At 42.8% G+C, this 461,373-nt stretch carries 401 protein-coding genes, 23 tRNA genes, 15 rRNA genes, 1 other RNA gene, 4 pseudogenes, 2 riboswitches and 4 other annotated features (1 of these 450 only partly in view); of the genes and pseudogenes, 357 read left to right on the forward strand and 87 right to left on the reverse strand.

The features are described 5' to 3' along the window. From dnaA to rrf (MHI35_RS00060), 12 genes are all read left to right on the forward strand, one after another. Entirely contained in the window at window positions 1–1,341 is a 1,341-nt protein-coding gene (gene dnaA / locus MHI35_RS00005; RefSeq protein ID WP_144486186.1) for a chromosomal replication initiator protein DnaA, read from the forward strand. Window positions 1,342–1,537: 196 nt separating this feature from the next. Continuing rightward, the gene (dnaN, locus tag MHI35_RS00010; protein ID WP_041815072.1) at window positions 1,538–2,674 is read left to right on the forward strand and encodes a DNA polymerase III subunit beta; all 1,137 of its coding nucleotides are present in this window, start codon (window positions 1,538–1,540) and stop codon (window positions 2,672–2,674) included. Window positions 2,675–2,824: 150 nt separating this feature from the next. Continuing rightward, window positions 2,825–3,040: a S4 domain-containing protein YaaA gene (yaaA, locus tag MHI35_RS00015; RefSeq protein ID WP_041815077.1), complete on the forward strand. Its 216-nt coding sequence runs from the start codon at window positions 2,825–2,827 to the stop codon at window positions 3,038–3,040. A 16-nt stretch (window positions 3,041–3,056) separates the two neighbouring features. Beyond that, the gene (recF, locus tag MHI35_RS00020) at window positions 3,057–4,169 is read left to right on the forward strand and encodes a DNA replication/repair protein RecF (RefSeq protein WP_211062815.1); all 1,113 of its coding nucleotides are present in this window, start codon (window positions 3,057–3,059) and stop codon (window positions 4,167–4,169) included. 17 nt (window positions 4,170–4,186) lie between these two features. Then, entirely contained in the window at window positions 4,187–4,432 is a 246-nt protein-coding gene (remB, locus tag MHI35_RS00025; protein ID WP_041815080.1) for an extracellular matrix regulator RemB, read from the forward strand. Between the two features lie 57 nt (window positions 4,433–4,489). After that, the gene (gene gyrB / locus MHI35_RS00030) at window positions 4,490–6,406 is read left to right on the forward strand and encodes a DNA topoisomerase (ATP-hydrolyzing) subunit B (protein WP_335349447.1); all 1,917 of its coding nucleotides are present in this window, start codon (window positions 4,490–4,492) and stop codon (window positions 6,404–6,406) included. A gap of 232 nt (window positions 6,407–6,638) precedes the next feature. After that, window positions 6,639–9,140, forward strand: a complete 2,502-nt coding sequence (gene gyrA / locus MHI35_RS00035; protein ID WP_211062816.1) for a DNA gyrase subunit A — start codon at window positions 6,639–6,641, stop codon at window positions 9,138–9,140. A 365-nt stretch (window positions 9,141–9,505) separates the two neighbouring features. Next, window positions 9,506–11,054 (forward strand): 16S ribosomal RNA (locus MHI35_RS00040). Window positions 11,055–11,149: 95 nt separating this feature from the next. Next, window positions 11,150–11,226 (forward strand) — tRNA-Ile (locus tag MHI35_RS00045). A 14-nt stretch (window positions 11,227–11,240) separates the two neighbouring features. Then, window positions 11,241–11,316, forward strand: a tRNA-Ala gene (locus MHI35_RS00050). A gap of 98 nt (window positions 11,317–11,414) precedes the next feature. Next, window positions 11,415–14,345 (forward strand): 23S ribosomal RNA (locus MHI35_RS00055). Between the two features lie 61 nt (window positions 14,346–14,406). Then, window positions 14,407–14,522: ribosomal RNA gene (rrf, locus tag MHI35_RS00060) — 5S ribosomal RNA — on the forward strand. Together the 16S, 23S and 5S rRNA genes with 2 tRNA genes alongside form the textbook arrangement of a ribosomal RNA operon. Before the next feature lie 11 nt (window positions 14,523–14,533). On the opposite strand, the gene MHI35_RS00065 is transcribed toward rrf (MHI35_RS00060), so the two are convergent. Beyond that, window positions 14,534–15,502: a YaaC family protein gene (locus MHI35_RS00065; protein WP_211064409.1), complete on the reverse strand. Its 969-nt coding sequence runs from the start codon at window positions 15,500–15,502 to the stop codon at window positions 14,534–14,536. 121 nt (window positions 15,503–15,623) lie between these two features. Here MHI35_RS00065 and guaB point away from each other — a divergent pair, with 121 nt between their 5' ends. Both guaB and MHI35_RS00075 read left to right on the forward strand, forming a co-directional pair. After that, complete coding sequence (gene guaB, locus MHI35_RS00070; RefSeq protein ID WP_012009055.1) at window positions 15,624–17,090, forward strand: IMP dehydrogenase; 1,467 nt, start codon at window positions 15,624–15,626, stop codon at window positions 17,088–17,090. A gap of 160 nt (window positions 17,091–17,250) precedes the next feature. After that, window positions 17,251–18,576, forward strand: a complete 1,326-nt coding sequence (locus MHI35_RS00075; RefSeq protein ID WP_211064410.1) for a D-alanyl-D-alanine carboxypeptidase family protein — start codon at window positions 17,251–17,253, stop codon at window positions 18,574–18,576. Window positions 18,577–18,617: 41 nt separating this feature from the next. Here MHI35_RS00075 and pdxR read toward each other — a convergent pair whose 3' ends face one another. Continuing rightward, complete coding sequence (gene pdxR / locus MHI35_RS00080; RefSeq protein ID WP_211064411.1) at window positions 18,618–20,096, reverse strand: MocR-like pyridoxine biosynthesis transcription factor PdxR; 1,479 nt, start codon at window positions 20,094–20,096, stop codon at window positions 18,618–18,620. A 245-nt stretch (window positions 20,097–20,341) separates the two neighbouring features. Between pdxR and pdxS the strand changes: the two genes are divergently transcribed. The 5 genes and pseudogenes from pdxS to MHI35_RS00105 all read left to right on the forward strand — a co-directional run bounded on the left by pdxS (window position 20,342) and on the right by MHI35_RS00105 (window position 24,585). Further along, the gene (pdxS, locus tag MHI35_RS00085; protein ID WP_034666107.1) at window positions 20,342–21,226 is read left to right on the forward strand and encodes a pyridoxal 5'-phosphate synthase lyase subunit PdxS; all 885 of its coding nucleotides are present in this window, start codon (window positions 20,342–20,344) and stop codon (window positions 21,224–21,226) included. Window positions 21,227–21,246: 20 nt separating this feature from the next. Then, window positions 21,247–21,837, forward strand: coding sequence for a pyridoxal 5'-phosphate synthase glutaminase subunit PdxT (gene pdxT, locus MHI35_RS00090; RefSeq protein ID WP_211064412.1), 591 nt, complete (start codon window positions 21,247–21,249; stop codon window positions 21,835–21,837). A gap of 53 nt (window positions 21,838–21,890) precedes the next feature. Next, window positions 21,891–22,107 (forward strand) — a binding site (T-box leader). A gap of 49 nt (window positions 22,108–22,156) precedes the next feature. Then, on the forward strand, window positions 22,157–23,431 hold the full coding sequence (gene serS, locus MHI35_RS00095) for a serine--tRNA ligase (RefSeq protein ID WP_012009060.1): 1,275 nt from the start codon (window positions 22,157–22,159) through the stop codon (window positions 23,429–23,431). Window positions 23,432–24,028: 597 nt separating this feature from the next. Beyond that, window positions 24,029–24,364 (forward strand): annotated as a pseudogene (locus MHI35_RS18855) (methyl-accepting chemotaxis protein); the annotation flags it as partial. Between the two features lie 128 nt (window positions 24,365–24,492). Then, window positions 24,493–24,585: transfer RNA gene (locus MHI35_RS00105), tRNA-Ser, on the forward strand. A gap of 89 nt (window positions 24,586–24,674) precedes the next feature. Here the strand turns inward: MHI35_RS00105 and MHI35_RS00110 are convergent. The 4 genes from MHI35_RS00110 to MHI35_RS00125 all read right to left on the reverse strand — a co-directional run bounded on the left by MHI35_RS00110 (window position 24,675) and on the right by MHI35_RS00125 (window position 27,935). Further along, window positions 24,675–25,334, reverse strand: coding sequence for a deoxynucleoside kinase (locus MHI35_RS00110; protein WP_003218104.1), 660 nt, complete (start codon window positions 25,332–25,334; stop codon window positions 24,675–24,677). Then, a complete protein-coding gene (locus MHI35_RS00115; protein ID WP_335349770.1) occupies window positions 25,331–25,954 on the reverse strand; it encodes a deoxynucleoside kinase in 624 nt (207 codons plus the stop codon). The genes MHI35_RS00110 and MHI35_RS00115 overlap by 4 nt, the downstream gene beginning before the upstream one ends. Window positions 25,955–26,033: 79 nt before the next feature. After that, on the reverse strand, window positions 26,034–27,281 hold the full coding sequence (locus tag MHI35_RS00120) for a glycosyl hydrolase family 18 protein (RefSeq protein WP_417894692.1): 1,248 nt from the start codon (window positions 27,279–27,281) through the stop codon (window positions 26,034–26,036). 99 nt (window positions 27,282–27,380) lie between these two features. Beyond that, on the reverse strand, window positions 27,381–27,935 hold the full coding sequence (locus tag MHI35_RS00125) for an isochorismatase family cysteine hydrolase (protein WP_211064414.1): 555 nt from the start codon (window positions 27,933–27,935) through the stop codon (window positions 27,381–27,383). A 79-nt stretch (window positions 27,936–28,014) separates the two neighbouring features. On the opposite strand from MHI35_RS00125, the gene tadA reads away from it, so the two are divergent. The 25 genes from tadA to rsmI all read left to right on the forward strand — a co-directional run bounded on the left by tadA (window position 28,015) and on the right by rsmI (window position 47,007). Beyond that, window positions 28,015–28,491, forward strand: a complete 477-nt coding sequence (gene tadA, locus MHI35_RS00130) for a tRNA adenosine(34) deaminase TadA (protein WP_211064415.1) — start codon at window positions 28,015–28,017, stop codon at window positions 28,489–28,491. Window positions 28,492–28,567: 76 nt separating this feature from the next. Beyond that, window positions 28,568–28,832, forward strand: an RNA gene (gene ffs / locus MHI35_RS00135) — signal recognition particle sRNA large type. A 329-nt stretch (window positions 28,833–29,161) separates the two neighbouring features. After that, window positions 29,162–30,874 carry a DNA polymerase III subunit gamma/tau gene (gene dnaX / locus MHI35_RS00140; protein ID WP_211064416.1) on the forward strand — a complete coding sequence of 571 codons (1,713 nt, stop codon included), beginning with the start codon at window positions 29,162–29,164 and terminating at the stop codon, window positions 30,872–30,874. A gap of 26 nt (window positions 30,875–30,900) precedes the next feature. Beyond that, complete coding sequence (locus MHI35_RS00145; protein ID WP_008342011.1) at window positions 30,901–31,224, forward strand: YbaB/EbfC family nucleoid-associated protein; 324 nt, start codon at window positions 30,901–30,903, stop codon at window positions 31,222–31,224. A gap of 15 nt (window positions 31,225–31,239) precedes the next feature. Next, window positions 31,240–31,836 carry a recombination protein RecR gene (gene recR / locus MHI35_RS00150; protein WP_003218094.1) on the forward strand — a complete coding sequence of 199 codons (597 nt, stop codon included), beginning with the start codon at window positions 31,240–31,242 and terminating at the stop codon, window positions 31,834–31,836. An 18-nt stretch (window positions 31,837–31,854) separates the two neighbouring features. Then, the gene (locus MHI35_RS00155; RefSeq protein WP_003218088.1) at window positions 31,855–32,079 is read left to right on the forward strand and encodes a YaaL family protein; all 225 of its coding nucleotides are present in this window, start codon (window positions 31,855–31,857) and stop codon (window positions 32,077–32,079) included. Between the two features lie 66 nt (window positions 32,080–32,145). Beyond that, the gene (locus tag MHI35_RS00160) at window positions 32,146–32,409 is read left to right on the forward strand and encodes a pro-sigmaK processing inhibitor BofA family protein (RefSeq protein ID WP_144523646.1); all 264 of its coding nucleotides are present in this window, start codon (window positions 32,146–32,148) and stop codon (window positions 32,407–32,409) included. A gap of 275 nt (window positions 32,410–32,684) precedes the next feature. Beyond that, window positions 32,685–34,233: ribosomal RNA gene (locus MHI35_RS00165) — 16S ribosomal RNA — on the forward strand. Between the two features lie 95 nt (window positions 34,234–34,328). Continuing rightward, window positions 34,329–34,405: transfer RNA gene (locus MHI35_RS00170), tRNA-Ile, on the forward strand. A gap of 14 nt (window positions 34,406–34,419) precedes the next feature. Further along, window positions 34,420–34,495, forward strand: a tRNA-Ala gene (locus MHI35_RS00175). Between the two features lie 98 nt (window positions 34,496–34,593). Further along, window positions 34,594–37,524: ribosomal RNA gene (locus tag MHI35_RS00180) — 23S ribosomal RNA — on the forward strand. A 61-nt stretch (window positions 37,525–37,585) separates the two neighbouring features. Further along, window positions 37,586–37,701: ribosomal RNA gene (gene rrf, locus MHI35_RS00185) — 5S ribosomal RNA — on the forward strand. A gap of 171 nt (window positions 37,702–37,872) precedes the next feature. Then, window positions 37,873–38,064 carry a sigma factor G inhibitor Gin gene (locus tag MHI35_RS00190; protein ID WP_012008635.1) on the forward strand — a complete coding sequence of 64 codons (192 nt, stop codon included), beginning with the start codon at window positions 37,873–37,875 and terminating at the stop codon, window positions 38,062–38,064. 129 nt (window positions 38,065–38,193) lie between these two features. Then, window positions 38,194–38,808 carry a 5-bromo-4-chloroindolyl phosphate hydrolysis family protein gene (locus MHI35_RS00195; protein ID WP_144523265.1) on the forward strand — a complete coding sequence of 205 codons (615 nt, stop codon included), beginning with the start codon at window positions 38,194–38,196 and terminating at the stop codon, window positions 38,806–38,808. 19 nt (window positions 38,809–38,827) lie between these two features. Beyond that, on the forward strand, window positions 38,828–39,886 hold the full coding sequence (locus MHI35_RS00200; RefSeq protein WP_211064372.1) for a toxic anion resistance protein: 1,059 nt from the start codon (window positions 38,828–38,830) through the stop codon (window positions 39,884–39,886). A 77-nt stretch (window positions 39,887–39,963) separates the two neighbouring features. Next, a complete protein-coding gene (locus MHI35_RS00205) occupies window positions 39,964–41,373 on the forward strand; it encodes an aminotransferase class I/II-fold pyridoxal phosphate-dependent enzyme (RefSeq protein WP_211064373.1) in 1,410 nt (469 codons plus the stop codon). Then, window positions 41,370–42,008 carry a dTMP kinase gene (gene tmk / locus MHI35_RS00210; protein WP_058015826.1) on the forward strand — a complete coding sequence of 213 codons (639 nt, stop codon included), beginning with the start codon at window positions 41,370–41,372 and terminating at the stop codon, window positions 42,006–42,008. The genes MHI35_RS00205 and tmk overlap by 4 nt, the downstream gene beginning before the upstream one ends. A 79-nt stretch (window positions 42,009–42,087) precedes the next feature. Then, window positions 42,088–42,417, forward strand: coding sequence for a cyclic-di-AMP receptor (locus MHI35_RS00215; protein WP_012008640.1), 330 nt, complete (start codon window positions 42,088–42,090; stop codon window positions 42,415–42,417). Between the two features lie 12 nt (window positions 42,418–42,429). Then, window positions 42,430–42,870 (forward strand): YaaR family protein, encoded by a 441-nt coding sequence (locus MHI35_RS00220; protein ID WP_211064374.1) that lies wholly within the window; start codon window positions 42,430–42,432, stop codon window positions 42,868–42,870. Window positions 42,871–42,881: 11 nt separating this feature from the next. Then, window positions 42,882–43,871, forward strand: a complete 990-nt coding sequence (holB, locus tag MHI35_RS00225; RefSeq protein WP_211064375.1) for a DNA polymerase III subunit delta' — start codon at window positions 42,882–42,884, stop codon at window positions 43,869–43,871. Between the two features lie 2 nt (window positions 43,872–43,873). Next, window positions 43,874–44,701, forward strand: a complete 828-nt coding sequence (locus MHI35_RS00230; RefSeq protein WP_012008643.1) for a PSP1 domain-containing protein — start codon at window positions 43,874–43,876, stop codon at window positions 44,699–44,701. Between the two features lie 14 nt (window positions 44,702–44,715). Further along, window positions 44,716–45,069, forward strand: a complete 354-nt coding sequence (gene yabA / locus MHI35_RS00235; protein WP_003217957.1) for a DNA replication initiation control protein YabA — start codon at window positions 44,716–44,718, stop codon at window positions 45,067–45,069. 55 nt (window positions 45,070–45,124) lie between these two features. Next, a complete protein-coding gene (locus tag MHI35_RS00240) occupies window positions 45,125–45,868 on the forward strand; it encodes a tRNA1(Val) (adenine(37)-N6)-methyltransferase (protein ID WP_012008644.1) in 744 nt (247 codons plus the stop codon). After that, on the forward strand, window positions 45,855–46,151 hold the full coding sequence (locus tag MHI35_RS00245; RefSeq protein WP_211064376.1) for a GIY-YIG nuclease family protein: 297 nt from the start codon (window positions 45,855–45,857) through the stop codon (window positions 46,149–46,151). The genes MHI35_RS00240 and MHI35_RS00245 overlap by 14 nt, the downstream gene beginning before the upstream one ends. Continuing rightward, the gene (rsmI, locus tag MHI35_RS00250; RefSeq protein ID WP_211064377.1) at window positions 46,129–47,007 is read left to right on the forward strand and encodes a 16S rRNA (cytidine(1402)-2'-O)-methyltransferase; all 879 of its coding nucleotides are present in this window, start codon (window positions 46,129–46,131) and stop codon (window positions 47,005–47,007) included. Before MHI35_RS00245 ends, rsmI begins: the two co-directional genes overlap by 23 nt. Before the next feature lie 45 nt (window positions 47,008–47,052). On the opposite strand, the gene MHI35_RS00255 is transcribed toward rsmI, so the two are convergent. After that, on the reverse strand, window positions 47,053–47,343 hold the full coding sequence (locus tag MHI35_RS00255; RefSeq protein WP_087975202.1) for an AbrB/MazE/SpoVT family DNA-binding domain-containing protein: 291 nt from the start codon (window positions 47,341–47,343) through the stop codon (window positions 47,053–47,055). A gap of 520 nt (window positions 47,344–47,863) precedes the next feature. Between MHI35_RS00255 and metG the strand changes: the two genes are divergently transcribed. The 136 genes and pseudogenes from metG to MHI35_RS00935 all read left to right on the forward strand — a co-directional run bounded on the left by metG (window position 47,864) and on the right by MHI35_RS00935 (window position 162,806). Continuing rightward, on the forward strand, window positions 47,864–49,864 hold the full coding sequence (metG, locus tag MHI35_RS00260) for a methionine--tRNA ligase (RefSeq protein WP_088000683.1): 2,001 nt from the start codon (window positions 47,864–47,866) through the stop codon (window positions 49,862–49,864). Between the two features lie 81 nt (window positions 49,865–49,945). Next, window positions 49,946–50,713 (forward strand): TatD family hydrolase, encoded by a 768-nt coding sequence (locus tag MHI35_RS00265; protein ID WP_211064378.1) that lies wholly within the window; start codon window positions 49,946–49,948, stop codon window positions 50,711–50,713. A gap of 244 nt (window positions 50,714–50,957) precedes the next feature. After that, window positions 50,958–52,160: a G5 and 3D domain-containing protein gene (locus MHI35_RS00270; RefSeq protein WP_211064379.1), complete on the forward strand. Its 1,203-nt coding sequence runs from the start codon at window positions 50,958–50,960 to the stop codon at window positions 52,158–52,160. A 160-nt stretch (window positions 52,161–52,320) separates the two neighbouring features. Then, window positions 52,321–52,881, forward strand: a complete 561-nt coding sequence (gene rnmV, locus MHI35_RS00275) for a ribonuclease M5 (RefSeq protein WP_144523258.1) — start codon at window positions 52,321–52,323, stop codon at window positions 52,879–52,881. Then, a complete protein-coding gene (gene rsmA / locus MHI35_RS00280; protein WP_144523257.1) occupies window positions 52,874–53,752 on the forward strand; it encodes a 16S rRNA (adenine(1518)-N(6)/adenine(1519)-N(6))-dimethyltransferase RsmA in 879 nt (292 codons plus the stop codon). The genes rnmV and rsmA overlap by 8 nt, the downstream gene beginning before the upstream one ends. 130 nt (window positions 53,753–53,882) lie before the next feature. Further along, a complete protein-coding gene (gene yabG / locus MHI35_RS00285; protein WP_012008652.1) occupies window positions 53,883–54,767 on the forward strand; it encodes a sporulation peptidase YabG in 885 nt (294 codons plus the stop codon). Between the two features lie 213 nt (window positions 54,768–54,980). Then, the gene (veg, locus tag MHI35_RS00290; protein WP_003217979.1) at window positions 54,981–55,238 is read left to right on the forward strand and encodes a biofilm formation stimulator Veg; all 258 of its coding nucleotides are present in this window, start codon (window positions 54,981–54,983) and stop codon (window positions 55,236–55,238) included. Window positions 55,239–55,401: 163 nt separating this feature from the next. Further along, window positions 55,402–55,587, forward strand: coding sequence for a small, acid-soluble spore protein, alpha/beta type (locus MHI35_RS00295; protein WP_012008653.1), 186 nt, complete (start codon window positions 55,402–55,404; stop codon window positions 55,585–55,587). Window positions 55,588–55,733: 146 nt separating this feature from the next. After that, a complete protein-coding gene (ispE, locus tag MHI35_RS00300) occupies window positions 55,734–56,603 on the forward strand; it encodes a 4-(cytidine 5'-diphospho)-2-C-methyl-D-erythritol kinase (RefSeq protein WP_144523266.1) in 870 nt (289 codons plus the stop codon). A 55-nt stretch (window positions 56,604–56,658) separates the two neighbouring features. Beyond that, window positions 56,659–57,492, forward strand: a complete 834-nt coding sequence (purR, locus tag MHI35_RS00305) for a pur operon repressor (protein WP_003217919.1) — start codon at window positions 56,659–56,661, stop codon at window positions 57,490–57,492. A gap of 36 nt (window positions 57,493–57,528) precedes the next feature. Next, window positions 57,529–57,906, forward strand: coding sequence for a 2-iminobutanoate/2-iminopropanoate deaminase (ridA, locus tag MHI35_RS00310; protein WP_144523256.1), 378 nt, complete (start codon window positions 57,529–57,531; stop codon window positions 57,904–57,906). A 225-nt stretch (window positions 57,907–58,131) separates the two neighbouring features. Continuing rightward, on the forward strand, window positions 58,132–58,428 hold the full coding sequence (spoVG, locus tag MHI35_RS00315) for a septation regulator SpoVG (RefSeq protein WP_008357439.1): 297 nt from the start codon (window positions 58,132–58,134) through the stop codon (window positions 58,426–58,428). 198 nt (window positions 58,429–58,626) lie between these two features. After that, window positions 58,627–59,997 (forward strand): bifunctional UDP-N-acetylglucosamine diphosphorylase/glucosamine-1-phosphate N-acetyltransferase GlmU, encoded by a 1,371-nt coding sequence (gene glmU / locus MHI35_RS00320; protein ID WP_119124314.1) that lies wholly within the window; start codon window positions 58,627–58,629, stop codon window positions 59,995–59,997. A gap of 22 nt (window positions 59,998–60,019) precedes the next feature. Further along, window positions 60,020–60,973, forward strand: a complete 954-nt coding sequence (locus tag MHI35_RS00325; protein WP_144487636.1) for a ribose-phosphate diphosphokinase — start codon at window positions 60,020–60,022, stop codon at window positions 60,971–60,973. A 137-nt stretch (window positions 60,974–61,110) separates the two neighbouring features. After that, window positions 61,111–61,737, forward strand: a complete 627-nt coding sequence (locus MHI35_RS00330; RefSeq protein WP_012008657.1) for a 50S ribosomal protein L25/general stress protein Ctc — start codon at window positions 61,111–61,113, stop codon at window positions 61,735–61,737. A 139-nt stretch (window positions 61,738–61,876) separates the two neighbouring features. Then, window positions 61,877–62,443, forward strand: coding sequence for an aminoacyl-tRNA hydrolase (pth, locus tag MHI35_RS00335; protein WP_211064380.1), 567 nt, complete (start codon window positions 61,877–61,879; stop codon window positions 62,441–62,443). Window positions 62,444–62,498: 55 nt separating this feature from the next. Beyond that, the gene (locus tag MHI35_RS00340; protein WP_003217967.1) at window positions 62,499–62,729 is read left to right on the forward strand and encodes an anti-sigma-F factor Fin family protein; all 231 of its coding nucleotides are present in this window, start codon (window positions 62,499–62,501) and stop codon (window positions 62,727–62,729) included. A gap of 67 nt (window positions 62,730–62,796) precedes the next feature. After that, entirely contained in the window at window positions 62,797–66,330 is a 3,534-nt protein-coding gene (gene mfd, locus MHI35_RS00345) for a transcription-repair coupling factor (RefSeq protein WP_211064381.1), read from the forward strand. A gap of 139 nt (window positions 66,331–66,469) precedes the next feature. After that, entirely contained in the window at window positions 66,470–67,006 is a 537-nt protein-coding gene (gene spoVT / locus MHI35_RS00350) for a stage V sporulation protein T (protein ID WP_119124316.1), read from the forward strand. Between the two features lie 193 nt (window positions 67,007–67,199). After that, window positions 67,200–68,804: a putative polysaccharide biosynthesis protein gene (locus MHI35_RS00355; protein ID WP_211064382.1), complete on the forward strand. Its 1,605-nt coding sequence runs from the start codon at window positions 67,200–67,202 to the stop codon at window positions 68,802–68,804. Then, the gene (gene mazG / locus MHI35_RS00360; RefSeq protein ID WP_211064383.1) at window positions 68,794–70,278 is read left to right on the forward strand and encodes a nucleoside triphosphate pyrophosphohydrolase; all 1,485 of its coding nucleotides are present in this window, start codon (window positions 68,794–68,796) and stop codon (window positions 70,276–70,278) included. The genes MHI35_RS00355 and mazG overlap by 11 nt, the downstream gene beginning before the upstream one ends. Then, complete coding sequence (locus MHI35_RS00365; RefSeq protein WP_003217975.1) at window positions 70,275–70,535, forward strand: RNA-binding S4 domain-containing protein; 261 nt, start codon at window positions 70,275–70,277, stop codon at window positions 70,533–70,535. Before mazG ends, MHI35_RS00365 begins: the two co-directional genes overlap by 4 nt. Before the next feature lie 74 nt (window positions 70,536–70,609). After that, window positions 70,610–70,918 carry a sporulation protein YabP gene (gene yabP / locus MHI35_RS00370; protein ID WP_003217974.1) on the forward strand — a complete coding sequence of 103 codons (309 nt, stop codon included), beginning with the start codon at window positions 70,610–70,612 and terminating at the stop codon, window positions 70,916–70,918. After that, entirely contained in the window at window positions 70,915–71,553 is a 639-nt protein-coding gene (gene yabQ / locus MHI35_RS00375) for a spore cortex biosynthesis protein YabQ (RefSeq protein ID WP_144523251.1), read from the forward strand. Before yabP ends, yabQ begins: the two co-directional genes overlap by 4 nt. Window positions 71,554–71,571: 18 nt before the next feature. Then, window positions 71,572–71,946 carry an FtsB family cell division protein gene (locus tag MHI35_RS00380; protein WP_070326886.1) on the forward strand — a complete coding sequence of 125 codons (375 nt, stop codon included), beginning with the start codon at window positions 71,572–71,574 and terminating at the stop codon, window positions 71,944–71,946. Between the two features lie 82 nt (window positions 71,947–72,028). After that, on the forward strand, window positions 72,029–72,427 hold the full coding sequence (locus tag MHI35_RS00385) for a S1 domain-containing RNA-binding protein (protein WP_003217901.1): 399 nt from the start codon (window positions 72,029–72,031) through the stop codon (window positions 72,425–72,427). 177 nt (window positions 72,428–72,604) lie between these two features. Continuing rightward, window positions 72,605–72,678, forward strand: a tRNA-Met gene (locus tag MHI35_RS00390). Between the two features lie 26 nt (window positions 72,679–72,704). Further along, window positions 72,705–72,776, forward strand: a tRNA-Glu gene (locus MHI35_RS00395). A 204-nt stretch (window positions 72,777–72,980) separates the two neighbouring features. Continuing rightward, window positions 72,981–75,464, forward strand: coding sequence for a stage II sporulation protein E (gene spoIIE, locus MHI35_RS00400; protein WP_211064384.1), 2,484 nt, complete (start codon window positions 72,981–72,983; stop codon window positions 75,462–75,464). 76 nt (window positions 75,465–75,540) lie between these two features. Then, window positions 75,541–76,275, forward strand: a complete 735-nt coding sequence (locus tag MHI35_RS00405) for a vWA domain-containing protein (RefSeq protein ID WP_144523249.1) — start codon at window positions 75,541–75,543, stop codon at window positions 76,273–76,275. Further along, entirely contained in the window at window positions 76,259–77,266 is a 1,008-nt protein-coding gene (locus MHI35_RS00410) for a protein kinase domain-containing protein (RefSeq protein ID WP_144523248.1), read from the forward strand. The genes MHI35_RS00405 and MHI35_RS00410 overlap by 17 nt, the downstream gene beginning before the upstream one ends. Window positions 77,267–77,362: 96 nt before the next feature. Next, window positions 77,363–78,785, forward strand: a pseudogene (tilS, locus tag MHI35_RS00415) (tRNA lysidine(34) synthetase TilS). Beyond that, entirely contained in the window at window positions 78,782–79,321 is a 540-nt protein-coding gene (hpt, locus tag MHI35_RS00420; RefSeq protein WP_003217950.1) for a hypoxanthine phosphoribosyltransferase, read from the forward strand. Before tilS ends, hpt begins: the two are co-directional and overlap by 4 nt. Before the next feature lie 95 nt (window positions 79,322–79,416). Continuing rightward, entirely contained in the window at window positions 79,417–81,321 is a 1,905-nt protein-coding gene (gene ftsH, locus MHI35_RS00425; RefSeq protein WP_012008669.1) for an ATP-dependent zinc metalloprotease FtsH, read from the forward strand. Between the two features lie 164 nt (window positions 81,322–81,485). Further along, on the forward strand, window positions 81,486–82,262 hold the full coding sequence (locus tag MHI35_RS00430) for a type III pantothenate kinase (protein WP_008341820.1): 777 nt from the start codon (window positions 81,486–81,488) through the stop codon (window positions 82,260–82,262). 15 nt (window positions 82,263–82,277) lie between these two features. Next, window positions 82,278–83,153, forward strand: coding sequence for an Hsp33 family molecular chaperone HslO (gene hslO, locus MHI35_RS00435; protein WP_012008671.1), 876 nt, complete (start codon window positions 82,278–82,280; stop codon window positions 83,151–83,153). A gap of 52 nt (window positions 83,154–83,205) precedes the next feature. After that, complete coding sequence (locus MHI35_RS00440) at window positions 83,206–84,108, forward strand: peptidyl-prolyl cis-trans isomerase (protein ID WP_224925996.1); 903 nt, start codon at window positions 83,206–83,208, stop codon at window positions 84,106–84,108. A gap of 77 nt (window positions 84,109–84,185) precedes the next feature. Continuing rightward, the gene (cysK, locus tag MHI35_RS00445; protein ID WP_003217917.1) at window positions 84,186–85,109 is read left to right on the forward strand and encodes a cysteine synthase A; all 924 of its coding nucleotides are present in this window, start codon (window positions 84,186–84,188) and stop codon (window positions 85,107–85,109) included. Between the two features lie 124 nt (window positions 85,110–85,233). Then, a complete protein-coding gene (locus MHI35_RS00450; protein ID WP_335349085.1) occupies window positions 85,234–86,652 on the forward strand; it encodes an anthranilate synthase component I family protein in 1,419 nt (472 codons plus the stop codon). 13 nt (window positions 86,653–86,665) lie between these two features. Continuing rightward, window positions 86,666–87,259: an aminodeoxychorismate/anthranilate synthase component II gene (gene pabA, locus MHI35_RS00455; RefSeq protein WP_144523244.1), complete on the forward strand. Its 594-nt coding sequence runs from the start codon at window positions 86,666–86,668 to the stop codon at window positions 87,257–87,259. Beyond that, window positions 87,256–88,104, forward strand: a complete 849-nt coding sequence (gene pabC, locus MHI35_RS00460) for an aminodeoxychorismate lyase (RefSeq protein ID WP_335349086.1) — start codon at window positions 87,256–87,258, stop codon at window positions 88,102–88,104. Before pabA ends, pabC begins: the two co-directional genes overlap by 4 nt. 9 nt (window positions 88,105–88,113) lie before the next feature. Next, complete coding sequence (gene folP, locus MHI35_RS00465) at window positions 88,114–88,971, forward strand: dihydropteroate synthase (protein ID WP_335349087.1); 858 nt, start codon at window positions 88,114–88,116, stop codon at window positions 88,969–88,971. Continuing rightward, entirely contained in the window at window positions 88,964–89,326 is a 363-nt protein-coding gene (gene folB, locus MHI35_RS00470; protein WP_106052285.1) for a dihydroneopterin aldolase, read from the forward strand. The genes folP and folB overlap by 8 nt, the downstream gene beginning before the upstream one ends. Beyond that, entirely contained in the window at window positions 89,323–89,826 is a 504-nt protein-coding gene (gene folK, locus MHI35_RS00475) for a 2-amino-4-hydroxy-6-hydroxymethyldihydropteridine diphosphokinase (RefSeq protein ID WP_012008679.1), read from the forward strand. Before folB ends, folK begins: the two co-directional genes overlap by 4 nt. Further along, on the forward strand, window positions 89,778–90,011 hold the full coding sequence (locus tag MHI35_RS00480) for a helix-turn-helix domain-containing protein (protein WP_012008680.1): 234 nt from the start codon (window positions 89,778–89,780) through the stop codon (window positions 90,009–90,011). Before folK ends, MHI35_RS00480 begins: the two co-directional genes overlap by 49 nt. Beyond that, the gene (dusB, locus tag MHI35_RS00485; protein ID WP_335349088.1) at window positions 90,004–91,005 is read left to right on the forward strand and encodes a tRNA dihydrouridine synthase DusB; all 1,002 of its coding nucleotides are present in this window, start codon (window positions 90,004–90,006) and stop codon (window positions 91,003–91,005) included. The genes MHI35_RS00480 and dusB overlap by 8 nt, the downstream gene beginning before the upstream one ends. 90 nt (window positions 91,006–91,095) lie before the next feature. Next, complete coding sequence (lysS, locus tag MHI35_RS00490) at window positions 91,096–92,595, forward strand: lysine--tRNA ligase (RefSeq protein ID WP_144523238.1); 1,500 nt, start codon at window positions 91,096–91,098, stop codon at window positions 92,593–92,595. A gap of 389 nt (window positions 92,596–92,984) precedes the next feature. Next, window positions 92,985–94,533 (forward strand): 16S ribosomal RNA (locus tag MHI35_RS00495). 182 nt (window positions 94,534–94,715) lie between these two features. Beyond that, window positions 94,716–97,646, forward strand: a 23S ribosomal RNA gene (locus MHI35_RS00500). 61 nt (window positions 97,647–97,707) lie between these two features. Continuing rightward, window positions 97,708–97,823 (forward strand): 5S ribosomal RNA (gene rrf / locus MHI35_RS00505). Window positions 97,824–98,597: 774 nt separating this feature from the next. Next, window positions 98,598–98,673 (forward strand) — tRNA-Val (locus tag MHI35_RS00510). 33 nt (window positions 98,674–98,706) lie between these two features. Continuing rightward, a tRNA-Thr gene (locus MHI35_RS00515) sits at window positions 98,707–98,782 on the forward strand. A 37-nt stretch (window positions 98,783–98,819) separates the two neighbouring features. Beyond that, window positions 98,820–98,895, forward strand: a tRNA-Lys gene (locus MHI35_RS00520). Between the two features lie 8 nt (window positions 98,896–98,903). Then, window positions 98,904–98,986, forward strand: a tRNA-Leu gene (locus tag MHI35_RS00525). Window positions 98,987–99,016: 30 nt separating this feature from the next. Then, window positions 99,017–99,088: transfer RNA gene (locus tag MHI35_RS00530), tRNA-Gly, on the forward strand. Between the two features lie 12 nt (window positions 99,089–99,100). Beyond that, window positions 99,101–99,186, forward strand: a tRNA-Leu gene (locus tag MHI35_RS00535). Window positions 99,187–99,197: 11 nt separating this feature from the next. Then, window positions 99,198–99,274, forward strand: a tRNA-Arg gene (locus MHI35_RS00540). 7 nt (window positions 99,275–99,281) lie between these two features. Beyond that, a tRNA-Pro gene (locus MHI35_RS00545) sits at window positions 99,282–99,358 on the forward strand. Window positions 99,359–99,366: 8 nt separating this feature from the next. Next, a tRNA-Ala gene (locus MHI35_RS00550) sits at window positions 99,367–99,442 on the forward strand. A gap of 127 nt (window positions 99,443–99,569) precedes the next feature. Next, window positions 99,570–101,118 (forward strand): 16S ribosomal RNA (locus tag MHI35_RS00555). 182 nt (window positions 101,119–101,300) lie between these two features. Beyond that, window positions 101,301–104,231 (forward strand): 23S ribosomal RNA (locus tag MHI35_RS00560). A gap of 61 nt (window positions 104,232–104,292) precedes the next feature. Next, a 5S ribosomal RNA gene (rrf, locus tag MHI35_RS00565) occupies window positions 104,293–104,408 on the forward strand. A 177-nt stretch (window positions 104,409–104,585) separates the two neighbouring features. Then, window positions 104,586–105,050 carry a CtsR family transcriptional regulator gene (locus MHI35_RS00570; RefSeq protein ID WP_060697832.1) on the forward strand — a complete coding sequence of 155 codons (465 nt, stop codon included), beginning with the start codon at window positions 104,586–104,588 and terminating at the stop codon, window positions 105,048–105,050. Window positions 105,051–105,064: 14 nt separating this feature from the next. Continuing rightward, window positions 105,065–105,622 carry a UvrB/UvrC motif-containing protein gene (locus tag MHI35_RS00575; RefSeq protein WP_034665655.1) on the forward strand — a complete coding sequence of 186 codons (558 nt, stop codon included), beginning with the start codon at window positions 105,065–105,067 and terminating at the stop codon, window positions 105,620–105,622. Window positions 105,623–105,626: 4 nt separating this feature from the next. Then, window positions 105,627–106,718 carry a protein arginine kinase gene (locus MHI35_RS00580; RefSeq protein ID WP_003217181.1) on the forward strand — a complete coding sequence of 364 codons (1,092 nt, stop codon included), beginning with the start codon at window positions 105,627–105,629 and terminating at the stop codon, window positions 106,716–106,718. Next, window positions 106,715–109,150, forward strand: a complete 2,436-nt coding sequence (clpC, locus tag MHI35_RS00585) for an ATP-dependent protease ATP-binding subunit ClpC (protein ID WP_003216969.1) — start codon at window positions 106,715–106,717, stop codon at window positions 109,148–109,150. Before MHI35_RS00580 ends, clpC begins: the two co-directional genes overlap by 4 nt. A gap of 93 nt (window positions 109,151–109,243) precedes the next feature. Next, window positions 109,244–110,623, forward strand: a complete 1,380-nt coding sequence (gene radA / locus MHI35_RS00590) for a DNA repair protein RadA (protein ID WP_034620767.1) — start codon at window positions 109,244–109,246, stop codon at window positions 110,621–110,623. 2 nt (window positions 110,624–110,625) lie between these two features. Further along, window positions 110,626–111,705, forward strand: a complete 1,080-nt coding sequence (gene disA, locus MHI35_RS00595; RefSeq protein ID WP_211064370.1) for a DNA integrity scanning diadenylate cyclase DisA — start codon at window positions 110,626–110,628, stop codon at window positions 111,703–111,705. Between the two features lie 152 nt (window positions 111,706–111,857). Next, a complete protein-coding gene (locus MHI35_RS00600) occupies window positions 111,858–112,958 on the forward strand; it encodes a PIN/TRAM domain-containing protein (protein ID WP_211064369.1) in 1,101 nt (366 codons plus the stop codon). 13 nt (window positions 112,959–112,971) lie between these two features. After that, window positions 112,972–113,661 (forward strand): 2-C-methyl-D-erythritol 4-phosphate cytidylyltransferase, encoded by a 690-nt coding sequence (ispD, locus tag MHI35_RS00605; RefSeq protein ID WP_003217158.1) that lies wholly within the window; start codon window positions 112,972–112,974, stop codon window positions 113,659–113,661. 3 nt (window positions 113,662–113,664) lie between these two features. After that, on the forward strand, window positions 113,665–114,141 hold the full coding sequence (gene ispF / locus MHI35_RS00610) for a 2-C-methyl-D-erythritol 2,4-cyclodiphosphate synthase (protein ID WP_012008689.1): 477 nt from the start codon (window positions 113,665–113,667) through the stop codon (window positions 114,139–114,141). A gap of 94 nt (window positions 114,142–114,235) precedes the next feature. Then, window positions 114,236–115,687 (forward strand): glutamate--tRNA ligase, encoded by a 1,452-nt coding sequence (gene gltX / locus MHI35_RS00615; RefSeq protein ID WP_088002413.1) that lies wholly within the window; start codon window positions 114,236–114,238, stop codon window positions 115,685–115,687. Continuing rightward, window positions 115,687–115,918, forward strand: a binding site (T-box leader). Its footprint overlaps the gene before it by 1 nt. 80 nt (window positions 115,919–115,998) lie before the next feature. Beyond that, complete coding sequence (gene cysE / locus MHI35_RS00620) at window positions 115,999–116,652, forward strand: serine O-acetyltransferase (RefSeq protein ID WP_144523148.1); 654 nt, start codon at window positions 115,999–116,001, stop codon at window positions 116,650–116,652. Continuing rightward, window positions 116,649–118,049, forward strand: coding sequence for a cysteine--tRNA ligase (gene cysS, locus MHI35_RS00625; protein ID WP_335349241.1), 1,401 nt, complete (start codon window positions 116,649–116,651; stop codon window positions 118,047–118,049). The genes cysE and cysS overlap by 4 nt, the downstream gene beginning before the upstream one ends. A gap of 3 nt (window positions 118,050–118,052) precedes the next feature. Further along, window positions 118,053–118,484 carry a Mini-ribonuclease 3 gene (locus MHI35_RS00630; protein WP_003217007.1) on the forward strand — a complete coding sequence of 144 codons (432 nt, stop codon included), beginning with the start codon at window positions 118,053–118,055 and terminating at the stop codon, window positions 118,482–118,484. Next, the gene (gene rlmB, locus MHI35_RS00635; protein WP_144523146.1) at window positions 118,468–119,217 is read left to right on the forward strand and encodes a 23S rRNA (guanosine(2251)-2'-O)-methyltransferase RlmB; all 750 of its coding nucleotides are present in this window, start codon (window positions 118,468–118,470) and stop codon (window positions 119,215–119,217) included. The genes MHI35_RS00630 and rlmB overlap by 17 nt, the downstream gene beginning before the upstream one ends. 2 nt (window positions 119,218–119,219) lie before the next feature. Continuing rightward, on the forward strand, window positions 119,220–119,732 hold the full coding sequence (gene rae1, locus MHI35_RS00640) for a ribosome-dependent mRNA decay endonuclease Rae1/YacP (protein WP_003216949.1): 513 nt from the start codon (window positions 119,220–119,222) through the stop codon (window positions 119,730–119,732). 63 nt (window positions 119,733–119,795) lie between these two features. Beyond that, a complete protein-coding gene (gene sigH, locus MHI35_RS00645) occupies window positions 119,796–120,452 on the forward strand; it encodes an RNA polymerase sporulation sigma factor SigH (RefSeq protein WP_003217132.1) in 657 nt (218 codons plus the stop codon). 76 nt (window positions 120,453–120,528) lie between these two features. Then, a complete protein-coding gene (rpmG, locus tag MHI35_RS00650) occupies window positions 120,529–120,678 on the forward strand; it encodes a 50S ribosomal protein L33 (protein ID WP_012008694.1) in 150 nt (49 codons plus the stop codon). A gap of 35 nt (window positions 120,679–120,713) precedes the next feature. After that, window positions 120,714–120,890 carry a preprotein translocase subunit SecE gene (secE, locus tag MHI35_RS00655; RefSeq protein WP_003216942.1) on the forward strand — a complete coding sequence of 59 codons (177 nt, stop codon included), beginning with the start codon at window positions 120,714–120,716 and terminating at the stop codon, window positions 120,888–120,890. Window positions 120,891–121,060: 170 nt separating this feature from the next. Next, window positions 121,061–121,594, forward strand: a complete 534-nt coding sequence (gene nusG, locus MHI35_RS00660) for a transcription termination/antitermination protein NusG (protein ID WP_003217197.1) — start codon at window positions 121,061–121,063, stop codon at window positions 121,592–121,594. A 171-nt stretch (window positions 121,595–121,765) separates the two neighbouring features. After that, a complete protein-coding gene (gene rplK / locus MHI35_RS00665; protein WP_003216956.1) occupies window positions 121,766–122,191 on the forward strand; it encodes a 50S ribosomal protein L11 in 426 nt (141 codons plus the stop codon). A 99-nt stretch (window positions 122,192–122,290) separates the two neighbouring features. Next, window positions 122,291–122,989 carry a 50S ribosomal protein L1 gene (gene rplA, locus MHI35_RS00670; RefSeq protein ID WP_144523145.1) on the forward strand — a complete coding sequence of 233 codons (699 nt, stop codon included), beginning with the start codon at window positions 122,291–122,293 and terminating at the stop codon, window positions 122,987–122,989. A 48-nt stretch (window positions 122,990–123,037) separates the two neighbouring features. Beyond that, window positions 123,038–123,178 (forward strand) — a sequence feature (ribosomal protein L10 leader region). A gap of 69 nt (window positions 123,179–123,247) precedes the next feature. Beyond that, entirely contained in the window at window positions 123,248–123,748 is a 501-nt protein-coding gene (gene rplJ / locus MHI35_RS00675; protein WP_003217048.1) for a 50S ribosomal protein L10, read from the forward strand. A 42-nt stretch (window positions 123,749–123,790) separates the two neighbouring features. Continuing rightward, complete coding sequence (rplL, locus tag MHI35_RS00680; protein WP_003216952.1) at window positions 123,791–124,156, forward strand: 50S ribosomal protein L7/L12; 366 nt, start codon at window positions 123,791–123,793, stop codon at window positions 124,154–124,156. A 97-nt stretch (window positions 124,157–124,253) separates the two neighbouring features. Then, window positions 124,254–124,859, forward strand: a complete 606-nt coding sequence (locus MHI35_RS00685; protein WP_144523144.1) for a class I SAM-dependent methyltransferase — start codon at window positions 124,254–124,256, stop codon at window positions 124,857–124,859. A 255-nt stretch (window positions 124,860–125,114) separates the two neighbouring features. Then, window positions 125,115–128,696: a DNA-directed RNA polymerase subunit beta gene (gene rpoB / locus MHI35_RS00690; RefSeq protein ID WP_041815109.1), complete on the forward strand. Its 3,582-nt coding sequence runs from the start codon at window positions 125,115–125,117 to the stop codon at window positions 128,694–128,696. 61 nt (window positions 128,697–128,757) lie between these two features. Then, window positions 128,758–132,357, forward strand: a complete 3,600-nt coding sequence (gene rpoC, locus MHI35_RS00695) for a DNA-directed RNA polymerase subunit beta' (RefSeq protein WP_012008699.1) — start codon at window positions 128,758–128,760, stop codon at window positions 132,355–132,357. A 145-nt stretch (window positions 132,358–132,502) separates the two neighbouring features. Continuing rightward, window positions 132,503–132,751 (forward strand): 50S ribosomal protein L7ae-like protein, encoded by a 249-nt coding sequence (locus MHI35_RS00700; RefSeq protein WP_003216985.1) that lies wholly within the window; start codon window positions 132,503–132,505, stop codon window positions 132,749–132,751. A 112-nt stretch (window positions 132,752–132,863) separates the two neighbouring features. After that, complete coding sequence (gene rpsL / locus MHI35_RS00705; protein WP_003216962.1) at window positions 132,864–133,283, forward strand: 30S ribosomal protein S12; 420 nt, start codon at window positions 132,864–132,866, stop codon at window positions 133,281–133,283. A gap of 120 nt (window positions 133,284–133,403) precedes the next feature. Then, a complete protein-coding gene (gene rpsG / locus MHI35_RS00710) occupies window positions 133,404–133,874 on the forward strand; it encodes a 30S ribosomal protein S7 (RefSeq protein WP_003216884.1) in 471 nt (156 codons plus the stop codon). A 54-nt stretch (window positions 133,875–133,928) separates the two neighbouring features. Further along, window positions 133,929–136,007, forward strand: coding sequence for an elongation factor G (gene fusA, locus MHI35_RS00715; protein WP_044139654.1), 2,079 nt, complete (start codon window positions 133,929–133,931; stop codon window positions 136,005–136,007). 118 nt (window positions 136,008–136,125) lie between these two features. Continuing rightward, on the forward strand, window positions 136,126–137,316 hold the full coding sequence (gene tuf / locus MHI35_RS00720) for an elongation factor Tu (RefSeq protein ID WP_012008701.1): 1,191 nt from the start codon (window positions 136,126–136,128) through the stop codon (window positions 137,314–137,316). Between the two features lie 110 nt (window positions 137,317–137,426). Next, the gene (locus tag MHI35_RS00725) at window positions 137,427–138,386 is read left to right on the forward strand and encodes an alpha/beta fold hydrolase (RefSeq protein WP_144523141.1); all 960 of its coding nucleotides are present in this window, start codon (window positions 137,427–137,429) and stop codon (window positions 138,384–138,386) included. Between the two features lie 218 nt (window positions 138,387–138,604). Continuing rightward, window positions 138,605–138,913: a 30S ribosomal protein S10 gene (gene rpsJ / locus MHI35_RS00730; RefSeq protein WP_003156464.1), complete on the forward strand. Its 309-nt coding sequence runs from the start codon at window positions 138,605–138,607 to the stop codon at window positions 138,911–138,913. Window positions 138,914–138,950: 37 nt separating this feature from the next. Next, complete coding sequence (rplC, locus tag MHI35_RS00735) at window positions 138,951–139,580, forward strand: 50S ribosomal protein L3 (RefSeq protein WP_012008703.1); 630 nt, start codon at window positions 138,951–138,953, stop codon at window positions 139,578–139,580. Window positions 139,581–139,607: 27 nt separating this feature from the next. Beyond that, window positions 139,608–140,231, forward strand: coding sequence for a 50S ribosomal protein L4 (gene rplD / locus MHI35_RS00740; RefSeq protein WP_003217216.1), 624 nt, complete (start codon window positions 139,608–139,610; stop codon window positions 140,229–140,231). Then, on the forward strand, window positions 140,231–140,518 hold the full coding sequence (gene rplW / locus MHI35_RS00745) for a 50S ribosomal protein L23 (RefSeq protein WP_003217016.1): 288 nt from the start codon (window positions 140,231–140,233) through the stop codon (window positions 140,516–140,518). The genes rplD and rplW overlap by 1 nt, the downstream gene beginning before the upstream one ends. A 28-nt stretch (window positions 140,519–140,546) precedes the next feature. Then, the gene (gene rplB, locus MHI35_RS00750) at window positions 140,547–141,380 is read left to right on the forward strand and encodes a 50S ribosomal protein L2 (protein WP_007496314.1); all 834 of its coding nucleotides are present in this window, start codon (window positions 140,547–140,549) and stop codon (window positions 141,378–141,380) included. Between the two features lie 57 nt (window positions 141,381–141,437). Then, window positions 141,438–141,716 carry a 30S ribosomal protein S19 gene (gene rpsS, locus MHI35_RS00755; RefSeq protein ID WP_003216920.1) on the forward strand — a complete coding sequence of 93 codons (279 nt, stop codon included), beginning with the start codon at window positions 141,438–141,440 and terminating at the stop codon, window positions 141,714–141,716. A 17-nt stretch (window positions 141,717–141,733) separates the two neighbouring features. After that, the gene (gene rplV / locus MHI35_RS00760) at window positions 141,734–142,075 is read left to right on the forward strand and encodes a 50S ribosomal protein L22 (RefSeq protein WP_007496316.1); all 342 of its coding nucleotides are present in this window, start codon (window positions 141,734–141,736) and stop codon (window positions 142,073–142,075) included. A gap of 3 nt (window positions 142,076–142,078) precedes the next feature. Further along, window positions 142,079–142,735: a 30S ribosomal protein S3 gene (rpsC, locus tag MHI35_RS00765; protein ID WP_003217241.1), complete on the forward strand. Its 657-nt coding sequence runs from the start codon at window positions 142,079–142,081 to the stop codon at window positions 142,733–142,735. Between the two features lies 1 nt (window position 142,736). Beyond that, a complete protein-coding gene (gene rplP / locus MHI35_RS00770) occupies window positions 142,737–143,171 on the forward strand; it encodes a 50S ribosomal protein L16 (RefSeq protein WP_003156478.1) in 435 nt (144 codons plus the stop codon). After that, the gene (rpmC, locus tag MHI35_RS00775) at window positions 143,161–143,361 is read left to right on the forward strand and encodes a 50S ribosomal protein L29 (protein WP_003217155.1); all 201 of its coding nucleotides are present in this window, start codon (window positions 143,161–143,163) and stop codon (window positions 143,359–143,361) included. Before rplP ends, rpmC begins: the two co-directional genes overlap by 11 nt. A 25-nt stretch (window positions 143,362–143,386) precedes the next feature. Further along, complete coding sequence (rpsQ, locus tag MHI35_RS00780; protein ID WP_012008705.1) at window positions 143,387–143,650, forward strand: 30S ribosomal protein S17; 264 nt, start codon at window positions 143,387–143,389, stop codon at window positions 143,648–143,650. Window positions 143,651–143,689: 39 nt separating this feature from the next. Further along, the gene (rplN, locus tag MHI35_RS00785) at window positions 143,690–144,058 is read left to right on the forward strand and encodes a 50S ribosomal protein L14 (RefSeq protein WP_012008706.1); all 369 of its coding nucleotides are present in this window, start codon (window positions 143,690–143,692) and stop codon (window positions 144,056–144,058) included. A 35-nt stretch (window positions 144,059–144,093) separates the two neighbouring features. After that, window positions 144,094–144,405, forward strand: a complete 312-nt coding sequence (rplX, locus tag MHI35_RS00790) for a 50S ribosomal protein L24 (RefSeq protein ID WP_003217151.1) — start codon at window positions 144,094–144,096, stop codon at window positions 144,403–144,405. Window positions 144,406–144,430: 25 nt separating this feature from the next. Further along, complete coding sequence (gene rplE, locus MHI35_RS00795; protein ID WP_003217159.1) at window positions 144,431–144,970, forward strand: 50S ribosomal protein L5; 540 nt, start codon at window positions 144,431–144,433, stop codon at window positions 144,968–144,970. 22 nt (window positions 144,971–144,992) lie between these two features. After that, window positions 144,993–145,178, forward strand: coding sequence for a 30S ribosomal protein S14 (rpsN, locus tag MHI35_RS00800; protein WP_008356542.1), 186 nt, complete (start codon window positions 144,993–144,995; stop codon window positions 145,176–145,178). A gap of 31 nt (window positions 145,179–145,209) precedes the next feature. Beyond that, entirely contained in the window at window positions 145,210–145,608 is a 399-nt protein-coding gene (gene rpsH, locus MHI35_RS00805) for a 30S ribosomal protein S8 (protein WP_003217040.1), read from the forward strand. A 31-nt stretch (window positions 145,609–145,639) separates the two neighbouring features. Further along, the gene (gene rplF, locus MHI35_RS00810; protein WP_003217186.1) at window positions 145,640–146,176 is read left to right on the forward strand and encodes a 50S ribosomal protein L6; all 537 of its coding nucleotides are present in this window, start codon (window positions 145,640–145,642) and stop codon (window positions 146,174–146,176) included. A gap of 32 nt (window positions 146,177–146,208) precedes the next feature. Beyond that, on the forward strand, window positions 146,209–146,571 hold the full coding sequence (rplR, locus tag MHI35_RS00815) for a 50S ribosomal protein L18 (RefSeq protein WP_012008708.1): 363 nt from the start codon (window positions 146,209–146,211) through the stop codon (window positions 146,569–146,571). A gap of 24 nt (window positions 146,572–146,595) precedes the next feature. Then, window positions 146,596–147,096: a 30S ribosomal protein S5 gene (gene rpsE / locus MHI35_RS00820; protein ID WP_003217179.1), complete on the forward strand. Its 501-nt coding sequence runs from the start codon at window positions 146,596–146,598 to the stop codon at window positions 147,094–147,096. A 13-nt stretch (window positions 147,097–147,109) separates the two neighbouring features. Beyond that, window positions 147,110–147,292 carry a 50S ribosomal protein L30 gene (gene rpmD / locus MHI35_RS00825; RefSeq protein WP_144523139.1) on the forward strand — a complete coding sequence of 61 codons (183 nt, stop codon included), beginning with the start codon at window positions 147,110–147,112 and terminating at the stop codon, window positions 147,290–147,292. A 30-nt stretch (window positions 147,293–147,322) separates the two neighbouring features. Beyond that, the gene (gene rplO, locus MHI35_RS00830; RefSeq protein WP_012008709.1) at window positions 147,323–147,763 is read left to right on the forward strand and encodes a 50S ribosomal protein L15; all 441 of its coding nucleotides are present in this window, start codon (window positions 147,323–147,325) and stop codon (window positions 147,761–147,763) included. A 1-nt stretch (window position 147,764) separates the two neighbouring features. Next, on the forward strand, window positions 147,765–149,057 hold the full coding sequence (gene secY, locus MHI35_RS00835; RefSeq protein WP_012008710.1) for a preprotein translocase subunit SecY: 1,293 nt from the start codon (window positions 147,765–147,767) through the stop codon (window positions 149,055–149,057). Between the two features lie 55 nt (window positions 149,058–149,112). Continuing rightward, window positions 149,113–149,766, forward strand: coding sequence for an adenylate kinase (locus MHI35_RS00840; RefSeq protein ID WP_211064366.1), 654 nt, complete (start codon window positions 149,113–149,115; stop codon window positions 149,764–149,766). Further along, entirely contained in the window at window positions 149,763–150,509 is a 747-nt protein-coding gene (map, locus tag MHI35_RS00845) for a type I methionyl aminopeptidase (RefSeq protein WP_003217210.1), read from the forward strand. Before MHI35_RS00840 ends, map begins: the two co-directional genes overlap by 4 nt. Window positions 150,510–150,536: 27 nt before the next feature. After that, window positions 150,537–150,844, forward strand: a pseudogene (locus tag MHI35_RS00850) (KOW domain-containing RNA-binding protein). Continuing rightward, window positions 150,822–151,040 (forward strand): translation initiation factor IF-1, encoded by a 219-nt coding sequence (gene infA / locus MHI35_RS00855; protein WP_003217190.1) that lies wholly within the window; start codon window positions 150,822–150,824, stop codon window positions 151,038–151,040. Before MHI35_RS00850 ends, infA begins: the two are co-directional and overlap by 23 nt. A gap of 31 nt (window positions 151,041–151,071) precedes the next feature. Next, window positions 151,072–151,185: a 50S ribosomal protein L36 gene (gene rpmJ, locus MHI35_RS00860; protein WP_003156543.1), complete on the forward strand. Its 114-nt coding sequence runs from the start codon at window positions 151,072–151,074 to the stop codon at window positions 151,183–151,185. Window positions 151,186–151,206: 21 nt separating this feature from the next. Further along, on the forward strand, window positions 151,207–151,572 hold the full coding sequence (gene rpsM, locus MHI35_RS00865; protein ID WP_003217023.1) for a 30S ribosomal protein S13: 366 nt from the start codon (window positions 151,207–151,209) through the stop codon (window positions 151,570–151,572). Between the two features lie 20 nt (window positions 151,573–151,592). Further along, on the forward strand, window positions 151,593–151,988 hold the full coding sequence (rpsK, locus tag MHI35_RS00870; protein WP_003217231.1) for a 30S ribosomal protein S11: 396 nt from the start codon (window positions 151,593–151,595) through the stop codon (window positions 151,986–151,988). A 175-nt stretch (window positions 151,989–152,163) separates the two neighbouring features. Next, window positions 152,164–153,108 (forward strand): DNA-directed RNA polymerase subunit alpha, encoded by a 945-nt coding sequence (locus tag MHI35_RS00875; RefSeq protein ID WP_003217009.1) that lies wholly within the window; start codon window positions 152,164–152,166, stop codon window positions 153,106–153,108. A gap of 76 nt (window positions 153,109–153,184) precedes the next feature. Next, window positions 153,185–153,547, forward strand: coding sequence for a 50S ribosomal protein L17 (gene rplQ, locus MHI35_RS00880; RefSeq protein ID WP_003216944.1), 363 nt, complete (start codon window positions 153,185–153,187; stop codon window positions 153,545–153,547). A 124-nt stretch (window positions 153,548–153,671) separates the two neighbouring features. After that, on the forward strand, window positions 153,672–154,514 hold the full coding sequence (locus MHI35_RS00885; protein WP_012008713.1) for an energy-coupling factor ABC transporter ATP-binding protein: 843 nt from the start codon (window positions 153,672–153,674) through the stop codon (window positions 154,512–154,514). Continuing rightward, window positions 154,490–155,359 (forward strand): energy-coupling factor ABC transporter ATP-binding protein, encoded by an 870-nt coding sequence (locus MHI35_RS00890; protein WP_044139648.1) that lies wholly within the window; start codon window positions 154,490–154,492, stop codon window positions 155,357–155,359. Before MHI35_RS00885 ends, MHI35_RS00890 begins: the two co-directional genes overlap by 25 nt. Next, complete coding sequence (locus tag MHI35_RS00895; protein WP_144487607.1) at window positions 155,356–156,153, forward strand: energy-coupling factor transporter transmembrane component T family protein; 798 nt, start codon at window positions 155,356–155,358, stop codon at window positions 156,151–156,153. The genes MHI35_RS00890 and MHI35_RS00895 overlap by 4 nt, the downstream gene beginning before the upstream one ends. An 11-nt stretch (window positions 156,154–156,164) precedes the next feature. Next, the gene (truA, locus tag MHI35_RS00900) at window positions 156,165–156,908 is read left to right on the forward strand and encodes a tRNA pseudouridine(38-40) synthase TruA (RefSeq protein WP_335349242.1); all 744 of its coding nucleotides are present in this window, start codon (window positions 156,165–156,167) and stop codon (window positions 156,906–156,908) included. A 166-nt stretch (window positions 156,909–157,074) separates the two neighbouring features. After that, window positions 157,075–157,512, forward strand: a complete 438-nt coding sequence (rplM, locus tag MHI35_RS00905) for a 50S ribosomal protein L13 (protein ID WP_003217042.1) — start codon at window positions 157,075–157,077, stop codon at window positions 157,510–157,512. Window positions 157,513–157,532: 20 nt separating this feature from the next. Then, window positions 157,533–157,925 (forward strand): 30S ribosomal protein S9, encoded by a 393-nt coding sequence (gene rpsI / locus MHI35_RS00910; protein WP_003217273.1) that lies wholly within the window; start codon window positions 157,533–157,535, stop codon window positions 157,923–157,925. A gap of 654 nt (window positions 157,926–158,579) precedes the next feature. Beyond that, the gene (locus tag MHI35_RS00915) at window positions 158,580–159,227 is read left to right on the forward strand and encodes a hypothetical protein (RefSeq protein WP_335349243.1); all 648 of its coding nucleotides are present in this window, start codon (window positions 158,580–158,582) and stop codon (window positions 159,225–159,227) included. 540 nt (window positions 159,228–159,767) lie between these two features. Further along, the gene (locus tag MHI35_RS00920) at window positions 159,768–160,283 is read left to right on the forward strand and encodes a GNAT family N-acetyltransferase (protein ID WP_144523137.1); all 516 of its coding nucleotides are present in this window, start codon (window positions 159,768–159,770) and stop codon (window positions 160,281–160,283) included. A gap of 97 nt (window positions 160,284–160,380) precedes the next feature. Next, window positions 160,381–161,127, forward strand: coding sequence for an amidohydrolase family protein (locus tag MHI35_RS00925; protein WP_335349244.1), 747 nt, complete (start codon window positions 160,381–160,383; stop codon window positions 161,125–161,127). 19 nt (window positions 161,128–161,146) lie between these two features. After that, window positions 161,147–161,620, forward strand: a complete 474-nt coding sequence (locus tag MHI35_RS00930; RefSeq protein WP_144523135.1) for a GNAT family N-acetyltransferase — start codon at window positions 161,147–161,149, stop codon at window positions 161,618–161,620. Window positions 161,621–161,726: 106 nt separating this feature from the next. Further along, a complete protein-coding gene (locus MHI35_RS00935) occupies window positions 161,727–162,806 on the forward strand; it encodes a serine hydrolase (protein ID WP_249407497.1) in 1,080 nt (359 codons plus the stop codon). Window positions 162,807–162,843: 37 nt separating this feature from the next. On the opposite strand, the gene MHI35_RS00940 is transcribed toward MHI35_RS00935, so the two are convergent. Then, window positions 162,844–163,413 carry a DUF4825 domain-containing protein gene (locus tag MHI35_RS00940; RefSeq protein ID WP_211064362.1) on the reverse strand — a complete coding sequence of 190 codons (570 nt, stop codon included), beginning with the start codon at window positions 163,411–163,413 and terminating at the stop codon, window positions 162,844–162,846. Between the two features lie 146 nt (window positions 163,414–163,559). On the opposite strand from MHI35_RS00940, the gene MHI35_RS00945 reads away from it, so the two are divergent. The 3 genes from MHI35_RS00945 to MHI35_RS00955 all read left to right on the forward strand — a co-directional run bounded on the left by MHI35_RS00945 (window position 163,560) and on the right by MHI35_RS00955 (window position 165,937). Then, window positions 163,560–164,003, forward strand: a complete 444-nt coding sequence (locus tag MHI35_RS00945) for a YbaK family protein (protein ID WP_144523133.1) — start codon at window positions 163,560–163,562, stop codon at window positions 164,001–164,003. Between the two features lie 58 nt (window positions 164,004–164,061). Next, on the forward strand, window positions 164,062–164,775 hold the full coding sequence (gene cwlD / locus MHI35_RS00950; RefSeq protein ID WP_144523132.1) for an N-acetylmuramoyl-L-alanine amidase CwlD: 714 nt from the start codon (window positions 164,062–164,064) through the stop codon (window positions 164,773–164,775). A 103-nt stretch (window positions 164,776–164,878) separates the two neighbouring features. Continuing rightward, the gene (locus MHI35_RS00955) at window positions 164,879–165,937 is read left to right on the forward strand and encodes an Mrp/NBP35 family ATP-binding protein (RefSeq protein ID WP_058015818.1); all 1,059 of its coding nucleotides are present in this window, start codon (window positions 164,879–164,881) and stop codon (window positions 165,935–165,937) included. A 38-nt stretch (window positions 165,938–165,975) separates the two neighbouring features. On the opposite strand, the gene gerD is transcribed toward MHI35_RS00955, so the two are convergent. After that, window positions 165,976–166,560 carry a spore germination lipoprotein GerD gene (gerD, locus tag MHI35_RS00960; RefSeq protein ID WP_144523131.1) on the reverse strand — a complete coding sequence of 195 codons (585 nt, stop codon included), beginning with the start codon at window positions 166,558–166,560 and terminating at the stop codon, window positions 165,976–165,978. A 90-nt stretch (window positions 166,561–166,650) separates the two neighbouring features. Here gerD and kbaA point away from each other — a divergent pair, with 90 nt between their 5' ends. Continuing rightward, window positions 166,651–167,253 (forward strand): KinB-signaling pathway activation protein, encoded by a 603-nt coding sequence (gene kbaA, locus MHI35_RS00965; protein WP_144523130.1) that lies wholly within the window; start codon window positions 166,651–166,653, stop codon window positions 167,251–167,253. Here kbaA and pdaB read toward each other — a convergent pair. Further along, window positions 167,246–168,010 carry a polysaccharide deacetylase family sporulation protein PdaB gene (pdaB, locus tag MHI35_RS00970; RefSeq protein ID WP_144523129.1) on the reverse strand — a complete coding sequence of 255 codons (765 nt, stop codon included), beginning with the start codon at window positions 168,008–168,010 and terminating at the stop codon, window positions 167,246–167,248. The two genes, kbaA and pdaB, sit on opposite strands and share 8 nt — an antisense overlap. A 379-nt stretch (window positions 168,011–168,389) precedes the next feature. On the opposite strand from pdaB, the gene MHI35_RS00975 reads away from it, so the two are divergent. The 8 genes from MHI35_RS00975 to MHI35_RS01010 all read left to right on the forward strand — a co-directional run bounded on the left by MHI35_RS00975 (window position 168,390) and on the right by MHI35_RS01010 (window position 176,561). Beyond that, window positions 168,390–169,938: ribosomal RNA gene (locus MHI35_RS00975) — 16S ribosomal RNA — on the forward strand. 182 nt (window positions 169,939–170,120) lie between these two features. Next, a 23S ribosomal RNA gene (locus MHI35_RS00980) occupies window positions 170,121–173,051 on the forward strand. A 61-nt stretch (window positions 173,052–173,112) separates the two neighbouring features. Beyond that, a 5S ribosomal RNA gene (gene rrf / locus MHI35_RS00985) occupies window positions 173,113–173,228 on the forward strand. 42 nt (window positions 173,229–173,270) lie between these two features. Then, window positions 173,271–173,345 (forward strand) — tRNA-Asn (locus tag MHI35_RS00990). Window position 173,346: 1 nt separating this feature from the next. Continuing rightward, window positions 173,347–173,419: transfer RNA gene (locus tag MHI35_RS00995), tRNA-Thr, on the forward strand. An 803-nt stretch (window positions 173,420–174,222) separates the two neighbouring features. Further along, window positions 174,223–174,399, forward strand: a complete 177-nt coding sequence (locus tag MHI35_RS01000) for a hypothetical protein (protein WP_186325059.1) — start codon at window positions 174,223–174,225, stop codon at window positions 174,397–174,399. Then, window positions 174,396–175,364: a flagellin Hag gene (hag, locus tag MHI35_RS01005; RefSeq protein WP_144522534.1), complete on the forward strand. Its 969-nt coding sequence runs from the start codon at window positions 174,396–174,398 to the stop codon at window positions 175,362–175,364. The genes MHI35_RS01000 and hag overlap by 4 nt, the downstream gene beginning before the upstream one ends. A 231-nt stretch (window positions 175,365–175,595) precedes the next feature. Beyond that, entirely contained in the window at window positions 175,596–176,561 is a 966-nt protein-coding gene (locus tag MHI35_RS01010; RefSeq protein WP_249407391.1) for a bile acid:sodium symporter family protein, read from the forward strand. Window positions 176,562–176,600: 39 nt separating this feature from the next. On the opposite strand, the gene MHI35_RS01015 is transcribed toward MHI35_RS01010, so the two are convergent. Genes MHI35_RS01015 through murQ form a run of 6 tightly spaced genes read right to left on the reverse strand, consistent with a single transcriptional unit; the run spans window position 176,601 to window position 184,333 of the window. Further along, a complete protein-coding gene (locus MHI35_RS01015; RefSeq protein ID WP_211063456.1) occupies window positions 176,601–177,848 on the reverse strand; it encodes an exo-beta-N-acetylmuramidase NamZ family protein in 1,248 nt (415 codons plus the stop codon). A gap of 11 nt (window positions 177,849–177,859) precedes the next feature. Next, window positions 177,860–179,779 (reverse strand): glycoside hydrolase family 3 protein, encoded by a 1,920-nt coding sequence (locus MHI35_RS01020; protein ID WP_335349347.1) that lies wholly within the window; start codon window positions 179,777–179,779, stop codon window positions 177,860–177,862. A gap of 13 nt (window positions 179,780–179,792) precedes the next feature. Then, the gene (gene pbp4b / locus MHI35_RS01025; protein ID WP_211063454.1) at window positions 179,793–181,148 is read right to left on the reverse strand and encodes a penicillin binding protein PBP4B; all 1,356 of its coding nucleotides are present in this window, start codon (window positions 181,146–181,148) and stop codon (window positions 179,793–179,795) included. Between the two features lie 19 nt (window positions 181,149–181,167). Next, window positions 181,168–182,541 (reverse strand): PTS transporter subunit EIIC, encoded by a 1,374-nt coding sequence (locus tag MHI35_RS01030; RefSeq protein WP_211063453.1) that lies wholly within the window; start codon window positions 182,539–182,541, stop codon window positions 181,168–181,170. Then, window positions 182,538–183,407 carry a MurR/RpiR family transcriptional regulator gene (locus tag MHI35_RS01035; protein ID WP_012008736.1) on the reverse strand — a complete coding sequence of 290 codons (870 nt, stop codon included), beginning with the start codon at window positions 183,405–183,407 and terminating at the stop codon, window positions 182,538–182,540. The genes MHI35_RS01030 and MHI35_RS01035 overlap by 4 nt, the downstream gene beginning before the upstream one ends. 14 nt (window positions 183,408–183,421) lie before the next feature. Continuing rightward, entirely contained in the window at window positions 183,422–184,333 is a 912-nt protein-coding gene (gene murQ, locus MHI35_RS01040) for an N-acetylmuramic acid 6-phosphate etherase (RefSeq protein ID WP_211063452.1), read from the reverse strand. A gap of 221 nt (window positions 184,334–184,554) precedes the next feature. Between murQ and MHI35_RS01045 the strand changes: the two genes are divergently transcribed. From MHI35_RS01045 to MHI35_RS01175, 27 genes are all read left to right on the forward strand, one after another. After that, a tRNA-Glu gene (locus MHI35_RS01045) sits at window positions 184,555–184,629 on the forward strand. A 6-nt stretch (window positions 184,630–184,635) separates the two neighbouring features. Continuing rightward, a tRNA-Val gene (locus MHI35_RS01050) sits at window positions 184,636–184,711 on the forward strand. A gap of 3 nt (window positions 184,712–184,714) precedes the next feature. Further along, a tRNA-Thr gene (locus MHI35_RS01055) sits at window positions 184,715–184,787 on the forward strand. A 28-nt stretch (window positions 184,788–184,815) separates the two neighbouring features. Further along, window positions 184,816–184,900, forward strand: a tRNA-Tyr gene (locus tag MHI35_RS01060). A gap of 4 nt (window positions 184,901–184,904) precedes the next feature. Further along, a tRNA-Gln gene (locus tag MHI35_RS01065) sits at window positions 184,905–184,976 on the forward strand. 136 nt (window positions 184,977–185,112) lie between these two features. After that, window positions 185,113–186,024: an arginase gene (gene rocF, locus MHI35_RS01070; protein ID WP_211063451.1), complete on the forward strand. Its 912-nt coding sequence runs from the start codon at window positions 185,113–185,115 to the stop codon at window positions 186,022–186,024. A gap of 183 nt (window positions 186,025–186,207) precedes the next feature. Continuing rightward, complete coding sequence (gene sigW / locus MHI35_RS01075; protein ID WP_144522526.1) at window positions 186,208–186,771, forward strand: RNA polymerase sigma factor SigW; 564 nt, start codon at window positions 186,208–186,210, stop codon at window positions 186,769–186,771. A 14-nt stretch (window positions 186,772–186,785) separates the two neighbouring features. Continuing rightward, entirely contained in the window at window positions 186,786–187,412 is a 627-nt protein-coding gene (rsiW, locus tag MHI35_RS01080; RefSeq protein ID WP_144459611.1) for an anti-sigma-W factor RsiW, read from the forward strand. Window positions 187,413–187,628: 216 nt separating this feature from the next. Beyond that, window positions 187,629–188,450, forward strand: a complete 822-nt coding sequence (gene cdaA, locus MHI35_RS01085; protein ID WP_012008741.1) for a diadenylate cyclase CdaA — start codon at window positions 187,629–187,631, stop codon at window positions 188,448–188,450. After that, on the forward strand, window positions 188,443–189,852 hold the full coding sequence (locus MHI35_RS01090; protein WP_211063450.1) for a CdaR family protein: 1,410 nt from the start codon (window positions 188,443–188,445) through the stop codon (window positions 189,850–189,852). Before cdaA ends, MHI35_RS01090 begins: the two co-directional genes overlap by 8 nt. Window positions 189,853–189,877: 25 nt before the next feature. Then, window positions 189,878–191,224 (forward strand): phosphoglucosamine mutase, encoded by a 1,347-nt coding sequence (gene glmM / locus MHI35_RS01095; RefSeq protein WP_044139154.1) that lies wholly within the window; start codon window positions 189,878–189,880, stop codon window positions 191,222–191,224. 576 nt (window positions 191,225–191,800) lie between these two features. Then, window positions 191,801–193,603, forward strand: coding sequence for a glutamine--fructose-6-phosphate transaminase (isomerizing) (gene glmS / locus MHI35_RS01100; protein WP_335349346.1), 1,803 nt, complete (start codon window positions 191,801–191,803; stop codon window positions 193,601–193,603). A gap of 134 nt (window positions 193,604–193,737) precedes the next feature. Continuing rightward, window positions 193,738–194,025 (forward strand): hypothetical protein, encoded by a 288-nt coding sequence (locus MHI35_RS01105; RefSeq protein WP_335349345.1) that lies wholly within the window; start codon window positions 193,738–193,740, stop codon window positions 194,023–194,025. Further along, complete coding sequence (locus tag MHI35_RS01110; protein WP_335349344.1) at window positions 194,012–194,368, forward strand: DUF2200 domain-containing protein; 357 nt, start codon at window positions 194,012–194,014, stop codon at window positions 194,366–194,368. The genes MHI35_RS01105 and MHI35_RS01110 overlap by 14 nt, the downstream gene beginning before the upstream one ends. 159 nt (window positions 194,369–194,527) lie before the next feature. Then, window positions 194,528–194,719 carry a PLD nuclease N-terminal domain-containing protein gene (locus tag MHI35_RS01115; RefSeq protein WP_003217265.1) on the forward strand — a complete coding sequence of 64 codons (192 nt, stop codon included), beginning with the start codon at window positions 194,528–194,530 and terminating at the stop codon, window positions 194,717–194,719. 14 nt (window positions 194,720–194,733) lie between these two features. Continuing rightward, window positions 194,734–195,651, forward strand: coding sequence for an ABC transporter ATP-binding protein (locus tag MHI35_RS01120; RefSeq protein ID WP_335349343.1), 918 nt, complete (start codon window positions 194,734–194,736; stop codon window positions 195,649–195,651). Next, a complete protein-coding gene (locus MHI35_RS01125) occupies window positions 195,648–196,412 on the forward strand; it encodes an ABC transporter permease (protein ID WP_335349342.1) in 765 nt (254 codons plus the stop codon). The genes MHI35_RS01120 and MHI35_RS01125 overlap by 4 nt, the downstream gene beginning before the upstream one ends. A 116-nt stretch (window positions 196,413–196,528) precedes the next feature. After that, window positions 196,529–196,918 (forward strand): RidA family protein, encoded by a 390-nt coding sequence (locus MHI35_RS01130; RefSeq protein WP_335349341.1) that lies wholly within the window; start codon window positions 196,529–196,531, stop codon window positions 196,916–196,918. 206 nt (window positions 196,919–197,124) lie between these two features. Further along, window positions 197,125–197,325, forward strand: coding sequence for a hypothetical protein (locus MHI35_RS01135; protein WP_211063434.1), 201 nt, complete (start codon window positions 197,125–197,127; stop codon window positions 197,323–197,325). A 137-nt stretch (window positions 197,326–197,462) separates the two neighbouring features. Further along, window positions 197,463–198,590, forward strand: a complete 1,128-nt coding sequence (locus tag MHI35_RS01140) for a DUF418 domain-containing protein (protein WP_335349340.1) — start codon at window positions 197,463–197,465, stop codon at window positions 198,588–198,590. A 161-nt stretch (window positions 198,591–198,751) separates the two neighbouring features. After that, window positions 198,752–199,123 (forward strand): GntR family transcriptional regulator, encoded by a 372-nt coding sequence (locus MHI35_RS01145; protein WP_003217079.1) that lies wholly within the window; start codon window positions 198,752–198,754, stop codon window positions 199,121–199,123. Between the two features lie 5 nt (window positions 199,124–199,128). Continuing rightward, window positions 199,129–200,004 carry an ABC transporter ATP-binding protein gene (locus tag MHI35_RS01150; protein WP_335349339.1) on the forward strand — a complete coding sequence of 292 codons (876 nt, stop codon included), beginning with the start codon at window positions 199,129–199,131 and terminating at the stop codon, window positions 200,002–200,004. Next, on the forward strand, window positions 199,988–200,593 hold the full coding sequence (locus MHI35_RS01155; RefSeq protein ID WP_144522514.1) for an ABC-2 transporter permease: 606 nt from the start codon (window positions 199,988–199,990) through the stop codon (window positions 200,591–200,593). Before MHI35_RS01150 ends, MHI35_RS01155 begins: the two co-directional genes overlap by 17 nt. A gap of 188 nt (window positions 200,594–200,781) precedes the next feature. After that, a complete protein-coding gene (locus MHI35_RS01160; protein WP_012008754.1) occupies window positions 200,782–200,997 on the forward strand; it encodes a helix-turn-helix transcriptional regulator in 216 nt (71 codons plus the stop codon). Next, window positions 200,994–201,293, forward strand: a complete 300-nt coding sequence (locus MHI35_RS01165) for a hypothetical protein (RefSeq protein WP_211063431.1) — start codon at window positions 200,994–200,996, stop codon at window positions 201,291–201,293. Before MHI35_RS01160 ends, MHI35_RS01165 begins: the two co-directional genes overlap by 4 nt. A 49-nt stretch (window positions 201,294–201,342) precedes the next feature. Next, entirely contained in the window at window positions 201,343–202,290 is a 948-nt protein-coding gene (locus tag MHI35_RS01170; RefSeq protein WP_144522511.1) for an alpha/beta fold hydrolase, read from the forward strand. A 229-nt stretch (window positions 202,291–202,519) separates the two neighbouring features. Then, the gene (locus MHI35_RS01175) at window positions 202,520–203,908 is read left to right on the forward strand and encodes an amino acid permease (protein WP_012008757.1); all 1,389 of its coding nucleotides are present in this window, start codon (window positions 202,520–202,522) and stop codon (window positions 203,906–203,908) included. Between the two features lie 40 nt (window positions 203,909–203,948). Here MHI35_RS01175 and MHI35_RS01180 read toward each other — a convergent pair whose 3' ends face one another. The 6 genes and pseudogenes from MHI35_RS01180 to MHI35_RS01205 all read right to left on the reverse strand — a co-directional run bounded on the left by MHI35_RS01180 (window position 203,949) and on the right by MHI35_RS01205 (window position 210,022). Next, window positions 203,949–204,830: a glycerophosphodiester phosphodiesterase gene (locus MHI35_RS01180; RefSeq protein WP_335349338.1), complete on the reverse strand. Its 882-nt coding sequence runs from the start codon at window positions 204,828–204,830 to the stop codon at window positions 203,949–203,951. 92 nt (window positions 204,831–204,922) lie between these two features. Next, window positions 204,923–206,257 (reverse strand): glycerol-3-phosphate transporter, encoded by a 1,335-nt coding sequence (gene glpT, locus MHI35_RS01185; RefSeq protein WP_088003721.1) that lies wholly within the window; start codon window positions 206,255–206,257, stop codon window positions 204,923–204,925. 224 nt (window positions 206,258–206,481) lie between these two features. Beyond that, window positions 206,482–207,252: a SurA N-terminal domain-containing protein gene (locus MHI35_RS01190; RefSeq protein ID WP_211063428.1), complete on the reverse strand. Its 771-nt coding sequence runs from the start codon at window positions 207,250–207,252 to the stop codon at window positions 206,482–206,484. 141 nt (window positions 207,253–207,393) lie between these two features. Then, complete coding sequence (locus MHI35_RS01195; RefSeq protein ID WP_335379101.1) at window positions 207,394–208,881, reverse strand: thioredoxin domain-containing protein; 1,488 nt, start codon at window positions 208,879–208,881, stop codon at window positions 207,394–207,396. Between the two features lie 84 nt (window positions 208,882–208,965). Next, window positions 208,966–209,457 (reverse strand): annotated as a pseudogene (locus MHI35_RS01200) (thioredoxin domain-containing protein); the annotation flags it as partial. Window positions 209,458–209,515: 58 nt separating this feature from the next. Then, window positions 209,516–210,022, reverse strand: a complete 507-nt coding sequence (locus MHI35_RS01205) for a hypothetical protein (RefSeq protein WP_335349337.1) — start codon at window positions 210,020–210,022, stop codon at window positions 209,516–209,518. A 173-nt stretch (window positions 210,023–210,195) separates the two neighbouring features. Here MHI35_RS01205 and MHI35_RS01210 point away from each other — a divergent pair, with 173 nt between their 5' ends. From MHI35_RS01210 to MHI35_RS01240, 7 genes are all read left to right on the forward strand, one after another. Next, window positions 210,196–210,456, forward strand: coding sequence for a metal-sensitive transcriptional regulator (locus tag MHI35_RS01210; protein ID WP_003217059.1), 261 nt, complete (start codon window positions 210,196–210,198; stop codon window positions 210,454–210,456). 124 nt (window positions 210,457–210,580) lie between these two features. Beyond that, a complete protein-coding gene (locus MHI35_RS01215; protein WP_012008766.1) occupies window positions 210,581–211,063 on the forward strand; it encodes a DsrE/DsrF/DrsH-like family protein in 483 nt (160 codons plus the stop codon). Window positions 211,064–211,077: 14 nt separating this feature from the next. After that, window positions 211,078–211,431 (forward strand): rhodanese-like domain-containing protein, encoded by a 354-nt coding sequence (locus tag MHI35_RS01220; protein ID WP_144522506.1) that lies wholly within the window; start codon window positions 211,078–211,080, stop codon window positions 211,429–211,431. A gap of 47 nt (window positions 211,432–211,478) precedes the next feature. After that, window positions 211,479–212,039: a sulfurtransferase TusA family protein gene (locus tag MHI35_RS01225; RefSeq protein WP_211063420.1), complete on the forward strand. Its 561-nt coding sequence runs from the start codon at window positions 211,479–211,481 to the stop codon at window positions 212,037–212,039. Window positions 212,040–212,053: 14 nt separating this feature from the next. Further along, a complete protein-coding gene (locus MHI35_RS01230; protein WP_211063419.1) occupies window positions 212,054–213,181 on the forward strand; it encodes an MBL fold metallo-hydrolase in 1,128 nt (375 codons plus the stop codon). Window positions 213,182–213,214: 33 nt separating this feature from the next. After that, window positions 213,215–213,445: a sulfurtransferase TusA family protein gene (locus MHI35_RS01235; protein WP_012008770.1), complete on the forward strand. Its 231-nt coding sequence runs from the start codon at window positions 213,215–213,217 to the stop codon at window positions 213,443–213,445. Window positions 213,446–213,503: 58 nt separating this feature from the next. Continuing rightward, complete coding sequence (locus tag MHI35_RS01240) at window positions 213,504–214,280, forward strand: sulfite exporter TauE/SafE family protein (protein ID WP_211063418.1); 777 nt, start codon at window positions 213,504–213,506, stop codon at window positions 214,278–214,280. Window positions 214,281–214,315: 35 nt separating this feature from the next. Here the strand turns inward: MHI35_RS01240 and MHI35_RS01245 are convergent, their stop codons facing one another. Together MHI35_RS01245 and proS are read right to left on the reverse strand one after the other, a co-directional pair. After that, window positions 214,316–214,492: a hypothetical protein gene (locus MHI35_RS01245; protein WP_012008772.1), complete on the reverse strand. Its 177-nt coding sequence runs from the start codon at window positions 214,490–214,492 to the stop codon at window positions 214,316–214,318. Window positions 214,493–214,636: 144 nt separating this feature from the next. Further along, window positions 214,637–216,070, reverse strand: a complete 1,434-nt coding sequence (gene proS / locus MHI35_RS01250) for a proline--tRNA ligase (protein ID WP_144472500.1) — start codon at window positions 216,068–216,070, stop codon at window positions 214,637–214,639. A gap of 42 nt (window positions 216,071–216,112) precedes the next feature. Next, window positions 216,113–216,308: a binding site (T-box leader), on the reverse strand. Window positions 216,309–216,465: 157 nt separating this feature from the next. Continuing rightward, a riboswitch (purine riboswitch) is annotated at window positions 216,466–216,565 on the forward strand. Window positions 216,566–216,642: 77 nt separating this feature from the next. Here proS and MHI35_RS01255 point away from each other — a divergent pair. Next, window positions 216,643–217,830, forward strand: coding sequence for an MFS transporter (locus MHI35_RS01255; RefSeq protein WP_144522501.1), 1,188 nt, complete (start codon window positions 216,643–216,645; stop codon window positions 217,828–217,830). 69 nt (window positions 217,831–217,899) lie between these two features. Here the strand turns inward: MHI35_RS01255 and MHI35_RS01260 are convergent, their stop codons facing one another. Further along, complete coding sequence (locus MHI35_RS01260; protein ID WP_144522500.1) at window positions 217,900–218,667, reverse strand: GNAT family N-acetyltransferase; 768 nt, start codon at window positions 218,665–218,667, stop codon at window positions 217,900–217,902. Window positions 218,668–218,884: 217 nt separating this feature from the next. On the opposite strand from MHI35_RS01260, the gene MHI35_RS01265 reads away from it, so the two are divergent. The 5 genes from MHI35_RS01265 (at window position 218,885) to MHI35_RS01285 (ending at window position 221,423) form a co-directional block, all read left to right on the forward strand. Beyond that, a complete protein-coding gene (locus MHI35_RS01265) occupies window positions 218,885–219,343 on the forward strand; it encodes a MarR family transcriptional regulator (RefSeq protein WP_003216997.1) in 459 nt (152 codons plus the stop codon). Between the two features lie 111 nt (window positions 219,344–219,454). Further along, window positions 219,455–219,700 carry a hypothetical protein gene (locus MHI35_RS01270; RefSeq protein ID WP_144522499.1) on the forward strand — a complete coding sequence of 82 codons (246 nt, stop codon included), beginning with the start codon at window positions 219,455–219,457 and terminating at the stop codon, window positions 219,698–219,700. Continuing rightward, window positions 219,697–220,158 carry a DUF523 domain-containing protein gene (locus MHI35_RS01275; RefSeq protein ID WP_211063417.1) on the forward strand — a complete coding sequence of 154 codons (462 nt, stop codon included), beginning with the start codon at window positions 219,697–219,699 and terminating at the stop codon, window positions 220,156–220,158. The genes MHI35_RS01270 and MHI35_RS01275 overlap by 4 nt, the downstream gene beginning before the upstream one ends. Next, complete coding sequence (locus MHI35_RS01280) at window positions 220,137–220,514, forward strand: hypothetical protein (RefSeq protein WP_249407390.1); 378 nt, start codon at window positions 220,137–220,139, stop codon at window positions 220,512–220,514. The genes MHI35_RS01275 and MHI35_RS01280 overlap by 22 nt, the downstream gene beginning before the upstream one ends. Window positions 220,515–220,595: 81 nt before the next feature. Further along, on the forward strand, window positions 220,596–221,423 hold the full coding sequence (locus MHI35_RS01285; RefSeq protein ID WP_144522497.1) for an aldo/keto reductase: 828 nt from the start codon (window positions 220,596–220,598) through the stop codon (window positions 221,421–221,423). A gap of 39 nt (window positions 221,424–221,462) precedes the next feature. Here MHI35_RS01285 and MHI35_RS01290 read toward each other — a convergent pair whose 3' ends face one another. Then, a complete protein-coding gene (locus MHI35_RS01290) occupies window positions 221,463–222,545 on the reverse strand; it encodes an iron-containing alcohol dehydrogenase family protein (protein ID WP_211063462.1) in 1,083 nt (360 codons plus the stop codon). A 189-nt stretch (window positions 222,546–222,734) separates the two neighbouring features. Between MHI35_RS01290 and trhO the strand changes: the two genes are divergently transcribed. Together trhO and MHI35_RS01300 are read left to right on the forward strand one after the other, a co-directional pair. Further along, window positions 222,735–223,703, forward strand: a complete 969-nt coding sequence (trhO, locus tag MHI35_RS01295) for an oxygen-dependent tRNA uridine(34) hydroxylase TrhO (protein WP_211063416.1) — start codon at window positions 222,735–222,737, stop codon at window positions 223,701–223,703. Between the two features lie 327 nt (window positions 223,704–224,030). Then, the gene (locus MHI35_RS01300) at window positions 224,031–225,650 is read left to right on the forward strand and encodes an APC family permease (protein ID WP_144522495.1); all 1,620 of its coding nucleotides are present in this window, start codon (window positions 224,031–224,033) and stop codon (window positions 225,648–225,650) included. Window positions 225,651–225,684: 34 nt separating this feature from the next. On the opposite strand, the gene MHI35_RS01305 is transcribed toward MHI35_RS01300, so the two are convergent. Further along, window positions 225,685–225,885, reverse strand: coding sequence for a hypothetical protein (locus tag MHI35_RS01305; RefSeq protein ID WP_088003784.1), 201 nt, complete (start codon window positions 225,883–225,885; stop codon window positions 225,685–225,687). A gap of 187 nt (window positions 225,886–226,072) precedes the next feature. Here MHI35_RS01305 and licT point away from each other — a divergent pair, with 187 nt between their 5' ends. From licT to MHI35_RS01325, 4 genes are all read left to right on the forward strand, one after another. Next, window positions 226,073–226,909: a BglG family transcription antiterminator LicT gene (gene licT, locus MHI35_RS01310; RefSeq protein ID WP_211063415.1), complete on the forward strand. Its 837-nt coding sequence runs from the start codon at window positions 226,073–226,075 to the stop codon at window positions 226,907–226,909. 235 nt (window positions 226,910–227,144) lie between these two features. Then, window positions 227,145–229,004 carry a beta-glucoside-specific PTS transporter subunit IIABC gene (locus MHI35_RS01315; RefSeq protein WP_211063414.1) on the forward strand — a complete coding sequence of 620 codons (1,860 nt, stop codon included), beginning with the start codon at window positions 227,145–227,147 and terminating at the stop codon, window positions 229,002–229,004. Window positions 229,005–229,023: 19 nt separating this feature from the next. Further along, complete coding sequence (locus tag MHI35_RS01320) at window positions 229,024–230,445, forward strand: glycoside hydrolase family 1 protein (RefSeq protein ID WP_211063413.1); 1,422 nt, start codon at window positions 229,024–229,026, stop codon at window positions 230,443–230,445. Window positions 230,446–231,036: 591 nt separating this feature from the next. Further along, entirely contained in the window at window positions 231,037–231,774 is a 738-nt protein-coding gene (locus tag MHI35_RS01325; RefSeq protein WP_335349336.1) for a hypothetical protein, read from the forward strand. A gap of 7 nt (window positions 231,775–231,781) precedes the next feature. Here MHI35_RS01325 and MHI35_RS01330 read toward each other — a convergent pair whose 3' ends face one another. Both MHI35_RS01330 and MHI35_RS18860 read right to left on the reverse strand, forming a co-directional pair. Further along, a complete protein-coding gene (locus MHI35_RS01330; protein ID WP_012008787.1) occupies window positions 231,782–232,099 on the reverse strand; it encodes a hypothetical protein in 318 nt (105 codons plus the stop codon). A 27-nt stretch (window positions 232,100–232,126) separates the two neighbouring features. After that, window positions 232,127–232,282 carry a DUF3967 domain-containing protein gene (locus tag MHI35_RS18860; RefSeq protein WP_366560600.1) on the reverse strand — a complete coding sequence of 52 codons (156 nt, stop codon included), beginning with the start codon at window positions 232,280–232,282 and terminating at the stop codon, window positions 232,127–232,129. Between the two features lie 120 nt (window positions 232,283–232,402). Here MHI35_RS18860 and arr point away from each other — a divergent pair, with 120 nt between their 5' ends. Next, window positions 232,403–232,819, forward strand: a complete 417-nt coding sequence (gene arr / locus MHI35_RS01335; protein ID WP_335349335.1) for an NAD(+)--rifampin ADP-ribosyltransferase — start codon at window positions 232,403–232,405, stop codon at window positions 232,817–232,819. Between the two features lie 58 nt (window positions 232,820–232,877). Here arr and MHI35_RS01340 read toward each other — a convergent pair whose 3' ends face one another. The 6 genes from MHI35_RS01340 to MHI35_RS01365 are packed head-to-tail and all read right to left on the reverse strand — an operon-like array spanning window position 232,878 to window position 240,367. Continuing rightward, entirely contained in the window at window positions 232,878–234,797 is a 1,920-nt protein-coding gene (locus tag MHI35_RS01340; protein WP_335349334.1) for a BglG family transcription antiterminator, read from the reverse strand. Further along, window positions 234,794–235,678 (reverse strand): ROK family protein, encoded by an 885-nt coding sequence (locus MHI35_RS01345; protein WP_144522489.1) that lies wholly within the window; start codon window positions 235,676–235,678, stop codon window positions 234,794–234,796. Before MHI35_RS01345 ends, MHI35_RS01340 begins: the two co-directional genes overlap by 4 nt. A gap of 57 nt (window positions 235,679–235,735) precedes the next feature. After that, window positions 235,736–238,399: a mannosylglycerate hydrolase gene (gene mngB, locus MHI35_RS01350; protein WP_211063409.1), complete on the reverse strand. Its 2,664-nt coding sequence runs from the start codon at window positions 238,397–238,399 to the stop codon at window positions 235,736–235,738. Between the two features lie 28 nt (window positions 238,400–238,427). Then, window positions 238,428–239,546, reverse strand: a complete 1,119-nt coding sequence (locus MHI35_RS01355) for a PTS fructose transporter subunit IIC (RefSeq protein ID WP_034664325.1) — start codon at window positions 239,544–239,546, stop codon at window positions 238,428–238,430. Window positions 239,547–239,585: 39 nt separating this feature from the next. Further along, window positions 239,586–239,912, reverse strand: a complete 327-nt coding sequence (locus MHI35_RS01360) for a PTS fructose transporter subunit IIB (protein ID WP_012008793.1) — start codon at window positions 239,910–239,912, stop codon at window positions 239,586–239,588. Beyond that, a complete protein-coding gene (locus tag MHI35_RS01365) occupies window positions 239,909–240,367 on the reverse strand; it encodes a PTS sugar transporter subunit IIA (protein WP_144522487.1) in 459 nt (152 codons plus the stop codon). The genes MHI35_RS01360 and MHI35_RS01365 overlap by 4 nt, the downstream gene beginning before the upstream one ends. A gap of 241 nt (window positions 240,368–240,608) precedes the next feature. On the opposite strand from MHI35_RS01365, the gene MHI35_RS01370 reads away from it, so the two are divergent. Continuing rightward, window positions 240,609–243,278: a S8 family peptidase gene (locus MHI35_RS01370; RefSeq protein WP_335349333.1), complete on the forward strand. Its 2,670-nt coding sequence runs from the start codon at window positions 240,609–240,611 to the stop codon at window positions 243,276–243,278. A 130-nt stretch (window positions 243,279–243,408) separates the two neighbouring features. Then, window positions 243,409–243,891 (forward strand): hypothetical protein, encoded by a 483-nt coding sequence (locus tag MHI35_RS01375; RefSeq protein WP_211063407.1) that lies wholly within the window; start codon window positions 243,409–243,411, stop codon window positions 243,889–243,891. A gap of 166 nt (window positions 243,892–244,057) precedes the next feature. On the opposite strand, the gene MHI35_RS01380 is transcribed toward MHI35_RS01375, so the two are convergent. From MHI35_RS01380 to mmuM, 4 genes are all read right to left on the reverse strand, one after another. Next, window positions 244,058–245,410, reverse strand: a complete 1,353-nt coding sequence (locus tag MHI35_RS01380) for an IS1182 family transposase (protein ID WP_172692994.1) — start codon at window positions 245,408–245,410, stop codon at window positions 244,058–244,060. A gap of 392 nt (window positions 245,411–245,802) precedes the next feature. Then, a complete protein-coding gene (locus tag MHI35_RS01385; protein ID WP_144468833.1) occupies window positions 245,803–246,423 on the reverse strand; it encodes a hypothetical protein in 621 nt (206 codons plus the stop codon). 121 nt (window positions 246,424–246,544) lie between these two features. Continuing rightward, complete coding sequence (mmuP, locus tag MHI35_RS01390; protein WP_335349840.1) at window positions 246,545–247,948, reverse strand: S-methylmethionine permease; 1,404 nt, start codon at window positions 247,946–247,948, stop codon at window positions 246,545–246,547. 46 nt (window positions 247,949–247,994) lie between these two features. After that, window positions 247,995–248,933 (reverse strand): homocysteine S-methyltransferase, encoded by a 939-nt coding sequence (mmuM, locus tag MHI35_RS01395; protein ID WP_211063405.1) that lies wholly within the window; start codon window positions 248,931–248,933, stop codon window positions 247,995–247,997. A gap of 334 nt (window positions 248,934–249,267) precedes the next feature. On the opposite strand from mmuM, the gene MHI35_RS01400 reads away from it, so the two are divergent. From MHI35_RS01400 to MHI35_RS01425, 6 genes are all read left to right on the forward strand, one after another. Then, the gene (locus MHI35_RS01400; RefSeq protein ID WP_249407387.1) at window positions 249,268–250,098 is read left to right on the forward strand and encodes a YitT family protein; all 831 of its coding nucleotides are present in this window, start codon (window positions 249,268–249,270) and stop codon (window positions 250,096–250,098) included. Window positions 250,099–250,197: 99 nt separating this feature from the next. Then, the gene (locus tag MHI35_RS01405; protein WP_284553666.1) at window positions 250,198–251,553 is read left to right on the forward strand and encodes an IS1182-like element ISBpu1 family transposase; all 1,356 of its coding nucleotides are present in this window, start codon (window positions 250,198–250,200) and stop codon (window positions 251,551–251,553) included. A 167-nt stretch (window positions 251,554–251,720) separates the two neighbouring features. Continuing rightward, entirely contained in the window at window positions 251,721–252,038 is a 318-nt protein-coding gene (locus MHI35_RS01410; protein WP_012008800.1) for a PadR family transcriptional regulator, read from the forward strand. Further along, window positions 252,031–252,618, forward strand: coding sequence for a DUF1700 domain-containing protein (locus MHI35_RS01415; protein WP_180309649.1), 588 nt, complete (start codon window positions 252,031–252,033; stop codon window positions 252,616–252,618). The genes MHI35_RS01410 and MHI35_RS01415 overlap by 8 nt, the downstream gene beginning before the upstream one ends. Beyond that, window positions 252,615–252,785: a hypothetical protein gene (locus tag MHI35_RS01420; RefSeq protein ID WP_167550604.1), complete on the forward strand. Its 171-nt coding sequence runs from the start codon at window positions 252,615–252,617 to the stop codon at window positions 252,783–252,785. Before MHI35_RS01415 ends, MHI35_RS01420 begins: the two co-directional genes overlap by 4 nt. A gap of 322 nt (window positions 252,786–253,107) precedes the next feature. Beyond that, window positions 253,108–254,460, forward strand: coding sequence for an IS1182 family transposase (locus MHI35_RS01425; protein ID WP_172692994.1), 1,353 nt, complete (start codon window positions 253,108–253,110; stop codon window positions 254,458–254,460). A gap of 102 nt (window positions 254,461–254,562) precedes the next feature. Here the strand turns inward: MHI35_RS01425 and MHI35_RS01430 are convergent, their stop codons facing one another. Next, on the reverse strand, window positions 254,563–255,780 hold the full coding sequence (locus MHI35_RS01430) for a multidrug effflux MFS transporter (protein WP_335349622.1): 1,218 nt from the start codon (window positions 255,778–255,780) through the stop codon (window positions 254,563–254,565). 211 nt (window positions 255,781–255,991) lie between these two features. Here MHI35_RS01430 and MHI35_RS01435 point away from each other — a divergent pair, with 211 nt between their 5' ends. Next, window positions 255,992–256,540 (forward strand): GNAT family N-acetyltransferase, encoded by a 549-nt coding sequence (locus tag MHI35_RS01435; RefSeq protein WP_335349621.1) that lies wholly within the window; start codon window positions 255,992–255,994, stop codon window positions 256,538–256,540. Between the two features lie 46 nt (window positions 256,541–256,586). Here the strand turns inward: MHI35_RS01435 and MHI35_RS01440 are convergent, their stop codons facing one another. Next, on the reverse strand, window positions 256,587–256,790 hold the full coding sequence (locus tag MHI35_RS01440) for a hypothetical protein (RefSeq protein WP_012008805.1): 204 nt from the start codon (window positions 256,788–256,790) through the stop codon (window positions 256,587–256,589). 114 nt (window positions 256,791–256,904) lie between these two features. On the opposite strand from MHI35_RS01440, the gene MHI35_RS01445 reads away from it, so the two are divergent. After that, complete coding sequence (locus MHI35_RS01445) at window positions 256,905–257,444, forward strand: DUF402 domain-containing protein (protein ID WP_335349620.1); 540 nt, start codon at window positions 256,905–256,907, stop codon at window positions 257,442–257,444. A gap of 38 nt (window positions 257,445–257,482) precedes the next feature. Here the strand turns inward: MHI35_RS01445 and MHI35_RS01450 are convergent, their stop codons facing one another. Continuing rightward, the gene (locus MHI35_RS01450) at window positions 257,483–259,096 is read right to left on the reverse strand and encodes a S8 family peptidase (protein WP_335349619.1); all 1,614 of its coding nucleotides are present in this window, start codon (window positions 259,094–259,096) and stop codon (window positions 257,483–257,485) included. A 186-nt stretch (window positions 259,097–259,282) separates the two neighbouring features. Between MHI35_RS01450 and MHI35_RS01455 the strand changes: the two genes are divergently transcribed. The 4 genes from MHI35_RS01455 (at window position 259,283) to MHI35_RS01470 (ending at window position 263,752) form a co-directional block, all read left to right on the forward strand. Further along, complete coding sequence (locus tag MHI35_RS01455) at window positions 259,283–260,764, forward strand: amidase (RefSeq protein WP_211063400.1); 1,482 nt, start codon at window positions 259,283–259,285, stop codon at window positions 260,762–260,764. A gap of 37 nt (window positions 260,765–260,801) precedes the next feature. Next, complete coding sequence (locus tag MHI35_RS01460; protein ID WP_088003844.1) at window positions 260,802–261,365, forward strand: TetR/AcrR family transcriptional regulator; 564 nt, start codon at window positions 260,802–260,804, stop codon at window positions 261,363–261,365. Window positions 261,366–261,445: 80 nt separating this feature from the next. After that, complete coding sequence (locus MHI35_RS01465; RefSeq protein WP_335349618.1) at window positions 261,446–262,468, forward strand: quercetin 2,3-dioxygenase; 1,023 nt, start codon at window positions 261,446–261,448, stop codon at window positions 262,466–262,468. 150 nt (window positions 262,469–262,618) lie between these two features. Continuing rightward, window positions 262,619–263,752, forward strand: coding sequence for a zinc-dependent alcohol dehydrogenase (locus MHI35_RS01470; protein ID WP_058015216.1), 1,134 nt, complete (start codon window positions 262,619–262,621; stop codon window positions 263,750–263,752). Between the two features lie 22 nt (window positions 263,753–263,774). On the opposite strand, the gene MHI35_RS01475 is transcribed toward MHI35_RS01470, so the two are convergent. After that, window positions 263,775–264,212, reverse strand: a complete 438-nt coding sequence (locus MHI35_RS01475) for a MarR family winged helix-turn-helix transcriptional regulator (RefSeq protein WP_144522476.1) — start codon at window positions 264,210–264,212, stop codon at window positions 263,775–263,777. Between the two features lie 261 nt (window positions 264,213–264,473). Between MHI35_RS01475 and MHI35_RS01480 the strand changes: the two genes are divergently transcribed. From MHI35_RS01480 to MHI35_RS01495, 4 genes are all read left to right on the forward strand, one after another. Then, window positions 264,474–265,982 (forward strand): class I adenylate-forming enzyme family protein, encoded by a 1,509-nt coding sequence (locus tag MHI35_RS01480; RefSeq protein WP_335349617.1) that lies wholly within the window; start codon window positions 264,474–264,476, stop codon window positions 265,980–265,982. Window positions 265,983–266,048: 66 nt separating this feature from the next. Next, a complete protein-coding gene (locus MHI35_RS01485) occupies window positions 266,049–267,431 on the forward strand; it encodes an amino acid permease (RefSeq protein ID WP_144522474.1) in 1,383 nt (460 codons plus the stop codon). Window positions 267,432–267,530: 99 nt separating this feature from the next. Beyond that, entirely contained in the window at window positions 267,531–267,896 is a 366-nt protein-coding gene (locus MHI35_RS01490) for a VOC family protein (protein ID WP_058015219.1), read from the forward strand. 308 nt (window positions 267,897–268,204) lie between these two features. Further along, on the forward strand, window positions 268,205–269,065 hold the full coding sequence (locus MHI35_RS01495) for an alpha/beta fold hydrolase (protein WP_211063395.1): 861 nt from the start codon (window positions 268,205–268,207) through the stop codon (window positions 269,063–269,065). A 38-nt stretch (window positions 269,066–269,103) separates the two neighbouring features. Here MHI35_RS01495 and MHI35_RS01500 read toward each other — a convergent pair whose 3' ends face one another. Then, entirely contained in the window at window positions 269,104–270,531 is a 1,428-nt protein-coding gene (locus tag MHI35_RS01500; protein ID WP_144522472.1) for an alanine/glycine:cation symporter family protein, read from the reverse strand. A gap of 33 nt (window positions 270,532–270,564) precedes the next feature. Then, window positions 270,565–271,545: a glutaminase gene (locus MHI35_RS01505; RefSeq protein WP_144522471.1), complete on the reverse strand. Its 981-nt coding sequence runs from the start codon at window positions 271,543–271,545 to the stop codon at window positions 270,565–270,567. Window positions 271,546–272,062: 517 nt separating this feature from the next. Here MHI35_RS01505 and MHI35_RS01510 point away from each other — a divergent pair. The 3 genes from MHI35_RS01510 (at window position 272,063) to MHI35_RS01520 (ending at window position 275,572) form a co-directional block, all read left to right on the forward strand. Beyond that, window positions 272,063–273,349 (forward strand): ATP-binding protein, encoded by a 1,287-nt coding sequence (locus MHI35_RS01510; RefSeq protein WP_144522470.1) that lies wholly within the window; start codon window positions 272,063–272,065, stop codon window positions 273,347–273,349. Between the two features lie 4 nt (window positions 273,350–273,353). Continuing rightward, entirely contained in the window at window positions 273,354–274,295 is a 942-nt protein-coding gene (locus tag MHI35_RS01515) for a response regulator (protein ID WP_211063394.1), read from the forward strand. A 191-nt stretch (window positions 274,296–274,486) separates the two neighbouring features. Then, a complete protein-coding gene (locus MHI35_RS01520; RefSeq protein WP_144522468.1) occupies window positions 274,487–275,572 on the forward strand; it encodes an SEC-C metal-binding domain-containing protein in 1,086 nt (361 codons plus the stop codon). Between the two features lie 54 nt (window positions 275,573–275,626). On the opposite strand, the gene MHI35_RS01525 is transcribed toward MHI35_RS01520, so the two are convergent. Beyond that, complete coding sequence (locus MHI35_RS01525) at window positions 275,627–276,667, reverse strand: DUF4352 domain-containing protein (protein WP_335349616.1); 1,041 nt, start codon at window positions 276,665–276,667, stop codon at window positions 275,627–275,629. Between the two features lie 395 nt (window positions 276,668–277,062). On the opposite strand from MHI35_RS01525, the gene MHI35_RS01530 reads away from it, so the two are divergent. Continuing rightward, the gene (locus tag MHI35_RS01530) at window positions 277,063–277,992 is read left to right on the forward strand and encodes an aldo/keto reductase (RefSeq protein WP_144522466.1); all 930 of its coding nucleotides are present in this window, start codon (window positions 277,063–277,065) and stop codon (window positions 277,990–277,992) included. Window positions 277,993–278,020: 28 nt separating this feature from the next. Here MHI35_RS01530 and MHI35_RS01535 read toward each other — a convergent pair whose 3' ends face one another. Continuing rightward, window positions 278,021–278,710, reverse strand: a complete 690-nt coding sequence (locus MHI35_RS01535; RefSeq protein ID WP_335349623.1) for a sensor histidine kinase — start codon at window positions 278,708–278,710, stop codon at window positions 278,021–278,023. A 284-nt stretch (window positions 278,711–278,994) separates the two neighbouring features. Next, window positions 278,995–279,696: a LytR/AlgR family response regulator transcription factor gene (locus MHI35_RS01540; RefSeq protein ID WP_012008825.1), complete on the reverse strand. Its 702-nt coding sequence runs from the start codon at window positions 279,694–279,696 to the stop codon at window positions 278,995–278,997. Window positions 279,697–279,857: 161 nt separating this feature from the next. Between MHI35_RS01540 and MHI35_RS01545 the strand changes: the two genes are divergently transcribed. The 3 genes from MHI35_RS01545 to MHI35_RS01555 all read left to right on the forward strand — a co-directional run bounded on the left by MHI35_RS01545 (window position 279,858) and on the right by MHI35_RS01555 (window position 282,259). Further along, window positions 279,858–280,598: an ATP-binding cassette domain-containing protein gene (locus MHI35_RS01545; RefSeq protein ID WP_044139233.1), complete on the forward strand. Its 741-nt coding sequence runs from the start codon at window positions 279,858–279,860 to the stop codon at window positions 280,596–280,598. Further along, window positions 280,598–281,773 carry an ABC transporter permease gene (locus MHI35_RS01550; protein WP_144457194.1) on the forward strand — a complete coding sequence of 392 codons (1,176 nt, stop codon included), beginning with the start codon at window positions 280,598–280,600 and terminating at the stop codon, window positions 281,771–281,773. Before MHI35_RS01545 ends, MHI35_RS01550 begins: the two co-directional genes overlap by 1 nt. Before the next feature lie 147 nt (window positions 281,774–281,920). Then, window positions 281,921–282,259 carry a hypothetical protein gene (locus MHI35_RS01555; protein WP_144523449.1) on the forward strand — a complete coding sequence of 113 codons (339 nt, stop codon included), beginning with the start codon at window positions 281,921–281,923 and terminating at the stop codon, window positions 282,257–282,259. A gap of 44 nt (window positions 282,260–282,303) precedes the next feature. Here MHI35_RS01555 and MHI35_RS01560 read toward each other — a convergent pair whose 3' ends face one another. Next, complete coding sequence (locus tag MHI35_RS01560) at window positions 282,304–283,362, reverse strand: DUF4352 domain-containing protein (RefSeq protein WP_335349615.1); 1,059 nt, start codon at window positions 283,360–283,362, stop codon at window positions 282,304–282,306. A 537-nt stretch (window positions 283,363–283,899) separates the two neighbouring features. On the opposite strand from MHI35_RS01560, the gene MHI35_RS01565 reads away from it, so the two are divergent. After that, window positions 283,900–284,328 (forward strand): cell wall hydrolase, encoded by a 429-nt coding sequence (locus MHI35_RS01565; protein WP_003217242.1) that lies wholly within the window; start codon window positions 283,900–283,902, stop codon window positions 284,326–284,328. A gap of 119 nt (window positions 284,329–284,447) precedes the next feature. Beyond that, window positions 284,448–285,227, forward strand: a complete 780-nt coding sequence (locus MHI35_RS01570) for a glucose 1-dehydrogenase (protein ID WP_335349614.1) — start codon at window positions 284,448–284,450, stop codon at window positions 285,225–285,227. A gap of 21 nt (window positions 285,228–285,248) precedes the next feature. On the opposite strand, the gene MHI35_RS01575 is transcribed toward MHI35_RS01570, so the two are convergent. After that, on the reverse strand, window positions 285,249–286,289 hold the full coding sequence (locus MHI35_RS01575; RefSeq protein WP_211063392.1) for an acyltransferase family protein: 1,041 nt from the start codon (window positions 286,287–286,289) through the stop codon (window positions 285,249–285,251). A 208-nt stretch (window positions 286,290–286,497) separates the two neighbouring features. After that, the gene (locus tag MHI35_RS01580) at window positions 286,498–287,490 is read right to left on the reverse strand and encodes an LLM class flavin-dependent oxidoreductase (RefSeq protein ID WP_144523447.1); all 993 of its coding nucleotides are present in this window, start codon (window positions 287,488–287,490) and stop codon (window positions 286,498–286,500) included. A gap of 412 nt (window positions 287,491–287,902) precedes the next feature. Here MHI35_RS01580 and MHI35_RS01585 point away from each other — a divergent pair, with 412 nt between their 5' ends. The 15 genes from MHI35_RS01585 (at window position 287,903) to MHI35_RS01655 (ending at window position 303,077) form a co-directional block, all read left to right on the forward strand. Further along, window positions 287,903–288,505 (forward strand): TerD family protein, encoded by a 603-nt coding sequence (locus MHI35_RS01585; protein WP_034320581.1) that lies wholly within the window; start codon window positions 287,903–287,905, stop codon window positions 288,503–288,505. A gap of 20 nt (window positions 288,506–288,525) precedes the next feature. Then, on the forward strand, window positions 288,526–289,107 hold the full coding sequence (locus MHI35_RS01590; protein WP_008342133.1) for a TerD family protein: 582 nt from the start codon (window positions 288,526–288,528) through the stop codon (window positions 289,105–289,107). Between the two features lie 41 nt (window positions 289,108–289,148). Further along, complete coding sequence (locus MHI35_RS01595) at window positions 289,149–289,727, forward strand: TerD family protein (protein WP_007498343.1); 579 nt, start codon at window positions 289,149–289,151, stop codon at window positions 289,725–289,727. A gap of 139 nt (window positions 289,728–289,866) precedes the next feature. Then, a complete protein-coding gene (locus tag MHI35_RS01600; protein WP_111912406.1) occupies window positions 289,867–290,646 on the forward strand; it encodes a TerC family protein in 780 nt (259 codons plus the stop codon). Window positions 290,647–290,740: 94 nt separating this feature from the next. Further along, the gene (locus MHI35_RS01605) at window positions 290,741–291,931 is read left to right on the forward strand and encodes an HpcH/HpaI aldolase/citrate lyase family protein (RefSeq protein WP_335349613.1); all 1,191 of its coding nucleotides are present in this window, start codon (window positions 290,741–290,743) and stop codon (window positions 291,929–291,931) included. Beyond that, window positions 291,921–293,252 (forward strand): phosphoribosyltransferase family protein, encoded by a 1,332-nt coding sequence (locus MHI35_RS01610; RefSeq protein WP_211063461.1) that lies wholly within the window; start codon window positions 291,921–291,923, stop codon window positions 293,250–293,252. Before MHI35_RS01605 ends, MHI35_RS01610 begins: the two co-directional genes overlap by 11 nt. Next, window positions 293,245–294,354 (forward strand): cysteine protease StiP family protein, encoded by a 1,110-nt coding sequence (locus MHI35_RS01615; protein ID WP_335349612.1) that lies wholly within the window; start codon window positions 293,245–293,247, stop codon window positions 294,352–294,354. Before MHI35_RS01610 ends, MHI35_RS01615 begins: the two co-directional genes overlap by 8 nt. Continuing rightward, window positions 294,351–295,166, forward strand: a complete 816-nt coding sequence (locus MHI35_RS01620) for an HAD family hydrolase (RefSeq protein WP_144523444.1) — start codon at window positions 294,351–294,353, stop codon at window positions 295,164–295,166. Before MHI35_RS01615 ends, MHI35_RS01620 begins: the two co-directional genes overlap by 4 nt. 70 nt (window positions 295,167–295,236) lie before the next feature. After that, window positions 295,237–296,853 carry a YceG family protein gene (locus MHI35_RS01625; protein ID WP_335349611.1) on the forward strand — a complete coding sequence of 539 codons (1,617 nt, stop codon included), beginning with the start codon at window positions 295,237–295,239 and terminating at the stop codon, window positions 296,851–296,853. Window positions 296,854–296,866: 13 nt separating this feature from the next. Further along, entirely contained in the window at window positions 296,867–297,961 is a 1,095-nt protein-coding gene (locus MHI35_RS01630) for a toxic anion resistance protein (protein WP_003217200.1), read from the forward strand. Between the two features lie 402 nt (window positions 297,962–298,363). Next, on the forward strand, window positions 298,364–299,632 hold the full coding sequence (gene opuAA, locus MHI35_RS01635; protein ID WP_144457180.1) for a glycine/proline betaine ABC transporter ATP-binding protein OpuAA: 1,269 nt from the start codon (window positions 298,364–298,366) through the stop codon (window positions 299,630–299,632). A 10-nt stretch (window positions 299,633–299,642) separates the two neighbouring features. Next, window positions 299,643–300,488, forward strand: coding sequence for a glycine/proline betaine ABC transporter permease subunit OpuAB (gene opuAB / locus MHI35_RS01640; protein WP_119125669.1), 846 nt, complete (start codon window positions 299,643–299,645; stop codon window positions 300,486–300,488). After that, complete coding sequence (locus MHI35_RS01645) at window positions 300,488–301,369, forward strand: glycine betaine ABC transporter substrate-binding protein (RefSeq protein ID WP_335349610.1); 882 nt, start codon at window positions 300,488–300,490, stop codon at window positions 301,367–301,369. Before opuAB ends, MHI35_RS01645 begins: the two co-directional genes overlap by 1 nt. 106 nt (window positions 301,370–301,475) lie before the next feature. Beyond that, window positions 301,476–302,231, forward strand: a complete 756-nt coding sequence (locus tag MHI35_RS01650) for an alpha/beta fold hydrolase (protein WP_335349609.1) — start codon at window positions 301,476–301,478, stop codon at window positions 302,229–302,231. 123 nt (window positions 302,232–302,354) lie between these two features. Then, entirely contained in the window at window positions 302,355–303,077 is a 723-nt protein-coding gene (locus MHI35_RS01655; RefSeq protein ID WP_335349608.1) for an SDR family NAD(P)-dependent oxidoreductase, read from the forward strand. Window positions 303,078–303,320: 243 nt separating this feature from the next. Here the strand turns inward: MHI35_RS01655 and MHI35_RS01660 are convergent, their stop codons facing one another. Then, window positions 303,321–304,448 carry a M20 peptidase aminoacylase family protein gene (locus tag MHI35_RS01660; RefSeq protein WP_144523440.1) on the reverse strand — a complete coding sequence of 376 codons (1,128 nt, stop codon included), beginning with the start codon at window positions 304,446–304,448 and terminating at the stop codon, window positions 303,321–303,323. A gap of 153 nt (window positions 304,449–304,601) precedes the next feature. Between MHI35_RS01660 and MHI35_RS01665 the strand changes: the two genes are divergently transcribed. From MHI35_RS01665 to MHI35_RS01675, 3 genes are all read left to right on the forward strand, one after another. Next, a complete protein-coding gene (locus tag MHI35_RS01665) occupies window positions 304,602–306,032 on the forward strand; it encodes a YfcC family protein (protein ID WP_012008846.1) in 1,431 nt (476 codons plus the stop codon). Between the two features lie 216 nt (window positions 306,033–306,248). Continuing rightward, entirely contained in the window at window positions 306,249–307,196 is a 948-nt protein-coding gene (locus MHI35_RS01670) for an L-lactate dehydrogenase (RefSeq protein WP_003217251.1), read from the forward strand. A gap of 39 nt (window positions 307,197–307,235) precedes the next feature. After that, a complete protein-coding gene (locus MHI35_RS01675; RefSeq protein WP_211063383.1) occupies window positions 307,236–308,858 on the forward strand; it encodes an L-lactate permease in 1,623 nt (540 codons plus the stop codon). A gap of 44 nt (window positions 308,859–308,902) precedes the next feature. Here MHI35_RS01675 and MHI35_RS01680 read toward each other — a convergent pair whose 3' ends face one another. Beyond that, window positions 308,903–309,892, reverse strand: a complete 990-nt coding sequence (locus MHI35_RS01680) for a LacI family DNA-binding transcriptional regulator (protein ID WP_335349607.1) — start codon at window positions 309,890–309,892, stop codon at window positions 308,903–308,905. 109 nt (window positions 309,893–310,001) lie between these two features. Between MHI35_RS01680 and MHI35_RS01685 the strand changes: the two genes are divergently transcribed. From MHI35_RS01685 to MHI35_RS01715, 7 genes are all read left to right on the forward strand, one after another. Next, entirely contained in the window at window positions 310,002–311,327 is a 1,326-nt protein-coding gene (locus tag MHI35_RS01685; protein WP_335349606.1) for a DegT/DnrJ/EryC1/StrS family aminotransferase, read from the forward strand. Further along, window positions 311,302–312,168 (forward strand): HAD-IIB family hydrolase, encoded by an 867-nt coding sequence (locus tag MHI35_RS01690; RefSeq protein ID WP_335349605.1) that lies wholly within the window; start codon window positions 311,302–311,304, stop codon window positions 312,166–312,168. The genes MHI35_RS01685 and MHI35_RS01690 overlap by 26 nt, the downstream gene beginning before the upstream one ends. Continuing rightward, window positions 312,165–313,211, forward strand: coding sequence for a Gfo/Idh/MocA family protein (locus MHI35_RS01695; protein WP_335349604.1), 1,047 nt, complete (start codon window positions 312,165–312,167; stop codon window positions 313,209–313,211). The genes MHI35_RS01690 and MHI35_RS01695 overlap by 4 nt, the downstream gene beginning before the upstream one ends. Before the next feature lie 54 nt (window positions 313,212–313,265). Continuing rightward, complete coding sequence (locus MHI35_RS01700) at window positions 313,266–314,453, forward strand: MFS transporter (RefSeq protein ID WP_335349603.1); 1,188 nt, start codon at window positions 313,266–313,268, stop codon at window positions 314,451–314,453. Window positions 314,454–314,565: 112 nt separating this feature from the next. Next, window positions 314,566–315,195: a LysE family translocator gene (locus MHI35_RS01705; protein ID WP_335349602.1), complete on the forward strand. Its 630-nt coding sequence runs from the start codon at window positions 314,566–314,568 to the stop codon at window positions 315,193–315,195. A 101-nt stretch (window positions 315,196–315,296) separates the two neighbouring features. After that, complete coding sequence (locus MHI35_RS01710; RefSeq protein WP_335349601.1) at window positions 315,297–315,662, forward strand: UPF0715 family protein; 366 nt, start codon at window positions 315,297–315,299, stop codon at window positions 315,660–315,662. A gap of 197 nt (window positions 315,663–315,859) precedes the next feature. Next, on the forward strand, window positions 315,860–316,618 hold the full coding sequence (locus MHI35_RS01715) for a YqcI/YcgG family protein (RefSeq protein ID WP_335349600.1): 759 nt from the start codon (window positions 315,860–315,862) through the stop codon (window positions 316,616–316,618). Here the strand turns inward: MHI35_RS01715 and MHI35_RS01720 are convergent. Beyond that, entirely contained in the window at window positions 316,613–317,965 is a 1,353-nt protein-coding gene (locus MHI35_RS01720) for an amino acid permease (RefSeq protein WP_335349599.1), read from the reverse strand. The genes MHI35_RS01715 and MHI35_RS01720 overlap by 6 nt on opposite strands. Window positions 317,966–318,044: 79 nt before the next feature. Here MHI35_RS01720 and MHI35_RS01725 point away from each other — a divergent pair, with 79 nt between their 5' ends. From MHI35_RS01725 to MHI35_RS01750, 6 genes are all read left to right on the forward strand, one after another. Further along, window positions 318,045–318,641 carry an urea carboxylase-associated family protein gene (locus tag MHI35_RS01725; RefSeq protein ID WP_335349598.1) on the forward strand — a complete coding sequence of 199 codons (597 nt, stop codon included), beginning with the start codon at window positions 318,045–318,047 and terminating at the stop codon, window positions 318,639–318,641. Between the two features lie 198 nt (window positions 318,642–318,839). Beyond that, a complete protein-coding gene (nadE, locus tag MHI35_RS01730; protein ID WP_044139266.1) occupies window positions 318,840–319,661 on the forward strand; it encodes an ammonia-dependent NAD(+) synthetase in 822 nt (273 codons plus the stop codon). A 135-nt stretch (window positions 319,662–319,796) separates the two neighbouring features. Continuing rightward, the gene (locus MHI35_RS01735) at window positions 319,797–320,354 is read left to right on the forward strand and encodes a shikimate kinase (RefSeq protein WP_211063373.1); all 558 of its coding nucleotides are present in this window, start codon (window positions 319,797–319,799) and stop codon (window positions 320,352–320,354) included. Between the two features lie 312 nt (window positions 320,355–320,666). Then, window positions 320,667–321,614, forward strand: coding sequence for a dihydrodipicolinate synthase family protein (locus MHI35_RS01740; protein ID WP_003213849.1), 948 nt, complete (start codon window positions 320,667–320,669; stop codon window positions 321,612–321,614). A 77-nt stretch (window positions 321,615–321,691) separates the two neighbouring features. Next, window positions 321,692–322,699, forward strand: a complete 1,008-nt coding sequence (locus MHI35_RS01745; RefSeq protein ID WP_144523333.1) for a LacI family DNA-binding transcriptional regulator — start codon at window positions 321,692–321,694, stop codon at window positions 322,697–322,699. A 120-nt stretch (window positions 322,700–322,819) separates the two neighbouring features. Beyond that, window positions 322,820–324,196, forward strand: coding sequence for an MFS transporter (locus MHI35_RS01750; protein WP_144523334.1), 1,377 nt, complete (start codon window positions 322,820–322,822; stop codon window positions 324,194–324,196). Window positions 324,197–324,412: 216 nt separating this feature from the next. On the opposite strand, the gene MHI35_RS01755 is transcribed toward MHI35_RS01750, so the two are convergent. Continuing rightward, a complete protein-coding gene (locus MHI35_RS01755; protein WP_144523335.1) occupies window positions 324,413–325,186 on the reverse strand; it encodes a class I SAM-dependent methyltransferase in 774 nt (257 codons plus the stop codon). Between the two features lie 118 nt (window positions 325,187–325,304). Between MHI35_RS01755 and MHI35_RS01760 the strand changes: the two genes are divergently transcribed. Beyond that, complete coding sequence (locus MHI35_RS01760) at window positions 325,305–326,201, forward strand: LysR family transcriptional regulator (protein ID WP_335349597.1); 897 nt, start codon at window positions 325,305–325,307, stop codon at window positions 326,199–326,201. Between the two features lie 45 nt (window positions 326,202–326,246). On the opposite strand, the gene MHI35_RS01765 is transcribed toward MHI35_RS01760, so the two are convergent. Then, window positions 326,247–327,032 carry a carbon-nitrogen family hydrolase gene (locus tag MHI35_RS01765; protein ID WP_211063370.1) on the reverse strand — a complete coding sequence of 262 codons (786 nt, stop codon included), beginning with the start codon at window positions 327,030–327,032 and terminating at the stop codon, window positions 326,247–326,249. 236 nt (window positions 327,033–327,268) lie between these two features. Here MHI35_RS01765 and MHI35_RS01770 point away from each other — a divergent pair, with 236 nt between their 5' ends. Then, entirely contained in the window at window positions 327,269–328,225 is a 957-nt protein-coding gene (locus MHI35_RS01770) for an acetylxylan esterase (protein WP_335349596.1), read from the forward strand. A gap of 35 nt (window positions 328,226–328,260) precedes the next feature. Here the strand turns inward: MHI35_RS01770 and MHI35_RS01775 are convergent, their stop codons facing one another. Next, window positions 328,261–328,575, reverse strand: a complete 315-nt coding sequence (locus MHI35_RS01775; protein WP_012008865.1) for a hypothetical protein — start codon at window positions 328,573–328,575, stop codon at window positions 328,261–328,263. 60 nt (window positions 328,576–328,635) lie between these two features. Here MHI35_RS01775 and MHI35_RS01780 point away from each other — a divergent pair, with 60 nt between their 5' ends. The 5 genes from MHI35_RS01780 (at window position 328,636) to MHI35_RS01800 (ending at window position 334,866) form a co-directional block, all read left to right on the forward strand. After that, a complete protein-coding gene (locus MHI35_RS01780; RefSeq protein ID WP_335349595.1) occupies window positions 328,636–329,439 on the forward strand; it encodes a nucleotidyltransferase domain-containing protein in 804 nt (267 codons plus the stop codon). A 160-nt stretch (window positions 329,440–329,599) separates the two neighbouring features. Then, window positions 329,600–330,517, forward strand: coding sequence for a proline dehydrogenase family protein (locus MHI35_RS01785; RefSeq protein WP_144523339.1), 918 nt, complete (start codon window positions 329,600–329,602; stop codon window positions 330,515–330,517). 23 nt (window positions 330,518–330,540) lie between these two features. Then, window positions 330,541–332,088, forward strand: coding sequence for an L-glutamate gamma-semialdehyde dehydrogenase (pruA, locus tag MHI35_RS01790; protein ID WP_144468847.1), 1,548 nt, complete (start codon window positions 330,541–330,543; stop codon window positions 332,086–332,088). A gap of 125 nt (window positions 332,089–332,213) precedes the next feature. Continuing rightward, window positions 332,214–333,446: a PucR family transcriptional regulator gene (locus tag MHI35_RS01795; RefSeq protein ID WP_012008869.1), complete on the forward strand. Its 1,233-nt coding sequence runs from the start codon at window positions 332,214–332,216 to the stop codon at window positions 333,444–333,446. A gap of 121 nt (window positions 333,447–333,567) precedes the next feature. Continuing rightward, a complete protein-coding gene (locus tag MHI35_RS01800) occupies window positions 333,568–334,866 on the forward strand; it encodes an arsenic transporter (RefSeq protein WP_211063368.1) in 1,299 nt (432 codons plus the stop codon). Between the two features lie 46 nt (window positions 334,867–334,912). Here the strand turns inward: MHI35_RS01800 and MHI35_RS01805 are convergent, their stop codons facing one another. Both MHI35_RS01805 and MHI35_RS01810 read right to left on the reverse strand, forming a co-directional pair. Next, window positions 334,913–335,590, reverse strand: a complete 678-nt coding sequence (locus MHI35_RS01805; protein WP_088000543.1) for an amino acid ABC transporter permease — start codon at window positions 335,588–335,590, stop codon at window positions 334,913–334,915. Window positions 335,591–335,602: 12 nt separating this feature from the next. After that, entirely contained in the window at window positions 335,603–336,475 is an 873-nt protein-coding gene (locus tag MHI35_RS01810) for a transporter substrate-binding domain-containing protein (protein ID WP_211063367.1), read from the reverse strand. Window positions 336,476–336,655: 180 nt separating this feature from the next. Between MHI35_RS01810 and MHI35_RS01815 the strand changes: the two genes are divergently transcribed. Then, window positions 336,656–336,985 carry a YckD family protein gene (locus MHI35_RS01815; RefSeq protein ID WP_144523356.1) on the forward strand — a complete coding sequence of 110 codons (330 nt, stop codon included), beginning with the start codon at window positions 336,656–336,658 and terminating at the stop codon, window positions 336,983–336,985. 47 nt (window positions 336,986–337,032) lie between these two features. Here MHI35_RS01815 and MHI35_RS01820 read toward each other — a convergent pair whose 3' ends face one another. Then, a complete protein-coding gene (locus MHI35_RS01820) occupies window positions 337,033–337,797 on the reverse strand; it encodes an MBL fold metallo-hydrolase (RefSeq protein ID WP_335349594.1) in 765 nt (254 codons plus the stop codon). A gap of 115 nt (window positions 337,798–337,912) precedes the next feature. Between MHI35_RS01820 and MHI35_RS01825 the strand changes: the two genes are divergently transcribed. Together MHI35_RS01825 and MHI35_RS01830 are read left to right on the forward strand one after the other, a co-directional pair. After that, window positions 337,913–338,329, forward strand: coding sequence for an Lrp/AsnC family transcriptional regulator (locus MHI35_RS01825; protein WP_186325098.1), 417 nt, complete (start codon window positions 337,913–337,915; stop codon window positions 338,327–338,329). Between the two features lie 29 nt (window positions 338,330–338,358). Beyond that, window positions 338,359–339,165, forward strand: a complete 807-nt coding sequence (locus MHI35_RS01830) for an aminoglycoside N(3)-acetyltransferase (RefSeq protein WP_335349593.1) — start codon at window positions 338,359–338,361, stop codon at window positions 339,163–339,165. A gap of 1 nt (window position 339,166) precedes the next feature. Here the strand turns inward: MHI35_RS01830 and MHI35_RS01835 are convergent, their stop codons facing one another. The 3 genes from MHI35_RS01835 to MHI35_RS01845 all read right to left on the reverse strand — a co-directional run bounded on the left by MHI35_RS01835 (window position 339,167) and on the right by MHI35_RS01845 (window position 341,927). Beyond that, window positions 339,167–339,553 carry a competence protein ComJ gene (locus MHI35_RS01835; RefSeq protein WP_224925624.1) on the reverse strand — a complete coding sequence of 129 codons (387 nt, stop codon included), beginning with the start codon at window positions 339,551–339,553 and terminating at the stop codon, window positions 339,167–339,169. Window positions 339,554–339,673: 120 nt separating this feature from the next. After that, on the reverse strand, window positions 339,674–341,371 hold the full coding sequence (locus MHI35_RS01840; protein ID WP_335349592.1) for a methyl-accepting chemotaxis protein: 1,698 nt from the start codon (window positions 341,369–341,371) through the stop codon (window positions 339,674–339,676). A gap of 127 nt (window positions 341,372–341,498) precedes the next feature. After that, entirely contained in the window at window positions 341,499–341,927 is a 429-nt protein-coding gene (locus MHI35_RS01845; RefSeq protein WP_335349591.1) for a NucA/NucB deoxyribonuclease domain-containing protein, read from the reverse strand. A 367-nt stretch (window positions 341,928–342,294) separates the two neighbouring features. Between MHI35_RS01845 and MHI35_RS01850 the strand changes: the two genes are divergently transcribed. The 12 genes from MHI35_RS01850 (at window position 342,295) to MHI35_RS01905 (ending at window position 395,243) form a co-directional block, all read left to right on the forward strand. Next, window positions 342,295–344,364, forward strand: coding sequence for a hydantoinase/oxoprolinase family protein (locus MHI35_RS01850; RefSeq protein ID WP_335349590.1), 2,070 nt, complete (start codon window positions 342,295–342,297; stop codon window positions 344,362–344,364). Then, complete coding sequence (locus MHI35_RS01855) at window positions 344,354–346,339, forward strand: hydantoinase B/oxoprolinase family protein (RefSeq protein WP_211063361.1); 1,986 nt, start codon at window positions 344,354–344,356, stop codon at window positions 346,337–346,339. The genes MHI35_RS01850 and MHI35_RS01855 overlap by 11 nt, the downstream gene beginning before the upstream one ends. Further along, the gene (locus tag MHI35_RS01860) at window positions 346,336–347,421 is read left to right on the forward strand and encodes an ABC transporter substrate-binding protein (protein WP_335349589.1); all 1,086 of its coding nucleotides are present in this window, start codon (window positions 346,336–346,338) and stop codon (window positions 347,419–347,421) included. The genes MHI35_RS01855 and MHI35_RS01860 overlap by 4 nt, the downstream gene beginning before the upstream one ends. 8 nt (window positions 347,422–347,429) lie before the next feature. After that, the gene (locus MHI35_RS01865) at window positions 347,430–348,521 is read left to right on the forward strand and encodes an ABC transporter ATP-binding protein (protein ID WP_335349588.1); all 1,092 of its coding nucleotides are present in this window, start codon (window positions 347,430–347,432) and stop codon (window positions 348,519–348,521) included. After that, a complete protein-coding gene (locus tag MHI35_RS01870; RefSeq protein WP_060595513.1) occupies window positions 348,521–349,390 on the forward strand; it encodes an ABC transporter permease in 870 nt (289 codons plus the stop codon). The genes MHI35_RS01865 and MHI35_RS01870 overlap by 1 nt, the downstream gene beginning before the upstream one ends. Next, window positions 349,383–350,186, forward strand: coding sequence for an ABC transporter permease (locus tag MHI35_RS01875; protein ID WP_335349587.1), 804 nt, complete (start codon window positions 349,383–349,385; stop codon window positions 350,184–350,186). The genes MHI35_RS01870 and MHI35_RS01875 overlap by 8 nt, the downstream gene beginning before the upstream one ends. A 369-nt stretch (window positions 350,187–350,555) precedes the next feature. Beyond that, window positions 350,556–350,648: riboswitch (cyclic di-GMP riboswitch) on the forward strand. 146 nt (window positions 350,649–350,794) lie between these two features. Then, entirely contained in the window at window positions 350,795–361,501 is a 10,707-nt protein-coding gene (locus tag MHI35_RS01880) for a non-ribosomal peptide synthetase (RefSeq protein ID WP_340990791.1), read from the forward strand. A gap of 20 nt (window positions 361,502–361,521) precedes the next feature. Beyond that, window positions 361,522–372,216, forward strand: coding sequence for a non-ribosomal peptide synthetase (locus MHI35_RS01885; protein ID WP_340990793.1), 10,695 nt, complete (start codon window positions 361,522–361,524; stop codon window positions 372,214–372,216). Between the two features lie 44 nt (window positions 372,217–372,260). Next, the gene (locus tag MHI35_RS01890) at window positions 372,261–376,094 is read left to right on the forward strand and encodes a non-ribosomal peptide synthetase (protein ID WP_335348873.1); all 3,834 of its coding nucleotides are present in this window, start codon (window positions 372,261–372,263) and stop codon (window positions 376,092–376,094) included. Window positions 376,095–376,156: 62 nt separating this feature from the next. Then, the gene (locus MHI35_RS01895; RefSeq protein WP_335348872.1) at window positions 376,157–386,287 is read left to right on the forward strand and encodes a non-ribosomal peptide synthetase; all 10,131 of its coding nucleotides are present in this window, start codon (window positions 376,157–376,159) and stop codon (window positions 386,285–386,287) included. A 13-nt stretch (window positions 386,288–386,300) separates the two neighbouring features. Then, on the forward strand, window positions 386,301–394,496 hold the full coding sequence (locus tag MHI35_RS01900) for an amino acid adenylation domain-containing protein (RefSeq protein WP_335348871.1): 8,196 nt from the start codon (window positions 386,301–386,303) through the stop codon (window positions 394,494–394,496). A gap of 6 nt (window positions 394,497–394,502) precedes the next feature. Beyond that, entirely contained in the window at window positions 394,503–395,243 is a 741-nt protein-coding gene (locus tag MHI35_RS01905) for a thioesterase II family protein (RefSeq protein WP_144523425.1), read from the forward strand. A gap of 35 nt (window positions 395,244–395,278) precedes the next feature. Here the strand turns inward: MHI35_RS01905 and MHI35_RS01910 are convergent, their stop codons facing one another. After that, a complete protein-coding gene (locus MHI35_RS01910) occupies window positions 395,279–396,220 on the reverse strand; it encodes a DMT family transporter (protein ID WP_213019679.1) in 942 nt (313 codons plus the stop codon). Window positions 396,221–396,323: 103 nt separating this feature from the next. Here MHI35_RS01910 and MHI35_RS01915 point away from each other — a divergent pair, with 103 nt between their 5' ends. Next, on the forward strand, window positions 396,324–397,661 hold the full coding sequence (locus MHI35_RS01915) for an aminotransferase-like domain-containing protein (RefSeq protein WP_211063351.1): 1,338 nt from the start codon (window positions 396,324–396,326) through the stop codon (window positions 397,659–397,661). On the opposite strand, the gene MHI35_RS01920 is transcribed toward MHI35_RS01915, so the two are convergent. From MHI35_RS01920 to MHI35_RS01930, 3 genes are all read right to left on the reverse strand, one after another. After that, window positions 397,658–398,350 (reverse strand): 4'-phosphopantetheinyl transferase family protein, encoded by a 693-nt coding sequence (locus tag MHI35_RS01920; RefSeq protein ID WP_211063350.1) that lies wholly within the window; start codon window positions 398,348–398,350, stop codon window positions 397,658–397,660. The two genes, MHI35_RS01915 and MHI35_RS01920, sit on opposite strands and share 4 nt — an antisense overlap. 74 nt (window positions 398,351–398,424) lie before the next feature. After that, complete coding sequence (locus MHI35_RS01925) at window positions 398,425–399,015, reverse strand: hypothetical protein (protein WP_144523429.1); 591 nt, start codon at window positions 399,013–399,015, stop codon at window positions 398,425–398,427. Between the two features lie 83 nt (window positions 399,016–399,098). Beyond that, entirely contained in the window at window positions 399,099–399,743 is a 645-nt protein-coding gene (locus MHI35_RS01930; protein ID WP_211063349.1) for a YczE/YyaS/YitT family protein, read from the reverse strand. A 543-nt stretch (window positions 399,744–400,286) separates the two neighbouring features. Here MHI35_RS01930 and MHI35_RS01935 point away from each other — a divergent pair. The 3 genes from MHI35_RS01935 to MHI35_RS01945 all read left to right on the forward strand — a co-directional run bounded on the left by MHI35_RS01935 (window position 400,287) and on the right by MHI35_RS01945 (window position 405,722). Next, entirely contained in the window at window positions 400,287–404,765 is a 4,479-nt protein-coding gene (locus tag MHI35_RS01935; protein WP_335379103.1) for an isopeptide-forming domain-containing fimbrial protein, read from the forward strand. A gap of 6 nt (window positions 404,766–404,771) precedes the next feature. Next, on the forward strand, window positions 404,772–405,332 hold the full coding sequence (locus MHI35_RS01940) for a class D sortase (protein WP_144523432.1): 561 nt from the start codon (window positions 404,772–404,774) through the stop codon (window positions 405,330–405,332). 105 nt (window positions 405,333–405,437) lie between these two features. Beyond that, complete coding sequence (locus MHI35_RS01945) at window positions 405,438–405,722, forward strand: AbrB/MazE/SpoVT family DNA-binding domain-containing protein (protein WP_041815153.1); 285 nt, start codon at window positions 405,438–405,440, stop codon at window positions 405,720–405,722. 40 nt (window positions 405,723–405,762) lie between these two features. On the opposite strand, the gene MHI35_RS01950 is transcribed toward MHI35_RS01945, so the two are convergent. From MHI35_RS01950 to tcyA, 3 genes are read right to left on the reverse strand one after another with little or no spacing between them, the layout of a single operon-like run. Further along, window positions 405,763–406,506 (reverse strand): amino acid ABC transporter ATP-binding protein, encoded by a 744-nt coding sequence (locus tag MHI35_RS01950; protein ID WP_012008904.1) that lies wholly within the window; start codon window positions 406,504–406,506, stop codon window positions 405,763–405,765. 12 nt (window positions 406,507–406,518) lie between these two features. Next, complete coding sequence (locus MHI35_RS01955) at window positions 406,519–407,211, reverse strand: amino acid ABC transporter permease (RefSeq protein WP_012008905.1); 693 nt, start codon at window positions 407,209–407,211, stop codon at window positions 406,519–406,521. Further along, the gene (tcyA, locus tag MHI35_RS01960; protein WP_335348868.1) at window positions 407,198–408,013 is read right to left on the reverse strand and encodes a cystine ABC transporter substrate-binding lipoprotein TcyA; all 816 of its coding nucleotides are present in this window, start codon (window positions 408,011–408,013) and stop codon (window positions 407,198–407,200) included. Before tcyA ends, MHI35_RS01955 begins: the two co-directional genes overlap by 14 nt. Window positions 408,014–408,408: 395 nt before the next feature. Here tcyA and MHI35_RS01965 point away from each other — a divergent pair, with 395 nt between their 5' ends. Beyond that, window positions 408,409–408,993 (forward strand): dienelactone hydrolase family protein, encoded by a 585-nt coding sequence (locus MHI35_RS01965; protein ID WP_417894672.1) that lies wholly within the window; start codon window positions 408,409–408,411, stop codon window positions 408,991–408,993. A 311-nt stretch (window positions 408,994–409,304) separates the two neighbouring features. Beyond that, window positions 409,305–410,738 carry an amino acid permease gene (locus MHI35_RS01970; protein WP_088000602.1) on the forward strand — a complete coding sequence of 478 codons (1,434 nt, stop codon included), beginning with the start codon at window positions 409,305–409,307 and terminating at the stop codon, window positions 410,736–410,738. Window positions 410,739–410,783: 45 nt separating this feature from the next. On the opposite strand, the gene MHI35_RS01975 is transcribed toward MHI35_RS01970, so the two are convergent. Next, entirely contained in the window at window positions 410,784–412,277 is a 1,494-nt protein-coding gene (locus MHI35_RS01975; RefSeq protein WP_144522196.1) for a peptide MFS transporter, read from the reverse strand. Between the two features lie 263 nt (window positions 412,278–412,540). On the opposite strand from MHI35_RS01975, the gene MHI35_RS01980 reads away from it, so the two are divergent. The 8 genes from MHI35_RS01980 to MHI35_RS02015 all read left to right on the forward strand — a co-directional run bounded on the left by MHI35_RS01980 (window position 412,541) and on the right by MHI35_RS02015 (window position 421,187). Continuing rightward, entirely contained in the window at window positions 412,541–414,325 is a 1,785-nt protein-coding gene (locus MHI35_RS01980) for a right-handed parallel beta-helix repeat-containing protein (RefSeq protein ID WP_211063346.1), read from the forward strand. Window positions 414,326–414,525: 200 nt separating this feature from the next. Further along, window positions 414,526–415,851, forward strand: coding sequence for an LLM class flavin-dependent oxidoreductase (locus MHI35_RS01985; RefSeq protein ID WP_335348866.1), 1,326 nt, complete (start codon window positions 414,526–414,528; stop codon window positions 415,849–415,851). Window positions 415,852–415,868: 17 nt separating this feature from the next. Continuing rightward, complete coding sequence (locus MHI35_RS01990; RefSeq protein ID WP_144522199.1) at window positions 415,869–416,372, forward strand: GNAT family N-acetyltransferase; 504 nt, start codon at window positions 415,869–415,871, stop codon at window positions 416,370–416,372. Between the two features lie 22 nt (window positions 416,373–416,394). After that, the gene (locus MHI35_RS01995) at window positions 416,395–417,189 is read left to right on the forward strand and encodes an amino acid ABC transporter substrate-binding protein (protein WP_113768556.1); all 795 of its coding nucleotides are present in this window, start codon (window positions 416,395–416,397) and stop codon (window positions 417,187–417,189) included. A gap of 24 nt (window positions 417,190–417,213) precedes the next feature. Further along, window positions 417,214–417,888, forward strand: a complete 675-nt coding sequence (locus MHI35_RS02000; RefSeq protein WP_335348865.1) for an amino acid ABC transporter permease — start codon at window positions 417,214–417,216, stop codon at window positions 417,886–417,888. Between the two features lie 12 nt (window positions 417,889–417,900). Then, window positions 417,901–418,647, forward strand: a complete 747-nt coding sequence (locus MHI35_RS02005) for an amino acid ABC transporter ATP-binding protein (protein ID WP_144522201.1) — start codon at window positions 417,901–417,903, stop codon at window positions 418,645–418,647. 33 nt (window positions 418,648–418,680) lie between these two features. Next, window positions 418,681–419,838, forward strand: coding sequence for an amidohydrolase (locus tag MHI35_RS02010; protein ID WP_335348864.1), 1,158 nt, complete (start codon window positions 418,681–418,683; stop codon window positions 419,836–419,838). Further along, window positions 419,829–421,187 carry an MmgE/PrpD family protein gene (locus MHI35_RS02015; protein ID WP_335348863.1) on the forward strand — a complete coding sequence of 453 codons (1,359 nt, stop codon included), beginning with the start codon at window positions 419,829–419,831 and terminating at the stop codon, window positions 421,185–421,187. Before MHI35_RS02010 ends, MHI35_RS02015 begins: the two co-directional genes overlap by 10 nt. A 28-nt stretch (window positions 421,188–421,215) precedes the next feature. Here MHI35_RS02015 and MHI35_RS02020 read toward each other — a convergent pair whose 3' ends face one another. From MHI35_RS02020 to MHI35_RS02040, 5 genes are all read right to left on the reverse strand, one after another. Further along, window positions 421,216–422,061, reverse strand: a complete 846-nt coding sequence (locus MHI35_RS02020) for a GAF domain-containing protein (protein WP_211063341.1) — start codon at window positions 422,059–422,061, stop codon at window positions 421,216–421,218. A 164-nt stretch (window positions 422,062–422,225) separates the two neighbouring features. Continuing rightward, window positions 422,226–423,602, reverse strand: coding sequence for an aspartate kinase (locus MHI35_RS02025; RefSeq protein ID WP_211063340.1), 1,377 nt, complete (start codon window positions 423,600–423,602; stop codon window positions 422,226–422,228). Between the two features lie 172 nt (window positions 423,603–423,774). Then, window positions 423,775–425,208, reverse strand: coding sequence for an MDR family MFS transporter (locus MHI35_RS02030; RefSeq protein ID WP_012008920.1), 1,434 nt, complete (start codon window positions 425,206–425,208; stop codon window positions 423,775–423,777). Window positions 425,209–425,224: 16 nt separating this feature from the next. Further along, on the reverse strand, window positions 425,225–426,091 hold the full coding sequence (locus MHI35_RS02035) for a TetR/AcrR family transcriptional regulator (protein WP_225970050.1): 867 nt from the start codon (window positions 426,089–426,091) through the stop codon (window positions 425,225–425,227). A 138-nt stretch (window positions 426,092–426,229) separates the two neighbouring features. After that, window positions 426,230–426,604, reverse strand: a complete 375-nt coding sequence (locus tag MHI35_RS02040; RefSeq protein ID WP_012008922.1) for a hypothetical protein — start codon at window positions 426,602–426,604, stop codon at window positions 426,230–426,232. A 122-nt stretch (window positions 426,605–426,726) separates the two neighbouring features. On the opposite strand from MHI35_RS02040, the gene MHI35_RS02045 reads away from it, so the two are divergent. Continuing rightward, window positions 426,727–427,038 carry an ArsR/SmtB family transcription factor gene (locus MHI35_RS02045; RefSeq protein ID WP_144522208.1) on the forward strand — a complete coding sequence of 104 codons (312 nt, stop codon included), beginning with the start codon at window positions 426,727–426,729 and terminating at the stop codon, window positions 427,036–427,038. 30 nt (window positions 427,039–427,068) lie between these two features. Here MHI35_RS02045 and gabR read toward each other — a convergent pair whose 3' ends face one another. Further along, window positions 427,069–428,493 (reverse strand): MocR-like transcriptional regulator GabR, encoded by a 1,425-nt coding sequence (gabR, locus tag MHI35_RS02050; protein WP_335348862.1) that lies wholly within the window; start codon window positions 428,491–428,493, stop codon window positions 427,069–427,071. Window positions 428,494–428,601: 108 nt separating this feature from the next. Between gabR and gabT the strand changes: the two genes are divergently transcribed. Genes gabT through MHI35_RS02065 form a run of 3 tightly spaced genes read left to right on the forward strand, consistent with a single transcriptional unit; the run spans window position 428,602 to window position 432,697 of the window. Next, window positions 428,602–429,918, forward strand: coding sequence for a 4-aminobutyrate--2-oxoglutarate transaminase (gene gabT / locus MHI35_RS02055; RefSeq protein ID WP_211063338.1), 1,317 nt, complete (start codon window positions 428,602–428,604; stop codon window positions 429,916–429,918). Between the two features lie 21 nt (window positions 429,919–429,939). Further along, complete coding sequence (locus MHI35_RS02060; RefSeq protein WP_335348861.1) at window positions 429,940–431,328, forward strand: APC family permease; 1,389 nt, start codon at window positions 429,940–429,942, stop codon at window positions 431,326–431,328. Further along, window positions 431,303–432,697 carry an NAD-dependent succinate-semialdehyde dehydrogenase gene (locus MHI35_RS02065; RefSeq protein WP_088004212.1) on the forward strand — a complete coding sequence of 465 codons (1,395 nt, stop codon included), beginning with the start codon at window positions 431,303–431,305 and terminating at the stop codon, window positions 432,695–432,697. Before MHI35_RS02060 ends, MHI35_RS02065 begins: the two co-directional genes overlap by 26 nt. A gap of 212 nt (window positions 432,698–432,909) precedes the next feature. Here MHI35_RS02065 and MHI35_RS02070 read toward each other — a convergent pair whose 3' ends face one another. The 3 genes from MHI35_RS02070 to MHI35_RS02080 all read right to left on the reverse strand — a co-directional run bounded on the left by MHI35_RS02070 (window position 432,910) and on the right by MHI35_RS02080 (window position 435,930). Continuing rightward, window positions 432,910–433,506: an NAD(P)H-dependent oxidoreductase gene (locus MHI35_RS02070; RefSeq protein WP_335348860.1), complete on the reverse strand. Its 597-nt coding sequence runs from the start codon at window positions 433,504–433,506 to the stop codon at window positions 432,910–432,912. A 158-nt stretch (window positions 433,507–433,664) separates the two neighbouring features. Further along, window positions 433,665–434,279, reverse strand: coding sequence for a YcnI family copper-binding membrane protein (locus MHI35_RS02075; RefSeq protein WP_144522213.1), 615 nt, complete (start codon window positions 434,277–434,279; stop codon window positions 433,665–433,667). 16 nt (window positions 434,280–434,295) lie between these two features. After that, entirely contained in the window at window positions 434,296–435,930 is a 1,635-nt protein-coding gene (locus MHI35_RS02080) for a copper resistance CopC/CopD family protein (RefSeq protein ID WP_211063335.1), read from the reverse strand. A gap of 506 nt (window positions 435,931–436,436) precedes the next feature. Between MHI35_RS02080 and MHI35_RS02085 the strand changes: the two genes are divergently transcribed. From MHI35_RS02085 to MHI35_RS02105, 5 genes are all read left to right on the forward strand, one after another. Then, complete coding sequence (locus MHI35_RS02085; RefSeq protein ID WP_249407382.1) at window positions 436,437–437,879, forward strand: PTS mannitol transporter subunit IICB; 1,443 nt, start codon at window positions 436,437–436,439, stop codon at window positions 437,877–437,879. 96 nt (window positions 437,880–437,975) lie between these two features. After that, on the forward strand, window positions 437,976–438,410 hold the full coding sequence (locus MHI35_RS02090) for a PTS sugar transporter subunit IIA (protein WP_012008933.1): 435 nt from the start codon (window positions 437,976–437,978) through the stop codon (window positions 438,408–438,410). A 1-nt stretch (window position 438,411) separates the two neighbouring features. Further along, window positions 438,412–439,533: a mannitol-1-phosphate 5-dehydrogenase gene (locus MHI35_RS02095; RefSeq protein WP_335348859.1), complete on the forward strand. Its 1,122-nt coding sequence runs from the start codon at window positions 438,412–438,414 to the stop codon at window positions 439,531–439,533. Window positions 439,534–439,632: 99 nt separating this feature from the next. After that, window positions 439,633–441,381 carry a methyl-accepting chemotaxis protein gene (locus MHI35_RS02100; RefSeq protein WP_211063333.1) on the forward strand — a complete coding sequence of 583 codons (1,749 nt, stop codon included), beginning with the start codon at window positions 439,633–439,635 and terminating at the stop codon, window positions 441,379–441,381. A 225-nt stretch (window positions 441,382–441,606) separates the two neighbouring features. Then, on the forward strand, window positions 441,607–441,999 hold the full coding sequence (locus MHI35_RS02105) for a RidA family protein (RefSeq protein ID WP_119124415.1): 393 nt from the start codon (window positions 441,607–441,609) through the stop codon (window positions 441,997–441,999). A gap of 227 nt (window positions 442,000–442,226) precedes the next feature. Here the strand turns inward: MHI35_RS02105 and MHI35_RS02110 are convergent, their stop codons facing one another. Genes MHI35_RS02110 through MHI35_RS02120 form a run of 3 tightly spaced genes read right to left on the reverse strand, consistent with a single transcriptional unit; the run spans window position 442,227 to window position 443,187 of the window. Next, window positions 442,227–442,466: a DUF2651 family protein gene (locus MHI35_RS02110; protein WP_335348858.1), complete on the reverse strand. Its 240-nt coding sequence runs from the start codon at window positions 442,464–442,466 to the stop codon at window positions 442,227–442,229. Between the two features lie 25 nt (window positions 442,467–442,491). After that, window positions 442,492–442,785: a DUF5316 family protein gene (locus MHI35_RS02115; protein ID WP_335348857.1), complete on the reverse strand. Its 294-nt coding sequence runs from the start codon at window positions 442,783–442,785 to the stop codon at window positions 442,492–442,494. 24 nt (window positions 442,786–442,809) lie between these two features. After that, window positions 442,810–443,187, reverse strand: a complete 378-nt coding sequence (locus MHI35_RS02120; RefSeq protein WP_335348856.1) for a VOC family protein — start codon at window positions 443,185–443,187, stop codon at window positions 442,810–442,812. Between the two features lie 184 nt (window positions 443,188–443,371). Here MHI35_RS02120 and MHI35_RS02125 point away from each other — a divergent pair, with 184 nt between their 5' ends. From MHI35_RS02125 to MHI35_RS02160, 8 genes are all read left to right on the forward strand, one after another. Then, a complete protein-coding gene (locus MHI35_RS02125) occupies window positions 443,372–443,638 on the forward strand; it encodes an excalibur calcium-binding domain-containing protein (RefSeq protein ID WP_169057619.1) in 267 nt (88 codons plus the stop codon). Window positions 443,639–443,741: 103 nt separating this feature from the next. After that, complete coding sequence (locus tag MHI35_RS02130) at window positions 443,742–444,521, forward strand: Cof-type HAD-IIB family hydrolase (protein WP_372585407.1); 780 nt, start codon at window positions 443,742–443,744, stop codon at window positions 444,519–444,521. 167 nt (window positions 444,522–444,688) lie between these two features. After that, entirely contained in the window at window positions 444,689–445,447 is a 759-nt protein-coding gene (locus MHI35_RS02135; RefSeq protein ID WP_335348855.1) for a LamB/YcsF family protein, read from the forward strand. 26 nt (window positions 445,448–445,473) lie between these two features. Next, entirely contained in the window at window positions 445,474–446,691 is a 1,218-nt protein-coding gene (locus MHI35_RS02140) for an NRAMP family divalent metal transporter (protein WP_335348854.1), read from the forward strand. A gap of 5 nt (window positions 446,692–446,696) precedes the next feature. Further along, the gene (locus MHI35_RS02145; protein ID WP_211063327.1) at window positions 446,697–447,488 is read left to right on the forward strand and encodes a putative hydro-lyase; all 792 of its coding nucleotides are present in this window, start codon (window positions 446,697–446,699) and stop codon (window positions 447,486–447,488) included. A gap of 18 nt (window positions 447,489–447,506) precedes the next feature. Further along, complete coding sequence (pxpB, locus tag MHI35_RS02150; RefSeq protein WP_335348853.1) at window positions 447,507–448,253, forward strand: 5-oxoprolinase subunit PxpB; 747 nt, start codon at window positions 447,507–447,509, stop codon at window positions 448,251–448,253. Beyond that, complete coding sequence (locus tag MHI35_RS02155) at window positions 448,250–449,263, forward strand: 5-oxoprolinase subunit C family protein (protein WP_335348852.1); 1,014 nt, start codon at window positions 448,250–448,252, stop codon at window positions 449,261–449,263. The genes pxpB and MHI35_RS02155 overlap by 4 nt, the downstream gene beginning before the upstream one ends. A 14-nt stretch (window positions 449,264–449,277) precedes the next feature. Then, complete coding sequence (locus tag MHI35_RS02160; protein ID WP_144522227.1) at window positions 449,278–450,039, forward strand: IclR family transcriptional regulator; 762 nt, start codon at window positions 449,278–449,280, stop codon at window positions 450,037–450,039. A 45-nt stretch (window positions 450,040–450,084) separates the two neighbouring features. On the opposite strand, the gene MHI35_RS02165 is transcribed toward MHI35_RS02160, so the two are convergent. Next, window positions 450,085–450,720 carry an FMN-dependent NADH-azoreductase gene (locus MHI35_RS02165; RefSeq protein ID WP_003214444.1) on the reverse strand — a complete coding sequence of 212 codons (636 nt, stop codon included), beginning with the start codon at window positions 450,718–450,720 and terminating at the stop codon, window positions 450,085–450,087. Window positions 450,721–451,123: 403 nt separating this feature from the next. On the opposite strand from MHI35_RS02165, the gene MHI35_RS02170 reads away from it, so the two are divergent. The 3 genes from MHI35_RS02170 (at window position 451,124) to MHI35_RS02180 (ending at window position 455,146) form a co-directional block, all read left to right on the forward strand. Further along, window positions 451,124–451,756, forward strand: a complete 633-nt coding sequence (locus MHI35_RS02170; RefSeq protein ID WP_211063324.1) for a GDSL-type esterase/lipase family protein — start codon at window positions 451,124–451,126, stop codon at window positions 451,754–451,756. Window positions 451,757–451,845: 89 nt separating this feature from the next. After that, window positions 451,846–452,928 carry a C45 family autoproteolytic acyltransferase/hydolase gene (locus tag MHI35_RS02175; protein ID WP_211063323.1) on the forward strand — a complete coding sequence of 361 codons (1,083 nt, stop codon included), beginning with the start codon at window positions 451,846–451,848 and terminating at the stop codon, window positions 452,926–452,928. A gap of 130 nt (window positions 452,929–453,058) precedes the next feature. After that, window positions 453,059–455,146: a BglG family transcription antiterminator gene (locus MHI35_RS02180; RefSeq protein ID WP_144522230.1), complete on the forward strand. Its 2,088-nt coding sequence runs from the start codon at window positions 453,059–453,061 to the stop codon at window positions 455,144–455,146. 17 nt (window positions 455,147–455,163) lie between these two features. Here the strand turns inward: MHI35_RS02180 and MHI35_RS02185 are convergent, their stop codons facing one another. Beyond that, entirely contained in the window at window positions 455,164–455,775 is a 612-nt protein-coding gene (locus MHI35_RS02185) for a class I SAM-dependent methyltransferase (RefSeq protein ID WP_211063321.1), read from the reverse strand. 155 nt (window positions 455,776–455,930) lie between these two features. On the opposite strand from MHI35_RS02185, the gene MHI35_RS02190 reads away from it, so the two are divergent. From MHI35_RS02190 to MHI35_RS02200, 3 genes are all read left to right on the forward strand, one after another. Next, the gene (locus MHI35_RS02190; RefSeq protein WP_211063320.1) at window positions 455,931–456,800 is read left to right on the forward strand and encodes an SDR family oxidoreductase; all 870 of its coding nucleotides are present in this window, start codon (window positions 455,931–455,933) and stop codon (window positions 456,798–456,800) included. A 288-nt stretch (window positions 456,801–457,088) separates the two neighbouring features. After that, the gene (locus tag MHI35_RS02195; protein ID WP_012008953.1) at window positions 457,089–457,511 is read left to right on the forward strand and encodes a pyridoxamine 5'-phosphate oxidase family protein; all 423 of its coding nucleotides are present in this window, start codon (window positions 457,089–457,091) and stop codon (window positions 457,509–457,511) included. Between the two features lie 399 nt (window positions 457,512–457,910). Beyond that, window positions 457,911–458,174, forward strand: a complete 264-nt coding sequence (locus MHI35_RS02200) for a hypothetical protein (RefSeq protein WP_186325048.1) — start codon at window positions 457,911–457,913, stop codon at window positions 458,172–458,174. Window positions 458,175–458,323: 149 nt separating this feature from the next. Here MHI35_RS02200 and MHI35_RS02205 read toward each other — a convergent pair whose 3' ends face one another. Then, window positions 458,324–458,542: a hypothetical protein gene (locus MHI35_RS02205; RefSeq protein WP_144522232.1), complete on the reverse strand. Its 219-nt coding sequence runs from the start codon at window positions 458,540–458,542 to the stop codon at window positions 458,324–458,326. Window positions 458,543–458,702: 160 nt separating this feature from the next. Here MHI35_RS02205 and MHI35_RS02210 point away from each other — a divergent pair, with 160 nt between their 5' ends. Continuing rightward, window positions 458,703–460,952 (forward strand): hypothetical protein, encoded by a 2,250-nt coding sequence (locus MHI35_RS02210; protein ID WP_335348851.1) that lies wholly within the window; start codon window positions 458,703–458,705, stop codon window positions 460,950–460,952. A 177-nt stretch (window positions 460,953–461,129) separates the two neighbouring features. Here MHI35_RS02210 and MHI35_RS02215 read toward each other — a convergent pair whose 3' ends face one another. Further along, window positions 461,130–461,373, reverse strand: partial view of a DUF3817 domain-containing protein gene (locus MHI35_RS02215; RefSeq protein ID WP_008347156.1) — the 3' portion only. The gene runs 53 nt beyond the window's last position; only the last 244 of its 297 coding nucleotides appear in the window; its start codon lies off the right edge, out of view; it ends in the stop codon at window positions 461,130–461,132.

Raw genomic sequence — 461,373 nt, forward strand, 5'->3', positions numbered from 1 at the left:
ATGGAAAATATTTTGGATCTGTGGAATAAAGCACTTCAAAAAATAGAGACAAAGCTGAGCAAACCCAGTTTTGAGACATGGATGAAATCGACAAAAGCCCATTCTCTTCAAGGTGATACGCTCACAATTACGGCACCTAATGAATTTGCTAGAGATTGGTTGGAATCAAGATATCTTCACTTAATTGCTGATACCATCTACGAACTGACAGGTGAAGAGCTCAGCATTAAATTTATTATTCCTCAAAATCAGGATGAAGTGGAAGCTATGCCAAAGTCTCCAATTAAGAAAATGTCTAAAGAAGATCCCGTCGATATTCCACAAAATATGCTGAATCCAAAATATACATTTGATACTTTTGTTATTGGTTCAGGCAACCGATTTGCGCATGCTGCTTCACTTGCAGTTGCGGAAGCACCAGCAAAAGCATATAATCCGCTCTTTATTTATGGGGGCGTGGGTTTAGGAAAGACTCACTTAATGCATGCGATTGGTCATTATGTCATCGACCATAATCCATCAGCCAAAGTGGTCTATCTATCATCTGAAAAATTTACAAATGAATTTATCAACTCAATCCGAGACAACAAAGCTGTCGATTTCCGTAATCGCTATCGGAATGTCGATGTGCTTTTGATAGATGATATTCAATTTTTAGCAGGAAAAGAACAAACACAAGAAGAGTTTTTCCATACATTCAACACACTTCACGAAGAAAGTAAGCAAATCGTCATTTCTAGTGACCGGCCGCCGAAAGAAATTCCGACACTTGAAGACAGATTACGCTCTCGATTCGAATGGGGCCTAATCACAGACATTACCCCGCCAGATTTAGAAACGCGTATTGCGATTTTACGAAAAAAGGCAAAAGCAGAGGGATTAGACATTCCGAATGAAGTTATGCTCTATATTGCCAATCAAATCGACAGCAATATTCGTGAACTGGAGGGTGCTTTGATTCGTGTCGTGGCTTACTCTTCTTTAATTAATAAAGACATCAATGCGGATCTAGCAGCTGAGGCGTTAAAGGACATCATTCCTTCGTCGAAGCCAAGGGTCATTACAATTAAAGATATTCAAAGAATTGTAGGGCAGCAATTTAATATTCGATTAGAGGATTTCAAAGCGAAGAAACGTACGAAGTCAGTTGCTTATCCAAGACAAATTGCCATGTATCTCTCTAGGGAAATGACCGATTCCTCTCTGCCTAAAATAGGGGAAGAATTTGGAGGTCGTGATCATACGACTGTCATTCATGCTCATGAGAAGATTTCGAAATTAATCGTTGAAGATGAACAGCTTCAGCAGCATGTGAAAGAAATAAAAGAACAATTAAAATAACCTAGCTGATATAATAAGTACGGGAAAATGTGAATAACTAGAGCATAGTCATACACAGTCTGTCCACATGTGGATAGGCTGTCTTTCCTTTCTTTTCACTGACTTATCCACATATTCACAAGCCCTACTATTACTTCTACGATTTTTATTAATAAAATATATATACATGTCATTAAGAAAATTTAGGAGGACCACTATGAAATTCACGATTCAAAAAGATCGTCTTGTCGAAAGTGTCCAAGATGTATTAAAGGCCGTATCCTCTAGAACAACGATACCTATTTTGACAGGGATAAAAATTGTTGCATCTGATGAGGGGGTTTCTCTCACAGGAAGCGACTCTGATATCTCAATTGAATCCTTTATTCCTCAAAGAGACGGAGATTTAGAAGTAATCACGATTGATCGTCCAGGGAGTATTGTGCTTCAGGCTCGCTTCTTTAGTGAAATTGTGAAGAAATTGCCTATGGCTACAGTCGAAATTGAAGTAGAACAAAATCACCTCACCATCATCCGTTCTGGTTCAGCGGAATTTAACTTAAATGGTTTAGATGCTGAAGAATATCCGCATCTTCCGCAAATTGAAGAGCATCATGCATTTCAAATTCCGACAGATCTGCTAAAAAACTTAATTCGTCAAACTGTTTTTGCAGTGTCCACCTCAGAAACACGACCTATCTTGACAGGTGTAAACTGGAAGGTGGAAAAAGGTGAATTAATATGCACAGCGACGGATAGCCACCGTCTTGCTTTAAGAAAAGCGAAGTTGGATATTGACGAGGAAAGCTCATACAATGTCGTCATTCCAGGGAAAAGTTTAACAGAGCTAAGTAGAATCCTTGATGATGGACAAGATCTAGTGAGCATCGTGATTACAGAAACACAAGTTCTCTTTAAAGCGCAAAACGTGTTGTTCTTCTCAAGATTGCTGGATGGTAATTATCCAGATACAGCTCGCCTGATCCCGCAGGAAAGTAAAACGGATGTCGTGGTCAACACAAAGGAATTCCTTCAAGCCATTGATCGTGCATCACTTTTGGCAAGAGAAGGACGCAATAATGTCGTAAAGTTGTCAGCTGATCCTGAACAAAGCCTTGAGATTTCTTCTAATTCACCTGAAATCGGTAAAGTAGTCGAAACGGTTCAAGCAGATGACATTAAAGGAGAGGACCTCAAAATCTCCTTTAGTCCAAAATATATGCTAGATGCGTTAAAAGTATTAGAGGGAACAGAAATTCATGTAAGCTTTACTGGTGCCATGAGACCGTTTCTCTTGCGTACGCCAAATGATGATTCAATCTTGCAGTTGATTCTTCCAGTCAGAACATATTAATTCAATCTAAAATAGCTGCTGTGTGAGTGCACAGCAGCTTTTCTTCTCGTTTACCATGCTTTCTTTCATCCCAGTTCGCTTTCCCCCTTTCCTTCTTGTCTTGTTTTTTAGTACAATTAGATATTAGTGATATTGAAAGAGGTCGATACAATGCCTAATCCTATAACCATTGAGAAAGAAATGATTACATTAGGGCAATTTTTGAAATTAGCCGAAGTCATCCAATCTGGCGGTATGGCGAAATGGTTTTTAAGTGAACATGAGGTGTTCATTAATCAAGAGCCAGATAATAGACGGGGACGCAAACTATACCCAGGAGATGTTGTCGAGATAGAAGGTTATGGCACATTTCAAGTTGTGAATTAGAAACGGGTGACAATACATGTACATTCAAAGTCTGGCGTTAACTTCATACCGAAACTATGAACACACCGAGCTTCAATTCGACAACAAGGTGAATGTCATGATCGGTGAGAATGCCCAAGGTAAAACGAACTTGATGGAAGCGATCTATGTATTGTCGATGGCAAAGTCGCATCGTACGTCAAATGATAAAGAACTTATCCGATGGGACCAAGACTATGCTAAAATAGAAGGTAGAGTCATCAAAAAAAATGGTCCACTCCCAATGCAGCTCGTGATCTCAAAAAAAGGGAAAAAGGGCAAGGTCAATCACATTGAACAACAGAAGCTCAGTCATTATGTTGGTGCGCTAAACACCATCATGTTTGCACCAGAGGACTTAAGTCTTGTAAAGGGCAGCCCGCAAATCCGCAGAAGATTCCTCGATATGGAGATTGGACAAGTTTCTGCTGTCTACTTGCATGATTTATCGCTCTATCAAAAAATTCTCTCTCAGCGGAATCACTACTTGAAACAATTGCAGACTAGAAAGCAAACGGATCAAGCGATGCTGGAGGTTTTAACAGAGCAGTTGATTGATGCGGCAGCGAAGGTTGTCAAAAGACGACTGACTTTTACGAAACAGCTCGAAAAATGGGCACAGCCGTTGCATTTGGGTATTTCTAGAGAGCTGGAAACACTCACGCTCCAATACCACACGGCGATAGAGGTATCAGAAGCGTCAGACTTGTCGAAAATAAAGAATAGCTATGAAGAATCGTTTCAGAAACTAAGAGACAGAGAAATAGACCGAGGAGTGACGCTGTGGGGGCCTCACAGAGATGACCTTCTTTTCTTTGTGAATGGTCGGGATGTTCAGACATATGGCTCTCAAGGGCAGCAAAGAACAACAGCTCTTTCACTAAAGCTGGCAGAAATCGACTTGATACACGAAGAAATCGGAGAATATCCCATTCTTCTACTCGATGATGTTTTATCTGAACTTGATGATTACAGACAGTCTCATTTGCTCCATACCATTCAGGGACGTGTACAGACCTTCGTCACCACAACAAGTGTTGAAGGTATCGATCACGCCACCTTGAAAGAAGCGGAAATTTTCAGAGTAGCCAGTGGAAAAGTAATTGACTGATAAATGAGGTGTGGGTCTTGTATATTCATTTAGGTGATGATTGTGTTGTTTCTACACGAGAGATTGTCGCAATTGTTGATTACAAAATGAGGTCGTCTTCTGTTGTAGAAGAGTTTCTTCAAAAACAAGAAGGACAAATCATTTCGTTATCACAAGGGACACCCAAATCCATCGTCGTCACAACTAAATCTGTTTATTACTCTCCTCTTTCCTCAAGCACGCTCAAAAAACGTGCTTCATTTGTGATTGAAATTGAAGTCTAAAAGCTCAATTCATATAAATATATCGTTTAAGAAAAGTGTAGGTGAATGTACGTGGCAATGGAACAGCAACATAATAGTTATGATGAGAATCAGATACAGGTGCTTGAAGGACTAGAAGCTGTTAGAAAACGTCCAGGAATGTACATTGGGTCAACCAGTGCAAAAGGACTTCACCATCTTGTATGGGAAATTGTCGACAACAGTATTGATGAGGCTTTAGCTGGATATTGCACAGATATTACGGTGCAAATTGAAAAGGATAATAGCATTACAGTGAAAGATAATGGTCGCGGAATTCCTGTTGGGATTCATGAGAAAATGGGACGTCCTGCTGTAGAGGTTATTATGACTGTTCTTCACGCTGGCGGTAAATTTGACGGCAGCGGTTATAAAGTATCTGGCGGTCTGCATGGCGTAGGGGCATCTGTTGTTAATGCGTTATCTACGACCTTAGACGTGACCGTTTATCGTGATGGGAAAATTCATTATCAACAATTCAAACGCGGTGTTCCAGTTGGAGATTTAGAGATCATTGGTGAAACAGATGTTACAGGGACAACCACTCATTTTGTGCCAGATCAAGAAATTTTTACTGAAACCATTGAATTTGATTACGACACACTTGCTAACCGTGTACGTGAGTTAGCTTTCTTAACAAAAGGTGTTAACATCATTATTGAAGACTTACGCGAAGGTAAAGAACGACGAAATGAATACTGCTACGAAGGCGGTATTAAGAGCTATGTAGAACATTTAAATCGCTCAAAAGAAGTTGTTCATGAAGAACCTGTTTACATCGAAGGTGAAAAAGACGGAATTACGGTTGAAGTGGCATTACAATATAACGATTCCTATACAAGCAACATCTATTCCTTCGCCAACAATATCAACACGTATGAAGGTGGAACACACGAAGCAGGCTTTAAAACAGGTCTGACGCGTGTGATCAATGATTATGCTCGTAAAAATGGCGTATTCAAAGATGGAGACTCGAATTTGAGCGGTGAAGATGTGCGAGAAGGCTTAACAGCCATCATCTCTATCAAACATCCAGATCCTCAATTCGAAGGACAAACGAAGACAAAGCTTGGGAACTCAGAAGCAAGAACCATTACTGACTCCCTTTTCTCTGAAGCACTTGAGAAATTTCTCTTAGAGAACCCTGATTCAGCAAAGAAAATTGTGGAGAAAGGCGTGATGGCAGCTCGTGCAAGAATGGCTGCCAAAAAGGCACGTGAGCTGACAAGACGTAAAAGTGCACTAGAAGTCTCCAGTTTACCGGGGAAACTAGCGGACTGTTCTTCTAAAGACCCATCCATCTCTGAACTTTATATCGTAGAGGGAGATTCAGCGGGCGGATCTGCTAAGCAAGGTCGTGATCGTCACTTCCAAGCCATTTTACCGTTAAGAGGGAAGATCCTAAACGTTGAAAAAGCGCGACTAGATAAAATTCTATCGAACAACGAGGTTCGTTCAATGATTACAGCATTAGGAACTGGAATCGGAGAAGACTTCAATTTAGAGAAGGCTCGTTATCACAAAGTTGTGATTATGACCGATGCCGATGTGGATGGAGCGCACATTCGAACGCTTCTTCTAACATTCTTCTATCGCTACATGCGTGAAATCATTGAAAACGGTTATGTGTATATTGCACAGCCACCTTTATATAAAGTGCAACAAGGAAAACGTGTTGAGTACGTGTATAACGATAAACAGCTAGACGAGCTGTTGAAATCACTTTCTCAAACACCAAAACCTGGACTTCAGCGTTATAAAGGTCTTGGAGAAATGAATGCTGCTCAGCTTTGGGAAACAACAATGGATCCTGATGCGAGAACACTTCTTCAAGTGACACTTGAGGATGCAATCGATGCTGATGAGACATTTGAAATGCTCATGGGAGATAAAGTAGAGCCGAGAAGAAACTTTATCGAAGAAAATGCGCAATACGTGAAAAACCTCGATATTTAGATAGCTCCCTACTGAGAACAACCTTATTTCTTGTTTGGAATAAGGTTGTTTTTCAAGAAATAGGAGCGTGTAACCAATGTCCTGTTTTTCCGTGTTTTCGTTGATTTTCTAGTAAATAAATGTGTATAAAGACGAGATTATTGATATAATGGAGAATAGTCTTGTGAAGATAAATACATATTTTACTCCCACATAATTTATTTCATGTGATACGTAAAGGGAGGTTCTTATAGTGAGTGAACAACATACACCAAATGTACGCGAAGTGAATATTAGTCATGAAATGCGTACGTCTTTTTTAGATTATGCAATGAGTGTGATTGTGTCGCGTGCATTACCAGATGTGCGTGACGGATTAAAGCCTGTGCATCGAAGAATTTTGTATGCGATGAATGACCTAGGTATGACAAGTGATAAACCATTTAAGAAATCTGCACGTATCGTCGGTGAAGTTATCGGTAAATATCACCCTCATGGTGACAGTGCTGTATACGAAGCAATGGTTCGTATGGCGCAAGACTTCAACTATCGTTATATGTTAGTAGATGGTCATGGAAACTTTGGTTCAGTCGATGGAGACGGAGCAGCAGCAATGCGTTATACCGAGGCACGTCTATCGAAGATTTCTATGGAAATCCTCCGTGATATCACTAAGGATACCATCGATTATCAGGATAACTATGATGGCAGTGAAAGAGAGCCAATGGTGATGCCTGCAAGATTCCCTAACTTGTTGGTCAACGGAGCGACAGGAATTGCTGTAGGAATGGCGACCAATATTCCGCCGCACCAACTAGGTGAAGTGATTGATGGGGTATTGGCTATCAGTCAAAATCCAGAAATGACTACACAGGAGCTTATGGACATCATCCCAGGCCCAGATTTCCCAACAGCAGGTCAAATCATTGGCCGAAGTGGTATTCGGAAGGCGTATGAAACAGGACGCGGCTCTATTACTTTAAGAGCAAAATCGAATATTGAGGAAACATCTAGCGGTAAACAGCGCATTGTTATCAATGAGATTCCTTACCAAGTCAACAAAGCCCGTTTAATTGAAAAAATTGCTGATCTTGTGCGTGATAAAAAGATTGATGGCATTACAGATTTGCGTGATGAATCAGATCGTAATGGTATGCGTATTGTCATTGAACTGCGTAGAGACGCAAACGTCCATGTTCTATTAAACAATCTTTATAAACAAACGACACTTCAAACGTCATTTGGTATCAACTTATTAGCACTTGTTGATGGACAGCCGAAAGTCTTGTCCCTCAAACAATGTCTTGAGTATTATCTAGAGCATCAAAAGGTGATCATTCGCAGAAGAACAGCGTATGAGCTGCGTAAAGCAGAAGCAAGAGCACACATTTTAGAAGGTCTGAGAATTGCACTTGATCACTTAGATGAAGTCATTGCTTTAATTAGAGGCTCTCAAACTGCGGAAATTGCGAGAAATGGTTTGATGGAAAACTATAGCTTGTCTGAAAAACAGGCACAGGCCATTCTTGATATGCGACTTCAGCGTTTGACTGGTCTAGAACGAGAAAAGATAGAAGATGAATATAAAGGACTTGTTGAATTGATTGCTGAATTAAAAGCCATTTTAGCAGACAATGAGAAAGTACTTGAAATCATTAGAGAAGAATTAACAGAAATTAAAGAACGCTTCAATGATACGCGCCGTACTGAAATTGTGACAGCGGGTATTGAAACAATTGAAGACGAAGATTTGATTCCTGTTGAAAACATCGTGATTACGCTCACGCATAATGGTTATATCAAGCGTCTCCCAGCTTCTACATACCGCAGTCAAAAAAGAGGCGGTAAAGGTGTCCAAGGAATGGGAACCAACGAAGATGATTTCGTTGAACAGTTGATTTCAACATCGACCCACGATACGATTCTTTTCTTCTCTAATAAAGGGAAGGTTTATCGTGCGAAAGGGTATGAGATTCCTGAATTCGGACGGACAGCGAAAGGGATTCCGATCATTAACCTTCTTGAAGTAGAAAAGGGAGAATGGATTAACGCCATTATTCCTGTAAGCGAATTTGATGAAAATTCGTATCTCTTCTTTACAACAAGACACGGTGTATCAAAACGGACGACATTGTCTCAGTTCGCTAATATTCGAAACAACGGTCTTATTGCACTTAGCCTTCGTGACGAGGATGAACTGATGGCTGTTCGTTTAACTAATGGAGAAAAACAAATCATCATTGGAACGAAAAAGGGAATGCTGATCCGTTTTGACGAGACAGATGTTCGTGAAATGGGACGTACGGCAGCTGGAGTGAAAGGGATCACACTTTCCGAAGATGACATTGTTGTAGGTATGGAAATCCTTGAGCCAGATGCAAACGTATTGATTGTAACTGAAAAAGGATACGGCAAACTAACCCCTGAAAAAGAATACCGTGTTCAAAGTCGTGGCGGTAAAGGTCTTAAAACGTGCAAAATCACTGACAATAACGGCCCACTTGTCGCTGTGAAAGCAACGAATGCTGAAGCCGAAGAAGACCTGATGATTATTACAGGAAGCGGTGTAATCATTCGGATGGCCGTTTCTGACATTTCGACAACAGGTCGAGTCACTCAAGGTGTTCGCCTAATCCGTCTCGGTGATGAGGAACATGTCGCAACAGTGGCATTAGTTGAACAATCACCAGAAGACGATGAAGAAAATGAAGAGAACGTAGAAAATATAGAGACAGATCAAGAGCAATCTGAGTAAAAGTAAAGCCGGTTCTTCACCGGCTTTATTTTTTTTGAAAAAACATCACTTTTTTTGAAATTTATAATGCTTTTTTCATAGATATGTGTTAATCTTTCAAAGGAGCAAAAAGAGGCTCTATTTTTTATCTCATTCCCCAGTAAAAACTTCTTACAAAAACAAAATGTTTTTCAAGAAAAATGTTGACTGTTGATAGAGATATATGATATATTTAAGTGGTCGCTTTAAGAGAGTGACACACAAGTTCTTTGAAAACTAAACAAGACAAAACGTACCTGTTAATTCGAGTTTTTATAAAAAATCCTATGATGTTTCATAGGTAGTCAGTCAAACGCTGACGAAAAACAAAACTTCGGTTTTGTACTTTTTCGGAGAGTTTGATCCTGGCTCAGGACGAACGCTGGCGGCGTGCCTAATACATGCAAGTCGAGCGAACAGAAGGGAGCTTGCTCCCGGATGTTAGCGGCGGACGGGTGAGTAACACGTGGGTAACCTGCCTGTAAGACTGGGATAACTCCGGGAAACCGGAGCTAATACCGGATAGTTCCTTGAACCGCATGGTTCAAGGATGAAAGACGGTTTCGGCTGTCACTTACAGATGGACCCGCGGCGCATTAGCTAGTTGGTGGGGTAATGGCTCACCAAGGCGACGATGCGTAGCCGACCTGAGAGGGTGATCGGCCACACTGGGACTGAGACACGGCCCAGACTCCTACGGGAGGCAGCAGTAGGGAATCTTCCGCAATGGACGAAAGTCTGACGGAGCAACGCCGCGTGAGTGATGAAGGTTTTCGGATCGTAAAGCTCTGTTGTTAGGGAAGAACAAGTGCGAGAGTAACTGCTCGCACCTTGACGGTACCTAACCAGAAAGCCACGGCTAACTACGTGCCAGCAGCCGCGGTAATACGTAGGTGGCAAGCGTTGTCCGGAATTATTGGGCGTAAAGGGCTCGCAGGCGGTTTCTTAAGTCTGATGTGAAAGCCCCCGGCTCAACCGGGGAGGGTCATTGGAAACTGGGAAACTTGAGTGCAGAAGAGGAGAGTGGAATTCCACGTGTAGCGGTGAAATGCGTAGAGATGTGGAGGAACACCAGTGGCGAAGGCGACTCTCTGGTCTGTAACTGACGCTGAGGAGCGAAAGCGTGGGGAGCGAACAGGATTAGATACCCTGGTAGTCCACGCCGTAAACGATGAGTGCTAAGTGTTAGGGGGTTTCCGCCCCTTAGTGCTGCAGCTAACGCATTAAGCACTCCGCCTGGGGAGTACGGTCGCAAGACTGAAACTCAAAGGAATTGACGGGGGCCCGCACAAGCGGTGGAGCATGTGGTTTAATTCGAAGCAACGCGAAGAACCTTACCAGGTCTTGACATCCTCTGACAACCCTAGAGATAGGGCTTTCCCTTCGGGGACAGAGTGACAGGTGGTGCATGGTTGTCGTCAGCTCGTGTCGTGAGATGTTGGGTTAAGTCCCGCAACGAGCGCAACCCTTGATCTTAGTTGCCAGCATTTAGTTGGGCACTCTAAGGTGACTGCCGGTGACAAACCGGAGGAAGGTGGGGATGACGTCAAATCATCATGCCCCTTATGACCTGGGCTACACACGTGCTACAATGGACAGAACAAAGGGCTGCGAGACCGCAAGGTTTAGCCAATCCCATAAATCTGTTCTCAGTTCGGATCGCAGTCTGCAACTCGACTGCGTGAAGCTGGAATCGCTAGTAATCGCGGATCAGCATGCCGCGGTGAATACGTTCCCGGGCCTTGTACACACCGCCCGTCACACCACGAGAGTTTGTAACACCCGAAGTCGGTGAGGTAACCTTTATGGAGCCAGCCGCCGAAGGTGGGACAGATGATTGGGGTGAAGTCGTAACAAGGTAGCCGTATCGGAAGGTGCGGCTGGATCACCTCCTTTCTAAGGATATATGGAGCAGCGTGCGTTTTCGTCTTGTTTAGTTTTGAAGGAACTTGCAAAAGATCCTACAACATCATATCTTCGATATGAAAGATGGGCCTGTAGCTCAGCTGGTTAGAGCGCACGCCTGATAAGCGTGAGGTCGGTGGTTCGAGTCCACTCAGGCCCACCATCTTCTATTAAATCGGGGCCTTAGCTCAGCTGGGAGAGCGCCTGCCTTGCACGCAGGAGGTCAGCGGTTCGATCCCGCTAGGCTCCACCAACGTGTTCTTTGAAAACTAGATAACAATAAGTAATACATTCACATTGAATGCAATGCAAAGTTCATCACACATAGTGATTCTTTCTAAAGTAAGAAATGGTTAAGTTAGAAAGGGCGCACGGTGGATGCCTTGGCACTAGGAGCCGATGAAGGACGGGACGAACACCGATATGCTTCGGGGAGCTGTAAGCAAGCTTTGATCCGGAGATTTCCGAATGGGGAAACCCACTGCTCGTAATGGAGTAGTATCCATACTTGAATACATAGAGTATGAGAAGGCATACCCGGGGAACTGAAACATCTAAGTACCCGGAGGAAGAGAAAGCAAATGCGATTCCCTGAGTAGCGGCGAGCGAAACGGGAACAGCCCAAACCAAGAGGCTTGCCTCTTGGGGTTGTAGGACACTCTATACGGAGTTACAAAGGAACGATATAAGCGAAGAGGTCTGGAAAGGCCCGCCAAAGAAGGTAACAGCCCTGTAACTGAAATGTTGTTCTCTCCAGAGTGGATCCTGAGTACGGCGGAACACGTGAAATTCCGTCGGAATCCGGGAGGACCATCTCCCAAGGCTAAATACTCCCTAGTGACCGATAGTGAACCAGTACCGTGAGGGAAAGGTGAAAAGCACCCCGGAAGGGGAGTGAAATAGATCCTGAAACCGTGTGCCTACAAGTAGTCAGAGCCCGTTAAAGGGTGATGGCGTGCCTTTTGTAGAATGAACCGGCGAGTTACGATCCCGTGCAAGGTTAAGCAGAAGATGCGGAGCCGCAGCGAAAGCGAGTCTGAATAGGGCGCATGAGTACGTGGTCGTAGACCCGAAACCAGGTGATCTACCCATGTCCAGGGTGAAGTTCAGGTAACACTGAATGGAGGCCCGAACCCACGCACGTTGAAAAGTGCGGGGATGAGGTGTGGGTAGGGGTGAAATGCCAATCGAACCTGGAGATAGCTGGTTCTCTCCGAAATAGCTTTAGGGCTAGCCTCAAGGTAAGAGTCTCGGAGGTAGAGCACTGATTGGACTAGGGGCCCCTACCGGGTTACCGAATTCAGTCAAACTCCGAATGCCGATGACTTATCCTTGGGAGTCAGACTGCGAGTGATAAGATCCGTAGTCGAAAGGGAAACAGCCCAGACCGCCAGCTAAGGTCCCAAAGTATACGTTAAGTGGAAAAGGATGTGGAGTTGCTTAGACAACCAGGATGTTGGCTTAGAAGCAGCCACCATTTAAAGAGTGCGTAATAGCTCACTGGTCGAGTGACTCTGCGCCGAAAATGTACCGGGGCTAAACGTATCACCGAAGCTGCGGACTGTTCTAACGAACAGTGGTAGGAGAGCGTTCTAAGTGCTGTGAAGTCAGACCGGAAGGACTGGTGGAGCGCTTAGAAGTGAGAATGCCGGTATGAGTAGCGAAAGACGGGTGAGAATCCCGTCCACCGAATGCCTAAGGTTTCCTGAGGAAGGCTCGTCCGCTCAGGGTTAGTCGGGACCTAAGCCGAGGCCGAAAGGCGTAGGCGATGGACAACAGGTTGATATTCCTGTACCACCTCCTCACCATTTGAGCAATGGGGGGACGCAGGAGGATAGGGTAAGCGCGGTATTGGATATCCGCGTCCAAGCAGTTAGGCTGGGAAATAGGCAAATCCGTTTCCCGTGAAGGCTGAGCTGTGATGGCGAGCGAAATTTAGTAGCGAAGTTCCTGATTCCACACTGCCAAGAAAAGCCTCTAGCGAGGTGAGAGGTGCCCGTACCGCAAACCGACACAGGTAGGCGAGGAGAGAATCCTAAGGTGATCGAGAGAACTCTCGTTAAGGAACTCGGCAAAATGACCCCGTAACTTCGGGAGAAGGGGTGCTTCTTAGGGTGTTAAAGCCCCGAGAAGCCGCAGTGAATAGGCCCAGGCGACTGTTTAGCAAAAACACAGGTCTCTGCGAAGCCGTAAGGCGAAGTATAGGGGCTGACGCCTGCCCGGTGCTGGAAGGTTAAGAGGAGCGCTTAGCGTAAGCGAAGGTGCGAATTGAAGCCCCAGTAAACGGCGGCCGTAACTATAACGGTCCTAAGGTAGCGAAATTCCTTGTCGGGTAAGTTCCGACCCGCACGAAAGGCGCAACGATCTGGGCACTGTCTCAACGAGAGACTCGGTGAAATTATAGTACCTGTGAAGATGCAGGTTACCCGCGACAGGACGGAAAGACCCCGTGGAGCTTTACTGCAGCCTGATATTGAATGTTGGTACAGCTTGTACAGGATAGGTAGGAGCCTTGGAAACCGGAGCGCTAGCTTCGGTGGAGGCATCGGTGGGATACTACCCTGGCTGTATTGACCTTCTAACCCGCTGCCCTTATCGGGCAGGGAGACAGTGTCAGGTGGGCAGTTTGACTGGGGCGGTCGCCTCCTAAAATGTAACGGAGGCGCCCAAAGGTTCCCTCAGAATGGTTGGAAATCATTCGCAGAGTGTAAAGGCACAAGGGAGCTTGACTGCGAGACCTACAAGTCGAGCAGGGACGAAAGTCGGGCTTAGTGATCCGGTGGTTCCGCATGGAAGGGCCATCGCTCAACGGATAAAAGCTACCCCGGGGATAACAGGCTTATCTCCCCCAAGAGTCCACATCGACGGGGAGGTTTGGCACCTCGATGTCGGCTCATCGCATCCTGGGGCTGTAGTCGGTCCCAAGGGTTGGGCTGTTCGCCCATTAAAGCGGTACGCGAGCTGGGTTCAGAACGTCGTGAGACAGTTCGGTCCCTATCCGTCGCGGGCGCAGGAAATTTGAGAGGAGCTGTCCTTAGTACGAGAGGACCGGGATGGACGCACCGCTGGTGTACCAGTTGTTCTGCCAAGGGCATCGCTGGGTAGCTATGTGCGGACGGGATAAGTGCTGAAAGCATCTAAGCATGAAGCCCCCCTCAAGATGAGATTTCCCATTCCGCAAGGAAGTAAGATCCCTGAAAGATGATCAGGTTGATAGGTCTGAGGTGGAAGCGTGGTGACACGTGGAGCTGACAGATACTAATAGATCGAGGACTTAACCTATATTCTATTGTGAAGTTTGAACATTGTTATCTAGTTTTGAGAGAACATTCTCTCCATCAGGTTTGGTGGCGATAGCGAAGAGGTCACACCCGTTCCCATACCGAACACGGAAGTTAAGCTCTTCAGCGCCGATGGTAGTTGGGGGTCTCCCCCTGTGAGAGTAGGACGCCGCCAAGCTTCTATAAGGATCAGTTCCATTTGGAACTGGTCTTTTTTGTTTTTTCTTCTAATAGCATCATGATATAAGCTGGGAACTTCTCTTCGGCAATCTCCATGTAACGCTCAATCATGACGTAATCATCACTAATGTATTGAGACAGTAGCTCGTACCACCATTCCGTTTCATAGCGGGCAATCATACTAAGGTTATACATCAATAAGTAATGGCTGATGATCTCAGGAATCCCCAAAAATGAATCACGTGTTGACGGAATATACCATTGATTCATTTCTAAATCATAATGAAGATGAGTAGCGAACGCTGGATTTTCTTCTAGAGATACATCGAACGCCAGTTTTTTCGCTTCTCTCTGTTTGAGTTTCCAGCTTGTGTGGAACTCAAAATATTCAATAAAACGTTCAGCAGACATGTTATAAAGCAATGGAATATGATCTTGAATCATCATTCCATTGGCCTTTTCTACTTTAACTAATGTCGAAGGCTGCTTTTGAAACTCCAGAATATGACTCATTTCAGGTATCTTTGACAGGAGATGATTCATCGTAAATCGCTCATCTTCAAATCCGTTTAAATGAAATAGATGCTTTAACACATGCATGCATAGTCCATTTCGCTGAATTTTCACTTCATCTTCACTAAAACGGTAGTGCTGCTTCTTTCTCTTTCTCGATGTTACACCGTGTGCCAAAACAGAAGTTTGAGAAGGATAGTAAGGATCAACTGTCAGTAAACATGCTTTTAGCAACTGAGCCATTCCATAAAACAGTAAAATGGGCTTTAGTTCGAGTGGAGCGATAGCTGCTTGTTCATAGAACGTATGGCCATGCTTTAAAAAGTAAATAAACCGTTCACAGTTTTTATAGGCTTGCTGGTTTGCATCTTGAATGCTCCGTTTCTCATATTGTTGATATAGAAACTTTTGGGAAGTTTCGAGTGAGTAAAAACGTTTTAAATCCTTCCATCCTGAACTTTTCATCTTCTTCCTCAACTCTCTTTATATTTTCTAAAAATTGCAACTGTTTGTTGCTTCCTTGACATGCTGTTTGCTAGTTGATAATCTACATATAATATTTTGCCGAAAAGAGGGGGATTTACTAATGTGGGAAAGTAAATTTTCAAAAGAAGGTTTGACGTTTGACGATGTTTTGCTTGTTCCAGCTAAGTCTGAAGTACTTCCGCGTGATGTCGATTTATCAGTTGAGTTAACAAGCACATTAAAACTAAACATTCCAGTGATCAGTGCAGGAATGGACACGGTGACAGAGTCACAAATGGCGATTGCAATGGCACGTCAAGGTGGTCTCGGTATCATTCATAAGAACATGTCTATCGAGCAACAAGCAGAGCAAGTGGATAAAGTAAAACGTTCAGAGCGCGGCGTTATTACAAATCCATTCTTCTTAACACCTGAGCATCAAGTATTTGATGCAGAGCACCTAATGGGTAAATACCGTATTTCAGGTGTACCGATTGTAAATAACATAGAAGATCAAAAGCTTGTTGGTATTATTACGAACCGTGACCTTCGTTTTATTTCGGATTATTCAATGAAGATCAGCGATGTGATGACAAAAGAGGAACTCGTGACAGCTTCGGTAGGTACAACGTTAGAAGAAGCTGAAAAAATTCTACAGCAATATAAAATTGAAAAATTACCTCTTTTAGATGACGAAGGAACGTTAAAAGGTCTCATCACCATCAAAGATATTGAAAAAGTGATCGAATTCCCTAACTCCTCTAAAGATGCACATGGTCGTTTAATTGTTGGTGCTGCTGTTGGTGTCACTGGCGATACAATGACTCGTGTGAGAAAATTAGTCGAAGCCAATGTGGATGTCGTAGTCATTGATACGGCACATGGTCATTCACAAGGTGTTCTAAACACTGTATCGAAAATCCGTGAAACGTATCCTTCTCTTAATATCATTGCTGGAAATGTTGCAACAGCTGAAGCAACTAAAGCATTGTTTGAAGCAGGAGCAGATATTGTGAAAGTTGGTATCGGACCAGGATCTATTTGTACAACACGTGTTGTTGCAGGTGTTGGTGTACCACAAATCACAGCGATCTATGACTGTGCAACAGAAGCAAGAAAACATGGTAAAGCTATTATTGCAGATGGTGGAATTAAATATTCAGGTGATATCGTAAAAGCTCTAGCATCTGGTGGACATGCTGTTATGCTTGGAAGCCTTCTAGCTGGTACATCTGAAAGCCCAGGAGACACAGAAATTTTCCAAGGTAGACGATTCAAAGTTTATCGCGGTATGGGTTCAGTGGCTGCAATGGAAAAAGGAAGTAAAGATCGTTACTTCCAAGAAGATAATAAAAAATTCGTTCCAGAAGGTATTGAAGGCCGTACACCATACAAAGGACCAGTCGTTGATACAGTGTATCAACTAGTTGGCGGTATCCGTTCAGGTATGGGCTATTGTGGAACACAAGATTTACGCTCTCTTAGAGAAGAAGCACAGTTCATTCGAATGACTGGTGCAGGACTTCGTGAGAGTCATCCACATGATGTACAAATTACAAAAGAATCACCAAACTACACAATTTCTTGATAAATTGTGACAATCAAATTACATTTGACAGGGTCTATGACTCTGTCTATTTTTTTTGTCTTTATTGTGATAAAATTTATACTGTTGTGTTGAAATAAGCCCTTGTGGATTAAATATATATGAAATATGTCGAAAAAAGATGATAACGGAGGTATGACGATTGAACAGCAAGATATTGAAACAGCTTATGGTCTCTATCCTTGCACTGGCATTGATTGTGACAGCATTTACACCAATGTCCAAAGCAAAAGCAGCTGAAGATCCATTCAATGTGAATGCGAAAGCAGCGATCCTAATTGAAGCTTCTACAGGTAAGATTCTTTATAGTAAAAACGCAGAACAAAGACTGCCTATTGCAAGTATGGCAAAGATGATGACAGAGTATCTATTACTAGAGGCGATTGCTGAAGGCAAAGTGAAATGGGATCAAACGTATACGCCAGATGATTATGTATACGAAATTTCTCAGGACCGCAGTTTATCAAACGTTCCTTTGAGAAAAGATGGCTCGTATACAGTGAAAGAACTTTATCAAGCAACGGCTATTTATTCGGCAAATGCAGCAGCAATTGGCTTAGCAGAAGTGATTGCTGGATCAGAATCGAAGTTCGTTGAAAAAATGAACGCCAAAGCAAAACAACTAGGTTTAACAAACTACAAATTCGTGAATGCAACTGGTTTAGAAAATAAAGACTTACATGGCAAACAGCCAAAAGGTACAGGTCCTGATGAAGAAAGTGAAGTATCTGCGAAAGATATGGCATTGCTTGCACAGCATCTCATCAAAGACCATCCAGAAATTCTTGAAACATCAAGTATTGCGAAAACAAAGTTCAGAGAAGGCACAGACGATGAAATGGACATGCCTAACTGGAACTTCATGCTTAAAGGACTTGTGAAGGAATATGAAGGTGTAGACGGTCTAAAAACAGGTTCTACAGATTCAGCTGGTTCTAGCTTCACAGGTACGGCTAAACAAGGTGACATGCGCGTCATCGCAGTGATCTTGAATGCGAAAGGTAATCTTCATACAGCACGTTTCGACGTGGCGAAAAAACTGTTCGACTATGCGTTTAAAAACTTCACGATGAAAGAAATGTACAAAAAAGGTCAACAGATCAAAGGACATGAAAACATCGAAGTCGACAAAGGCAAAGACAAAGAAGTACCCGTCGTTACGAAAGAAGCATTCTCTGTGCCAGTCAAAAATGGCGACGAAAAGAGCTTTAAAGCAAAAGTAAATATCGAGAAAACGAAACTCGAAGCCCCTATTAAAAAAGGAACGAAGGTTGGCATGCTGACGACTTCTTACTCAGGTGATGAGAAGGACTACGGCTATTTGAATAAAGATCAATCAGGTGTTGAGCTTATAACGAAAACAGGCGATGAAAAAGCAAACTGGTTCATCCTTGCAATGCGTAGCGTAGGTGGATTCTTCGCTGGCATTTGGGGCGGAATCGTTGACACAGTAAAAGGTTGGTTCTAATAAAAAACTGCTCTCTATACATGAGAGCAGTTTTTTTATCGTTAAAAAAAAAGAGATTGTTTGTGATTTTGAGGAGTGGACAAGGCTTGCTGAAAAATACCACATAATTTTTCCACGCCCTCTGTCAGCGCCTTTTCATTCACATAAGAAAAGCTAAGGCGGATATAGTTTTGCTTCGGCTCTCCAGGGTAGCACACAGAGCCAGGCAGAAAGGTGATTTGCTGTTTGCGTGCCTCATGCAGAAGTGCACGTGTATCGACCCAGGAAGGAAAGCTAAGCCATAAATTGAGTCCACCCTGAGGAATTTGCCACGTCACATCTTTTGGTGCATGCTTCGATAATACATCTATCATTAAATCACGCCTCACCATCAAGGCGGTTCTCAGCTTTTTCGTATGATCAATCATCTTCTTTGAAGTCAGAAATGGCAAAATGGCTTTTTGTGTGAGAAGAGGGCTGCCTAAATCATTATTGGCCTTTGCAGCTAATAAACGATTAAATATCGAGCCTGAAGCAGTGATAATCCCAATTCTGCATCCTGGAGCAAGTGTTTTACTTAAACCTCGTAAATAAATGACGTGTCCATCATGATCCAGACTTTTAATAGGTGCTGGCGGCTTCTTTTCGAAATATAGCTCACGATAAGGATCATCCTCTACAATGAGACAATCAATACTTTGAGCCAGTGAGAGAAGTTGTTTTCTGCGTTTCATTGACATACTGGCGCCTGTCGGACTGTGAAAAGTAGGAATCGTGTAGATGAGCTTTGGTTTATACTTATCACAAATGCTTTGAAGCTGCTTCATGTTCATTCCTTCATGATCAACAGGGACTGTAATAATTCTTGCCCCTCTGCCCATAAAGACATCAATGGCGCCTGGATAGGTTGGTGCTTCCATGACAACTACATCATCAGGACCAATAAACGCACGTGCAACCAAATCAAGCCCTTGTTGAGAACCACTAGTTACTAGGATGTTCTCAGGAGTAGAAGGCACATCTAGCTTGTCTAAAAAAGACTGAATGACTTGTCGAAGCTGAAGATCCCCTTGAATTTCTCCATACTTTGACATGATTTGAGGATGTCTGGCTAGGACATGCTGCATTTCTTTTTCTAAATACCGGTTTGGCAAAAGCCCTGGATCGATCATAGAGGAAGAAAGGTTGATCGCTTCTTCGACATAGTGATACTGAGCAAATTGAGACCGTGGTAAATAATCCGGAATGGATAACTGCCAATCAAAAGAGGTAGATGACGGAACCGGAATTTCTGACTGCTTTTGCAGCTCATCCACAAACGTTCCTTTTCCTTGCACAGTCGTTAAATATCCGTCGTCCTTCAGCCGAGTGTATGCCTTTGCTGCCGTGACAAGACTGACATTCAACTGTTTTGCTAAATCACGTACAGTTGGCAGCTTATCTCCCTGTTGAAGCAAACCCGATTGGATATGATCAATGATTGAAAAGTAAATCTGATTTGAAAGCGATGTATCAGAATGTCGATGGATATCAATATGCATGAGAAACCTCCATTGCGTGCAAAATTGTTATACATGAATTTAAATTGTTATAGTTGCATTATAGCATGTAAATGACACTTCAAAGAAAGAATAACATATTTATAGCAGGTAATCGTTTATATACAAGGGTTTAAGCCTTTTTGTCGGCTGGTCGAATTGTTATACTATTCTCTTTGTTGTTATACTGTCTTGCTTGTATGATAAAGGGGTAAATCAATCGAATTGACAAATGGGAGGAAACTATTGTGAGTAATAAGGGAACTGAACGAGTGAAACGTGGAATGGCAGAAATGCAAAAAGGTGGCGTCATTATGGATGTCGTCAACGCTGAACAGGCAAAGATCGCAGAAGAAGCAGGTGCGGTGGCAGTTATGGCACTAGAACGAGTTCCAGCTGATATTCGTGCAGCCGGCGGTGTTGCCCGTATGGCAGACCCAAGAATCGTAGAAGAAGTACAAAATGCAGTAACGATTCCAGTCATGGCAAAAGCACGTATCGGCCATATCGTCGAGGCTCGTGTCCTTGAAGCACTTGGTGTTGATTATATCGATGAGAGTGAAGTGCTGACGCCCGCAGATGAGGAATTCCATTTAAATAAAAATGAATACACAGTACCTTTTGTCTGTGGTTGCCGTGATTTAGGTGAAGCAACCCGTCGTATCGCAGAAGGCGCTTCTATGCTTCGTACAAAAGGAGAGCCTGGAACAGGCAACATTGTAGAAGCTGTCCGTCATATGAGAAAGGTCAATGCTCAGATTCGTAAAGTAGCAGCAATGAGTGAAGATGAACTGATGACAGAAGCGAAGAACCTAGGAGCACCGTATGAATTATTGCTTCAAATCAAAAAAGACGGCAAACTCCCAGTTGTGAACTTTGCAGCGGGAGGCGTTGCGACACCAGCAGATGCTGCGTTAATGATGCAGCTTGGAGCAGACGGTGTATTTGTTGGATCTGGTATATTTAAATCAGACAATCCAGCGAAATTTGCAAAAGCAATTGTTGAAGCAACGACTCACTTCACAGATTACCGTCTCATTGCAGAGCTTTCAAAAGAGCTTGGAACAGCCATGAAAGGAATTGAAATCTCAAATCTACTGCCAGAAGAGCGTATGCAAGAGCGTGGCTGGTAATTAAGGGAGCGCAAACGAACATGCTAACAATTGGTGTACTAGGGCTTCAAGGAGCTGTGAGAGAGCATATTCAATCGATTGAAGCCTGTGGCGCAGAAGGGAAAATCATCAAACGAGCAGAAGAGCTAGCATCTGTTGACGGTCTTATTATCCCTGGTGGAGAAAGCACGACGATGAGAAGACTCATGGATACGTATCAATTCATTGAACCGATCAAAGCGTTCGCTGCAAAAGGGAAACCGATTTTCGGGACTTGTGCCGGTTTGATTATGCTGGCAAAGCATATAGAAGATCGAGATGATGCTCATCTTGGACTGTTAAATGTATCTGTTGCACGGAATTCATTTGGCAGACAGGTAGACAGCTTTGAAGCAGATTTAGAAGTCAAAGGACTGGATGCCCCGTTTACAGGAGTGTTCATCCGTGCGCCTCATATCATCAGTGCAGATGAGAGCGTAGAGGTCATGGCTGAATATGATGGTAGGATTGTGATGGCGAAAGAAAACAATATCTTAGGCTGTTCTTTTCATCCAGAGCTGACAGACGACCACCGGTTAACACAACTGTTTGTTGAAATGGTGACGACCTATAAAACGAAGCTCGCTGTATAAAACGGTTGAAAAGAGATAAAACTTATAGTACATTAAAATCACAATCAAAGATCGAAAAAGCGTTGACGGGAAATAGTAAGAAGCCCCTCTTTCTCAGAGAGCCGATGGTTGGTGCGAATCGGTGAAAGATGCAGTCTGAATCCATCCTTGAGCGAAATGCTGAAACACGAGAAGTAAGCATTTACGGTGATACCGTTACAGAGGAAAGAGGAAAGCGTGCTTCTGCATGTTTTCAATCAGGGTGGCAACGCGAGAGCTCTCGTCCCTTTCATGGGATGAGGGCTCTTTTTATTTTTCGATAAAAAAAGGAGTGTTACACATGCTGGATATTAAACAACTGCGCACGGACTTTGATCAAATCAAAGAAAAACTAGCACACCGAGGCGAAGATTTAGCTGATTTTGATAAGTTTGGTGAGCTGGATCAAAAAAGAAGAGAACTAATCGGAAAAACAGAAGTATTAAAGAGCCGAAGAAATGAAGTATCACAGCAAGTGGCTGTTTTAAAAAGAGAAAAGAAAGACGCTGATCACATTATTCAAGAAATGCGTGAGGTAGGAGATGAGATTAAGAAGCTGGATGATGAGCTACGAACAGTAGAAGAAAGTTTGCAGCATATCCTATTCTCTATACCGAATATCCCTCATGACACTGTCCCAGTTGGGGAAACAGAAGATGACAACGTGGAAGTGAGAAAATGGGGCGAGCAGCCGGCATTCTCATTTGAGCCAAAGCCACATTGGGACGTAGCGGATGAGCTAAACATTCTCGATTTTGAACGCGCAGGCAAAGTCACAGGAAGCCGTTTTGTTTTTTATAAAGGGCTTGGCGCACGCTTAGAGCGGGCACTATATAACTTTATGCTCGATTTACACGTAGATGAGTTTGGTTTTACTGAAGTGCTCCCACCTTACATGGTCAATAGAGCAAGCATGACAGGGACTGGGCAGCTTCCAAAATTCGAAGAAGATGCCTTTAAAATCCGTGAAGAGGATTATTTCCTCATTCCAACAGCTGAAGTACCTATTACCAACATGCACCGTGATGAAATAATTGAAGGCGAGCAACTGCCAATCAATTATGCAGCATTCAGTGCATGCTTTAGATCAGAGGCTGGATCTGCCGGCAGAGATACACGTGGACTCATCCGTCAGCATCAATTTAATAAAGTAGAGCTTGTGAAATTTGTTAGACCTGAAGATTCTTATGAAGAATTAGAGAAACTAACAAATCAAGCAGAAAAAGTCCTACAACTACTAAACCTACCATACCGTGTCATGAGCATGTGTACCGGAGATTTAGGCTTCACAGCTGCGAAAAAATACGACATCGAAGTATGGATTCCGAGCCAAGATACGTATCGTGAAATTTCTTCTTGCAGTAACTTCGAAGCGTTCCAAGCAAGACGCGCAAACATTCGATTCCGTCCAGAGCCTAAAGCCAAGCCAGAGCATGTGCACACATTAAATGGATCTGGTTTAGCAGTAGGAAGAACCGTGGCGGCTATTTTAGAAAACTATCAACAAGAGGACGGCACTGTGATCATTCCTGAAGTACTGCGTCCTTATATGGGAAATAAAGAAGTAATGAAATAAGATGCCGCTATGGCATCTTATTTCTTTTTACCAAAAGTCCTACAGTTTTCCTAAATTTAGCCGATAGAAATACTAAAAGCTTCTAGGAAAGAAGGAATAACCTTGAATAGGCTTGACTATTATGTTGAAATGGCACAATTAGTTAGAAAAGTTCTAGATGAAAGTATTCTTTTCGGCATCACTGATACAGAAAAGGTGCTTTGCTACTATCCGTCTAACACAATAGATTTTGGCATGAAGGTTGGGGACCCATTGAACCCAGAAGACCAAAATGTGGCGACGACATTAAGAGGACAAGAATATGACGGTCATTTACCAGAGTCTTTATATGGTTATGAAATTGCAGTAAAAGGTTACCCGATTTTCGATGAAAATAGAAAAGTAATTGGCTCCTTTTTAGTGGCATTTTCACATCATCGTGAAAAGAAATTAAGCGGTTATATGGAGCATATCAATGATGTTGCGAAAGAACTTCAAAGTGGAATCGAGCAAATTGCTGCGCATTCACAAGAGCTAGCTGCCACAAGTTTAGAAATAAGTGAACAGGCAGGAAGAGCGGAAGAGAAATCAGCAAACATTGAAGAAGTCGTCAAAACCATTGGCGGGATAGCTAGACAAACCAACTTGCTAGGGCTAAATGCTGCAATTGAAGCAGCAAGGGCAGGAGAGAATGGAAAAGGGTTTGCTGTCGTGGCTGATGAAGTTCGTAAATTATCAGATGGCTCAAAGGAAGCGGCTGAAACCATTAATACCTTTTTAAAAGAGATCCAAGACAGTATTGGTACATTGTCTGAAAATATCTCACAAATCAGCAGCTCAACAAATGAACAAGCCAAACAAGTGACAGACTTTACGAAAATTATCGAATCATTAAATGAGTTTAAAGAAGAGATGAATCATTTTATTGAAGAGATTAGACAGGATACAAAATAGATCAAGAGCAGCCGTCGATGGCTGCTTTTTTATGCTCAGATTTCATGCCAAAATAACTTATTGAAATTTTTTTCGAAAAGATGTTGACTTGAAAGAAAACGATATGGTATATTAATTCTTGTCGATACGGAGGAATACCCAAGTCCGGCTGAAGGGATCGGTCTTGAAAACCGACAGGGGTGTCAAAGCCCGCGGGGGTTCGAATCCCTCTTCCTCCGCCATATTGATTTTTTACCTTAGTTGAATTGCAACGCAAGCATAAAAATTGGAATTGTCAACCCGCTGCATTCGCGAAATGCAGCGGGTTTTTTTATTTCGTTTTAGAACGATTTTTTTGAATAACAGAAGCAATTTCATGAAGAATGGGATCAAGTGAGCTTTCATCATGAAGTAAGTCGTAATCTTCAATGTTAATTTTAATCACTGGACATAAATCGAATTGTTCGATCCATTCCGTGTATCGAGTGTACATTTCTTCCCAATAGGCTCGGTCCGTTTGAGTTTCCATCTCTCTGCCGCGTTCCTCAATACGATGTAAAATATGATCTAAATCCCCGTGTAAATAGATGAGAACATCAGGGTGAGGGAAGTAAGGTGTCATCACCATCGCCTCGAATAGACTCGTATACGTTTCATAATCTACTTCAGACATCGTACCTTTGTCCGCATGCATTTTTGCGAATATGCCCGTGTCCTCATAAATTGAACGATCTTGCACATATCCTCCACCAGATTCAAAAATCCGCTTTTGCTCCTTAAAACGCTCCGCAAGGAAATAGACCTGTAAATGAAAGCTCCATCTTTGGAAATCTGAATAAAAGGGCTCTAAGTATGGGTTATCATCTACCTTTTCAAGAGAGGTTTGAAAGCCTAGCTTGTCCGCTATCGTTTTAGTCATAGTTGATTTTCCGACACCAACAGTCCCGGCGATTGTGATCACTGCATCTTTTGGTATTTCGATATTGTTCATAGCACTTGCTCCTTTATGTTCTGTACAATTTGCTGGTAATCTTGCTGTGAGGAAACGAAGTCTGTATGATCTCCTTCAATTGTAATGATAGGAAGCCCTTGGTCAGTCTGTTTTAAATGTTCAATGGCCAGCTCATAATCTTCAATGAGTGTTTTTAAATAAGCCGGGTCAATGTCTTCTTCAAAAGAGCGTCCTCTCATTTGTATTCTTTCAAGTAAGGTAGGAAGACTGGCTTTTATATAGATGATGGCATTTGGTTTAGGAAGATCATCTGTTAACAAGTGATAGATCTTTCTGTATTTGTCCATGTGCTTTTTTGATAATGTTCTTTCTGCAAATATCATATTTTTATAGACATGATAATCAGTGACAATCGGCTGCTGTTGATTCACATAGTTTTCTTGAATAGATTCTAACTGTTTGAACCGATTGCATAAAAAGAACATCTCAAGCTGAAAGCTCCATTGTTCCATATCTTCATAAAATTTATTCAAGAATGGATTTTCTTCTACAATCTCTTTTACTAAAGGAAATTGAAATTCCTTCGCAAGCATTGTAGCCAAAGTTGTTTTTCCGGCTCCAATTGGGCCTTCCACTGCAATAAAAGGGGCAGGATACATAGGCGTTCTCCTCTATCTATAAAGTTGTCAAACCAATGTATATTGTACCATACCCTTTCCGAGAGATAGAGCGAACGGATTACGATGTCGTTCTTTTTTCAATATTAAATTGATCTGATAATAAGAGCCAATTTTGAGGGAAGGATAGACCTAATTTCCAATAAGCAATTCCGTTCAAGTTTAACTCTTTGATGAGGTTGAACTTTGCTTGAATCGATCTAGCATCTTCGAACCATACCTCGTGCTCTTTATTATTGGCATCTGTATAACGAAAATAAGGTGCTTGAGCTGTTTCGTCATATAGAATGGAGGCATTATTATTTCTAGCAATTGCAATCGCTTGTTGGGGACTGACAGCTTTAGCGATAGGCCCGCCTTGAACGTAAGGAAGCGTCCAATCATAGCCGTATAAGTTCTGGCCCATAACAATTTTATTGGCTGGCATAACGGTGAGTGCATATTCAATGACTTGGCGGACAGGTCCAATGGGAGAGACTGCTTGCGCAGGGCCGCCGCTGTATCCCCATTCGTAGGTCATTAATACAACATGATCGACGATCTTCCCAATGGCTTCATAGTCATGAGCCTCATACCATTTTCCCTTTTGCTGACTACTTGTTTTAGGGGCAAGTGCAACAGATATTGTCCATCCTTCTTGATGGAATCGGGTCGTTGCCTCTCTTAAAAATTGAATGTAAGCATCTTTATCAGCGGGACGTAAATATTCAAAATCAAAATGGATTTCTTTAAATTGATACTTTTTTGCAACACGAACGATTTCATTTAAAAATGTGGCTTTGACAGATTGGTTATTCAAAAGAATTCGCCCAAGTTCATCACTGAATTTATCATTCTCTAGGTTAGTCACCACCATGGATAAAACGGTTCTGCTCTGAGCGGCTATTTGAGGTAGCTGATCTAACGGTGGTTCTTTCAGTGCTCCATCTCTTTGCGCTTGGAAACTAAATGCGCCTAAATGCGTTAAATATGGAGAAGCCTCTCTAGCTGCTTGTTTTAAATTTTCACTCACTTGATTTCCCCGTGGTTCAATGTAAGCATTCGAATTAATGTTCCTTTTAGGTCTTTGAGGAATATAGAGCAAGAAGCGAATAGGAAGTATCGCTTCAGGCTGTATTCTATTCACACGTGCCAGCTCTTCCACTGAAATTCGAAAGCGTCTTCCAATTTGATAAAGTGTGTCATTTTGTTTGACCTCATAAAATTGTCCTCTAATTGGAATGACAATTGTTTGTCCAATGACGAGTTGATTTGGTGTTTCAATATCGTTGGTCCGGATGATTTCATTGACTGTTGTTTTAAAACGCATGGCAATTTCATTTAAAGTGTCTCCTCTTTTGACAACATAAATTTGAATAGTCAACGCCCCCTTTGTTATTGCTAACAATTTATGAGGGTTATGGATAAATCATGTTTGATTTTCATTCGTGATCTCTTTAGCAGTGGTGATTTTTGCAAGTAGAACGTTTTCCATCATCGTTAAAGCATATTCGTTGTCTCTGTCGTCATTTGATGCGATACAATCTTTAGGTACAATTAAGTTGTATTCTCGCATGTATGCGTCATTTGCAGTGAATAGAACGCAAATGTTTCCTGCAATTCCGGTCAATATGATGTCTTGTACACCTAATTCATTTAAGAGTGTCTCTAATGCAGTACCATAGAAGGCAGAATGCTTCGGTTTAATTAAGAAATAATCATCTTTTGATGGTGCCATTTTCTCTAAAATAGCGGCGCTTCTTTCGTTTTTGCATGTTTCCATCACAGCTTGAATATCAGCCTTCCAGAGACCATAGTGGTCGTTGATATAGATGATCGGCCAATTTTCCTTGAAAGCATGATCTTTAAGAGCTAAAATCTTATTGGTCATTTGCTCTGTTTTATAAGCGAGTACATGTCCCATTTCAAAGTCAAAATTATTAATCATGTCAATAATCAGCAGTGCCTTTTGGTGCTTTTGCAAAGTAAGACCCCCTTTAAAAGATTGTGCTAATATGTTAACCTCAATATCCTTTTAAAAAACATGAAAAGAGAGCCGTGCTATGACGAGAGATGAACAGTTTATGCAAGAAGCTATTTCTGAAGCCTTAAAAGCAGAACAAATAGGAGAAGTACCAATCGGTGCCATCATCGTTGTTAATGACCAAATTGTGAGCCGCGCTCATAATTTAAGGGAAACAGAGCAACGTTCAATTGCGCATGCAGAATTACTTGCTATTGATGAAGCGTGTAAAACGACTGGAAGCTGGCGTTTAGAAGATGCTGTACTTTATGTCACACTTGAACCATGTCCTATGTGCGCGGGAGCGATTGTCCTTTCTAGAGTGAAAAAGGTCGTTTTCGGCGCATACGATCCAAAAGGTGGATGTGCAGGTACTTTAATGAATTTACTGGATGACGAACGATTCAATCATCAGTCTGAAGTCATCGGTGGTGTACTTGAAAAAGAGTGTGGTGAGCTGCTAAGTCAGTTCTTTCGAAATCTCCGTCAACGAAAGAAACAAGCCAAAAGTAAATGAATGGATGTCGTTTGCAATTTCGACTATAAGAAGGTATACTTATGTCTGCGTCACTAACAATTTAATATTCATTTTGCCGTGCTAAGCGGGGAGGTAGCGGTGCCCTGTACTCGCAATCCGCTCTAGCGAGGCCGAATCCCTTCTCAAGGTTCGTTTACTTCAAGGTCTGCCTTAAATAAGTGGTGTTGACGTCTGGGTCCTGCGCAATGGGAATTCATGAACCATGTCAGGTCCGGAAGGAAGCAGCATTAAGTGAAACCTCTCATGTGCCGCAGGGTTGCCTGGGCCGAGCTAACTGTTTAAGTAACGCTTGGGGTAGCGAATCGACAGAAGGTGCACGGTAAATCAATATTAAATGTAACTCATCTAGTTAATCTAGGTGAGTTTTTTGTTGCTGTTTAAAGAATAGTTCAGCTGCTTTTTTTATACAAATAGCCAAAATAACATTTTAGAGTACTTTTTGTTTTTTATTTTCGGAATGGGAACGAGTGTTCTCGTTGGTTTTGTAGATCAATTCGAACATCTAAAAAACAGGTTTTTGATTCATAGAAAGTAGAAAACCTATAGTTGAAATCATCAATTTCGGTTATTAGAAAATAAAGGTGTGCTTTTGAATTGATCGGTGCATCATGTATAATAAAAAAGATGATAAATGGAGGAGGGCGTATTTGTGAGTTATCAAGCTTTGTATCGAGTGTTCAGACCTCAAGTTTTTGAGGATGTTGTTGGACAAGAACACATCACAAAAACGTTGCAAAATGCCCTTTTGCAGAAGAAGTTTTCTCATGCTTACTTATTTTCAGGTCCTAGAGGAACAGGTAAAACAAGTGCTGCTAAAATCTTTGCGAAGGCAGTGAACTGTGAAAAGTCACCTGTGAGTGAACCTTGTAATGAATGTGATGCCTGTAAAGGGATTACAAACGGCTCAATTTCAGATGTGATCGAAATAGATGCTGCCTCAAACAACGGGGTAGATGAAATCCGCGATATACGTGATAAAGTGAAATTTGCTCCTTCGGCTGTTACATATAAGGTTTATATTATAGATGAAGTACATATGCTCTCTATCGGGGCGTTTAATGCCCTTCTTAAAACGTTAGAGGAGCCGCCTGCTCATTGTATCTTTATTTTGGCTACCACAGAGCCTCATAAGATTCCTCTTACGATCATATCTCGTTGTCAGAGATTTGATTTTAAACGAATCACGACAAAAGATATTGTTGGAAGAATGCAGAAAATTGTAGATGCAGAAAGCCTAAATGTACAAGAGGGCTCGCTCGAGATTATCGCTAGTGCAGCTGATGGCGGTATGCGTGATGCATTAAGCCTCTTAGATCAAGCCATTTCGTTTAGTGGTGGGCAACTGACAATTGATGATGCGCTGCTCATTACAGGAGCTGTTTCTCAGCAATTCATTAGTCAGCTAGCAGAAGCCATTTTTGATCAAAATATTGCCGTGGCGTTAGATACCTTAAATGAATTACTTCAGCAGGGGAAAGATGCTGCTAAATTAATAGAGGACATGATTTTTTATTTTAGAGATATGCTGCTTTATAAAACAGCACCAGATTTGGAAGGGGTCCTCGAAAAGGTAAAGGTCGATGAAAATTTCGTGACGCTTTCGGATCGTGTGACACCTCAATTTCTATATGAAACAATTGAAGTGCTGAATAAAAGTCACCAAGAAATGAAGTGGACGAATCATCCAAGGATTTTCTTTGAGGTAGCTGTTGTCAAGCTATGTCAGTCAACGGCTGGAACACCACAAGCTCATGCTAACGCTGATTTAACGACGCTAACGGATAAAATAGACAGGTTGGAACAGGAGCTATCTAGGATAAAAGCTGAGGGTGTGCCAATGTCTCATTCTCAACATCCTCAAGAAAAAAAGGAAGCACCTCGACCACAAACGAGTAACAAAAATGGATATCGTGCACCTGTCGGCCGAATTCACGAGATTCTAAAAGAAGCAAAACGTCCAGAGTTAGAAAAAATTAAAGGCAAATGGGGAGAACTCCTGGCCCACTTGAAACAGCAGAATAAGGTGTCTCACGCTGCACTATTAACTGATAGTGAACCAGTTGCTGCGGCTACTCATGCCTTTGTTTTAAAATTCAAGTTTGAAATACATTGTAAAATGGTTGCTGAAGATAAAAGTGGTGTTCGAACTAACCTTGAGCAGCTACTAGAGTCTATGTTAGGGAAAAGAGTGGAATTAGTTGGCGTTCCTGACGCTCAATGGGGTAAAATAAGAGAAGAATTTTTAAGAGATCATCAGCCAGATGAACAGGCAGATGGTCAGGGGACTTCTGCTGAAGAGGATCCATTGATTGCAGAAGCAAAGAAGTTAGTAGGAAACGATTTAATTGAAATTAAAGATTAATAAAAATGAAAGAGAGTGGTGTTCATATGCGCGGTGGAATGGGAAATATGCAAAAAATGATGAAACAAATGCAAAAAATGCAAAAGGATATGGCTAAGGCTCAAGAAGAGCTTGCAGAAAAAGTCCTTGAAGGTACAGCTGGTGGCGGTATGGTCACTGTAAAAGTAAATGGACAAAAAGAAGTTGTCGATGTAGCAATCAATGAAGAAGTTGTTGATCCAGAAGATATCGATATGCTTCAAGATCTTGTACTTGCAGCGACAAACGATGCATTGAAAAAAGTTGATGAATTAACAAATGAAACAATGGGTCAATTCACAAAAGGAATGAACATGCCAGGTTTATTCTAGGGGGAATAACTGAAGATGCAATATCCTGAACCAATATCAAAGCTGATAGACAGCTTTATGAAATTGCCAGGAATCGGACCGAAAACTGCGGTTCGTCTGGCTTTTTTTGTTCTTAGTATGCAGGAAGATGTCGTACTAGATTTCGCGAAGGCGCTTGTTAATGCAAAGCGTAATTTAACTTATTGCTCGGTATGCGGCCATATCACAGATCAAGATCCTTGCTATATTTGTGAAGATACAAGAAGAGATCAATCTGTTATCTGTGTAGTACAAGATCCAAAAGATGTGATCGCAATGGAAAAGATGAAAGAATACAACGGCTTATATCATGTGCTTCATGGTGCTATTTCGCCAATGGATGGCATTGGTCCAGAGGATATTAAAATTCCTGATCTGTTAAAAAGATTGCAAGACGATCAAGTGACAGAGGTAATCCTTGCAACCAATCCAAACATTGAAGGAGAGGCTACAGCCATGTATATCTCTAGATTGTTGAAACCATCAGGAATTAAACTCTCTCGTATTGCTCACGGACTACCAGTAGGTGGAGACTTAGAGTATGCGGATGAAGTCACACTGTCTAAAGCTCTAGAGGGCAGACGTGAGATGTAGGAAGGAGAAGTACGGTACATGGGTTTTCTTCGCAGAAAATCAATTCGAAAAGAATTCGATGAGAAATTAATTCAACAGCTTTTTAAGCAAAAGGAAGAATGGAACAGACAAAAAAAGCTTGTCGCAAATAGCGTTGAGCCTTCACCGGACATTCTATTCGAATTAAAGCTTGCTCAAGCGAAGTACTTTTTCTATCTAAGAGAAGCGAAAAAGAGGAATTTACGTTTAAACAACTGGAGATAGCAGGTCTATTTTACATAGTCCTCTCATATGCTTGTACTATTCATATGAAGAGGAGATGAGAGGATTATGGAACCTGTTATTGTGATCGGGTCAATTTTGCTAGCTGTACTATTGTTGTTTATGTCAGGTGTTCAAGCGAACCCCTTCAAATGGTTAGGGCTAATTGGAATAAAGTTTGTGGCAGGTGCTCTTTTTTTATTTTGCCTCAATCTATTTGGTGAGAGTCTAGGATTACATGTCTCTATTAACCCTGTAACAAGTGGCATCAGTGGTTTATTGGGCGTACCAGGCGTAGCAGCTTTAGTTGTAATTGAAAAATTTATTATTTAATGAGAATTATTGTTGACTTTGATTCTGTATGGTGGTAAATTAATATACGTCGCTGATGACGAAGAAACGAAAAAACATGATAGCAAAAAAGTTGTTGACATCAACAATTTAAATATGGTATGATGTTCTAGTCGCTTCTGAAGCGGTAAACAAGTTCTTTGAAAACTAAACAAGACAAAACGTACCTGTTAATTCGAGTTTTTATAAAAAATCCTATGATGTTTCATAGGTAGTCAGTCAAACGCTGACGAAAAACAAAACTTCGGTTTTGTACTTTTTCGGAGAGTTTGATCCTGGCTCAGGACGAACGCTGGCGGCGTGCCTAATACATGCAAGTCGAGCGAACAGAAGGGAGCTTGCTCCCGGATGTTAGCGGCGGACGGGTGAGTAACACGTGGGTAACCTGCCTGTAAGACTGGGATAACTCCGGGAAACCGGAGCTAATACCGGATAGTTCCTTGAACCGCATGGTTCAAGGATGAAAGACGGTTTCGGCTGTCACTTACAGATGGACCCGCGGCGCATTAGCTAGTTGGTGGGGTAATGGCTCACCAAGGCGACGATGCGTAGCCGACCTGAGAGGGTGATCGGCCACACTGGGACTGAGACACGGCCCAGACTCCTACGGGAGGCAGCAGTAGGGAATCTTCCGCAATGGACGAAAGTCTGACGGAGCAACGCCGCGTGAGTGATGAAGGTTTTCGGATCGTAAAGCTCTGTTGTTAGGGAAGAACAAGTGCGAGAGTAACTGCTCGCACCTTGACGGTACCTAACCAGAAAGCCACGGCTAACTACGTGCCAGCAGCCGCGGTAATACGTAGGTGGCAAGCGTTGTCCGGAATTATTGGGCGTAAAGGGCTCGCAGGCGGTTTCTTAAGTCTGATGTGAAAGCCCCCGGCTCAACCGGGGAGGGTCATTGGAAACTGGGAAACTTGAGTGCAGAAGAGGAGAGTGGAATTCCACGTGTAGCGGTGAAATGCGTAGAGATGTGGAGGAACACCAGTGGCGAAGGCGACTCTCTGGTCTGTAACTGACGCTGAGGAGCGAAAGCGTGGGGAGCGAACAGGATTAGATACCCTGGTAGTCCACGCCGTAAACGATGAGTGCTAAGTGTTAGGGGGTTTCCGCCCCTTAGTGCTGCAGCTAACGCATTAAGCACTCCGCCTGGGGAGTACGGTCGCAAGACTGAAACTCAAAGGAATTGACGGGGGCCCGCACAAGCGGTGGAGCATGTGGTTTAATTCGAAGCAACGCGAAGAACCTTACCAGGTCTTGACATCCTCTGACAACCCTAGAGATAGGGCTTTCCCTTCGGGGACAGAGTGACAGGTGGTGCATGGTTGTCGTCAGCTCGTGTCGTGAGATGTTGGGTTAAGTCCCGCAACGAGCGCAACCCTTGATCTTAGTTGCCAGCATTTAGTTGGGCACTCTAAGGTGACTGCCGGTGACAAACCGGAGGAAGGTGGGGATGACGTCAAATCATCATGCCCCTTATGACCTGGGCTACACACGTGCTACAATGGACAGAACAAAGGGCTGCGAGACCGCAAGGTTTAGCCAATCCCATAAATCTGTTCTCAGTTCGGATCGCAGTCTGCAACTCGACTGCGTGAAGCTGGAATCGCTAGTAATCGCGGATCAGCATGCCGCGGTGAATACGTTCCCGGGCCTTGTACACACCGCCCGTCACACCACGAGAGTTTGTAACACCCGAAGTCGGTGAGGTAACCTTTATGGAGCCAGCCGCCGAAGGTGGGACAGATGATTGGGGTGAAGTCGTAACAAGGTAGCCGTATCGGAAGGTGCGGCTGGATCACCTCCTTTCTAAGGATATATGGAGCAGCGTGCGTTTTCGTCTTGTTTAGTTTTGAAGGAACTTGCAAAAGATCCTACAACATCATATCTTCGATATGAAAGATGGGCCTGTAGCTCAGCTGGTTAGAGCGCACGCCTGATAAGCGTGAGGTCGGTGGTTCGAGTCCACTCAGGCCCACCATCTTCTATTAAATTGGGGCCTTAGCTCAGCTGGGAGAGCGCCTGCCTTGCACGCAGGAGGTCAGCGGTTCGATCCCGCTAGGCTCCACCAACGTGTTCTTTGAAAACTAGATAACAATAAGTAATACATTCACATTGAATGCAATGCAAAGTTCATCACACATAGTGATTCTTTCTAAAGTAAGAAATGGTTAAGTTAGAAAGGGCGCACGGTGGATGCCTTGGCACTAGGAGCCGATGAAGGACGGGACGAACACCGATATGCTTCGGGGAGCTGTAAGCAAGCTTTGATCCGGAGATTTCCGAATGGGGAAACCCACTGCTCGTAATGGAGTAGTATCCATACTTGAATACATAGAGTATGAGAAGGCATACCCGGGGAACTGAAACATCTAAGTACCCGGAGGAAGAGAAAGCAAATGCGATTCCCTGAGTAGCGGCGAGCGAAACGGGAACAGCCCAAACCAAGAGGCTTGCCTCTTGGGGTTGTAGGACACTCTATACGGAGTTACAAAGGAACGATATAAGCGAAGAGGTCTGGAAAGGCCCGCCAAAGAAGGTAACAGCCCTGTAACTGAAATGTTGTTCTCTCCAGAGTGGATCCTGAGTACGGCGGAACACGTGAAATTCCGTCGGAATCCGGGAGGACCATCTCCCAAGGCTAAATACTCCCTAGTGACCGATAGTGAACCAGTACCGTGAGGGAAAGGTGAAAAGCACCCCGGAAGGGGAGTGAAATAGATCCTGAAACCGTGTGCCTACAAGTAGTCAGAGCCCGTTAAAGGGTGATGGCGTGCCTTTTGTAGAATGAACCGGCGAGTTACGATCCCGTGCAAGGTTAAGCAGAAGATGCGGAGCCGCAGCGAAAGCGAGTCTGAATAGGGCGCATGAGTACGTGGTCGTAGACCCGAAACCAGGTGATCTACCCATGTCCAGGGTGAAGTTCAGGTAACACTGAATGGAGGCCCGAACCCACGCACGTTGAAAAGTGCGGGGATGAGGTGTGGGTAGGGGTGAAATGCCAATCGAACCTGGAGATAGCTGGTTCTCTCCGAAATAGCTTTAGGGCTAGCCTCAAGGTAAGAGTCTCGGAGGTAGAGCACTGATTGGACTAGGGGCCCCTACCGGGTTACCGAATTCAGTCAAACTCCGAATGCCGATGACTTATCCTTGGGAGTCAGACTGCGAGTGATAAGATCCGTAGTCGAAAGGGAAACAGCCCAGACCGCCAGCTAAGGTCCCAAAGTATACGTTAAGTGGAAAAGGATGTGGAGTTGCTTAGACAACCAGGATGTTGGCTTAGAAGCAGCCACCATTTAAAGAGTGCGTAATAGCTCACTGGTCGAGTGACTCTGCGCCGAAAATGTACCGGGGCTAAACGTATCACCGAAGCTGCGGACTGTTCTAACGAACAGTGGTAGGAGAGCGTTCTAAGTGCTGTGAAGTCAGACCGGAAGGACTGGTGGAGCGCTTAGAAGTGAGAATGCCGGTATGAGTAGCGAAAGACGGGTGAGAATCCCGTCCACCGAATGCCTAAGGTTTCCTGAGGAAGGCTCGTCCGCTCAGGGTTAGTCGGGACCTAAGCCGAGGCCGAAAGGCGTAGGCGATGGACAACAGGTTGATATTCCTGTACCACCTCCTCACCATTTGAGCAATGGGGGGACGCAGGAGGATAGGGTAAGCGCGGTATTGGATATCCGCGTCCAAGCAGTTAGGCTGGGAAATAGGCAAATCCGTTTCCCGTGAAGGCTGAGCTGTGATGGCGAGCGAAATTTAGTAGCGAAGTTCCTGATTCCACACTGCCAAGAAAAGCCTCTAGCGAGGTGAGAGGTGCCCGTACCGCAAACCGACACAGGTAGGCGAGGAGAGAATCCTAAGGTGATCGAGAGAACTCTCGTTAAGGAACTCGGCAAAATGACCCCGTAACTTCGGGAGAAGGGGTGCTTCTTAGGGTGTTAAAGCCCCGAGAAGCCGCAGTGAATAGGCCCAGGCGACTGTTTAGCAAAAACACAGGTCTCTGCGAAGCCGTAAGGCGAAGTATAGGGGCTGACGCCTGCCCGGTGCTGGAAGGTTAAGAGGAGCGCTTAGCGTAAGCGAAGGTGCGAATTGAAGCCCCAGTAAACGGCGGCCGTAACTATAACGGTCCTAAGGTAGCGAAATTCCTTGTCGGGTAAGTTCCGACCCGCACGAAAGGCGCAACGATCTGGGCACTGTCTCAACGAGAGACTCGGTGAAATTATAGTACCTGTGAAGATGCAGGTTACCCGCGACAGGACGGAAAGACCCCGTGGAGCTTTACTGCAGCCTGATATTGAATGTTGGTACAGCTTGTACAGGATAGGTAGGAGCCTTGGAAACCGGAGCGCTAGCTTCGGTGGAGGCATCGGTGGGATACTACCCTGGCTGTATTGACCTTCTAACCCGCTGCCCTTATCGGGCAGGGAGACAGTGTCAGGTGGGCAGTTTGACTGGGGCGGTCGCCTCCTAAAATGTAACGGAGGCGCCCAAAGGTTCCCTCAGAATGGTTGGAAATCATTCGCAGAGTGTAAAGGCACAAGGGAGCTTGACTGCGAGACCTACAAGTCGAGCAGGGACGAAAGTCGGGCTTAGTGATCCGGTGGTTCCGCATGGAAGGGCCATCGCTCAACGGATAAAAGCTACCCCGGGGATAACAGGCTTATCTCCCCCAAGAGTCCACATCGACGGGGAGGTTTGGCACCTCGATGTCGGCTCATCGCATCCTGGGGCTGTAGTCGGTCCCAAGGGTTGGGCTGTTCGCCCATTAAAGCGGTACGCGAGCTGGGTTCAGAACGTCGTGAGACAGTTCGGTCCCTATCCGTCGCGGGCGCAGGAAATTTGAGAGGAGCTGTCCTTAGTACGAGAGGACCGGGATGGACGCACCGCTGGTGTACCAGTTGTTCTGCCAAGGGCATCGCTGGGTAGCTATGTGCGGACGGGATAAGTGCTGAAAGCATCTAAGCATGAAGCCCCCCTCAAGATGAGATTTCCCATTCCGCAAGGAAGTAAGATCCCTGAAAGATGATCAGGTTGATAGGTCTGAGGTGGAAGCGTGGTGACACGTGGAGCTGACAGATACTAATAGATCGAGGACTTAACCTATATTCTATTGTGAAGTTTGAACATTGTTATCTAGTTTTGAGAGAACATTCTCTCCATCAGGTTTGGTGGCGATAGCGAAGAGGTCACACCCGTTCCCATACCGAACACGGAAGTTAAGCTCTTCAGCGCCGATGGTAGTTGGGGGTCTCCCCCTGTGAGAGTAGGACGCCGCCAAGCTTGTATAAGGATCAGTTCCATTTGGAACTGGTCTTTTTTGTGTTTTAAGAAAAGGAACAAACACCCGATCTGACATGGATACATATACTAAACTACCATCTAAAACATTCTTAATTTTGTATACAATTGAAAGCGCTAGGGCATACTGAAGCTATAAGTGGAGGTGTCACAATGGACAAAAAAGAGCGAGAAGCGATTTGTTTGATTTGTGAAGAGAAAAAGACAAAAGGAATTTATTTATATCATCAGTTTTTGTGCCGAGACTGTGAGCGAAAGTTAATATCTACATCGACCTCGGATCCTAGCTATTCCGACTATGTGAGAAAGCTTAAAAATCTTCATACGCCGCCTTTGTATTCATAGACCACTAGATGGTCTTTTTTTATGAGCTATGAAGGATTGGGCCTGTTTTTTTGGAACTTAGTTTGGACATCATCCGTAATTCATAATAAGATAAACAGAGAGCCTGATTATTCATAGGAGTCGATAAACATGAAATCAATCTTTTATACTTTTATATGGGCCATCCTCTCTACTTTTTTTTCGCTTATGATTTTAACCGTCAGTATAGGGGTTTTCCATCATCATGCTGGATTATCGATACTGTATGCGATGATTGGGTGGGGTGTGATGTTTGCGGGGAGCAGATGGACTGCTTTCCAATTGTTTTTAAAGAAACACGGACTGTCTCGAAGTGATTATGTATATATCAAACAGCATTTAAAAGAAGCAGGGCAAAAGCTTGTGCGTTTAAAAAAAGCTTTATTTGCTGTGAAAAACGTACAAACGATCAAACATAATTATGAAGTTTTTCGGCTTGCACGGCGAATCTATACAATAACAAAAAAAGAGCCAAATCGATTTTATGATGCACAGCGCTTTTATTTCGAAAGTTTGGATTCCGTCGTTGAACTAACTGAGAAATATGCACTATTATATAATCAGCCTAATCGTAGCCATGAGCTGGAAATGACATTAAGCCAAACCCGAGTGACATTGACAGAGCTGCAAAAGCAATTGACGAATGATTTGCAACAAGTGTTAGGAAGAGATATAGAAGCTCTTCATATTGAACTTGAAGTAGCAGATAAAATGATGAAGAAATAGATGAAAGGAGTCAAACACGATGAAATCGGAAGGTCGCGCCACAACATCACCTGCCTCCACTACTGATCTTCAGTTTCGGGTGTTTGATACCTTATCTGATGAAGAGAAAAAGGAAGCCATTCAGCGTGCTAATCAGATCCCTGACAATCCGCAAAAGCTCCTTTTCTATGGTACACGTATGCAGGAACGATTATTGGAACAATCACAAAAGATGATGAAATATGTTGAGAAAAAAGATATCGATCAAATAGGAGACGTGCTTGAGGCCTTTTTGCAGCAGTTACATGTAGTGGAACCAGAGGATTTGGTGCCAAAGAAACAGGGCTTTTTTTTGAAATGGTTTCAACGCGATAAGCGATCTACTCAGGAGACCATATCACGTTTTCAACATGCAAAATCACAGATCGAGAGATTGTCAGCAAGGCTTCAATATGCAAGAGGCGTATTAATCTCGGACCATATGTTATTAGAGCGTTTATTTGAAGAAAATCAAACGTATTTCCAAGAGATGACGTTGCAGGTTGCAGCAGTTGAATCAAAAATAACCATGTTAGAGCAGCAGCCTCTTTCAGAAACGCAACTTTCTGTTGAACGGACGATAGAGGAGCAATTGATGAGTCAAGAAGTCAATGAAGAAGAGTATGTGGAGAGACTAAAGGAACGAAAGTATGATTTGCTGTTAAGCCGGCAGATTGCATTGCAATGTAATGCTCAAATTCGGATGATCCAACATACGAATCATACATTGGCCAATCACATTCAATCAACAGTTTCAGCCTCTATTCCTCTATGGATCAACCAAATGTCGATTGCATTAACGCATATACAGCAGCGGGCCAATTCAGCTCTTGAGAACCGAATTCAAAAAACATATGAAAATGTATCAAAGCAGCAGGGGCAGATTCTTGAAGAGGCATCTTTAGCTCCTATAGATACACTGAAAAAGGTTCAACATCAATTAGCTGAAACATTACAGGAAACGTTACAGGTGAAAGAGCATGGAAGCCAAGAGCGGGTTCAATTGAAAAACAGTATGTATGAGGCGGAGCAGCAGTTGGCAAATCCAATAAAGGAATGAGAAACCATCTTTCGGTTCACTTATTTGAACGTTATAATAGACATAAGATATCGTTAAAGTGAAAAGGATCGATTTGTTTGAAAACACCTTTATATACAGCGTTAGCAAAACATGCGGAAAAGAAGCCCTATTCTTTTCACGTTCCAGGACATCACAATGGAGATGTCTTTTTTGATGAGGCACGGTCTCACTATGCTTCAATCCTACAGCTGGATGTGACAGAGCTTGAAGGTCTTGATGATCTTCATCACCCGACTGGGGTCATCCAAGAGGCAGAACATTTATTAACTAAGCTATATGGTACAGATCAAAGCTTCTTCCTTGTGAATGGCACAACAGTCGGAAACTTGGCAATGGTGATGACAGCATGCAGCACGGGAGACAAGATTTTTGTCCAGCGAAATTGCCATAAGTCTGTCTTCCATGCGATCGAGCTTGCAGGTGCAACACCTATTCTAATAGACGCTGAGATAGACCCACACTTGCACGTTCCAACACATGTGACCGAAGATACAGTGAGAAAAGCCATAGCAAAACATCCTCATTGCAGGGCAATCATTTTGACTTATCCGAACTACTACGGACATGCAGCTGATTTATCAAAGCTGATTCACAGATGCCATGAAGCAGGTATGATTGTGTTGGTTGATGAGGCACATGGTGCGCATTTTGTATTAGGCGGCGGCTTTCCTCCATCGGCTCTTTCCTATGGAGCGGACGTGGTGGTACAATCAGCACATAAAACCCTTCCGGCAATGACGATGGGTTCCTATCTTCATCTTCAAGGGGACCGAATCGATGCGAAACGTTTGAAAACCTTGCTCACCATGCTTCAAAGTAGCTCGCCCTCTTATCCCATTATGGCCTCATTAGATGTAGCAAGAGCTTATGTCGAGGAGATCAAAGAAAAAGGGACATTGGATGTAATCATGAAAGAACTGACAGAGCTGAAAGATCAGTTCAACCGTCTGACTCACCTTGAAGTGGTTGAGCCTGAATCACTACATTCCGATCCTTTAAAATGTGTCATTCGATCAACAAAAGGACTGACAGGTTACGAACTAAAGCAGGTACTTGAATCAGTCGATGTTCATCCAGAGCTTGCGGACGAACACCAGGTTTTACTTGTGCTTAGCTTAGAACAGAGGAAGGACGTCCCTTTCAAGCAGATCGAGCAGGCTCTTAAGCAAAGTGATTCATTGCTCAAAGGGAAAAAAGATAACCAAAATGATACTGTACCTATTGAGACTGATATACTAAACCAAGACATAGAGGCTGTCCCATTTGAACATGCAGCAGGCAGGGTGAGTGCAGAATCCATTATTCCCTATCCACCTGGAATTCCTTTGATGATTAAGGGAGAGCGCATTGAAAAAGAACAAATTGAGGCGTTAAGCCGTTTGCTTGGTCACGAGGTTCATATTCAAGCAAGTCAGGTCATTCATCAGAGAAAATTATATGTTTATATAGAAGAGGAGACACTATGAGCGGTATGTTTATTACGTTTGAAGGACCAGAGGGTGCCGGAAAAACGACAGTGATACGAAAAGTGTACGAAGAAATGGAACGTCAAGGATATGCAGTGATGGCGACACGCGAGCCAGGCGGCATTGACATTGCTGAGCAGATTCGTGAAGTCATTTTAAATGAAAAAAATACAAAAATGGATGCGAAAACAGAGGCATTGTTGTATGCAGCAGCAAGAAGGCAGCATTTGGCTGAAAAGGTAGAACCGGCATTGCAGCGCGGAGAGACTGTCTTATGTGATCGTTTTGTTGATAGCTCTCTTGCTTATCAAGGCTATGCGAGAGGGCTTGGAATTGACCAAGTCAGATCAATAAATGACTTTGCTATTGATGGCACGATGCCGCAAATGACCATTTACTTTTCCATTACACCTGAGGAAGGGCTCAAGCGAATTCACGCCAATCAAGGAAGAGAAAAGAACCGATTAGACATGGAGACACTGAATTTTCACCAGTTGGTTAGAGAAGGTTATGAACTACTTATTGCGCAATCACCAGAACGATTCCGCGTTGTAGATGCTTCTCAGCCGATGCAGGATGTCTATGAAGAAGTACTTCGAGTGATTCAAGACACATTAAAGAAAAATCAAATATGACCTCATTCCCAATCGTTGTTATAATATAGAGGAAGACATCGGCATGTCACCTGTGCCTAAAACAAAGGAGGCCAATCAAATGAAATTAATTGTTGCCGTTGTACAGGACCAAGATAGTAGCAAGTTGTTGAAAATATTGACTGAACATCAATTCGGCGTGACAAAATTAGCTTCAACTGGTGGGTTTTTAAAGTCTGGGAATACGACTTTTATCATTGGTTGTGATGATGTCCGAGTGGATAAAGCATTACAGCTTATAAAAGAAAATTGCCGCAAACGTGATCAAATGATTGCACCTGTATCTCCAATGGGTGGTAACGCAGATTCATATGTACCATACCCTGTTGAGGTTGAAGTTGGTGGAGCTACTGTCTTTATTCTGCCAGTTGAACAATTTCATCAATTCTAAGGATGGGTTGCTGTGAAAATTAATCAAGATATGCGGTTGCTTTTAGAAAAGCGGGAACTCCAAGGCATTAAGGGAAGCCAAACATCTGCCTCCTTTAAAGCTTCGATGGAGACGCAAAGTGGCAAATTGCGCTTAGAGCAGCTGACGGTTATGCTGAGTGATATCGAAGTGTTCGGTAAAAAGCTGGCAAAGTCACGAAATTTAAAGGACTTGGCTAGGTTTAAAGGACTTGTGAAACGCTTTGTGAAAGAGACAGTCGATAATGGATTAAATATAGAAACATCAAGAAGCTTTGATATTTATGGCAACACGCGTACACTCGCTTTAGTCAAAGCATTAGATGAAAAGTTGATTGAATTAACAGAGGATATGATGGATCAAGAGAAACCATCTATCGATTTGCTTGAACGTATTGGAGAAATAAAAGGTTTATTGATTAACCTTTACACATAGAGAGTGATAACATGGCAATTAGCTGGGATGACATGAATGATTTGCAGCCGCGCGTCATGCGGCTGATTTTTAATAGTATTGATAAAGACCGACTTGCGCATGCCTACTTATTTGAAGGAAAAAAAGGGACCGGTAAGCAAGATGCTGCGATGCTACTAGCAAAGAGCTTTTTTTGCTTGGAATCAGGAGTGAAACCGTGTGAATCCTGCCAAAATTGTAAGAGGATTGAGTCAGGAAACCATCCCGATTTACATCTCATGCAGCCTGATGGTCTATCAATTAAGAAAGCGCAAGTACAGGCATTGCAAGAGGAGTTTACAAAAGCAGGTGTGGAATCTCACCGAAAAATGTATATCATTCTTCATGCGGACAAAATGACGGTTAACGCTGCGAACAGTTTATTGAAGTTCCTAGAGGAGCCTAACCGGGAAACGATGGCAATTTTAATTACTGAGCAATCGCATAAAATGCTGGATACGATCATTTCAAGATGTCAGATGCTTAGCTTTCAGCCACTGCAGCCTCAATCCTTGGAGCAGCAGCTATTACAAGAAGGCGTATCTCAGCATCTTGCAAGGCTTTTGTCGAATTTAACCAACAATTTAGCAGAAGCACTCGAATTAAGTCGAAATGATCAGTTTGCAGAGTCTAGAGCGAAAGTGATAAAATTGTATGAAGTCTTACACCAGCGAAAAGAACATGCATTTTTTTATATACAGGATCAATGGATGCCTTTTTTCAAAGAGAAAGACCTTCAAGAAACAGGTCTGGATATGCTTTTATTTATATATCGTGATGTATTGTCGATTCAAATAGGAAATGAAGATAAAGTCATTTATCAAGACTTATTCCAGACAATGAAGCAGCATGCGCTGCATTCCACACAGCAGATGGTGACGAACCAGATCCTTGCTGTATTAGAAGCGAAAAAGAGACTTCAATCCAACGTGAATGCCCAAGGGCTGATGGAGCAATTGGTGTTGATGTTGCAGGAGGGATAAGCTTGTACAACGTAATTGGTGTTCGCTTTAAAAAAGCGGGCAAAATCTATTATTTCGATCCTAATGGATTTCATATAGAAAATGATAGTTGTGTCATTGTAGAGACGGTCAGAGGAGTTGAGTACGGGCAAGTGGTCATTGCTAATAAAAAAGTAGATGAACATGATGTCGTTCTTCCTCTGCGTAAGGTGATTCGTGTAGCAGATGAAAGAGATCGGCTCATCGTTGAGGAAAACAAAGAAGCAGCGATGACAGCCTTTGATACATGTCTTCAGAAGGTAAGTGAACACGGTCTTGAAATGAAGCTAGTTGATGTTGAATTTACATTTGACCGAAACAAGGTCATCTTCTACTTCACAGCAGATGGCAGAGTGGATTTCCGCGAGCTAGTGAAGGATCTTGCATCGATCTTCAAAACAAGAATTGAACTTCGCCAGATTGGTGTAAGGGACGAGGCGAAAATGCTGGGTGGCATAGGACCTTGCGGGCGAATGCTTTGTTGTTCGACATTCTTAGGAGACTTTGAACCAGTATCCATTAAGATGGCAAAAGATCAAAACCTGTCGCTAAATCCTACAAAAATTTCAGGGCTTTGCGGCCGTTTGATGTGTTGCTTGAAATATGAGAACGATGAGTATGAAACGGCGAAAGAACAATTGCCGGATATCGGTGAAACGATTCAGACATCTAGTGGCTCTGCAAAGGTAGTAGGGCTCAACATTTTAGAACGAATTTTGCAAGTTGAATTAACCGGGCAAGAAAAAGTGATAGAATATACTTGGGAAGAATTATTACAAGAAGGCGTTGTATCTGCACAAACAACTGAGTAACGAGGTGTGCCACCTTGGATAAAAAGGAACTATTTGATACGGTAATCAATTTAGAAGAACAAATCGGTTCTCTTTATCGCCAGTTAGGTGATTTGAAAAATCATATCGGTGAAGTGATTGAAGAAAATCATCAACTGCAGATGGAGAATCAGCACTTGCGTGAACGTCTAGATCAGTCCGATCGGGACAAATCGTCTGAGACAGAGAATGATTCTGCTCAGAAACCAGGTCATTCTGATATAGGAGAAGGTCATGATAACCTGGCTCGGTTATATCAGGAGGGCTTCCATATTTGCAATGTACATTATGGGAGCATACGTAAAGAGGGAGACTGTTTGTTCTGTCTGTCATTTTTAAATAAAAAATGAGAAAAGGCTTCCGCTGAATCGGAAGCCTTTTTCACAGGAAAAGAAAGGATACATCATGGTTTCGTTAAGAGAAGATGAACGATTAGATTATTTGCTCGCCGAAGATATGAAGATTATTCAAAGTAAAACGGTTTTCGCTTTTTCATTGGACGCAGTCTTATTAGCAAAATTCGCGTATGTGCCCATTCAAAAAGGAGAGATCATTGATCTTTGTACAGGAAATGGCATTGTGCCATTGCTGCTTTCGACTCGATCTAAGGCTTCCATTACTGGAGTTGAAATTCAAGATCGGCTGTTTGATATGGCAAAAAGAAGTGTGGCGTATAATCAACTTGAAAAGCAGATAGAACTGATTCATGGTGATCTGAATGATATGCCAGCACGCTACGGCAATCACAAAGTAGATGTCATCACATGTAATCCGCCATATTTTAAGACACCTTCTAAGGAAGAGATTAATGAGAATGAATACTTGGCCATTGCTCGGCATGAAATTCATTGTACATTAGAAGATGTCATTCGCGTTTCTTCTACGCTTCTGAAGCAAGGAGGGAAACTAGCGATGGTTCATCGACCGGGCCGGCTGCTTGAGATTGTGGAATTGATGAAGAAGTACCGAATTGAGCCAAAAAGAATTCAATTTGTTTATCCCAAACAGGGGAAAGAAGCCAATACCATCTTAGTAGAGGGGATAAAAGATGGAAAACCGGATCTGAAAATTCTCCCGCCTCTTTTTGTTTATGGAGATGATCAAGAGTATACAGAGGAAATCAGGACGATACTGTATGGAGAAGCATAATCATTATTTCTATGTATTGAAATGTGCAGACGGCAGCCTATATGCAGGTTATACAAATGATTTACAAAAAAGACTGACGACCCACAATAGTGGAAAGGGAGCAAAGTATACAAGAGCCAGACGGCCGGTTGAACTGTATTATCATGAATGTTTTGCAACCAAAAAAGAAGCCATGCAGCAAGAATATCGATTCAAAACGTGGACACGGAAAAAGAAAGATCTTTATATAGAAGAAATGCGTATTGAAAAGGAGGCGACACATGAACACACAAAAAAGCTTTGATGGTCAATCAGATATGGGGATTCTATATCTCGTCCCAACTCCCATTGGCAATTTAGAAGATATGACGTTTCGAGCCATACAAACATTAAAAGATGTAGACTATATTGCCGCAGAGGATACAAGACAAACGAAAAAACTTTGCCATGTCTATGAAATTGATACGCCATTAACGAGTTATCATGAGCATAACAAAGACAGCAGCGGTCACAAGTTGATCGAATGGTTAAAAGAAGGAAAAAACATCGCACTCGTGAGCGATGCTGGTTTACCGACGATTTCTGATCCAGGTGCTGAAGTGGTCCGAGACTTTACTAATATCGGCGGTTATGTCGTTCCATTACCTGGAGCAAATGCTGCACTTACAGCACTCATTGCATCGGGGATTACGCCGCAGCCATTTTTCTTTTATGGATTTCTTGATCGACAAAAAAAGGAAAAGAAAAAACAGCTTGAAGCTTTGAAGAAACGTCAAGAAACCATCATTTTCTATGAAGCGCCTCATCGGTTAAAAGAAACGCTGACTTTGATGAAGGAAGTGTGGGGTAACCGGAATATCGCCATTACGAGAGAACTAACGAAAAAATTTGAAGAGTTTATTCGTGGAGATTTAGAGTCTGTGCTGACATGGGCGACAGAAAATCAAATCCGAGGTGAATTCTGTCTTGTCTTACAAGGGAACGATCAAGATGAAGAAGAGCTAAATGAAGAAGTTTGGTGGAAGTCCTTATCAGAAAAAGAACACGTGATCCATTACATAGAAGAAGGATTAACGTCGAAGGAAGCCATTAAGCGTACAGCCGTCGAACGTGGTGTACCCAAACGTACCATATACGATGCTTATCATATTGAACAATAAAGAAAGGTTCTTGCAAACGGTGCAAGAACCTTTTTTATATCAAACTTATTTTTGTGATTGAAGTTGGTTTTGGATTTCGTTAATGATTTGCTCTGCACCTTCACGGCTAAGAACTAATTTACCATTAGCAAGTTTAAGGTTATCGTCTGATACTTCACCTGTAACTTGGCAAGTCATGTTTGGTTTATATTTTTTTAGGATAATTTTTTCATCATCAACATAAATTTCCAAAGCGTCTTTTTCAGCAATTCCTAGAGTACGGCGAAGTTCGATTGGAATCACCACGCGCCCTAATTCGTCAACTTTACGTACAATACCTGTAGATTTCATCTTCATTCTCCTCCCAAAGAGTTCTTATTCTTAATATAATATTATCTTCGTCATTATTCGACAAATTCCTTACATTCATAGCATAACAAGGTTTCCATAAATCGTCAATCATTTTGTTTACTATTGTTTGTAAAATATGACTCTTAAAGTCAAAAGACCTTGAAACTACTGATTTATAAGGATTTTGAAGCTGTTTTCTAAGAAAATATAAGAAATGACGAACTCAGATTAACAAGACTTTTGCCCTAAATTAGACAATTGTAAATCTGGAAATAGATTTCATACGACAATATTCGACAAAATGTCGACAGGTTTGTCGTTTTTTTCGAAAAACTCATCTTTTTCGATCATTTCAACTTGTTCTATGTATATATGCTTGATCTTAAAGGCTAAGATGGTATCATAGAGAAAGCACAAGTGCAAAACTTAATAAATGGATCTAACACATTTTCATGTAACGATAATAACCGCTCTCGTCCATTGGGCGGGAGTTTTTGACATTTACACACACGCAGGAGGTCCCAACATGCCGGAAAAGAAAAAAACGTTCTATCTGACAACACCTATTTACTATCCGAGCGGAAAATTACATATTGGACATGCTTATACGACAGTAGCAGGGGATGCTATGGCTCGTTATAAACGTCTTCAAGGCTATGATGTGATGTATTTAACGGGTACAGATGAGCACGGTCAAAAAATTCAGCAAAAAGCTGAAGAACAAAACATCACACCGATCGAGTATTTAGATCCGGTCGTAGCAGACATTCAATCACTATGGAAGAAACTCGACATTTCCAATGATGATTTCATCCGTACAACAGAAAAAAGACATACGAAAATCATTGAGCAAGTGTTTCAAAAGCTACTTGATCAAGGTGATATTTATTTAGATCAATATGAAGGCTGGTACAGTATTCCGGATGAGACATTCTATACGGAAACACAGCTTGTGGATGTTGAGCGCAATGAAAAAGGAGAAGTCACTGGTGGGAAAAGCCCTGACAGCGGACATCCTGTCGAATTAATTAAAGAGGAATCATATTTCTTCCGTATGAGTAAGTATGCGGATCGTTTACTAGACTATTACGAAAAGAATCCAACGTTCATTCAGCCTGAATCAAGAAAGAATGAAATGATCAATAACTTCATCAAACCAGGTTTAGAGGATTTGGCTGTATCAAGAACAACCTTTGATTGGGGAATTAAAGTTCCAAACAATCCAAAGCACGTCATCTATGTATGGATTGATGCGTTGTTCAACTATTTAACTGCGATTGGTTACGGAACTGATCAGGATGAAAAATATAAAAAATATTGGCCTGCCAACGTGCATCTCGTAGGGAAAGAAATTGTGCGTTTCCATACGATTTATTGGCCAATTATGCTGATGGCACTCGATCTGCCGTTGCCGAAACAAATTTTCGCACACGGCTGGCTACTGATGAAAGATGGCAAGATGTCTAAATCAAAAGGGAACGTAGTAGATCCGGTCACATTAATAGATCGCTACGGTCTTGATGCCCTTCGTTATTACCTCCTTCGTGAAGTACCATTTGGTGCGGATGGTGTGTTTACACCAGAAGGATTCGTGGAACGTGTAAACTATGACCTTGCCAATGATTTAGGTAACTTGCTTAACCGTACAGTTGCGATGGTTCAAAAATATTTTGACGGGACATTAAGCAGCTATAAGGGTCCAGTTAATGAGTTTGATGAGGAGCTGAAAGCAGTAGCTGAGCAAACAGTCAAAGCCTATGAAGAAGCGATGGAAAACCTTGAATTCTCGGTGGCTCTTTCAAATGTTTGGACATTAATCAGCAGAACCAATAAATATATTGACCAGACAGCTCCTTGGGTGCTGGCAAAGGACGAATCAAAACGAAAAGAGCTGCATTCTGTCATGTATCATTTAGCAGAATCATTGCGCATCACGGCAGTGCTTTTAACGCCTTTCCTAACGAAAACACCTGAGAAAATCTTCTTCCAGCTTGGCATTGAAGAAGAAAAGCTTAAAAGCTGGGATAGCATTCTATCTTTCGGTGCGATTCAACAAGCGACGGTACAAAAGGGAGAGCCTTTGTTCCCGCGTTTAGAGGTTGAAGAAGAAGTAGCATATATTAAAGAGAAAATGCAGGGAAGTGCACCAAAGGTAGAAGAAGAGAAAATAGAAATAGAAGAAACAGAATTACCTGAGCTGGGAGAAGAAATTGCTTTTGATGATTTCTCAAAAGTTGACCTTCGAGTCGCACAGGTGCTGGAAGCAGCCCCAGTGAAAAAAGCAGATCGTCTCTTAAAGCTGCAGCTTGATTTTGGATTTGAAAAGAGACAAATTGTTTCAGGGATAGCCAAGCATTATCAACCTGAGGAGTTAGTAGGGAAGAAGCTCGTCTGTGTAGCGAATCTCACACCAGTTAAACTCAGAGGGGAAATTTCCCAGGGAATGATTTTGACTGGAGAGACTGGTGGGAAATTGCAGGTTCTTGAAGTGGATCAATCTCTAGCAAATGGAACAAAAATTTTATAAATCAACAAAGGTGTTCCACGTGTAACATTTCGTCGAACACCTTTTGTTTTTTAGAAGAATTGTCGAAAGGAGAAATCAACGATGTTATTTGATACACATGCCCACTTAAATGCGGAACAATATAATGAAGACTTAGAGCAGGTGATCGAAAGAGCGAAGAGTGAAAAAGTCGAAAAAATCGTGGTGGTAGGGTTTGACCGCCCGACAATTACGAGAGCGATGGAATTAATTGAAGAGTATGATTTCATTTATGCAGCCATTGGCTGGCACCCAGTCGACGCCGTTGATATGACAGATGAAGATTTGCTATGGATCAAAGAATTATCTCAACATGAAAAAGTCGTTGCGATTGGAGAAATGGGTCTCGATTACTATTGGGACAAGTCGCCAAAAGATGTGCAAAAAGAGGTCTTTAGACGCCAAATTGCTCTTGCGAAGGAAGTGAATCTTCCAATCATTATTCATAATCGTGACGCAACGGAAGATGTCGTGACGATCTTAAGGGAAGAGGGAGCAGCTGAAGTTGGAGGGATTATGCATTGCTTTACTGGTAGTCTGGAAATCGCAAAAGCGTGCATGGATATGAACTTTTATATTTCATTCGGTGGACCTGTGACATTTAAAAATGCAAAAAAACCGAAGGAAGTTGTTAAGGACATACCAAGTGACCGGCTTTTAATTGAAACAGACTGCCCATACTTAACGCCAGCGCCATTTAGAGGGAAACGTAACGAGCCGAGTTATGTGAAATATATTGCAGAACAGATTGCGGAGTTACGAGAAATAAGCTTTGAAGAGCTTGCTGAATTGACCACAAAAAATGCAAAAAAAGTTTTCGGTATAAACTGACAGTATATGATGTCAATCCTTGTTTAAGCTTGTCCATTTGTGAAACATAACGAAAATGTTCTACACGTTTACGCCTCTTCATAGGATAAGTTGTCGATAAGTCTTTCTTCCCTTCCTTCCATTAAACTCCCATAATAGGGGTACAATCGAGCATTTTTGTACAGTGGGTGGAAGGGTTGACAGGTTTTGAGATACTCTATATAATCTCTCCGAGGAGAAGGAGGCGTTTTTCATCGTACAAAAAATGAAAAATCTGTTTTCTGTAAAGCTAGGAAAAGGCAAGGTTTTATTACTAGTTGTTTGCTTGCTTTTAGCTGGAACTGGGACGGCTTACGGTGCGCATGAGCTCACTAAGCAGTCTATTACCATTTCAATCAATGGTAAAGAGAAGACAATTCGTACACATGAAGAGACAGTAGCACAGCTGCTTTCAGACCTTGGAATAAAGACCAAGGCGGAGGATCATATCTCTCCAAGTCTAAATACAAAGATTGAAGACAACATGAACATTGTGTATGATGCGGCTATACCGGTTCATCTGACCCTAGATGGGAAAGAGAAAACGATATGGACAACAGATCAGACGGTTGGAGCATTATTGAAGAATGAGAAGATAGATATTGGGAAGCACGATCAAGTAACTCCAGGAAAGAATGACAAGATTAAAAAAGATATGGATCTTGTGGTTGAGCAGGCCTTCCGGGTCAGCGTAAATGATGGAGGAAAAGAGAAAAAAGTGTGGACCACTTCGACTACGGTCGCTGACTTTTTAAAGCAACAAGAGCTGAAGCTCAAGAAGCACGATAAGATCAAACCTGCGTTACATAGTCATATAACTAAAAAAAGCGCAGATATCCAGATCACTCGGGTGGAAAAAGTCACCGATGTAGTGGAAGAGAAAATTGCTTTTGATACCAAACATAAAAAGGATCGTTCTCTTGAAAAAGGAAAAGAGAAGGTGCTTAAAAAAGGTGAAGAAGGTAAATTGAAGAAGCACTATGCCATTGTGAAAGAAAACGGCAAAGTGGTGTCTAAAGAATTGATTAAAGAAGTGACTGAAAAAGATAGCAAGGATCGTTTAGTGGCCATTGGTACACAAGAGTCCCAAAAAGAGCCTAAAGCGACACCTGCCGTTTCAAGAAACAATGAATCGTCAGGAAAAGAATTTTATGTGACGTCGACAGCTTATACAGCGAGCTGTGCTGGATGTACCGGCAGAACGTCAACAGGATATAATTTAAAATCAAATCCAAGTGCAAAGGTCATAGCAGTTGATCCGAGTGTCATTCCGCTAGGCTCTAAAGTGTATGTGGAAGGCTATGGATATGCCGTTGCATCAGACACTGGATCTGCTATAAAAGGGAATAAAATTGATGTGTTCGTCCCAAATAAGTCGGCAGCTTATCAATGGGGAAATAAACGAGTGAAAATTAGAGTACTCAAATAAACACATCAAATCATTTATATGAACAGAGGGCTTTGCGCACCCTCTGTTTTTTTGGTTATAATAGAAGCACTGTTTTCTAATTAATTAGACGCAAAAACAACATAAAAGGTTTCGTTTTTTAACCAAAAATTGTTTATTGTTTTTGCAAGCGGAGGAATACATGAAAATCAAAGAAATCATTGTGGTGGAAGGTCGTGACGACACTGCGAGAGTGAAGATGGCAGTTGATGCAGATACGATCGAAACAAACGGATCAGCCATTGGCGATACAGTTATTCAACAAGTGCGTCTTGCTCAGGAGACGAGAGGGGTCATTATTTTAACTGATCCTGATTTCCCTGGGGAGAAGATCCGGAAAACCATCGCAGAAGCGGTTCCTGGCTGTAAGCACGCATTTTTGCCAAAACATCTTGCGAAGGCGAAGCGGGACAAAGGAATTGGCGTCGAGCATGCTTCCTTGGATAGTATTCGGGAATGCCTTGCCCATGTCCATGAGGAAATGGAAGTAACGGAAAGTGACATTACAATAGATGACTTATTTGACGCAGGCCTTATCGGAGGCGAATCATCGAAACGTCGCCGCGAGCGACTAGGTTTGCTTTTAAATATAGGATATACCAATGCGAAGCAGCTGCATAAGCGCCTTCACATGTTCCAAATAACCAAACATGATTTTATTGCGGCCTTAAAGACCGTCATGCAGGAGGAAGCCGATGAATAAAGATATAGCGACACCCATCAGAACGAAGGAAATACTGAAGAAATACGGTTTCTCTTTTAAAAAGAGCTTAGGGCAGAACTTTTTAATTGATACAAATATACTTGATCGTATTGTCGATCACGCAGAGGTGACGGATGAGACCGGTGTGATTGAGATTGGACCTGGTATCGGTGCATTGACCGAGCAGCTCGCTAAGCGTGCAAAGAAGGTCACCGCTTTTGAAATCGATCAGCGGTTATTGCCCATTTTAAACGATACGCTTTCTCCATATGATAATGTGACGATCATTCATCAAGACGTACTAAAGGCAGATGTGGGAAAGGTCATTGAGGAAAATTTCGCTGACTGTAAAGAAGTGATGGTTGTCGCGAACCTTCCATATTACGTGACGACACCGATTATTATGAAGCTGCTTGAAGAAAACCTTCCATTGAAAGGGATAGTGGTCATGCTGCAAAAAGAAGTAGCAGATCGTATGGCCGCTGTTCCGTCATCAAAGGAATACAATTCGCTTTCTATCGCAGTTCAATACTATACAGAAGCGAAAACAGTGATGGTTGTGCCTAAAACGGTTTTCGTTCCACAGCCAAATGTCGATTCAGCTGTGATCAAGCTGACTGTTCGTGAAACGCCCGCTGTATCAGTAGAAAATGATGAATTTTTCTTTCAATTGATTCGTGCGAGCTTTGGTCAGCGCAGAAAAACGTTGATGAATAATCTCATGAACAATTTACCTGATGGAAAGCAACATAAAGCGATCATTGAAGAAGCACTTCAAACAGCAGACATTGATGGAAAGCGCCGCGGCGAGTCATTATCCATTGAGGAATTTGCCCGTTTGTCGAATGTTCTACAAAAAGCCCTGTCTTAAGGGCTTTTTTTGTTTTTCACCACTTCGCTTGTTCGGGCATAGGCTAGAAAGAACAGCATATATGAAAGACGAACATATTTAGCGCAAGACGATACCAACAGGATATGAGCCTGATTGTGGAGTGAAAAGCATGCAATTTCAAATAGGAGATATGGTGACAAGGGCATCCTATCAAATGGATATTTTGTTTCGAATCATTCGAATTGATGAGACCGATCAGCACGAAGCCACCGCCATATTGCATGGGAATGAAGTGAGGCTGATTGCTGATGCCAAGTTGTCAGATCTCGTCAAGGTTCAAAAAGAGGAACAGCTGACTAGAGAGAAAAATGACGAACGAAAAATCAATGAATCGCTGGACTTATTAAGACAGGATTATCAGTTGCTGCGGGAAAAACAAGAGTATTATACGTCAGGACAATATCAGCATCAGGAGCAGTATTTTCACATGCCTGGAAAGGTCCTTCATTTAGATGGAGATGCTTCATACTTAAAGAAATGCTTAGATGTATATGAACGAATTGGTGTACCTGTGTATGGGGTGCATTGCCATGAGAAGAAAATGCCAAGCATGATTGACTCGTTAATTGATCAATATCGACCAGATATATTGGTTATCACAGGACATGATGCGTATTCCAAGCAAAAGGGCGGTGTACATGATATCGGTGCCTATCGTCATTCTCGTCATTTTGTTGAAACGGTTCAAAAAGCCAGACGAAAAATCCCTCATTTAGATCAGCTTGTGATCTTTGCTGGTGCCTGTCAATCTCATTTCGAATCATTGATCCAAGCAGGTGCTAATTTTGCGAGCTCGCCTTCCCGTGTGAATATCCATGCGCTCGACCCCGTTTATATTGTTGCGAAGATCAGCTTCACTCCATTTGTAGATCGAATCAACGTGTGGGATGTGCTCCGTAATACATTAACAAGAGAAAAAGGCCTCGGAGGCATCGAGACGAAGGGTGTTCTAAGGGTAGGTATGCCATATAAAAGGGACCATGAATCGACATAACCCGACTGATTTCAGTCTGGTTTTTTTTATGTTCAAAAAGAAATTGCAAAAGGATACATAATTCACCGGAATTTGAGAAAAATAGGGAGAAGAAAAGGTAGAAGTTTGTCAAAATTATTTTGTTGACAATGGCTCGTGTTGGTTGATATAATTTAATTTTTATTTGACAAAAACGGGCCGTTGTTGTATAATTATCTCAGTGAGGTGGATGCAATGGCGAAGACTTTGTCCGACATCAAAAGATCGCTTGATGGTAACTTAGGTAAACGTTTGACGTTAAAGGCTAACGGGGGCCGCCGTAAAACAATTGAGCGTTCGGGCATTTTAGCTGAAACGTACCCTTCTGTATTTGTGATTCAATTAGATCAAGATGAGAATTCGTTTGAAAGAGTTTCTTATAGTTATGCAGATATACTGACTGAGACGGTCGAATTAACATTCGATGATACCGCTAGCTCAGTCGCCTATTAATGGGCAGTGAACTTTTTGTTTACTGCTTTTTGTTTTGCCTTTTTTTCTGAATGGGAGTCTGTCCATTTTTTGAAAGGGGTAAAAGAAAGGATTCGATACAAAATAAGAAAGCCACCCAAGCGGTGGCACTGATTCGAATTCTCGACTAAAGGGGCTGTTTCGTTTGGGTAGACGCCGAGGCATTATGTCAGATGAGTTCAAATACGAGCTGGCGAAGGATCTTGGATTTTATGATACCGTCAAAAATGGAGGCTGGGGAGAGATTCGTGCGCGTGACGCAGGGAATATGGTCAAACGTGCCATTGAATTAGCTCAACAGCACATGGCTCAGGATGAGAATCAACGATAGAAAAACGGTCAGGGATACCTCAGGTGTCTCTGGCCTTTTTTGATGAAAAAGTCAGTGTGCTCGGTGTAAAAGCCTATATTCATCAGATCCATCAAATGTGATACAATATTGATACTTATGTTTAGATGGAGAAGTAGGTGAAATGTTTGCGTATTTTAGAAAAAGCACCGGCAAAAATTAATCTCTCACTTGATGTTCATGGAAAAAGACCGGATGGATATCACGAAGTGGAGATGGTGATGACAACAATAGACCTTGCAGATCGACTAGAGCTGACGGAGCTGGACAAGGATGAAATCCGTGTATCATCTCATAATCGATTCGTGCCAGATGATCAGCGTAATTTGGCATATCAGGCGGCTAAATTACTTAAAACAAGGTATGGTATTCAAAAAGGTGTATCCATTGTCATCACAAAAACAATTCCAGTTGCAGCAGGTTTGGCTGGAGGCAGCAGTGATGCAGCAGCAGCACTTCGCGGCTTAAATCGTTTGTGGAAGTTGAACCTCACGTTAGATGAACTAGCTGAGCTTGGAGCGGAGATCGGCTCAGATGTGTCCTTTTGTGTACACGGAGGCACAGCACTAGCGACAGGACGTGGAGAAAAGCTGAAGCATATTGCGACACCGCCGCATTGCTGGGTGATTTTAGCGAAGCCGGTGATTGGGGTATCTACAGCTGAAGTCTATAGACAATATGACGCAAGCAAAGTAGATCACCCGAATGTAAAGCGTATGATTGAAGCGATTGAAGCGAAAGATTATAAAGAGATGTGCGGCTCGCTCGGAAACGTTTTAGAGTCTGTGACATTAAAGATGTATCCAGAAGTAGATATGATCAAAAGACAGATGAAGCGTTTCGGTGCTGACGCTGTTTTAATGAGTGGGAGCGGCCCTACAGTATTTGGCTTGATTCAATATGAATCGAAGGTACAAAGAATATATAACGGACTGAGAGGATTTTGTGATCAAGTATACGCTGTCCGCATGATCGGCGAACAAAATGCCCTTGATTAAATCCGTATATTAAGTTATATTTATCATAAATTATTCGGGTTCTGGGGGTAAGTTCATGAAGTTTCGTCGAAGCGGCAGATTGGTGGACTTAACAAATTACTTGTTAGCCCACCCGCACGTACTAGTACCGTTAACTTTTTTTGCAGAAAGATATCAATCTGCGAAGTCCTCCATTAGTGAAGACTTAACGATTATCAAACAGACCTTCGAACAGCAGGGGATAGGCACATTGCTTACTGTACCTGGTGCTGCTGGCGGAGTGAAATATATTCCGAAGATTCACCTAAAAGAAGCAGACGACGTAGTAAACGATATCGGAGAAGCTCTATCAACTCCTGAACGTGTGCTTCCTGGCGGTTATTTATATTTAACCGATGTTTTAGGTAATCCATCAATCCTTGCGAAAATCGGTAAGCTATTTGCGACCATCTTTGCAGACCGTGCGATTGATGTCGTCATGACTGTTGCGACAAAGGGTATTCCTATTGCCTATTCTGTTGCGGGTTATTTAAATGTGCCGGTTGTGATCGTTAGAAAAGATAACAAGGTAACTGAAGGATCAACAGTAAGTATTAACTACGCGTCAGGTTCGTCTAATCGCATACAAACCATGTCACTTGCAAAGCGGAGCTTAGATAAAGGGTCCAATGTCCTGATCATTGATGACTTTATGAAAGCTGGCGGAACCATTAACGGCATGGTGAATTTGCTTGAGGAATTTAATGCAAATGTTGCAGGGATCGGTGTTCTTTTAGAAGATGAAGGCGTAGATGAACGTCTCGTTGATGAATATGTATCGCTTTTAAAGCTTTCAACTATTGATATGAAGCAGAAGATCATTGAGATCAATGAAGGCAATTTCCACGAGTTTTTTCATTCGAAAGCTTAAGAATTGAAAACATGTAGTTGAATGGGAGAGATTGATATGACAAAAGTTGTTCAAACCAAACATGCACCAGCAGCCATTGGACCTTACTCTCAAGGAATTATTGTCAATAACATGTTTTACAGCTCCGGGCAGATTCCATTAACGGCAGATGGAGACTTTGTAAATGGAGATATTAAAGAACAAACTCATCAAGTGTTCCGTAATCTTAAGGCTGTACTTGAAGCAGCAGGTGCTTCCTTTGAGACAGTCGTGAAAGCAACAGTTTTTATCAAAGATATGGAACAATTCGCAGAAGTAAATGAAGTGTACGGTGAGTATTTCCATACACATAAGCCAGCTCGTTCTTGTGTGGAAGTAGCAAGACTTCCTAAGGATGCACTCATAGAAATTGAAGTGATTGCATTAGTTAAGTAAACAGGCAATCTTAACGAAAGCCGTTTGGTTTTATCATATGCAGGAAAAGACATCATCATGATGTCTTTTTTTCACGAAGAGAATGTAAGCGCCGTCACTAAAATGACAAAAAATGTATAAATATCCCGATATTTCAAAAAAAGTTTAAAAAAAGAGCAGGAGAATCACCACAATCGTTGAATACCTAAGTAATGCTTTTATATTGGGAAAAGGTGGTGAACTACTGTGGAAGTTACTGACGTAAGATTACGCCGCGTGAATACCGATGGTCGCATGAGGGCGATTGCATCCATCACGCTGGACCACGAATTTGTTGTTCATGATATTCGTGTGATTGATGGAAACAATGGCTTGTTTGTTGCAATGCCTAGCAAACGCACGCCTGATGGAGAGTTTCGCGACATTGCACATCCAATTAATTCAAGCACTCGGGGTAAAATCCAAGATGCTGTTTTAAATGAGTATCATCGCTTAGGTGAAGAGGAAGAGACAATTGAATATGAAGAAGCTGGAGCTTCTTAAAGATATGTGAACCTAAAAAGACAGCTTTAAGAGAAAATGAATGTTTTCTTTTAAATGCTGTCTTTTTTGCGTTTTTTCTCTTGTTCCTTATGTCTCTCATTCATTAGAAAATTAATGCACTTCCTCTTGTATCCTTGAAATCAGTCCTTATTTAGGATATATTTTTCTATGGATAATAGGGATATTGGAGGCCAATCAATGGATAAGCGGTTCGCAGTGATTTTAGCAGCGGGAAAAGGAACGAGAATGAAGTCAAAGCTATACAAAGTACTTCATCCAGTTTGCGGAAAACCAATGGTCGAGCATGTGGCAGACGAAGCGTTAAAGCTTTCTTTAGCCAAGCTAGTGACAATTGTCGGTCATGGAGCAGAGGACGTCAAAGAGCAGCTTGGAGACAGAAGTGAGTATGCACTTCAAGAAGAACAGCTGGGAACAGCACATGCCGTCAAACAAGCAAAGTCGTTCCTTGCGCAGGAAAAGGGAACAACCATTGTCATTTGTGGTGATACGCCATTATTGACAGCGGAAACAATGGAAGCTATGTTGAGCGAGCATCAAAAACATCAAGCGAAAGTCACTATTTTAACAGCACGTGCGGAAGACCCGACAGGTTATGGTCGTATTATTCGTGATGAAACCGGTGCTGTTGTGAAAATTGTGGAGCATAAAGATGCGAATGATGCGGAACGTCAAGTGAATGAAATTAATACAGGGACCTATTGCTTTTCAAATGAAGATCTCTTCCGTGTGATTGAGCAAGTATCGAATGAAAATGCTCAAGGTGAATACTATTTGCCAGACGTCATTGAAATTTTAAAGAATGAAGGGCAAACAGTTGCAGCGTATCAAACTCCGCAATTTGAGGAAACACTTGGAGTCAATGATCGTATCGCTCTATCACAAGCAGAGCAATTCATGAAGCGACGTATTAATCATCAGCATATGAAAAATGGTGTGACCTTGATTGATCCTGAGAACACGTATATTTCACCTGATGCAGTGATCGGTGAAGATACAATGATTTATCCTGGGACGGTCATCAAAGGGAATGTGAAAATCGGTGCAGACGCCATTATTGGGCCAAACACTGAAATTGTTGACAGCATCATCGGAGACCGCACAGTGATTAAGCAATCTGTCGTCTGCGATAGTGAGGTTGGAGTCGATGTGACAATTGGACCGTTTGCTCATATTCGCCCGTTGTCGAAAATTGGCGATGAAGTGAAAATCGGGAATTTTGTCGAAATCAAGAAAACGGTTTTCGGTGATCGCAGCAAAGCATCTCATCTTAGCTATATTGGAGATGCAGAGGTTGGAACTGATGTAAACCTTGGCTGTGGATCGATTACAGTCAACTATGATGGGAAGAACAAATTCTTAACGAAGATTGAAGACGGCGCATTTATTGGCTGTAATTCAAATCTCGTGGCACCAGTCACTGTCGGAAAAGGGGCATATGTTGCAGCTGGTTCAACGGTTACAGAAGATGTACCGCAGGATGCATTGTCTATTGCTAGAGCAAGACAAGTCAATAAAGAAGATTATGTGAAAAATATTCATAAAAAATAATCCAAATACCCGGAGGTTTACCATGTCTAATCGTTATGCTGATGCGAATTTAAAGATCTTCTCTTTGAATTCAAACCCTGAACTTGCTAAAGAAATTGCCGATCGTATCGGAGTTGATGTAGGAAAGAGCTCTGTTAAACGCTTTAGTGACGGTGAAGTCCAAATCAATATTGAAGAAAGTATCCGCGGCTGTGATTGTTATGTCATTCAATCCACTAGTGCGCCAGTGAATGAGCACATTATGGAACTACTCATTATGGTAGATGCACTAAAACGCGCTTCTGCGAAAACGGTTAATATTGTGATCCCTTATTACGGATATGCACGTCAAGATCGTAAGGCAAAACCTCGTGAGCCAATCACTGCGAAGCTTTTTGCGAACTTACTTGAAACAGCAGGTGCTACACGTGTCATTGCACTTGATCTTCATGCGCCGCAAATCCAAGGTTTCTTTGATATTCCAATCGATAACTTAATGGCTGTGCCAATCTTAACAAACTATTTCGAAGAGAAAAACTTGAATGATATCGTCGTTGTGTCTCCTGACCACGGTGGTGTGACACGTGCGCGTAAAATGGCAGATCGCCTGAAAGCACCAATCGCCATTATCGACAAACGTCGTCCAAAGCCAAACGTTGCTGAAGTCATGAACATCATTGGTAACATTGAAGGCAAAACGGCGATTCTCATCGATGATATTATTGATACAGCTGGTACTATTACACTTGCTGCAAATGCACTTGTGGAGAATGGAGCGGCTGAAGTCTATGCTTGCTGTACTCACCCAGTATTATCTGGACCAGCAGTAGAACGTATCACAAACTCTAAAATTAAAGAACTAGTTGTGACAAACAGTATTCACTTAACAGATGACAAGAAAGTTGGAAAATTCATTCCGCTTTCAGTTGGGCCTTTGCTTGCAGAAGCCATCATCCGTGTACATGAAGAAGAATCTGTGAGCTACCTTTTTAGCTAATTTTCTGTTTGAAAAAGGCCCTAGGCATCCGCTTAGGGTCTTTTTGCTATCATCATTCACGGTAAATAGGTTTAAAATGATTCGGTTATGGGTAATTATGAGAGTAGTGACAAAAAAGAAATAGGATGGTGCTGAATATGGCAACTTTAAAAGCAAATAAAAGAACTGATTTCAAACGTTCCACACTGCAAAAAATCCGTCATTCAGGACACGTTCCTGGTGTCATATACGGAAAAAATACAGACAACCTGGCTGTTTCACTAGACAGCATCGATTTATTAAAGACCTTACGTGATGAAGGGAAAAATACAATTATCACACTAGACGTGAACGGTGAAACAAAATCCGTGATGGTCACAGAATTACAAACAGACCCGCTGAAAAATGAGCTTGTCCATGCAGATTTCCAAGTAGTCGACTTACAGCGTGAAATTGAAGCGGATGTACCTGTTCAGCTGATTGGCGAATCTAAAGGAGTTAAAGATGGCGGTGTGCTTCAGCAGCCACTATTTGAACTATCCATTACAGCGAAACCAAAAGATATCCCTCAGCATATAGAAGCAGATATTACAAACTTAGAAGTGAATGATGTCCTAACAGTCGCTGATTTGCCTGTTCAGTCATCATATCAAGTGAATAACGATCCAGAAGAAGTCGTGGCATCCATTTTACCGCCTCAGCAATCAGAGGTTCCTGAACCAGATAGCGAAGAGGAACCAAAAGAACCTGAGGCCATTAAAGAAAAGGATAACGATGGAGAATAACTGGTCATTTAGAGACGTAACCCTCCCGCGGTTGCGTCTTTTGTGCTAGAATGAAAAGAATTCATACGTTTTACATGAGGCAATCCTATTGGCTCATTTTTTAGGCGTGTGCTTTGTGACAAAGGAGGTTTTTGGTTTCATGATTGCATTTGTTGGATTAGGTAATCCAGGAAAAGAATATGAAAAAACAAGACATAATGTCGGGTTTATGACAATAGATGAATTATCGAAAAAATGGGACATCCCTTTAAATCAATCAAAGTTCCATGGACAATTTGGAACAGGGTTTGTTTCAGGGCAAAAGGTTCTACTTGTAAAGCCGCTTACATATATGAACTTATCAGGAGAATGCGTGCGTCCGCTAATGGATTACTATGATATTCCCCTTGAACATTTGAAAGTCATCTATGATGATCTTGATTTGCCAACTGGCCGAATTCGTTTGCGTACAAAAGGAAGTGCAGGCGGACATAATGGAATCAAATCGTTGATTCAGCATTTAGGGACACCAGAGTTTGACCGATTCCGTATCGGTATAGGACGTCCTCAAAATGGCATGAAGGTCGTCGATTACGTGCTAGGACGCTTTTCTGAAGAGGAGCAGCCAGATATCGCATCAGTCATTCAGGCGTCTGTCGAAGCTTGTGAGGCGGCTTTAACAAAGCCATTTTTAGAAGTGATGAATGATTTTAACAAAAAGGTATAAGAATGATAAGCAAAGCACATACTGATCATAAAATCTCAGCATGGGAGGATCACGTATGGCTTTGCATTATTACTGCCGGCACTGTGGTGTAAAGGTTGGCAGTCTAGATGAATCTGCTGTTCAAAGTGAAGCACTCGGATTTCATCACTTAACAAATGAGGAAAGAAACGATATGATTTCTTATAGGGAAAATGGTGATTTACATGTACAAACCATTTGTGAGGATTGCCAAGAGGCGCTCGAAAGAAATCCTGATTACCATCAGTATCATACCTTTATTCAATAAAAAGCTTTGGTGTAGATAATAGACCAAAGCGTTTTTCTGTTTTAAACAAGCAGAGAGGAGGAGCCAAATGAAAAATATACAATCATTTATCAAACAAAGTGATGATTTTCAGTCCATTTTTAATGGGCTAAAGGAAGGTTTAAAAGAACAATTGCTCGCTGGACTATCAGGCTCCGTCAGATCATTATTTACAGCCGCTATATCAGACGAACTTAAGCGGCCGATGTTTATTGTGACTCACAACTTGTATCAAGCTCAGAAGGTAACAGATGATCTTGCCAGTGTGATGTCAGATCGCTCGGTCCTTCTTTATCCTGTGAATGAACTTATTGCTTCAGAAATTGCCGTTGCGAGTCCTGAGCTCAGAGCACAGCGTCTAGATGTGCTGAACCGGCTGGCGAATGGAGAGAACCCCATTATCGTCACCCCGGCTGCTGCGGTGCGCAGAATGCTTCCGCCAGTTGAGCTCTGGAAGGAGAGTCAGATCCATTTAAAGCTAGGTGAAGAAATTGATTTGGAGGCGTTTTCAAAACAGCTTGTACAAATCGGTTATGACCGGACGTCGATGGTTGCTGCGCCCGGAGATTTTAGTGTGCGCGGAGGAATCATTGATATTTATTCGTTAACGGAAGAACATCCGATCCGTATTGAGCTGTTTGATACAGAAGTAGACTCAATTCGAACGTTCCATTCGGACACACAGCGTTCATTAGAAACACTTCAAGAAATTAAAATCGGTCCCGCAAAAGAGCTTATTGTCAGAGGCCCTGAACGAGTGAGAGCCATTGAACAGCTTGATCAAGGACTTGCGAATAGCTTGAAAAAATTCAATTCAGACCAGCAAAAAGAATTGCTGCATCAACATATTACTGCTGATCGAGAGAAGTTACTAGAAGGTATCGTGACACAGGAAATGACGAAGTACCTGTCCTATTTCTATGAAAAACCTGCTAGTTTGCTAGATTACACTTCACAGGATACGATTATTATTTTAGATGAAATAAGCAGAATTCAGGAGATGGAAGAACAGCTTGAGCAGGAAGAAGCGGATTGGACCATTAGCCTGCTTGAAGAAGGCAACATTCTTCATGATTTATCCCTTTCTTTCCCGTTCCAACAATTGATCAATCAGCAATCGCGTTCAATTCTGTACTACTCCTTGTTCCTGAGACATGTCCAGCAGACAAATCCGCAAAATATCGTCAATGTATCTAGTAAGCAAATGCAGAATTTCCACGGGCAGATGAATGTGCTTGCAAGTGAAATAGAACGCTACAAAAAACAACAATACACAGTTGTTTTCTTAGGTGCGGATGAGGAACGGACAGACAAATTATCTTCTGTCTTACATGATTATGACATTGAAGCCGCTCTTGCTAAGCCTGAAGCGGAGCTTGTAAGCGGACAGGTGTATATTTTACAAGGTGAGCTGCAAACAGGCTTTGAACTACCGTTATCGAAAATTGCTGTGATTACAGAAGGCGAGCTCTTCAAAAAACGTGTGAAGAAGCAGGCACGTAAGCAAAAACTGACCAATGCAGAGCGAATTAAGAGCTATTCAGAGCTTCAAGTCGGCGATTATGTGGTGCATATTAACCACGGGATCGGTAAGTATTTAGGAATTGAAACGCTTGAAATCGGCGGCATTCATAAAGATTATTTAAATATTCATTATCAAGGAAGCGACAAGCTTTATGTACCGGTTGAACAAATTGATCAGGTGCAGAAGTATGTTGGATCAGAAGGTAAAGAACCAAAGCTGTACAAACTAGGCGGCAGCGATTGGAAACGTGTGAAGAAAAAAGTGGAGTCCTCTGTACAGGACATCGCAGATGATCTCATTAAGCTGTACGCAGAACGTGAGGCAAGCAAAGGGTATGCCTTCTCGCCTGATCATGAGATGCAGCGCCAGTTTGAATCAGCTTTCCCTTATCAGGAAACAGATGATCAGATCCGTTCGATTCATGAAATCAAACAAGATATGGAGCGGGAACGTCCTATGGACCGCCTGCTTTGTGGAGATGTGGGATACGGAAAAACAGAAGTGGCGATTCGAGCCGCCTTCAAAGCAATTGCTGACGGAAAGCAGGTTGCGCTACTTGTGCCGACAACCATCCTAGCACAGCAGCATTTTGACACGATTATGGACCGATTCCAAGACTATCCGGTCAAAATTGCCCAGCTGAGCCGTTTCCGTACAAGAAAAGAAACAACGGAAACGTTAAAAGGGTTGAAAAATGGAACGATTGATATGGTGATTGGTACACACCGTTTGCTTTCGAAAGATATTGTCTATAAAGACTTAGGTCTGTTGATTATTGATGAAGAGCAGCGTTTTGGTGTAACACATAAAGAGAAAATTAAACAGATGAAAGCCAATATCGATGTTCTGACATTAACGGCTACGCCAATTCCGCGTACGCTACATATGTCTATGCTTGGTGTACGGGATTTATCGGTTATTGAGACACCGCCTGAAAACCGTTTCCCTGTTCAAACCTATGTGGTCGAATACAATGGCGCTTTAGTCAGAGAAGCGATTGAGCGAGAGTTAGCTCGGGGTGGTCAAGTGTACTTCCTTTACAACCGTGTTGAGGATATTGAACGTAAAGCAGATGAAATATCTATGCTCGTCCCAGATGCGAAAGTCAGCTATGCACATGGGAAAATGAGTGAGAACGAACTGGAATCAGTGATGATCAATTTCCTTGAAGGTGAATCAGATGTATTGGTCAGTACCACCATCATTGAAACGGGAGTCGACATTCCGAATGTGAACACGCTCATCGTCCATGATGCGGATAAAATGGGGCTTTCTCAGCTGTACCAGCTAAGAGGACGAGTAGGTCGTTCGAATCGTGTCGCATATGCTTATTTCACGTATCGAAAAGATAAAGTTCTGTCTGAAGTAGCAGAGAAGAGACTTCAAGCGATTAAAGAATTCACAGAGCTCGGATCAGGATTTAAAATTGCGATGCGTGATTTAACGATTCGAGGAGCAGGCAATTTACTTGGTGCACAACAGCATGGATTCATTGATTCTGTTGGATTCGATCTCTATTCTCAAATGCTGAAAGAAGCCATTGAAGAAAGAAGAGGCGATACGACGGCTCAAGATAAATTTGAACCGGAAATCGATCTGCAAATCGATGCCTATATCCCAGACACTTACATTTCGGATGGAAAGCAAAAGATTGAGATGTATAAACAATTCAGAGCGATTGGATCCATTGAAGAGCGAAAAGAGCTTCAAGATGAAATGATCGATCGATTCGGTGAATATCCGCAAGAAGTGGCGGATTTGTTCACGATTGCGACAATGAAAGTATACGCAGTGCAGGAACGTGTCGAATTAATCAAGATGGAGAAAGGCATTGTCAGACTCACCCTTGAAGAGCAAGCAAGTGGTGAAATCGACGGTCAAAAATTATTTGCGCTCGGCAGTAAATATGGCCGTGATATTGGCTTAGGAATGGAAGGCAGTAAGCTAATTATTTCTGTACAGACGAAAGGCAAGAAGACGGAGGAATGGCTTGAAATCGTTCTGAATATGCTTCGAGGTCTTCAAGATGTGAAAAAAGAAACCATTCCATCTTCATAAAAATTTGTTTGTCTCTCGTGTATATTACGTTTGATGTGAAGGATACTAATCTCAGGGTCAAGTGGTGAATGTTGCATAAAGTGGACGCTTTTGTTCCATTCACCCAACACATCATCAAACGAAAGAGAGGCAGCAGTGAATGAAAGCAACTGGAATTGTACGCCGCATCGATGATCTAGGTAGAGTGGTTATTCCGAAGGAGATTCGCAGAACATTGCGCATCCGGGAAGGAGATCCGCTTGAGATTTTCGTCGACCGCGATGGAGAAGTAATTTTGAAGAAGTATTCGCCGATTAGTGAGCTAGGAGACTTTGCAAAGGAATATGCTGATGCATTATTCGACAGTTTGGGTCATTCCATCCTGATTTGTGATCGAGATACGTATATTGCTGTATCCGGCAGTTCGAAAAAAGAGTACTTAAATAAATCCATCAGTGATTTACTTGAACGAACAATAGACCAGCGTAATTCTGTATTAGAAGAAAGTAAAAAAGAAATTCAACTTGTCGATGGTATTGATGATGACGTATCTGCTTATACCATTGCACCTATTGTTGCAAACGGAGATCCGATTGGCGCCGTCGTCTTATTTTCTAAAGAGCGTTCAATGGGGGAAGTGGAGCATAAAGCGGCAGAAACGGCAGCTGGCTTCTTAGCCCGTCAAATGGAACACTAGGTCTAATAATTCTATATCATTTTGATAAAACGAAAGAATGCCGATGAAATCATTTGATTTTGTCGGCGTTTTTTATATGGGATGAAACAAAACGGGGAATGTGTCGTCTACTCCTTAGAAAGAAACGGCTTTTCATTCACGTATGATATAATGAGTGCGTTTAACTGTAGATCTATTTTTAAAGGAGTCATCCATGAAAAATACTGTGAATCAGCCGCATTGGCTTTTCCAGGGTGCGGTGATTTTGACCATCGCAGGCTTGTTATCAAAGGTACTAAGTGCCGTTTATCGTGTTCCGTTCCAGAACATTGTAGGAGACACTGGGTTTTATATTTATCAGCAAGTGTACCCTTTCCTTGGTATTGCGATCATGCTTGGCACCACAGGGTTTCCTGTCATGGTGTCCAAGCTTTTGAGTGAGCATGGGGAAGAGAATCGACGGATCATTACAAGGGTATCCTTGGTCTATATCACTTTACTGAGCCTGGTCTTGTTTCTTTGTCTTTACATAGGAGCAGGCAGAATTGCGAGCCTTATGGCGGACAGTCAATTAATTCTGCTCATTCAAATGAGTGCTTTCGTATTTTTATTCCTGCCGCTTACCGTGATGCTGAGAGGCGTTTTTCAGAGTGACGGTATGATGCTTCCAACGGCTGTTTCTCAATTGGTGGAGCAGCTTATTAGGGTAGGCGTCTTGCTTGTTTTATCCTTCTATTTCGTCAGGCACGGCTATTCGCTTTATGAAACAGGAGCGGGCGCGGTCTTCTCCTCCATAGCCGGAAGCGCGGCCTCGCTTATCCTGCTTCTTTTTCTTTGGTTCACTTACCGAAAACAGTCTTCTGCAAATATGACAGTTAAGCAGGCAACACTCCGGAAAAAGGATGTTTTGAAGAGTTTGGTGCTATATACATTCACGATTTGTGTCAGCGGACTGCTCATTTTATGGATGCAAATGATTGATGCCTTTCATCTGTATGCGTTGCTACGCAGTGAGGGTCTGAGTGAAGCCGCGGCAAAGGCGGCAAAAGGTGTGTATGACCGAGGGCAGCCGTTTTTACAGCTGGGGACGGTGTTTGCCATTAGCATCGGAACCTCTCTTGTGCCATTTTTATCTGCGGCCATGAGGAATGGAGAGCATGAAGCGATCAGGCAAAAAGTACGGACATCGTTTAAAACCACGTCGGTTTTAGGGATTGGTTCCGCAGTTGGGCTGATGTGTATTCTTTCATCAGTCAACATCATGCTTTTTCGTAATGACTTAGGTACCGATGCGCTGCAAATTTTCTGTATTTCCATCGCATTTACATCGATTACGATTACGCAAGCAGCTTTACTTCAAGGTCTCGGACATACTGTGTATCCGGCTGTGGTGGTGCTTCTTAGTGTGCTGGTGAAATGGATACTCACTTTTGCACTTGTGCCGCTTTTAGGGATCTACGGTGCGGCATGGTCAACCGTGTGCGGTTTCCTCGCTGCCGCTCTACTCAATGCCGTTTATTTGAGGCACAAAGGATGGATTTCGTTGAGAGAGCTGTTCCCAGTGAAAATTCTTTTATCGGCTACTTTCATGGGCATCGTCTTAATAGGGTATCAGGCACTGTTTTCTTGGATCATTCCCTTTGAAAAACGCCCTTTTTCCGTTTTAGAGAGCCTGACGTCAGTTTTTATTGGTGGTTTCGCCTTTTTATATAGTATTCTTAAGCTAGAAGTATTTACGGACGAGGAATGGAGACTCATTCCATTAGGAGAAAAGATTTTATATTTTAAACAGATGAGAGGGAATCAAAATGGCAGGTAAGATTACCGTCGTTGGTCTTGGGGCAGGCGACATGGATCAGCTGACGCTCGGTGTATACAAGCAGCTGAAGCAGGCGAAAGAAGTATTTATGAGAACGCAGGACCACCCGCTTACCGCAGAGTTGATGCAGGAGGTCCCATCACTGACTTTTTTTGATGAGATTTATGAAAAGCATGATCAGTTTGATTCGGTTTATCAGGAAATCACAGAAATTTTATTTAAAGAGGCAGCGGAAAAGGAGATTGTGTACGCAGTACCAGGTCACCCATTTGTCGCAGAAAAGACTGTTCAGCTATTAGTTTCTCAGCAGCAAGAGCGCGGGATTGAGGTGTCTGTTGCTGGTGGACAAAGCTTTTTGGATGCGACGTTTAACTCCTTGCAAATCGACCCAATCGAGGGATTGCAATTCGTTGATGCAGGAGATATGAGAGCGGACGATCTGAAATTGACCCAGCATGTCCTCATTTGTCAGGTGTATGATCAGCTCACCGCTTCGAATGTGAAACTCACGCTGATGGAAAAGCTTCCTGATGATTATGAAGTCTATATTGTGACTGCGGCTGGAAGCAGTTTGGAACAGATTACTGCCGTTCCTTTATTTGAACTTGATCGAGATGTGTCGATAAATAACTTAACGAGTGTTTATGTACCTCCGATTCAAGAAGAAAAGCTGCTTTACAAACAATTTGACACCTTCCGTGACGTCATCCGTACATTAAGAGGTCCGGGCGGCTGTCCATGGGATCAAAAACAAACCAATGAGTCACTTAAACCCTATTTAATTGAAGAATGCTATGAACTGCTTGAAGCGATAGATGAAGGTGATCCAGACCATATGGTGGAAGAGCTCGGAGATGTGATGCTGCAGGTGTTACTTCATGCTCAAATTGGTGAAGATGACGGATTTTTCTCCATTGATGATGTCATCCAGCATGTCACAGAAAAAATGATTCGTAGACATCCCCATGTGTTTGGTGACACAAATGTGTCTGAAGCAGAAGAAGTGGTTGTCAACTGGGAAAAAATCAAGCAGTTGGAGAAGCCGGAGCGGGCAGCCTCTATGTTGCAATCTATCCCGGCGACGCTTCCAGCATTAACGAAGGCATATAAGCTCCAAAAGAAAGCCGCAAAAGTAGGCTTTGATTGGACAGATGTGAACGATATTTGGAACAAATACGAAGAAGAAAAGCAGGAATTTCTCGTTGAAGTGGCAGAGAAGCCGGACGAAAGTGCAACGAAGCAGATGAAAGATGAATTTGGAGATCTTTTGTTTGTTCTCGTCAACATTGGAAGGTTCTATCAGCTAGAGCCTGAAACGGCGCTCGCTTCCGCCAACACAAAATTCATGCGACGCTTTCAGCATATTGAACAAAAAGCAAAGGACATGGGACGTTCATTAGAGGATTTAACGCTAGAGGAAATGGACGATCTATGGAACGATGCCAAACGTATAGAAAGAGGTGAGCATACATGAGATTAGATAAATTTTTAAAAGTATCCCGTTTAATTAAAAGAAGAACATTGGCGAAAGAAGTAGCTGATCAAGGCAGAATTTCTATTAACGGCACACAGGCGAAAGCCAGCTCTGACGTGAAAGAAGGAGACGAGCTTAAAATCCGGTTTGGTCAAAAGCTCGTGACGGTTCAAGTCAACGAGTTAAAGGACACAACGAAAAAAGAAGAAGCTGCTGGCATGTATACTGTGCTAAAAGAAGAAAAAACAGCAGAATAGGGCTTGTTCTAAATGATCCTCCTGTCACATACAATGCAGTAACAATGCAAGTATGAGATATGGGGGATGTATAAATGAATCAATATTATAATCAACCTCAAGGCACGAAGCTGTCATCAGAAGCGGAACACAATATCACAATGCGAAACAGAAAGCATTTAGATATTACCGGTGTCAAACAGGTGGAAAGCTTTGATAATGAAGAATTTCTGCTTGAGACGGTCATGGGGATTCTCGCGATCCGTGGAGAAAATCTGCAAATGAAAAATCTAGATGTCGAAAAAGGCGTTGTGTCGATTAAAGGACGTGTCTTTGACTTAATTTATGTAGATGAGCAGCACGGGGAGAAAGCTAAAGGATTTTTTAGCAAGCTGTTTAAATGACGCTGACAGTCCAGTTTTATACGATGCTTTCGATGGTAGCGATGGGCATCTGGCTGGGCGCATCGCTTGATACGTACAAGCTGTTTGTGAATCGGGAAAAGACAGCAAAATGGCTTTTGATCATACACGATCTCCTTTTTTGGCTCGTACAGGGTCTCTTATTCTTTTATGTTCTGCTGCTGACAAATGAAGGAGAATTCAGGATTTATATCTTTCTAGCCGTTGCACTAGGTTTCTCGATGTATCAGGCATTGATGAAACAGCTGTATATGAACATTCTCAAGTTTCTGGTAATGTGTGTGTATCAGGCCGCTCTCATTCTGAAACGGCTGGTCATGTCCATCGTCTTCCAGCCAATTCGCTGGCTGATTTCCTTCATCATAAGTGCTATTATGTTCTTGCTCCACTTGCTCTTACGTCTTGTTCATTTTACGTTTCGGCTCGTGTGGAAGGTGCTGTCCATTGTCTGTTATCCGCTCATCTGGTTACTCAATGTGACCATTATTCATCGGATTCCCGAAAAATGGCGAACATCAATGAGATTGTTTTTCTCTAAAGGAGCAGGAATTTTACAAAGGACCAAGAAATTATCTGGTACCATCAAAACGAAATGGAAACAATTTTGGACAAAGTAAGAGAGGAGGCCTTCAATCTTGAACAAGAGAAAAAGAAATATCGCACAAATTCAAAATGATTACCAAAAACAAATGGAACAGCAAGCACAGCGCTTAAAACGCAAACGCCGTGGACTCCTTAGAAGGCTGACCGTGTTTGGTGTGATCGCGCTCATGTTTGCTGTCTTGGTGACAAGTGCCCTCTGGTCGCAATCGTCCTCATTAAAGGAAAAAGAAGAGAAGAAGGTTGCGCTCGAAAAAGAATTGAAGCAATTACAAACAAAGCAGGAAGATATTTCTGATGAAATTAAAAAGCTGAAAAGCAAAGAATACGTACTCGAACTGGCACGACGGGACTATTATATGTCCAAAAAAGGCGAAAAAATCTTTGATGTGGGCAATAAGAGCGATTAGCCTTGTTGACACTTAAAATTCAGTTTATGTATAATTGAACAAATGAGATTTTTTTATAAGTCTAAGGAGGAGCACTTTTTTTATGTCGATTGAAGTTGGCAGCAAGTTACAAGGGAAAGTTACGGGCATTACAAATTTTGGAGCTTTTGTGGAGTTGCCAGGCGGTTCAACTGGTCTCGTTCATATCAGTGAGGTAGCCGATAACTATGTAAAAGATATTAATGAGCATTTAAAAGTCGGTGAACAAGTTGAAGTGAAAGTGATTAACGTTGAAAAAGACGGTAAAATCGGCTTGTCCATTAAAAAAGCAAAAGATCGTCCTCAACAACAACAATCAAGACCGAGCAGAAATGATTTCCGTCCGAAGGAATCGTTTGAGCAAAAAATGAACAAATTCTTAAAAGATAGTGAAGACCGCTTAACATCTTTAAAACGTAACACGGAATCAAAACGTGGGGGACGCGGAGCAAGAAGAGGTTAACTTGTTGCTGCTTTCTATATATCTTTCACAACAAAGCACCTGCTGTCCGCAGGTGCTTTTTTTCTTGACCCACACGACATTTTTTGAGATTTCGTCATTTAATTTAAAACTTCCTATTGACGGACAAGCGATTCCTTTGTATTATAGATCTTGTGCTTCTTAGCGCATTTTTATTATGGCGGTGTAGCTCAGCTGGCTAGAGCGTACGGTTCATACCCGTGAGGTCGGGGGTTCGATCCCCTCCGCCGCTATCCTTTTGATTAGAACATAAAAGCAAGGCCCGTTGGTCAAGCGGTTAAGACACCGCCCTTTCACGGCGGTAACACGGGTTCGAATCCCGTACGGGTCATCTTCGAAAACAGCTTTCTTTAGGAAAGCTGTTTTTTTGTGTCTTCGTAATATTCTGATGAAAGACATCGACTTTCAAGAAAGTATGCCTCTTTGACGAATAAAGCGTCGAACGTTTTATGGAAACGACAACTTCTTTTGACAAAATTTCTTTTTCACCTTCGCTATAATGACAAGCAACGAATATCAGGTGGGGGATGAAAAGATGGAAAAAATAGAAAGAAGAACTGATTTAACAGGAGCGGGGTTTGAAAGAATCAGTGCAGGGTTAAAGAAAATGAAAAACCTGTTTCTTCATCATACGCATTCTCTTTTTTTCTATAAAGGGTTTATTTATGTCGTTCTTGGTTTTTTATTAGGACGAGCCTTTATATTATCTGAAATCATGCCGTTTGCTCTGCCTTTCTTTGGATCCATGCTGCTTATCAAAAGAGACAAGTCCATGCTTGCTTGTCTCGCTTTACTTGCTGGGGCCATGACGATATCACCTCAAAATGCATTGTTTGTGTTTGCGTCGCTGATCGTATTTCTCCTTATGTCCAAGGTGGTTTCTTTCATCATCAAAGACCCAGTGAAAACATTGCCGGTTGTCATTGTGCTGTCAATGCTGATCACTAGAGGAGCATTTGTTTACCTAGAGCAAGGTGCTGTGCAAAGCTACGATTACGTCATGGCGGGAGTAGAAGCAGGACTTGCCTTCATTTTGACACTGATTTTCCTTCAAAGCTTGCCGATTTTTACAGTCAGGAAAATCAAACACTCCTTAAAGGTTGAAGAAATTATTTGTTTTATGATTTTGATTGCCTCAGTTTTAACAGGTCTGGCTGGGATCACATTTCAAGGAATGCAGGCTGAACATATTTTGTCACGATATGTAGTGTTGAGCTTTGCCTTTATTGGGGGAGCGAGTATTGGTTGTACAGTTGGTGTCGTGACTGGATTGATTCTCGGTCTCGCTAACATCGGAAACCTTTACCAGATGAGTCTTCTTGCCTTTTCAGGTTTATTAGGGGGATTGCTGAAGGAGGGGAAGAAAGCAGGCGCAGCCATTGGCTTAATTGTGGGTTCCTTACTGATTTCATTGTACGGAGAAGGATCAGCAGGACTCATGACCACGCTATATGAATCACTGATTGCGGTTGCGCTCTTCCTGCTCACGCCACAATCCGTAACCTCTAAGGTAGCGAAATATATCCCTGGTACGGTAGAGCATGTACAGGAACAGCAGCAATACGCCCGGAAAGTACGAGATGTGACAGCAAAAAAGGTAGACCAATTTTCTAATGTATTTCATGCGCTGTCTGAGAGTTTTGCGACATTTTACGAATCCATTCCTGAAGAAAAGAAACAGGAAGAGGATGTAGATCTTTTTTTAAGTACGATCACAGAACGATCCTGTCAAACGTGCTATAAGAAAAATAAATGCTGGGTGCAGAACTTTGATACAACCTATGAACTGATGAAACAAGTTATGCATGAATCTGATGAAAAAACCTACGAGCAAAACCGGAAATTGAAGAAGAAATTTAGCCAGCACTGCTCAAAATCAAAACATGTTGAGGAATTGATTGAAGAGGAGATCGCTTACTATAAAGCCAACCAGACCTTGAAGAAAAAGGTGCAAGACAGCAGACGACTTGTAGCTGAACAGCTGATGGGTGTCTCACAAGTGATGGAGGATTTTTCCCGGGAAATAAAACGGGAAAGAGAACAGCATTTTATTCAAGAAGAGCAGATGATAGAAGCACTTCAGCACTTTGGAATTGAAATTCAACAAGTAGAAATTTATAGCTTGGAGCAGGGGAATGTCGATATTGAAATGAGAATCCCATATTGCCAAGGACATGGTGAATGTGAAAAAATCATCGCCCCTATGCTCTCAGATATTTTAGAAGAACAGATTTTAGTCAAGGCAGAGCAGTGTGCAGAGCACCCAACAGGCTATTGCCACGTAGTATTTGGCTCTGCAAAGTCATATCGAGTGGCTACAGGCGTAGCACATGCAGCGAAAGGCGGAGGATTAGTGTCTGGAGACAGCTACAGCATGATGGAATTGGGTGCGGGGAAATATGCTGCGGCTATTAGTGATGGAATGGGCAATGGAGCAAGGGCTCACTTTGAAAGCAATGAAACGATTAAGCTGTTAGAAAAAATATTGGCGTCAGGTATCAATGAAAAAGTAGCGATTAAAACCATTAATAGTATTTTATCTTTACGAACGACAGATGAAATCTATTCAACATTAGATTTATCCATTATTGATTTACAGGATGCGAGCTGTAAGTTCCTCAAGATCGGTTCAACACCCAGCTTTATTAAACGTGGTGATCAGGTGTTGAAGGTACAAGCGAGCAATTTACCAATTGGGATTATTGATGAATTTGAAGTGGAGGTTGTGAGTGAACAGATGAAGGCAGGAGATCTGCTGATTATGATGAGTGATGGTATCTTTGAAGGGCCAAAGCATATTGAAAATCATGATCTCTGGGTAAAGCGTAAAATGAAAAGCTTTAAAACAGAAGATCCGCAGGAGATTGCTGATTTATTAATGGAAGAGGTCATTCGAACAAGGTCGGGTCAAATTGACGACGATATGACGGTTGTTGTCATCAGGCTTGATCACAATACGCCTAAGTGGGCATCTATTCCGACGGGTACATTCTATCTTGAGAAACAAGAGATTTCTTGAAATATCGTATAATATGAATTTCTTCTGGCGATGATGGGGATATAAAGCATTCAGTACGATCCCAGGAGGAATGAAGATGCGAAAAGGTCACGTAAACCAAATCTTATTGATTACAGATGGCTGCTCAAATCACGGGGAAGATCCACTTGCGATTGCCTCATTGGCAAAGGAACAAGGGATTACAGTCAATGTTATTGGCATTATGGAGGAAAACAGACACGACCATGAAGCAATGAAAGAAGTTGAAGGGATTGCTCTCGCAGGTGGAGGCATCCATCAAGTTGTCTACGTCCAGCAGTTATCTCAAACCGTACAAATGGTTACAAAAAAAGCGATGACACAAACCTTGCAAGGTGTTGTGAATAAAGAATTGCAGCAAATACTTGGCAAGGACACTGAAATTGAAGAGCTGCCACCTGATAAACGCGGGGAAGTGATGGAAGTAGTCGATGAGTTAGGAGAGACGGTTCATCTTCAAGTGCTTGTGCTTGTTGATACAAGTGCAAGTATGAAGCCGAAGCTTCCGACCGTTAAAGAAGCACTCATTGACCTCTCCATTAGTTTAAATTCAAGAATTGGTGAAAATCAGTTTGGAATGTGTATATTTCCCGGGAAAAACTCAGATGCTGAAATTGTGTTGAATTGGACGCCTCGATTCGATTCACTATCATCTATTTTCCCGAAACTGACCACGGGGGGAATCACCCCAACTGGACCAGCGCTTCGAGAAGCACTCCAGCATTTCAAATCAGTTCGTTCGCGTAAAGGGCTGCTTGAAGCAAAGGAAGAGTATGATGAATTCGGCTTCTAACATTCCGTTAGGCACGGTGATTCAAGGAAAATGGCATCACCATCATTACCGCATTGTAAAAGAGCTGGGAAAAGGGGCGAACGGTATTGTCTATTTAGCCGAATCGCCAAATGGTCAAGTAGCCCTTAAAGTGAGTGATGACAGTATGCTCATTGCATCTGAAGTCAATGTATTAAAATCCTTTTCTAAGGCTCCTGTGAAAACCATGGGGCCTTCTTTTTATGATATGGATGATGCGATTTATCCCGGCATGCTTCAAAAGCGTTCCTTTTATGTGATGGAATATGTCAGAGGCCCATTACTGCTTGATTTTGTCAAACAAAAAGGTGATGAATGGATCGTCGTTTTAATGGTTCAGCTTTTATCCAACCTAGCTCATTTACATCAAGAAGGCTGGATTTTTGGTGACTTGAAGCCAGATAATCTCATCGTGTCAGGTCCTCCGGCTGCGATTCGGTGCATTGATGTAGGGGGAACGACAAAAGCAGGCAGGGCAATCAAGGAATATACAGAGTTTTTTGATCGAGGCTATTGGGGATTCGGTACAAGAAAGGCAGAGCCATCCTATGATCTATTTGCCTTAAGCATGGTGATGGTGAATTGTGCGTATAAGAAAGAATTCAAAAAAGGAGCAGAACCGGAAAAGCAGCTTTACAGAGCCATTGAAGGACATCCTTTATTAAAGCGATATGAAAGGGTGTTAAAGGCTGCTCTACAAGGTAAATATCAATCAGCGGCGGCAATGAAGAGTGCGATGCTGAAAGAAGGACAGGTAATCGCTTCAAGAAAAGCGAGTCAAAAGCAGCAACAGAAAAAAAACGGGCAAAAGCCTGCTGTTCAAAAAAATCAACAGGTGACTTCACGATCGAGAGTTGCAACAGCAAAAAGAACACAAGTACGCAAAAAATCAGGTGGGCTTTTTGAAACGATTCTTATTGTGTGCAGTGTACTTGCTCTATACTGTGCATATGTCGTTTTGTTCCTGCTATAGACCTGTAAAAAAGCAGGCTTCATCTTTGCTTGGAGCTACTGAAAGTGATAGGATATGTATATCTTTAAATTACCTGCTCTTTGTGAGGAGGAAGTTGTGAATAGAATTGAATCATTTTTGAAAAAACATGATGTTTACCTTGAAAATACGACAGTCATTGTCGGGGTTTCTGGCGGACCAGATTCCATGCTCTTACTGCACGAACTCAACAAACGCCGAAAAGGTTCCTTTCAGCTGATTGCAGCCCATGTAGATCACATGTTCAGAGGAGAAGAGTCCTTTGCTGATTTGGCATTTGTTGAGGCTTACTGCAAGGAGCGAGGAATTCCTTTTGAATCGGCCCGCATCCAAGTTGCCCAATATGCAAAAGAAAACCACTTAAACAAACAGGCAGCTGCAAGAGAGTGCAGATATGCTTTCTTTCGTCAATTGATGGAGCAATACAACGCTCAATTTATAGCGCTTGCACATCATGGAGACGACCAAGTAGAAACAATGATGATGAGGCTTGTGAGAGGGACTGTTGGAATAGGACTTGCCGGTATCCAAGCAAAACGTCCTTATCAAGATGGATGGCTGATTCGGCCGCTCATTGGATATTCTAAAGATGACGTGCTGACCGCTTGTGAAAAAGCACATATTCCCTATGTCATTGATCAAAGCAATCACACAGATGACTACTTGAGAAACCGGATAAGAAGACACATTCTTCCTGTGTTAAAAGAAGAGGCACCTCATGTACATGAAAGCTTTCAGTTTGTAAGTGACATGCTGACTGAAGATGAGCAATACTTGCAGGCATTAACAAAGGAACAAATGAACCAAGTCATAACGAATCAATCGCCTAAGCAAATTAAGATTAAAACGAAGCCTTTGCTTGACCTGCCTTTGCCTTTACAAAGAAGAGGCATTCAACTAATATTAAACTATCTTTATGAAAACACTCAATCAGCGTTTTCAAACCAGCATATTCTAGGGACTTTGGACTGGTTATCTCATACCGAACAACCGTCTGGATCATTAGATTTGCCAAAAGGTTTACAAGCTGTCAAGTCTTATGATTACTGTATGTTTACCTTTGAACGATCGCTTGTACTAGATCAGTCTTATGCTCTTCACTTAAAGGGTGAGGTTGGAGAGGAGCTTTTCCTTCCAAATGGGCAGTCTATCGTGGTATCAAATCATGTTCCGAAGGGTGCACGGAACGGAAACCATTTTTTCTTGCTTAAAAAAGATCGTGTTCGTTTCCCTTTGATCATTCGCTCACGAAAAAATGGTGATCGAATCAAACTTAAAGGGATGAATGGATCAAAAAAGGTGAAGGATATATTTATTGATAAAAAAGTGCCTCTTGCAGAAAGAGACAGCTGGCCGATCGTCACTGACTCGGATCATCAAATCATCTGGATCCCAGGTCTGAAAAAATCCGTTTTTGAAGAAATTGATATGACAAACAGCGATCTCATTGTATTACAATATAGACAGCATGAAAATTTGTAGGGGGCAAGCAAAAGCATGAAACAAGATATTGAAAAGGTTTTGATCTCAGAAGAAGAGATCCAGCAAAAAGTGAAGGAACTGGGTGCAACATTAACCAGCGATTATGATGGTAAATTTCCCCTGGCTATTGGTGTTTTGAAAGGGGCTCTTCCATTCATGGCAGACCTGATCAAACACATTGATACATATTTAGAACTTGATTTTATGGATGTATCTAGCTACGGAAAATCTACCGTATCTTCAGGAGAAGTAAAGATCATTAAAGATCTAGATACTTCTGTTGAAGGAAGAGATATTTTAATTATGGAAGATATCATCGACAGTGGGTTAACTTTGAGCTATCTGGTAGAGCTTTTCCGATACCGTAAAGCAAACTCCATAAAAATTGTGACATTGCTTGATAAACCAAGCGGTCGTAAAGCAGACATCAAGGCAGATTATGTTGGATTTGAAGTACCAGATGCATTTGTTGTCGGCTATGGATTGGATTTCGCTGAACGTTACCGAAACCTCCCGTATATTGGAGTGTTAAAACCATCTGTTTACGAAGGCTAATCAGCATACGTATACATGAGGTTATTGGTTGTATTGGAATGATTTTCTATGATACTATTGAACATAGTTGTGCTTACTGTGGGAGGAGGTAAGGAATGAATCGGGTTTTTCGTAATACGATTTTTTATATACTTATTTTATTACTTGTGATAGGGGTTGTCAGTTGGTTAGGATCCCCTAATCAAAAGCCTGAGAACATGTCTTACAGCAAATTTTCGCAAAATCTAAGTGCGGGAAAAGTGGAGAGTATCTCCATTCAGCCTGTAAGAGGGGTTTATGAAATTCGTGGTCAATTAGATGGCGCGAAGAAAGATGAATACTTCATTACCCATGTTCCAGATGGTCAAGGTGTTGACCAGATATACAGTGCGCTGAAGAATACAGATGTAAAAGTAGAACCAGCACCTGAAACAAATGGATGGTTGCAAGTACTGACAACCATCATTCCGTTTATCATCATCTTTATTCTGTTCTTCTTCTTATTGAATCAAGCTCAGGGCGGTGGAAGCCGTGTCATGAACTTTGGTAAGAGTAAGGCGAAGCTTTACACAGAAGAAAAGAAACGTGTGAAATTTAAAGATGTTGCCGGTGCAGATGAAGAAAAGCAAGAGCTTGTAGAAGTGGTTGAATTCCTGAAGGATCCACGTAAATTCGCGGAGCTTGGCGCAAGAATTCCTAAAGGGGTTTTACTAGTAGGACCTCCAGGTACAGGTAAAACATTGCTTGCGAGAGCATCTGCTGGAGAAGCAGGCGTTCCTTTCTTTAGCATCAGTGGTTCTGACTTCGTCGAGATGTTCGTCGGTGTCGGTGCATCACGTGTACGTGATTTATTCGAAAATGCGAAAAAGAATGCACCATGCTTAATCTTTATTGATGAGATTGATGCAGTGGGTCGTCAGCGTGGAGCCGGTCTTGGCGGTGGTCATGACGAGCGTGAACAAACGCTTAACCAGCTTCTTGTTGAAATGGATGGTTTTAGTGCGAACGAAGGTATTATTATCATCGCTGCGACGAACCGTGCAGATATCCTAGATCCTGCATTGCTGCGTCCGGGACGTTTTGACCGTCAAATTACGGTTGACCGCCCAGATGTCATTGGCCGTGAAGAAGTACTGAAGGTTCATGCGAAAAACAAACCGCTTGATGACACAGTGAACTTGAAAGCCATTGCAAGCAGAACACCTGGGTTCTCTGGAGCAGATCTTGAGAACTTACTAAACGAAGCAGCACTTGTTGCTGCCCGTCATAACAAAAAGAAAATTGATATGCGTGATATCGACGAAGCGACTGACCGTGTCATCGCTGGACCGGCGAAGAAAAGCCGCGTCATTTCGAAGAAAGAACGTAATATCGTGGCGTACCATGAAGCAGGTCATACCGTCATTGGTCTTATCCTAGACGAAGCGGACATGGTGCATAAAGTAACGATCGTTCCTCGTGGTCAGGCAGGCGGATATGCGGTCATGCTTCCAAGAGAAGACCGTTATTTCCAAACGAAGCCAGAGCTTCTTGATAAAATTGTCGGCTTGCTCGGCGGTCGTGTTGCAGAGGAAATTACGTTTGGCGAAGTAAGTACAGGCGCTCACAACGACTTCCAACGTGCAACTGGCATTGCAAGAAGAATGGTCACAGAGTTCGGTATGTCTGATAAACTTGGTCCACTACAATTCGGTCAAGCACAAGGAGGTCAAGTATTCCTTGGCCGTGATTTCAACAACGAGCCGAATTATAGTGAAGCGATCGCTTACGAAATTGACCAAGAAGTTCAGCGTTTCATCAAGGAAAGCTACGAACGTGCGAAACAAATTCTCACTGAGAATAAAGATAAGTTAGAAATTATCGCACAAGCTCTTCTAGAAGTTGAAACGTTAGATGCTGAGCAAATTAAATCTCTTTACGAAACTGGAAAGCTTCCAGAGCGTGTATACGCAGATGACGAAGAGAAAAATGATGATGTGAAAGTGAACATCAAGAAAAAAGAAGAAGACGAGGAGATCTAATCTCCTTATGTGAAAGCTGCTGGGATCACCGGCAGCTTTTTTTTTATTTCAATTCCTGAATGGATCGGTTTCGAATTGTTTACAAATGGAACTCAATTCGTGTATGGTATGATAGAAAGTCGAAAAATGCTCTTTTTGAGAAACTATTCAAAGTGGTGATGAAGTTGTTACTCGTGATAGATGTAGGGAACACAAATACCGTTTTAGGTGTTTATCATAATGGCGATCTAAACTACCATTGGCGAATTGAAACAAGCCGTCATAAAACAGAAGATGAATTTGGTATGGCCATCAGGTCTTTATTTGATTATGTCGGGCTGATGTTTGATCAAATAGAAGGAATTATCATCTCGTCTGTTGTCCCGCCAATGATGTTTGCATTAGAAAGAATGTGCGAGAAGTACTTTCACATAACTCCCCAAATTGTAGGGCCTGGAATGAAGACTGGATTAAACATTATGTGTGACAATCCAAAGGAAGTCGGGGCTGATCGAATTGTGAATGCAGTAGCGGCGATTCACCTTTATGGGGCACCTCTCATTGTCGTAGACTTTGGTACAGCGACAACCTATTGCTATATCAATGAACAAAAACAGTACATGGGTGGAGCGATTGCACCTGGTATTACCATCTCAACAGAGGCTTTATATACAAGAGCGGCAAAACTGCCAAGAATTGAAATTGTCCGTCCAGATCACATTGTTGGAAAAAATACCATCAGTGCGATGCAATCCGGCATCCTTTATGGATATGTTGGGCAAGTCGAGGGAATAGTGAAACGGATGAAGCAACAAGCGAAACAAACACCGAAAGTCATTGCAACAGGCGGTTTGTCGACATTGATTGGAAATGAATCAGACTGCATTGATATTGTCGATCCGTTCTTAACATTAAAAGGACTTCAACTCATTTATGAACGTAATCGTGTCGGTGTACTATAGGAGGTTTAAAATCGAATGGATTACTTAGTTAAAGCGTTAGCATATGACGGAAAAGTTCGAGCATATGCTGCAAACACAACAGATACAATCAACGAAGCACAAAGAAGACACCATACATGGCCAACAGCATCAGCAGCGATTGGCAGAACAATGACTGCCACAGTCATGATGGGTGCTATGCTGAAAGGTGAAAATAAGCTAACGGTCAAAATTGAAGGCGGTGGACCAATCGGTGCCATCATTGCTGATGGAAACGCAAAGGGCCAGGTGCGCGGATATGTCTCAAACCCACAAGTACACTTTGACCTAAATGAACATGGCAAACTGGATGTTAGACGTGCAGTCGGGACATCTGGAACGTTAAGTGTTGTGAAAGATATCGGATTGAAAGATCACTTTACAGGACAAACGGAGATTGTTTCAGGTGAAATTGGAGATGACTTCACTTATTATCTTGTCTCTTCTGAGCAAGTGCCTTCCTCTGTAGGTGTAGGAGTTCTTGTTAATCCAGATAACTCGATTCTCGCAGCTGGCGGTTTCATCATTCAATTGCTGCCTGGAACAGAAGATGCTGTCATTGAAAGATTAGAAAAGCGTCTCTCAACCATTGAACCCATTTCTAAACTTATTGAAAAAGGAATGACACCAGAAGAAATTTTAGAAGAAGTACTCGGAGAAAAACCTCAAATTTTAGAAACTGTACCTGTCGAATTCTCTTGTAACTGCTCAAAGGAACGTTTTGCTAATGGCATTATCAGCCTAGGAAAAGCCGAAATTGACGATATGATTGAACAAGACGGACAAGCAGAAGCTCAATGCCATTTTTGTAACGAAACGTATGTATTTACAAAAGAAGAGCTAGAAGAGCTACGTGAAGAAATAACCCGCTAAGCTCTAAGCAGCGGGTTTTCTTTTTAGAATGGAAAGGAGACGAAAGATGAGACTGAAAGCAAGAGTGGTATGGACGTTTATTCTCGTGTTGCTTATGATCAATGCCGTTGTTATTGCATATGTATTAACAAAGTCGCAAATGTCGCAGGCTTCTTCAAACGGGAAGAGCGGTGAAGAAATTGCGTCGATTGGAAAAGAAAAGGTGACACGTCAAGAATGGTTAAAGAAGATGGAAGACCGCTATGGAAAGGCAACACTTGAGCAAATGATTAATCAGAAGGTGGTTAATCAGCTTGCGAAAGAAAACAAGCTTGAGGTGTCCTCAAAAGAAATCAATCGTGAATTGTTGATGCTTAAAGCAGTATCTAATAATTTCTACGAAGATGGACATACGAGTGAGAAAGACTGGACAGAACAGATTCGTTATCAAATTTTATTGGAGCAGCTTTTAACGAGAGATGCTGTTGTTTCTGAAAAAGAAGCGAAATCCTTTTATGAAAAAAACAAGGACTTATATCAATATGATGATTCATACCGTATTCGTCATATCGTCGTGAAGACAAAAGGCGAAGCTGAAAATGTATTGAAGGATCTGAAAGGCGGATCAAGCTTCGAAGCGGTGGCAGCTGAACGCTCCATTGACCGCTACACCTCTCCATATGGCGGAGATCTTGGATTTGTGACAGAAGAGCAAGAAAGCATCCCAGCCCTATACATACAGGAAGCTCAAAAACTTCAGCCAGATGAATGGACAAAAGAACCGATTGAGACCAAAAACGGGTATGCCATTATTCAATTGAAAGAAAAATTAGATGGCCGCTCCTTCTCGTATGAAGAAGTCAAAAATCAGATCAAAAGGCAGATTGCCATGGAAGATCTAGGTGAAAAGGCGAATGTCAAAACCCTGTGGAAAGAAGCAAAAGTCACATGGTTTTACGATGGCGAGCAGGACTAAAAGCATTGACAAAATTTTTCGAAATTGATAATTTAATATTAATACAATAAAATTACTCGGAGATAGAGGTGTTAGTGATGGCTCGTATTGCAAATTCAGTTTTTGAACTAATAGGAAATACACCAGTCGTTAAATTAAACCGTTTAGTAGATGAAGACAGTGCGGATGTCTACTTGAAACTTGAATATATGAACCCGGGCAGCAGTGTAAAAGATCGTATTGCGTTAGCGATGATCGAAGATGCTGAAGCGAAAGGTACTTTAAAAGCCGGCGACACGCTCATCGAACCAACAAGCGGAAACACAGGGATCGGTCTTGCAATGGTAGCGGCAGCTAAAGGAATTAACGCCATTCTAGTGATGCCAGACACAATGAGCCAGGAGCGCCGCAACCTTTTACGCGCTTATGGTGCAGAGCTTGTATTAACACCAGGTGCAGAAGGAATGAAAGGTGCCATCAAAAAGGCAGAAGAATTGGCAGAAGAGCACGGTTACTTCATGCCTCAGCAATTTAACAACGAAGCCAATGCGGAGATTCACCGTCGTACGACAGGAAAAGAAATTCTTGAACAGTTTGACGGCGAGCTTGATGCATTTATTGCAGGTGTAGGTACGGGCGGCACAATCACGGGTGCTGGTGAAGTCCTAAAAGAAGCCATACCATCGATTCAGCTTTATGCGGTAGAGCCTACTGATTCTCCTGTATTATCAGGCGGAAAACCAGGCCCGCATAAAATTCAAGGGATTGGAGCGGGTTTTATCCCTTCCATCTTGAACACGGAAGTATATGATGGCATTATCCAAGTGAAAAACGAAGATGCATTTGAGCTTGCAAGAAAAGCAGCGAAAGAGGAAGGAATCCTTGGCGGTATTTCTTCAGGAGCAGCCATTTATGCAGCACTTCAAACCGCGAAGAAACTTGGTAAAGGGAAAAAGGTTCTCGCAATCATCCCAAGTAATGGAGAGCGTTACCTCAGCACACCTCTTTATCAATTTGATTAAACCAATTACCCCAGCATTTGCTGGGGTTTTTTTATGAAATTTGTAGATGGAAAGCAAATACTATTTTCTAAATAAATTGGATTGCATTACAATAAGATTAATGAAAATGAAAAAGGATGATAACATGACACAACGCAGGCCGATGGGCATCAAAATTCCTTTTACGAAAGATGCATTCTTGAAAAGATACGAACAATTGACTGCTGGCGAAACGCACCATGTTCTGCTTGAAAGTGCTCGCGGTGGTTCCTACAGCATTGCTGGTATTCACCCAATTGCTAAAGCGAAGGGTAAAGACGGGATGACAACCATCCATTATCAAGATGAGGTGCTGTTCAAAGAAGGTGATCCATTCAGAGCGTTTACGGATTGGTTCCAAACCCTTCAAACCGAAACGAATGAGGAATACCCCGATTTTCAAGGCGGGGCGATTGGATTTTTAAGCTATGATTATGCTAGATATATTGAGCATTTTAAGATGTTGTCCATTGATGACCTGAAAACACCGGATCTTTATTTTCTCGTGTTTAATGATGTTGCGGTCTTTGATCATGAAGAAAACATGCTGTGGCTGATTACTCACACAGAGGGAGCGGAACCTGTGAGTGACACTCATCAAAGACTCGAAGATTTGAAGCAAAAGTGGACAAGCTCTGCAAATGAATCAGCGCAATCACCTGTTCATGAACCTTCTGTAGAATTTGTACCAGCAGCGCCTTTTACCGAGGAAACCTTTGGAGAAGCAGTAGAGAAGATTAAGCAATATATCGCAAGCGGTGATGTGTTCCAAGTGAATTTGTCCATCAGACAAGATGAACAGCTCCACACACATCCGTATGAATTATACAAAACGTTACGTCAAGTCAATCCATCCCCTTATATGTCTTATTTGCACACGCCTGATTTCCAGATTGTTTGTGGATCTCCAGAGCTGCTGATTAAGAAAAAGGGAACTCAACTAGAAACAAGACCGATTGCGGGTACAAGATCAAGAGGCAAAGACGAGGCTGAGGATCACGCGCTGGCAAAAGAGCTCATTGAAAATGAAAAAGAACGCGCGGAGCATGTGATGCTCGTGGATCTTGAGCGGAATGACCTTGGACGCGTGTCCACTTATGGCTCAGTAAGAGTGAACGAATTTATGGCGATTGAGAAATATTCACACGTGATGCACATTGTATCCAACGTACAAGGGGAACTGCGTGATGATTGTGATGCAGTAGATGTCATGAGAGCTGTATTCCCAGGAGGCACAATTACAGGTGCTCCAAAGGTGAGAACAATGGAAATCATAGAAGAGCTTGAGCCAACAAGGCGTGGGCTTTATACTGGATCTATAGGCTGGTTTGGATTCAATCAAGATATGCACTTTAACATCGTCATTCGTACGGCGTACTGCACTGAAGGCAAAGCCTTTATGCAGTCGGGTGCTGGGATCGTCATCGATTCTGTCCCAAAACACGAATACAAAGAATCGATTAAAAAAGCCTATGCAGTGAAAAAAGCATTACAGTTGAGCAAAGAAGAGACTATTTTGAGTTAGAGGTGAGCAGAGCATGATATTAATGATTGATAATTATGATTCATTTACGTACAACCTGGTCCAGTATTTAGGTGAGCTTGGAGAAGAATTGATCGTGAAACGGAATGATCAAGTAACCATTCAAGAAATCGAAGAACTCAAGCCAGATTTTCTCATGATTTCTCCAGGGCCATGCAGTCCTGATGAAGCGGGAATTAGTATGGAGGCAATCAAGCATTTTGCGGGAAGTATTCCGATCTTCGGTGTATGTCTAGGGCATCAATCCATTGCGCAAGTCTTTGGAGGGGATGTCGTTCGTGCTGAGCGCTTAATGCATGGTAAAACGTCAGAGATTCAACATGACGGAAAAGGTGTCTTCACTGGACTCCAAAATCCGCTTGTCGCAACGAGATATCATTCATTAATTGTCAAAAACGAGACGCTACCGGATTGCTTTGACGCAACAGCCAGCACAAAAGAAGGCGAGCTCATGGCCATTCGCCATAAAGAGCTACCAATTGAAAGTGTACAGTTTCATCCTGAATCGATTATGACGTCCTTCGGAAAAGAAATGCTTAAAAATTTCATTGAAACCTATCGTAAAAAGGGGCATGAAGTAAACGCATGATCATTTATCTGAACGGTCAGTATATAGAGGAGAAAGACGCGACTCTTTCTCCTTTTGATCATGGTTTTCTATATGGCATCGGTGTATTCGAAACATTTACCAGCCTGGCAGGACAAGTCTTTCTGTTAGATTGGCACCTTGAAAGGCTCAATCAATCATTGCGTGACCTTTGCATCGAATCCACAATAGAGAAACCATTTGTACTCGACATCATTCATACCTTACTAAATAAAAACGACATAGCCGGTGGACACGCGAGAATTCGCTTCAATGTATCTGCGGGCAGAGGCAATGGATTTTCTGCCGATCCTTATGAAGAGCCTGTCGTGTTTGTCATGATCTCTCCATTCCGGCCCGAATCTGTGTTAGATGAGAAACAGGGAGTCATTCTTCAAACGAGGAGAAATACCCCAGAAGGTCCGAGGCGTCTCAAGTCTCACCATTATATGAACAACCTGCTAGCAAAAAGAGAAGTGGGAAATGATCCGAAGTTAGAAGGTATCTTTTTAACAAAAGAAAATGATGTGGCAGAAGGAATTACCTCCAATATATTTTGGCGAAAAGGCGATGTGATGTATACACCGTCACTTGATACAGGCATTTTAAATGGGGTCACTCGTCGATATTGTATCGAAGCACTCCAAGCGATGGAGGCTTCACTAGAAGTAGGGCGATATCCAATCTCCCATTTGCTATCGGCTGATGAGGCATGGATGACCAATTCTGTTCAAGGGATTGTGCCTTTCAGAAGTATAGGAGAAATCTCCTTTACCCATAACAGCCGAATCTTCTCAACAAAATTGAGAACACAATATACAAAAGAACGTCTAGATTATAAAGAGTAGGTGGACACAATGACACAACAAGTGATAAAGCAACCTAAGGTCATACAAGCCAAGCACCACACCCTTAGTTATGAAGAAAAGACATTGGTCATGGGCATTTTAAATGTTACACCTGACTCTTTTTCAGATGGAGGAAAGTTTAATCAAGTGGATAAAGCGCGGGCTCATGCAGCACAGCTGATAGAAGACGGGGCACATATCATTGATATAGGCGGAGAATCGACTCGCCCAGGAGCTGCATTTGTTTCAGAACAAGAGGAGCTTTCAAGAGTCATTCCCGTCATCGAAAAGATCACAAAAGAATTGGATGTTCCGATTTCCATTGATACGTATAAAGCCCATGTGGCAGATGAAGCAGTGAAAGCCGGAGCTTCCATTATTAATGATGTATGGGGAGCGAAGGCAGATCCTCAAATGGCGGATGTAGCAGCGAAGCACAATGTGCCGATTATTTTAATGCACAATCGACCAGAGCGAAACTACACACATCTAATTTCAGATATGATCGCAGATTTGAATGAAAGTGTTCAAATTGCAAAACAAGCGGGTGTCCGTGATGACATGATCATATTAGACCCAGGTGTAGGGTTTGCGAAAAATAAAGAGGACAACCTGATGGTCATGAATGAGCTTGAACATTTTTGTCAGCTCGGGTATCCACTGCTCTTAGCTACATCTCGAAAACGATTCATCGGAGCTGTCTTAGACCTGCCACCGGAAGAGCGTACTGAAGGAACGGGGGCGACGGTCTGCCTTGGAATTCAAAAAGGCAGTGCGATGGTTCGGGTACATGATGTAAAAGAAATCGCAAGAATGGCAAAAATGATGGATGCCATGCTGAATAAGGGAGGCGCTTATTATCGATAAAGTATATGTAAATGGAATGGAATTTTACGGCTACCATGGCGTATTTGCAGAAGAAAATAAATTAGGACAGCGGTTCCGCGTGGATTTAACAGCTTCACTTGATTTAAGTAAAGCCGGACAAACTGATGACCTCAATGAGACCATTAATTATGCGGAGCTCTACCAAATCTGCAAAAGCATTGTAGAGGGTGAATCAGTCAACCTCGTTGAAACACTAACAGAAAGAATTGCAAGCCAAGTGTTAAAGGACTTTCCGACAGTTCAAGAATGTACTGTGAAGGTGATTAAACCAGATCCGCCAATTCCAGGACACTATCAGTCCGTTGCCATTGAAATGACGAGATCGCGCGCATGAACAATACCGCATACATTGCTTTAGGTTCGAACATAGGGAAAAAGGAAACTTATTTAAAAGAAGCCGTCAAAAAACTGCACGAACATCCAGAGGTTCAAGTAGAATCGATCTCATCTATATATGAAACAACACCTGTAGGTTACGAAAACCAAGATGACTTTTTAAATATGGCTGTGAAAATTTCCACCTCGCTTCGTCCAAATGAATTACTGGCACTTACTCAGAAAATCGAGCAAGAGTTAGGCAGAACAAGAGAAGTGAGATGGGGACCACGAACGGCTGACCTTGACATTTTACTTTATAATCGTGAAAATATTGAAACAGAACAGCTCGTAGTGCCACATCCTAGAATGTACGAACGTTTATTCGTTCTCGTTCCGATGAGTGAGATTTGCCCGGAAATCGGCGAAGTACAAATCAATGCCGTAACAGACCAAGAAGGTGTAAGCATATGGAAAAAGACGTGTGGGGTAGAAGAATTCGTGCATACCGAAAGCTAAAAGGGTATACTCAGGAAGGGTTCGCGAAAAGACTGGGCATCTCTGTCTCTGTCTTAGGAGAAATTGAGCGAGGCAATCGATTACCAACAAACCAATTGGTTGGTCAAATAGCAGATGCTTTAAATATAACGGTGGAAGAACTTTCACCAAATCTTGAAGAAGAAAGGAGGGGAAATGATGTTTAAAATCGGAGATATCGACATTAAAAACAAAGTGGTGCTCGCACCTATGGCTGGTGTGTGCAACTCTGCCTTCAGACTGACAGTGAAAGAATTTGGAGCAGGTTTAGTCTGCGCTGAGATGGTCAGTGACAAGGCAATCCTGATCAACAATGCAAGAACAATGGGTATGCTATACATTGATGAACGTGAAAAGCCTTTGAGCCTTCAGATATTTGGAGGAGAAAAAGACACTCTCGTTGAAGCGGCAAAGTTTGTAGACCAGAATACCACAGCGGACATTATTGATATCAACATGGGCTGTCCTGTACCGAAGATTACGAAATGTGATGCAGGAGCGAAATGGCTGCTTGATCCAAACAAAATTTATGAAATGGTCTCTGCTGTTGTAGATGCTGTAGATAAACCTGTTACGGTGAAAATGAGAATGGGCTGGGACGAAGATCATATCTTCGCTATCGACAATGCCCGTGCTGTTGAACGAGCAGGTGGACAAGCGGTGGCACTTCACGGACGGACACGTGTGCAGATGTACGAAGGAACAGCAAATTGGGATATTATAAAAGAGGTCAAACAATCTGTGTCCATTCCTGTCATCGGCAATGGAGATGTCAAAACCCCTCAGGATGCAAAACGTCTGCTTGATGAAACAGGTGCTGATGCTGTCATGATCGGAAGAGCCGCACTAGGAAACCCGTGGATGATCTATCGAACAGTTCATTATTTAGAAACGGGTGAACTGAAAGAAGAGCCAAACGTACGTGAGAAGATGTCAGTGTGTAAGCTTCACTTAGACAGACTTATTGATCTAAAAGGGGAGCATGTGGCTGTCAGAGAAATGAGAAAGCACGCAGCGTGGTACTTAAAAGGTGTCCGAGGCAATGCGGACGTGAGAAATCAAATCAATCAAAGTGAAACGAGAGCGGAGCTTGTACAAGTTCTTGATGACTTTACGATCGAAGCCGAGGCAAAAGAGCTTCAAAGTATAAAAGTAGGATAAGACTATCTTTCTTTTTGTAGCTCACTGCTAGTGCATGTACTGGCAGTTTTTCTGCTTTTCTCTGCAAAATACATTATTGGAGTGATATAAATGAGTAATGAAGGGCTTAATAACGAAGAATTAAATGACCAATTCCAAGTCAGACGTGACAAAATGAATAAAATGAGAGAAGAAGGTATCGATCCGTTCGGTGAACGATATGACCGTTCTCATCAATCTGCACAAATTATTGCTGAATACGATGAGTTTTCTAAAGAAGACTTAGAAGAAAAGTCTGCCCAAGTGACAATCGCTGGACGTATGATGACAAAGCGTGGAAAAGGAAAAGCTGGCTTTGCGCATATCCAAGACTTAGAAGGACAAATTCAAATCTACGTTCGTAAAGATAGTGTAGGAGAAGAAGCTTACGAATTATTCAAAAGCTCAGACCTAGGCGATATCGTCGGTGTAACAGGAACAGTATTTAAAACGAATGTAGGCGAACTTTCTATTAAAGCGACTAGCTTTGAGGTTCTCACAAAAGCACTTCGCCCGCTTCCTGACAAATATCATGGACTCAAAGATGTTGAACAACGTTATCGTCAGCGTTACCTTGACCTGATTGTAAATCCAGAAAGTAAGCAGACGTTCATCATGCGAAGCAAGATCATCCAATCTATGAGAAGATACTTAGATTCTAAAGGATACCTAGAAGTTGAAACACCAACAATGCACAGCATCCCTGGTGGTGCATCAGCACGTCCTTTCATTACTCATCACAATGCACTGGATATGCCACTTTATATGCGTATTGCGATTGAACTGCACTTAAAACGCCTTATTGTCGGTGGTCTAGAGAAGGTATACGAGATTGGTCGTGTATTCCGTAACGAAGGTGTATCAACTCGTCATAACCCAGAATTCACTATGATCGAGCTTTACGAAGCGTACGCAGATTACAAAGACATCATGAATCTAACTGAAAACCTGATTGCTCATATTGCCGAAGAGGTACTAGGAACAACCACTATTCAATATGGAGAAGATGAAATTGATCTGAAGCCTGAATGGAAGAGACTCCATATGGTTGAAGCAGTCAAAGAAGCAACTGGTGTAGACTTCTGGCAGGAGATGACTGTAGAAGAAGCACAACAGCATGCAGCTGATCACGGAATTGAAATTACGAAAAACATGACGGTAGGTCATATCATCAATGAGTTCTTCGAGCAAAAAGTGGAGGAAACATTGGTGCAGCCTACATTTATTTACGGACATCCAGTAGAGATCTCCCCATTAGCTAAGAAAAATCCTGAAGACCCTCGCTTCACAGATCGCTTTGAGCTATTTATCGTACGCCGTGAACATGCTAATGCATTCACAGAACTAAACGATCCAATCGATCAAAGAGAACGATTCGAAGCTCAATTAAAAGAACGTGAAGAAGGAAATGACGAAGCGCATCTAATGGATGACGATTTTGTTGAAGCATTAGAATATGGTATGCCTCCAACAGGCGGACTAGGAATCGGTATCGACCGGTTAATCATGCTATTAACAAATTCTCCATCAATCAGAGATGTACTGCTTTTCCCACAAATGAGAAACCGCTAATACACCAAGTAAAGCGCCATTTTAACTATGGCGCTTTTTATTTTTCATGAAATGAAACTTTTTTTAAAAAAACTATTGCAAGGAAAGATTCAAGATGGTATATTATTATTCGTTGCCGCAAAACAGCAACGAGGTTAAAAAAAGAAATTGAAAAAACTTCTTGACTTTAACCGATACGAAATGTTAAGATATTAAAGTCGCTTACGAGCGATAACGAAAATGATCTTTGAAAACTAAACAAGACAAAACGTACCTGTTAATTCGAGTTTTTATAAAAAAATCCTATGATGTTTCATAGGTAGTCAGTCAAACGCTGACGAGGCAGGAAATGATCACATGCTAAGTTCGCTACATCGTGTAGCAACGCATGTGTGATATGCATCCTGCATACCTCGGAGAGTTTGATCCTGGCTCAGGACGAACGCTGGCGGCGTGCCTAATACATGCAAGTCGAGCGAACAGAAGGGAGCTTGCTCCCGGATGTTAGCGGCGGACGGGTGAGTAACACGTGGGTAACCTGCCTGTAAGACTGGGATAACTCCGGGAAACCGGAGCTAATACCGGATAGTTCCTTGAACCGCATGGTTCAAGGATGAAAGACGGTTTCGGCTGTCACTTACAGATGGACCCGCGGCGCATTAGCTAGTTGGTGGGGTAATGGCTCACCAAGGCGACGATGCGTAGCCGACCTGAGAGGGTGATCGGCCACACTGGGACTGAGACACGGCCCAGACTCCTACGGGAGGCAGCAGTAGGGAATCTTCCGCAATGGACGAAAGTCTGACGGAGCAACGCCGCGTGAGTGATGAAGGTTTTCGGATCGTAAAGCTCTGTTGTTAGGGAAGAACAAGTGCGAGAGTAACTGCTCGCACCTTGACGGTACCTAACCAGAAAGCCACGGCTAACTACGTGCCAGCAGCCGCGGTAATACGTAGGTGGCAAGCGTTGTCCGGAATTATTGGGCGTAAAGGGCTCGCAGGCGGTTTCTTAAGTCTGATGTGAAAGCCCCCGGCTCAACCGGGGAGGGTCATTGGAAACTGGGAAACTTGAGTGCAGAAGAGGAGAGTGGAATTCCACGTGTAGCGGTGAAATGCGTAGAGATGTGGAGGAACACCAGTGGCGAAGGCGACTCTCTGGTCTGTAACTGACGCTGAGGAGCGAAAGCGTGGGGAGCGAACAGGATTAGATACCCTGGTAGTCCACGCCGTAAACGATGAGTGCTAAGTGTTAGGGGGTTTCCGCCCCTTAGTGCTGCAGCTAACGCATTAAGCACTCCGCCTGGGGAGTACGGTCGCAAGACTGAAACTCAAAGGAATTGACGGGGGCCCGCACAAGCGGTGGAGCATGTGGTTTAATTCGAAGCAACGCGAAGAACCTTACCAGGTCTTGACATCCTCTGACAACCCTAGAGATAGGGCTTTCCCTTCGGGGACAGAGTGACAGGTGGTGCATGGTTGTCGTCAGCTCGTGTCGTGAGATGTTGGGTTAAGTCCCGCAACGAGCGCAACCCTTGATCTTAGTTGCCAGCATTTAGTTGGGCACTCTAAGGTGACTGCCGGTGACAAACCGGAGGAAGGTGGGGATGACGTCAAATCATCATGCCCCTTATGACCTGGGCTACACACGTGCTACAATGGACAGAACAAAGGGCTGCGAGACCGCAAGGTTTAGCCAATCCCATAAATCTGTTCTCAGTTCGGATCGCAGTCTGCAACTCGACTGCGTGAAGCTGGAATCGCTAGTAATCGCGGATCAGCATGCCGCGGTGAATACGTTCCCGGGCCTTGTACACACCGCCCGTCACACCACGAGAGTTTGTAACACCCGAAGTCGGTGAGGTAACCTTTATGGAGCCAGCCGCCGAAGGTGGGACAGATGATTGGGGTGAAGTCGTAACAAGGTAGCCGTATCGGAAGGTGCGGCTGGATCACCTCCTTTCTAAGGATATATGGAGCAGCGTGCGTTTTGGTCTTGTTTAGTTTTGAAGGATCATTCCTTCAAAACATGTCTCTAGCGAGACAGGATTGTTCTTTGAAAACTAGATAACAATAAGTAATACATTCACATTGAATGCAATGCAAAGTTCATCACACATAGTGATTCTTTCTAAAGTAAGAAATGGTTAAGTTAGAAAGGGCGCACGGTGGATGCCTTGGCACTAGGAGCCGATGAAGGACGGGACGAACACCGATATGCTTCGGGGAGCTGTAAGCAAGCTTTGATCCGGAGATTTCCGAATGGGGAAACCCACTGCTCGTAATGGAGTAGTATCCATACTTGAATACATAGAGTATGAGAAGGCATACCCGGGGAACTGAAACATCTAAGTACCCGGAGGAAGAGAAAGCAAATGCGATTCCCTGAGTAGCGGCGAGCGAAACGGGAACAGCCCAAACCAAGAGGCTTGCCTCTTGGGGTTGTAGGACACTCTATACGGAGTTACAAAGGAACGATATAAGCGAAGAGGTCTGGAAAGGCCCGCCAAAGAAGGTAACAGCCCTGTAACTGAAATGTTGTTCTCTCCAGAGTGGATCCTGAGTACGGCGGAACACGTGAAATTCCGTCGGAATCCGGGAGGACCATCTCCCAAGGCTAAATACTCCCTAGTGACCGATAGTGAACCAGTACCGTGAGGGAAAGGTGAAAAGCACCCCGGAAGGGGAGTGAAATAGATCCTGAAACCGTGTGCCTACAAGTAGTCAGAGCCCGTTAAAGGGTGATGGCGTGCCTTTTGTAGAATGAACCGGCGAGTTACGATCCCGTGCAAGGTTAAGCAGAAGATGCGGAGCCGCAGCGAAAGCGAGTCTGAATAGGGCGCATGAGTACGTGGTCGTAGACCCGAAACCAGGTGATCTACCCATGTCCAGGGTGAAGTTCAGGTAACACTGAATGGAGGCCCGAACCCACGCACGTTGAAAAGTGCGGGGATGAGGTGTGGGTAGGGGTGAAATGCCAATCGAACCTGGAGATAGCTGGTTCTCTCCGAAATAGCTTTAGGGCTAGCCTCAAGGTAAGAGTCTCGGAGGTAGAGCACTGATTGGACTAGGGGCCCCTACCGGGTTACCGAATTCAGTCAAACTCCGAATGCCGATGACTTATCCTTGGGAGTCAGACTGCGAGTGATAAGATCCGTAGTCGAAAGGGAAACAGCCCAGACCGCCAGCTAAGGTCCCAAAGTATACGTTAAGTGGAAAAGGATGTGGAGTTGCTTAGACAACCAGGATGTTGGCTTAGAAGCAGCCACCATTTAAAGAGTGCGTAATAGCTCACTGGTCGAGTGACTCTGCGCCGAAAATGTACCGGGGCTAAACGTATCACCGAAGCTGCGGACTGTTCTAACGAACAGTGGTAGGAGAGCGTTCTAAGTGCTGTGAAGTCAGACCGGAAGGACTGGTGGAGCGCTTAGAAGTGAGAATGCCGGTATGAGTAGCGAAAGACGGGTGAGAATCCCGTCCACCGAATGCCTAAGGTTTCCTGAGGAAGGCTCGTCCGCTCAGGGTTAGTCGGGACCTAAGCCGAGGCCGAAAGGCGTAGGCGATGGACAACAGGTTGATATTCCTGTACCACCTCCTCACCATTTGAGCAATGGGGGGACGCAGGAGGATAGGGTAAGCGCGGTATTGGATATCCGCGTCCAAGCAGTTAGGCTGGGAAATAGGCAAATCCGTTTCCCGTGAAGGCTGAGCTGTGATGGCGAGCGAAATTTAGTAGCGAAGTTCCTGATTCCACACTGCCAAGAAAAGCCTCTAGCGAGGTGAGAGGTGCCCGTACCGCAAACCGACACAGGTAGGCGAGGAGAGAATCCTAAGGTGATCGAGAGAACTCTCGTTAAGGAACTCGGCAAAATGACCCCGTAACTTCGGGAGAAGGGGTGCTTCTTAGGGTGTTAAAGCCCCGAGAAGCCGCAGTGAATAGGCCCAGGCGACTGTTTAGCAAAAACACAGGTCTCTGCGAAGCCGTAAGGCGAAGTATAGGGGCTGACGCCTGCCCGGTGCTGGAAGGTTAAGAGGAGCGCTTAGCGTAAGCGAAGGTGCGAATTGAAGCCCCAGTAAACGGCGGCCGTAACTATAACGGTCCTAAGGTAGCGAAATTCCTTGTCGGGTAAGTTCCGACCCGCACGAAAGGCGCAACGATCTGGGCACTGTCTCAACGAGAGACTCGGTGAAATTATAGTACCTGTGAAGATGCAGGTTACCCGCGACAGGACGGAAAGACCCCGTGGAGCTTTACTGCAGCCTGATATTGAATGTTGGTACAGCTTGTACAGGATAGGTAGGAGCCTTGGAAACCGGAGCGCTAGCTTCGGTGGAGGCATCGGTGGGATACTACCCTGGCTGTATTGACCTTCTAACCCGCTGCCCTTATCGGGCAGGGAGACAGTGTCAGGTGGGCAGTTTGACTGGGGCGGTCGCCTCCTAAAATGTAACGGAGGCGCCCAAAGGTTCCCTCAGAATGGTTGGAAATCATTCGCAGAGTGTAAAGGCACAAGGGAGCTTGACTGCGAGACCTACAAGTCGAGCAGGGACGAAAGTCGGGCTTAGTGATCCGGTGGTTCCGCATGGAAGGGCCATCGCTCAACGGATAAAAGCTACCCCGGGGATAACAGGCTTATCTCCCCCAAGAGTCCACATCGACGGGGAGGTTTGGCACCTCGATGTCGGCTCATCGCATCCTGGGGCTGTAGTCGGTCCCAAGGGTTGGGCTGTTCGCCCATTAAAGCGGTACGCGAGCTGGGTTCAGAACGTCGTGAGACAGTTCGGTCCCTATCCGTCGCGGGCGCAGGAAATTTGAGAGGAGCTGTCCTTAGTACGAGAGGACCGGGATGGACGCACCGCTGGTGTACCAGTTGTTCTGCCAAGGGCATCGCTGGGTAGCTATGTGCGGACGGGATAAGTGCTGAAAGCATCTAAGCATGAAGCCCCCCTCAAGATGAGATTTCCCATTCCGCAAGGAAGTAAGATCCCTGAAAGATGATCAGGTTGATAGGTCTGAGGTGGAAGCGTGGTGACACGTGGAGCTGACAGATACTAATAGATCGAGGACTTAACCTATATTCTATTGTGAAGTTTGAACATTGTTATCTAGTTTTGAGAGAACATTCTCTCCATCAGGTTTGGTGGCGATAGCGAAGAGGTCACACCCGTTCCCATACCGAACACGGAAGTTAAGCTCTTCAGCGCCGATGGTAGTTGGGGGTCTCCCCCTGTGAGAGTAGGACGCCGCCAAGCTTGTATAAGGATCAGTTCCATTTGGAACTGATCCTTTTTGTGTTTTGAAAAATCACTTCTATATTAAATGGCTGTGTAAAATGAGAAGTGATGATGTAGTAAGACTCATTGATCAGCTAATCCTTCTGTTGGTCTCTCTTTCATGTATTTTAAATGAACAACGCAGGTGTTGTGTGGGTGGATCGTTCAATTGGTTTAAGATGAAGACAATAGAAAGCAGCCAATAAAAATTTCTTTGTCAGTCAGATAAAGAGGACTGTTTAGAGACACACTAGATAACTGAGTATCGCCAAAGAGCATAGAGCATCTCCAGTTAATTTTTACGCCCGCTCTAAGTAAGAGCAAGAAAGAATCAAGTTACCCTAATAAACTTTAATATTTAAGAGAGTAAAGAACAGCATCATTTACGTACGTTTTTACACGAAAATGATTTCTCAGAAAAATAAAATAATAAAAGGCTGCCTTCTCAAAATGATTTGTATGAGAAGATATATTGAAGAAAACAAGCATTTAAAAAGTATAAAAAGGGTGATTTCACACCAATAAAGCTTAATTAGAGAGCTTTTTAACAAAAAAACATAAAAAAATGAAAAAAAGACTTTTAAAATGATGAGACAAGTGGTAAACTTCTTTAGGTGCCTTAACGAAAAGATGAAAAAAATAACGTTAAAATAAATTCAAAAATTATTTTAAAAAAGTCTTTACAAACAATATCTTATCGTTATATAATACTATTTGTCGGATCGAGAGACATTCGAAATGACAACACAATATGGAGGATTAGCTCAGCTGGGAGAGCATCTGCCTTACAAGCAGAGGGTCGGCGGTTCGAGCCCGTCATCCTCCACCATATTTATTCTTACATAATGTTAGGATAGATAAAGCCGGTGTAGCTCAACTGGTAGAGCAACTGACTTGTAATCAGTAGGTTGGGGGTTCAAGTCCTCTTGCCGGCACCAGTTTCATATGGTAAGATAGACGAGTCGCTTTTAAAGCGAGCCATTAGCTCAGTTGGTAGAGCATCTGACTTTTAATCAGAGGGTCGAAGGTTCGAGTCCTTCATGGCTCACCATGTTTCATGCGGGTGTGGCGGAATTGGCAGACGCGCTAGACTTAGGATCTAGTGTCTTTATGACGTGGGGGTTCAAGTCCCTTCACCCGCATTGCCAAATAAAATAAAGAAATCCTGTAATGCGGAAGTAGTTCAGTGGTAGAACACCACCTTGCCAAGGTGGGGGTCGCGGGTTCGAATCCCGTCTTCCGCTTATACCATCCACGCCGGGGTGGTGGAATTGGCAGACACACAGGACTTAAAATCCTGCGGTAGGTGACTACCGTGCCGGTTCAAGTCCGGCCCTCGGCATTATAAAATAAGCGCCCGTAGCTCAATTGGATAGAGCGTTTGACTACGGATCAAAAGGTTAGGGGTTCGACTCCTCTCGGGCGCGCCATTAAGATCGGGAAGTAGCTCAGCTTGGTAGAGCACTTGGTTTGGGACCAAGGGGTCGCAGGTTCGAATCCTGTCTTCCCGACCATCTTTTATGGGGCCTTAGCTCAGCTGGGAGAGCGCCTGCCTTGCACGCAGGAGGTCAGCGGTTCGATCCCGCTAGGCTCCACCAATATGATCTTTGAAAACTAAACAAGACAAAACGTACCTGTTAATTCGAGTTTTTATAAAAAAATCCTATGATGTTTCATAGGTAGTCAGTCAAACGCTGACGAAAAACAAAACTTCGGTTTTGTACTTTTTCGGAGAGTTTGATCCTGGCTCAGGACGAACGCTGGCGGCGTGCCTAATACATGCAAGTCGAGCGAACAGAAGGGAGCTTGCTCCCGGATGTTAGCGGCGGACGGGTGAGTAACACGTGGGTAACCTGCCTGTAAGACTGGGATAACTCCGGGAAACCGGAGCTAATACCGGATAGTTCCTTGAACCGCATGGTTCAAGGATGAAAGACGGTTTCGGCTGTCACTTACAGATGGACCCGCGGCGCATTAGCTAGTTGGTGGGGTAATGGCTCACCAAGGCGACGATGCGTAGCCGACCTGAGAGGGTGATCGGCCACACTGGGACTGAGACACGGCCCAGACTCCTACGGGAGGCAGCAGTAGGGAATCTTCCGCAATGGACGAAAGTCTGACGGAGCAACGCCGCGTGAGTGATGAAGGTTTTCGGATCGTAAAGCTCTGTTGTTAGGGAAGAACAAGTGCGAGAGTAACTGCTCGCACCTTGACGGTACCTAACCAGAAAGCCACGGCTAACTACGTGCCAGCAGCCGCGGTAATACGTAGGTGGCAAGCGTTGTCCGGAATTATTGGGCGTAAAGGGCTCGCAGGCGGTTTCTTAAGTCTGATGTGAAAGCCCCCGGCTCAACCGGGGAGGGTCATTGGAAACTGGGAAACTTGAGTGCAGAAGAGGAGAGTGGAATTCCACGTGTAGCGGTGAAATGCGTAGAGATGTGGAGGAACACCAGTGGCGAAGGCGACTCTCTGGTCTGTAACTGACGCTGAGGAGCGAAAGCGTGGGGAGCGAACAGGATTAGATACCCTGGTAGTCCACGCCGTAAACGATGAGTGCTAAGTGTTAGGGGGTTTCCGCCCCTTAGTGCTGCAGCTAACGCATTAAGCACTCCGCCTGGGGAGTACGGTCGCAAGACTGAAACTCAAAGGAATTGACGGGGGCCCGCACAAGCGGTGGAGCATGTGGTTTAATTCGAAGCAACGCGAAGAACCTTACCAGGTCTTGACATCCTCTGACAACCCTAGAGATAGGGCTTTCCCTTCGGGGACAGAGTGACAGGTGGTGCATGGTTGTCGTCAGCTCGTGTCGTGAGATGTTGGGTTAAGTCCCGCAACGAGCGCAACCCTTGATCTTAGTTGCCAGCATTTAGTTGGGCACTCTAAGGTGACTGCCGGTGACAAACCGGAGGAAGGTGGGGATGACGTCAAATCATCATGCCCCTTATGACCTGGGCTACACACGTGCTACAATGGACAGAACAAAGGGCTGCGAGACCGCAAGGTTTAGCCAATCCCATAAATCTGTTCTCAGTTCGGATCGCAGTCTGCAACTCGACTGCGTGAAGCTGGAATCGCTAGTAATCGCGGATCAGCATGCCGCGGTGAATACGTTCCCGGGCCTTGTACACACCGCCCGTCACACCACGAGAGTTTGTAACACCCGAAGTCGGTGAGGTAACCTTTATGGAGCCAGCCGCCGAAGGTGGGACAGATGATTGGGGTGAAGTCGTAACAAGGTAGCCGTATCGGAAGGTGCGGCTGGATCACCTCCTTTCTAAGGATATATGGAGCAGCGTGCGTTTTGGTCTTGTTTAGTTTTGAAGGATCATTCCTTCAAAACATGTCTCTAGCGAGACAGGATTGTTCTTTGAAAACTAGATAACAATAAGTAATACATTCACATTGAATGCAATGCAAAGTTCATCACACATAGTGATTCTTTCTAAAGTAAGAAATGGTTAAGTTAGAAAGGGCGCACGGTGGATGCCTTGGCACTAGGAGCCGATGAAGGACGGGACGAACACCGATATGCTTCGGGGAGCTGTAAGCAAGCTTTGATCCGGAGATTTCCGAATGGGGAAACCCACTGCTCGTAATGGAGTAGTATCCATACTTGAATACATAGAGTATGAGAAGGCATACCCGGGGAACTGAAACATCTAAGTACCCGGAGGAAGAGAAAGCAAATGCGATTCCCTGAGTAGCGGCGAGCGAAACGGGAACAGCCCAAACCAAGAGGCTTGCCTCTTGGGGTTGTAGGACACTCTATACGGAGTTACAAAGGAACGATATAAGCGAAGAGGTCTGGAAAGGCCCGCCAAAGAAGGTAACAGCCCTGTAACTGAAATGTTGTTCTCTCCAGAGTGGATCCTGAGTACGGCGGAACACGTGAAATTCCGTCGGAATCCGGGAGGACCATCTCCCAAGGCTAAATACTCCCTAGTGACCGATAGTGAACCAGTACCGTGAGGGAAAGGTGAAAAGCACCCCGGAAGGGGAGTGAAATAGATCCTGAAACCGTGTGCCTACAAGTAGTCAGAGCCCGTTAAAGGGTGATGGCGTGCCTTTTGTAGAATGAACCGGCGAGTTACGATCCCGTGCAAGGTTAAGCAGAAGATGCGGAGCCGCAGCGAAAGCGAGTCTGAATAGGGCGCATGAGTACGTGGTCGTAGACCCGAAACCAGGTGATCTACCCATGTCCAGGGTGAAGTTCAGGTAACACTGAATGGAGGCCCGAACCCACGCACGTTGAAAAGTGCGGGGATGAGGTGTGGGTAGGGGTGAAATGCCAATCGAACCTGGAGATAGCTGGTTCTCTCCGAAATAGCTTTAGGGCTAGCCTCAAGGTAAGAGTCTCGGAGGTAGAGCACTGATTGGACTAGGGGCCCCTACCGGGTTACCGAATTCAGTCAAACTCCGAATGCCGATGACTTATCCTTGGGAGTCAGACTGCGAGTGATAAGATCCGTAGTCGAAAGGGAAACAGCCCAGACCGCCAGCTAAGGTCCCAAAGTATACGTTAAGTGGAAAAGGATGTGGAGTTGCTTAGACAACCAGGATGTTGGCTTAGAAGCAGCCACCATTTAAAGAGTGCGTAATAGCTCACTGGTCGAGTGACTCTGCGCCGAAAATGTACCGGGGCTAAACGTATCACCGAAGCTGCGGACTGTTCTAACGAACAGTGGTAGGAGAGCGTTCTAAGTGCTGTGAAGTCAGACCGGAAGGACTGGTGGAGCGCTTAGAAGTGAGAATGCCGGTATGAGTAGCGAAAGACGGGTGAGAATCCCGTCCACCGAATGCCTAAGGTTTCCTGAGGAAGGCTCGTCCGCTCAGGGTTAGTCGGGACCTAAGCCGAGGCCGAAAGGCGTAGGCGATGGACAACAGGTTGATATTCCTGTACCACCTCCTCACCATTTGAGCAATGGGGGGACGCAGGAGGATAGGGTAAGCGCGGTATTGGATATCCGCGTCCAAGCAGTTAGGCTGGGAAATAGGCAAATCCGTTTCCCGTGAAGGCTGAGCTGTGATGGCGAGCGAAATTTAGTAGCGAAGTTCCTGATTCCACACTGCCAAGAAAAGCCTCTAGCGAGGTGAGAGGTGCCCGTACCGCAAACCGACACAGGTAGGCGAGGAGAGAATCCTAAGGTGATCGAGAGAACTCTCGTTAAGGAACTCGGCAAAATGACCCCGTAACTTCGGGAGAAGGGGTGCTTCTTAGGGTGTTAAAGCCCCGAGAAGCCGCAGTGAATAGGCCCAGGCGACTGTTTAGCAAAAACACAGGTCTCTGCGAAGCCGTAAGGCGAAGTATAGGGGCTGACGCCTGCCCGGTGCTGGAAGGTTAAGAGGAGCGCTTAGCGTAAGCGAAGGTGCGAATTGAAGCCCCAGTAAACGGCGGCCGTAACTATAACGGTCCTAAGGTAGCGAAATTCCTTGTCGGGTAAGTTCCGACCCGCACGAAAGGCGCAACGATCTGGGCACTGTCTCAACGAGAGACTCGGTGAAATTATAGTACCTGTGAAGATGCAGGTTACCCGCGACAGGACGGAAAGACCCCGTGGAGCTTTACTGCAGCCTGATATTGAATGTTGGTACAGCTTGTACAGGATAGGTAGGAGCCTTGGAAACCGGAGCGCTAGCTTCGGTGGAGGCATCGGTGGGATACTACCCTGGCTGTATTGACCTTCTAACCCGCTGCCCTTATCGGGCAGGGAGACAGTGTCAGGTGGGCAGTTTGACTGGGGCGGTCGCCTCCTAAAATGTAACGGAGGCGCCCAAAGGTTCCCTCAGAATGGTTGGAAATCATTCGCAGAGTGTAAAGGCACAAGGGAGCTTGACTGCGAGACCTACAAGTCGAGCAGGGACGAAAGTCGGGCTTAGTGATCCGGTGGTTCCGCATGGAAGGGCCATCGCTCAACGGATAAAAGCTACCCCGGGGATAACAGGCTTATCTCCCCCAAGAGTCCACATCGACGGGGAGGTTTGGCACCTCGATGTCGGCTCATCGCATCCTGGGGCTGTAGTCGGTCCCAAGGGTTGGGCTGTTCGCCCATTAAAGCGGTACGCGAGCTGGGTTCAGAACGTCGTGAGACAGTTCGGTCCCTATCCGTCGCGGGCGCAGGAAATTTGAGAGGAGCTGTCCTTAGTACGAGAGGACCGGGATGGACGCACCGCTGGTGTACCAGTTGTTCTGCCAAGGGCATCGCTGGGTAGCTATGTGCGGACGGGATAAGTGCTGAAAGCATCTAAGCATGAAGCCCCCCTCAAGATGAGATTTCCCATTCCGCAAGGAAGTAAGATCCCTGAAAGATGATCAGGTTGATAGGTCTGAGGTGGAAGCGTGGTGACACGTGGAGCTGACAGATACTAATAGATCGAGGACTTAACCTATATTCTATTGTGAAGTTTGAACATTGTTATCTAGTTTTGAGAGAACATTCTCTCCATCAGGTTTGGTGGCGATAGCGAAGAGGTCACACCCGTTCCCATACCGAACACGGAAGTTAAGCTCTTCAGCGCCGATGGTAGTTGGGGGTCTCCCCCTGTGAGAGTAGGACGCCGCCAAGCTTGTACAAGGATCAGTTCCATTTGGAACTGGTCTTTTTTGTGTTTTTGAGAGGTTTGACACCATATAAATGTGGAAATAATATTCTTAGTTGAGCGATTATCTTGAAAAATCGACCGAAAAAATTTATAGTAAGATTAAAGTCAAATATAGTCAAAGTCAATGGAGGAGGAGGCGGAGTGGCACAAAATATTTCTGATATCATCGAGCAGTATTTGAAAGAAGTCTTGGATCAGAACGGTCGAGAAATATTAGAAATTAAACGCAATGAAATTGCAGATAAGTTTCAATGCGTACCTTCACAAATTAACTATGTAATCAATACGCGCTTTACGAGCGAGAGAGGCTATATCGTTGAAAGTAAGCGTGGCGGCGGTGGCTATATCCGCATCATTAAAGTCAAAATGAATGATGAAGTCGACTTATTGAATAACATTATTTCCCAAATATATCATCGTTTATCACAGGCTGCCTCTGATCATATCATTATGCGTCTTGTCGAAAATAACATTTTATCTGAAAGAGAAGCAAAGATGATGATCAGTGTCATGGACCGTTCTGTTTTGCACATTGATTTACCTGAACGTGATGAATTGCGAGCTCGGATGATGATAGCGATGTTAAATGCTTTGAAATTAAAGTAAAGCGGGTGAAAAGATTGATTTGTCAAGAATGCAATGAGAGACCAGCCACTTTTCACTTTACGAAAGTTATAAATGGAGAAAAACAAGAAATGCACATATGTGAACAATGTGCAAAAGAAAACAGTGATTCATATGCTATGAGTGGAAACCAAGGTTTCTCGATTCACAACTTATTATCGGGTTTATTGAATATTGATCCTAGCTTTACCACAAGTGCAAATAAGGGATCATCTATTTTTCAAGAAGCAAGAGAAGTGGATCAATGTCCTAAGTGTGGCTTAACCTTTCAACAATTCAGAAAAACAGGCCGTTTTGGCTGTGCAGAATGCTATCGTTCATTTGATCAGTATTTGAACCCTGTTTTACGGAAAGTCCATAGTGGAAATACAGTCCATAATGGAAAGGTGCCTAAACGGATTGCCGGCAGTCTTCATGTACGCCGGAAACTTGAGTTGATGCAGCAAGAACTGAAGCAGTTAATTGAACAAGAAGAGTTCGAAAAAGCAGCGGAAGTTCGAGATCAAATTCGTGCATTAGAGCATGAGCAATCTCAGCAGAGGGAGGGAGATTAACAACATGTCGCTCCAGCATTTTATTCAAGACGCTTTAAGTCAATGGATGAAACAAAAAGGACCCGAAAGTGACATTGTTCTAAGCAGTCGAATCAGGCTAGCACGAAACCTAGAGCATGTTCGTTTCCCAACTCAGTTTTCTCAGGAAGAGGCTGAAGCTGTTCTCCAGCAATTCGAGCAAAAGTTTGCTAGCCAGGAAGTGAAGGACATCGGAAACTTTGTTCTAATTCGAATGAATGAAACGCAGCCTTTAGCAAAGAGGGTACTTGTTGAAAAGCATTTGATCAGCCCAAACTTAGCAGAATCAAGATTTGGCGGTTGTTTGCTTTCTGAAAATGAGGAAATCAGTGTAATGCTGAATGAAGAAGACCATATTCGGATCCAATGCTTATTCCCAGGATTCCAACTAGCCAATGCATTAAAAGCAGCTAACCAGATAGATGACTGGATTGAGGAGCAAGTGGATTATGCGTTTTCTGAAAAGCGAGGATACTTAACAAGCTGTCCAACGAATGTAGGTACAGGTATTAGGGCATCGGTCATGATGCATTTACCCGCTTTAGCCCTCACAAGACAAATGAATCGGATTATACCGGCAATTAATCAATTAGGTCTTGTAGTCAGAGGAATTTATGGTGAAGGTAGCGAAGCAATAGGGAACATCTTTCAAATTTCAAATCAAATGACACTTGGTCAATCAGAAGAAGACATTGTAGATGATTTAAATAGTGTGACCGCGCAGCTCATTGAACAAGAGCGATCTGCACGAAAAGCGTTATATCAAACATCTAAAATTGAACTTGAGGACAGAGTGTACCGGTCCTTAGGGATTTTGTCCAATTGTCGTATGATTGAATCAAAGGAAACAGCAAAGTGTTTGTCAGATGTGCGTCTTGGAATTGATTTAGGTATCATTAAGGGGCTTTCAAGTAATATACTGAATGAACTCATGATTTTGACACAGCCTGGCTTTCTTCAACAATATTCTGGAGGAGCTTTGGAGCCAAATGAACGAGATATAAAACGAGCAGCGATTATTAGAGAAAGGCTGCGTTTAGAAATGCATAGGAATGGACAGGAGGATGAAACGATATGATGTTTGGAAGATTCACTGAAAGAGCTCAAAAGGTATTAGCACTTGCACAAGAAGAAGCCATTCGCCTAGGCCATAAGAACATTGGTACTGAACACATTTTACTTGGTCTAGTACGTGAGGGTGAGGGCATCGCTGCAAAAGCGTTAGAAGCACTGGGCCTTGTTTCAGATAAAATCCAAAAAGAAGTCGAAAGCTTGATTGGAAGAGGGCAAGAGGTGTCTCAAGCTATTCCTCATTATACGCCTAGAGCGAAGAAGGTCACTGAGCTTTCAATGGATGAAGCAAGAAAGCTAGGTCATTCCTATGTAGGGACAGAACATATTCTATTAGGTCTTATTCGCGAGGGAGAGGGTGTAGCTGCCCGCGTTCTAAATAACCTCGGAGTGAGCTTAAATAAAGCACGTCAGCAAGTCCTGCAGCTTCTTGGCAGCAATGAAACGGGTGCATCTGCCGCTGGCTCTAACAGCAATGCAAATACCCCAACATTAGATAGCTTGGCAAGAGATTTAACAGCGATTGCGAAAGAAGACAGCTTGGACCCTGTCATTGGACGAAGCAAAGAAATTCAGCGTGTCATTGAGGTCCTAAGCAGAAGAACAAAAAACAACCCTGTGCTGATTGGTGAGCCTGGTGTTGGTAAAACAGCCATCGCTGAAGGTCTGGCACAGCAAATTATTCATAATGAAGTGCCTGAAATTCTGCGTGATAAACGAGTGATGACGCTTGATATGGGAACCGTTGTAGCGGGAACGAAATATCGTGGTGAATTTGAGGATCGTTTGAAAAAAGTCATGGACGAAATTCGCCAGGCAGGTAATATCATTCTCTTCATTGATGAGCTTCATACACTGATTGGTGCTGGTGGAGCTGAGGGTGCGATTGACGCATCTAATATTCTAAAACCATCCTTAGCACGTGGAGAGCTTCAATGTATCGGGGCGACAACATTAGATGAGTACCGTAAATATATTGAAAAGGATGCTGCGCTTGAACGACGTTTCCAGCCAATTCAAGTAGATCAGCCATCAGTTGATGAGAGTATTCAAATCTTAAGAGGACTTAGAGATCGTTATGAGGCACATCACCGAGTGTCCATTACAGATGAAGCGATTGAGGCGGCGGTGAAGCTGTCTGACCGTTATATTTCTGATCGTTTCCTTCCAGATAAGGCGATTGATTTAATCGATGAGGCAGGTTCGAAAGTCCGTTTACGTTCTTTCACAACACCGCCTAACCTAAAAGAACTAGAGCAAAAGCTGGATGAAGTACGCAAGGAAAAAGATGCGGCTGTCCAAAGTCAGGAATTTGAAAAAGCAGCTTCTCTTCGCGATACAGAGCAGCGTCTACGTGAAAAAGTAGAAGTGACAAAGAAATCTTGGAAAGAAAAGCAAGGACAGGAGAATTCAGAGGTATCAGTAGATGATATCGCTATGGTTGTCTCTAGCTGGACGGGAGTGCCTGTTTCAAAAATTGCCCAAACCGAAACAGATAAGCTTTTAAATATGGAACAATTACTCCATTCTCGTGTAATTGGGCAGGATGAAGCGGTTGTCGCTGTAGCAAAAGCTGTGAGACGTGCACGTGCTGGTCTAAAAGATCCAAAACGTCCAATCGGCTCATTTATCTTCTTAGGCCCAACAGGGGTTGGTAAAACGGAGCTTGCAAGAGCACTCGCAGAGTCTATTTTCGGTGATGAAGAAGCGATGATCCGTATTGATATGTCAGAATACATGGAGAAACACTCTACATCTAGACTTGTTGGGTCACCTCCAGGATATGTTGGCTATGAAGAAGGCGGACAATTGACTGAAAAAGTGAGAAGAAAACCTTATTCTGTTGTGCTTTTAGACGAGATTGAAAAGGCGCATCCAGATGTATTCAACATCTTACTTCAAGTATTAGAAGATGGTCGTCTAACTGATTCTAAAGGGCGTACCGTTGACTTTAGAAATACGATTTTGATCATGACATCCAACGTTGGAGCTAGTGAACTGAAGCGAAATAAATATGTTGGTTTTAACGTGCAGGATGAAGGTCAAAATTACAAGGATATGAAAGGCAAAGTGATGGGCGAGTTGAAACGTGCGTTCAGACCAGAATTCATCAACCGTATTGATGAAATCATTGTCTTCCATTCACTTGAAAAGAAACATCTAAAAGAGATCGTGTCTCTCATGTCTGATCAATTGACGAAACGATTAAAAGAACAAGACCTTTCAATTGAATTGACAGAAGCAGCAAAAGCGAAGATAGCCGACGAAGGTGTAGACCTTGAGTACGGTGCGCGTCCGTTAAGAAGAGCGATTCAAAAGCATGTGGAGGATCGACTTTCTGAGGAGCTTCTGAAGGGTAATATTGAAAAAGGTCAACAAATCGTATTAGATGTGGAAGATGGAGAAATTGTCGTAAAAACGACGGCTGCTACGAACTAATATAGTAAGAAAAAAGTGTGAGGCATACCAGTAAGCTGTATGCCTCCCTTTACTTATTTTCTGACCAGTATAAGGAGTTGTATTCTTCAATCTATGGCTAAGACAAAATCAAAATTTATTTGCCAATCGTGCGGTTATGAGTCAGCCAAATGGATGGGGAAATGTCCAGGCTGCGGCACGTGGAACAGTATGACAGAAGAGGTCGTTCGTAAAGAGCCAGCAAACCGTCGAAGCGCTTTTAACCATTCTGTTCAAACCATTCAAAAACCTTCACCTATATCTGCAATTGAAACATCAGATGAACCCCGAATCAAAACGAATTTAGAAGAATTTAACCGAGTATTAGGAAGTGGAATTGTCAAAGGCTCTCTTGTTCTCATTGGCGGAGATCCTGGGATTGGGAAGTCCACATTATTATTACAAGTATCAGCACAGCTCTCAGATAAAAATCAGAATGTATTATACATATCTGGTGAGGAGTCCATTAAACAAACGAAGCTAAGAGCGGACCGCCTCGGCATAAAAAGCACCTCTTTACATGTTTTGGCTGAAACCGATATGGAGTATATAACGTCTGCTATACAAGAGATGAAACCCGCTTTTGTCGTGGTGGATTCGATTCAAACCGTTTATCAAAGTGATATAACGTCAGCTCCTGGGTCTGTATCTCAAGTGAGAGAATGTACAGCACAGCTGATGAAGATTGCCAAGACAAATGGGATTCCAATTTTTATCGTTGGTCACGTGACCAAAGAAGGCTCGATCGCAGGCCCACGTCTTTTAGAGCATATGGTGGACACGGTTCTTTATTTTGAAGGTGAGCGCCATCATACGTTTCGTATCTTACGTGCAGTCAAAAACCGATTTGGCTCGACGAATGAACTTGGGATTTTTGAAATGAGAGAGGAAGGGCTCACGGAAGTATTAAACCCATCCGAAATTTTTTTAGAAGAACGTTCGGCAGGTGTATCTGGTTCGTGTGTCGTTGCCTCAATGGAAGGAACAAGACCTGTTCTAGTCGAGATACAAGCATTAATTTCACCGACAAGCTTCGGAAATCCGCGTAGAATGGCCACCGGTCTTGATCATAATCGAGTGTCACTACTCATGGCGGTTTTAGAAAAACGTGTCGGACTGCTGCTGCAAAACCAGGATGCTTATTTAAAGGTCGCAGGTGGTGTGAAGCTTGACGAACCAGCAATTGACTTGGCTATTGCTGTCAGTATTGCATCAAGCTTTAAAGACGCAGCGCCGCATCAAGCGGATTGCTTTATAGGAGAGGTCGGTCTGACAGGAGAAGTCAGAAGAGTATCAAGAATTGAACAGCGTGTGCAGGAAGCTGCGAAACTAGGATTTAAGCGAATGTTTATTCCTCAGGCGAATATAGATGGATGGAAAAAGCCGAGAGGGATTGAGTTAGTCGGTGTAGAAAATGTAGCGGAGGCACTTCGAATTTCACTAGGGGGATCATAGAAATGGAAAAAGAGAAAAAAGGAGCGAGAGAACTCGATCTCTTAGATATCGTACAGTTTGTGGCACCAGGGACACCTCTTCGGGCTGGGATCGAAAACGTCCTGAGGGCCAATACTGGCGGACTTATTGTTGTTGGTTATAATGACAAAGTGAAGAGTGTTGTCGATGGGGGATTTCACATTAATTCTGCCTTCTCCCCAGCACACTTATATGAATTGGCGAAGATGGATGGAGCCATCATTTTAAGCGATTCTGGTCAAAAGATCTTGTATGCGAATACACAGCTCATGCCAGATGCAACCATCCATTCATCGGAAACGGGCATGAGGCACCGTACTGCTGAACGTGTAGCGAAGCAGACTGGCTGTTTAATCATTGCGATTTCTGAACGGAGGAACGTCATTACCTTATACCAAGGAAATCGTCGTTACACGCTGAAAGATATTGGCTTTATTTTAACGAAGGCCAACCAAGCCATCCAAACACTTGAGAAATATAAAACCATTCTAGATCACGCCATTTCTACGTTAAGCGCCCTAGAATTTGAAGAGCTTGTGACCTTTGGTGATGTATTATCTGTGCTGCATCGTTACGAGATGGTGCTTAGAATCAAAAATGAAATCAATATGTATATCAAAGAGCTTGGAACAGAAGGACATTTGATCCGTCTACAGGTCAATGAACTGATTACAGATATGGAGCAGGAAGCGGCTTTATTTATTAAAGATTACGTGAAAGAAAAGATTAAAGATCCATATGTTCTGCTAAAACAGCTCCAAGATATGTCTAGCTTTGAGCTTTTAGATGATTCCATTCTGTACAAGTTACTTGGTTATCCAGCTTCTACAAATATTGACGAATATGTGTACACAAGAGGTTACAGACTGCTTCACAAAATCCCTAGACTGCCTATGCCAATCGTCGAAAACGTGGTTGAAGCGTTCGGTGTGTTAGATCGAATTATGGAAGCAGATGTACAAGATTTGGATGAAGTAGAAGGAATTGGAGAAGTAAGAGCGAAAAAGATAAAAAAAGGATTAAAAAGGTTGCAAGAAAAACATTATATCGACCGACAGCTGTAAAAGAGAATTTTTCTTTAAATACGGTTAAAAATGGATGAATATGGGTATATTAATGATGGTTTTGTTTTCTATTGATCATGATAGGAAACTTAAACATATATCAATGTCAGGTGAGGGTGGATTGACAGATGAATAATAAAGGAGGTGAAGGTATGTTAAAAAGAATCGTTCAGGCGTTTTTTATCATTTTTGGTGCAGTTGTAGGGATTTTTATCATTCCAGAGGTATTTCTGCTGTTAAATGTAAAGGACATACCTTTCATAACAAATGCTTACTCTTCAGCACTAATAGGAGCCGCTGTATTCTTTATCATCGGCAAATGGTGCACAGGCTATGTGGTTAATTGGGTGAAATGGATCGAGGATTCTCTATTAAAGGCGCCTCTTCCTGATCTTATTTCTGGAAGTTTCGGATTAGTATTTGGACTTATTCTAGCATATCTTATTGTAAACGTGATTCCGCTAAACAATATCCCATATCATATTTTTGGTACCATTATTCCGATTTTCCTGGCTTTCTTTTTAGGATACCTTGGATTTCAGGTAGGGTTTAAGAAGAAGGATGAAATGATGGGGCTGTTCTCCCGATCTGCAAAGGTCACCAAGAAAAAAGGAGCAGCTGATGATGAACCTGAAATAGAAGATAAAAAGCTGAAAATTTTAGACACAAGTGTTATCATTGATGGAAGAATCGCAGATATTTGTCAAACTGGATTCTTAGAAGGCGTTATGGTCATTCCTCAATTTGTGCTCGAGGAATTACAGCATATTGCAGACTCTTCTGATGTATTAAAGAGAAATAGAGGCCGAAGAGGTCTTGATATTTTAAATCGTATTCAAAAAGAATTAGATATCAAAGTTGAAATTTATGAAGGTGACTTTGAAGACATTCAAGAGGTTGATAGCAAGCTTGTGAAGCTCGCTAAATTAACTTCAGGTGTTGTTGTGACAAATGATTTTAATTTAAATAAAGTATGCGAACTTCAAAAAGTAGCAGTGCTAAACATCAATGATCTAGCCAATGCGGTGAAACCGGTTGTGCTACCTGGGGAAGAAATGAAGGTACAGGTCATTAAAGATGGGAAAGAGCATAACCAAGGTGTTGCTTACTTAGATGACGGTACGATGATTGTGGTCGAAGAAGGACGCAATTACATTGGAAAAGACATCGATGTGCTCGTCACAAGTGTGCTGCAGACTGCTGCTGGAAGAATGATTTTTGCGAAGCCAAAACTTCTGGAGAAGGCGCTCTAAAGGGAGAACGAACATGTATTATGAAGTAGTTATTCCGGCTGCGGGGCAGGGGAAACGAATGAAGGCCGGCCGCAATAAGCTTTTTATTGAGCTGAAAAGAATGCCGGTCATTATTCATACACTAAAGGTGTTTGACGCTCATGCTCAGTGCAAGCGCATGATCCTAGCGATTAATGAAGAGGAGCGTCAAGACTTTGAAAGGCTACTCAAGGTACACGCTTTTCAAACGCCTGTTTCACTTGTCACTGGCGGTGAGGAACGTCAACAAAGTGTATACGAAGGGTTAAAGGCTGTGAAAGATGCAGACATCGTACTTGTTCATGATGGAGCAAGGCCTTTTATTAAGCATACTCAGATTGACTTGCTCGTTAAAGCAGCGATTGAAAAGGGCTCCGCGGTTGTAGCGGTACCAGTGAAAGACACAATCAAACGCGTTCAAGAAGGCAAAGTGGAACAAACCATTGAACGTCAGAGCTTGTGGGCAGTCCAGACCCCACAAGCTTTTCGTCATTCTATTTTAAAAGAGGCGCATGAATATGCAGAGCGGACCGGTTTCCTTGGAACAGACGACGCCAGTCTTGTGGAACAATTACATGGTGAAAACGTGTATATTGTCCAAGGGGATTACACCAATATTAAGCTGACGACACCGGATGATTTATTGGTTGCCAAGGCAATTATGGATGCGGAAAGAGGGTACTAGATCATGTTGAGAATAGGACAAGGCTTTGATGTACATCAATTAACAGAGGGGAGACCTTTGATTATCGGCGGGGTCACCATCCCTTATGAAAAGGGGCTGCTTGGGCACTCAGACGCTGATGTACTGCTTCACACAGTGGCAGATGCCTGCCTAGGTGCGATTGCTGAAGGAGATATCGGCAGACATTTCCCGGACACAGACCCTGAGTTTAAGGATGCGGATTCTTTTCAATTACTGCAGCATGTGTGGGCACTAGTAAAGGAAAAAGGCTACACACTTGTGAATATTGATTGCACCATCATGGCGCAAAAGCCGAAAATGGCTCCTTATATTCAACCGATGTGTGAGAAGATTGCAGAAGCGCTTGAGGCAGATGTCACACAGGTGAATGTGAAAGCTACGACGACGGAGAAACTCGGATTTACAGGAAGAGGCGAAGGAATTGCCTCTCAAGCAACGGTGCTTCTTCAGAAAAAGTAAAACTCATTTTGATGAGAATTGGATTTGATGATAAAATACGTTTATAAAAAATTGGTGTCAGGCAACATGATGCAGATGAAAGGAAGTTAAACTCATGGGAAATGAAGTGCGTGTTCGTTATGCACCGAGTCCAACTGGTCATTTACATATTGGGAATGCTAGAACGGCTCTTTTCAACTATTTGTTCGCACGCAGTCAAGGCGGCAAATTTATTATTCGAATCGAAGATACGGATCAAAAGCGTAATGTAGAAGGCGGAGAAGAAAGCCAGCTTCGCCACCTGCAATGGCTCGGTATTGATTGGGATGAGAGCATTGATAAAGATGGTGGCTACGGTCCTTACAGACAGTCAGAGCGTAATGATATTTATAAAAAGTATTATGATGAGCTGCTAGAGAAGGACTTGGCGTATAAGTGCTATTGTACGGCTGAAGAGCTAGAGGAAGAGCGTGAGGCACAAATCGCCCGCAGTGAAATGCCTCGATATTCTGGTAAATGCAGTCATTTATCAAAAGAAGAAGAGGACAAGCTGATTGCTGAAGGAAGAGAGCCAAGCATCCGCTTCCGAGTGCCAAAAGGAGAAATCATCAAATTTGACGACATGGTCAAAGGCGAAATTTCATTTGAGACAGACGGCATCGGTGACTTTGTCATTGTGAAGAAAGATGGTACACCAACTTATAACTTCGCTGTAGCAGTGGATGATCATTTGATGAAGATGACTCACATTCTCCGCGGAGAGGATCACATTTCGAATACGCCTAAACAAATCATGATCTTCAATGCATTTGGCTGGGATGTTCCGCTATTTGGACATATGACGCTGATTGTGAATGAGAACCGCAAGAAATTAAGCAAGCGTGATGAATCCATTATTCAATTCATCGAGCAATATAAAAACTTGGGCTATTTACCAGAAGCCCTGTTCAACTTCATTGCACTACTTGGATGGTCTCCAGTGGGCGAAGAAGAACTGTTTACTAAAGAGCAATTCATCGACATTTTCGATGTAAACCGACTTTCTAAGTCACCAGCTCTATTCGATATGCATAAACTAAAATGGGTAAATAACCAATACGTGAAAGCACTTGATCTTGATCAGGTTGTTGCGCTAACACTTCCACATCTTCAAAAAGCAGGCAAAGTAAGTGAGCAGCTGTCAGATGAAGAAAACACGTGGGTGCGCAAGCTGATTGCTCTATATCATGAACAATTAAGCTATGGAGCAGAAATTGTTGAGTTAACAGAGTTGTTCTTTAAGGAGCAAATTGAGTATAATCAAGAGGCAAAGGAAGTTCTAGCAGAGGAGCAAGTACCAGAAGTTATGGCATCATTTGCTGGTCAGCTTGAACGACTTGAATCTTTCACACCTGATGAAATCAAGGCTGCCATTAAAGCGGTACAAAAAGAAACAGGGCATAAAGGCAAGAAACTATTCATGCCAATTCGTGTGGCTGTCACAGGACAAACGCATGGTCCAGAACTTCCGCAAAGTATTGAACTACTAGGTAAAGAAACGGTATTAAACCGCATTAAACAAATATAAGGAAATCGTTGCGAGGGAGAAGTACAATGTTTTCGTCCATCACAGAAAGAGTCTTCATCGGCTGAAAGAGACTTATGGGCAGACGTTGGAAATGCACCCTCAAGACCCTTGAGGAACACAAGTACGTAAGTATGCAAGGGCGGTACCCTCCGTTATGGGATGAAGTTGAGAAGGCTGCGAAATGAGGGCTTTCTAAACAGAGTGGAACCGCGTTTTCAAAACGTCTCTGTCATATGGCAGAGGCGTTTTTTATTTGTCCAAAAAAGAGAGCAAGTCCGAAGAGAGATTGATGGGGAGAACGGGGGGAGCATGTGTTTTTCAAAATGCTGAAAGAAGATATTGATACTGTGTTTGATCAAGATCCTGCTGCTAGAAGCTATATTGAAGTAGTGCTAACCTATTCAGGGCTTCATGCGATTTGGGCCCATCGTATCGCGCATGCATTTTATAAGCGGAAGCTGTACTTTCTTGCGCGGATCATTTCTCAGGTCAGCCGGTTTTTCACAGGGGTGGAAATTCATCCTGCGGCAACCATTGGCAGGCGTTTCTTCATTGACCACGGCATGGGAGTGGTGATCGGGGAAACATGTGAAATTGGAGACAACGTCACTGTTTTCCAAGGCGTGACATTAGGGGGAACAGGGAAAGAAAAGGGAAAGCGGCACCCGACCATTTTAGACGATGCGCTCATTGCGACAGGTGCAAAGGTGCTTGGTTCCATTACAGTTGGAAAAGGAGCCAAGATTGGAGCGGGATCGGTCGTCTTAAAGGACGTACCTGACCATTCCACCGTTGTCGGTATACCTGGGCGAGTCGTCGTTCAAAATGGTAAGAAAATCAATCGTGATCTCAATCATCAAGATTTGCCAGATCCAATTTCCGATCGTTTCAAAGAATTGGAACGAAAAATGGAAAAGCTAAAAGGTGAGCTGGCTTCATTGAGCAGAAAGGAAGAACAATCATGACAATCAATATTTATAATACATTGACACGTAAGAAAGAAGAATTCGTCCCGCTTGAGACAGGAAAGGTCAAGATGTATGTGTGCGGACCAACCGTTTATAACTACATCCATATCGGGAATGCAAGACCTGCTATTGTTTATGATACTGTACGTAAGTATTTAGAATACAGCGGCTATGATGTGAACTTTGTCTCAAACTTTACAGATGTGGATGATAAACTCATCAAAGCAGCCAATGAACTTGGAGAAGATGTTCCGACGATTGCTGACCGCTTTATCCAAGCATACTTTGAAGACGTCAGTGCACTAGGCTGCAAAAAAGCTGATCTTCACCCGCGCGTGACGGAAAATATGGATGATATCATTGCATTTATTGCGACATTAATTGAAAAGGGCTACGCCTATGAAGCAGATGGCGACGTGTATTACAGCACACGCTCATTTGAAGGCTACGGGAAGCTTTCTCACCAGTCGATTGATGAACTGAAGACAGGTGCTCGTATTCGTGTAGGTGAGAAGAAACGAGATGCGCTGGACTTTGCTTTATGGAAGGCTGCAAAGGATCAAGAAATCTCATGGGATAGCCCGTGGGGCGAAGGACGCCCAGGCTGGCATATCGAATGCTCGGCCATGGTTAAAAAATATTTAGGTGATACGATCGATATTCATGCAGGCGGACAGGATTTAACCTTCCCTCACCATGAAAATGAAATCGCTCAATCTGAGGCTTTAACAGGCAAACCTTTTGCAAAGTATTGGATGCATAACGGATATATTAATATTGAGAATGAAAAAATGTCAAAATCACTTGGCAACTTTGTGCTTGTGCATGACATTGTAAAAGAACAAGATCCTGATGTGCTTCGTTTCTTTATGTTGTCGGTTCACTACCGTCATCCAATTAACTATTCAATGGATTTACTAGAGAGCACAAAGAGTGCGTTTAACCGACTCAAAACGTCATATGCTAATTTACATCATCGCCTCGAAAGCAGCACGAATATCACAGAAGACAATGCTGAATGGCTGGCGAAGGTTGAAGAGCAGCGAGCGACATTTATTTCTGAAATGAATGATGACTTCAATACGGCAAATGCGATCTCTGTTTTATTCGAACTTGCGAAACAGGCGAATTATTATATGGAAAATGATCATACTTCGGAGGAAGTGATCAAGGCATTTATCGGCTTGTTCCAAGAAATCACGTCTGTCCTTGGCTTCTCATTAGAAGAAAAGCATACGCTTGACGAAGAAGTAGAAGCGTTAATTGAAAAACGCAATGAGGCTAGAAGAAATCGTGATTTTGCACTATCTGATCAAATTCGTGACCAGTTAAAAAGCATGAATATTGTATTGGAAGATACTCCTCAAGGTACTCGCTGGAAAAGAGGAGAATAGGTTATGTTGAATTTTGAAAAGCTGAAAGACGGTAAACAGTTAAACGGACTTGCGCTTGCTTATATGGGTGATGCCATTTTTGAAGTCTACGTGAGGCATCACCTCCTCCAAACGGGGGCGACAAAACCAAATGAGCTGCACAAACGAGCAAGCAAAATTGTTTCAGCTAAATCTCAGGCAGCTATTTTATTTACGCTTCAGCAGCAAGGCTTTTTCACTGAAGCAGAAGAAGCGGTACTGAAAAGAGGAAGAAATGCAAAATCAGGCACAGTGCCTAAAAACACAGACGTTCAAACGTATCGTTATAGTACGGCGTTTGAAGCGCTCATGGGTTATTTATTTATTGAAAAGCAGGACGAACGCTTAGAAGAGCTGATTAGTCAGGCGATTGAAATCGGAACGTCAGGGAGGAAGACAAATGAGTCAGCAACATGATTATGTGATTGGGAAAAATGCAGTGATTGAAACACTGAAGTCAGATCGGGAGTTATACAAGCTCTGGATGGCAGAAAACACTGTAAAAGGACAAGCCCAGCAGGTCATTGAACTCGCAAAACAACAAAATATCACCATTCAGTATGTTCCGAGGAAAAAGCTTGATCAAATGGTCACAGGTCAGCACCAGGGAATCGTTGCACAAGTAGCAGCATATGAATATGCAGAATTGGACGATTTATATCAAATCGCTGAACAGCGGAATGAACAGCCATTTTTTCTTATCTTAGATGAAATTGAAGACCCGCATAATTTAGGTTCCATTATGCGTACAGCAGATGCTGTAGGTGCACACGGGATTGTGATTCCGAAAAGGAGAGCGGTCGGCTTAACGACAACTGTTGCCAAAGCATCTACTGGAGCAATTGAACATATTCCTGTTGCCAAAGTCACCAATCTTTCAAGAGCTCTTGATGAGATGAAAGAAAGAGGAATCTGGGTCGCAGGAACAGATGCGTCCGCCAAACAGGATTACAGACAATTTGATGGCACGATGCCGCTTGCTCTCGTGATTGGCAGTGAAGGAAAAGGGATTGGCCGATTGATCAAAGAAAAGTGTGATTTTCTGATTAAGCTGCCAATGGCCGGAAAGGTCACTTCGTTAAACGCGTCAGTTGCTGCTAGTCTATTGATGTATGAAGTGTATCGAAAACGTTATCCGTTAGGAGAATAGAGATGGACATCCTCTTAGTCGATGGATACAACATGATAGGTGCATGGCCACGGCTGCAGCACTTAAAGGAAAACAGCTTTGAAGAAGCCAGAGACATACTGATTCAAAATTTAGCTGAATATCAAGCCTACACAGGGTATCGAGTCATTGTCGTATTCGATGCCCATATGGTCAAAGGAATTGAAAAAAAGCGAATCAATCACCGAGTAGAGGTCATCTTTACGAGAGAGAATGAAACGGCTGATGAGCGGATTGAAAAGCTTGCCCAGGATTTGAATAATATTCGGACGCAGATTCATGTGGCGACCTCAGACTTTACAGAACAATGGGCAATCTTTGGACAAGGAGCTCTTCGGAAGTCGGCTCGAGAGCTTTTAAGAGAGATTGAAGTGATCGAACGAAAGATTGAAACGAGAGTTAAAAAGATTACTTCTGATAAACCAGCATCCAAGATAGAATTGTCAGAAGATGTATTGAAAACGTTTGAAAAATGGCGGCGTGGGAATCTAGAATAGCTTGACGATATTTCAACCATTAATGTATAATATTTCTATCTAGGTGCGGTCGGGGGGATCGAAGTGAATCTAAACAACAGCAAGGATAAATCCATCAGAGAGCAATTTTGCCAGTTGGAAGATGAACAAGTCATTGAAAGGGTTCATGTCGGAGATAGTGATGCGCTAGATTACTTAATAACGAAATACCGAAATTTTGTACGTGCAAAAGCAAGATCCTATTTCTTGATTGGAGCGGATCGAGAGGACATTGTCCAAGAGGGGATGATCGGACTTTATAAGTCTATTCGCGATTTCAGAGAGGACAAGCTTACTTCATTTAAGGCTTTTGCAGAATTATGTATTACCCGCCAAATTATCACCGCAATTAAAACAGCTACTCGCCAAAAACATATCCCGTTAAATTCCTATGTATCATTAGATAAGCCAATATATGATGAAGAATCAGACAGAACTTTGTTGGATGTCATTTCCGGTGCTAAAGCGCTTAACCCAGAAGATTTAATCATTAGCAAAGAAGAATTTGATGATATCGAAATGAAGATGGGTGAACTATTAAGCGAGCTGGAAAGAAAGGTTCTTGTGCTTTACCTTGATGGCAGATCCTATCAAGAGATTTCTGAAGATTTAAACCGTCATGTGAAATCAATTGATAACGCACTCCAAAGAGTAAAGAGAAAATTAGAGAAATATTTAGAGCTTCGCGAGATTAGTCTCTAATCAAACCTATATTGACAGCTTTTTCGACACTGTGATAAGGTACTAAGGAAATGATGTCGAGAAAATAGGTGTAAATATGAGGAAAAAGATTACTCTAGCCTGTAAAGACTGCGGAAGCCGCAATTATACGACAATGAAAAGTGATGCTTCAGCAGCTGAAAGATTAGAAGTTAAGAAATATTGCAAGACTTGTAATTCACATAAAACACATTTAGAAACGAAGTAAGATTTGCGTTCTTTAATCTGTGGAGGTCTTTTACAATGCGTATTATCAGTTTCTTAAAAAGTGTCGGGAAAGAAATGAAGAAGGTCAGCTGGCCAAAGAAAAACGAAATGATTCGTTACACAATCACTGTTATTTTAACAGTCGTATTCTTTGCAATCTTTTTCTCTTTTCTTGATATAGGAATCTCACAATTAATCGAATTAATTCATTAATACTTGAATAATGGTCTGCTGAACGTGCTATAATAGATCATAATATGACTTGCCAAAAAACCCGTTTTACGGGTTTTTTCAATTGCTTGAAAATATTTACCGGTACTCGAGATTCGTCAAATAGACATTACGAAATGTGGGGAGGGAAGGACTGAATAGTCCTGAACGAAATGGAAAAGAATTGGTATGTTGTGCATACGTACTCTGGCTATGAAAATAAAGTAAAAGCGAACTTGGAAAAGCGTGTTGAATCAATGGGCATGCAAGATAAGATCTTCCGCGTTGTCGTACCAGAAGAAGAAGAAACAGATATTAAAAATGGTAAGAAAAAAGTTGTCAAAAAGAAAGTATTCCCTGGCTATGTCCTAGTGGAAATCGTGATGACTGACGACTCTTGGTATGTTGTTCGTAATACACCAGGTGTCACAGGGTTCGTTGGATCAGCTGGATCAGGCTCAAAGCCGACAGCGCTGCTACCAGGCGAAGCTGAAACCATTCTGAAGAGAATGGGTCTTGAAGAACGCAAAACAGAAATCGACTTTGAATTGAAAGAAACAGTTAAGGTCATCGACGGACCATTTGCTAACTTCACAGGCTCTATCGAAGAGATTGATTACGATAAAAGCAAAGTCAAAGTATTCGTTAATATGTTTGGTAGAGAAACACCCGTGGAACTTGAGTTCACGCAGATCGATAAATTGTAATTCAAAAGAGCTTGAAATGAGTGTATAGAAGTGGTAATATAGCAAAGGTACGTCTTGAGTTCGCTCAAGATCGCTAGCTAGTTATTTCGTCATTCATATAAAGAATGAAGTTGTTGAGTGGGAGGGGGATTCCCCTATTACCACATCACGGACTTTAAGGAGGTGTGTCTCGTGGCTAAAAAAGTAGTTAAAGTTGTTAAATTGCAAATTCCTGCTGGAAAAGCTAACCCAGCTCCACCAGTTGGACCTGCACTAGGTCAAGCCGGTGTTAATATCATGGGATTCTGTAAGGAGTTTAATGCTCGTACAGCTGACCAAGCTGGTCTTATCATTCCTGTTGAAATTTCGGTTTTTGAAGACCGTTCATTTACATTTATTACTAAAACTCCACCTGCTGCAGTTTTACTTAAAAAAGCAGCTGGTATTGAGTCTGGTTCTGGTGAACCTAACCGTAATAAAGTGGCAACTGTTAAGCGTGATAAAGTACGCGAAATCGCGGAAACAAAAATGCCTGACTTAAACGCTGCTAGCGTTGAATCAGCTATGCGCATGGTTGAAGGTACTGCACGCAGTATGGGTATTGTCATCGAAGATTAATTTATTGTCTTGTTGGGTTGCGAGTTTGGTTTTGACAAGTTCGCAACCCTTATTCGTGGGAGGTTATTCCGCTAAAACCACATAAGGAGGATTTTTATAATGGCTAAAAAAGGTAAAAAGTATGTAGAAGCTGCTAAGCTAATCGAACGTACTAAAGCGTATGATGTAGCTGAAGCTGTTTCTCTTACAAAAAAAGCAAATACAGCGAAATTTGATGCGACTGTAGAAGTTGCTTTTCGTTTGGGCGTAGACCCTCGTAAAAACGATCAACAAATCCGCGGTGCAGTTGTACTTCCTAACGGAACTGGTAAAACTCAACGCGTTCTTGTGTTCGCTAAAGGCGAAAAAGCAAAAGAAGCAGAAGCTGCTGGAGCAGACTACGTTGGAGATTCTGATTACATCACTAAAATCCAACAAGGCTGGTTCGAATTCGACGTAATCGTTGCAACACCTGACATGATGGGTGAAGTTGGTAAGATCGGTCGTGTACTTGGACCAAAAGGTCTTATGCCAAACCCTAAAACAGGAACTGTTACATTCGAAGTAGAAAAAGCAATCAATGAAATCAAAGCTGGTAAAGTAGAATACCGCGTTGATAAAGCTGGTAACATCCACGCGCCAATCGGAAAGGTTTCTTTCGAGGACGAAAAGCTTGTTGAGAACTTTGCAACAATCTATGACACAATCCTTAAAGCAAAACCTGCAGCGGCTAAAGGTGTATACGTGAAAAACGTTTCTGTTACATCTACTATGGGCCCTGGTGTGAAAGTGGATCCATCTTCTTTCTCTGTAAAATAAATCTTGACTTATCACAATCATTTTGATAATATCAAAATGTTGTAAAATAGAATATGTCCATTTATACCGTAGACAGCAGGGGCCTTATGGCTTAATTAACCCGCCGAGGTGTATATGTCACAGTCTTACGTTAACGTATGCTTGTATATACAGCCTCCATGTCTTAATGGAGGCTTTTTATATGAAGAACCGTTCGTTAGGAACGTGATGGCCTGATCGGTATAAGTGTTACACAAACAATGTACAGGAGGTGTAACCATGAGCAATGCAATCGATACAAAAAAAGTTGTCGTTGATGAAATTACTTCTAAATTTAAAGATAGCATGTCTACTGTCATTGTAGATTACCGCGGTCTTTCAGTTTCTGAAGTGACTGAACTTCGTAAACAACTTCGTGACGCTGGCGTAGAATTCAAAGTTTACAAAAACACTTTGACTCGCCGTGCAGTTGAACAAGTTGAACTAACAGGTTTAAACGATTTCTTAACAGGTCCAAACGCTATCGCATTCAGTAACGAAGATGTTATCGCACCTGCGAAAATCATCAACGAATTTGCGAAAAGCCACGAAGCTTTAGAAATCAAAGCTGGTGTCATCGAAGGAAACGTAGCGACTGTAGAAGAAGTGAAGGCTCTTGCGGAACTTCCGTCTCGCGAAGGCTTACTATCTATGTTGCTTAGCGTTCTTCAAGCTCCAGTTCGTAACCTTGCTCTTGCTACTAAAGCAGTTGCAGATCAAAAAGAAGAACAAGGCGCTTAATGCGTACTTGACGTAAATAAACTTAAAATGGAGGAATTACAAATGGCTTTAAATATCGAAGAAATCATTGCTTCAGTTAAAGAAGCAACTGTACTTGAGTTAAACGACTTAGTAAAAGCAATCGAAGAAGAATTTGGCGTAACTGCTGCTGCTCCTGTAGCTGTAGCTGCTGCTGGCGGTGCTGCTGCTGAAGAAAAAACTGATTTTGATCTAGTACTTGCTGGTGCTGGAGACCAAAAAATCAAAGTTATCAAAGTGGTTCGTGAAATCACTGGTCTTGGCTTGAAAGAAGCTAAAGAACTTGTTGACAACACTCCAAAACCACTTAAAGAAGGTATTGCTAAAGAAGAAGCTGAAGAACTTAAAGCTAAGCTTGAAGAAGTTGGCGCTTCTGTAGAAGTTAAGTAATCTTCGCCTAATCTTTTGGGAAAGCTCGCTTTTACTGGCGGGCTTTTTCTTTTCTATTCTCCTGAAACGATTGAATCAAGAGGAGGTCCAATTCACCATGAGTGACCACTATTATACGGAAAAGCCATCAGTGAAAAGCAATAAACAGACATGGGACTTCACCTTGAGAAACCGTACCTTTACTTTTACAAGTGACAGTGGAGTGTTTTCTAAGAAAGAAGTCGACTTTGGTTCGAGGCTTTTAATTGAAGCTTTTGAAGAACCTGACGTGGATGGCGATGTCTTAGATGTCGGTTGCGGTTATGGACCGATTGGCTTATCGTTAGCAAACGAAATGACGAGCCGCACCATTCATATGATTGATGTGAACGAAAGAGCAGTCGAACTTTCAAAGGAAAACGCTAAACATAATCGCATTGATAATGTCCGCATCTATCAAAGTGATTTGTTCTCGAATGTTCATTCATCAGCTGCTTTTGCCTCTATACTGACCAATCCCCCAATACGGGCAGGGAAGAAAGTTGTACATGCGATCTTTGAAAAAAGTGCTGATCATTTATTGCCAGAAGGTGAGTTGTGGGTGGTTATTCAGAAAAAGCAGGGTGGACCATCTGCGATTGAGAAATTAGAACAGCTTTTTGGAGAAGTCGAAGTTGTATTGAAAAAAAGGGGCTACAATATTATCAAAGCTAAAAAAGTTTGACGCAGTTTCCTAGCTGTGTTAACATTATAAAATGCCAATGTGTATATTTTGCTTGATAGGCTTAAAAAACAACTATTTTGTATAAATTATGCATACTTGGGAAAACTAATAAAATCGGTATTTGTTTTTGGATGTGGTTTTCTTATTTTAGAAACCCTTTTTTCTTTTGTCTTGTAAAAGTATTTCTTTACTGACATTTGAAAGGCTGAAATACTTTTTACACATATAATACGCATGATTTGAGGGGTGAATCAGTTGACAGGTCAACTAGTTCAGTATGGACGACACCGCCAGCGCAGAAGCTACGCACGCATAAGCGAAGTGTTAGAATTACCAAATCTCATTGAAATTCAAACCTCTTCTTATCAGTGGTTTCTTGATGAGGGTCTTAGAGAGATGTTTCAAGATATATCCCCAATTGAGGATTTTACTGGTAACCTTTCTCTTGAATTCATTGATTACAGTCTAGGGGATCCTAAGTATCCTGTAGCAGAATCAAAAGAACGTGATGTAACTTACTCTGCTCCACTAAGAGTAAAAGTTCGTTTAATTAACAAAGAAACTGGAGAAGTAAAAGACCAAGATGTGTTCATGGGAGATTTCCCAATCATGACAGACACAGGTACTTTTATCATTAACGGTGCGGAACGTGTAATCGTTTCTCAGTTAGTACGTTCTCCAAGTGTATATTTCAGTGGTAAAGTAGACAAAAACGGTAAAAAAGGTTTTACTGCGACTGTCATTCCAAACCGTGGCGCATGGTTAGAATACGAAACTGATGCGAAGGATGTAGTCTATGTACGCATCGATCGCACACGTAAGTTGCCGGTTACGGTTCTTTTGCGTGCTCTCGGCTTCAGCTCTGATCAAGAGATTCTTGACCTCATTGGCGAGAATGAATACTTACGCAACACGCTGGAAAAAGACAATACAGAGAATGCGGATAAAGCACTTCTCGAAATCTACGAGCGCCTCCGTCCTGGAGAGCCACCAACTGTTGAAAATGCGAAAAGCCTGCTAGACTCTCGCTTCTTCGATCCGAAGAGATATGACCTGGCAAATGTTGGACGCTACAAGATTAATAAAAAGCTTCATATTAAAAATAGACTGTTCAATCAAAAATTGGCTGAAACGTTAGTTGACCCTGAAACAGGTGAAATTCTAGCAGAAAAAGGTCAGATTTTAGACAGAAGAGTTCTTGATAAAGTTCTTCCATACTTAGAAAACGGCATCGGATTTAGAAAGCTATATCCAAATGGTGGCGTAGTAGAAGATGAAGTAGAACTTCAATCTATTAAGATTTATGCACCGTCTGATCAAGAAGGCGAGCAAGTGATCAACGTGATCGGGAATGCATACGTAGAGGAAGCTGTGAAAAACATCACGCCTTCTGACATCATTGCATCGATCAGTTACTTCTTCAACCTTCTTCATGGTGTAGGTGATACAGATGATATCGATCACCTTGGTAACCGTCGCCTGCGTTCTGTAGGTGAGCTTCTGCAAAACCAATTCCGTATTGGATTAAGCAGAATGGAGCGTGTTGTTCGTGAAAGAATGTCTATTCAAGACACAAACACGATCACACCTCAGCAACTGATCAACATCCGTCCTGTGATCGCTTCTATTAAAGAGTTCTTTGGTAGCTCTCAGCTTTCTCAGTTCATGGATCAAACAAACCCGCTTGCTGAATTGACGCACAAACGTCGTCTATCAGCGCTTGGGCCTGGTGGTTTGACACGTGAGCGTGCAGGAATGGAAGTTCGTGACGTTCACTACTCTCACTATGGCCGTATGTGTCCGATTGAAACACCAGAGGGTCCAAACATTGGTTTGATCAACTCTTTATCTTCATTTGCAAAAGTGAATCGTTTCGGCTTTATTGAAACACCTTACCGTCGGGTTGATCCTGAAACAGGTAAAGTGACGCCGAGAATCGACTACTTAACTGCTGATGAAGAAGATAACTACGTAGTAGCACAAGCGAACGCTCTTCTAGCTGATGATGGTTCGTTTATCGATGATAATATCATTGCTCGTTTTAGAGGGGAAAACACCGTTGTTCCTCGAAACCGCGTTGACTACATGGACGTTTCGCCAAAGCAGGTTGTTTCTGCAGCGACAGCATGTATCCCATTCTTAGAAAACGATGACTCTAACCGTGCTTTAATGGGAGCGAACATGCAACGTCAGGCTGTGCCTTTGATGCAGCCGGAATCACCGATTGTTGGTACAGGTATGGAGTATGTATCAGGTAAAGACTCTGGTGCTGCTGTCATCTGCCGCTACCCAGGTGTTGTAGAACGTGTTGAAGCAAAAAATATTTGGGTTCGCCGCTATGAAGATGTCGACGGACAACAAGTCAAAGGAAACCTAGACAAATACAGCTTGCTGAAATTTGTCCGCTCTAACCAAGGGACTTGCTACAACCAACGTCCAATCGTAAGTGTTGGAGATGAAGTCGTAAAAGGAGAAATCCTTGCAGACGGTCCTTCAATGGAAAAAGGTGAATTGGCTCTAGGACGTAACGTCATGGTCGGCTTCATGACTTGGGACGGTTATAACTACGAGGATGCGATCATCATGAGTGAGCGCCTTGTAAAAGATGACGTCTACACGTCTATTCATATTGAAGAATATGAATCAGAAGCTCGTGATACAAAGCTTGGACCAGAAGAAATCACTCGTGATATTCCAAACGTTGGGGAAGATGCTTTACGCAACCTTGACGAGCGTGGAATCATCCGTATCGGTGCAGAAGTAAAAGACGGAGACCTTCTTGTAGGGAAAGTAACGCCTAAAGGTGTAACAGAACTAACAGCTGAAGAACGTCTATTACATGCAATCTTCGGCGAAAAGGCTCGTGAAGTACGTGATACGTCTCTACGTGTTCCACACGGCGGCGGCGGAATTATCCACGACGTTAAAGTCTTTAACCGTGAAGATGGAGATGAATTACCTCCGGGTGTGAACCAGTTAGTCCGCGTATACATCGTTCAGAAGCGTAAAATTTCTGAAGGTGATAAAATGGCCGGACGACATGGTAACAAAGGGGTTATCTCTAAAATCCTTCCAGAAGAAGATATGCCGTATCTTCCAGATGGAACGCCGATTGATATCATGTTAAACCCTCTAGGGGTACCATCTCGTATGAACATCGGTCAGGTACTTGAGCTTCATATGGGTATGGCTGCACGTTACCTTGGCATCCACATTGCGTCACCAGTATTTGATGGTGCACGAGAGGAAGATGTTTGGGAAACGCTTGAAGAAGCAGGTATGTCTCGTGATGCGAAAACAGTCCTTTATGACGGTCGAACTGGTGAACCATTCGATAACCGTGTATCAGTCGGAATCATGTACATGATCAAACTGGCTCACATGGTTGACGATAAACTTCACGCTCGTTCAACTGGACCATACTCACTTGTTACGCAGCAGCCACTTGGCGGTAAAGCACAGTTTGGTGGTCAGCGTTTCGGAGAGATGGAAGTATGGGCACTTGAAGCTTACGGTGCAGCATACACACTTCAAGAGATCTTAACAGTTAAATCGGATGACGTGGTGGGTCGTGTGAAAACATACGAAGCCATCGTCAAAGGGGATAACGTCCCTGAACCAGGTGTCCCTGAATCATTCAAAGTGTTAATTAAAGAACTTCAAAGTTTAGGTATGGATGTCAAAATCCTATCTGGCGATGAAGAAGAGATAGAAATGAGAGATTTAGAAGACGATGAGGAAACGAAGAAAGCAGACGGATTAGCGTTATCTAATGACGAAGATGCTGCAGACCTCGCTCCTGTCGATCTTGAACGTGACGCAGTCACAAAAGAATAGCAGAAACGATTAGAGCAAGTGACTAGGGTATAACCCGAAGATTAAAAGGGAGGTAGGCCCCTTGCTAGATGTGAACAATTTTGAGTATATGAACATCGGTCTCGCATCACCTGATAAAATCCGTTCTTGGTCTTTTGGTGAAGTGAAAAAGCCTGAAACGATTAACTATCGTACACTGAAACCTGAAAAAGATGGTCTCTTTTGTGAACGTATCTTCGGACCGCAAAAAGACTGGGAATGTCATTGTGGAAAGTATAAACGCGTTCGTTATAAGGGTGTTGTATGTGACCGTTGTGGTGTAGAAGTAACACGGGCAAAAGTCCGTCGTGAGAGAATGGGGCATATCGAACTGGCTGCCCCAGTTTCCCACATTTGGTATTTCAAAGGTATCCCAAGCCGTATGGGTCTTGTTCTTGATATGTCACCACGTGCGTTAGAAGAAGTGATTTACTTCGCTTCTTACGTTGTGACAGATCCGGGCAACACACCGCTTGAGAAGAAACAACTTCTTTCTGAGAAGGAATTCCGTGCTTATTTAGATAAATACGGTAATACATTCTCAGCAGCTATGGGTGCAGAAGCAATCAATAAACTTCTTCAAGATATCGATCTTGTCAAAGAAGTAGATACACTGAAAGAAGAGCTGAAAACAGCTCAAGGACAGCGTCGTACACGTGCGATTAAACGCCTTGAAGTGCTAGAAGCCTTCCGTAACTCAGGAAACAAACCATCATGGATGATTCTTGATGTACTTCCGGTTATTCCGCCAGAATTACGTCCAATGGTTCAGCTTGATGGTGGACGTTTTGCTACTTCTGACTTAAACGACCTTTATCGTCGTGTCATCAACCGTAACAATCGTCTGAAACGTTTATTAGATCTTGGCGCGCCAAGCATCATCGTTCAGAACGAGAAGCGTATGCTTCAAGAAGCTGTCGATGCCTTGATTGATAATGGGCGTAGAGGCCGACCAGTAACAGGACCAGGAAACAGACCATTGAAATCTCTTTCTCATATGCTGAAAGGGAAACAAGGACGTTTCCGTCAAAACTTGCTTGGTAAACGTGTTGACTATTCTGGACGTTCCGTTATCGTCGTAGGACCACATTTGAAAATGTATCAGTGTGGGCTTCCGAAAGAAATGGCTCTTGAATTATTCAAACCATTCGTGATGAAGGAGCTTGTTGAAAAAGGTTTAGCTCACAACATCAAGAGTGCGAAGCGTAAAATTGAGCGCGTGCAGCCGGAAGTATGGGATGTTTTAGAATCAGTAATTCGTGAGCATCCAGTTTTACTAAACCGTGCACCGACTCTTCACAGACTTGGTATTCAAGCGTTTGAACCTACACTTGTGGAAGGACGCGCAATTCGTTTGCATCCACTTGTATGTACTGCCTACAACGCTGACTTTGACGGTGACCAAATGGCGGTTCACGTACCATTATCTGCTGAGGCTCAAGCTGAAGCTCGTATCTTAATGCTTGCTGCTCAAAACATTTTGAACCCGAAAGATGGAAAACCTGTTGTTACGCCATCTCAGGATATGGTGCTTGGTAACTACTACCTTACACTTGAGCGTAAAGGTGCTATCGGAGAAGGTATGGTCTTCAAAGATACTAACGAAGCCCTTCTAGCTTATCAAAATGGGTATGTACATCTTCATACACGTGTAGCTGTTGCAGCTAATTCGTTGAAGAATGTGACATTTACTGATGAACAGCGTTCTAAATTGTTGATTACAACAGTTGGAAAACTGATCTTTAACGAAATCTTACCGGAATCATTCCCTTACATGAATGAACCGACAAAGAGCAATATTGAAGAAAAAACGCCTGACCGCTTCTTCCTTGAAAAAGGTGAAGATGTCAAAGCTACGATCGAGAAACAAGAAATCAATGCGCCGTTCAAAAAAGGTATTTTAGGTAAAATCATTGCAGAAATCTTTAAGAGATTCCATATCACTGAGACATCTAAAATGCTTGACCGCATGAAAAATCTTGGTTTCAAATACTCTACTAAAGCGGGTATTACGGTTGGGGTGTCTGATATCGTTGTATTAGATGATAAACAGAAGATCCTCGAAGAAGCGCAAGCAAAAGTAGATAACGTCATGAAGCAATTCAGACGTGGTTTGATTACTGAAGAAGAGCGTTACGAGAGAGTTATTTCGATCTGGAGTTCTTCTAAAGATGTCATCCAAGGTAAACTGATGAAGTCCCTTGATGAAGTCAACCCAATCTACATGATGAGTGACTCTGGAGCGCGTGGTAACGCATCTAACTTCACTCAGCTAGCTGGTATGCGTGGTCTGATGGCCAACCCGGCTGGACGTATCATTGAACTTCCGATCAAATCTAGTTTCCGTGAAGGTTTAACCGTATTGGAATACTTTATTTCCACTCACGGAGCGCGTAAAGGTCTTGCCGATACAGCCCTTAAAACAGCTGACTCAGGTTACCTCACGCGTCGTCTCGTCGACGTTGCACAGGATGTTATCATCCGTGAAACAGATTGCGGTACAGACCGTGGTATCTTGGCGAAGTCCATTAGAGAAGGCAATGAAATTATTGAGAAACTTGAAGAACGTCTCATTGGACGTTTTGCAAGAAAACCAATTGTTCATCCTGAAACGGGCGAAGTCATTGTTGGCGAAAACGAACTAATTGATGAAGATAAAGCACTTGAAGTAGTTGAAGCAGGAATTGAGGAAGTATGGATCCGTTCTGCATTTACATGTAATACGCCTCATGGTGTATGTAAACGATGCTACGGCCGTAACCTTGCAACTGGTACTGACGTTGAAGTCGGTGAAGCAGTTGGAATCATCGCTGCTCAATCAATCGGTGAGCCAGGAACACAGCTTACAATGCGTACGTTCCACACAGGTGGGGTAGCAGGAGACGATATCACACAAGGTTTACCTCGTATCCAAGAGCTATTTGAAGCGCGTAATCCGAAAGGGCAAGCGACCATTTCTGAAATTGATGGTGTCGTTGCTGAAATTAACGATGTTCGTGATAAGCAGCAGGAAATTGTGGTTCAAGGCGATGTTGAAACTCGTTCTTACACAGCTCCTTACAATGCACGTCTGAAAGTTGTTGAAGGTGACAAAGTCACTCGTGGTCAAGTACTGACAGAAGGTTCGATCGATCCGAAAGAACTTCTTAAAGTGACTGACATGACAGCTGTTCAAGAATATCTGCTTCATGAAGTACAAAAAGTATACCGTATGCAAGGGGTAGAAATCGGAGATAAGCACGTTGAGGTAATGGTTCGCCAAATGCTTCGTAAAGTGCGTGTCGCTGATGCAGGGGATACAGATGTATTACCAGGCACACTTCTTGATGTACATCAATTCACTGAAGCGAACAAAAAAGTACTATTCGAAGGCAAGCGCCCTGCAACAGGCCGCCCAGTTCTTCTTGGTATCACAAAAGCATCGCTTGAAACAGACTCATTCTTGTCTGCAGCATCCTTCCAAGAAACGACTCGTGTCCTAACAGATGCGGCGATCAAAGGAAAACGTGATGAACTGCTTGGCTTGAAAGAGAATGTGATCATCGGTAAACTTGTTCCAGCTGGAACAGGAATGCCAAACTACCGTAAAGTTAAGCCGGTTTCACAAGTGCAACCGTCTGATGATATGGTGCCTGTAGAGTAATCTTTCTCGTGAGATTCCTATAAAATCATCAAAAAATGGTGAAGGATGTCAAGATAATCTGTCATATGATATTGACATCCTTCTGCCATGATGATAATATAACCAAGGTGCTCAAAATAAAACCTGTTACTTTGGAGGATATTCGATGTCTTATGATAAAGTATCACAGGCTCAATCCATTATTATTGGTACGAAGCAAACAGTAAAAGCTCTGAAACGAGATTCAGTAAAGGAAATCGTCGTAGCGAAAGATGCTGATCCTGCTTTAACAGCTAGTGTAACAAAACTAGCGCAAGAGAAGGGTGTAGACATTTTAGTGGTAGATTCCATGAAAAAGCTCGGCAAAGCCTGCGGAATTGAAGTTGGGGCAGCAGCTGTTGCCATTATGTTATAGCGTACTTGTTTTGTTTTTGCATGTGTAAATGCAAAAGCATTGTTTTTTGCCTTTTAATGAACCACCTGGGTATGTGGGTTATAAAAAAAGCAACGAAGGGAGGAATAACAACATGCCTACAATTAATCAGCTAATACGCAAAGGACGCGTGAGTAAAGTTGAAAACTCAAAGTCTCCTGCACTTAACAAAGGATACAACAGTTTCAAAAAAGAGCACACTAACGTAACATCTCCACAGAAGCGCGGGGTTTGTACTCGTGTCGGCACAATGACACCGAAAAAACCAAACTCAGCACTACGTAAATATGCTCGTGTACGTTTGTCTAACCTGATTGAGGTAACAGCTTACATTCCTGGTATCGGACATAATCTACAAGAGCACAGTGTAGTACTTATCCGTGGCGGACGTGTAAAAGACTTACCGGGTGTACGTTACCACATCGTTCGTGGTGCGCTTGATACTGCCGGAGTTGACGGTCGTATGCAAGGACGTTCTAAATACGGAACAAAACGCCCTAAACAAAGCAAATAATACAAACAAACATAAGGGTTTTTAGAAGTTGATATCAGATCAGTGGAGTCAGGCAACTGACAATGATATTGAGATGAGAGACAGATAGAAATCCTTTTAAATGAGAAGGGAGGCTATCAGATGCCACGTAAAGGTCCTGTAGCAAAAAGAGACGTATTGCCAGATCCAATTTACAATTCTAAACTTGTATCTCGTTTGATCAACAAAATGATGATCGACGGTAAAAGAGGAAAGTCACAAACTATTCTCTACAAGTCATTTGATATCATCAAAGAACGTACTGGTAATGAAGCGATGGAGGTTTTCGAACAAGCCTTGAAAAACATCATGCCAGTTCTTGAAGTTAAAGCACGTCGTGTAGGTGGAGCTAACTACCAAGTTCCTGTAGAAGTTCGCCCAGACCGTCGTACTACTTTAGGTCTTCGCTGGTTAGTAAACTACGCTCGTCTTCGTGGAGAAAAAACGATGGAAGAGCGTCTTGCTAACGAAATCCTTGACGCAGCTAACAACACTGGTGCTGCTGTTAAGAAACGTGAAGATACACACAAAATGGCAGAAGCGAACAAAGCATTCGCTCACTACCGCTGGTAGGATTTATACCAAACTAAAAAAACTATTCCCTAATAAGGAAGGAGAAATTACCCAATGGCAAGAGAGTTCTCCTTAGACAAAACTCGTAATATTGGTATCATGGCTCACATCGATGCCGGTAAAACGACAACGACTGAGCGTATCTTATACTACACTGGTCGTATCCATAAAATTGGTGAAACTCACGAAGGAGCTTCCCAAATGGACTGGATGGAGCAGGAGCAAGAACGTGGTATTACAATCACTTCTGCTGCTACTACAGCACAATGGAAAGGTTACCGTGTAAACATCATTGATACACCAGGACACGTAGACTTCACTGTTGAAGTTGAACGTTCTTTACGTGTACTTGATGGTGCGGTAGCAGTTCTTGATGCACAATCAGGTGTAGAGCCACAAACTGAAACAGTTTGGCGCCAAGCAACAACTTACGGAGTACCTCGTATCGTATTCGTTAACAAAATGGATAAAACCGGTGCGGACTTCCTTTACTCTGTAAGCACATTAAGAGATCGTCTTCAAGCGAACGCTCATGCAATTCAATTACCGATCGGCGCTGAAGATCAATTCGAAGGAATCATCGACCTTGTAGATAACGTAGCATACTTCTACGAAGATGACCTTGGAACTCGCTCTGATGCACAAGAAATCCCTGCTGAGTATAAAGACAAAGCTGAAGAGCTTCGCAACAGCCTTATTGAAGCTGTCGCTGAGCTTGATGAAGAGCTTATGGAAAAATACCTTGAGGGTGAAGAAATTACAATTCCTGAATTGAAAGCTGCAATCCGTAAAGGAACGTTGAATGTTGAATTCTACCCAGTTCTTGTTGGATCTGCTTTCAAAAACAAAGGTGTTCAGCTTGTGCTTGATGCTGTGCTTGATTACCTTCCTGCACCAACTGATGTTGCTGCAATCAAAGGTATCCTGCCAGATTCAAATGAAGAGGTTGTTCGTGAGTCTACTGATGACGCACCATTCTCAGCTCTTGCATTTAAAGTTATGACTGACCCTTATGTTGGGAAACTAACTTTCTTCCGCGTATACTCTGGAACACTTGCTTCAGGTTCATACGTGAAGAACTCTTCTAAGAACAAGCGTGAGCGTGTTGGACGTATCCTTCAAATGCACGCAAACAGCCGTGAAGAAATCTCTACTGTATATGCAGGGGATATCGCAGCAGCTGTTGGTCTTAAAGATACATCTACTGGTGACACTCTTTGTGACGAGAAAGATACTGTTATCCTTGAGTCTATGGAATTCCCAGAGCCAGTTATCGATGTAGCCATCGAGCCTAAATCAAAGGCTGACCAAGATAAAATGGGTATCGCTTTAGCTAAACTAGCTGAAGAGGATCCAACATTCCGTACACAAACAAACCCTGAAACTGGTCAAACGATCATCTCTGGTATGGGTGAGCTTCACCTTGATATCATTGTTGACCGTATGAAGCGTGAGTTCAAGGTTGAAGCTAACGTAGGAGCTCCTCAAGTTGCGTACCGTGAAACATTCCGTTCTGGTGCAAAAGTTGAAGGTAAATTCGTACGTCAGTCTGGTGGACGTGGTCAGTTCGGACACGTTTGGATCGAATTCGAACCAAACGAAGAAGGCGCAGGCTTCGAATTCCAAAATGCAATCGTCGGTGGGGTTGTTCCACGTGAATACATTCCAGCAATTCAAGCAGGTCTTGAAGATTCACTTGAAAATGGTGTATTAGCTGGATTCCCATTAATCGACATCAAAGCAAAATTATTTGATGGATCTTACCACGATGTTGACTCAAACGAAATGGCGTTTAAAATTGCTGCATCTATGGCATTGAAAAATGCTGTCAGCAAATGTAACCCAGTTCTACTTGAGCCAATGATGAAAGTGGAAGTCGTTATCCCTGAAGAATACATGGGAGACATCATGGGTGATATCACATCTCGTCGTGGACGTGTAGAAGGTATGGAAGCTCGCGGTAACGCTCAAGTTGTTCGCGCAATGGTTCCACTTTCTGAAATGTTCGGATATGCAACTTCACTCCGTTCTAACACACAAGGACGCGGTACTTTCACTATGCACATGGATCACTACGAAGAAGTGCCTAAGAGCATCAGTGAAGAAATCATCAAAAAAAATAAAGGTGAATAATTGATTTTGCCTTTAAACTAAAGTATAACTACTATTGAAGATCAGAAAGTGACAGGTAACTCTTCACTTTCTATCACTCTATACCAAATACAATGAACCTTTAAGGAGGATTTTTAGAATGGCTAAAGAAAAATTCGACCGTTCCAAATCGCATGCTAACATTGGTACAATTGGACACGTTGACCATGGTAAAACAACTCTAACTGCTGCTATCTCAACAGTTCTTCATAAGAAATCTGGTAAAGGTACGGCTATGGCTTATGACCAAATCGATGGTGCTCCAGAAGAGCGCGAGCGTGGAATCACAATCTCAACTGCACACGTTGAGTATGAAACTGAAACTCGTCACTATGCACACGTAGACTGCCCAGGACACGCTGACTATGTTAAAAACATGATCACTGGTGCTGCTCAAATGGACGGCGCGATCTTAGTAGTATCTGCTGCTGATGGTCCAATGCCACAAACACGTGAGCACATCCTACTTTCTCGTAACGTAGGTGTACCATACATCGTAGTATTCCTTAACAAATGTGACATGGTTGACGATGAAGAGTTACTTGAACTTGTTGAAATGGAAGTTCGTGACCTTCTTTCTGACTATGACTTCCCTGGTGACGATGTTCCAGTTATCAAAGGTTCTGCTCTTAAAGCTCTTGAAGGAGATGCTGATTACGAAGCAAAAATCTTTGAACTTATGGACGCGGTTGATGAGTACATCCCAACTCCAGAACGTGACACTGAGAAGCCATTCATGATGCCAGTTGAGGACGTATTCTCAATCACTGGTCGTGGAACAGTTGCTACTGGTCGTGTTGAGCGTGGACAAGTTAAAGTCGGTGACGAAGTTGAAATCATCGGTCTTCAAGAAGAAAACGGTAAAACAACTGTTACAGGTGTTGAAATGTTCCGTAAGCTTCTTGACTATGCTGAAGCTGGTGACAATATCGGTGCACTACTTCGTGGTGTATCTCGTGAAGATATCCAACGTGGTCAAGTACTTGCTAAACCAGGTACAATCACTCCACATAGCCGTTTCAAAGCTGAAGTTTATGTACTTTCTAAAGAAGAGGGTGGACGTCATACTCCATTCTTCGCTAACTACCGTCCGCAGTTCTACTTCCGTACAACTGACGTAACTGGTATCGTACATCTTCCAGAAGGTACTGAAATGGTTATGCCTGGCGATAACACTGAGATGGAAGTTGAACTTATCTCTACTATCGCTATCGAAGAAGGAACTCGTTTCTCTATCCGTGAGGGTGGACGTACTGTAGGTTCTGGCGTCGTTTCATCTATCATTAAGTAATAAAACATATAAAAGAGACTCCTTGCAAAAGGGTCTCTTTTTTTGCTTTTCCAGATCAGAACGGCTACTATAAGCTATAGAATCTAAATGGAACCGAGAGGATCACTGGAATGGCGAAGACATATTTGAAGAAATGGTTAATCGGCGGAGTTGACCAATGGATTATGATCAAAAAAGATCACGCAAGTGAAACGAAGCCTGTTCTATTATTTGTACACGGGGGGCCGGGCTCTGCTCAAATCAGTTATATTAATTCGTTTCATGAGGAGCTTCATCGAGATTTTACAGTGGTTCATTGGGATCAACGAGGCGCGGGACTTTCCTATCAAAAGAATCTCCCCAAGACGTCCATGACCATTCAGCAATTTATTGAAGATACGATTGAACTGACAGAGAAAGTCCTTTCATATCTAGGTCAATCAAAGTTGTACATCGCCGGATATTCATGGGGGTCATTAATCGCCATACAAGCAGTACATAAGCGCCCAGATCTATATCATGCTTATTATGGAATTAGTCAGGTAGTAGATGTATTAAAAGAAGATATTGTGTCGTACGAGCTTCTTTTGAAGAAATACGATCGAAATCAGTTGTTTACTTGGTGTCTGCGAATACTGACGCCTCCTCCGTGGAAACGAATTTCAGCACATGCTCTGTTCTCTTTATATAAAGAGCTCGGAAGCGTAGGTCTCACACATAAGTGGAAGCCGCTCATTCAAATGCTGCGTGGGTTTCTTTTTAGTAAGGAATATCAGCTCAAAGATAAGTGGAAGTTCCTGAAAGGACAGAAAATTAGTCAGGACATGCTATGGGATGAATTGATGAATGAGAGCATTGAATACCGAGTTTCTACTATATTAATACCTTGTTACTTTATCATTGGTGAATATGACATGATTACACCAGCTGCTGTATCAAAACCATATGTTGAGCAATTAACAGCACCAATCAAAGAATGGTTCACCTTTAAAGAATCTGCACATTCCCCGCATCTAGAAGAACCAGAAGAATTTATTCGTACCATCAAAAAGACGGCTGTACATCATCTTCAGGGAAAGCTTGATTTATAGGCTCAACCCCTGTATAATATGAAAAGTGTGCAAATCATAAATTTATCCGATTTATTATTGCAACACGCAGACCAATTTGGTACAATAGTGCATGTTGGTCTTTGACTGCGATGAAGTGAGAGGTTGCTGACACACCCGGCCGCTTTGCCATGGCAAGGTGATCAGGTTTTTCTCACGGAGAACTGTCTAACGTAAGTAGGCGAAAAGGAGGGAAAATAATGGCAAAACAAAAAATTCGTATTCGTTTAAAAGCATATGATCATAGAATTCTTGATCAATCTGCTGAGAAGATTGTTGAAACGGCTAAGCGTTCTGGTGCTAGTGTATCTGGTCCAATCCCGCTTCCAACTGAAAAATCAGTTTACACAATCCTTCGTGCGGTGCATAAGTACAAAGATTCTCGTGAGCAATTTGAGATGCGTACTCACAAACGTCTAATCGACATCGTGAATCCAACTCCACAAACAGTTGATGCACTTATGCGTTTAGATTTACCATCTGGTGTAGATATCGAAATCAAACTTTAATTCAAATAGAAAACACATATTATAGGAGGTGTGACTAATGACCAAAGGAATCTTAGGTAGAAAAATTGGTATGACGCAAGTATTCGCAGAAAACGGTGATCTTATCCCTGTAACTGTTGTTGAGGCTGCTGCTAACGTTGTTCTTCAGAAGAAGACTACTGACACGGATGGCTATGAAGCAATCCAAATCGGTTTTGACGACAAACGTGAAAAGCTTTCTAACAAACCAGAGAAGGGCCACGTTGCTAAAGCGGAAACTGCTCCTAAGCGCTTCGTAAAAGAATTACGCGGTGCGGAGTTAGATGCGTATGAAGTTGGTCAGGAAGTCAAAGTTGATATTTTCGCAAATGGAGATATCGTAGATGTAACAGGAACATCAAAAGGTAAAGGATTCCAAGGGGCTATCAAGCGCCACGGACAATCACGCGGACCAATGACTCACGGTTCACGTTATCACCGTCGTCCTGGTTCAATGGGACCTGTTGATCCAAACCGAGTATTCAAAGGTAAACTTCTTCCGGGTCGTATGGGCGGAGAGCAAATCACTGTCCAAAACCTTGAGATCGTTAAAGTTGATGCAGAACGCAATCTTCTATTGATCAAAGGAAATGTGCCAGGAGCTAAAAAATCTCTAGTAACTGTAAAGAGTGCAGTTAAATCTAAATAACTCTCTTAGGAAAGGAGGAAACAAGTCATGCCAAAAGTAGCATTATTTAACCAAAACGGTTCTACTAACGGTGAAATCGAATTAAACGCTTCTGTGTTTGGAATTGAGCCAAACGAAAGCGTAGTATTCGATGCTATTCTTATGCAAAGAGCTTCCTTACGTCAAGGAACTCACAAAGTAAAAACTCGTTCTGAAGTACGTGGCGGAGGTCGTAAGCCTTGGAGACAGAAGGGTACTGGTCGTGCTCGTCAAGGTTCTATCCGTTCACCACAATGGCGCGGAGGCGGTATCGTATTCGGTCCAACACCACGCAGCTATTCTTATAAATTACCTAAAAAAGTTCGCCGCTTGGCTATCAAGTCAGTATTGTCTTCTAAAGTAATCGACAACAACATCATCGTTCTTGAAGATCTGACTCTTGATGCAGTGAAAACGAAAGAATTCGCAGGCATCCTTAAAGGATTATCTGTCGAGAAGAAAGCGTTGATCGTCACTGCGGATGCAAACGAAACAGTTGCTTTATCTGCTCGTAACATCCCTGGAGTAACAGTTGTTGAAGCTAACGGTATCAACGTTCTTGACGTTGTCAACCACGAGAAACTTCTGATCACTAAAGCAGCGGTTGAAAAAGTAGAGGAGGGACTTGCATAATGAAAGATCCTCGTGATGTTCTAAAGCGCCCTATCATTACTGAACGTTCTGCTGATCTAATGACAGAGAAGAAGTACACGTTCGAAGTTGATGTCAGAGCTAACAAAACAGAAGTGAAAGACGCTGTTGAAGAAATCTTTGGAGTGAAAGTTGAGAAAGTCAACGTTCAAAACTACAAAGGAAAATCTAAACGCGTTGGACGCTACACTGGTATGACTAGCCGTCGCAGAAAAGCGATCGTGAAATTAACTGCTGACAGCAAAGAAATCGAAATTTTTGAAGCGTAAATCTTAAAAAGAAGGAGGGAAATTCAAAATGGCGATTAAAAAGTATAAACCAACCAGTAATGGTCGTCGTGGCATGACTACTTCAGATTTTGCTGAAATCACGACTGACAAACCAGAAAAATCGTTGCTTGCGCCGCTTCACAGAAAAGGCGGACGTAACAACCAAGGTAGATTGACTGTTCGTCATCAAGGTGGCGGTCATAAACGTCAATACCGTATCATCGACTTTAAGCGTGATAAAGACGGTATACCTGGACGCGTTGCTACAATCGAGTATGATCCAAACCGTTCAGCGAACATCGCTCTTGTAAACTATGCAGATGGTGAGAAACGTTACATTCTTGCTCCGAAAGGAATCCAAGTTGGTACTGAAGTTACTTCTGGACCAGAAGCTGACATCAAGCCAGGTAACGCACTTCCACTTATCAACATCCCAGTTGGTACAGTTGTGCATAACATTGAATTAAAACCAGGTAAAGGTGGACAATTAGTTCGTTCTGCTGGTACTTCTGCTCAAGTTCTTGGTAAAGAAGGTAAATACGTTCTTGTACGTTTGAACTCAGGAGAAGTTCGTATGATTCTTTCTGCTTGCCGTGCGACTATCGGTCAAGTTGGAAACGAGCAACACGAATTAATTAACATCGGTAAAGCTGGACGTTCACGCTGGAAAGGCGTACGCCCAACAGTTCGTGGTTCTGTAATGAACCCTAACGATCACCCACACGGTGGTGGTGAAGGACGCGCTCCAATCGGACGTAAATCACCAATGTCTCCATGGGGCAAACCGACTCTTGGATTCAAGACTCGTAAGAAAACCAACAAGTCTGATAAATTCATTGTACGTCGTCGTAAAAACAAGTAACGGGGTTGTCTACGGTTCATCTAGGACCGTAGTTCAATCACGAAGGGAGGTTCCACAATGGCTCGCAGCTTAAAAAAAGGACCATTTGTTGATGATCATTTGATGGCTAAAGTCGAGAAATTGAATGAAACTGACAAAAAGCAAGTCGTAAAAACTTGGTCTCGTCGTTCTACAATTTTCCCACAATTCATCGGTCACACAATCGCTGTCTATGACGGACGCAAACATGTACCTGTTTTCATTTCTGAAGATATGGTAGGTCACAAATTGGGCGAATTCGCACCAAGCCGTACTTACAAAGGTCATGCTAGTGACGATAAAAAAACAAGACGCTAATGAGAGGAGGCTTTTAAATGCAAGCTAAAGCTGTTGCAAGAACAGTCCGTATTGCTCCTCGTAAAGCACGTCTAGTAATGGACCTGATCCGAGGTAAGCAAGTAGGAGAAGCAGTTTCTATCTTAAACCTTACACCTAAGGCTGCTTCACCAATTATCGAAAAAGTATTAAAATCTGCTATCGCAAACGCTGAGCACAACTACGAGTTGGACGCTAATAGCCTAGTGATTACTCAAGCATTCGTTGACGAAGGTCCAACACTTAAGAGATTCCGTCCACGTGCTATGGGTCGTGCGAGCGCAATTAACAAACGTACTAGCCACATTACAATCGTTGTATCAGAAAAGAAGGAGGGATAATCCGTGGGTCAAAAGGTAAATCCAGTAGGTCTTCGTATTGGCGTCATTCGTGATTGGGAATCTAAATGGTTCGCAGGAAAAGATTACGCTGACTTCTTACATGAAGACTTGAAAATCCGTGAATTCATCAGCAAGCGTTTGTCTGACGCGTCTGTTTCTAAAGTAGAAATCGAACGTGCTGCAAACCGCGTTAATATCACAATCCACACGGCTAAACCAGGTATGGTAATTGGTAAAGGCGGATCTGAAGTTGAAGCACTTCGTAAAGCTCTTAACAGCCTAACTGGCAAACGTGTACACATCAACATCCTTGAAATCAAAAGAGCAGATCTTGATGCTCAGCTAGTTGCTGAAAACATCGCTCGTCAACTTGAAAATCGTATTTCATTCCGTCGTGCACAAAAACAAACAATCCAACGCACAATGCGTGCTGGAGCACAAGGAATCAAAACAATGGTTTCTGGTCGTCTTGGCGGTGCAGATATTGCTCGTTCTGAATATTACAGTGAAGGTACTGTTCCGTTGCACACACTTCGTGCTGACATCGACTATGCTACTGCTGAAGCTGACACTACTTATGGTAAGCTTGGCGTAAAAGTATGGATCTATCGTGGAGAAGTCCTTCCAACTAAGAAGAATACTGCGGAAGGAGGAAAATAATATGTTATTGCCAAAACGCGTGAAGTATCGCAGAGAACATCGTGGAAAAATGCGTGGTCGTGCAAAAGGTGGTACTGAAGTACATTTCGGTGAGTACGGTATCCAAGCTCTAGAAGCTTCATGGATTACAAACCGTCAAATCGAAGCTGCTCGTATTGCTATGACTCGTTACATGAAACGTGGCGGTAAAGTTTGGATTAAAATTTTCCCTTCTAAGCCATACACAGCAAAACCTCTAGAGGTCCGCATGGGTTCCGGTAAAGGTGCTCCAGAAGGATGGGTAGCTGTAGTAAAACCGGGCAAAGTTTTATTTGAAATTTCTGGTGTGTCTGAAGAAGTTGCTCGTGAAGCTCTTCGTCTTGCATCTCACAAATTGCCAATTAAAACGAAGTTCGTAAAACGTGAAGAAATTGGTGGTGAATCAAATGAAAGCTAATGAAATTCGTGACCTTACCACTGCTGAAATTGAACAAAAAGTAAAGTCTCTTAAAGAAGAACTTTTCAATCTTCGTTTCCAATTAGCGACTGGGCAGCTTGAAAACACTGCTCGCATTCGTGAAGTGCGTAAATCAATCGCACGCATGAAAACTGTGATTCGTCAAAGAGAAATCGCTGCTAATAAATAATAATTAGAGGGGAGGCCCCGCAAACATGAGCGAACGTAACCAACGTAAAGTGTATCAAGGTCGTGTTGTTTCTGACAAAATGGATAAAACCATCACTGTTGTAGTTGAAACATACAAAAAGCATTCACTTTATGGCAAACGTGTAAGATACTCTAAAAAGTTAAAAGCACATGATGAAAACAACCAAGCAAAAATCGGAGACATCGTAAAGGTGATGGAAACTCGTCCTTTATCTGCGACTAAACGCTTTCGTCTAGTTGAAGTTGTCGAAGAAGCCGTTATTATCTAATAAAGTTCGGATTTCTTTTTCCGAAAGGAGGTAACATTAATGATTCAACAGGAGACTCGTTTAAAAGTAGCTGACAACTCTGGCGCACGCGAAGTACTAACGATTAAAGTTCTTGGTGGCTCTGGACGTAAGACGGCTAACATCGGTGATGTCATTGTTTGTACGGTTAAACAAGCAACACCAGGAGGCGTTGTCAAAAAAGGTGAAGTTGTGAAAGCAGTTATCGTTCGTACAAAGAGCGGAGCTCGCAGAAACGATGGATCTTACATCAGTTTCGATGAAAATGCATGTGTCATTATCCGTGACGACAAGAGCCCACGTGGAACTCGTATCTTCGGACCAGTAGCACGTGAACTTCGTGACAATAACTATATGAAAATTGTTTCTCTAGCACCAGAAGTACTTTAATGAATACAATCCGCGACTCAAGGAGGTGCGATTAAATGCATGTTAAAAAGGGCGATAAAGTAGTGGTTATCTCTGGTAAAGATAAAGGTAAACAAGGAGTCATCCTTGCTGCTTTCCCTAAGAATGACCGTGTTTTAGTAGAAGGTATTAACCTTGTGAAAAAACACTCTAAACCAACCCAAGCTAACCCTCAGGGCGGAATTTCTGAACAAGAAGCGCCGATCCACGTATCAAACGTAATGCCGCTTGATCCTAAAACGGGTGAAGTGACACGTGTTGGGTATAAAGTTGAGGACGGAAAGAAAGTCCGTGTAGCGAAAAAATCTGGGCAAGTTCTAGATAAATAGTAAATAAGGAAGGGAGGTCTTTCTCATGAACCGCCTTAAAGAAAAGTATGTAAAAGAAATTACACCTGCATTAGTTTCTAAGTTTGAATACAAATCAGTAATGCAAGTGCCAAAAATCGAAAAAATCGTGATCAACATGGGTGTTGGTGACGCCGTTCAAAACGCTAAAGCAATCGATACTGCTGTTGAAGAATTAACGTTTATCGCTGGTCAAAAACCTGTCGTTACTCGTGCGAAGAAGTCTATTGCTGGATTCCGTCTACGTGAAGGAATGCCAATCGGTGCGAAAGTAACACTTCGCGGAGAGCGCATGTACGATTTCCTTGATAAACTTATTTCTGTATCTTTACCACGTGTACGTGACTTCCGCGGGATTTCTAAGAAATCTTTCGACGGTCGTGGAAACTACACGCTTGGTATTAAAGAACAGTTAATCTTCCCAGAAATTGATTACGATAAAGTAACAAAAGTCCGCGGTATGGATATCGTTATCGTTACGACTGCCAATACGGACGAAGAAGCACGTGAGTTATTAACTCAAGTAGGTATGCCGTTCCAGAAATAATCAATGAAAGGGAGGCGAAATCGTGGCTAAAAAGTCTATGATTGCGAAACAACAACGCAAACAAAAGTTTAAAGTTCAAGAGTATACGCGCTGCGAACGTTGTGGACGTCCACATTCAGTAATTCGCAAGTTTAAACTTTGCCGTATTTGTTTCCGCGAACTTGCATATAAAGGACAAATTCCTGGCGTTAAAAAAGCCAGCTGGTAATCCCCATAAATGGGAAGGAGGTTATTAAATAATGGTTATGACAGATCCGATTGCAGATTTGCTGACTCGTATTCGCAATGCGAACATGGTACGTCATGAGAAGCTAGAAGTACCGGCTTCAAAAATCAAAAGAGAAATTGCTGAAATCTTAAAGCGTGAAGGTTTTATCCGTGACGTTGAATATGTTGAAGACAGCAAACAAGGAATTATCCGTATGTTCCTTAAATATGGCCAAAACAACGAACGTGTTATCACTGGTCTAAAAAGAATCAGTAAACCTGGTTTACGTGTATATGCGAAATCAAATGAAGTACCACGTGTACTTAACGGACTTGGAATCGCAATTATTTCTACATCACAAGGTGTTTTATCGGACAAAGAAGCCCGTGCTAAACAAGCTGGTGGAGAAGTACTTGCTTACGTATGGTAAAAAAAGTTTAAGATGAATGGAGGTGCTTGGTATGTCTCGTATAGGTAAAAAACTAATCGAGATCCCTTCAGGAGTTACTGTGACAAACAACGATAACACAGTGACAGTAAAGGGACCAAAAGGTGAACTAACTCGTACATTTCACCCTGATATGGAAATTAAAATTGAGGACAGCGTCTTAACTGTAAGCCGTCCGTCTGATCATAAAGAACACCGTGCTTTACATGGTACAACACGTAGCTTAATTGCAAACATGGTTGAAGGTGTATCTAAAGGTTTCGAAAGAGGTTTAGAACTTATCGGTGTCGGTTACCGTGCAGCTAAATCTGGAAACAAACTTGTTCTTAACGTTGGATACTCTCATCCAGTTGAAATCGTTCCTGAGGCTGGAGTAGAAGTTGAAGTTCCATCTCAAACGAAAGTAGTCATTAAAGGTATCGATAAAGAGCGTGTGGGAGCTCTAGCTTCTAACATCCGCGCTGTCCGTTCTCCAGAGCCTTACAAAGGTAAAGGAATTCGTTACGAAGGTGAATTCGTTCGCCGTAAAGAAGGAAAAACTGGTAAGTAAGATCGCTTAATGTGAAGAAAGGAGTGACTCGGATGATTACGAAAACTAGCAAAAACGCTACTCGTCTTAAAAGACACGCTCGTGTTCGTGCGAAACTTTCAGGTACTGCTGAAAGACCTCGCCTTAACGTTTTCCGTTCTAACAAGAACATCTATGCTCAAGTAATTGATGATGTTAACGGTGTAACACTTGTAAGTGCTTCTACTCTTGATAAAGATTTAAAGATCGAGAATAGTTCTGACGCTGCAGCTGCTACTAAAGTTGGCGAACTTGTTGCAAAACGTGCTGTTGAAAAAGGAATCTCTAACGTGGTATTTGACCGCGGAGGATACTTATATCATGGACGTGTAAAAGCTCTAGCTGAAGCTGCTCGTGAGGCTGGACTTAAATTTTAATAAAAGAAGGAGGGACACATCCGAATGAGTCGTATTGACCAAAGCAAATTAGAGTTAGAAGAACGCTTAGTTACGGTTAACCGCGTAGCGAAAGTTGTTAAAGGTGGACGTCGTTTCCGTTTTGCAGCTTTAGTTGTTGTCGGTGACAAAAACGGTCATGTAGGTTTCGGTACTGGTAAAGCACAAGAAGTACCAGAAGCGATCCGCAAAGCTGTTGAAGATGCGAAAAAGAATTTAATTGAAGTACCAATGGTTGGAACTACAATTCCACATGAAATCATCGGTCGATTCGGTGCAGGAAACGTTCTATTGAAGCCTGCTTCAGAAGGTACAGGAGTTATCGCTGGAGGCCCAGTGCGTGCGGTTCTTGAGCTTGCTGGTCTAGCTGATATCCTTTCTAAATCTCTAGGTTCTAATACACCGATCAACATGATCCGCGCAACACTTCAAGGTTTAAGTGAACTTAAACGTGCTGAAGACGTTGCGAAGCTTCGTGGAAAATCTGTAGAAGACCTGTTAGGATAAGGAGGGAACAATAATGGCAAATAAAGTAGAAATTACCCTCAAACGCAGTGTAATCGGTCGCCCAGAAGATCAGCGTGTCACTGTTCGTACTCTTGGTCTAAAGAAAACAAACCAAACAGTCGTACATGAAGACAATGCAGCGATCCGCGGCATGATTAACAAGGTGTCTCATTTAGTTTCTGTTAAAGAACAATAAAACATTTTTAATCGATAAGGAGGTGCCCAAATGAAACTTCATGAATTGAAGCCTTCAGAAGGTTCACGTAAAGAACGCAACCGTGTTGGTCGTGGTATTGGATCAGGTAACGGTAAAACTTCTGGTAAAGGTCATAAAGGTCAAAACGCTCGTTCTGGCGGCGGTGTACGCCCTGGTTTCGAAGGTGGTCAGATGCCTTTATTCCAACGTCTTCCAAAACGTGGTTTTACAAACATCAACCGTAAAGATTATGCGGTTATCAACTTAGACAGATTAAACAGTTTTGACGAAGGAACGGAAGTAACTCCTGAACTTCTTCTAGAGACTGGTGCAATAAGCAAGTTAAAAGCAGGAGTAAAAATTCTTGGCAACGGTAAATTAGAAAAAAAATTAACTGTAAAAGCCAATAAATTCTCTGCTTCTGCTAAAGAAGCGATTGAAGCTGCTGGCGGTACAGCCGAGGTGATCTAACTTGTTTAAGACAATCTCCAATTTTATGCGCGTGAAAGATATACGGAATAAGATTATATTCACTCTTTTAATGTTAATCGTCTTTCGTATAGGTGCTTTCATCCCTGTGCCTAATGTGAACGCCGAAGTTCTCCAGGCACAGGATCAAATGAGTGTTTTCGGGATCCTCAACACGTTTGGGGGCGGGGCACTTTTCCAATTCTCCATTCTTGCAATGGGGATTATGCCGTATATCACTGCTTCGATCATCATTCAGCTCTTGCAGATGGATGTTGTTCCGAAGTTCACTGAGTGGTCAAAGCAAGGAGAGGTTGGCCGCCGAAAATTAGCACAATTCACAAGGTATTTTACAATTGTTCTAGGTTTTATCCAGGCGTTAGGAATGTCATATGGATTCAACAATATGGCAGGAGGCATGCTGATTGAAAACCCAGGTGTTTCAACGTACCTCTTAATTGCGGTCGTACTCACTGCGGGAACAGCATTTTTAATGTGGCTGGGAGAGCAGATTACTGCTCACGGTGTTGGTAACGGTATTTCGATTATTATCTTTGCCGGTATCATCGCAGGTATCCCTCAAACATTAAAACAAGTGTACGCTCAACAATTTGTAGGTGGAGATGGACAGTTGTTCATGCAAATCCTGAAAATTGCCCTTATTGTTATTGCTATTCTTGTCATTGTTATTGGTGTTATTTACATTCAAATGGCAGTGAGAAAGATTGCGATTCAATATTCAAAAGGAACTGGCCGTGCACAAATGTCTGCTAGTCAAGCAACGCACCTTCCATTGAAAGTGAATCCAGCAGGGGTGATTCCAGTCATCTTTGCCGTTTCGTTCATTATTACTCCGCAGACGGTCGCATCGTTCTTCGGAACCAATAATGTGACAACTTGGATAACCAACAACTTTGACTATACTAAGCCAATCGGTATGACGATTTATGTAGCACTGATTGTTGCTTTCACATATTTTTATGCCTTTGTCCAAGTGAATCCTGAACAAATGGCTGAAAATCTGCAAAAGCAGGGTGGCTATATCCCGGGAGTTCGTCCAGGGAAAATGACTCAAGATAGAATTACGAGCATTTTGTACCGACTCACGTTTGTGGGCGCCATTTTCTTAGCCGTGATTTCAATACTTCCTATCTTTTTCATTCAATTCGCTGGATTACCTTCCGCTGCACAAATTGGCGGCACAAGTCTTCTCATTGTTGTAGGTGTTGCACTTGAAACAATGAAACAGCTTGAAAGCCAATTAGTGAAACGAAACTACCGTGGATTTATGAAATAAAACAGAGGGCTGGGCTCCTGCCCAACCTCTCTAAGTAAGGAAGGGGAAATCCGAAATGAACTTAGTCTTAATGGGGCTTCCGGGTGCTGGTAAAGGCACTCAGGCAGAACGAATTGTTGATGATTATGGGATCCCTCATATCTCAACAGGAGATATGTTCCGCGCTGCTATGAAAGAGGAGACACAACTTGGGCTCGAAGCAAAATCCTTTATCGATAAAGGAGAGCTTGTTCCTGATGAGGTCACAATCGGTATTGTTAGAGAAAGACTTGGCAAAAATGATTGTGAACAAGGTTTTCTTCTGGACGGATTTCCGCGAACAGTCGCTCAGGCTGAAGCTTTAGAAGACATTCTAAAGGACCTTGGCAGAACGATTGATTATGTCATTAATATTAAAGTCGATAAAGATGCTTTGATGGAGCGTCTGACTGGCCGAAGAATTTGCAAAAATTGCGGAGCAACATATCATTTAGTATTCAATCCACCTGCGAAAGGAAATGTTTGCGATAAGTGTGGAGGCGAGCTTTATCAACGTGCAGATGATAATGCAGAAACCGTTTCGACTAGACTTGAAGTAAACTTAAAGCAGACTGAACCTTTACTGAACTTCTACTCAGAAAAAGGATATCTTGCAAACATTGATGGTGCAAAACACATTAACGATGTATATGCAGATATCAAGGACCTGCTTGGGGGATTAAATAAATGATTATCTGTAAAACTCCTCGCGAGCTTGAGATTATGAGAGAAGCTGGACGCATTGTCGCACTGACTCATGAAGAGCTGAAGAAACATATAAAACCAGGTATTTCGACAAAAGAATTGGATCAAATTGCCGAACGTTTTATTACAAAGCAGGGTGCAATCCCATCTTTTAAAGGGTATAATGGTTTTCGCGGGAGCATTTGCGTTTCGGTGAATGAAGAACTCGTTCACGGTATTCCTGGTAAACGGGTTTTACGTGATGGTGACATCATTAGTATCGATATTGGCGCAAAGTTAAATGGCTATCATGGTGACTCTGCTTGGACTTATCCAGTTGGGGTAATCAGTGATGAAGACCGCAAACTACTGGAAGTCACAGAGGAATCTCTATATAAAGGCTTACAGGAAGCAAAGCCAGGCGAACGTCTGTCGAACATTTCCCATGCCATACAAACGTATGTAGAAAACGAGAATTTCTCAGTTGTTAGAGAATATGTTGGACATGGGGTCGGACAGGATCTTCATGAGGACCCTCAAATTCCTCATTATGGTCCGCCCAACAAAGGCCCGCGGCTAAAACCTGGAATGGTGTTGGCCATCGAACCGATGGTGAACGCAGGCAGCCGATATGTGAAAACATTGGCTGATAACTGGACGGTTGTAACGGTTGATGGGAAAAAGTGTGCTCACTTTGAGCATACGATTGCGATTACAGATACAGGTTTTGATATACTGACTAAGATTTAGGTCTTCACTGAAGCCTTTCAGGCCCAAATCGGGCAGGTTGTCTGTATAGTCCAAAGGTAAGAACAAGATCAGTATACAGGTGTCATCGGCATGTTCGGTGGCTGCCATGTACTAATCGCAGACGGAGAAAAGCGTAAATTTCATTCTCCTAAGAAAAAATATCAATCATATAACCTTTTATGGTTGCGTATCTCCGGAAGTTCAGAACAGTATATTCAAAACAGGTCGGGTGATGGATGGACAATTGAGATAAACTCATTTGGACATTTGTCAGAGAGCAAGTTACTGATTTGAAGAAGGGAGAACACTTGAATGGCGAAAGACGATGTAATTGAAGTGGAAGGTACTGTAGCAGAAACTTTGCCAAATGCAATGTTCAAAGTTGAACTAGAGAATGGCCATACAGTTTTGGCTCATGTATCAGGAAAAATCCGTATGCACTTCATTCGCATTTTACCTGGAGACAAAGTTACGGTAGAATTATCTCCATATGACTTAACTCGTGGTAGAATTACGTACCGTTACAAATAAAGCAACTCCGGAAGAAGGAGGTTGGAAACACATGAAAGTGAGACCATCTGTTAAACCTATCTGTGAAAAATGTAAAGTTATTCGCAGAAAAGGAAAAGTAATGGTGATCTGTGAAAACCCAAAACATAAACAAAAACAAGGCTAATAACAAGGAGGTGCCCAAATCATGGCTCGTATTGCTGGTGTAGATATTCCACGTGATAAACGTGTTGTCATTTCTTTAACATATGTTTTTGGAATTGGTCGTACGACTGCGCAACAAGTCCTTAAAGAAGCAGGTGTTTCTGAAGACACTCGCGTTCGCGATCTAACTGAAGACGAACTTGGTAAAATCCGTGATATCATTGACAAACTTAAAGTAGAAGGTGACCTTCGTCGTGAAGTTTCACTTAACATTAAGCGTCTAATTGAAATCGGAAGCTACCGCGGAATCCGTCATCGTAGAGGACTTCCTGTTCGTGGACAAAACACAAAAAACAACGCGCGTACTCGTAAAGGTCCGCGTCGTACTGTAGCTAACAAGAAAAAATAAGTAAAGGAGGTAGTTAAAGAATGGCTGCTGCTCGTAAACAAAATACGCGTAAACGTCGCGTGAAAAAGAATATTGAAGCTGGAATCGCTCATATCCGTTCCACTTTCAACAACACGATTGTAACGATTACTGATGTTCATGGAAACGCAATTTCTTGGTCAAGTGCTGGTGCATTAGGATTCAGAGGTTCTCGTAAATCTACTCCTTTCGCTGCACAAATGGCTGCTGAAACTGCTGCTAAAGGTTCTATCGAACATGGTCTTAAAACACTTGAAGTAACTGTTAAAGGTCCTGGTTCTGGTCGTGAAGCTGCAATTCGTGCACTTCAAGCTGCAGGTCTTGAAGTTACTGCAATCAGAGACGTAACTCCAGTTCCTCATAACGGATGCCGTCCACCAAAACGTCGCCGCGTGTAATTTGTTTGTATAGATTTTGTGTCCCTGTCAATAATGGGTTATGATACAGTTATTTATGAGACGAATACACGACTCGTTGCCTGAGCACATACGGGACTAAACAATGAGGAATTTCGGATGGAATCTCATATGATTCTATTCGAGGTTTCGACGTTTTGAAGGAGGGTTTTATTAGATGATCGAAATTGAAAAACCAAAAATCGAAACGGTTGAAATCAGCGACGATGCCAAGTATGGCAAGTTTGTCGTAGAGCCACTTGAGCGTGGATATGGTACCACTTTAGGGAACTCCCTTCGTCGTATCCTTTTATCCTCACTTCCTGGTGCAGCTGTAACATCGATCCAGATAGATGGTGTCTTACACGAATTCTCAACGATCGAAGGCGTGGTTGAAGATGTTACAACGATTATCTTAAACATTAAAAAGCTTGCACTCAAAATCTACTCTGAAGAAGAGAAGACGCTTGAAATTGATGTACAAGATGAAGGTACTGTAACAGCTGCTGATATTACACACGACAGCGATATTGAAATCTTAAATCCAGATCTCCACATCGCAACTCTTGGCAAGAATGCGAGCTTCCGTGTTCGCTTAACTGCACAAAGAGGTCGCGGGTATAATCCAGCTGATGCAAACAAAAGAGACGATCAGCCAATCGGTGTGATTCCGATCGACTCAATCTATACACCTGTATCTCGTGTGACTTATCAAGTGGAGAACACCCGTGTTGGGCAAATCACAAACTATGATAAATTAACACTAGATGTATGGACTGATGGAAGCACAGGACCGAAAGAAGCGATCGCTCTAGGTTCTAAGATTTTAACTGAACACCTGAATATTTTCGTTGGGTTAACTGACGAAGCTCAGCATGCTGAAATTATGGTTGAGAAAGAAGAAGACCAAAAAGAAAAAGTGCTTGAAATGACAATTGAAGAGCTTGATCTTTCTGTTCGTTCTTACAACTGTTTGAAGCGTGCGGGTATTAATACTGTTCAAGAGCTTGCTAACAAGACAGAAGAGGATATGATGAAAGTTCGTAACCTTGGACGTAAATCTCTTGAAGAAGTGAAAGCGAAACTAGAAGAACTTGGACTGGGTCTTCGTAAAGACGATTGACTAGTTTCATTGTGAACTAGGATTTTCGTGTGTTTTTTATTCATACAGCATTCTCTAACTAAGGAGGGAACATCACATGGCATACAGAAAGCTAGGACGTACTAGTGCACAACGTAAAGCAATGCTTCGTGACCTAACGACTGATTTGATCATCAACGAACGCATCGAAACAACTGAAACACGTGCGAAAGAACTTCGCTCTGTAGTTGAAAAAATGATCACTCTTGGCAAACGCGGAGATCTTCATGCTCGCCGTCAAGCTGCAGCTTACATTCGTAATGAAGTAGCTAACGCTGAAACAAACCAAGATGCACTTCAAAAATTATTCGCTGACGTTGCAACTCGCTACGAAGATCGCCAAGGTGGATACACTCGTATCATGAAGCTTGGACCTCGTCGCGGCGATGGCGCACCAATGGCTGTCATTGAATTAGTTTAATCACATAGCGTGTATCTAAGAAAGGGCGGGACAGTTCATAACTGGATCTATGCCCTTTTTTAGATACTACGGCTTTTTAGCAAGAAGCAAAGAAGAGGTTGAGCTGAGAGGAGGTCCGGTAGAGTTGGGGAAGACATTAATTGACGTAAAGGACATTGTATTTCGTTATCACAAGGATGCGGAGAAGCCCGCTTTAGATCAAGTGTCATTGCATGTGAATCAAAATGAATGGCTCGCCATTGTTGGTCATAACGGTTCAGGTAAATCCACACTTGCCCGTGTACTGAATGGGCTCATTTTACCGGATGCTGGAACGGTCAAGGTTGGAGAGATTGAGCTGAAAGAAGAGAGTGTCTGGGATATTCGCAAAAAGGTCGGAATGGTCTTTCAAAACCCAGATAACCAATTCGTTGGCTCAACGGTTCGTGATGATGTGGCTTTTGGTTTAGAAAATAACGGGGTTGAGCGGGAATTGATGATAGAACGTGTAGATTGGGCTGTGAAACAGGTCAATATGCAGGAGTTTCTTGATCAAGAGCCGCACCATCTATCAGGCGGGCAAAAGCAGAGAGTCGCCATTGCAGGTGTACTAGCCGCAAGCCCTGACATCATGATCTTGGATGAAGCAACATCAATGCTTGATCCGATTGGCCGTGAAGAAGTGTTAGAGACTGTTAGACTACTGAAGGAACAAGGAACGGTCACAGTCATTTCCATCACACATGATTTAGACGAAGCCGCCAAGGCAGACCGGGTCATTGTCATGAATGGCGGGAAAAAATTTGCCGAGGGAACCCCAGAGGAAGTTTTTGAATTAGACGAGCAGCTAGTTCAAATTGGACTTGATCTGCCATTCTCCTATCGGTTGAGCAAACAATTGAAGCAGCAAGGTGTACCGCTTGCAAATGCCCATTTGACACAAGAAGGATTGGTGAAAGAGCTATGGACATTACGATCAAAGAATTAGAGCATCGTTATCAAATGAAAACGCCGTTTGAGCGTCTCGCTTTGTATGATGTCAATGCTTCCATCCAAGAGGGCAGCTATGTCGCTGTCATTGGTCATACAGGCTCTGGCAAGTCCACGTTGCTGCAGCATTTAAATGGCTTGCTCAAACCAACGAAGGGGAGCATTGCGCTTGGGGATACCGTCTTACAAGCCAATAAAAAGCAGAAGGATTTAAAGTCTCTTCGGAAAAAAGTAGGCATCGTGTTTCAGTTTCCTGAGCATCAGCTCTTTGAAGAAACGATCCTTAAGGATATCTGCTTTGGTCCGATGAATTTCGGTGTTCCTCAAGAGAAGGCAGAAGCGAAGGCGAAAGAAATGCTGAAACTAGTTGGTCTTCCTGAATCCTTATTATCTCGATCTCCTTTTGAACTAAGCGGCGGTCAAATGAGACGTGTGGCGATTGCAGGTGTTCTAGCGATGGAGCCAGAAGTGCTTGTGCTGGATGAGCCGACTGCAGGGTTAGATCCACGCGGACGGAAGGAAATCATGGACATGTTCTATGAGCTTCATCAAAAGGCAAACCTCACCACGATTCTGGTTACACACAGTATGGAGGACGCCGCTCATTATGCGGATCAAATGATTGTGATGCATAAAGGAACGGTAAAGGCGACAGGTACGCCGAGAGAATTGTTTGCCAATCGTACAGACATGTCTTCATTTGGTCTCGACCTCCCAGAAACGATTAAATTCCAGCAGACTGTAGAAGAAAAACTGGGCATTACGTTTCCAAGGCCGCTTCTGACCATGGATGAAATGGCAGAAGCCTTAACAGCTCTTTATCAGGAGGATACGACATCATGATGGATAGTATGATTATCGGCAAATATGTGCCAGGTTCATCCTTTGTCCATCGTCTTGATCCAAGGACAAAGCTGTTATCAATTTTCTTTTTTGTCTTTATTGTCTTTTTTGCTAATAATTACATCACTTACGGGCTTTTAGGTATCTTTACCCTTCTTGTGGTGATGGTTTCTCAGGTGCCACTATACTTTATTCTCAAAGGAATGAAGCCGATCCTATGGATTGTCCTGTTTACCTTCATTCTGCATATTTTTATGACAAAGGATGGCGCCTTGCTATTTCACTTTGGTTTTTTAAATATTTATGAAGAAGGTCTAAAGCAGGGGATTTTCATTTCACTCCGTTTTGTCTATCTCATCATGATGACGACACTGTTGACGTTAACTACAACGCCAATAGAAGTGACAGACGGTATGGAAAAGCTGCTTCACCCATTCCGTAAAATCAAGCTGCCCGTTCATGAGCTTGCTCTCATGATGTCCATCTCTCTTCGGTTTATTCCAACCTTACTAGAAGAGACAGACAAAATCATGAAGGCACAAATGGCGAGAGGTGTTGATTTTACAAGCGGACCTCTTAAAGATCGCATGAAAGCCATCGTTCCCTTACTTGTCCCGCTTTTCGTCAGTGCGTTTAAGCGTGCAGAGGAACTAGCGACTGCTATGGAAGCGAGAGGCTATCGCGGAGGAGAAGGACGGACGAAATACCGTCAGCTTGTCTGGGGCATGAAAGATACGTTCACACTGCTCCTATTCATCCTGTTAACAGCACTCCTTGTGCTTCTGAGAAATTAGGTGAATCCTAGATGAAGGTTAAATGTACCGTATCCTACGATGGAACAAATTTTAAAGGCTATCAGGTGCAGCCTGGGCAGCGGACAGTTCAGACGGAGATCGAGTCTGCTCTTGCAAGAATGCACAAACAGGATGAACTGATTCCGATTGTGGCTTCTGGCCGGACGGACAGCGGCGTCCATGCGAAGGGGCAGGTCATCCATTTCGACACGCCGCTCTCGATTCCGATGGAAAGATGGCCTTTTGCCCTCAACAGTCTCCTGCCGGATGACATCAGGGTTCTAAAGGTTGAGGAAGTGGCTGAGTCGTTTCATGCACGTTTTAGTGTCGTTTCGAAGGAGTACCGTTATAAGGTCTCAACGGAAACGCACCAAAATGTGTTCACGAGACAGTATGCCTGCCACTTTCCTTACCGGCTGGATGCAGACAAAATGAGAGAAGCTGCTGGGCACCTCATTGGCACACACGATTTCACAAGCTTTTGTGCAGCCAATACAGAGGTTCAGGACAAGGTGAGGGAGATTTACACCCTCGAATGGAAAAACGTCTCAGACGGGCTTGAAATGCGCGTGAGAGGAAATGGCTTTTTATACAATATGGTGCGAATTATCGCTGGAACGTTACTTGAAGTCGGATCTGGTAAATTCCACCCTGATGAGATAAAAGCCATGCTTGCCGCCCGAAATCGCGAAGCGGCAGGCAAGACTGCGCCTAGTCACGGACTGTATTTATGGGAAGTTTTCTATGACAACTAAACCAGGTGTAACATGTTCTTGACACAGGAAGCAGAAAGTTATAAGATATCATATGGTATGTATTTCAACCCCACAAATAAGCCCCGGAAGACTTATCTTGTGTTTTGAAATAGAACGTAGCATTTGATTCAAGGAAAAATTATTGATTTATTTAGGAGGGAAATTCATGCGTACAACACCAATGGCGAACGCAAGCACAATTGAGCGCAAATGGCTAGTTGTTGATGCGGCAGGCAAGACTCTAGGTCGTCTTTCTACTGAAGTAGCATCACTTTTGCGCGGTAAGCACAAACCAACTTATACACCACACGTTGATACAGGTGATCATGTGATCATCATCAATGCTGAGAAAATCGAACTAACAGGTAAGAAATTGACGGACAAAATTTACTACCGTCATACAATGCACCCAGGTGGTTTGAAACAAAGAACTGCTCTTGAGATGCGTACAAACTACCCTGAAAAAATGTTGGAGCTTGCTATCAAAGGTATGCTTCCAAAGGGTCCATTAGGCCGTCAAATGTTCAAAAAATTAAATGTGTACCGTGGTTCTGAGCATCCACATCAAGCACAACAACCTGAAGTTTACGAACTTCGCGGTTAATTATAAGGGAGGTTAACAATTTGGCACAGGTTCAATATTACGGTACAGGTCGTCGTAAAAGTTCTGTAGCGCGCGTTCGCTTAGTTCCAGGTGAAGGCCGTATCGTCGTTAATAATCGTGAAATTACTGAATACATTCCATTCGCTGCTTTAATCGAAGACGTGAAACAACCTTTGAACATCACAGAAACAGCTAACAGCTACGATGTTCTTGTAACTGTTCACGGTGGTGGATTCTCTGGTCAAGCTGGAGCAATTCGTCACGGTATCTCTCGTGCTCTTCTAGAAGTAGATCCTGAGTACCGTACATCACTTAAACGTGCTGGACTTCTTACTCGTGACCCACGTATGAAAGAGCGTAAGAAATACGGTCTTAAAGGCGCACGTAGAGCTCCTCAGTTCTCGAAGCGTTAATATTACTTTGCATAAATCCTCTTTGCTCTCATGGAGCAAGGAGGTTTTTTTATGTCAAATTTAGTATTGAATACCCTTAACATAAGTTTCATGTACTTCTGGATCATAACGGCCGTTTTCTCTTTCACTTCATCGACCACATGAGTATAAATATCCACCGTGATTTTGATATCTGTATGACCGAGTCGAACTTGTACATCTTTTATAGAAACCTTGGATGCAAACAACAAACCGTCATGTTAAAGGCATAAGGTGTGATCTGTGGAAGTTCTGAATTCTTTAAATAAATACTCTTTAGCGTTTCATTTTTTATTTTTAAAGCTATTTCTACAAAGGTACTGATTTTTTTAAGAAGTAACATTTCTTTTAAGCCTATTAAGCTGATATTCATGTTTAAAATATTTTTTTCTTCGTCTACTCGGTAATTTACTGTAAGACCATTTTAAGGTTGTTTAATAACCTCATAATTGACCACATTTAATCACCCCACCAATATAATTTCATATTAATATTTAAAATCTAATAATAAAATAATGTCGAGGTTTACTACAGAAGTCTAAAAAACAATAATATTACGTTTAACATTAGAATATAGGTATTGAGTTTATATATATATTTTGAAATAATTGGATTAAAAAAGAAGGTGATTTATTAATGGAGAACAAACAAGCAACGATTGATCAATACTTAATTTCAAATTGTTTATTTATTATCGATGAATTTAATGAAAGATTTAATCAAGTTAAAGATAAAAGTGAATTGAAAATTATTGCAGACTCTGGATTTAGTGAAGCTGATTTAACTGTTCGATTAGGTTATCCATTTAGACAGATGGCAAAATTTAATATGCAAGGACCTGATACTAGAGATATTGTTGTTGACTCAAAGGAATTCTTAATTGAAGTAAAGTTTCTCCGTAATTTTCAAAGCGGTGGGGGGAAAGCAAATAAAATAACGTGGAAGGAAATAAAAAAAGACTTTGATTGGTTATATACTGAGATACGCAAAGGTTATAAAGGAAAACGAGCATTTATTATAGGTTGGTTTAATGCTGTCGATAGGTTAAGTCAAATAGTTCAGTTAGGAAAAGGTAAAGGTATGTATCCAGATATAGATGAAGAGAAAATGAAGCATTTCCCTTTTTTAAACAGAACTGGACTGAAGACAAAAGATATTTTCTATATGTACCCTTACGCTTATGAACCAATACCTATACAAATACCTGGGTATGCAGGTAAGGGTGCAAATTGTATGTTTTTTGGCAAGGAAGAAGATAAATTTCACATGGCTCTATACTGGTAAACACACTGTATTTATGCAGGATAACAATATTATAAAATGGATACGAATTGAATAAACGGAGGAGCTACTATGGAAGAACCTAAAAGACTGGCGCCAAAAAAAGACGTACTACGTGATTTATACCTTAAAAGAGATAATTGAAAATATGAGATTCTCACTGTTAGATTAATAAATTGACCTCTTTTAATGAACTAAGGGGGCTTTTTTATAGCTTGCAATCATATTTTTTAAATCCTTTTTAAATACCTTTACGAAAAACCAGTTGCAACCCCTCGAAATAAAAATGAATAAATCATTTGATTTTATAAGGGGCATCCTGCATAACGGTGATAACTCCATCTCTGAAAAAGCTTTAGAAATACGGTCTTAAAGATACAAAGGTTTGTTACAGACAAATCATATAACAAAAGCATTAGCATTTGCTGGTGCTTTTATATTTATGCCTTTTTATGTAGATAAATCATGACTGGTCTCTTCCTCTTGAATACGTATAAAATATGAGTATAGAAGTTTTCTGTTAAAAAAGATGGAGGTTTTCCTATGAATCTAACGACAGAAAGATGTCTCATTCGACCATTTACTGAGGATGATTGGCAGGATGTCTATGCCTATACATCTGATCCGGTCGTGATGAAGTATATTCCAGAAGATGTATTTTCTAAAGAAGATGCGCAGAATTTTGTCAAAGATAATCGTCATGAAGATGCTAAGTATGTCGCAGTTCTATTAAAAAAAGATCATACATGCATCGGGCATATCGCATTTCATCCTTACTTTGGTGATCACACGTATGAAATTGGCTGGGTCTTCAATCTTGCATATCAAAACAAAGGTTATGCATCTGAAGCGGCTTATGCTGTCCTACATCATGGTTTTCGCACACTGAATTTACATCGGGTCATTGCCACTTGTCAGCCTGAAAATGTGCCATCGTGGAGAGTGATGGAGAAAATGGGGATGAGAAGAGAGGGTTATTTTAAAAAGTGTATACCACAGGAAAATGAGTGGTGGGATGAGTTTTACTATGCCATCTTACGAGAGGAATGGAAAGCTTGATAAGTATTCATGATATGAAGTAATTCGTCATTCCAAATATCCCTCGACTTTCTCTATTGATATAATCAGATCAAATAAGCAGAAGAGGGGCGCGCGCATGAAGATCTTTGATGCACATTTTCATATCATTGATTTTAATTTTCCCATTCAAGAAAACCAAGGGTATATACCGCCTAGTTATGATGTGAATGATTATAAGAGAGAGACGGCTGATCTAGGGATTGTAGGTGGAGCCATCGTCTCTGGGTCATTTCAAGGCTTTGATCAAGGCTATTTGTTGAAAGCGCTAGATGAGTTGGGTCCCGCTTATTGCGGCGTGACTCAATTACCTTTTACAGCAACTGACGATGAAATTGTTCATTTGGATAAACATGGGGTAAAGGCCTTACGTTTTAATGTGAAGCGGGGCGGTTCAGAGGATATTTCGATGCTCGATTATTTTGCGAGAAGAGTGTATGAGCTGGCTGGGTGGCATAGTGAGCTTTACATAGATGCTAAGCACCTCCCTGAAATATCATCAATTCTTGAAAAACTGCCTGCTATTTCAATTGATCATTTAGGCTTATCGGAAGAAGGCTTGCCGCATTTGCTCAAGCTGGTTGATAAAGGGGTTCGAGTGAAAGCAACAGGTTTTGGACGCGTTGATTTAAACGTTGAACATGCATTGACGTCCATTTATCAAACGAATCCTGATGCATTGATGTTTGGTACAGACCTTCCATCCACAAGAGCAAAGCGTCCATTTGAATACGGTGATGTTGAGTTGATTCAACAGCTTTTTGATAAAAAAGCTGCTGATCACATCTTATATAAGAACGCACATCAATGGTATTTTGGTCAATAATTCATAGGAGGTGTGTTCAATGGGATTCAGTCAACTGACGTTCAGAGAAGCCAAGCTGGATGATCTCGACAAAATCGTCTTCATGCTCGCGGATGACATGTTAGGTCAAAAAAGAGAGCGTTACACTCAACCATTATTAGAAAGCTATATCAAAGTCTTTCATTCAATAGATAGTGATCCAAATATTGAACTCATTGTTGCGTGTGATCAGGAAGAAACTGTCGGTGTTCTCCAATTAACCATGACGCCATTTCTTACACATCAAGGAGGATGGAGAGCTTCAATAGAAGGAGTTCGTACGGCCTCGACTCATAGAGGAAAAGGAATTGGCACGATGTTGATAAAAAAGGCTATTCAACACGCAAGCGACCGTGGCTGTCATATGGTTCAGCTAACAACAGACAAACAGAGACCAGATGCACGCCGTTTTTACGAAAAGTTGGGCTTTGAAGCTACGCATGATGGGATGAAGCTGCAACTGCCTCATGAATAAAATCATCAAACGGAGGGGATTCACAAACCCCTTCTTTTTTGTGTCTTTATTTCAAATATTTGTTATATTAAATATATAAATCCTCTGTTATTTGGAAAGGAGAAACATGTTACTCAAAATCGGTCTAGTAGTCATAGGTGTGGTCATACTTTACGTTGTGGTTCAAGTCTTGCTGTATAAAAGAGATATGAAGAAAACGAAGGAAGACCTTTTGACATTTGTTACAAAAAACAAAAAGGACGTATCAGTGACAATCATTGAAAATGATGATGTGGTGTTAGAATGGAATGCTGATCAAAAAACACCACTTGCAAGTACGGTTAAATTAGTGGTTTTATTTCATTTTGTTAAGGTTGTATCCAGCGGGGGCATCAAGCTAGAGGAGAAAGTGGCATTGCCTGATATAGAGCGGTTTTACATTGATAGAACAGACGGTGGTGCGCACGTGTACTGGCTGGAGGTCAATGATTTTTCTGAGCATGCGACTTTATTAGATGTTGCCAAAGGGATGATGCAATTCAGTTCGAATGCTTGTACAGATTATTTGATTGACCGGCTGGGCTTAGAAAAGATCAAGGATCAGATGAAACAAGCAGGTCTTACAGAACATGATGAACTCATACCGCTGACTCCAATGCTTTTGTGGTCCGCTTATGTATCTGATCGTCGGCAGGATGCATACAAGAAAATGAGCGGTGTATCCGAAGAACAATACAAATCTCTAATGAATGAGATTTTTAATATCATGAAAAATGACCCAGAGCATAAAAAGGCGTTAGAAGAAAAAATGAAAAAAAAGAACTTATTAAGCTGGCGTATACAATCATTACTGACGCAAAAAATGACAAAGTCTACAACCAATGAATATACACATTTTATGAAACGTCTTCATGACGAGCTGTTAACAACAGAAGAAAAGAGTCTTTTTAGCCAAATCATACTGGGAGAAACATTGAAAAAGGAAACAGATCAATATTTTTGGTATAAAGGCGGAGCAACATTGTTTGTTTTCACAGGTGCTTTATATCGAAAAACAGATACATCATCTATATCCATTTCTTTTTTTATCAATGATCCGAAAGCGAATCATTCTCACTGGGTAGGAGAAGTATTCAATGAATTTATGCTTACTGTAGCAGTGGATCAAAACTTTCGACAACAATTAATTCAAGCTTTTACTAAATAATCATCAAAAAAACAGAGGGAGACACCCCTCTGTTTTATTATTTCTGCATGGGAAACACTCTATATACATCTTGCCGTTTCTCTTTTGACTTCACAACTCCATCAACCAGTTCCTTCTGCCAAAGCTCTACATTGTCTTGGTACTCTTTAAAGGAGTGAGGGAGCTTTTTTTCTAGCTCTTGTCTTTTAAATGTGACGGATTGTTTGTCGTTAGAGTTTATCTTGAGTGTCACTTGTTCAGCATTATTGATAAGAATAAAAAGTGCCAATGCATTATATAAGTAGTTTTTTTCAATGTTATCCTTCTTGTCAAACCAAAATGTATCAAATTGTTCTTCTATATCATTGGCATCTTTTTTCAAGCCATACGTCACTTTTAGCTCTTTTTCATCTACGATTTCATACTCACGAATCACGTTACCTGGAAGATCTGATAAAATAGCGCCAATTGCTCCGTTGTCTCCAATATAAGAATTTTTGTGTTTGGAGAGCTGTTTTAATGATATGTCTTCTATTCCTTTTATGTCGCTCTTCTGCTCTGTCGCTTGACTGCCGCATCCAGATAAGACGACTGTTAGTAGCAATAGGATATATATCCACTTCTTCATGAATTTTGCCCCTTTTCTATTCTTTCTATATATAAATGTTCATTTTATCACAATTTTCCAATCCGTTAGCTCATTGATTTCCATTTACTGAACTGCATGTTTTGTTCAAACCAACGAACAATACAAAGAAAAAAGGAGTTCAGTCCATGGCAGAGGTTCTTTCATTTTATCAATTGAAAACAAAACGAGATGTCACGCTTGAAAAGAAGCTGTTGCGTACATTGTCTCTTCAACAGGTGACGGATGCTTCCGAGAAATTCACGAAGAAGCTGTTCCCTTTTGCAGATGATCCAGCTGGGATTATGAGTGATGGCTGTATTGATTTCGCCATTGAGGCTTTTTTAGCAGGTGGGAGATACGGTGAGTCGAGTAAGTATGGTGAATCATTCGATGATATAAAGAAGCGGTCAGTTTATGAAGAAGATGAACTAGTTGAGGAGCTAGCAGGGTGTTTGCAGTCGTGGGGGAATATGTTCCGAATGGAGCGGAAGATGTCGTGCCTGTATCCATTTGCGAAGGATTTTTTAAGCATGTGGTGGCAGGAAGGCTTTCGAGAATCAGAAAAAAGGCATAAGCTTCGGCTGCACTAAGCATATTTCCAGCCCTTGTCCCATATCTATAAAATAATGGTGTATGGGAGGGACAGGGATGAAAAGAAAGCTGAAATGGACAGGGTTTTTAATCGGGTTTATTGTCCTCTTATTCTTATTCAGGTTTCAATTTCTAAATGATGATTCGTGGAAATCGTGGAATTTGCCTTTGAGCGGCAAGATCATCTATTTAGATCCGGGTCATGGCGGTCCAGATGGCGGGGCTGTAGGAGGAGAGTTGCTTGAAAAAGAGATTGCGCTGGATGTATCCATGAAGATACGTGACTATTTACAGGAGCAGGGAGCACTTGTTCTTATGACCCGCGAGGATGATTCTGATTTATCATCAAAGAACACAAAGGGATATGCGCGGAAGAAAGCGGAGGATTTAAGAAACCGTGTAAAAGCTATCAATGAGTCTGAAGCGGATTTCTATCTAAGTATTCATTTAAATGCGATCCCATCGAACAAATGGAGCGGCGCACAGACGTTTTTTTACGGGAAATATGAAGAGAATGAAAAGGCAGCGAAGTTCATTCAAGATGAATTGCGCAATAATCTTGAAAACACAGATCGAAAGGCGAAGCGGATCAATGGCATTTATTTAATGCAAAATGTGACGAAGCCAGGAGCTCTAGTGGAGATTGGATTTCTCTCCAATCCGAGAGAGGCCAGTCAGCTAGCAACACCTAAATATCAAGATCAAATTGCTGCCTCCATTTATAAAGGCATTTTAAGATATTTGACAGAGCAAAAAGAGCCACCTGAATAAGGGGCTTTTTCCTTTTGAACGCAGGCAAACAGGACAGACATTGTAAGGATATGTATGATATACTTGGATTGTAAACGAATTCAATAAAGGGTGAGGTTCTGCTATGATCGGACAAGATGATGTGAGAAAACTAGTTGGGAAGATGGACGAACCTTTCCTTCATATACCGCTTGGTGAGCTGGATGCCATCAAGGAAATCAGCCTAAAGCCTGAAAAAGAACATGTGAGCTTAAAGGTGGCTATTGCCAAAACGGGCACTGCTGAGCAGATGAAGCTGCAGCAAGACATCGTACAAGCCTTGAAAGCAGAGGGTGCTAACACAGTAGGACTTCGTTTTGAAGAACTGCCTCAGGAAACTCTTGAAAGGTTTATGCCGTCACAAGATGAGGAAGAAAACCTACTCAATTCTAAAAATCCGCCTGAATTCCTTGCGATTGCGAGTGGAAAGGGAGGCGTTGGGAAATCCACCGTGTCTGTGAACCTTGCTGTAGCACTGGCTCGTCTAGGAAAAAAAGTCGGACTGATTGATGCAGATATTTATGGCTTTAGTGTACCGGATATGATGGGAATCACCGTCAGACCAACGGTTAAAGGGGAAAAAATTATTCCTGTGGAACGCTTTGGTGTCAAAGTGATTTCAATGGGCTTTTTTGTTGAAGAAAATGCACCGGTCATTTGGAGAGGACCGATGCTTGGTAAAATGCTAAATAACTTCTTCCACGAAGTAGAGTGGGGAGAATTAGATTACTTACTATTAGACCTTCCGCCTGGAACGGGAGATGTGGCGCTTGATATTCATACAATGCTTCCAAGCTGTAAAGAAATCATTGTCACAACACCGCATCCTACAGCTGCCTTCGTTGCTGCTAGAGCAGGCGCAATGGCACTTCAAACAGATCACGAAGTGCTAGGGGTCGTTGAGAATATGAGCTATTATGAAAGCAAAAAAACAGGTGAAAAAGAATATGTCTTTGGAAAAGGGGGCGGGGACAAGCTAGCGGAAGAACTGCGAGTATCGGTCCTTGGTCAAATTCCTTTAAGGCAGCCTGACTGGAATGAAGATGATTTTGCTCCATCTGTCTATGATGCGAGTCATCCGACGGGAGAAGTGTATCAACACATTGCGAATAAAGTTATTGAACAATTAGCAGTAAAAGCATAATGAAAGCCCGAGCGGATGTATGTCCACTCGGGCAATGTTTAACTGCCGCTTTCTTCGCTGCCTTTTGATCCGGAATCATTGCTTTCAGATGCTGCTTTTTTAAGCTCATCTTCGAATTTCTTCTTATAAAGAGGACTGCTTAATGTTTCCGTAATCACTTTTTCTAAATGCTTTCTGAACTCTTTACTTTTTATCAGTTCACCGTATTTCTTTTCCATTTCAGGATCCTTGAGAATATCCATCATCAATTGCTGATAGTCAGGGTCCTTCATTAACTGTTTTAACATCTTTTCATGCTGTTGCTGCATGGATTTTGCGAAAGTCTCGGCAAATTTAGAATCCTCAAAGACCTTCTTCCAGAACTCTTTGCCTTTATCAGAAGTCAGTGTTTTCTCTATCGTTTTTTTCACAGTTTGTTCATCCATTACCAAAGCTTCATTCATTGCCTCGTCATTTAATAACTGTTGAATGGCCTTTTTACCGTCATCTGTCTTCAATATATCGACGACCATTTTCTTTGTTTCGTCATAGTCCATATTAGATGAGGATTGGGTTTTGGGAGCACAAGCTGTTAGAGATAAAAGGAGAAAACAGCTCATTATACGCAAGATGCCTTTTGACATACTGTGGCTCCTTTCGTTACATGTCTTACTTTTAATATGAATGTTTCACGTAAATTTATACATAACAAAAATAGGGGTTGGATCAATTCAATGAAAAGTCGGGATTTAGTTCGTTTTTTCTTCTCTGTGCTAGCTGTTGGAGCGGTCATTACAAGCGTGGTAGGCTTTGCGCTGGAGTGGGGAAAATATCAGAAGCTTTTTATATCGTTTGAAATACTAGAAATCGCATCTGTGTTGTTTTGGTTCATTGGTGTGGGGATGATTTTTAGTGTCATTAGCCAGATGGGGTTTGTTGTCTTTTTGACGGTGCACCGATTTGCCCTAGAGATATTCCGGTCACATTCTTTATGGAATACCATTCAACTGTTTCTGGTGATCTTTGTGCTGTTTGATTTAGCTTACTTGCGATTTTTGTTTTTCGGGGAGAATGAATCATTTCTTCCGTATGTATGGCTGCCTGTCTTTATCGGAGTGTTCGCATTGATCGTGGCTTACTTTAAACAGCAGCAGTCCTCTAAGAAAACATTTGTTTCCGCAATGTTTCTCATGGTTGTCATCACGTCGCTAGAATGGTTCCCAGCGCTCAGAGTCAATGAAGAGGACTGGCTGTATTTAATGCTATTCCCGTTATTAGGCTGTAATGCGTTTCAGTTATTAGCTATGCCTCGGTTTTCAAAGGCGAAAGCTACTTAACTTCCGATGACCTTGTTTTGGTATTGGAGATCAATTCGCCAACCGTTACATTTTTTAAATTCTTCTCTTTGATTTGTTTCAAAATAGCTGGTAAGGCTTGAGCGGTTTGGGTTGCTGAATCTGAGGCATGTAGGAGAACAATGTCTCCGCTTTTCATTCGATCATTTACATTTTGAACAATCTGATCGACGCCTGGATTCAGCCAATCCTGTGAATTGACGCTGTAATGGACAACGGTATATCCGTATTGTGTGGCAATTTTCAATGCTTTTTCGTTAAATTGCCCAGTTGGTGGTCTTAATAGTTGAATGTCATCTAGCCCAAGCTTTTGAAATGAATTTTGTGCCCGGACAAGATCTTGCTTGATTTCACTATCTTCAAGCTGGCTATAATTTTTATAAGCATAGCCAAGGCTGCCAATTTGGTGGCCGTCCTCTCTAATTTGTTTGACGATATCCGGATGACGCTCAGCCCAAGAAGCAGACAGAAAAAAAGTAGCGTTCTTTATATCGTACTCTCGAAGGACATTTAAAATAGGCACAGCCTTCTCATCTCCCCAGCCGATATTAAAAGTGAGGGAGACATGTTTTGAGGAAGTCTCGCCTTTATAAATGGCTCGGGGTCCGTGTTCTGTTTTAAATACCGACAGCGGCGGCGCCTTTTGTACATAAAAAAAGGTTGCAGCTGCTAGGGCTGCTACAAGAATAACGACAACTTGCTTCAGCCGTTTAATAGGCAACACATATAATCGACTCAATTCAAACACTCCTGCCTTGTCCGAGATTGTTAATTGATTGTATGCAGGACAAGGGTTTGAGATGCACAATAAAACTATTTCAAAAAAAGTTTTGAAAAGGCGTTGACCAATAGAATGTTTTCGTGATATATTATTAATCGTCGCTGACACACAGTGACAAACACAAAAACGCTTCGGGAAATAAACTTGAAAAAAGTTGTTGACATAAGATGAAGCGAAATGTTATATTATTAAAGCCGCTAAGAACGGCGAAGATGATCTTTGAAAACTAAACAAGACAAAACGTACCTGTTAATTCGAGTTTTTATAAAAAAATCCTATGATGTTTCATAGGTAGTCAGTCAAACGCTGACGAAAAACAAAACTTCGGTTTTGTACTTTTTCGGAGAGTTTGATCCTGGCTCAGGACGAACGCTGGCGGCGTGCCTAATACATGCAAGTCGAGCGAACAGAAGGGAGCTTGCTCCCGGATGTTAGCGGCGGACGGGTGAGTAACACGTGGGTAACCTGCCTGTAAGACTGGGATAACTCCGGGAAACCGGAGCTAATACCGGATAGTTCCTTGAACCGCATGGTTCAAGGATGAAAGACGGTTTCGGCTGTCACTTACAGATGGACCCGCGGCGCATTAGCTAGTTGGTGGGGTAATGGCTCACCAAGGCGACGATGCGTAGCCGACCTGAGAGGGTGATCGGCCACACTGGGACTGAGACACGGCCCAGACTCCTACGGGAGGCAGCAGTAGGGAATCTTCCGCAATGGACGAAAGTCTGACGGAGCAACGCCGCGTGAGTGATGAAGGTTTTCGGATCGTAAAGCTCTGTTGTTAGGGAAGAACAAGTGCGAGAGTAACTGCTCGCACCTTGACGGTACCTAACCAGAAAGCCACGGCTAACTACGTGCCAGCAGCCGCGGTAATACGTAGGTGGCAAGCGTTGTCCGGAATTATTGGGCGTAAAGGGCTCGCAGGCGGTTTCTTAAGTCTGATGTGAAAGCCCCCGGCTCAACCGGGGAGGGTCATTGGAAACTGGGAAACTTGAGTGCAGAAGAGGAGAGTGGAATTCCACGTGTAGCGGTGAAATGCGTAGAGATGTGGAGGAACACCAGTGGCGAAGGCGACTCTCTGGTCTGTAACTGACGCTGAGGAGCGAAAGCGTGGGGAGCGAACAGGATTAGATACCCTGGTAGTCCACGCCGTAAACGATGAGTGCTAAGTGTTAGGGGGTTTCCGCCCCTTAGTGCTGCAGCTAACGCATTAAGCACTCCGCCTGGGGAGTACGGTCGCAAGACTGAAACTCAAAGGAATTGACGGGGGCCCGCACAAGCGGTGGAGCATGTGGTTTAATTCGAAGCAACGCGAAGAACCTTACCAGGTCTTGACATCCTCTGACAACCCTAGAGATAGGGCTTTCCCTTCGGGGACAGAGTGACAGGTGGTGCATGGTTGTCGTCAGCTCGTGTCGTGAGATGTTGGGTTAAGTCCCGCAACGAGCGCAACCCTTGATCTTAGTTGCCAGCATTTAGTTGGGCACTCTAAGGTGACTGCCGGTGACAAACCGGAGGAAGGTGGGGATGACGTCAAATCATCATGCCCCTTATGACCTGGGCTACACACGTGCTACAATGGACAGAACAAAGGGCTGCGAGACCGCAAGGTTTAGCCAATCCCATAAATCTGTTCTCAGTTCGGATCGCAGTCTGCAACTCGACTGCGTGAAGCTGGAATCGCTAGTAATCGCGGATCAGCATGCCGCGGTGAATACGTTCCCGGGCCTTGTACACACCGCCCGTCACACCACGAGAGTTTGTAACACCCGAAGTCGGTGAGGTAACCTTTATGGAGCCAGCCGCCGAAGGTGGGACAGATGATTGGGGTGAAGTCGTAACAAGGTAGCCGTATCGGAAGGTGCGGCTGGATCACCTCCTTTCTAAGGATATATGGAGCAGCGTGCGTTTTGGTCTTGTTTAGTTTTGAAGGATCATTCCTTCAAAACATGTCTCTAGCGAGACAGGATTGTTCTTTGAAAACTAGATAACAATAAGTAATACATTCACATTGAATGCAATGCAAAGTTCATCACACATAGTGATTCTTTCTAAAGTAAGAAATGGTTAAGTTAGAAAGGGCGCACGGTGGATGCCTTGGCACTAGGAGCCGATGAAGGACGGGACGAACACCGATATGCTTCGGGGAGCTGTAAGCAAGCTTTGATCCGGAGATTTCCGAATGGGGAAACCCACTGCTCGTAATGGAGTAGTATCCATACTTGAATACATAGAGTATGAGAAGGCATACCCGGGGAACTGAAACATCTAAGTACCCGGAGGAAGAGAAAGCAAATGCGATTCCCTGAGTAGCGGCGAGCGAAACGGGAACAGCCCAAACCAAGAGGCTTGCCTCTTGGGGTTGTAGGACACTCTATACGGAGTTACAAAGGAACGATATAAGCGAAGAGGTCTGGAAAGGCCCGCCAAAGAAGGTAACAGCCCTGTAACTGAAATGTTGTTCTCTCCAGAGTGGATCCTGAGTACGGCGGAACACGTGAAATTCCGTCGGAATCCGGGAGGACCATCTCCCAAGGCTAAATACTCCCTAGTGACCGATAGTGAACCAGTACCGTGAGGGAAAGGTGAAAAGCACCCCGGAAGGGGAGTGAAATAGATCCTGAAACCGTGTGCCTACAAGTAGTCAGAGCCCGTTAAAGGGTGATGGCGTGCCTTTTGTAGAATGAACCGGCGAGTTACGATCCCGTGCAAGGTTAAGCAGAAGATGCGGAGCCGCAGCGAAAGCGAGTCTGAATAGGGCGCATGAGTACGTGGTCGTAGACCCGAAACCAGGTGATCTACCCATGTCCAGGGTGAAGTTCAGGTAACACTGAATGGAGGCCCGAACCCACGCACGTTGAAAAGTGCGGGGATGAGGTGTGGGTAGGGGTGAAATGCCAATCGAACCTGGAGATAGCTGGTTCTCTCCGAAATAGCTTTAGGGCTAGCCTCAAGGTAAGAGTCTCGGAGGTAGAGCACTGATTGGACTAGGGGCCCCTACCGGGTTACCGAATTCAGTCAAACTCCGAATGCCGATGACTTATCCTTGGGAGTCAGACTGCGAGTGATAAGATCCGTAGTCGAAAGGGAAACAGCCCAGACCGCCAGCTAAGGTCCCAAAGTATACGTTAAGTGGAAAAGGATGTGGAGTTGCTTAGACAACCAGGATGTTGGCTTAGAAGCAGCCACCATTTAAAGAGTGCGTAATAGCTCACTGGTCGAGTGACTCTGCGCCGAAAATGTACCGGGGCTAAACGTATCACCGAAGCTGCGGACTGTTCTAACGAACAGTGGTAGGAGAGCGTTCTAAGTGCTGTGAAGTCAGACCGGAAGGACTGGTGGAGCGCTTAGAAGTGAGAATGCCGGTATGAGTAGCGAAAGACGGGTGAGAATCCCGTCCACCGAATGCCTAAGGTTTCCTGAGGAAGGCTCGTCCGCTCAGGGTTAGTCGGGACCTAAGCCGAGGCCGAAAGGCGTAGGCGATGGACAACAGGTTGATATTCCTGTACCACCTCCTCACCATTTGAGCAATGGGGGGACGCAGGAGGATAGGGTAAGCGCGGTATTGGATATCCGCGTCCAAGCAGTTAGGCTGGGAAATAGGCAAATCCGTTTCCCGTGAAGGCTGAGCTGTGATGGCGAGCGAAATTTAGTAGCGAAGTTCCTGATTCCACACTGCCAAGAAAAGCCTCTAGCGAGGTGAGAGGTGCCCGTACCGCAAACCGACACAGGTAGGCGAGGAGAGAATCCTAAGGTGATCGAGAGAACTCTCGTTAAGGAACTCGGCAAAATGACCCCGTAACTTCGGGAGAAGGGGTGCTTCTTAGGGTGTTAAAGCCCCGAGAAGCCGCAGTGAATAGGCCCAGGCGACTGTTTAGCAAAAACACAGGTCTCTGCGAAGCCGTAAGGCGAAGTATAGGGGCTGACGCCTGCCCGGTGCTGGAAGGTTAAGAGGAGCGCTTAGCGTAAGCGAAGGTGCGAATTGAAGCCCCAGTAAACGGCGGCCGTAACTATAACGGTCCTAAGGTAGCGAAATTCCTTGTCGGGTAAGTTCCGACCCGCACGAAAGGCGCAACGATCTGGGCACTGTCTCAACGAGAGACTCGGTGAAATTATAGTACCTGTGAAGATGCAGGTTACCCGCGACAGGACGGAAAGACCCCGTGGAGCTTTACTGCAGCCTGATATTGAATGTTGGTACAGCTTGTACAGGATAGGTAGGAGCCTTGGAAACCGGAGCGCTAGCTTCGGTGGAGGCATCGGTGGGATACTACCCTGGCTGTATTGACCTTCTAACCCGCTGCCCTTATCGGGCAGGGAGACAGTGTCAGGTGGGCAGTTTGACTGGGGCGGTCGCCTCCTAAAATGTAACGGAGGCGCCCAAAGGTTCCCTCAGAATGGTTGGAAATCATTCGCAGAGTGTAAAGGCACAAGGGAGCTTGACTGCGAGACCTACAAGTCGAGCAGGGACGAAAGTCGGGCTTAGTGATCCGGTGGTTCCGCATGGAAGGGCCATCGCTCAACGGATAAAAGCTACCCCGGGGATAACAGGCTTATCTCCCCCAAGAGTCCACATCGACGGGGAGGTTTGGCACCTCGATGTCGGCTCATCGCATCCTGGGGCTGTAGTCGGTCCCAAGGGTTGGGCTGTTCGCCCATTAAAGCGGTACGCGAGCTGGGTTCAGAACGTCGTGAGACAGTTCGGTCCCTATCCGTCGCGGGCGCAGGAAATTTGAGAGGAGCTGTCCTTAGTACGAGAGGACCGGGATGGACGCACCGCTGGTGTACCAGTTGTTCTGCCAAGGGCATCGCTGGGTAGCTATGTGCGGACGGGATAAGTGCTGAAAGCATCTAAGCATGAAGCCCCCCTCAAGATGAGATTTCCCATTCCGCAAGGAAGTAAGATCCCTGAAAGATGATCAGGTTGATAGGTCTGAGGTGGAAGCGTGGTGACACGTGGAGCTGACAGATACTAATAGATCGAGGACTTAACCTATATTCTATTGTGAAGTTTGAACATTGTTATCTAGTTTTGAGAGAACATTCTCTCCATCAGGTTTGGTGGCGATAGCGAAGAGGTCACACCCGTTCCCATACCGAACACGGAAGTTAAGCTCTTCAGCGCCGATGGTAGTTGGGGGTCTCCCCCTGTGAGAGTAGGACGCCGCCAAGCTTTTTGTTTATATCCTTCCAATGGAAGAAGTTACTTTATCATTCCGCAGTAGCTCAGTGGTAGAGCTATCGGCTGTTAACCGATCGGTCGTAGGTTCGAGTCCTACCTGCGGAGCCATGCTTCCATAGCTCAGTAGGTAGAGCACTTCCATGGTAAGGAAGAGGTCAGCGGTTCGAGCCCGCTTGGAAGCTTTCCTCTAAATGTTGATCTGACAGGGTTTCTCGATGATGAGAAGGCTTTTTTTTATGCCTTTTTTTATTTGCTTTGAGACCACTAAAGTATTTGCTTCTCTGATCGTATGTTTAAACGGATTAAGAGTTGTTTTAACATCTGCATGACCTGAACGCTGAGAGATAGCCAGGTATATGCCGATTTGATTTATTAGCATAGTAGTATGAGTAAGACGCATATCATGCAAATGAATTTTCTTAATATCGTGCCTTTTTTCGAATCAATCCACCATGTATTTAAATTTGAAAAGGCAGTTGAGAACGTACAATGCTAATTCGTCAGCTGATCAATTAGCAAGGAATTCCAGTGGCCAACGTTGTGCCACATAAGAGATTGAATGGAACGAAGACAAAAGAAAAGCATTGAAAAATTGAAAGAAAGCCCCTGACCATAGAGAACAGGGGCTTTTTGATGTTTATTTTTCAACGTGTGAAAATCTGTGAAGCTGCAATTCTTTTGCAGTCGCAACTTTCATTATTCTTCTTTTCTCTGTTACTTTATCGAGTGATTCTAGGGTATACGAAAAGTGTTGTTTCCACACGGTTTTACACTAATCATGTTTCTCATCCTGTTTTCGTAATATGTCATTTTTACTTTACTCCATCAAACGCAGTGTATTGAATTTTATCTTCCTTATATGCTTGTTAAATGTGTCTAATTTGTGAAATCAACAAATTCCACAAACTAAAATATGTGGTAAGCCTGTCTATAGTAGGTAACACAATACTCTTTGTTATGGTGAGCATTAATAGAAGGAGATTTCATGATTATTGCCATAACTGGTGTTACATATGGTAGTGAAGTTAGAGAGCCAAAAGGTGCTCTGCATTACTACTATACACATGCCTTAGAAATCGGAAATTCTAAGGAAGAGCTTTTCATCCAAATGGACTTACAGATAAGCTCTCGAAAAAAATTACATGGAGGTAATAGGAAATGAGAATTAACCACAATATCGCAGCACTTAACACTTTAAACCGTTTGTCTGCAAACAACGGTGCGAGCCAAAAGAACATGGAGAAGCTTTCTTCTGGTCTTAAGATCAACCGTGCAGGAGATGACGCAGCAGGTCTTGCAATCTCTGAAAAAATGCGTGGACAAATCCGCGGATTAGAAATGGCATCTAAAAACGCACAGGACGGTATCTCTCTTATCCAAACAGCTGAAGGTGCATTGACTGAAACTCACTCAATCCTTCAACGTGTTCGTGAACTAGTCGTTCAAGCAGGAAATACTGGTACACAGGATAAAGAGTCTGACCTTCAATCTATTCAAGATGAGATTAAAGCTCTACAAGAAGAAGTAGACGGTATCTCAAACCGTACAGAGTTTAACGGTAAGAAATTATTAGATGGTACATTTAAAGCAGGAACTCCGGGAACTCCAGCAATTCCACCGACAGATCCAGATGATCCTGATACAGGTACACCTGCAGTCCCGGCAACTGGTGAAGATTTGGTATTCCAAATCGGTGCTAATGCAACTCAACAAATTTCAGTTAATATTGAAAAAATGAGCACAGATGCATTAGGAGTGAAAGACGCTGATGGAATTGTTGCAAATCAATCTTTGAAAGACATCGATGTTAGAAAATTTGCTGATAATGCAGCAGATGCTACTGATGTTGGTTTTGATACTCAACTAAGTATTATTGATGCAGCTATTAACCAAGTATCTGCTCAACGTGGAAAACTTGGTGCAGTGCAAAACCGTCTAGAGCACACTATTAACAACTTGGGTGCATCTGCTGAAAACTTAACTGCTGCTGAGTCTCGTATTCGTGACGTTGACATGGCGAAAGAAATGAGTGAGTTCACGAAGAACAACATTCTTTCTCAAGCGTCTCAAGCAATGCTTGCACAAGCGAATCAACAGCCACAAAACGTACTTCAATTATTACGTTAATAAACCAAAAGCCCCTTTATGTAGGGGCTTTTTTTGTTTGTCTTTATTCGGTTCGATGTCCAGTGATAGAACGTGTAAAGGAAAAGTATCATGCAGCTGGCGTACAAGTAGACATAGTTGGAATGGATACACAAAGTCGAAATCTTGTGAAACAGGTGAATGGTTCTTCATAAGTTCTTTCTGTTTGTTACAATAGAAAAGGTAAGAAAGTGAAGGATGGAGGTGGCCGGCATGCTTGTGCGTTTGAACCAAGTGCTCGGCCGTATGATGCCATTTATTACGCCTATTAGTGTATTACTTGGTGTTTTATTGGCGGCTTATTTAAAGGATTTTACGTTTATGGTACCTTGGGTATTTGCCATTATGACATTTTCAGGGAGCTTGTCGTCTACTTTTTCAGCTTTAAAACATACGGTGATGCATCCATTGCCTTTGATTTTATCGTTTATGATTTTGCATGTGTTGATGCCTCTGTATGCTTGGTCAGCGGGGCATTTGATATTTGCGGGTGATTCTATGACGATTACCGGTTTGACGCTTGCGATGGTGATTCCGACAGGTGTGTCTAGTTTAATATGGGCGGCAATGTATAAAGGAAATGTTGGATTAACGTTATCTATCATTTTAATAGATACATTGCTTTCGCCATTGATTGTGCCAGTAAGTTTGTCACTCTTCGTCGGTACACAGGTCCATATGGACATGGTGGCAATCATGAAAGGGCTTTTCGGTATGGTGGTGCTGCCCTCTATTTTAGGGATGCTCGTTCGTCAGTATGCAAAGCCATCGGTGACAAGAGCAATGAGCCAGACCTTGGCTCCTTTTTCAAAATTAGGCTTGTTTGTTGTCGTATCGATTAACAGTTCTGTTGTCGCACCCTATTTGCGTGAATTGGATGCTGCATTTTTTAGCAAAGCAGCGACTGTGTTTTTCATTGCGATGAGTGGGTATGCATTTGCGTGGTGGATTGGAAAGGTGATGAAATGTACTCAAGGGGAGATTGTCGCCATTGTGTATACGGGCGGCATGAGAAATATTAGTGCCGGAGCTGTACTTGCTATTAGCTTTTTCCCGCCTGCTGTTGCTGTCCCTGTTGTGATTGGTATGCTGTTTCAGCAAGTACTTGCTGCCTTGTTTGGTTACTTACTCAATCGTTTTGAGCTGAAAGCACCAGCTGTGACTAAATCTTTAACATGAAAAGACCTCCATTCTATGAGATGGAGGTCTTTTTGCGAATTAATAGATTAGATATTTCTTCCGTTTCTTTTCGAACGATTTGAGGTCGTGATGATAGCGCTTCATGATGTGTTTGACGGAAGTACCTTGATTGATTTCTTCTTTGATCCAACCATTCCCGATGAGTTTATCAAAGCTTCCTGTTTGAAGGAATTCAAAGTCTTTTGGATATAAATCATGTATGGCTTTGATGATGGATAAACCTGTTTTTACCGCTTCGAATGAAGAGCGGTCTGTGACGTATAGCTGCACACCGTGTGATAGTTTCCCTGCATGTTTAGAAAAAGTGGGGGTGAATGATACGGGTCTAAATTTCACACCCTTTAGTTTTAATTGATTTAAATGATCTGCTAGTTCATTGCTATTGATATATGGAGCGCCAATGAGCTCGAACGGTTTTGTTGTTCCTCTGCCTTCAGAGACATTTGTCCCTTCAATTAATCCTGTGGCGGGATATACAAAGGTACTATCCACTGTCGGCATGTTAGGCGAAGGAAGGACGAACGGCAGCTTCGTGTCATCAAACGTCATGGAACGCTTCCAATGTTTCATTTTGATGACTGTGACATCAGCATTGATATGAAACTCTTTGTTAAAGAATTTTGCTAGTTCACCAGTTGTCATCCCATGTCTTAATGGTATTGGATAGAGTCCCACAAATGAAGCGTGTTCAGGTTCTAAGACAGGACCTTCTACTTTTAGTCCGCCGATAGGATTTGGACGGTCTAGGACAACAAATGGAATGTTGTTTTCTTTAGCTGCCTCCATTGCATAGGCCATCGTGTAAATATAGGTGTAATAACGAGCGCCGACATCTTGGATATCAAACAGCAAGACGTCTACATTTTTGAGCATGTCAGGCGTTGGTTTTCTTGTTTTTCCATAGAGAGAGTAAACAGGAAGACCTGTTTTTTCATCGGTATAGGATTCGACCCCTTCTCCTGCTTGTGCATCGCCGCGCACACCATGTTCAGGCCCATAAAGAGCAGTAAGTTTGATATTTGGATGCTCAAATAGAAGATCGACACTGCTTTTCATATTTGCATCAATACCAGTTGGATTCGTAATGAGGCCGACCCTTTTCCCTTTTAACCATGAAAGGCTGCCTGAGAGTAGTGTTTCGATCCCTGTTTTGACTGTCGCTTTTTTTCCTTTTGTATCTGTTCGTTCTTGGTTTGCGGGGGAGGCGGCGGTCAATGTGCTCATCATGAGAATGCTTGCGAGTATCAAGCTTGCTGTTTTTTTCAAGAGAATCCCTCCTATTTGAACTGTTTCCCTTTCAAGTTAAGTCCATAGCCGAATGGATACAGGATTTGATTTTGATGAGTGACAGATGGGATATCTACAGGCAGTTTGCCTTTAGGTGATGCAGTGCCAAATATGACTTCTAATCCAGCAGGTATATTTGGCTGGTTGAATTGTCCGTTTGAGTAGCCTTTAAAACCGTAAACAGCTAGTAAGGCATCTGCCTCCTCAAAATTTGCTGCATCGTAAGGATTTCTTAGGCTCATGACGACCATTTTTTTGTTTTGTGCTGCAGCTTCTTTCATGACAGCACGTGGGAAAGCAGTCGCCCATTTTTTCGGGTCCTGTACGTTGTCATCAATCACACCATCATTCACAGCTGGGTCATTTTGTACAACGTAAGACCCTGTAATCACATAGTCAGCGTCTTGTATGAGTTTGGCTGTTTCTTTGTTGAAGAACTTATCCGCAAAAGCATATGATTGGATACGTACAGGCTTGATCTTTTTTTGTTTAATCAGAGAGTCAATTGTGACAGACATGGCTTTTGTCTGATCTTCGTAAGGTGCCATGACCAAGATCTTGTCATTCTTTTTAGGTTTGAAGGGTAGGGTCTTATTGTTGTTTTTAAGCAGGGTGATCCCTTCACGTGCCATTTTTTGTTCTGCTTTCCGGTGCGATTTTTTCCCAACGACTTGAGTGGCTTTTTTGATTTTTTTCTCAAGGGTCATAGGTTTTTTTGAAGAGATGATGTCACGTTTGATCTTCAATTGAAGAATTTTTTCAACAGATTCGTTGATTTGAGACATCGGGATTTCTTTTTTTACAATTGCCTGTTTTACCGCATTGAACACATTCTCAAGATTTTTCTCTGTTTTAAGAGAGGTGACTGGTGCTGGCATGAGGGCGATGTCGACGCCAGCCTTAATGGCCATCACTACAGCTTCCTCCTGTCCGAAGTTATCTGCAATCGCTTTCATGTTTAGGGCGTCTGTTACGACAACTCCTTGAAAGCCCATCTCTTCTTTTAATAAATTTGTGATGACTTTTTTCGATAAGGTTGCTGGAACCATAATGTCCTCGCCATCTTTTTTGCTTTTATACGTTGTATCATCAATAGCAGGAAATTGAACATGAGCGGTCATGACCATATCCGCACCAGCGTTGATCGCTTGATGAAACGGATACAGCTCCACTTTTTTTAGACGATCTAGATCATGTTCCACGAGCGGCAAGCCGTAGTGACTATCGACTGCTGTATCACCATGTCCCGGGAAATGCTTGAGTGTCGAAATCGTCTTCTCCTTTTGAAGTCCCTTCATGGTTTGAAGACCAAGCCTTGTGACAAGAGTAGGATCAGAGCTAAAGGAACGGACACCAATGACAGGGTTGTTTGGGTTATTATTCACATCTAGCACAGGAGAGAAGTTTGTATTGATCCCTAGTGCGTTTAATTCTTTACCGATGATTTTCCCTGTGTCGTATGCATTTTTCTTGCTTCTAGAGGCACCAATCGACATATTTCCTGGGAAATGTGTTCCCTTTTGTAATCTTGTGACGATTCCACCTTCTTGATCAATTGAAATGAGTAATGGAATCTTTGGTGATGCTTTTTGAAATTCATGGGTTAGTTTGACGGTTTGTTTCGTATCAACAACATTCTCAGCAAATAAAATGACACCGCCTAGATGATATTTTTCTACAAGGTGTGATACTTCTTTATTCATCTTAGTGAAGCCTGTAGGTGCGGATTCATCTTTTGTTTGCCAATTACGAAAGTCTGGCATGAGCATTTGGCCTATCTTTTCATCCAAAGACATGTTTTGTACCATTTGTTTTGCAGTTGGAAGAGGGGCAGAGCTTACCTTCTCCGTTGGAATAGAAGAGGTGAGCAGTGCTAAAACCAAAGCAGCGGGGAACAGTGCTTTTAACATCGAATTCCTCCTTTTACTTAAAAGATTCATAGATGGCTGTCATAATGCTTCCATAAGTGCCAGTTGGGAAAAGGTCACCTTCAAATTGATTTGGGTTGGTTTCAGGTGAAACGACAGGCGAATGTTTCTTATTTGTCAGTAAGACGATACCTAGATTATGTTTTGGATCAATCAATGTCATGGTTCCGGTCCAGCCAGTATGGCCATAGGCTTCGTTACTTGCATATTTTCCAAACATCCATTCCATGTCAGTATGACCGTTTTTACGCCAGCCTAGCCCGTATGTTGGGTTTGTATCAGATGAGGCTGTAAATAGATCAATAGAAGCTTGATCAAAGATGGTGGTTTTTCCATAGCCTCCTTTGTTCAGCATAAGCTGAAGTAGCACGGCCATATCGGATATGTTAGAGAAAAGTCCAGCATGACCAGAGACTCCTGCCATTGAGTAATATGCTTTCTCATCGTGTACTTCGCCTAGTAGGGTGTATCTGCGAATGTTTTCAAAATCAATGACACCATCTCGCGAATTACCTAAACGTTCGGTTGCGGCAAAATGCTTCGGTTTAAAACCTTTTTGTAGCGGATTGAACATGGTGTGTTTGAGACCTAGTGGTTGGTAGATTGTCGACTCTACATATTGATCAAGAGGCATTCCTGTTTTTTTCTCAATGATCATGCCTAACAGCATGTAATCAATGTCACTATAAATGTGCTGGGTGCCTGGTTTGTATTGCAAAGGGACCTTCGGTAGCCATTTCATCGTTGTTTTTCTATCTTGAGAGTAATAGGTGCCGGCTGCTTCTTTGCTATAAAACAAGACACTGGAAGGGAGTCCGGCTGAATGGGTCAGTAGATCTTTTACACGGAGTTGATCTTTGCCGATTACCTTTGCATCTGGTTCATCTTTAAAATCTGGCAGGATGGCTTGTATTTTTTCGTTCACATTCAGTTTTTTCTCGTAGACAAGCTTTTGCAAGGCATAGTTGGTCGCATACATTTTGGTGTTGGATGCTAAGTCGAACAGTGTATTCTTTTTCATTTTCTTATAGGATTTGAGTTCGGTTGTTCCTTCGTATTTTTGCCTGTAGCCATAGGCTTTTTGATGGACGATTTTTCCGTCTTTGATAATGATGAGTGCGGCTCCAGGAAATCCTGCTTTGATGTCCTTTTGAATCATATGATCAACCTTCCTAAGCTGCCTAGAAGAAAAACCAACTTGTTCCGGTCGTTTTGCCTTTTTTAAGACGGGATATTCTTCAGGTGCTGTTTTAGACAAAGACGATGCAGGATGGGAGCTAGTTGCAAATGTTTGAGCTGGTAATCCAAGGAGCATGAGCAGACTTGTTATTAAGAGAAAGTATTTCTTCAAGAGTTAGCCCTCCTATTGCTTATTTTTCCTCAAATTCAACAGCCATATCATCATGGAAACCAAATAAGTATGTGAAAATAAATCCAGCGACATAAGCAATAAAGAGTCCAATTAAGTAAAGAAGCATTTGATGTGTGTGAACAATAAAGGTTAATGGGAGACCTGATACACCAATCGCCTTCGTTGCAATTTGGAAGTATGCTTGAAATGCACCGCCAATTCCAGCGCCAAGACAAGCGGTGAGAAATGGTCGCCCCAGCGGGAGTGTGACACCGAAAATGAGTGGTTCACCAATGCCAAGCATCCCTGAAGGAAGTCCACCTGCGATGGCTCTTTTGAGTTTTTTCTTTTTTGTTTTCATATAAATGGCGATTGCCGCACCTACCTGTCCTGCACCGCCCATAGCGAGAATCGGCAAGAGCGGGTCATCTCCTATGGAATTGATGAGTTCCATATGAATCGGTGTCAGTCCTTGATGAAGTCCTGTTACAACAAGCGGAAGGAAGGTCGCACCAAGAACAAATCCAGCGAAGATGCCGCCCATATTTAATAGATAAGTTAATCCTGAGGTAATGGCATCCGATATAAATCCGCCGACTGGCATGAAGACAACGTACGTAAAAATGCCTGTAATAAGTAGTGTGATGGTTGGTGTGACGATGATATCAAGTGATTGCGGGACAAAGCGTCTGATTCTTGTTTCCACAAGTGCCATGAAGATAGCAGCTAGGAGAACACCAATAAGTCCGCCTCTGCCTGGTAGAATATTTGTGCCAAATAACATAATATCTGCGGAGGCTGGGTTAATAATGAGGATCCCAGCTAATGCGCCTAATGCAGGAGAGCCCCCGAACTCCTTTGCGGCGTTTGTTCCGACTAATATACCGAGATATGCGAACAACCCTGAACCAATAACGGTTAAAATAATCGCTGCTTGAGATTTTTCATCAAGCCAGCCTGCTTGCACGATTGCTTTTGTAATCCCTGTAATAAGACCTGATGCAACGAGTGCTGGAATGATAGGAATGAAAATGCTGGCAATTCGTCGTAAGAACAGCTTGAACGGTGTACGGTTCTTTTGTGAAATGGCTTGCTTGTTTTTTTGTGCTTCGTTGTTTAAATCATAAGTGCCAGAGGCATTTAGCAGTTGTTCAAATGCACTTGATACTTGGTTGACAACACCAGTACCTAAGATGATTTGCAGCGTTTCTGCCTCAACGACTCCAATAACGCCATCGAGTTCTTTGATTGCATTGATGTCAACTTGTTCATTGTCAATCGATGTAATTCGGAGACGCGTCATACAATGTGTATGGGAAGAGATGTTTTCAGAACCACCACAGAGAGAAAGGATGTCTTTCGCCAACTGTTGATATTTCGTTTGATGACTCATGTTGAATCCCCCTTTGATTTTCGTTTCATGGAGCGGATGGCATGTCTTGTCTTATCAATATATTGCGCTGTCTCTTCATATTGACGGGAAGCTAAGCTGAGGAACAAGACATCAATTAAGTATAGCTGTGCCATTCTAGAGGAAGTGGCTGCACTGCGAAAAGGTGCTTCGTTGGAACCGGACGTCGATAGGTGAACGTCACATAAGGCAGAAACGCTTGTATGGCCTGGGTGCGTCAAGGCAATGGTTTTCACTCCATTGTCTTTTGCGAGCTGTAGGGCTTGAATGATGTCTAACGTTTCTCCTGAAAAAGATATACCGAACACGATGTCATTCTCTCCTGCATTTGCGATGACCGTTGATGCGATGTGCATGTCAGTAAAGGCAGTCGCTGCATAATTGATTCTGAGAAATTTCTGCTGGGCATCCGCTGCGACGATGCCAGATGCACCGACGCCGATAAAATGGATTTGGTTTGCATGAAGCAGTAATTGAACAGCTTTTTCTAATGCATCTGCATTTAAGATAGAAGCAGTATCTTTAATTGATTGAATCGAGTTTCCTGCTGTTTTTTGAATAATCGATTGAATTGGTTCATCTTGTTCGATATCACGGTAGCCCTGTTTATCGCTGTGCATCAAGTCTCCAGCGATTCGCATTTTTAAATCGTGGTAGCCATCTAGACCGAGAGATTTACAAAGGCGAATGACTGCAGAACTGCTTGCACCGGCTGCCTGACTAATCTCGTGTACTGTGCTTTTAATGACTTTGTCAGGATGGGCAAGGATATAGTCTGCAATGATTTTTTCAGATTGGGGGAGCTTTGCTTTCATTGTGTGAAGTAGGGTGAGTCCACCTGCTGACATGAGCTCTGCCTCCTTTAGGATTGATGATGTGAGATGGCTTTGTCGATATGACCATTTGCTTTGTTGAGTAAATCCTTGGCTGTTTTCTTGTCTGTGTTTGTTTGAAGCATGACGATGGCTGTTTTGACTTCTAAGTCTGCCGCTTCAAGCGTTTTCACGGCTTGTTCGTAGGAAGCGTTTGTCACATGTTGAATGATAGTGATGGCGCGTTCTTTTAATTTATGATTGCTGACTTTCACATCAACCATCAAGTTTTCATATACTTTTCCTTGTCTGATCATGACAGAGGTGGAAAGCATATTTAAAATCATTTTATGAGCGGATGCGGCTTTCATTCGTGTTGATCCAGTAATGGCTTCTGGTCCTACAATGACTTCAATGGCGCAGTCTGCCAGTTCGCTGATTTTTGATTGTTCATTACAGCTGAGGGCTACTGTTTTTGCGCCGATGGATTTAGCGTAGTTTAAAGCACCGATGATGTAGGGTGTCCTGCCGCTGGCGGCGATACCGACGACTGTATCTTTTGATGTTAGGTGAATGTGTACTAAATCCTGTTTGCCGGCTTCTTCACTGTCTTCCACATCTTCAGCAGCATGTGAAAAAGCAGAGTCTCCGCCTGCCATGATGCCGACAATCACATCAGGTGAGACGCTATAGGTAGGGGGACATTCGACAGCATCCATCACGCCAAGTCTGCCGCTTGTCCCGGCCCCTAAATAAATGAGTCTGCCCCCATTTGAAATGGATTCATAAGCGAAGTCACTTGCGGTTTTGACATGTGGTAGGACGCGGTTTACTGCTTGAGCGACTTTCATATCTTCTTCATTGATCAGCTGGAGTATTTCAAGCGGATCAGCTTGTGATATTCCCATTGTGTTAGGGTTTCTTGATTCTGTTGTCAAAGAACGCAATTGAGATGGCTGCATGCGACATTCCTCCTTATTTCTTCATTTTCAGTATATTCAGTATGATATGAAATTTCAACATTATATTTAAATACTGAAATTATATTTCAATCAAAAAGTGGTGCTAATTGAAGGTAAATAGTTAGAAAATAAAAAAAATAAAAATCCCCTTTACAAAAGGGGGACAACCTGTATATAATAACTTTTGTCAGCTTCAAGGAAACAGTCAAACTTGACAAATTGGCCCGTTGGTCAAGCGGTTAAGACACCGCCCTTTCACGGCGGTAACACGGGTTCGAATCCCGTACGGGTCACCATAATGTGGAGGATTAGCTCAGCTGGGAGAGCATCTGCCTTACAAGCAGAGGGTCGGCGGTTCGAGCCCGTCATCCTCCACCATATGCCGGTGTAGCTCAACTGGTAGAGCAACTGACTTGTAATCAGTAGGTTGGGGGTTCAAGTCCTCTTGCCGGCACTGTTTTTTCTTTATCAATTCCATATGTGGAGGGGTAGCGAAGTGGCTAAACGCGGCGGACTGTAAATCCGCTCCCTCCGGGTTCGGCGGTTCGAATCCGCCCCCCTCCACCATTTTTGGGCTATAGCCAAGCGGTAAGGCAACGGACTTTGACTCCGTCATGCGTTGGTTCGAATCCAGCTAGCCCAGTTAAGACACCTTTTTCAAAAAGGTGTCTTTTTTTATGTGGTGAGGCAGAGTGTATAACTATTCAAAATATTGTTGAGTTGAGTCAGAAGGTATCCAGAAAGTAAACTATAAGCATGAACGGAAAGGGGATGTACATATGGGAGAGCAAAAGAAAGTCACGCTTGTCGGGGTTCCAATGGATTTGGGTCAAATGAGAAGGGGCGTCGACATGGGACCGAGTGCGATTCGATGTGCAGGCGTAAAAGAAAAATTGGAATCGCTTTCATTCGATGTGGAGGATCTCGGAGATATTCCGGTTGAACAAAGAGATGATGAAAAGGGTTTATATACAAGTGAAAAGCTAAAAAATTTAACGGAGAATGCTGGTGCGAATCAGCTGCTGGCTGAGAAGGTTGACAGTATTGTGCAATCAGGCTCATTCCCGCTCATTTTAGGTGGTGATCACAGCATTGCCATTGGCACACTTGCGGGAGTAGCCAAGCATTATGAAAACTTAGGTGTCATTTGGTATGATGCACACGGTGATTTAAATACAGAGGAGACCTCTCCTTCTGGAAATATACATGGTATGCCGCTTGCAGTCAGTCTCGGCCTTGGTCATGCTGATTTGACGAACATTGGTGGTTATTCACCAAAATTGAAGCCTGAGAATGTTGTTTTAATTGGTGCTCGATCTTTAGATGAGGGAGAGAGGGCATTGATTAGAGAGAAAGGCATTAAAGTGTATACGATGCATGAAATAGATCGTTTAGGGATGACAAGGGTGATGGAGGAAGCCATTTCTTATTTAAAGGAAAGAACGGATGGTGTTCACCTTTCGCTTGATTTAGATGGATTAGATCCAGCCGAGTGTCCAGGTGTTGGAACTCCTGTAGCAGGAGGCATCAGTTACCGGGAGAGTCATCTAGCCATGGAGCTTTTAGAGGAAGCGGGTATTTTGACTTCAGCTGAATTTGTTGAGGTGAATCCGGTTTTGGATGAAAAAAATAAAACAGCCGAAGCAGCTGTTGCGTTGATTGGTTCGTTAATGGGCGAAAAGCTATTGTAGAGCGGGACTTGTTCCCGTTCTTTTTTGTTTTGGATAAATTTAAGGATATATTAAGGTTTTTACTGGTGGATATGCGTAACACGCTGTCAAAAATTTGTTACACTATTTTTTAGAGGAGAATGAAACCTTTTGGAAAGAGGTTCGTATACATAAAGACCGGTGAAGGCAGAGGTTGAATATACTATGGACACAATGATTAAAAAGAGAATTAAGCAATTGAAAAAAGGCGACCAGAACGCATTTGCAGACATCGTAGACCTGTATAAAGACAAAATTTATCAGCTGTGCTACCGTATGCTTGGGAATGCACACGAAGCAGAGGATATCGCACAGGAGGCGTTTATTCGTGCCTATGTGAATATTGAAAGCTTTGATGTGAATCGTAAGTTTTCTACGTGGCTGTACCGCATTGCAACCAACCTGACCATCGATCGTATTCGCAAAAAAAAGCCGGATTATTATTTAGATGCAGAGGTGGCAGGAACAGAAGGATTGAATATGTATTCTCAAATTGCTGCTGATGGCATTTTGCCAGAGGATGAGGTGGTGTCTCTTGAATTATCGAGTACCATTCAGCAAAAAATTCTAAGATTACCCGATAAATATCGTTCGGTCATCGTATTAAAGTATATTGATGAACTCTCGTTAAAAGAAATTAGTGAGATCCTAAATATACCAGTTGGTACGGTGAAAACGAGAATACACAGGGGTAGAGAGGCTCTCCGGAAACAGTTGAGAGACCTTTGAGTGAGGTGATTTTGATGAGCTGTCAGGAAAAAATCGTCCTGCTTATGCATCAGTATTTAGACGGGGACATTGAGCCCCAAGACGAAAAAGAATTAAAAAGCCATCTGCAATCGTGTGAGGAGTGCCGTACTCATTATCAACAAATTGAGAAATCCATCGCGCTTGTGCAGAGTACATCTCATATAGAAGCACCAACTGATTTCACTGCAAAGGTGATGGCAGGTCTTCCTAAGGAAAAAAAGCGTGTGTCGATTCAAAGATGGATCAAAGCTCATCCGCTGATGGTGGCCGCTGCCCTCTTTCTCATTTTGATGGGAGGTAGTCTGTTTACAAGCTGGAATACCGATCATAATTTCAGTGTGTCAAAACAGCCGAATCTCGTCGTTGTAAATGATACAGTGACCGTACCTAAAGGGGAAACCGTAAAAGGTGATGTCACTGTCAAAAATGGCAAGCTGATTGTAGAAGGCAAGGTTGATGGAAATGTCACCGTCGTCAATGGGGAACAGCTGACTGCTTCTGCCGGACAAGTCACTGGTCAAATTAATGAAATTAACGAAGTGTTTGATTGGATTTGGTACAAAATGAAATCTACAGCACAAAATGTGATGCGGGTCATTGGACCAGAGGAGCAAAAGTAATCATACGGGTCGAGAGCAGTCTCTTTAGGGGCTGCTCTTTTTCTATATTATAGGTCAGAATGTAAGCGCAATAGCACGCCAGCCATATATGGCAACTGTTTTCCTTGCTGAAACAAAATGTGGTATAATAGCCACGCTATGTATTTACACATAGGTTCTTTTTTTATTAAAAATGCATCAAACGAAGAATAACTGAAAACTCTGGAGGACGAGGAAATGGCTTTAGGGGATATTCCTTTTTTGCAGTACCTCGGTAATGCTGTTGATATTCTCGTTGTTTGGTATGTGATATATAAATTAATGATGGTCATCCGCGGAACAAAAGCGGTTCAGCTTTTAAAGGGAATTGTGGTCATTGTTCTCGTCAGGATGGGAAGTGCGTATCTCGGTCTTAACACACTTCAATGGCTGATGGATCAAGCGATTACGTGGGGATTCCTTGCGATCATTATTATTTTTCAGCCAGAGCTAAGGAGAGCGCTTGAGCAGCTTGGGCGCGGCCGTTTCTTCTCAAGAAGCGGGACACCTGTAGAGGAACAGCAGCAGAAAACGATCGAGGCAATTACAAAAGCAATTAACTATATGGCAAAACGTAGAATCGGCGCGCTGCTGACAATAGAGCGTGATACTGGGATGAATGATTACATAGAGACTGGAATTCCTTTGAATGCAAAGGTGAGTTCAGAGCTGCTCATTAATATTTTCATTCCAAATACACCGCTTCATGATGGTGCTGTCATTATGAAGCGTGATGAGATTGCAGCTGCAGCTTGTTATTTACCGCTGTCAGAAAGTCCTTTTATCTCTAAGGAACTTGGGACGCGTCACAGGGCGGCAGTCGGAATTAGCGAAGTGACAGACAGCTTGACCGTCATCGTTTCTGAGGAGACAGGCGGCATTTCTGTCGCAAGAAATGGTGATCTCCACCGAGAATTGACAGAAGAAGCGCTTCAAGAAATGCTGATTGCTGAATTTAGTAAGAACAGCAAAGATGCTTCCTCGACCAAATGGTATTGGAGGGGCAAGAAAAATGGATAAGATTTTGAATAATCGCTGGGCCGTAAAGCTTCTTGCATTGGTCTTCGCTTTATTGCTGTATGGTGCAGTCAATTCAGCGCAAGCGCCCACGCCGAAAAAAATCGGTGAATCCTTTTTCCCAACATCGACGACAGATGAAGCAACCCTAACTGACATTCCTGTTAAAGCGTATTATGATGACGAGAAGTACGTCGTTACTGGTGTGCCGCAAACAGTCAATGTGACAATTAAAGGGTCAACGAGTGCTGTGAAAACAGCAAGACAAACAAAGAACTTTGAAATATATGCAGATATGCAGAATTTATCCACAGGTACTCATAAAGTGGAGCTGAAAGCAAGAGATGTATCAAAAGGACTCACACTATCGATCAATCCATCTGTGACGACGGTGACGATACAAGAAAAAACAACAGCAGAATTTCCTGTTGAAACTGAATTTTATAATCAAAATAAAATCAAAGACGGCTATTCACCTGAACAGCCTATTGTGAATCCAAAAAAAGTCACAGTTACAGGTTCTAAAGACGTGATCGACAAAATTTCTGTCATTAAAGCATTTGTGAACCTAGAGGATGTCGATCAGCAAATTGAAAAGGAAGCGAAGCTCACTGTGTATGATAGCAGCGGGAATGAGCTGCCAGTCGAATTGAGTCCGTCTGTGGTGAATATTACAGTTCCCATCTCAAGTCCAAGCAAAAAGGTTCCGTTTAAAATAGAGCGGACTGGCAGTTTGCCGGATGGGATCAGTATCTCAAGTATTGAGACAAGCCCGAGTGAGGTCACAGTATACGGCTCTCAAAAAGTGCTGGATTCGCTTGATTTTATTGATGGCGTCAAGCTGGACCTAAGCAAGATCAAAGATGATACGGAAATTGATGCCGACATTCCTCTGCCAGATGGTGTGAAAAAGGTATCGCCCGAAACGGTGAAGATCAAAGTGAAGGTTGCAACAGCGCAAGAAAAAAAGATCGATAATGTACCCATCTCTGTCGTAGGTCTGAGCAAGGATCTTACCTCTGATTTTGTGAGCCCAACTTCTGGACGGCTCACGTTAACAGCAAAGGGATCAAAGAGTGCGATTGATAAACTAAAGGCTTCAGATGTTGAAGCCTATATCAATGTCGGGGACTTGAACGAAGGAACACATGAGGTCACAGTTCAAGTGAACGGTCCTCAAAATGTGACGTGGACATTATCGAGATCAAAGGTCAAAGTGAAACTGACTTCTACTGAGGCAGAAGATCAGCCAGCGTCTACAAATGATCAGAAGAAGCCATCTTCTGATGACGATGAGCAGGAAGAGAAGAGTAAAGAAGAAACCACGCAAGATAAAGCAAAGAAAGAATCAAGTCAAAGACAGCGGATCAAAGAAGATAAAAAAGAGGACGAATCGTCCTCTTGAATGGTAAAAAAGGAGCGATTGAAACATGGGCAAGTACTTTGGAACTGATGGTGTAAGGGGTGTGGCGAATAGCGAATTAACGCCAGAGCTCGCATTTAAAATTGGGAGATTTGGCGGCTATGTGCTCACGAAGGATAAAGAACGTCCAAAGGTACTCGTTGGACGAGACACACGTGTATCTGGTCATATGCTAGAAGGAGCGCTCGTTGCAGGCTTACTTTCAATTGGGGCTGAAGTGATGCGTCTAGGTGTGATCTCAACACCTGGAGTGTCTTATTTAACGAAAGCAATGGACGCAGAAGCGGGTGTCATGATCTCTGCTTCTCACAACCCAGTTCAAGACAACGGAATTAAATTCTTTGGCGGTGACGGCTTTAAGCTGTCTGATGAACAGGAGAATGAAATTGAGCAGCTGATGGATCAGCCGGTCGATCAATTGCCACGCCCAGTTGGAGCGGATCTTGGCACGGTAAATGACTACTTTGAAGGCGGCCAGAAATACTTGCAATTCTTGAAGCAGACAGCAGACGAGGATTTCACAGGTATCCACGTGGCGCTTGACTGTGCACACGGCGCAACCTCTTCTCTAGCGACACATTTATTTGCAGATTTAGATGCAGATGTGTCCACAATGGGAACATCACCAAATGGATTGAATATCAATGATGGTGTAGGCTCAACTCATCCAGAGGCACTTTCTGCTTTTATGAAAGAGAAGGGTGCAGATATTGGTCTTGCGTTTGATGGTGACGGTGACCGTCTGATTGCTGTCGATGAAAAAGGTGATATTGTAGACGGCGATCAAATTATGTACATATGTGCACGTTATTTGAAGGGCGAAGGCCGATTAAAGGATGACACTGTCGTATCCACGGTCATGAGTAACCTAGGTTTCTATAAAGCGCTCGAGAAACAAGGCATTAAGAGCATCCAAACCGCTGTTGGTGATCGCTATGTGGTTGAAGCGATGAAAAAGGATGGGTATAATGTCGGCGGTGAGCAATCAGGCCACTTGATTTTCCTTGATTATAATACGACAGGTGATGGCATGCTTTCTGCAATCATGCTTGTCAACACACTCAAAGCAACAGGGAAAACATTGTCAGAGCTTGCAGCTGAAATGGAGAAATTCCCGCAGCTTCTAGTGAATGTGAAAGTGTCTGATAAATATAAAGTAGAAGAAAATGAAAAAGTAAAAGCAGTCATTCAAGAGGTTGAAAAAGAGATGAACGGTGACGGCCGTATTCTTGTTCGTCCATCTGGAACAGAGCCGCTTGTCCGTGTCATGGCAGAGGCGAAAACAAAAGAACTATGTGATGAATATGTGACTCGAATTACCGCTGTTGTGAAGGAAGAAATGGGTATTGAGTAATAGATGAAAGCAAATCGCTAGTAGCGGTTTGCTTTTTTTTCGAATAAACGTCATAAATGGATGGATTTGTACGAATCTTATACGCGAGGGCAATTTACTGTTGCCTTCATACATAGGAGAGCACATCAAAGGTAGAACGTGACAAGCCTCATCGCATATAGTGTATGGAGGTCTTACTTTCTCAAATGAAGGGGATCACCCCGCTACATTGTGATTGACGGAGGTCAGACCTTATAGTACAATCATCCTTGTGTTACTGGCTTTTTATTCTATCAGGAAAGGCAGGGTAGATGTTCAGCAACTCTCTTATAATTATAGCGCCCGAACTAAGCGATCGGACGAAAGATGCTTAGTTGACGAGGATGGAGGTTATCGAAATTTCGGCGGATGCCTCCCGGCTGATCAAAAAAGAGATCACAGCCGTAAGTGTTTCTTTAAAGCAAAGAGGTGACTCTTTGTACAAAGGGAATACACATGATCTCCCAAATTAAACATGTAGAGAGGGACGAAGAAATGTCCCTTCTATTGTAGTAGGCTTTCTTTGTCCCTTTCACATGATCGGGAGGAAGAATATTTATGTGTGGAATCGTAGGTTATATTGGTCAGAATGATGCGAAGGAAATCTTATTAAAAGGTTTAGAGAAGCTTGAGTACCGCGGGTATGACTCAGCAGGTATCGCTGTGGCAAACGAAGAAGGCGTGCATGTGTTCAAAGAAAAAGGACGTATCGCTGAGCTTCGTGAAGTTGTTGATGCAAACGTAGCATCTTCAGCTGGAATCGGACATACACGCTGGGCAACACACGGTGTACCAAGCCATCTAAATGCGCATCCGCATCAAAGTGCTTCTGGCCGTTTTACGCTTGTTCATAACGGTGTCATCGAGAACTATGTACAATTGACACGCGAATATTTACAAGACGTCACACTAAAAAGCGACACAGATACAGAGGTTGTTGTTCAAGTCATCGAACAATTTGTCAGCAGAGGTCTTGATACAGAGGAAGCTTTCCGTCAAACGCTTCTTCAACTAAAAGGCTCTTATGCAATTGCTCTTTTCGATAACGAAAACAAAGAAACAATCTATGTGGCGAAAAACAAAAGCCCATTATTGGTTGGTTTCGGAGAAGATTTCAACGTTGTAGCTTCTGACGCAATGGCGATGCTTCAAGTAACAAACGAATATGCGGAATTAATGGATAAAGAAATGGTCATTGTCACAAAAGACGAGGTTATTATTAAAAACCTTGACGGTGATATCATGACACGTCCTTCTTATATCGCTGAGCTAGATGCAAGCGACATCGAGAAAGGCACATATCCTCACTACATGTTAAAAGAAACGGATGAGCAGCCGCTTGTTATGCGCAAAATCATCCAAGAATATCAAGACGAAAACGGCAAACTGTCAGTCGCTGGCGATATCGCAAGCGCAGTAGCAGAAGCAGACCGCATTTACATCGTGGCTTGTGGAACGAGCTACCATGCAGGGCTTGTTGGTAAACAATATATTGAAGACTGGGCAAAAGTACCTGTAGAAGTCCATGTAGCAAGTGAATTCTCTTACAACATGCCGCTTCTATCGAAAAAGCCGTTGTTCATCTTCCTTTCTCAATCTGGGGAGACTGCGGACAGCCGTGCTGTACTTGTTCAAGTCAAAGAGCTTGGTCATAAAGCATTAACGATCACAAACGTACCAGGATCTACGCTTTCTCGTGAAGCGGACTTCACATTGCTTCTTCATGCAGGACCAGAAATTGCAGTGGCTTCAACAAAAGCCTACACAGCACAAATCGCTGTTCTTGCGATCCTTGCATCTGTTGCAGCTGAATTAAATGGTCAATCTCTTGACTTCGACCTTGTGAAAGAGCTTGGAATTGTAGCAAACGCAATGGAAGCCCTTGTCGATCAAAAGGATGAAATGGAACAAATCGCTCGTGACTTCTTCACAGTGACACGTAACGCATTCTTTATCGGAAGAGGACTTGACTACTATGTGTGCCTTGAAGGTTCACTCAAACTAAAAGAGATCTCTTACATTCAAGCAGAAGGATTTGCTGGCGGAGAACTCAAACACGGCACGATTGCTTTAATTGAAGAAGGCACACCGGTCATTGCCCTTGCAACGCAAGAGCACGTGAACCTCAGCATTCGCGGTAACGTCAAAGAAGTTGTTGCACGCGGAGCAAACCCATGTGTCATCTCACTAAAAGGCCTAGAAGACGAAGGCGACCGTTTCATCCTTCCAGCTGTACACCCAGCACTTGCACCACTTGCATCTGTTGTCCCATTACAGCTAATCGCTTACTACGCAGCCCTTCACCGCGGGTGTGATGTGGATAAACCACGTAACCTTGCGAAGAGTGTGACGGTGGAGTAGTAATTAAATAAAATCGGATTTTTGATACCCCTTTAGATATAATTGTCTAAAGGGGTATTTTTGAGTCTAAAGAGCTGAATAAAATGAAAGATAGATTCGATAAGATCGTTTATTTTCAAAGGAGCGGGATCATGATGAGTGATTATTTAAAACAAGAAAAACGGGGAATTATTTTTTTCTTCATCGTTTATATCGCATTGTTTATAAGCTCTTATTTGTTGATTGGCGGTCCTGCTACCGTCGAAGGACCGATTTGTGTATTTCTAGGATTCTGTTTCGTTCAATTTCATAAATATAGATCTTTCAAAAAAGATGCAGGTAATAAAAAGAGAATAGGCATACTAAGAGAGCAGCATATAGAGAAGGCCATACAGCTTGAATATTTTATAAAGAAAGAGAGAAAAACACATGACCAAACATAAAATTTACACAATGAGTTTTGCAAAAGTATATCCTCTCTATATCGCAAAGGCGGAGAGAAAGGGAAAAACGAAGGCTGAAGTCGATACGATTATTTGTTGGTTAACAGGGTACAGTCCAGAAGAGCTGCAGGAACAGGTAGATAAACAGATAGACATTGAAACCTTCTTTGCTGAGGCCCCTGAGTTTCATCCTTCCCGCAGCTTAATCAAAGGAGTCATCTGTGGTGTTCGAGTAGAGGACATTGAGGAAGAAACCATGAAAAATATTCGGTATCTAGATAAGCTGATTGATGAGTTAGCTAAGGGAAAGAAAATGGAAAAGATTTTGCGAGATTCGTCATGATCATCACAAGCAAGCCCAGTGAATAACCTTCACTGGGCTTTTTTATATTTATAGACCATTCGACCAATAAAAATAAAATCCATTTGAACGAATTCTCTCTTCATGTCGTCAAAAGAAGTAATACCAAAACAAATTGGCGTTTGAAAGGGAGTGGCGTGGATGGATATGAAGATGATTTTACCTCTTATTTTGCTGCAAGCGATTTTAATGGTGATTGGATTGTTTGATTTGCTGAAAAGAGATCCATCGAGGATCAGAGGAGAGGTGAAGTGGGTTTGGGCTTTGGTGATTGTGTTTGTGGCGAGTGCGGGTCCTATTGCGTATTTCATTTTTGGTCGTAAACAATCTTAGTAGGGGGGATTCGCTTGAATATGTTGGAGTGTCACGGGCTGACGAAATCGTATGGACGGCATGAAGTGTTAAAAGATGTTTCTTTTTCTGTTGGGGAGGTTGGATGTGTTGGCTTTTTAGGAGCCAATGGAGCGGGGAAGACAACGACGATTCGGATTTTGACGGGGCTTGCTCGTCCTACGTCTGGTGTCGTGAAGGTGGCGGGTATGGATGTGACAAAGGACATGGATGACATTAGTCATGTGATCGGCTATTGTCCGCAACATCCTGCATTTTATCAGGATATGACGGGGCAGGAGTGGATGCATTGTGTTGGCGGATTATTTCATTTAGAGAAAAACATTATTCGATCCAAAACAGAGGAGCTATTGAAGCTTTGCCGTGTGTATGAGGCGAAGGATCGTGCCATTGGCAGCTATAGTGGAGGCATGAAGCAGAGGCTTGCCATTGCACAGGCGCTTATCAATAGCCCGAAGGTTCTTATTCTAGATGAACCTGTGTCGGCACTTGATCCTATGGGGAGAAAAGACGTCCTGACTTTGATTGAGCGTCTAAAGCATGAGATGCTGATCTTTATGTCGACCCATATTTTAGATGACATTGAACGTGTGGCGGATCATATTATCATGATCAACAGCGGCAAAATTGAGATGTCCTCTTCGATGAAACAGATCAAAGAAGACTATATCCAGCCAGTGATTGAATTTCAATTAGAACAACAGAATACGACATTAGTGGCTTTGTTAAAAGAGCGGGATTGGATGGAGGAATGCATGGAGACAGGAAGCGTTTATCAGGTGCGAGTGAACGATCAACAAATAGCATTGAAGGAGCTGCCTCGTCTCATCACTGAATCTGGCGGTGTTCTCCTCCATTATCGACTATCTAAGCTGACGCTTGAAGATATTTTCATGAAGGTTGTGAGTGCATGATGATGTTGAAAAAGGAATTTAGGGAGTTAGTCACTAGTTATAAAATGTTGTTTGTACCAATCATTTTTACGATTTTAATGATCACACAGCCTATTACACTCAAAATGCTGCCAGATCTTTTGTCGAAATCAGCTAATTTACCTGAAGGATCTACATTTTATATACCAGAGCCTAGTGCAGGAGAGGCTTTGGCGAGTGCATTGAGTAAATTTGATTCGCTAGGCGTGTTTATCCTGATTATGATCGTGATGGGGACGATCGCTGGAGAGCGTGCCTCTGGTGTGACGGCCATGATTATGGTGAAGCCGATCAGTCGAATGAGTTATTATGCCTCAAAAATATGTGCCTATGCCTGTTTAACTTTGTTTAGTTTGGTGGTGGCAGTGCTTGCCTCCGTTTATTATGTGGACATCCAATTTGGGCATGTGGATTGGGTCAATGTGGTTAAAGGCACGCTTCTTTATTATCCAAACTTATTGCTGATTGTCGTGTCGACCATTTGTGCTTCGGCATTCTTTACGCGTTCCGTCACAGCTGGCGGTGTATCGCTTTTGATCAACCTTATTTTATTTACCGTTCCTTCATTTTATGAGGAAACATTAGGGAAGTTTGCACCTAAAGGCGTAACAAGTGCAGCTGAGGAGATGATTCATAGAGGGACTTATTCGGATCAGGCGCTTACAAGCTTGCTAGGTGTATCGGTATTGATTGGTTTCTTTTTTCTCATTGGATGGTTTCTTTTTAGAAGACAAGAATTATAGGTTGCAATTGCGATTGTTTCTTCAGGTTTACTATGGGCATAAAACTCTGATTACGGTAGATAGTTTGATATGATGGATAAAAATTGACTGTATTTTCAGAAAAGGGGTTTTTATTCATGAGAACATCACGTAATCCTGAGACCATTCACCCGCCAGTTGCACCCTATGCTCATCAAATAGAAACAACAGGACCACAACGGTGGTTAACCCTATCAGGTCAAGTGGGAATGGAGGTAGACGGGACAATTCCGGAGAGCCCGCTTGAGCAGCTCGAATTAGCGTTAGAGAATGTGAAACGAAATGTAGAAGCGGCAGATATGACGGTGGAGGACATCACAAAACTAGTATTTTATCTCGTAGGAGAGTTCGATGCGGAGAGCAGAAAGCGAATCATGGGGCAGTTTTTAGGCGATCATCTGCCTTGTATGACGATGATTTATGTAGTGGCTTTGGCTTCACCTTCTCTTAAGATAGAAGTGGATGCTTGGGCTTGTCAGGAGATTTAATGGGTAAAAGATTGAGTGGTTAGTTGATGCTCAATCTTTTTTGTTTTGTGAGATGTTAGGGGTTCTTGTTGAATAAATTATCTTCAACTTGAACTTCTTTATACGGTAATATAATATCAGGGCGAGCATCGAGCCGATCTTATTACATTTACATGTTATCGTAAAAAACATTCAATTAGTTAGTAAGTATCAGGGAGGAGAGCGTGTTGTTTTTATCAAATAAACGATTAAAAAGAAACGCCATTTTTTTCGCAGGTGTGGGGGCTGTTTTGCTCATTCTCATGATGCTGAAATGGCTGCCGATTTCTTCAGACTTGGAGTTGCCGTTGATTTTTTTCGGGTTAGGAATTTTGTTTTATTTGAAACGTGTATACGGAAAGAAGAAGAAAATCATCATTTATCAGTAAGATACCTAGAATGTATATTCTAGGTTTTTTTATTAAATTTACCTTAAAACGTATGTTTTTACATGGGTTTGGAGACCAATTTTTTGAAAGTATGGTAGGATAAATATGCTTTTATATTTTCCGAAGGAGCTGTCGTGTTGAAGGGATCTAGGGTTGAGTTAATTGATAGTTTGCGTGGTTTTAGTTTATTAGGTATTTTGATCGTGAATATGCTTAATTTTCAATATGATTATGATTTTGAGAAAATGTTTGATTCGAGCTTTTGGGGGCAGGAATTTGGCGTTTATGTAACGGAAATTTTGTTCCAGGGGTCGTTTTATCCGATTTTCTCCTTTTTGTTTGGTTATTCTTTTATCAAGCTGATTGAATCTACAAAAGCTAAGGGACTCAATACGAATGCCATTGTCGTTCGCCGAGGCTTTGGTCTGATTGTGCTTGGAATGCTGCATTATATCTTTATTTGGAATGGCGACATTCTTCTTTATTATGGAGCATGTACGTTTTTCTTGATGATGTTTTTGAGCAGCCGGATCAAAACAATGCTGATTTGGTCTGGTGTGTTAGGGGCGTTGTCATTAGTTGTTGTGCCATATATGATGAAACTTGTTTATGGGACTGATGAATTAATAACCGATGTGTATGCGAAAGGTGCTTATGGGGATATTTTACTCAGCCGGATTACGGTTGAAGACGATATGTTGATTGTGACCATTATTCTGGCGATCGTGAGCATTACGCTTATGCCAATATTAGGTTTTCTTTTCGGTACGATCTCGGTTGGTCCGTTTGCACTGCTTGGCATGGCGATCGGGAAAAAGGGTCATCTGACAGAAGAAGATCGAGGAATGGCCTATCGAAAAGGCTGGGTCTGGATGATTGTCGTTGGGCTTGCACTAAAATGTGCGACGTTTATTGATGCCCCTTGGAGTGAATTAGTGATTACGCTTGGTGCTTATGTGCTGGCGATCGGGTATATTCAAGCTTTTATTGTGTTTTACTATTCGAAGGCAGCCGAAGGCCTCAAACGTTTGCTTGCAGGGCTTGGCCGTTTATCTCTATCAAACTATTTGGCGCAGTCGATCATTTGTACAACAATTTTCTATTCTTATGGACTTGGTCTATTTGGACAGATGGGGTCAATGTTTGGGCTGCTACTCGCTGTCGGACTGTACACAGCACAGCTGTTCATCAGTTATCTCTATTTGAAAAAATGGAGAAGAGGTCCGGTGGAGTGGATGATGGGAAAATGGGTGTATTGGAGATAAATTTTTTTGGGAAGGCCGCATAGCTGAAGAGCTGTGCGGTTTTTTTAGTTGAGTTGCAATCAAAAAATGGTTGATTATTCTTTCAGTGTGTATATAATGTATATATAGTGTATATACAATATTTTGTTTCAAACACCAGTACAGAAAAAAGAGGTTTTTATATGCAAATTACGATTTCAAACCACTCTAAGGAGCCCATCTATGAGCAAATTACGAATCAAATCAAATCGATGATTTTAACGGGTGAGCTGGCGGAAGGCGCTGCGCTGCCGTCTATTCGAAAGCTGGCGAAGGATTTACAAATCAGCGTCATTACCACAAAGCGAGCATATGAAGAGTTAGAGAAGGCAGGATTTATTTATTCGATTGTCGGTAAGGGATCATTTGTTGCAGAGCAAAATCTAGAGGTCATGAGAGAGAAAAAATTGAAGGTGATTGAGGAACAGCTTGGAGCGGTTGTTACAAACGGCAAGGAATTAGGCTTATCTTTTGATGAATTGCAGCAGTTATTAAAGTTCTTGTATGAGGAGTGAGATGAGTGGAGCATGTAATTGAATTCAAAGGAGTATCAAAACGATTCAAGGACTTTTCTGTTCAGAATCTTGATTTACAGGTCAAAAAAGGCTTTGTTACTGGGTTTATTGGAGAAAATGGCGCTGGTAAGTCGACCACTATTAAAATGATCATGAATTTGTTAAAACCAGATTCGGGTGAGGTTAAAATTTTCGGATTAGATTATCACACCCATGAAAAAGAGATTAAGGAACGAATCGGCTTTGTTTATGATGCCAACGTTTTTTTCCCAGGATTGAATTTAAAAGATATCAAACGAATTGTGGCACCTGCCTATAAACGTTGGGATGACGAGCTTTTTTATCAATATATTGAACAGTTTGGTCTGCCGCTAAATAAAGCGATCAAAACATTTTCAAAAGGGATGCAGATGAAGGCATCACTTGCGATTGCACTGTCGCATCATGCCGAGCTGATTATCATGGATGAACCAACTGCTGGGTTGGATCCGGTCTTTAGAAGAGAGCTACTCGGCACGTTACAAGAATTGATGATTGATGGGAATCGAACGATCTTTTTCTCCACGCATATGACGACTGATTTAGACCGGATCGCGGATTATATTGCGTTTATACAAAATGGAAGACTGGTCTTTCAACAATCGATTCACGAGGTAGCAGAGAATTATGCGCTTGTGAAGGGGAGCCTGGATTTGTTGGATCGAGACACAGAAAAGTCATTTATCCATATTCAGCGTACGGCAGCCGGATTTGAAGCATTAACAGATCGAATTGATGAGGTGAAACTTATTTTTGGGAATGCTGTTGTGATTGAACCGGCGTCGCTTGAGGATATCATGTTTTATTTGAAAGGCGGGGTTGCGCATGTTTCATTTAATTAAGCGTGATGTGATTTTGCAAAAGAAGCAGTTACTTATTTTTATTCCGTTCATCCTATTTTTCATTTTCATGGATGTCCATCCAGTATTGACGTTTCTAGTCGCTAGTGTCTTCATACCATTTAACACATATGCTTATGATGAGAAGGCAGAAACGAATATTCTATTAAATTCCTTGCCCTATACACGTAAAGAAATTATCGCATCACGTTATCTTGGCGCCATTTTCTATATGAGTATTGCGATTGTGCTGACAAGTGCTGCATTATTTGTGTTTGGGAAGCTGTTTTCGCTGTCAGATATTGCGATTGGCAGCGGGTTGTTTTTATTGTTCGCAGCATGTACGTTTCCATTATTTTATATCTTAAAGCCTGGTTATATCACAACGGCAGTGATCATTGGATTTATCGTATTATCTGCTATGGGGCCGCCTGTTGTTCTTTATTTAGCAGAGCAATTCAGTGGGATCACTGATTTTATCATGAATTTATCGATCTCGATTGTATATACGGGGTCAACTGTACTGATTATGCTTATCTACTTGCTGTCTTGGGGACTTTCTACTGCAATTTACCAGAGAAAAGTGTTTTAATTCAGATGATCACATTATTTCTAGAGAATCATTCATTTTGAGGTTGGACTTTCAAAATGGATGATTCTTATTTTTTTGCATCCGATGAAATTGACATGCAGAAGAAAAGAGGTTATTATTACATAACATAATGTTAATTATTTTTAACATATTGTTAAATAAATCATCCTTTAAGAAAGGAATTTGAAATGGAGATTAAAAATAGAATTAAAGTATTACGGGCAGAAAGAGACTGGACACAAAAGGATTTGGCAGAGAAGTTAGGTGTGACTCGTCAAACTGTGGCAGCGATTGAAAATGGTAAATATTCTTTGTCTTTAAAATTAGCCTTTCAAATTGCTAGGACATTTGAAGTTGATTTGTATGACGTATTTCAAGAGGTCGACAAGGAGGAACAACAATGATAACGACGATCATACTTTATTCTCTGATTACCCTTTCTGTTTTAAGCACGGCCTTTCAATTTAAGAAAAACCGTGAATATAAACATGATGAACGAGGACAATTTATTTTAGCGAAAGCAGGAAGTTTTTCCATTATAGGTGTGGCTTTAGCCTATATATTGGTTGCTGTCGTTCAATCTTTGGTCCAACAATTCTCATCTCCAACAGAGTGGTTTTATATAGCGATTACTTTTATGTATGTATCAAGTGTTTGCGCAAATACAATTGGCATCATCTATTGTGAAAGGAAATATTAAATGCTCATCGAAAGCTAGAATTCTTCATCATGAAGGGAAGAGAAAACCATTGAAAAAAATATTGAAAATCATGCTGATATCTATATGTACAATTATCACGGTCATGGTTGTTTTTCTAGCTACTGTTTATTTTGTAAACCTCATTAGTAATGAACGGGAGAAGGGGAAAATAGAAGCTTATGGGCAAAAGGTCATGGTGGATGGGAAGCAAATGAATGTGCTCATTCAAGGCGATGGGAAAGAAACGATTGTCCTTCTCCCAGGCTATGGAACTGCTTCGCCAGTGCTAGATTTTAAGCCTCTAGTAAAAGAATTATCACCTTATTATAGAGTCGTAGTGATTGAACCATTTGGTTATGGTTTAAGTGACGATACAGATAAAGTACGGACAAGTCAAAACATTGTAGATGAGATTCATGAATGTTTGCAAAAGCTTAATATTAAAAAGTATACGTTGATGGGGCATTCCATTTCTGGCATTTACGGACTAGAATATGTGAATCAATATGAGAAAGAAGTTCAAGCTTTTGTTGGAATTGATAGTAGTTTTCCTAAGCAGGAGGACGCAGATGAATTGCCGGTTTCCAGCTTACAGCTGCTTCATCAATCCGGCTTTTACAGATTGATAGTGAAAATGAATCCAGATCAACTGGTGATGCCTAAAGTAGATGATCAAACGAAAGCTCAGATTAAAATGTTGACCTTCCGAAATTTCATGGATGAAAGCCAAGCTAGTGAGGCAGATAACTTTAGAAACAATTTTAAAAATGCTCAACGTCTACATTTTCCTCAGAAGCTCCCTGTTGTTTTCTATTTAGCAGATCAAACGGAGAAAGAAACACCAAACTGGAAACCAATGCATGAAGAGCTACTGAAAAATGTAGATCACGGCAAAGTAGTTACTTTCAAAGGCGGCCATTATTTGCATCATACGAAATCAAAGGAAATTGCAGCTGATTTTAGAGAGTTCCTTTCTGAAATTGAAAGTAACCGGTAGAGCGGTCAGTTTCTAAGTTTCACTCTTGATTTCAATATATCAATATAAAACAATTTGAGCATCTTTTTATGTCGGAATATTTTGATAATAGTGTTTCCCTCAAAAAAACAATTGTTTTTTAAGGGTAGATTTATTATGATAATATACATCGAAAGATTGATGTTTCTCAATCAGAATGATCATTCTGATTTTTATTTTTTATGTTGTTTGTTGATGAGGGGGAAGAAAAGTGGCTCAAAAGGAATTAAAAAGAGGGTTAAGTGCCCGCCATATTCAAATGATCGCACTCGGCGGCACGATTGGTGTTGGCTTATTTATGGGGTCAGCCAAGGCCATTCAATGGACAGGTCCATCGGTTCTTCTCGCATACGCAGTATGTGGTATCTTTATCTTTTTTATTATGCGTGCGATGGGAGAAATGTTATACGTTGAACCGAGTACAGGTTCATTTGCTACATTCGGTCATCAATATATTCATCCGCTTGCGGGGTATATGACAGCTTGGAGTAACTGGTTCCAGTGGGTCATTGTCGGGATGTCGGAAATTATTGCCGTAGGCGCTTATATGAAATATTGGTTCCCAGAGCTACCAGCGTGGATACCAGGATTAATTGCGATGATTATTTTGGGAGCGGCCAACTTGATTTCGGTTAAATCGTTCGGTGAGTTCGAATTTTGGTTTGCCATGATCAAGATTGTGACGATTATTTTGATGATCATTGCAGGTCTAGGCATTATTTTCTTTGGTTTTGGAAATGGCGGAACGCCTATTGGATTGTCTAATCTGTGGGCGCACGGCGGATTCTTTACAGGTGGATTTACCGGATTCTTGTTTGCATTGTCGCTGGTCATTGCTGCCTATCAGGGTGTAGAGCTGATTGGGATTACAGCAGGTGAAGCGCAAAATCCAGAAAAAACGCTAACCAATGCCATCAAAAGTATCATCTGGCGGATTTTGATTTTCTATATCGGTGCGATCTTTGTCATTGTGACAGTGTATCCTTGGGATCAGCTCAATACCCTTGGCAGTCCATTTGTGGCGACGTTTGCGAAAATTGGAATTACAGCCGCCGCTGGTATTATTAACTTTGTTGTCATTACAGCTGCGATGTCCGGCTGTAATAGTGGGATTTTCAGTGCGGGTCGTATGCTTTATACATTAGGTGTGAACGGGCAGGCGCCTGCTTTCTTCACCAAAATTTCGAAGAATGGTGTGCCGTATTTTGGAACATTCGCTGTGCTGATTGGTTTAGCAATAGGGGTTGTCCTCAATTATGTTGCGCCACCAAACATTTTCGTCTATGTGTATAGTGCGAGTGTACTTCCTGGTATGGTGCCGTGGTTTGTGATTTTGATTAGTCATATCGGTTTTAGAAAGGCGAAGGGAGCTGCGCTTGATCAGCATCCATTTAAGATGCCACTAGCTCCGTTTTCTAATTATCTGACAATCGGTTTCTTACTGATGGTGCTGGTATTTATGCTCATTAATCAGGATACGCGTATTTCTCTGATTGTGGCAATTGGGTTCTTAATTGTAGTAGCGCTTAGCTTCTATGTCTTTGGAATCGGGAAACGGAAACCGATTGAAACAGCTTCTTCTGATCAAACGGTAAAATAATCAAAGACCTTGCGGGATGGACCGCAAGGCTTTTTTTTGTTTAGATAGAAGCTTTTACACGGTTGAAGACATCTGGAAAGTTGGTGAAAAGTCCGGTGACGCCGTATTGCAGTAATCGGGTCATGTCTGCTTCGTTGTTGACCGTATATGGGTGTAGGAGGAGTCCATGGCTTCTGACCTGTTGCACGTTTTCAAGTGTCAATGCTCTAAAATTCGGTCCGACCCCCACTGCATAAGATTTGATGAAATCGAGCTGATCATCTGTGATGGACGTCATTTGGGTTCTGTCTAAAAGCTGTACTTTTGGAAGGCGCGGAGCTAATTTCTGTAGCTTTAGCAGGCTGTCTTGGCTAAAGGATTGAATGATGACCTGCCCTTTTCTTGTGTGTTTCCCGAGAAGATGATGTTTTTTTAGAGTCGCCAATAGCTTTTCTTCCATTTGCGGATAGATGTCTGGTTTTTTTGTTTCAATATAATAATTTTCTCGTTTGCCGAAATAGCGTAGCACTTCATCTAATGTGAGGACTCGCTGTCCGATATAGTTGGCATTTTGTCTGTCGGGATTGGCTTCGTTAAACCAAGTACCAGCATCAAGCTGTTTGATTTCAGCAAGTGTGAGGTCTTTGACCGAGCCCGTTCCGTTTGTGGTACGGTCTACGGTTTCATCGTGCATGACGATGAGGTGTCCATCCTTTGTCATTTGAAGGTCGAGTTCGAGGTAATCGGCATTCATCTTTGTGGCGAGTTTGTAAGAAGCCAGGGTATGCTCTGGTGCATACCCTGATGCTCCGCGATGTGCAACGGTTAGAATACGATCTGGAGATAAAAGATGTTCATGTGCCGATACGGTGGCCGGCACCCACGCAATAGACAGTAAAGCAAAAGAGAGCAACACGAAAGCAAGTAATCTACTTTTCTTCATATTTTATCCTCCTTTTACGGTAACTGCCTTCATCATAAGAAATAGATGTAAAGGGCATGTTGGGTGGATATGAATCTTTTATGTGATTTTCATTAAGCTTGCTCTACGCGCTTTCCTGTATTCCAAGTCATCGCTAGGAAGACAATCGCAAGCACACAAGAACCAACCAATAAAATAAATCCTCCTGTCCAGTCGTAATGATCGACGACAACGCCCATCATCGCATTGGCGAAGGCAGAGCCGCCAATATAGCCGAAAAAGCCGGTGAGTCCGGCCGCAGTGCCAGCTGCTTTTTTAGGAGCGAGGTCAATGGCTTGAAGTCCAATGAGCATGACAGGTCCGTAAATTAAAAAGCCGATGCTGATGAGGGCGATGTTATCGACCATTGGATTGCCAGCAGGGTTTAACCAGTAAACAAGCACCGCAATTAACACCCCAGCCATAAAGAGGACGCCTGCTGGTGCGCGGCGGCTTCTAAAGAATCGGTCACTAATCCACCCGCACAATAATGTGCCGGGAATGCCTGCATATTCATAAAGAAAGTATGACCAGCGGGAATGCTCTGGTGAAAAGCCCTTTGCTTCTGTTAAGTAGGTCGGCGCCCAGTCCACGACACCGTAACGGACGAAGTACACAAAGACGTTGGCAATCGCGATATACCAAAGGAATTTATTGTTGAGTACATACTTAAATAAAATCTCTTTCACTGTTAATTCTTTTTCTTGATCTTCATACTGCTGTGCCGGATAGTCATTGCGATATTCCTCGATTGGCGGAAGACCAGTGGATTGCGGTGTATCCCGGACGAGAAGAATGATCACGAAGGAGACGATAATGGCAATGATGGCAGGGAAGAAAAAGATACTTTTCCATGTTGCAAACAGCACGATCCCTAAGGTGATGAGCGGTGCCAGAATTCCCCCGCCGATATTGTGAGCGACGTTCCAAATGGACATTTTCGTTCCACGTTCACTAACTGAAAACCAATGCGCCATCGTCCGTCCACATGGCGGCCACCCCATGCCTTGGAACCAGCCGTTTAAAAACATGAATAAGAACATGATCCATACACTTGACGTCACCCATGGAAATGAGACAAATAGGATATTGATAAGGGCTGATAAAAAGAGTCCGGTGGCTAAAAAATATCTTGGGTTACAGCGGTCTGAGATCATCCCCATGATGAATTTACTAAAGCCATAAGCGATGGAGACAGCTGCGAGTACAAAGCCTAATTCACTTTTCGTGAAGCCTTCTTCTTGTAGATAAGGAATAGCAAATGCAAAATTTTTGCGCAGCAAATAGTAGCCCGCATATCCGATAAAGATGCCTAAAAAGACTTGCAGCCGCAGCCTCTTATAGGTCTCATCTGTCTTGGCATCATCGAGCCTGTCGATATGCGGAGCCGGTTTAAACCATTTGAACATAAAGATCCTCCTCTTGTCGTTGTCTGATTGACTGAAGCAAAAGTACGAGATCGGCGTTTGATCTTGTACTTTTTAAGAGACAAAAGAATTGATAACGCTTTCTTTTGTACTCCCATCATATCGGAAGGAAGAGATGTTTATGATGAGGCTTTTGTCATTATTTTGGAAAAATAGTTCATCAAGTAACGAAAAAAAATCCGCACAATGGCGGATTTAATTAGCTGTTATAGAGACACGTTAATTTTCGCAGATTTCTTTAGTTTTTCAATTTCTTTTTGAACTTCTTTCTGCTTTTCTTGAGATTCTAGCTGTTTTTTAATTTGTGATTTAACCTCTTTGTACTCTGGTGCTTTTTGCTTTTGTTTTTTCATTTCATCAGCGTATTGATCATAGTACGCTTTGACATCCTTTTCAGAGACGGACGCTGATTTGATTTCTTTGTCGACATACTGACTGTATTTGATACTATCGGCAATGTCACTTTTCAGCTGATCCATGGTGAGTCCGCTTTTCTTAAGGGCTTCTTCAAATTGAGCATTGTCTTTGAATTGTTTCTTTTCTTCTTTTAACTGTTTATCTACCTCTTTGTCAGAGGCTTTGATGCCCTTCTTCTCAGCATCTTGCAGGATGAGCTCTTGACCTACGAGCGCATCAATGGTTTGTTTCTTAACTGCTTTTGCGCCTTCTTTAGATGTTGGGTCTTGCCCAGATTGCTGAAGCTGTCCTTGAATGGTTGATAGAGCGCTATTATATTCATTACCTGTGATTTTGTCTTGGTTGACGGTCGCAACGACCTTTTGATCATCGATTTTTTGTGCGTCTAATTTCTTTTGCATCTCTTCCATTTGCTTTTGCTGCTTTTTTTGGTCAGCCTGTGTAGTTTCCTTGTTTTTGGCTGAATCGTTTTGCTTATCTTGTTTGGCATCGTTTGACGAGCAGGCTGCAAGCCCAACAGATAACAAACAAGCGATGATTGTGTATGATACCTTATTCATCATTTTCTCTCCCTTCGGTATGAGAACATCTAGTGCGCATTCTAACCCTTTTTTAGGAAAAATAAAACCGTACAGACAATTTGTTAGCGGATTGACATGTTTTTTATCTGTTTGTCCTCATTTTGTCTTCTCATAGTCATCTCATGACATACTCAATCGTGCCATTGCTTCGTCGATATCGGTGATTGGCTGGCGGCAACTGTAGTTTTCACAAATATACACGGTGGTTTTGCCATCAATTGTTTTGTAATCTTTTGTAAAGGGCGCGAGTTTTGCTAATTTCTGTCCTGTTTCGGCAGTCAATATGATATCAAATGGCATGAAGCGTTTTTGAAGCGCCTGTAAAAGCTGTTCTTTTTGAGGGTCGCCATTTTTTCCGAGAATGATGATTTCTCTTTTCGTTGCATATTGAGCGAGAAGCCCTTGCAGAAATGCTGTATGACCGCTTGGATAGGAAGAAATATCGACATAAAAGGCTTGGAACATCTGCTCTAATGTGTCCAACCAATCCTGACGTCCTGTCAGTCTGCTTAGCATGAGAAGGTACTTGAGTGCGGTGCTGTTGCCAGAAGGCATGGCACCGTCGTACACTTCTTTTTCTCGAACGATGAGCGCTTCCGCATCTGATCCTGAGAAGAAAAAGCCCCCTTTTTCCTTGTCCCAAAACAGTTCAAACATGTTCTCGGCAATGACTGTTGCCTTTTCCAGCCATGCTAATTCAAAGGTCGCTTCATATAAAGACATATACGCTTTTAGCATATGCGCATAATCCTCGATAAAGCCTAGATGCTTGACGTCACCTTCTCTATATCGGACCATGACACGATCATGTTGGACGAGGTGTGTTTCTAGAAAAGACATCGCCTGTTTTGCCATACGGATGGCTTCCTCTGCATCAAAGACCCTTCCTGCTTTGGCTAGAGCTGCGATCATCAGCGCATTCCAAGACGTGAGCACCTTGTCATCGACAAGCGGCGCGGGTCGCTGCTGTCTGACAGATTGTAAAATGTGCCGGGCTTCTTGCAGCTTAGACTGGAGCGTTTGGTCATCAATTGAAAAAGAGGCTTTGATGTCATCAAAAGAGATGGAAATGGTATGAGGGATGTTCTCCCCTTCAAAGTTCCCCTCATTTGTGATGTGGTAGACAGCGCAGAATAATGCGCCGAGGTCCTCGCCTAAATGAGTCATGATCTCATCTTTTGACCAGACATAATATTGTCCTTCTTTCCCCTCAGAATCTGCATCTATCGCTGAATAAAAGGAGCCATCCGGATTCATCATATCTCGCTTGATAAAGTGAATCAGGCGGTGGACAAGCTTTTCATATGTAGATTGTTGAGTGAGCTGATACGCTTCTGTGTAAGCCTCCATGAGCAAGGCGTTATCATACAGCATCTTTTCAAAATGTGGCACAAGCCATTTTTCGTCTGTTGAATAACGAGAAAAACCTGAACCGACATGGTCGTATATACCGCCATTTGCGATTCCATCTAACGTTTTCGTGACTGCATATAGCGCATTTTCCTGCCCAGTCCATTCGTAATAGCGCATCAAGAATGAAAGCATATGAGGTGCAGGAAATTTTGGCGCAGAGCCGAACCCGCCGTGCAGCGTATCAAAACTGCTCATGAGCTGATAATAGGCTTTGTGGATCGCCTCCTGGGTGAGCGTATTCTCTGTCTGCCCTGCTGCTTTGATCCGCAGATTATTTGTCGCCTTCTCTGCCAATGATTCGATATGATCGCGATCGTTGTGATATGCGTCTAGCAGTTGTGTCAGAGCTTCGATAAAGCCAGGACGTCCGTAAGCACTTCTTTTTGGAAAATACGTCCCCGCATAAAAAGGCTTTTGATCAGGCGTGACAAACACGTTCAACGGCCAGCCGCCTTGCCCTGTCATCATCTGACAAACAGACATATACATCGAGTCGATATCTGGACGCTCCTCACGATCGACTTTGATTGAAATGAAATGCTCGTTTAGGATGTCAGCGACTTGCTGATCTTCAAAGCTTTCGTGTGCCATGACGTGGCACCAGTGACAAGTGGCGTAACCGATGCTGACAAGCACAGGTTTATTTTCACGTTTCGCTTTGTCGAATGCTTCTTGCCCCCACGGATACCAGTGTACTGGGTTGTGGGCGTGTTGAAGGAGGTATGGTGATTTTTCTTTGATGAGTGGATTGGGTGTTTGGTTATTTGGCATGGGTCACCTGCTTTTTTCTTTTTTATAAGATCCCTCATTTGGAAGGAATTTATCATCTTTACTTCTTCACCAATACATATTGTAAGTTTTCTAATTCAAACATATCAATCAGTTCATCGATCCCTTTAAAATCGATATGTTTCCCAAACTGTTTTTTGCTTAGGTCAATTTCTACATCCAATTGATCATTCTTTTCTTTCGTTTCGAGTTCATTTAGACAAGAATAGATTTCGATGGTTTCTCCTGTTGACAGCTCTTTTTCAATGAATTGAAAAAGTGCACGAAGAGAATGAATGATGTCCAATTCATAAACAAAAGGATGCGTAAATTTGTTTCTTACCGTTTCATAGAAAGGATCTAAATAATCAATGTGAATGCCTTCGAAATCCTCTTCTGTTTCGAATACTTCTATCAAAGGATCTTCTTTTTGATAGGTTTTGTGCTTTTTTTGTTTTTGATCAAACAATTTGATATTGAGTTCAGAGAGTGGTTTATAGGTAGGATTTTGACCAATGGTCCCAAGCGGCAGTTCTTTGTTTGATCCAATATAATGCTGTAAAGTCATGGGTTGCCCTCTTTTCTTCAATGATTTCTCGTTCGTTGGTTATTTACTTTTTATCAATAAATGGTGGAATGTGCAATTCTTTTCACATTCGTTTTCTACAAAAGAAAAGGGCAAGTCGTTTGACTAAATACCTCTTAGGGTATACTATCTGTCATAGAAAGGAGTGCTTATTCATGGAATATAATCAACAGATGAAGAATCGTCTTCGCCGGATTGAGGGGCAGATTAAAGGGGTTCTTGCGATGATGGAGCAGGGAAAGGATTGCCGCGAGGTGGTGACGCAGCTGTCTGCATCACGCAATGCCATTGATCGGGCAATGGGTGTGATTGTGAGTACAAATCTTGAGCAATGTGTTCGTGAAAGTCTTGAACAAGGCAAGGATACGGAAGGTCTTGTGAAAGAGGCAGTTGAGCTATTGGTGAAAAGCCGGTAAGAAATTCCTCAGCCTTTGGAGGTTGACGGATTTTTTTACTTGATGTAATATACCCTTACCGGTATATGTATATATTTTTTAGTTTCTATATACCCCCATAGGTAATTGTTGAAGGAGGAGCAGAATGGAAGAACAGAAAAAACGCACGACGATTGTGTTATTTAGTGGAGATTATGATAAAGCGATGGCAGCTTACATTATTGCCAATGGTGCAGCAGCCTATGATCATGAGGTGACCATTTTCCATACATTTTGGGGGCTGAATGCCTTGCGTAAGGATGAGATGGTACCGATGAAAAAAGGATTTTTAGAAAAAATGTTCGGCAAGATGATGCCGCGCGGGGCTGATCGCATGGGGATTTCCAAGATGAATTTTGCGGGAATGGGGCCGAAAATGATCAAACATGTGATCAAAAAGCACAATGCCATGACCTTGCCGCAGCTCATTGAGATGGCGAAGGAGCAGGATATTAACCTCGTGGCATGTACAATGACGATGGATCTTTTAGGGCTGCAGGAGAAAGAATTATTGGATGACATTCAATATGCTGGTGTAGCGGCATATTTAGCAGAGGCTGAAATCGGACGTGTGAATTTATTTATCTAGTGAGGTGAAGCAAGATGGTGCAGACGATTTTACTCATCATCGTAATTGGATTACTCGTGAGCCGTTTTTTGCCGGTACGAGGTGTGAAGCAAATGGATGCAGTTCATATGAAAAAAAAGCTGAAAAGCAAAGGTCAACAGCTCATTGATGTGCGATCTCCTAGTGAATTTCAAACAAATCATATCAAAGGTTTTCAAAACATCCCGTTGTCTCATTTGAAGAAACGAGCTTCTCAGCTTTCTAAAGACAAAGAGGTCTATGTGATATGTCAAAGCGGAATGAGAAGTATGCAGGCAGCGAAAATATTGAAGAAGCAGGGATTTACTCAGATTACAAACATCAAGGGTGGCATGAATGCTTGGCATTAAATGCGCAACAAAATATACCCCCACCCCTATATTGAGGAGGACATGACATGCAGCAACCAACTGTCATTTTAGATGCAAAAGGACTGGCATGCCCAATGCCGATTGTAAAAACAAAAAAACAAATGAATGAGCTTTTACCAGGAGATGTACTGGAAGTGCAAGCTACCGATAAAGGATCAACAGCGGATCTAGCGGCATGGTCAAAAAGTGCCGGCCACGAATTTTTAGGAACAACAGTAGAAGGCCAGGTGCTCCATCATTTGATTCGTAAAGGCGGAGAACAACAGAAAGAAGGGAAGTCCATGATTTCGGAAATGTCTTTGGAGACTTTTCAACAGAAAGTAAAAGAAGATCCATCTTTGGTGATTTTAGATGTGCGAGAGCTAGATGAATACGAGGCGGGGCATATTCCAGGAGCTGTTCATATTCCTCTTGGTGAGGTGGATCAACGTGCGGAGGAATTGAGCCGGGAGACGGACATTTACCTGATCTGTCATTCAGGCAGAAGAAGTGAATTAGCTGCGCAAAAGTTAAAAGAAAAAGGATTTCATCAATTGACAAATATTGTGCCAGGCATGAATAGCTGGACAGGAGCGATTGAAAAATAGGAGCTGAATGAAACATGACGGTAAAAGCGATGACTGCAGAGCAGTTAACAAAAAAGATCGTGAACAAGGAACCGCTCTTTTTGCTAGATGTGCGAAATCAAGCGGATGTACAGGACTGGAAGATCGAAGGGGAAGCAATCGTTCATATGAATGTGCCTTATTTTGATCTCCTTGAAGGAGTAGAGAGCATTCTGCATGACATTCCTCTTGATCGTGAAGTATTGGTGGTTTGTGCCAAAGAAGGCTCCTCTATCATGGTTGCGGAGATGCTGTCAGAGGCGGGCAGAACGGTCCATTATTTAGAAGGCGGCATGAAGGCGTGGAGTGAGCATCTGGAGCCAGTGAAGATTGGTGATTTAAGCGGCGGTGGAGAGCTCTATCAATTTGTACGGATGGGCAAAGGATGCCTGTCTTATATGATCATGTCGAATGGAGAGTCCGCAATTGTAGATGCCGCTAGAATGACAGATGTCTATATCCGTTTTGCCAAAAAGCACCATGTCTCTATAACACAAGTGTTGGATACTCATCTTCATGCAGATCATATTTCTGGTGGGAAGAAACTGGCTGAACAGACGGGTGCTAGCTACTGGCTGCCGCCAAAAGATGCAGAAGAAGTGATCTTTGAATATAACCGTCTTGAAGAAGGAGAGCGCATCGCGATAGGAGCGGCTACCATTGATATTCATCCCCTTTACTCACCGGGGCATACGATAGGGTCAACATCTTTTATCGTGGATGATCAATATCTTCTTTCAGGTGATATTTTGTTCGTGGATTCGATTGGAAGACCCGACCTCGCTGGAATGGCGGAGGACTGGGTAGGTGATTTGAGAGAAACCCTATATGACCGATATGGCGCACTTTCGAAAGAATTGATTGTGTTGCCAGCGCATTTCATGATCATGGATGAAGTCAATGAAGACGGAAGCGTTTGGAAGGAGCTAGGCGTTCTTTTTGAAGAAAATCATGGGCTGAATATTGAAGATGAAGTCGTATTTAGAGAAATGGTCACGAAAAATCTACCCGCACAGCCAAACGCCTATCAAGACATTCGTCAAACCAATATGGGGAAGCTGAGCCCAGACGATGAAGCGCAGCGTGAAATGGAAATTGGTCCAAACCGTTGTGCGATTCGGTAATGTCCAATAAAATAAGAGGAGAGGAACAACGAAATGACATCAGATCAAATGTTAGACGTCACAGGGCTTGCATGCCCAATGCCGATTATTCGAACAAAGAAAAAAATGAACGACTTGGCGGAAGGTCAAGTGTTAGAAATACATGCAACAGATAAAGGAGCTAAAGCTGACTTAGCAGCATGGGCGAAGTCAAGCGGACATGAATTGATCACGCAGACGGAAGAAGGACATGTGCTGAAGTTCTGGGTGAGAAAAGGGTCCTAAAGGATGTAGGGGTATCTGCTGAAGATCCCCTTTTCCTTTTGCAAAGGAGGAGACCAGCGTGGATTTTGCGTTTTTGATTACACTTTTTATCATCGGATGTATTGGTTCCTTCTTATCAGGAATGGTGGGGATCGGGGGATCTGTGATCAACTATCCTATGCTGCTTTATATTCCGCCACTTGTCGGTGTGATGGCACTATCGGCGCACGAAGTATCAGGCATTGGCGCCATTCAAGTCCTTTTTTCGACGCTCGGTGGGGTATTAGCCTATCGTAAAAGCGGATTTTTACATCGGTCGTTGATTTTATATATGGGGAGCAGTATATTGGCGGGCAGCTTATTAGGCAGTTATGTATCTCACTTTATGCCAGAGAATGGGATGAATCTCGTCTATGGATTGCTTGCAATTGTAGCTGTGGTTCTCATGCTGATTCCAAAAAAGGGACAGCGTGCAGATGCAGAGGAAGAAGTCACTTTTCATAAAGGACTTGCGGCAGGTATTGCCTTTGTGATTGGTAGTGTTTCCGGGGTGCTAGGCGCGGGTGGAGCATTTATATTGGTACCGGTGATGCTGTCTATTTTAAAAATTCCTGTCAGGATGACAATTGCGTCCTCACTTGCGATTACGTTTCTTTCTGCGATCGGTGCATCGACTGGAAAGGTATTGACGGGTCAAGTCATGCTTCTTCCTGCGGTTGTGCTGATGCTGGCAAGTTTAATCGCCGCTCCGATTGGTGCTAAGGTCGGTCAGAAAATCAACGCCGTCTACTTACAATGGGTACTTGCTGCGATGATTACGGCGACAGCGGTCAAAATTTGGCTGGATTTATTATAAAGAAGAGACCAACAAAGCAAACGTGTTGGTCTTTTTTATTTGATGTCATCGTGCTCGATATATGTTTCAAGGGCTGGGTGATACTCTTTTTGATAATGAAGGTTGGGGCATGTTTTCACGACTTTGCCTTGCAGGGCATTGGACTTAGAGACTTCTAATGCTGTTTTACATTTAGGGCAGCGTTCAGCAAACAGTGAGGGCCAGCGCTTCATATATCACCACTCCATTTAAAGTCTTAAAAACCGATTATATTAATATGAATTATAGGGGATCGTGCTGATGAGGTCAATGGGTGTTTGGGTCTTTTTAACAAAAAAAGAAGCATCGTAAAGGATGCTTCTCTTTTGTTTCGATTCTCAATAAGATTTTGCCCAAAAGACCATATCAGATGCAGGCTTGCCGCAGCAGACACATGTTTCCGAAATGGTTTCCTGTTCAAATGGGATACAGCGTGAGGTCGCCCCTGTTCTTTCTTTGATGTCGTTCTCACAGGCTTCGTCACCACACCACATAGCTTTAATCAATCGGTTTTCTTCTGAAAGAATGTGCTCAATGTCTTCGATGGTGTGAGCTGTTGATGTTTTTTCATGTAATCGTTCTTTCGCCTTTTTGTACATCGTCCGTTGAATATCTTCAAGTGTGGATGTAATGGTTTGTTCAAGTGCATCTAAGGTGACAGCTTGCTTTTCTCCAGTGTCTCGTCTAGCGAGCATCACTTGTCCTTTTTCGATGTCCTTAGGTCCTACTTCGACACGTAGAGGAATGCCCTGCATTTCACATTCGTTGAATTTCCAGCCTGGCTGTTTATCGCTTGCATCGATGTCAGCACGTGCGATGCGGGTGAGTCGATCTTTTAATTCGTAGGCATGATCGAGCACACCTTCCTTGTGAGAGGCGATTGGCACAATTCGTACTTGGGTTGGTGCAATGTTTGGCGGAAGGACGAGTCCTCTGTCATCGCCGTGCACCATGATCATGGCACCGATGATTCTTGTCGTAAAGCCCCAAGAGGTTTGCTGGACATGCTCTAGCTTTCCTTCGCGGTTTAAGAATTCGATGCCAAATGCTTTGGCAAATCCGTTTCCGAAGAAGTGAGAAGTGGCTGTTTGCAGCGCTTTTCCATCATGCATCAGGCTTTCAACCGTATAGGTGAAGCGGGCACCAGCGAATTTTTCCTTCTCTGTTTTTCGCCCCTTAATGACAGGAATGGCAAGGAGCTCTTCGCAAAGAGAAGCGTAGATGTGAAGCATTCTTTCTGTTTCTTCAATCGCTTCTTGCTCTGTCTCATGACATGTGTGTCCTTCCTGCCAGAGGAATTCAAGCGTTCTAAGGAATGGACGTGTGGTCTTTTCCCAGCGGACGACATTCGCCCATTGGTTATAAAGCTTTGGTAAATCACGGTAAGAATGAATGATGTTTTTGTAATGCTCAGCGAATAGTACTTCAGAGGTTGGTCTGACGCAGAGCCTTTCCTGTAATTCGGATTCACCGCCATGTGTGACCCACGCCACTTCAGGAGCGAACCCTTCGATATGGTCTTTTTCCTGCTGCAGTAGACTTTCTGGGATAAAGAGCGGCATATACACATTCTCATGCCCTGTTTCTTTAATTTGGCGGTCAAGTTCGTCGCGAATATTCTCCCAGATTTTAAAGCCGTATGGCTGAATGATCATACTGCCTCTGACGCTTGAATAATCAACGAGACGCGCCTTTGTGACAACATCTGTATACCACTGGGCAAAGTCGTCTTCCATGCTTGTAATTTTTTCAACAAATTGTTTCTTTGACATTGCATATTCCTCCTTTTAAAAAACAAAAAAGCTGTGCTTTAAGTTAGGGACCATTCCTGGTGGTACCACCCTAATTTAAAGCACAGCTTTACACTCGATCATGATAACGGTATGAACCGCTGTATGAAACAGAACTAAATCGGCAGGTTCACTTGAAGATGTCAGTAGGAACTTCTCAGCACCGTTCCCTCTCTGTTAAAGATCGATTCAAGCTACTATTCCAGATCTACGTTGATGATGTTCGTTGATTTTTCATCAGTTTACCTGTAAATGGGGGAGAAAGCAAGTTGTACTGGGGTTTCTTTTCATGCTGTTCTGAGTGCTTTGTTTGATCGTGAATTTGCAGTCATTTCCTATTTTTACAGCTTGCCAGTTATGTAAGCATATGCTACTATATTTGAAGAAAAAAATAGACTTGTATAACCTCAATAATATGGTTTGAGGGTTTCTACCAGGATCCGATAAATCCTGATTACAAAAGCGTGCTTTCCTTTTTTGTAATCAGGGTTTTTTTGTTTGTCTTCACCCTGTATCAAAAGTGAAAGCGATGATATAGAGAAGGGATGTTAGACATGAACTGGAGAGTATATTTATTAGCCGTTTCTACTTTTGCAGTAGGATTAGTTGAGCTTGTGGTCGGGGGCATTTTGCCAAGCCTTGCAGAGGATTTGAATGTATCACTTGCGACAGCTGGGCAGCTTATCACCGTATTTGCCATTGTGTATGCCATTTCAGCACCTGTGCTGCTGACTGCCACAGCTAAAATTGAACGAAAGCGTCTTTATTTAATCGCTTTATTGGTGTTTACAATAGGGAATGTCTTCACATATTTTAGTTCGACCTTTGCCCTTGTCATGATCTCTAGGGTATTGATCGCGATGAGTACAGCGCTAGTGGTGGTGTTGTCACTGACGATCACTGCTAAATTAGTGGAACCAGCGCATCGTGCGAAGGCATTAGGGCTGATTTTTATTGGGATTAGTTCTTCACTTGTTCTCGGTGTACCGATCGGTATTTTTATTACAGAGAGCTTTGGCTGGAGAGTGATGTTTTTAGGAATCAGTATTTTATCAGCGATATCGATGGTGCTGATCTATTTCCTATTAGAGAAAATGCCTGTTGAAAAAGTGACACCCCTCAGAGAGCAAATTCGCTCTTTAGGGCATCCGAAAATTTTTAGTGCACACTTGATCAGTTTGTTTATGCTTGCAGGTCATTATATGCTGTATTCTTATTTCACTCCGTTTTTAATGGAAGTTCTGCATATGACCCCGTTCTGGATTAGTATTTGTTATTTGGTCTTCGGGCTTGCCTCTATTGGCGGGAATGGATTTGGCGGCTGGCTCAGTGACAAGCTAGGTTCAGGGAAAGCTATCTTGCTGGTGACAATCGCGTTTGCCGTTGTGATGTTTATCATTCCTTATACAGCGGGTGTGTTTGTTCTCTTTATGATCATGGTTGTCCTATGGGGAGCGCTTAGCTGGGCATTAACGCCTGCCTTGCAGAGTTATTTGATTCAAACAGATCCTGTCACGTCTGATATTCAGCAAAGCTTAAATACATCGGCCTTGCAAATTGGTATCTCAATTGGATCAGCGGTTGGTGGTGTCCTGTTTACGATGACCGGTTCATCTGTTGATCTGGCGAAATTCGGTGCAGTGTTTGTGTTGATTGCCTTTAGCTGTGCGGTGATTTCGTTGAAGAGACCACCACTTTATATGGATCGTCAGCATCGTGCTGAAATGAAGACAAAGGGCTAAAATAAAAATCATTTTAGCCCTTTGTCAACAATCTGTAGCTGCCTCATGATAGGCAGCTTTTTTTATGTTCTATTCAAAAACAACCATTTCGCCGATTGGTTGGAAGCCGGCGCGTTGGTAAATATTTTTGCCGTCAGCTGATGCTTGTAATAGAACGCACTTTTGTTTATTTTCTGTCTGGGTCAGAAGATAATGAAACATGTCGCTGCCAAGTCCCTTTCCGCGGTGCTCTGCCCTTGTGATGACATCATAAATTCCGTAGCTATCAGTGGCTTCGAGTAATAAGCCTGTTGTGACCGGCTTGTGGTCTACATATCCGACGAACATGCGAGCACGTGATTGTATAGCTTCAAGCGAAAAACGCTGGAAATAGATCTCTAAGGCGATGGCCTCCGGCGACTCTTTGAATAGTTCGATAAAGATATTTTTGTAATCAAGCAGTGTCCGCTGATCAAGTACTTCTTTGATTGTAAGCGGTGAAGATGTAGCTGGGTCAATGCCCTCTGTCTGCTCAAGTATCATGATCGTATTTCGTTCAACCTCTTCAAGCTGGTATTCCTTTAGTAAATTGGCCCAATCAGGATGAAGCAAACGATGATCTACCCACGTACTGAATGATTGTTTCTGAGATTGCAAGTGTTCGAGGGTTGTTTTCACTTTTTGCGGATCTTGAATGTGCGCTGATGTCGGTAATAGCAAATTGAATGTGTCTGTCGATATATGAGTATTAGATAGAACGAAATCGTCCGTTGTGAGGAAGGATCCGTTCACAGCTGAAGAAAACAGGTGGATCTTTTCTTCTAACTGACGAATGGCGATTTGTTGTTCGATTTTCATTAGCTCACCTTTTTCATCAAAAATTGGATGACATCCCCCATGAATTATAGCAAATAAAAGAAAGAGGAGCTGTGACATTATAGGTCATCTAGTAGAAAAGTACACACATCATTTTCAGGTCTGATGGCCTGTTCTTTTTATTACACTGACATTTCTTTTGACTCCTATCTTAATTATTAGTACCATTTTATTAACCAGTTAAGAGTGGAGGTATCAGATGGAGACTAAAGAGCAGATTGTATTAAAAGCGATTCAAGATCTGATAATTCATAGGGAAAAGAGAAGGAATGATCCAACAGATCCACTGATTACCACGACTGATACACTCAAGCAAGATTGGACACTCACACAGCTACACATTTTATCGATGATTCAAGCCAATCCAAACGAATCAAATAATACTTTTCTTTCTCAACAACTGAAACTATCAAAGCCCGCTATTACAAAGGCTGTGAAAAAACTAATTGATAAAGGCATGGTGGACTATTGCCACCGGCAAGGTGATAAGAAGTCGGTCTACTATTCATTGACAGAGAAAGGCACGCAATTGGCGGCACTGCATGATGAATTACATGAGAAAGCTGTCGCGTCCTACTTAGAATTTCTCCAGCAGTTTCATGAAGATGAATTACAAGTCATTGAGCGCTTTTTGAAGGCTTGGAAAGAAAAAATATAGATTGAAACAACCGAAACCATCGTAGAAAAAGAGATGATTTCGGTTTTTTATATGGTAAAATTAACATATATTGACGTTATTTGTGATCATGTGAAAAGGGAGGGAGCTTCTTTGGGGAAAGAAATGATGGAGAATTTTAAAAAGTCAGCAACCATCATGCCGTTCGTGGGATTGTTTGTCAGCTTGCTATTATTTGTTTACTTTTTTGGCATCACAGGAGTTGAAGAACCTGTTTGGGCGGCTGTTTTGTATTGTGCCCTGCCCTTTTTAGGGTACACGATCTTCTATCTGCCTGTATATATTTATTATAAAGTCAGTAAAAAACGCTCAATCCATAAAAATGAGGAACAGACGTGATTGTGGTCAGCGCTTGTCTTGCTGGATTGAAGATTCGGTATAATGGTAGCCATCGATTAGATCAGCGAATTGAAGAGTTTGTGCAGGAAGGAAAGGCTGTGACAGTTTGTCCTGAACTGCTTGGTGGCTTCTCTACGCCTAGACCACCGGCAGAGATCATTGGGGGAGATGGACATGATGTTTTACGGGGACAGGCTACTGTTGTCGATGTTCATGAAAGTGATGTCACAGAGATGTATGTGAAAGGTGCAAAAGCCACGCTGGAACAGGTTCAGTCTCTGAAAGCAACAGCGGTTGTGCTAAAAGAGTATAGCCCTTCATGCGGGAGCCGGATGATTTATCAGGGAGAGTTTAATGGGAAGACAAAAGCGGGAGATGGTGTGACGTCCGCTTTGCTGAAACAGCATGGGATTCAAGTGTTCTCTGAAGAGGATGATTGGATTTCGTTGTTTCAATAGGAATTGGTATTTATTTTATGAACAATGCTACATTCGATGATGTGGTCTCGATTGATCAAAATAAGGTGACTAAAATTCAAATTGAGCATGATCATAAACGTGTTGTTTTGGACAAGAAAGAAGACATTCAAAAGCTGTTGAAGGAACTTTTAGATGTGACATTAAAGAAAACCAAGGAAGCCACAAAAGAGTCTTATTGGATCAGAGTGTACGAGAATGAACAGGAAACTTATTGTCTGACTTTTTATGACCAAAGCTTTTTAGAGACATATAATTTTTCTAAAAAGAAAGATCAAACAAGCGAATACCAAATCGTTGACGCCAATCAGGTCGATATAGGACAATATATCAAATAACACCAACGAACATTCATGCATGATCAATAGAAAATTCGGGTATAGTGCTTGGTAAGCAAAAATGAAGCGGAGGTTTGTTTGATGAGTGGATTAACAGATACAGTCACATTAGCAAACGGAGTAAGAATGCCGAAGCTAGGCTTCGGCGTATGGCAGGTAAAAGATGGGGATGAGGCTGTAAATGCAGTCACAGACGCTCTTGAAGCGGGCTACCGTAGCATCGATACAGCAGCAGCCTATCAAAATGAAGAAGGGGTAGGCAAAGCCATTCAGCAATCAGGCATCTCTCGCGATGATCTGTTTATTACGACAAAGGTGTGGAATCGTGATCAAGGTTATGAATCAACACTTGAAGCCTTTGAAACAAGTATGAACAAACTTGGGCTAGATGTATTAGACCTTTATTTAATTCATTGGCCGGTTGAAGGTAAATATAAAGAAACTTGGAAAGCACTAGAGAAGCTGTATAAGGATGGACGTGTTCGTGCTATCGGTGTGTGTAACTTCCATCAGCACCATCTAGACGATCTATTAGAAGAAGCAGAAGTTGTGCCAATGGTCAACCAAATCGAGCTACATCCTAAGCTAACGCAGGAGCCTTTACGAGACTACTGCAAGGAGAAAGGGATTCATGTAGAAGCGTGGTCACCATTAGGCAGCGGGAAGTTGCTGAACCATCCTGTTCTTCAGGATATTGCGAAAAAACATGACAAATCCGTGGCACAAGTTATTCTTCGCTGGGACTTGCAGCATGGTATTATCACCATTCCAAAATCTGTGACGAAGAGCCGAATCATTGAAAACACACAAGTCTTCGATTTCGAGCTGTCCGCACATGAGATGGGCGTCATTGATCAGCTTAATGAAGATGAGCGCACAGGCCCAGATCCAGATAACTTTGATTTTTAATCGAAAGAAAAGCACAGGTGGCATGCCTGTGCTTTTTATTTAACGATTTTTTGAGGCTGATACGTTTTCAATGACTTGAATGGCGTCGACAATTTGCTCTTTGGAATAGTCACCAATTAAGCAAAAAGTTTCGCCTGCTCGTGCAGCATGGCTTGCCACTGTTTTTGCGGCTTCTTCCAGCTGAGCTGTGATGCCAAGCTCACGCATATTTCTAGGTAATCCGAGTGTTTCATAAAGTTCAAGTAGCTCTTCTACTTCACTCATTCGATTTTCCGCGGCAAGCTGAACAAGAATGCCATAGGCCACTTTTTGACCATGCAATACGTGATGTGTTTCTTCAATAAATGTCAATCCGTTATGGATGGCGTGAGCTCCTGCCATTCTGCCGTAGCGTCCCCCGTACCCGCCGACCGTGCCGGCTAATGTAATAATAGTATCCGTTACATCTGCAAATGCTTGCGAAAGCTGACCCATTTGCAAGCTGTGGACAGCTTCTTCACTATGGGAAACAAGAATATCCCTCACGTATACCGCCTGTTTTAGTGCAGCATGCACCATGAGCGGCAAGGAATTCTTTGCATTTCGAATAATGGCTTCTGCTTCATACCATTTAGCCAGCGTATCTCCAATTCCACTTTGAAGGTAGGAAAGAGGAGAAGAGAGCAAAAAAGTATGATCAATGAGGGTGAGGTAGCTGGACCGCTTATGGTAATCAACTCTCATGAAATTCCCCTTGTCATCATAAATAACGCTAAGCGGTGTAGATGCAGCACATGTCCCCGGGATGGTTGGAACCATGATGACTTCAATTTGAAGAGCCTCTGCTACTGACTTGGCGGTGTCTAAAATTGTGCCACCTCCAATCCCAATGATTACATCTGCCTCTTGCAGTTCTTCTGCAATTCGAGTGATGGCATTGGGTGAACTGTATCCTTTGTGCTGGACAACAGGCCAATGAGACGGAAGCTTTGTGTACTGTGAAAAAGCATGAAATGAATCATATCCTGTCACGACAGCGGGCGACTGGAAGGATGAAGAAACAAGTGAATCGAGTTCATGATAAATGCCTTTTTGAGAAATAAATTGGTTTGGACCGCTTCTGACGATATCTTCTGGCTGGATCATTGCGTTCTACTCCTTTACAACATCATATTTCATAGATCATCTCATTTTACAGAAAGTTCTGTCAAATATGAGAAGAAAGACCCTTCCGTTTTATGGAATTGAGCCGCTGTCATTGCCTTTAGGTATGTATTTCCTGTATGATAAAGAACGGTATGTTTTGATTAAATTTAAGAGGTGTTTATATATATGGAAAAACAATATCGTGTCTTACTTTACTATCAATATGTCCCCATCGAGGACCCAGAGACGTTTACAGCAGAGCATCTAGCATTCTGTAAGGAACTTGGTTTGTTAGGCCGTATCCTTATCTCAGCAGAAGGCATAAATGGAACGGTTTCTGGTACCATTGAGCAAACGGACAAGTACATGGAAGCATTAAAAGAAGATCCGCGCTTTGCGTCTATGCCGATCAAAATTGACGAAGCAGACGGTCATGCGTTTAAAAAAATGCACGTCCGCCATCGAAATGAACTAGTGAATCTGAGCCTTGAAGATGATGTGAACCCGTTAGAATTAACAGGTAAACATCTTAGCCCGGTTGAATTTTACGAGCAAATGCAATCACCTGATACTGTTGTGATTGACGCGCGTAATGATTACGAATTTGATGTTGGCCACTTTAGAGGGGCTGTTCGTCCTGATATTGAGACATTCCGCGAATTACCGGAGTGGATTCGTGACAATAAAGAGATTCTTGAAGGAAAAAAAATCCTGACGTATTGCACAGGCGGCGTACGCTGTGAGAAATTCTCAGGCTGGTTAAAGCGTGAAGGCTTTGAAGATGTCTCTCAGCTTGACGGCGGAATTGTCACGTACGGAAAAGACCCAGAAGTTCAAGGGAAGCTCTGGGATGGTCAATGCTACGTGTTTGATACTCGCTTAACAGTGCCTGTGAATCAAACAGAGCATGTGGTTGTCGGAAAAGATTTCTTCACTGGTGAGCCTTGCGAGCGTTATGTGAACTGTGCAAACCCTGCATGTAACCGCAAAATGATTGCAACAGAAGAAAGCGAGCATAAATATATGCGCAGCTGTAGCCATGAATGTCGTACGAGTGAACGTAACCTATATGTGAAACAGCACAACCTGTCTGAAGAAGAAGTGAAAGAAAGACTAGCTGTGATTGAACAAGAACAAGCAATCTCACAAGGATAGAGGACTCCTCTATCCTTTTTTCTATACAGAAGAAAGAGGGATTCATTTCCTCTTTCTTTTTTGTTTTGTTTTTTTCAAAATAAGGGTAAAGGTAGTTATTCAGTCTAATAGATTGAATCATTGAAAAAACGCTTTCTTGAGAAATAAGCATGTTCGACTATTTCAGAAAATGGAGAATTGAGAGATAATAAAACAGGCGAAAAAATGAACAAGGGTAAAGATTTAGTTTAAGAAATATTTGTCAATTGAATAAAAAGTGAACTGCAACGAAAGAAAGGTGCTTTCTTGGGCACATGCTTTGTAATTTAATCGAAAGGTGTTATGAACATGAATCAATTGCATCGTAGAATGGGAACTTTCGCTTTAATGATGGTAGGTCTTGGCTCAATCATTGGTTCAGGATGGCTATTCGGTGCTTGGCGTGCCGCTCAAATTGCCGGCCCTGCGGCTATTTTATCCTGGTTGATTGGGATGGTTGTGATTTTATTTATCGCTTTGTCTTATAGTGAACTTGGATCGATGTTTCCAGAGGCAGGCGGAATGGTGAAATATACGCAATATTCACATGGCTCATTTATCGGATTTATTGCCGCTTGGGCAAACTGGATCGCCATTGTCTCCGTCATTCCGGTTGAGGCGGTGGCTTCTGTCCAGTATATGAGTTCTTGGCCTTGGGAATGGGCAAAATGGACAACCCATTTGGTCACAAAAGGGGTGTTGACGACAGAAGGACTCATGGTCGCCAGTGTGCTTCTTGTGATTTACTTTCTACTTAATTACTGGACAGTAGGGTTATTTTCAAAAGCGAATACATTCATTACCGTGTTTAAAATTGTCATTCCAGGGTTAACCATTGGTGCGCTCTTATTCGTAGGTTTTCATAGTGAGAATTTTACTTCTGGAACCAGTATTGCTCCTAACGGCTGGGCGAGTGTGTTGACAGCTGTTGCGACATCAGGAATTGTGTTTGCCTTCAATGGCTTCCAAAGTCCGATTAATATGGCGGGTGAGGCGAAAAATCCAGGGAGATCAATTCCGATTGCGATTGTTGGATCCATTTTGATTGCGACTGTGATTTATGTGCTTTTACAAATCGCCTTTATCGGTGCTGTCGATCCGTCCATGATTGTGAATGGATGGGGTCATTTGAATTTCAACTCCCCATTTGCTGACCTTGCCATTGCGCTTGGGATTAACTGGCTTGTTCTGATTTTATATGCAGATGCGTTTGTATCCCCTTCTGGTACAGGGATTACGTATACGGCGACGACGTCTCGCATGATTTATGGAATGGAAAAAAATAAGTATATGCCAAGTGTGCTTGGTCGTCTGCATCCTATTTATGGCGTGCCTCGTCCAGCGATGTTTTTTAACTTAGCTGTCTCGTTTATCTTTCTATTTTTATTTAGAGGCTGGGGTGTACTTGCGGAAATCATATCTGTTGCGACACTTATTTCTTATCTGACAGGACCAGTAACGGTCATGACGCTGAGAAAGACAGGGACAGATTTATATCGTCCCCTTCGAATAAAAGGACTTAGCATCATCGCTCCTCTCGGTTTTGTCTTTGCGTCATTGACGCTTTATTGGGCGAGATGGCCGTTAACAGGTCAGGTGCTATTCATTATTCTCATCGGTCTTCCAATCTATTTTTACTATCAAGCAAAATCGAAGTGGAAAGGCTTCGGCCGCAACTTCAAAGCGGGTGCTTGGATGGTCGTGTACTTACTTGTGATGATGACCATTTCCTGCCTTGGTAGTGACAAATTCGGCGGTTATAATGTCATTCATTATGGTTGGGATATGGCTCTTATTACAGTGGTTTCCTTGCTATTTTATATGTGGGCACTCAAAAGTGGATTTGAAACAGAATTTCTAGAGGATGCGAAAAAAATCAATGATGAGCTGCGTACTTCTTCGCAAGAAGCCGCATCATCCAAAGAATAAAGGAACGGCTGCCTGAATATTACGGGCAGCCGTTTTATTTTGATAAATGATGCATCACATGCTGCCTGAGCCAAGTGGTCACACCGCGCAAAACAGCTGCTGTGACAAATGAGATGAGCACATACTTCCAAAGTAGATTCATACCTTGTCCACTAAGCAAAAACACGATTCCTAGAAAAACGAGTGTGAATAGAAGCATGAATAAAAATGATGCTGACCAGAAAAAAGCCTTCACTGAAGGTCACCTCCTTGGAGTATATTGTATGCAGTCAATTGAAGGATCAGACCAGCTATGAAAGGGTATAATCATGGTGAAATCTATTGCCAAAGTCAGATAAAAACACCAAGGGATTTGACAGTTATGTTAAGATGAGAGCATATTTTGAGTGAAGATTGTGGTTCATAGACGGAGGTGTTTGGGGTTGCAGATACAAAAAGTTCTAAACAATAATGTCATTAGTGTAATAGATGAACAAGGAAAAGAAATCGTCGTCATGGGGAGAGGTATCGCGTTCCAGCGACGGCCCGGGGACCCGGTAGACGAATCGTTAATCGATAAAGTTTTCCGCCTGGAGGATCATTCCGTTCATGAGCGGATGAAAATGCTGCTTTTGGAGGTTCCGTATGATGTGGTCAAGGTGACCGAAGAAATGATTCAATATGCACATACAAAGCTGAACCGAAGATTAAACGAAAGTCTGCATGTATCGCTGGCAGACCATATTCATTACGCCATCGAACGATTGAAGAAAAATCATCTGATTGAGAATTCGCTCATTTGGGAGATTAAACGCTTATACAAAGATGAATTTCTTGTCGCAAAGGACTGCCTTGAGATGATTGAAGAGCGTCTACATGTTGAATTGCCTGAGGATGAAGCAGGCTTTATTGCTATGCATATCATTAATGCAGAGCTCAATGAGGACATGAATACAACGGTCAATATCACAAAAGAAGTAAACGCCATTCTCACCATAGTGAAATATCATCTCAATATGGAATTTGATGAAGACTCACTCAACTTTTATCGTTTTCTCACGCATTTACGCTTTTTCGTCCAGCGTCTGATTAACGAAACAATGCTTGTCAGCGAAGATCAGGACTTGTATCAGCTGATCAAGGTAAAATATCCAAAGGCATATGAATGTGCAAAGAAAATCGCAGAATACGTCTATCAAACCTATCACCGAGACCTTACATCAGAGGAGATGCTGTATCTTTCTATTCACTTGAATCGATTGATCAAACGAGAAAATTAAAGATAGTTTTTAAAAGAAAGCGTTGACATGAGAAAAGTTGAGTGGTACTATTTGCTCATAAACATAAAAGAATACGGTTTCACAATGATCGTCTTAGAGGATTGTGACTGTTCGGCAGGCAAAACCTAAACGTTCACTGAAAAAGCGCAATAGCAAGTTGCGACTATTTTTGGTGCCCGTTTAGGTTTTTATTTTGCCCAAAAACGTATTTTTTTGAAAAAAAGGGGGTTTTTGTATGAGTTATCGTCAATTAGCAGAAGACATTATGAAACACATTGGCACAGAGAAAAACGTTCATTCACTGGTCCATTGCGCTACGAGACTTCGCTTCACATTAAATGACCGATCAAAAGCAGACAAAGCAGCCATTGAAAAATTAAATGGTGTTGTGACCGTTATGGAAAGTGGTGGTCAATTTCAAGTCGTCATTGGGAATACTGTACCAGAGGTTTATCGAGAGATTGGGGAGTTTACGAATCTATTAGAGGAGTCCACTTCTTCATCTGCAAAATCTGGTGGAGAGAGCACGAGCCTTTTCGGTAAATTCGTCGACATTGTCTCTGGTATTTTCACACCACTTCTCGGTGTTATGGCGGGTGCTGGTATTTTAAAAGGTCTATTAGGTATCTGTATCAATGCGAAATGGTTATCACCTGAGGATACGTCGTATCAAATTTTATTTGCTGCGTCTGACAGCTTGTTCTACTTCTTGCCATTACTGCTCGCATTCACTTCGGCGAGGAAGTTTAAAGCGAATCCATTTGTCGCTGTGACGATTGCTGGTGCACTTATTTACCCTACCATTCAAGAATTGTCAAAAGGCGGCGGAGATGTGACCTTCTTCGGTATTCCAGTCGTCTTAATGTCTTATACATCAACGGTTATTCCAATCATTTTGGCAGTGTTTGTCATGGGATATATCGAACGTTTCTTTAACAAAGTCATTCATGAAAGTGTCAAAAACTTTATTACACCATTGATCTTACTTGTCACGGTTGTTCCGTTGACACTCATTGTATTCGGACCATTTGGTGTGTATGCAGGGAACGGCATTGCCGCTGTCTTGCTGAAAGTATTCTCCTTTAGTCCTACACTTGCAGGTGCTTTAATTGCGATGGCATGGCAGGTTCTTGTGATCTTCGGTATCCACTGGGGTCTAGTGCCAGTCATTTTAAATAATATCGCCGTCCATGGAAAAGATCATATCAAGCCGGCGACTGCGCCAGCTGTATTTTCACAAGCTGGTGCTTCTATCGGGGTTATGCTGAAAACAAAGAATAAAAAACTGAAATCATTGGCTGGATCGACAGCGGTTTCTGCCGTGTTTGGGATCACAGAGCCAGCTGTATACGGAGTCACACTTCGTTTGAAAAAACCATTTATTGCAGCCGTTATCTCTGCTGGGGTCGGCGGTGCGATCATCGGTTATTCACAAAGTATTGCGATTGCGTCAGGACTTCCAAGTTTACTGACACTTCCGATTTTCTATGGACAAGGGTTTACAGGATTTATCATCGGAATCTCGGTCTCGTTTGTACTATCCATCGTCTTGACTTACTTGATTGGATTTAAGGATCCAGTAGATGAAGATGAAACGCCAGCACCGGTTGCCGCGCCAACAATGGAAAACGAACATGGGGTCAAAGCAGCTCATGTGAAAAGTCCTTTAAAGGGTGAGGTAATCAAGCTGGAGGAGGTGCAGGATAAGGCATTCTCATCCGGTGCACTAGGAAAGGGTGCAGCCATCATTCCATCAGAAGGCAAGCTGTTTGCACCAGTATCAGGAGTTGTGACAACGGTGTTCCCAACAGGTCATGCGTACGGTCTTACTTCTGAAAGCGGAGCAGAAGTGCTCATCCATATTGGGCTTGATACCGTACAATTAGGCGGTCAGCATTTTAGCCCGAAGGTCGTACAGGGGCAACCCATCACTGAGGGTGAGTTGCTTGCGGAGTTTGATATTGAAGCCATTCAAGCTTCTGGTCTATCCGTCACAACACCAGTGATTATTACCAATTCAGGTGAGTTTAGCGATATCATAGAAACAGAAGAAAAACAAATCACACCAGGACAATCATTTTTACATCTCGTTTAATCAAAAGGAGGAAAAAAATATGAGATATTCAACACTAACACCATTTCCAAAGGACTTTTTCTGGGGCGGATCTACTTCCGCTTATCAAGTAGAAGGTGCATGGAACGAGGATGGCAAAGGACCATCTGTCATTGATATGAGAGAAAGTTATCCTGAAGGGACAACTGATTTTAAAGTCGCAAGCGATCATTATCACCGCTATAAAGAGGATGTGAAGATGTTTGCAGAAATGGGTTTGAAGGCTTATCGTTTCTCTATTGCATGGACACGGATCATTCCAAATGGAGATGGGGAGATCAATCAAAAGGGGATTGAATTCTATCATTCTCTCATCGATGAGTTGCGCCGTTATGATATTGAACCAATCGTGACAATGTATCATTTTGATCTGCCTCATGCACTTCAAGTAAAAGGCGGTTGGTCAAATCGTGCGACAGTCGATGCGTTTGAACGGTATGCAAAGGTTCTATTTCAGGAGTATGGTCAGAAGGTGAAATATTGGCTGACCATTAATGAACAAAACATGATGATCTTACATGGATCAGCGCTCGGTACACTTGATCCAAATTTAGAAAATCCGAAAAAAGAACTGTATCAGCAGAACCATCATATGCTCGTCGCTCAAGCGAAAGCCATGACGCTTTGTCATCAAATGCTGCCTGAAGCGAAAATTGGACCAGCACCAAACATTGCGCTCATTTATCCGGCTTCTCCAAAGCCTGAGGATGTACTTGCTGCGGCGAACTACAATGCGATCCGCAACTGGCTGTATCTTGATATGGCTGTCTACGGCCGTTATAACAACCTCGCTTGGGCGTACATGAAAGAAAAAGACATTCTTCCTGTCATTGAAGAGGGAGATATGGATATTTTGAAAAGTGCGAAGCCAGACTTCATTGCCTTTAACTACTACACATCTCAAACGGTTGAAGCGAGTAAAGGAGACGGCAATGATGAATTTGCACGCGGCGGAGATCAGCATTTGAAATCTGGTGAAGATGGCGTATACAAAGGCGGCAACAACCCATTCTTAAGTAAAAATGCGTTTGGCTGGGAGATTGACCCTGTCGGCTTCCGATCAACGATGCGTGAGATTTATGACCGTTATCAGTTACCTCTTATTATCACGGAAAACGGATTGGGTGCTTTCGACAAATTAGAAGAAGATGGATCGATTCAAGATGACTATCGAATTGATTATTTAGAAAAACATATCGAACAAATCAAATGGGCGATCACAGACGGCGTTGAGGTCTTCGGATACTGCCCGTGGTCTGCAATCGATCTAATCAGCACACACCAAGGATGCTCCAAGCGCTACGGATTCATCTACGTCAACCGTGATGAATTTGACCTAAAAGACCTGAAGAGAATTCGTAAAAAGAGCTCTTACTGGTATGAAACATTAATTCAGCAAAATGGAGAGAACATCGGGGAGTAACAAACAAAAAAGCCAATCACCTTATGCGGGTGGTTGGCTTTTTTCGTTCACTTTATTGGCAAGATCATATTGTTCGAGTTGTTTTAAAAAGATAGCCTGATTTTAACAGCCTAATAAACTACTTTCTTTTATAATCCGAAGAAATTTTGCTGTTTCGAATGCTACATCAGGTGGAAGGCCTGCCTGTATAAACATTGCGTTACTTTGTAAAAAACTGATTTAGCTTTTTTTGCATATTTCTTGTCTATTACTTTCGATAAAGGATTTTTCTAAATATGTGCTTGACTTGCGAAAGAGCCTGAACAGGAAGTTTTTTGCTATTTTAGTAACGATATTTTTAGTTTGGGCTTCTTTAGATTGTGGTGGAAATACCTTACACCATTGTTTAGGAATATGCATTTTTGCTTATATCATTTGTCTACCACAGAAATTTTCATCAAAACGAAGTTCTAAAAAATAAAAAAATGATTGCGGACACCGCAACCAAAAAAGTAATTTTCAATTAAATCTATCTTAAATACATTGATACACTCATTTTGATATAATAACCTTGATTTTGGAATTTAATACAAAAGGAGGAATGTAAACAAAATGTTCAAAAAAACACTCTTAATCCTAATTACCCTAGCGCTTGTCATATCAATAGGGTCTCCATTTTCATCAGAAGCATCAGCAGAAACACACTCTATCCATTCACAAGAATTAGAAGCGTTAGTAACACCGACGGTTCTACAAAATGAACAAGCTAACAAAGAATTAGACGAACTTGAAATGAAAATGGGGGAATACATAGAAAGCCTTCCATTTACAGAAAAAGAATTTGAAAACATGACAGAGTCAGAACAAAATAAAGTGATCGATCAATATTTCAACAATGAAGAATTTTTAGCTTTAGAAAATCGAATGAAACAACTTGACTCCAAAAGTAGTCAGAGTGAAATCACAACACAAGCACTACCTATATTCTTCGTACCAATCGCAATGACCGTAGGAAGAGTTGCTTTAATGGCCATCAGATCAAAAGGCGCAAGAACGGCACTTAAATATCTAAAAAATCGAATAAAAGGATTCGGAAAAAATTACAAAATTAAATGGGATGTAAGAAATGATAAAGGACAACTTAGAAGTTTAGTTGTCGTCCTACACAAAGGAAAGAAAAAAACAACAAGAGTATTTGCTGTAGACAATGGAAAAATCCCTTTAATACCAAAAACTTCAACTTGGTATTGGCATTTCCATGTAGCCCCAAAAGATAAAATACACCATGCTCTAAGAGCATCAGTACCAAAGAAATACAAAGCAAGTCCAGGAGAAACAATATTACACTAAAAAACCCCTAATTTTTAGGGGTTTTTTTCTCTTCATGACTTGTAACTATATCAACTGGATGTATCAAGTTTTCATCATCATTATCCTCATCAATGTAAGGCATAATAAGTGAATCCAACTCTTCCTTGTCATCGACTAAAGCAACGTAAGTTGTATAATCCTCTAAATCTGATGGAAACAATTCAGCTTGACCAACATTACTTTTCAATGCTTGGTCAATAGCACTTTTTAATTCTATTAAACCCTCACGATTACCAATAATATAAGAATCCATATGCCAACTTTTTTGAGCATAAATATGACAAATCTTATCTCTATCTTTCATCATCTCATTACACCTTTCCTGAAAAATTTAATTGATTATGTTTTTTTCATCCTGCTTCGTTGCCGCAATTAATTTTTTAGTTTCTTGAGTTTCTCTTATGGCTTCTAATAGCTTTTTATCTATTTTAATAAGACTGCTTTTTATGTATTCTTGCTGTTTTTTAACTTTCTGGAGGTGACAAATCCCATCTTACTCTCTACTATCATTATACCCCGAATGTCATCTCATTTATAGACTGTTTTCTACCCAGATCAGGCCGTATACTGTTATACGCAAGTCAAAAACGATAAGGGGCGTGGCTGTATGAATGACAAGCAACAAGTTTTAGACCCTGGTCCATTTTTTCATGGGACGAAAGCAGAATTGAAGATAGGAGATCTGCTTGAACCGCAGTACTTATCGAATTATCAGGATCGAAAATCAAACCATATCTATTTTACCGGAACACTAAACGCGGCCAAATGGGGTGCTGAATTAGCAAGATCTGATGCGAGAGAAAGAATTTATCTTGTAGAACCGTTAGGCGAGTTTGAAAATGATCCGAATTTGACTGACAAAAGATTTCCCGGCAACCCAACACGTTCTTATCGATCGAAATCCCCTTTGAAAATCGTCGCAGAATTAGGTTCATGGGAAAGACATTCCGATGAAGAAATTGAACATATGCTGAGCTCTTTAAAGAAATTAAGTGAAGAAGGAAAAAATGTCATATACGATTGATGATTCTCAATCACACGAAGGCCGCCTCATCAACAACTGGGCGGCCTTTTGTTTGATCTTATTGAAACAACGCATTCATTAGCTCATCAAATGTTTTTGATTGATTCAGGGAGTGAATGCGGTTTGGATTGTCCAGTAAATCGACGGCCTGTTCAAAAAATTGATTCATGCAGGCTGCGTCATCTTTATGAATGGCTAATAAAAAGACAAGTGATACTTGGTCTCCCTGCCAGTCAATCGGCTGTTTTAAGTGTGCGATGGCTATGCAGGATGTGCCTTCATTTGTGATAAGCGGGTGCGGCATGGCAATGCCTCTTCCAAGATAGGTAGACGACATTTGCTCCCGTTCAAGCACTGAGGACCGAAAAGATGACGATACTAGCTGATGCGTTTCTAAACGGCTGCATAGTGTGTCTAATACCTCGTCCTTACTGGATAGTTCAGCATTCAATAAGGTTAATCGTTCTTGAAAAAACGCCATCAGTTCCTGCGTGGGAGTCCCGTGTCCATTTAATAAATGAATGACCTCATTCACCCGCTGCACATCATGTTTTTCAAAAAAGGCGCTGACCTGTATCACTGGTTTTCCCTTTGATGCGAGTGGGACGGTTGTAATGATGACATCACAGGGAAGGGTGGTGCTCATGAGATAATCCTGATAGGAATACAGCTCGACGATGTCCAGTTCGTGCTGAAAGGCTGTCTTCAATTTAATTTCAAGTAGTCTTGCCGTCCCTAAACCAGATCCGCACACGATAATCGCTTTCTTTTTTTGCGAGGTATCGAGCTGACTTCTTTCAAATGAAGCAGCGATATGCAGGGCAACATATGCCGCTTCATCTTCATTTGGCGTCCGCACCAGCTGTAAGGCATTCAGCCCGCTGACAGCCAAATCAAACGGGTATGGATAGGACGTTTTGATTTCATGCAACAGCGGATTTTGTAAGGATACGCCATGTTGGATTCGATTTAATAATGGTTTCATATGAAGCATCAAGTCTTGCTGCAGGATGTTGTCATCTGCAAATCGATGGCCGCTCATTTTCTCAATGTGCTGTAGAAAGACCGCAATCGCCTGCTGAACCTCCAATGTCGTCTGATGCTGGGCGGCTTCTTTCCACGTTTGATTTGCCAATAGATGCATGACTAAGTAATCTGTTTCATCCTCCGACAAGGTGACATGAAAGGTATCACTCACTTGTTGTATGATCTTTTGGGCAATTCTCATCAAGACGGGTAATCGTTGTGTACGAGTGGTACTGGCAGGTATCCGCTGGTTTTTTCGTGTCTGCTGAATCGCAATCGCTAAATGAATGACTAAGTTTTTTAAGGCAATGTCTTTAATGAGCAATGACTCTTGATGCAGATTCGTCAGGACAATCGATCGAATGGTTTCAAGAGAAATATCGGGAAAATGGAGCTGCTCGCGCTCGGTGATATGAGAAAGTGCAGGCTCTTCTTCAAGGAGTAAGTCTGCATAGCATGTTCTTTTTTGCAGTTCGTCTCCTTCAATTTTCAAGCCAAATCCAGGCTTTGACAGAAGGGACATACCGTAACGGGCTAACAGCTCTCGTCCTTTTTTCAAATCACTGCTGACCGTCATGCGGCTGATAAACAGTTCTTCGGCTAGCTGGTCAATTTTTAAGTAATCCTGTTGAAGCAATAGCTTCCTCATGATGAATCGTACACGCTCTTCTGGCATGACGGGGACGAGTGAGCGGGCAGGAAGTTTCTGCTGATGAAGCCAAAGCAGGAAGGCATCTTGGTCACTCGTTAATAGCGTGTATCCCTTTCCGCGGATCGTTTTAATCTTGGCTCCAGCTTCCTTTAATTGCTCATTTGCTTCTTTGATTAAATGACGGATGGATCGGTCAGATAAGCGAAAAGAGGCAGTGAGCTCCTCTAGCTTCACGAACCCCTTCGTTTCAAATAGCCGCTGAATCAGCTGATAGGTTCGAGGATCTGCCGTCATCATCATTGCGTGGCTCCTTGTGCTTGTAAGGCATCAGTACCAAGAGCGATGGCGCCCATTAAACCTGATAATCCATCAAAGGATGGCTTGGTGATAATTTGATTTAAAGGCTTTGGTAGTTGTAAATACCCATGAAGCCGCTTTTCTGTTTCCTCAAGAATGAGCGGTAGCATAGCAGGCTGTTTCATCACACCTCCGCCGAGAATGATGCGTTCTGGTGAAAGGGTGAGTAATAAATTGGCGGTCATCTGCCCGAGATAGTAGGCATGAAGTGACCAAGCAGGATGCTCTTCTGGCAGCATGGATGCCAGTGTATGATAGCGCCCTTCTATGGCAGGACCTGATGCCAGTCCCTCTAAACAGTCATGATGTATAGGGCAACAGCCACCATAGGAATCATGAGGGTGCCGCTGCACTGTGATATGACCCATTTCTGGATGCAGCAACCCGTGAATAAGGCGATGTTCAATATAGGCACCGCCACCTATCCCAGTTCCTACAGTGATATAGACCAAAGAAGCAGGCTTTTCTGCTTCAAGCGAAAAGCGGGCTTCCCCGAGTGCTGCACAATTCACATCGGTATCAAGCTTCATCGGGAGCCCAAGGGCTTGTTTTAAGGTAGAGAGGAAAGGGAACTGGCGCCAAGCTGTTTTGGGTGTCTCTAAAATCGTCCCATAGCTTGGGCTGTGCTCTTTTACATCAACAGGCCCGAAAGCCCCAATGCCAATGGCATCGACAGGATGCTTTGTAAAGTAATCGATCACTTGCTGGCATGTTTCAATTGGGTTTCCTGTTGCAAAGGAAGTCATGTGTTCAATCGTTCCGTCGGTTGTTCCGTAGCCGCAGACAAATTTTGTTCCGCCTGCTTCAATGCCTCCAATTCGCATGATCAATGCCCTCCATTAAAGAGGGGCGGAATCCAAATGGATCCCGCCCCTACATGTTCATTTTTTCTTTACAATGTAGGTTTGTACCTGACAAGGTGTGAGCGGTTCAATGTGTAATGATCCATGTTGTGCTTTGAGTATATGTCCTTCAGGTGTTTCGCCTAAATTCGCTGTTTCTCCGTGTTGTAGCGATGAACTATTGATTGAAGCGGCTGTTTGACGCGTCAAAAATGGATTGAAGAGACGAATGACAATGCCTGTTCCGTGCTCTTCTTTTTTCAGAGCGCTTAGAATGGCTCCGTCTGTCTCGATGTCAAGCAGGCTATAAGTAGATTGTAAGTCTTCTTTTTCATCTCGGAAAGAGAAAATTAAACGACCGTTTAAAAAGTCTGCCCGCTCGTAGCATTGAACAGGGGTGGTATACCGTTTGGCAAGCTGTGCTAAGTGTCCCTCGCTGACTGCGTCCTTGCTATAGTGCATACCAAACGAGAACGATAGTGCACCTTGCAGCTGAGCGTCAGGTGTCTCCACAATTTTTTCACCAGATGCACGGCCTGGACGGTAAAGGAGGTTTTCTTTCCCCATTTTTCCGAAACAGCGGAAGAGCGTATACGCAATCGTTGTGTAGTCTTCTCCTGTGATCTGGTATTCTCTCACGCAGTCTGTCAATAGAGCGACACCGTATGCTTCATCACGAAGTGAAGTAAAGGATTGCATCGGTTCAATGGTGATTGGTTTTTCTTCCCAATGTTCATTGCTCCACCATTCAAGCTCTTGCGTGAGCTCAGTTGGGCGTTCGATGGTTCCAAATTGCTGATCGCTCAGTGATACTTTTGATGCGATGCCTGTATCAAAGAGGACACGCAGACGATGGTCTAACGCATGATTGTCGACATCGACATGAAAACGGATGACAGGCTCATCTTTGTTTAATGCCACCTTCGCTGTGATCGGGAGTGAAGTCGTGACCGTTTGCTGAGAGCGCTCTTCTAAGTCATAGGGTACCGTAAGAGTAAGCTGGACAGTGAGCTCTTCCTGCAAGCCGCTTTTAGACACTGCGATGTCTGCTGAAGAAAGGTCCTTGGATGACACATACAAATCCTCGCGCGGCGGGGAATAGTTGTAAGAATCCCCATCGTCTCCATTGTCTTCAAAGATCATTTGCTCAGAGAATGTCCGGCCAGTTTGTTTATCTGTGATGTCCAATGATCCATTGTCGTTTGCTGTAATGCGGTAATACGCATTTTCAATCGCATGTCCTTCTGTTTGTTCCCATACAGATTCGCTCGATTCATCGAAGACCATGCTGACTTGTGTATAACCAACGGATGGTAAGCTGGTGGCTTCGATCAGCAGAACGGCTTTCCATACTTGCTTTGGCATGTACACTTCTTTACTTGGGTTAAGAGAAATTTGCTGTGCCAGCACATAATCTGTGACATCGGTTTTGCTTTTCACTGTGTAGTGAAGCGTTCTCCCATGTGCATCCTTTAGTGTAAATGGGCGTTCTGTGATAAAGGTTTCGACTTCAATGACTTCAGAACGTTTTGAAGGCAAGGTATTAAATAACGTGAGTGTGATGTCTTGCTCAGTTTGCAGTCGAATGGCAATGAGACGCATGTGTAGATCCACAAGGTTCTCGGCAATTTCCTTTGCCTGCTTGTAGCGGAAGAAGACGTCTTGATTCGTCGTGTCGCTATTACATCCGCCAATGCTGTCATGCGCTGCATTTTCAAACATGAGGTACCAAATATCACGAACCGTGTCATGCGGATAGTCGTGTCCGAGTGAATAGCTGATCGTGAGGATCGGCTCCATCACGTTGACGAGATAGTTTTCAATTTGATTGTTTAAGATTTTTAAATCAGCTCGTGTTGAAAAAATAGATTTGTGAATTCGCATGTGCTTCGCATGAATGAGCTCTCCTTGTAATGTTTCAAAAGATGTCCGCTCTTTTTTCACTGCTGCAATGTAATCTTCTAAACTGCTGATTTGATAGTGATGCTCGTCCAGTTCATTGGCTTTTTCTAATAAGTCAGGCAGATTTTTGCGAATGGGTGCCTGGTCAAAGCCATTTGGGAAATAGACATTCTTTGTGGTGGCCTTTGCTTGCAGCGCACCGATTTTTTCAGATAAAAAGGCTTGTAAGTCCTCATCCTTTTCAGGAATATTTCCACCGTAGTAGTAGCCAAATGGCAGGTTCACCGCAAAGACTTCACTTCCGTCAGCACCTTGCCAATTGAATTCGGTGTGATTCGTCATATGATCTGAAACGCCGCGCCAAAAAGCCGTATCCACAATGCCAAATCCGCGGTAAATTTGAGGCATTTGCGCGGATTGACCGAATGAGTCAGGGACATAGCCGACTTTCATCACATGACCGAACTGCTGACAGCGTTCAATTCCATATTGCAGGTTCCGTACAATGGATTCACCTGAAATGACGAGCTGGTCAGTTTGGGTATACCATGGGCCGATGATGAGACGTTTGGCTGTGACGAGCTTTTTAATTCGATTCTCATCCTCAGGACGCCATTTCAAGTAATCATCCAATAAGGATGCTTGGGCATCGAGCATGAAATAATGGAACCTGTCATCTGTTTCAAGGGTGTCTAAAATGTCCATTACGCTTTTCATTAAGTAGATACGGGAGCGGGAGGTGGTGAAATACCATTCCCGGTCCCAGTGAGTATGTGGAATCACATGTACATTGACAGTCATTGATCAACGACACCTTTCTATGTGCAAATTATCCTTCTAGTACAAGGTCAAAATCGTCTTCTTCTTTCTGTTTCTGATCATGCTCTGGCGTTTTTGGTTCTTTTTTCTCAGAGAAATTGACAAGCAGGTTGGCGCCAATACCGATGACGAGTGCGCCAGTGAGGGCTCCGATTAAATAGGCCCACCAGTTTCCGACGGAGAAGAATCCGTATAGCCCGCCAATTGGCGGCATGATGTCATGAACACCTAATAATGCAGCGACCCCGCTTCCAGCAGCACATGCGACAACATTGAGCGGAATCAATTTCAAAGGATTGACAAGGGTAAAAGGAATTGCCCCTTCTGTAATACCGATAATGCCCATGACAAGACCGCCACGTCCGGCTTCTCTAAAGGTCGGAGAGAAGTTGCGTTTTCGAATCAGTGTTGCAAGCCCGTATCCAAGCGGCGGGATGACAATCGCAATATTGACGAGAATGGCAGGGAGGTAGACGCCTGATAGGAAGAGCGCATTACCGGCCATCCAAGCCGATTTATTCACTGGTCCCCCAAGGTCAAAGCCAATCATCGCACCTAAAATGAGAGCGAGTGCGAGTGTGCTTGTCCCGTCAGCGACCATACCTTTGATCCATTCAATTAAAGCCGTGTTCAAAGCGCCTAATGGCCCGCCCAGCAGAACGGACATGAGAAGTCCAGTTAAGCCAACGGTAATAAGCGGTAAGATGAGCAGAGGAACAAGTCCGGCTGCGGAGCCTTGAATTTGAATTTTTCGTTTTACAAAAAGAGCGACATATCCTGCAAAGAAGCCTGCAATAACGGCACCGATAAATCCAGCATTCGTTGAGCTGGCAAGGGCACCGCCGATGAAGCCGGCTGCAAGCCCTGATTTATCCGCAATCGAATAGGCGATAAATCCAGCGAGTAGGACGTTCATTAAGCCAATGCCTGTCCAGCCAACCTGCTCCATTAAATAGGCACCGTGCAGTATGCCGCCAGCATCCTTATAGGCGTTTAAATCTGAAACACCAAATCCTAAACCGACTAATTTTGCTAAACCAACGATAAGGGAGGCACCAATGATCACAGGAAGAATATAAGAAATACCGGTCATGAGATGGCCTTCAATGACTTTTAATTTTGCTTTCATTTTGCTTTGCTCCTTTCTATATGGCATTGCTCACGTTTATTAAGATTCAGATTTTTTCTTTTCAACAAGTGCTACAGCTTTTGTGATGATTTGCTCGGCATTTTTTAAAGCGCGTCCAATCTCGACACGTACTGTGGGAATGCCTGAGAAACGTTCAGCATCGTTGATATGCTGATTGGAGGCAATGATGCAGAGGTCTGCCTGCTTTGCTTCCTCTGCTGTAATGCCGTTCACCTGTCCCATAATCCCTTGCTGTTCGATTTTGATCTCGTGTCCGAGCTGTTTACCCGCATTTTCTAACGCCTTTGCTGCCATTGGAGTATGAGCTAACCCTGCTGGACATGAAGTGACACCGACAATTTTCATTGTGTAATCCCCTCTTTCAATTGTTGTTCAATGACTTCGTAATAATAGTTAGCGGTTTGACCTGGCTGTATTTTTTCGATGAAAGCCGGTTCCATAAGGCTTGTCGCAATCCCTGACAGTAATTTCAGGTGTGTGACATTTGCCTCTTCTAATGGAACGAGCAGTGTAAATAAATAGCTTGTGGGCAAATCGTCGAAGCTGCCCCATTCAATCGGTTGTTCTAGCTCTAAAAAAAGAAGTGATGCCGTTTGTACAGCGGAGCTTTTTGTATGAGGAATGGCGAAGCCTTGCTGAAGTCCTGTTGAAACTTCGTCTTCGCGAGTCAACAAATCCGATAATAACCCCGCCTGATCGTTTGTAATCTGAAGGTCTTCAGCTTTCTCGGCAATGTATTGTAAAATCTCATTCTTTGATCGTCCGTTTACTTTTGTGAAAACATGATCTTTTTGGAACAAGCTGATCCCTTCTCTCTTGTTTGTTAAGCGCTTACAAGTTGATTGTAATGTACTTTTCTGCAAGGTTAAATAGCATCATTTTCCGTTTGAAATGGCAAAAAGTTTATGAAGCTATTTGTCTTGTACTCTGTTATCTCAAATCCTAGCTTAAAACGAGTTTAATTATGTAAAAAACAGATTCTACTAATTGCATTTCTGTGATATTCTTCCAAGGTGTGACAAAAGATAAGGGGGTCTTTTCATGTTCAAAAAGCAGGTCAAATCCTGTGTGATCGTACTCATGGCCATCATTCTCTGTATGGCGGCATTACCTGGATACGAGGCAGCAGCTGCCAGTAAAGGAACAAATGTCAATGAAGCCATTGGGTTAAAAAATGGTGAAGTCATCTCAGGGACATTACAGAATGAAATGGAAGAGTCATGGTACCAAATCACGCCATCTGCACAAGAGGTGGCAAAAGATACACATATGAAAATTTCTGTCAAAAGTAAACAAGTGTTATCCGTATCTGTCTATCCAAGTAAAGACAGAGCGATGAAGGATGACACTTATTCGAGATATCGTGTGGACACTGCAAGTGGAGAGACAGAGGTAGACTTCCCGCATGCATGGTCAGGTCCTTATTATGTCAAAGTGCTCTACTTAGGGTCGGAGGAAGACAGCCGTGATGAGGAAGAGGATGCAGCATATACAATCGGGTATAAAGGAGCTAACCTTCCGCCTTCTGAACCTGTTTTCCCAGAAGATGATGAGCCTGACATCATTATTATAGAGAAAAAATACGGGCGCGAAATTCTTCAATCGATTCGTACAATTGAAGATAAACGTTTTAATGAAACACCAAATGGTCAGAAGCTGAGCCGAGTGCTTCAAAAAACAAAGCCGTTTCTCAAATCGAAGCTCATCAAACAAAAAAATGAGCAACAAAAGGTATACAATTATCTACTGACATTAAAGTCACTGCTAAATGACGTAGAGAAAAATGGTGCATTTAGCGGTCATATTGTGACAGAGAAAGAACAACAGGCAATCCGTTCCCTTTTTGATATGCTCAAAGGAGCAAGTCCTGCCTATTTAAAGAAGGAATTAGAAGCAGTGAATCAACAGATTGGAATCGATCAGCTTGAAGGAAAATCGATCGGTTATGTATTAGAAAAGCAAAAGCTTGTAAAAGAAGAGAAAGTGAAGACGAATAAGATCATTTTTAAACTAAAGGATGGCCAAACGCTTCAATCGGCGAAAAAGAAGATGAAAAGCTATGGAATCCAAGAAAACCGCGTGACATCGCAGTCAGTAAGTCCTTTGTTTAAAGGAATGTATGTCTATGATGTGCCAGCAGGGCAAGAATCAGCTGGAAAGACTTTAAAAGCAGGCAAAGCTGTGATCAAAAGCACTGCGAGAAAGCTGTCCATCATGCCGAATGTTGAATTTGCAGAGCCTGTTCAAACGTATCGTGCACTGAGCAATGATGTGCAGTATGGATACCAGTGGCCCCTGAAAAACAGCGGGCAAAACAGCGGGAAAAAAGGCGCTGATGTGAAGTTTGAACAAATGAATACACTGATTGGCACAAGCAAAATGAAGCAAACATTGATTGCTGTAGTGGATACAGGTGTAGACAGTCGTTTGGCTGATCTAAGCGGGACTGTTCGTACGGACTTAGGTGCGAATCTCATTGGACGAAACAAAGATGCGATTGATGACAATGGACACGGTACGCATGTGGCGGGCATCATTGCCGCAAAAGCTGATAATCATTACTCAATGGCAGGTCTCAATCAACATACGGGCATCATTCCGGTGAAGGTACTGGATGCCTATGGTTTTGGAGATACAGAGCATATTGCACTTGGAATCAAGCATGCAGTGGATAAAGGCGCAAAGGTCATCAACATGAGTCTTGGCGGCTACTATAGCCGGGTAATCGAATATGCAATGAACTACGCGGCTCAAAGAAATGTACTAGTGGTCGTGGCGAGTGGAAATGATGGCGTTCCAGAAATGGGCTATCCTGCGACATCAAAGTACGCAATGGCCATTGGTGCAAGCAATCGTATGGATATTGCTGCTGAATTCTCAAGCTATGGTAAAGGACTAAGCATGTCTGCACCAGGATCTGATATTCCAAGCTTAATGCCAGATGGGAATGTCTCATACTTGAGCGGGACATCCATGGCGACACCATATGTAGCAGCGGCAGCAGGATTACTGCTTTCTAAAAATCCAACCTTAAAGCCGAATCAAGTAAGGAATATTTTGCAAAGCACAGCCGATAATATCTCCTTTACATCGGTTGATGGAGCAGATGACGTTTTCTATGATGAAAATGAAGAGCCAATTGTCGATCCGAAAATTCCAGGGATTGATTGGATGACAGGACATGGCAGACTGAATGCATTTGCTGCTTTAAGTGCTGTCGAACTAAATGCATCTATCAGCAAGGTGGAGGATCAGCATCAAAAGGTGACAGGTAAAGCAAAGGCTGGCGCTGCTATTTCTGTGTATAGAGGCAAAACTCTACTTGGAAAAGGCACAGCGGGCAAAAATGGAGCCTTTAGCGTGAAGATCAAGCATCAGAACAAAAACAAAGTCCTTCACATTAAGATTTCAAAAGGAAAGGCAGCAACAACGCTCAAAACAGTCGTCAAAAAAGGCAAAGCACCAGCTAAGCCGAAAGTTGGTAAAGTAACGGTCAAAAGTAAAACAATCAAAGGAACTGCGGGTGCAGGATTGACCATTAAAGTGAAAAATAAATCAAAGAAAGTCATCAAAACGGTAAAAACAAATAACAAGGGCGCCTTTACTGCCCAAATAAAACCGCAAAAAGCCAAAACAGTCTTGTATGTGACGGCTTCAGATGTGAGAAAAAGAGAAAGCAAAGCGGTGAAAGTTGTTGTTGTGAAAAAGTAAGAGGAGAGCTTCCCTTTGTCAAAAATCTGTCACTTCCCTTTCTAAAAAAGGGAAGTTTTTTGTTTTTTACTGGAAAACTACCAATTTCTGTCGATAGTAATATTGTAGGAAAAAAAAGGAGGATTTATCGATGAAAAAAATGATGTTTGCTTTCTTTCTATCATTGCTTCTTGTATTCCCAACCTTTGCACATGCAGAGGAAACAGGAGCAGTACCAGCATCTGTACAAGTAACAGGTGTCACAGCAAAAGACGGAGGTATAGTCGATTACGGGTCTGGCAGTAAATATCGAGTAGGTTCGTATTATTCAGCTACGTTTAAAGGATCGTTAGTAGATAAAAATGGAAAAGTGATGCCTAATTCGCCAATCCAGCTTTATTTTGAAGCAGCGATCAAACCATATGCTGAGAGAGCGACAGGCACAACAGACGAGAACGGACGATTTTCACTAACATTTCAAGTTCCTGCAGGTGCAGGCTATCGTACTTTTAATAATGCAGGCTGGTCTACACATTATTACGATATCGTTCCAATCACGTTCACTTCAAACGACATCAAGCTATCTTCAAATGTCACAAGTGTGTACCATTTGGCGTATACACTACGTAACTAATCTACTGGAAGAGGCTGCTTGGCGAAAGCCATGTTGTTTTCATAGAAAAAGGATGTCATCAGATGACATCCTCAGCTTGTAGAGAAACTCATGTTTTTCTACAGGCTTTTTTATTTTCATCGTAATTAGGATGGATGAGATTTAATGAAAAAGGCCTCCCACACACCTAGCCTAGCTTCGCTAGGTGTGTGGCAATCTTTTTCATGTTCTGACACGCAGCTGTGAGGAGAACTTGCTCACTCACATTTTGTTTCCCCCTTAACCGGCAGTAGCGAAGCCCATGCAGTTGTTTTGAATCTGCAAAGCTTCGCTCTATTTTTTCTTTTCTTTTTTTATATAGCTCTTTTCCAGAAACAGTTAGACGATTCTGTCTGATCTTTTCTTTATGTTCTTCCCATATGTGTCTTGAGATGACTCTTTGATGATTTTTCGACCTTGTGCATCTTTCAAGGAAAGGACACGATGCACATTTTTTAGGATCTGATTTGTAGAATCGATAACCTTTTCGATCTGTTGTCGTATATAAAAGCTTCTCACCTTTTGGGCATATGTAATGATCATTTTCAGAATCATACTGAAATTTCCACTTCTCAAATAATCCTCTTGTTGGATGAAAACGTCTATGGGCAATGACACCAAAAATATGTCGATCAGATAGACCTTTACAAATTGGTGTTGTCAAATAACCTGAATCAAGCGCAACAGCTTCTACTTGAAAACCAAATCGTGCGATTTGGTGATCTAACCGATCAAGATATGGAACAGAATCATGGACATTTCCAGGCGTGACATGAGCATCGGTGATGATATTATACTTCATATCTGTTGTCCGGTGGTCTAGGTAGAAAAAGCCTTCAGGCTTGTTTTCGCGATATAAATAGCCACTTTCAGGATCAGTCATACTTTGACGAATGTCTTTTTCTGTTTTCACCTCCTCTTTTACCTTTAAGGGCTTTTTTCCATGTGCCACCCGATCTTCTTGGACTGCTTCTTCTAAATCATTGATATAGTTCTGGGTATCTTGTTCAATCGTTTTTCTCGTATATTTATGTTTATTAGCATTGGCTTTAAGATGAGTTGAATCAGTAAAAAGAACGCGACCTCCTACCATATCATGATTGATAGCTTGAAGCACAATCTCATCGAAAATGTCTTGAAAAATCGTTGTATTTTTAAATCGAGTACGACGATTCCAACTAATAGTGGAGTGATGGGGAACGGGATCATTGATGTTCAAACCTAAAAACCATCTATACGCCATGTTATAGTAAATTTCTTTTTCGAGTTGTCTTTCAGAACGGATACCGTAAAGGTATCCGATAAACATCATTTTGAACAAAATAAGCGGATCAAGAGAAGGACGACCTTTATTCTCACTATAATAGGGTTTTACTTTATCTACGATAAATGAAAAATCAATGTACTGATCAATTTTACGAAGCAGGTGGTCCTCTTCGACCAGTTGATCTAGCAATACAAATTCGGCTTCGTGCTGAGAAGAATTTCTAGTGTGGAACATGAGAAAAACACCTTCCTTTAGAATGCTTTTCTCTATTATAAAATGGAGTGGTGGAAAATTTAAGGGAAAAATAAAGCTGCCGAGATTTTCTCGACAGCCTGAGGATGTCATCAGATGACATCCTTTTCTTTTTGTTAGCAAACCTGCTGGGCGGCAACCGAAAGAGTCGATAAACAAACACTCATGAGCCGTGACTCCCAGATTTGATCGAGCGTTTAACTTTTAATTCTGAGCTTTGATGGATAAGAACTTTCTCACTTGAACGTTGATCCTTGAACTTTCAATTTTGAGCTTTTATCAAGGATCATCCAGAGATGATCAGATGAGGAGGGAATAACCTTTCCCTCGGAGGTGTTTAGTTCTATCGATTTTCGGCTCACTAACAAAATTGATTAATCGATCTGTATTTTCGTCAGTGTATTGCTTTCTGACAAGGAAAAATCAACTTCCATTTGGAAATCCTCAATTTCGGTCGAAAGCTTTTCAATCTTCACTCGAAGATGAAGCGGATCGATGATCGTTGCCTCATTTTCAGCGAGAAACGACTTGACGATCTCTTGATTGGCAGCCGCTTGTGTTTTTCCGTCTTTTCCAAACAAGGTTTCTAAATGCTGGTCGAGCCTCTTCTTCACATCTGCATTGGTTTGTTCTGCTTTATCTACTAGCTCTGTGTACACCTTTTTCAATTTCCGTAAATAGCGAATATCGTATTCTATTGATGTCTTCCGTTCAATCGCTTCCGCCACTGTCATGCTGACACCCGCTACATCAATCGTTGTCGTCGCATTCGACACAACAATAGCAGATTTGATGGCATTCCGGCGTTTGATTAATGCTTGAATCGATTGGTCATCAGCCTTCGCTTTCTTTTCGATTTCTTCTTGATGTTGAAACCCATGCTGTATATGTTTCCCGATCATCAATCCACCAAGTACGGCTTCATCAACGGTTCGGTTGATTCTCTTATCTAACATTTTCAGTTCACTTAATGCTCTTGTAATAGTCATTTCCATAATAGTGACAACTCCCTTGGTTCATCCTGAAAATCATAGATTCCTATCATATACCAAAGTGTGCTTCTTTTACTAGTGATATCCTTTTTTGTCAGACTATTTTCATAGAAAAAACCTGGCGTTATACACCAGGTTCTTCACGTTTTTTCTGAATCCAAGCTGTTACATAATAGGCAGCATAGCAGAGCGCAATGAAAGGAATGCCGCAGATAAGGGCAATCCGCTGATTTGGATCAAAGGCAATGGCGATCACAGAGGCAAGACACAGGAAGAAGGCAGCAATCGGAACCACTGGATAGAGCGGGGTTCGAAAGGAAAGATCATGAAGCTTTCCGCCTGCCTGTAAAAAACGTTTCCGAAACATAAATTGTGAGGCAGCAATCCCCATCCACACGATCACAACGGCAAGCCCTGAGATTGAAACAAGGACAAGGTAAACCGTCTCTGGTGCGATGACACTTGAAAACAAAGAAAGAATCCCGCCGATCATACTTAAAATCAGTGCATTCAAAGGTATTCCTTTTGATGTTAGCTTCGCCAGTTTTTTAGGCAGGGTCCGTTCCTCAGAAAGTGACCAGAGCATACGGGATGACGCATATAGTCCAGAGTTTGCGGCAGATAAGATCGCTGTCAAAATGACAAAATTCATGAAATCTGCGGCATATGGAATCCCAATGCGATCAAACACCACAACAAATGGACTTTTGATCACCCCGGCTTCTTCTACTGGGATCAGGCCAGCTAAGACTACGATTGTTCCAACGAAAAACAAGACAAGCCGCAGTACGGTTGTGCGTATCGCTCTTGGAATGGTCTCGTCAGGATTGACGCTTTCACCCGCCGCAATCCCAATTAACTCCGTACCTGAAAAAGCGAAATTGACGGCAAGCATCGTCATTAAAATTGGTAAAAAGCCGTTTGGGAAAAGACCACCTTCCCCGGTGAAATTAGAAAAGAACGGAGCGGCTTCACCGCCTTTTAATGGAATCAAGCCAAACATCGCAGCTCCGCCAAGAATAATAAAGAGAATAATAGCCATTACTTTAATGCTGGAAAACCAAAACTCTGATTCTGCAAAAAACTTAACTGTAAACGCATTGAGTAAAAAGATAAGAAGAGCAAAGACGCCGCTCCACATCCAAACTGATGTGTCCGGGAACCAGCGCTGCATTAAAAGCCCTGCCGCTGTAAATTCCGACCCGAGTGCGACTGTCCATGTCAGCCAGTACAGCCAAGCGACTGTGTAGCCTGTGCCGGGTCCAATATATTTTGTTGCATACGTATGAAACGCCCCTGTAACCGGCATGGCAACAGACAGTTCGCCTAAACAAAGCATCACGAGGTACACAATTAATGCCCCGACAAGATAGGCAAGGATTGTTCCCGCGGGTCCTGCTTGATTGATAGTATACCCAGAGCTTAAAAAGAGCCCTGTGCCAATGACGCCGCCTAGAGAGAGCATGAACAGGTGGCGACTCGTCATTTTTCGTTGATATTGTTGTGACTGATCTTTTGCTTGTTCCATGTCTTCCCGCCCTTTTGCTTAGAAGTATGTGTGATGAATCATGGTGCTATGATGTGATAAGTTTTAAGATGTCCGTGATATCTTCTGGGGTCGTCCGGCAGCAGCCGCCGATGATATGTGCGCCGTCTTGATACCATTGATGCGCACATTCACCAAATGTATGCTGAGGCGTATCCCCGCTCCATACCTTTTCTTCAGGATCATATAGTTCCCCTGAGTTTGGATACACGACAATCGGCTTGCTTGTCCCCTTTTTCATCTCTTGAATGAGGGAAGAGATATATTGCGGCGGCGTACAGTTAACGCCAACAGCAGCTATTTGTTCATAAGGTTCTAGTGTTTGTACACATTCTCTGAGCAAATCTCCTTCACTAATATGAAGGTCGTCCTTCGCGCTGAATGTAATCCAAGCAGATACACCGCTGAATTCATCTTGCAGCAGCTTTGCGATGGCTGTTGCTTCCATGAGACAAGGGATCGTTTCACACGCAAGAATATCTGCACCAGCCTCTACTAATGCCTGAATCCTTGGTCTATGAAAATCAATGAGTGCCTGCTCTGTGAGTCCGTAATTTCCTTTATATTCTGAACCATCAGACAAATAAGCGCCGAATGGCCCCACAGATCCTGCGACAAATGGTTTTGTCCGCCCTTTACGACTAGCTTCATCCTGCCAGAAAAGATTGCGTGCCTCTTTTGCTAAAGTGACAGATCGTTTCATTAGTTCAATGGCTTCTTGTTTTGAATAGCCTTTTTCAGCGAATCCATCAATCGTCGTTTGGTAGCTCGCTGTTGTGGCACAGTCAGCTCCGGCTTTGAAGTAATCCAAGTGTACTTGCTGAATCAATTCTGGTTGTTCAATCAGTATTTTGGCTGACCATAAACTGTCATTTAAATTGCAGCCCTTTCGTTCAAGCTCTGTTGCAAGTGCACCGTCTAAAATTAAAGGTGCGTGAGCCTGTAAACGGCTTTGAATAGGATTCATCGAATGGAACACCCTCCTTTTTAGTCGGAAATGATGGATATGATATGAGGCAGTAGTTTAAATGACTAAAGTGTTTTTGTCAAGGAGAGGAAAAAGCATATGACCGCTAAAAAACCCTGAAAACATGCGGGTTTTCATGCATAAACATGCAGTCAAAATAATAGAAAACCAAGTCATTGACAGCCTCCAAAAAGAGATATATATTATGAAAAGGTTCATTTCAGAAAGCTTCATCAAAAGGCGCTGTCTTTTGATTTTTATTTTGTTCAACGACTGTCTTCTTTCGTGCAGAAAGAGGGTTTTTTATTTGCTTAAAAAAGGAGGAAAGAAGAAATTGAAAAAATGTGTAAAAGATATCGCAATGATTCTAATTGGTTCTTTTTTGTTTGCCGCCGCAGTAAATATGTTTGTCATTCCGCTTGAATTTGGTGAAGGCGGTGTAACGGGACTGTCCATCATTTTCTATTATTTGTTTGAAATTGCACCATGGCTGACGAACCTAGTCTTTAATGCCATTCTGCTGCTTGTAGGGTATAAATATTTGGACAAAAAGACGACGATCTATACTGTGGTTGCCGTCGCAAGTAACTCCCTATTCTTACACCTGACCACAACATGGGTCGTGAATGTTCACGAATTGATCATTGGGGCCATTTTCGCAGGAATCATAATTGGAGTTGGGATTGGTCTTGTGCTAAGAGCAGGTGGTACAACGGCGGGTTCTGCCATACTCGGAAGAATTGCCAACAAGTATTTAGACTGGAACGTGAGCTACGCCATCTTGTTCTTTGATCTGATCGTCGTATTTGCTTCCTACTTTATTATTGGTGCGGAAAAATTAATGTTCACGATTGTGATGCTGTATGTGGCAACAAAGGTGATGGACTTCGTGATAGAAGGGCTTAACACGAAAAAGGCAGTGACGATCATTTCTTCATGCAAAGATGATATTGCCGAAGAAATCAATCACACTTTGGATCGAGGCGTGACAATTTTAAACGGCCGCGGTCATTATTCAAAGGAATCAAAGGAAATTCTTTATGCTGTCATTCAAAAACAAGAACTTATGCGTCTAAAGAAAATTATTAAGAAAATTGATCGAGACGCATTCGTTGTTGTCCATGACGTGCGTGATGTGTTCGGAGAAGGATTTGTGAATATATAAAAACGAAAAGACCCCAAAAGGGTCTTTTCAGCTTGTAGACAAAGTCTACAAGCTTTTTTGTATAATAAGGGTAATAACAATAATCTGTGGGGGATAAACATGTTATCGAAACGTGAAGAAGAAAGACGGAATCAATTAGAAGTAGTGGCTTTAGATGAATTAGTGCCTCAAGATCATCTTGTACGGAAAATAGATCAAGCAATCGATTTTGACTTTATTTATGATCTTGTCAAAGATCACTATAGTTCCGACAATGGAAGACCAAGTGTTGATCCTGTTGTTCTCATTAAGATGGTCTTAATTCAATATTTATTTGGTATTCGCTCTATGCGTCAAACCATTAAAGAAATTGAAACCAATGTGGCTTATCGTTGGTTTATTGGATATGGGTTTTCGGAGAAAATCCCGCACTTTTCTACCTTCGGTAAAAACTACGTGAGACGCTTCCACGATACAGATTTATTTGAACAAATTTTCTACCGAATCTTAAGAGAAGCGATGAAAAAAGGGTTCGTTGACCCGTCTATTGCCTTCATTGATTCCACTCATGTCAAAGCGAATGCCAATAAGAAGAAACTTGAAAAGAAAGTCGTTCGAGTAGAAACGCGAAGTTATCAAAATCAGCTTCATGAAGAGATCAATATTGATCGTGAAGAACATGGAAAAAAGCCCTTACCCCTACAGAATAAAGAAGAAACAAAAGAAATCAAGGTCAGCACAACTGACCCAGAGAGTGGCTACTATGTAAAGGATGAACGTGAAAAGTCATTTGCTTATTCATTTCATACAGCTTGTGATTCAAAAGGATTTATTTTAGGCTCGCTGGTCACAGGCGGAAATGTTCATGATAGTCGTATGTTGGATTCACTCGTATCAAAGGTGACAGAGAAAGTCGGAAAACCAAATGTAGTCGCAGTAGATGCGGGATATAAAACACCTTACATCGCTAAGTTCTTAATGGATCAAGAGATAAGACCTGTCATGCCCTACACTCGTCCAAGAACAAAAGCTGGTTATTTGAAAAAGAATGAATACGTATACGATGCATATTTTGATTGTTACATTTGCCCCAACGGGCAAATTCTCTCTTATCGTACAACGACTAGAGAAGGCTATAAGCAATATGCGTCCGATTCAGAAGTATGTAAGTCCTGCTCGTTTTTAGATAACTGTACCCAAAGTCAAAACCACACCAAACAAATTCATCGGCATATTTGGCAGGATTACCTAGATGAAGCAGACAATCTGAGACTTACTGAAATAAATAAGAGCATCTACGCAAAACGGAAAGAAACGATTGAACGCGTTTTTGCGGATGCAAAAGAAAAGCATGGTATGCGTTGGACGAAACTTCGTGGGCTGAAAAAAGTTTCAATGCAAGCGATGCTTACTTTCGCTGCCATGAACCTTAAAAAGCTAGCAAACTGGACATGGAAAGTACCATGTCCAGCGTAAAACACGTGATGTTTTTTCAAAAAAATGTGAAAACCCCACTTTTACTTGAAGTAAAAGTGGGGTTTGTCTACGGTCTGAAAAGACCCCAAAAGGGTCTTTTTTTACTTTATACCTCTTGTCACATGATACTATGTAATGTATAGTATAAATGGTTAGGAGTTGTAATCATGAATGCACAATTAAAAAAAGGTTTACTGGAATTCTGTGTACTGGCGGTATTAAAGAAAGGCGATTCCTATGGTTATCAAATGATTAAAGATATGTCCCATTGTATTGAGATTTCAGAATCGACATTATATCCAATATTAAAGCGGTTAGAGCAAAACAATTATGTGGAGACCTATTCCCAGGAACATAATAGTCGATTAAGAAAATACTACCGGATGACACAAAGCGGCCGTGAGCATATGGCGCAGTTTTTAGCGGAATGGGATCAAGTGATGGCGATTTACGACTTTATTTCTGGAGGACAGGGCAATGAATAAAAAAGAATTTTTAGCTAGCTTAGAGAAGCACCTGCATCGTCTAGGCGAAAAAGAAAGTGATCGGTTCATCGAGTATTACGATGAAATGATCGAGGATTATCAGGAAGATGGCTACAGTGAACAGGAGGCAGTTCATCAAGTGGGTCAGCCTGCCATCATTGCTGAAGGGATTTTGAAGGAACAAGGAATTAAAACCGTTCAGGTGCCGACGTTTGGAGAAAAAGCTACAAGGCTTTCCATCCTCATTTTAGGTTTTCCATTATGGGGTAGTATTCTAGCCACAGTTTTTCTGCTAATTCTTTCTATGTATATGGTAATTTGGTGCATTCCACTCGTGACAGGTACAATGACGCTAGTTGGTCTGCTCGGCGGTTTTTGGAGCATCATTGGTTCTCCGTTTATCTTTCAGGACGGTTTGCATGTGGTGGTGACGCAGATTGGCGTTGGTATTTTTCTATTAGGTGTCGGATTATTATGCGGCATGGCTACGGTGTATTTGACAAAGCTATTTGTTCAAATGACTTTTCAAACCACTAAGGCATTCATGGGAATGTTTAAAAAGAAGGTTGTGAGAGTATGAACGTGAATGATTTAAAAAAACAATGCATCAAATGGGGGATCATCTTCACCGTTGCCGGAGGAATTGTCATGGCAATTGGTTTAGGACTATCAGGCTTTGATCTAGATGCATATGACAACAATGACCAGAACAATGTGTTCCGCACGATCAATTGGAGCAAGCCATAAATGAAAGACCCGCTTATGCGGGTCTTAGCGTGTAAACAAACCCTCGCATTGTTTGTCAGTCCTGCGTGCTGGTGCTCACGAATGACAAATTCGCTCCGCGCCAGTACTCGACCTTCCTAGGGCTGCAAAGGTTTTCTATCACGCTAAAAAGAAGACAAAGGGCTAAAATCAAGTTCATTTTAGCCCTTTGTCAACAATCGGAGACCCGCTTATGCGGGTCTCAGGCTGTCGAGAAAATCTCGGCAGCTTTATTTTTCCCTTAAATTTTCCACCACTCCATTTTATAATAGAGAAAAGCATTCTAAAGGAAGGTGTTTTTCTCATGTTCCACACTAGAAATTCTTCTCAGCACGAAGCCGAATTTGTATTGCTAGATCAACTGGTCGAAGAGGACCACCTGCTTCGTAAAATTGATCAGTACATTGATTTTTCATTTATCGTAGATAAAGTAAAACCCTATTATAGTGAGAATAAAGGTCGTCCTTCTCTTGATCCGCTTATTTTGTTCAAAATGATGTTTATCGGATACCTTTACGGTATCCGTTCTGAAAGACAACTCGAAAAAGAAATTTACTATAACATGGCGTATAGATGGTTTTTAGGTTTGAACATCAATGATCCCGTTCCCCATCACTCCACTATTAGTTGGAATCGTCGTACTCGATTTAAAAATACAACGATTTTTCAAGACATTTTCGATGAGATTGTGCTTCAAGCTATCAATCATGATATGGTAGGAGGTCGCGTTCTTTTTACTGATTCAACTCATCTTAAAGCCAATGCTAATAAACATAAATATACGAGAAAAACGATTGAACAAGATACCCAGAACTATATCAATGATTTAGAAGAAGCAGTCCAAGAAGATCGGGTGGCACATGGAAAAAAGCCCTTAAAGGTAAAAGAGGAGGTGAAAACAGAAAAAGACATTCGTCAAAGTATGACTGATCCTGAAAGTGGCTATTTATATCGCGAAAACAAGCCTGAAGGCTTTTTCTACCTAGACCACCGGACAACAGATATGAAGTATAATATCATCACCGATGCTCATGTCACGCCTGGAAATGTCCATGATTCTGTTCCATATCTTGATCGGTTAGATCACCAAATCGCACGATTTGGTTTTCAAGTAGAAGCTGTTGCGCTTGATTCAGGTTATTTGACAACACCAATTTGTAAAGGTCTATCTGATCGACATATTTTTGGTGTCATTGCCCATAGACGTTTTCATCCAACAAGAGGATTATTTGAGAAGTGGAAATTTCAGTATGATTCTGAAAATGATCATTACATATGCCCAAAAGGTGAGAAGCTTTTATATACGACAACAGATCGAAAAGGTTATCGATTCTACAAATCAGATCCTAAAAAATGTGCATCGTGTCCTTTCCTTGAAAGATGCACAAGGTCGAAAAATCATCAAAGAGTCATCTCAAGACACATATGGGAAGAACATAAAGAAAAGATCAGACAGAATCGTCTAACTGTTTCTGGAAAAGAGCTATATAAAAAAAGAAAAGAAAAAATAGAGCGAAGCTTTGCAGATTCAAAACAACTGCATGGGCTTCGCTACTGCCGGTTAAGGGGGAAACAAAATGTGAGTGAGCAAGTTCTCCTCACAGCTGCGTGTCAGAACATGAAAAAGATTGCCACACACCTAGCGAAGCTAGGCTAGGTGTGTGGGAGGCCTTTTTCATTAAATCTCATCCATCCTAATTACGATGAAAATAAAAAAGCCTGTAGAAAAACATGAGTTTCTCTACAAGCTGAGACCCGCTTATGCGGGTCTTTTTTTCGCTCGAACTACAAAGAAGAAATAACAGCAAAGTGCACCTAGTTCACAAATCATAATGATCAGGCCCATTGGAAAGGCTGTTTGGCTTCCGGCTAGTCCGACAAGAGGTGTCATGCAGGCGCCTAGTAGCATTTGTGCCACACCGATGAGTGCGGCTGCACTTCCTGCATGTGCGCCGTGATGCTGCATCGCAAGAGACGGGGCAGAGGTGCCAACAATTCCAACGCTTGAGACCACGAAAAAGAGCGGAATAAGAATGCCATACAACCCTGCATCAATGGAGATCATCAAAAATAAGGTGACGCCGCCTAAAGCAGCTATCAGCAATCCAATGCGAAGAACCTTCTCTTCGCCAATTTTCGCAGCGACCCTGGCAAATACTTGTCCAGCTGTGATGATCCCAAGACTGTTCACTGCAAAGGCAGCACTGAATCCTTGTGGAGATAGGTGAAAAAGTTCCTGAAGCACAAACGGTGAGCCAGAAATATAAGCAAACATCGCTGCGAATACAAGACCTTGCGAGAGGGCATACCCAACAAAGAGACGATCACTCGCTAAAATTTTCATGGCACTTACAATCTGTTGAAAGCCTCCTGTCTGTCTGCGCTCCGCAGGTAAGCTTTCTTGAAGTGAAAAAATGGATCTCAGCAGCATCAAGGCTCCGAGAATTCCTAAAAGAACAAACACACCCTGCCATGTGGTAAAGCGTAACATCTGTCCGCCCACGATAGGTGCCGCTGCAGGGGCAACCCCGTTGACCAACATGAGCAGTGCAAAGAATTTCGTCATTTCTGAGCCTTCATAATGATCACGTACAATGGCTCGCGCAATGACAATTCCTGCTGAACCAGCGAGTCCTTGAATCAATCTTAAGAGGATGAATGTCCAAATCGACGTGACCACTGTACATAAAAGGGATGCAGCGATAAAAATGATTAAGCCGATCATCAGCGGTTTTCTTCTGCCGATCGTATCACTGATCGGACCTGCAATCAGTTGTCCAAGCGCCAGTCCAATAAGACAAGCCATCAGACTTAATTGAGACAAAGCAGTGCTCGCTTCAAAATCGCGCGCAATATGAGGCAACGCAGGTAAATACATATCCATTGCAAGCGGTGCAAGGGCTGTTAAAGAACCAAGCAATGCGGCAAGGAGAAATCGTTTTTTTTTCGATTCTTGGGGATAAGATAAAGAACTCATATGACATTACACTCCTCGTATACTTCCTCAAAACAGCATAATGAATCAAGCGTTCCTTTTCAATGGAAATTTTCAAAGAGGATTCCGTGCAAAATAATTGATCTTTCGAATCAGACTCTTTACATTGAATGAGTAGAGAAAAAACAAGGTCATCGACATGCAGTATTTTCATGATACGTATATCTAGCAATAGAGAGCAGGAGGTGCTGACATGGAGCAGCAAGAGCTGATCATTCGTCAAGCAGTCAAAGAAGATCATGAGTACATTAGACACGTACTCATCAAATCCTATTCACAGTATGAGCCTCAATTTACAGAGGAAGGTTGGCAAAATTATTCTGCTGCGCTTGCAGCAGCTGTAGATAATCCCAACATGGAGCTGATGCTTGTGGCGGAGCTTGAAGGTCAGATCGTAGGAACACTTCAAATGTTCCGATCATCAGAGCAAGCGTATGACAAACCCGAAATGGGCATTACATCAGCCATCGTCCGGTTTTTAGGGGTAGATCCCGATGTCAGAGGAAAAGGAATCGCAGAGTCATTGTTACGTAAAAGTATTGAACTCACGCAATCATGGGGCGAAAATGTCCTGTACCTTCATACATCTGATAAAATGCAGGCTGCCATTCGCCTTTATGAAAGAATGGGCTTTGAGCGTGCACTAGATAAAGAATTTGTGAATCAAAATGGGACGCATGTCAAGAGCTATCAATATGTCATCCAGAAAGAACAGCCGGCACGTTCATCACATCACTCATAATAAAAGGAAGAGCATGTCCTCAATGGACAGCTCTTCCTTTTTCAATTTACGCCCACAGTACAAGCGCCCAATAGGATACTCCCCATGAGATTAAACCGAACATTACAAAGAACTTTAACATGCGCTCATAAGGAGAAAGCTTTCGTTCTCTCTTCGTTTTCACCAGCTGCCTATATAGGGCATAGCCGCAAAAAATGAGGATGATTTGTCCAAGCTGTGTCAGGTTTTCAAGAATCGTGATTCCGTTCATTTATTTCACCTCATCATAGGTCTTCCCTATGTGAATGCAGCAACCCTTTATTTTTTCATAAAAAAACGGTGTATACTGGAAAGAGAGAAACTAGATGCAAGAGGGAGTTGTGACATGTTGTTTTGGCTACATGTGGATCGGTGGGATGAAGTAATCGAGAGAAAAATCAAATACGATCAGAAGGTTGTGGAACATACGTGTCAGCTGTTAGACGCACAGGGACAGAAAATGGTACTTTTTCACAAAATTGAAGAGACGTTTACGATGAGTGCAGATGATGATACGCTGACGATTCCAAAAGGGAGCTATACGACCGCCTACTATTGGAAGGATCGCCCTTACAATATGTATTTCTGGAGAGATGATCAAGGGAAGGAACTAGGTTCTTATTTTAATATTGTGGGGAATACATCGTTCAACGGCCAGCTGGTTATGTTTGAAGACCTCATTGTTGATCTTCTCGTTCTTCCGAATGGTGATTTTTTTGTATTGGATGAAGATGAGTTGCCAGAGAGTTTAGTGGATTTTGAACAAGGTTCTGTGCGCCGAGCATTAGAAGGTGTGATGGCTTCGTTAGAAAGCATATTTGATCAAGTGAGGGCAGATGCCGATGGGAAATATCATCACAGCTTGTTTGCGCCGCTGTTGAAATAAAAAAACGATTCCTGTAAAGTGAGGAATCGTTTTTTATGTTACACCTTGATCCGGTTTAATCGTTTTTGTAAACTTGTTTTCGTTTTAGAAGCTTTTAGCTGTTTGACAGCACTTTGAGCCGATGCTTTATTTTTTTTCGTCCGTTTGGCTTCCGCTTTTTTGACCTTTTGTTTGGCGTCTGTCACTTTCTTTTGATAGGCGACCTGTTTTTTGACTTTGTCGAGCCGGTTTTGCAGGCTTGTTTTTTCTTTGCCTTTGTTTAGTTTTTTGATAGCCGTTTGGGCGCTTTTAATGGCGCCTTGTGTTTTGCTTTTTTCGGCTGTTTGAACCTTTGCACGTGCTAAGCGGATATCAATGGTTCCTTGTACCTTTTTCACCCGTTCGGTGAGTGCTGTTTTTTGTTTACTTGCAGTGAGCCGGCCAATTCTCGTTTTGGCTTGATTGACATCTGCCTGCTTTTTAGACGTCTCGGCTGTTTTGACAGAGCTAGTCGCAGCCTTCAAAAAGCTAGACTGCGGTATATATTGCACGCGGCCATAGCCGAATTGTGGATCCTTTCCTTTTGCGCCAAGGTCCACTGTATAGCTGCGCAATAAGGTGCGAAGCTGTACATTTGTTTTCTTCGGATGAAGCTGTTTCAACAGTGCCAGCATGCCTGTGACATGTGGCGCAGCTTGCGATGTACCTGTTGCATACCAATATTCATTTTTTAAATAAGTGCTAATGACGTTCTGGCCAGGGGCAGAAAATTCGATGCCTTTCCCTGTATTTGATATAGACGCGAGTTTGTCTTTGTCCGTCGTTGCAGAAACAGCAATGACGCTATTGTAAGCGGCAGGGTAGCTAATAGCATTCTTCTTCCCATCATTCCCGCTTGCAGCGACCACAAGCAGTCCTTTTTTGTATGCTTCATCCACTGCTGAGCGTAAAATAGGGATATTGTCTTCAAATCCTAGACTTAAATTCAGAATATCCATCTTGTTGCTAATGGCCCAATCGATTCCTCGAAGCAAACTGTACAAGTCGCCTTCTCCCTTTTTATCTAACACTTTCACAGCATACAGCTTCGCGCCAGAAGCGACGCCGACTGTGCCGTAATCGTTATTGAGGGCACCAATCGTTCCTGCTACATGTGTGCCGTGTCCTTCATCATCTTTATAGGAAGATGTGTACTTCACGAATGATTTACCGCCGGATATTTTTAAATCCTCATGTGGAGAAATACCAGTATCTAAAACGGCTACTTTCACATTTTTCCCCGTGACGCCTTCTTTTATCGCTTGTTTTACATTCAGCTTTTGCAGGTTGTAAGATTTTTGAACCAATGCATCCTGATTCGTAGAGGCAGCGGTTTTTTTCATCGTAGAAGAAGCGAGTTTGACCTTTATGTTTTTTGAGACATACGCGATGTTTGGATCTTGTTTGAGTGACGTGACCGCTTGTTCATCTGCTGTCACAGCGACAGCGGGAAGATGTATGTACTGTGCGTTCACTTTTTCACTTTCTTCAATAGCTGTTTGCTTTCCTTTTTGGTTTTTATAGACGATGATGACATCTGTTTCTTTTGGCGGTGCAGCTGCCTGCGAATGGTAAGGCAAAGCAGTTGACAACGCAAGAAGAAACGCGATGACTACGACGATTTTCTTTTTCAAGGCGATAGCCCCTTGCATACGATGACCTCCGTCTTTTTTTCTCTATTATATCGGAGAAATGAGAAGGATGGTTAGAAGAATCATAATGTTTGTCAGAAAGTTTTTTTACAAGTAATCTGAAATTGAAATTCATATAAAACTAGTAGACAATAGAGAGAACATAATAACAGAAAGTAGGATATGCTGATGAACGTAAACGAGTATATGACGTACGATGCGACAGGCTTGGCAGCACTTGTACGGAATAAGCAGGTAACGCCAGACGAGCTTGTACAAGCTGCATTTGCTAGATTGAATGAGGTCAATCCTGAACTAAATGCGTTGATTCAGACAAGGCAAGATCAAGTAGTAAAAGAAATGAACACATTACATACGAATCAGCCGTTTGCGGGCGTTCCATTTGTACTGAAAAATATATCGCAAGGGCTGGAAAATGAACCACTGACAGCAGGAGCTGCATTGTTAAAGGATGTAAAGGCAAAAACGGACTCCCATTTTGTCCAGCGATTGAAGCAGGCTGGATTTCTCATGGTGGGGCATACAAACACACCAGAATTCGGATTAAGAAATGTAACAGAACCTGCTTTACATGGTCCAACGAGGAACCCTTGGCATCCTGACTATTCCCCTGGCGGTTCAAGTGGCGGGACGGCAGCGGCTGTTGCAAGTGGTATCGTACCTGCTGGTGGAGCGAGTGATGGTGGGGGGTCCATCCGGATTCCAGCATCCTTTACAGGTTTGTTCGGTCTCAAGCCAACAAGAGGAAGAACGCCGGTAGGGCCAGGCGCAGGAAGGCAGTGGCAAGGGGCATCCATTGACTTTACACTTACAAAAACAGTGAGGGACAGTGCAGCCCTTCTTGATCTGCTTCAAGTCATTCAGCCTGAAGCGGCTTTCCAAACGCCATTATACGCCGGCAGCTATCAAGAAGATCTAGTGAAACGGACATCTTCTATGCGCATTGCTTACAGTGTAGAATCTCCAGTAGGTACGAAGGTCAGTGAAGAAGCGAAGCAGGCGGTGCAGCAAACAGTGAAATGGCTGAGTGATCAAGGGCACCAAGTAGAAGAAGCAAAGCCGGCAATCGATGGAATTCATCTGATGCAGCAATACTACGTCATGAACAGCGGAGAGATGTCTGCACTATTCACGTCCTTGAATCGTTCATTAGGACGTCCAGTCAATCCAGAAGAAACAGACATCGTGGCTTGGGTGTTAGCTGAGGCTGGCAAGAACGTAACCGCGGCTGCTTACACAGAAAGTCTTGATGCATGGGATATGGCGGCTGCACAAATGGCGTCATTTCATCAAACCTATGATCTCTATGTGACACCAGCGACCGCCTATTCAGCTCCTAAGGTTGGTGAGTTGATGCATTCGAAAGAAGAAATTACTGAGCTATTACGTGTGTCATCTCTCTCAATGCAAGCGCAGCAGGATCTTATTTATGACATGTTCTTAAAGAGTTTGACCTATACACCATTTACACAGCTTGCCAACTTAACGGGTCAGCCTTCTATGAGCGTTCCTGTTCATCTTACTGAGGCGGGTATGCCTTTAGGTGTACAGGTCACAGCACCTAAGGGGAAAGAGGATTGGCTGCTTCGGCTTGCAGCGGAAATGGAGACATCCTCGATTTGGAAAGGAACCAATCAACTCATACGTTGAAACGACATTTGTCTATGGAGGGAAAGGAGTGTCACACGTGAGTACGAAGGATAGAATTATTCAAACGGCCGCACTTCTTTTACGCAAACAGGGGTATCATGCGACAGGATTGAATCAAATCATTAGAGAGAGCGGCACGCCTAAAGGGTCTCTTTATTATTATTTTCCAAACGGAAAAGAAGAGCTAGCCATAGCAGCCGTTGAATATATTAGTCAAAAGGTTATCAATCGAATTGAAGAAAGCTTTGCCTATTCGGACGATCCTTATATCGCCATCGACCGTTTTATGTCAAACATCATCCGAGGATTTACGGAGCAGGAAAATGAAAGAGGGATTCCGATTGTCTTGCTGGCGGCAGAATCCAAACCAGAACATACGCAGCTTCATACTGCATGTAAACAAGAAATGATCCGCTGGCAAAAGCTTGTGAAAGAAAAGCTCATGAACAGCGGATATGAAGAAAACAAAGCGGATGAGTTGGCTTCTCTCCTTCATTCAATGGTGATAGGGGGTCTATCGATGACCACAGCACTCAAACAAACGACACCGTTAGAACATGTGAAATGTTACCTTAGACACTTATTTATGCGAGATGAATAAAATCTCTCGCATATTGTCTATCTATTATATCAATTGGTCTATATAATAAAGATAGTCAATTCGTCATGAGGAGTGATGGGATGTCGGAACAACCGCAATTGATCAAGCAATCCGAAGGTACCTCTTTTTATACCGTGTCTGGTTCAGGGAAGCTGTATGGGCTGGAAAATCAGCTTGTTCATGTGCTGGCAGAAGCAAATCAAACGAATGAGCTGTTTGAGCTTGTCTTAATCACAGGTGGGAAAGGAGCTTATTTTCCACTTCACTGTCATGAGCACTTATTTGAAACCATTTTTGTGCTGGAAGGAAAGCTTGAAGTGATCTTGGACGGTAAAAAATATATGGTCACAGCCTTCGATTATATTCATATCCCACCCAAAACGATCCATGGCTACAGAATGCATAGTCACAAAACAAGATTTATTTCATATACGTTGGGCGGACAAATGACAGATGTCTATCAGCAAATTGGAAAAAAGCTTCAGCGTAACGAATGGCCGATGACCGATCATGCTTTCGATGCAGCCAGCTTTGAACAAGCTGAAAAAGAAAGCGATCTCATATTGATGCATGGTATCCGGCAGCTGTCCAATACAACAAAGCCCTCCGTTTTATTTCATAGTCAGCTCCCTCAGGCAGTGCAATCCTACGTATTAGAGGCTGGTGAAGGGAAGCAATACATTATTGATGGTCAGCTTCATGAGCTGATCGCAACAACAGAAACAACTGGAGGCGCGTTCAGTCATTTTGTGATTGAAGGCGCGAAGGGAAAGTATTTCCCCCCGCATTATCATCAAGTACATACAGAAGCACTCTATTGCGTTGAGGGAAAAATGAATCTTCAGTTGAACGGAGAGGATATATGCCTGATGCCGGGTGACTTTGCCTATATACCGCGGGATACGATTCACTCTTATGAATTCGCGTCCCATTCTAATAAATTTTTGCTTTTGCTGCTCCCGGGAAAGATTGAGCAGGTGTATGAGCAGTTTGAAGAATCACAAAGCCCGAGTATATGTCCTTATTTTATTCAAGAAGGGAACTTGATGATCGATCGAGAGACCTCCTCTCAATATGATTTGGTCTTTATCGAAAAAGGATAAATATGTAACGCGTTACACATGATTAAATAAACGCCTGTCGAACCGATCGACGGGCGTTTTTGTTTTTCAAAAATTCCTGATCTGACGTATGAACCATCCATTCAAGGTGAAGCTATATACAGATGATTTTCGCTAAAGGAGGAAATGCATGTGAGAGCTGTTACGTACCAAGGGAAAAATAGCATCGCAGTGAAGAAAGTAGATGCGCCATCGATTCAAGATCGGGAAGATGTGATCATCCGAATAACATCAACAGCCATTTGTGGATCTGATTTACATTTGTATCAGGGGAATTTCCCGCTTCCAATCGGCTATGTGATTGGGCATGAGCCAATGGGGATTGTGGAGGAAGTTGGCCCGGATGTTACGGCAGTAAAAAAGGGAGACCGTGTCGTTATTCCATTTACCGTTGCATGTGGGCAATGCCAATATTGTCATCACCACTTAGAAAGCCAATGCGACAACTCAAACCCGCACTACGATTCGGGTGGACTTTTTGGATATAGTGAGAAATACGGCAACTATCCTGGAGGACAAGCAGAGTATTTACGTGTGCCTTTTGGAAATTACACGCCGTTTAAGATTCCGGATGATTGTGAGCTGGAGGATGAACAATTGCTGTTTTTATCGGATGTTCTTCCAACTGCTTATTGGAGCGTGGAGCACGCTGGTGTGAAAAAAGGTGATACGGTCATTGTGTTAGGCTGTGGACCTGTTGGGCTAATGGCGCAGCAATTTGCATGGCAAAAAGGGGCAGAACGTGTGATTGCGGTCGATTATATTGATTACCGTCTGCGACATGCAAAGCGGATGAGCGGCGTAGAAGTATTTGATTTTACAGAAGACCCTGACATGGGAGAAACGTTAAAGGAGCTGACCAAGGGTGGAGCCGATGTTGTGATCGACTGTGTGGGAATGGACGGGAAGAAGTCGCCGCTTGAAAAAATTGAGCAGAAACTTAAGCTGCAAGGTGGAACGATCGGACCGATTCAAATTGCCACAAAAGCCGTCCGCAAATGTGGAACGGTGCAGATGACAGGTGTGTACGGCGGCCTATACAATATGTTCCCATTAGGTGCCTTCTTCGCAAGAAACGTCACCCTAAAAATGGGACAGGCCCCGGCGAGAGGCTACATGTCAAAGCTTTATCAAAAAGTGACAACTGGTGAAATTGATCCTAGAGCGATCATCACACACCAATTGCCGTTAGATGATGCCGCTCATGCGTATCACATATTTAATGACAAAAAGGATGATTGTATAAAGGTCATCTTAAAGCCATAAAAAAGAAGGCTTAGGAATGTTCCTAAGCCTTTAAAGTGTGCTCGTCCACCATTTTTTCGATTAATTCAAAAAATGTTTTTTTATCTTCTTCTGAAAGGTGGTTGAACAGCTGATTAACAAGCAATTGGCGGTTGTCGATCATTTGTTTTGCAATTTGTTCACCAGATTCAGAGAGTTCAATCCATACAGTACGGCGGTCATTATTATTTCGAGAGCGGATAATCAGCCCTTCATCTTCTAAGTGATTGAGAGCGGTTGTTGTTGCAGAGGGAGATAATGAAACTTCCTGCAGAATATTTTTCACAGTACATGATTGATGACGATAAATGATGCGTAAAATAAACCCTTTCACATTCGTGACATTTTTCGGGATGTTCTCTTCATCTATTTGTTTCGTCGCCTTTAAATACTTTGTTAGCGCATGGTCTAATAAACTTGCCTCTAGCTCGAAATGTTGCATTCTCCATACCTCTTTTCCTATTGCATTCGCTTTTTCCGATCAATTACTAGGTCTATCTTATCATAATAGTTATCATCATTTAAACCAAAATGGAAGACGGCTATAAAATTACCTATATTATCAATTAATATAAAGAACAATTCCAAATTGAAATGATTTTACTTTCAGCTGGTTTTATTTTAGAATGTGAATGAGATAAAATCTGCCAACCCATTCACTGGAAATTGGCTATTGTAAATCAAACGTTTGGAGATGAAGATATTGAATACATTACAGGCATTACTTAACGACAGAATGGAACGCTCTTCACAAATTGAAGCGGTAACTGGCGGGGGTGTGTCTTATACATTTGAAGAATATGCAAAGCGTATTGACCAGCTTGCCCATTACTTACATCAAAAGGGGATTCGAAAAGGGGATCGTGTTTGCTTTATTTGTCAAAACCATCATCACTTTTCAACGATTATGCTAGCAGCCATCAAAGCAGGTGCAGTCGCAGTTCCGCTTAGCTGGCAGCTTACTTCCTTTGAGCTGGAAGGTATTCTGAAAAAAGCAGAACCAAAGGCTTTATTCTTTGACCGTGAATTCCGTGACATCATTGCGGCAGTGAATGTGTCTTTAGAAGATTGCCTGATGGTGGAATCCGGTGTCAATGCGAAAACAACACAGCTGTTTGAAGACATTTTGGCATCAAATGATGGAAGTAACCTTGCTGAAGAGGTATCAGAAGAGGATCTAGCGATGATTTTATTCACCTCTGGGACAACGGGCAATCCAAAGGGCTGTATGGTCGGACATGGACGAATCTATCAATTTTTAACAAGACATGGGAATCGAGGATTCGATCTGAAAGGAAAACGATACTTGGCGAGTCATCCTTTGTATCATATGAGTTCGATTAATCATCTGATCGCAGCTGCGATTGAAGGATATACGCTTGTCTTCTTACACGATGCAACACCGAAACGCATTTTAGAAACGATTGAGAAAGAAAGAATTACGTTCATGATGGCTTTCCCATCAGCTTACACGTACATGCTAGAAGAAATGAAACACGGTTCATATGATCTCTCATCTTTTGAAATTGCAATTTCTGGCGGAACGAAGGTGCCGGTACGCTTAATTAAAGATTACAAAGAAGTAGGCATTCAGATGATGCATGGCTACGGAAGTACGGAAGCATGGGTTGTGAGTGCTTGGCATCCAGCGATGGGCGAGGACAAAATGGGCTCTGCAGGTAAAGTGGATCCGGATGTAGAAGTGAAAATTGTGCATCCTGAGACAGAGGAGACATTGCCAGCTGGAGAAATTGGCGAAGTGGTTATGAGAAGCCCATTTTATTTCTTAGGCTACTATCATCAGCCTGACGCGACAGAGAAGGTACTGAAAGATGGCTGGTTTCATATGGGAGATGCAGGCTATCTAGATGAAGACGGTTTTCTTTTCATCACAGGCAGATACAAAGATGTGATTCTGTACGGCGGGGACAATATTTACCCTGACCAAGTAGAAGAAGTCATTGATCAAATTCCAGGTGTGATTGAATCAGCTGTCATTGGGGTACCGGACGAATTATATGGTGAAGTGCCAAGTGCGTATATCGTAAAAGACGATTCCGTCGATTTTTGCGAAGAAGATGTGGTGACCTATTGCCAGGAACGTTTGGCAGATTACAAAGTGCCCTCCATTCATTTCACAGAGGAGCTGCCAAAAAACAAGCTTGGTAAAATCATGAAGAAAGATTTACGTGAATTGGTTGTGAATGCGTAGTACCTATTCTGCTATAATGAAATTTGAATGATTTTTTGTTTTTCTAACGTTTTGGAGGGAAAGGGTTTGCGACATATTCTTCGTAAGAAACACATTCACGACTTGTTAGAACAGAGCAGGCAGCAAAAGGTAAAGAAAACGCTGGGCGGGCTCGATCTCACGCTCCTTGGTATAGGGGCAGTGATCGGCACGGGGGTCATGGTGTTAACCGGAATCACAGCGGCTAAGGATGCAGGGCCAGCTGTCATTTTCTCCTTTGCCATCGCAGCGATTGTGTGCAGTTTGGCAGCACTTTGCTATGCAGAAATGGCTTCAGCGCTGCCTGTATTCGGCAGTGCGTACATTTATTCATATACAACGATGGGAGAGCTTGTCGGGCATCTAATGGGATGGACGTTATTGTCCGTTTATATGCTGACTGCTTCAGCTGTCGCCAGTGGCTGGTCGAGCTATTTCAACAGCTTGCTTGAAGGGTTTGGAATTTCGATTCCCCATCAATTTTTAGCGGGACCAGAACAAGGTGGATATATGAATCTACCAGCCATTATCATTGCTTTGCTGATTGCGTGGATCTTATCTAGAGGAACGAAGGAAAGTAAAAAATTCAATAATATCATGGTGTTTGTGAAACTCGGTATTATTGTTCTTTTCATTGTAGTAGGCGGGTTTTATGTACAGCCAGCCAATTGGCAGCCATTCATGCCGTTTGGTGCAGAAGGTGTCATTGCCGGTGCTGCTGCTGTGTTTTTTGCCTTTTTAGGATTTGATGCGATTTCTGCTTCTGCAGAAGAGGTGAAAAATCCACAGCGGAACCTGCCAATTGGTATTATTGGTTCATTACTCATTTGCACGATCATTTACATTGTCGTTTGTTTGATTATGACGGGTATGGTGCACTATACAAAACTGAATGTCACAGAGGCTATGTCCTATGTCCTGCAAAGTGTACATCAAAATAGCGTAGCCGGTATTATTTCTGTCGGTGCGGTCATTGGATTGATGGCTGTGATTTTCGCCAATAATTATGCAGCAACTCGAATTGCCTATGCGATGGGCCGAGATGGTCTTTTGCCGAAATTGTTTTCGAAGACAAACAAAAGCGATACACCTGTTGCAAGCATATGGATGATTGGCGGCATGACAGCTGTTATTTCAGGGTTTATTGATTTAAAGGACTTGTCTAATTTAGCGAATATCGGTGCTTTATTGACGTTTGCGATGGTGAGTTTATCTGTGCTTATTTTGAGAAAGACCCATCAGCAGCTTGAGAGGGGATTCCGGGTTCCTTTTGTGCCAGTCCTGCCGATTATTTCAATGGGCTGCTGCTTGTTCCTTATGCTCAATTTACCAGGCCGCACGTGGCTTTATTTTGGTGTTTGGCTGTTAATCGGTGTCGTCATGTACGCAGCGTATTCAAACAAACATAGTGAATTAGCGAAATCTTCATGAGAAAAAGGTGCAAATCCGTTGACGATTTGTGCCTTTTTTCATACGATTTGGGATAAGCTATAAAAGAGAAGATGGACGGACAAGAGGAGGATGAGGGATATGATTAGTGTTAGTCCTTATATTGTGGTAGACGATGTGAAGGAATCTCTTCAATATTATCAAGGGATTTTTGGTGGTGATATTCATATTCTAAATGAACATCAAGACCGTGTGCTACATGCGGAACTGCACCTTGGAGAATCATTGCTTCACTTTTCAGATACGTTTGGCCGCACACCAAAGCCCGAACACCTCAGATTGATTATGCAGTTTGACAATGAAGAAGAACTAAAGGCTGTATATGAAGCGCTAGAAGCTGATGGAGATGTACTGGTCGAATTACAGGATACGTTCTTTGGGGCACTTCACGGACAAGTACAGGATCGCAAAAATGGGTTGATCTGGGTGCTGAATTATATGAAATAAACCAAGACCTTCACCTTCGTGAAGGTTCAGCGTGTAGACAAACCCTCGCATTCGTTGTCAGTCCTGCGTGCTGGTGCTCACGAATGTCAAATTCGCTCCGCGCCAGTACTCGTCCTTTCTAGACTGCAAAGGTTTTCTATCACGCTGAAAAGAAGACAAAGGGCTAAAATCAAGATCATTTTAGCCTTTGACATCAATCTGGACCTTCACCTTCGTGAAGGTTTTTTTTGGAGTGCTTTTATTTTCTGAAAAATGGAAAATATGCTATGTTGGAAGAATAAAAGAACAAGGAGAAAGGTGGCAAAGGGATGGAGCAAATTGAATTTCAATTAATTCAAACAAATGGTGTCACACTTCACACAGCAATGGCTGGACCTGAGGATGGACCGCTGCTTATACTGCTGCACGGATTTCCTGAGTTCTGGTACGGCTGGAAGAACCAAATCATGCCTCTAGCCGAAGCAGGCTATCGTGTCGTCGTTCCTGATCAAAGGGGCTATCATCTAAGTGATAAGCCAGAAGGAATCGAATCCTATGTATTAGATCAATTGAGAGATGATATCGTAGGGCTGATTAAGACGCTTAGTCCGAACCAAAAGGCGATTGTAGGTGGTCATGATTGGGGAGGCGCAGTTGCTTGGCATTTGGCATCCACACGTTCTCAATATGTGGAGAAATTAATTATTGTCAATATGCCGCATCCGCGGGTGATGATGAAAGTTCTTCCGTTTTATCCACCACAGTGGAAGAAGAGCTCCTATATCGCATTCTTTCAGCTTCCGAATGTGCCAGAGGCAGCACTTCAAGAAAACCACTTTCAAAAGCTGGATGAAGCCATTGGACTGACTGCAAGACCCCATTTGTTCACGAAGGAAGATGTATCAAGCTATAAGCTGGCTTGGACGCAGCCAGGTGCCATGACCTCAATGCTGAATTGGTACCGCGCCATCAAAAAGGGCGGCTTTGAAAAGCCAATATCAAAGCGCATTTTAGTACCTGTTCGCATGATCTGGGGGATGGAGGACAAGTATTTAAGCAGAAAGCTGGCGAAGGAAACGATGAAGATTTGCCCAAATGGACAACTAATTTTTGTCGATGATGCTTCTCATTGGATCAATCATGAAAAGCCAGAAGTGGTGAACAAACTCATACTCGAATTTTTGAAATAAAGAAATAGCTCTGATCAAAGGACCAGAGCTTTTTTGATTTAACCGATTTGATTCTTTTTCAACGAAGCAGGTTCGTCGTCCCAGCATTCAATTTTCTCATTGTTTGGAACGACATTTTTATAGAAGACAGGATCCTTGCCTTCTTTTTTCTGTCTCGTATAATCCTTCAATGCTGCAAAGGCGACTTTAGACAGCATGGTAATGGCGATAAGGTTGACAATGACCATGAGCCCCATGAAGAGATCGGCTAGACCCCACACGAGAGGAACAGTAGCAACTGCACCGAAAAGAACCATTCCAATAACGGCTATTCGATAGATGTTAAGCCAAATTTTGTTGGCTCCAAGGAATTCAATGTTCGTTTCACCGTAGTAGTAGTTACCGATCAATGTACTAAAGGCGAATAGGAAAATCATGATAGCAAGGAATCCAGAGGCCCATGGTCCAATGTGCTGACTGAGTGAAGCCTGTGTTAATTCAATTCCTTGCAGGTTCGTTGTTTTGTATGCATCAGAGAACAGGACAAGGAAGGCTGTGCTTGTACAAATAATTAATGTGTCTGTTAACACGCCAAACGCCTGAATTAATCCTTGTTTTACAGGGTGACTTGTCACAGCTGTTGCTGCTGCGTTAGGTGCACTACCCATACCAGCTTCGTTGGAGAAGAGACCACGTTTAATCCCTTGTAATAATGCGCCGCCTAATGTTCCACCAGCGAACTGTTCAAACCCGAAGGCGTGTTTCACAATCGTACTGATGACACCAGGAAGTTCAGTGATATTTGTCACAATGACAAAGAATGCAATTCCGATATAAGCTAGAGCCAGCACAACGACAATGTATTCAGATGCTTTTGCAATGGCTTGTATTCCCTTGAAAATAATTGCTGCAAATATAACAGCCATCACAATACCGACTGTTAAACGGTCTAATCCAAAGGAGTTTTCAAAAGCGACAGTGATTGTATTTGATTGCACTGCATTAAAGACGATTCCAAACGAAATTGTAATCAGAATCGCAAATAAAATTCCCATCCAGCGCTTGTTTAACCCTTTTTCCATGTAATAAGCAGGTCCTCCGCGGAATCCTGTTTTATCTTTCACTTTATACACTTGGGCTAACGTACTTTCAACAAAGCTTGAGGCAGAACCGATAATCGCTACGATCCACATCCAAAAGATTGCCCCAGGTCCACCAATCGCGATGGCGATGGCAATCCCTGTGATATTCCCTGTTCCTACACGTGCCGCCATACTAATGGCAAATGCTTGGAACGGTGATATCCCTTCTTTTTCTTTTCTTCCTTCTTTCAGGACACGCACCATTTCTTTGATCATTCTCACTTGCAGGAAGCGTGTTCTATATGTGAAATAGACACCAACTCCAAGTAACAGAGCAATGACAATATAAGTCCAAATAAAATCATTTGTATGTGTTAAATAAGATAGCAAAGCTTTTTCGTTCATAACATCACCTCTTCGAATTCATGACTGTTCATTTTAAAAAATACTGAGATCCCACTCTTTGGCGAGCTTTTTCAGCATCATGACACCGGTAATACTATTTCCACAATCGTCAATGGCGGGACCATAAATACCGATTCCGCAGCCGGTCTGAAATGGGAATTCTCTTCTTGCGCTTGGCGGAACGCAAGCCATAATTCCTCCAGACACACCACTTTTGGCTGGAACGCCTACGAAAGCAGCAAAATTACCAGACGCATTATACATGCCACATGTCAGCATCAATGCCTTTGTTAGTCTTGCGATATCTTTTGGAATGACTTGGACCTGTTTAAAGGGATGATAGCCATCACTTGATATAATCAGCCCAATCAAGGCGATGTCCTCTGTTGTAACCTCGATAGAACATTGCTTTAAGTACACTTCTAATGTGTCCTCGACATCTGATTCTAAGTAATTGGTTTCTTTTAAATAATAAGCAAGTGCTCGGTTGCGATGCGCAGTTGCCCATTCTGATTGATAAACCTCTTCATTAACAGAGGGACGCTTACCTATTAAGTTTTCGATTAAATCGAAAATATATGCTAGCTTTTCTGAAGAAGTCTTTCCGGGAAGGATGGAGGATACGGTAATAGCTCCAGCATTAATCATTGGATTAAAAGGCTTCCCTGGTTTATGCATCTCAAGACGGTAGATGGAATTAAATGCATCACCAGTTGGCTCTACATCTACCCGGTCCAAGACGTAAGGAACGCCTCTTCCTAAACAGGCAGCTATAAAGCTGATGACTTTTGAGATACTTTGCAGGGTAAAGGGAACGTCCCAATCACCATATCGTACAGATGATCCATCTGGGCCTATCACGCTGATACCAAGTTGAGAGGAATTCACTTTTCCGAGTGCTGGAATGTAGCCAGCGTTTTGTCCATTTTTGTAATACGGACGAATTTCTTCTGCCCATTGATCAACAGAAGACTGGCATGCGTGTTGTGTATTATTAGAAATTGCTGTTTTCATACGATTCCTCCAATCAAAAATCAAAAAGTACCCTATTGAATTGGCGGATGACAAAGAATGCGATCAAATAGGCACGAAAACATGTTACACATCTTCAAAGAACTTGTCATGCGCTGCTTGTACCACTCCTTTACACCTAAATATATGTTGAAATGAAGGCTTTGGCGGCGAAAAAACAAAAAGGGTTTTTAGTGAAAATTCAGAAAACGCTTACATATAGTTTCACTAAAATTGTTCATTCAATTTATCTTGGAAACTACACAATCTGACGAAAATCTACAGAAAAACTTACAAATAAAAATCGGCATGTCGATCATTGTCTAAACAATTCCCATTATTGTAGACAATATCCAAAATGCTGAATAGCTGAAAGGTCACCATACCGCCTCGGTGAATAGTCATAAAAAAAGATTTTGAGGAAAGAAGAAGTCGTGAAAATTATTTTTTTGCACATTGTGAAGAAAAGAGTCTCCTTGTATACTGTGGCTATGCAAAAAGGGGAAGGGATGTCAGTCATTTGAGTTTAAACCAGCTTGTTAAAAAAGACGCATTCATATTAATTTTTATGGTGGTGATTGTGCCGCTTGCAGGAGAACTGAAGTTTTATCCTGTGAATGAGACGTTTCGGATCAGCTTTGGCGCACCTGCGTTTTTCTTTTGTTTATTACTCTTAAGGAAATCTAGACCGTTCTTGCCTGGGTTTTTAACAGGCGCAGCCATTGTGCTTTTTCGGGTAGGTTTAGATCTGATGCAGCATCATGCTGATCTCGCTGCATCATTTTATCAGCAATTCCCAAGTTTCTTTTTCTATTTTACATATGCATTCCTGTTCTTTGCCGTCCGTACGGGACGTTTTAAACAGCGCTCTATTTTTATTGGCATCATTGGTCTGATGATTGAAATAGTGGCTGATTTTGTTGAGTTATTTGTACAATTTTTAGTGTTCGATACGACGATGACGCTATCAAAGCTGAGTGATATGTTTCTCATTGCGTTTGCTCACAGCTTTGTCGTAATCAGCTTTTTTAATATGATGAAGCTGTATGAGGCACAATCAAGAGAGAAGCAAATCATGAAACAAAATGAGCATATGATGATGGTCATTTCAAATTTATATGAAGAAACGGTTCATTTAAAGAAAACGTTAAAACATACTGAGCATATTACGCAAGAATCATACAGGCTTTATCGTCTCTTGAATGAACACGAAGCAGGGAAGAAAGTGAGTCAGGAGCTATTGAAGCTTGCAGGAGAAATCCATGAAGTGAAAAAGGATAATCAGCGTATTTATGCTGGGCTTTCGAAGCTAATTTCTAAGGAAAATATGCAAGACTATATGAAGGCAGAAGAACTCGTTCAAATTGTCCTCCGCATTCAAGAAAAGTATGCGCTCTCTCTAGGGAAAAACATCTCCTTTACATCTGATATAAGAGGCATTCATTTGCATGATTATCATGTGTTCATTTTCTTATCGCTCATTAATAATTTAATGGCAAATGCCGTTGAAGCTATAAAGGATGACGGATTGATCTCACTCGTATTGAAAGGAAGTCATGATAAAATAGAGATTCGGATTGAAGATGATGGTCCAGGGATTCCTGAAAAAATGAGAGACATAGTATTTGATCCAGGCTATACTTCAAAATTTGATGCATATGGAACACCATCAACTGGGATTGGATTGTCCTATGTGAAAGAGCTGGTTAAAGAGCTTGGCGGTCAAATTCAAATCGAACATAAAGACACAAAAGGAACAGCTTTTCAGCTACTCCTTCCTATACAAAATTTAATACAGAGAGGGTGAGTGTATGCGATTTTTCATTGCAGATGATGATCGTGCAATACGCTCGATTTTAGGACAAATCATTGAGGATGAAGATTTGGGAGAGGTTGTGGATGAAGCTGATGACGGAGTTGGATTAGAAGCCCATTCATTGAACCTAAAAAAAATAGACATCCTTCTGATTGACCTTTTGATGCCTGCTAGAGATGGCATTCAAACCATTCGTCATATTCACCCTGAATTCAAAGGCAAAATCATGATGATTTCCCAAGTAGAGGCGAAAGAGATGATGGCAGAAGCCTATGAATTAGGGATTGAATATTATATTCATAAACCTGTCAATCGAATTGAGATCGTCAGTGTGATCCGAAAAGTCATGGAGCGGATCAAGCTGGAGAAATCGATTTATGATATTCAAGCTTCCCTTCGCCATGTGCTGCCGCTAGAGCCTGTTATTTCACATCATACGACGGGTACTGGTTTGAAGAAAAGGACGATGAAAGAGGCGGGGGAATTCCTTTTATCTGAACTAGGAATTGTTGGAGAGAGCGGATCTAAGGATTTACTAGAGATCCTGATCTACTTACATGAAACGCAGTCAGCCAATTCTCATGAGGTCAATTTCCCGCCATTAAAGCAGCTCTTTATCAAAACGGCGGAGAGGAAGCTAGATCACGGGGCAACCGATGTCGAAGTGATGAGAGAAGTCAAAGCGGCAGAGCAGCGGATTAGACGTGCTATTCATCATTCCTTGAATCATTTTGCTTCACTAGGATTAACAGATTTCTCGAATCCTAAGTTTGAGCACTATGCGTCAAAGTTTTTTGACTTTACCGATGTCAGCCAAAGAATGAAAGAAATGCAGAAGACCTCTTCATCCGCAGGATCAACGGGCAGAGTCAATACGAAGAAGTTTGTTCAAATCTTTTATTTTGAAGCAAAGCAGTTATTTGAGGGAATGAGCTGAAGAAAATCTATTGGAATGATTGGAGAAAATAAACAGAAAAAGGCCGCTATACCTATGATCTATCGAGATCTTCAAGTATCTTTATTATTTAACTGATCATTCTGATTTTTCTTTTTTCTTGAAAATAAAACTCTCTTGTGCAATCGTTTGTTAAAATAGTGAGGTTAGACTAGAATGTCGGAGGTTTTATTTTGGGAAAAATTAAACGAAATGCGCTCTGCCCATGCGGAAGCGGAAAAAAATATAAACATTGCTGTGGTCAAAAGTCAGGCGGAGAACAAACTTCTGAGCTTGTGTTTAAGGAAGCTGTACAAGTTCAAAAGGATTTAATGAATTATGCATTCTCTAAACATCAGAGAGCCATCAACCAATTCATTAATGAGTTTTCTTTTCTTGCAGATATGGATAAAGAAACGCAACAAATCTCGGTCTTTCATTTGAGTGTATGGGGCATCTTTTTCCGACCATTAACAGATCAGAAAGAAACCATCTTCCAAGAATTCCTGACAAAGAAAGCGGAAGATATTACCCGTCCGAAAACAAAACAAGTGGTTCAATCATGGACAGACATGGAACCTTCTTTACTTTTATTAAATGAAAAAACGGACGAGTCTCTTTACTTTGAGAATATGGTGACAGCTGAAAAGGTTGAAGTAGATGTAAAACCAGATCAAACAGTGCTGCCTGAAAAGGGAAGTCTCGTGCTTGGATTCCCTGTTCAATTTGAAGAAAAAGCAGAGTTTTTCATTCAATATACGATGTTTGCGAAAGAGTTTACAGATACGCTTCTTCTTCAAGTTCGTCAGCTTGTTGAAGCATATGAGGCAAATGGAGGAACGCGCAGCACATTTATGAGAGAATCATTCCCTGACGTGTTGGAGTGCATGTTTGCGAAGCAAGAAGTAGAAGAATCAGAAACATCTGCTCAAACAGAAGGCGATAAGGGCCTAACAGCAGATCGCATGGACTGGGCAAGTGACGTTCAATTGGAAACAGCTAAGCTGATTGAAGACGGAATGAAGGAACACGGGGATCAAAGTCTGACTGATGGTGCGTTAACTGTATGGAAAGCCTATTGTGATCAGAAATCACCTGTGATCCGTAAAGCAGCATCATTTGCTGCGGGAATCGAATATTACATTCATTCACTTGCAAGCGATGCCCCGCTTTCTCAAGCGCAAATAGCGAAAAAGTATGGCATTAGTGCGTCTACTGTATCAAGCCGTTTTAAAGATATCGAAAAAGCGGTGAAAGAAGAACAAGAGGCGACGGTATAGCATAAGAAAAGACGCGGCACCTTCATTGGGCCAGCGTCTTTTTTTAGTTCATGATTATCTTGTTTTAATAAAACCGCTCATGTACTGGGATGTATTGTAATCGTTGAGGTCAATTTTCCACTGACCATCCCCATTACGTTTCATTTTCACTTCGTATTCAGCCGAGCTGGAGACTGGGGGGAGCTTCTCGAATTCAGATGCGTATAAGTTTAAGCTTTTCTTATACAATTCTTCTTTAGAGCGGATCTTGCCGTTGTAAAACTCATCTCTTTGCTTGTCTAGCTTGTCTTTTAAGTTAGTAGCATCAATGCCTGTTACTTGAGCGACAACCTTCGCCTCGTCATTAGAGATGGTTTTTACACTTGTTTCTACTTTGGTTTTATCCTTCATGGTGTCTTGAATTCGTTTGTACATCGAGAGAATATCACGGTCACTTACTTCATTGCCGTACATTCCGGCGGTTCTTTTGAAGTCTTTTACGAACATGTCGTGGTATTTATTCACGACATCGGATTGATTGTCGCCCGTTAAATCTGCAAATTGATCGTTCTTTTTGTCAAACACAATGATATCCGTATAAGCTGATAGCGCTTTTGCAGGGTTATCCAGCTTTTTTGCTGTATCCAATATTTTGTTTCCATCTAGGTTGATTTCGATCGAATCACTGTTTTTCTTGATGCTGTCTTGGTACACGAACTGATACTTTTTCCCTTTGTCTACTAGGAAATAAAGAGCACCTGATTGTGATTTTCCTTTGTTTAATGAACCAAGGTCAAGACGGTCTTTACTGCCGTAAAATTTTAAATCAGATACTTTGGCATCGTCCTGATAAAGAGAGAAGTCAGAGCTATATAATGATAGAGCTTTGTCGCCTTTGTTTGTAATCGTCAGGTTGACTTTTAGCACCAATTCATTGTCTCTGAGAGTAGTTGTTGAGTCTTCTGGTAACGTATATTCGTAGCTATCGACTTTTACCTCTGCTGTTTTTGTTGATTTTTGATCAGTGTTGCTTGATTTTGCTGAGCTCTGGCAAGCTGCAGAGATAATCATCACGAACGAAATCATGAGGAGTGCACTTATTTTTTTAAGATTCACAGTTGATGCTCCTTTGCTTTTCTTTTGTCATTTCATTCCCGCTATCTGACTATGAGAAAAGAAACAGATAGGATGGTATATTCGGGTGTTACAGGGGAAAATCTCCTTATGACGATTTGCACTTTTCATTCTATCGAAATTTAATCATGCTGAGGAATAGGTTTTAGTCCCTATCTTTGAAAGAAATTTACACAATAATCAATAATAAAAGGAAATTTGTAAGTCTAATATACCGGTCTATAAGAATTAATTTTTAGATTTATTATCGTTTTTAAATGTTTTTAGGTAAAAATCTTGATGTGAAGGTAATATTGCTGCAGAGAGCATGATACTTGAATGTTGAAAAGGATTCGTGGGAAAATAAGGATGATTAAGCAGATAAGGGAGATGAGCTTTTGAAAAAGGTAACGCTTGGACGAACTAATTTACAGGTGAATCCGATAGGGCTTGGTACGAATGCGGTGGGTGGACATAATTTGTTCCCGAACCTGAGTGAAGATGCCGGAAGAGAGCTTGTGGAGACAGCTCTTGATCAAGGTGTCAATTTCTTAGATTCTGCTTTTATTTATGGGCTAGGCCGTTCAGAGGAATTGATTGGTGAGATTATTGCCAAAAGAGGCGGTAGAGAAAACCTTGTCCTTGCGACAAAAGGGGCTCATAAAGAAGTAAACGGACAAATTGAATTGGATAACAGCCGTGATTTCTTAAGAGAGCAGGTCGAAAATAGCCTGAAACGACTGAAAACAGATTATATTGATTTATACTATATGCATTTCCCGGACGGCCGGACGCCGCTGGAAGAAGTAGCAGGCACATTAAAGGAATTGAAGGATGAAGGGAAAATCAGGGCGATTGGTGCATCTAACCTTGATTTTGAACAGCTTCAAGCCTTTAATCGAGATGGCTACTTAGATGTGCTTCAGTCGGAATATTCTTTGCTGAAACGTGAGGCAGAAAAGGATCTTCTCCCTTACTGCGTCGAGCATCGTATTTCCTTTATTCCTTATTTCCCGTTGGCGTCAGGTTTGTTGACTGGTAAATTTACGAAGGATGCGACATTTGATGATATTCGAGCAAAAGATCCGCTTTTCCAAGGTGAGGCGTTCCTTCAAAATCTCGAAAAAGTAGACAAGCTAAAGGCAATTGCACAATCTAAGAACGCCGAAACGGCACACGTCGCACTCGCTTGGCTTTTAGCACAGGACGGCATTGATGCCATTATTCCAGGTGCAAAACGAGCTGATCAAGTTCAGCAAAACCTCAAAACAAACGACGTTCAATTAACAAAAGAAGAAATCAATCAAATTGACCAGGTTTTCTCTTAATAAAAAAAGGTGCTTAGCTGCACCTTTTTTATGTCGTGAGGGGGATTTTGATGACAAGTCGCAAATATGGAGAACGGTAAGTGAAATCAAGAGTACCGTCTGCCTTTTCAACAAGCTGATGAATGATATACGTCCCCATTCCTTGATGATTACCGCCTTTTGTCGAGCGTCCAAAGTTTTTGAACAAATGGTCTAACACATGTTTTTCCATTCCTTTTGTGCTGTTCTCACAATGGATTAAAAAGAGCCCGCTCCGAATAGAGGTCGTAATCGAGATGCTACCCTCTTTTCCGGCTTGCTTCGCTTCAATCGCTGCGTCTAGAGCATTATCAAGCAAGTTTCCAGTAAAGCTAACCTGATCCGCCTTAGAAAAAGGAAGCGATGAAAAAGGCGCTTGAAGGTCTAGAGAAAGGTCGATGTCCTCTTTTTCAGCCCGTTGAAAAAAGGAATGCAGAGTTGAGGCCAAATAAGCATTTTCTCCTTTCATCCAAGGGAAATGTTTGACGTATTGCTGAATCAAATCCTTGATCTCATGCTCTTCGTTCGACGCAGAAAAGGCATTTAAATGTCTAGCTGTTTCATGATGTTTACTGCGCAGCTCAAGCAACAATTCATTGGTTCTTGATTCTGCGTTGATCAGCTCTTGAAGCCGCCCATTTAACCGTCTCTCCGTCTGCATCATCTTCAATGAAAGGATATCTGCTGTCATGATGATCACAAAAACCAAAAGAGAGCTCCATCCATTTCCTTGCGTCAGAAAAAGGGAAAGACCTGCACAGGTAAAGAGCACAAAAGCACCCAACATTACATAACGACTTACATGAGGCAAAAACCTTTTGTATATGAAAAATGTATAAAGACCAATGAGACAAAAAGTGAGCAGCCACAGCGCTCCTAATGATAGCGGCAGAAAAATTTCAGCTACTGCATGAAACGCGAGACCTAGCCATATGAGAGCATATATGCGGAATCCAAGATAGAAAGCGTTCACGATCGTTCTCCTTAAAAATAATATTTCTTAAAGTATTCTAATTGTTGCTTGGTCATCATGGCTTTTTTATCTGTACCTTCAAAAGACACGATAAATGAATTTTTGGCATACGCCGAGAAGTTCTTAATGTAATGTATATTGATGATAAACGATCGGTGAGAGCGGATAAAATCTTTTTCAGCTAGATCGCCCTTTAACTCGTTTAGTGTCTGATATGTCTGGATATCTCCTGTTGTTGTGACAATGGTGGTTGACCTGCCTGTTCGCTCAACAAAAATGACATCCTTCTTTTGCAGCACGTGAATATCTGACTGCTGCTTAATGAGAAGCCGTCCATGTATGCTTTTCTCCTGCTTGGTGGACATGTAGCGCTCTAAGGATTTGGCAATTCGATCAGCTTGGTAGGGCTTCATAATATAATCATGAACATTTAAATCAAACGCATGGACCGCATATCCGCTGTTTCCTGTCACAAAGACAACATCGACATTCAGTGCATGAGAGTGAATGAGATCCGCTAATTCATAACCAGACATTCCGGGCATTTCAATGTCTGCGAACAACAGATCAATATCTCCTTTTTTGACCTTCTCGTATGCATCCTCTGCTGACTGCGTGACAAAGACAATCTCCACAGCCTCCATTCTGCCTACAATGGCATGCAGCTTTTCTAAATCTACTCGGTAATCGTCAACGAGACCTACTTTTATCATAAAAATCACCTATGACTCTTCTTATTATTTGTCTATTTTACCATTTGTTTTTTAAAAATAGATCATTTCAAGACAGAAAAAGGACGTTTCGCGACATCTTTATGTCAAGCAAGCGTCATTTTTTCTATCATAGACTTAGAAAGTTGAAAGGGGCGAACCACATGATTACTCTCAGCGATTGCAGTTGCTGGTTTAAAGATAAGAAAAAGGTCGTAAAAGCGATGAAGCATATGACGTTCTCCGTGAAGGAAGGGGAAGTCGTTGGCATCCTAGGAGAAAATGGAGCAGGGAAAACCACTTTATTACGCGCCGTCGCCACATTATTAGAACCTACACACGGAACAGTCACCGTCGCAGGCTTTGATACGGTGAAAGAATCAACGGAAGTGAAAAAGCGAATTGGTGTCTTGTTTGGCGGTGAGACGGGGCTTTACGATCGTTTGACGGCACGAGAAAACCTTGAATACTTTGGCAAATTGTATGGCTTAGATCAGCATGAAATCAAAGCAAGAATAGAGGATTTGGCAAAGCGTTTTGGGATGAGACAATACATGGATCGCAAGGTGAAAGGATTCTCAAGAGGAATGAAACAAAAGGTGGCGATTGCCAGAACCTTGATTCATGATCCTGACATTATTTTATTTGATGAGCCGACAACAGGCTTGGATATCACATCAAGTAATATTTTCAGAGATTTTATTCATCAGCTCAAGCAGCAAAATAAAACCATCCTTTTTTCAAGTCACATCATGGAAGAAGTCAGCCAGCTTTGTGACAGTGTGATGATGATTCATCAAGGAGAGCTTGTGTATAAAGGGACACTTCCAGAATTATATACACAGGAACAAAGTGATGACTTGAACTATATCTTTATGTCGAAGCTCGCTAGGGGGATTTCATAATGTGGAAAACCGTATTTAAAAAAGAAATGACAGATGCGCTAAGAGACCGAAAAACGTTACTCTTAACAGTGCTGATTCCTCTTTTGACGATGCTTGGACTGGTGTTCTTTTATGAAAGCATGATTGCAGATCCAGGAGATGAAACCTATACGGTCGCAGTAAATGAACAGCTTCCAACGGAAATGAATCAAATGATCAAAGAGGTCAAAAACCTCACACTTGAAACTTTTGATGATCCGCAGCAAGCTGTCAAAGATGGAAAGGCGAATGCTTACCTGGAAATGCCGAAAGAGGCAGACGACATGCTTCAGCATCAAAAGTCATTTGCAATTAAAATTCATGGGTATACAACAGATGATGATTCGGTCATCACGGTTCAAATGCTGCAATCCTTATTGGAGCAGTATCAAAACCAAGTCGTAGAAAAGCGTTTAGCGGCTGATCAAATCAACACATCAGTTATTCATCCATTTGAGGTGCAGTCCGTTGATGTAGAAGAAGGCGATGAAGGAGAAAATGGCATGACCTCTATGCTTTTGTCGATTCTTCTTCCAATGATTTTGGTGACCTCCGTCATCTCAGGTGCTTTGCCAGCTGCGCTTGATATTGTAGCGGGTGAAAAAGACCGAAAATCCATTGAAGCGTTGTTCCTGACACCTGCAAGCAGACTCCAAATTCTCATCGGAAAATGGCTGGCTGTCTCCATGTTCGGGATTTTAAGTGGAATTGTAGCGATCGGCATGCTGCTTTTATCCACACTGCTCTTTACAGAAAAGCTAAAACAAGCACTGAACTTTGGTGATCAAATGTGGAGCATTATCGCCGTCATGTTTGCGGCGCTCATCATCTTCTCCTTCATGGTATCGATGATTGAACTGCTACTCAGTGTCGTTTCAAGCTCAGTAAAAGAAGCACAATCGTACATGTCCATGATCATTACACTAGGTGTGCTCCCAATGTTCTTTACCATGAGAGCAGGTGCAACGCAGCTAGATACGTATTACTTTGCTGTCCCATTCCTTAATATTCATGCGCTGTGTAAGCAATTGATGTTTGGCATCATCGATCCGATGGCCGTCACTCTGACACTAGGCTCCTCAGCCCTCGCAGTCGTCATCTTGTTTGTCATCGTGAGAAGCTTGTTTATGAAAGAAAAGTGGATGCTTGCCAAATAAAGAAAGTACAAACTTGTAGATTTTATCTGCAAGTTTTTTTATCCAGAGATTTATATAAAAGAGATTCACGATCGGGTGAAAGGAATGTCATAATGGAAGGGACAAATTACATTATTATCCTAATTTATTTTAAGAGGTGATTCGTTTATGTTTGATCAAACAGAAGACGATGATGTGCTAGAGCTATGTAATATATATGCTCAACAAACACACCATTTTGAAGCGTTTATTTTGGGAAACAGGAAAGGATTATTGGAATTAAGAAAAGCGATAGATGAGGCATTAGAAACGGGTAGTTCCGTTGCACATTTATATCCATCTGATTTTGAAGGATATGAAACGTATATTGCTTTAGTAGACGATGAGCAAAAGTTTGAGAAATTAATGGATCCTTATGTAGAGGAATATGCACAAGAGGAGGATGCGGTTGATCCGGTTGAGGTGATAAAAGAGTATGAAGCTGTAAAAGAAAATCCTTCATCATAGACGGTAAATGATAAGAAAAAACCCCCGGCATCGGGGGTTTTCCATTAGTTCTTGATGAACTTTTCAACTAATGAGCTTGTTTTGTAATCGTTCAAATCAAGTTTCCATTGGTCGATGTCATTTTTCTTCATGTTGACTTCTACTGTTTCTTCAGAAGATGAAGGTCCTAATTTTTTGAACTCTTCTGGGTAGATCGAGAGTAAATATTTTTGTGCTTCATCATAAGACGCTGAACGGTTTTTGCTGTAGAACTCAGTCGCTTTCTCTTTTAGACGATCGACAAGCGGGCTTGCATCAATTGGTGTAAGAGTTACAGTCACAACAGCTTTATCACCACTGATGGCTTTTGTTTTTGTTGAGACTTTTGATTTTTCAGCTAATGTTTCTTTTACAGCTTTTAAAAGCTTATCAAGGTTTTCGTCCTTCGCTGAGCTAGAAGAAATACCTGATGATGTGATGTAGCCTTGTTTGAATGATTTATCAAATTGGTTTACAACCGTTGATTTGTTATCACCTGTTAGTTTTTCGAACTCGTCGTTATTCTTACCAAAAATCATGACATCAATATAAGAAGAAAGGGCTTTTGCAGATGCTTGAAGTGTATCTGCTTTTTTCATTAAGTCTTTACCTTTAATATCGAATTCTAGTGTTTTGTCATCTTTTTTAGAACCACTACCTGGCTCATTGTACACAAGCTGATAGTCTTTTTCTTTATCAACAACAAAGAAAAGACCGCCTTTTGATACTTTGCCTGCATTTAGAGAGCTAGATGATAATACTTCGTTGTAATCATCTGGAGAGATCGTAGACACTTGTGAGTCATCTTGGTAAAGCGTGAAGTTGCTTTTATCAACATTTAGAGGCTCTTTGCTGATATTTTTTACAGATACGTTCACTTTTAGTACATACTGATCATCCTGTACAGATGTATCGTATTGAGGTGGTAATGTGTACTCAGCACTTTCTACCTTTACCTCTGCTGAATCAAGGGATTTTGTATCTTTTTCCTTTGCAGCTGACTTTTCTTTTCCACTACTACAAGCAGCAGCGACAACAGTGACACACAAGATTAGAAGAAACAGGGATAATTTCTTTTTAAACATGACGTGTTTTCCTCCTCGGGTTTATGATGAATTTCATTGGAAAGCTTTAGTTCATATCGTTCTTTTTGCACAAAAAGAAAAATACTGTATGTTTTTTACTGTAGAATGAAGCGAAAGTACTGTCAATACTTCAGTGCGTTTCTAAGTTTGCACAGCTTCAAATAGTAAAAATGACACTAAGTTGAGAGGAGAAACTTGTAAATTATGATTTGATGTCTCCTGTAAAAACTCAACATTTTATATTTTAAGGTTTTGAGTCGGATTGTTGAATAGGTTCAAATGACTGTTTTTGATAATGGTGTAGCAATTAGAAGGATTTTTATGACTTGTAAATGAGTCTATAGTAATGAATATTTTTTCCTGTAATGTGCATGATCACTAGGTTTGTGTGTTGTTGGCAGAGAGACACATGTCCAGCAAAATGTTGAGGTATTTAGACAAGCTCTCGACACGGAATGTGTCTTTTCCCTTCAAAATGGCAGTCATCTACACAGAAACCCCACATAAAATAAAAGAGAAACGAATGGAGGTGGATGTATGGCAGTGGTAAGAGCGACAAGCTCTGATATTGATCTCATGGCCAGACTGCTGAGAGCAGAGGCAGAAGGTGAAGGGAAGCAAGGTATGCTGCTCGTAGGAAATGTGGGCATCAACCGGTTGCGTGCCAACTGCTCTGACTTTAAAGGGCTGCGTACGATTCCACAAATGATTTATCAAGAACATGCATTTGAAGCAGTCACGCATGGTTATTTTTATCAACGAGCACGAGAAACGGAAAAAACACTTGCGCGGAGGAATATTAACGGAGAACGATTTTGGCCAGCAAAATTCAGCCTTTGGTATTTTAAACCGCCTGGTAATTGTCCACCGACATGGTACAATCAGCCGTTTGTGGCAAGGTATAAGTCGCATTGCTTTTATCAGCCAACCGCTGAAACATGTGAAAATGTTTATAACACCTTTTAGCTTGATGAACAGCACAATCCTCTTAGTCAACGATGGCAGAGGGTTGTGTTTTTCTTTTTTTCAAAATGGGTAACCATTGTGTATCAACTAGAAGAAGCACGTGATAGGAGGAAATAATGATGTATCAAGATTTAAAAGGAAAAACAGCCATTGTCACAGGTTCTTCAAAAGGAATCGGACAAGCCATCGCATTACGATTTGGACAAGAGCAGATGAATGTGGTTGTGAACTATAAAGGTGATGAAGAGGGTGCTGAAGAAACGGTACAAGCCATTCAGCAGAATGGAGGTAGGGCGGTGAAAGTACACGCGGATGTCTCCAAAGAGGATGGCATTCAAGCCATCATGGATACAGCCCTGGAGCATTTCGGTACAGTCGATGTGTTCGTCAATAATTCAGGATTTAATGGTGAAGAAGCGATGCCGCATGAGATGACGCTCGAGCAATGGCAAAAAGTTATTGATGTGAATATCACAGGCGCCTTTTTAGGGGCAAAGGCTGCAATCGCCTATATGATGGAGCATGACATCAAAGGGTCTATTTTAAATATATCCAGTGTCCATCAGGAAATACCGCGCCCGTTCAATGTCCACTACTCCACTTCTAAGGGCGGAATGAACATGATGACAAAAACGCTGGCTCTTGATTATGCGGAAGCAGGTATTCGGATCAATGCGATTGCACCAGGTACAATGGCGACCGAATCGAATGATGATTTGCAGGATGAACAGAAAAAACAAAAGCAGCTTGAAAAGATTCCAATGAGAACCTTTGGCGAACCGAAGGAGATTGGGTCCGCTGCTGCATTTCTCGTATCTAAGGAAGCATCGTATATCACAGGCACCACTTTATTTGTAGATGGAGGAATGACGCTTTACCCTTCTCAAATCAATGATTAATCCAAAAAAACATCCGCCCAATCAGCCGGCGGATGTTTTTTGTTCGTAGCGGTGTGCGGCTTTGGCTGGTTTGCCGAGTAGCATCGGGTATTTGCTTAGGAAGGAGATACACGGCACCATAAGCAGCAATGTTCCGATCGTGTAAAAGAGAGTCCAAGAGAGCTGCGCTGTATCTGCAATATTGATACCAAGTCCATAATAAACAAATGCTTTCATAATATCGATGCCGGCAAACTGCAAGACAAGAATGACAATGGAATTTCGTCCGAGATACGTCAAAATAGGGGACGTTTTGAATTTGAAACTTAAATAAATCACGGCAGCTGAACCAAGCAGTGCACATGCATAGAAAAGAAAAAGATCACCATAGTCATTCACGCGCATATCGATCCGCGAATTAAAGCTTTGCATGTAAGCCGTCAGTACAAGCAGACCTGTACATAGAAGAAGGGTTGGGTCTGTTTTTAATTCCACAAACCATTGCTTTGCCAAAAATCCGATTGAATAAAACACAACAGCCGTCAAGGCGACATTGGCATTCCACGGCATACTTTGGTCTAAAAGCAAGGTAGAGGCATATCCAGCACTTCCGCAAAGGACAGTCATTAAGATCAAAACAGCAGGTTTCCCTTTTGTCAGACGGTGCATAAAGAAAAAGATCAATTCCACTAAAAAGAGCGTTGTTAAAAACCAGATGGCTGGGTTATGCGTGAGTCTAGCTTCATCTGCATTGGATATAAAAATACCTGTAAACGGAACGAAAGGGTCAATATCCGTTTGTCCCTTAAAGGCAAAAAAACGAGTAACGGTGAACCAGAAAACATACGTAATGATGGAGAAATAGAGATAGGGCAAGAGTAAGCTTTTGGCTTTCTTCTGAATAAATGACAGAGCAGGGCGTGAGGATGATCGAAACATCATGCCGGATAGTAAAAAGAAAAGCGGCATATGAAAAGAGTAAATGAATTGCTTGAGCGGATCTGGGATGGGCACATGCGCCATGACCACGAACAGAATACCGATCCCTTTAGCCGCATCGACCCAGTCGAGTCTCTTATTCATGACCTGTCATCTCCTTCCTTCTAGCGTCATAAACGGTTCTTTTATATGTACCTCTACTATATAAAAGGTACACCCCTTATGCGTTTACAGTTCGCTAACGATTAGAAGACACATTTGCGATCAGATGACAGGCGGAAGCATTTTGACATCTCTATGTTACATTTCCCATTTTTATGACAATGTAAAAAAGAAGCCAAGGGGATTGGCTTCAAAATAGTTCTGCGATTCGTTTGAAGGAACGCTGTTTTTCTATCGGATCAAATGAATTGTTGAGAATCATGATGTCATCCGTTTGATAGCGGTCCATCAAGCGAAGTAATTCCCCTTTCACTGTTGCCTTTGAGCCGACGATCATCCGCTGACGGTTTTGTAACACTTTTTTCTTTTCCTGCGAGGTGTAGTGATAGGTACTAGCCTCTTCTATAGAGGGGACGCGGCTGTCCAGTCCTTTTTCAACTCGCAGCAGCCATAAATCTGTACTGCTGGCGATCCGTTCGGCCTCTTCATCGGTTTCACCACAAATGACAAACACGGCAAACATAGCGTGCGGCTGAGTGGAAAAGACAGATGGAGAAAAGTGAGACCGATACGTCTCAAATGCTTGTTTGCCGCGTGCAGGGTGGATAAAGTGACCAAAAATATAGTTGATCCCAAGCTCTGCTGCCTGCATGGCACTATTTTCTCCTAAACCAAGCAGCCAAACTGGCGGATGAGCATCAACAAGCGGAGCAGCTTTGACTCCTGCATGCGGGTGCCCAGAAGGGAGGCTGTCTGATAAGTAAAATAGAAAATCCTTCAGCTGTCGGTCGAACTGAGATAGATCTTTATGCACGCCGTCTGTTAAAGCAAGTCTCGTCCTTTCAATTCCGCCCGGAGATTTACCGACACCGATTTCAATTCGTCCAGGATACAGAGCCTCAAGCTGCCGCGTGACCTCTGCAACTTTAAAGGGGCTATACTGCGGAAGTAAAATGCCGCCAGACCCTGTACGTAAGGTCGATGTATGAGCAGCAATATGTGCCATTAATATTTCAGGTGCTGTACTAGCGAGCCCTCTTGTGCTGTGGTGTTCAGCAAACCAATAACGCTCATACCCAAGGGTTTCCGCAAGCTGAGCCAGCTGCGTTGTGTGAATCAATGTCTCTTGCGCTGTCTGACCTTTAGGAATGGCGACTTGATCTAATATGTGAAGTGATGGCATCATCAACATCCTTTCGATACTACGTTGGATATAAGTATAAAGAAAACCATGGATGGAAGGAAACGAAAGAGTTTATCCTTAGATCTCATGCTTTATCTTTTCTATATCAACATATAAAAACACATCAATACGTAATTTATCAGTAAGAGCTGTGGACAAGAATTTTCGACAATGTTTCACATGAAACACTTCATTTACGACATGAACCATTTTCAACATGGATCTTTCGTTAAAAAAATATCATCTGTTTGAAACCTATCTTGAACGTAGATCGTATATACTAGTAAATAGAAAAAAGAGTAAGAGGCTCCAATGTCATTTCATGAATTTTGTCGAATTTTCATGTATGATGATTTTAATAGGGTCCATCGCTTAATAAATAGATTTTTATTATGCTGGAGGAGTGATTGATTTGGCGATTACATTAGAAAAAGGTCAACGTATTGATTTAACAAAAGGCAAAGCAGGGCTAACGAATATTCTTGTTGGACTTGGCTGGGACCCTGTTTCACAAGGCGGCGGATTTTTAGGTAAGCTGTTTGGCGGCGGAGGCGGCGCTGATATTGATTGTGACGCTTCAGTGCTGATGCTGAAAAATGATAAGTTTGTTGAAAATAAAGATTTGATTTACTTTGGTAACTTGAAAAGCAAATGCGGCAGTGTTGAGCATACAGGTGACAACTTGACTGGTGAAGGAGACGGAGATGATGAACAAGTCCTCGTCAACTTAAGCAAGGTACCAGGCAATGTGAATAAATTGGTGTTTGTTGTGAACATCTATGATGCACTCAGAAGAAATCAACATTTTGGTATGATTCAAAATGCGTATATTCGCATTGTTGATCGTTCAAACAATCAAGAATTAGTGAAATATAATTTAAAAGATGAGTATGCAGGGAAAACATCATTAATCGTTGGAGAGCTATATCGTCATGAGAATGATTGGAAGTTTGCGGCTGTTGGAAACGGTACAAATGATGCGAAGCTTGCCGATATTACGAGAAACTATATCTAATCAGAAGGGAGAGATTCCTAGTGGGAATTTCTTTAGCGAAAGGTCAAAAAATTGATTTAACAAAAACGAATCCAGGTTTAACAAAAGTGGTCGTCGGTCTTGGCTGGGATGTCAATAAGTATGACGGCGGACATGACTTTGATCTAGACGCAAGTGTATTCCTTTTAGATGCAGCAGGGAAAGCAAACTCTCCATCTGACTTTGTTTTCTACAATCAAACAACTGGCGGTGGCGGAAGTATCGTACATACAGGCGATAACCGTACAGGTGAAGGAGACGGAGATGACGAGCAGGTCAATGTTGATCTTTCAACTGTACCAGCGAGTATTGAGAAAATCTCCTTCGTCATTACAATCCATGACGCAGAAGCACGCAGCCAAAACTTTGGACAGGTTTCTAACGCTTACGTCCGTATTTTAAATGCAGCATCAAATGAAGAACTCATTCGCTACGATTTGGCAGAGGACTTCTCTATTGAGACAGCGATTATTGTAGGTGAATTATACCGTCACGGCGGAGAATGGAAATTCTCAGCTGTCGGATCGGGCTATCAAGGTGGACTTGCCCGCATTGCAACGGACTTCGGCTTAGATATCGGGTAACAGCTCGTTTTATATTTTCAACGGACAGGAGAGATTCGAATATGGCGATTCAGCTATCAAAAGGACAACGTGTCGATTTAACAAAAACCAACCCAGGACTGACGAAAGTGATGATCGGTCTTGGGTGGGATACGAATAAATATTCAGGTGGAGCCGAATTTGATTTGGACGCTTCAGCATTCTTAGTGGATGCAAACAATCGTTGTCAGCAAGACACAGACTTTGTTTTCTATAATAACCTTCAGCATCCAAGCGGCAGTGTCACTCATACAGGGGATAACCGGACGGGTGAAGGAGATGGAGATGACGAGCAAATTCTCGTTGATTTCTCAAAAATTCCTGCTAACATTGATCGTATCGGAATTACAGTGACGATTCATGATGCAGAGGCGCGCAGCCAGAATTTTGGACAAGTCTCAAATGCGTTTGTTCGTGTTGTAAATGAAGAGGGCGGTGAAGAATTGATTCGCTTTGATTTAGGGGAAGACTTCTCAATCGAAACAGCTGTTGTGGTATGTGAACTATACCGCCACGGAAGCGATTGGAAGTTTAACGCGATCGGAAGCGGATTCTCTGGCGGACTTGCAGCTCTTTGTCAAAATTATGGGTTAGAAGTATAAACGAGAGAAATTAATCGATTAAAGAGGCGCTGCCAATGACTCATATGAGGCCTTTTCCAAAGTGAGAAAGAAACAGCGATCAAGAATAACAGCAGGCGAAAGCCTGCTGATGCTTCTACACTTATAGGAGGAAAACCAGTTGGACATTTTGAAACATATGTTGGACACCTATGCCTCGTTTTTTGATTGGCATATGTGGGCAGAGGTATTAACAAACCCTGTCTCTTGGGGACTCATTGGGACCCTTGTTGTGCTTGAAGGATTGTTATCAGCAGATAACGCACTTGTATTAGCTGTCATGGTGAAACACTTACCAGAAAAGCAGCGTAAAAAGGCATTAACCTACGGATTAATTGGCGCTTATTTCTTCCGTTTTCTATTCATTGGTGTAGGGATGCTGCTGATTAAGTTCTGGTGGATTAAGGTTCTCGGAGCTGCATATTTAGCATGGCTTGTCATTAAGCACTTCTGGTTAGGTGACGGCGATGACGAAGCGAAGGAATTGAAAAAAGAAGGCTGGATGATTCGCGTATTTGGCGTGTTCTGGGCAACCGTTATTTCTGTAGAGATTATGGACCTTGCCTTCTCGGTGGACAGTATTCTTGCGGCATTCGCTGTATCTGAGGAAGTATGGATTCTGCTTTTAGGCGGAATGCTTGGTATTCTCATGATGCGTACAGTGGCACAGTTATTCCTTGTCCTCATTGACCGTATTCCTGAGCTTGAGAATACCGCGTTTATTCTCATCGGGATTATTGCCATCAAAATGGGCTTAAGTGCTGCACTTATTGAAATCCCGCATCTTGCATTCTTTGCGATTATTATTCTAGCGTTTATCGGGACGTTTATTGTTCATAAAATCAATAAGAAGAAACATCAAGATGTAACAAACGAAGCTGCGGCTTCAAAAGAAGAATAGGATGATCAAAAAGGAATGGAGTTGACTAGCGGCTCCATCCTTTTTTGAATCATCAGGTTATTGAATTTCTCTAAACAACAGGAGGTGGCACAGCATGCGGTATTTTCGATTTTTATCAGAGGCGAGGCAGCACGATCTTTTTTTCAAGCGGCCGGGGGCGATGCATTCACTGACACCGAGGCACGTACTTGCGCATGCATTAGGTGCTACTTTGTATATGCCTGCGACAAGACAAGATATAGCAGATATGCTGCTGTCGCAGAAATATGAAGCGCTTTGCTCTGTTGTCTTTTGCTTGGAGGATGCCATCGGTGATCAAGAAGTGGACATGGCCGAACAGAATCTAGTGGCACAACTGGCCAGTCTCAAAGAGAAAGTCGCTCATGCTCCTGAAACGGCTGAACATTTGCCTCTTATATTTATTCGCGTTCGTTCGCCGAAACAGCTGCTCAAAATGGCAGACATGCTCGGTCCCTCGCTTCAATTACTTACCGGTTTTGTGTTCCCGAAGTGCTCCGTTCATAATGCGAAGGAATATTTGGACAGTCTGAAACAGGCATCGGCCAAAACGAATACAATCCTTTATGGGATGCCCATTTTGGAAACACCCGATTTACTAGAAAAAGAAACAAGATATACGGTGTTGTCAGAGTTAAAGCAGATTTTGCTGAATGACGAGGAATATATTTTGAATATTCGCATTGGGGCAACGGATCTTTGTGGTTTGTACGGAATTCGCCGTGATCGTGACACGACCATATATGAAATACATTTGATTGCTGACTTGATCACAGATATCATCAATTATTTTGGCCGTTCCTTTGTGGTATCAGGTGCAGTATGGGAGCATTTTGGTCCTGCGCGAAAGGAACAAAAGCCATTCATTCGGGCACTTTCTCATAAGAGTGATGAAGCGTCTTCGTCTGAATTTGATGACGTACAAGGTTTACTCAAGGAGACAAAACTCGATGTGGCTAACGGCATTCATGGGAAGACGGTCATTCATCCAACACATCTCAAGCCAGTTCAAAGCATGTATGTTGTGACGAAGGAAGAGTATATGGATGCATTAAGCATTCTTGAACATGCAGACGGCACAGTTGGCGTAATGAAGAGTACCTTCTCTAATAAAATGAATGAAACGAAGCCCCATTACAGATGGGCAGAGCACATTTTAATGAAGTCAGATATTTACGGGGTGTTTCATGAAAACAGAAGCTATATTGACATACTCACAGAAGCAGAAGCCGCATACGCTGAGCATCTTGGAACATATGGAAGTTGAGCTTGATCTCAAAGAAGGTGCGCTTCACCTAGAAAAAGAGCATCTTTTTGACATGGCAGCAAGGGTGAACAAAAAAAGAGCCTTTTTATTCGTTAGTAAGGTGCTCGGCAAGCACATTCCTGTTCATCCAGTCAAACCGCTCCTTGTCTCGGGTCTTTTAGCCATGGCGTATGCCAAAGAGCAAACAGGCAAGACGTCTCCGCATCAAGACCTTTTAGTAGAAGCACTCAAGACAGATGACCACGCGGTATTATCTAAAGCCTACGAAGCGCTCAAAAAAGAGAAGCTTTCAGGAGGAAAACAGCCGGTCGTGATCGGCTTTGCAGAAACAGCAACTGCTCTTGGACACGGTGTGTATGACGTCTTAGAAGGGGCATCTTACATTCATACGACACGTGAGCAGCTGCTGGATCTTGATCCTTCATTGGTCTTTGAAGAAGAGCATTCACATGCAACGGATCAGCTTTGTTATGCAGATGAAGCATTACTTTGTACAGACCGTCCCATCGTGCTAGTAGATGATGAAGTCACGACAGGCCGTACGAATATCAATATCATTCGGGATCTTCATGCAAAGCATCCGCGACATTCTTACACGATTCTTTCTATTTTAGACTGGCGAACAGAGGAGCACGAAAAAGCCATGTGTGAGCTTGAAGTGGAGCTTGGTATTCACATCACCTCATTGTCTTTATTAAAAGGGCAAATGGTCTTTCGAGGCAAAACGCTGGATGAACCAGCTTATTCGTATGAGATTGCTGAGCAAAAGGATCTGCCAAATCTCTCTTTTCACTCTCTTCAATCTTTCTTTCAGCAAGTGCCGTGTGCACGTTCTCATGCAACCAATTCGGCAGGTCATTCGCCATATATACATGAAACGGGTCGTTTTGGTTTAAACGCAGCAGATACGGCAGCCATCGATCAAGCAGCTGCAGAGGCTGGATTGAAACTGAAGAAGGAACGCAAAGGAAAGCAGACACTTTGTTTAGGAACAGGTGAGCTGATGTATGTGCCGATGAGAGTGGCTGTCCATATGGGAGAGGGCGTTCTCTTTCATTCAACGACGAGAAGTCCAATTCATCCCGTTGAAAAGGATGGATATGCTGTTCAAAATGGGTTCACCTTTGTGAGTCCAGAGGATGCTCGAATTCAGCACTACGTGTACAACATACCAAAAGGTCAATACGATGATGTATTTCTCTTCTTTGAGAAAAAGGTCTCTCAGGAGGCATTACTTCCGCTTGTTCATTTATTTGCCGAACGGCATGTGAAGCATGTGCATATTGTGACTTTATCAGACGAGGTGAAGGTGAATGGCTAATGTGTATACAAAGATGGGAAGCTATCCAGAGCAGGATGTAACCTTCTTACTCAAAGATTTATCATCCATTGAGATGGAGAAAAGCACAGAGGAGCGGGAGCGTTCGATTCAGAGTGGTGCGCATTATTCAGAAATGCTACCGATTGAATATAAACCAACGGAATCTTATATGGATTTATTCTATGAATCTCTGAAAGAAAGTAAGGAGAAGGTAGCAGAAGCTGTAGCTGTTGTAGCAGAACAGATTGTGAAAAGGCGAGGCTACCAAACGGTGCTTTGCAGTTTGGCTAGAGCGGGAACGCCGATCGGGGTGCTCATCAAACGATATATTCGAAAGACATATGGTCTTGAACTGCCTCATTACAGCATCTCAATTATTCGTGATCGAGGAATAGATGAAAATGCGCTGCATTATATGCTCAAGGAACATCCGGGCTATGAGATTGCCTTTATTGATGGATGGACCGGAAAAGGTGCGATTTCGAGAGAGCTCCAAAAAGCGGTGATTGATTTTGAAAAAAAGTACGGTATTCGTCTTTCTAGTGAACTGGCTGTACTCGCTGATCCAGGCTATTGTACACAAGTCTACGGAACGAGAGAGGACTTTCTCATTCCAAGTGCTTGTCTGAATTCGACTGTATCTGGACTTGTTAGTCGGACGGTACTAAACAACCGCTGGATCAATGCCGATGATTTCCATGGGGCAAAATATTATGAAGAGTTGCTTGATGAGGATGTGTCCAATCTGTATGTGGATACAATTGAAGAAGCCTTTTCTAACCTCGAACCAAATCTAGAAGAGAAAGCAGAGACCATCCTCACGCAAGGATTGCCTGCGGATTGGCGGGGTATGGCATCCATTGAAGCGATCGGTCAGGAGTTTCAAATTGAAAACACTCATTTGATTAAACCGGGTGTTGGTGAGACGACCCGTGTGCTGCTGAGAAGAATTCCTTGGAAAATCTTAATTCAGCCCGGGTCTCAGGAAAAGCTAAAGCATATTTTGCTTCTGGCAGAGGACAGGGGCGTTCCTGTCATTGAATATGCCAATATGTCCTATACGTGCTGTGGACTTATTCGTCCGCTGGAGCAGACGTCATGAAGACAAGTGCGTTTGCCAGTGATTTAGACCGGACGCTGATTTACTCACACCGAGTGCTAGATCAGTATGCGTATGAAGGAGATTATGATTTAGTTGAGATGCTGGATGAGCGTCCGCTTTCCTATATGTCGGTTGAAACGAAGAAGTCTTTGCAGATGATTCATCAGTTAAGCTGGTTCATTCCAGTCACGACAAGAACGACCGCTCAGTATGAACGGATCACCTTCTTTCAGCAAGAGCTCAAACCGGAGTATGCCGTCACGACAAATGGGGGCTGTATCCTTCATCACGGCAAGCCGCTTGAGGATTGGCATGTCATTGTTGATGAGAGGCTCAAAGCGTGTATGTCAGTCAGAGAGATGCTAAGAGCCATCTCCGAACTGCCAGTTGCGGCATGGGTGAAGCGTACCCGGACAGCAGAGGGAAGATTTCTTTATTTGATTATGAAAGATGAGTATCTGTCTCTCATTCCACTTACTGAATTGAAGCAATGGGGCGAGGAGAGAGGCTGGCAGGTGTCTCTACAAGGGCGGAAGCTTTATTTTATTCCGGCACCGCTCAATAAGTGGGATGCTGTTGCTTTTCTAAAGGAACGGCTGGCGCTTGAATATGTATATGGAGCGGGTGATTCCCTCTTAGATGCAGGACTCATTCGAGAGGCGGATATGGGCTTTGCCCCAAGGCATGGAGAAGTGCTCGACTTTGATCCGTTACTTGAGCCGACAGTAGCATCTGGCATGGCAGCAGCAGATGAAATCACCGCTTGTGTCATAAAGCAGATGACGACCGCAAAAAAGCCTTCGATTCGATAGCAGAAGTAGAAGGGTGAATGATATGATAGTAGTAGCTTTCGAGAAAATATAGGAGAAAGGAAGGAGCGGCGTGAGTTATAAAGAAATCATTGTTAACCAAACACGGGCGGAGCAGGAAGCCTGGAAAAACGTGCTGAAAAAGCCGCTCCCTGAAAGAGATGGTTATGTAAAGGACGAGCATACATTGTCCTTGCCGCGTCTCGCCGCCCGGGTCCTTGGAACTCCGCATGATGCAACCGATTATTTTATTTATTTACATGAATTATATGAAACAGATGGCATTCATATTTTAAGTGAAACGCTCAATCGTCATATTGAGCCGGAGCATTTTCAAGCGCTTCAACGCATTCATTTGATTAACCAAGAAGAAACGGGATTGTCTGTGAATCGCTTTGTGGCTTTCTTAGACGGTGAACAGCTGATTGTACGCCATCCAAACCTAGTGATGAACCGGCATATCCGTCTTTCATTGATCAAGGTGTTTGAGCATTTCAAACAGCTGCATGAAGGGGGATTTCAGCATCCCGATTTCCGCCGGGTTTTGCTGGATGTCGTAAAGTTCTCCAATAATCATCTAGGTCCATGGCTGAAGGAAGTCAATATAGAAGAAAAAATGCCGGCTGTTATTTGGTATGGAGAGGCGAATAAAAGTCAGCTTTATTTTCTTTACTATGTCATGCTGATTGGCTGTGATGTTGTGCTATTTCATCCAGAGGGCGAGGATTCGTTCCGCGAACTAGATCCAGAAGAAAAGCTGACTTTTATTGATCAGTATCCGGGGACTTCAAAGCTGGAACCGTTCCCTACTGAAAAGCCTGAGAGGAAATCAACGGTGGCGTACCGCTCGACAAGAGAGCTTGAAGAGGTGCTCCATACGGAAGATTCAATGCTGTATAAGCCGTGGCAATTCAGAGATCATACCCCTCATTCTATTACGCTGAAGACAACGTATGATGAGCTGTTTTTGATTGCAAAGGAACGTTCCTTTATCCGCCCTAATTTTCAAGCAGATCGGGACATGATACAGATTCCGAATCTCTTTGCGAAAATGATGGGGGTCACACGAGACAAGCGTGAATACTGGGATCGTATCCACACGTTAATGGAATGGAAAGAGACGAAGACCATTCGCCATTTTCCTTTTACGAAAGAAGTATCTTCGAATTATCAATTTCATTATCAGCATGCCCTTTCGTCTGCTGGAGAGATTGATCCTGAATTATTAATGAAAAGCAATGTGTGGCAGTTTTCTCATCTATATGAGGGGACGCAGCGTGCGATAGCAGAGGCGATATCTCGAATCTGTCAGCATCCGAAACTATTAAAAGAAGGCAATGAGACTGAATTAGATGTCCGTATTTATTTATTCAAACAGGTACTGCATATCGGCCAGGATCTCATTGAACTCATTCAAACCTTTGATTATGCCCAAACCGTACCGAAAGTGATTTTATATCATACGGAATATAATGGTGAGCTGACTCGTTCTGATGCGGCTGCCCTCATTTTTCTAAATGAAATGGGTGTGGATCTCTTCGTGTATCATCCGGCGGGATACCAGTGTATCGAGCGGTATATAGATGACCAATTATTTGATACCCATTGGCTTGATGAGATGGTCATGAATCAGGAATTTAAAGAGCCGTCCATCGTTAGAAAATTATTTCAATCCATTAAAAACCGATAAGGAGATCAAGCTTATGACAAATACAAACGGAAATGACATCATTTCAATTGATAAAGAGGAAATCTCCATTGAGAAGGCAGACGATATTCGCGTTCAGCTTCGAAATGAACCAGAAGTGCAAAATATTGCGAGACAGATCGATGCGAAAAATCAGCTAGAGCTGCTTGAATACGGAAAACAGCCGGCTGTAGAAATTTCTAAGTTCTCCGATCGTATTCTTTCAATGATGCGTTCAACAAGCGTGACTGATTCAGGGACGATGCTGACGCAGCTTGGAAAAATTATGGATCGTTTTGATAAAAATGATTTTGACGAGCCAAAGGGTGGTTTACTGTCAAAAATCTTTAAGCGCGGCGGCAGCATGATTGAAAAGATTTTCAGTAAATATCAAACGCTCGGTGCAGAAATTGAAAAAATTAATGTGGAAATCAGTAAATATAAAGACGAAATGACCAAATCGACTGTGACGCTTGAAGAAATGTATGAGCATAACATTCAATACTATATGGAGCTTGAAAAGTATGTCGTTGCTGGTCAAATGAAAATCGAAGAATTAAAGCAATTGGTTCCTTCTTATGAAGAAAAAGCGGCTAGTGGAAACCAACTAGCACAAATGGAGCTTGATACACTTCGTAACGGTATTCAAGCATTGGAAGAGCGTGTATATGACCTTGATATGGCACGGATGGTAGCTCTTCAAACGGCACCGCAAATTCGTTTATTGCAGCGTGGGAATACGAAACTCATCGGTAAAATCAACTCAGCGTTCATCATCACGATACCGATCTTTAAAAATGGCATCATTCAAGCTGTGACAGCGAAGAGACAAAAGCTTGTGGCTGATTCAATGAGTGAGCTGGATAGAAGAACAAATGAAATGCTGAAACGAAATGCTGAAAACATCTCAAGCCAAAGTGTGGAGATTGCCAAATTGTCTGGACGTCCAAGTATCGACATTGAAACGATCGAATCTTCCTTTAATACAATTGTACAAGGAATGAAAGAAACGAAACAGATCGAAGAAGAAAACAAACGATTACGCGAAGATGGAACAAAGCGTATGCTTGAATTGCAAGATAATATTAAGCGAGCTGCCCTAGAGTCCTAAAAAAACAAGCTGTCTGTAACTAAGGTTGCAGGCAGTTTTTTAATATTTTAATTAAAATTTGAATGAAAAAGGTTTCTATGTGACCATTTTCGGGTAAATTCTGTTCAGGGGAATGGTTCACCCATGTTTGAAAAAAGTCCGCTATGGTGAGGGTTTGGGTTATTTTTTAGCACAATTAGGAATTTCCAGTAAAATATTGTCTGATGAGAGGAAATACCCCGTAAATTATGTTGTTTATGAAGCATTCTATAGGATTTACGAGTAATACGGCGTATAAACTCTAATCACCAGACCTCTTATATGGAATTCATACATATTGTGCGGAAATAAGCGAATTCTAAAGATTGTTCGCATCATAACGCTTATGTTACGGTTATTAAGATGCTAATTTGGAGGGAAAATATGAATTCTGAAGAGAGAAATATCAAAATCAAGATAAATAATGTATCTAAAATTTTCGGTAAAAATGCTAAAAAAGCATCTCAAATGCTTGAAAAAGGGAAAACAAAAAGAGAGATTCTAAAAGAGACCGGCGCAACAGTTGGTGTCAATCGAGCAAATTTTGATGTGTATGACGGCGAGATATTTGTCATCATGGGGCTATCAGGGAGCGGAAAGTCCACACTTGTGCGGCTGCTAAATAGGTTAATCGAACCAACCTCCGGCGAAATATATATTGATGGGGATATGATAACAAATATGTCAAAGGATCAATTGCGTGAAGTTAGACGTAAAAAGATCAGCATGGTCTTCCAAAACTTCGCATTGTTCCCGCACCGCACCATTCTTGAAAACACAGAGTATGGTCTTGAATTACAAGGTGTAGACAAAGAAGAGCGCCGCTCAAAAGCGCTTGAATCTTTAAAGCTTGTTGGACTAGAAGGCTTTGAAGAGCAGTATCCAAACCAATTAAGTGGTGGGATGCAGCAGCGTGTTGGATTGGCACGTGCATTAGCAAATGACCCTGACATCTTATTAATGGATGAAGCGTTCAGCGCACTCGATCCATTAATTCGTAAAGACATGCAGGATGAATTGCTTGAGCTTCATACATCTGTAGGGAAAACGATCATTTTCATTACCCATGATTTAGATGAGGCGCTTCGTATTGGCGACCGTATTGTGCTCATGAAGGACGGGAATATCGTTCAGATCGGAACACCAGAAGAAATATTGATGAACCCATCGAATGAATATGTTGAACGTTTCGTTGAAGATGTTGATCTTTCTAAAGTATTAACCGCTGGTCATATTATGAAACGTGCAGAAACAGTTCAGATCGACAAAGGGGCTCGTGTTGCGCTTACGCTCATGAAAAACCTTGGGATTTCGTCAATCTATGCAGTCGATAAGAAAAAGCATTTATTAGGTGTTATTTCTGCACAAGCAGCGAAAAAGGCGGCAGAAACGAATACGTCGCTAGAAACTGTTCTTGATAAAGAATTTACAACCGTATTGGAATCTACGTATTTGACAGAAATCTTTGATGCGGTGTCTGATGCGGCAAACATTCCAATTGCCGTTGTCGATGAGAAAAACAGAATGAAGGGCATTGTGGTCAGAGGTGCATTAATTGGTGCGTTATCAGGTAATGATGAGTATATCAACATGTCTTCTAACAAGCTTGAGGAAATTAAAACACAAGAGCCTTCTGCACAGGAGGTAGAATAAGATGTTTAGTATGAGTGATTTACCTAGAATTCCGTTCGCGGATTATATCGATCGATTTGTTGACTGGTTAACATTAACGTTTGGTGGTTTCTTTGATGGCATCACAAATGGATTAGCAGGCACAGTAAATGGAATTGTGGCAGCACTTGGTGTGATTCCATCCATTATTTTAACCCTTATTTTTGCCGGTATTGCTTGGTGGATCAGTACAAGAGGAGTTGCTCTTTTCACACTTATCGGGTTTTTACTGATCGACTATTTAGGCTACTGGCATCCAATGCTTCAAACACTTGCGCTCGTTTTAACTGCTGTGGTCATTTCCATCGTGATCGGAGTCCCGATCGGTATTTGGGCATCACAGAAGGAAACTGTGCGTAAAATTGTAACACCTATTTTAGATTTGATGCAGACAATGCCTGCATTCGTTTATCTATTACCAGCCATCTTCTTCTTTAACATTGGGGTTGTGCCTGGCGTTGTGGCATCCGTTATTTTCTCTATGCCGCCAACGATTCGTATGACGATTCTCGGTATTAAACAAGTACCTTCTGATTTAATTGAAGCAACAGAAGCCTTTGGTTCAACGACATTCCAGCGTTTGTTCAAAGTTCAGCTTCCACTTGCAACAAAAACCATCCTAGCTGGTATAAACCAAAGTATCATGCTTGCTCTATCAATGGTTGTTATCGCAGCAATGGTAGGTGCACCAGGACTTGGTTCAGAAGTATATAGTGCGGTAACGCAGCTGAAAACAGGAATTGGTTTTGAAGCAGGGATTGCCATTGTTATTGTGGCAATTACACTTGACCGTATTACACAAAACATTAAAACGAAAAAAACCAGGGGGAATGCTTAATGTGGAAAAAGTCTCTCTACATTGGGATGACCGCCCTGCTTGTCTTTTTACTAGCAGCTTGTGGTGCAAAGCCGGATTCAAATGCGAGTGCGGCACAGCAGGTGAATAAAACCATTATCGGCATTGATCCTGGTTCAGGGATTATGGCGCTAACGGATCAAGCGAAAAAGGATTACGGCTTAGAGGATTGGACGGTCGTGTCTGCATCAAGTGCAGCCATGACTGCAACGCTCAAGAAATCTTACGACCGTAAAAAGCCCATCATCATCACTGGTTGGAATCCACACTGGATGTTTTCTCGCTATGATTTAAAATATTTAGATGATCCAAAAAAATCTTACGGTGAAGCGGAAGAGATTCATACGATTTCTCGTAAGGGGTTTGCAAAGGATGAGCCCGATGCAGCCAAAATGCTTGGTCAGTTTGAATGGTCTCAAGATGACATGGGCGAAGTCATGATCGATATCCAAGATGGTATCAATCCAAAGGATGCTGCCGTTAAATATGTGAAAAAACATAAAGACCAAGTAGCAAAATGGACAAAAGGCGTGAAAAAGTCGAATGGCGCCAAAGTCAATCTTGCCTACGTTGCATGGGATAGTGAGATTGCAAGTACCAATGTTGCTGCAGAAGTGTTGCGTGAGCTCGGATTTAAAGTGACTTTGACTCAGGTGGAAGCAGGTCCAATGTGGACAGCAATTGCAACTGGAAGTGCGGATGCATCATTATCTGCTTGGCTGCCAAATACGCATAAAACGTATGCAGCGAAGTTTAAAGGGAAATATGATGATCTAGGTACTAGTATGAAAGGTCTTCGCATGGGTCTAGTTGTTCCGACATATATGAAGAACGTCAACTCGATTGAAGATTTGAAAAAATAACCTATTATGATGCGGTTCCCTTATAATAGAAGGGAGCATATGAAAAAGCAGTCTGCTCAAAAAGCGGCTGCTTTTTTCTTATATAAGAAAGGTGGACGAGTTGTCGATGATGGTTAAGCCGATCATGATTTTCCTGCATGGCGGAGGAGTAAGCAGCTGGATGTGGCAGGAACAGATACAAACATTCAAGGAAACGTATGAATGCTATACGCCTGATCTCATTGGTCACGGGACAAGAGCAGATGAACAGTCATTTTCTATGCGAGAAAGTGCTCTTGAAGTCATCTCGTTGATCAAGGAGCATGCGCATGGCCGTCAAGTGATACTCATTGGCTTCTCGCTAGGTGCACAGGTTGCCGTTGAGGTGTTATCAAGAGAACCTAACATTGTAGACATAGCCGTCATCAACAGCGCTCTTGTGATGCCGCTACCATGGCTTTACTTGATGGTGAGACCTCTTTTACCTCTTACGTATCCATTATTAAAGAAAGATTGGTTTATCGAGCTCCAAGGTGAAAAGATGGGGCTTCCAAAGGATGTACTCAATCACTATATGGCGGATTCGAAAAGTTTGCAGAAGAAAACCCTTCTAACGATGTTTCAAGAAAATCTCCATTACAAGCTCCCAGACACGTTTCAACAAGCGAAGGCACGAATTCTTGTCACAGTGGGAGAAAAGGAGAAAGGCATTATGAAACGGTCAGCAAAGAAAATAACGAATTCACATCCGCAAGCAGCAGGTGTCATTGTTCCCGCTATTGGACATACATTTACGTTTGAAAAGAAAGAACTGTTTATGGATATGGTTCAATGCTATATAGAGGAACGTGCGTTACCAGTGGAGTTAAAGGAAATCAAGTAACCGAAAGTAAAGACAGGCATAAAAGAGGCAGCCAGATCTTGGAACCGATATGATAGAGGTATAAAACGCTTACTGATGAGCTGCTGTCTGACTGAAAGCTCATGAGACATAGAAGGAGGAGCTATGAGTAAAAACTATATCATATTCGGTGCAAGTCAAGGATTAGGGGATGCTTTTGTGAAGGGTCTTCCTTCGATCGGAGATACAGTGTGGATTGTGTCTCGAAGTGAACCGAGCAGTTTGAAATTAGATGACGGTGTACATAGAATTTGGCTGAAAATTGATTTATCAAGCCAATCTCATATCCCATACATGATCGAAGCATTGGGGAACAAAACCATTGATGTCCTCATCTACAACGTCGGCTTATGGGAAAAACGAGGCTTTGAAGATGATTATTCATTTGATCATGATCAGCCAGAGGATATTGCTCATTTAATCAATGTGAATGTCACCTCAACGATTACATACATCCAAGCACTGCTTCCAAACGTCAGAAAATCGAAGAATGGAAAAATCATTGTGGTTGGTTCAACGGCGGGACTCGATCATACAAATCTACCGCAAGTTTCATTTGTTGCCTCTAAATTCGGCCTTCGCGGAATTGTGAATGCACTAAGAGAGCATGTGAGAAAAGATAAAATATCCGTCACCTGTATCAATCCAGGAGAATTGGCAGCGGAGGTTCCATATGAAGATGGTGCCGAAAAAGCCATCGCTCTATATGATGAAACAAGAATTCCTGTACAGGATATTGTGGAGCTTGCGAGATGTGTGATTCATTTATCAAGGGTATCTTGTGTAAAAGAAATCAACGTCCCAGCCATGTCAGATTTGAATGCATAATATCAAGTAGACCACCCGCTAAAAAACGGGTGGTTTCAGCGTGTAGACAAACCCTCGCATTGGTTGTCAGTCCTGCGTGCTGATGCTCACGAATGTCAAATTTGCTCCGCGCCAGTACTCGTCCTTCCTAGACTGCAAAGGTTTTCTATCACGCTGAAAAGGAGACAAAGGGCTAAAATCAAGATCATTTTAGCCCTTTGTCAACAATCTGAGACCACCTCTAAAAACGGGTGGTTTTTTATTTTATGATGAATGCTGCTGAAGGGTTTGATAAACAGCTTCAGTCAAAATTTCAATGCCAGTAAAAATAGCAGAACGGTCGAATGTCATATATGGATGATGTAGACCAGGCTCTAGATCACAGCCTAAACCAAGCATCGTGGATTTGATATGCGGAAGCTTTGCAGCATAAAAGTGAAAATCCTCTCCACCTGTCGTTACGAGCGGCGGATCGAGCTGCTCTTTGCCTAAAACCTTTTCAATGGCTTGAGACATCATCTGGACGGCTTCCTCATTCAAAGTTGCGGCAGGCAGACGATGATCTGTTGAAAGTGAAATGGAAGCGCCAAAGGCATCCGCTACAGAATGGACGGCTCTTTCAATTTCTTTTTCTAGTTCATCCATCACTTCATTTGTTTGTGCTCTGACATCTAATGTAAAAGAAGCTTTGCCAGGGATGATGTTTGAACTGCCTCCGCCAGCATGTAGGTTGGTCATTTTCACAGAATGTGCAACTCTTGGGTCGACATGGATATGCGCGAGTCTTTGCACGAGGGTAGAAGCCACTTCAATCACGTTGACCCCTAGATGCGGGCGTGCACCGTGGGCTTCCTCACCGATAATTGTGCCGATGTAATGATTACTCGATCCATGCAAAATCGCAGGTGCGCAGCGTCCGTTTAATGTTTCTTGAATTGGGCGCACATGTACTCCATATAAGTAATCTACGTCTGCTAGCACACCTTCTTCAATCATTTTCAACGCACCGCCGCCTTTTTCCTCAGCAGGCTGAAAAATGAACCGGATGGTGCCGTTTGGGAGCTCTTTTTCTTTTAATGCCATGAAGGTGCCGAGAGCCATTGTCATATGTGCATCGTGACCACATGAATGATTGGCTTGAAATTCACCATCTACTTCCTGCCAAAGTGCATCAATATCGGCTCTCACAGCGACCACAGGTGAACCTTCTCCAATTTCACCAATCACTCCTGTACAGTCGTCAAATGTTCGAGTCTGACAGCCCATTTTCTTTAATAAGTCCTCAAGATAAGCCGTCGTATTCGTTTCTTCCCAGCTGATTTCTGGGTGAGCGTGCAAGTGATCAAAGATGTCTTTCACCGTTTGCTGCATGTCGTTTGTCAAAGTTGTCATGAATAGCCTCCTTGCTGACAGAAAATCTGTCAAAATATTCTTTTAGTGAAATAATATTGATCTTAAATATCATCAGTGTTTATAATATAACACATCATTTGATTATTCTGAAAATTAAGTGAAATTCCGATCGGGACAAAGGGGTTTTGACACATGAAAACAGCAGCAGTATCACCACCAGAGAAACAAAAAAGAAAACTTCAAATGCCGGATGCGTATGTTCTCTTATTTATCATTGCGCTCATTTGTACCATTGCCACGTATTTTGTGCCAGCAGGTGAATTTGACCGAAAGACATCAGGGGAAATTACAACAGCTGTTCCTGGCAGCTATCACCGGATTGATCAATCACCCGTAAGTCCAGTGGGCTTTTTTACAGCCATTCAGGAAGGGATGGTAGGGTCTTCTTCTATTATTTTTCTCATTTTATTTACTGGCGGAACCATCGCCATTTTGGAGAAAACAGGTGCCATTAACGGAATGATTCATCATGTCATCAGCAGATTTCAAACAAAGCAATTATTGTTTATTTGTATTGTTGGAGGATTATTTTCAGTGCTTGGAACGACCGGAATTGTCGTGAACTCTGTTATCGGATTTATTCCAATCGGGATCATTGTGGCAAGATCCTTGAAATGGGATGCTGTAGCAGGAGCGGCGGTTATTTATATCGGCTGTTATGCCGGGTTTAACGCAACCATTTTGTCTCCATCTCCACTGGGGTTATCTCAGACGATTGCAGAGCTGCCGATTTTTTCTGGCATTGGTCTGCGTGTCATTATTTATCTTTGTTTTCTTATATCTAGTATTGTGTACATCTATTTATATACAAGACGCCTAAAGAATAAAGAGAAGGGAAGTCTTCTTGGAGATCAATGGTTTCCTGCGAAGGGGCTTGGCGGATCTGATGCAGAATCCGTGGACAAGCCTGCATTTACCGGCAGACATAAGTTGATTTTAGCAGTGTGTGGATTGTCTCTTGGGGGCTTCTTATATGGCGCGCTTCAGCTTGGCTGGACCGATAAGGAAATGGCAGGAGTCTTCATTTTCATGGCGATTGCCGCTGGATTGCTTGGCGGATTAGCAGCCAATGATATTGCGAAAACGTTTATCGTCGGCTGTCAAAGTCTTGTTTACGGCGCACTCATTGTCGGAATGGCACGCTGCATTTCTGTCATTTTGGAAAACGGTAAGCTGCTTGATACCGTGGTGAATGGCTTGGCGAGTATGCTGACAGGATTTAGTCCAATTGCTGGTGCGATCGGGATGTATATTGCGAGTGCACTACTTCACTTTTTAATTTCGTCAGGATCGGGAGAAGCGGTTGTCTTTATTCCAATTCTTGCGCCGCTGGCTGATTTAATGGGTATCACAAGACAAGTCGCTGTAGAAGCGGTTATGCTTGGCGAAGGGGTGGTTAACTGTATCAATCCGACGTCAGGTGTGTTGATGGCTGTGCTTGCTGCAAGTGGTATTCCTTATGTGAAGTGGCTGCGTTTTATGGTGCCGCTTGCACTCATTTGGTTTGTCATTGGCCTTGTCTTTATTTGTATCGGCGTGATGATTAACTGGGGACCTTATTAATATATATAAAGCTGCTGAACATGGTTTGGCAGCTTTTTTCTTGTGGAAATATGCATGGGAACAGCGCTTTGAAAGTATAATAAGTGTGTTCACAAATTCGCTACATATTTTTTTTGAGCAACCCCCTTGCAAAAGTTTGTGAAGTATTGCACAATAAGAATGTGAAATACTTCACAAACATAAAACAACCTAGTTTTACTCAGGAGGATGAGATAAATGACAAACGAAAAAGTAAACAAAGTAGCACTTATTGGAGCAGGTTTTGTAGGTAGCAGTTATGCCTTTACATTAATAAATCAAGTGATCACAGATGAATTGGTTGTCATCGATTTGAATCAAGATAAAGCAATGGGTGACGTGATGGATTTAAACCACGGGAAAGCATTTGCTCCGCATCCAGTGAACACATGGTATGGAGATTATGAGGATTGTAAGGATGCAGACATTGTATGTATCTGTGCTGGAGCGAACCAAAAGCCAGGTGAAACGAGACTTGACCTTGTGGAGAAAAACTTAAATATATTTAAAGGCATTGTAGACAATGTGATGAAAAGTGGATTCGATGGTATTTTCTTAGTCGCCACAAACCCTGTTGATATTTTAACATATGCGACTTGGAAATTCAGTGGACTGCCAAAAGAACGAGTGATCGGCAGTGGAACTACACTTGATACTGCAAGATTTAGATACATGCTCAGTGAGTACTTTGATGCAGCGGCGCACAATGTGCATGCGTATATCATTGGAGAGCATGGCGATACTGAGCTTGCTGTTTGGAGTCATGCGAATATCGGAAGTGTACCGATTACAGAATTAATGAAGAAAAATGATCAATACAAACAAGAAGATTTAGATGAGATGATGGAAAATGTTCGTCATGCCGCTTATCAAATCATTGAGAAAAAAGGCGCTACTTACTATGGTGTAGCGATGAGTTTGGCCCGCATAACAAGAGCGATTCTGCACAATGAAAACAGTATTTTGACTGTCAGCACTTACTTAGATGGAGAGTACGGAGCAGAAGATGTCTACATTGGTGTACCTGCCCTTGTGAATCGAAATGGCGCAACAGAAGTGATAGAGCTTGCACTGAATGATACAGAAAAAGAACAATTCGCACACAGTGTGAATGTGTTAAAAGAGATTTTGGCTCCTCATTTTTAATCAAAAGCAACCTATCTGAGCAGAAAAGGATGAATCACTATGTGGCAGCAAATATATAATCCGTTTGGTAATGAGTTCGTGAGTGCATTGGTAGCCATGCTTCCAATTTTGTTTTTCCTACTTGCATTAACCGTATTTAAGTTAAAAGGTGTTTTAGCCGCTTGTTTTACCTTAATTGTCAGTTTTGTCACAGCGGTTTTCTTCTTTCATATGCCAATTGAAAAAGCGTTATCTGCTGTGCTGCTCGGTATATCTAATGGGCTGTGGCCGATTGGATATATCGTCATCATGGCGGTTTGGCTCTATAAAATTGCTGTAAAATCTGGTAAATTCGATGTTATTCGTTCTAGTATTGCAGGAATCTCTCAAGATCAACGTCTTCAGCTCTTATTAATTGGTTTTAGTTTTAACGCATTTTTAGAGGGAGCCGCTGGGTTCGGTGTACCGATTGCGATTAGTGCCGCTCTCTTAACAGAGCTTGGGTTTAAACCGCTGAAAGCTGCGATGCTTTGCTTAATCGCCAATGCTGCGTCTGGCGCATTTGGTGCTGTGGGTATCCCAGTCATTACAGGAGCGCAAATGGGCAATATGACGCCGCTTGCATTATCTCAAACCCTTGTGTTAACGATTCCGTTTATTTCATTCTGTATTCCGTTCCTACTCATTCTCATTGTGGACGGATTCAAAGGGATTAAAGAAACGCTCCCTGCCTTGCTTGTTGTGAGTGGAAGCTATGCCATTTTACAAGCTGTCACAATGGTGACAATGGGTCCTGAGCTTGCCAATATTATTTCAGCTTTAGCAAGTATGGGGATTTTGGCTTTATTCCTTCGAAAATGGCAGCCGAAACACATCTATCGTGAAGAAGGAGCACCAGCCGTTGAACAGAAACAAACGTATCGCGGGGTTGAAGTGCTGAAAGCATGGTCTCCGTTCTATATTTTAACTGCTGTGATTACGGTATGGAGTCTGCCAGCATTTAAAGCGTTGTTTGCTGTAGGAGGCCCGCTCAACTGGACAACCATTTTAGTGAAAATGCCATTTTTACATCAGCAAATTGTGAAATTACCACCAATTGCACAAACAGCAACACCTATTGATGCGATCTTTAAAATTGATGTGATCAGTGCAACGGGTACGGCCATTCTGATTGCAGTGATGCTGACAGGTTTGTTTAGCAGACATATTACATTAAAAGAAGGCGCTGCCTGCTTAAAAGCATCAGTGAAAGAGCTTTGGGTACCAGTTCTCACCATTTGTTTTGTCATGGGCTTTGCCAACTTGGCGAACTTCGCTGGTCTAAGTTCAGCCATTGGGCTTGCACTTGCCAAAACAGGCGATTTGTTCCCGCTTGTCAGCCCAGTGCTTGGCTGGATCGGGGTGTTTATTACAGGATCTGTTGTGAGTAACAATGCCTTATTCGGTAATCTTCAAGCGGTCACTGCTTCTCAAATCGGCTCACAGGCTGGTTTGTTAATCGGAGCAAATACAACGGGTGGGGTCATGGCGAAATTAATTTCTCCACAATCTATCGCCATTGCTACAGCAGCAGTTGGAGAAACAGGTAAAGAATCTGAGCTCTTCCAAAAGACTGTGAAGTACAGCTTTATCCTGCTCGGCATAGTGTGTGTATGGACATTCATTCTTGCTCAATTTGTATAGGTTGATAGACTAAAAAAGACTGAGACAGCTCTCAGTCTTTTTCTTTATGTCGATTCCCTTGTCACGAGCCGGGTAGGCAGCTGGATATGTTCACGCTGTAATGGTTTTTGGTCTTGCAGGAGCTCGATCATTTGCTGCACAGATCGCTGGCCAAGCTCTACGATCGGGATGTCAATTGTGGTAATCGTTGGAGCTGTCACCTCGCAAATGTCTTGATTGTCATAGCCGATCACCGCTAGATCCATAGGAATGTGATAACCGTATGAAATGGCTTGTTTAATGAGCCCAGCAGCGACTTGATCATTACCGGTGAAAATGGCATCGGGTGCATTCTTCATGTCATGGATGACATCCATTAAGCGAAAGCCGTCTTCAATGGTGAAGGCCTCGCCGAACAGCCAATCGTCATGTAGCGGCAATCCGTGGGCAGAAAGTGCGTCAAGATAGCCCTGTTTCCTCTGTTTCTGTGCTTCACTGCTTTCTGTATCAAAGCAAAATCCAATCGATTTCCGTCCCGACTGAATCAAGTAGTCAACTGCTTTATAGGCAGCTTCCCGCTCATCGTATCCAATAATCGGAATGTCTGCTGTTTGATGATATTCATTCGCCATGACAATAGGGCCGTTCGTTAAAAATGGCTTGATCTTTTCCCACGGATTTTCTAATGCCCCTAATATGACCCCATCTACTTCTCTTCTTTTTAATAATTGAAGCCCTTCAAGCTCTAAAGATTCCTGATAAAACGTCTGAAGCACGATGGCTTTATAACCTTGATCCAGTGCTTCTTTTGAAATGCCTTTAATCAATTGTGCAAAAAAAGGATGGTCCACAGCCGGGACAGACACAGCAATGGTTTTTGTCTGATGTGAACGTAGAGTGCGAGCTGCTGAACTCGGTGTATATTCCATTTCCTTCATCACCTGTAAAATGAGCTGGCGCTTTTCCTCTGACACATATGGATGATGATTCAGCACTCTGGAAACGGTGGTGGTTGAAACCCCGCAGCGTTTGGCAATTTCATAAATTGTACACATATTAACAAATCCTTTACACAAAGTTATTGTTCTGAAATCGATAACATCATTTACAATGTGAAACAAGTTAAATATTAACTAATGGAATTGATTAATTGGAGGGAATGGAATGCAAATATTGACGAAGATATCAGGTAAAAGCAAGGATTATCTTCCTTTGCTGGATATGATCAATCAAGGTGTTCAAGTAAAGTCTGATTCAGTTGAGAAGCACCTAGCAAATGAAAAGCTGGTGACGTTCCTTGAGCAAGATATAGGACGCACTGGCTTGGAAAAAATTCTCTTCCATTATAAACAAAATAAGGAAAAAAAGATACCGTTTCTACCAGTCGATAAACTGATTTCAGAGGATGAGATCGATGACATTATGCAGGTGCTGAAAGAAGTATTGAGCTCTGGCCGTTTTACTTCAGGACCATATATTCCGGCGTTTGAAAAGCAGCTCGCTGAGTATTTAGGGAAGAAATATGTTATTGCCACGTCAAGTGGAACTGATGCTCTAATGATTAGCCTTATATCAGCAGGCGTCCAATCAGGAGATGAGGTCATTTTGCCAGCGAATAGCTTTGCTGCAACAGAAAATGCAGTGCTTGCGATGGGGGCTGTTCCGGTCTATGCCGATATTGATCCAGATACTTACTGCATGGCACCGAGTGAAATAGAGAAGCATATCACAGATCAAACGGCATGCATTCTTCCGGTTCATTTATATGGAAAACAAGCGGATATGAAGGCGATCTCGGCAATTGCGAAAAAGCATGGGCTGAAAATCATTGAAGATGGCTGTCAGGCGATCGGCAGCACCGGCCTTGGCGCATATGGAGATGGGCTTGTTCTTAGCTTTAATCCATACAAAAACCTTGGTGTTTGCGGCAAGGCGGGAGCCATCGCGACAAATGATGAAGCCTTAGCAGAAAAATGCATGGAAATCAGCTATCACGGCTTTGAAGTAGGAAAGAAAAATGTCAAACGCAGTGACTATGGCTTTAATTCGAAAATTGATAATTTGCAGGCAGCGATCGGACTCGAACGCATGAAGTATTTAGGATTACAAAACTTTAAACGTTTCTACTTAGCAAAGCGCTACATTGACCAGCTGCAAACGCTAGAGGATGAAGGATACTTGAAGCTTCCGAAGCTGACAGATGATCATGTCTGGCATTTGTTCCCGATCAGAGTGCTGAAGGGAGAACGAGATGAGCTTGCCGCGAAATTGCTGGAAATGGGCATAGAGACAGATGTTTATTACCCAATCCTATCGCACCAGCATCATACAAAACTTGTTTCTCAAAAGTATAAACGGACGACACTTCCGCACACGGAAAAAGCAGCACAGCAATTACTTCACTTGCCGCTGTATCCAGGTATGCCGCTGCAAGATCAGGAGAAGGTCATCGAGGGGGTTCATCATGTTATCAAGTCTTCCATTCAATAAAAAACTGCTAAATCAGCCAAAAAATCCAAAGTGGATCGTCTTCTGTGACTTTGATGAAACCTATTATTCTCACGAAATGACAGAGGAGCAGCGTGAGGATGTCAAGCGGCTGGAGACTTTTGTGGCAGAAAAGAGCGAAGCAGGACAACTCATGCTTGGCTGGGTGACGGGGAGCAGCCTTGATTCCGTGACGAGCAAAATGGAAAAAGGCGGTTTTCATCAATTCCCGCATTTCATTGCGTCGAACTTAGGGACTGAGATTGTGTATACATCAGATGCTCATTTTGGACAGCCAGATGCTGAGTGGATGAAGCGTCTGGATGCGCAGGGATTCTCAGATGAAAAAATTGAAAGCATCCTCGAAACCATACGTGAAAAGGGAATTCATCTCAGGCCGCAAACGCAGCTGGGAAGCTCAGGATATAAGAAGAATTTCTATTATCAGGAGCAGGATGAACGGACAGATCTTCATCATCTATCATTCATCCAAACACTTGCCAAAGAGCGCGGGGTGGCGGTCAACATCAACAAATGCAATCCGCTTGCAGGAGACCCTGCGGATTGCTATGATGTCGATTTTTTACCAGTCGGCACAGGGAAGGATGAAATTGTCCGCTTTATGCTGAACCAATATGATTTATCGAAAGATCAAGGCTTTGCCTTTGGAGATAGTGGGAACGATTTGCGGATGCTTCAATCCGTCACGCACGGTTTCCTTGTCCAAAATGCGACGGCCGAAGCCAAGCGGCACCATCATCAAATTTGTCATCATGGGTATGCAAAAGGAATCTATGAAACACTGAAAACAGTGATGTATAAACATGAGGAGGCACATTCATGAAGAAAATTGGAATTGTTGGAGCAGGGAATATTGCAAAAGCACATGCAAGAGCATTATCAACGATCAAAGGTGCAGAGTTATCAGGTGTCTATGATTTACACGAGTCAGTTGCACAGGGATTCATAAAACAGTACGGCGGACGTGTGTATTCAAGTATCGAAACTTTAGCAGATGCATCCGATGGGTTGATCATTGCATCCCCGAATTTTTGTCACAAAGACCATGCCCTTCAGGCACTAAGAGCAGGACAGCCCATTTTATGTGAAAAGCCGATGGCTGTGTCGCTGAAGGAAGCGAAGGAAATGGTGGAGACAGCCAAACAGTTCCAGGTTCAAGCCAGTATGGGCTTTAACTATCGTTACTTATCCTTTGTGAATATTTTGAAGAACTTGATTGCAAATGATGAATTAGGCCGGATTTTGACGGTCAGGACTCATTTCAAGAAAAACAGTGCCCTCAGAAGAAAGACATTTTCATGGAGAGACAGCAGTGAGAGTCTTCGCACGAGCGGTGCATTAGGGGATCTGGGCATTCATTTAATTGATATGCTGTGGTACTTATTTGGCAGTGAGATGAAGAAAGAATCACTTAATACCAAGATGCTGACGCATGTAAAGGAAAAAGAAGAGAAAAAGGTACAGGTCGATGATCATACCGAAATTTTCGGTCAGATGGAGAATCAAGTGTTCTTTCACTTGGTCACATCCAAAAGCACGCAGCCCGAGGAATGCGGATTCAGTGTAGAAGTCGTTGGACATGACAAGGTATTCAAATACCATACGAACATGAAAAACGAATATGAGATCAGCGATGGCTTGTGTGTGGAGTGCCATCAAATGCCGCAAACCTTGCTGACAGATCCGCCAAATGAATTTTATGGATGGTCTGATACGTTCCGTGACCAGTTGATGCACTGGGTGAATACAGATCCATATCCATCTCATATGAAAGTCGCTGATTTTGTAGACGGGTATCGCGCACAGGCTGCGCTTAATACATGCTTCGAGAGGGAAGAGGCGGTCGAGTCTGCTCGGGCATATTAAAGAGGTGGAGCGGAGGATGTCAAAACTCCGCTCCTTTTTAGAGGAAGTGAAAAGATGAAAAAAGTATTTTATTTTGGCTGTGTCTTTTATTTTTTTATTGGGACCATTCATGTGTTTTTTGGCAGCTTAACTCCTTATTTACTGGCTAGTTACGATAAGGGTCCCGGGGAATTATCTTCTTTAATCTTTTTTCAGTTTATTGGTTTTTTGACAGGGGTTCTGTTATCCCCCATCCTTGTGAGGAAAAAAGGCTATGGCGCTGTTCTGACTATGGGTCTTTTGCTGATGATCGGGTCACTTCTGCTTGGGCTTTTGGTGCCGGGCTGGTCAACTCTTGTGCTGGCAGGGTTTTTTCTTGGCAGTGGTGCAGGCAGTCTTGAGACAACAGCCGGAGCGTATGTGATTTCGATGGCAAACAGTGCGAAGCGAATCAGCATCATGGAGGTCTTCTTTGGGTTAGGAGCGCTATTATTTCCACTTGTGATTTTACTGACTGTCAACGAACAGACGTGGCACTATGTGTTTTTATTTCAAGTTGGCGCACTGACTTTCTTCCTTATGCTTTGGATTGCTTTTATGAACAAATTGCCTCGTGGACAGATGATTTCTCCTTCCAATGGGGTGAAAAAACCGTCCTTACTTGTTGATCGAAACAATCGAATGATTGTGGTGATCATGATTTGTTTTGCCTTTTTCTACGCAGGGATTGAAACGAACTTTGCGAACTTTTTGCCGTCGATCATGCTGGAGAAGGGGGGAGACAATTGGGGTCTCTTTGCAGTCTCCACTTTCTGGACAGCCATTGTCATCGGCAGAACCGTGATTGCGAGAAAAGCAGATCAGCTGCACCCGCTGCGTTTTTTAAAGCTAAGTGCAGCACTCATGATTCTCTTGCTCGTGATCTTTGCGCTGACAACACACATCACTGTTCAGCTGCTTCTCATCTTTTTCATCGGTCTGTGTGCAGCTGGTATGTTCCCAATCGCACTGACTGCATCTGCTTTAATGATTGAAAATGCCATCGACGAGGCCACGAGTTACTTTATTGCAGCCGCAAGTTTAGGCGGAGCCTGCTTGTCCTTCTTGATCGGCTTTAGTCTTGAATGGGCAGGAGCAGCAAGTGCCATCTTTGTTTTTGCTTTCTTAGCTGTTCTTCTATTTACAGCTGCGATTCAAATGAATCGTGTGAAGAAAAAAGAAACCGTTCTCCCCAAGCAGTCGGCACTGAAAGCGGATCAGTAAGCGATATCCACTCTTTCCCCTAAGTCCGCCTGAAAAGATGACAAGGACTTGTACTAAACCACTAAGCGTTTGAATAATATGTACAAGTCAGCATCAAAAGGAGGACGTCTATGTGGCGGTGTTTTTTGGTTATATCTTTTTAGGGTTGTCACTTTCAGCGCCTGTTGGGCCAGTCAATGCAGCCCAAATTGATAGAGGGATTAAAAGTGGCTTTTGGCATGCGTGGATTTTTGGTGTGGGGGCAATGGCTGCGGATATTGTCTATATGCTCCTCATCTATTTTGGTGTCGCCCAGCTTTTGACTGCACCTCTTGTGAAAACCTTTTTGTGGCTGTTCGGCTTTTTCGTTCTAACTTATACGGGGATTGAAAGTCTGCGTAAAATCAATTTGCAGGAGAGCCCAAAAAAGGATGGTGGAAACACGTCGATTGGTCAGTCGTTCATGACGGGGTTTTTCATTTCTCTTTCCAATCCGCTCAGTATTTTATTTTGGCTGGGCATCTACGGCAGTATTTTAGCCAATACGATCGAAAAGTATGGGGCATCTCAAATGCTGATATACAGCATGGCTATTTTTATCGGCATGTTGATCTGGGATTTCAGCATGGCGCTGCTGGCTAGTTCATTTAGGCGCTATTTAAGTGAACGTGTCTTACATGGCTTATCCGTGCTTGCAGGCTTATCTTTACTTGGTTTCGGCGCTTATTTTGGGTATCAAGGGATCATGGCATTGATTGGGTAGAAAAGCAGACTGACATGTCAGTCTGCTTTTTTGTAATGATTAACAGACATAACACATTCTTGAATAATGGTCGATATAAAAGATATGCAAGGAGCTTTGCCATGCGTATGTTTCTTCCAGTATTCAACTATGTGTGCATGCTGATCTTATCAGTTATCACAGCAACATTCGTATATACCCTGCTATTTATCCCGGCTGAAGTAGGCTTTGGTTATGTGGAGATGACGAGTCTGCTCATTTTGATCGCCTATGTAGTTTTTGCTGCACCGATTCAGCTTGTTTTACACCGGCATCCTAAAAGGTTTCGAGGGCGAGACTTGCTTGTTTATTTTCTTGGGGCGTGGGTGGTTTGTTCTGCGTTAGCGTTATGGATTGATTATGGACTGGTTGTGTTCATTAGCTACAAAGTCTATCTGTTTAGCTTTTGCTCAGCCCTCATTTATTGGTGCTCGATTCTGTCTTTTTGATGAAGAACCGATCATAGGGAAGATACAAAAAACGCTCTATTAAAAGAAGCGGCATGGTGTGAAAGACACACATACATGCTCAATTTGAATGAGAACTTCCACCTCTTGGATGCGCATGGAAAGTCGCTTAGGGACAGTCACCACAGCCTTTTTTTCTCATAGGCTATGGAGAAGACGCTAAAACGAGGTGGAAGGAAATGGCCCAGTTGTATGCAAAAAGTTGCCTTGATCAAAATCTACGATCACTAGAAGAATGGAAGCAGGATGCTTTTACGCTATTTGGAGAGATGGTAGGAGATGAGGCAGATACATTCCCTTGTGTCCCAGGAAGACAGGGATTTTTTCTCGATCATTTACGCTATGGGTTTGTGGGTGATCCGAGGGAAGAGGAAGCTGTTGATGAATTAGCGCAACTGCTGAGAGAATATCAAAGCTGTGCGAAAGAAACGGGTCAATATGCTTCATTTATTTGTTTTTTTGAAACACCGCAGGATTTAAAGGGAAGTTCGCTTGAAGAGTTTGAGCAGCAGTTTTGGTCACTGCTTCAACGACTGCATCAGAAAGATGAAGTGCCATGGCCTGAGGATATTCCACTAGATGCTCATCATCATGAGTGGGAGTATTGCTTTCACGGGGAAGCGTATTTTATTTTATGCTCCACTCCGGCTCATAAGCTCAGAAAAAGCCGTCACTTTCCTTATGTCTTAATGGCATTTCAGCCTAGATGGGTGTTTGAGAAATTGAATGGATCGACCAAGTTTGGTCAAAAAATGAGTCAGCTCGTTCGCAAGCGGCTCAAAGCGTATGATGAGGTCGGCGTTCATCCATCATTAAAGTGGTACGGTGATCCGACCAATCATGAATGGAAGCAATACTTTCTTCCAGATGAAGAGGCGGAGAAACCAGCCTCCGCCAAATGTCCTTTTACTGCATTAAAAAACATGATGAAATTATGATGCGGTCTGATCCTGCTGCTTCCACTTTTTCCTCATAAATAGCACCATGATGGCAATCACTGCAATGATCCCAAGGCTAATAAAAAAGCCAGGTCGTCCGCTTGCCTCTGTTAAAGTGCCTGAAATGGCCGCTCCAATCAAGAGAAGCGCAAGAAACATTTCGCACGTTTGGCGAGTGGATGGCTTTGATAGTTTTTTACTTGAGAACAGAATGAAGACCCATGTGTACAGAAGGGTAAGGCCGGCTGCTGTTGTGAGATGCTCGTAGATGTGTTTGGACAAAAAAAGTGCAAGCAAAATCGATACAATTAATCCAGCAGCCGTTAAAATAATCGAAGGCCATCCGACATGAGATGGGTCTTTTTGTTTAAAACAAGCAGGTGCATCTTGATGCTCCGACATCGTGCCAAGTAACGTCGTGACTGCATAGAGTGAGGCAACCAATGTCGAAAAGCCGGCAATAATGAAAATGCCATTAAAGATATGAAGAAAGATCGATAAATGAAATGGATCTAATGATGTAATAAATGGGCTGCTGTTCTCGTTAAAGGCTGTTACTGGAACAAGCAAGAGAGCAAGTCCGATCGAGACGATATAGATGACCGCTAGAATGATCAGCATGACGCGTCCGGCCTTTGCTGCATCCTTCGGGTCTTTTAAATGAACCGCCATCAGCCCCATCACCTCAATTCCCCCAAATGCATAAAACGCGTAAATCAATCCATTCCAAAGACCAAGTGCACCGAGCGGCATCCATTCATGATCTTTGTTTGGTAGATGCAAGGTCGGTTTATGATCTGTCAGAATGCCGAATAACACCAGCACTGCAAGGATCATAAACAGAAAAATCGCCGCTGTCTTCAGTACCGCAAGGACATTTTCTGTCTTTTGAAAAGAAGAAAGGCCGATGATAATCACGAGCAGGGCGAGAGCGGAATAAATGGCAGAAAACACCCAGAGCGGTACAGATGGAAACCAGTGGCGGGTAAAAAGGGAAATCGCTGTTAATTGACTTCCAGTAATGAGCATTTCCGCGAACCAATACACCCAGCCATTGCTAAACCCTGCCCAGCGTCCATATGCTTTACGAGCATAGGAGCAAAACGACCCTTTATCAGGGTTATCAGCTGTCATCGCAGCCAAATGTTTAAAGACGAGATAGGTTCCAACCGCAGCAAGTAAAAAAGATATGCAGACGGAAAAACCGGACTTCGTAATGGCAATGCTGGAACCAAGGAAGAAACCAGTGCCAATCGTACAGCCGACCCCGATGAGAGAAAGCTGCCACCAAGATAAAGTTTGTTCTTCTTTCAATGCATGTGCAACACCTTTCTGTTTCAATGTCATTAGCTTGTGACCGCCGCTTTTTTTTATACATGATCAAGAGGACGTTTTGGGCATACTGTCAAGGAAAGGAGTGCATATGATGAACGGAGAACATGTCATCTTACCAAAGGGCAGACTCGGCTTTCGTTTAGGAAAAGGCCAGTGTATGCGGGTGGTTGATGTTGAAGGACAGCAAGTAGCAGATGTGATGGCCTATCACGAAAAGGATTTTTATGAAAAATTTGACCAAGGCGCGACAATGGACAGCCTATTTTCGTCAAAAGTAAAAAAAGGCGATAAGCTCTATTCTAACTTATACAAACCGATGTTTACGGTCATTGAAGACACAGTCGAATGCCATGATTTATACATGCCCGCCTGCCGGCAAGAAATGTATCAGCTTTTATATGGACGGACGCATTTAGAAGTCATGCATACATGCTACGATAATTTGCGGAATGCCTTTGAACCATTTGGGATTCCGAAGGAGGATATGTACTATCCTTTTAATGCCTTTATGAATACAGTCATTGATGAAAAAGGAAAGCTGTCTGTGGAGCTGCCAAAATCACTTCCCGGTGATTACATTCGTCTGCGAGCCGAAATGGATCTCATAGTGGCCGTATCCGCATGTCCTGCTGATATTGGGAAGTGTAATGGCGCAAGCTGTACATCGATACGGGTAGAAATTGATTGAAAAAGAAAAGGGCCAGTCCGTATAGACATGGTCTTTTTCATTTGTGAATGTTTGATCATGAATGTAATAGGGGAACGTTTAACAAAATGTTCTTCCTGAAAACATGGTATAATGAAGATTCAAAAAACGTTGTCAAATCAATGAATTCAGAGTAAAACCTGTTCTCTTCATGTAGAGGATGCTTAGGAGGAAAAGTGTATGAGTTTGCAGAAAAAAATCAGCCAAGAGTTGCATGTGCAGCCCTCAATTGACCCGAAGCAGGAGATCGAAAAACGGGTTGGATTTCTAAAGGACTACTTGAAAAAAACCGGCGCGAAAGGATTCGTTCTCGGCATTAGCGGAGGTCAGGATTCAACGCTCGCTGGCCGTCTTGCCCAGCTTGCTGCATCTGAGCTACGTCAAGAAGGAAAAGAAGAGGCTGTCTTTATTGCGGTGCGTCTCCCGCATGGTGTGCAGCAGGATGAAGATGATGCACAGCTCGCTTTATCATTTATTCAGCCGGACAAGTCGTGGAAATATGATATTGCGCCTGCCGTGACGGCATTCAGTGAACAATATCAAAAAGACACAGGCGGACCGTTGTCTGACTTTAATAAAGGGAATGTCAAAGCACGCATGAGAATGATCGCGCAATATGCTGTCGGAGGAGAAGAAGGATTACTTGTCATTGGTACAGATCATGCAGCCGAAGCTGTCACTGGGTTCTTCACGAAGTATGGTGACGGCGGTGCAGACGTTCTCCCGCTCACAGGTCTGACGAAACGCCAAGGACGGACGCTGCTAGAAGCGCTGCAAGCACCAGAGCGTCTATACTTAAAGAAACCGACAGCCGACCTGCTTGATGATAAACCTCAGCAAACGGATGAAACAGAACTAGGCATTACGTACAATGAAATTGATGATTACTTAGAAGGTAAGCCAGTGTCAGAACAAGCAGCAGAAGCGATTGAAAAGCGCTATGTTCAATCAGAGCATAAACGCCAAGTACCCGCTTCCATGTTTGATGACTGGTGGAAATAAAAAAGAGACCTCTCCAGAAGATGGAGAGGTTTTTGACTGTATATTTTTAAGATTGCCTATCTTTTCCCGCACCATTTATCATATAATAGAAACATTATGTAGCATTCCTTGTCGTAAGGAGGACGTGTCACGATCATGAAAATCAATAGAGAAATCCCTGTAAGACAACGGAATATTGTTCTCATTGGCTTTATGGGTGTTGGGAAAACAACCATTGGGCAGCTGGTTGCTAAAAAGCTATATCGAGATTTTATTGATGTCGATCAGGAGATTGAGAAAAAATACAACATGACGATTCCAGAGATGTTTCAGCAAAAAGGAGAAACATTCTTTAGACAGGCTGAAAAGGATTATATCGTCGATTTATGTGAACATACACAGCTAAAGATCGTCTCACTTGGAGGCGGTGCATTCAAACAGGAAGAAATCAAACGCGCCTGCTTGAAGCATTGTACGGTTCTTTTCCTTGACCTATCTTGGGAGAATTGGAAGCAGCGGCTTGATATTTTAATTGAAAATCGTCCTGTTCTTCACAACCGGACGCTTGATGAAATGAAAGAGCTGTTTGAAGAACGCCGGGAGATTTATTCTCTTCATAACTCCAGAGTGGAAACAGATCATTTAGAGGCTGAGGAAGTTGCCAATTATATTGTGGACACGCTCAAGCTTGGCTGGGATTTATATTCGAAATAAAAAAAGTCTACCGTTTAGGGTAGACTTTTTCTATTGATGCCTTTTTCTTCGTAGATATGATGATGTTTTGCTAATAAAATTTGATCCTTTTTTGGTGTGTGGCTGTTTGGAAAAAAGTGATTATACATTAAAGTATATCTCTTATTTTCTTTTTCGGAAAAATAAAATAGTATCTAAAATTTAATGATAGTATTTTGAATCATTACAATTTTTAAAAAATAACGTTGACATCTTTCACATTATCATTCTATGATAGTTTACGTAAACGCTTACCGTAAACGTTTACTATAACGAATGGGGAGGAATTTGTTTATGAAAAATAAAGAAAAATGGAGCGGTGTATTCCCGGCTGTCTTAATTCCTTTTAAAGATGACTATTCAATTGATGAACCTGCTTTTCGTAAGCTTGTCCGTTGGGTGGCGGATCACAAAGGGATTAACGGGATCGTTGTCAATGGACATACTGGCGAGATTATGACTTTACTGCCACATGAACGAGCTGAAGCAGTGCGTATTGCAGCTGACGAATTGAAAGGGGAAGTACCTGTCATTTCTGGGGTTTCTGCTGAAGGGACAATTGAAGCAATCCAGCATGCAAAAGCCGTTGAAGAAGCTGGTGGAGAAGGTATACTGCTCATGCCGCCACATTCATGGCTAAGATTCGGTATGCAGCCTGAATCACCTGTCCAATTCTTTAAAGATGTTGCAGAAGCGATTGATATTTCAATCATCGTTCATCAATATCCAACATGGACAAAAACCTCATATACAACCAGTCAATTACTAGAAATGTCGGAGATTGAGAATGTTGTTTCGTTTAAAATTGGTCAAAGGGACATGGCACAATACGAGGTCGATGTACGTGCATTGAAAAAACATGCACCAGATGTATCGTTACTCACATGTCACGATGAATATTTATTGCCAACATTGGTTCAAGGCATTGATGGAGCACTTGTAGGTTTCGGCTGTTTCGTGCCAGATTTAATCGCTGAACTTGTGAAATGTGTAGAAGAAAAAGACCTTGTAGCGGCCAATAAAGTTTACGATAGAATCTTTGAATTAAAGCATGCTGTGTATAAAATGGATGAACCTTCATCTACTTCTCATCTACGCATGAAGGAAGCGATGTATCAGCGAGGATTGATCAGCAGTTCGCTTGCTAGGAAGCCGGTATTACCTTTAACTGATGAGGAAAAAGAAGAAATTCGCCAAGGCCTTCAAAGTGTTGGTTTGCTTAAGGAAAACGTCGGTAGATAACAGACCATTGATTTCATGATGAAGGTGAGTCAGGTTATAATAGTGTATAAAACAACAGACTCCCGGAGGTATGAAATGTGTCAGTAAGTATTAAAGATGTCGCATTGAAAGCTGGAGTGTCTATCGCCTCTGTTTCCCGAGTATTAAGTGGTAAACCAGGAGTAGGTGCTCAAACGGCTGAAAGAATCAAACAAGTAATTGATGAGTTAGGCTATCGTCCTAATTTAGGAGCTAGAGGGCTCGTTAAAAGAAAGACTGGGAATATAGCGGTCGTCGTTCCGCGTGGTTCATATATTTTGAATAATCCATTTTTCTCGACGATTTTAGATGGTATAGCGAAAGAGTTAGATGAAACTGAATTCAATATGTTGATGTCATTTACATCTGTTCAGCAGCAGCGATTACTTGAAACACAAGCGGTAGATGGTGCCATTTTATTTTCTCCAAGAAATGAAGAATTGAGTATGGATTGGTTAAAAAGTTTAGCTATTCCCATTATTGTGGTTGGAAGTTACTTAGAGGAATCGCCTTTCCCATGTGTCAGACCAGATGATGAAGAAGGTGTGAGTCAATCTGTAACGGCCTTATTTGAGAAAGGTCATCGAACCATTGGGCTGGTCAATGGTCCAATGAGTTCGATGCATAGTGTAAGGTATTACAAGGGATATGAGCGCACACTGAAACATTTAGGGTTAACAATAAACAAAGAACTTGTATTTGAGCTAGATGAATTTGATGGGGGAAAAGTAGTAGAAGTGGTTTCTCAATTTCTTCAAGGAAACCAGCACATGACTGGAGTTGTTTGCTCTTCAGATTTTTTGGCGATGGGGGTCATGAAAGCTGCAGATCACGCAAATGTGTCTATACCTCATGACTTGTCAGTCGTTGGTGCCGATGATGTGCCCATTGCAAGTTTTCTAACCCCTTCTTTATCTTCAGTTCATGTTGATTTAGTTGGGATGGGAAGAAAAGCTGTTTCGTTACTAACACAGGTATTAGATGGAGATCAGTTAGAGGAAATGGAACATATCTTCCCTATGTACTATATAGATCGGGGCACCACGGGAACGCCAAAAAAGAAATGATAGATGCTGAAAACTCGTATGAACGCTTTAGAATGTCCCTTGATTTAAAATGTAAGCGATTTCTTTAGCGCTCTTCAGCATGTACTTTTGCATCATTTCCTCTAATAAGGAGGAGATATCATGACGTTAGAAGTCAGCGGAAATTCAAATTCTCATGATGGACAAGTTGTTGATAGAGCTTCACAACTATTGACGAGAATGGAAAGTGTACCTTTTTCTAGATGGCATTTAAAACCTCGTATCATTATGGGATCTGCCACCTTTTTTGATGCTTTTGATGCTCTGTCTTTAGCGTTTGTACTCCCAGTTCTCATCGGCATGTGGAGTTTATCACCTGCTCAAATTGGTCTTCTTATTGGGTCTGGTTATATAGGACAAGCGATTGGTGCCATTTTCTTTGGGTGGTTAGCAGAAAGGCGTGGCCGTGTTTTTAGTGCAAAGTGGACTGTACTCCTCATGTCTGTCATGAGTATTGCATGTGTGTTTTCAGGTAATTTTATGGCACTGTTTATTTTTCGTTTTATACAAGGCATTGGGGTAGGAGGAGAGGTGCCGGTAGCAGCCTCATATATCAATGAACTGTCCCGTGCTCAAGGGAGAGGTAGATTTTTTATGCTGTATGAGATGATTTTTCCTTTAGGTTTAATGATCTCAGCTCAAATCGGTGCATTTGTTGTACCTAGCTTTGGGTGGAAGTGGATGTTTTTGATTGGGGGCATCGGAGGGCTCATCGTCTTTGTATTCTTTTTTATGTTACGTGAATCTCCAAGGTGGCTGATTTCGAAAGGCAGACTAGATGAAGCCGAAAAAATCATTGAAGAAATTGAAGCTAGTACTGACAAACGAATGCCTGTAGCAAAGCAAGTATCTAGCAGTACTGAAAAGGGCGACTGGAAAGAGCTTTTTTCAACTTTTTATCGTAAAAGAACATTGATCGTATGGGGACTATGGTTTTCTGCCTACTTTGTATCGAATGGTTTAAATAACTGGTTACCAAGTCTTTATAATACGGTTTACAATTTGCCAGTTGGAGACTCATTAAGGGCAGCCTCTCTGACAAATATTTTACAGACCGTCGGTGTATTCGCTTGTGCATTTTTAATTGATAAAGTAGGACGAAAGCGCTGGGCAACCATTGCATTTATCGTAACAGGTGCTTTATTAACTGCTTTATGGATCAGCGGAGCAAGTTCTCCAGAAAGTGTGATCTATTTAGGGTCTGCTGCTTACGGAATGATGGGGACAATTACAGTTCTTCTCTATTTATATACACCTGAAATTTATCCAACACGTATGAGGGTAATTGGAACGGCATTTGCTACAGCTTGGCTTAGGCTGGCCTCAGCGATCGCTCCTATTATGATAGGCTTTATTTTAGAGGTAAGCGGTGTTTCAACTATTTTTATTCTTTTCGCAAGTGTGACTGTAGTGGGAGCAATTCTTGCTTTTAAAATGATCGAAACGCGAGAGAAAGTATTAGAGGATATTGCACCGTGATTGACGCACGCAGTGAAGAACTTATTCTAAAGAGGGTAGGTTCTTTTTTTATTCAGAGGATCTACGTACAATTTTTTGAAATGCCTAACCTATCTCCGTTCATGTATCATATAATAGAAACATGACCACGAACATGAAAAGTAATATCTGAGAGACAGTGAAGATGTATATTCGAAATAAAAAGTCTACCGATGAAGGTAGACTTTTTCTATCAGTTTAATTCTTGATTCCTTGAATGAGTGCAGCTTTTAAGCAGAAGGAAATAGGGTGCTGCTGTGCATCGAATTGAAGCTGAAAGATCTGCTTTGTATCAGGGTCTGCGTCTTGAAGATGAGAAACGATCTCCTTTTGCACATTCTCTGGTGTGCGTCCGCGTGTGATCCAGTCCTGATAATCAATTTGTAGATCCCAGTAACGAATTTCTTTTTGAGTCAGTTGGTTGGCAGCGAAAAGCTCTCCCCATTCTGATAAAGAGCTTTCTCGCACATGAGAAGGATCTCTGAGTCTATTTAAGTGATTAATGAATGAATCCTGTACCGCATTCTCAGGTGCATAATGATCGACGAGAAGAAATGCACCGCCTTTTTTTAAGACTCGGCTGATTTCAGACATGGCTGCGGGAAGGTTTGGAAAGTGGTGAGCGGCAAACCGGCACGTCACGATGTCAAATGATTCATCAGCGAATGGCAATGCTTCTGCGGCTGCCTGTTCAAAAGTAATATGTTTCAGCTGACGTTCTTTTGCAAGTGCTGCTGCAACCTCGATCATTTTTTGCGTGACATCAATGCCGATTCCTTTAGAAATGATGTCTGAAAAGGAAAAAACGGTATGTCCAGCTCCGCAACCGATATCAAGTAAATGCTCGTGTCCCTTCGTGTTTGCTGCCGCTTTTATCCATTCCAACTCTTCTCCGGCTGCAAATATAGGTGAATCGCGATAGTTCTCAGCATTTTGTGAGAATTGGTTTTCGGCTTTAGCATATGGATTCATTTTTTTCTCCCCCTTATGTTGTCTCTTTATCGTAAAATTCCTTTTGTTATTTGTCTAAGACCTAAAAGATATGACTTGAATAGTTAAAACCTATGAGGTGATGAAAGTGGATATACGAATGATGGAATATGTTATGGAAGTGTATCGGCAGAAAAGTTTTACAAAAGCAGCGGACCAGCTTCACATTGCACAGCCTTCTTTAAGCCAACAAATAAAGAAGCTGGAAGAGGAATTAGACACACCCCTATTTATTCGAAAGTATGGACAAGTCACACCCACACCTCAAGGGAGTCGGTTCATTAAAAGGGCTGAGAGCATTTTGAAGGAAAAAGAGGATTTGTTGCGAGAGATGGGAGAAGCAGCTTATGAGGTGGGGAAAGAGCTGAACATTGGAGCACCAGCCGTCACAGGGGGATATGTCTTGCCTGGTCTACTAAAAACCTTTTGTCAAACATATCCTCATGTTCACGTTCGACTAATAGAAGAATCACCTCGTGAGCTAGAAAAACTTCTATTGGCTGGTCAGCTGGATTTGGCTATTTTATCTATGCCGGTCGAGCATGAATCATTGAAAACGAAACACATGCTGACAGAGCCGCTTCTTCTTGCAGTTCCGCCATCTGCTCAACCTTGGTTACAAGCGGAATTGAACGATATCATCCATCAAAGAGATCAGAAAGAGACTGTTCCGTTTCGCCTTCTGGAAGACGCCGCATTTATTATGCTCAAAGAGGGATATGGCTTTCGGCAAGTGGTCACAGAACTCTGTTATCATCATGGCTTTCAGCCAAAGATAACCTTTGAAACAAGTCATATTCAAACAGCGCAGGCATTGGTCAAAAATGGGCTAGGTGTGACAGTGGTGCCGAAAATGGTGGCACAAGAGGAAAGGAACGAAGTCACTTATTTGAAAATTGATTCAAGTCCAACCCGCACACTTGTGTTTGCATATGTGGAAGAAAGGTATTTAACGAAAGCCGCTCAAGCCCTAATGGACCTTTATCAAAAAGCTTAAACAAACGTTTAATTAAATGCAAAAAGCAGGGGAGCACCCTGCTTTTTAATAAATATCCAGACGCTGATCTGTCATCACAGGAATCTGCTGTCTCACTTCATCCACTAGCTGAAGGTCAATGTCCGCATAATAAATATCTTCCTCATGGTTTGTTTCAAGTAAAATACGGCCAAGTGGATCAATCACCATGGAATGACCAGGGAATTCAGTGTCTCTGCTTGTGCCTGTTCTGTTAACAGCAATCATAAATGACTGATTTTCAATGGCTCTTGCGATGAGCAAGCTGCGCCAATGATCCAATCTTGCTGACGGCCATTGCGCCGTATTGATAAGCACCTTCGCCCCTTTGTTGACAAGTGTTCTAGAAAGCTGCGGAAAGCGAAGGTCGTAGCAGATCATCGCTCCGATCTTCACATCCTCATCATAGTCAAATAAACCAAGCTGATCACCGGCGGTTAAATAGTTGTGCTCATCCATTAAGCGGAATAAGTGAATTTTATCATAATCAACTAAAAGCTCCCCTTGGCGGTTAAAGATATACATTGTGTTGGTGATCTTCTCATCTTCTGTGCGCTTGTTCAATACACTTCCGGCGATCAGAACCACTTGGTGCTTACGGGCAAAGGAAGAGAAAAGTTGATTTGTGCGTTCACCATTTACATCCGCAAGCTGATCGGCTTGTTCAAGAGCGTAACCGGTATTCCACATTTCGGGTAAAATGATCAGATCAGGCTGCTGGCGGATCGCTTCTTCTAAAAATGCTTCTGCTTTCTGAAAGTTCACATCAGGTTCTCCAATTTGTACGTCCATTTGGACAAGGGCGATTTTCATACAGTTGCCTCCTTTATTCAATGATTGCGAATGTGAAATCCATGAATGGATCTGTTGATTTGTTTTGTCTAAGAATCTCTAGTTTTCAAGCCAGTTTCTTTATCATAAAGGTTTCAATCTTCTTTGCCAATAGTAATGTCAGAAGGTTTTGTCTTTTGTAGTGAAAATGGCTTTCTTCGTCAAGAAAACAGTGATATGATACACACAACTAATAAAACAAAGGGGGATAGTAGGATATGCAATTGTTTGATTTACCATTAGATGAGCTAAAAAAGTATAAACCGAAGAAAACAGCACGTCCTGATTTCTCAGACTTTTGGAAGGCGTCGATTGAAGAACTGAACCAAGTGGAGGCAGAGCCAGCACTTGAACCTTATGATTATCCAGTAAAGGGAGTGCAGGTGTACCGCCTGACGTATCAAAGCTTTGGACATTCTCGAATTGAAGGTTGGTATGCAGTACCAGATCAAGTAGGTCCGCATCCAGCACTCGTTCGTTTTCATGGTTATAATGCCAGCTATGACGGGGACATTCATGAGGTCGTCAATTGGGCACTGCATGGCTATGCGACATTTGCTATGCTCGTCCGTGGTCAAGGCGGCAGTGAAGATAAGACAGTGACACCAGGCGGGCAAGCTTTAGGGTGGATGACCAAAGGCATTTTATCGAAAGAGACCTACTATTATCGGGGTGTTTATTTAGATGCGGTTCGAGCGCTCGACGTGATTCAATCCTTCCCAGAAGTGGATGAACACCGGATCGGCGTGGTAGGCGGAAGCCAGGGTGGTGCACTAGCGGTTGCAGCTGCAGCACTTTCAGACATTCCGAAGGTCGTTGTGGCAGATTATCCGTACTTATCGAATTTCGAACGTGCAGTAAATGTGGCATTGGAGCAGCCTTATTTAGAAATCAATTCATACTTTCGCAGAAACAGCGATCCAAAAGCGGAAGAAAAGGTGTTTGAGACGTTAAGCTATTTTGATTTGATCAATTTAGCCGGATGGGTGAACCAGCCCACATTAATGGCCATCGGCCTGATCGATCAAATCACCCCACCATCTACTGTGTTTGCAGTATACAACCATTTAGAAACAAATAAAGATTTAAAGGTGTATCGTTACTTTGGACACGAGTACATCCCGGCTTTTCAAACAGAGAAGCTTGCCTTCTTACAAAAGCATTTAACGATTTAAATGAAAAAAGAGGCCGCTCTAGGAGGGCCTCTTTTTTAATAGCTCGTATTCTGTCTCGTTTTTTCATCAGGCACTAACGCGGTGATAATGAGGGCAAGGGCAGTGATGATATGAAGAATGAATCCGAGAATCGGAATCCATGCAAGGCAGGATGTGACAATTCCGATGATACTTCCAATCATTGGTCCCTGGTCTCGCTTCGATAAGACGAGTGTGATAATATGCAGAATAAGCATGACCATAAGCGGTGAATAGCCATTGCTAATAACGAATAGACCTCCGATCACAGGGATGGCAAGGCAAGCTTCAAAAATCCCAGTGATCCATTTCATAATGCGAGATATAGACATCAGATCCAACTCCTTTTTCATATATGTCTTATTCGTATTTTCCCAAAACGTGAAGAAGTCATGCAGAATTCTATAGAAAGAGTTGATGAACGCTTGAGAGAGAGAATTAAGGAAGAACTGAAAATCATCGAAGAAACGTATGATGTAAAGATTTGTCTTGCCGTCGAATCAGGCAGTAGGGCATGGGGATTCCCCTCGACCGATAGTGATTATGATGTTCGCTTTTTATATGTTCCCCGGAAAGAATGGTATTGGGCGATAGAAGAGCATCGTGATGTCATTGAACGACCGATTGATGACATGCTTGATATCACCGGCTGGGAGCTGAGAAAGGCGCTTCGTTTATTTAATAAATCAAATCCGTCTATTATGGAATGGTTGTCTTCTGATATCATCTATGCTGAATCTTTCTCTTTGGCAAAGCAGCTAAGAGAATTAAAGGATCGAGCGTTTTATCCTGCGGCTTTAATGTATCATTACCTCAATATGGCGAAGCGGAATGAGAGCCGGCATTTACGAGGGGAGCAGGTGCGAATCAAGAAGTATTTCTATGTACTTCGTCCGCTTCTTGCCTGCCAATGGATTGAACGTTACCGAACAGTTCCACCAATGGATTTTCATGACTTGCTCAAGGAACTAGTGGAGGAAGGACCGCTTTTAACAGAAATTCACGAACTGCTCAAACGTAAAATGGACGGAGAAGAAATGGATGTAGAGAACCGTCTCGCGCATGTCCATCCATTTATCGACAAAGAACTAGCGCGTTTTGATGAATTGGTGAAAAGCTACAATCAGCCAAAAGACAATCTGATGCAAGAATTAAATGAGCTTTTGCAGTCTACCCTTGATGAGGTGTGGGCGTAGGAGGGAAGAGTCAGCCGGATAGCGGCAGGCTCTTTTTTATCTCTTATTGTGATAAAACCACAAAAAAAGTCAGAATTTTTGTCATCTTCAAATATTGTAGCGGACAGCTTATGAGCCTTACAATAAAGACATAGCTTACAAAGAGTGGGAGGTGCCCTTTATGGAGTCGGTCACAAGAAATTTCTTCTTGTTTTTGTCAAAGAGCAGTCTCTTGAACCATATAGCTCGTAATTGGGGAAGTGCTGTTGCATCTAAGAAAATCATTGGTGGGAAAGATTTTGAGAGCGCTATCTCTGTCATTAAACGATTAAATGATCAAGGAATGGCTGTAACAGTCGATCACCTTGGTGAGTTTGTCACAAAGGCAGAGATTGCAAATGAGCGGACGGATGAGTGCATTCAAACCATTCAGCGGATTGCAGAGGCCAAGCTCAATTCCCACGTGTCACTCAAAATGACATCACTCGGTCTGGATATTGACGATGACCTTGTGTATCGCAATATGAAACGTATTTTAGATACGGCAGAAAAACACCGTATCATGGTGACAATCGATATGGAGGATGAACAGCGCTGTCAAAAAACGCTGGACATTTTCAAAGAGATGAAATCTCAATATGAGTATGTCAGTACGGTCCTGCAGGCGTATTTGTACAGAACAGAAAAGGATCTTGATGACCTCAATGAGCTGCAACCATTTTTACGACTTGTAAAGGGTGCCTATAAGGAATCCGCCGAAGTGGCGTATCCAAACAAAAAAGACGTTGATCAGAATTACAAGAAACTGATCGAAAAGCAATTACTCACAGGGAACTATACAGCCATTGCGACGCATGACGATCAAATGATTGAGTTCACGAAAAATATTGTGAAAAAACACAATATACCGACAAATCAGTTTGAATTTCAAATGCTGTATGGCATGAGATCGGAAACGCAGCAGGCGCTTGTGAAGGAAGGCTATCAAATGAGGGTCTATACCCCGTATGGACGAGAGTGGTATGGCTACTACATGAGACGTCTTGCAGAACGGCCGGCAAACATTGCCTTTGCTTTAAAAGGAATGACGAAAAAATAATTTGAAACGGGAGCGTGACAAAGATGACAACACCTTACAAACATGAACCATTCACGGATTTTAGCCAGGAAGAAAACCGCAAAGCGTTTGAACAAGCATTAGCAAAGGTAACAGAATCACTGGGTCAAACCTATCCGCTCGTAATTAATGGAGAAAGAATCGAAACGAAAGACCAAATTGTCTCGATCAATCCAGCGAAAAAGGATGAAGTCGTTGGAACCGTATCAAAGGCAGGAAAAGAAGAGGCAGAACAAGCGGTTCAGGCTGCGGCGAAAGCATTTGAAACTTGGCGCTATACGTCTCCAGAAGAAAGAGCGAGCGTCATCTTCCGTGCTGCGGCAAATATTCGCCGTAAAAAGCATGAGTATTCAGCCCTTCTTGTTAAAGAAGCAGGTAAGCCTTGGAATGAAGCGGACGCGGATACAGCAGAAGCGATCGACTTCCTTGAATATTATGCTCGTCAAATGCTGGAGCTGGCGAAAGGCAAACCAGTGAACAGCCGCGAAGGAGAACACAATCAATACGTATACACACCAACTGGCGTGACCCTCGTCATTCCGCCGTGGAACTTCTTGTTTGCTATTATGGCAGGAACAACAGTAGCACCAATCGTTACAGGGAACACAGTTGTCTTAAAACCTGCAAGTGCAACCCCTGTGATTGCGGCACGTTTTGTGGAAGAGCTTGAGCAAGCAGGTCTTCCAAAGGGTGTGGTGAACTTTGTTCCAGGAAGCGGAGCTGAAGTTGGAGATTACTTAGTCGATCACCCGAAAACAAGCCTGATTACATTCACTGGCTCAAGAGAAGTAGGGACACGTATCTTTGAACGCGCAGCAAAAGTACAGCCAGGTCAGCAGCATTTAAAGCGTGTCATTGCTGAAATGGGCGGTAAGGATACAGTGGTTGTAGATGAGGATGCAGACGTCGAATTAGCGGCTAATGCTATTTTCACATCAGCCTTCGGTTTTTCAGGTCAGAAATGTTCAGCTGGATCTCGGGCTGTCGTCCACGAGAAGCTGTATGACCAAGTGATCGAGCGAGTGAAGGAAATCACAGAAACGAAAACAACAGCGAACCCTCTTTCCGCGGATGTCTATATGGGACCTGTCATTGATCAAGCGTCCTTTGACAAGATCACAGATTATATCGAAGTGGGTAAGCAGGAAGGCCGCTTAGTCACTGGTGGAACGAGTGATGATTCGGAAGGATACTTCATTCACCCAACCGTTTTTGCAGATCTTGAGCCAACATCTCGCTTGATGCAAGAAGAAATCTTTGGACCTGTCTTGGCCTTCTCGAAAGTGTCTAGCTTTGATGAGGCACTTGAAGTAGCCAACAACACGGAATATGGTTTGACAGGTGCTGTCATTACGAATAATCGGGATCACATCAACCGTGCGAAGCAGGAGTTCCATGTAGGGAACCTCTACTTTAACCGTAACTGCACAGGAGCCATCGTGGGATACCACCCATTCGGCGGATTCAAAATGTCAGGAACCGATTCAAAAGCAGGCGGTCCAGATTACCTAGCTCTACACATGCAGGCAAAAACGATTAGTGAAATGTTTTAAGTTGGAAAAGCATGAACCTGTACACACGGGTTCATGCTTTTTTTGCTTGTCTACGACTTGTTTCTATGCAAATCTGTCCGGAAAGAAGTATGATAAATGTATTACTTAATCAGGGAGCAATCGGGATGGAAGAGATATTAGAAAAGCTTCATACATTTTTTGATGTCGATAAGTTAATTGCATTTATTAGCGGGTATTTAAAAAAACCAGTCATTTTAGAAAGCACAGAGTGCCAGCTCCTTGCTTATAATTCTTACAGCATTCAGCAGTTTGACCCAGTCAATCAGCAAACGATTTTCTCAAAAGAATGTCCGGGGTCTGTTGTCGATTGGTTAAAGAAAACAGGGGTCATTGAGCGGCTTCACAAGGAGTCAAAGCCTTTTTATGTGAGCGGTCATGACGAGCTCGGGTTTAATCGGCGGGTGGCTGTGAGCGCCAAGCATAAACAAGAGGTTGTCGGCTTTATTTGGGTGCAGGACATTGAGGATTCCCTCTCGCAGGAGGAGCTGCAATTTTTGCACGAAGCTTCCTTTCAAGTGGGAAAAGTGATTTATAAAAATAAGAAACAGCTGGAGAAAAAGGAAGGCAAGATTGAAGAGTTTTTCAAAAAGGTCATGGATGATCATTTTTATACAGAAGAAGAACTGAAGTGGGAGGCTGAGAATTTAAGCATCCCGCTGCCAGCTGTATTTACTGTCATGGTCGTACACGCTGCCGATAACAAAAGTGAGACGGCAGAAGATGTGAAGGACGTCATCCGGACGTATTTACAGCTAGAAGACAAGGTGAATCACGTATACTCCGTTCAAGCCGACATTGTGGTGATATTGGGCAGCTTGTCAGACCGGCACTCACCGAAAGCGACTGCGGCTGACGTCATCGCTCATCTGCAATCGAAAGCGCATGCCCATCCTTCCCCGTTGTATATTGGGATGGGAAGAGAGTATCGGGATGTCATGAAAATGAGCACAAGTCGATTTGAAGCGATAGAGGTCGTGAAGGCTGTGAAGATTGTGGGAGGACAAGAGCTGATTCCATATGATTACGAAAATCTGGGGGTTTTCCGATTCTTAGACTCGATTTACAGCCATCAAAAAAAGAAAAATGATTTCAATCCAGATTTGTTACGTTTGAAAGAAAAAGACCGTGACAGCCAAACCTCATTTTTAAAAACGCTTGAAGTCTACTTATTGAATAACTGCAAGCTAAAGCCAGCCGCAGAGCAGCTGTTTATTCATCAAAATACATTAAACTATCGAATGAAACAAATCTTTGAGATGACCTCAATCGATTTAAGTCACTTCAGCCAGCGATGTGAGTTATTTATTGAATTAATGCTAATGAAAAAAGATCAATAGTCATCGAATCCGCAGGTGTCCGGGATCACCTGCGGGTTTTCATGTGAAAATGGCATACAACGGCTGTGTTTCGTTGTATGATAAATAAGGATTTTATGTGAAAGTGAAAGGGGGGCCACCTTTGGGAGCAGTCACCTTGGCCATTTTGATTTTCATCCTGACCCTCGTCCTCGTCGTTTGGCAGCCAGGACGTTTAACCATTGGATGGTCAGCATGTGGAGGCGCTATTCTTGCACTTGCCTTTGGTGTCGTTCATCTGGGCGATGTGTGGGAAGTGACGCAAATAGTATGGAACGCAACCTTTGCGTTTATTGGTATTATTATGATTTCGTTAATTTTAGATGAAATCGGCTTTTTTGAATGGGCTGCACTGCATATGGCAAAAGCCGCAAAAGGGAACGGTGTCCGCATGTTTATTTATTTAACATTGCTTGGCGCTGTCGTGGCTGCTTTTTTTGCGAATGATGGAGCGGCACTGATTTTAACCCCGATCGTCTTGTCTGTAGTGAGAGCGTTAAAGCTGGATGAGCGGATGATCCTGCCTTTTGTGATGGCGAGCGGTTTTATTGCAGATACAACCTCTTTGCCATTTGTCATTAGTAACTTGGTCAATATCGTATCAGCCGACTATTTTCATATCGGGTTTCTAGAATATACAGCAAACATGTTCGTACCAAACCTTGTGTCGCTTGGAGCGAGCATGCTAGTGCTTTATGTGTTTTACCGAAGGCTCATCCCAAAAACATACGATCTGTCACAAGCGAAGGAACCGGCTTCAGCGATCCGAGATATCCGCATGTTCCGCTTGTCTTGGTATGTGCTTGGCTGTCTGCTTGTCGGTTATTTTGGAGGGGAACTCATTGGCATTCCAGTATCCATCATAGTGGGCGGTATTGCTCTTGTTTTCTTGTGGCTGGCAAGAAGAAGTCCGCAAGTGGCGACAAAACGTGTCATAAAAGAAGCGCCGTGGTCGATTGTTTTTTTCTCAATTGGCATGTATGTCGTCGTATATGGACTGAAGAATGTCGGTCTCACAGAAATATTGGCGGCATGGATCGAACAAGGAGCATCGCATGGCTTGCTTGCGGGAACGATGTTTATGGGCGTGATTGCCGCAGTGCTGTCCTCTGTCATGAACAATCTACCTACTGTGTTAATTGATGCGATTGCAATCGGACATACAGACACAGCAGGCGTCATGAGAGACGGACTGATTTATGCCAATGTCATCGGCTCAAACCTTGGTCCGAAAATGACCCCAATTGGCTCATTGGCGACATTGCTGTGGCTTCATGTTCTGAAGAAAAAAGGCGTCCATATCTCTTGGGGTGCATACATGAAAGCCGGAATCATCCTGACTATCCCGACCTTGATTCTTACTTTATTAGGGTTATATGCGTGGTTATGGCTGATACATTAAAGCTGAATATCAAAAAGAGCAGGTCGCTTGGATCTGCTCTTTTTTGTTACAGATATTTTGCATAGCGTTTTTCTAAAAAGTCCTGAAGCAATGAGACTACGCTGCAAATGCCCCAGTAAATGAGGGCGACCAAAATATACATGGTCATATAATCGAATTCGCGCCCACCTACGATTTTTGCTTGCTGGAATAGCTCGGGTACAGTAATCATTGCAGCCAGTGAGGAGGCTTTGATTAAATCGAGCATGACATTAGCTAATGGCGGCAGTGCGATGCGAACGGATTGAGGCAAAATGACACCGCGCATCGTTTGCCAATAGCTGAGACCTAGTGACTTGGCAGCTTCTACCTGTCCACTTGGCACAGAGGAGAGAGCCGCCCGATTGATTTCTGCAATATAGGCAGCGCTATTGAAGCTAAATCCAATAATGGCAGCAGTGACCGCTGTAAACTCAATCCCGATATAGGGGAATCCAAAATAAAGAATAAACAAAATCACCAGAATAGGCACGCCGCGCATGAATGAGATATATAGCCGTGCAGGCAGCCAAAGCATCCACGTATTCGCCATTCTGGCAAGCGCAATAAAAAAACCAAGAATGGTACCAAAAAACATGCTCACAAAGGAAATGAGCAGCGTCAGCCAGATGCCTTTCATGACAAATGGAAATGACGCCTTTGCCAGTGCAGGATTAAATATATATTCTAAATGAATATCTCCCACGCTTTCGGCTCCTTATTTCGAAATGTCGACATTTTCGACATCAGCATCTATTTTCTTTGAGACGTCTGCATGATTAAAGAATTTTTCGGAAATCTTTTTCATGGTTCCGTCTTTTTTCATGTCCTTTAAGACACGATTTAATTCTTTTTGAAGCTCTGTGTTGTCTTTCTTCATCACAAAACCTTGTTCGTTTGGCATGTATTTTAAGTCAGGGTGAATCGTAATATTTAATTTCGGGAATGCAGCTAGCGCTAGTGTCTGCAAGTAATAATCATTTAGAATGACATCTGTACGACCGTTAGCAACATCCTTTAAGTATTGCTCGTTTGTCGCATTGTCATAAATGACTTCCTTCGCACCGTACTTGCGAGCGACATCCATGTAAATCGTTGTGGCAGCACCAGCTGCTTTCTTTCCTTTTAAATCTTTTAACGTTTTAATGCCAGACAAATCGTCTTTTCTTACGATCGCCGTGCCATATGAATATTTATAAGGAGTTGAAAAGGCGAACTTATCTTTTCTGTCATCGGTGATATCAATGTCATTTGCAGCCGCATCCACTTGACCAGAATTAATGGCGCTCAGCATGCCATCATAGCCCATTTCTTTAAATTCTACTTTTACATTAAGGCGTTTAAATGCTTCTTTGACTACTTCCACTTCATAACCAGTCAATTGATCCTTGCCATTAGCGGTATCGTGATATGACGTTGGATAAAGGGTGCCTGAAGTAGCAACAACAATTTTCCCTTTCTTTTGAATCTTATCCCACTTTGAATCTCCAGACTGAGAAGAGCCTGATTGACTGCAAGCAGACAAGACAAGTATGAAAGCAGACACAACAAGCATTACCCAGATCGATTTTCTATGATAAAAACGACTCATTTAAGAATCCTCCTCTATTTTTTATACAAAACAAAACATAGCACGCTTTTTCTGTTAGGACAACGTTTTCAGAAGAAAAGCGAAAAAGTAAGAATATTATGTGCAATTTGAGTGGTGAAATAATGTATAAAAAAGGAAAGTGCGTACAAAATAAATGCGAATAAAGGAGGGAAGAACATGATGAAAAGAATAAGTGGCTTGATCATATTATCGGTGATGCTGTTGTCCGGTTTTTATATGGAAACAGCTCATGGAGAAACACCCCAAATGGAAAAGCGTCCAGTAACGCATCAAGTAAAACTAACGAGAGAACAACAAAAACAAATTGAAACGCTTGAGCAGCAAATTCTTTCTAAACGAAAAGAAGTGATTGAGAAGTACGTCCAATATGGTGTGTTAACAAAGGAACAAGGTACACATATTACGAAACGAATGGATGAACATTACAATCATTTGAAAAACAACGGATTTGTCCCATTGCTGAAAAAACCACAGCACCATCGACCATAAGCATGAAACCGGCAGTGAGATGCCGGTTTTTTTGTTTAAGATTCTTTTCAGAAGGTGAGACTTTCACCATCTTTAGGAACAAAAATGGCTTTTTCTGCTTGATGCTCTTGAATGTAAGCTTGTAAAGAAGCTCTTGTAAGCAAGCAATGATTCACTGCCTCAAGGTGACAAGCGACAATTTGTGCAGTTGGATGAGAACGGTGAACGTCTAAAATGTCTTCCTTCGTCATCGTAATCGGATCGCCTTCTAAAAATTGAGCAGCTCCGCTATTGACCACAATGACATCTGGCTTGCAAGTATTGATAACCTCCTTCGGTTCATCACACCAAATGGTATCACCTGCAATATAAAGGGTAGGTTCATCAGGGTGAGAGAAAACAAAACCGCTGACCTGTCCCATCCGCTTTGCAACTTCTCCCGTCCCATGCTGTCCACCTGTTCGCAGGATATGAACACCACAAATGTCTATTTCGTCTTCAATACATGTGACATGCTCGAAACCGGCTTCTTCAACTTCTTTTTTGTCATTCTCCGATTGAGTGTAAATGGGTTGGTCTTGGGCTAATTTTTGTTTTGCCTCGTCATCAAAGTGATCCACGTGCAAATGAGTGAGTAGGACAGCATCTGGATGTAGCATGTGGTCTATGTCAATGTTTACAGGCAGATCAACAATCGGATTGTTCAAATGTTGATTGGCTGTATGAGGGAACGGTGGATATGTTCCTTTTGCTGCTAAAAAGGGATCAATGAAGAAAGTTGCCTGACCATATTCAAGGTATAAAGTAGCATTCCGAATGAGCGTGATTTTCATGAAAAGGCCTCCTTTTTTTCTGATTAAGTTTACAGTATATTAAAAGAGTTCCATGTGACAGAGGGTAATGAAAGTCTTTTATCAGAAGGACTTGATTTTTGAAAGAGGTGAGCCAATGTTAGACCAAACCGATATGGATATATTAAAAGAGCTCTCTAAAAACAGTCGGTTGACCATGAAAGCGTTAGGTGAAAAAGTTCATTTAACCGGGCAAGCTGTTGCGAATCGTGTGTTAAAGCTTGAAGAAGAGGGTGTGATTGAAGCATATACCATTTCGATTGACTGGCGGACGCAAAAGACCATCCAAACATTTATGCAGCTCTATACCCGAAGTCATCATCACGAACCACTTCTGTCATTTCTCGACCGACAGGAAGAGATCAAGAATTTATTTAAAATAAGTGGTGAGGGCTGCTATATGGCTGAAGGCCATTTCTCTAGTCATGATGAACTGGATCTGTTTTTAACGAAGCTGACAAATTACGCAAATTATAAACTGTCTATTGCGGTTAAGCGTCTCATTCATCAGTAAGAGAAGAGATGCAGGAGGAAAAGGAAACGATGAAAAAATTAATCGAAAATCAAGCTGAACCGATGACAAAGGAAAAAATCAAAGCAGACTTGGTTCAACTTGGTGTGAAAAAAGGCATGATTTTATGTGTTCACTCATCTTTATCATCTATCGGCTGGGTAAACGGAGGCGCTGTAGCCCTCATCCAAGCATTGATGGAAACCTTAACAGAAGAGGGGACACTGATCATGCCGGCACAAACGTTAGAGCTTTCTGATCCCGCTGATTGGATCGATCCGCCTGTTCCTTTTTCATGGTGGAAATCGATCAAAGACACGATGCCTGCATTTGATCCAGCTTACTCGATGCCAACCGCAATGGGAAAGGTAGCAGAAGTATTTTGGAAATACCCAGGCGTGGCGAGAAGCAATCATCCTCATTTTTCATTCACGGCCTGGGGGAAAAGGAAACATGAGCTTCTGAAACACCACGCACTTTCTTTTGGACTAGGGGAACATTCTCCTCTAGCTCGCATGTATGATGTTCAGGCTCAGGTGCTGCTGATTGGTACGTTTTTTGAGAGTCTGACAGCTTTCCATCTAGCTGAATATCGCATACCTCAACGAGACCTCATGACAAGAGGAGCTCCCATCTTAGAAAATGGGTGGAGGATTTGGAAAGAGTACCAAGATATTATCACAAGAGAAGAATTATTTGAGCAGATCGGCCGTGACTTTCTGAAATCAGGAGGCACTCATCATCACGGTCAAATCGGACTTGCCAGTTCATATTTATTGCCAGTGAGAGAATCGGTAGACTTTGCAGAAAAGTGGCTTGATTTGTACGATCAGTCGTGATCTACACTGTTTGGAAATGGATATGATAAAGGTCTTCATCAGGCTGCTGTGAAGTATAGCAGGTGAGCTGATAGTCTCCCTTTGGAATAGGGAAAGACAGCACCTGAGCCATGACGCTTGTGATATAAACTTGATCACTTTCATGCGTAAAAGGTACTGTGACCGTTCTATCAGCCGACGCTGGAGAGATATCGCTATTTAAAGTTACGGTAACAGAGGCTTTTCCGTTGTTGACCCCTTCAAAGGATACACCATGATCTCCCATGGCGAATCCTTGAAGAATGTCATCATCTGACCAGTCAATCACAGGTGGTGTTTTGCTTCCAGTGTATACGGTGATTTGGTGATAGGAGATAGATAGGGAATAGGCTTGGTTTAAGTTATTCATTTAAAAAACTCCTTTATACATAGATTTCTGTTGGAATGTAAATGGTTGAAAGAGTGTTTCTTGAAGAGAATGTTAGGCAGCAAGACGATTGTGGCCGTCTTGCGCTTCTATATGAGGAATCTAGATGTGAAATTGTGAAACCATTGTTTTTAAATCTCCTGCTAAATGGGCAAGAGCTTCTGATGAAGCAGTTACTTCTTCCATTGCAGCAAATTGTTCTTCTGTTAAACCGGCTACTTGCTGTGAATGTTCACTTGTTAATTTTACCCCTTCTGTAATAGTGGCAAAGGATTGTTTCGCATCGTTTGTATAAGCTGCGATTTTTTGTGATGCACTAGATAAATGCTTAATACCATCTGCCATTTCTCTCATTGACTGCTGAATATCAATAAATGATTCTTCTGCATGAGAAATAAGTACAGTCCCTTGAGCCGCTTCCTCTCTTACTCGTTTGATCGCACTTGTTGAATGAGTCATCTCTTTTTGGATTTCAGAAATGAGATGGGAAATCATATTTGATGATGCTTGAGATTCTTCAGCGAGCTTTCTCACTTCGTCTGCAACAACCGCAAATCCTTTCCCATGCTCACCGGCTCGTGCTGCTTCAATTGCTGCGTTAAGAGCAAGTAGGTTGGTCTGGTTAGCGATGTCTGTAATAACGTGGGAAATATGATCAATTTCAGCCGAACGTGTCTCTAAAGCTTGAATGGCTGTCCCATTTTCCTCTATTGATTTTGCAATAGATGTCATTTGTGAGTTTACTTCCCCAATATTCTGTACACCTTTTAGGGCCATTTCTTGTGCATATTGACTTCTTGAAGCCATTTGCCCTGCATTTTCCGTGATGTTTGCCAATTCGTTAGATACTTGAATCATTGTGTGCTCACTTGTTGTCATTTGAGCAGACTGTTCTTCTGATGAATGAGCGACTTCTTGAATACTATGGGTGATTTTTTCTGATGCTGCACTTGTTTCTTCTGCACTAGCTGATAGCTGTTCAGATGAAGTTGCCACTAATTCGGACGTGTTCATCACATTAAGAATGGTGTGATTTAATTTTTCTCGCATCTTATTGAAATGATCAGCCAAATCAGACAGTTCATCCCCTGTTGTATCTGTCACATTGATGGTTAAATTGCCTTCTCCTGCACTCTTAATGGCAGAAGCCATGCGCTTGAGACGGGTTTGAATCCGCTTCGTGAAAATAGAAATAATGATTACAGCAACAATTAAGCTTAATAACAGAACAATGAAAAATTGAATGTAGAATGACTGAAGCATTTGTGAAATCATGCTTTGGTTTGCGCCCGTATAAAAAATGCCGATCGTTTCACCTGCATCATTTTTGATTGGCATATAAGCCGTTTGATAATCTTTCCCGGCTACATTTGCTGTGCCATAATAGTTTTCGCCTTTATCTAATACAGTGGCCTTCACTTCTGGTGAAACTTGTGTACCGACAGCTCGTTTGCCGTTTAACATGACATTCGTTGCGACACGGGTATTTCCTTGGAAAATTGTGATCGTATCATCGGTGTATTCTGCTAAATGATCGACCAATGTATCATGATCATTGATTTGGGTATTCCCTTTGTAAAGCTTTCCATCTTTTATCTGCCACGAGCCTGCTACTTTTTCATCTAGGTAGGCATAGCCTAGCCTTAAATCCCCTTTTGCTTTTTCAGTGGCCATGTGCTTGATGTTTTCTGTCATCTCAAGATTCACCACATAACCAACAATTGCGGAAAAGATGATGATGACACTTAAAAAGATCAGCAAAATTTTGGCACCAAGCCTCAGTTTTCCCTTTTTCTTCATGCTTTTTGACTCCTTTAGGTATAAGGTAGGATAAACCTCCTTAAGGATTATCGGCATGAAAAAAATGTTTGAAATACCTGTATGCAGTTACGAGAAAATTTTTTTAAGATAGAAAAGGGAAATGGCGTTAATCGATGATAAATTGTATTCTTGTGCCATCGGGATCATCCGATAATTGATGACCGACCCATGAGCCTGCTCCTCTATTATCTGAAGGACTAATATACTTGACTGAAGCCCCTGTTCCTCCTTCCTTACACATCGCCATAGGCCATTCATCACGATCATATCCGCGCTTTGTTGGAATGCCATGAAGTGATTGTTCTCTTTGTTCATCGCTATGTTTACGGTCAATCGTACATACGGATGAATGGCCTTCATCAATTGCCTCTTCTATGTGCTTCGCGGTTTCGGGATAACGATCTGATGGGAAGTGAATCGTTTTGTCATAAGATGAATTCGTCGTCTCTTGTTTACTTTGCTCCAGCTGAATATAGCCTGTTGCTACACCAATGACGATCAGTAAAAGCAAGAGAATAATTTTAAGAAGTTTCATAGATGCTAGCTCTCTTTCTTGTTTGCGTATTTTGTAAACAGAAGTATAGCAGAATTACTTACCAATTTCTCCTGGTTTTGAAAAAACGCCTTTTAAAGTTCGAAAAACGTTTTTTATCCGTTTTCTTGCTTTTCGCATGTGTAGAAATTCATAAAAATTTTAATTTTTCAGTTCATAAAAAGATTGTGCTTTATCAAAATGGCTTTATCACTGCTTTTTGGGCTAATTTCAAGAATTTAACACACAGAAAGTTTAAAAAAATAAAATTGACTAGACCGATATGCTTTAATATTATGGAGTCAAATATCAAAAAATGTCGTAATTTATCAAAATATCATTCTATTTACATTGTAGGAGGGAAGTACAAATGGCGGATGTCTCTTATCGGCTTGGCATAGACATAGGCGGAACATTTACTGACTTATCGCTGATGAATGAAGCAACAGGGGCGCTAACTGAACTCAAAACACCCACAGTGACTGATGACCCAGCTCAGGGAATTATCAATGGGCTAAAACTGCTAAAAGACAGAGGTGTTGATTTATCTAAAATCCAATATCTCGTACACGGCATGACAATCGGTCTTAATACATTGTTGCAGAGAAAAGGAGCAGATTTGGCCCTTTTTGTGACGGAAGGCTTTCAAGACATATTGTCAATTCAACGTTTAAGATTACCCATTCCTTATGACTTCAATTCTCGTTTGCCAGAACCATTGATACCACGAAAGCATGTATATCCAATCTCTGAAAGGTTGATACACGATGGTACGATCAAAAAACCTCTCCATCTGCAGCAATTAGATCATGCTGTCCAGCAGGTCATGTCTAAAGGGCTAGCAGGTATTGTCATTTCTTTTTTACATAGCTATCAAAATCCAGTTCATGAATTACAGGCAAAAGCCTATATCAAACACCATTATCCGCAATTAGAAGTCCTTACTTCATCTGAATTATGGCCTCAAATGAGAGAATACGAGCGTACCGTGATGTCTGTTGTTAATTTGTACATCCAACCAAAGGTGAAACAGTATTTACAAACATTGAAAAGCCGTTTGAAAGAAGAAGGTGTACCAATTTCTCCATACATTACACAATCAAATGGTGGTTTAATGGATGCAGAAAGTGCAGCAACTTCACCTGTTAAAACACTTTTTTCTGGTCCAGCAGCTGGTGTCATTGGTGCCGCAAGAATTGCAGCCTCTGCAAACGAATCCAATCTGATCACGTTTGATGTTGGGGGGACGAGTGCAGATATCTCCATTATTCAAAATGGACAGCCGACGATGGCTCAGTCAAATCAGCTTTCAGGTTTCCCTATCATTCTTCCATCTGTTGCAATGTATTCAATAGGGGCAGGCGGAGGTTCTGTTGCATGGATTGATCAGGGCGGGCTTCTCAAAGCAGGACCAGAATCAGTTGGCTCACAGCCTGGACCAGCTTCGTATGGTAAGGGGACGAAAGCCGCCTTAACTGACGCGTTCCTCATATGTGGTTATCTCAATCAAGAGCGTTTTGCCGGAGGACATTTACAACTACAGCTGTCCGCGGCGGAAAAGGCCTTTCAGCCAATTGCTAACCAGCTCAACAAAACGGTAGAAGAAGCGGCCGACCAGCTAATTCAAGTAGCTGTCGCCAATATGTACACAGAATTAAGCAATGTCATGGAACAGCAAGGGTTTGACCCAAGAGATTTTAGTTTACTAGCGTTTGGTGGAGCAGGACCGGTTGTAGCGAATTTCCTTGCGCGAGAAATTTATGCGAAAAACGTAGTCGTTCCTCCAAGTCCAGGAACATTATGTGCATTAGGTGCCCTGACCGCTGATTTTATTCATGATGCAGTACTGTCGAAGAAAATATGCTTACAAAACTACTCGATAGATCAACTAAAACAAGATTATGAGGTGCTTTCTCGAAAAGCGATTGATTGGTTCAGCCAGCAGAACATTCAGCATATTAAACAGACATCCATTCTATTATTGGCAGATGCACGTTATCAAGGACAAGCCTTTGAGATTGAATTACCATTATCAGCTGAATGGCTGAAGCAAGAGAAAGACATCCATCAACTCGTTGAAGCCTTTCACAAACTACATCAACGTCAATATGGTCATAGAGATGATCAGGCAAACATCGAGTTCACTCATTTACGAGTTCGAGTCATAGGCGAGACGCCGCCACTGCCTTTCACACCTGTTCATGAAAACAGTGGACATTCTTTGACGCCACATGAATTCAGGCGAATCTTTATAGAAGAAAAAGAATATGAAGCGGCCATTTATTACAGAGATACTTTGTCAGTAGGATCTGTCATGAATGGACCTGCCATCATTGAGCAGGATGATACGACAACATTGATTCTGCCAAATTGGGCAGGCAGCATTGCTCAATCAGGGAACTTGGTGATTTCTAGGGAGGCGGCTTTACATGAGAACTGATCCAGCAAAACTTGAGATGATGCGCAGTTATTTTAATGCAATTGCAACTGGCATGGGACATGTCATTGAGAGGACGTCTTTTACGACTTTCGTTAAAGAATCAGCTGACTTTGCGACAGCATTAGCCACGCCTTCTGGAGATTTCTTTGTATATCCAAAGACAGTGGGTGTCACGATCTTTTTAGGGCTGAGTCTTAAAAAAGCAATTGAAGAAAGCGGACCGATGCAGCCAGGAGATATTATCATCACAAATGATCCTTATACGACAGATGGTTTAGCTACTCACCTGCCGGATGTCCATATCATTAAGCCGATTTTTGTAGATGGTGAAATTGTCAGCTATGCTTGGTCTTTTGTTCATGTAAGTGATGTGGGCGGACTTGTGCCCTCGAGTATTTCACCGACAGCGACAGATGTTCATCAAGAAGGATTAAGAATACCGCCAGTGAAAATTTATGAAGGCGGAATAGAAAATCAGGTTGTTCGCACTTTTTTAAGAGCTAACAGTCGAGCTAGTCATTTAAATGATGGGGATATTAATGCGATGATTGCTGCAGTGAATACGGCAGAAATTCGGTTAAAAGAAATGATCGGCAAATTTGGAATAAATGAAGTGAAACAAGGAATGATGGATCTCCTGAAACAAGCTGAGGATCGTGCAGGAAAGGTCATTGAAGCCATTCCGGACGGAACGAGTGAATTCGCTGATTATTTAGATGATGATATGATCTCGGATGTGCCGATCCGGTTGAAAATCAAGTTAACGGTGATAGGAAAACGACTGACACTTGATTTTTCTGAGTGTGACCCGCAAGTGAAAACAGCTTTTAACCTTGTTACTAATGGTCAGAAGCATTCCTTCCTATATCAAGGATTGATTAACTACATTATTAGTAAAGATCCCTTTATACCGATTAATGGCGGAATCACATATCCGATCGAAGTGATTTCCCCTAAAGGGACGCTAGTGCATCCAGAATACCCGGCTTCTGTTGGTATTCGGCATTCGATTACGATGAGGCTGTACAATGTCGTACTAGGTGCCATTGGTAAGCTGTTACCTGAGGCGGTGCCGGCAGCAGGTGCCGGTCAATCTGCTATTGTTGTTCTCTCTGTTCCTGATAATCAAACAGGTGGCAGGAAAATGTCTGTTGTCGAACCATTAGGCGGAGGCGGTGGTGCCCAAAATGGAACGGACGGAGTAGATGGTATTGATCATTCGTCTGGCTTTTTGAAGAATACACCCATTGAGAGCTTAGAACAGCATATTGATATTCATGTTCATCGATATGAGCTTTTGCCAAACACAGGCGGAGCAGGAGAAAATAGAGGCGGACATGCGATTGGTTTGGAATTTGAAATGATCAAGCCTGAATCTATGGTGACCGCACGAGGTATGGAACGGATGAAGTTTCAGCCTTGGGGATTAATGGGCGGCCGAGCTGGAGCTATCGGTGAGGTCAAGCTAGTCACAGCAAAAGGTGAAAAACAAGACCAGCCGAAAATAGATGTTCTGCGTCTTGAAAAAGGCGATATTGTGCAATTGACATCACCAAGTGGAGGCGGCTGGGGAAATCCATTTGCAAGAGAGAAAGAAAAAGTCCTTCATGAAGTGGAAGCAGGTTTATTAAGTGAAGAAAGAGCGCTGCAACAATATGGCGTTAAAGTGTATGTAGACCAAAATGAATGGAAGATTGATGAGGAGCAAACGAATCAGCTTCGTGAAAAGAGTAATCATCCTGCTAATATCATGTGGGATTTCGGAGAACACAGAGAAGCTTATGAGAAAGTATGGACGGATGAAGCCAGTAGCGAGCTTGCTGTGCTCCTGCGTTCTTATCCAGCCAATGAACGTACACATTATAAACATGCAGTTCATCAATATTTCAGCCATAGAATTGAGCCGTTAACAAAGAAAGATATTATTCAAGCACTTCGTCATATGGATGGACAAAAAGGGGGAAATGAATCATGAAAAGAAGATTAATCACTATTTTTGCAGGTGTTCTGTCAATGATTCTACTGCTATCAGCTTGCGGTGGGAATGGACAGGATCAAGGTAAACAGCAGCAGACTGTGATCGTTGGCGTATACGGAGGCGATTGGGAAAAGAATATCAAACCGATTCTTGAGAAGTTTGAAAAAGATACGGGAATTAAAGTCCAAACCGTCTCTGGTGCGGATTCTGAATGGTTTACAAAATTAAAAGCGTCAAATGGCAAAAATCCACCATATGACCTGCTTATTTTACAGCCTGATACGATTCAAAGAGGCATTGCAGCAAACGTTCTTGCACCGATTGACGAAGGGAAAGCACCAAATGTCAAAAAGCTTTACCGTTCTGTTCAAAAGAAGCTCACTGTTGATGGAAAACAATATGCAGCAGGCTTTAGTATGGGTCAGCTTGGAATTGCTTATAGAAAAGACCTCGTAAAGCAGGAACCAAACAGCTGGACTGACTTATGGAGCAGTCAGTTAAAAGGGAAGGTAGCCATTTCATCTCCGACTTATTCAGCTGGGTTACAATTTTTCTCTGCGCTTGTCCATGCTCAAGGGGGGACAGAATCAAATCCTAAGGATATCGATAAAGCCTTTAAAAGTCTCGCGCAATTAAAAGGGCATGTAGCTGCTTTTCCCGATAACCCCGGGTCTATTCAAACTTTATTAGAACGTGGTGACGTTGCAGCAGTTCCTTATTGGGATGGACGAGCATTTGCACTTGAAGAAGAAGGAATGAATATTGGTTTCTCATATCCGAAAGAAGGCGCTGTTGCAGCAGTTGCGAGCTGGGCTTTAACGAAGGGAAGTCAGCATGAAGAAGCGGCTTACAAACTATTAAACTATTTAAGTGGAAAAGAAGCTCAGGAAGCCTTCTCGGAAAAATCTTATTATGGTATGTCGAATTCTGATGTGAAATACGGTGACAAGATTAGAGGGAAGGTCAAGGTTGGAGAGAATTATTATAGCAAGCTGACTTGGGTAGATTACGAAACAGCGACTTCAGAGCTGGGCAATTGGACAAATCGATGGAACGAAGTATTAGGCGGAGGAAAATAGGTGATCGTATGAGTGGAATCCAACTAGAACATATCAGCCAGCAATTCGGCGAGCAGATTGCTCTTAACGATGTCAGTCTTACGGTGAATGAGGGAGAGTTTTTCTCCCTTCTTGGTCCTAGTGGCTGCGGGAAATCAACTTTGTTAAACATCATTGGTGGTTTTTTAGAGCCAACAAAAGGTGTCGTCTATATTGGGGATCAGGATGTGACGAATTTACCGCCTTATCAAAGAAAAACGGGTATGGTTTTTCAAAGCTATGCACTCTTTCCGCATTTGACTGTCTTTGATAATGTGGCGTATGGGTTAAAGGTTCAAAAGAAAAAGAAGGCAGAAATCAAAGAGAAGGTAATGGAGAGTTTGTCTCTTGTTCAATTAGAGGCGTTTGCGAAACGTATGCCGCATCAATTAAGTGGTGGACAGCAGCAGCGGGTAGCGATTGCAAGGGCGCTTGCGATTCAGCCGTCTGTTCTTCTTCTTGATGAACCGCTCAGCAACCTAGATGCAAAACTAAGAAAAAATATGCAGACAGAGCTTCGAAATATTCAAAGGAATGTCGGGATTACTACCATTCTCGTGACCCATGATCAAGAGGAAGCATTAAGTCTTTCTGATCGGGTTGGGATTTTAGGAGAGGGAAAAATCCAGCAGATTGGGACGCCTTTAGAGGTGTACCGCCAGCCAAACAATCGATTTGTGGCTGAATTTATCGGGCAAGTGAACCTATTTGAGGCAATCTATGATGAAACAAGTGCTGCATTTATCGTTCCTCATTTAATCCAGTCAAACAGGCAGCAAGTGCAGTTAAAGGCAGCGGCACATCAAGAGAAGAAGGAGAAGCATTTACTCATGCTCCGTCCAGAAAGAATCAACATATCTTCTGAGCGGGGAGACATTCAGTCTAACCATGTATCAGGCGTGCTGACAGATGTCAGTTATATTGGTCACTCATTGCGTTTGGTGGTGGGGCTCGATAGCGGTGAAATGATTGTTCATGCATCTGATGCAGCGTTTCCAGAGCTTCCTAAAGCTGGAGAAGCTATTCATATCAATTGGCAGTCTGAAGATATTGTTTTCCTAGATTCGAAGGTGCATACGTGATGCGTATCAAGAAAAAGAATCAGCGATTTCATTGGTTCATGCTGCTGCCAGCGTGTTTGTTTCTTGTTGTATTTCTTCTAGCGCCGCTCGTGATGATGTTCGTCCTTAGTTTTCGCGATGTGGATTCAATGATGAATACATTACAAACGTATAGCTTTTCTCAATATATTCATGTGTTCACGACAGATGCGTATGTGAAGGCGATTGGAAGTACAGTATGGGTCGCCTTGCAGACAACGGTGATTTGTCTATTGATGGCATACCCTGCAGCATACGTGCTCGTCAAGGCACCTCATCCGCGTCTGAGGGCATTTTTCTATATCTTACTTGTCTCGCCGCTTTTGACAAGCGTTGTGATTCGGACCTTTGCATGGATTGTCCTTCTTTCACAAAATGGTTTGATCAATGGCATGTTATTAGATTTACATGTGATTGAGAAGCCGCTCTCTATGCTGTGGAATATGAATGCGGTGATTATTGCTTATGTTCAGGTCATGCTACCTTTTGCAGTGTTGCCTATCGCGACGAGCTTAACTGATATGGATCGGCATTTACGACCGGCTTCTATGAGTCTAGGAGCTGGACGAATTCGAACCTTCTTTCATGTGACCTTTCCATTGACTATTCCAGGGATGGTGACTGGGGCTATTATTGTCTTTTCACTGGCGGCTGGGAGCTATATCACTCCTCTCTTAGTCGGCGGAAGAATGCAACCATTACTGCCGCTGTCTATATATCAGCAAGTCATGCAGGTGTATAACTTACCTCTTGCTGCAGCGATGTCCTTTACGTTATTGGTTTGTGTACTTGTGGTGGTCAGTTTATTAAGCTATCTATTGAAGCGTTGGGAGGCGAGGATGCATGCGTAAAAAACCATTTGGTGATCGCTTGCTTTCCATCCTGATATGGACTGCTGGGTCATTGGTTTATCTCTTTTTGACCATACCTGTTCTTGTCATCGTCTTATCTGCTTTTAGTCCAAATGCCTTTCCTGAATTTCCACCGACTTCGTTCTCTGTTCGTTGGTTTCAAGAGGTCGTGTCGAATCCAGAATGGATGGAGTCTCTGCGTATCAGTGTAATTTTGCTATTCATCGTAACGCCTCTCACGGTTCTTTTAGGCACGATGGCTTCGTATGCTTTAGCAAGGCTTTCCTTTAAGGGAAAGGAGGCAATTCAAGCCTTCATTTTGTCACCTCTGATGATTCCTCAAGTAGTGTTAGGGATTGCCATGCTTTATTTGTTTACAGCTATGGGTTTTACAGGATCTGTGTGGGCGCTTGTCATAGGTCACGTCATCATTGGCTTTCCCTATGTGGTTCGAACAGTAGGTGTCAGTGTCTCGAATTTGGACCCGAGGCTTGAGCTAGCTTCAATGAATCTTGGCGCAGGACCTATTCGCACATTCTTTCGAGTGACGCTGCCTTTGATAAAACCAGGAATAATTGCAGGCGGGGTATTTTCTGCCGTGACGTCATTTGGGGAAATATCGATCAGTTTGTTCGTTTCCTCTCCTCAAACGATTACGATTCCCGTTAGGACGTTTAATTACATTGAGCAAACCTTTGATCCGAGTGTCAATGCGATATCTGTCATATTTATTATCATTTCTATCATTGCGTTGCTCATTATTGAGAAAACGATTGGCCTGTCTAAGGTGATGTAAATATAATGAAGAAACAAGGGAGTTGTCATTTGAAATGGCAGCTCTTTTTGTGTTGATTTTACGGTAAATATTTTCAATTTTTTAGGGAATGTAGTTCTTAAGATTTAAGAAATTGTGGAGGATGGAAGGAGACCTCTATCCTACATTTTCGGTTATATTTTCAAAATTCAAGGAAAAACATGAAATTTTTGCGGTATTTAGTCGATTATTTTCGGTTGAACGCAACTATTATTAGTTATTTTCGGTAAATATCGTAAATTATTATGTGATTCATTCGGCATAACGCATGAATCTTTACACCCATTTTTCGGTGAAAAAAACAATAATTTCATATAAAGTGGACGTAAATAGAAAATATTTAAAAAGAAAAGAAGAAAAAGGCAAATCTATGGAAACGTAGAGACGCAAAGCCATGTCCTAAGGTAAATGTTGCTTTTTTACTATGGTCGCCAGGTTACCGAATCAAAATGGGAGTCCCTCCGTTTTATTCGGGGTGGGCTTCTTTCCGTATTCTGTCTATTTTAATGAAATAGACTTGGTTCTTTTGATATAGAGGGTGCAGGGTTGTCACAATGGTGGAGAAAACATAAAAGAGGCGGAGGATGAAAATGAATACAGTTTATTACCCCTTAACACATGCGCAAAAGCGAGTATTCTACACGGAAAGATTTTATCCAGGTACAAGTATTTCTAATTTGGGTGGATTCGCCAGATTGAGATCGGTATCAGGTTTAGATCCATCTTTGGTCGTTGACGTGCTTCAAGTGTACATTCGTCAAACTGACTCCCTTCGGTTGAGACTGGTGTATCAACATGAGCAGGAAGAGCCTGTTCAATATATCAAGCCTTATGAAGAACAGCCGATTCGCATGGAGAAGGGCTGGAGTGAAGAAAAAGTAAGAACTTGGGCGAATGAGCAAATCCGTGAGCCGATGCCGTTAATTGACAGCCCCTTGATTGAATTTACGGTCTTTCAAATCAGTGATCAAGAGTGCTGGCTGTTTTGTAAAGCACATCATATTGTGGCGGATGGTATCTCCATTATCTTAATGGGAAATCGCATCATCGACTTATACCAGGACATGCTGCACGGGGTAGACATCTCACCGGTTGAGGAGATTTCCTTCGTTGACCACATCATGAGTGAGCAAAGCTATGAAACTTCTAAACGGTTTCAAAAAGACCAAGCTTTTTGGAACGAGCAATTTGCCAATATTCCAGATTTCGCTTCTTTAAAATCGCATAAGGGATACGAGATGAGTTTACATGCAGAGAGATTTTCAGGGGATATTCCAGATTCTTTGAAGGAGAAACTTCGCGCGTTTTGTGAAGAGCAGAAAGTCAGTATGCTCTCGATGTTCATGTCTACTGTTTATATGTATTTGCATCGTTTTAGCGGTATGGAAGATGTTGTCCTTGGAACCTTTATGGGCAATCGAACAAATGCCAAAGAAAAAAAGATGATTGGTATGTTTGTTTCCACGATTCCGATGCGTGCATCTGTTCAAGGGTCGCAATCATTTCTTGATTTCGTCAAACAGGTCATGGCGGATCAAATGAAGATCTTGCGTCACCAAAAGTACCCTTACAATCTTCTCATGAATGATTTGAGAGAAAGAGAAGGATTTACAGGACGCCTTTTTGATATTTCTTTAGAATACCAGGTCATGCAGTGGCAGAAAAAAGAGAATCTCTCTTTTATTACTGAACCGATCTTTAGCGGGAGCGGAATGAATGATATTTCCATTCATGTAAAGGACCGCTGGGACACAGATACATTGACCATTGATTTGGACTATCGTACAGATGTATTCACCGAAGAAGAAATCAGTCAGATGTTTAAACGATTCTTGATCATACTAGAAGCGGCGGTCTCCCAGCCTGACCAGCTGATCGGGAAACTCCCTTTACTTCCACCAGATGAACAAAAGGAACTGCTGCAATTATCTGAGAGAAAACCGTTTGAAAAACCAACCGAAAAGCCGATTCATCACATGTTTGATGAAACAGCCAATAAGTATGTAGAGCGGACAGCCGTTGTAGCGGAAAATGGAGCAATTACTTATGGAGAGCTGTATCAAAAGGCAGAAAAGCTGGCGCGTTTTTTACAAATGAAAGGTGTCTCTCGTGATGTGCCGGTTGCTGTCCTAATGGATCGGAAGGCAGAGGCGATGGTGGCGATCTTCGGCATATTAAAGGCAGGAGGGGCGTATGTACCGATTGATCCGGCCTTACCTGAGGAGCGTATTCAATATATTGTAGAGGATTCTGGTGCATCTATTGTGTTAACAGAGGAATCGTTCGTTTCAACATACCATGCCCTTTCGAAAAAAATGGTCGTGCTGCAGCAAATCGCATTAGATGATGAACGGTTGCCTCAGCTTGTAGATGAGTCGGTACCAGAGGATTTGGCTTATATGATTTATACATCTGGGACAACTGGGAAGCCAAAGGGCGTCATGATTGAGCATCTTCAGCTGCATCATTTGGTTCATGCCTTGCATCATGAGATTTATGAAGAGGCGAGTGAGCTTCAAATGGCGCTTCTTGCACCATTCCATTTTGATGCATCGGTGAAACAAATTTTTGCGGCTCTTTTATTTGGGCATACGCTTCACATCATCCCACGAGAAACAACGAGAAATGGTGTTCAATTAGCGGCTTATTATAGAAAACATCAAATTGAAGCAGCAGACGGAACACCGGCGCATGTGCAGCTTTTACTTGCAGCTGAATTAGACGGGCTGTCACTCTTGCATATGTTAGTTGGGGGAGAAGCATTGCCTGCGAAAGCAGCACATTCTCTTATCGAAGCGGTTCGTATGAGTGAGCCGGATTTTACTTTGTGGAATGTGTATGGACCGACTGAAACATGTGTTGATGCGGCAGTTCATCGCCTAGAACTAAGTGAGCTGCCCGAATTCTCTGAACAGCAGCGTTATTTGTCGATCGGAAAGCCGCTCGGTCATCATCGTCTTTATATTTTAAATGAACATGATCAATTACAGGTACAGGGCGCTCCAGGAGAACTGTGCATTGCAGGGATAGGTGTTGGACGAGGCTATGTGAATCAGCCTGAATTGACGGAGAAAGTATTTACGGCAGATCCATTTTCTCCAGGTGAGCGGATGTATCGAACAGGGGATTTAGTCAGATGGCTTCCGGATGGCACAATTGATTATCTTGGCAGAATGGATGATCAAGTGAAAATAAGGGGTTACCGCATAGAAGTAGGCGAAATTGAAGCAGTGATGGAGCAGGTAGATGGAGTGGATCAAGCTGTCGTACTTGTTGTGGAAGAAGCGGACGGGGAAAAGGCGTTAAGTGCTTACTATCAAGCTCGTCATGCAGGTGTGTCAGTTGATATGTTGCAAGCCTCTATCAAAAATCAGCTACCAGCTTACATGATGCCGCTCTATTTCAAAGAGCTTGATGCATTTCCACTCACAGTCAGCGGCAAAGTTGATCGTCGTGCACTTGCTGCCTTAAAAGGTGATAAAGCCGTTCAAGCTGTTTATGCTGCGCCTAGAAATGAGCTTGAAACGAAGCTTGTCCGTTTGTGGGAAGAAATTCTTGGCCAAGAGAAGATTGGTGTATATGATTCTTTCTTCGAACGAGGGGGGCATTCGCTGAAAGCAATGACTGTACTCACACATGTGCAGCGAGATTTTCATGTGGAGGTGCCGCTGTCTATTTTATTTGAACAGCAGACCGTTGCTGCTTTGGCTGCCTACATTGAGCAAGCGGAAACATCTTCTGAAACGGTGATACCTAAAGCACCTGCTTTAGACCATTATCCATTGTCACCTCCACAGCAGCGCGTTTATATGGTGAGTCAATTGGAGCAAAGCACTGCATATCATATGCCAGCTGTTGTGAGGTTAAAAGGAACGCTGCAGCAAGAGAAGTTGACTGAAGCTTTTGAAACACTCATTACACGTCATGATATGCTGCGTACGTCTTTTCATACGTTGAAAGGTGTTCCCCGTCAGCGGGTAGCTTCATCCGTGTCATTTCAAATCGAACAGCTGACAGGCAGTACGATGGAAGAAAATATGCAGCAATTTGTCAGACCCTTTGACCTTGAGTGTGCACCACTTCTTCGCATTGGCTTGAAGTCATTACATGATCAGGAGCACCTGCTCTTTTTCGATATGCATCATCTGATTTCAGATGGTCTTTCGATTGATTTGATGCTGCGTGAGCTGTCGGATGCTTACGAGGGATCGGTCAAAGATCCATTGAAGCTTCAATATCAGGACTATGCTGTTTGGCAAGAACAACAAGATTTTCAAAAAGAAGAGGCATTCTGGCTACAGGAATTCTCGGGTGATCTTCCTGCTTTACAGCTGCTGACTGATTATCAGCGCCCAGCAGTCCAATCATTTGCAGGAGATCGTGTGATCAAAGAAATAGGTGAAACGTTAAAGGGACAATTACAGGAGCTAGCGGCAAAACACCATACGACACTGTATACGGTTCTGCTTTCTGCTTACTATACATTGCTTGCGAAGTACACGGGTCAAAAGGAATTCGTGGTTGGAACACCGGCGGCGGGGCGTGTGCATGCAGATTTGGACGACATGATTGGTATGTTTGTCCAGACACTTGCTTTGCGGTCAGAGGTTGACTCAAATGCAACCATGTCGCAGTTGATCGAGCAAGTGAAGGAAAAGACGATGCATGCATTTGAGCATCAGCAATATCCATTTGAACGGCTGCTTGAAAAACTGAATGTGCCAAGGGATTTTAGCCGTCATCCATTATTCGATACCGTTTTTACACTCATGCCAGATCATGGATCCGCCCAGCATATTGGAGATATGCAAGTTGAAATTGAAGAAACCAATTTCCATATTGCAAAGTTTGATTTAACGCTGCAAGCGATGGAGTCAGATCAAGGGTTATCTTTTGTCCTCGATTACAGTACGGCGTTATTTAAACGAAGTACAGCCGAGCAGATGCTGCATCATTATATGTATTTGCTGGAGCAGATGGTCCAAGCGCCAGAGGAAGCGATTCGATCTTATCGATTACTCACTGAACAAGAAGCAGAAGCTCAGCTGAATCTGTGGAATCCGTTACCGTCGCCTTATCCGGCAGAAGAAACCATTGTGACGCAGTTTGAAGCACAGGTGCAGGCGCACGGTCATAGGCCTGCACTCCAATGTGAAGGTGTCATTCTTTCTTACCAAGAACTAAATGACCGTGTGAATCAGCTGGCTCATTATTTGCGTGAACATGGGTTTGAAAGAGGGATGAAAGCAGCCTTATTCTTTGAACGATCTAATGAGATGGTACTCTCCGTTCTAGCTGTACTTAAGTCGGGCGGCGTCTATGTACCAATTGATCCTGATTTCCCTGATGAACGAGTGAAGCACTTTTTAACAGATAGCGGTGCGCAATTCTTATTGACACATCAAGTGCTGCGCCAACGCTCGGTGCTCGCTTCTTTTGAGGGAACCATCATCGAAACAGAAGATCAAGCAATTGATCAGCAATCAGACAGCAATATAAAGATTCGTCTATCGCCAGAGGACTTGGCGAATTTGACCTATACATCTGGTACAACTGGAAAACCTAAAGGGAATATGGTGACACACCGGAACATTTTGAGAACAGTGAGGCAATCAAATTATCTAGCCATTCATCAGGAAGACACAGTGATGAGCCTATCAAACTATGTATTTGATGCTTTTATGTTCGATGTGTTTGGTGCTTTATTAAACGGTGCGAAACTGATTGTTCTGCCAAAGGATCATATCTTAAATATGAATGAGCTTTCCGGAGCGATTGAGAAGGAGAAAGTCAGTATTTTAATGATCACGACAGCTCTTTTTCACTTACTGATTGATATGAAAAAAGACAGCCTGAAGAACATCAGAAAAGTTCTATTTGGCGGAGAACGTGCTTCTGTACCTCATGTCATGGCTGCGCTTGAAACGGTAGGGGAAGGCAAACTTGTTCATATGTACGGTCCTTCTGAAAGTACGATTTTCACAACGTATTATCCAGTGAATCACATTGAGGAGCAGGCGTTATCGATTCCAATTGGAAAACCAGTGAGTCAAACGGCTGTTTATATTGTAGATGAATTTGGACATGTGCAGCCGCCAGGTGTAGCAGGAGAGCTATGTGTCTCTGGTGATGGACTGGTCAAAGGATATTATGGGCAGCCAGAACTCACAAGCGAAAAATTCGTGAAAAATCCTTTCCGCCCTGGTGAGGTCATGTACAAAACAGGTGATCTTGCACGATGGCTGTCAAATGGAGAGATTGAATTCATTGGACGAATCGATCATCAAGTGAAGATTCGAGGTCAGCGTATTGAACTTGGAGAAATTGAGCATCAGCTGCTTCGCCATCCGCAATTGAAGGAAGCCGTCGTCATTGCAGCTCCAAATGACACATTATGTGCGTATTTTACAGCAGAAGGGTCCGTCTCATTAACTGATTTGCGCGAGCAAGCAGGGCGTGAACTGCCTGTGTACATGATGCCGTCATTCTTCATGCAATTAGACGAACTTCCGCTGACGAATAACGGCAAGGTAGATAGGCGTGCGCTACCTGTGCCTGATCTAAGTGAGCAAGGGGTAAATGAGTACACCACTCCTCAAACAGAAACGGAGCGTCTCGTGGCGCGCATTTGGGAGGAAATTCTTGAAGTGCCGCGGATCGGCAGGCACGATCATTTCTTTGAATGCGGTGGTCACTCGCTGCGAGGCATGAAAATGCTGAACAAGCTGTATGAAGAGATGCATGTGGAGCTCACTTTGAAGTCTTTATTTGAATCCCCAACATTAGAGGCGTTTGCCTTTGTAGTTGATCAAGCGGATCAAACGGAGTTCAAGCGGGTGGAGGTTGCAGAAGAAGCGGCCTATTATCCAGTGACATCTGCTCAGAAGAGGTTGTTTGTATTGGAGAAAATGACCGATGCAGAGCAGAGCTATCATATGCCGGCTGCTTTAAAGCTAAAAGGTGCTTTTGATGAAAAGCGATTTAAAAAAGCGATTGAACAGCTTGTCCAACGTCATGAAGCATTCCGAACGAGCTTTGATTTTGTTCAGAATGAACCTGTTCAACGAATTGAACCAAACATCTCCGTACCTATTGAGACAATCGAAGGGAACGGACGAGACATACAGGAATTGATGAATGACTTTATCCGTCCGTTTGATATAGAAAAGGCGCCTTTACTCAGAGTAGGTCTAGTTTCTGCTTCCGTAAATGTCCATTATTTATTGATCGATATGCATCATATCATTTCAGATGGTGCATCTGTGGGCATTTTAATTGAGGAGCTTTCAGCGTTGTATCGAGGGGACAAACTAGAGGAACTACCTGTTCAATATAAGGATTATGCGGTTTGGTCAAAAAGCGAGACGTTTGCTGCACAAATAGAAGCTGAAGAGGCGTTTTGGCTGAAGCAATTAGATGGAGAACTGCCTGTACTGGCACTGCCAGAAGATTTGCCAAGACCAAAAGTGCAAACGTTCGCAGGAGATCGCGTCTCATTTACCATCAATGGACCGCTTAAAGCGAAATTGGATGAGCTTGTCAGAGCGCTCAACAGTACGACGTATACAGTGCTACTCACTTGCTATAGTACCCTTTTAAGCAAGCTATCGAGACAAGAAGATATCATCATCGGTTCACCGATTGTGGGCAGAACTCATCCTGATATTCAATCTGTCATTGGTATGTTTGTGAACACGCTGGCACTTAGAACAAAGCCAGCAGGACATTTGACAGCTGCAGAATTTGCGTCAAATGTTCATCAGCTTGTGTTAGAGGCAAATGAGCATCAGTTGTACCCATTTGAAGAATTGGTAGACCAAGTACAAACGGTTCGAGACACTAGCCGTCATCCAATCTTTGATGTGGTGTTCTCAATGGAAAATGCGGATATTCGTGATTTAACGATGGATGGACTTCACATTGTTCCAGAGCCCTTCGAAGAGAATATCGCAAAATTTGATTTGACCTTAACTGGAAATGAATCGGTTGATCACATTGAGCTTGTGTTCGATTTTAATACTTCTATCTTTCAACAGTCATCGATTGAAAAGTGGAAGGAATTTTTCCTTCATTTATTGGAACAAATGGTATCAGCGCCAGATCAATCGCTAGATCAAATGCAGCTATTATCACCGAAGCAGCAGCAAAAATTGCTCAACGAATGGTCAGGTCCTGTCCTAGACGTTCCATCAGATCAAACGATTCATGAACTGATCAAGGCTAAGGCATTTGAAGCACCTAACCAAAAAGCGGCAACCTTCTGCGGAACGAGCTGGACGTATGAAGAACTGAACAGCCGGGCGAATACAGTCGCTTCAAGACTCATTTCAAATAGTATAAAACGAGGAGATCGCGTCGGCATTCTCACTCGTCCGTGCCTTGACATGACGGCAGCCGTTCTTGGCGTCCTTAAGGCAGGTGCGGCATTCGTTCCAATTGATGCGGATTATCCAGACCAGCGCATTGTCTACATGCTGGAAGACTGCGGGGCAGAGATTCTTCTCATGCAAAAAGGACTCACTGCACCAGCTTCCTTCACTGGTCATGTCCTATTGATAGAAGATGCCATAGAAGGCGAAGCGCAAGAAATGCAGGTTCATGTCAAACCAACTGATCTCGCTTATATGATTTACACGTCTGGAACAACAGGACAGCCGAAGGGTGTCATGGTTGAGCACCAGTCCCTTGTGAATCTGGCGTTCTGGCACAATGATGCCTTCCAAGTGACCAATGCGGATCGAACCGCTAAATATGCCGGCTTTGGCTTTGATGCCTCCATTTGGGAAATGTTCCCGACATGGATCGCCGGCGCAGAGCTGCACATCATTGATGAAGCGATTCGTCTCGATATGATCAAGCTCAATACGTATTTCAATGACGAAAATATCACCATTGCGTTCCTGCCAACACAGCTATGCGAGCAGTTTATGTCAATGGACAATCATTCACTCCGTTACTTACTAACGGGGGGAGACAAGTTGAAACAGGTAAAGCCTGTTCCTTATCAACTCGTGAATAACTACGGTCCAACCGAAAACACAGTCGTGGCGACAAGCGGGATCATCAACCCAGATCAAGGCACGCTTCCGATTGGAAAAGCGATTGCCAATACCCGTTTTTACATTATTGGTTCGTTATATGACCTTTCGCCGCCAGGCGTACCGGGTGAACTTGTGATTGCGGGGAAAGGACTGGCAAGAGGGTACTGGAATCTACCAGAAGAAACAGAAAAACGCTTTGTCCCAGATCCATTTTATCCAGGGGAGCGCATGTACCTGACAGGCGATTTGGTGAAATGGACAGAGGATGGCGAGCTGATCTATCTCGGTAGAAAAGACCATCAAGTCAACATCCGTGGCTTCCGGATTGAGCTGTCAGAAATTGAAGCGCAGCTCCTTGGGCTTGCGGAAGTCAAAGAAGCAGTCGTGACAACGATCAAAGATGCCAGCGAACAAGACACCCTTGCCGCGTATGTCATCACGGACAATGAAACAGAAGACTTAAAAGAAAGTTTAAAACGCATATTGCCAGACTATATGGTCCCTTCATGGATCATCAAGCTAGACCACCTGCCGATGACGGCAAATGGCAAAGTCGATCTAAAAGCATTGCCAGCACCAGATATGGAAGCGAACCAAACAGCATACGAAGCGCCAAGAGATGAAGTTGAAACACTTCTATGTGGCATTTGGGAAGACGTGCTTGGCGTGAGCCAAGTCGGCATTCACGATCACTTCTTCTTCCTCGGAGGAGATTCAATTAAAGGCATCCAAATGGCAAGCAGACTCACACAAGCAGGCTGGAAGCTTGATATGAAGCTATTGTTCCAATATCCAACCATTGCGGAACTGCGCTCATATATCGAAGAAGCGGATCAACTGACGGCTGACCAATCACCTGTCAAAGGAGAAGTCATTTTCACACCAATTCAGCGTTGGTTCTTTGAAAGAAACTTTACAAGTAAGCACCATTGGAACCAATCGATTATGCTGCAAGCACCAAATGGTTTGGATGAAACGATCGTTCAGCAAGTGTTGGAGCAGCTCATGATTCATCACGATGCCTTGCGAATGGTGTATCCACTCGAAGAAGGTCGCGTAATCCAGCGTCATCGGAAAATCGAAGAAAACTTGGTAGCTGTTGATGTGGTAGAAGTACAAGGGGAACTGTCGGAGCAAATTCAGCAGGTTGAAAAGCTGGCTAATGAAGTGCAGGCTAGTATATCGCTAGCGGAAGGACCTTTAGTAAAGCCGGCCATTTTCCGAACGGATCAAGGGGATCATTTACTGCTCGCTGTACATCATCTTGTCATCGATGGTGTGTCATGGCGTATTTTCCTTGAAGATTTTATGGCTCTTTATGAACATTCGAAGCGCGGGGAAATCCTGACACTCCCTGAAAAAACACACTCTTTCCAAGAATATGCCCAGAAGCTGACGGAATACGCGATGTCAGATGAGCTGCTGTCAGAAAGAGCTTATTGGAAAAAGGTAATTGCGCATTCCGCTACGCCGCTTCAAAAGGATCATGTGACAGAGGATCAGCGCATGCTTCATACACAGACCATTCGTTTCACATTGTCTGAGGAGGAAACACGTAGTCTGCTGACAGAGGTACATGAAGCATATCAAACAGACATGAATGATATTTTGCTGACAGCACTCGGATTGTCCATGAAAGAGTGGACAGGTGAAGACAGACACTTTATTCATCTTGAAGGACACGGAAGAGAGGACATCCTCCCTGCAGTCAATGTCTCAAGGACGATTGGCTGGTTTACAAGTATGTATCCTGTGTTACTAGATATGTCGCATGCAGACGATCTTTCTTATCAGATCAAGTATTTAAAAGAGGAACTCAGGCACATCCCGAACAAGGGAATTGGCTATGGCATATTAAAATATTTAACCCCTGACAAGATGAAGGATGGTATCTCATTCGATCTCGCGCCAGATATCAGCTTTAACTATCTTGGACAGTTTGATGAACAGATCACCGGTGAGTTAAGCCGCTCGACATGGGATTCAGGACAATCGCTGAGTCCAGAATCAGAGAAACCTCATGCACTTGATATTGTTGGTTTCGTCGAACAAGCCAAGCTCCATGTGACGATTTCTTATCATCACCTTGAATTTGAAGAACGTACGATGGAACAATTCAAGGACCTTCTTGAAAAGAATGTGAAGACGCTGATCTCACATTGCGCATCACAGGAGGAGACCCAGATGACACCTAGTGATGTAGGTGATGAGGATCTCACGATGGATGAACTTGAAAAGCTAATGGATATATTTTAAGCAAACGAAGAGGTGGACATATGAGCAAGCAGAAGATTCAAAAGGTATATCCTTTAACACCCATGCAGGAGGGCATGCTGTATCATGCCATGCTAGACCCTAATTCCTCCTCTTATTTTACACAGCTTGAACTTGGAATAAGCGGAGAGTTTGATCACGCTGTTTTTGAAAAAAGTCTCAATGAGCTCATACAGACATACGACATTCTCCGTACAGCCTTTGTTTATCAACAATTACAAAAGCCTCGTCAGGTTGTACTAGCTGAACGTCATCTTGATGTGTATCGAGAGGATCTATCTCATCTGAATCATCAAGAGCAGCAAAAGGCACTGGATCAATATAAAAAACAAGTGAGAAAGCAAGGATTTCACTTAACAAATGATCTGTTATTGAAGGTTGCTGTTTTTCAATTAAATGAAACAAACTGGCATCTGATTTGGAGCAACCATCACATCATCATGGATGGTTGGTCCATGGGTGTTTTAATGAAAAAATTGTTTCATTACTATGAATCTTATCGGAACGGTCGAACGCCGGATCGCTCACAGGGAAAGCCTTATGCAGATTATATCCAGTGGCTTGGAAAGCAAAATAAACAAGAAGCGGAAAGCTATTGGGAGGAGCGTCTAGACGGATCGGTTCAGCATCAAGGGCTGCTAGAGCAAAAAGAAGCGAATGGACAATACGACCATCAGGAATGGACGTTTACATGGGATGCTCAAACGGTACAAGCCATTCAAAATGTAGCAAGACAATGCCAAGTGACAGCCCCGAATCTGTTTCAGGCTGTCTGGTCCGTTCTTTTAGGCACCTATCATGCAACTGATGATGTCACATTCGGCACCGTTGTATCGGGCAGACCTCCAAGTGTATCTGGAATTGAGCGCATGGCAGGGCTATTTATCAATACGATACCCGTTCGAGTGACATTGGATCAGAAGCAGACGTTTAAGCAATTGTTTCAAAAGGTTCAGCAGCATGCACTAGAAGCGGAAAACTATGATTTTATGCCGCTTTATGACATTCAGCAGAAGACAGCTGCTGGAGGGCAACTCTTTGATCATTTGGTTGGGTTTGAGAACTACCCTTTAGATCAGGAGCTGTCTGGTGGCACCATGTCTGCACGTCTTGGTTTTTCCATTGATGTAAAGGACGGATTTGAACAAACGAATTTTGACCTAAACGTCCTTGTGTATCCAGGTGAAACGTGGACATTGAAAATCAAGTACAACGCCATAGCTTTTGAAGAAAAGGTCATTGAAAACATATCAAAACATCTGACCAATCTCATGAAGCAAATCATCCAAAACCCTGATGCATGCCTTCATAACGTGACGTGTATCACGGAAGAGGAAAAGCAGCAGATAAAAGCGTGGAATCAGACGGAGCGAGATTATCCGAAGCATCTGTCTATTCCTGAGCTGTTCAATGAACGTGTGAAGACGCAGCCTGACCATCTGGCACTAGTTGAAGGCGACCGAACATTTACGTACGAGGAGCTTGGACAAGAAATCCGTCGTTTAGCTGGCAGTCTCATTGAAAATGGCGTACAGCCAGGAGATGCTGTGGGAGTGTATATGAACCGATCAGCTGATGCGGTGATCGCCATCTTAGCAGTTGTACACGCAGGGGCAGCTTATGTGCCGATTGATCCTTCGCAGCCTGAAGAAAGAATCCGATTTATGCTTGAAGATAGCGGCGCAACCATATTGCTTCATGCTGATAGTCCGCCGCCAGTTGCTGAGCAGATCAAGGCAGTACATGTAACGAGTAAGCCTCATCACTCACACATGGAGGTATCAGTCAGAACGTCTCCATCTCACTTGGCGTATATCATGTATACATCGGGATCAACTGGACAGCCAAAAGGGGTTCAAATTGAGCATAAGCATATTGTGAGATTGGCTTGCTCTCAGGAAAAATTAGGCTTGACCAAGTCGGATCGTATGGCGCATACAGGAGCCGTCAGTTTTGACGCCATTACCTTTGAAATCTTTACCACACTGCTCGGTGGCGCAACGCTGTATCCTGTTGCTCGCGATACTTTATTGGATATCCATCGATTCGAACAATTTATCCAAACACATCAGATCACGACGCTCTTTTTAACGACTGGATTATTTAATCAGCTCGCTCAGCAGCGGCCGCAAATGTTCAAAGGATTAACCACATTAATTACAGGCGGTGACGTGATCAATGTGAAGAGTGCGGAGCTTGTGAAACAGCATCATCCAGCACTTGTCTTGCTAAATGCCTATGGTCCAACAGAAAATACAACCATCTCAACCATTTACGAAGTAAGGGGAGATGAAACGGGCCCGATCCCAATTGGTCAGCCGATCAACCATTCGTCGGCTTATATTTTAGATGATGATCAACGATTGCAACCAATTGGAGCGCCAGGAGAACTGTATGTTGGTGGAGATGGTGTCGCAAGAGGATATCTCAATCGTCCAGACTTGACCAATCAAGTTTTCATGGCAGACCCATTTAAGTCGTCAGGCCGTTTGTATCGAACAGGGGATTTGGCTCGGTATGGCGCAGATGGCCAGATCGAATTCCTCGGACGGACAGATGATCAAGTGAAAATTCGAGGCTTCCGTATTGAGCTTGGTGAAATTGAAACAGTGCTTCAGCAAAAAGCGGGCATAGATGATGCGGTTGTGCTTGTCCATTCGTTTTCCACAGATGAAAAGGAAATCACGGCTTACTTTACAGGGACAATGACAGAAGAAGAAGTGCGAGATGTATTTAATCAAGAGCTGCCAGCTTATATGGTGCCGCACCATGTGATGAAGTTGAATGCTTTTCCGCTCACATCGAACGGCAAGGTAGATCGAAAAGCTTTACCAAAGTCGGACGAAGCGCATCAGGAGAAAAAGGAAATCATTCCGCCTGAGACGGAGACAGAAAAGGCACTCGCTCAAATTTGGGAGGAGCTCCTTGGAAAAACGGTTGGAGTAGATGAACATTTCTTCATGGCTGGCGGGCACTCTCTCAAAGCGATGATGATGTCTGCGAAGATTCAAGAGGTGCTTCAAAAGGAAGTGCCGATTCAAGTGATTTTTGAGAAGCCGACGATTCGTTCATTAGCGATATATATCGATCAGGATGGTCAAGAAGAAACGATGCACCCGATTTTACCAGCAGAGCAGGTGGATGAATATCCGGTATCACCAGCTCAGCGCCGTTTATACATTTTGCAGACTCTTGAACCAGACAGCACGAATTATCATATTCCCATCGTCTTAACGCTTGAAGGAACACTCGAATATCAGCGGCTCAAATCAGCGTTTGATCAGTTGATCCAAACGCATGAAATTCTAAGAACAAGTTTTCATATGAATGGAGAAGACATTGTTCAAAGAGTGAATGATTGGACGGCATTTGATCTTCCTGTTCATCACATCAAGGAAGAAGAGGCGGAGGCATTTCTTTCTGAACATCAATCTCCATTTGATTTAACAGCTGCGCCTTTATTACGAGCTCAGTTGTTAAAGGTCAGTGAAAACCGTCATCTTCTCGTCTTGGAAGCACATCATCTCATTACAGATGGCAGCTCCATGAAGACGTTTATTCAAGATTTGGCGAAGGCCTATGATGGCGAAGCTCTTACAGAAAGAGCCATTCATTATAAAGATTACGCTGTCTGGCAGTTAAGTGAAGAAGAGACGGAGAAACAGAAGGAGCATGAAGCCTATTGGCTAAAGCAATTCGAAGGAGACTTGCCAGTCTTAGAGCTGCCAACGGATTATTCTCGTCCAGTGGAACGTGATTTTTCAGGAGAACGATTCATGTTTGGCTGTGATCAAGCGACGACTCAGCGGATTCATGACCTGCTTCAGAAAACTGATACGACCATGTACATGTTCTTGTTATCTGCTTTTCAAGTTCTGCTTGCCACATATAGCGGTCAGGAAGATATCATCGTTGGTTCTCCTGTTGCAGGACGGACACACCCTGATATACAGGACATGCCGGGGATGTTTATCAATACTGTTGCAATGCGCGGAAAACCGGTGCAAACAAAGACATTTTTACAGCTACTTGAAGAAATAAAAGAAACGAGTGTTGACGCTTTTGCTCATCAAAGCTATCCGCTCGAAGAGTTAATTGCCCGTCTTCCGTTAGATCGTGATACAACCCGAAGCCCGCTCTTTAGCGTGTCATTTAACATGCAGAACATGGAGGTTCCGGCGCTAAAGCTCGGTGATCTGCACATTTCGCCTTATGCCATCCAGCATCACTCAGTCAAATTTGACTTGTCTCTAGAAGTATTTGAACGAGAGGGAGCATTAAAGCTGAGCTTTGACTATGCAGCGGCGTTATTTAAAGAAGAGACGGTCCGCAGATTCGGAACTCATCTTCTGGCGATTATTCGTGAAGCGGTCCAACACCCAGAGGCACAGATCGGCTTGCTCCCTATACTTGATCAGCATGAGCAAATAGAGCGGTTGGAGAAAAAAGACGAAGTGCAAACAAATTGTCATGAGCCTTTCCACGTCCAATTTTCACGTCAGGCAAAGGAAACACCAGATGCCATTGCGGTGATGGATAATCAACGGAAGCTCACTTACCGCGAGCTAGAAGAGATGTCAAATGCACTCGGCAGTGAACTGAAGGTACGAGGCGTCGAGAAAGAAAAGACTGTAGCGCTGATTCTTGACCGCTCCGTCTATGTCATCGTCTCAATGCTTGGTGTGATGAAAGCAGGAGGTGCATTTGTACCAATTGATCCGGCCTTCCCTGCGGAACGTATCAATTACACATTAGAAGATTCAGGTGCACAAGTGATCGTAACAAATGAGTCTCTTGTAAGTTCCTATCAACATCACAAGTCGATTCAGGTCGTGCAGGTTGAAAAGGCAGTACGACAAAGCCGAACGCTAGATTTGCCGGAAGCATCACCCGATCAACTGGCGTATGTCATTTACACATCTGGGACAACAGGAAAACCGAAGGGTGTACAGCTCACGCATCGTAATCTATCACACTATGTGAACTGGCTGACAAATGAGGTGACATTGCAAGAATGCGATCGGACGGCACTGCTTTCTTCTTATGCATACGATCTGGGTTACACAAGCATTTTCCCTGTCTTAAAGGCAGGAGGGACACTATATGTGCCTCGTGAAAATGTGTATACAGACCCGGTTCGACTCATGCGTTTTATTGATGAACAAGAGTTGACTTATATCAAAATGACACCGTCCTTATTTCATATGATGGCAGATTCGAAGGATCATGCATTTAACGCTTTACGCCTTGTCATACTTGGAGGGGAGCCGATTGTCTCTGAGGATGTGGAGACATTTATGGAGCAGCACCCGTGTGTGGCAGTTATGAACCACTACGGTCCGACTGAGACAACCATTGGGACTGTGACTAAGGTGATTACAAAGCAAGAGTTAGGCGCTTTGAAGGATCGCTCTGTGATTGGGCAGCCAATTGCTCATACAAGAGCGCTCGTACTCAATCGTCAGCAGCGCCTCGTTCCTTATGGCGCACCTGGAGAGCTTTATATATCAGGGGAAGGCGTATCAAGAGGATATTTGAATCAGCCTGAATTAACGGCAGAGCGTTTTCTAGAAAATCCGTATTTTCCTGAAGAGCGGATGTATCGTACAGGAGATTTGGTCAGACAGCATGCAAATGGAGACATTGAGTTTCTTGGAAGAATAGATGATCAAGTAAAAATTCGCGGCTATCGTATTGAGAAGCAAGAAATTGAGCATGCCGCACGTGCACAATTATCTATTCAAGAGGTGTATGTCAAAGTCCTTCATATGTCCCGTTTACCAGAGCTTGCACTTTATTACACTGCGCCTGAACCAATTGGAACACTGACGTTTAGAGAAAAGCTTGCGGAGACACTGCCGGATTATATGATTCCAACGTACTTTGTCAAAGTCGATCACATCCCGCTCACGCAAAACGGAAAGGTAGATGCGAAGTCCCTACCGCTTCCACACGAAGTGCATATGAATCGTGCGGTGCATACTGCACCAGAAACGGAACTTGAGCAGACGCTTTGCGATATTTGGTCAGAAGTACTTGGGGTTGAACAAATAGGTGTTCATGATCACTTCTTTGAATTGGGAGGCCATTCCCTCAAAGGCATGGTGCTCATATCGAAAATGCAAGCCAACCTGAACAAGCATGTGCCGCTCAAAGTCCTTTTTGAAAAGCCAACGATACGCGAGATGGCAGCTTATTTAGAAAAAGTGGGTTCCTCGGACATGACATCCATTCATCCGGCGGAGAAGCAAGATTTCTATCCTGTCTCTTCTGCTCAAAAGCGGATGTATGTGTTGCAACAGCTGCATCCAGAAGCAGTGACTTACCATATGCCTGCCGTATTGATGATGGAAGGCAGTCTTGATGTAAAGCAGCTAGAAGAAGCGCTGCAAGCCTTGATCGAACGACATGAATCATTGCGTACAGCCTTTGTAGAAATTGACGGCGTACCCGTTCAAAAAGTCTATCGTCGAGTGCCGTTTACGTTAGAGATGGTAGAAGTAGAGAACGGTCATGAGCAACCTGTCATAGACGCATTCATCACCCCATTCTCATTACATCAAGCACCATTAATGAGGGCAAAGGTGGCGAAGCTTTCTGATGAGAAATATGTGTTCATGATGGATATGCACCATATCATTGCAGATGGTGTCACACGCAGTCTGCTTATTCAAGAATTGGCGGAGCTGTATGAGAAAAAGACGTTACCGCCAGTTCAGCTGCACTACAAGGATTATGCGGTATGGCAGCAGGAAGAAAAGCAGCAAGCGCTGCTCGAAAAACAGCGTCAATATTGGCTGGAGCAATACGCAGAGCCACCTGAAGATTTGGCACTGCCACTTGATTTTCCGCGCCCTCATGTACAGTCATTTGAAGGAGATCGAGTCGACAGATGGTTATCGCCTGAAAAGGTGCAGACCATTAAAGCACTCATGGCTGAAAAAGGTGTGAGCATGAACATGGTCATGCAAACGGCATTTGCTATTTTCCTTTCCAAATTAACTGGGCAGACAGATATCGTCATAGGCGCTGTCACAGCGGGACGTACGCATGCTGCAATCGAACGGGTTCCAGGCATGTTCGTCAATACATTGGCTCTTCGACAAGAAGTGCAGCTCGACGAAACGACAGCACAATTGCTTGAAAAAATGAAAGATCGAAGTCTATCAGCCTATGAACATCAAGATGTCCCGTTTGAGGAATTGGTCGCACAGTTAGATCTGCCGAAAGACACGAGCCGCAATCCATTGTTTAGTGTCATGCTGACAACGGATGACCGTGACATGACGTTACCGAATCTAAATGGACTCAAGCTTTCGCAAAAACAGCAAGAGACAGTTCATGCAAAATTTGATGTAACGCTCGGTATATTCGAAGAAAAGGACCAAGTGGGCGTACGCTTTGAATATGCAACGGCGCTGTTTAAAAAGAAGACCATTCAGCGTTGGAGTCGATATTTTGAACAAATCATAGACGAGATGCTAGCGAAGCGAAATGAGCCAATTTCATCGCTTTCGATCTTAACGGAAAATGAAAAAAAAGAGCTGATCAATGAATGGTCAGGGCCTGTATTAAATGTACCGTCAGATCAAACCGTTCATGAACTGATCAAGGCTAAAGCATTTGAATCACCGAAACAAAAAGCGGCAACCTTCTGCGGAACGAGCTGGACGTATGAAGAACTGAACAGTCGGGCGAATAAAGTCGCTTCAAGGCTCACCTCAAACGGCATAAAACGAGGAGATCGCGTCGGTATTCTCACCCGTCCGTCCCTTGACATGACGGCAGCCGTCCTTGGTGTTCTCAAGACAGGAGCGGCATTCGTTCCAATTGATGCAGATTATCCAGACCAGCGCATTACCTACATGCTGGAAGACTGCGGGGCAGAGATTCTTCTTATGCAAAAAGGACTCACTGCACCAGCTTCATTCACAGGGCACGTTCTGTTCATAGAAGATGCGGTAGAAGGCGAAGCGCAAAACATTCAGGTTCATGTCAAACCAACTGATCTTGCTTATATGATTTACACGTCTGGAACAACAGGACAGCCGAAGGGTGTCATGGTTGAGCACCAGTCCCTTGTGAATCTGGCGTTCTGGCACAATGATGCCTTCCAAGTGACCAATGCGGATCGAACCGCTAAATATGCCGGCTTTGGCTTTGATGCCTCCATTTGGGAAATGTTCCCGACATGGATCGCCGGCGCAGAGCTGCACATCATTGATGAAGCGATTCGTCTCGATATGATCAAGCTCAATACGTATTTCAATGACGAAAATATCACCATTGCGTTCCTGCCAACACAGCTATGCGAGCAGTTTATGTCAATGGACAATCATTCACTCCGTTACTTACTAACGGGGGGAGACAAGTTGAAACAGGTAAAGCCTGTTCCTTATCAACTCGTGAATAACTACGGTCCAACCGAAAACACAGTCGTGGCGACCAGCGGGATCATCAACCCAGATCAAGGCACGCTTCCGATTGGAAAAGCGATTGCCAATACCCGTTTTTACATTATGGGTTCGTTATATGACCTTTCGCCGCCAGGCGTACCGGGTGAGCTCGTAATCGCAGGAAAAGGACTAGCAAGAGGGTACTGGAATCTACCAGAAGAAACAGAAATACGCTTTGTCCCAGATCCATTTTATCCAGGGGAGCGCATGTACCTGACAGGTGATTTGGTGAAATGGACAGAGGATGGCGAGCTGATCTATCTCGGCAGAAAAGACCATCAAGTCAACATCCGCGGCTTCCGGATTGAGCTGTCAGAAATTGAAGCGCAGCTTCTTGCACTTTCGGATGTCAAAGAAGCAGTCGTGACAACGATCAAAGATGCCAGCGATCAAGACACCCTTGCCGCGTATGTCATCACGGACAATGAAACAGAAGACTTAAAAGAAAGCTTAAAACGCACGTTGCCAGACTATATGATCCCTTCATGGATCATCAAGCTAGACTACCTGCCGATGACGGCAAATGGCAAAGTCGATCTAAAAGCATTGCCAGCACCAGATATGGAAGCGGGCCAAACAGCATACGAAGCACCAAGAGACGAAGTTGAAACGCTTCTATGTGACATTTGGGAAGACGTGCTTGGCGTCAGCGAAGTCGGCATACACGATCACTTCTTCTTCCTTGGTGGAGACTCGATTAAAGGCATTCAAATGGCAAGCAGACTCACACAAGCGGGCTGGAAGCTTGATATGAAGCTATTGTTCCAATATCCAACCATTGCCGAACTGCGCCCATATATCGAAGAAGCGGATCAACTAACGGCTGACCAATCATCCATTGAAGGGGAAGTGATGTTGACTCCAATTCAACGCTGGTTTTTTGAACGAACATTCACTGACCAGCATCATTGGAATCTTTCGATGATGCTCCATGCGCCAAATGGGTTTGACCTTTCCATGACAGAACAAGTAATGCAGAAGTTACTTTCACATCATGATGCACTGCGTATGGTGTACAGGCAAGAAAATGACAGCATCCTGCAATACAATCAGCGGGAACTTACAGAGCCGATTGCGATGATTTCTCATGATGTCTCTAAAGAGCACGACGTGAAAAAAGCCATTTCCACCTATGCTAACGAGTATCAGCGTCAGTTGAATCTCGAAACAGGTCCGCTCATGAAAGTGATCTGTTTCCGTGCAAAAGATGGCGATCACTTACTCATCGTGACACACCATCTTGTGATTGATGGTGTCTCATGCCGAATTTTACTAGAGGACTTTATGTCTCTTTATCAGCAGGCAGCTCAAGGACAAACGCTCGTCCTGCCGCCCAAAACCCACTCTTTTAAAGAATGGGCAGAGGCGATTGAACGATACGCACAGTCCAAGCCATTAAAAAGCCAAAGTGAATACTGGAATGAGATTGACAGGATGCCAATGACCACTTTGCCTGTTGATCATGAAGTAACGAAAAGAAAAGTTGCGCAAACAAAAGCAGTACAGATGCAGCTTTCAGAGTCTGAAACCGAGCACCTCTTAACAGATATTCATCTACCGTACACAACGGAAATGAACGATATTCTTCTATGTGCGCTCGGTCTTGCCGTTCAGGAGTGGACAGGTGAGTCCCATGTACATGTGCAGCTTGAAGGTCATGGAAGAGAGGATATTTTATCAGGACTGGATGTCTCCCGCACGGTTGGTTGGTTTACGAGTATGTATCCAGTCGTACTGAAAGCAAAGCCGGATCAGAGCATAGCAGAGGCGATTAAAGACACGAAAGAAATGCTACGGCGTGTCCCGAATAAAGGGATCGGCTACGGGATTTTAAAATACCTCACAGCTACTGAGTCGTCAGGACAGCACGTACAACCTGAAATCAGCTTGAACTATCTTGGGCAGATTGATCAGGAAGTGACGACAGAACTCTTTGGACCATCCGCCTATGATATGGGACGACAAGCAAGCCCTGATTCAGAAGCTGTCTATAAGCTGAACCTCAGTGGCCTTGTTCAACACAATCGATTCAAGTTGTCTTGTTCATATTGTTCAGATGAATATGAAGAAGAGACGATACAGAAATTCATGGCATTGCTAAAGGAAAAAATCCAATCTATCATAACGCATTGTTTAGCGCAGCACGAGCGAGAATTTACGCCAAGTGATTTTTCTGCTGGTGACCTTGAAATGGATGAAATGGACGATATATTTGACATGCTTGAGGAGAAATTGACCTAACAACATGAGATCAGTCATAAAAACGGGAAGGGAGGATGAAATAGATGAGTTCATTTAAAAGGGATCAAGTTCAAGATATGTATTATCTGTCACCGATGCAAGAAGGCATGCTGTTTCATACCCTCCATCACCAAGAAAAGGGCTTTTATGTAGAGCAAATGGACATGAATGTAAAGGGCACACTGCGTCATGACTTACTTGAGAAAAGCATGAATGTCATCGTGGAGCGGTACGATATTTTTCGTACCGTATTTCTCCACGAAAAAGTGAAGCGCCCTGTCCAAGTGGTACTGAAGAAACGTCCTTTTACGCTTGATGTGGTGGACATGCAGGATCTTTCTGAAGACGAACAGTTTGTACGTATTGAGACATTTAAACAACAAGATCAGCGGAGAGGATTTGACCTTTCAAAGGATGCGCTCATGCGGGCAATTGTTTTCCAAACGGGCCCTACAAGCTATCGCTGGATATGGAGCTATCACCATATTCTTCTTGATGGCTGGTGCTTTGGGCTTGTGGTGCAGGAGTTATTTGCGATGTATCATGCCCTTTTGCATGACATCCCTTACAAGCTGGAACCGGTTAAGCCGTACAAAGAATATATTCAATGGCTTGAAAAACAAGATAAACAAGCATCACTTCAATACTGGCAGCAATCATTAGCCGGGTTTGACGGACAATCCACCTTTAAAGAACAGAGAAAACAAACGAATGAACATGAATTAGGCGAAATGGAATGGTCGATGAGTAAGGAAGAAACAGCTGCTTTATCAGAGTTAGCATTCCAGCAAAATGCGACGTTAAGCAGTGTCCTTCAATCAGTCTGGTCAATTTTATTGAGCAGATATCAACGTTCAAATGATGTGCTGTTTGGCACGGTTGTGTCGGGGCGTCCGGCAGATTTGGCTGGCGTTGACAAAATGGTTGGCTTGTTCATCAATGTCATCCCAAGAAGAATTCAGCTGACAGATGACATGACATTCCGTACTCTTCTGTCAGAAACGCAGCAGCAGTCACTTGCGGCCGAGCCGCATCAATATATTCCGATTTATGATATTCAGGCAAAGACAGGTCATCAGCCACTCATTGATCATATCGTCGTGTTTGAAAACGTCCCGACTGCAAAGAAGGACGAGCAAGAGACGCGATTAGGGTTTACTGTGGAAAACATGAATGTGTATGAAAAATCGAACTATGATCTCAATTTGCTGGCATCACCAGGAGAACAATTGCAATTAAAGCTTGCCTTTAACAAAAAAGCATTTGATCCTCAATTTGTTCAACGGTTAAAGGAACAGCTGAGTCTATTGATAAGTGAGGCGATCAAGCATCCTGATCAATCGATTCATACCCTCACGCTCGTCACGAAACAGGAAAAGCAGCTCATTCTTGAGGAATGGAATGCGCCTGAACTTGAGCATGACCAGCTATATTTGTCGAAATGGTTTGAGCATAATGTCCGCAAACAGCCGAATGCGGTCGCATTATCAGCAGGTGAGCACACGATGACATATGCGGAGCTGAATGAACAAGCCAACCGATTGGCAAGACATATGCAAAAAAATGGGGTCACGCATCAAACGGTTATCGCCATTTTAGCCGACCGCACGTCTGAACTGATTGTCAGTCTAATGGCTGTCTTAAAAGCAGGTGCAATCTATGTGCCAATTGATCCCGATTATCCAGAAAGACGCATTCAATACATGCTTAAAGACAGCGGGGCAACGCATCTTCTGACTCACTCATCTTTTATCAGTCAGGTGAAAGCACTTGCGTTTGATGGTACGTATCTGTTTGCAGATGATCAAGAAATTTCACTGATGAGCGCAGAGAACCTGCCGCTTGAAGCAGGCTTACACGATACGGCTTACATCATGTATACGTCCGGTACAACAGGTCAGCCAAAAGGCATCATGACGACCCATTCGAATATTGCCCGGGTGGTCAAAAATACGAACTACTTAACCATTTCAGAAACAGATACATTGCTGTCCCTATCCAACAGCGTATTTGATGGTTTTACATTTGATGTGTATGGCGCCCTTTTAAACGGAGCGAAGCTTGTCTTGCCGAAAAAAGAGACCATTTTAAACATGGGCGAGCTGACGGGATTGATTAAAAGGGAAAACATTTCTGTCATGTTTGTTCCGACAGCATTATTTAATCTTCTCGTTGATGAAGACACCGACTGGATGCGCAGTGTGCGCAAAGTGCTGTTCGGAGGAGAGCGAGCATCGGTACAGCATGTGAGGAAAGCCTTTGCTGTTATGGGGAAAGGCAGACTCATCAATGTCTACGGCCCAACCGAATCAACAGTATTCGCCACCTATTATCCAGTCGATGAGGCTCTGCCGGTAGAGACGCATTCGATTCCAATCGGAAAACCGCTCAACCAAACGGGTGCTTATATACTGAGTCGGCACGGGCAGCTTCAGCCGATTGGAATGGTTGGAGAGCTTTGTCTGAGCGGCAAAGGACTTGCGAAGGGGTATTTGAATCGTCCTGATCTGACAAAACAAGCTTTTATTACGCATCCATTCGCTGCGGGAGAAAGGCTGTATCGTACAGGAGACTTGGCTTATTTTCGAGCGGACGGTTTGATTGAGTATGCAGGTAGAGTCGATGATCAGGTGAAAATTCGTGGTCACCGCATTGAACTGACAGAAATTGAAGCCCACCTTCTCATGCATCCAGGTGTCAAACAAGCGGCTCTTATAGCTGATCAGCATAACACGCAGCATACAAGGCTGCTCGCCTATATGACGTGTGAGGAGGAGTGGGAGGATAAACTCGATGTGATCAAGTCAGGGCTAAAGGAAAAACTTCCGGCTTACATGCAGCCTCATGAACTGATCAGACTTGAGAAAATGCCACTTACGCCAAATGGAAAGATTGATAAACGTCAGCTACCAAAGCCAGAGGCGCCTCAAGGAAACCGTCATGTGAAGCTTCCGGTAAATGAAGTAGAACAAAAGCTGCTTGTGATGTGGCGGGAAGTACTTGAACGAGAAGATATTAGCACAGATGACCATTTCTTTGAGCTTGGCGGGCATTCATTGAAAGCGATGTCGCTTTTATCCAAGGTGTCAAAGGAATTCGATGTTCAAGTGCCTATTCACTTGCTGTTTGAGACGCCTACCATTGAAGCAATCAGCCGTTATATTCAACAGCAGGATCAGGAAGCCGCCGGCTATCTTGTATTCAATGAATCTCAAACGCCAACAGTCTTTGCTCTACCGCCATTACCAGGCTATGGCTTTATCTATCAGGAAGCCGCAAAAACACTCGATGGTGTTCGTTTGATCGCCTTTGACTTTATTGAAGCTGATCACCGAATCACGCAATACGTTCAGCATATCCAGCACCTTCAGCCTGAAGGGCCGCTGACTTTGATGGGTTACTCTGGCGGGTGCTACCTAGCCTTTGAGCTTGTTCAATCACTCGAACAAGCAGGGCGGACCGTCGAAAAGGTCATCATGATCGATTCCTATATGAAAATAGGAGAAAGTGATTTAGAAGGACGATCCATTGATGACGATATCGCCGCGATCGTCCATCAGTCGAAGCAAAGTGAACTGGCCCAAGCGGAGCTCATTCAAGACGAGCTTGCTCAAAAAACGAGGGCTTACTATGAAACTTTTGTTAAGGGGGTGAATCAAGGAGAGATACAAGCAGACATTGATTTCATCCAATCCGAAGAAAACATTGCGATACCAGAATGGATGGCTAAGTGGGAAGCTGCGACGACTGGCGCTTATCGACAATATCAAGGCTATGGTCAGCACGCGGACATGTTCAAAAACAAAGAATGTACCGCCCGAAATGCACAGCTCATTAAAGAAATCGTTCATCATAAAAATAGAGAAACAGTCTTGTAAACTTTAGATGAGGCAGGGTGCACACTGGTAGCCCTGCCTGCCAAAAAAGGGAAGGAACTCATATGAAACCATCAACCATTAATCAATCGAATGTACATGAATCAATGGATACGATTTTACAAAATGTACAGAAAACCATTTTACAAACCAACGAAATCGAACGCTTCGCTGTTTTTTCTCGTGAAAAAACCATTCGACCTCGGCCATATCACCTCTCTCATTTATTTCTAGACCATCACTTGGAGCAGGAGGCCGCAGTTGAATCGCAACAGATGCAAATGGCTTCACCTGCATTAGCAGATATGCCCCCAGCCATTTCCTATGGAGGGGATATAGATGTTCGTGTAGGAGCTCAAACCTTGCAGGACGCTCTAACTGAGGCAGCCAAAACAACAAATGGGCTGACTTATATCATCAATAGTGAAAATGAACTCACGCAATCCTATGCGCAGTTAAAGGAGGATGCCGAACGAGTTCTGACGGGTTTAAGGTCACTAGGCCTTGAGCCAGGAGATCCTGTGTTCTTTCAATTTTCATCGAATCATGCGATGGTCACGGCTTTTTGGGCATGTGTATTAGGCGGATTTGTCCCAACTCTTGTATCGGCAGCCCCGACCTATCGGGAAATGAATGCCTCAGTGAAGAAGCTTCATCACGCTTGGAACCTGCTGGAGCATCCGCTCATTCTCACGGATGACTCGCTGATTGATGAGGTGCAAGGATTAGCTTTACTGTGGCATACAGATCAATTACGTGTTGCAGCCGTTGAACCAATGCTTACTTTAGAAAGAGATCTAGAAGCACATCCAGTCATGCCCGATGATTCTGTCTTTTTTATCTTAACGTCTGGAAGTACGGGGATGCCCAAATGCGTAGAGCATTCTCATAGAAGTGTGTTAGCGAATGTCAAAGGAACAGTGGCAGCCAATGGGTTTACACAAGATGACGTCTCATTAGACTGGATGCCATTAGATCATATTGGCGGCATTGTCATGTTCCATCTTGTCAATGTGTATACAGGCTGTGAGCAAATTCGGGCAAGAACAGATGACTTCATCGCTCAGCCGCTGCGCTGGCTTGACTGGATGGATCGCTATCGTGCAACAAAAACATGGGCACCTAACTTCGCATTTGCGATGATCAATGATTATGAGAAAGACATTTCTTCAGGGTCTTGGGATCTTTCTGCTATGACTTGTATGATCAATGGAGCAGAAGCAGTCGTACCGAAGACAATCCACCGGTTTTTACACTTGCTTGCTCCGCACGGTTTAAAAGGAGACGTCATCAGACCGGCATTCGGCATGTCAGAAATCTCATCAGCCGTTGTTTTCTCTTTTGCGATTGAGCGGGGAAATGAAAACAGCGGGGTTCTGACCTTTGAGGAAACGTCACTGACAGAGCAGTTAAGACCAGCGGAGGCACGCGAAACTGGAACCGTCAGCTTTACAGAGCTGGGGAAACCGATTCCAGGTATCACGATTCGTATCGTCAACCATGAGCATGAGCTTCTTCCTGAGGATCATATTGGCAGCGTGCAAATCAAAGGGCCAACGACAATGAAGGGCTATTACAAGAATGACGAAGCGAATCAAGAGGTTTTTCAAGCAGAGGGCTGGTTCCACACGGGTGATTTAGGTTTTCTGCATGAAGGAAGGCTGACATTAACCGGTAGAGAAAAAGACATGATCATCATCAACGGGAAAAATTATCACAACTATGAAATTGAAGCCATGGCAGAGGAAGTACCCGGCGTAGAAACAAGCTTTGTGGCAGCGTGCTCCGTGCGAATGGAGGCATCTGCATCCGATGAGCTGATTCTTTTTTTTACACCGAAGCTGTATGAGCCTGCTTATATCATGAGGGCTAGCCAGCATATGAAAACCCATATTGCGACAAAAATGGGTCTTTATGCATCGAGGGTTATTCCTGTCCAGAAGCATGCCTTTCCGAAAACAAGCTCTGGAAAAATAGAAAGGGCACAGCTCAAGACAAGGTGGCAGGAAGGTGAATTCGACGAAATCATCAAGGAACTGGATATCAGACTTGAAAATGAACACACTTTGCCTGATTGGAGTTATCAAAAGAAGTGGACACCTGCTCCGCTTCATGAAGCTGAAAAGCAAACAGCAGGGGATATGGTGATCTTTGCAGATGCATTAGGGCTGGCAGATCAATTGAAATCCCTCACAAACAATGAACAAACCTATATTACGGTTGAACCGGGTCAAGCATTCACACAACTCACACATACTCACTTCATCATCCACCCGAATCGGCCGTCAGACTACGAACAACTCTTTGAGACGCTCCGTTCGTATGGCGTTTCGGTGAAACAAATCATTCACCTTTGGAGCTACACAAACAAGGAAGACACACTTCAAGCGGCATTGGCGAAAGAAGCACAGAAAATAGGTAGCATGAGTGCATTATATACAACAAAAGCGATGGCCGCTTATGAGAAACCTGTAGAGATTACCTTTGTCTCCGCTCATGCAATGAATTTGCCAGAAGATCAAACACATCATGTGGAAAAAGCCACGACAGCGGGATTGATGACAGCTGTACAGCATGAATGGCCGTTTATCAAGGTGCGGTGTCTTGATTTTTCTCTAACAGAATCTGTTGACCATTCCCATGCATCAGCGATTATGACAGAGCTTACTCAGGACACAAGCTATCAAGTTGCTGCTTACCGGGAAGGTGTTCGTTATATTCCTCTTATAACGCCGCTTCATCTGGAAAGAGAGCAAAAGAGGAAGACGCCGCCATTTGAATCATCCGGTCTTTACGTGATGACAGGCGGGCTTGGCGGAATAGGACGGATGCTAAGTGAACATCTTCTGACATCCTATCAAGCGCATCTTGTTCTGCTTGGAAGAAAGGCACGAAAGGCTTTATCTGCGGAGCAGCAAGACGTATTGATCTCACTTGAGAAACAAGCGGAAAAACGCGGCGGCACTGTTCATTATGAAGAAGTGAACTTGACGGATGCAAAAGCCCTTGAAGCCCTTATCTCAAGACGAGAGGTGGCTTATGGAAAAAGGCTGCATGGCGTGATTCATTTTGCTGGCATTATTCAAGAAGAACTACTTGCGGACATGACGTCTGTGTCTTTACATGCGATGTACGAAGCAAAGGTATATGGCACGATTGCCCTTCATGAAGCGGCTTCTAAACGGCAGAACGTCTTATTTCTTTCTAGCTCATCAGCACGAACGTTAAAGGGCGGGATGACTGTAGGCGCTTATTGCGCTGCCAATGAGTTCGTTGAACAATTTGCTCATTATCAGAAGCTGACATCTACCGTGAAGCCGTACTGCTTTAGCTTTAGCATGTGGGATGAAACTGGCATGAGCGAGGGTTCGATGATCAAAGGCATCTTAAAAGAAAGAGGCTATCTTCCGATTCCGAAGCGGGCGGGCTTGCAGACGATGCTGGCATGTTTAATGACAGATGCACCTCTCATTTATATGGGATTAGATCGGTCGAAGCAGGACGTTCAAGAGATGATTCATGCGGAGGGTCGAACAGAGAAAGAGGTGTATGTCTTTTTCAAAACCGACAAAACAAAAGCCATTGAAGAACGGCTGTATCAGTCCATTTATACGTCTTTGCAGTCTCATCTATCTGGTGAATATTCCGTCCATCTATTTCCTGAGGAATACTGGAAAGAATCAGAGGATGGCATGCCTGATGAAGCGTATTTCAAAGCACTCATTGAGGAAAGTGGACAGGATGCCGAGGACAGAGCGCCTCAAACGGAGACGGAGAAACTTTTGGCAAGCATTTGGTCCGAACTGCTTGATGTCTCAAATATCAGCTGCGGTGATCATTTCTTTTTACTCGGGGGTCATTCGCTCAAGGCAACGCAAATGCTGTCTGCGGTGAGACAAAGAATGGGATTTGATGTGCCGCTCGCTGTTCTTTTTGAGCATACGAGACTGGGGGAACTAGCGTCATGGATTGATTCGCATGCAAAAGTGGATGAAGCGGTACAAATGCGAAAAATAGCAAAGGGTCAGGAGATTCCGATGTCCTATGCCCAGCAAAGACAGTGGTTTCTCTATCAATTACAGCCTGATCTGCCGTTTTACAATAATACCATTTCCTTTCGGATGAATGGAATTTTAGATGTGAAGGTGCTTCAGCGCAGTCTTCAGCAAATGGTGCAAAGGCATGAGTCGCTTAGAACGTCCTTTACAATGAGCGGCGATGAACCAGTTCAGATCATCCATGAGCATATGACCCTTCCAGAGCTTGAAGTGGTGGATCTATCAGATTTGACATCTCAGGAAGAAAAAGAACAAAAAGCGGCTGAATGGGCAAAAAGAGAGGCAAATACACCTTTCCGCTTAGAGCATGATCCGCTCTTTCGCGCGAAACTGATTCGATTGTCGGAAAGAGATCACTTGCTGCTGATGTCCATTCACCACATTGTGTCAGATGGCTGGTCGGTTGGAATTGCCGCAAGAGAGCTGTCTGAATGGTATACAGCGATGATCGACCGGCGAGAACCTGATCTTTTACCACTGCCGATTCAATATGCGGATTACGCCCTATGGCAGAAGGAGTATTTGACTGGAGAGACGCTGGAGAAGCAGCTTTCCTATTGGAAAGACCAATTTGCAGTCCCTGTAGAAGATTTGGTTTTGCCGTATGACTACCCGCGGCCAGCCGTTCAATCCTACAAGGGAAAAACGAAAAAATACGACCTATCGAAGTCGCTATCAGATCAGCTTGTTGAGATTTCTAAAAAAACCGACAGTACCCTTTATATGACGCTACTGACCGCCTTTTCTACATTGCTGCACCGTTTGTCTTCACAGGATGAGTTTGTGATTGGATCAGTCATTGCTGGGAGAAATCGGACGGAGATGGAGCATCTCATCGGATTTTTCGTTAATACACTGGCACTTCGGATTGATCATAGCGGGAACCCTGCTTTCACTGAATTATTAGAACGGGTGAAAGACACAACTATGGGCGCCTATGCGCATCAGGATGTGCCGTTTGAAATGGTCTTAGATGAGCTGGATATTGTACGTGAGGCTGGCAAGCAGCCGCTGTTTCAGGTCATGTTTGTTTTGCAAAATCTGCCGCTTGAGGCTTCTTCGATGGGGGAAGCGACATCTGTTTTAGCCATTGAAGATAACGATACCGCCAAATTCGATCTATCTCTGTTTGTTTTTGAAGGAGCGGAGGGTCTTCAATTAAAACTGGAGTATGATGTGGACTTATTTTCTGACGATACGATGGACCGGTTCCTTCGGTATTACGAGCAGTTACTTGAGCGTATTTGTGAACATCCAGCACAGTCGATTAGACAAATGAATTACCTGCCAGAAAAAGAGAAGCATCAACTGCTCTATGAATGGAGCGGCAAAACAGATCAGCCTGCAGGTTCGCTCCTCATCACGGAACGGTTTGAAGCGCAGGTGAGAAAGTCACCTGAAGCCATCGCTCTCGAATTCGGGGGAGAGCAGTGGACGTATCGCGTGTTACAAGAGAAAGTCGACCGGCTTGCGGCTTCTCTGCAGCAGCGAGGTGTGACGCCACATGAACCAGTAGGGCTGCTCATCGACAGGTCGCCTGAAATGATCCTTGGGGTGCTAGCGATTGTGAAAGCAGGAGGCGCCTACGTGCCGATTGATCCCGAATATCCAGATGCACGCATTGATTATATGCTGAGGGATACAGGGATTCAGCTGTTACTGACAAAAAATGAATGGCTGAAAAAGGTATCCATCAGTCAAACCGAACTCATTTGTCTTGATGATGGATATGAAGAATTTTTATCAGAAGCAGAACTCATACTTCCTGCCCTAAAACCTGATGGACTCGCTTATATCAATTACACTTCAGGATCAACTGGGCAGCCAAAAGGGGTTTTAATTCCGCATCAAGCAGTCATCCGGCTTGTGTGTGAAACAGATTATGTCACCCTTGATGAACATACACGCATTTTACAAATGGCCAGCTTCTCCTTTGATGCCTTTACGTATGAAATATGGGGAGCTCTATTAAACGGGGGAAGGCTGATTCTCACCCATCGACATACGGTTTTATCAATGGATACACTGGCTGACACGCTGACATCATACAAGATCACTACAGGATTTCTGACAGTACCGCTGTTCAACCGATTGACAGAAGAACATCCAGAAGCTTTATCTGGATTCGATGCATTATTGGTCGGTGGTGATGCGCTCTCAGCTGCTCATATTCGTAAGGCACTGCCCTATTTACCTGAAGGGCTTTTAAATGGCTATGGACCAACTGAAAATACGACGTTCTCTTGTGTGCATCATATTCGTTCATTAGACGAAGAGCAGACGACCGTTCCTATCGGTCGGCCAATTGCTTATTCACAAGCCTATGTATTAGACGACCAGCTGCAGCCAGTTCCGCAAGGTGTCATTGGAGAGATTTATGTTGGCGGAACAGGGCTCGCACTAGGTTATCTTGGAGATGAAGAAAAAACATCGCAATCATTTATCCCGCATCCTTTCCATAAAGGAGCGCGTTTATATAAAACAGGTGATATGGGCCGCTGGCTCCCAAATGGCATCATCGACTGCCTTGGAAGAATCGATCATCAAGTGAAAATACGCGGACATCGCGTCGAATGCGGCGAAATTGAAGCCACTATGCTGAGTGTTGAAGACATCATAGAATGTGCGGTCATTCCGCATCAGCACGAGAGTGGTCATAAGCGGCTCATCGGTTACTTTGTTCAAAAAGGTACCTGGACCCAGCAAGACCTTCGCCGAAAATTAAAGGATAGATTGCCAGATTACATGGTACCGAGCCTATTCATAGAGCTCGAGGAACTGCCGCTCACGCCAAACGGTAAGGTAGATCAAAAGCGTCTCCCGCCGCCAGTGTGGAGACAGGAAGAAGCAGACAAACCGACAGATCAAGCGCTCAGTAAGGAAGAAAGAGTGCTGAAAAAAGTGTGGACTCAGCTTCTTGGCACTCCTTCAATCGGTGTTCATGATAACTACTTTGAGCTTGGTGGAGATTCTATTATTGTCATACAAATGGTGGCGCGCCTAGCACAGGAAGGCTATATCATACAGCCGAGAGATGTATTTGAAAAACAGACCATTTCACAGCTGGCACACGCTATGAAAAAAGCAGATGTATCTGTGTCTTATGATCAATCACCTGTTACGGGAGATGTACGTCTGCTTCCAATCCAATCTTGGTTCTTTGAGCAATCGATGACAAATCAAGATTATTGGAATCTATCAGCGCATATTGAATTCAAGCAATCTATACAACCCGAACAGTTAACGCAAGTTCTTTCAAAGCTTGTCGATCATCACGATATGCTGAGAGCCATTTATACAAAAGATGTAGACGGCACATGGATTCAAACCATTCGCGCGCCTGGCATTATCCCTTGTATCACTTTCTTTGATTTGACGGATGTTTCTCACGAGGAAGTACTAGAGAAAATCCGTATAGAGACAAGCGCTTGTCAAGGAACATTGTCATTAGAGCGGGGAGAAGTGATCAAAGCCATTCTTTTTCAGACAAGTGATTGCACGTCTGAACTCTTCATCGCAGCCCACCATCTTGTGATGGATGGAATATCGTGGCGCATCATACAAGAAGATATCTTAAACGGATTGAAGCAGGTTGCGGCAGGGCAGGAGATCACGCTGGCAAAGAAAACCGCTTCCTATCAGCAGTGGGCAGAGGCACTTGATCAATATGCACAAACCGATCAATTACAAGAGCAGGTTCCGTTTTGGGAAAAGATCATCGATCAAGAGGAAGAAGGTTCTCCTTTTCAAACGCCTGCGCTTTTCAATATAGAAGAACATGCAGAGATCCTGACTGTTCAATTGACGAAGGACCAAACAGACATTTTACTAAGGCATGCATCACAAGCGTACCGAACAGAGGTAAACGATTTACTCTTATCAGGACTTGCGCAAGCGATTGGAAAGCCACTACTGATCACGTTAGAAGGGCACGGACGCGAGGATTTATTTGAACAGATGGATTTGTCACGGACAGTCGGCTGGTTTACAAGCTCTTATCCTATTTTTATTCCTTTTATTCAAACCGATGTTGAGAGACAAATTAAAGGTGTCAAAGAAACCTTAAGAGCTGTGCCTCAAAAGGGGATCGGCTATGGCTTACTTCAATACATGACCGCATCACGTTTACTTAAAACGGTAGCGCCTCAGGTGAGCTTTAATTACCTTGGACAGCTAGATCAAATAGATGGAGAGGCAAATCTGTATATAGCTGATGAGAGAAATGGACATGTACATGATCCAAAAGCAGAAAGACAGCATTTGATCGATGTGTATGGATACGTTATCGGTGGTCAGCTTCAGATGAATTTTATGATCAATCGTGAACTACTTCGGGAGGAAGAAGTGTGTCAGTTACCTGAACGATTTAAAGAAAAAATGGAGGACATTCTGACGCATTGTGTAGAGGCAAAAGGCGACTTTACGCCATCTGATTTTCCAATGGTCCAGCTGACGCAAAAGCAAATAGATGAGCTTCCAGACCATGTGGTAGATGTGTATCCACTATCTCCGATGCAGCAAGGGATGCTGTTTCATGCCCTGTTAGATCAAGCATCACAGGCGTATTTTGGTCAGGTGCATATGACACTCCAAGGCTTAACGGACGGCGAAGCCTATGAAAAAGCATGGAATCTGCTTGTGGAACGTCATTCGATTTTACGGACAAGATTTGCTTGGGAGGGGCTAAAGGAGCCTGTCCAATTGATTCAATCAAAAGGAAGCCTTCACCTCACTCAGCACGATGTGCGCCACCTGAGTGAAATGGATCAGAAGAAAACCATCGAGCAGTATTTACAAACCGATCGTTCAAAGGATTTCGAATTAGAAAAGGCGGCTGAACCGCTCATTCGTATCGCTTTATTCCACCGTGATGAGAAAACATGTACGTTTGTTTTTAGCTTTCATCATATTTTAATTGATGGCTGGAGCCTGTTTGGCTTGATTGAGGAGTCCCTTTCAATATATCGCTCGCTTGTGGATGAACGAGAGATCAATCTTCCTGCTGTGCGTCCATATAAAGATTTTATTGATTGGCTGCAAAAGCAAGATCAAGAGAAGGCGCAAGAGTTCTGGAAACATTACATGTCAGGAGTAGAGGAAGCCACACCACTACCAGGAGACGGAGAGCAAGCTTCGGATGAAGGAGCAGGTATTGATCAGATTAGTATCAAACTGACGCCTGAAATGCAGCAAAAGCTGGAGAAAATGACAGGGGCACAGAAGGTCACGATGAGCACACTGATTCAGGCGGCATGGGGTCTGCTCTTGCACCTTCATTCAGGCTCAGAGGATGTCGTGTTCGGTGTCACAGTATCTGGCCGGCCGGCGGACTTAAAAGAGGTTGAAAGCATGACAGGTCTCTTTATTAACACTTTGCCGCTTCGTTTGCCGATTACATCAGATAGGACCATTGCCGAGCTTCTGGCACAAACGCAGGAAACAGTTTTTCACATGCGAGAATTCGAGTATACCGTACTCCCAGATATTCAGCAGATGACCCAAATTCCGAATGGAGAATCATTGTTTCATAGCATTGTTGTGTTTGAAAACTACCCGATTGAATCAGTGGAGCCTTATGGTGTACGGATCTTAGACATAGCCAGTCATGAAGAAACAAACTATGACTTGACCCTTGTGGCTGTCCCCGGAGATACGCTGGAGCTTCGGGTCACATACCGCTTCAATCAATATAAAGAAAAACAAATACAATCGCTGATGCAACAGCTGGTTCACACACTTGAAGCCATGACAGAACAAGTGGAGACACCACTCTCTTCCTTCACGATCGTGACAAATGAAGAAAAAGGGCGGATGATCACCGATTGGGCGAAAAACGCACAAGTCAGCGTGCTGTATCCAGATCAAGAAGAAGTCTACTCAGGTGTGCATGATCCTTCGTGTGAGACAGAAATCTATGTCCTGAGCGAGGAGCATCAGCTCATGCCGGTAGGGTTCCCAGGAGATATTTATATCTGTGCAGAGGATATCAAGGCACTTTGCGGAGAGCTTGCCGATTGGATGGAGACGCATAAAATTCAACATCCATTCAAACATCAAACAGGCGAATACCTCTATCCGACAGGGGATGTCGGCGTTTGGACTGAAAAAAACAAGATTCAGATTTTGGATTGGGTGTAGGGGGAGAAGAACGATGTTAATGAATAGAAGAAAAGGACTTGTAGCAAATCATATCGTCAGAATCAACGGAAAACGAATTGATCTTAAAGCATTGGAACAGGTCATGATGCTGCATTTTCCGCTGAAGGAATGTGCATTCATCCCGAAGAAAAATGAAGAAGGCAGCCTCTCGCTTGTGCTATTTGCACAGGCGAAGGACCCTTCGCTGACAAGAGAGGATTTGATGACAGGCGTACTTCATCCTGATGAAGTGCCCGCCGCTCTCATCTTATTACCTTCCTTGCCAAGGACAGAAAGTGGAGCGGTCGATACAGAAGCGTTGCTTTCGATTGACATCATCGATGAAGAGAGTTTGAGAAAGATAGAAGATCGTACGAAAGCTATAGATGGAGTAGAGGAAGCGGCTGCTCTCGTAGAAAGTCAGACAGAAAAACAAACGCCTTATCACCTAGATGATCTGTTTCCTAATCGGCAGCGGGCGCAAGAGAATGTATCGATCTTAAAGGATGATGCGGGCGAAACAAAGCCAGCATCCACTCATGAAAAGCCGCCTGCACTTGTGTATGGCGGGGATGTCATCAAAAAACAAGGCACACCTGTCACACTGACAGAGGTGCTAATTCGATCAGCCTTTATGTCACCGGACCGCGGGGTGACCTATATTAAAGAAGGCGGGCGTACGTTGACCCAAACCTATCCTGAGTTACTCACAAACGCAGAACGGGTTCTGTCTGGTTTAAGGAAAGCAGGGCTGACAAACGGCGATCAAGTGTTACTCCAATTGAAAGATCATCAAGATTTCATCACTGCGTTTTGGGGCTGTATTCTCGGTGGCATCATTCCGACTCCGGTCTCTGTACCGCCTGTTTATGATGAAACGAATCAAGCTGTGAACAAGCTGAAAGGCGTGTTTCAGCTGCAAAATGAACCGTTCATTTTGACGAATGAAGCAAGTGCTGAGGACATTGCTGGGCTGCGTGAGGCATTTGAGGCAGAAAACATACCCATTTTAACTATCGAAACATTGCTCTCGTGCGAACCGGATGAACAGCATTATGAGCCAGAGCCGGATGAGCCTGTGCTTCAGCTGCTCTCTTCGGGAAGTACGGGTGTGCCAAAGTGTATCCGACACAACCATCAAAGTATTTTATCTAGAATCATCTCCTTTGAGCAGACAAATGGCTTTACGCATGAGGATGTGTCGCTTAACTGGATGCCGCTTGATCATGTAGGAGGCATTGTCATGTTTCATGTACATGATGTCTACTTTGGCTGCCAGCAGATTAGTCCATCCATCGATCAATTTATCGAGCGGCCGATGGTGTGGCTAGATTGGGTAGAAACATACGGCGTCACAAGGACATGGGCACCGAATTTTGCTTTTGCGATGATGAATGAATATGAGGACGACATTCGCAAAGGGAGCTGGGATCTCTCCACACTGACGTATATCATGAATGCAGCCGAAGCGGTTGTGCCAAAAGTGACGCAGCGCTTCATGCATATGATGAGTCAGCACGGATTAAGCCGTCATGCGATGGTGCCAGCGTACGGCATGTCTGAAACATCCTCAGCCATTGTCCAATCTAAGAAATTTATGAGGCATGGTGATCAAGATGGACAGCTGACGATTGATCAGACTTCTTTAACAAGTGAAATTCAATACGTAGCACAAGATCATCCTCACAAAATGACGTTTACAGAAGTCGGCGCACCGATTCCGTCTGTATGGATTCGGATTGTAGACGAACATCATCATGTGCTGCCAGAAGATCAGGTTGGACGATTGCAGGTGAACAGTCCGACGATTATGATGGGCTATGATCAAAATGAGGAAGCCAATCAAGAGGTATTTGCGGAAAATGGTTGGTTTCACACCGGGGATTTAGGATTTATTCACGAAGGGCGTCTTGTTCTGACAGGTCGAGAAAAGGACATCATCGTTATCAATGGAGCCAACTATTTGAATTATGAAATTGAAGCAGTTGTGGAAGAGGTGGACGGGGTTGAAGTCACTTTTGCTGCTGCGTACGGCATCTACAATCCCGAATCAAGCAATGACACGCTTGCCGTCTTCTTTGTCACACAAAAGGATTCGCTAGAGGAACAAGTCACGATGATTCAGCAAATTAGAGAGGCCATCATCCGTAAAATGGGCATAGAGCCCGATCACATCATCCCAGTGAAAAAAGACCAATTTCCGAAAACAGAAAGCGGAAAGATCCAACGTGCTCAGTTAGGCGCGGCACTAAAAGAGGGTGTGTTCCGTGACATTGAAAGGGCACTGGACCTTGCTTCTGAAAATGAACAAACACTGCCAGATTGGTTTTTCAAACGCACTTGGGCAAAGGAGCATATTGGTCCGTCTCAGCCTGCTGCTGATCAGATACTCGTTTTCGAGGATGAAAAAGGGCTTTACCAATCACTTTACGCCCAATTTGAACAAAGAAATCAGCCCTATGTTTCTGTGAAAAAAGGACATGAATTTTTGCGTCTCTCCAAAGGGATGTACCAGATGAACCCGAGAATTAAGGGGGATTATGTCAGGCTCGTTGCAGCACTTGAAGCAGATGAATTAAAGACAGGATGCATACTCCACTTGTGGAATGTGACAGACAAAGAAGCCATCGTTAAGCCTGCGCAGTTCACAGAAATGCATGCGAGGTCCAATCAATCGATTTTGTACTTGTATCAAGCATGGAGGCAAGAAAACAAAGAGCCTCTCCGGCTTGTTGTCGTGACAAAGGGTGGTCAATTTGTGAATGCTGAAGAAGATCTTCATGTGGAGAAAACGTCGCTCGTTGGTTTGTTAAAAACCATCCCGCAAGAATGGGAAGGAGCAGAAGTGTCACATATTGATATTGAAGCGGAGCAAGTAGAACAAGATGCAAAGCACATTGCTGATGAGCTGTCGGTAATTCATATCAAAGCAGAGGTGGCATACCGAAAAGGGCACAGGTTCGTACCAAAGCTTGAAAAAGTCGATATGATGAGCGTACCTCAAACAGAAGGATTTTTAGAATATGAAGGACTTTATTTGCTGACTGGAGGACTTGGTGGTATTGGGTTTGAACTGTCTAAGCAGATGCTCCAATTTGGCTTAAAGCTTGTCTTGATTGGAAGGTCTTCTCTGGAAGACAACCTTGAAAAGAAAGAAGCATTCTCACAGCTAAAAGACCTCGGTGACGTCATCTATGTCCAAGCGGATGTGACGGATTTAGCTGACGTGGAGCGGACGATTTACAAAGCAGAAAAACATTTCGGTCAATCCATCAGGGGTGTGCTGCATTTAGCTGGAGCAGGCAATGTGTCAGAGCATTTTCAGCAGGCAGATAAGTATACATTGGCTCATACGTCAGAAGAGGATTTTACAAAGGAACTGTCAGGGAAAGCGGACGGTGCGTTTGTCCTGCAGGAAGCCTTCAAGCATGATCCGGCAGTACCACTCGTCTTTTTTGGATCAGTAAATGGCTTTTTTGGCGGTACAACATTCGGGGCTTATTCTGCGGCCAATAGCTTTTTAGATGGGCTTGCACACACGCTCACCTTTCAAGAAGGAAGACGGGCGATCTCTTTAAACTTTAGTATGTGGGATAATCTCGGTTTGTCTAAGGGACATACCGGCGCAGCCCTTACCGTCCGCAAGGGATTTCAATTGATTGGAAAGAAGCAAGGTCTCCATTCATTCTGTCTAGGTGCTCGGCTGAATGAAGCGCATCTATTTATCGGCCTAGACGGAGCCAATCCAGAAATCGCTGCGTATCTTCAGCCAGCGCAAATCCCGACTTTTGAGAAAAAGCTTTTTTATACAGCGATGCCTGGAAAAGAAGTGCATGTTGAAGAAATCGCAAACATAACAAAAGATGGCTGGGATATTCAGCAAGTACAGGAAATACCGAAAAGACAAGATGGGTCTATTGATCATGAAGCCCTCAAGCTGAATCATCACAAACATGGACAATCCTTTGAAAAGCAATTGCCAGAAACGGAAACAGAGCAGGTGCTTGCTACCATTTGGGAGGACATTTTAGACGTTGATCGTGTGTACAAAGAGGATCAATTCTTTGATCTTGGCGGACATTCATTAAAGGCGACTCAAACCATTTCAAGGATCAATCATGAGTTTTCAATCAAAGCGCCTTTAAAAATATTATTTGAAAGCAAGCATCTGGCACATTTGGCGCAATTGATTGATGACATCAAAGAGGTACCGGCTGGTCAGGAAGCCAAGATTCCAAAGCTGGAAAAGCGAACAAGCTATGAGTTGTCACATGCTCAGAAACGTATTTGGTTCTTATCTACATTGGAAAAGAGCCATCATTACAATATATTAGGTGCTTGGAAGCTGACAGGACAACTGCACATTCAAGCGTTAACAAAAGCGATTGGTCTCTTAACGAAACGTCATGAAGCACTGCGCGCAACCTTTCAATCGCTTGGCGGCAAGCCAGTTCAACTAATACGTGAAGATCTTCCGCCATCCGTTACAGTTGCGAATTTCTCATTATTTAATGAAAAAACAAGAACGAGAAGGCTCAAGCAGCTTATTCAGCAAGAAGCGAACCGCATGTATGATTTGGAAAGAGGGCCTCTTGCGCAGTGGACGATTGTGGATATGGGCAATGAAGAATGTTATCTTCTTTGCGCGCAGCATCATATCATTTCAGATGCATGGTCGCTCAGTCTGCTCATTCAAGAATTAGAAGTGGCTTATGACGGGCTGCTTTCAGATGAAGCGCCACAGCTCCCAGCACTGGAAATCGAGTGGACCGATTATGTTCATTGGGAAAATGAGCAAGTAACGCATCATCAAGCAGACCAAACCTATTGGCTCAAGACCTTGCAAGGTGAACTCCCAGTGCTAGAGCTGCCGTTTGACTGCCCTCGTCCGCCAGTTCAAACATTTAACGGCGCTACAGAGCAAATCGTCTTGGAAGATACGCTTATTCGCCGTTTGCAGGCTTTGTCCAAACAGCAGGGCACAACGCTGTTTATGACGATGCTGTCGGCGTACTACGTCCTGCTTCACAAGCTGTCTGGACAGACAGATATCATCATTGGCTCGCCGATCGCAGGGCGAGATACCGAGCAATCAGAGAAGCTTGTTGGAATGTTTGTGAATACACTCGCGCTCAGACAGGATATCTCCACAGCAGCTACGTTTGCTGATGTCATGGAAAACGTGAAGGAGATGACATTAAAAGCATTTGAGCATCAGCGTTATCCATTTGACAAGCTTGTCGATGATCTTTCGTTAGATAGAGATTTAAGTCGATCGCCTATTTTCCAAGTGGCGATGGGGTATGTAACAGATTCGCTCCATATCAATCTCAAAGGGCTGACAAGTGAGCATGTGATGGTTCATCATACAGTGTCTAAGTTTGATCTCACCTTACATGTATTTGAACAGGGAGATCAGCTGTCGATCCATGTGGAATACAATACAGATTTATTTGATCAAGAAACCATTCATCGTTATATGAATTATTATCTTCGTTTGCTAGATGGTATGACAGCTCAGCCTGAACGTACATTTTCTGATTATTGCTTAATGGACAAAGCGGAGCAGGCTGCGATGATCATTGGGAAAAACCAAACGGCTACGCCTTATCCAAAGCGCACCATTCAAGAGCTGTTTGAAGAACAGGTGCAGCGTGATCCGCACCGCATTGCCTTGTCTTATTTGGAAGAGTCCATGACGTATCAAGAGTTGGATGAGAAGGCAACAAAGCTTGCTGCTTACTTGCAGTCAAAGGGAGTTGGACCAGGTTCACTTGTACCGATGCTCTTTGATCGTTCCTTTGACATGATTGTTTCAGTGCTAGGCATCGTCAAATCTGGTGCTGCATATGTTCCGATGTCACCAGAATATCCAGATGCGCGAATCCGTCTCATTGTTCGCGATACGCAAAGTGATGTGGTCATTACGCAGTCTCATTTAATAGAGCGTCTAGTAGACTTTACAGGTACAAAGATTGACATGGACAAGCCATTACTAGAAACAGATGCAGGGTATCAAAGAGAACAATCAATCATTGGAGAAGACCAGTTAGCCTATGTCAATTACACATCAGGCTCAACAGGTACACCAAAAGGCGTTATGCTCCCCCATGCAGGAGTTGTCCGTCTAGTGAGAGAAACAAATTATATGAAACTAGGTCCAGATGATAAGATGCTTCAGCTCTCAAACTATGCTTTTGATGCCTTTACATTTGAGTTGTGGGGTATGCTCCTGAATGGCGGTCAGCTCATTCTGATTCCGAAATATGCCGCGCTAAATATGGATGAATTATCACGGCTGATCAAAGCGCATGAAGTGACAGCCAACTGTCTGCCAACCGCCTTATTCAATCGGCTGGTGGAACACGATCCAAAAAGTGTAGCAGGCTACCGCACATTACTCGTTGGCGGAGAAGCGATGTCCAGCGAGCATGCACGAAAGGCACTGCCGCATATGGAGGGTGTACTGATCAATGCTTACGGTCCTACAGAAAACACGACCCTAGCCACAACACACCAAGTCACGCACGTGCCAGAGGGAGCAAGGTCAGTTCCAATTGGTGTCCCAGTATCGAATTCAACTGTCGTCATACTAGATGATGCGCTCAATCCAGTGCCAGCAGGCGTCAAAGGAGAAATTTATATCGGCGGCACAGGTCTGGCAAAAGGCTACCTTCATGATCTAGAGCGGACGCAGGAACGGTTTATAGACAATCCATTCCCTGAACTAGAGGGAGAAAGGCTGTATCGTTCAGGTGATCTTGGTACATGGCGTTCAGATGGCACCATTGAATATCTCGGCCGAAAAGACAACCTCGTGAAAATTAGAGGCTACCGGATTGAATGTGGAGAAATAGAGACAGCTCTCCTCAAGCATCCACAAGTAAAAGAATGTACAGTTATCGCCAAAACATATGGCAGCTCAAAACGGCTGGCGGCCTACCTTGTCACAGACGGAGAGAATCCTCATCCAGGCTGGAAAGCATTTTTACAGGAAAGTCTGCCAGGTTACATGATTCCAAGTTACTTTATTGTAATGGACGAAATACCAGTCACAACAAACGGAAAGGTTGATCAAAAAGCATTGCCAGACCCAGCTGAAACGATCTCTCTTTCTCAAGGGGCTGACAAACCAGTCACCGAAACGCAGGAACAAATTGTCACAGCTTTCAAGAACGTACTTGGTGTCAAACAAGTAGGCATACATGACTCATTCTTTGATTTAGGCGGCGATTCAATTATGAGTATCCAAGCCGTTGCCAAATTAAAAGAACAGGGGATTCGGGTTGATCCAAAATGGATCTTCATGCATCCAGCACCGGCTCAACTAGCCGCACATGTGGACGCAATGCCAGAGGCCGCGGAGCACATCGAAAGATCTCCAAAGGACTACGTGATTGAACTGAAAAAAGGCGATCCAGCCGAGCCGAGGATTTTCTTTGCACCGCCTGCCGGTGGAACGGTAATGGGCTATATCGATGTGGCTAAGCTGATGACCCATCAAGGCGCTGTGTACGCCGTGCAGTCTCCTGGCTTATATGAGGATGAAGAACCGCAATTCCTCCATTACACAGAGCTTGTGTCCATTTTCGTTGAAGCCATTGAGACCTTCTATCGACCTGGTATTGACTATCTAGCAGGACATTCAATGGGCGGGCACCTTGCCTACGGAATGAATCAGCGGCTCTGCCATGCAGGAAAAGCGCCGAAAGGACTCATCATTTTAGATACGGTCCCAGTGTTAAGGGATGAGGCGGATCAGGCACTCCATGCAGATATGAACGAAGAAGAAGTGAAAATGCTTGCGCTTGTCCTTGGAATGGGAAATCTCGTCGGTATCCAGCCAGAAGCATTACAAGGGCTGAGCTTCCAAGAAGTGAAGCAAAGAATACTAAAAGAGGCAGAAAAGGATGAAGTGGTTCATCAATTTATGAATGATCAGTATTTAGATAAATATTTGCAAATGCAAACGCATAATACGATCATGTCACAAGCCATTGAATTAGAAAAAGAACCATTCGATGTGCCATTTTATATTGTACAAAGTAGTGATCACGCCATTGATTTCCAGAAGAAGTTCTCAGACTGGGAGGCTTATACGAAAGGATCGTGCTCGTATTATCACATCAAAGGAGACCATGTCACCATGATGAAAAGGCCGCAGGCAGATGAACTGGCACGGATTCTTCAAACGATGATAAAGGGGTAAGAACGTATGAATCATTTATTTAAAACCTTTGAAAAAAAATCAGATCTTATTCAACTTATTTGTTTTCCTTTTGCAGGCGGTTATTCCGCCTCGTACCGCCCGCTTTTTGAACAACTAAAAGGCACTGCCGAAGTCACAGCAGCAGAGCCCCCAGGTCATGGAACCAATCTCATGCCGCTCGAAACGAGCATTGACCGATTGGCTGAGCTATACAAAGAAGGGCTCATGGGCAACCTGAACCGTCCATTTATCCTGTTCGGACATTCCATGGGAGGACTTGTCGTGTATAGATTGACACAGCTATTAGAAAGGGAAGGGGTTTATCCTGTAGCAGTCGTGATTTCGGCTATTCAGCCGCCGCAAACAAAACGACAGATCCTGACCCATTTATCGAATGAGGCATTTGTTCAGCATATTGCCGAAATGGGCGGGATACCAAAGGAATTATTAGAGAACAAACCAATGATGGATTACTTTACGCCGTCCTTACGTGCAGACTATCAGGCGCTGGAAACCTTCCAGCACAAAGATCAATCCATCATCGAAACACCCGTTTATTTATTCAATGGAACACAAGATGAAAAATGCATGCAAGATGCAAACGGCTGGCTACCATGGGCAAAAACCATCGAACGCACCAATTTCGAAGGAGGGCACATGTATATCAACACACACCTCGAATCCTTCGCAGAACAGATGAGACATGTGATCGACCTTGCAAGCAAACAACAATTCATGAAACATTAAAAGAAAGCGGTCCTTCTGAAAGGGACCGCTTTTTCTTATGAATTCCGCTTCTTTACTACATTCCCGCCAATCACTCCGCCAATGACCAGAACACCTCCAATGAGATGATACCAATCGATTGTTTCATGTAAAATGAGAACCCCAGCGGCGACTGTAATAAACGCAGATAAATTGTTAAAGATGCTGACCTTTGCCGCTTCAAGCTGAGAGAGGGCATAGTTTGATAAATATGCCGTGAGAAGTGAAGAAAGAATGCCTAAAAAGAGCATTGACCATACAAAGGACGGTTGTGTAAATGGGCTGAAAAATTGCAGCGTTGTTCCGTTTACTGAATGCCGGATAAGCGCAGCGGCGTTGAAGAAGACAAATCCAAAGAATGTCATCACGAAAGTGAGTTCAATCACATGGAAGCGCCGTGTAATGACCCGGGCAAATACACTGTATGCACTGGAGGATAAGGCTGAAAGTAATATTAGTACATAGCCGATCATGTGTGAATGCTTCACATCAATTCCCTTCATGACGAAAAGAAGCATCACTCCGCACACAGAAAGAATGGTAAACAGCACTTGGATCCATGTCGCGCGTTCCTTTAAAAACCACGCGGCCAGCACCATTGTCAGAATAGGAATCGTTGCCTGAATAATACCAGCCTCTGACGAAGAGGTATACATCAGCCCCCATACTTGAAAAGCAAAAAACAACACAGGATAAAGCAAGGAAAACGGTACGATGTAGAGAAGATCACGCCATTGAATGGAGAGGCGGATTTTCTTTCGTAAAAATGGAAACAGCAATAGTGCGGCTGCAAAAGAAACCGTAAAGCGGTGTGCCAATAAATCAATCGGGTTTGCTGATTCTAATGCAATTTTGACAAACAAAAATGAAAAACCAATGATCGTCGCGTAGCCTATCGCGGCAGCATACGCTTTCTGTTTTGAATAATTCACAACGTGACTCCTTACACGAGCATGCATGCTTCAGATGAATTGACCGGTTCTGTTCTTCTATCGTAATCGGATCATCTAAGGTGTACAATAAGAGAACATGATATCTGTACCGGTACAAGGAGGAAGCAGGGTGAGGAAATATGATCAGCTTGTTCTTAGCTTAAAAGAGAAGATGACGTCTGGTGAATACCATGCGGGCATGAAGATCCCTTCCATTCGCCATTTGGCGGCACAATATGCAGTGAGCAAAAGCACAGTTATTAAAGCACTAGACACATTAGAACGAGAACATCTGCTGTATTCTGTAGAAAGAAGCGGCTATTATGTTGTGAAAACAAAGCAGTTAGCGGGGAAAGAGGATAGCACATGGATTGATTTTGCTTCATCTGCACCTGATCCCATCGTGTTTCCGTATGTTGATTTCCAGCACTGCATCAACCAAGCCATCGATTTGTATCAAAATGACTTGTTTATTTACGGCACAACCAACGGATTACCATCGCTGCTGCCAGTCATTTCTAAGCGATTAATGGATTATCAAGTGTTTGCTAATCCAGAGCAGATCGTTATGACCTCTGGTATTCAGCTGGCGTTATCCATTTTAAGCACCATCCCTTTTCCGAATGGCAAACAGACCATACTAGTCGAACAGCCAGGCTATCACCTATACCTTCAATATTTAGAAAAAAATCATCTGCCTGTGATGGGGATTCAGCGGACGGAAAAGGGAATTGATCTTCAAGAATTGGAGCGCATCTTTCGAGAAGAGGAGATTCGTTTTTTCTATACGATGCCAAGGTTTCAAAACCCGCTTGGAACGAGCTTGTCAAAACAAGAGAAAAGAGCGATTGCAGCTCTTGCCAAAAAATATGACGTCTATATCGTTGAAGATGATTATATAGCCGATTTAGAATTCGATGCAAAAAGAGACCCGATCTATTCATACGATCAGGCGGGTAAGGTTATTTATTTAAAAAGCTTCTCCAAAATCATCTTTCCAGGACTTCGAACAGGAGCGGTCGTCTTACCTGAGGAACTAATTAGACCTTTTAGCGAGCACAAACGGCTCATTGACATCGACAGCTCCATGCTGTCACAGGCAGCCTTAGAAATATACTTGAAAAGCGGGATGTTTGAACGGCATCGAGAAAGAATGCAGACAACTTATCGCAACCGATCCAAACAGCTAGTGACATGTCTGAAAAGCGATCAAATCGCTTATCAACTAGGAGAAGAGGAACCAGCTACTCATACACATGTACGGCTCGATCGGTCAATTCCGATGAACCAGCTCATTCAGCAGCTGAAAAAGGCATCTGTTTCCATTCAGCCAATTGACCGCTATTACCTGTCGACCTATCAAAAAGACCCCATTTTTCAACTGAACATCTGGCAGGTGAAAGAAGAGCAAATCACACGTGGAGTCGATTTGTTAAAGACAACATTTCAGCAAATTGGGCGATATTAAAGACGAGACAGCACATCACGGCAAGAGAGTCTCTCAACTCCTTCAGCTGCAGAAGGCTTTCGTGTACACACCGCCATTTGGTAGGCAGGGTCAAGTGAATATGTTTGAACAAAGCAAGGCGCTTCATGATCAGGTAATGCAAGCGTCGCCTGTCCATCATCTGAAAGGCGGGCTGTAAAGGAAGAAAGACCATAGGATAATCCCTTTCCAGTCAGCTTGATAAAGGCCTCCTTCATTGACCATAAATGAAAGAAGTAGGCTTCCTGCCGTTCTGCCGGTTGTGTAAGTAAATCCTCATACTCATCTGCTGAAAAAAATCGTTTAGCAATCGCTAGATCAATCGGTTTGATCTCTTCAATATCAATCCCTACAGGTGCATCATCTATTGCGCATACGACCCAATCACCAGAGTGAGAAAGATTAAAATGAAAAGAAGGAATGTGCCGGACGACAGGCTTGCCATTGCCCTCTGTTTCAAAAACGATCTGATCAAAAGGCAGATCGTACATATCATGGATCACCTGACGAACTAGCACCTCACCTAACAAGGTCCTTCTTGCATCGACCAAAAAGCGAAAGCGCTCAGCCGCAACACGCTTTTCAGCTGAAACAAAAGGTTTCAATTGATCGATTTGTTTTCGTGCATGGATGTCATCTAAATGTTGTAATTGGATAGCGAAAATCTTCATCATGAACCTCTAATTTTTTACATTGATTGTACCATTGTAGAGCGCCGTACAAAAGGGAAATCCTGCACAATCTTCTACGTCTGTTTCAGGATATGAACCCCATTCGGATCTTTTGCATCTAATCCATCGCAATCAGTCATGATCACGTGAAGTAAAGAGAGGCGTTCTCCTTTTTGCCAGTGAATGGGCTGATTCAAGGAAGAGAGCAGTTGATCCACTTTAGACGTCTGTGACAAATCAGGAACAGCAATTGTCATGGCTTGAAGCGTATCGTTCCCGGTCTCAACGACATCTGTACGCCGCTGTAATTCAAGCCTTAAACGAAGAGGTGTTGAAAGAAACGTTCTTCGTTCTCCTTCTTGAACCGGCCAGTTGAGCTCTTTTACCTGTGAAAGCAGCTCCCCATATTCTTCATCTGAGACAAGAAAGCCAATGTGATCAAAAAGGACTTTTTTACTATAACCGAATGTGATATTGATTTGTCCCTTTCTCATTTCGACGATGCGAAAGGTCGGCTGCTCTTCTCTAAAGTCATCCCATGTGAGCGGCGGATGAAAGGAGCCATCCTTTGTGAAACGCGCCTTTACTTCAAAGCCTAGCGAGCGATACGCCTGTTCAGTCTCTTCAACAAATGGTGTCCAGTAATGATAATGAAAAAGCTGCATGAGGTCTCATCTCCAATAATAGAATATTCTGTTTATTTATTTTAACACAAGAAAAGCCATTCTTTTTGTAGAATGGCTTGTTCTTATCGGATAAGCGTCTGAACAGGTTTCTCTGCTGTTTTTGTAATAAGCAGCTCTAGGAGCCGTGTCGATTGTGGCAAGGAGAATCGAAGGACGAGACCTGTGAAAATAGCTGTCAGAATCGTGCCAACGCCGATCGGTCCGCCGAGCATCCATGCAAATAAAAGCACTGTTAACTCAATACCATTTCGCACCCACTGCACGTTCAATCCTGTTTTCGCTGAGATGAGCAGCATTAATGAATCCCTTGGCCCGGCGCCAAGATTCGCTGAGACATAAATGCCAACACCATAACCTGAAACCACAACGCCCGTAATAAACACATATAAAGCGGGTAAATACCCATGTGGTGCAGGCAATATCGCATTAAAGAAATCTATAAACATACCAATCAGCACCATGTTCAGTAATGCGCCGATCTTTGGAAATGATTTCGTAAAGACAGAAGTTAGTGTCACAATGAGTGCACCAATAATGATAGACCATTGTCCAATCGTCAGTCCAAAATGCTGAAACAGTCCGTAATGGAAAGCGTCCCAAGGGCCAATCCCAAGAATCTTTCCTTTCACTGTCAGTGATAGTCCAAAAGCTAGTACGATCAATCCAACAAAATAAAAAAACCAACGTAAAAGATGTTCCCGCTTCAAAAGCTTTCCCTTCTTTCTTAAACACTCGAATTCAATCGTAACATACTCCCACGCCCCTTTAAATGGCTTTGCTTAATTGTAATCGCTTACTTATGAAAAGAATTTTTTCGATTCGTAAAGGTCAAAACATCAAAACAAATAGCAAGACTTTTGGATTGTTTTTTTTGACAAAGTGACCCAATCATTCCCTTTTTTTAAGAGAAAAAGAAAAAAAACCAATATATGCTGACAAAAAATCATCATTATCCAATTAAAGATTATTTATCTTTAAATAGAAAGGATTGTATGTAATACACATCATAAGACCTGTTTGGGAAGATAGATAGATGAGGAAATTTGAGATGAAAAAAGGTTATTTTATTGGAAGAACACAAGTAAATCAATCATTTGGAGATATGTAGTTCAAAATGTCTATTTTTGTCGAAAATAGTTATTTAGTCCTGTTGAGACTTTTGAAATGTTACTGATATTCTTTACCAAAGTGTGGGAGGTGAACTGGTACATACCATTATGATTTAAAGCAAGTAAAAGGGGATGTCAAAAATGAACATATTTAAAAGAACGAGTCAATTATTTCTTATATTGGTGCTGATTGCTGGAAATTTATTAACCGTCTCACCACCTGTTACGAAAGCCGCTGGGACAGTAGTTGTGAACAATACGGATTCCTATATGATTGGGACTAGGCCACTAGTTCTACAACAACTCGATGGAAATGATCCAACAAATGTTAAAGCTAGTGTAGAGGTAAAAGGAATCGATATAGGCGCAGTGAATGGTGTTGCTGTTAGCGATCAAGAAAATGTAGTGTATGCAACTGCAAATGGCACTAGCCTTACTCTATATAAAATAAATGCGACATCAGGGCAAGCACAAGTCGTAACGAAACTACCTGAAGGCGCTACTAATGCCGTTGTGCATCAAGATAAATATATTTATTCTTATTTTTCTAATGGTGATTCTTTCCTTGGAACATACGATTTAGTTACAGGTAAAAAAACGTCCAAAAAAATCGTCGGTTATGACGCTGGCTCTGGCATTGGCGGAGACATTGGTGGAGACCTTGTTGTCGATAAGGATGGCTATCTTTGGTTTGCATCTAATAACAGTGGAGCCATTGCGCAAATGAATCCTGAAACAGCTGAAGTCATTCGTGTCATTCCGATTACAAATGCGGATGGTAAAACGATTGACGGAGGCGTGCGGGGAATTAGCTTCTTGCCAAATGGACAAATGCTATTACAGTCAGGATTAAACGAATCCATTGGTCATTCCACTCTATTTACACTTGATGCGAAAACATTAAGTACAACATATTTAGGCATTGCGGGTGATTCATTATCTTACGACTTAGCTTCACGTGTGAAGCCCGAATTCGATCCATATCCACCTAACCTTGAATCAGAAAAATCGGTTGCTTTACAGAAAAAAGCAGAAGGCAACACAGATGAAAAGAATCCAGAAGTAGGCGACACTTTGCTTTATACAATTAGAGCAAAAAATACGGTGCAATACGGCGTTCTTAAGAATCTGACCATATCAGATAATCTTCCGAGTAGTTTAACCTATGTTTCTGGATCTCTTAAGGTAGACGGTACAAGCGTAACCGATGCCAAAGATCAAGACAAAGGTGATTATACAAACGGCACTGTTACAGGTCAAATAGGTGATGTGAAAGACACTGATTGGCACACCGTGACATTTGAAGCGAAAGTAGCAAAAGGTCAAGCTGGCAAGGATATTCAAAATACAGCGAATGTCGAAGGGGATAATACACCACCAGACAAACCAACAACAAACATAGAAATTTATCCACGTGATCCAAAGCTTGAATCAGAAAAATCAGCGGTCTTACAGAAAAAAGCAGATGGTAATACAGATGAGAAACATCCAGAAGTAGGCGACACATTACTGTATACCATTCAAGCCCGTAACGCTATTGAAGATAGCGTGATTGAAGATCTTATGATTTCTGACAAATTACCTCAAGGGTTATCATATGTACCAAACTCACTTCAGGTAGATGGAAATCCAGTCACAGATGCAAAAGATGGCGACAACGGTGATATAACAGATGGAACTGTCACTGGAACGTTCGGTGAAGTAAAAGATGTGAAATGGCATACCGTGACGTTTGAAGTCACAGTTGAAAAAGGTCAGGCAGGCAAAGACATTCAAAATACAGCTAATGTCACAACCGGCAACACACCGCCCGACAAGCCGACAACGAATATAGAAATCTATCCTCGTGACCCGAAGCTGACTTCTGAAAAATCAGCCGTCTTGCAGAAAAAAGCAGATGGTAATACAGATGAGAAGCATCCAGAGGTCGGTGACACCCTTCTTTATACGATTAAAACAAAGAATACGATAGAAGACAGTCTCGTTGAAAACTTAGTGATTTCGGATGAATTGCCAGAAGGATTAGCATATGTGCCGAATTCACTTAAGGTAGATGGACAAGCGGTGACAGATGAGCAAGATCAAGACAAAGGTGATGTCACAAACAGAACTATTTCAGGACAATTCGGTGACATTAAGGATACCGATTGGCATACCGTGACGTTTGAGGTCACGATTGAAAAAGGACAGTCTGGTAAAGACATACAAAATACAGCGAGTGTCACAGGTGAAAACACGCCGCCAGACAAACCAACAACAGAAATAGAAATTTATCCGCGTGATCCAAAGCTTGAATCAGAAAAATCAGCGGTCTTACAGAAAAAAGCAGAAGGCAACACAGATGAGAAGCACCCAGAAGTAGGGGACACCCTTCTTTATACGATTAAAACAAAGAACACGATAGAAGACAGTCTTGTTGAAAATCTAGTGATCTCAGATCAATTACCAAAAGGGCTGGAGTATGTTGCTGGTTCTCTTGAGATTGATGGAGAATCCGTCACAGATGTGAAAGATGACGATAACGGTGACTACACAGATGGAAAGGTTACAGGTTCTTTTGGTGATGTGAAGGATACGGACTGGCACACTGTTACGTTTGAAGTAAAAGTTGAAAAGGGACAGGCTGGTCAAGACATACAAAATACAGCTGAAGTAACCGGCGAAAACACGCCGCCAGATGATCCAACAACGAAAACAGAAATTTATCCTCGTGAACCAAAACTAGCATCAGAAAAGGATGCAAGCATTCAGAAAAAAGCAGAAGGTAACACAGACGAAAAGACACCTCAGGTAGGCGATACTCTTCTTTATACGATCAAAACGAAGAATCTTGAAGAAGACAGCATCGTCAAAAATCTAATCATCACAGATCAACTACCAGAAGGTCTTGAATACGTCGAAGGGTCATTAAAAGTAGATGACCAAGCCGTCACAGATGCAAAAGATGACGACAACGGAGACTACACAAAAGGCACAGTAACCGGTCAATTTGGTGATATCAAAGACACCGACTGGCATACGATTACTTTTGAAGCGAAGATCGCTAAAGGTCAAGCGGATAAAAGTATTCAAAACACAGCGAAAGTAACAGGCGAAAACACGCCGCCAGATGAGCCGACAACCGAAACAAAAATTGATCCAAAGGATCCAAAGCTTGAATCAGAAAAAACATCTAAGATCTCTCAAAAAGCAAAAGGTAATACAGATGAAAAACAAGTTCAAGTAGGCGATACCCTTCTTTACACCATCAAAACAAAAAATAGTGTAGAAGACAGTGTCATCAAAGATTTAGTCATCACAGATCAACTGCCAGAAGGTCTTGAATATGTCGAAGGGTCATTAAAAGTAGATGACCAAGCCGCGACAGATGCAAAAGATGACGACAACGGAGACTACACAAAAGGCACAGTAACCGGTCAATTTGGTGATATCAAAGACACCGACTGGCATACAGTGACGTTTGAAGCGAAGGTCGCTAAAGGCCAATCAGGTAAAAATATTCAAAACACAGCGAAAGTAACAGGCGAAAACACGCCGCCAGATGAGCCAATAACTGAAATAACCATTGATCCAAAGGATCCAAAGCTTAAATCAGAAAAAACATCTAAGATCTCTCAAAAAGCAAAAGGCAATACAGATGAAAAACAAGTTCAAGTAGGCGATACGCTTCTTTACACCATCAAAACAAAAAATAGTGTAGAAGACAGTGTCATCAAAGGTTTAGTCATCACAGATCAACTGCCAGAAGGTCTTCAATATGTCGCAGGGTCATTAAAAGTAGATGGACAAACCGTCACAGATGCAAAAGATGATGACAACGGAGATTACACAAAAGGCAAAGTAACCGGTCAATTTGGTGATATCAAAGACACCGACTGGCATACAGTGACGTTTGAAGCGAAAGTCGCTAAAGGCCAATCAGGTAAAAACATTCAAAACACAGCGAAAATAACAGGCGATAATACACCGCCAGATGAACCAACAACCGAAACAAAAATTGACCCAAGAGATCCAAAGCTTGAATCAGAAAAAACATCTGAAATCCATCAAAAAGCAGATGGCAATACAGATGAAAAACAAGTGCAAACAGGCGACATCCTTCTTTACACCATCAAAACAAAAAATAGTGTAGAAGACAGTGTCATCAAAGATTTAGTCATCACAGATCAACTGCCAGAAGGTCTTGAATACGTCGAAGGGTCATTAAAAGTAGATGGACAAACCGTCACAGATGCAAAAGATGATGACAACGGAGATTACACAAAAGGCAAAGTAACCGGTCAATTTGGTGATATCAAAGATAACGATTGGCATACCGTAACGTTTGAGGCGAAGGTTGCCAAAGGATATGAAGGTAAAACCATTCAAAATATCGGAGTCGTGAAGGGTGAGAATGTAGATGAACCAGACAAACCTGAAAACTCAACGACAGTAGAACCGCCGAATGTGCCAGAATTGCCAGCAAATCCAGATCAACCTTCTGAGCCACAACAGGATACACCTGGTCATCATCTTCCGAACACTGCAACAGCGATGTACAACTTTTTACTAGTCGGATTTGCACTCGTATTAATAGGTGCGGCCCTTATTGTATGGAAAAGAAGAAAAAGAAACGGGTAATCGTCCATGGTTCAAAAAATCATCTCAGCGACACTGATCACAGCAGGTATTTGCCTTGTGATGATAGGATATATGACAATCGTTGATGGGCAAAGGCAAGTAGATCAATCTTTCCAGTCTGCACAAGCAGCCATCCAGCAAAAGGGGGATACGGATTCCCCTTTTGTGCCAAAGGCTGGTGAAACCATTGGGCTCTTGCACATTCCAAAGTTAAATGCTGAGTTACCAATTGTAGAAGGAACGGATGCGGAGGATTTGGCAAAAGGTGTTGGTCATTACCACGAGAGCTATTTACCTAATGAACAAGGACAAATCGTTTTATCTGGGCATCGTGATACTGTGTTTAGACGAACAGGAGAACTTGTGAAAGGGGATCAACTCGTCATTGAGCTTTCATACGGTCGATTTACCTATGAAATTGAGAAAACAAAGATTGTGAAAAAAGATGATCAAAGTATTATTACGCTTCAACAGGAAAAGGAAGAACTTATCCTCACCACATGTTATCCTTTTTCTTTCGTTGGTCCTGCACCAAATAGATATATCATATATGGGAAGCGTGTTTAGCCACTGGATCAGCCTGCAACTTATCCTTTCTCTAACCGATTGAAGCGCTTCATTCCTTGATAAAGAGGGAAATGCCTATATCTAGAGATGCAGGAGGGGGTCAATTTGTTAAATCAAGACTATGTAAGATATATAGATAACGTCGGAAGAGTTGTACTGCCGACAGATATAAGAAAACGGTTGAAAATTCATCCGCGCGATTTTATGGAGATTTATCGAGAAGAAGACCAAATTGTTATAAAGCCGTATTGGCAGGACAAACCTTGTATCGTCACAGGGGAAGTAACAGGCTCCAACAAAGTACTATCGGGTGGAGTGGTTATCAGTCCAGAGGGAGCGAGATTGCTCTTACAAGATTTACTGGCACTTCGCTTGCAAAAGGAAATATAAAAAAAGGCTGTTCTCATCACGTGAGAACAGCCTTTTTTCATCATACTGGATTCAAAATCCGGTTTAAGAATTGTTTTGTTCGTTCTTCCTTTGGTCGTTTGAAGATTTCTTCTGGAGGACCTTGTTCGACGATGACGCCGCCATCAATAAAAATCACTTCGTCTGCCACTTCTTGGGCAAACTTGATTTCATGTGTAACGACCGCCATGGTCCAGCCTTCTTTCGCTAAATCCTTCATGACCTTTAAGACTTCCCCGACAAGTTCAGGGTCAAGTGCAGAGGTTGGTTCATCAAAAAGCATGAGCTCTGGCTGAATAGCAAGTGCACGGGCAATGCCGACACGCTGCTTTTGACCGCCTGACAGCTGGAAGGGATACAAATCTTTTTTATCCTCAAGTCCTACCTTTTGCAGGAGCTGAATCGCTTCTTTTCGCACCTCTTCTTTTGGCCGGCGCTGCACCTGAACAGGACCTTCCATCACATTCTCAAGCACTGTACGGTGAGGAAACAGGTGATAATCTTGAAACACCATGCCTGATTTCCGGCGAAGCTTCAGCAGATCAGCTTGTTTATTTTTTTTAGAAAAATCAATCGAGAAATCATCGAAGGTAAAGGAGCCGGCATTTGGAATTTCAAGTGCATTTAAACAGCGAAGCATCGTTGTTTTTCCTGAACCTGATGGACCAAGAATCGCCACAACCTGCCCTTTGTTGATCGTAAAATCAATCGACTTTAAAATCTCATTTTCACCAAAGGATTTGTTTAAGCCTTTGACTGTTAGCATGTCTTTCCCTCCTTACCTTGCGACATATCGATCAAGTCGTTTTTCAATTTGATGCTGAACGAGCGATAGAATGAAGCAGAATACCCAATAGATCAGGGCTGCTTCCATATAAATGAACAAGATCTGATCCAAGTTCGCCGCAGCAATTTCCTGAGATTTACGGAACATCTCTGCCACGAGGATTTGGGAGGCAAGGGATGTATCCTTCACCAAGCTAATGAATGAATTAGATAGTGGCGGAATCGATACACGCACAGCCTGTGGTAAAATCACGCGTACGAGCGTTTTACGATGCGTCATCCCAATTGAATAACCAGCTTCCCATTGTCCTTTAGGAACAGACAGGACGGATGCACGGATAATTTCCGACGCATACGCACCTACGTTTAATGAAAAAGCAATAATGGCACTTGGATATGGATCTAGTGTGATATTAAATGTCGGAAAGAAATAGAAAATAATAAACAATTGCACAAAAAGCGGCGTTCCACGAACGGCCGACACATAGATGGAAAAAATCCATCTGAGGGCTTTGATTTTAGACATTCTAGCAAGAGCTGTGACAAGCGCGATAAAAATACCAATAATAAAGGCAATGATGGCAAGGGGGATTGTATAATAAATCCCCTGCATCACCATTGGCCAAAAAGATTGCTGAAGAAGATCCCAAGGAATGACGACTCCTAGGGTATTACTTTGTAACATCTTCACCAAACCATTTTTTAGAAATCTTAGCAAGTGTACCGTCTTTTTTCATTTCTTTTAATGCGCCATTCACTTTGTCAACGACTTCGCCGCTGCCTTTTCTGAATGCAAAGTAAGTTTCTTGAGGATCTCCTGTTTCAAATGCAACTTTTAGGTTTTTGTTACCGCTTGTTTTCAAGTAATTCAATACAGCTAGCTTGTCATTGAATGTCAAATCAGCACGTCCTTGCTGAATCAATTGAATCGATTGTGCAAGACCTTCAACGCCTTCGATTTTAGCACGAGCATCTGTAGCTAGTTTATTGTAGTTACTTGTTAATGATTGTGCTGCTTTTTTGCCTTTGACATCAGATAGTTTCTTGATGTCATTGTTATCTGATTTTGTCACAACAATCGCTTGAGACGTTGTGTATTTATCAGAGAACTCGTATTGATTTTCACGGCCAGTTTTACCAACTTGGTTCGCTACCACGTCAAAACGTTTTGAATTCAGTCCAGCAAACATGCTGTCCCATTGTGTTTCTTTGAATTCAGGTTTTAAGTCAAGACGTTTTGCTACTTCTGTGATGACTTCTACATCGTAGCCAGTTAACTTATCTGTTTTTTTGTCATGGAATGTGAAAGGAGCATAAGTACCCTCTGTTCCGATCGTCAGAACACCTTTATCCTGAATGGATTTCCAAAGGTCACCTGATTCCTTAGACCCAGATTGTTTATTCGCGTTGTCGCTTGCACCAGATCCACATGCCGTGATCAATGCAACACAAGCGCCTAACATAATGGCAAAGAACATTTTTTTCATTTTATTCCCCACTTTTCTTGTTGGTATTTACAACATATGATCTTACAGAGAAGCAACCTAAAAGTAAAGCATTTGAAACTAGCTTGAGCGAATCTCACCAACTTTATGCCCTTAAATGGTTGGACGGACAAACGATTGAACTATACCCAAAACAAAAGGTGGTTAAAACCCAACACATTTTCAAACGATAATGAAAATTGTTCGATTAATGAGAATGTTAGATAGACTATTTAATGGAAAAATATGCTATGACCATCACATCAAAAGATGGTTATGTTGTTGTATATCAGTCGATTCATATGACTTTTTAAGAAAATAAAGTAAACGATATTCAGTGAACAAACGTAATATAAGGGAAGTGTGGTCATTTGCATATATCGAAACAAAAACCCGTCATGATCTTAATACACGAAATATACGGAATAAATGATCATATGAAGAGTGTCATTTATCATTTTGACAAAGCTGGCTTTGAGGTGTATTGTCCTCATTTATTAGGAAAGGTTAAAAACTTTCCTTATGTCAGTGAGAATGAGGCATACGACTACTTTATGAATAAAGTTGATTTTGATGAATCGGTAAAGATCGTATTGAATGTGGCAAAAGAGTTAAAAACGAAAAATGCATTGAGAGATATATTTCTCATAGGTTTTAGTGTGGGGGCAACAATTGCTTGGAGATGCAGCCAATATGATAAGTTGTTTACCGGAGTTATTGGGTTTTATGGTTCAAGAATCAGAGATTACGTCCATCATGCACCTGCTTGCAAAACTCTTTTATTTTTCCAAAAGATCGAAGCATCTTTTAACCCTCTAGAGATTGCGGAAATTTTGAAGAAAAAGGACAATCTATGCGTGAGAATAGTAGAAGGAAAGCATGGATTCGCCGATCCATATTCTACGGCTTTTCACGCTGAATCTAAAAATAGCTGCTTTCAGGATATAGATGATTTTATCAAAATGTGTTTGCTGGAAGAATAAAGATTTGTGAATGTGTAAACAGTGAACGGTGTCTTACAATTGATCATAAGAGAAAAGAAACCAGTATGTAAATGGAGTTCCATACTGGTTTTTTGTGCGAATATTTTGGTTATACGGCATCCTATCAAATGATAAGATCCACCGCATATTTGTGCGAACATTACTAAAATAAAGACTTTAAGACAGTGACCATAGAAGGAAGCATAATTATTATAAAAGATGTATAATTAGTAGGTTGTTTTAAAAATGGAATGAATCACATGGAGACATGTTTTGATAATAGAACATCTTAGAAGAAGGAGGGCATCATTGTGGATGTTGGACAAAATCAGCCTGAGCAGTTGAAAAGGGCGATGACCTCCCGTCATTTATTTATGATTTCACTTGGCGGTGTCATTGGGACAGGCTTTTTCTTAGGAACGGGCTATACGATTGGACAAGCAGGTCCAGTTGGAGCCGTTCTTTCATATATTGTGGGCGGATTCATTATGTATTTAACCATGCTGTGTCTTGGAGAGCTGTCGGTTGCACTTCCTGTGTCCGGATCGTTTCATACGTATGCGACGAAATTTGTCAGCCCTGCAGCTGGTTTTGCGGTTGGCTGGATTTATTGGCTTGGCTGGGCAGCAACGGTCGCCCTTGAATTTTTATCAGCAGGACAGCTAATGAGGCGCTGGCTGCCGCAAGTGGATGTGTGGATTTGGTGTCTCATCTTTGGATTGTGTCTTTTCTTATTAAATGCCCGGTCGGCGAAAGCGTTCGGGGAGTCGGAGTTTTTCTTTTCAACCATTAAGATCATTGCGATTTTACTCTTTATAGGTGTAGGCGGAGCGGCGATGTTTGGTTTTATTGAAACAACGAGCGGTGAACCTGCTCCTTACTTCAGTCATTTTGTGAGTGATGGGCTGTTTCCAAATGGATTGCTTGCCGTTGTGGTCACGATGATCACCGTGAACTTTTCATTCCAAGGAACAGAGCTGATCGGGATTGCGGCAGGAGAAAGTGAAAACCCTGAGAAAACCGTTCCTCGCTCCATTCATCAGACTGTTTGGCGTACGCTCGTCTTTTTCGTCCTATCTATCTTCGTCTTAGCAGGCATGGTGCCTTGGAAGGAAGCGAGTGTACTGCAAAGTCCGTTTGTTACTGTATTTGAGAGAACGGGCATTCCTTTTGCGGCAGATATCATGAACTTTGTCATTATCATCGCTTTATTATCTGTTGCCAACTCTGGCTTGTATGCATCGACGAGAATGCTCTATTCCTTATCGAAAGAAGGAATGGCAGGAAAAGCATTTAGACGCGTGAACCAGCGCGGTATTCCAATGAATGCCTTACTGCTCACGTTCCTGTTTACAGGGATTTCGCTATTATCCGGTTTCTTTGCAGAAAAAACAGTATTTGCCTGGATCGTGTCCATTGCCGGTATGAGTGCCCAGACTGGCTGGATCACTATTACCTTGTCACAAATGCTTTTCCGCAGAAGATATCTGAAAGCAGGCGGAAAGCTGGAAAACTTAAAATTTAAAACCCCCCTCTATCCGGTTCTGCCGATAATTGCGATTACGCTCAATACCATCGTGTTGATCAGCCTTGCCTTTGATCATGAGCAGCGCATCGGATTATATGTCGGCGTCCCTCTCATGATCATTGGGTATGTCGTCTATCATCGATATGTAAAAAAGCATCAAGCGAAAAGTGAATCGCTCAAGCTGCAAATTCATGGGGATGATGAGATCCGGTTTTAAACTATAAAAAAGAAGCCAACCCTATGGGGAGGCTTCTTTTTTTATTTAATGAATCCCTTTCATCGCTTTCTTAATCACTGGTGTTAAGAGTAGCATCACACCACATAAAACGATGGCAAGCAATCCAATGATACCGAAATAGACGGTTTCTGGCACTTTATCAAACAGTTTGACCACTTGCGCGTTGATCGCCTGTGCCATTGCATTTGAAAGGAACCAAAGGCTCATCGTTTGCGCTGAGAAAGCAGCAGGTGCAAGCTTTGTTGTCGCTGACAGCCCAACAGGTGATAAGCAGAGCTCTCCGATCACGACAAGGAAGAAGCTCAGAACGAGCCATAATGGGCTCACAAGTGTATTCGGACCAGACATGTAGGCAGGAATGATCATGATGATGAAGGATAACCCTGCAAACAGAAGGCCAAGTGAGAACTTAATCGGAGTAGACGGCTGTTTCTTTCCAAGTCTAATCCACAACCAAGCAAACACAGGAGACAATAGCACAATAAAGATTGGGTTCAATGATTGGAACCACGAAGAGGCAAGTGTCATCCCGAGGAAATTCAAGTTTGTTCGTTGATCAGCATATGTGGCTAAAATGTTTGAGCCTTGTTCTTGAATCGCCCAGAACATCACCGCAGCAAGGAACAATGGAATATAAGCGAGAACTCTGGATTGCTCAACTGGGCTCGTCTTTTTACTGAAATACATGACGATGAAATATACAATCGGAATGAGCACCCCAAGAACACTGACAAACCAAGTGAATAGATTAATCGTGAGTGCGCCTGTTTGAATGCCGATGACGACAAAAACAGTAAGCACAATGGCAACTAATGTTCCGAAAATTTTGAAGTTCTTGCGTTCAGTAGCTGATAGTGGATTTGTCACATAAGTACCGGCGAGACCAAGATTCGGTTTTTTCGTGATCACAAATGTAATCAGACCAACAAGCATCCCAACGGCAGCAAGTGAGAATCCAAGGTGGAAGTTCACTTTTTGACCGAGTGTTCCGACAATTAATGGAGCAATAAAACCGCCCATGTTGATCCCCATGTAGAAAATACTAAAGCCAGAATCCCTGCGTGGGTCTGTTTTAGAATACAGGTCGCCCACAATGTTTGAAACGTTCGGCTTCAGAAGACCTGTCCCAATAATAATCAGTCCCATACTAATAAAGAGCGCTGTTGCACCGCTTGGCAAAGCCAAAATGACATGTCCAAGCATAATGAACACCCCGCCATAAAAGACCGTACTAGACGAACCGAATACCCGGTCGGCGAGCCATCCTCCAATAATGCCTGACATATAGACAAGCGCACCGTAGACAGACATGATCGAATTGGCTGTCGTCTGATCAAAACCAAGACCGCCTTTTGTCACCTCTGTGTACATATAATAAATAAGCAGTGCACGCATGCCGTAATAGGAGAAACGCTCCCAAAATTCAGTGAAGAACAGTGTGTAAAGTCCTTTAGGATGTCCAAAAAACCCTTTTTGAGGAACACTTTTAACAATTTTATCGTGGTCAATTGTAGACATGGCATAGATCCTTTCTTAAAAAAAGAGATATGAGAAAAATGATATTCTTGTATAGTTCTTGTGTCAATATAAAACTATTCTAAAACAGGAAAATGTTAGTTCAATAGGCGTAAAGTCTCAAAAATATGAAAAATTCTTTCAAGTGAGAATGGTCTGAAAGTTATATTGAAAGAATTTATTTAAAATTTGAAGGAATGTCCAAGCAAGCCTTTCACACATGCATAGGATGACAAGAGGACCTGTGTGAAAAGGAGGGGTTTAGGTTGGGGGAATTAAATGAATCTGATCTGAAAAAGCCTGTTGTCAATGTACAAGATTTTGGTGTGGTGGCGGATGGGAAAACGGATTGTACAGCGAAGCTCAATGAATGCTTAGAATGGACGAAAGCGCAGGGATATTCTCATGTCTGGCTGCCGAGCGGCACGTATGTCATCGATGCAGTGTACAGAGGAGATCAATTTTTTCCTTTCCGGGGTGCAGGTATACGTGTGCCAAGTCATATGACGATTGAGATGGCGCCAGATGCCGTCATTAAGGTAAAACCAAATGATTCTTGGGGGTATGCGGCCTTTTATATAGGAAAGGTTCAGCATGTGACCATCCAGGGCGGGCGAATCGAAGGGGATCGTCATGAGCATGTTTACAAGTCGCTTCCTGCTGAACGAAAAACCCATGAATGGGGTTTTGGGATATGTATTGAAGGGGCATCTGATGTAGAAGTGAATCGTGTGCAAATCAAGAATTGTACGGGAGACGGCGTGATTGTCAGTCCCCACGGTATATTATCACAAGCTGATTCGTACTCACCTGCTTCATCTATTCATATTTCTGGCTGCCACATTACAGATTCAAGGCGAAACAATATCTCGATCACAGGCTGTGATGGGGTCATTGTGGAGGACTGCCTGCTGGAGAGAGCAGGAGTAAACGGAGTCGAGCCAAGAATGGGCATTGATATTGAAGGCTACGGAGAAAATGCAGTGAATATGGAGGAACCGCTGAATATTCAAATTCGAAACAATATTGTAAGAGGTGGTGCCGCAAGCTCCATTTATAACTTCAATGGATATGGTGTCATCATCGAAGGCAACCATACGGACAGCAGTATTTCCTATGGATTTGCCACTGAAACCATCATTGCTAACAATTTGATCCGTGCAGTAGGAGGAGGCGTCACAAAAGCAGGAATTACGAGCTTAGGTGTCTCTCTTGGTCAAACAGAAAACAATGTGATCATTATTGGCAATATGATTGAAGGGTTTGAAAAAGGGATCGATGTGAGGGGCGATAGTGTTCACATTACAGGGAATAAGATCAGTCTATTTGAAGATGCGGCTTTGTCCGTTTATATGGCGAATCGTATTCTAATAGAAGGAAATCATATTGAATCGGGGACGAATACAGGGCAAAGAAGTGCAGCACTGCGTATCTATCAATCGGATAGCGTTGTCTTTTCCAACAATACCATTTACTCGGTGATTGATGGGGCGATGGTAAGAGGAACGAATATCCTGATCCAGCACAATCAATTCAAAGATTTCAGCAGAGGGATCTGGGTGCAGGAAGGGGAAGCTGGAATCAACGGCAATCACTTTATTCAAGAAGGACATCCAGAGCTTGGGTCTTCGTATACGATCAGTGTCACTGGAAATGCAAAGGCTTTCATTTGGCATAATCGCTTTAAGCACTACCAAAACTACGCCGTATACAGCAACACGACGGGGCCATTAGAAATCAAAGACAATTCCTTTGAAGAATCATCTTTATATGTCGTGATGTATATTAAAAACGGTTCACCACAAATCGGAGATAACCGCTTCTATTTAAATCGTTCGTTCGGACAGCCGACAGCGATCTTTATCGATCAAGCGGCTTCAGCCCGTGTACTGCGGAATAACATCATTAATTTATCTCCTCAAAAAGCAATTGCTGTCCGCACCATATCGTCTACTCATTCCGTGATCGCCCATAATATGCTCGAACGCAGCCAATTGACGACACATACGACCGACCGGATCATTGGAAATATTGAAATCGATACACCGTAATGAATGAGAGAAATCTCTAATTTTGGAGGTTCAGAAGGCGGTTGACAATCCTGTAAAAAGGGCATATAGTAATAATTATTTTTCATTTTTCGCAACATTTGCCCTTTTTTTATTGATAAAACCGATTAATTCAATAAGAAAAATGTATCTTCTGAGGACTTCAGTTTGATATATGAGGATATAGAAAGGATGAAGAACAAGTGTCACAGCCGAAAAGGAAGCTCAAGCTAGGCGTATTCATCGCAGGAACTGGACATCATGTTGCCTCTTGGAGACATCCGAATGCCGTATCAGATGCAGCCATGAACATGGAATATTTTAAACAATTAGCGAAAAAAGCAGAGGAAGGAAAGCTAGATTTACTCTTTTTAGCTGACAGCTTATCCATTAACCAAACCTCTCATCCGAATGTACTTACAAGATTTGAACCGCTCACCCTGCTTTCATCCATTGCTGAGTCTACTTCATCCATTGGATTAGCAGCAACAGCATCCACTACATACAGTGAACCTTTCCATATTGCTAGACAGTTTGCCTCCCTTGATCATTTATCAGGCGGAAGAGCGGCATGGAATGTGGTCACATCTTCTATTGAAGAAACAGCGAAAAACTTTAGCGGAGAAGAGCATTTAGCCCACCATAAACGATACGAGCGAGCAGAAGAGTTCGTCGAGGTCGTCAAAGGGCTGTGGGATTCTTGGGAAGAAGACGCCCTTGTCAGAAACAAGGAAACGGGAGAATTTTTCGAATCTAGTAAGCTTCATGAGCTCCAGCATAAAGGGGAGTTCTTCTCAGTACGAGGTCCACTCAACGTATCACGTACGCCTCAAGGGCAGCCAGTGATTATTCAGGCAGGGTCATCCGAAGATGGTCAAAAGCTTGCAGCGAAAACGGCTGAACTTATTTTTACAGCACAAAACGATCTCGAAAAAGCGAAGGGATTTTATCAAAGCTTAAAGGAGAAAGTAGAGGCTGCTGGTCGTGCTAGAGAGGACGTCAGCATCATGCCGGGGATCTTCCCGATTATTGCTGGTACAGAGGAAGAAGCCAAAGCGAAATATGAAGAATTACAGGAGCTGATTGTTCCTGAAATTGGGCTGAGCATTCTGCAAAACTACTTAGGTGGGATTGATTTGTCTCAGTATCCTTTAGACGGACCGCTGCCAGAGATTGATCCAAGCACGTCAAATGCGGTAAAAAGTCGTTTTGATCTCGTGATGAATATGGCGAGAAAGGATCACCTGACCATTCGCCAGCTCTATCAATCGGTTGCCGGCTCTCGTGGTCATAATATTTTCATTGGTACACCGCAGCAGCTCGCAGATGTGATGGAAACATGGATCAATGAAGAAGCAGCAGACGGCTTTAACGTCATGCCGCCACTATTGCCAGAAGGGCTGGACATGTTCGTAGACTGCGTCGTCCCAATCCTTCAGGAAAGAGGCTTATTCAAAACAGAATACACAGGACAAACCTTACGAGAAAATCTAGGGTTAGCACAGCCAAAAAATCGCTACACGACATAAAGATGAGGTGACTAACGTTGGGATACACGTTTCGTCTGGCAACAGAGGCTGATATAGAGGCGTTGCTTGAACTAACAACAAGAGCTTATGAGCCAATTCGTGAACTCGGCATCCAGTTCCAAGCAGCACATGCTGATTTCGCTCTCGTTCTGAAAAATGTACAAAAGAATCTTTGCTATGTGATGGAAGAAAACGGAGAGCTTCTATCCACCTTGTCGCTCCGTATGCCTTGGGGAGAACAGCCAGGTCCGTTCGGTGTCCCTCACATTTGGTGGTTTGCCTCAGAACCATCCGCCAAAAAAGGGACAGGCTCTATCTTGCTGGAATGGGTGGAAACCGAAGTGCTAAGAGATACCTTAAAGGTGCCATACGTATCTTTAGGTACAGCTGATAAGCATCCGTGGCTCATAGACATGTATGAGCGCAAAGGCTACGTCAGAGCAGGAGAAAAGGATTTAGGCAAGGGTCATATCACGGTTTATTTCAAAAAACAACTAAGGTCAGATATTACACAACCATAAGAGGAAAGAAGGGTATACGATCATGAAAAACAAAAAGTGGCTAGTCGTTCTATTTGCAGCAATGCTGGCAGTTTTAGCAGCTTGCGGCGGCAACAATCAGAGTGAAGGAAAAGACGAAAAAGTATTAAAAGTAGGCGCCACAGGGCAAAGCTATCCGTTTGCTTATAAAGACAATGGCAAGCTTGTTGGCTTCGATGTTGAAGTCACTGAAGCCATCGCAAAAAAACTAGGCTACAAACTAGACTGGCAGCTGAGTGAATTCAGCGGACTAATGGGGCAGCTGACATCCGGTAAGCTGGATACAGTGTCAAACCAAGTCGCAGTCACAGATGAGCGTAAACAAACGTTTAACTTTACTGATACGTACGCATATGCAGGAACACAAATCATCGTGAAAAAAGACAACAACGACATCAAAGGTCTTGATGATTTAAAAGGAAAAACAGTGGCGGCAGTTCTTGGCTCTAACCACGCCAAAAACTTAGAGAGCAAAGATCCGGACAAAAAAATCAATATTAAAACATATGAAACGCAAGATGGTGTCTTAAATGAAGTGGCAAATGGCCGTGTAGATGCGTATGTTAACGGACGCAGTGTATTACTGGCTCAAATTGAAAAAACAGGTCTGCCGCTCAAAATTGTTGGCAACCCAATTGTGTATGAAGAAGTAGGCTACCCATTTGCCAAAGATAAAAAGCATGACAAGCTAAGAGAAGAATTTAACAAAGCGATCAAAGAATTAAGAGAAGACGGGACACTGAAGAAATTGTCTGAGAAGTATTTCAAAGACGATGTCACGGTGCCAATTAAAAAATAACGACAGCGGCGGTGAAGAGCAGACATGAACAAAATTGATTGGCAGTATATGGTGACGGTTTTTCCGACATTGATTCAATACTTGCCGATAACGATCTTCATGGCGATTGTCTCCATGGTATTTGCCATTATCATTGGTGTAGTATTCGCTCTTATTACGAAAAACCGGATACCTGTTTTATACCAATTTGCCAAGCTGTATATTTCTTTTTTCAGAGCGGTTCCAACCTTGGTTCAGCTCTTTCTCATTTATTTTGGTCTTCCGCAGCTATTCCCTGCGATGACTTCAATGGATGCCCTAACAGCGGTCATTATCGGATTAAGTATTAAAAACTCAGCATACTTAGCAGAAATTTTCAGAGCGGCCCTCAACTCTGTAGATGAAGGGCAGCTAGAAGCTTGTCTATCTGTCGGCATGACAAGATGGCAATCTTACGTCAGAATTATTTTCCCGCAGGCAATTAGAAATGCGATTCCAGCGACGGGGAATACCTTTATCGGTCTTTTAAAAGAAACATCTCTTGCCTTTACGATTGGTGTGGCAGAAATGTTTGCACAAGGGAAGATGATTGCGTCAGCGAACTATAAATACTTTGAAACCTATTTAGCTGTAGGGATTGTGTATTGGGTGATGACCATCATTTATAGCTTCCTTCAAGACCTATTTGAACGAAAACTCAGCAAACCTTACCGGAATTAAGGAGGTGTGGACATGATCAAGCTCACCAATTTGAAGAAATCATTCGGCGACCTTGTCGTCTTAGACGGAATCAATCTTGACGTGCAAAAAGGGCAGGTTGTGGCCATTATCGGACCTTCTGGCTCCGGTAAATCCACGTTGCTGCGCTGCTTAAATTTATTAGAAATACCAGATGAAGGCACGATTGAAATTGGCGATGCGAAGCTCGATGCGTCTAAATATACACGAAAAGAAGCCCATCACCTGCGTCAACAAACAGCTATGGTGTTTCAAAACTATAATCTATTTAAAAACAAGACAGCACTGCAAAATATTACAGAATCACTGCTTGTGACGAAAAAAATGACGAAGCAGCAGGCAAATGAGATTGGAATGAAGCTGCTAAACCAGGTAGGATTAGAGCAAAAGGCTAACAGCTATCCAGTCACGTTATCTGGCGGACAGCAGCAGCGAATCGGGATTGCCCGCGCATTAGCGGTTGACCCACATGCAATTTTACTCGATGAACCAACATCAGCACTTGATCCAGAGCTTGTCTCAGGTGTGCTTCAAGTGATTAAATCCATTGCGATTCAAGAAACAACGATGATCATCGTCACACATGAAATGGCGTTTGCAAGAGAAGTAGCAGACCATGTGATTTTCATGGCGGATGGTCATATTATTGAACAGGGCACACCAACTGAGTTATTTGATGAAACGAAGAATGAACGGACAAAACGATTTATCCAAAAAGAAGCAGCGGCTGAAGAAGCATAAGCTGCTTTTTACTCTTTAGAGGGGTGAGTATCATTGAAATCATTAGGAAATGAAGCATTAAACAAACGTTTAATTAACATTCGCCGCGCGCTTCATGAACATCCAGAGCTGGCATTTGAAGAATATGAAACGACTAAAAAACTGCGCGGCTGGTTAGAAGAGGAAGGGATCACCATACTCGATTTTCCAGCTCTTCAAACAGGAGTTGTTTGTGAAATCAAAGGAGAACAAGAGGGACCAACGATTGCCCTGAGGGCTGATATTGATGCACTTCCGATTGAAGAAGCATCTGGCGAACCATTTTCCTCAAAGGTACCAGGGAAAATGCATGCTTGCGGTCATGATTTCCATACAGCTTCTATCTTTGGAGCGGCTCTTTTATTAAAAGAACGGAAACACGAGATCAAAGGAACGGTCCGTATTTTGTTTCAGCCGGCTGAGGAAGTCGCGCAAGGAGCAAAGCATGTCATAGAGGCAGGCGTTTTAGATGGAGTGGATGCCATTTTTGGTATGCACAACAAACCTGACCTGCCAGTTGGCACCATAGGCGTTAGAGAAAAAGCATTGATGGCAAGTGTAGACCGGTTTGAAATCGATATTAAAGGAACGGGTGGTCATGCAGGTATTCCGAATCACACGGTAGACCCCATTGCCATCAGCGGGCAGATCACAAGTGCTCTTCAACAAATCGTCAGCCGCCGAATCAGCTCATTGCATCATGCAGTCGTCAGTATCACACGTATTCAAGGCGGTACATCATGGAATGTGATTCCTGATCGTGTTGAGATGGAAGGAACCGTTCGGACGTTTGAGCCTGAAGTGAGAGCGATAATTCCAGAGCTCATGAAGCAAATCGTGAGCGGGATTGCAGAAGGGTTTGGGGCAAAAGGCGAAGTAAAATGGCATCCGTATTTGCCTTCTGTGATGAATGACGAGCGTTTGACAAAGGTTGTTGAAGAAACGGCAAGTGCGCTGGATCTTACAGTCGTTCAGGCAGAGCAGTCACCGGGCGGAGAAGATTTTGCCCTTTATCAAGAACACATTCCAGGCTTTTTCGTATGGATGGGGACAAGCGGTACCGAGGAATGGCATCACCCCGCCTTTACACTAAATGAAGACGCACTCCCTGTTGCCGCTGCATTCTTTGCCGAGCTTGCTGTACAGGCATTGGAGTCAAGATCATGGAACTAACAAAACAACTGGCAAAGGCTGTACTATCTGCTGATCCACTTCAAGATCATCGGGCGGTAGAAATGGCTCGACATGGTCTGTTAGACGCTGCTGCGGCGGCGCTTGCTGCGAAAGAGGACGAAGGAATTCAAAAGCTCATGGCACTTGTGGAACAAGAAGGCGGAGAAGCTCAAATTCCTATCATCGGACAAGGGAAAAAGGTCAGCCGTCAATCCGCAGCGATGCTGAACGGCTACTTGATCCACGCCCTTGATTATGATGATGTGCATTCAGACGTGAGGGGACACCCAAGTGCGGTGATCATTCCAGCATTGCTATCACAGCTATCAGACGGAAAAGGGTTTGGCGATCGATTTTTAGCAGCCTACATCACAGGCGTTGAAGTGATGGCAAGGCTTGGCGAATCCATCGGCAAAGCTCATTATGAGCGAGGCTGGCATAATACCGGAACCCTTGGAGCCATTGCGGCAGTATGTGCCATTGGGTATTTAAAAAAGGTCCCACAGGAAGAGTTAATGAAGGCAATCGGCTTTGCTGGAGCGCAATCTGCCGGCATGAGAAAGCAATTCGGCTCTGATATGAAACCATTACAAGCCGGATTAGCGGCTAGAACAGCTGTCTGGTCTATGGATTTAGCTTGTTCAGGTTTTGGCGGGAACGAATCGATTCTTGATGGCACGCTTGGTTTCTTTTCTCTCTATGGAGATCAGGAGCGTGCGGAAAGTCGTTTTCTAGATGGGTATGGTACAACATGGCGTATTGTCTCGCCAGGGCTGTGGTTCAAAGTGTATCCGTTCTGCTCAGCGGCGCATCATGCTGCCGATGCAATCCTATCCTTAATGAAAGAGCATCCTTTCTCACCGGAGCAGGTGAAACAAGTAGATGTCCTGTTCCCGCCTGGCGGAGATGCAGCGCTTATTGAGCGGACACCTTCGACTGGAGAAGAAGGGCGATTCAGTGTCGAATACGTGATTGCACTTGCCGCGTTTGGACAGATGCTGACGTTGGATGCCTTTACGAAAAAACCTATTTCATCACAAATCCGCACATGGATGAAACGGGTGAAGAGAGAATATGATCAAACGATAGAGCCCCATCCAGACGCTGTTCCAAAAGGACGCTTTACGATTGTGAAGCTCACCTTATCTGATGGCACCATCATTAGCAAACGAGTCGATATTCCGCGGGGCGCACCAGGCCTTGCCTTATCGAAAGAAGACATTATGCAAAAATTAAACAGTGTCACTGATGATTCGCACGCACAGAAGATTTTACGAGTTATTGAAGACGGAAACGATTCTTCTTATTTGCAGCTGTTGGCATGTTTTAACAAGAAGAAAAAGGGCTAAAATCATTTAGCCCTTTTGTGTCTCATTCCTATTCCGTTTTAGTAAACGTCAAGCCAATATGAGCAAGTGCCTGCGGCAAGTCTTTCCGAATGGTGATGTCTTTAAAGGAAATATTCGATTGGATCGCACTTAAAGCAAGGTCCTGTTTAATTCCTGTTAAAACAGCCGAAATTCCTAAAAGTCTCAGCGTTTGCGCATAGCTGACCAAATATTGAATGCTCTGTTCATTCAGGCGTTTTGTTCCCGATACATCAATGACCAAATGAGAGAGCGACAGCCTGTAGCTTTCCTGTAAAATGGTTTCTAATATATGCTGAGCACGTGTCTCCTCGATATCACCAAGTAGAGGAAGCACAGCGACACCGTCAACAACTGGGACGATCGGTACAGATAATTGCTGAATCTGACGGTTGGCACGGTCTAGTTCAAGAACGTAGCTTAATAGAGAAGCCATCGTTTCAAACATATGCACATGCTCATCTGTGAATTGCTGCGGTCTGAGATCAAGCCCGCAAATTGTTCCGTAGTTCGTACCATCTGTAAAATCAATCGGCACTCCGATGAATGATCCGCCTTGGAGACGTTTCGTGACCTCTAAGGATTTAGAACGGTCATCCGATGATATATCAGGGATCACAAGCGTAGCCTGATGATCGACCGCCAGCTTGCAAAATGTCTTCTCGTAAGGAATTTCTTCCCCTTCTTCAAGAAGCTGCTCGTCATGATTTAGCACCTTTACAATCTGATTGGTGGTTTGATCGTTTTTAGCAATAAACAGTGTATTCACATTAGTGAATTGACTCATCATATTTAAAATACTCGTAGAAGCATCATGAAAATTGCGAAACTGTTTTAATAGTTGTTGACGAGGCATTGTTTTAGGACTCCTTGTAGCTCCGATCATATATCGGAACAATAGTTGGTTTGTCTCTATCATACAAAATCAAACGAGAAATAGATATACTTTAATGCGTAAATCCATGTGAATCGGCTGAGAACAAAAAAGACTGCCGATCCTGAGATCTGGCAGTCTGCTGATTATAGAGAGACAGGGACAGTAGACATGGAGAAAAATTCCTCATACAACGCTTGAACGGCTTCTTTTTCTTGAGCCGCTTTGACGCCAAACATCATGCTGACCTCTGAAGAGCCTTGATTGATCATTTCAATATTGACCTTCGCTTTTGACAGCGCCTTTGCTGCTCTTGCTGTGGTGCCAACATTATGACGCATCGCTTCTCCTACAATCATAATGAGGGAGAGATTCGGTTCTAACACGACCTCATCTGCATCAAGCACAAGCTTCAAGCGTTCGAGTAGCTCTTGTTCAATATGCTGTTCCTCTAGCTGATCCTGCCTTAAAATAATGTTCATATCATCAATGCCAGAAGGGACGTGCTCATACGTAAGCCCATATTCCTCTAACGTTTGCAGCACCTTACGCCCAAAACCGACTTCTCGGTTCATTAAATATTTGCTAATATAAATGCTGCAAAATCCACTGTCTGAAGCGATTCCGACAACGGGTCCATTGGTATGATCCCGCTGGTTCACGATTTTTGTGCCTTTTGCTGAAGGATTATTGGTGTTTTTAATCTGCACAGGAATGCCTGCACGGAAGGCTGGAATGAGTGCTTCATCATGGAACACGGAAAAACCAGCATAGGATAGCTCGCGCATTTCCCGGTATGTTAGCTCTGTAATCTCCTTTGGCTCATGAACGATCGTTGGATTGACAGCATAAACAGCATCCACATCTGTAAAGTTCTCGTACACATCTGCCTTCAAACCGTTTGCCAAAATAGAACCGGTAATATCGGAGCCGCTGCGAGAAAAGGTAACGATATCTCCCGATAGACTGAATCCAAAAAAGCCAGGGAAGATGATGATGCCAGAGCGCTCTCTTAATTTATACAAATGATCATATGACTCCGGAAGGACTTGCGCTTGACCAGGCTCATCGCTCACAAATAAACCAGCTTCCTTTGGGTTCACATAGTGAGCTTCGACACCTTGATGGGTGAAATAGGCGGCGATGAGCTTTGCGTTATTGTCTTCACCGCTTGCTTTAATGGCATCAAGATATCGCTCAGGATGAGACGTATCTGCCTGTAAGAGGCTATCTAGATCTTGCCGGATGGTGTCAATCACGTCATGGCCTAACCCGAGTTCATCGGCAATCGAGGCATACCGTTCGATAACGGCTTCCTGTAAATCGTGTGCTTCGCCTAAACGTAAATATTGCTCACCACAGCTAATTAATAGATCGGTGACCTTCGTATCCGTTGAATGCCGTTTTCCTGGTGCGGAAACAACGACTGCTTTTCGAGCTGGATCTGCTGTTACAATGTCAAATACCTTTTGCAGCTGCTTGCCAGATGCAAGTGAACTGCCACCAAATTTAACGACCTTCAATGCATACATCTCCTATAGTAAAAATTTTCTCACAAATTGAATAGTTCCTATTATCAACTCTTTTCTTTAAATTATCAAGGTTTTTCTTCATGGAAAATACAAATGTGTTTTTGGAGAGGACGATAACGTGAGTATATGAAAAAAGAGCCGGCGATATGCCGAGCTCTTTTTCTTATGAAGAAGATGAGGAGGAAGATAGCTCCTGCTTCATCACTTTAGAATTGCGTTTTTCCTTTAAGAAAAAGGAGAGGACGAGCCCAAGGACTGCAATCAGACCAGAAATGAAGAATGACGTATTCATTCCATGAACGGCTGATTTTAAGGGGCTGGCCAATTCTGCATTTGCAGCAGAGCTGCTCATGATGGAGACAAGCACAGCTGTCCCAATGGAACCACCCATTTGTCTCATCGTGTTATTCATCGCTGTCCCATGCGGGATCAAATGAGGCGGTAAAGAGTTAATACCTGCTGTTGTCAGCGGCATCATGATCATCCCAACACCGATCAAGCGAAGTGTGTAAGCGACTGTAATGAGGGCGATGGATGAATCAAGGGTGAGCAGCATAAATGGCAAGGTCGTCACGGTAAGTATCGTAAATCCGCCTAATGCCAGCCCTTTTCCGCCGACTTTATCAAAAATCCGTCCAATAATTGGTGAGAGGAGCCCCATAAAGAGAGCACCAGGCAATAAGATCAGCCCTGTATCAAGAGCAGACAATCCTCTCACATTTTGCGTATAGAGCGGCAAAATCGTCTCTGTCCCAATCAATAAAGCAAAAACAAGCATCCCAAGGAAGGTCGTTAAGCTAAAGATCGCAAACTTAAAGACGCCAAACTCAAGCATCGGTCTTGTCAAATTCGACTGACGCAGAATAAAGAAGAACAAGCTCACAGCGCCGACAATCAGCGAAATGAGGACAGTGGCGCTCGTCCAGCCATATGTGCCAACACTAGAAAATCCGTAAAGCAGTCCGCCGAAACCGAAGGACGACAAGATGACTGATAACACATCAATTCGTGTTTCTCTTTGCTGCGTTACATTTTTCATTAAGAAGAAAGCAAGAATGAGATCAATGATACCGATTGGCAGAACAATATAGAACAAGAACTTCCAGCTGAAGGAATCAACAATCCAGCCGCCAAGTGTTGGTCCAAGAGCTGGTGCGAAAGATATGACAAGTCCGACCATACCCATTGCCTGGCCACGTTTTTCTTTCGGGAAAATGGTTAAAAAGATCGTTTGCATCAGCGGCATTAAAATCCCTGCGCCGGCTGCCTGCACGATACGCGCTGCAAGTAATACAGGGAAATTTGTTGCAAATGAAGCAAGAATGGTACCGGCTGTAAAGATGCTAAGCGCCGTTAAAACTAAAGAACGGCTTGAAAATTTCTCGATTAAGAAAGCCGTGATCGGAATGAGAATCCCGTTTGTCAGCATAAAGGCTGTGGTGAGCCACTGTCCTTTGCTGACATCAATATTGAATTCCTCCATGATATGTGGGATCGCTGGAATGAGCAATGTTTGGTTTAAAATGGCAACGAATGCCCCAACGAGGAAAATCCCCACAATCACAGATCGATTATACGATGTTGTAGATTGATTCATGTTATCCCTTCTTTATCTATAAGATGATGCTTTTCAGCTGTGACACGTTTTGTGATAAAACGCTGTTTTTGCCTAAATAATCGAGTAGTGAACTGATTAAAAAGGTTCTCGGTTGGTCCTTTGATAATTCTTCACTTAGCAGTTCAAACGCAGAGAGGAGATCGTCCTTTTCTTCTCCGTTTGACAGTGTGTGAAGCTCTTGTTTGATCTTCGTTAAGTACGAGATGACAAGCTTTTCTTCATCATATTCATCCTGTGTGGAAAGCAAATAAGAGTCCATCAGCTCATCTGTTAGCACAGGCTCAATAGAGCAAGGCTTTTTCGATACACGGTCCATCACACCAATAATCATTTCAGCGGCATTTTCTAATTGGATGTTCTTGCGCTCAATTGCCAGCATTAAAATGAATTCTCTCATTAATCCGTTGAGGACAATAACAAGATCCCAGACGTAAGGCGCAACAGATTCACCATATGTGCTTAAAATAATGTCTCTGTGCCGCTGCATGATAATGGTGCGTGTCTCACGTAAATGCTTAATGACAATGGGCGAATGCTGTGAAAAAGCTTCAAAGGACAGCATATTCAAAAATTTATGATTCTCTTTAAACTCTTCAAGCTCAAGCTTGATCTTCTTTGTGAATTTTTCCTTTTTGGACAGCGTCGTTTCTGAATGAATGATCTGAGAAATCTCTCTCATTTTGCACTGATTGTATTTAATCAGTTCTAATAGAAGAGCTTCTTTTGAATCAAACAGTTTATAAATAGACGCTTTTGATATTTTACAGGCATCGGCGATTGACTGCATGGAGACACTCATATAGCCTTTTTGAGAAAATAATTTCTTCGAAACCCGCAAAATCTCTTCTTGCTTTTCGTTCATCTTCATAAGTCCTTTCCGAATCGGCAAAACCATATGGTCACAATGGAAACCGAGTGGTCACTTTTGCAATGATAACAAAACCAATGACCTATGACAAGAAAAGAAACTTAAAAAAATACCTATCTGATGACAGGTATTTTATCCTTCTGCATGTGCGGCATATATGATGATCTGTCCGTTAAGTTCGGCAATCAAAAGGTCGTTTCGCTCCTTGACAGAGTAAATCGCTGTCCCTTTTTTCAAATGGGTAGCCGTGCCATGATGAAAATGTTTGGCAGCAGTTTTCTGAATCACACCTAATTGCTGATCTTTAGTGACGGTTAATTGATGGGTCCAATCTACATTTGCTTCATAGACCGTTTTTCCCCATTGAAATAAATCTGCCTGTTCATCGAGAGCTAATACCTCTTCTGCACTAGGTCGTTTTGACTCAAATTGCTGAACAGATTGGCAAGCGCATAAGCTCGTTGCCAATAAGAGCATGAATAAGCAAGTCCATATTGTACGTGTCAAAAAGGTTCTTCCCTTCAAAATAGTGTCTATAAGTCATAGTCGTTTCCAAAGGTTGTCGCGTTACAATGTCATAGGCGAGTAATGAGATTGTATGTTGGCACAAAATACGATACATTTATCGTATGAATAATCCAATCCATCCAACCCAAGAAGACATGAGACTGATTTCGGTGTTGCACGCATTGGCCGATCCAATTCGGTTAGAAATTGTCCGCTGCTTAGCAGAAGCAGGCGAGAGGACATGCGGCACGTATGAAATGAATATCGCCAAATCCACGCTGTCACATCACTTCAAAGTGCTGAGGGAGGCAGGCATTGTGAAAGTGAGAATTGACGGAAAACACCGCTACTATTCTTTAAGAAAAGAAGACATCGAGACCGCTTTTCCTGGGCTCATGTCATCCATTCTAGCCGTAGATAAAGAGTGGTGGTAAGCCAGCTGTCTAGTAAAGCAGCTGGCTGTTTTATTTCCCATAAATCGCCTCATACAGACGTTTTACCGCCGGCTCAATATCCTCTGGTCTCATATGAGAGAAGCCGAGGACGAGCGGAACAAAGCCTTCCTGGTGCCCCGGTAATTGCTCATCAAGGGTAAAACGGTCCATCCCATACATTTTCAGCTTTCTTTCTTTGGCTCGCTGTAAAATCTCATGCTGCGTGCGGTTTGAGCGGAACTCTGCGATAAAATGAAGTCCAGCATTTTCCCCAATAATCCGCACATTGTCAGCAAACACCGTGTCGAGCTCTTCAATGAGTTGCTTACGCTTTTCCTCATATAAACCATTCATTCTTTTAATATGCCGCTGATACGCCCCGTCCTTTATAAAATGAAGAAGGGTGTATTGTGTAAAAAGGTTGGCTGTTTGAATGAAGAAGTGCTGTTCTTCCTTATAACGTCTCAATAAATGCTGCGGGAGCACCATGTAGCTTAGCCTTAAGCCTGGCAACAATGATTTTGAAAAGGTTCCCATATAAATGACTTTGTCATATCGATCCAAACTTTGCAGCGCTGGAATGCTGTCAGTTCCGTACTTGAATTCACTGTCATAATCATCTTCAATAATATAACGGTCTTGTTGATCGGCTGCCCAGTTTAAGAGCTGAATCCGCCGGGAAATTGGCATAATCACTCCTGTTGGGAATTGATGTGAAGGAGTAATGATCAATACATTTGGCTCTTTCTTCTGAATGTCATTCATCCGTACTCCTTTTTGATCAATGCCAATCGTTTCAATTTGATGATGATTGCTTTTCAGCATTTGATAGAGCCGGCGATAGCCAGGGTTTTCTAACCCGTATACTTGATCGGCTGGAAGAATGCTTGATAACGAATGAATAAGTGACTGCGTGCCTGCACTTAAAATGAGCTGTTCTGGATAGCATTTGACTCCCCGTGCAAGCCCGATTAACCGGGCAATTGTTTCTCGAAGCTCGTATACACCTTGTGGATGGGGAAGCTCACCAAATGCTTCTTGGTGGAGACTGATCGCCTTTTGTTCACTTTTCAGCCAGCTTTTAAAAGGAAAATTGGCTGTATCAACAGAGATATGTGAAAAGGAATACCAATCGTCTCGTGCAATCGGTTCTTCCTTTAAATCTGCTGGGAGAGTAGAGGGTTTCAGCTGACCTGACTCATGAAACGTTTCAATTGATTCCACGAAAAAACCTTTGCGTTCAACCGAATATAAATATCCTTCGGCAAGTAGCTGCTGATATGCGCCATTCACTGAATTGACGCTGACATTTAATGTATCGGCTAACTCTCGTTTTGAAGGTAATTGATCGTGCGGCTGAAGGTTCCGATTTAAAATTTCACCTTTAATTTTCGTGTAAATTTGATGATAAATAAATCCGTTTGCCCCTGTTTGATCTAGTTGAATTGTCAGCATTTTTTCATTCCTTCCTCTCTGGTACCATGAAAAAAATGATATTGGTACTTTCTATCATACCAAAAAATATTCAGAATAATAAAAAAGACATAAAGGGGATGGATGACAATGAGTCAAACGACAACAAACCGTTTTTCAACTGAGGAATGGCAGGGGAAAAGAGATCAATACGTCGCAAGAGGCGTAAGTAATGGCAACCGTCATCTTGCAGCAAAGGGGAAAGGTGCCGAGCTATTCGATATCGATGGGAAACGTTTTATCGATTTTGCTGGCGCAATTGGTACGTTAAATGTAGGCCATTCACATCCAAAGGTTGTGGAAGCCGTCAAAGCACAAGCAGACAGTCTAATTCACCCAGGTTTCAACGTGATGATGTATGAATCGTATATCGAATTGGCAGAGAAGCTATGTCACCTCACACCAGGTGACCATGACAAAAAAGCCATTTTCCTTAATTCAGGTGCAGAAGCTGTTGAAAATGCGGTGAAAATTGCACGTAAATATACGAAAAGGCAGGCTGTTGTGTCGTTTACAAGAGGCTTCCACGGCAGAACGAATATGACGATGAGCATGACGAGTAAGGTCAAGCCATATAAATTTGGGTTCGGACCATTTGCATCAGAGGTGTATCAAGCGCCGTACCCATATTACTATCAGAAGCCAGAAGGATTAAGTGATGCAGCCTACGATGAGTACATCATTGATCAATTCAATCAATTCTTCATCGCTACTGTTGCACCAGAAACTGTTGCGTGTGTGGTCATGGAGCCAGTCCAAGGGGAGGGCGGATTCATTGTACCATCGAAGCGTTTTGTTCAGCATGTTGCTTCATTTTGTCAACAGCACGGGATTGTGTTTGTAGCAGATGAAATCCAAACAGGCTTTGCAAGAACAGGGAAATATTTTGCCATTGAGCACTTTGATGTGGTGCCGGACTTAATCACTGTGTCAAAATCTCTTGCTGCTGGGTTACCGCTAAGCGGCGTTGTCGGCAGAAAAGAACTGCTTGATGCGGCAGACCCAGGGGAATTAGGGGGAACGTATGCAGGAAGTCCATTAGGCTGTGTGGCAGCACTAGCGGTTCTAGATATTATTGAAACTGAACAACTGAATCAACGATCTGAGCACATCGGACAAGTCATTGAGGACAAAGCAAATGATTGGAGAACAAAATATTCATTCATTGGGGAAGTCCGCCGGTTAGGGGCAATGGTGGCAATTGAAATTGTGGAAGATCAAACAACGCGTACACCAGATAAGAAAACAGCCGCAGCGATTGCATCATATGCAAACGAGCACGGGCTGCTCTTATTAACAGCAGGGATTAATGGGAATATTATTCGCTTCTTAACACCACTTGTCATCACAGATGAGCTGCTTCATGAAGGACTAGGGATCATCGAGGACGCCTTCAAAGCACGCTAAACAACAAAGGGGGATGGTTGTATGCAAAAACAACAAATGGCAAAAACCATGTCGCAGTCTGACGTACTGTTTTTATCCATTGGTGCAATGCTTGGATGGGGCTGGGTTGTACTTTCGGGAGATTGGATTTTAACAGCTGGGTTTTTAGGCAGTGTGATTGCCTTCGTGATAGGCGGTATTCTCGTCATCTTTATTGGACTGACATATGCTGAGCTTTCGTCTGCGATTCCAGAGACAGGCGGAGGGCTCGTCTTTGTCCAGCGGGCATTTGGGATGAAATCAGCGTTCGTCTCAGCATGGGGCGTATTGTTTGGTTATGTGTCCGTCATTACGTTTGAGGCTGTTGCCTTGCCGACAGTGATTGATTATGTCATTCCAACACAGCATGTTGGCTTCCTATGGAACATAGGGGGATGGGACGTTTATTTTACATGGGTGTTGATTGGATCTGGTGGTGCATTGTTTTTAACAGCACTGAATTACATTGGGGCAAAGCCTGCGGCCATTTTTCAGTCTGTGTTCACAGTAGCGATTATTCTGACAGGTTTTCTCCTTTTAGGCGGCGCGACATTTAATGGAGATTTTGCAAATCTTGAGCCGATGTTTCAAGGTGGGGTTGGCGGTCTCATGGCAGTTTTAGTCATGATTCCCTTTTTATTCGTTGGCTTCGATGTCATCCCTCAAGTGGCGGCGGAGATCAATGCGCCAAAGAAAATCATTGGGAGGATTCTCATTATCTCCATCGTGAGTGCGGTCGTATTTTATCTGCTTATTGTCTTTGGGGTAGCTGCGGGGCTTTCAAAAGGACAGCTTGAAGCCTCTTCCTTGGCGACAGCAGATGCGATGGTGCAACTTCTCGGTCATCAAGCATTTGGGACAGTACTTGTCATTGGTGGTGTAGCAGGGATTGTGACGAGCTGGAATGCTTTTATCATCGGTGCAAGTCGTATTCTATACGCGATGGCGGAAAGAGGCATGATTTCCAAATGGTTTGCGTATATTCATCCAAAGTATAAAACGCCGACAAATGCCATTTTATTTCTTGGTGCTTTGGCTTTTTTCGCTCCATTATTAGGGCGCCCTGCCCTTGTATGGATTGTCAATGCAGGTGGTGTCGGGATCATTGTCGGTTACTTAATTGTGTCCATTGCCTTTATGAAACTTCGTAAAGCAGAACCAGAACTTGAGCGTCCATACCGCATTAAATATTGGCGGACGACAGGCGTTTTAGCCATCGGGCTGAGTCTCCTTTTTCTTTCATTTTATTTTCCGGGGATGCCGGCCTCCTTATCATGGCCAGCTGAATGGATATTGCTTTTAGGTTGGGCACTCATTGGGTATATACTATATGTAATGAATCCTAGAACGAAGGAGACGGTAGGGCATGACAAACGAACTCAAAGTGTATAATCCTGCAACAGGAGAAGAAATTGCTTCAGTTGCTCAGCATACAAAAGAACAAATTGAAGACGCCATTTCGCGCTCACATCAAGCATTCAAAGCATGGGCAAAAACGTCAGCGCATGAACGTGCCAATATCATTCGCAAGTGGTTTGATCTCATGATTGAACATAAAGAAAGGCTCGCAAAAATCATCACGGAAGAGAACGGGAAGCCATATCAAGAAGCATTAGGGGAAATCGTTTATGCAGCTGGATATATAGAATGGTACGCAGAGGAAGCCAAACGTATCTATGGTAGAACCATTCCGTCACATACGACGAACAAACGCCTTTTTGTCACAAAGCAGCCAGTTGGACCTGTTGCGGCCATTACACCGTGGAATTTCCCAGCAGCCATGATCACGAGAAAGGCAGCACCTGCACTTGCAGCGGGCTGTACCTTTATTGTGAAGCCTGCTGAAGACACGCCGCTGACGGCTATTGAACTTGTGAAATTAGGCCACGAAGCCGGAATCCCAGAGGATGCCCTGCAATGGGTAATCGGAGATGGAAAAGAAGTCGGTGAAATATTCACAGATAGCCCACTGATTCGCAAAATCACATTCACAGGCTCAACGCCAGTCGGAAAGCATTTGATCAAAAACAGTGCAAGTACAGTCAAGCACGTATCAATGGAGCTTGGCGGTCATGCCCCGCTCATCGTAGACAAAGATGCCAATCTTGAACTAGCTGTCAAACAAGCAGTGGCATCTAAGTTCCGTAATGCAGGACAAACCTGTGTCTGTGCCAACCGATTAATTGTGCATGAAGACATCCATGAAGCATTTGCTCAAGTCTTTAGCAAAGAGGTCGAAAAGCTGAAAGTGGGAAATGGCTTTGAAGAAGGCACATCCATCGGCCCAATTATCAACAAGCGCGGCTTTGATAAAATTGTCAGCCAAATTCAAGATGCAGTCGATAAAGGGGCGAAAATCCTTGTCGGCGGAGATACGCATTTCGATGATGACAAGTCGTATTATTTTGTCCAGCCAACGGTTCTCACACATGTAGATCCTTCCATGAACATCATGCATGAAGAAACCTTTGGACCAGTGGCACCGATTACGACGTTCAAAACGCTAGATGAAGCAATTGAATTAGCAAATGATACACCTTTTGGTCTTGCAGCTTATTTCTTTACAGAAAATTATCGAAACGGCCTCTACATCTCAGAGAATCTTGATTACGGGATTATTGGCTGGAATGATGGCGGCCCATCGGCTGTCCAAGCACCATTCGGAGGAATGAAAGAAAGCGGAATTGGCCGTGAAGGCGGCATCGAAGGGATCGAGCCTTATTTAGAAACCAAATATGTATCTATTGGTTTAGACGAATAAACGTGAAAAAGACTGCCTGAGGAATCTTGGCAGTATCAGCGTGTAGACAAACCCTCGCATTCGTTGTCAGGTCTGCGCTTCGGTGCTCGTCCTTCCTAGACTTCAAAGGTTTTCTATCACGCTGAAAAGAAGACAAAGGGCAAAAATAAAGGTCATTTTCGCCCTTTGTCAACAATCTGTGACTGCCTGAGGAATCTGGCAGTCTTTTTATATTAAACAGCCGGCGGAAAAAGTTGCTCCACCGTTTCTTTTGTTTCTTTCAGAATTTCATGAATGTAATCTGCTGGTGCCTGCTCCATGCTACTGAATAAAAGTCGTTCAACAGGCTCAATACCAATATAATTGAAGACTTCTGTATCTGCTGTCATGCGATGGGAGGCGGAAAAGATCAGGTTAGAGTCAAGAAAGGTCCTTGGTGCATCGTGCGTGTTGATAATAACACCTTTTTTATGTCGTAGCAGGTTTTCAATAGCCCCATGCTCATTGATTTGATAAGCGAAGCCCTCAGAAAAAACACGTTCTACATAGCCCTTTAACATAGCGGGTAAGCCTGTCCACCAAATAGGAAAAATAAACGTTAGGACATCTGCTTGCTGAATCAGCTTCTGCTCTGTTTGAATGGCCTTTGGGACATCCCCCTGTTTGATCGCAGCCTTTTCCAAAATGCTTAGTTCTGGCGAAAAACCAAGAGCATAAACATCGCGAACAGTCACTTTATGACCATTGTTCAAAAGAGTGCTGACAACAAGATCTAATAAGGTTTGATTTAAGCTTTGCTGGGGATGAGCAAATATAATGAGATGGTTCATCTTAAAGCCTCCTAGGTGGTCATGTCTCTCATTATGGCATGCGCGTTAATCCTATTCAATCCTATAATGGTAATAATAGGTTGGGAAAATGGCCTCGTGCTCAAGGTGAAAAGAAACAAAGCGATCGTTTCCAATGAAAACGATCGCTTACGAATCAATTATTTTTTTCTCAAAGCAAGCCCAAGTGCAATGAGTGCTAAGACTAGAGCCGCAATGGACAACCCTAGCACAAGTGGTGAAGAAGAATTGGAGGCTGTTTCTGATGCCTTTTCTTCTTTAGGTTTTTCTTGACCATGGGAATCCGTTACCGTATTAGATGCGACAATATTTGTGATTGAATGCGGCTTATCAGCATCTTTATCACCTGTCCATTCAACGACCGTTCCATCCTTATAATATTGATATGCATCCCATGCAGCTTCGCCTGCTTTTTCAGGGTTTTTCGCTACAAAAACGAATTGCTGGAACTGTCCGGCAAGCACACCTTTACCCGTTGCTTCCCAAGTTACTCTTGTCACCTTGCCATCTTTTTCTTCAGTTGACGTTTTCCAGCCGGGTACTGGCTCGTATTGCTGGAATTCTACGCCCTTAGGCATTGTGATGACAACCTTTGTTGTTGGACTGTCACTTTCAGAAGGTACTTTCAACGTGTATGTTTCCCACGCATTTGTCGCAGATGTATCCGGTTTAACCGTGACGTGCGCGCTCACAGGAATCGCCAATAAAAATGAAGCGAGAAGCATTGGTAATAAAGCTTTAACATATTTTTTCATATGGTATGAACTCCTTTTAGTTTCTTCTAATAAATGTGGTATCAATATTTTCAAAAGAACCAGTTAACGCATGGATTTCAATTTTCCAAGTGCCTTTTTCATTTAACAAGAGGTTTTCAGCAGAGTAATGACCATTTTTTAAGCGTTTCAGCTGAAATTCACTCGGTTTCTCTTCACCGAATAAGGCGACTTTATGGATCTTGGCTGACACAGATTGGATATCAGTGATCGTTTGTCCATCCTTTTTCGTAAATGCGACCTCGAATGTGTTTTTCCCCGGGGCATTCGGGGTGATGCTCATGGACACAATGTCACGATGCTCCACTTGGTTTGCGCCGAAGAACGGCTCAGGTGCAGGGGGAGGAGGGCTCGGAATATTGGTGAACACAGCTGTTAATAACAGAATAACGATTCCGATGATCCACTCAGCTCGTAACGAAACGTTTTGTTTCTGTTTCTTTTCCCATCTCAGCATCAAGTAATGGACAAGCCCAAGAAGGCCCATCAAGATAAATAAACCAAGCTTGATTAAAAAGGTGCGTCCGTATGCTGATTCGAAAAGAGCATCAAACGATTGCAAAATAAAGATTGCATTCACAAATCCTGAAAACACAATGAGTCCAACAGAGAGCAGTGCCCAAGGGTGAAACGCCTTTAACGTATTCCTGATGAGCGGCTGATCTTCATTTGGCAGCTTCTTCAACAATAAAAGCACAATGGCTGTTAAACCACCGACCCAGATCGATGCAGAAACGAGATGGATAAAATCAAGTGACGTTGTCAGTATTTTATTATCAGTTGCCGCTGGATGTCCGATTTGTGCCTTCAGCCAGAGAAGTACTGCGAATAGGAGCAGTGGAAACAACCATACCCGAAAAGAAGTGAAATCCCCTTTTTTCATCGCAACGATGCTCCAAATGGTCAGAAGAACAAATGACACCATGAGCATCATCCACAGACTACCGCCAGAAGTCGACGCAATGGTTTCTTGCAGAAGCGATGGCTGAAATGCTCCCAAAAAGGACACGTCTGCCGCTGATTTTGTTTGAATCGGCAGCTGGAACACGAGAGCTCCGCCCATCATGATCAGTGACAATGTCAAAAGCCGTTTCATTCGTTTCGCTAATACAGGTGAAATGGCTTTTTTAAACCAAAACAGTCCAAACAAAATGGTCCCGAGAAATAAGCTAAACGACGTATAAAGAAAGGCTTTATCTATGGTCGAGGCAACATCAATAGATTCATTCGGTTGACCTTGATCTAATTGGTCAAACCCGCCATCCGCTTTGCCAATACTAAACGGGATCATGCCAGAGACAGAGTGACCGTCTGCTGATACTGCATTCCACTGAATGGTATAAATCCCCTTTGGTAAATCCTTTTTTAAAGCAGCTTTCATGATTTTTTGATCTTTAATGACCGTATCTCCTTGATCCACACGATCCCCTTTTGCATTGAGCACCTTAATGGCATGAAATCCACTTTCGATTCCTTCACTAAATGTGATAGAGACCGAAGGAGGCTGCTTCTCCAGCTCTTCGTTTGCTGCTGGACTCGAACTGACGACGTATGCATGGGCAAATGCTTCCTTTGGAATGAAAAAAGCGAACGTGATGATAAGAAGCAGAAGCCACTTACTATGTTTCAACAAGGTAATAACCGCCTTTCTACCTATGAAAATGTCTCATGTATCAGAAAGAAAGCGGCAGTAAACTGTGAGTCACAGAAAAAACCGCTCCTCCTATTGTGCCGCTCACTCTAAAAGGTAAACGAAACAAACAGCAAGATGGTTCACTTTTTCTGTGTCATGTCTGCGCAGACATTTCTTAATTAAATAGGTTTGATCATGTATAAGCCTATTCGATTTAAGAAGAGGAAACAAGAAGTGACGATTTAAAAGTTGTGAAATTCCGATGAATTTTGCGTCAAAACCACAGCACGTCAACCTTTTCAACCCATTTCCCCTATGCTCTGACAGAGAATTCACATCATATTTCAATTTTGTCACACACTCAGTGACAAAGTGACATTTAGTTTCAATTGAAGGGAAAGTGAAAGCGTTTTACGATAGGGGTAAGGGCTTCACTGACACTTGTTCTTATATCTTTTGACCTATAAAGCCCTCAATAAAGGGAGAGAAGAAAGGAGTTTTCATAGATGCAGGAAAAAAGCGGATTTCGCGTAAAAGTACAGCGCTTTGGAAGCTATTTAAGCGGCATGATTATGCCGAATATTGGCGCATTTATCGCATGGGGACTCATTACGGCACTGTTTATTCCGAGTGGCTATTTGCCAAATGAACAGTTAGCTACACTTGTGGGCCCAATGATCAACTACTTACTGCCGCTCTTAATCGGTTACACAGGCGGTAAACTCGTATACGACCATCGAGGCGGTGTACTTGGTGCAACCGCGACGATTGGGGTCATTGTCGGTTCGGACATTCCGATGTTTTTAGGTGCCATGATCATGGGACCACTTGGCGGTTACTTGATTAAGAAAATTGATCAGCTCTTCAAAGATCGAATCAAATCGGGCTTTGAGATGCTTGTGAATAACTTTACGGCAGGGATTCTAGGTGCCATTCTTGTCGCGATTGCCTTCTATGCTATCGGCCCAGTTGTACTTGGTCTAAATAAAGCCCTTGCGGCAGGTGTAGATATCATTGTGAATGCACATTTGCTTCCGCTGGCAAGTATTTTCATTGAACCAGCGAAAGTCTTGTTCTTAAACAATGCGATTAACCAAGGGATCTTAGGTCCGTTAGGGGTAGAGCAAGCAGCGAAGACAGGGCAGTCTGTTCTGTTCTTACTTGAAACAAACCCAGGACCAGGTTTAGGTGTTCTACTTGCATACATGTTCTTCGGAAGAGGGAATGCAAAGCAGTCTGCACCGGGTGCGATTGTCATTCAATTTTTAGGCGGTATTCATGAGATTTACTTCCCGTACATCTTAATGAAACCAAAGCTTATTTTAGCGGTCATTGCAGGGGGAGCGAGCGGCGTTCTGACCTTTACCCTGTTAAATGCAGGCTTAAAGGCTGTGCCGTCACCAGGAAGTATTATCGCCCTTATGCTCATGTCACCAAAAGGCGGACATCTTGCTGTTCTAGCAGGTGTCGTCGTGGCAACCGTCGTCTCATTCCTTGTCGCATCTGTGATTTTAAAAGCCTCTAAAGCAGTTGACGAGGATTTAACAGCAGCAACAGAAAAAATGCAGGACATGAAAGGGAAGAAAAGCGCAGCAGCGGCTGCTCTTACAGCTCAAAAAGAAGGTGCTGAAGCAAACGAACAAGCAGCATCTCCAAGTGATGTGAATCCAGATGACGTGAACAAAATCATCTTTGCCTGCGATGCAGGAATGGGCTCAAGTGCGATGGGCGCATCCATCTTAAAGAATAAAGTCAAAAAGGCAGAGCTTGATATCGATGTGACAAACACATCCATCAGCAACATTCCGAATGACGCTGATGTGGTCTTTACTCATAAAGATTTAACAGACAGAGCGAAGGCGAAATTGCCAGGCGCTGTGCATATCTCAGTAGATAATTTCTTAAATAGCCCGAAATACGATGAGCTGATTGAGAAATTGAAAAAATAACATGATGAAACGGGGTGAGTTCAATTTTTCTTCATTGAACTCCCCGTTTTGGTTGTTTTCCCGATTTTCCATTCTAAAAAAGGTGTGTGATCTTTCATGAAACAAGTACTTTCAAAAGACAATATTTTTCTAAACGAACAAGCAGGATCGAAAGAAGAAGCCATCAAAAAAGCAGGAGAAGTCCTAGTGGCAAATGGCTATGTTACAAGTGATTATGTTGACAAAATGTTTGAAAGAGAAAATATCTCGTCTACATTTATGGGCAATGGGATTGCAATACCTCATGGAACAGAGGATGCAAAAGCAGCTGTCCTTCATTCTGGGATTTCCATCATTCAAATTCCAGATGGTGTTGAATACGGCGAAGGAAATATCGCCAAAGTCGTTTTTGGCATCGCTGGTAAAAACAACGAGCATCTCGATATTCTTTCTCAAATTGCGATTGTCTGTTCAGAAGAGGAAAATGTAGAACGCATCATCCATGCCAAGGATCAGGATGAACTGATCGCCATCTTTAACGAGGTGAACTAACATGAAGGCACTTCATTTTGGAGCAGGGAATATTGGTAGAGGATTTATCGGATCTTTGTTAAAAACATCAGGTTTTGAGCTTGTCTTTACCGATGTAAATGAAGCGGTCATCAACGAGCTGAATGCACGAGGAGAATACACGGTTGAACTCGCAGCACCAGATCAGAAGCAAGAAGTAGTCGGCCCAGTGAGAGCGATTAATTCTGCACAAGATCCAGCGGCATTAACAGAGGCTGTGGCATCAGCCGATTTGATTACAACAGCTGTTGGACCAGCTGTTCTGAAGATCATTGCTTCATCCATTGCAGAGGGACTAAAACAGAAAAACCCTAACCATATTATCAACATCGTGGCATGTGAAAATATGATTGGAGGCAGCTCTCATTTAAAAGAAGCTGTTTTCTCTCATCTCACAGAAGAGGAACAAAAGACGCTGTCACAAACAGTTGGTTTTCCAAACGCTGCTGTGGACCGCATTGTACCAATTCAGCACCATGAGGATATTCTAAAAGTATCAGTCGAGCCTTTTTTCGAGTGGGTCATTGATGAGACTGGCTTTATTGGGGAAGTTCCTCAAATTGATGGAGCAACCTTTGTACAAGATTTGACGCCGTATATTGAGCGCAAGCTCTTTACTGTCAATACAGGACATGCGTTAGCAGCTTATGTCGGGTATCAGCAAGGTGTTCAAACGATTAAAGAAGCCGTCGATACACCAGAGATTCGTCAGGTAGTTGAAGGTGCACTTCACGAAACGGGCAGTTATTTAATCGACACATATGGCTTTGAAAAAGAAGAACATGATGCGTATATACAAAAAATCATCAAACGATTCGAAAATGCTTTTATTTCCGACGAAGTCACGCGAGTCGCACGTTCTCCTCTTAGAAAGCTAGGAGCAGATGACCGTTTAATCGGTCCTGCGAAAAAGATGAAGCAGCCAGTGTACTTAATCAAAGGCATTGCTGCAGCTCTCGCTTATGACTTTGCCGAAGACGAAGAAGCGGTTCGTTTGCAGAAATTAAGAAAAGAAAAAGGCATTGAAGGTGTGCTAGAAGAAGTATGTGGCCTCACGCCAACAGATGATCTTTATCAAGCCATTCTAAAAGAAACATCTCGATAATTAGAAAAATCCCTTTCCAACGAGTGAAAGGGATTTTTTGATGACTTTTTTAATACTTTACCCCGTTTGACGATATATGAAGTAAGGGGGAATTTGTATATGAAAAGGAAAATGTTTGCATCAAGGAGTGTCTTTTTTCAATTAATGTCTGCCATTATCGTCATCACGATCTTAACCGGCGGACTTGTTGGGACAACCGGGTATTTGTTAGCGAAACATGTCTTAATTGATGCGGGGAAAGCAGATTTAAAGCACATCGTCAGCGGCGCAATGGCAACGCTTGAACAGTTGAATGATCGTGTAGAGAAAAAAGAACTGACGCTTGAACAGGCGCAGGAACAAGCCCGTATTTACTTGAGCGGGCCCAAAAATGACAACGGGAAAGGGTACCAATTTCAAAAATCAGATTTTATCTATAAAAATAAAGGCTATCTTGTCGCATATGGAGCAGATTACTCCTCTCAAGTCCATCCTGTCAATGACATTGGCGTCATTCCAGATAACACGACCAATCGTGAAAAAATGGTCGCTGGAGCCAAATCAGAAGGCGAGGAAGGACACTATGTGACCTATTTAGATAAGGACGATGCCACTGGGGAAGAAAAGCAAAAGCTTGCCTATATGAACCAGTTCGCGCCCTGGAACTGGAGTATCGGCATCGCCGTCTTCCAAGATGAATTTTATAAAGAATTAGAGCAGATGAAGCTCTATATCATGCTCATTACAGCAGGTGTCGCTCTTTTTAGTCTCGGCGTCTTTTATTTAGCTGCTCGAGGAAAAGTCAGACTTCTCAAGCAAGTCACTGCTGCTTCAAAAGAAATTGCCGCGGGGAATCTTGAACGTACAAGTTTAAAAGAAACAACAGATGAAATTGGCCAGCTGGCAAATGGCTTTAATCATATGTCAGGAGAACTCCGGACACTTGTCAGCGGTCTACAGGAGACGAGCAGTCAACTCGTCGAATCAGCGACAGATTTATCAGCGATATCTGAAGAAACCTCAGCCAGCAGTGAAGAGATTGGACGAGCGATTGGTGACATATCGACTGGAACACTTCATCAGGCATCTGACCTTGATGTAGCCAATCAACAAATGAACCAGTTCAATCAATCCATTGAGAACGTCAAAGAACAAAGTGACCACATTAAACGAATCTCTGACCAATCGAGTCAATCGTCGCAGCAGGGTCAGCAAATTGTTCAGCAATTAAAACAATCAAATGAACAATCTATACAAGCGTCTCAAGGAATTAGAGCAGGCATTGAGCAATTAAGTAGAAAAGTACAGGATATCTCTAAAATTACAGATACAATTGAAAGCATTTCAAATGAGACGAATTTACTTGCGCTAAATGCCAGCATTGAAGCAGCGCGCGCTGGAGAGCACGGCAAGGGCTTCTCGGTGGTGGCGAGTGAAGTGCGGAATTTAGCTGAACAGACAAAACAATCAGCGGTGCAAATTCAGCAAATGGTACAAGGTATTAAAGAAGAAACGACGGCAACTGCCGGCATGATGTCAAACACAATGGATCGTTTTGCTGAGCTAGATAAGGCGGTACATGCGACAGAACATGAATTCAATGCCATCTCTACGTCGATTTCACAAACCATCGTTGAAACAGACGCCATGGCAAAAGAACTGAATGCATTGCTTGAGCAAAACGACCTCATCACTAAAGCCATGCAAGGTGCAGCCCATATTTCTCAAGAAAATGCCGCTGCAATTGAAGAGATCACCGCATCCACAGACGAACAAGTGACAGCGATCTCCAATGTGGCAAAAGCAGCAGAAAGACTCAATGAACTAAGCATCCGATTGAATCAGGATATTGCGCGTTATCGTCTATAAACGATTTTGACTGAACGTCTCTTGTCAGGTACTATATAAAGAATCAAAACCTTGCTCACGCAATCAAAAGGAGTGGTCCGGTCATGAAAAAGAAAATATTGATGTTCTTACCTTGTGGCTATGGATACTCCACTGCTGTTTTCTTTTAGGATTGATAGAAATTGGTGAAGTCTGTCTACATGAAGAGAAATCTAGCAGAAAAACAAAGTGAGTGAGGGAAATCACATGGAAAAAATCACGAGGAAAAACCCAGAAAGTATGCCCAAGCCCGTTGGCAACTATAGTCATATCACACGAGTACCAAAGGGCGCGGGTTTATTTGTTACATCCGGTCAAGTCGGAACAGATATCGATGGACAGGTACCATCAAGTTTAAACGACCAGGTAACCAATACGTTTGAAAATATCAAAAAAATCCTTGAATCAGAAGGATTGAATGAAGAGCATGTCATCAAGGTCAATATATGGGCTACGGAAGAAATCGACTGGGATCATCTATATCCTCAGTGGGATACGATCTTTAAAACAGCTTACCCATCAATGACGGTTGCTTATGTATCAGCTTTAGGATGGCCTGAGCTGAAAATTGAAATTGAGCTATGGTGCGCCGATATTTGATCAAAAAAAGAACAGTGCAAACTGTTCTCAGCGTGTAGACAAACCCTCGCATTCGTTGTCAGTCCTGCGCGCTGGTGCTAACGAATGTCAAATTCGCTCCGCAAAAGTAGCCGTTCTTCCTAGACTGCAAAGGTTTTCTATCAAGCTGAAAAGAAGACAAAGTGCTAAAATCAAGATCATTTTAGCACTTTGTCAACAATCTGAGAACAGTGCAAACTGTTCTTTTTTTACTTGAGCCGAAACCGCCTTGTCATCCATGCAGCGATATACGTAAAGACGGTGTAGATGATGACCCAAATAAGAAAGGATTCATTCCCGCCAATGGATGTGTACATGAGAATGATGCTGGCTAACAGGACAATCAAAGTCGGCATCCAAACATTCTTCAAAAGCATTGTGCCAAAAATGCCAATCAGCACAGAAAGAATAGGGAAGCCAAATACAACGAATAAAATAAAAACAGCCATATGACGAACTCCTTTGAACAAGTGTTTACATGAAAAAATAAAAGATCGACACTGCCATGTGCGTAAGTGCAAAGATCATCATGAGAAAGGCCGTATCAAGACGCCACATGCGGTGCTCTTTCGTTTCAGAATGATAGGCAGCTCTTGTCTCATCTCCGCTTGTCCAAGCCCCCATTAGAAGCCCAGATATCATAACTCCGATAATAGAGATTCCACCACTGATCCATTCTATCCACTCATGGTGCTGCAAAATCATAGCGGCACTGCAAATGACAATCATTGAGCACGCACCGGCGATAAAGGCATGTTTTTTTCTCATGTTGTTCACACCCTTCAAAGAAAATTAGGAGACGGCATCACATATTTCAATGAAATGACCATCAGGATCAGCGACATAAGCGACGGTTTGCCCCCATGGTTTTTTTTCAGGTTCTTTAATGATTGAAACCCCTTTTTCCTTCATTGATGCAATGGTTTGTTCCACATCATCCACAACAAACCCAATCTCAAACGTTTGAGAGGATTGATTGGCTTCTGGGACAGGCAATCCAAGCGCATCTTTGACATCCTGACGTGAGTTAATTGATAAGGTTACATCGCCAGTATCAAACTCAACATAGGATTCAACTCTAAGTTTCATAGGAAAGCCAAGTACATGTTGATAGAAGTGAATACTTGCCTCAACATCGTTTACATATAGAATGGTATATTTCATTTTCATGTGAAAAACTCCTCTCTTGATATACGTGTCAAAAACGGAAAGGTTTCCCACTCAGTGTACCATATAGGATATAAAGCATGTTTCATTCCAAAAAAATCTATTTTTTTAGCACAATAGTCTTGAAAAACAAAAAGTGGTGACATATGATAAAAATGTAAAAATAGAAAAAATAGGGGGATTATTCATGTTGAAAAAAATCATGGTGGCTGTCTTGTCTTTAGGTCTTTTACTAAGCTTTACACAAGTCGACAGCCATACAGCAGATGCAAAGACCGTGAAGTATAAAAACTGCAAAGCGCTGAACAAAGTCTATAAAGGCGGCGTGGCAAAAAGCAAAAACACGAAAAACAAAGGCGGCAAAACAAAGTACAAGCCGTATGCATCAAAAGCGCTTTATCTCAAAAATAAGCACCTTGACCGTGATAAAGACGGCATTGCGTGTGAACGCTAAGCCTATGTAAAGAGACCTGCAATCAGGTCTTTTTTCTATGGGATCAAACTCGTCCCTTTGTGCCATCTTCCTCTTTATATTAAAATAAAGATAGTTACAAAAAATGATACAAAGTGGGGTACTCAATTTGTCCATACAAGCTGATAAGAAAGACATCCGATTGATTGCCATTGATATGGATGGCACGCTGTTAAACAGTGAACACGTCATTCCAGAGGAAAATAAACAAGCCATTAAAGATGCTGAAGCAAAAGGAGTCCATGTGGTGATTAGCACAGGGCGCACACTGATGACATGCCGAGAGCTCGTTGAGCCGCTTAAGCTGTCTTCTTACCTTGTGACAGCAAACGGAAGTGAAATCTGGGATTCAAACTTCCAACTGATCGAACGAGATCTGCTGCATCCTGATCATGTCCAAATGATGTGGGATCTAAAAAACAGGTACGAAACCGATTACTGGGCTTCCACTGTGGATAAGGTGTGGAGAGGTGAATTCCCAGAACGAATTCATGACCATGAATGGTTGAAATTTGGTTTTGATATTCATGATGATGACGTTCGTGAGGAAGTACTGAATACATTGAAAACAAACGAGCATCTAGAAATCACAAATTCAAGTCCGACCAATATCGAAGTCAATGCAGCGGGCATTAACAAAGCGGCAGCTCTTGCAAAAGTAGCAGAACGCATTGGCTGTACGATGGACAATGTCATGTCACTTGGCGACAGCCTAAATGATATGGCCATGATTCAAGAAGCCGGATTAGGCATTGCGATGGGAAATGCGCAAGAAGTGGTGAAAGAAGCCGCCGATTGGATCACAGCTCCTAACACTGAACACGGTGTAGCAAAAGCGATCCAGCATTGGGTGCTGTCTAAATAAATAAAAAAACGAGAGGTGATATCCTCTCGTTTTTTTAATTTCTCCTAGTTCTATTGTTATGTTTTCTAACAATATCATGTGCAATCTAACCAAAATTGATATAATCAATATAAATTCGAATATTCGGACTTTAAGTTCCGTTATTCGGAACGACAAGGAGGGGTCCTATGTATCAAGTAGATATCAACTGTGATTTGGGAGAAAGCTTTGGTCAATATACAATCGGTTCAGATCAACAAATTTTAGAATATGTTACCTCAGCCAATATCGCCTGCGGTTTTCATGCAGGAGATCCAACGGTGATGAGAAAAACCGTCAGAATGGCACTAGATAAAGGAGTACAAATTGGTGCGCATCCGGGTCTGCAAGATTTAGTCGGCTTTGGCAGACGTCCAATAGCGATTTCAGCAGAGGAAGCCTATGATCTCGTCGTCTATCAAATCGGCGCTCTATCAGCCTTTCTCAAGGCAGAAGGCGGCACCATGCAGCATGTCAAGCCGCACGGCGCCCTGTACAACATGGCAGCTAAAAATACTGAATTATCTGAATCGATTGCGAAGGCTGTGTATCATGTCGATCCAAGTCTTATATTATTCGGACTTTCAGGCAGTGAACTTGCGTTAGCAGGTGAGAGAATAGGTCTTCAAGTGGCTCATGAAGTATTTTCTGATCGGACCTATCAATCAGACGGGATGCTGACATCCCGCCGTGAACCAGACGCACTCATTGAAGACGATGAACTGGCAGTTCAGCAGGTCGTTCGGATGGTGAGAGAAGGGAAGGTTCATACCGTTCAAGGGGAAGACATTTCGCTTAAAGCAGATACGGTCTGTATTCATGGAGACGGGATCCATGCGCTCCAATTTGCTAAAACCATTACATCGAAGCTAAAAGAAGCGAGCGTTCATCTCAAAGCCTTTCAATAAAAATCGTCATCAAAGGGGGAAACAGCATGAAAAAAGAGGAAGTCAAGCACGCGAAGGCACCAAAGGGGAACCGGTCTATGCTCATGGGCGCAGCCTTTTTAATGGCGACGTCCGCCATCGGACCGGGATTTTTAACACAAACGACTGTCTTCACGCAGCAGCTTGCGGCTAGCTTTGGGTTTGTTATTCTCATCTCTATTTTGTTAGATATTTTTGCGCAAACCAATGTATGGCGCATCATCGCCGTGTCAGAAAAGCGAGGGCAGGATATTGCAAATATGGTTCTGCCGGGTCTCGGATATGTACTGGCTGTTTTGATTGTCATGGGAGGGCTTGCCTTTAACATCGGAAATATCGCTGGTGCTGGTCTCGGTTTTCAGGTGATCACAGGAATTGATCCGCGAATTGGAGCAGCTATCAGTGCTGTCATTGCTATTCTGATCTTTGTGATCAAAGAGGCTGGAAAAGCGATGGACCGTTTCACACAGATAGCGGGCTTTGTCATGATTGGCTTGATGCTGTATGTGGCGATTTCAACAGCACCGCCAGTTGGAGAAGCGGCAGTGAGAACATTTGTCCCAGAGAAAATTGATATTTTATCCATTGTGACACTTGTAGGCGGAACAGTAGGCGGCTACATCGTCTTCGCTGGAGGACACCGCTTACTGGATGCAGGTATTAAGGGGAAAGAAGCATTGCCCCAAGTGACGAAAAGCTCTATTTTCGGTGTCCTCATTACGTCCATCATGCGTGTAGCACTCTTTCTTGCCACATTAGGAGTTGTCGCAAAAGGCTTGCAGATTGATCCATCTAACCCGCCTGCCTCTGTATTTCAACTAGCTTCAGGAAATATCGGATATAAAATGTTCGGGATTATTATGTGGGCTGCGGCGATTACGTCCGTGATTGGAGCAGCCTATACATCAGTTTCCTTCTTTAAAACCTTCTCACCAAAAATTGAACAAAATCAACGTGGCATTATTATTGGCTTTATTGCCCTCTCGACCATTTGTTTTATTACGATCGGAAGACCTGTGAACATATTGATATTAGTTGGCGCGATCAATGCTTTGATCTTACCTCTCGCACTTGGCACCTTGCTGGTAGCGGCTTATAAGAAAGACATTGTCGGGGATTATCGACACCCATTCTTTTTGACAGTATCAGGCGCATTTGTCGTTGTCATCATGGCATTGATGGGCGGGTATACCATTATCAATGAAATTCCAAAACTATGGAGCTGAATCGAATGAATATCTACCAAACATATGAGCCTTCACAGATCAGAGAGTTGATTCGTAAAAAAGAAATCACAGGACCAACGGCTGGTTTAGCAGAGGGATATGCTCAAGCCAATTTAATGATCGTCAAAAAAGAACTTGCCTTTGATTTTCTGTTGTTTTGTCAGCGTAATCCGGCTGCATGCCCCTTGCTTGATGTACTGGAGCCGGGTGATCCTGTGCCGAGAAAGTCAGCGCCCAAAGCGGATATTCGTACGGATTTTCCTAAATACCGTATTTACAGAAAGGGAATTCTTCAAGAAGAGGTGTCAGATATCTCTGCATATTGGGAGGATGATATGGTTGCCTTTCTCATCGGCTGCAGTTTTACGTTTGAGCATGCGCTCATGCTGAATGATATCCCTGTTCGCCATATTGAAAATGGTCATAACGTTCCGATGTATCAAACGAATATCGCTTGTGAAAGGGCGGGGGTATTTCATGGCCCGATGGTTGTCAGCATGAGGCCCATTCCGGCGCATCAGATCACAAGGAGTGTACAAGTGACATCTAGATTCCCATCAGTTCACGGCGGTCCCATCCATATAGGTGACCCAGCGATGATTGGAATTGCTAATGTGGATCAGCCGGACTTTGGAGAACCATCTGTGATCAAAGAAGGAGAGGTCCCGGTGTTTTGGGCATGTGGTGTGACGCCGCAAGCCATCGTCATGCATACAAAACCAGAGATTGCGATTACCCATGCACCTGGCCATATGTTCATCACAGATCAACGAGATCAACAGCTCGGTGTGCTTTAGAAAGAGAGGGATCCTCAAGTGGCATTTTCAACGATAAAAGATTCTTTCACCTTTCACCCGCTAGGAGATGCAGCGATCGTGATTCAAGCAGGAACAGACATATGTGAAGAAATTCATGAGCGCGTTGTGCAGTTGTTTTCATGTATTGAACAACATCCATTTGACGGATATGTGGAAGCTGTTCAAGCCTTTACAAACGTGACTGTTTTTTACGAGCCGTATACCGTTTATCAATCGGCGCCTCTTCAACAACAAGACGTATCTCCTTATGAATGGGTGAAAAGCTATATTGAAACACTCCTTGAAGAGAAATGGCAGGAAGGGACTCAGGGGAAGCGTCGCACCATCGACATACCGGTCTGTTACGGAGGAGAGCTGGGCCCTGATTTAAAAGAAGTCGCCCGGATCAATCGTTTAACACCAGAGGAAGTCGTGCGTATTCATACCGCAGGGAAGTATCTTGTCTATATGATTGGGTTTGCCCCAGGGTTTCCGTTTTTAGGCGGGCTGTCTGAAAAGATCGCAGCCCCGCGCAGAGAAACACCGAGAATGTCCATTCCAAAAGGATCTGTCGGCATTGCGGGAAAGCAGACCGGCGTTTACCCGATTTCCACACCTGGCGGCTGGCAGCTCATTGGACAAACTCCGCTGCCACTCTTTCGTCCAGACGAAAAAGTCCCAAGTTTATTGAGAGCAGGAGACGAAGTCAGATTTGTCCAAATGTCTGAAAAGGAATTTTTCAGCATGAAGGAGGCAGAACGTTGAGTATTCATGTCATCAAGCCAGGAATGTTCACAACCATTCAAGATAAAGGACGGAAAGGCTATCAAAAGTATGGCGTCTTAACGAGCGGCGGTATGGACCCGCTCTCACTTAGAATTGCCAACATTCTCACAGGCAACGAGGAAAGCGAAGCCGTATTGGAAATCACATTAATGGGGCCGGGGCCTGTGTTGACGTTTCAAAAGGATGCGCTTATTGCAGTGACTGGCGCTGATGTGGAGATCGATATTGATGGAGAGCCAGCTCCTTTATGGAAACCATTCTTTGTTCGATCAGGAAGCACGCTCACCTTTGGGCCTTGTAAGAGGGGCTGCCGCTCTTACCTTGCTGTGGCAGGTGGATTTGATGTGGAGCCGATCATGGAGAGCAAAAGCACCTACGTGAGAGCAGGAATCGGTGGGCTGAACGGACGCCCGCTTGAAAAAGGAGACACCCTATCTATTGGAAAGCCTTCACTCGTAGCGAATCGATTGTCTAATAGACTCAAAAGCCATCTGAAACAGGCGGCGTACAGCGCACCTGATTGGACTGTCAGTCATACGCATTTTTTACCGCTGCGAAAATCGCCCGTGATTCGTGTGCTACCAGGGAGACATTTTTCTTTTTTTCAAGAATCATCTCAAAGCACCTTTTTCGAACAGCCTTTTCAGGTCACGCCTCAATCAGATCGCATGGGCTGTCGTTTGAAAGGGGAGCCAGTTCAATTAAAAGAAAAGCTTGAATTGATTTCTGAGGCAGTTGCCTTTGGTTCTATTCAAATTCCTCCTGACGGGCAGCCGATTATTCTGCTGGCAGATCGGCAAACAACAGGCGGATACCCGCGGATTGGAGAAGTTGCGACGGTTGATCTATCGCTCATTTCACAAGCGATGCCTGGTGCGAATTTGTATTTTAAGCGAATCGATCATCAGGATGCAGAGCAGGCGCTATTTAAGCAAGAAGCAGAACTGAAGGAACTGGCTGCCAAAATCAAGCTGGAAGCATTCGTTTAGAAAAGGGGATGCACATGCAAAATACAAATAAAACCGTCGTGAAATCAATGGAGATTTTGCGGCTGTTTATCACACGTGATGAATTAACATTAAATGAAATGATCGAGCTAACCGGCATGCCGAAAACGTCTGTGCACCGCATGTCGAGCTCGTTAACCGATATGGGATTATTAGAAAAACATGATTCAGGTGTTTATCGGTTAGGTCTGATGTTTCTAGAATACGGTCAGCTTGTGGCGGACCGCCTTGATATTCGGAGAATTGCAAGACCATTTATGGAAGGCTTGCGGGATGAAGTGGGAGAAGCTGTCCAGCTCATCGTTCGTGAAGGAGATGAAGCCATTTACGTGGATAAAATTGAAGGGACGCAGCCTGTTCGTCTCTATACCGCCGTCGGCAGGCGCTCTCCTTTATATGCAGGTGCTTGTGCAAGAAGTATTCTCTCCTTTTTACCAGAAACAGAGAGACTTGCCTATATCGATTCGATTGAACTAGGGAAAATCGGAATCGGGACCATTACAGATAAAGCGGTTCTTCGAAACATACTGGAAGAATCAAATGAGCGGGGATATACGCTAAGCTATTCGGAGCTTGAAAATTATACAGCTGCGGTTGGAGCCCCTATTTTCAATCACCTTGGAGAAGTCACAGCAGGTATTAGCATTGCAGGGTTTGAAGCAGGTTATCAAAAAGAACGTCTTCCATACTTAATTGAACAAGTCAAAAAAGCCGCAAGCGGTATCTCCAGAGAATTAGGCTTTCATCTAAACAAATAAAAAGCCAATGACCGTAAAGATCATTGGCTTTTTGCGTGCAGTTTATTAGAAAGTTTTTCCTAAAGCTTTCGCACGTTCGATTGCATCTGCTTTAATTTGCTCTGCTTTCGCAGGCTCAGCATTGTGACCTTCAACGATAAGACCTTCGAAAGAAGGAATTCCGAAGAAGCTCGCGATTGTACCAAGGTAACGGTGACCTGCTTCAAGTTCAGCAGCAGGACCTTCAGTGTAGTATCCGCCACGTGCTTGGATGTGAAGAGCTTTTTTGTCTGTTAATAATCCAACAGGACCTTGCTCAGTGTATTTGAATGTTTTACCAGCTACAGCAACAGAGTCGATGTATGCTTTAAGAACTGGTGGGAATGAGAAGTTCCAAAGTGGTGAAACAAATACATATTTGTCAGCAGAAACGAATTGATCGCTTAATTCGTTTAGACGAGCAACTTTCGCTTGCTCTTCAGCTGAAAGTGTATCGAAGCCAGCACCTGATTGCAGTTTGCCCCAGCCAGCGAATACATCTGCATCAATGTGAGGGATGTTTTCTTTGTACAAGTCGATATGTACAACCTCGTCACTTGGGTTTGCTTCCTTATAAGATTCGATAAATGCTTTAGCAGTAGCCATACTGTAAGATACTGTTTCATCATGCGGATGTGCAGTGATGTATAAAACTTTTGCCATGTTTATTCAATCCTTTCTGTTTCAGTGTTTTTTTTAGTGTATCCCAAAGATACACTGAATATGTGGCATCTTTAATCATAGTGGAATGCTATGAAAAAGATGTAACAAGCACAGTTACATAAAAACTGATATTTTCATTGTAATCACAATGTAGTTTGAAGTCAAGGTATAAAGTCTCGAAATCAAGATAAAAAGTTTGTAAATTTTTCTGAAACGCATACAGGTGCAAATTTCATCATCTAAACCTATTCTTATTGAACAAAACATGAGTCGATCTCGCAAGTAAAGAGTTTGTAAAGACGTCTCATGAAAAAAAGATGAATGCCACTAAGTCATCTGCTACAAGCATCTGTTCTCCGATGTCGTATATATAAGAGAAGGCAGGAGAGAGTGAGGGATAAGAGTGGGACGATCCTATGTTGCAATTGGAGATTCCTTAACGGTTGGAGTGGGGGCGCGTTTATTTGGCGGGGGATTTGCTGAGCGGTATCAGAGGATGCTTGAAAAAAAGACACATGCGCCAGTCGAGCTGTCTGTATTTGCAAAGTCAGGGTTAACAACAGATCAAATTTTACAGCTGTTCAAACGATCTGATGTGAGACGTGCTATTGCAGCAGCTAATATCATCACCATCACAGGCTGTGGGAATGATCTTGTTCAAGCGATTCAGCAGTATGAAAAGGGTGAAGATGAAAAGAAACTGCTGCAAGCGACGCTGCATTGCCAAGCAAATTTCAGCAAGATGATTCAAGAAATCGCTCAGATCAAAAGAGGACAGAAGCAGCCTTATTGTGTGTATCTCATGAATTTATATAATCCTTTTCCGCAAATACCTATAGCCGGTCGATGGCTTCAGCAATACAATCATCAGCTGGGCTCGCTTGCGGCAAATCTGCATGTAGAGGTCGTGGATGTGTACCGGGCGTTTGAAGGACATGAACATGAGTACTTATCGATTGATCAATTTCATCCAAATCATAAAGGATATGAAGCAATGGCAAAAACATTGTTTCAACAATCCTGTAAACAGCTGTAATCCATAGGGGTTGCAGTTTTTTTCATTCTTTTAAATAAAGGAGGGTTTCGATATGATAAAAGAAACGAAGGCGAAAGAGGTGTGCATGAATGGAGGAAATCAGTGCATATTTTCATGAAATGACAGGAACCGCTTATGAAGTGGGGAAGCAGCAGGCTGTCTGGATGAAGAAGCAGCAATGGCTACAGACACAATACATTCGCACAGAACCGCTTGAAAAAGAAACTGTGAAGGAAACGAAGCAGCTGATGCGCCCATATCTTCCTCAGTTAGAAGAAGAGATTGCAGGTTTTTGTGATGAAATGCAACTGGAGGAGCGTTATTTGACCTTTTTCTATTCATCTCATCTACAGCCAGGCTGTTCCCATTGCGTGAGGCAGGGAAATATGGCGGCAGGTCAACAAACGGTCATGCTGCGTAACTATGATTTCTCCCCGATATTTGATGATATGCGTCTTGTGACGACCCATTTGAAAGGCTTGCCATATCATACAGGCTCGTCGCTGCTCTTGTTTGGCAGATCTGATGGGATGAATGAGCATGGTCTTTCTGTCACATTCTCTGCATGTGGTCCGCCGGTTGGAAATGAACCAGGTTTAAAGCCTCCAGCAGTTGCTGGTTTGCAAGTGTATCATGTGATTCGGTCTGTTCTGGAAACCTGTCAATCGGTTGAGGAAGCCATTATCTCTATTCAGGAAATGCCGGTTGCCTCTAATGTTCACCTCATGCTTGCCGATCGAAAAGGAGAAGCGGCTGTGATTGAAATCATTGATGGCCGCAAAATGGTGAGAAGACCAGAGACAGGTTATATTGCAGCCACAAATCATCCGCTTGCTGATCAAACAGCAAAAGGAATGACGAAACAGCATTCTGTTGTCAGATACGACATGTTAATAGAGGCTTTAGTACAAAGACAATCAAGTAATGCTCTTGTGAAGCTATTCCAGACAGAATATCCTGATGGTCTGGCTGTGCACAATTATGAGGAGCTGTTTGGAACAATGCGAACCGTCATCTTCCGCCCGGAAGAAGGAACGATTGATTATTGCTTTGGCTCTCCAGTATACAATCCGACGTATTCTTTAAAAGCTGGGGGTTCACTGCCTTTTCATGAACAGAAGGTTCAATTTCATCAAAAGGATTATGGACCGTCATTTTGGAGAAACGTATGACCAGACATTGTATTTAATTTTGTCATAGCCTATGTGCCAAAGTCAGATCAACTTAAGATTGCATCGTTTGTTGAAAGCGTTTTATATTAAGGTGTGACAATTGACCTATTTTTGCAGAAGGAGGCATTTCATGTACATAACGGCACGAGAACAGAAGATCATCAAATACATCATTCAACAAAATCGTTATGTCACCATTCGTGAGATAGCCGATTCTGTTCAGGTGAGTACAAGAACGATTCATAGAGAACTAAAATCGATTAAACCCATATTAAAGAATTATGATCTTTCACTAGATAAACAGCCGGGGAAAGGCTTGAAGGCCGTCGGTGAACAGGAGGATAAACAGCGGCTTCTTGCTCATATGTCAAATGAGGATCAAATTGAATATAGCTCTGACGAACGGAAACTCTTAATATTATGTGCGCTGCTTGAAGCAAAAGAACCGGTGAAATTATATACACTCGCTGCCGATTTACAGGTTACAAATGCGACCATCAGCTATGACTTAGATGAACTGACGGAATGGATCGCGCCTTACGGTTTGCAGTTGATCCGAAAACGCGGGTATGGCATTGAATTAAAAGGACCGGAGGAAGCGAAACGAAAGATTGTCGGCAACCTTATTGTCGACCGGCTCGATATTCAATTGTTTTTAGAAACGATTGAAATGAATATCAAGCATCGAACGAAAGCGACGGAAAAAGTGTTTGGCGTTGTGAGCAGAGGGCAGCTGCTTAAGGTAGAACGACTGCTTTTTCATTTGAAAAATAGACTGTCACTCTCTTTATCTGATAGCGCCTATATTGCGCTTGTCGTTCACTTAACCTATGCCATTGAACGGATTCAGCTTGGCGAAACCATTCGAATGGAAGAGGAAGAGCTGCTTGAACTAAAGCGGACGAAAGAATTTGAATCATCATTGCGAATCGCTAGAGCACTTGAACGCATGTTTAATGTCGAGATCCCCGAAGCAGAGGTTGGTTATATGACCATCCATCTGCGCAGTGCAAACCGCAGCTTTGGGGCAGAATACCGTATTGATGAAATCGAGCTGGATATCGCGATTAGAACGAAGAAGCTCATTGATTTTATTTCAAATAAAACCGGCTATCATTTAAATGAGAACGATTCATTGTATGAGGGACTCGTGTCTCATCTCGAACCCGCCATGAACCGTTTAAAGGAAAAGATGAGAATCTATAATCCACTTACACAACAAATTAAAAAGGACTACTTTTTACTTTTCATGGCGATTGAAGAAGGAGTCGAGCGTTTCTTTCCAGAGATTGCATTTCCAGAGGATGAAATCGCCTTTATTGTGCTTCACTTTGGCTCAGTGCTTGAAATTAAAAAAGAAGAAACGAACATTCATGCATTGGTCGTGTGCTCAAGCGGAATCGGTTCGTCCAAAATGCTCGCTTCTCGTCTAAAAAAGGAATTGCCAGAAATCGCTGAATTCGATCTGTCTTCCTTGATTGAGCTAAAAGAAATTGATGCATCAAGCTATGACATGATTGTCTCGACCGTCCCTATCCCATATGAGCATATCGATTACATCATGGTCAGTCCGCTCCTAAACGAGGATGATGCCATGCGTGTGAAGGCTCATATTAAACGTAAGATTCCTTATATCATTGAGAAAAAAAGGATGAAAGAACCCGACAAAGAATCGGTGCAAGAATCCGTGAATATGCTGGTGGTAGCAGAGCAAGTGACGAATTACATGTCTGTAATTCGTAGCATTTTGTCCCATTTTACCATCGAAAATAAAAAGGCAATGCCGCAGCATGAGGCAACCATCAAGCAGCTGCTTCGTCAGCTTGAAGAGGAAGGATTTATCACACATGCAGATGAGGTAGCAAGTGGTTTACTAGAACGTGAACAGCAAGGTGGTTTAGGGATTCCTGGTACCGAATTTGCTCTTTTTCATTTAAAGCATGCATTCATCAAGGAACCAATCTTTCATATGTATGATCTTGATCAGGCTTACGAGGTGAAAAGCATGGATGGCGGGCAGCAGCAGATGTCACGAATGCTCATGATGCTGGCGCCGCAAGAGCTAGGCAAGGAAGGATCAGAAATGTTTAGTCTGATCAGTTCATCCATCATTGAAAGTGAGGAAAGCATGACGCTTTATGGTCATGGATCTAAGGAAGATATAGAACAGAAATTGCATCAGCTGTTCTATCAATTTGTAAAAGAAGCAAAATGGTAAGAAAAAAAGCTGAGAGCTTATTCGCTTCTCGGCTTTTTGGCTGTGACACAGACAGCAAGCGTTGGACGAATTTCCTCATACTCAACAGAAAAATGGTCAAACCCCGCAAACTGTAGATCATTCAATATGTTTTCACCCATCTCTTTTGTCCGACTGGCATCAGCACCTTTTTCTCTTGGCTGCATCACAATGACGAGTTTTCCGCCGGGTTTCAACGTGTGATAAAGGTTGAGCAGGCCAGTCTTTGGATCATCCCAAATCGTAAAGTTGTTCACAGACAGTACTTTGTCATACTGTTCTCCCGGCAAACGTGTTTTCTCAATTTTTCCTACATATAGACGAACTTGTTTGTCTTTTGACCGTTTTTTGACGCGGGACTGTGCTTGCTCCTGCATGGTGGAGGAAGCATCCAGCCCATCAATGTGGAGATCTTCATAATGCTTAAGCATATGCTTGATGCTGTAGCCGGGCCCATAGCCGATTTCCAAAATGTTTTCACCATCTGATAAATCTAAATGCTGGATCGCCCACTGATTCAACGCTTTATTTTCATTTGCCATAATGAAACCTGCGATACTTCCGAGCCAGCCTTTTGGTTTGCTAAAGGTTTTCGAAATGGTTGACAGCATGTGAGAACGCTCCTTTTTATTGATCATGTAACCGATTTTATCCATCTTGAAACATGTCAATTTTCAAAACGCATCTGTGCCACATAGGGATGTTTGAGTGAAAAAATGAGGTGGTAATGAAAGGATACATCAACAAAACAAGGAGGAGCTTACTCATGGATTTACGTGAATATTTAACAAATGGCATTCCGCGCCAAACACAGGATCAGCAGCCAGGCAGTGAAAGGGACATGAATCCTGCGCCGATCTTTGAGGATGAATCATATCGAGGGTCTGGCAAGCTTAAAGGGAAAGTGGCATTGATTACAGGCGGAGATAGTGGAATTGGACGTGCTGTATCTGTTGCCTATGCAAAAGAAGGGGCACATGTCGCCATTGTGTACTTAAATGAACATGAGGATGCAAAGGATACGCAAAAGCGCGTAGAACAGGAAGGCGTCAAATGTTTAACGATTGCAGGAGATGTCGGTGACGAAGCCTTTTGCGAGAAAGCGGTAGAAAAAACAGTTGAAGCCTTTGGGCAATTAGATATCTTAGTGAATAATGCGGCTGAACAGCACCCGAAAGAACGGATTCAGGATATTTCTAGTGAACAGCTTCACCAAACGTTTAGAACGAACTTCTACTCCTATTTTTATTTTACGAAGAAAGCATTGGATTACTTAAAACCGGGAAGTTCAATTATTAATACAACATCCATTAACCCATATCGAGGCAACAAAGTGCTGATTGATTATACGGCGACAAAAGGGGCTATCAACGGCTTTACGCGTTCTATGGCACAATCGCTTGTGAAAGATGGAATTCGGGTGAACGGAGTAGCGCCGGGCCCGATTTGGACGCCGCTCATTCCATCTACATTTGATGAGGATAGTGTGGAAAGCTTCGGGGCAGAAACACCGATGGGAAGACCAGGACAGCCTGTAGAGCATGTTGGTTGCTATGTGCTGCTTGCTTCTGACGAATCGTCTTATATGACAGGACAAACACTTCACGTCAACGGCGGTTCCTTTATGAATACATGATCAATAGCGCACCGCCCACTTGATTGGGCGGTGTTTAGTATTTCTTGCGATTCTTCTGCACAGATGAGACAGACCATACGATAATGCCCACAACAACTGCCGCAATGACAAGTGAACTTATATGGAACATTGTTTCATGATGCATGTTCAACTTCTCCCTTCATTGAGCCTGTTTTCTATAGCATCAGCCAGAAGATCTCTTTTTATGAAAAACACATTTCTTTGTTTAATGAATGGCTTGTCGTGGAAACCTAAGAGTACGGATGAAATTTGAAGGAGTGATACGATATGTCACAAGAAGAATTAAAACAAAAGGTATTAAGCCTATTAGATGAACAAAAGGTCGGAACACTAGCGACCGTTGAACAGGATAAGCCGCATACCCGCTACATGACTTTTTTCCATGAGGGACTGACATTATATACACCAACAAGTAAAGAAACACATAAAGCAGACGAAATTGAAAAAAACCCGAATGTCCATATTCTCATTGGGTATTCAGGTGAAGGATTCGGTGACACATATGCAGAAATCGCAGGTACCGCCACATTAACCGACGATCCAGAACTGATCGACCGCCTTTGGTCTGAGGAAATGGAGAAATGGTTTAAAGGAAAAGATGATCCGAACCTAGTGATTCTGAAGATTGATCCAACCTCCATTCGTTACATGAATGAAGGAAGCCGTACGCCAGCAGAATTATCACTTTAACACTTGCGTAAAATGGGGGAACGTGTTATAGTTTGATATTAAGTGTTGAAATAAGCAAATAAATAAAGAAAGTAAACTTTCTTTTTTCTATGACATAATAAGAAGCAATAGAGCTTCTACTAGATAAGAACGAGACGCTGTTAAAGCGAACAAACTTATTCTTTTCCTTCTGCACCCGCCCCCTATAAAAGCGGAAGAGTGGAAAAAAGACGTTTTGATTTACAATTCACACTGGCACGGCTTCGGAGCCGTAAGGACGAATGAGAGGTAGGGCTTTCGTTGTCTTGTTATCCAGAACTTCCATGGCGTTTACTTTCAAACGTAGGTTCATACGGAACACATATGACACACTGATATGATCGAATCTTAATTCATACACTCCGTAACGGAGATCACACATTGATTATTTATTTGCATGATAAAAACAAGGAAAAGGCTGCCATCTATTTGGCAGCCTTTTTCATTGAGTTAAATAATAAAGCCCCGAAACCAACAAGCCCAAGAAAAGGGAAAATGAAGGTAGAAACCAAACGCATAGCGTCCGCTTCAAAAGGCTTTGACATCAAAAATAGGCCAATGATCGTACAAGTGACAGTGAACAAGGCGAGTTTCATGATCATTCACTTCGGCCTTTCTTCTGATACTGCCAAATCCTCCGAATAAAGAAGAACATCACCGCAAACAAAATAGAAAAGATGAACATGTCTAGGAGTGTCACGCCTTTATTTGGGTGCACGATGCCAAACCAAACCCATTGCAGAACAAAAGAGATAGCAAAATAACTGATGGATTCTTTCATAATTTTCCCCGTTTCACTTATTTTTTTGACCTTTTCGCCACAACATCCAAATGAAGAAGGAACCGATGACACATGATAGTAAAGTGACAGGCGGTAAGGTATGCCAGCTAGTCAGCCCCTTTACAAAACACATATAAAAAAAGAAAATGGAAATGGATACAAGCACCCATTGCTTGAACCAAAGAGGAACACGCAGCCAAGCCGCTAGAATGATCGATGATAGCTTATCCATTGAGATAACATCCTTTTTTCGAATCTGATTGGATTTTATCGCAAACAACCAAGTTTGTAAAATATGGATTTGGAAAGCTGGAATGGTATTCTTCTAGCATGAAACATTTTCGCTGCACTAACGTATAAGGTAAAGGAACCTCATGAAAGGAAGCGATTAAGTGAAAAGAATACCAGTGATTTTCCTCAGGTATATTGTCTTCTTTATTCCAGCAATCATTCTTAGTGTCTTGTTGTGGAACCATTACCAAGATGATTTATCAGCAGGGAAAGCGACGCAATATGACGTCAAACAAATATTTACATTTGATGAAGGGAAACGAGTGGTGAGTGCTGTATCAAAAGACCAGCAACTCCATTTTGGAATGTATGATCCTCAATCAGGAAAAAGAATCAGTGAATGGACCACGGAAAGCGATACGTTTAATGAAATGCTGCCATCCATTCAAGGTAACAATCTCTTACTTGCTTTAAAAAATAAAGAGGGGCAGCTATTGATCGAGAAACTAACGCCGAGCGGAGAAAAGAAAGAGCTCATTAAGCAAAACTTGCAGATACCCTCGTTTTTAAAAACGAATACATATCAATGGAATGGACGGCTTGTGTTTACAGGAGAAATGGAAGGTGCCGCTGCGGTCCTTGGTGAGCTAAAGAATGGTCAGTTTCATGTGCACAATCTCAACAAACTGAAGCTGCCAGCAAGACCTGTTTCCATCGATGCCGTCATGAACTCCTTTAGAGGCCAGACGCCTATACCTATATTTGAATTGACTTTAAAAAATGACCAGAAAGCATATGTCAGCGGAGTCTCAAACGATAAGCATCAGCTTGGGGTCTATGTCTCCAAAAACGCTGAACCGTTTAGCCTCATTCAAGATAAAGTGGAGAAGCAGCTAGAAAAAACGATCGGAACATCCCAAAACTTTGCCGTCGCTGTCGAATCTAACTATCCAAAAAGACCAAGGAAAGTGAATGCAGAGGGAGGGCTTGGGGAAGTCGTCCCAACACCAAAACCGATTTATCAAACCTTTATCTACCAGCTTAATGAAGAAGAAGTGCTTCTTGTAGGCTCTACAGCAAAGGACGAAGCAAAAGGCAAGCTGACTGGTTATATTTACAACCACCGCACGAATAAGACGACGTCTGTCAGCAAGCTTTTTCAGTCGTTCTCATATGAAAATTTACAAAGAGAAGGACTCTCTTTCAATAAAAATGTGAAAAGTGATTGGATCTATTATTCATTCGAAAATCAATTAACAGGTGCATTTGAGACGAAAAGCAAACAGCTAAAGGAATTTCCTTTGCAAAAAGTCATCTCAATCGAAAACGCAAGCCCTGCTCACCAAACATCGTTTGACACCTTTATACAATATGTCATGAAAGGCGGACCGCTTATTCTCAACTGGGCGATATGGTTGTTTATTCCACTACTGTTATTTGTACTAGCCATCTTCCTGCCGCCGATTTTGAGATTGGTGAGAAACAACAAAATCAAAGACAGTGTCACATTAGAAGCCAATATTGTATCTGTCAAAGAAACAGGCACCTACATCAACGAACAGCCGCTTGTTAAAATGCAGCTACAATTTCAATATGATGGGCAAAACATCGAGAAGACGGTTAAAACAGTTGTATCCTATACCCAGATACCACAGCCGGGTCAGCGTATCGCCATTCTCTATAATCCGCAGAAGAAAAAGGCGATGCTCTTAAAAGAGGGAGACTTCTCCCAGACAAGTGAGCCAAAGTTCATCAAAGGCGCTGTTTTAAGAAACATAGAATCATATGGAACCGTAGGACGAGGCACGGTCTTATCGCTTACATTTGAAGCAGGTCAGAAAAGGTATACCATTCCGATGATTCAAGCCGATGGTTTTGAATATAGAACAGGAGAAAAAGCCGATCTTGTCGACATCAGCGGTCAGTTGAAAATGGCAGCCTATGGCCATGAAGTGCGGAATCGATCGGGGAAAGACGTGACATTAACAGGAACCATCCAGCGGGTGAAGCAATATCCAGTCACGATTCATAATCAGAAACCTATTATGATGGATGTGACGGTTTCTAGCGGAGATCAGTCCATTACAAAAACGGTCAGTCAATTCATCCCTGATCATATGGAGGTCGCACCAGGAACTCAAATCACGATGCAGACAAAACAAGAAGAGCTGGATAAAGAAATCAGTCTTATGCAAGAGAAACAAGGAAGTGCAAAAGTGACCCATGTCGCATTTTCTGGTGTCATCGGCAACCAGCCGTTAGCGACCATTCAGATTGAGAGAGATGGCGTGATGTATGAAGTGAAACAGCCAATTGATCCAATCACTAGCGTACTGCCAGGTGATGAATTATGGGTGGCTTATCACGAAATGACACGTCAAGCAGCCATTGTGAAATATGCATCAATTTAAAAAATACTTTAGCGTGTAGATAAACCCTCGCATTCGGTTTCAGTCCTGCGTGCTGGTGCTTGCGAATGTCAAATTCGCTCCGCGCCAGTACTCGTCCTTTCTAGGGCTGGAAAGGTTTTCTATCACGCTGAAAAGGAGAAAAAGGGCTAAAACGGATTTCGTTTTAGCCCTTTTTGATTAAGCTTTTGTATCATACTGGCGAAGCACCTTATCATAGGCGAAGTTGCCGAAAGGAATGAAAGCCGCAAAAAATCCAGCGATCGACCATTTCAAATGCCAGCGAACTTTAAAGGTCACATATGCCAAAATAAGCATATAGATGACAAACAATGCGCCATGAAGAGAGCCTACAATGGTGACTGCCATCGGAATATCCGCAAAATATTTCAGAGGCATGGCAATTAAAAGAAGGGTTAAAAGA

It is taken from the genome of Bacillus sp. FSL K6-3459 (genome assembly GCF_038003305.1).
GTDB lineage: Bacteria > Bacillota > Bacilli > Bacillales > Bacillaceae > Bacillus > Bacillus pumilus_O.

What these genes read in the sequence shown, in the direction of transcription:
- dnaA (WP_144486186.1), top strand. Translation starts at nt 1, where the DNA reads ATGGAAAATATTTTGGATCTGTGGAATAAAGCACTTCAAAAAATAGAG.
- dnaN (WP_041815072.1), top strand. Translation starts at nt 1,538, where the DNA reads ATGAAATTCACGATTCAAAAAGATCGTCTTGTCGAAAGTGTCCAAGAT.
- yaaA (WP_041815077.1), top strand. Translation starts at nt 2,825, where the DNA reads ATGCCTAATCCTATAACCATTGAGAAAGAAATGATTACATTAGGGCAA.
- recF (WP_211062815.1), top strand. Translation starts at nt 3,057, where the DNA reads ATGTACATTCAAAGTCTGGCGTTAACTTCATACCGAAACTATGAACAC.
- gyrB (WP_335349447.1), top strand. Translation starts at nt 4,490, where the DNA reads ATGGAACAGCAACATAATAGTTATGATGAGAATCAGATACAGGTGCTT.
- MHI35_RS00065 (WP_211064409.1), bottom strand. Translation starts at nt 15,502, where the DNA reads ATGAAAAGTTCAGGATGGAAGGATTTAAAACGTTTTTACTCACTCGAA.
- guaB (WP_012009055.1), top strand. Translation starts at nt 15,624, where the DNA reads ATGTGGGAAAGTAAATTTTCAAAAGAAGGTTTGACGTTTGACGATGTT.
- pdxR (WP_211064411.1), bottom strand. Translation starts at nt 20,096, where the DNA reads ATGCATATTGATATCCATCGACATTCTGATACATCGCTTTCAAATCAG.
- pdxT (WP_211064412.1), top strand. Translation starts at nt 21,247, where the DNA reads ATGCTAACAATTGGTGTACTAGGGCTTCAAGGAGCTGTGAGAGAGCAT.
- serS (WP_012009060.1), top strand. Translation starts at nt 22,157, where the DNA reads ATGCTGGATATTAAACAACTGCGCACGGACTTTGATCAAATCAAAGAA.
- MHI35_RS00110 (WP_003218104.1), bottom strand. Translation starts at nt 25,334, where the DNA reads ATGAACAATATCGAAATACCAAAAGATGCAGTGATCACAATCGCCGGG.
- MHI35_RS00115 (WP_335349770.1), bottom strand. Translation starts at nt 25,954, where the DNA reads ATGTATCCTGCCCCTTTTATTGCAGTGGAAGGCCCAATTGGAGCCGGA.
- MHI35_RS00120 (WP_417894692.1), bottom strand. Translation starts at nt 27,281, where the DNA reads ATGCGTTTTAAAACAACAGTCAATGAAATCATCCGGACCAACGATATT.
- tadA (WP_211064415.1), top strand. Translation starts at nt 28,015, where the DNA reads ATGACGAGAGATGAACAGTTTATGCAAGAAGCTATTTCTGAAGCCTTA.
- MHI35_RS00145 (WP_008342011.1), top strand. Translation starts at nt 30,901, where the DNA reads ATGCGCGGTGGAATGGGAAATATGCAAAAAATGATGAAACAAATGCAA.
- recR (WP_003218094.1), top strand. Translation starts at nt 31,240, where the DNA reads ATGCAATATCCTGAACCAATATCAAAGCTGATAGACAGCTTTATGAAA.
- MHI35_RS00155 (WP_003218088.1), top strand. Translation starts at nt 31,855, where the DNA reads ATGGGTTTTCTTCGCAGAAAATCAATTCGAAAAGAATTCGATGAGAAA.
- MHI35_RS00160 (WP_144523646.1), top strand. Translation starts at nt 32,146, where the DNA reads ATGGAACCTGTTATTGTGATCGGGTCAATTTTGCTAGCTGTACTATTG.
- MHI35_RS00190 (WP_012008635.1), top strand. Translation starts at nt 37,873, where the DNA reads ATGGACAAAAAAGAGCGAGAAGCGATTTGTTTGATTTGTGAAGAGAAA.
- MHI35_RS00195 (WP_144523265.1), top strand. Translation starts at nt 38,194, where the DNA reads ATGAAATCAATCTTTTATACTTTTATATGGGCCATCCTCTCTACTTTT.
- MHI35_RS00200 (WP_211064372.1), top strand. Translation starts at nt 38,828, where the DNA reads ATGAAATCGGAAGGTCGCGCCACAACATCACCTGCCTCCACTACTGAT.
- tmk (WP_058015826.1), top strand. Translation starts at nt 41,370, where the DNA reads ATGAGCGGTATGTTTATTACGTTTGAAGGACCAGAGGGTGCCGGAAAA.
- MHI35_RS00215 (WP_012008640.1), top strand. Translation starts at nt 42,088, where the DNA reads ATGAAATTAATTGTTGCCGTTGTACAGGACCAAGATAGTAGCAAGTTG.
- holB (WP_211064375.1), top strand. Translation starts at nt 42,882, where the DNA reads ATGGCAATTAGCTGGGATGACATGAATGATTTGCAGCCGCGCGTCATG.
- MHI35_RS00240 (WP_012008644.1), top strand. Translation starts at nt 45,125, where the DNA reads ATGGTTTCGTTAAGAGAAGATGAACGATTAGATTATTTGCTCGCCGAA.
- MHI35_RS00245 (WP_211064376.1), top strand. Translation starts at nt 45,855, where the DNA reads ATGGAGAAGCATAATCATTATTTCTATGTATTGAAATGTGCAGACGGC.
- rsmI (WP_211064377.1), top strand. Translation starts at nt 46,129, where the DNA reads ATGAACACACAAAAAAGCTTTGATGGTCAATCAGATATGGGGATTCTA.
- MHI35_RS00255 (WP_087975202.1), bottom strand. Translation starts at nt 47,343, where the DNA reads ATGAAGATGAAATCTACAGGTATTGTACGTAAAGTTGACGAATTAGGG.
- metG (WP_088000683.1), top strand. Translation starts at nt 47,864, where the DNA reads ATGCCGGAAAAGAAAAAAACGTTCTATCTGACAACACCTATTTACTAT.
- MHI35_RS00265 (WP_211064378.1), top strand. Translation starts at nt 49,946, where the DNA reads ATGTTATTTGATACACATGCCCACTTAAATGCGGAACAATATAATGAA.
- MHI35_RS00270 (WP_211064379.1), top strand. Translation starts at nt 50,958, where the DNA reads ATGAAAAATCTGTTTTCTGTAAAGCTAGGAAAAGGCAAGGTTTTATTA.
- rnmV (WP_144523258.1), top strand. Translation starts at nt 52,321, where the DNA reads ATGAAAATCAAAGAAATCATTGTGGTGGAAGGTCGTGACGACACTGCG.
- rsmA (WP_144523257.1), top strand. Translation starts at nt 52,874, where the DNA reads ATGAATAAAGATATAGCGACACCCATCAGAACGAAGGAAATACTGAAG.
- yabG (WP_012008652.1), top strand. Translation starts at nt 53,883, where the DNA reads ATGCAATTTCAAATAGGAGATATGGTGACAAGGGCATCCTATCAAATG.
- veg (WP_003217979.1), top strand. Translation starts at nt 54,981, where the DNA reads ATGGCGAAGACTTTGTCCGACATCAAAAGATCGCTTGATGGTAACTTA.
- purR (WP_003217919.1), top strand. Translation starts at nt 56,659, where the DNA reads ATGAAGTTTCGTCGAAGCGGCAGATTGGTGGACTTAACAAATTACTTG.
- ridA (WP_144523256.1), top strand. Translation starts at nt 57,529, where the DNA reads ATGACAAAAGTTGTTCAAACCAAACATGCACCAGCAGCCATTGGACCT.
- glmU (WP_119124314.1), top strand. Translation starts at nt 58,627, where the DNA reads ATGGATAAGCGGTTCGCAGTGATTTTAGCAGCGGGAAAAGGAACGAGA.
- MHI35_RS00325 (WP_144487636.1), top strand. Translation starts at nt 60,020, where the DNA reads ATGTCTAATCGTTATGCTGATGCGAATTTAAAGATCTTCTCTTTGAAT.
- MHI35_RS00330 (WP_012008657.1), top strand. Translation starts at nt 61,111, where the DNA reads ATGGCAACTTTAAAAGCAAATAAAAGAACTGATTTCAAACGTTCCACA.
- pth (WP_211064380.1), top strand. Translation starts at nt 61,877, where the DNA reads ATGATTGCATTTGTTGGATTAGGTAATCCAGGAAAAGAATATGAAAAA.
- MHI35_RS00340 (WP_003217967.1), top strand. Translation starts at nt 62,499, where the DNA reads ATGGCTTTGCATTATTACTGCCGGCACTGTGGTGTAAAGGTTGGCAGT.
- mfd (WP_211064381.1), top strand. Translation starts at nt 62,797, where the DNA reads ATGAAAAATATACAATCATTTATCAAACAAAGTGATGATTTTCAGTCC.
- spoVT (WP_119124316.1), top strand. Translation starts at nt 66,470, where the DNA reads ATGAAAGCAACTGGAATTGTACGCCGCATCGATGATCTAGGTAGAGTG.
- MHI35_RS00355 (WP_211064382.1), top strand. Translation starts at nt 67,200, where the DNA reads ATGAAAAATACTGTGAATCAGCCGCATTGGCTTTTCCAGGGTGCGGTG.
- mazG (WP_211064383.1), top strand. Translation starts at nt 68,794, where the DNA reads ATGGCAGGTAAGATTACCGTCGTTGGTCTTGGGGCAGGCGACATGGAT.
- MHI35_RS00365 (WP_003217975.1), top strand. Translation starts at nt 70,275, where the DNA reads ATGAGATTAGATAAATTTTTAAAAGTATCCCGTTTAATTAAAAGAAGA.
- yabP (WP_003217974.1), top strand. Translation starts at nt 70,610, where the DNA reads ATGAATCAATATTATAATCAACCTCAAGGCACGAAGCTGTCATCAGAA.
- yabQ (WP_144523251.1), top strand. Translation starts at nt 70,915, where the DNA reads ATGACGCTGACAGTCCAGTTTTATACGATGCTTTCGATGGTAGCGATG.
- MHI35_RS00385 (WP_003217901.1), top strand. Translation starts at nt 72,029, where the DNA reads ATGTCGATTGAAGTTGGCAGCAAGTTACAAGGGAAAGTTACGGGCATT.
- spoIIE (WP_211064384.1), top strand. Translation starts at nt 72,981, where the DNA reads ATGGAAAAAATAGAAAGAAGAACTGATTTAACAGGAGCGGGGTTTGAA.
- MHI35_RS00405 (WP_144523249.1), top strand. Translation starts at nt 75,541, where the DNA reads ATGCGAAAAGGTCACGTAAACCAAATCTTATTGATTACAGATGGCTGC.
- MHI35_RS00410 (WP_144523248.1), top strand. Translation starts at nt 76,259, where the DNA reads ATGAATTCGGCTTCTAACATTCCGTTAGGCACGGTGATTCAAGGAAAA.
- hpt (WP_003217950.1), top strand. Translation starts at nt 78,782, where the DNA reads ATGAAACAAGATATTGAAAAGGTTTTGATCTCAGAAGAAGAGATCCAG.
- ftsH (WP_012008669.1), top strand. Translation starts at nt 79,417, where the DNA reads ATGAATCGGGTTTTTCGTAATACGATTTTTTATATACTTATTTTATTA.
- hslO (WP_012008671.1), top strand. Translation starts at nt 82,278, where the DNA reads ATGGATTACTTAGTTAAAGCGTTAGCATATGACGGAAAAGTTCGAGCA.
- cysK (WP_003217917.1), top strand. Translation starts at nt 84,186, where the DNA reads ATGGCTCGTATTGCAAATTCAGTTTTTGAACTAATAGGAAATACACCA.
- MHI35_RS00450 (WP_335349085.1), top strand. Translation starts at nt 85,234, where the DNA reads ATGACACAACGCAGGCCGATGGGCATCAAAATTCCTTTTACGAAAGAT.
- pabA (WP_144523244.1), top strand. Translation starts at nt 86,666, where the DNA reads ATGATATTAATGATTGATAATTATGATTCATTTACGTACAACCTGGTC.
- pabC (WP_335349086.1), top strand. Translation starts at nt 87,256, where the DNA reads ATGATCATTTATCTGAACGGTCAGTATATAGAGGAGAAAGACGCGACT.
- folP (WP_335349087.1), top strand. Translation starts at nt 88,114, where the DNA reads ATGACACAACAAGTGATAAAGCAACCTAAGGTCATACAAGCCAAGCAC.
- folK (WP_012008679.1), top strand. Translation starts at nt 89,323, where the DNA reads ATGAACAATACCGCATACATTGCTTTAGGTTCGAACATAGGGAAAAAG.
- MHI35_RS00480 (WP_012008680.1), top strand. Translation starts at nt 89,778, where the DNA reads ATGGAAAAAGACGTGTGGGGTAGAAGAATTCGTGCATACCGAAAGCTA.
- dusB (WP_335349088.1), top strand. Translation starts at nt 90,004, where the DNA reads ATGTTTAAAATCGGAGATATCGACATTAAAAACAAAGTGGTGCTCGCA.
- lysS (WP_144523238.1), top strand. Translation starts at nt 91,096, where the DNA reads ATGAGTAATGAAGGGCTTAATAACGAAGAATTAAATGACCAATTCCAA.
- MHI35_RS00580 (WP_003217181.1), top strand. Translation starts at nt 105,627, where the DNA reads ATGTCGCTCCAGCATTTTATTCAAGACGCTTTAAGTCAATGGATGAAA.
- clpC (WP_003216969.1), top strand. Translation starts at nt 106,715, where the DNA reads ATGATGTTTGGAAGATTCACTGAAAGAGCTCAAAAGGTATTAGCACTT.
- radA (WP_034620767.1), top strand. Translation starts at nt 109,244, where the DNA reads ATGGCTAAGACAAAATCAAAATTTATTTGCCAATCGTGCGGTTATGAG.
- disA (WP_211064370.1), top strand. Translation starts at nt 110,626, where the DNA reads ATGGAAAAAGAGAAAAAAGGAGCGAGAGAACTCGATCTCTTAGATATC.
- MHI35_RS00600 (WP_211064369.1), top strand. Translation starts at nt 111,858, where the DNA reads ATGTTAAAAAGAATCGTTCAGGCGTTTTTTATCATTTTTGGTGCAGTT.
- ispD (WP_003217158.1), top strand. Translation starts at nt 112,972, where the DNA reads ATGTATTATGAAGTAGTTATTCCGGCTGCGGGGCAGGGGAAACGAATG.
- ispF (WP_012008689.1), top strand. Translation starts at nt 113,665, where the DNA reads ATGTTGAGAATAGGACAAGGCTTTGATGTACATCAATTAACAGAGGGG.
- gltX (WP_088002413.1), top strand. Translation starts at nt 114,236, where the DNA reads ATGGGAAATGAAGTGCGTGTTCGTTATGCACCGAGTCCAACTGGTCAT.
- cysS (WP_335349241.1), top strand. Translation starts at nt 116,649, where the DNA reads ATGACAATCAATATTTATAATACATTGACACGTAAGAAAGAAGAATTC.
- MHI35_RS00630 (WP_003217007.1), top strand. Translation starts at nt 118,053, where the DNA reads ATGTTGAATTTTGAAAAGCTGAAAGACGGTAAACAGTTAAACGGACTT.
- rlmB (WP_144523146.1), top strand. Translation starts at nt 118,468, where the DNA reads ATGAGTCAGCAACATGATTATGTGATTGGGAAAAATGCAGTGATTGAA.
- rae1 (WP_003216949.1), top strand. Translation starts at nt 119,220, where the DNA reads ATGGACATCCTCTTAGTCGATGGATACAACATGATAGGTGCATGGCCA.
- rpmG (WP_012008694.1), top strand. Translation starts at nt 120,529, where the DNA reads ATGAGGAAAAAGATTACTCTAGCCTGTAAAGACTGCGGAAGCCGCAAT.
- secE (WP_003216942.1), top strand. Translation starts at nt 120,714, where the DNA reads ATGCGTATTATCAGTTTCTTAAAAAGTGTCGGGAAAGAAATGAAGAAG.
- nusG (WP_003217197.1), top strand. Translation starts at nt 121,061, where the DNA reads ATGGAAAAGAATTGGTATGTTGTGCATACGTACTCTGGCTATGAAAAT.
- rplA (WP_144523145.1), top strand. Translation starts at nt 122,291, where the DNA reads ATGGCTAAAAAAGGTAAAAAGTATGTAGAAGCTGCTAAGCTAATCGAA.
- rplJ (WP_003217048.1), top strand. Translation starts at nt 123,248, where the DNA reads ATGAGCAATGCAATCGATACAAAAAAAGTTGTCGTTGATGAAATTACT.
- rplL (WP_003216952.1), top strand. Translation starts at nt 123,791, where the DNA reads ATGGCTTTAAATATCGAAGAAATCATTGCTTCAGTTAAAGAAGCAACT.
- MHI35_RS00685 (WP_144523144.1), top strand. Translation starts at nt 124,254, where the DNA reads ATGAGTGACCACTATTATACGGAAAAGCCATCAGTGAAAAGCAATAAA.
- MHI35_RS00700 (WP_003216985.1), top strand. Translation starts at nt 132,503, where the DNA reads ATGTCTTATGATAAAGTATCACAGGCTCAATCCATTATTATTGGTACG.
- rpsL (WP_003216962.1), top strand. Translation starts at nt 132,864, where the DNA reads ATGCCTACAATTAATCAGCTAATACGCAAAGGACGCGTGAGTAAAGTT.
- rpsG (WP_003216884.1), top strand. Translation starts at nt 133,404, where the DNA reads ATGCCACGTAAAGGTCCTGTAGCAAAAAGAGACGTATTGCCAGATCCA.
- fusA (WP_044139654.1), top strand. Translation starts at nt 133,929, where the DNA reads ATGGCAAGAGAGTTCTCCTTAGACAAAACTCGTAATATTGGTATCATG.
- tuf (WP_012008701.1), top strand. Translation starts at nt 136,126, where the DNA reads ATGGCTAAAGAAAAATTCGACCGTTCCAAATCGCATGCTAACATTGGT.
- MHI35_RS00725 (WP_144523141.1), top strand. Translation starts at nt 137,427, where the DNA reads ATGGCGAAGACATATTTGAAGAAATGGTTAATCGGCGGAGTTGACCAA.
- rpsJ (WP_003156464.1), top strand. Translation starts at nt 138,605, where the DNA reads ATGGCAAAACAAAAAATTCGTATTCGTTTAAAAGCATATGATCATAGA.
- rplC (WP_012008703.1), top strand. Translation starts at nt 138,951, where the DNA reads ATGACCAAAGGAATCTTAGGTAGAAAAATTGGTATGACGCAAGTATTC.
- rplD (WP_003217216.1), top strand. Translation starts at nt 139,608, where the DNA reads ATGCCAAAAGTAGCATTATTTAACCAAAACGGTTCTACTAACGGTGAA.
- rplW (WP_003217016.1), top strand. Translation starts at nt 140,231, where the DNA reads ATGAAAGATCCTCGTGATGTTCTAAAGCGCCCTATCATTACTGAACGT.
- rplB (WP_007496314.1), top strand. Translation starts at nt 140,547, where the DNA reads ATGGCGATTAAAAAGTATAAACCAACCAGTAATGGTCGTCGTGGCATG.
- rpsS (WP_003216920.1), top strand. Translation starts at nt 141,438, where the DNA reads ATGGCTCGCAGCTTAAAAAAAGGACCATTTGTTGATGATCATTTGATG.
- rplV (WP_007496316.1), top strand. Translation starts at nt 141,734, where the DNA reads ATGCAAGCTAAAGCTGTTGCAAGAACAGTCCGTATTGCTCCTCGTAAA.
- rplP (WP_003156478.1), top strand. Translation starts at nt 142,737, where the DNA reads ATGTTATTGCCAAAACGCGTGAAGTATCGCAGAGAACATCGTGGAAAA.
- rpmC (WP_003217155.1), top strand. Translation starts at nt 143,161, where the DNA reads ATGAAAGCTAATGAAATTCGTGACCTTACCACTGCTGAAATTGAACAA.
- rpsQ (WP_012008705.1), top strand. Translation starts at nt 143,387, where the DNA reads ATGAGCGAACGTAACCAACGTAAAGTGTATCAAGGTCGTGTTGTTTCT.
- rplN (WP_012008706.1), top strand. Translation starts at nt 143,690, where the DNA reads ATGATTCAACAGGAGACTCGTTTAAAAGTAGCTGACAACTCTGGCGCA.
- rplX (WP_003217151.1), top strand. Translation starts at nt 144,094, where the DNA reads ATGCATGTTAAAAAGGGCGATAAAGTAGTGGTTATCTCTGGTAAAGAT.
- rplE (WP_003217159.1), top strand. Translation starts at nt 144,431, where the DNA reads ATGAACCGCCTTAAAGAAAAGTATGTAAAAGAAATTACACCTGCATTA.
- rpsH (WP_003217040.1), top strand. Translation starts at nt 145,210, where the DNA reads ATGGTTATGACAGATCCGATTGCAGATTTGCTGACTCGTATTCGCAAT.
- rplF (WP_003217186.1), top strand. Translation starts at nt 145,640, where the DNA reads ATGTCTCGTATAGGTAAAAAACTAATCGAGATCCCTTCAGGAGTTACT.
- rplR (WP_012008708.1), top strand. Translation starts at nt 146,209, where the DNA reads ATGATTACGAAAACTAGCAAAAACGCTACTCGTCTTAAAAGACACGCT.
- rpsE (WP_003217179.1), top strand. Translation starts at nt 146,596, where the DNA reads ATGAGTCGTATTGACCAAAGCAAATTAGAGTTAGAAGAACGCTTAGTT.
- rpmD (WP_144523139.1), top strand. Translation starts at nt 147,110, where the DNA reads ATGGCAAATAAAGTAGAAATTACCCTCAAACGCAGTGTAATCGGTCGC.
- rplO (WP_012008709.1), top strand. Translation starts at nt 147,323, where the DNA reads ATGAAACTTCATGAATTGAAGCCTTCAGAAGGTTCACGTAAAGAACGC.
- MHI35_RS00840 (WP_211064366.1), top strand. Translation starts at nt 149,113, where the DNA reads ATGAACTTAGTCTTAATGGGGCTTCCGGGTGCTGGTAAAGGCACTCAG.
- map (WP_003217210.1), top strand. Translation starts at nt 149,763, where the DNA reads ATGATTATCTGTAAAACTCCTCGCGAGCTTGAGATTATGAGAGAAGCT.
- infA (WP_003217190.1), top strand. Translation starts at nt 150,822, where the DNA reads ATGGCGAAAGACGATGTAATTGAAGTGGAAGGTACTGTAGCAGAAACT.
- rpmJ (WP_003156543.1), top strand. Translation starts at nt 151,072, where the DNA reads ATGAAAGTGAGACCATCTGTTAAACCTATCTGTGAAAAATGTAAAGTT.
- rpsM (WP_003217023.1), top strand. Translation starts at nt 151,207, where the DNA reads ATGGCTCGTATTGCTGGTGTAGATATTCCACGTGATAAACGTGTTGTC.
- rpsK (WP_003217231.1), top strand. Translation starts at nt 151,593, where the DNA reads ATGGCTGCTGCTCGTAAACAAAATACGCGTAAACGTCGCGTGAAAAAG.
- MHI35_RS00875 (WP_003217009.1), top strand. Translation starts at nt 152,164, where the DNA reads ATGATCGAAATTGAAAAACCAAAAATCGAAACGGTTGAAATCAGCGAC.
- rplQ (WP_003216944.1), top strand. Translation starts at nt 153,185, where the DNA reads ATGGCATACAGAAAGCTAGGACGTACTAGTGCACAACGTAAAGCAATG.
- MHI35_RS00890 (WP_044139648.1), top strand. Translation starts at nt 154,490, where the DNA reads ATGGACATTACGATCAAAGAATTAGAGCATCGTTATCAAATGAAAACG.
- MHI35_RS00895 (WP_144487607.1), top strand. Translation starts at nt 155,356, where the DNA reads ATGATGGATAGTATGATTATCGGCAAATATGTGCCAGGTTCATCCTTT.
- truA (WP_335349242.1), top strand. Translation starts at nt 156,165, where the DNA reads ATGAAGGTTAAATGTACCGTATCCTACGATGGAACAAATTTTAAAGGC.
- rplM (WP_003217042.1), top strand. Translation starts at nt 157,075, where the DNA reads ATGCGTACAACACCAATGGCGAACGCAAGCACAATTGAGCGCAAATGG.
- MHI35_RS00915 (WP_335349243.1), top strand. Translation starts at nt 158,580, where the DNA reads ATGGAGAACAAACAAGCAACGATTGATCAATACTTAATTTCAAATTGT.
- MHI35_RS00920 (WP_144523137.1), top strand. Translation starts at nt 159,768, where the DNA reads ATGAATCTAACGACAGAAAGATGTCTCATTCGACCATTTACTGAGGAT.
- MHI35_RS00925 (WP_335349244.1), top strand. Translation starts at nt 160,381, where the DNA reads ATGAAGATCTTTGATGCACATTTTCATATCATTGATTTTAATTTTCCC.
- MHI35_RS00930 (WP_144523135.1), top strand. Translation starts at nt 161,147, where the DNA reads ATGGGATTCAGTCAACTGACGTTCAGAGAAGCCAAGCTGGATGATCTC.
- MHI35_RS00935 (WP_249407497.1), top strand. Translation starts at nt 161,727, where the DNA reads ATGTTACTCAAAATCGGTCTAGTAGTCATAGGTGTGGTCATACTTTAC.
- MHI35_RS00940 (WP_211064362.1), bottom strand. Translation starts at nt 163,413, where the DNA reads ATGAAGAAGTGGATATATATCCTATTGCTACTAACAGTCGTCTTATCT.
- MHI35_RS00945 (WP_144523133.1), top strand. Translation starts at nt 163,560, where the DNA reads ATGGCAGAGGTTCTTTCATTTTATCAATTGAAAACAAAACGAGATGTC.
- cwlD (WP_144523132.1), top strand. Translation starts at nt 164,062, where the DNA reads ATGAAAAGAAAGCTGAAATGGACAGGGTTTTTAATCGGGTTTATTGTC.
- MHI35_RS00955 (WP_058015818.1), top strand. Translation starts at nt 164,879, where the DNA reads ATGATCGGACAAGATGATGTGAGAAAACTAGTTGGGAAGATGGACGAA.
- gerD (WP_144523131.1), bottom strand. Translation starts at nt 166,560, where the DNA reads ATGTCAAAAGGCATCTTGCGTATAATGAGCTGTTTTCTCCTTTTATCT.
- kbaA (WP_144523130.1), top strand. Translation starts at nt 166,651, where the DNA reads ATGAAAAGTCGGGATTTAGTTCGTTTTTTCTTCTCTGTGCTAGCTGTT.
- MHI35_RS01000 (WP_186325059.1), top strand. Translation starts at nt 174,223, where the DNA reads ATGATTATTGCCATAACTGGTGTTACATATGGTAGTGAAGTTAGAGAG.
- hag (WP_144522534.1), top strand. Translation starts at nt 174,396, where the DNA reads ATGAGAATTAACCACAATATCGCAGCACTTAACACTTTAAACCGTTTG.
- MHI35_RS01010 (WP_249407391.1), top strand. Translation starts at nt 175,596, where the DNA reads ATGCTTGTGCGTTTGAACCAAGTGCTCGGCCGTATGATGCCATTTATT.
- MHI35_RS01020 (WP_335349347.1), bottom strand. Translation starts at nt 179,779, where the DNA reads ATGTTAAAAGCACTGTTCCCCGCTGCTTTGGTTTTAGCACTGCTCACC.
- MHI35_RS01030 (WP_211063453.1), bottom strand. Translation starts at nt 182,541, where the DNA reads ATGAGTCATCAAACGAAATATCAACAGTTGGCGAAAGACATCCTTTCT.
- MHI35_RS01035 (WP_012008736.1), bottom strand. Translation starts at nt 183,407, where the DNA reads ATGTCAGCAGGTGGACTCACCCTACTTCACACAATGAAAGCAAAGCTC.
- murQ (WP_211063452.1), bottom strand. Translation starts at nt 184,333, where the DNA reads ATGCAGCCATCTCAATTGCGTTCTTTGACAACAGAATCAAGAAACCCT.
- rocF (WP_211063451.1), top strand. Translation starts at nt 185,113, where the DNA reads ATGGGAGAGCAAAAGAAAGTCACGCTTGTCGGGGTTCCAATGGATTTG.
- sigW (WP_144522526.1), top strand. Translation starts at nt 186,208, where the DNA reads ATGGACACAATGATTAAAAAGAGAATTAAGCAATTGAAAAAAGGCGAC.
- rsiW (WP_144459611.1), top strand. Translation starts at nt 186,786, where the DNA reads ATGAGCTGTCAGGAAAAAATCGTCCTGCTTATGCATCAGTATTTAGAC.
- cdaA (WP_012008741.1), top strand. Translation starts at nt 187,629, where the DNA reads ATGGCTTTAGGGGATATTCCTTTTTTGCAGTACCTCGGTAATGCTGTT.
- MHI35_RS01090 (WP_211063450.1), top strand. Translation starts at nt 188,443, where the DNA reads ATGGATAAGATTTTGAATAATCGCTGGGCCGTAAAGCTTCTTGCATTG.
- glmM (WP_044139154.1), top strand. Translation starts at nt 189,878, where the DNA reads ATGGGCAAGTACTTTGGAACTGATGGTGTAAGGGGTGTGGCGAATAGC.
- glmS (WP_335349346.1), top strand. Translation starts at nt 191,801, where the DNA reads ATGTGTGGAATCGTAGGTTATATTGGTCAGAATGATGCGAAGGAAATC.
- MHI35_RS01105 (WP_335349345.1), top strand. Translation starts at nt 193,738, where the DNA reads ATGAGTGATTATTTAAAACAAGAAAAACGGGGAATTATTTTTTTCTTC.
- MHI35_RS01110 (WP_335349344.1), top strand. Translation starts at nt 194,012, where the DNA reads ATGACCAAACATAAAATTTACACAATGAGTTTTGCAAAAGTATATCCT.
- MHI35_RS01115 (WP_003217265.1), top strand. Translation starts at nt 194,528, where the DNA reads ATGGATATGAAGATGATTTTACCTCTTATTTTGCTGCAAGCGATTTTA.
- MHI35_RS01125 (WP_335349342.1), top strand. Translation starts at nt 195,648, where the DNA reads ATGATGATGTTGAAAAAGGAATTTAGGGAGTTAGTCACTAGTTATAAA.
- MHI35_RS01130 (WP_335349341.1), top strand. Translation starts at nt 196,529, where the DNA reads ATGAGAACATCACGTAATCCTGAGACCATTCACCCGCCAGTTGCACCC.
- MHI35_RS01145 (WP_003217079.1), top strand. Translation starts at nt 198,752, where the DNA reads ATGCAAATTACGATTTCAAACCACTCTAAGGAGCCCATCTATGAGCAA.
- MHI35_RS01155 (WP_144522514.1), top strand. Translation starts at nt 199,988, where the DNA reads ATGTTTCATTTAATTAAGCGTGATGTGATTTTGCAAAAGAAGCAGTTA.
- MHI35_RS01160 (WP_012008754.1), top strand. Translation starts at nt 200,782, where the DNA reads ATGGAGATTAAAAATAGAATTAAAGTATTACGGGCAGAAAGAGACTGG.
- MHI35_RS01165 (WP_211063431.1), top strand. Translation starts at nt 200,994, where the DNA reads ATGATAACGACGATCATACTTTATTCTCTGATTACCCTTTCTGTTTTA.
- MHI35_RS01180 (WP_335349338.1), bottom strand. Translation starts at nt 204,830, where the DNA reads ATGAAGAAAAGTAGATTACTTGCTTTCGTGTTGCTCTCTTTTGCTTTA.
- glpT (WP_088003721.1), bottom strand. Translation starts at nt 206,257, where the DNA reads ATGTTCAAATGGTTTAAACCGGCTCCGCATATCGACAGGCTCGATGAT.
- MHI35_RS01190 (WP_211063428.1), bottom strand. Translation starts at nt 207,252, where the DNA reads ATGAATAAGGTATCATACACAATCATCGCTTGTTTGTTATCTGTTGGG.
- MHI35_RS01195 (WP_335379101.1), bottom strand. Translation starts at nt 208,881, where the DNA reads ATGAGCAGTTTTGATACGCTGCACGGCGGGTTCGGCTCTGCGCCAAAA.
- MHI35_RS01205 (WP_335349337.1), bottom strand. Translation starts at nt 210,022, where the DNA reads ATGACTTTACAGCATTATATTGGATCAAACAAAGAACTGCCGCTTGGG.
- MHI35_RS01210 (WP_003217059.1), top strand. Translation starts at nt 210,196, where the DNA reads ATGGAATATAATCAACAGATGAAGAATCGTCTTCGCCGGATTGAGGGG.
- MHI35_RS01215 (WP_012008766.1), top strand. Translation starts at nt 210,581, where the DNA reads ATGGAAGAACAGAAAAAACGCACGACGATTGTGTTATTTAGTGGAGAT.
- MHI35_RS01220 (WP_144522506.1), top strand. Translation starts at nt 211,078, where the DNA reads ATGGTGCAGACGATTTTACTCATCATCGTAATTGGATTACTCGTGAGC.
- MHI35_RS01225 (WP_211063420.1), top strand. Translation starts at nt 211,479, where the DNA reads ATGCAGCAACCAACTGTCATTTTAGATGCAAAAGGACTGGCATGCCCA.
- MHI35_RS01230 (WP_211063419.1), top strand. Translation starts at nt 212,054, where the DNA reads ATGACGGTAAAAGCGATGACTGCAGAGCAGTTAACAAAAAAGATCGTG.
- MHI35_RS01235 (WP_012008770.1), top strand. Translation starts at nt 213,215, where the DNA reads ATGACATCAGATCAAATGTTAGACGTCACAGGGCTTGCATGCCCAATG.
- MHI35_RS01245 (WP_012008772.1), bottom strand. Translation starts at nt 214,492, where the DNA reads ATGAAGCGCTGGCCCTCACTGTTTGCTGAACGCTGCCCTAAATGTAAA.
- proS (WP_144472500.1), bottom strand. Translation starts at nt 216,070, where the DNA reads ATGTCAAAGAAACAATTTGTTGAAAAAATTACAAGCATGGAAGACGAC.
- MHI35_RS01255 (WP_144522501.1), top strand. Translation starts at nt 216,643, where the DNA reads ATGAACTGGAGAGTATATTTATTAGCCGTTTCTACTTTTGCAGTAGGA.
- MHI35_RS01260 (WP_144522500.1), bottom strand. Translation starts at nt 218,667, where the DNA reads ATGAAAATCGAACAACAAATCGCCATTCGTCAGTTAGAAGAAAAGATC.
- MHI35_RS01265 (WP_003216997.1), top strand. Translation starts at nt 218,885, where the DNA reads ATGGAGACTAAAGAGCAGATTGTATTAAAAGCGATTCAAGATCTGATA.
- MHI35_RS01285 (WP_144522497.1), top strand. Translation starts at nt 220,596, where the DNA reads ATGAGTGGATTAACAGATACAGTCACATTAGCAAACGGAGTAAGAATG.
- trhO (WP_211063416.1), top strand. Translation starts at nt 222,735, where the DNA reads ATGGAAAAACAATATCGTGTCTTACTTTACTATCAATATGTCCCCATC.
- MHI35_RS01300 (WP_144522495.1), top strand. Translation starts at nt 224,031, where the DNA reads ATGAATCAATTGCATCGTAGAATGGGAACTTTCGCTTTAATGATGGTA.
- MHI35_RS01315 (WP_211063414.1), top strand. Translation starts at nt 227,145, where the DNA reads ATGAGTTATCGTCAATTAGCAGAAGACATTATGAAACACATTGGCACA.
- MHI35_RS01320 (WP_211063413.1), top strand. Translation starts at nt 229,024, where the DNA reads ATGAGATATTCAACACTAACACCATTTCCAAAGGACTTTTTCTGGGGC.
- MHI35_RS01325 (WP_335349336.1), top strand. Translation starts at nt 231,037, where the DNA reads ATGTTCAAAAAAACACTCTTAATCCTAATTACCCTAGCGCTTGTCATA.
- MHI35_RS01330 (WP_012008787.1), bottom strand. Translation starts at nt 232,099, where the DNA reads ATGAAAGATAGAGATAAGATTTGTCATATTTATGCTCAAAAAAGTTGG.
- arr (WP_335349335.1), top strand. Translation starts at nt 232,403, where the DNA reads ATGAATGACAAGCAACAAGTTTTAGACCCTGGTCCATTTTTTCATGGG.
- MHI35_RS01340 (WP_335349334.1), bottom strand. Translation starts at nt 234,797, where the DNA reads ATGATGATGACGGCAGATCCTCGAACCTATCAGCTGATTCAGCGGCTA.
- MHI35_RS01345 (WP_144522489.1), bottom strand. Translation starts at nt 235,678, where the DNA reads ATGCGAATTGGAGGCATTGAAGCAGGCGGAACAAAATTTGTCTGCGGC.
- mngB (WP_211063409.1), bottom strand. Translation starts at nt 238,399, where the DNA reads ATGACTGTCAATGTACATGTGATTCCACATACTCACTGGGACCGGGAA.
- MHI35_RS01355 (WP_034664325.1), bottom strand. Translation starts at nt 239,546, where the DNA reads ATGAAAGCAAAATTAAAAGTCATTGAAGGCCATCTCATGACCGGTATT.
- MHI35_RS01360 (WP_012008793.1), bottom strand. Translation starts at nt 239,912, where the DNA reads ATGAAAATTGTCGGTGTCACTTCATGTCCAGCAGGGTTAGCTCATACT.
- MHI35_RS01370 (WP_335349333.1), top strand. Translation starts at nt 240,609, where the DNA reads ATGTTCAAAAAGCAGGTCAAATCCTGTGTGATCGTACTCATGGCCATC.
- MHI35_RS01375 (WP_211063407.1), top strand. Translation starts at nt 243,409, where the DNA reads ATGAAAAAAATGATGTTTGCTTTCTTTCTATCATTGCTTCTTGTATTC.
- MHI35_RS01380 (WP_172692994.1), bottom strand. Translation starts at nt 245,410, where the DNA reads ATGTTCCACACTAGAAATTCTTCTCAGCACGAAGCCGAATTTGTATTG.
- MHI35_RS01385 (WP_144468833.1), bottom strand. Translation starts at nt 246,423, where the DNA reads ATGGAAATGACTATTACAAGAGCATTAAGTGAACTGAAAATGTTAGAT.
- mmuP (WP_335349840.1), bottom strand. Translation starts at nt 247,948, where the DNA reads ATGGAACAAGCAAAAGATCAGTCACAACAATATCAACGAAAAATGACG.
- mmuM (WP_211063405.1), bottom strand. Translation starts at nt 248,933, where the DNA reads ATGAATCCTATTCAAAGCCGTTTACAGGCTCACGCACCTTTAATTTTA.
- MHI35_RS01405 (WP_284553666.1), top strand. Translation starts at nt 250,198, where the DNA reads ATGTTATCGAAACGTGAAGAAGAAAGACGGAATCAATTAGAAGTAGTG.
- MHI35_RS01410 (WP_012008800.1), top strand. Translation starts at nt 251,721, where the DNA reads ATGAATGCACAATTAAAAAAAGGTTTACTGGAATTCTGTGTACTGGCG.
- MHI35_RS01415 (WP_180309649.1), top strand. Translation starts at nt 252,031, where the DNA reads ATGAATAAAAAAGAATTTTTAGCTAGCTTAGAGAAGCACCTGCATCGT.
- MHI35_RS01420 (WP_167550604.1), top strand. Translation starts at nt 252,615, where the DNA reads ATGAACGTGAATGATTTAAAAAAACAATGCATCAAATGGGGGATCATC.
- MHI35_RS01425 (WP_172692994.1), top strand. Translation starts at nt 253,108, where the DNA reads ATGTTCCACACTAGAAATTCTTCTCAGCACGAAGCCGAATTTGTATTG.
- MHI35_RS01430 (WP_335349622.1), bottom strand. Translation starts at nt 255,780, where the DNA reads ATGAGTTCTTTATCTTATCCCCAAGAATCGAAAAAAAAACGATTTCTC.
- MHI35_RS01435 (WP_335349621.1), top strand. Translation starts at nt 255,992, where the DNA reads ATGGAGCAGCAAGAGCTGATCATTCGTCAAGCAGTCAAAGAAGATCAT.
- MHI35_RS01440 (WP_012008805.1), bottom strand. Translation starts at nt 256,790, where the DNA reads ATGAACGGAATCACGATTCTTGAAAACCTGACACAGCTTGGACAAATC.
- MHI35_RS01445 (WP_335349620.1), top strand. Translation starts at nt 256,905, where the DNA reads ATGTTGTTTTGGCTACATGTGGATCGGTGGGATGAAGTAATCGAGAGA.
- MHI35_RS01455 (WP_211063400.1), top strand. Translation starts at nt 259,283, where the DNA reads ATGAACGTAAACGAGTATATGACGTACGATGCGACAGGCTTGGCAGCA.
- MHI35_RS01465 (WP_335349618.1), top strand. Translation starts at nt 261,446, where the DNA reads ATGTCGGAACAACCGCAATTGATCAAGCAATCCGAAGGTACCTCTTTT.
- MHI35_RS01475 (WP_144522476.1), bottom strand. Translation starts at nt 264,212, where the DNA reads ATGCAACATTTCGAGCTAGAGGCAAGTTTATTAGACCATGCGCTAACA.
- MHI35_RS01490 (WP_058015219.1), top strand. Translation starts at nt 267,531, where the DNA reads ATGATTAGTGTTAGTCCTTATATTGTGGTAGACGATGTGAAGGAATCT.
- MHI35_RS01495 (WP_211063395.1), top strand. Translation starts at nt 268,205, where the DNA reads ATGGAGCAAATTGAATTTCAATTAATTCAAACAAATGGTGTCACACTT.
- MHI35_RS01500 (WP_144522472.1), bottom strand. Translation starts at nt 270,531, where the DNA reads ATGAACGAAAAAGCTTTGCTATCTTATTTAACACATACAAATGATTTT.
- MHI35_RS01505 (WP_144522471.1), bottom strand. Translation starts at nt 271,545, where the DNA reads ATGAAAACAGCAATTTCTAATAATACACAACACGCATGCCAGTCTTCT.
- MHI35_RS01515 (WP_211063394.1), top strand. Translation starts at nt 273,354, where the DNA reads ATGCGATTTTTCATTGCAGATGATGATCGTGCAATACGCTCGATTTTA.
- MHI35_RS01540 (WP_012008825.1), bottom strand. Translation starts at nt 279,696, where the DNA reads ATGATAAAAGTAGGTCTCGTTGACGATTACCGAGTAGATTTAGAAAAG.
- MHI35_RS01545 (WP_044139233.1), top strand. Translation starts at nt 279,858, where the DNA reads ATGATTACTCTCAGCGATTGCAGTTGCTGGTTTAAAGATAAGAAAAAG.
- MHI35_RS01550 (WP_144457194.1), top strand. Translation starts at nt 280,598, where the DNA reads ATGTGGAAAACCGTATTTAAAAAAGAAATGACAGATGCGCTAAGAGAC.
- MHI35_RS01555 (WP_144523449.1), top strand. Translation starts at nt 281,921, where the DNA reads ATGTTTGATCAAACAGAAGACGATGATGTGCTAGAGCTATGTAATATA.
- MHI35_RS01560 (WP_335349615.1), bottom strand. Translation starts at nt 283,362, where the DNA reads ATGTTTAAAAAGAAATTATCCCTGTTTCTTCTAATCTTGTGTGTCACT.
- MHI35_RS01565 (WP_003217242.1), top strand. Translation starts at nt 283,900, where the DNA reads ATGGCAGTGGTAAGAGCGACAAGCTCTGATATTGATCTCATGGCCAGA.
- MHI35_RS01570 (WP_335349614.1), top strand. Translation starts at nt 284,448, where the DNA reads ATGTATCAAGATTTAAAAGGAAAAACAGCCATTGTCACAGGTTCTTCA.
- MHI35_RS01575 (WP_211063392.1), bottom strand. Translation starts at nt 286,289, where the DNA reads ATGAATAAGAGACTCGACTGGGTCGATGCGGCTAAAGGGATCGGTATT.
- MHI35_RS01580 (WP_144523447.1), bottom strand. Translation starts at nt 287,490, where the DNA reads ATGCCATCACTTCACATATTAGATCAAGTCGCCATTCCTAAAGGTCAG.
- MHI35_RS01595 (WP_007498343.1), top strand. Translation starts at nt 289,149, where the DNA reads ATGGCGATTCAGCTATCAAAAGGACAACGTGTCGATTTAACAAAAACC.
- MHI35_RS01605 (WP_335349613.1), top strand. Translation starts at nt 290,741, where the DNA reads ATGCGGTATTTTCGATTTTTATCAGAGGCGAGGCAGCACGATCTTTTT.
- MHI35_RS01610 (WP_211063461.1), top strand. Translation starts at nt 291,921, where the DNA reads ATGGAAGTTGAGCTTGATCTCAAAGAAGGTGCGCTTCACCTAGAAAAA.
- MHI35_RS01615 (WP_335349612.1), top strand. Translation starts at nt 293,245, where the DNA reads ATGGCTAATGTGTATACAAAGATGGGAAGCTATCCAGAGCAGGATGTA.
- MHI35_RS01620 (WP_144523444.1), top strand. Translation starts at nt 294,351, where the DNA reads ATGAAGACAAGTGCGTTTGCCAGTGATTTAGACCGGACGCTGATTTAC.
- MHI35_RS01630 (WP_003217200.1), top strand. Translation starts at nt 296,867, where the DNA reads ATGACAAATACAAACGGAAATGACATCATTTCAATTGATAAAGAGGAA.
- opuAA (WP_144457180.1), top strand. Translation starts at nt 298,364, where the DNA reads ATGAATTCTGAAGAGAGAAATATCAAAATCAAGATAAATAATGTATCT.
- opuAB (WP_119125669.1), top strand. Translation starts at nt 299,643, where the DNA reads ATGAGTGATTTACCTAGAATTCCGTTCGCGGATTATATCGATCGATTT.
- MHI35_RS01645 (WP_335349610.1), top strand. Translation starts at nt 300,488, where the DNA reads ATGTGGAAAAAGTCTCTCTACATTGGGATGACCGCCCTGCTTGTCTTT.
- MHI35_RS01650 (WP_335349609.1), top strand. Translation starts at nt 301,476, where the DNA reads ATGATGGTTAAGCCGATCATGATTTTCCTGCATGGCGGAGGAGTAAGC.
- MHI35_RS01655 (WP_335349608.1), top strand. Translation starts at nt 302,355, where the DNA reads ATGAGTAAAAACTATATCATATTCGGTGCAAGTCAAGGATTAGGGGAT.
- MHI35_RS01660 (WP_144523440.1), bottom strand. Translation starts at nt 304,448, where the DNA reads ATGACAACTTTGACAAACGACATGCAGCAAACGGTGAAAGACATCTTT.
- MHI35_RS01665 (WP_012008846.1), top strand. Translation starts at nt 304,602, where the DNA reads ATGAAAACAGCAGCAGTATCACCACCAGAGAAACAAAAAAGAAAACTT.
- MHI35_RS01670 (WP_003217251.1), top strand. Translation starts at nt 306,249, where the DNA reads ATGACAAACGAAAAAGTAAACAAAGTAGCACTTATTGGAGCAGGTTTT.
- MHI35_RS01675 (WP_211063383.1), top strand. Translation starts at nt 307,236, where the DNA reads ATGTGGCAGCAAATATATAATCCGTTTGGTAATGAGTTCGTGAGTGCA.
- MHI35_RS01680 (WP_335349607.1), bottom strand. Translation starts at nt 309,892, where the DNA reads ATGTGTACAATTTATGAAATTGCCAAACGCTGCGGGGTTTCAACCACC.
- MHI35_RS01685 (WP_335349606.1), top strand. Translation starts at nt 310,002, where the DNA reads ATGCAAATATTGACGAAGATATCAGGTAAAAGCAAGGATTATCTTCCT.
- MHI35_RS01690 (WP_335349605.1), top strand. Translation starts at nt 311,302, where the DNA reads ATGTTATCAAGTCTTCCATTCAATAAAAAACTGCTAAATCAGCCAAAA.
- MHI35_RS01695 (WP_335349604.1), top strand. Translation starts at nt 312,165, where the DNA reads ATGAAGAAAATTGGAATTGTTGGAGCAGGGAATATTGCAAAAGCACAT.
- MHI35_RS01700 (WP_335349603.1), top strand. Translation starts at nt 313,266, where the DNA reads ATGAAAAAAGTATTTTATTTTGGCTGTGTCTTTTATTTTTTTATTGGG.
- MHI35_RS01710 (WP_335349601.1), top strand. Translation starts at nt 315,297, where the DNA reads ATGCGTATGTTTCTTCCAGTATTCAACTATGTGTGCATGCTGATCTTA.
- MHI35_RS01715 (WP_335349600.1), top strand. Translation starts at nt 315,860, where the DNA reads ATGGCCCAGTTGTATGCAAAAAGTTGCCTTGATCAAAATCTACGATCA.
- MHI35_RS01720 (WP_335349599.1), bottom strand. Translation starts at nt 317,965, where the DNA reads ATGACATTGAAACAGAAAGGTGTTGCACATGCATTGAAAGAAGAACAA.
- MHI35_RS01725 (WP_335349598.1), top strand. Translation starts at nt 318,045, where the DNA reads ATGAACGGAGAACATGTCATCTTACCAAAGGGCAGACTCGGCTTTCGT.
- nadE (WP_044139266.1), top strand. Translation starts at nt 318,840, where the DNA reads ATGAGTTTGCAGAAAAAAATCAGCCAAGAGTTGCATGTGCAGCCCTCA.
- MHI35_RS01735 (WP_211063373.1), top strand. Translation starts at nt 319,797, where the DNA reads ATGAAAATCAATAGAGAAATCCCTGTAAGACAACGGAATATTGTTCTC.
- MHI35_RS01740 (WP_003213849.1), top strand. Translation starts at nt 320,667, where the DNA reads ATGAAAAATAAAGAAAAATGGAGCGGTGTATTCCCGGCTGTCTTAATT.
- MHI35_RS01750 (WP_144523334.1), top strand. Translation starts at nt 322,820, where the DNA reads ATGACGTTAGAAGTCAGCGGAAATTCAAATTCTCATGATGGACAAGTT.
- MHI35_RS01755 (WP_144523335.1), bottom strand. Translation starts at nt 325,186, where the DNA reads ATGAATCCATATGCTAAAGCCGAAAACCAATTCTCACAAAATGCTGAG.
- MHI35_RS01760 (WP_335349597.1), top strand. Translation starts at nt 325,305, where the DNA reads ATGATGGAATATGTTATGGAAGTGTATCGGCAGAAAAGTTTTACAAAA.
- MHI35_RS01765 (WP_211063370.1), bottom strand. Translation starts at nt 327,032, where the DNA reads ATGAAAATCGCCCTTGTCCAAATGGACGTACAAATTGGAGAACCTGAT.
- MHI35_RS01770 (WP_335349596.1), top strand. Translation starts at nt 327,269, where the DNA reads ATGCAATTGTTTGATTTACCATTAGATGAGCTAAAAAAGTATAAACCG.
- MHI35_RS01775 (WP_012008865.1), bottom strand. Translation starts at nt 328,575, where the DNA reads ATGTCTATATCTCGCATTATGAAATGGATCACTGGGATTTTTGAAGCT.
- MHI35_RS01780 (WP_335349595.1), top strand. Translation starts at nt 328,636, where the DNA reads ATGCAGAATTCTATAGAAAGAGTTGATGAACGCTTGAGAGAGAGAATT.
- MHI35_RS01785 (WP_144523339.1), top strand. Translation starts at nt 329,600, where the DNA reads ATGGAGTCGGTCACAAGAAATTTCTTCTTGTTTTTGTCAAAGAGCAGT.
- pruA (WP_144468847.1), top strand. Translation starts at nt 330,541, where the DNA reads ATGACAACACCTTACAAACATGAACCATTCACGGATTTTAGCCAGGAA.
- MHI35_RS01795 (WP_012008869.1), top strand. Translation starts at nt 332,214, where the DNA reads ATGGAAGAGATATTAGAAAAGCTTCATACATTTTTTGATGTCGATAAG.
- MHI35_RS01810 (WP_211063367.1), bottom strand. Translation starts at nt 336,475, where the DNA reads ATGAGTCGTTTTTATCATAGAAAATCGATCTGGGTAATGCTTGTTGTG.
- MHI35_RS01815 (WP_144523356.1), top strand. Translation starts at nt 336,656, where the DNA reads ATGAAAAGAATAAGTGGCTTGATCATATTATCGGTGATGCTGTTGTCC.
- MHI35_RS01820 (WP_335349594.1), bottom strand. Translation starts at nt 337,797, where the DNA reads ATGAAAATCACGCTCATTCGGAATGCTACTTTATACCTTGAATATGGT.
- MHI35_RS01825 (WP_186325098.1), top strand. Translation starts at nt 337,913, where the DNA reads ATGTTAGACCAAACCGATATGGATATATTAAAAGAGCTCTCTAAAAAC.
- MHI35_RS01830 (WP_335349593.1), top strand. Translation starts at nt 338,359, where the DNA reads ATGAAAAAATTAATCGAAAATCAAGCTGAACCGATGACAAAGGAAAAA.
- MHI35_RS01835 (WP_224925624.1), bottom strand. Translation starts at nt 339,553, where the DNA reads ATGAATAACTTAAACCAAGCCTATTCCCTATCTATCTCCTATCACCAA.
- MHI35_RS01840 (WP_335349592.1), bottom strand. Translation starts at nt 341,371, where the DNA reads ATGAAGAAAAAGGGAAAACTGAGGCTTGGTGCCAAAATTTTGCTGATC.
- MHI35_RS01845 (WP_335349591.1), bottom strand. Translation starts at nt 341,927, where the DNA reads ATGAAACTTCTTAAAATTATTCTCTTGCTTTTACTGATCGTCATTGGT.
- MHI35_RS01850 (WP_335349590.1), top strand. Translation starts at nt 342,295, where the DNA reads ATGGCGGATGTCTCTTATCGGCTTGGCATAGACATAGGCGGAACATTT.
- MHI35_RS01855 (WP_211063361.1), top strand. Translation starts at nt 344,354, where the DNA reads ATGAGAACTGATCCAGCAAAACTTGAGATGATGCGCAGTTATTTTAAT.
- MHI35_RS01860 (WP_335349589.1), top strand. Translation starts at nt 346,336, where the DNA reads ATGAAAAGAAGATTAATCACTATTTTTGCAGGTGTTCTGTCAATGATT.
- MHI35_RS01865 (WP_335349588.1), top strand. Translation starts at nt 347,430, where the DNA reads ATGAGTGGAATCCAACTAGAACATATCAGCCAGCAATTCGGCGAGCAG.
- MHI35_RS01870 (WP_060595513.1), top strand. Translation starts at nt 348,521, where the DNA reads ATGCGTATCAAGAAAAAGAATCAGCGATTTCATTGGTTCATGCTGCTG.
- MHI35_RS01875 (WP_335349587.1), top strand. Translation starts at nt 349,383, where the DNA reads ATGCGTAAAAAACCATTTGGTGATCGCTTGCTTTCCATCCTGATATGG.
- MHI35_RS01880 (WP_340990791.1), top strand. Translation starts at nt 350,795, where the DNA reads ATGAATACAGTTTATTACCCCTTAACACATGCGCAAAAGCGAGTATTC.
- MHI35_RS01885 (WP_340990793.1), top strand. Translation starts at nt 361,522, where the DNA reads ATGAGCAAGCAGAAGATTCAAAAGGTATATCCTTTAACACCCATGCAG.
- MHI35_RS01890 (WP_335348873.1), top strand. Translation starts at nt 372,261, where the DNA reads ATGAGTTCATTTAAAAGGGATCAAGTTCAAGATATGTATTATCTGTCA.
- MHI35_RS01895 (WP_335348872.1), top strand. Translation starts at nt 376,157, where the DNA reads ATGAAACCATCAACCATTAATCAATCGAATGTACATGAATCAATGGAT.
- MHI35_RS01900 (WP_335348871.1), top strand. Translation starts at nt 386,301, where the DNA reads ATGTTAATGAATAGAAGAAAAGGACTTGTAGCAAATCATATCGTCAGA.
- MHI35_RS01905 (WP_144523425.1), top strand. Translation starts at nt 394,503, where the DNA reads ATGAATCATTTATTTAAAACCTTTGAAAAAAAATCAGATCTTATTCAA.
- MHI35_RS01910 (WP_213019679.1), bottom strand. Translation starts at nt 396,220, where the DNA reads ATGCATGCTCGTGTAAGGAGTCACGTTGTGAATTATTCAAAACAGAAA.
- MHI35_RS01920 (WP_211063350.1), bottom strand. Translation starts at nt 398,350, where the DNA reads ATGAAGATTTTCGCTATCCAATTACAACATTTAGATGACATCCATGCA.
- MHI35_RS01925 (WP_144523429.1), bottom strand. Translation starts at nt 399,015, where the DNA reads ATGCAGCTTTTTCATTATCATTACTGGACACCATTTGTTGAAGAGACT.
- MHI35_RS01935 (WP_335379103.1), top strand. Translation starts at nt 400,287, where the DNA reads ATGAACATATTTAAAAGAACGAGTCAATTATTTCTTATATTGGTGCTG.
- MHI35_RS01940 (WP_144523432.1), top strand. Translation starts at nt 404,772, where the DNA reads ATGGTTCAAAAAATCATCTCAGCGACACTGATCACAGCAGGTATTTGC.
- MHI35_RS01950 (WP_012008904.1), bottom strand. Translation starts at nt 406,506, where the DNA reads ATGCTAACAGTCAAAGGCTTAAACAAATCCTTTGGTGAAAATGAGATT.
- MHI35_RS01955 (WP_012008905.1), bottom strand. Translation starts at nt 407,211, where the DNA reads ATGTTACAAAGTAATACCCTAGGAGTCGTCATTCCTTGGGATCTTCTT.
- tcyA (WP_335348868.1), bottom strand. Translation starts at nt 408,013, where the DNA reads ATGAAAAAAATGTTCTTTGCCATTATGTTAGGCGCTTGTGTTGCATTG.
- MHI35_RS01965 (WP_417894672.1), top strand. Translation starts at nt 408,409, where the DNA reads ATGATCTTAATACACGAAATATACGGAATAAATGATCATATGAAGAGT.
- MHI35_RS01975 (WP_144522196.1), bottom strand. Translation starts at nt 412,277, where the DNA reads ATGTCTACAATTGACCACGATAAAATTGTTAAAAGTGTTCCTCAAAAA.
- MHI35_RS01995 (WP_113768556.1), top strand. Translation starts at nt 416,395, where the DNA reads ATGAAAAACAAAAAGTGGCTAGTCGTTCTATTTGCAGCAATGCTGGCA.
- MHI35_RS02000 (WP_335348865.1), top strand. Translation starts at nt 417,214, where the DNA reads ATGAACAAAATTGATTGGCAGTATATGGTGACGGTTTTTCCGACATTG.
- MHI35_RS02005 (WP_144522201.1), top strand. Translation starts at nt 417,901, where the DNA reads ATGATCAAGCTCACCAATTTGAAGAAATCATTCGGCGACCTTGTCGTC.
- MHI35_RS02015 (WP_335348863.1), top strand. Translation starts at nt 419,829, where the DNA reads ATGGAACTAACAAAACAACTGGCAAAGGCTGTACTATCTGCTGATCCA.
- MHI35_RS02020 (WP_211063341.1), bottom strand. Translation starts at nt 422,061, where the DNA reads ATGCCTCGTCAACAACTATTAAAACAGTTTCGCAATTTTCATGATGCT.
- MHI35_RS02030 (WP_012008920.1), bottom strand. Translation starts at nt 425,208, where the DNA reads ATGAATCAATCTACAACATCGTATAATCGATCTGTGATTGTGGGGATT.
- MHI35_RS02035 (WP_225970050.1), bottom strand. Translation starts at nt 426,091, where the DNA reads ATGAACGAAAAGCAAGAAGAGATTTTGCGGGTTTCGAAGAAATTATTT.
- MHI35_RS02045 (WP_144522208.1), top strand. Translation starts at nt 426,727, where the DNA reads ATGAATAATCCAATCCATCCAACCCAAGAAGACATGAGACTGATTTCG.
- gabR (WP_335348862.1), bottom strand. Translation starts at nt 428,493, where the DNA reads ATGCTGACAATTCAACTAGATCAAACAGGGGCAAACGGATTTATTTAT.
- gabT (WP_211063338.1), top strand. Translation starts at nt 428,602, where the DNA reads ATGAGTCAAACGACAACAAACCGTTTTTCAACTGAGGAATGGCAGGGG.
- MHI35_RS02060 (WP_335348861.1), top strand. Translation starts at nt 429,940, where the DNA reads ATGCAAAAACAACAAATGGCAAAAACCATGTCGCAGTCTGACGTACTG.
- MHI35_RS02065 (WP_088004212.1), top strand. Translation starts at nt 431,303, where the DNA reads ATGACAAACGAACTCAAAGTGTATAATCCTGCAACAGGAGAAGAAATT.
- MHI35_RS02070 (WP_335348860.1), bottom strand. Translation starts at nt 433,506, where the DNA reads ATGAACCATCTCATTATATTTGCTCATCCCCAGCAAAGCTTAAATCAA.
- MHI35_RS02075 (WP_144522213.1), bottom strand. Translation starts at nt 434,279, where the DNA reads ATGAAAAAATATGTTAAAGCTTTATTACCAATGCTTCTCGCTTCATTT.
- MHI35_RS02085 (WP_249407382.1), top strand. Translation starts at nt 436,437, where the DNA reads ATGCAGGAAAAAAGCGGATTTCGCGTAAAAGTACAGCGCTTTGGAAGC.
- MHI35_RS02090 (WP_012008933.1), top strand. Translation starts at nt 437,976, where the DNA reads ATGAAACAAGTACTTTCAAAAGACAATATTTTTCTAAACGAACAAGCA.
- MHI35_RS02095 (WP_335348859.1), top strand. Translation starts at nt 438,412, where the DNA reads ATGAAGGCACTTCATTTTGGAGCAGGGAATATTGGTAGAGGATTTATC.
- MHI35_RS02100 (WP_211063333.1), top strand. Translation starts at nt 439,633, where the DNA reads ATGAAAAGGAAAATGTTTGCATCAAGGAGTGTCTTTTTTCAATTAATG.
- MHI35_RS02105 (WP_119124415.1), top strand. Translation starts at nt 441,607, where the DNA reads ATGGAAAAAATCACGAGGAAAAACCCAGAAAGTATGCCCAAGCCCGTT.
- MHI35_RS02110 (WP_335348858.1), bottom strand. Translation starts at nt 442,466, where the DNA reads ATGGCTGTTTTTATTTTATTCGTTGTATTTGGCTTCCCTATTCTTTCT.
- MHI35_RS02115 (WP_335348857.1), bottom strand. Translation starts at nt 442,785, where the DNA reads ATGAGAAAAAAACATGCCTTTATCGCCGGTGCGTGCTCAATGATTGTC.
- MHI35_RS02120 (WP_335348856.1), bottom strand. Translation starts at nt 443,187, where the DNA reads ATGAAAATGAAATATACCATTCTATATGTAAACGATGTTGAGGCAAGT.
- MHI35_RS02125 (WP_169057619.1), top strand. Translation starts at nt 443,372, where the DNA reads ATGTTGAAAAAAATCATGGTGGCTGTCTTGTCTTTAGGTCTTTTACTA.
- MHI35_RS02130 (WP_372585407.1), top strand. Translation starts at nt 443,742, where the DNA reads ATGATACAAAGTGGGGTACTCAATTTGTCCATACAAGCTGATAAGAAA.
- MHI35_RS02135 (WP_335348855.1), top strand. Translation starts at nt 444,689, where the DNA reads ATGTATCAAGTAGATATCAACTGTGATTTGGGAGAAAGCTTTGGTCAA.
- MHI35_RS02140 (WP_335348854.1), top strand. Translation starts at nt 445,474, where the DNA reads ATGAAAAAAGAGGAAGTCAAGCACGCGAAGGCACCAAAGGGGAACCGG.
- MHI35_RS02145 (WP_211063327.1), top strand. Translation starts at nt 446,697, where the DNA reads ATGAATATCTACCAAACATATGAGCCTTCACAGATCAGAGAGTTGATT.
- MHI35_RS02160 (WP_144522227.1), top strand. Translation starts at nt 449,278, where the DNA reads ATGCAAAATACAAATAAAACCGTCGTGAAATCAATGGAGATTTTGCGG.
- MHI35_RS02165 (WP_003214444.1), bottom strand. Translation starts at nt 450,720, where the DNA reads ATGGCAAAAGTTTTATACATCACTGCACATCCGCATGATGAAACAGTA.
- MHI35_RS02175 (WP_211063323.1), top strand. Translation starts at nt 451,846, where the DNA reads ATGGAGGAAATCAGTGCATATTTTCATGAAATGACAGGAACCGCTTAT.
- MHI35_RS02180 (WP_144522230.1), top strand. Translation starts at nt 453,059, where the DNA reads ATGTACATAACGGCACGAGAACAGAAGATCATCAAATACATCATTCAA.
- MHI35_RS02185 (WP_211063321.1), bottom strand. Translation starts at nt 455,775, where the DNA reads ATGCTGTCAACCATTTCGAAAACCTTTAGCAAACCAAAAGGCTGGCTC.
- MHI35_RS02190 (WP_211063320.1), top strand. Translation starts at nt 455,931, where the DNA reads ATGGATTTACGTGAATATTTAACAAATGGCATTCCGCGCCAAACACAG.
- MHI35_RS02195 (WP_012008953.1), top strand. Translation starts at nt 457,089, where the DNA reads ATGTCACAAGAAGAATTAAAACAAAAGGTATTAAGCCTATTAGATGAA.
- MHI35_RS02205 (WP_144522232.1), bottom strand. Translation starts at nt 458,542, where the DNA reads ATGGATAAGCTATCATCGATCATTCTAGCGGCTTGGCTGCGTGTTCCT.